The following is a 461,373-nucleotide window of genomic DNA, read 5'->3' as shown; positions in this document are numbered from 1 at the left end:
TCGATTTCGTACTCCAAATCAAAAAAAGAATATAAGGAAGAATTGAAACAATTACAAATCGATTTACTTTGTCTACAAAATATATTATTAAATGAAAATATTGGATTAGTACTCGTCTTTGAAGGAATGGATGCTGCAGGTAAGGGTGGAGCCATTAAACGACTGACTCAACGTTTAGATCCACGTGGATATATCGTGCATCCAATTTCTGCTCCACAGCCACATGAACTAAGATACCACTATCTGCAAAGGTTTTGGCGGAAGTTACCTCAGCACGGACAAATTGGTATTTTTGACCGTTCCTGGTATGGACGAGTCCTTGTCGAGCGTATAGAGAATTTAGCAACGAAAGCGGAATGGAAACGTGCGTACAGAGAAATAAATCAATTCGAAAAAATGTTGTCCAGTGAAAACTATATTGTTATGAAACATTGGATACATGTATCCAATGAAGAACAGTTAAAACGCTTCTATGAACGTAAAATCAACCCATCAAAAAGATGGAAGCTAACAGACGAAGACTGGCGAAATCGTGAAAAATTTGATTTGTATATAAAAGCGGCAGACGAAATGATGGATAGAACGAATGCAGCAAATGCTCCGTGGTTCCTTATCCATGGAGATGATAAGCTGCATGCTAGGCTGACCGTTCTACAAAATATCATACAAGAAATCGAGCGTCAATTAGAAAAACGTGGAATAGATTACACACTCGATCAGCAAAATGAGGACGTTCATATAGCAGAAGAGGAAATCGAAGAAGCTCAGACTGAAGAAGTTTCTCTTGAAAAAAATAACGAAATTCAAAGCTAGTCATTCTTTTTCAATATATTTGTATATTTAATAAATTATTAGTTGTATTTATACATTGTCCATGATACATTATGTATATTAATACTAATAAAACGTATATAAATACATTGGAGGAATATAAGATGAATAAAAAAGTCGTTTTAGCATATTCAGGTGGACTAGATACATCCGTTGCCATTACATGGTTGAAAGACGAAGGATATGATGTCGTAGCGGTTTGTTTAGACGTAGGTGAAGGTAAGGATCTAGAATTTGTAAAAAACAAAGCGCTTGAAGTTGGAGCTATTGAAAGCTATATGATCGATGCAAGAGAAGAATTTGCGAATGATTATGCATTAATTTCACTTCAAGCACATACTTGGTATGAAAACAAATATCCTTTAGCTTCTGCTTTATCACGTCCTTTAATTTCTAAAAAACTAGTAGAAATTGCTGAACAAACAGGAGCAACTGCTGTAGCACATGGTTGTACAGGTAAAGGAAATGACCAAGTTCGTTTCGAAGTTTCTATTAAAGCATTAAATCCAAGTTTAGAGGTAATTGCACCAGTTCGTGAATGGAGCTGGAGCCGTGAGGAAGAAATTGCTTACGCGAAAGAAAAAAATATTCCAATTCCGATTAACTTAGACAGCCCGTTCTCTATTGATGCAAATCTTTGGGGTCGTGCAAACGAATGTGGTATTTTAGAAGATCCGTGGGCAGCTCCACCAGAAGAAGCATATGAATTAACGGTTGCAATAGAAGATGCACCTGATACAGCAGATATCGTTGAAATCGAGTTTAAAAATGGTGTTCCAGTTGCACTAGATGGTGTGGAATATAAATTATATGAATTAATCTTAAAAATGAATGATCTAGCAGGTAAGCACGGAGTTGGACGTGTCGATCACGTGGAAAACCGTCTTGTTGGTATTAAATCACGTGAAGTATACGAAATCCCAGGTGCATTTACATTAATCAAAGCACATAAAGAATTAGAAGATATTACATTAGTAAAAGAGGTAGCTCACTTTAAACCAGTTATTGAGAAAAAATTAACAGAGCTTATTTACGAAGGACTTTGGTTCTCTCCGCTTAGAACTGCCCTAGAAGGATTCTTAAAAGAAACACAAGTATATGTAAATGGTACAGTTCGTGTGAAACTATTCAAAGGCCATGCAATTGTAGAAGGACGTAAATCTCCGAACTCTCTATATGATGAAAAACTTGCTACTTATACAAAAGAGGATGAATTTAACCATGCTTCAGCTGTTGGGTTTATCGAGCTTTGGGGGCTTCCAACAAAAGTTCACGCAATGGTGAACAAGGGAGTAGAGAAGGTGAAAGCATGACCAAACTTTGGGGCGGAAGATTCCAAAAATCTGCCGAACAATGGGTAGATGAATTTGGAGCTTCTATTAGTTTCGATCAAACACTAGTAATGGAAGATTTAGATGGTAGTACAGCACATGTGAAGATGCTTGGGGCATGTAATATTTTGCCCCAGGAAGATGTGCAGCAAATTCTTAGCGGTTTAGAACAATTAAAGAAACTAGCTGCAGACAATGCATTAGAATTTTTAGTTGCGAATGAAGATATTCATCTAAACTTAGAAAAAATGCTCATGGATTTAATCGGACCTGTCGGTGGAAAACTGCACACTGGCCGCAGCCGTAACGACCAAGTAGCAACAGATATGCATCTATTCTTGAAAAATAGAGTAGGAGAAATCATCGAGTTAATCGAGCTTTTCCAACAAACACTTGTAGCACAAGCGGAAACGCATATCGAAACACTTGCACCAGGGTATACGCATTTACAACGTGCGCAACCAATTTCTTTTGCACATCATCTAATGGCGTATTTCTGGATGCTTGATAGAGACAAAGATCGTTTTAAAGACTCAATCAAACGTATCGACATTTCTCCACTAGGAGCAGGGGCACTTGCAGGAACTACTTTCCCAATTGACCGCAAACTTTCGGCTGAGTATTTAGGTTTTGCAAATGTGTATGCAAATAGTATGGATGCAGTAAGTGATCGAGATTTTATTTTAGAATTTTTAAGTAATTCTTCCATGTTGATGGCGCATTTGTCTCGATTTGCAGAGGAAATTATTTTATGGTCTAGTTCAGAGTTCAATTTCATTGAGTTGGATGATTCATTCTCTACGGGCTCCAGTATTATGCCTCAAAAGAAAAATCCGGATATGGCCGAACTAATTCGTGGGAAAACTGGTCGTGTGTACGGGAACTTGATGGGCTTACTTACTGTCATTAAGGGATTACCGCTTGCCTATAACAAAGACATGCAAGAAGACAAAGAGGGTATGTTCGACACGGTGCATACAATCGTTGGTTCGCTGAAAATATTTGAAGGTATGGTTCGTACAATGACTGTTCATAAAGAGCGTTTACATGATACAGTACACAAAGACTTTTCGAATGCGACTGAACTTGCTGATTATCTTGCAGCTAAAGGACTTCCGTTCCGTGAAGCACATGAAGTAACAGGCAAACTAGTATTTTTATGTATTCAGCGTAACTATTTTTTACTAGATTTACCATTAGAAGATCTTCAAGAAGCGAGCAATTTAATTGAGTCTGATATTTACGATGTATTATCACCCCTTGCTGCTGTGAGAAGAAGAAACTCCCTTGGTGGAACTGGTTTTGACCAAGTTGCAATTCAAATAGAAGAAGCTAAAAAGCGTTTTTAGCATAATACAAACCGTAAACACTCATAGCGATGTGAGTTGTTTACGGTTTTTTCTGCAAAGTATGAGTCAGGAAGAACTATTAATGCGAGAAATGATTACCATTGTTCTTTGGAACTGGTATATTTAGGGAGAGGTGTGAGATAATCTGGAAAACATTTATAGAAAATTAACCTAATATTCTGGAGATGAGTTTATGATTGATGTAAGACGACTAGAACTAGATAAATCCAAACGAACGATTGTTATTTCAGACATACACGCAAATTTAACCCTTTTCAAAAAACTTTTAACTAAATTGAAATATACAGAAGAGGATTATTTATTCATCAATGGTGATCTTTGTGAAAAAGGGCCAAAAAGTTTAGAAACAGTTGAGTTTGTTAAGAATTTATACGAAAAATCCAATAAGGTCTATATAACAAAAGGAAATTGCGATGTTGTCCATCGTTATGTTTTTGATGGGAGTGTTGGAATCATCCCATACATGAACAAACAAAAGAATTCTGTTTTAAATGAAATGCTCGCAATGCATTGTAAAACACTAGATAATTTCACCAATCTAGAAGAATTAGCTCAATTTTATCGCCAACATTTTCAGGATGAAATAGAGTGGATGGAATCATTACCGATTGCTTATGAAACAGATGATTTTATTATCATTCATGCGGGCATTGAAAACATAGAAGATTGGCATGAAACAGAAGAAAGCTTTGCTTTACATACTGAGGCATTTTATGAGAAAGCCCATTTAGCTAATAAAATCGTTATCGTAGGACACTGGCCTGCCGTTAATTATCGAGCAGCGCATATAAGTTCACATAATCCTGTCATTGATTTCGATAAAAAAATGATTGCTTTAGACGGCGGAAATCAAATAAAAAAAGATGGACAATTAAATGCTTTAATTATCGAAAATAACAACTATTCTTATACATATGTAGATGAGTTGACGCATGAAATGATTGTGCAAATAGAGCATAACGATCTTACGAAACGCGTTGGGACTGTGACATATCCAAATTACGATATGCAAACAATTAAGAGAGAGGAGTATTTTACACTTTGTAAAAATAGTAACTTAGGAATAGAGCAATGGATTAAAAATGAGTATTTAATGGCTGCTGAAGAGTCATCACAGTGCAAGACAGACCTAAGTACAACTTTTTCATCTGTCACACTGGGTGAAAAAGTATGGATTATTGACAATGATTGTGATGGATATACTCTTGTAAAGAAAGAGAATGGGGAAGTTGGATGGATACCGAAAAGTTGCTTTGTTGGGAATTAAAAAATAATTGGTTACTAGAAGAAAAAGAAGGTTTTAAAGGATGGGATTTTACTCGGTTAGATGGACGTTGGGAAGACGAAAAGATTCCATGGGATTATAAAGAATGGGTAATGAAACATCTAAAACCTGACCATAAATTGTTAGATATGGGTACAGGAGGGGGCGAGTTTTTATTAACATTAGGACATCCTTATGAAAATACTTTTGTAACGGAAGCCTGGGAACCAAATGTAAAGCTTTGCAAAGAAACGCTTGAGCCACTCGGTATATGTGTAAAACAAGCTTTTGAGGATGAAAAATTACCGTTCGAAGACTCTTCATTCGATATAATTATCAATCGCCATGAATCCTATCATATTAGCGAGATAAAACGGTTATTAAAACAAAATGGTCTATTTATCACCCAACCGGTTGGTGGAAAGAATAACGAATTTCTTTCAAAAACGCTGATTCCAAATTTCAGATCCTTGTATCCAGATTTATCACTCGATATTGAAGCAAAGAAGTTTAGTTCCGAAGGGTTTGATATTTTGTTTGAAAATGAATATTTTCCATTTCAACGCTTTTTTGATGTAGGAGCTATAGTGTTTTACGCAAAAATTATGGAATGGGAATTCCCTGGTTTTACGGTGGATAGTTGTTTTGATAGACTGTGCTCTTTGCAGGGAATCTTATCTGAACAAGGTTATATTGAGAGCTTTGAGCACCGATTTATGATTGTTGCACAAAATAATAAGTAATATTTCTTAGGATACGTAGTGAAAATACCAAGTTTTGAGCTAACTCAGAACTTGGTATTTTCAATTTATCATAGTGCAACAATTAGTTCTCTTCAGGTAACCATTTGGATAGAGCATGCAATTATTTTTAACTTTTTTAAAATGTCAACCATTCCTCGATATGTCCAAAATCATTAATGATAAATAAGTCTTCACTCACTTTTTCGATAAACATTTCTTCACATGTTCCGCACCATCATCTTTATCAGTAACTTTATATTATTCTTTCAAACCAAATGAAAACTCTGTTTGTTTTTCGTAATCTACTTAGCTTTCTTATTTTTCCGATTTAGAAGCTGCAACAATGAATGAATACCTAATTTAGCATCCGATTTGAAAACAATAGCATTTAATTCTAATTATTCTGCATAGACAGAATAATTAGTTCCTGTTAATATTAATCCGAATTAGTGAAAGTTTTACTAAATCTATTATTGTTATCGAGAGTTGTGTATGCGTATTCAAAAAATAGCATAAGAGATTGTGTGGTGTGTCATATGACATTTGCATTAGGTGTTGATATTGGATGTACAAAAATTGCAACCGTTTTAATTGATCGAGATGGTAAAATACATAGGCGTTAAGAAGTTGCAAGCGACCCTTCCGATAGAGAAAGGATGTTTGGACAAGTTATCAAGAGTATAGAATTTCCTTTTTCTGTGTATTTGCTGACAGGATTTATGCGCCCTATTCCGAAGGAGTTTGAAGAATCGCATCTATTGATGGAAGTGGCTATTTCCGTACGCTAATAAGCATATTTATTCCATTGACCAAACCGGGAATATTAACAGTTGTCATTTTCAATTTCTTTCCTTTTTGGAATGAGTATGCACTTGCACTAGTATTAATTTCAAGTGATAAAAAGAAAACAATTCCAGTAGGACTCGCAAATCTAATGGAAGTGCAGAAGTTTGCAACAGACTGGGCAGTGCTATTTGCAGGTCTTGTTCTAGTACTACTTCCGACAATTACTCTCTATACATTAACTCAGAAAAAATTGACAGATTGTATGTCAATGGGTGGGTTAAAAGGATAATCGAAGCTAAAAGGAGGAGAAAATATTGAAAAAAACAAAAGCTATCTTAATTGGTGCTGGTGATAGGGGTGCTAAGGCTTATGCACCTTATGCAATTGATTACCCGCATGAATTAGAATTTGTAGCTATTGCTGAGTTAAATAGCGAAAGAAGAGAAGCATTTGCGAAAAAATTTGCTCTTTCGGAGGAACAAAGTTACGCAACCTGGCAAGAAATGTTACAAGATGATATTGAGGCAGAAGTAGCGTTTATTTGTACTTTAGATCGAGAGCATTATGAGCCAACAATTAAAGCAATTGAAAAAGGCTATCATGTTTTACTGGAAAAACCAATGTCACCTGATCCACAAGAGTGTATTTCGATGGTGGAAATTGCGAAAAAGCACAATAAACTGCTGACAATTTGTCATGTACTTAGATATACACCATTTTGGCAAAACATTAAAACCATTATTAAGGAAGGGAAAATTGGAGATATTGTCTCTATTCAACTGAATGAGAATGTGGAAGTAATGCATATGTCACACAGTTTTGTCCGAGGAAATTGGAATAATAGCGATGTATCTAGTCCAATGATTTTGCAAAAGTCATGCCATGATATGGATATATTAATGTATTTGATGGATCAAAAATGTAAGCATGTTAGCTCTTTTGGATCTTTAATGCATTTTAAAGAGGCAAATGCACCGAAAGATGGGCCTTTACGCTGCTTAGATGGATGTCCTATCGAAAATGATTGTGCATTTCATGCAGGAAAATATTATTTAGGAGAAGGCAAAGGATGGGCGAAGAAGTTCACAATGGATCATTCACGTGAAGGTATCATTCACGCACTAAATACTACTTCTTATGGAAAATGTGTTTATCGTTCAGATAATAATGTTGTCGATCACCAAGTAGTAAATTTAGAATTCGAAAACGGTGCTACTGCAACATTTAGTATGTGTGGATTCACTCGTGAGCAAACACGTATTGTACAAATCATGGGAACAAAAGGTGAAATTAGAGGGAAAATGGATGAAGATACTATTTCCGTTTTCGACTTTTTAACAAAACATGAAACGATTACCCACTTAAGTAAACCGAAAAGCGGTCACGGTGGTGGAGATGAAGCGATCGTCAGAGACTTTTTGCGAGAAGTACGAAACTATCCAGGAGATGAAAGCAGATCATCTGCTGCGGTATCACTTGAGAGTCATTTACTGGCATTTGCTGCTGAAGCTTCAAGACGCCAAAATGGTAAAGTAATTCAAATCGCTAATTATTCGAATGAAGTTCTTTAATAGGAAATAAGAAAGATGTTGCGAGCAGTGTAGAATTTATATCAGTGCAAGGGAAAGATATATACATAAATAACGAGCCATCAGCTTATTTCCGGTGCAATTCATTATTTTAGAGTTGTACCTGAGTATTGGGTAGATTGATTGTTAAAGTTAAAAGCATGTGGCTTCAATTGTGTCGAAACATACGTACCTTGGAACTTGCATGAGCCAAAAGAAGGTGAATTTAATGTTGAAGGTATATTGGTGAATTAATATTGCCGAAACCTCATTCGTCAAAGTGTGAGAAAGTAAAGGAAGGATTTATGAATTAAAGAACAAACTCTATGAAAGCTTTATACATAAGCTTCCATAGAGTTTTTTGGTGCAACTGGTTTTCTTAACATAACCAAACAACATCCCACTACTTTTAATAGTCCTCTTCAAATCCCCTGATTGTACCCTTCTCTTACTTTTGACTAAAGCCTTTTATTTCAATTCATTTTGTTAAGGACAAATACTGAAAAAGCACCTTAATATAGTAATATTTCATTTTTTTGATTGCAGGGTTGACCCATCAACCTATCAAATGTATAATATTTTTATAGTCAGAAACTTCTGAATACCTGAAGTATTTGATCGCGAAAGGGGTTGAAATCTATCTTTTTGTAAAGAGTGATGAAGAGCGATTCAAGGTAATTTCGTTGTTTGGCTATGGAATTTTGAGAGATATACTACTCAGTAATTCGAAGAAGATAATTCAAAAGGGGTGAATGGTATGAGTAAAAAAATCAAGATATTAGGTATATTCATGTTAATTGGAATCTTACTATTGGCAGCATGCAGTAACGAGGCATCTTCTTCAGGTGGCAAGGACGAAAAAGTCACAATTAATTATTGGTCAATGTGGAACACAGGAGAGCCACAGCAAGTTGTTTTACAAGGAATTATTGATGCTTATGAAAAAGAAAATAAAAATGTGAAAATCGATGTACAGTGGATGGGTAGACAAGTTATGTCTGATGTTAGAAATGCAGCATTAGGCGGCGATGCTCCAGACCTTACAGAACAGTCAGGCGCGGAAGTGGCAGGAACTCTTTTAAAGAACAATCTAGCGGAGCCATTGGATACTTTGCTTTCAATGAAAATTCCAAATGAAGGAACTGTTTTTAAAGAAGTATTTATTGATGATGTCGTTTCGTTTTATGAGCAAGAGGGCAAGACATTTTTCATACCATATGAAATTATTAGTTCGGGTTTCCATTATAATAAAAACTTGTTTGAAGAAAATGGAGTTGAACCACCAAAAACATGGGATGAATTCCTTGCTGTGAGTGAAACAATGAAGAGTAAGGGCATTGCTCCATTTGCACAAGATGGTAATATCGATTTTTATAATGCTTACTACTATTACTGGTTAGTAGAACGGATTATGGGACCAGGTGCTTTGTTGGAAGCTGCTGGCGACAAAACAGGTGAAACATGGTTACAGCCTGGTTATTTAGAGGCAGCTCAAAAGCTACAGGAATTAGTAGATAAAGATTATTTTGCAGCAGGGTATGAAGGCAGTCAGTATCCAGCAGCACAAACATCGTGGGCAAAAGGCGATGCTGCTATGATTTTAAATGGTAGCTGGTTATCTAGTGAAACGAAGCAATACACGTCAGATGATTTTGCATATAGTGCATTTCCATTCCCGGAAATTGATGGTTCGAAGGGTAGCTACGACCAAGCGGAACTATATTTGATTGGTTGGGTAGCTCCAAAGGGAGCAAATGTTGACGCTGTGCAAGATTTCTTGGCATTTGCTATGCAGAAGGGCTATCAAGAAGGAATTGTTACGGATACAGGTAATATTAGTACAAGAAAAGATTTAGAAGCACCAGAAGCATTAGCGAGTTTCAGAGAAACTATTGTAAACGCTTCCTCGTATCATCCGGAATATGATGGTTTACAAGCAGAATACCCAGAATGGTGGAAAACTGTATTCCTTCCATTGGATGATAAGCTGATATTTGGCCAAATGAAGGCTGAAGAGTTTGTTCAAGAACTTAAAGTCCAAACAGAAAAGTATTGGTCTAAGCAATAAATGGAGAAAAAACAGGGGGATTTCCCCTGTTTTCTCTTATAAATCTAGCGGGGAAATGAAGGAGGGAAAGTAGTGAACAACGAGAAAAAGAAACTGATTATTCCATATTTAATTCCAGCTATGGCCTTATATCTTGTTTTCTTTATTGGGCCAGCGCTCTATGGTCTTTGGATAAGCTTTCACGATTGGAGCGGGTTTACTAAGGATATGGACTTTGTTGGTCTTAAAAATTATTTAAATATTTTTGAGGATCCAATCTATTGGCAGTCATTTAAAAACATGATGCTCATACTGCTTGTTGGCGGAATCTTTGTCTTTTTTATTGCTTTATTATTTACTTCTTTAATGAGTCAGGGAGTAACGGCGAAAAAGGCTATTCGTGCAATTATTTTCTTCCCGAATATTATAGCCCCAATTGCGTTAGCGATTGTATGGAACTATCTATATCGCTACGATATTGGATTTTTTAACTCGGTTTTAAAAATAGTTGGAATCGACCCAGTCAACTGGACCAGTCCCAATAATATTATGATGTCGGCAGTTATTTCAATTGTTTGGTACAGCACAGGATTTTACGCAATCATCTTATTAGGAGGAGTCGATAAAATTCCAAATACGTATTTTGAGGCAGCCCGAATTGAAGGTGCTTCAACATTTAAGATTTTCACAAAAGTGACGCTTCCTCTAATCTGGGATGTCTTTTCGATTGCGGTTATATTATGGGGCATAAATGCTATTCGTTTATTCGATTTCCTGTTTGCCTTTGGTGGGCCTGAACCCCCTTCACGTATGTGGAATACAGCAATGTATCAATACATATTAGGATTTGGACAACGGACGCCTATTTACCAGCTAGGCTACTCTAGTGCAGTCGCTGTATCAATGGTTGTCGTTGTGTTGATCTTTGTTATTACGGGAAGAAAGTTGTTTAAACGTGAAGTATATGAACTGTAATCTGTACTCGTCTATAAAAAGAAAGGTTGAATAAAGTGAAATCAAATGATCGAAGTATTTTACTAGTTATCGGTAAAGCTCTTTTATATATTTGGGTTATTTTTATTTTATTTGTACTAGGTTGGATAGTACTAGCCTCGCTAAAAACGAACCAAGAACTATTTGATGGTTTTTGGAAATTACCAGAAACATTGCAGTGGGGCAACTACTATACGGCTTGGGTGCAATCTGATTTAGCATCGTATTTCTTTAACAGCGTCATCGTTGTGACAGTCAGTGTATTAGGCATTGTTTTAGTAAGTGCACCGGCAGCTTACGTACTCTCAAGGTTTAAATTCTTTTGGAAAGAGCCTTTAACATTACTTTTTGTAATCGGGATTGGGATTCCGTATCAAGCAGTATTAATTCCTATTTATTTACTTTTGCTAAAAACAGGGTTAATCAATTCGCATTTGGGACTTATTATTGTGTATGTAGCACTGTCACTACCATTTACAATTTTTATTTTGACAGGATTTTTCCAAACGCTTCCTGCTGAGGTTGAGGAAGCTGCTGCCATTGACGGGGCTTCTGCAAACACTGTATTTTGGAAAGTCATGTTGCCTATGGCGCGCCCGGGATTAATAACTGTGACCATTTTAAATGCCGTATCCTTGTGGAATGAGTTCTTATTAGCTAAAGCTTATATAAATGTCAATGATAAATATACATTATCGGTTGGTTTATATCAGTTCTATCAATCCATGCAATACAATTCGGATTGGGTTAGCTTGTTCGCTGGGGTTGTTATTATAATATTCCCTATATTGATTTTCTTTTTATGGCTTTCTGATAGAATTATAGAAGGAATGACTGCAGGAAGCGGAAAATAATTTTAAGGTGGAGAAGGATATGGAGAAGTTAGATACGACTAGCTTTGTGCCATTGTATCAACAACTGAAGGATATTATTATTGAAAATATTGATAGAGGCGTTTGGAGTCCAGGAGACAAGATTTATTCTGAGCAACAATTGTCCGAGCAATTTAACGTGAGTCGCAATACATCGAAAAAGGCGATTGAAGATTTAGTACAGGATGGCGTCCTGTATCGCATTCAAGGGAAAGGGACTTTCTTAAGTTATCCGAAAATTGAACAATCATTATCGGCTTTTTATAGCTTTAGTCAGGTGTTAAAAGACAAGGGATTGAAGCCGAAAGATATTATTTTGAAGATAAAGGTAGAAAAGGCGACACATAAGGTAGCGAAAGCACTTCAAATTAGTAAAGGAGAAGAAGTGATTATGCTACAAAGGCTACGCTGTGTAAAGGACGAGCCAATTATATTGGAGTCTTCTTATTTCCCTAAAAAGTGTATTAGAGATATTGAAAAGTTGTCATTAGTTGGTGAAATCCCTTTATATGATATTTTGAGAAATGAATTCGATATTATTGTAAATTCAGCCAAGGAAACGTTTGAACCGATATTAATAAGTGAAGAAGCTACGTATTTAGAAGTAAAGCCAGGCTCACCTGCGTTATTACTCGAACGGGTTGCTTATGATCCATCGAAGGTGCCAGTAGAATTTTGTAAGTCCATTGTGCGTGGTGACCGTTGTAAATTTTACACAGAACTGATTTAATCTCTAAGGAGTTGAAGAAGTGGAATATATTGTAGCGGTAGATATTGGTGGAACGAAAATAGCTGCTGGCGTGCTAAACAAAGAAAATGTTTGGATGTCTGAGGTCAAGATAAAAAGTGATACGTCAAGTGCCAACAATATGTATGCTTCATTATTGGAAAGTATTCAAGAGGCGATTGACCAAGCAAATTTATCGAAAGAACAAATTACCGGCATAGGGCTTACAATACCAGGGCAATTAGATACGGAGAAGGGTTTGGCTATATATCAAAATAATTTGCCTTGGGAGAACTTTCCGGTGGGTGATAGATTAGCAAAGGAATTTCCAACCTACCAGCTAGCTTTTGAACATGATGTCGTAGCGGCAGCATTGGGTGAATGGTCAGTTAGGAACTTAACAGATGAACTATTTGTTTATATCACTGTGAGTACTGGCATTTGCGCGAGCATTATTCATCAAGGAAAGCCCTTACGAGGATTAGGACTTGCGGGTGAAATTGGCTTTTTCCCTGTTCATGAAGGTCAAGTACTAGAAAACTATGCTTCTGGCTCTGCAATGGAAAGAGCACTGAAGTTAGGTGATCCCAACTGTACGTTAGCAGATTCTTTTAAACGTTGGAAGCAAGGCGACAAGGATTTAGATTCCTTTTTTCAAGATAGAGCCTATCAACTAGCCGTTGCTATTTTTAATGTGACAGCCGTTCTTGATCCAGACAGGATTGTCTTGGGAGGCGGGGTCATTAATAATCAGGAAAGTTTCTTTAAGCTTATCAAAGATCATTATCAATCATTGTGCAAGCATCCTCTTCAGAAAAATTGGCCCACTAGAATCGAGCTAAGTACATTGAAGGGAAAATCTGGCCTTTTTGGTGTAGCAATGAAGGCAAGTGTCTCTATTTAATGCTATGAATTGAGCTAGTTGCTAGGTACGAAATATCCAATTGGAGTTTCTTAAAAAAATAAGTGGTTATGACAACATGACCAGGCGCTATTAGAATTTTTAAAAAACGGAGGCGTAAAATTGTTTAATCTAACACCAGAACAAATTATCGACAATAATGCGGAACATACGACGAGGGAGATACATCATCAACCAATAGTATGGCAGGAATTGATGAAGGACTTTTTGGAACAACAAGCTACATATAAAGAATTTCTAGCATCTATTTACAATAAGCATGATCATGTGCGTATTATCTTAACAGGTGCGGGTACATCTGCATTTGTGGGCGATACATTAGTTCCAGAATTATCTAGACATAATCGAAAGAATGTTCAGTTTGAATCTATTCCAACAACTGATATTGTTTCAAATCCAACGGCTTACTTATATAAAGATACACCGACAATCCTAGTATCATTTGCACGCTCTGGCAACAGTCCAGAAAGTGTTGCGACCGTTTCATTAGGACAGCAGATTGTGACGGACTTTTATCAAGTAGTTATTACTTGTAATAAGGACGGACAATTAGCAAAAAATATTCAAGGTGATGCTAATTGTATGACATTGCTTATGCCAGAAAAATCGAATGACCAATCGTTAGCGATGACGAGCAGTTTCACAAGCATGATAATCGCTGCTTATGCGTTATTTACGGAAGAAGTTTTTACACCAGCAGTTGCCCAACAAGTGATTGATTGTGCACAGACATTAATTGACAAGCTTGGTGACTCGGTTGATGCAGTACTTGGATTTGAATTCGAACGAATTGTCTATTTAGGTTCAGGTCCACTTGCTCAACTGTCACATGAAGCAGCTTTGAAAATGCTTGAACTATCGGATGGGCAAGTTGTTGCGATTCATGAATCGTCACTTGGTTTTCGTCATGGTCCTAAGTCGATTTTGAATGACAAATCAGTGGTAGCGTTATTTATGTCGCAAAATCCTTACACTAGAAAGTATGACTTGGATATTTTACGCGAATTAGCAGCAGCGAAATCGGGTATGAAAATTGTCGCACTAACAGAAAAAAAAGATGAAGAAGTTGAGAAGTTGGCGGATTGGGTCGTCACGGTGAATGCAGGAAGAGAAACACTTGGTAATGACTTTAACCTGGCTGTCTTATATGTGATTTTTGCGCAAGCATTGGCGTTGAAAAAATCGATTAAATTAGGGATTACACCGGATAATCCAAGTCCAGATGGCGCAATTAGTCGAGTTGTCAAAGGTGTAACGATTTACGACTATCAAAATTAATCAATCTGCAATTATTCTACTGTGATAACTAGGAGGAAATAGGATGGGATACGTGCATAATACGAAAGATATGCTTATTAAAGCTAGAAAAGAAGGATATGCTGTTCCAGCGTTCAACATTCATAATCTCGAAACGATTCAGGTTGTCGTGGAGGCAGCTGCTGAATTGCGATCGCCTGTCATTTTAGCGGCAACGCCAGGAACAATGGTTTATGGTGGACGCGAATATATTCAAGCCATTGCAGAGATAGCGGCAAAAACCAATGATATTCCAATTGCCTTACATTTAGACCATCATGAAACAGTGGATTCGATTGTAGAATCACTTGAATTAGGCGTTAAGTCGGTCATGGTAGATGGTTCACACGGTTCTTTCGAAGATAATATTGCGATTTCCAAAGAAGTTGTAGAACAAGCACATCGTTATGGAGCTACAGTTGAAGCAGAGCTTGGAAAATTAGTTGGACAAGAAGACGATTTGATTGTTGAGGCGGCAGATGCGGCTTATACAGACCCGGATACTGTTCAAGAGTTTGTCGAACGAACAGGTATTGATTCGTTAGCAGTTGCAATTGGTACTGGTCACGGTTTATATGAAACAGAACCTAATCTTGATTTTGAACGTCTTGAGAAAATCAAAAATTTAGTTGATATTCCACTGGTGCTTCATGGTGCTTCAGGTATTTCTAAAGAGGATGTTCGGAAATGTATTTCACTGGGCTGTGCTAAAGTAAATATTTCGACTGAGCTTAAAATTCCTTTTTCAAATGCATTACGCAATTACTTGGTAGCCAATCCAAATGAGACGGATACGAGAAAGTATATGACACCTGCGAAGGATGCAATGAGTGCGGTTGTTAAAGAGAAAATTATGATGTGTATGAGTGACGGTAAAGCATAACAATGTGATGGAGTGGGGTTTTATTCCCACTCCATTTGACTATCTATAAGAAAAGGTGGATTACTAATGATTTTAACAATTACATTAAACCCAGCTGTCGACATTAGTTATAAGCTGGAACATTTCTTTTTAGATACGGTCAATCGAGTGGATCATGTGTCTAAAACAGCAGGGGGAAAAGGATTGAACGTAGCTCGAGTTTTGCAGCTGTTGGACGAAGATGTAGCTGCATCGGGATTTTTAGGTGGCAGTTTGGGTGGTTTTATCCGCACACAAATAGAGTCCTTAGGTATTCAAGACTTTTTTGTGCAAATCGCAGATGAGACGCGCAATTGTATTGCGGTAATTCATGAAGGAAAACAGACGGAGATATTAGAGAGTGGACCAGTCATAGTGGACAAGGAAGCTATGTTATTTTTAGAGAAATTCACTGATTACGTTCAACTAGCTGATATCGTGACGCTATCGGGGAGTTTACCAAAAGGACTAACCGCGGACTTCTATGTAGAAATGGTGAAAATCTCTACGCAGAATGGTGCGAGGGTGTTACTCGATTCAAATGGGGCTTTGTTAGATGCGATATTAACAAGTAGTTATAAGCCTTATTTCATCAAGCCAAATGAGCAGGAACTCGCAGATTTAGTAGGTGAACAAGCTCTGGATGAAACACAAATTATGGCAACACTTGCATCATCTCTGTTTGCAGATATTTATTGGATTGTTGTAACACTTGGGGCTGATGGGGCAATTGTCAAACATGGTGATACTTTTTACAGGGCAAGAGCACCGAAAATTGAGGCGATCAATCCAGTGGGTTCAGGAGATTCAGTTGTTGCGGGGTTTGCAGCAGGCTTGGCTCGTGGTTTAATGGATGAAGACTTGATTAAATTCGGTCTGTCTATGGGTGTACTCAATGCAATGGAAGAAAAGACAGGGCATATAAATGTAGAAAAAGTAGAGTGGGCTGTTGAACAAATGCAAGTGGAAAAAATAAAGGGATGAATCAGACAGGAGGAGGCTATTGATGAGAAACTTGTTTCTACTAAATGCAACTATTGTATTGGAAGATAGTATTTTGCAACAAGGATTCATACATATCAAAGCAGACAAAATTGAGTCTGTCGGGGAAATGGCTAATTGTCCATCTATTTCTGATGCTGATCAAGTATTCGATTGTACAGGAAAGCAATATGCGATGCCAGGCATGATAGATATTCACGTTCACGGTGCGGCAGGCTTTGACTTTATGGATGGTAGTCACGAAGCATTTGAACGAATTGCGATGGCTTTAGCGAAAGAGGGAACTACTTCATTCTTGGCAACGACGATAACAAATCCGATTGAGCATACTGCAGTTACACTAAAAAGCCTGGAGAATTACTGCGCGCAAAGCAGTGGTTTAGGCGTAGCCGAAATGCTTGGAATTCATTTGGAAGGGCCATTTATAAATAAAAAACAAAAAGGTGCGCAACCTGAAAGTGCTATTATTCCGCCGAATTCTAAAGTTTTTAGGGAATGGCAGGAGTTATCTGGGAATGCAATTAAAGTCATCACCTTTGCTCCAGAGCTTGACAATCAATTTGAATTGTTAGCAGAGCTTAAAAAGACCGGCGTGATTGCATCAATGGGACATACCAATGCATCGTATGGTGAAACAATGGATGCAATTGATCATGGAGTCAGCCATGCAACCCATTTGTTTAACGGCATGAAGGGTATGCATCACCGTGATCCAGGCGTTGTCGGAGCTGCGCTGTTACATGATGACGTTCATGTTGAAATTATTCCAGATGGTATTCATTTTCATCCCGATTTACTTAAGCTAATTGTGAAGATGAAGGGGCTTGAAAATGTCCTAGCTATCACAGATGGTATGCGTGCAAAAGGCATGCCGGATGGAGAATATGATTTGGGTGGTCAGCAAGTGACGGTGCGTGAAGGAACGTGCGTATTATCTGCGAGTGGTTCTTTGGCAGGCAGTATCGTAACGATGAATCAAGCTCGATTGAATCTTACCAAGTGGCTAAACTTGTCTATTCATGAACAAATTCAAATCACCTCGGTCAATCAAGCAAAGCGTTTAGGTTTATCGGGTCGTAAAGGCTCAATAAAGGCTGGGAAGGATGCTGATATTGTTGTCCTAGGTCGAGATGGTGAAGTGGAGTTAACAATTTGTAGAGGTTCAATTGCATATGAGCGTATTGGGGCATTTGTATGATGATTGATCAATTACGTAAAATCTACCCTTCACTGATTAGTTATTCCGAAGGGCAGAATCAGTTAGAACGTACATATAAATGGTTTGTGATGGATGACAATGAGATTATTGGCATTCATGAGGAGGAGTTAACGGCTAAAGATGCATCCGTTTTGGCTACTTTTTTGTTGCCTTATCAAATACATTTCCATGTACTTACTGCTGAAGAACAACAGTGGAGTAAAGTCATTTACTCCACTGAATCAAATGTTGCCTCTGAATTAAAATTGGCTAGTCATTATCGTTTCGTCTATTTTTCGATTAAAAAAAATGAAATCGATCCGATTGTTTTTAAAAATGCGATCCAGGAACTTTTTGCTAAACCAGTTCCCATCCTATGGGTCAATGGTTTTGAAGGGATCATTATTGAAGAACAGACCGTTTCTGATGAAAGTATTTCTTATGAGCAGATTATTGATGTTTTAATGAGTGATTTATATGTCAATATCAACTTCTTTGTGGGTCCTAATCGGAAAGGTTTGGAAGGAGTTAGCCAACATTATAATTCATTATTAACGGCTGCTAAAAGCGTATTCGTTAATTCAAATAAGAGGGTTGTCACGTATATTGAGGCAGTTCCATATTTATTAATTAACCAAACAGAACAAAATTTCCGTTCTGATATTAGTAAAACGATTTTGCAAGAATATAGGGATGACGAAGAAACCCTAAAAATGATTGAAGCGTTTGTCCGGTGTAATTTAAACTTATCGGAAACTTCTAAGGTACTGCATATGCACCGCAATAGTTTACAATATCGCTTGGATCGTTTTTTTGAGAAAACAGGCATAGATGTCCGGCAATTTCATCAGGCCATTACAGTATACTTAGCGTTATTAGCAAGAAAGTAACGCTGTTCGGTATACATGTAAATTTGCACGAAGACAATCCGAATCTTTGTGCATGTTCACTATTATTCGAATAGTCTAACTATTATATACTATTACTAGTTAGTGAAAGCACTTACATACTAGGAGGGAATACAATGGCAGATTTGCAATTAAAGAATATTAAAAAGATCTATGATAAAAATGTTGTTACCGTTCATGATTTCAATTTGGAAATTAGAGACAAGGAATTTTTAGTATTAGTTGGTCCGTCAGGTTGTGGAAAATCTACGACACTTCGGATGATTGCTGGCTTGGAAGAAATCTCAGGTGGAGATCTTTTCATCGGCGGTAAAAGAGTGAACGATGTGCCACCAAAAGATCGAGACATCGCAATGGTATTCCAAAACTATGCACTTTACCCACATATGAACGTTTACGATAATATGGCATTTGGTCTGAAGCTTCGTAAATTTAAAAAAGATGAAATCAAAAAACGAGTAGATAATGCTGCAAAAATTTTGGGGCTTGAGGATCTTCTAACTCGTAAGCCAAAAGCTCTTTCGGGTGGTCAACGTCAGCGTGTTGCTTTAGGACGAGCTATTGTTCGAGATGCTGAAGTATTTTTAATGGATGAGCCATTATCGAACTTAGATGCTAAGTTAAGGGTACAAATGCGTACAGAGATTCAAAAACTGCATAAGCGACTGCAAACAACTACTATTTATGTAACCCATGACCAAACAGAAGCAATGACAATGGCAACGCGCCTCGTTGTGATGAAGGATGGACTTATTCAGCAAATAGGTGCACCTAAAGAAGTGTACGATGAGCCAAACAATGTTTTTGTTGGTGGATTTATCGGTTCCCCTGCAATGAACTTTTTGAATGGTAAATTAGAAGGGAATTATTTTGTTATGGGAGATTTGAAAATTCTTGTTCCTGAAGGGAAACAGAAATTGCTTCGTGAACAAGGTTATGTTGGTAAAGATATTATTCTCGGAATTCGTCCAGAAGATATTCATGATGAACCTTTATTCATTGATTTTACGCCTGAAACAAAAATCAATGTGTTGATTGAAGTTGCTGAATTAACGGGATCAGAAATTATGCTTTATTCTAAAGTAGCTGGTCAAGATTTTGTTGCACGTGTTGATTCACGTTTCAACGTGGATGCAGGAGAAATAGTAGATTTAGCGTTTGATCTTAATAAAGCACACTTTTTCGATAGTGAATCAGAATTACGAATTAAATAAGTGAAACTAAACTGTAGAAAATCGTAAATTATACGAATTTTCTACAGTTTTTTAATTTTCGAATAATTCTATTGATTCTATAATATTTAAATGATACATTCTAAATATATCGAATCATAGGGGTGAAGAGATGGATGTTTTAAGTGCTACAAGTAGAAAGAGGGAAACGTATCAAGTTCAATTACAATATTCAGTGTTGTGGGAATGTGCGTTGGGGATAGCAGCAATAACGAATACACCAATTTTTAAAACATTAGAAAAACCAGTAGAATATTGGCAAGGTATAAAAGAGTCTCTACCAACTGGCCTATTAGTTGAATTAGATTTTGTAGAAAACAAAAATACTTGGAAAGCTTTACTTCAACTGCTCCATAAAAAAGATTTCACTGATCTAACAGAGTTTACTTCCTATATTCGGAATCTTTCAATGAGAGACTTTACATTTATTTGCTTGCCGTTTATCGGAAGAAATTTCCAAGAATTAAGGGGAAGTGCATCATTAGGTCAGGAATCGGCAATTAAGGAAATGATGAAAATTACAAAGGATCATTTATTTTTTCCTCACTATATTGAATTCATTTGCCAAGCTAATGGAAAGCGCTTAAAAGATCATCTTATTAATGTGATGACCGGTTGGTATGAAGCAGTTGTAAAGAGTGATTCCAAGAAACTTCATTCAATCTTGCAAACTGATTATGTGATGAGGAGCAAGATGATAGACAGAATGTCCTCAGAAGAATTGGTCGAATGGGCAACAGGGGGCATAGTGTATATGCCAGAACCTAGTGTTCATAATGTTCTCTTAATCCCTCAATACATCTATCGACCATGGACTATAGAGGCAGATATAGAAGGAACTAAGGTTTTTTACTATCCAATAGCAAATGAAAGTATTACTCCAAATGACCGGTATACTCCAAATAACTTTTTAGTACTAAAGCATAAAGCTTTGGGCGATGAGGTTCGTCTACGAATTGTTAAATTACTTTATGAGCAGGATCGTACATTGCAGGATATTACCGAGCAATTAGATATTGGCAAATCTACTATCCATCATCATCTTAAAGTTCTGAGAGCAGCAAAATTAGTGGAGATTTTAGATGCAAAATATTCATTAAAAACGAAAGCCATCGATATGTTATCGAAGGAAATGGGGCTTTACTTTGAACAATAATATGGAAAGTAAAGGGTTATGGTGGAATCGACCTTTTATCATTGTATGGATTGGAAATGTGATTTCTGAACTTGGAGGTGCCTTTGGAACTTTTTGTAACTCTATTCTAATATATCAGCTGACCAATTCCTCCATGGCTTTAGGAAGTATGTGGTTATTATATTTTATACCATCTCTCATTCTTCAATTGTTTATTGGTCCCTTTATTGACCTTTGGAGTCGGAAGTGGATTATGGTATTTTCGCAATGGACTCGGGGGTTAATCTAAGTGAGCAGTGGGGAATACGTCCGCTTTACTTTTTAATTGGCTCCATTATTTGTACTGTGTCTATATTAGGAATTCTTCTTCCTTATTTTCGGTTTATGGATGACTCTTCTATTAATAATGATATTACATCCTAATATGGATAGCTTAGCGTTGTTCAGTTAGTTAGTATACTTTTGTATACTATAATACTTTAAAGTGCGTACTATTGAAATTACTGCTTATAAATTATAATGACAGTAACATAGTAAAGGAGGAATAGAGTAAGCATGAATAATGTGAAACCTCGTGACATACAAAAAGTTTGGACAGTAAACGAACGAAAAGTTAGTAATATTCATAGTGCGGGAGCAGTTCTGGAACCTGGATACTGGGAAGATTTCGATCCCTTCTTATTATTAATGGAAGATAAATTTGAAAAAGGGGCATTCGACGTACACCCACACCGTGGTATGGAGACGGTGACATTCGTTATCGATGGGACAATAAATCATTATGATAGCGCGACTGGTGGGGGTGGTAAATTGCAAAAAGGAGATTTGCAATGGATGACTGCTGGAAGAGGTGTTGTTCATAATGAATCACCAGATGATGGGGAAATGGTCCATCTTCTTCAACTTTGGGTGAACCTACCGCGTAAAGATAAAATGACTGCGCCACGTTATCAAAACATGCATGCAAAAGATATGCCTGTTCGTCAAGAGGAAGGTGCTTTGATACGAGTATATTCTGGTTCTTCCAGGGATGTTGTGTCTAATACACTCAATTATGTACCAATCACATTTGTAGAAATGGTAGTAGAAAGTGGATTTTCAATCAGTCAAGACTTACCAGGGAGTTACAACGGTTTTATTTATGTTTTAGAAGGTAGCGGTACTTTTGGGGAAAATAAAGTGGAAGCTAAAAAAGGGCAAGCCTTGTGGTTAGAAACTGCCGTTGAATCAGACATGAGTAGTATAAACGTTTCTGCAAATGAAAAATTGCGTTTAGTATTATTTGCTGGCGAGCCCTTGATGGAGCCGGTAGTTGCAAGAGGTCCATTTGTTATGAATACAGAAGAAGAAATAACGCAAGCTTATGCGGATTATAGAAACGGCAAATTTATTACACAAAACCAATAAGTTTTCGACGCAATTTAATATTTCAATATACCAATGAAGAGAAAGAGTTGTCTACAGTGTCTTTGTAAAAAGACTTTGAGATAGCTCTTTTGTGTTTATTGGATAACTGCATGATGTTTAATAAAAGCCTGGAGAATATGGACATTGAATAAAGGTTAAATTATTAGCAGGACATAATACGTTTTATCTAGAATTAACAATGAAAGGATGTGAACTCTTTCATGAGACCAATTCGAGAAAATTGCTCGGTGCAGTAGTAATCTGATAGCAGATTGTACCGAGGTGAAATGGATGCTATTAGATATGCTGCACCTTTCTGATTTTATCAAATGAAGAAAAGGAGTAGTTGTTATGAATGGTATAGAATTAAAAAATAGATGGTTAGATGAGGAAAGAAAAAGCTTTAAAGGTTGGGATTTTAGTCATTTAAATGGTCGCTGGGGTGAAGAAGAGCTTCCATGGGATTATAAAGAGGTTATAATGAAATATTTAAAGCCTGAACAAAAATTGTTAGACATGGGTACAGGTGGGGGAGAGTTTCTACTAGCGCTGGGTCATGCATATGAAAATACTGCTGTAACAGAAGCGTGGGAACCTAATGTAAAGCTTTGCCAAAATACTCTTGAACCTCTTGGTATATGTGTAAAACAAGTTTTTGAAGATGATCAGTTACCATTTAATGATAATGCGTTTGATATTATCATAAATCGTCATGAATCCTATGATGTAAGAGAAGTAAAAAGGATATTAAAAAAAGATGGTCTATTTATCACCCAGCAAGTCGGCGGGAAAAATAACGAGTTTCTTTCAAAAGCTTTGATTCCAGATTTCAAACCGCTATATCCCGATCTATTACTCCGAATTGAGACGGAGGTATTTATAACAGAAGGATTTTCCATTTTGCTTCAAAAAGAATACTTTCCGTATCTGCGTTTTTTTGATGTAGGGGCTATTGTCTTTTACGCAAAAATTATGGAATGGGAATTCCCAGGGTTTTCGGTAGAAAATTGTTTTGAGAGATTATTTGAATTGCAAAAAAAACTCTCCAAACAAGGTTATTTGGAGAGTTTTGAGCACCGATTTATCATAGTTGCACAAAATATTTAACCTTCTTTGAGATAGATACCAAATTCTGAACGAATTAGGAATTTGGTATTTTCTTTTTACCCTGTTAAGTCTTCTTCCTATTTTCTTGATTCCCTGTCTTAATGTCTTATCTTTGATTATCAACAAAACTTTTTCAATATAGGTACCCACTAATTTACAGCTAAATAGTGGACTCTGAGGATCGATTTATCATTGAAATTGCTAATACGCTAATTCTTTTATTCTATTCTAAAATGTAGTGAAGAAATTGAGAAGTTATTCTAAAATAGAATAAAAGAATTGCTCCTTGGAGCTACCAAGGAGCAATCTTTATCATTGTTAAAAGCTTAAGTTGTTTCATAATGGCTAATTGGACCAAAACAATAGCCCAATGGCTTATATAAAGATATAGCTTTCCTATTATCTCTAAATACACCGAGATGTCAGCGATCAGAGGTTTTTAGTTTATCGATTTTTGAAAGCTCTTTCTCAATTCATCTGAGACACGAATTAATTTTCCCCTTAATTCATCCAACCAAGTTGGCTTATCATTAATTTCCCCATAATCTAATGACGATAACAATCTCGCAAACTTATATAGTTTTGCGTATCTTTGAAACTGTTGAAACTGATTCACTACATCGTTTTCTATAGGAGCTACAGAGCTATACCCGTTCAAAAAAGACTGAACCAGTAAATCTGAATGGAAATTGTCATTATCAATAAAATCGTCAAGAGCCGTAACAATATCTAGTGCAAACCAATGATACATGGCATCGTCAAAGTCGATGATAATGAAACTATGATCCTCATTCTCTTTATAAAACATATTATCCAATTCAAAATCGTAATGTATTAAACCATAAACATCATTTGTAGTAGGTAATGTTTGAAGCCAGGAGCTCACCGTACTTAGTTCCTGAAGTGCTTCTTGTTCTTGCGGGTGCTTTTCAAAAACGGTTTCCATAAATTTTACTTTGTCCACCCAACTCTTTCTTTTTTCAGATAGAGGCTCGAAATTTTTAGACAAACAATGAAGGGAAGCAAGTGATTTTCCCCATTCCTTCATCTGATTTTCGGTAATTGTGTCGGAGTCTAGGTTGGTTCCGTCTGCAGCACTAAAGACTACCGCAATATATGTGCCGTGTTGAGTCTCTATTGTTTCGATTAGTTCTCCACTTATGGAGGGGATTGGTGATACACATGGAAATTTGTTGGACTGTAAATAGTGCATGAACTCTAGCTCGGCTTTTATTTGTTCTATGGAATTATCTTGTTCAAAACTAAATCGTAAAAAGTATGGAACTTGATTATGTTCAAAAACATACACAAAGTTTGAACTTGCGCGCCAAACTTTTAAAGTACCCGCGTCATGTTCCCAAAATTGAATAAGTTGCTGGGCAACAGTGTTGGCAGATAATCCTCTTACCATGATTCCTAAATTCATCATCTTTTATTTTTCCTCCCATTACCTTTGAGAGGAATAAACCCCCATTAAGAGATAAACCCTCTCATCAGCATGTTAATTTGACATTCTCTATTTTTCAAAACGTCACCCCTTCCTAAAATATCGGCTATATAAAAACAGCCATCTTTTATTTTATTCTCCATAAAAAAATTATTACCTTCTGACACATTAAATTAAGTAAAATTCTTCGATAGCTATGCTTGGGTAGACATTGATAGTATTCATTATTTTGATGCTTAGAAAATGAGGATTCCAGCGTTTTTATTTATTTTATTTTTCAGATGGGAAGGAATTGTAGCTCAAGAAAAATGGCCAATTAATAGGGGGAATAAGCATTCGGATTGATCAAAAAATACGAGAGCTAAACATTCCATTTGAGAGAATTCATGAGAAAAAAATGATTGATTAATAGTTTTTATGCATTTTAATACTTTATAGATGATTTTTTATCATGAAAGTGCTATATTAAATTTTATAGATGAATAGTCCTTCGGGGTCGGGTGAAATTCCCAATCGACGGTGATGAAGAAATTCTAAGCCCGTGAGCCTTTTTTAAGGCAGGATTTGGTGTAAATCCAAAGCCGACAGTATAGTCTGGATGGGAGAAGGATGTACGAGTAAGCTTATTTCCTTATGGAGAAAAATACACTCCTAAAGGTTTATTTGTCGATGCTTCATACATAATTACCTGATCCCCCGTAGAGAACATTATCTATGGGGTTTTATTTTTGAGTAAAACCGAACAAAATTTCATATGAGCACTCCTTCGGGGTCGGGTGAAATTCCCAATCGACGGTGATGAAGAAATTCTAAGCCCGTGAGCCTTTTATAAGGCAGGATTTGGTGTAAATCCAAAGCCGACAGTATAGTCTGGATGGGAGAAGGATGTGCGAGCAAGCTTATTTCCTTGTGGAGAAAATACACTTCAAAAGGTTTATTTGTCGATGCTTCCAACATAGATTTCCTAACCACCCCTTAGATTATTCTCTAAGGGGTTTTATTTTTGAGTAAACCCGAATGAATTTCAAGTAGTTCATTCTTTTGAAGTGGGTGAGTTTCAAAACTACTGAATGAAGAAGGAATACTTGAAATCTAATTGAATGCGAAACGAGGTGATGCAAATGTTCACAGGAATTGTAGAAGATTTAGGCAAGGTTAAAGCAATGAAAAGCGGAGCAAATAGCATGCAGTTAACATTAGAATCCAAAAAGATTGTAGAAGACATCCATTTGGGAGACAGTATTGCAGTTAATGGTGTTTGTTTAACCGTTATTTCATTTTCGAATAACCTATTCACCGTTGATGTCATGCCAGAAACGGTAAAGGCTACAAATATACGATCCTTGCAAATAGGACATGTTGTTAATTTGGAACGTGCAATGCCAGCAAATGGACGATTTGGCGGTCATTTTGTTTCGGGCCATGTGGATGGCACGGGTGTAATTTTGAGAAAAAGAAAACTAGAAAACGCGGTATACGTGGATATTGGTATCAGTAAAGAACTAAGTAAATACTGTATGCTAAAAGGTTCGGTAGCGATTGATGGTATTAGTTTAACTATTTTTGATGTTCAACCTACGCAACTGACTGTTTCACTCATTCCTGTTACATTCAGCGAGACCATTTTAGGGATCAAAAGAGAGCATGATACGGTGAACATTGAAAATGATTTACTTGGCAAGTATGTTATTAACCAACTAGAGCGAAAACAAGAAAATTCATCGATTTCAATGGATTTTTTAAGACAAAACGGATTTTAATAAGAGGCGGTGTTTTACGTATGTTCAATACAATTGAAGAAGCAATTGAAGATTTAAAAAGAGGTAAGATCATTATCGTGGTAGACGATGAGAATCGTGAAAATGAGGGGGATTTTCTGGTACTGGCAGATTACGCAACCCCAGAAAATATTAACTTTATGGCTACATATGGTCGTGGTTTAATTTGCACGCCTATTACGAAAAAAATAGCGGATCGTCTCGATTTATTTCCGATGGTCGCTCATAATACGGACAATCATCAAACTGCCTTTACGGTAAGTGTGGATTATAAGACGACGGAAACAGGTATTAGTGCATTTGAGCGTTCAGAAACGACTTTACAACTGGTAAATGCAGAATCGGTAAGCACAGATTTTCGCCGTCCTGGTCATGTATTCCCACTTATTGCAAAGGATAACGGTGTACTTGAAAGACGAGGTCATACAGAGGCTGCAGTTGATTTTGCAAAAATTTGCGGGGTTCAACCTGCTGGTGTCATTTGCGAAATTATGAGTGAGAACGGTGAAATGGCGAGAGTTCCAGAATTAAAGAAAATTGCTGAATTTCATGGATTGAAGTTTGTGACAATTGAAGCATTAGTTAACTATAGATATGAACAAGAACAAACAAGTAAAGCCTAATGCATCACTAATTTGCACGACATTTTTTGAAGAATAATAGATGTTAATAAATTTAAACTTAGGAGTGATGAAGAATGGGAAAAGTATTTGAAGCACAATTAATTGGAACAGATTTAAAAATTGGTGTAGTGGTAGGAAGATTTAATGAGTTTTTAACAGGTAAATTATTGGACGGTGCAATGGATGGTTTGAAACGCCACGGCGTATCCGAAGAAAACATTGATATTGCATGGGTACCTGGTGTATTTGAAGTACCTTTTATGACGAAAAAAATGGCAGAATCCAAAAAATATGATGCTATTATTGGTTTAGGTACCGTTATTCGCGGCTCTACTACACACTATGATTATGTATGTAACGAAGCAGCAAAAGGTATTGCCAGTGTAGGATTATCGACTGGTGTTCCTGTTATGTTCGGCATTGTAACGACGGAAACAATTGAACAAGCCATTGAACGCTCTGGTACAAAATCAGGAAACAAAGGCTATGATGCTGCGGTATCTGCAATAGAAATGGCGAATTTGAATAAGTTATTCTAATAATAAAGTAAATAAGTTTGTATACGTTTCTGGACAGGCTGAAATAAGCCTGTCTTTTTTTACGACCAATTTTAATGGCTTCGAGACCCCAATTCATTCCACACTAATTTTCGAATCTACTAAAAATTCTCTTTTTTTATGCACTACTATGTTATGATAATTTCATCTTAATTTTCAGATAGTAGGGGGATTTTTTGTGAAAGGATTTTTGAACTGGGTGCTTCAATTAGTTGTCGCATTCGTCGGTATTTTGTTAATTAGTGGTTTGCCTATATTAATCACTGGTTTTCAGCACGGAGAATTTTGGTGGAAGGAATATGGACAGCATTTACTTGTTTTATTTCCTGTCGAGGATTTTCTCGACCAACATTACGGTAATCATATTGGAGCGTATATCATTTACTCACTTGAAATATTGTTTCTTGCACTTATCGTTGCGATTTTTTTGGCACTTCTATTTACGATTATGACGATGTTGTTTAAAGAACGAACAAGACAGCGAATTAAAACCTTTTTTTTCTTTTTGGAATCCTTTCCAGATATTTTAGTTATTTTACTTGTGCAGTTAACCGTAATTATGGTTCACAAAAATACGGGTATTTTCATTTCAAAGATTGCGGTGACCGGTGGAGAAAAGATTTATTTGCTGCCTGTTTTTTGTTTAATGATTTTGCCAATGATTCAGCTGTATCGTTTAAGCATGCTGACGTTTGAAGCAGAAGAAAGAAAGATGTATGTAGAACTTGCCAATTCTCTTGGTTTTAGTAAGTTGATTATTTTACTCATACATATTTTCCGAAATGCCATTATTAGTATATTTTTTCAATCGAAAAAGACAATGTGGTTTATGCTTTCGAATCTATTCATCTTAGAACGAATGTTCAATATGCCTGGTATTATGTTTCACTTGAGTAGTAACTTGTCAGGAGAGACGTTTTTAATTACTGTTTGTAGTTTTTTCTTACCTGTCTTCTTATTGTATAGCTTGGGTGAGTGGTACTTCCTACGACGGTTGAACCGGGGAGGTGCTGTTGGATGAAATCTGTTTGGAGGCAACCTTATTTTGTTTTCGGCTTCATCATTCTATCATTCTTTTTAATAGGAAGCTTTGTTTTTGAATGGATTTTTGGACCGGATCCGAAACAAACGTATTTTCTGTATGAAAATGGTCGTGTAGTAGAGGCAGCTCCTTTGTCACCAAGTTGGATGCATCCATTTGGAACCGACCAGTACGGGTATGATATGCTTGCAAAAATTATGCTCGGTGCGAAGTATACGATTATAGCTGCAATGGGTGTTGCAGCAGTTCGTATGTTTATTGCAGTACCACTTGGATTTGCGATAGGGACGTATTGGCAAAAGAGACGTTCATTGATTAATAGCTTCATTGATCCACTCCATTATGTGCCGATGACTATTTTTGCCTATCTGATGCTGTATCCCGTTTTATGGCAGCCAATGGAAGGGTTCTCCACGACTGTTTGGGAACGCATTGTTATTCAAGTGGTGTTAATGGCGATTATTACAGTGCCTATTGTTGCTTCTTTAATTGGCAATGAAGCGAATTTACTATATCACCAGGAATATATTTTAGCTTCGAGAACGCTTGGTGCTAGTCGACGTCGAATTATTACCCGTCATCTATTTCCAATGATGCGCGAGAAACTATTTGTCTTATACGGTCAGCAAGTAGTGGAAACGTTGGTCGTGTTTACGCATTTAGGGCTTCTCCAATTATTTATTGGAGGAACGAAAGTTAGTTATGATCCGATGTTTGGGGATCCACCGAAATCGATTGCCTATGAATGGGCTGGACTTTTTGGTTCGTCGTTTCGTTATTTACAAGGGGTTCCGTGGCTTCCGCTTGCTCCAGCTATCTGTTTCGCACTTCTAATATTAGCGGTTGCTACAATGATTGAAGGGTATACGAGAGCAGTGAGTGGCCAAGTGAAAATTCCAAAGCGGAAGAGAGTCGCGTTTGTGTCGAATGATACAATCGAGTGGAATAAAAAGCAATTACATGAAAAAATGCAGCTTCTTCATAAGAATGAAACAAAACTGTAGGCATTTCGCCTACAGTTTTTTAAATTTGGTTGCGGTTGTTTCTGAATTGATCACACTTATTACACAAATGGTTTTGTCCATTCGTTTATTTCTAATAAAAAACATTATTTACTAAAATAAATTAAGCGGAGTGGATATGTATGAACGGTTAGAAAACTGAAAAATTATATGTATGGATATGCAAAGTGTAATAACGGATTAGGCTTGTCCGTTCATAATGCATGTTTTTTGCGTGGATATGGATAAGGAGAAAACTCTTCCGAAAAAAGTATGTTTCACAAAGTATTGGGGAAATTATAAAGGTATTATGCTCTTACAGGCGTATAAAAAAGTTGTATAATTTTAACATTATTGAAAGAGGTGTTACTGCAATGCCCCAAGGAACATTTGACTTTTCACCACTAAAACAGCAATTAACACAAGGTCTTGAAGATATTTCGTTTGAAATAAATAAAGGTTTAAAAACATTAGAAAAAGATAGTTATTGTGTTTTGGGTGAACTGACGGAGCTCAAGGATAAATTTGAACAAGTAGAAATGGTGGCAGCGTCTTTTTATCTAAATAATTATTTGTCTCCCTTTACTGACAAATACTTGGATATATCTACTTGTATTCAACATCTCTCTCATCAAAGACATGGAGCATTAATTGTGATTGAGCGTGAAGATGAGGTGGATTCATTCATTCGAGGGGGTACTCCTATTGGTGCAACATTGACACATGCTCTATTGGAATCCATTTTTTATCCTGGAAACCCACTTCATGATGGTGCTGTACTAGTAAGGGCGAATCAAATATTTTCCGCAGCAAATATTCTTCCCTTATCTAAGATAGGGTCGAATAAAAAGAAATTAGGTACCCGTCACCGAGCCGCATTAGGTTTAACAGAACAGAGTGATGCACTAGTTCTTGTTGTTTCTGAAGAGACAGGCATTATTTCTTTTGCTATAGACGGGAAACTCCAACCGATTAGTACAGTTAGCTCATTCATTTGAACTTTTTAGTAACAGTACAAAAACTTTGACTGTTTTTATTAGTTAGTTATCAGAATAAATTACCCTCTAAAATCGCTGTTATTCATATTATTATCTCTTTTTAATCGAAAGAAATTCGTTAAAAGCCAAACACCTTGTGGGAAACTAAGTGATAATTGCCATGCACCTATTCCTTGTAAAGGTTTCTATTTACTTATTAGTATTGATCAATAAGATTTATCATGATGTTTTCTTGTTTTACATATCTCAAAGAAATGTAGATGTATGGTTAGTGATTCTAATAAAAAACAATTATTTTCCATTGTATAAGAACGAGCGTTCGTAATATACTATAAGAACAAACGTTCCTTATGGAGGAGTAAATAATATGTACGAAGGGTTAGAAAATCGAAAAATTATATGCATTGATATGCGCAGCTTTTTCGCGAGCTGTGCAGCTGCGGACGCTGGGCTGGATGTGATGAATACACCAATTGCTGTGATTGGAAATTTGGAGCAAAAGGGGAGTATTGTACTTGCTGCTTCTCCCAGAATGAAAAAGGAATTTGGCGTGAAAACAGGAACTCGATTATTTGAAATACCAAATCATCCTTCCATTCGTTTAATCGAGCCAAAAATGGAGTTTTTTGTTCGAGTGTCCCTGGAAATTGCGCGCTACTTAAATCAATTCGTACCCAGTGAATCCATTCATGTGTACAGTGTGGACGAATGCTTTGCCGATTTAGGTGGAACGGAAAAGCTTTGGGGACCAATAGAAAAAACAATCAAACATATACAAGATGGGTTACATTATCAATTCCAATTGCCGTGTGCAGTCGGAATGGGACCAAATATGCTCATGGCTAAACTGGCGCTTGACTTAGAAGCGAAAAAAACTGGGTTTGCTAAGTGGACGTATGAAGATGTTCAAACAAAGTTATGGCCGGTTTCACCACTAAGTGATATGTGGGGTATTGGCTCTCGTTTAGAAAAAACATTAAATAATATGGGCATTTTTAGCGTAGGGCAGCTAGCGAAGACACCCCTTGCGATGCTAGAAGAAAAGTTTGGTGTCATGGGAAATCAACTATATCATCATGCGTGGGGAGTCGACTTATCCAAGCTTGGGGCACCCATTGTAGACGGACAGATTAGTTATGGAAAAGGGCAAATACTGTTTCGTGATTACTGCACGAAAAGAGAAGTGATGGCAGTTTTACTTGAAATGTGTGAGGACGTTGCTAGACGCGCGCGTGAAGCCGAAATGGTGGGAAGAACTATTCATCTTACGATTGGCTATAGTAAAGATGCGTTTGGTGGAGGATTTAGTCGTTCGCGTTCCATTGATGAACCAACGAATGCAACGATGACAATCTATAAAGTATGCGAGCTAATCTTTGACGAGTTTTATGACCGTCGACCCGTTCGAAGAATATCCATTTCCATCACCAATCTAGAACCCGAGCATTCGATGCAGCTAAGTTTGTTTGAAGATAATAAATGGAAAGAACGAAAATTAGGAAAAACAATGGATTACCTTCGAAGTAAGTATGGCTCTACTGCGATCTTGCGTGCAGTGTCCTATACAGAAGCAGGAACCGCCAGAAAACGTGCGGGTTTACTTGGAGGCCATAAAAAGTAAGCAGAAATTAAAGGGAAATGTAAAAGTTTATCGAAGTAAGAGAGGAGGAAAAATAAAGTGATTGAATCCTTAGAAATCACTTAAATGGAAATGAAAGTAGAGGAGGGTTTTATTTGGAAGAAACTATTTTTCAACACATGGACATCGTGCGAGGAATAACGGAGCAGTCCATTAAAAAGATATCTGAAGAGATAGCAGATATTGTACCCAAAGGTTTTAACAATAACATTCACTGGAACTTCGGCCACATTGCATTTACACAGGAAAAACTCGTTTATGGAGTGTTAGGTGAACAGATGAGTCTACCCATTCAATATGAAGAATTTTTTAGTGCAGGCACGAAACCTTCTGAATGGAAAGGAACTCCTCCTTCATTAGCAGAGATTTCTTCGGTTTTATCCGAACAAAAATCAAGAATCAGACAATCCCATCAAGGAAATTTGCACAAAAAACTGCCAACCCCATTTACAAACCGTGCAGGGATCACATTTAACACGGTTGGAGAAACATTTCTCTTTAGTTTTTACCATGAAGCACTGCATATAGAAACGATTAAAAGAATATATCGATCTATTTCTGTTAAATAAGTTTAACCTCGTGTAGCTTTGTAAAAAAGTTTGATTATTAATAATAAAGTTTGATTAAAATCATCCCACCTCTAAAAGAAACTTATAGAGGTGGGATGATTTTTATTGACCACCGTAATGGAATAACCGTACTATCAAAATCTGTTAAAGGTTGAATTAGCTCTCCATTATTAATATCATATATCTCTAGTGTACTGTCTTGTATATGGGTCTTATAGTAATCCTTCTCCATTATGCTTGCTGAGTAACATATTTTGCTGCCTTTAGGAGAAAAGCAAACGCTCCCTCCCAACAACTTATCTATATTAATCTTTTGTAGCCCTCCAGCTATAATATCTAGTATGTATAGATCTCCATTAATATAATCTCCCATATTTGGGCTTGGTGTAACCATAAATACAAGTAAGATTTGTAGCAAAAAGAGGTGCTTTTTTTATTTCAGTTAATTGAGTTGAGATAACAATACTAATTTTAAAAAGGAAAACTTGTGTTTCATCTAAATGTACAAAAGATAGAAAAATGGAACTTTTCTGGTTTTATAACGTATTCAATTAACAAAAGAGAATAATTTTAACATTAGACAAATTATCAGGGGGAACTAGTATGTATAATAAACAAATCAAAAAAATAGGAGGTATCTTATTCTTGATTAGCTCGTGTTTTCTGTTTGCAGGCTGTCTGGAAGAAAATCCTGAACTCCAAGAAGAAGTGGTTGTTTCATCAGAAGATAAAAATATAGAAGCAGTCCAAGCTGTTCTTGAATCGGAATTTACAGTTCCTAACGAAGAATATTTGGTTATTGTCAAAAATATCGATAAAAAAATGACCGAAATAGGCAGCAACACGCCTGAAGCTAATGAAGTAAATGGAGTTGAAGAGTCGGGGGTCTCAGATGAATGGCGTGCCTACGAGGACTTAGTGAAAAAAATGTATGGACCTTACTTTATGGATTATGCTTTTGATACCCTTATTTCTAATGTTATTGCTTTTAAATACCATTATGGATATTTAGGCTTTGACGAAAATGTTCGGTACGAAATGAAAGTTAGTGATATTCTAGTAACTAAAAGTGAGAATAATAACACACCTAAGTTTTATGACTTTACCGCTCAGGTAGAATATACGAATAATGCAGGTGAAGTTTCACAACACGAAGTGAAAGGTACGGCAATTCTTTCTGAACCAGGAAAAATTGGGAAGTTTGAAATAAGGGATGATGGTGGTTTAGGAGAAAAAGTACCAGTGGACCGACAATAACAACAAAACATTAAAATTTTGCACTGCATTCGGGTGGTGCATTTTACTCAGTTTGTTGGAAATGGCAAAATTGATTAAAATATAGCTATTTAAAATTCCTTATTCAACTAACGGATGCTTTACTTGAAGAGCATTGAGTTGCTTAGACAGCTCTTTTCTTATTGAACTAAAGCAGCAGGTTAATTCCACAATAACTGTATTATTCTTTACAAGAAAGTGATGTTCAAAAATATTCATTCAATTCTAGGAGTGAACAATGTTAGCTAATATTAACGACTACTTAAAAGATATAATGGTGTATATTCCCGAAGGAGAAATCCGATTACGAGATTTTCGAAACGAGCAAAAATGGATTAGTTCAAACTATAAATTTGGAATTCCAGGTATTAGAAAAAACTTAAAGGAAATTATATGGAATGTTGAGGTAAAGCCATTTTATCTGGCCAAATATACAGTGACAAGAGAATTTTATGGGATTATTATGGGGAAAGAATTTTTAACATCAACTGAGGCTCGAAAACCAGTTGTTAATGTTACATGGATAGATGCAGTGAATTTTTGCAATTTACTGTCTGATGCACTGGGCTATGACAAGTTTTACGATATTGATAATGAAAGTAAATCAGTTATATGCAATTATGGAACAAATGGTTTTCGGTTACCGACGGATGCTGAATGGCAATATGCATGTAAGGCAAAATCAAAAGGATATCGGTATGCTGAAATTGATGAAATTGCTTGGTATAAAGATAATTCCAAAGAACGAGTACACGAAGTTGGTTTGAAAAATCCTAATGAATGGGGTTTGTATGATATGATTGGTAACGTTTGGGAGTGGTGCTGGGACTTATATGATGAAGAATCATTCGGTAATTACAGAATAATTCGAGGTGGAAGTTGGGTAGAAGAAGAACGTGGATGTGGAGTTACTTGTCGGCGCAAGAGTATGCCTGATTTTTTTATAGATGATATCGGATTTAGAATTGCTAAATCAATTTGTGAATAACAATTATTCAATTACCGGGTGCTTACTTCCAGAAGGAGTAAAGCCTTTTTTCTTGTTCAACTAAAGCAGCAGTTTACTTTAATAAGGGGTCTCGTCAGAAAAATGCGGATTTACAACGTTAAGCCAAAAAAGCACCCAAACGACGCTTTGATAGCTTTTCGATAATAATGCAACTGGTTAATTGAATAATCCTTCTAGGAAAAGCAAAGTAGAATTAAAAAGAGGTTTATATATGCAGATTTTATTTTGTTTTTTATCCTTGTTTCTTTTAAGTAGGCTAATAATGGGTTCTATGAATAGTGAACTGTTAATTAATATTTTTGATAATATGGGTGATGATATTTCAATACTTTTTGGATTGCCTTTACTTTATTTGATTCGAAACTATTTTAAAGAGATAAAAACCCTACTTTATATTTTATTATTTTTTCTAAGTGTATTTTCTTACGTAGTTATTGCTAGTATTGTTATTGATTGACAAGAATACGGTTATCCAAGGATTTAGAAATAGACTTAACACTTAATGAAATGATATTTTATACAATTTTCAATAAAATAACGTTCCCAAATGAAAGTTTGGGATTACTATCGGTGCGTTAGTGGAATATTCGCTTTCCGAAATAATCAATCTTTATTCCAAAAAGCCCTATACTGGTATGAAAAATAGCCCCATTTTGATCAATATTTGTTCAAAATGGGGCTATAATTTTCTATTCGAATCAGCATTTGTAGCTGTATTTTAATCAATCTTTATTCCAAACCAACACCTCGTGATAAACTTAATTTAGTAAGTGTCTTCTGATTACCTTCGAAGCAGTGGACCTAATAATAGAAACTAAAACCGAACGTTCCGGACGATCGTTTTTTTTTGTATAGTATTCCTCAATTTTAAGGAGGTTTTTATTCCTCAAAAGAGAATATACATATAGAAGAGCAAGAGGAACAAATATATTTGTAAATGATTTTAGAGGGAGTGATGGGTCTTGAATTACATTTTATTCCTTATTCTATTAATTTCTCTTATCATTTCTATTCTCATTTCTATTTGGGTACTAAAAAAATGGAATAGATGGTGGGGGATGGTGACAGGATTTTTTATAAACACAGTATTATTAAGTGTAACGTCAACGTTCCTCTACAAGATAGACGCTCAAGTCTTTCTTAAAGAGACGAGTGGATTAGTTATAATAATGCTTTTTATTCCGATAAATACTTGGATTAATTTCTTTATACTTGGATTTATAGGAAATAGAGAAGTAAGGCCCACGGATTCTAACATTCTGTAAGGAAATAATGCAAAGTAGGTGTATGCATGTTAGAAATATGCACGAGGTCAATAGCTTCATCCATAGAAGAATTATTATCTTATGCCACTTCAAGCTATCGTGTTGCAGAAGAATACGATAAGTATGTACGAGAAGAAAGCAGAAAACTATATGCCATAAAAGAAAACAAACACTTCATTGGCTGTATAGGGATCAATTTTACAGAAACTTATTGCTGTGAAATCAAGCATATCGCGGTGTCCCCATCTAAGAGTGGCCTAGGAATTGGGAAAAGAATGATAGACTTTATTTTGGAGAGACATTCGCTCCAACGAATAGTCGCAGAAACCGATCTGGAAGCGGTGGAATTTTATAAAAGCTATGGATTCGACATCATTAGTTTAGGTGAAAAATATGCAGGAGTTGAGCGATTTTGGTGTGAATATAACAGGGGAGAGAATAATGATGATTACGGAAATAGTGAAAAATAGAGCAGGCATAAGTACGGAAGGCCATTTTGTCGGCATTGGTTCAACAAGAAAAGTGTACAGGTGGAAAGATTATGTGGTAAAGGTGAAATCTCCATAGCATAGGGCATCAACAATCTATAAGAGAGCTTGAGATATATGAGTATATGCAAGCAAATGGGTTTGGGGAACTTTTTGCTCCAACTTATTATGTAGATGAGGAAATTCGTTGATACGGTGCCATTCCTGTGGGAAAGAGTAATACATAGAAAGAAACCATGAAAATACATCCAATGATTTCACAATTATTAGATCTAATTGGAACTCCGTGAGAGTGGAAATAAGAAAAATTAATGAAATGAGGGGCCAGACAGATGTGGAACAACATAAAACAGTGGGCAAAGAGGTTAAAGCGTTCTATTTTCATCTTATATTTAGCTTCTAAAGATAAACGAGTACCACTCTCAGCAAAATTGTTCACAGCCTTTATTGTCGCATATGCATTCAGTCCAATTGACCTCATCCCAGACTTTATCCCTGTGCTCGGATACTTGGATGATGTCATTCTTCTGCCAATAGGCATTTATTTTGCTCTACGAATGATTCCAAAAAATGTTCTTGCTGAATGTGAATTAAAAGTAGCAAAGCTCATGAAGCAAGAAAAGCCGAAAAACTGGATTGCAGGGTGCATCATCCTTTTCATTTGGGTAGCCATTGCAACGTGGATGATTTATTTAATTTACGGGATCATTAAATGAACAAACTAAATACAGTGGAAGTACCATTTTTCACTAAGTTGAATAGTAAATTAATATCGAACAAAGCAATGAACCCATTGCGAACAAATAACACACAAAAAAAGAGACACCCTTTATGGATGTCTCTAATTCATTAACCTAACTCCGAAGAATTAAAGTTTTGTAATGTTAACAGCTTGTGGTCCACGTTGACCGTCTTCCACATCAAATTCCACTTTTTGACCTTCGTCAAGTGATTTGAAACCGTCGCCTTGAATTGCTGAGAAGTGAGCGAATACGTCGTTTCCGCCTTCTACTTCGATAAATCCGAAACCTTTTTCTGCGTTAAACCATTTTACTGTACCTTGTGTCATGTAAAAAACCTCCAAATAATGTTTTAATAATATATAATTTCTTCAAAAGATATTAAAAAATTCACATATTACAAAAAGTACCGAACGAACACGATTACTCTTTGTAATATGTGAATTCATTGTTTCTGTTAAGCAATTTAATTATTATCCTTATTATAGAACAGATTTACACACTTGTCCAATAAAATACGCTATTCACGAGAACATGAGCAAAATCTTATGTAATATCATCCGATTGGCGAAGAGTTAAAAGCCCGTGGATGAAATTGAAAGGCTATTGTCTGCGAGTTATTTTTTGATTCTGTAAAAACGATTGTATAGGAACTGACCAAAACGGGTGCGGTAATCGGATAGGTTGTTTGTAAAAATGCCTCCAAAGAATAGGTACAATCCATGTACCCAAAGCATGATCCAAAAATAAAGGCCGAAAAAAAGAGAACAGAGTGCTATTAAATAACGAGCGATCGCTTCCGATTGTAGATGGTCTTTAACGAGTAACCAATACCAATCATACACAATACAGCTAAAAGAATTGTGTACCATTCTATGAACTGAAAAAAGATAACCACCAATAATACCCCAATACCACAAATTGTAATACGGCTCCTAGATATAGAATGAATCATACGAGTAGGCTCTGGAAGGTACTTCTTTTCATTTATATTACCCATTCTAATATCCTCCATCTTTTTGGTGATGACTGCAACTGCCGCTCAAATAGTGAACTGGCATGTCTTTTTATATATTTAGTATTAAGATTAGATATCAAAAAAAAGACAAAAAAAGAGACACCCACAAAGGATATCTCTTTTTAAAACTAATTCCTAAGAATTAAAGTTTTGTAATGTTAACAGCTTGTGGTCCACGTTGACCGTCTTCCACTTCAAATTCCACTTTTTGACCTTCGTCAAGTGATTTGAAACCGTCGCCTTGAATTGCTGAGAAGTGAGCGAATACGTCGTTTCCGCCTTCTACTTCGATAAATCCGAAACCTTTTTCTGCGTTAAACCATTTTACTGTACCTTGTGTCATTTAAAAAACCTCCAAATATTGTGAATAAAAAATTCACATATTACAAAAAGTACCGAACGAACACGATTACTCTTTGTAATATGTGAATTCATTGTTTCTTTTAAGCAATTTAATTATTGTCTTAACAATACAATGAATTTATTCATTTGTCAACCAAGGTACGTTTATAAGGAGAACAAGAGTAATACAACAGGAACTGCAACCATGTTTAAAAAAGCTTATGTTAAAGATATTTGTTATTTTCTTCTAAGCTAAAGGGAAGTTCACTGGATGAAGCAGGTGTTTTTGGATTTATGTCGAAGCAATTTATATATGGGTAGTTATTTTACAGTGTAGGTATAAGCAGAATTATCGAGAATAAAGAAGTTAAGGGGGGAATCGCGATGATTTTAGATGATGCTATAGAGACAATTGTAAATAGTCTTAAGCTGAACAAAAAGGTTCAAGCGATTTTTATAAAAGGCTCAATAGGCCGTGGCGAACAGGACGAGCATTCGGATATCGATTTATATTGCTTAGTGAATGAGGAAGATAAAGAAGAATTCCTTGAAAGTAGGCTTCAACATTTAGAATCCTATAACCAATTATTATTTCATGATGATATCTTTATTGTGGCTCCACAGATTCTTGCTGTCTATGAAAATTTAGTGCATATTGACCTTTTTACAGTGACAGAACATACATATATCGAAAAGGATTTTATGAAAGTGTTATACGATCCAAACTTTAAATTGGAGAAATACAAACAAACCCAAAACCTAAAATTATCCGACCATGAGTTTCAAGACGCAGTCGATGATGTCGCGTGGTTCCTTTTCCAGTATAAAAAATCATCTGCTCGAGGCAATGATATATGGTCAGTTAGTATGCTACACCATGTCATGACACATCTATCAAGAATATTACTACACCGCTATCATTCGGACAGAGCTCAATTGGGATTGAAAACATTGGAAATCTCCCTCCCCGAAGGAATCGTCCGGGAAATTAAGCAGATTTACGAAAACATAACACCACAAAAACATAAACAGGCAGTCCAATTAATATGTGTGCTACTATTCGATGAAACTGAATGGATTTTCTCTGAGGTAGCACACCCAGAAAAGATCAAGCCGTTGTGGGATCGAATGCTTACTTCATTCCTATAAAAGACATAAGTGTTTTGGTTAGTAAAAACTGAAAAGATTGAAACAGGAGGGATTCAAACAATGATGAAAATAGTACCTCCTAAGCCTTTTTACTATAAAGGTGGAGAGAAAGCCGTATTACTACTACATTCTTTTACAAGCAATACTATGGATGTAAAAAAGCTGGGAAAATATTTGCAAAAGAACAATTATTCTTGTTATGCACCATTATATAGTGGACATGGTTTACCTGCAGAAGAACTCATTACATATAGACCATCAGATTGGTGGCAAGATGTACTAAATGGTTACCAGTTATTGAGGGATGAAGGTTTTGAAAAAATAGCAGTGATTGGTCTTTCTCTTGGTGGCGTGTTTGCATTAAAAGTTGGACAAGAGTTAGACGTAAATGGTGTTGTGACAATGTCAGTACCAATACATAGGGAAGTTTCTGTCCTACAAAAGCGTGTCTTCCATTATGCAAAAAGATATAAAAAGCTTGAAGGGAAACAGGAAGAACAAATAAATTTAGAAATGAAACTTCTTCAAAATATGTCAATGGATTCATTAGTCGAGTTCCAAGAGCTAATTGATGTAACAATGGATAAATTAGCTCTCATTACTTCCCCAATTAATATATTATATGGCGAATTAGATGAACCATTATATGAAGAGAGTGCAAAGGTTATATTTCAAAGTGTTAAGACGAATAAAAAAACAATGAAAGGGTACCCGAACTCTACACATTTGATGACATTAGGAACCGATATTAACGACGTGAACAAAGACATTCTTACGTTTTTAAATGATTTAATTTAATAATTAAACTGACAGAGGGCTTTAATTCATTTGAGAAAGCATAAAAATGCAACGAAATGGCATCTCTGCATTTCTACAAATTGAAAAAGCCTTGCCATTCAGAGATGATCAAATGGTAAGGCTTTTCTTATGCATTAACTATGTTTCTTTTGAAATTGAACCATGAAGTCGCCAAGTGCTTGGCATGCTTCTAATGGGACTGCATTATAAGTGGAAGCTCGGCAACCACCCACTGAGCGATGTCCATTTAATCCGACAAAACCTGCTTCTTCTGCTTCCGTTAAAAATAGCTTTTCTAATGTTTCATCCGCAACTCGGAATGTGATGTTCATCAACGAACGGCTTTCAGGTGTTGCATGTCCTGTGTAAAAACCATTGCTATGATCAATAGCATCATAGATGACTTTCGCTTTCTCCTCATTGTTTTTAGCAATTGCCTCTAATCCACCTTTTGCTTCCATCCAATTAAGTACTTCTCCTAGCATATAAATACCAAATGTAGGCGGAGTGTTGTACAAGGAATTGTTATCTGCATGTGTGCTGTATTTTAAGATAGTTGGGATATCCATATTAGCTTTTTCAAGTAAATCTTTACGTACAATAACGACTGTTACACCAGATGGACCAAGGTTTTTCTGTGCTCCAGCATAGATCATGCCGAATTTATTGATATCAACTGGTTTAGACATAATGTCACTAGACATATCTGCGATCAATGGAATATCACCTGTGTCAGGAAACGCTGACCACTGAGTTCCGTAAATTGTATTATTGGATGTTAGATGAATAAAAGCGTCGTCCTCATTAATTTGGATATCTTCTAATGCAGGAATGTTACGGTATTTGTTTTCTTTTGTACTTACTACTTCGTAAGGTTCGCCAAATAGTTTCGCTTCTTTAAATGCTTTTTCTGACCAAGAGCCTGTCATGATATAACCCGCTTGTTGACCGACTTGTAAGAAATTCATTGGAATCATTGAAAATTGTAGGCTTGCTCCACCTTGAAGAAAAAGAACTTCATATTGATCTGGAATAGAAAAGAGCTTTCTCATTCGAGAGATTGCCCCGTTATGTATTTCTTCGAAAATTACACTGCGATGACTCATCTCCATGATGGACATGCCTGTGCCACGGAAATTAGTTAGTTCTGATTGTGCTTTTTCTAATACTTCTAGCGGAAGAGCAGAAGGACCTGCGTTAAAATTATATGCACGTAGATTTGATTCATTCAAATTGAACACTCCTAGTCTATGTAGATGGATTTTATTTTTCTATTATATACTGTTTTAAACGTTAGACATTAAAATTCGCAAAATTTTTTTAAAAAAGTGAATAAAGTGTTAACCCGCATGTATTCGGAGGTGCTTTTACTCCCAGTTTAAACTCCAGGATATCTTCAATCGCGAGAGAAGGTATCCCATTTCATGTATGAAGCCATAAAATTTCTACAAACTCCATTTCAACACAAATAATCATTTCTACATTTTATAGCTCATATTTTGCCAATAAAAAATATTTCAGATGCCGAATTATTTTGCTTTCGTATCTTTCGCAATGTTCAAACTTTTGCTAAAATAGTAAAGTCTTAATTTATAATGTGGGGGAAAAAAAGTGAGAGTATTTTTGGATTTAGGTTGGTTTTTTAAACAAAGGAAAAAGCAGTATTTAGTGGGGATTTTCATGCTTATGTTTGTAGCATTTTTACAGCTGCTCCCGCCAAAAATTATTGGGTTCGTCGTAGATGAAATCAGTCTCGGGACACTAACCGCTGGATTTTTAACTAAATGGCTTTCCATTTTAGCAGTGACCGCTATTGTTATGTACATTGTACGCTACTACTGGCGCATCATGATTTTTGGTTCAGCTATTTTTCTAGCAAGACAGTTAAGAGAAAGATTGTTTCATCATTTTACAAAAATGGCACCTTCGTTCTATCAAAAGAAGCGCGTAGGAGACCTAATGGCGCACGCAACGAATGATTTATCTGCTGTTCAACAAACGGCTGGTGCTGGAGTTTTAACACTCGTCGATTCTTTAACTACGGGTGGATTTGTTATTGCGGCTATGGCTATAACGATTAACTGGAAGCTGACGTTAATCGCATTAATTCCACTACCGTTAATGGCTATTTTAACAAGCTATTATGGGAAATTGTTACATCAACGTTTTCGCTATGCACAAGAGGCATTTTCCGACTTAAATGATAAAGCCCAGGAAAGTATTTCTGGAGTAAAAGTCATTAAAACGTTTGGACAGGAAAAAGAAGATACAGAGGACTTTGTAGGGCTTTCTCAAGAGGTTGTTGATAAAAATATGCGCGTAGCAAGAGTGGATTCTCTATTTGACCCAACGATTTCGTTAGTTGTTGGGATGTGTTTCTTCTTATCCATTGTATTTGGAACTCGCTTTATTTTAGCTGACGAAATGTCCATTGGGGATTTATTTGCTTTTACATCGTATCTAGGCCTACTCGTTTGGCCAATGCTAGCTTTCGGTTGGCTATTTAACATTGTGGAACGCGGTCGTGCTTCCTATGATCGTATCAATAATTTATTAGATGAAGAAGTTGAAATTGACGACAAAGTAGGAGCACTTAATGAAAAGCCAGAAGGCGATATTCAATTTCATCTGGATGAATTTAAATTTCCTGATGATGAGCGATTAGCTTTGCACAATGTTCATTTCACGCTTAAACGTGGCGAAACTTTAGGAATAGTCGGAAAAACTGGTGCTGGTAAAACTGCTATCTTGAAATTATTAATGAGGGAATTTGAAGGGTATAAAGGGGAAATTGTCTACGGAAGTCATACAATTGACGCCTATAAAAAGCGCAGCTTGCGTGAAGCAATAGGGTATGTGCCACAGGATCATTTCCTGTTTTCAACAACGGTTGCTGGCAATATTGCTTTTGCAAATGCAGGAGCCACGATGGAGCAGGTGCAGGAAGCAGCGAAACTTGCATCTATTCATGATGACATATTGCAGTTCACGGATGGGTATAAAACCGTTGTCGGAGAACGCGGAGTATCATTATCAGGTGGGCAAAAACAACGTATTTCCATAGCACGTGCACTGATGATGGAGCCCGAGTTACTTATTCTTGATGACTCACTATCGGCGGTTGACGCACGTACAGAAGAAGCAATTTTAGAGGCTTTAAAAGAAAAACGTACGGATGAAACAACGATTATTACGTCCCACCGCTTAAGTGCTATTCAACATGCTCATCAAATAATCGTTATGAGTGAAGGAACAATTATCGAAAAAGGCTCGCATGAAGCATTAATGGATTTAAAAGGGATGTATTACGAAATGTATCAATTACAACAACTTGAAACAATAGTGGAAAAGGGGGGCGAATCATTATGAATGAAAAACAGCCTCAGTTAACTGGTAAGGAGCAGTGGCAAATTCTTAAACGACTGCTAACTTACTTAAAGCCACATAAAAAAATTATTTCCATTGCGTTAATTTTACTAATTATTACGGTGACAGGGGATATTCTCGGTCCGTATTTGATTAAAACGTTTATGGACGATTATTTAACACCACGAAATTTTCCAACTGGCCCACTAGTAGGTTTAGCGCTTGGATATATTTTCATCCAAGTTGGAAATGTCATCGTAAGTTATTTTCAATTGATGAAGTTTCAGGAAATTGCACTGAAAATTATTCAACAAATGCGTATCGATGTTTTTACAAAGGTGCACAAGCTAGGAATGCGTTATTTTGATAAGACACCGGCGGGAAGTATCGTGTCACGTGTCACTAATGATACAGAAGCAATTAAAGATATGTTCGTTAGTGTGTTAGTAGGATTTGTGCAAAGTGGATTTTTAATCATTGGTGTCTACATTGCTATGTTCATATTAAACGTGAAATTGGCGTTATTAGCGACGGTTTTACTGCCAATTATGTTTATGGTTATTCGAACATATAGAAAGTATAGTTCCGTTGTTTATCAGGATTTGCGTGAACGACTGAGTCAATTAAATGCGAAACTTGCGGAATCACTTCAAGGGATGACCATGATTCAAGCATTCAGACAAGAAGATCGTCTGCAAGACGAATTCAATGAAATTAATGATTCTCACTGGAAGGCAGGAAGACGAAATATTAAGCTCGATAGTCTATTGCTTCGCCCGGCAATCGATTTGGTTTACGCGCTTGCAATTATTATGGTGCTTAGCTATTTTGGTGTTACATCGATGAACAATGTGGTAGAGGTTGGGGTCATTTATGCATTTGTTACCTATATTGATCGCTTCTTTGAGCCAATAAATCAAGTGATGCAGCGACTATCCATCTTCCAGCAAGCAATTGTTGCTGCTTCTCGCGTATTCAAGTTACTGGATGAAACAGATTTAGCTCCTAATCAAAACAATGTGGTAGATGCTAAAATTGATCAAGGGAAAATTGAATTTCAAAATGTGACGTTTTCGTATGATGGAAGAACGGATGTGTTAAAAAATATTTCGTTTACTGCAGAGCCAGGTCAAACGGTTGCATTAGTAGGCCATACGGGTAGCGGGAAAAGTTCGATTATTAACTTGCTAATGCGTTTTTATGAATTCGAGCAAGGCGATATTAAAATTGATGGACAATCCGTAAAAGATTTTGAGACAAAGGAAATTCGAGAAAAAGTGGGGCTCGTTCTGCAAGATCCGTTTTTGTTCTACGGGGATATCGAAAGCAATATACGATTACACGCAAAAGATATGACAGATGTAGAAGTAAGAGCAGCTGCGGAATTTGTGCAAGCGAACAATTTTATCGAAAAACTACCGGATACGTACAAGCAAAAAGTAACAGAAAGAGGCTCAACTTTCTCTAGCGGGCAAAGACAGCTTGTTGCGTTTGCACGTACAATAGCTACTAATCCGAAAATTTTAGTATTAGATGAAGCAACGGCAAATATTGATACCGAAACGGAAGTAGCGATTCAAAGTAGTTTAGAGAAAATGAGACAGGGCCGTACAACGATTGCTATTGCCCATCGTTTGAGTACCATTCAAGATGCGGAACTCATCCTCGTTTTACATCACGGAGAAATCGTCGAGCGAGGCACACATCAGGAATTACTAAACGAAAAAGGCTTATACCATAAGATGTACTTATTGCAGAACAGCGTCGTCGAAGTAATGGCTTAATATCGCTATGACGTATTTTTATCGCATATAAACCATTCAGTTTTTACGACGATGTGTGCGCAAAATACCAGTATACAAGGCGTAGTTTAGAAGACAAAAAGATTCGAAAAGCTGTCACAAGCTTTAGTAGAGTCAAACTGCCAAAAATTTGATACGATAGGGACAGTAATTCGGAAAGGAAGACTGCCGTGAGTACAGATATAAACTTGCTACTGGCGTTTGGTGCAGGGTTTCTAAGTTTTATTTCCCCTTGTACGCTACCATTATATCCTGCATTTTTATCTTATATAACAGGAATGTCGCTAGAAGAAATTAAAACAGATAAAAAGTTAATGCAAAAGAGAGGAATGCTTCATACATTATTCTTCCTATTAGGGTTTTCTATTATTTTTGTTGCATTAGGGTTTGCAACATCTTTAGTTGGGACATTCTTCATTCAATACGACGATTTAATTCGTCAAGTTGGCGCAATTTTTATTATTGTGTTTGGACTAATTGTGGTAGGTGTATTTAAACCTGAATTCCTTATGAAAGAAAAACGTTTGGAGTTTAAAAATCGTCCATCTGGCTTTTTTGGAACAACATTAATCGGAATGGCATTTGCAGCTGGTTGGCAGCCTTGTACAGGTCCGATTTTAGCTGCAGTGTTAGTAATGGCAGGAGCAAATCCAGGAGCAGGCGTATGGTATATGCTTGCATATGTATTAGGATTCGCTATTCCATTTTTCGTGTTATCATTCTTTGTGACACGACTGAATTGGATTCGTAAAAATAGCAATTTGATCGTGAAGATTGGTGGATACTTTATGATCGCCCTTGGTGTTCTATTATTTTTTGATGGGCTATCATTTATTATTCGTATGTTAAGTCCGATTTTTGGAGACTTTACTGGATTTTAATTGGAGGGAGTCATGACTATGCCCACAGTATTAGTAGTGGATGATGCAGTTTTCATGCGTTCCACAATTAAGAGAATGCTTGAAAATCAACAGTTTGAGGTAGTTGGCGAAGCAAGCAATGGACTAGAAGCAATTGATATGTATAGAAAACTATTACCAGATGTAGTGACAATGGATATTACCATGCCACGTATGACAGGAATCGAGGCCGTGAAAGCAATTATTGCCGAGTATCCAGATGCGAAAATTGTCATGGTCACTGCTCTTGGTCAGCAAAAGCTAATTGTAGACGCACTAGAATATGGAGCGAAAGATTTTATTACTAAACCATTTGACCCTGATCAAATGGTGCATGTTTTACAAAATGTTACTTCTGACTAGGAATAACCGGTCTAAAAATAGAAATAAAAGATATGGAGAATACGTATGTTTGAAAAAATTCCAGCTAATGTAATGATTATTGCAACTACTATCATGGCAATTGGAATGGGAATTGTCGTCACGACTTTACGAGCAAAAGCTGCAAAGCACCCTGCTAGCGTCAAAAAAATCCTATTACCACCGTTATTCATGTCTACAGGTGCAGTAATGTTTGTATTTCCGTTTTTCCGTGTAACGGGAGCGCAAATGTTAGAAGCAATTGGAGTCGGGATATTGTTTTCAATAGTTCTTATTTGGACATCCAAATTTGAGCGAAAAGATGGAAACATTTATTTGAAACAATCGAAAGCGTTTGTTTTTATATTAATTGGATTGTTAATCATCCGAGTAATAGGGAAAATTGTATTGAGCTCAACGATTGATGTTGGAGCACTTAGTGGAATGTTTTGGATTTTAGCATTCGGGATGATTGTTCCATGGAGAATTGCAATGTATTTGCAATATAAAAAAATACAAAAAGAAGTAATTGAATAATAAAAGCGAGCACCTTTACGGGTAACGGGTTCGGTTGAGAGGGAGAAAATCTCAAAAAACAACCCAAATAGCAATGCAATTAGCATCAAATTCGTCATTAAATTAACATTAAAAAACGCTTGGGTGTGAAATCCAAGCGTTTTTACATACTTATTCGTAGTATTCAGTTTCTTGAATGTACCAATCTTCTCTAGGTTCTTTAGTCAAATACACATCTACATAAATGTCTTTTTCCTTACCTTTTACTTTGATTGTAAGAGTAGCCTCACCAGAACCATTCGATGTGTTGATACTACCTGATGGCAAAATTCCAAATCCTTCAATGCTACCTGTTTCTCTAATGATGGTTTCATCTTGTAAGATATAATCTTCAGATGCTTTATATGCTTCCGAATTTTTAAAGAACGCTACGAATGAAACGAATGGAACAACCATAACGGCAATAGATAAAACAATTGCAGATATAATAAGAATTGTCTTTTTTAAAACACTCATTTCCTTCGTTTTAACAACTACTGTTTTAGCAATTTTATCGCCTAAACGTTGTTTATCCTTATCAACGGCTAATACAATAAATTCAATCCACCCTAAAACTTGAGTTAGATTTCTTAAAAACAATTTTAAGACGGAAGGGATTTCATTTTGATTACCTTGATTACGAACAGCAATGCCAATCAGTCGTTTCCCTATACTCTGACCTTTAATCGCATCTTTAAAGCCAAATATTAAAAAAAGTAGAATGAACCAACCGAAAATGGAGGAAAACATAAGTGCGTTATTTTCATTGTTGCCTGCCATTATTAGTGTTATTAATGGTGCGAGACCGACAAAAATTAAAATAGAATAATCTATAAAATAAGCAAAAATTCTACTTTTTCTCGAAGCAATGGTAATTTCATATTCCATTGTAATACCTCCATCGCTCTGTTATTTCAGCCATTGAAACGAGGAGGCTGAAGCCAAGCCCACGGAAAGCGAAGTGGTGGTCCTTGCCGAATTTAATATACAACTCTATGCACCCAAAATTGAGTTTGTCTACAGTCTGAAGCGAGCACCTTTACGGGGTGCTCGCTTTTTTGTCTACCGATAAAGCAAAGTATTTATTGTACGGTGTAACGTCAATATTTAATTCTGCTAGTTTCTTGCGTAAAAACTTATGGTCACGCTTCGGAGTCGCAATGATGTATCCACGAATTAATAGCTCTCGTGTAATAGATGTCGCTTCTTCTTCGAGTGCCAACTGTCCAATTTTCCCCGCTATTTTTTGTTTTGCAACAGGTCTAAACAATTCTGGAACAGGACTCACTAACTCGTTTAATAGACCTTTTTGTTCCTCATTCCATAAATGAATAGTCTTATCCACATAATAATCTTGCCAATCTAAATCAGATTTCCCATCATCTTTTGGCATTGATTTTAGAAACTTACGGAACATAAAGAAGCCGCCGATTCCCATCAATGTAACTAGTACTACTACCCAAAAGAGTATAAACCATAAAAACCAACCTTCTAACAATCTATTCACCTCATTCTCCTACTCTTTAGTATAAGTTGTTCTGAAAAATATTTCACCTTGAATGTATCCTTTCTATCAAAAACTTTCTATCTATTAGTTGAAAGGAGGTGATACATATGGCGAACCTGGAACATAAACAAGCAGTTTTAAAACTAATTTTCGAAGGTGAGTTAACAGGAGACGGAAAAATGAAAACAAAGTCGAAATCGTACCGTAATGTCCAAGGAGCTGCAACAGCAGATCAATTAGAAACAGTTGCGCTTACAATCTCAGGCTTTTCTAACAGTGTGTATATCGGTACTGAAAAAATCGAAACATCGAATTTAAGCTAATTAAAATGAAGGAGGAACAGACATGACGAAAACTTTACAATTACAATTTGGAACAGCTGCCGGGAAAAACGTTATGTTAACGGTTGAGGAACCAAAGGATTCGTTAACGCGCAATGAAATTGAAACAGGTATGCAAGCAATCATTACTAGTAATGTGTTTCAAGTAGATGGAGCAGCGCTTACATCCATAAAAAGTGCAAAAGTTGTAGAACGGAATATAAGCGAAATTATTTAAGAATTGAGACTCTCCAATTATTGGAGAGTCTTTTTAAAAGGATGTGATTTAAATGGATCAGTGGCTTTCTATCATTCAAGACGTGGGCTTTCCAATATTCGTGTCATTTTATCTGATGCACCGAGTGGAAAGCAAACTGGAAGAAATTAAAAATGCACTGTTGTCTTTAAAATAAAATCTAGTCACAAAACTGTTGATTTCTAAGAGGCAATCTAGTTGAAGGAACAAACTTGTTTCGATAAGATAAGGCTATGAAGAGAAAAAGAGAGGTCTCAATATGAAAAAATTATTTGCAATGCTAGCAATAGCATTAGTAGTTCTCGCAGGTTGTGGCAGCAGTGGAAATTTTGAAGCCCAAACAAATTGGGAAATAGAAGATTTTACGTATGATAACCAACGTGGGGAAGAAGTTTCTTTAGAAAGCTTAAAAGGGCAGGTTTGGTTAGCTACATTTATTTTCACAAATTGTGAGACAGTATGTCCGCCAATGACTTATAATATGAGCGATATTCAAAGCATGTTAAAAGAAAAAGGTGTCGAAGATTATAAAATTGTGGAATTTAGCGTAGATCCGGAAGTAGATACACCAGAAAAACTTCAAGAGTATATCGGAAACTACGATGTAGTGGACGAAAGCAAATGGGAACTTTTAACCGGCTACACGCAAGAGCATATTTCACAATTTGCTCAAAAATCATTTAAAACATTAGTAAAAAATGATCCTAATTCAAACCAAGTCATTCATGGAGTATCTTTTTACTTAGTAGATCAAAATGGTGTTGTAGTGAAAAGTTATAACGGGAACACAGATGTTCCTAAAGAAGAAATCGTTATGGACGTAGAAACATTAATAGAAGACGGTAAATAAACGAAAAGCCTATCCTCGGTTAAAATAATCGGGAACAGGCTTTTTTTTCATAAAATGGATGAATGGGAATAATTCAAATTCAAACAAAAAAACCGCGAGTGTATGGACCTGCAAAGTCCTTACATTTGCGCTTTTTACATGTTATTTTGCTTTTTCAGTAAGTCTCTAATCTCTTCCAGTAATGCTTCTTTTGCATCTACCGTGGGCGTCTCCTCAATTACCTCCATAACTTCTTCCTTTCGTTTAAATTTAGACAATAGTCGAATAAACAAGAAAATAGAAAATGCGATTACGATAAAATCAAACACGGATTGAATAAAATTGCCATATAATATTTCTGTATCTTTATAAGGAAGTGACATTGAAGTAAAATCCACTCCATTTAATAGAATTCCTACTAAAGGCGTGATAATATTTTCTACTAATGATGTCACAATTTTGCCAAATGCTGCTCCAATGACAACAGCTACCGCTAAGTCTAGTACATTCCCTTTAAACGCAAACTCTTTAAAGTCTTTCCACATATGCGCTCACCTCCATAAAGTCATACTACAAAAAAGTAAAGCGATTGTATAGCGAATATTTAAATTTTACTCTACTGTTTATAGACAAATTATGCTATTGTTTTCTTAGAGATATAGATGGGTGGTGTACGTGTGTCTTTAAAGAAAACTTATCGAAATATATCGTTTCGTATCGTTATTATTTACGCCGTTACTAGTCTATTATGGATTCTATTTTCAGACACATTATTTCAATATTTCCCAGTTGGAAACACAACTGCGAATATAAAGAGCTATATTTTTATTGCTTTAAGTGCACTTTTACTTCTGTATTTAATGAAACAATTATGGAGCGCCCAAAATGACTTATTATTGAAAGAATATGAAGATGATTTAACAGGCCTACAAAATAGAAGTTCTTTACAGACTACCCTATCCGATTTTATTTCTAATAAAGAAAAATTTTACTTACTTTTTATAGATTTTGACCGCTTTAAAATGATCAATGACTTATACGGGCATGAGAGCGGAGACTCCGTCTTAATTCAAGTGTCAAATAGACTTCGAACTAATCAGTATATTAAGCCTCAAGATGTTGTTGCACGGTGGGTTGCTGATGAATTTATTATCTTATTGAAAAATAGAACAGATGATGAAATAGCAATATTTATCGATGATGTCTTTTCGGATTCTGCAGTACCTTTACAAATTTACGGAAAAGAGATTATTAATTCCATTAGTATAGGATCCGTTCAATATCCCCATGATTCGACAGTAGCCTCTGAACTATTAAGATTTGCGGAAATTGCGGCAGAGGAAGCCAAGAAATCAGTGGGATCAACCCATGTACCTTATCGAAAACATTTGTCTGACCTAGCAAATAGGGAGCTGTACTTAGAAGAAGGCTTAAAGGATGCATTGGAAAATAACGAATTACTACTTAATTTTCAACCGCAAATATTAACAAATACACAGGAAATTATTGGACTGGAATCGCTCATTCGTTGGAAGCATGACGATCAATTTATTTCACCTGGAGAGTTTATTCCTATTGCTGAAAAAAGTGGACTTATTATTAAAATTGGTGACTTTGTATTGCGCGAAACATGCAAGCAAATACCCATAATTGAAGAAGTAATTCATAAGGAATTACTATTTAGTGTCAATGTATCTGCTAGACAATTTTACCAAATGGATTATATTGCGCGGACAAAGCAAATACTAGAAGAAACGAGGATTCATCCAAGTAAAATTGTATTGGAGATCACAGAGTCGATTATTATGGAATACACAGACTTTGTTATTGAATCCTTGCAAGAATTAAAGGACTTAGGATTTCAAATAGCCATTGATGATTTCGGAACGGGTTATTCCTCGTTCAAGTATTTAGAACTCCTTCCAGTAAATATGATTAAAATTGATCAAAGCTTCACACAATCCATTCATAATGTTCGGACAAAAGCAATTGTGCAATCCATTATTTCACTTGGACATAACTTAAAACTAAAAATATTAGCAGAAGGTGTCGAAAATGTTCTTCAAGTAAATTGTTTGAAAGAATTAGATTGTCATTACTTACAAGGTTATTTTTTTAGTAAACCATTGTCAGTTGAAAATCTGCTAATCGAGTACAAAAAGTAATAAATGGAATAGGTGAACAATGTAGTATGAAACCAACAAATAATAAGTCGTACAAAACAAAGCTTTGGATAATTATATTGCTTCTTCCATTTACTATTACCGTGTATATATTAGCGATTATAGGCTGGCATGAGCTACAAAAAATACCGGCTGTCCAAGAATGGGCAGAAGCTATCCAGGAAAGCACGAATAAACTTGATGTACCAAAAGAATACATTGCCATATACAAGGATGCAGAAGAGCAATACGGAGTTCCATGGACATTGCTTGCAGCTCACCACCGTATTGAAACAAGATTTTCAACGATGGATCCGCTTCTTTCTCCTGTTGGAGCAGAAGGGCATATGCAATTCATGCCCTGTACGTTTGTCGGTTGGTCGCATCCTAGCTGTAGTGGGCTTGGTGTAGGAGACATACCAGAAAAAGATAAAGTGAACCCTGACATCATCGCTCAGTACGGAGGGTATGGAGTTGATGCAAATGGCGATGGGAAAGCCGATCCTTATGACTTAGAGGATGCTATTTATAGTGCAGCTAACTATTTGGCTGCTAGTGGCGCTGCAGATGGAGAGATAGAAAAAGCTATATTTAATTATAATCACAGCGATAAATATGTTAAAGACGTGCTTCATTTTTATCATTTATACGAAAACCAACTAGAAGCAATTCAAGCAGTAACCGCGAAGAAAATAGAAAAATAGGGGCTGTCCAATAAGCCCATAAATTGAAGCAGGTGTAGAAAAAGGAGTCTTTTTCTACACCTGTTTTTTGTATACTTTTTATTAAAACTTCTATTTTTTGTAGGCAATTGATTGTAGTGAAAGACGGCGACTCTAGCGGGAATAGCAGATGTTTTCTGCACCGAAAGCGAAGCGGCAGGTGCATGAGCTGAAGGCCCCGCAGGAGCGAAAGCGACGAGGAGACTGAAGCCATGCCCGCGGAAAGCGTCCGTCTGGAACGGAAATTAATACATTGGAAAAGGGACCAACTCTCAGTCAATGTATGACTTTAGGGACAGCCCCTTTTTGATTTAATTACTTGTATATAGGATAAATTTATTTACGCATTGACTTTAAGATTAAGCTTAAAATTGCTACCAAAATGATCGAACCGATTAATGCTGGAATAATTGGCATATCCCAAATGACAGGTCCCATATCTGGGAAGATTAATCCTCCAATCCAAGCCCCAACAATACCTGCGATAATATTACCAATAATACCACCCGGAATGTCTTTACCTAATATAAGTCCTGCTAACCAACCGATAATACCACCAATAATTAAATACAAAATGAATCCCATATTTTACATCTCCTTCAGAGTGTTTATTGACTTGATACTCTTTATATAACCATCTGGGAGACAGATTAAACATCCCTATTATTATTTAATTACCGTAGCCCCTAAAGCATTAGTAAAATGACCTAACGCCCACTCGTTACCTATAGAATTAAAGCTTGCGACTCCTTTTTCATGAATAACTATGGAAAATCCTAAATTATATGCATCCACTGCTGTATGTAAGATACAAATATCCGTACACACCCCCACAAGATGCACCTCTTCAACATGACGTTCTCTCATCAATTGATGCAAATTCGTTCCGGCAAATGAACTATAACGAGTCTTGTCAAGCCAAATAATGGCATCCATATGTTCATCATACACATTTTTTAGTTCTCCATATAATGCACGTCCTGGCGTGTTGCGAATATTATGAGAAGGAAATAGTTTCGTTTCCGGATGAAATGAATCATTTATATCATGTAAATCGACTGGGAAAATAACTACATCATCATTTGCTAAAAATTCATTCGTTAAAGAAACAATGTACGCTTCAATTAACTGTCCAGGCTCCCCACAAGTCAATGCACCATTCTCACCCACAAAGTCCACAGTATAGTCGATAACAAGTAAAGCTTTTTTCACAAATAATCAACTCCCTTTACCGTTTCTTTTAGTATGATTTAATTTCAAAAATAAGCTAGTAAAAAAAGTGTTTAGAATTTTAAAAATATTTTGTATTTTATTTCAAAAGGATTTATAATAATAAAAAAGGGGTGGAGAAGATGGACATTAAAGCAACCAAAAAGTTAAATAAACAAGCGGTATGGTTTGTCATTCTCAATACAGTACTCATTATGAATGTTGCAATTGAATTCTATTCCGTACATTAGAAATATACCGGGGCAGTTTGAAGCTGCCTCTTATTACATAGAAGGATTAATATAAAGGCGCTGATCTATTTTACGGGTGTTTTTTAGTATATAATTCGTGGAAAACAAGCGGATTCAACCAAATAACAACAATGTAATCTAACAGCGGCAATATAAAAAATGAAACCGAATGCCTTTTCGACATTCGGTTTCATTTTTTTATTTCACGGTATTACTAACAAATGTATCATCTTTATAATACATATTTTTCACTAATATGTTCGGCCCTAAACATTTTACCGCTGGGCAATGGCAATTCAGAGAGTTAGACAGAGGAGAAGCTAACCATTTATCAAAGATGGTAGGAAGAGTATCTGTTTGAATATTTCCTAGCTGCGGTGCATCCCCAAAATCAGTCACAATTACTTGGCCAGTGAAAATATTAACATTTAAGCGAGAGCGTCCATCTGGATCATTTCGAGTTGACACATTTTTAGCATTGCGAAGTCGGTCTAAAAGCTGCAAACTTTTTTCATTCGTACTACAAGGATAAAAAGGGAGTGTGCCAAACAACATCCATACATTTTCGTTACGGAAATCTAAAATATTTTGAATAGCAACCTGAGTTTCTTCTAGTGTAAGAGTTGTTAATGCAGAAGCAAAATCAGATGGGTACATAGGGTGAATCTCATGGCGTGCACATTTCATTTCTTCTACTACTTGTTTATGAATATGTTCTAAGTAAGGAAGTGTCTTTTTGTTCAGCATTGTTTCGGCTGAAACCATTACACCGGCTTCTGAAAGCATGCGACTGTTGTCTATCATTCGCTGGAATAGACTAGCACGTTGCTCATATGTAGGCTTTCTTTCCATTATGGCAAAGCCAGTTTCAACAAATTCATCAACCGTACCCCAGTTATGCGATATATGTAAGACATCTAAATAAGGTGCAATGAGTAAGTATCTGTCCGGATCTAATGTTAGGTTTGAATTCATTTGTGTGCGGACACCACGACTATGTGCGTATTTTAATAGAGGGAGCACGTAGTTGGTAACGGACTTTTTCGATAGCATCGGTTCTCCACCCGTTATACTAATCGTTCTTAAATGGGGGATTTCCTCTAGTCGTTGAATGATTAACTCTATTGGCAGTGCGATTGGATCTTTTGGTTGAAGTGTATAACCAACAGCACAATGCGCACATCGCATGTTACAAAGCGTTGTCGTTGTGAATTCTATATTGGATAATGTAAGCTTTCCATGTGTTTCTATATCTCGATAAGCTTCCCATGGGTCATTTATTGTATTCATTATGTAAAACTTCCTTTCCAATAACATATTGTCGCATATTATTTAGTAAAAGAAAATATGTTCTTAGAAAGTGGAATGTTTAAAAGAACTGTAGAGTATAGGTAGGATAAACAGAAACGAGTGGAGGATTTATTTGTTTTTAGAGAAAAATAATAAAATAAGAACAGAACTATTTCAGCGAGTTGATTTATTAACTGATCAACAATTCAACGAAAAACCGAATCTAACTTCTTGGTCTCCAAAAGAAATCATCGAGCACTTAGTCAGATTGGAAAAAATGATAACAAAAGGTATTAAATTTCAACTTGCAAATCCTTCAAGTCCTCATGCAATGAAAAAACCAATTCAACTTATCACAATTCGTGTAATAAAAGTAAAAGCACCTAGCTATATTGTACCTTCAGGGGAATATCAAACAATAGAAGAAATGAAAGCTCTACTAGATGATGCCAGAGCGGAGCTTCTTTCTTTATATGCCTCCACTGATCTAAATACATTTAAAACTAAATCAATGAAGCATCCTCTTTTTGGACAGGTTCCACTTATTCAATGGTTCGCATTTGTAGGATTACATGAAAAAAGACATACTAAGCAATTAGAAAAAACGATCAAAATCGTCCAAAGTCATAAGAAATAATTATGACTTATAATAATTTTAATGTAATTTACTTATCGAGGATATTCACGTATGATAATTATTGGAGAAAAGTCGCTTGTAAAGAGTCTTTTCAATAGATATTAGGAGGAATATAAATGGCAAAGAGTAGCTTACACAACAGCCGGACTTCTTTTTCACTAAATGGTAAAGAATATAACTATTACCGTTTAGCTGCATTGGAAGAAGCGGGAATCGCAAATGTATCACGCCTTCCATATTCAATTAAAGTTTTATTAGAATCTGTATTACGTCAACATGATGGTTATGTGATTAAAGATGAGCACGTTGAACAACTAGCAAAATGGGGGAAAGATGCAGACCCAGAAGCGGAAGTGCCATTTAAACCTTCACGCGTTGTACTACAAGACTTTACAGGAGTACCAGTAGTAGTAGATTTAGCTTCTTTACGTTCAGCAATGAACGAAATGGGAGGAAATCCAGACAAAATCAACCCTGCTATTCCAGTTGACCTTGTTATCGACCACTCTGTACAAGTAGATAAATACGGTACTGCTAGTGCACTACAAGCAAATATGGACCTTGAGTTCGAACGTAATGCAGAGCGCTATAATTTCTTGAAATGGGCTCAAACATCTTATGATAATTTCCGTGCTGTACCACCAGCAACTGGTATCGTTCATCAGGTAAACCTAGAGTATTTAGCTCCAATCGTTCATGTGAACGAAAGTGCTGATGGAACATTAGAAACATTCCCAGATTCAGTAGTAGGTACTGACTCTCATACAACGATGATCAACGGACTTGGTGTACTTGGATGGGGTGTAGGTGGTATCGAAGCAGAAGCTGGAATGCTTGGTCAACCTTCATACTTCCCAATTCCTGAAGTAATCGGAGTTAAATTAGTTGGAGATCTTCCAAACGGAACAACTGCAACTGACTTAGCACTTAAAGTGACACAAGTTTTACGTCAACAAGGTGTTGTTGGTAAATTTGTTGAGTTCTTCGGACCTGGCGTATCTAAGTTACCATTAGCTGACCGTGCGACAATTGCTAACATGGCTCCTGAGTATGGTGCTACATGTGGATATTTTGCAATCGATGAAGAATCGATCAACTATTTACGTCTAACTGGACGTGACGAAGAACATATTGCTGTAGTAGAAGCTTACTTAAAAGCAAATGATATGTTCTTTGATCCAACTCTAGAACCTGTTTATACAAATGTAGTGGAAATTAATCTTGGAGATATCGTAGCAAACCTTTCTGGACCAAAACGTCCACAAGATTTAATCCCACTTACTGATATGAAAGCTCGTTACCATGAAGCAGTTGTTGCTCCACAAGGTACACAAGGTTTCGGTTTAACAGAAAAAGAATTCGATAAAACGGCAACTGCTAAATTTGCGGATCAAGATGTTGTGATTCCAACTGGTGCTGTAGCAATCGCTGCAATCACTTCATGTACAAATACATCTAACCCGTATGTTATGTTAGCTGCTGGTTTAGTTGCGAAGAAAGCAGTTGAAAAAGGATTAACTGTTCCTGCTTTCGTGAAAACATCTTTAGCACCTGGTTCTAAAGTTGTTACTGGTTATTTACAAGATTCAGGATTAAACAAATACTTGGATGAAATTGGCTTCAATACTGTAGGATACGGCTGTACAACATGTATCGGTAACTCCGGTCCATTACTGCCTGAAATTGAAAAAGCAATCATTGAAAAAGATTTATTCGTAACTTCAGTTCTTTCTGGTAACCGTAACTTTGAAGGTCGTGTACATCCACTTGTAAAAGCGAACTACTTAGCATCACCACCATTAGTTGTTGCTTATGCACTTGCTGGTACAGTAGATATCGACTTACAAAAAGATTCATTTGGTACAGACAAAGATGGCAACGAAGTATTCTTTGCTGATATCTGGCCATCAACAGAAGAAGTAAACGAAGTGCTTTCAACAGTTGTTACTCGTGAATTATTCCAAAAAGAATATGCACGTGTATTCGATGAAAATGAAGCGTGGAATGCAATTGAAACATCAACTGAATCTCTATACTCATTCAATGATAAATCAACTTACATTCAAAACCCACCATTCTTCCAAGGACTATCTAAAGAGCCTGGTGATATCCAAACGCTTGCTGGCCTTCGTGTTGTGGCGAAATTCGGTGATTCTATTACGACTGACCATATTTCACCAGCTGGTGCGATTGGTAAAGATACTCCTGCAGGTAAATACTTGCGCGAAAATGGCGTAGAAATTCGTGACTTTAACTCATATGGTTCACGTCGTGGTAACCATGAAGTTATGATGCGCGGTACATTTGCAAACATCCGTATCCGTAACCAAGTTGCTCCTGGTACAGAAGGTGGATACACTACTTACTGGCCAACTGGCGAAATTACGTCTATCTATGATGCAGCTATGAAGTATCAAGAAGAAGGTACTGGATTAGTAGTAATTGGCGGGAAAGATTACGGAATGGGATCATCTCGTGACTGGGCAGCTAAAGGAACGAACCTTTTAGGCATTAAAGCAGTAATTACGGAAAGCTTTGAGCGTATTCACCGTTCAAACCTAGTAATGATGGGTGTTTTACCTCTTAATTTCTTACCAGGTGAAAATGCTGAAACACTTGGCTTAACTGGTAAAGAAGAAATCAGTATAAACATTGCAGAAGGTGTTAAACCTCGCGATATCCTAAAAGTAACAGCTAAAGCACAAGATGGTTCTGTAAAAGAATTCGACGTGCTTGCTCGTTTCGACTCAGAAGTAGAAGTAGATTACTACCGTCACGGTGGTATCCTTCAAATGGTATTACGTAACAAAATGCTAGAAGCATAAGTCAACACGAAAGGACCTAATTCTAAGTGAATTAGGTCCTTTCAGACTGTAGACAAACTCAATTTTGGGTGCATAGAGTTGTATATTAAATTCGGCAAGGACCACCACTTCGCTTTCCGTGGGCTTGGCTTCAGCCTCCTCGTCACTGCGTTCCTGCGGGGTCTTCTGCTCAAGCTGTTCCCACAGGAGTCTTCGTGGTGGTCCTTGCCTTATAAACAATTCCTTATAGATATCCACTATTATTCTTTTAATTAGATAATGTAACCTCTTTAGGAATATTTATTGATATTGTTATCATAACCATTTATAAAATTACTTTTGTCGTCAAGCTGAAAGGACCTAATTCTAAGTGAATTAGGTCCTTTTTGCGTATAGCTATTTTTAGAACAGTTTAAGCTGAACTAAAGGAATTTTTAGCTTTATCTTAATCTTATGTACATACACTGATTACAACTAGTAAGAACAATAAACTGTATAACATGCTTTTTAGCTAGCGACTGTCAATATAATTACGGGTATAATGGTGAAGGAGGTGTGACAAAATGCAAATAGTATTTGTTTTAACTGAAGATGGTCAGGAGCTTTTTCAACTAGTGTCAAATGATGTAGCGGGTGTTTTGGCAGCTGCGCAAGGGGAGAGTGTGACATTTCCGAGTGGTCACTTCAAATATGATTTCCACAATTTAGATCACTACATAGAAGATGATGTGTACAAGCAGGAACTAGTAATTTACTTAAAAAGAGCATAAAAATAAGAAAAACGATTTTGGGATATCCAGAGAAGTATTCAAAGTAAAAGACGTAATCAGCAATTATAGATTACGTCTTTTCGTACTCTTCTTTATTAAATACATCGATATCTATAACACAAGCGGTGGAGGCGTTTGTTTTAGCCAATCAGTAGGTCCTTTTTATAGACAAAAAACACCTTTACTCAAGGAGTTACAACATAATGATCATTTAACCCAATCAGGTCTTATTAATGAAAAAACGAATGCATCATGTGATTGATTGTCTTGATATAGATATTCTCTTAACAAACCCTCTTTTTGAAAACCTAATTTTAGTAGAAGTTTATAGGATGCTTCGTTTTCTGGAAATGTAACCGCTCCTATACGATTTATATCTAACTCTTCAAAACAATATTGAATAACGGCTTCTACAGCCTCACTAATAATCCCTTTTCTCCAATGTTCTGGTGAAAGCTCATACCCTATTTCTGTTCGTTTGTTTGAGATCAGGAGATTATTTAACCCAACCGTCCCAACAAATTGAGAAGTATCTTTTCGTACGATTCCCCAGCGCATAGATCTTCTTTGTTGAAAATTAGTGGAAAACGTTTTAATTAAATTTACTGCTTGTTCTTCCTCGGTAAAAGGAGACATACCGTAAAATTTAATCACTTCCTTGTTTGAAAAGATTGAATAAATGTCAGATGCGCGATCTTCCTTAATCTCTATTAACTTCAAACGTTCTGTATCTAGTATTGGAAACTCCATCTAATCTCCCTCTCTTGTCATGTGTTTCTAATAAATAGTTTAACATTTCCAACAATCAGATAAAACTCCCTTAACATAATTAATATTTTTGCTTTAGTAAATTAGGTTGTTATTTTTAGAAACGTATATTTTGTGAAGAAACTCCACTAGACTCCTGCGGAAAACGGCCTCCCAAGAACCCCGCAATGAGTTTGCGAGTTAGGAGGTTTAGCAGTTTGTCCGCGGAAAGCGAGCGGATTTTCGGCAGGTAATAACATGTTCATGTTATGAGTAGAAAAATCTGAATTAGCATTCAATTATGAATATTATTATGATACGATATGTTTAACTAATTTTGTAGAAGGAGGTGAAGTATGGTAAATACTACAATTATTATGTCAAAACTAACCCCACCTATCCCATCTTCGTATTACATGAGAAGATCATCCTTAATTAAGAAGTTAAAATCTAATGTGGATAAGAAACTTTCCCTTTTACATAGTGGTGCGGGTTTTGGTAAAAGTTCTGCACTCGCACAATATTTTACAGATTCTAAAGAATTGTTCTCATGGTATACGATTACTGAAGAGGATGATGACATTCTCCCTTTTTTAAGGCATTTAGTTCAAAGTATACAAAAAGTAATTCCTACTTTTGGCAAGACTCTCATGGAAAAAGATTTACTCTCTATGTATCCAAAAGAGACAGAATTAACACGATGGTACTCCTTATTTAGTAATGAACTAGCAAGCATCGATAATCCATTTTCAATTGTGCTAGATGATTTTCATCTTGTCGATCACGTATTTCACATAAATTATATAGTGGAGAAAATTATTGAGTTTCTACCTCCCAATGTACATTTAGTCGTTGCTTCACGCTTACGGCCAAAATGGTCTATTTTATTAAAACTAAAGTTAGGTGGACAACTAGTTGAATTAACAGAAGCAGATTTCATGTTTTCGGAAGAGGAAATCCAGGTGTTTTTCGAAGATTATTTTGATAAAACGATTTCAAGTGAAGAAGCTGCAAAAATAATGAATTTAACAGAAGGATGGGCAATTGCAATTCATTTAATAGCGCTACAGGTTACTGAGACGAATAAGCAAATTACGCAATTATTTGATCCAGCATTAAAAGATTTGTTTTCGTATTTGTCCGAGGAAGTATTTTTATTAATGTCTGCAGAAGACCAGCAATCCTTATTAAACTTCAGTATTTTTCCATTGTTTACATTCCAAGAAATTAGAGACTTTTTTGGAGAAGCAGAGGTCCAACATTTAGAAAGATTAACAAGCAGTCATGCATTTATACAATCTTTAAGTGATACGAATGCATATCGGTTTCATGCGTTGTTTCAACAGTTTTTAGAAACGAAATGGCTACAAAAGGATAAACAGCTATACTATGACATGCAAAAAAAAGCAGCGCATTATTTTAAAGAACAAGATAATTTAGTCCAATCGATCCATCATGCTGTTAAAGCAAATGACGAATTATTTCTTGGTCAAATACTCGTCCTATCTGCTAATTCTATGATTCAGGCTGGACAGTTTGACTGGCTATTAGATTTGATGAAAGACAACTTATCTCTTCATACAAGAGAACAATTTTACGAGTTATATTATTTTGAAGGCGAATGTCATCGTTACAGAGCCTTTTATGAGAAAGCAAGAAAGTCCTATGAGACTTGTTTAGCTTTAGCTACAGGAAAAGAAGATATTTTGTTTGTCAGCCGATCAAATGCAGGGCTTGCACATATTTATTTGGATACAATCCAACCAGCACTTGCAAAACCTTATTTAGAAGAAGCAATTAGATGGGCTGATAAAAGTCAGGATAACTTTGCAGAAAGAATGTTTTTAAAAAGGCTACTTGCTGAAAACTTAGTGAATCTTGGGAAGGCAAATGATGCAAAGGATTGGGTCATACAGGAACAGTTAGATGCCGCGATATTAAAAGAAGGCAACCTAGACGCACGAATATTTTTGCGGACCGGTATGTTAGATGAAGCAGAGCAAGTGCTAGAAACTCGCATTCGAGATGACATAGGTTTACCGGATTCTCACCGGGAAACAGATGTACTACTCTCCTTTATCTATTCGCTTACTGGTAAAATCGATGCAGCAAAACGGTCTGCTATGAGAGGAATTGAGATGGGAATCAAAGAAAAGTCAGGCTTTGTAGAAGCGGTAGGGTGGACCCGAAAAGGTCATGCAGAAATATTAGTTGACCCTTTCGACTTGGAAACTCCTGAAATGTGCTATCTCAAGGCTATTCAACTTATGGACGAGTTAAACGTTTCGAGAGCAAAGGCAGAGCCATATATGGGCCTCTCTATATTAAAATCGAGACAAGGGCGAGTTCAAGAAGCGATTTCATATGGAGAACAAGGGTTGCGTGAAACGATTAAAAGTAATGATTACTGGCTTTCTGCTTATATCTTACTAGGTTTGACAATTGTTTATTTTGAAAATGATCTTTTAGAAAAAGCAGTACTAACGTGTCATGAAGCAAATGACTTTTTTACGAGTAATGGCGATGTGTATGGGGAAATGATATCGAATTATTGGTTAATGTGTATGTACAATCGTTTGCTGAAGGATGCATCTTTTATAGATCATGCACAAACATTTGTAGAGATATGTCTACGCCATGATTTAATGTTTTTTCTTCAAAACAAAACTGTCTTTGGTCCAGTTGACTTACAGATGAGTTATCCGGTAATACAAAAAGCTTGTGAGTTATTACCAAGCAATAGTCAAGTGCAAGTACTAGCAAATCGGTTAAATATTAAGCCACATATCACCTATCCTGGGTATCAGCTGAGGCTTCAATTGCTTGGTCCATTTTCACTTTTTATGGGCAATCAAGAAATCAATGAACGAAAATGGCAAAGGGATAAATCGAAAGAATTACTAACGTATCTTTACTTGCAAAAAAATCGCTTTGTACCTAAGGAAGAGTTAATGCGTGCATTATGGGAGGAAAGCGACGAAAAGACGATGAATCGAGATTTTAAAGTTACACTTAATTCCTTATTAAAAGTACTTGAACCAAATCGTATAGCAAGAGAAGAATCTTATTTTATTATTCGAAAGCAGTCCATGTACCGTCTAAATCCAGATGCTAGTATTGAAAGTGATATTGAAGCTTTTCAAACGTGTGTAGAAAAAGGTTTAGAAGAGAAAGATCCTCATGTATGTAAGGAACTTTTATTAAAAGCGATTAAGCTATATAAAGGTGAACTGCTAGAAGATAAGTCTACAATCGATTGGATATCACATGAGCGAGAAAAAGCGCAACAACAATATGTGATGGCCTTAGAACGATTGGCTCAAACATATACCAGATTAAAAGAATTTGAGAAAACAATTTTCTATGCACAAAAACTTTTAAAAATAGAATCTACGTGGGAAGAAGCTTACCGACTGATGATGTATGCATTTTATCAGCAGCAAAACAGGACGCAAGCGGTAAAATGGTATGAACGATGTGTTGCTGTATTAGATGCAGAGTTAAACATCGAACCGATGAATACAACGATACAAATGTATGAAATGATTAAGAGCTATGGATGAGTGCAGAGAGAATTTTCTTTCTGCTCTTTTTGAATTCTTTGGTCTAATTACTTAATATACAACCTTTTACTACTGTGCAAAGCTCGTCGCAAAAGAGTTACAAAAGCGAGTTTTTGTAACTCTTTTGTAACTACTCTTTTGTACCATTGGGTAGAAGCATGAGAACGCTTACAAAATATTAGAAGGGGGATTTACATGACAAAAAAATTGGGCTTGCTGCTGACGCTTTTGTTTGTTTTGATTTTCAGTGCGGCTTGTAGTGAAAAAGCTGTAACTACACCGAAGGAGGAAGAGCAAACTACGGAAGAAACAACTCCTGTTTCAAGTGAAGTGACAGAAGAAGCAGGTACGATTAAAATCGGTGTGCTTGCATCTTTAACAGGAGCGTTAGAATCTTATGGAAAACAAACAAAAAATGGATTTGAATTAGGTCTTGAATACGCGACTAACGGAACAATGGAAGTCGCAGGTAAGAAAATTGAAGTTGTTTTTGAAGATACTGAAACAAAACCAGAAGTTGCTGTACAAAAGGCAACTAAGTTACTAGAAGAAGATGAGGTAGATTTTCTAGTAGGTTCTTCGAGTTCAGGTGATACATTAGCTGTTCTTCCACTAGCGGAAGAGTATAAAAAGATTATGGTAGTTGAACCTGCTGTTGCAGATAGTATTACAGGTTCAGAATTTAATCCGTATATTTTTAGAACAGGACGTAATTCTTCACAAGATGCAGTAGCAGGTGCTGCGGCAATTGCAAAACCAGGAGTGAAAATTGCAACATTTGCACCAGATTATTCCTTTGGTTGGGACGGCGTAGCTGCATTTAAAGCGGCTGCAGAAAAGTTAGGAGCAGAAGTGGTACTAGAGGAATTTGCTGATCCAGCAGCGACTGATTTCACATCTAATTTACAAAAGATCATCCAAGAAAAACCGGACTATCTATTTGTCATTTGGGCAGGAGCAAATTCTCCTTGGAACCAAATTGCAGACTTAAAATTGCAAGAAAAAGGGATCAAAATTTCTACAGGAGCACCTGATATTCCGGCACTTTCTATTATGGAGCCATTAGTTGGAATGGAGGGCTTCTCCGTCTATTATCATACGCTACCAAAAAATAAAATTAATGATTGGTTAGTAGACGAACATAAAAAACGTTTTGACGGTGCAGTGCCTGACTTATTCACTCCAGGTGGAATGTCAGCGGCTATTGCAATTGTAGAGGCACTGAAAAAATCAGAAGGTAATGCAGATGGAACGGAACTGATCAAAATAATGGAAGGTCTTTCATTTGAAACACCAAAAGGAAAAATGACTTTCAGACCAGAAGATCATCAAGCAATGCAAACCCTGTATTCCATAAAATTAGAAAAACAAGACGGGGTTCCTTATCCAGTACCAGTTCTAATTAGAGAGTTGTCTCCGGAAGAAACTGAACCACCGATTTTAAACAATAAGTAAGACGTAAGAGCGGCAACCAAGAATACCTTAAAAACTTGTAATTCTAAGTGACGACCTAATTTATTTAGGTCTGTCACTCTCCATATTATAGATCTCTCTATGGTATGGAGAGCGACAGATGAAAGGAGTTTATTTGATGGAACCTATACTAAAAACCGAGAATTTAACGATAAAGTTTGGCGGTCAAACTGCTGTAGATCACGTGAACTTTGTTATGCCCGAAAAGCATTTCAAATCCATTATTGGGCCAAATGGGGCTGGGAAGACGACATTTTTCAATTTAATAAGTGGGGAGCTAAAACCTACAGAGGGAGATGTTTTTTTTAGAGGAGAATCTATGGCTAAATATTCTTCCGTTGAGCGTACAAGAAAAGGACTAGGTAGGTCCTTTCAAATTACCAATGTATTTCCCAATCTTACGGTCATTGAAAATGTTCGATTAGCCGTTCAATCTAAAGAGAACATACGATACCAGATGTTTCGCCATTTCACCGCTTATAAGAATTTGCATATACAAGCAGAAGCTTTACTTGAAATGGTATTACTATCAAGTAAAGCCAATTCCTTTGCCAACCAACTATCGCACGGGGAAAAAAGAAAGCTTGAAATTGCCATGTTACTAGCGCTAGATACAGAAGTATTGTTGCTGGATGAACCTACTGCTGGAATGTCTTTAGAGGAAGTACCAGCCATTCTAGATGTTATTAAGCAGATTAAACAAACAGGGGAAAAGACGATTTTATTGATCGAACACAAAATGGATATGATTATGGATTTATCTGATTCCATTATGGTTCTGTTTAATGGAAGATTACTTGCGGACGGTACCCCTAAAGAAATAATGGACAATGAAACTGTACAACATGCTTATTTAGGAGGGTTATACGATGAGCACCTTGCTTAAGGTAGATAATGTGCACACTTATATAGGTCAATATCACATTTTACAAGGTGTTTCCTTCGAGGCGAAAGCTGGTGAAGTAAGTGTGTTATTAGGTAGAAATGGTGCAGGGAAAACAACTACGTTAAAAACGATCATGGGTTTAACGCCAGCGACCTCTGGTTCTATTACTTTTAATGAAAAGTCTATTACCAAAAACGCTACACATCTTATTGCATCTAACGGGATTGGGTACGTACCAGAGGATCAAGGGATTTTTGGGGCCTTGACGGTAGAAGAAAATATAAAAGTAGCGATGAGAAAAGAAGATGATGCAGCAATGGCAAGACAAGAATATGTGCTCGAGCTTTTTCCCGACTTAAAAAAGTATTGGAAAAAAGACGGTGGACATTTATCTGGTGGTCAAAAACAAATGTTATCCATGGCACGTGCCTTTGTTAACGATAGTAAATTGCTCTTAATAGACGAACCATCTAAAGGACTTGCACCGGTTATTATCGAAAAAGTAATGGAAGCTATAGTAGAAATGAAAAAGCAAACAACGATCATTCTTGTGGAACAAAACTTTATGATGGCTAGTAGAATCGGAGATACATATACACTCATCGATGATGGGGAAACCGTTCAATCTGGTCACATGAGCGAACTAGTACAAAACGAAGAGCTGAAACGTAAGTATTTAGGAATTGGGTAAGGGGGTAATGTGATGGAGCTAATTATTAATTTATTCATCAATGGTTTAGCAACGGGAATGCTTATTTTTCTACTTGCTGCGGGTTTAACCTTAATTTTCGGATTAATGGATGTTTTAAATTTTGCTCATGGCGGGTTGTTTGCGTGGGGAGCTTTTTCTGGTGTTTGGTTTTATGATATGACAAATAGTTTTACTTTAGGGATTATCGGAGCCATCTTAACCGGAATCGTGCTTGGATTTATAACAGAAAAACTAATTATAACTCCAGTTTACGGCAATCATGTGCAACAAATATTGATTACATTAGGCTTTATGATTGTATTATCCGAAATGTTAAAGGTGGTTTTCGGTCCAAATCAAATTCCTGCAAAAGTACCTCCTTTGTTAGCTAATAGTTGGGAAATTGGGGACGTTATTATTATAAAATATCGCTTATTTATCATTATTGTCGGGCTTGTTGTTTTTGGGATATTTCAGTTTATCTTAAAACGAACAAAAATTGGTTTAACTGTCCGCGCAGGTGTGATGAATAAAGAGATGGTGCAAGCTCTTGGTATTAATATTAAAAAAGTCTTCTTATATGTATTTATGGCAGGAGCAGCGCTTGCTGCACTAGGTGGCGTTTTAATGGCTCCTTATTCTGGTGTTATATATGCAGAAATGGGAATGGAATTTGCTATTCTTGCGTTTATTGTGGTGGTTATTGGTGGTATGGGAAGTTTTCCTGGCTCTCTCCTTGCAGCAATTCTAGTTGGGCTAGCAGGTAGCTTTATGGCGTACTATGTTCCGGCACTATCACTTGCGGTCAATATGATGCTTATGGCAGTTGTATTAATTTTCCGTCCGCAAGGTTTGTTTACAGCGAAAGGATGATGCGAAATGAAGTCAGCATTTCAACTTAAAAACGGTATACTGCTGGTACTAGTAGTTGCGCTTGCCATATTTCCATTTGTTTCAGATTCTCGAACATGGACAATTTTACTTACACAAATCTTCATTTTCTCCATTTTAGCAATGAGTTATGATATTTTACTTGGATATACAGGGATCGTGTCATTTGGTCATGCCATGTTTTTTGGGATGGGTGCTTATGCGACAGCCATTATGCTTAATAATTTCGAAGCATCATTAGGTATGTTTTTCTTATCCATTGTAGTCGGTATGATTATAGCAGGAGTGATTAGCTTTTTAGTCGGTTTACTTACATTAAGGTTAAAGAGTCATTTCTTTGCCATGCTCACTATGGCTGTATCAGGATTGTTTTTAGTACTGGCAGAAAAATGGAGAACACTTACGCATGGTAATGATGGTTTCACTTTTCGCGCTCCAGAGTTTTTTAAAGATCGCATGATGTTCTACTTACTTGTCCTCGCTTGCTTAGTGCTGATTTTCATCTTCTTACGCAGATTTGTGGAATCTCCACTAGGAAGAGTGCTCATTGCTGTTCGTGAAAATGAACAACGAACTAAGTCATTAGGTTTTCAAACACTGCACTATAAAGTAATTGCTTCTGTCATTGCTGGAGTTGTTGCAAGTTTAGCAGGCTCTTTATATGTTGTTTCGCTACGTTTTGTAAACACAAGCGTACTGACAATGGACATTACACTAGATGCCCTCCTCATGACGATTATCGGAGGTGTTGGAACGCTAATAGGACCCATAATTGGCGCAGGTGTCATTGAACTGGCCCAACATTATTTATCGGGTCTCGCGAAAGAACATCCAATATTTGAACGATGGATTATTTTCTTTGGAATTGTATATATACTTGCTGTTATTTTCTTCCCTAGAGGGATTGTAGGGACTATTCGATATGCTTTTTGGAAACGAAAAAATAAAAACCTGAAAATAGATGTTCCCGCTCCTAAAAGAAGGGAGCTAGTAAAATGACGATTGGGATAGTTAGTACTGGCGTTTATATCCCCAAACACATAATGACTGCGGAGGAAATATCCAATCTCTCCAATTTACCACTGGAGGTTGTTAAAACGAAGATGGGGATTACCCAAAAGCCTATTCCTGGACCAGATGATCATACCGTTGCAATGGGAATACGTGCCGCAGAAAAAGCACTTCAAAAGGGCAACATCGATCCGAAAACAATTGATTTAATTATCTATATTGGGGAGGAACATAAGGAGTTTCCTTTATGGACCGCTGCCATTAAAATGCAAGAGGAATTAGGGGCTTACCATGCCTGGGGCTTTGATGTTGCATTACGATGTGGAACTACTATCATGGCGATGAAAGTGGCAAAAAGTATGATGGAATCGGATTCCTCTATCAATACCGTTTTACTAGCTGGAGGCTATCGGAATAGTGATTTCATTGATTATACAAATGAACGCACACGTTTCATGTTCAACTTAGGAGCAGGTGGAGCAGCGATGATCTTGAAAAAAGACCATCCTGAAAACATTGTGTTAGAGTCCGATATACTGACCGATGGATCCTTCTCAGAAGATGTAGTCGTACCGGTAGGAGGAACAAAAGAACCCCTTACCTCCGAACATTTAGAAAAAGGATTATATCGATTAGATGTGTTAGATCCAAAAGGCATGAGAACAAGACTGGAACAAAAGTCAATGCAAAACTTTATAAACGTTATTCGAAATGCATTAATGAAAAGTGGCTACACAGAAAAAGACATAGATTATTTAGCTATTCTTCATATGAAAAAATCGGCGCATGATTTCGTATTACATGAATTGGGATTAACGGAAGAACAGTCCATTTATTTAAGCGATTATGGCCATATTGGACAGATGGATCAAATTATCTCATTAGAATTAGCCCAAGAAAACGGAAAATTAAAAGACGGAGATTTAACCATTTTAGTTAGTGCAGGAATCGGATACGCATGGGGAGCAGTAGCAATTCAATGGGGGAAACAGAAAGGGAGTGTTGGAATATGACGTTACAAAAAGTTTTATTATCAAATGGAGAATCGATCGCTTATCGGGAACGTCCAGGTGGGGAGCAAGTAATTGTGTTAGTACACGGGAATATGACTTCGTCTAAGCATTGGGATGTATTAATCGATGCAATAGATCCTGTGTATACAATTTATGCAATCGATTTAAGAGGTTTCGGTGAATCATCTTATCATACACGCATTCAAGGAATAAAAGATTTCTCCGATGATTTAAAGGAATTTGTTGATCTATTGTCCTTAAAAAACTTTCATTTAATCGGGTGGTCAACAGGTGGCGCTATTTGTATGCAGTTTGTAGCCGATTATCTTTCTTATTGCGAAAAGCTCATCTTACTAGCATCCGCTTCCACTAGAGGGTACCCGTTTTTCGGTGCAAATGCTGATGGTACCCCAAACGTTAACCATCGATTACAAACAGTAATGGAAATTGAAGCTGATCCTTCTAAAACACTTGCAATACAGGGACTATACGATACGAACAATAGAGAAGGACTAAAGGCAGTTTGGAATGTAGCTATTTATTCGCATAATCAACCATGTGAAGCGCATTATGACGCTTATGTAGATGACATGTTAAAGCAACGAAATCTAGCAGATGTGTATCATGCTTTAAACACGTTTAATATAAGTGCAGAGCATAATGGAGTATCTGATGGAACAAATCAGGCAAAAGACATTGCGCTACCTGTTCTAATCTTAAGGGGTGACAGGGACTATGTTGTCACAGAACAGATGACTCAAGAAATCGTTGCAGATTTAGGAAATGTTGCGACGTATATTCCATTAGTCAATTGTGGACATTCTCCATTAATCGATGATTTGGAGCAGTTAACAGATCGAATTGAAACGTTTCTAACCTCTTTTAGTATAAGTCACCCACTTCTATAAGATGAGTGATGAATACGAATAAATTAGAGTATCTGTGTTTACAAAAGTAGTAAGTACCGCAAAAGAATCTTTGTGGCACGCCTGAGTAACCAACAGACTGTGGCCCAAATCCTCCGGCGTATTCCACATATTTTGTAAAGGAGTTCACCGAGCAAGAATGGTGCACTGTTTTCAGCTGAGCTGATCGTGGAGAGGCGGAAGAAAAAATCTAAGTCAATTTTCCAAGGAGAATTTGATTTTAAGAGGAGAATGTACAATGAGATTAAAAGATAAAGTCGCCATTATCACAGGTGCTGCAAACGGAATTGGTTTGGCTGCAGCTCTACGTTTTGCGGAAGAAGGCGCTAAAGTCGTATTAGCGGATTTCGATGTAGCGACAGGTGCATTACAAGAGAAGGAACTAACAGATAAGGGTTTCATAGTGAAATTTATTCAAGTAGATGTGGCCAACCGAACAAGTGTCGATGCACTTGTTCAGCAAACACTAGATCAGTTTGGACAGATTCATATATTAGTAAACAATGCTGGAATTACACGAGATGCCATGCTAACGAAAATGTCAGCGGAAGACTTCTCTCGTGTGTTAGATGTTAATTTAACGGGTGTTTTTAATTGCACACAAGCAGTAGTCCCTTATTTAATTGAACAGGGTTATGGCAAGATTATCAACACATCTTCCGTAAGTGGTGTATATGGAAACGTTGGTCAAACAAATTATGCTGCCTCAAAAGCAGCAGTTGTTGGAATGACGAAAACATGGGCAAAAGAGTTAGGACGAAAAAACATTAATGTTAACGCTGTATCGCCTGGCTTTACGAAAACATCTATGGTAGCTAAAATGCCGGAAAAAATCATTGATCAAATGAAATCCGTTATCGGTTTGCAACGACTTGCAGAACCAAAAGATATAGCGAATGCTTACTTATTTTTAGCATCTGATGAATCTAGCTATGTACATGGTCATGTACTACAAGTGGATGGCGGGATCATGATGTAATGAAAGGGGCGGTGCAAATTGTATACAGAACAATCCTGGATTTATAAACGAGCAGCACTGTCTCCAACAAAAATTGCTTTAATAGATAGTAATTCAGGGGAGCAATGGAGCTATCAAACGTTAACTAACCATATCTCTAAATGGGGTCATTATTTTCAACAGCAAAATTATGTTAAAGGCGAGCGGGTAGTTGTTCTATCACAAAATAGAATAGAGCTATTTGCCATATTATTCGCGTGCGGCTTAAAAGGTCTTTTGTACGTACCCCTTAATTATCGTTTGAGTACATCAGAATTAACTCAAATTTTGGAAGACTGTAAACCAATACTCATCATTCACGACGAAGAACATCAGCAATTAAGTGATAACTTTCAACATGTAAAACGATTACTTTGTTCAAGTGTTCTAGATGTTCAAGCATTTGTTCCTCCTACTAATACAAATTGGCTCTCGACAGATGCTTGGCTCATTATCTATACAGGAGGAACTACAGGAAATCCTAAAGGGGTAGTCCTTTCTTTTGATGCAGTAAACTGGAATGCCCTAAATACGATTGTAAGTTGGGGACTGAATGATTCCGATTGTACATTAAATTATATGCCTATGTTTCATACAGGAGGATTAAATGCACTTTGTATCCCCATTTTAATGGCAGGTGGAACAGTTGTATTAGGAAGTCGTTTTCATGCAGAAGAGGCGTCGAAAGCGTTGAATACATATAAAACAACTTTGTCCCTCTTTGTACCCACCATGTATCAAGCGATGCTTGATACAGAATATATTAAGACAGCTACATTCCCAACTGTAAAAGCTTTTTTATCTGGTGGTGCACCTTGCCCGCACACGATTTATCAAAGGTTTGAAGAAAAGGGTATTTTATTTAAAGAAGGATATGGACTTACAGAAGCAGGCCCAAACAATTTTTTTATTGATCCACTTGTTGCTCAGAGGAAAAAAGGAGCAGTAGGAAAGTGTATGCAATTTAATGAGATAAAAATTATGAACGACTTTGGGGAAATATGTACCACAAACGAAGTAGGAGAGCTTTATATATTTGGGAAACATGTATTTACAAAGTATTGGAACAATGAAGATGAGACAAGCAAGGCGTTCGTGGATGGCTGGCTAAAAACGGGAGATCTCGCAAAGTTCGATGAAGACGGAGATTATTATATTGTTGGACGACAAAAAGAAATGATTATTTCAGGTGGAGAAAATGTGTATCCTCAGGAAGTGGAGCAGTGTTTAGTATTACATCCTAACGTTCGTGAAGCAGCCGTAATCGGTGTGGAAGATGAAAAATGGGGAGAATGTGTGACTGCTTTCGTCTCAAGTAAGGTAGCTCGTGAAATGGACGAAATCGAGCTATTAAATTTTTGTAAACAGGTACTTGGTAGCTATAAAGTACCGAAGAAGATATATATTCTAGAAGAACTTCCTCGGACTGCTGTTGGCAAAATTGATAAGAAGAGACTGCACGAACTAGCTATAGTCTAGAATATTACTTCATCTCGATGTTATATAATTGACCAAAAGAGCTGTAAACCAAACTTTTACAGCTTTTTTGGTATAATAACATAGAGGTGACTATCGTATGTTTATTAGTGAAAAAGAAATAGAAGTACGTTATGCGGAAACTGATCAAATGGGTGTCGTGTATCATGCCAATTATGTCATTTGGCTAGAAATAGGAAGAACACAGCTCATTAAAGACTTAGGATTTTCATACGCTGGACTTGAAAAAGATGGTTATTTATCTCCCGTTACAAATGTAAACGTACATTATAAAACATCGGTTACATACGGAGAAACAGTGACCATTCGTACATGGATTGAAAGCCATGGAAAGCTTCGTACTACGTATGGATACGAAATTGTACATAAGGATGGGACGATTGCATCCACCGCAACATCTGAGCATGTTGTCGTAAAAAAAGACAGTTTTCGACCTGTATCTTTAAAGAAAATTGATCCAGTCTGGGATGCAAAATATGCTGAAGTTGCAAAGGTACTCCTTTAATGGCTTTTGGAATAACACGTAGTGAATTAAATGAGTGGAAACGTCAAGTAAAAAACGGACAAATCGCTTTTATAACCCATTATTGGATAGACAAACGATTTCCAGGGTGCAAAACAGTGACAAAAGTTGGCTGTAGCAATATTGCTGTCCTGATTGAATGGGGTAAACAACACGGGCTAAAAGAGGAATGGATTGATTGGAAAGAAAGTTATCCACATTTTGATCTATTCGGTCATTACGAGTATGAGATTATGGAAAAAGAAGGACATTTGGATCGACTAAAACGATTTAAATAAAAAAAGCGTGATATCATCACGCTTTTTTATATACATATGCTAATTCGTTTAACTTTGAATCTATCTCTACATACAAATCATGGCCATCGAAATACCACTCGTCACGTTCTTCTACAAAAAACATAATATGTTCGATTTGCACAGTTGCAGATGGCTCAAAGGGTGTATCCTTCGTTACGCCAAGTGAAAATGCATCATGAACAGGACTTGACCCACCATAACGGGCATAAAATCGAATCGTATCTCCGTTAGTTGCTTCCATTTCGCCATGGAACCATTCCATTGCATCAGAAGAGATGAAAATTTTCATAAGACTCACCAAGCTTTCATTAAGTTAAATCCATTTTACTTTTGGCTCTGTTCCATCTTTTATCCGTTTAATATTTGCCCGATGTCTATAAAAGATAAATACAGCTAATAGGGTAATAATTGCTATTAGCGGCCAGTCTTTTTCAACCGTGAAGTAATAAACAATAGAATAAATAAGTGCAATAATAGCTAGAATCATCGACGTTAAAGAAACCATTTTAGTAATCTTTAGTATAATAAAAAACCCTACAACTAAAATAACAAAGATTGGCCAATTGTAGCCTAGAAGTATTCCACCTGAAGTTGCTACCGCTTTTCCACCTTTGAAACCTGCAAAGATAGGATACATATGGCCAACAACAGCTAGAATTCCAAGTAATAATGGATGAATAGGAGCAGATTCAAATATAGCTAATGTACCAAGTAATGTCGCAGCTGTTCCTTTTAGAATATCCATAATTGTAACAGCTAATCCTGCTTTTTTACCAAGTGTTCTAAACGTATTCGTTCCACCTAAATTTCCGCTACCATGTTGTCGGATATCGATATTATAAAATAACTTTCCTACCCACAGTCCAGATGGTATTGAACCAATTACATATGCAAGTAAAAGCAAAATGATAGTAGTCATAGCAAACTCCTTTAAATTATCAGTCTAATAATATAGTTAACTTTCTTAGTTTACCATGTACTTGAACGTATGTTCAATGGAAAGAAAATAGCCAACTGAGCTCATTGCTAGCTTTAGATCAAAACAAAGTTCTTTTAAGTTCTGTAGAACCACTTTCAAAAGTTTTCTAAAGAGAATCTTGGAGTAGCTCTCTAAGTTTTACTCGATGTGTCTATTGAAATTCCTATATTTAACATGTATGCTAAGTTTTATTCGGAGTAAAGAAGGAATTATGTATGCGAACAGAGAATGCTAGTTAAGGGTAGATTGCATTTTTATAAATATTTAAGTTACAATTAAGCTCTGGCCTTTGCTCCAGAGCTATTGACATAATGACGATCTGTTTGTACGCTTAAAAAGAATAAAGAACAGATGTTTTGTTTTTTGGAGGGAACGTATTTGAGTAAAAAAGAAATATTAACCAGTTATAGTGATGATGACATTCAGGTATTAGAAGGGTTAGAAGCCGTTCGTAAAAGACCTGGTATGTACATAGGGTCTACTGATGCCCGTGGCTTACATCATTTAGTTTATGAAATCGTCGATAATTCAGTAGATGAAAGCCTAGCTGGATTCGGGAATCATATTAGTGTGACGATTCATGAAGATCAAAGTATTACCGTGCGCGATTTCGGTCGTGGTATGCCTACAGGGATGCACAAGACCGGTATACCCACAGCTGAAGTCATTTTTACCGTGTTACACGCTGGTGGAAAATTTGGTCAAGGCGGATATAAAACAAGTGGTGGACTACATGGTGTAGGTGCTTCCGTAGTAAATGCATTGTCTTCATTTGTAGAAGTAATCATTCATCGAGAAGGCAAAAAGTTCACGCAACGATTTGAAAACGGCGGGAAAGTAGCCCAATCATTAACTCAAATTGGTACCACAAAGGAAACAGGAACTTCCGTTCACTTCCTTCCTGACAACACAATCTTCTCAACAGTGAAATATAATTATGAAACCCTATGTGAAAGACTGAGAGAGTCTGCTTTTCTTCTGAAAGGTCTTAAAATAGAGCTGAAGGACGAACGTACAGATGCTCATGATATTTTTTACTATGAAACGGGAATAGAGGCTTTCGTTTCTTATTTGAATGAAGAAAAAGACGTGTTACACCCTGTTTTTTACATGGAAGGTCCACATGATGAAATTGAAGTAGAGTTTGCTTTTCAATTTAATGACGGATACTCCGAAACCATTTTGTCTTTCGTGAATAACGTACGTACCCGAGATGGTGGAACACACGAAACAGGTGCAAAAGCCGCTTTAACTAGAGTAATTAATGAATATGCACGAAAAACGAGTTTATTAAAAGAAAAAGATAAAAACTTAGATGGCTCAGATATTCGAGAAGGAATTTCTGCCATTGTTTCCGTTCGAATTCCTGAAAATATTTTGCAATTTGAAGGACAAACAAAAGGAAAACTAGGAACAAGTGAAGCAAGAAGTGCAGTAGATGCGGTTATTTCAGAAAAATTACAGTATATTTTGGAAGAAAATGCAGAACTAACGGCTTCGTTAATTCGTAAAGCGATCCGAGCACAACAAGCTCGTGAGGCTGCTCGTAAAGCACGAGAAGACGCTCGTAACGGAAAGAAACGGAAACGTTCGGATACATTGTTATCTGGAAAGCTAACCCCTGCTCAATCAAGAAATGCAGCTAAAAATGAACTGTATCTTGTCGAAGGGGATTCTGCTGGAGGATCAGCAAAACAAGGTCGAGACCGCACCTTCCAAGCAATCCTACCACTACGAGGAAAAGTTATTAATACTGAAAAAGCGAAACTCGCAGACATAATGAAAAATGAAGAAATCGCGACAATTATTCACGCAATTGGTGGTGGTGTTGGTGCTGATTTTCAAATAGCAGATATTGCATATGATAAAGTCGTTATCATGACCGATGCTGATACAGATGGTGCACATATTCAAGTGCTATTATTAACATTCTTCTATCGTTATATGAAGCCTTTAATTGAGAATGGTAAGATTTATATCGCCCTTCCACCTCTATATAAAGTATATAAAGGACTTGGTAAAAAAGAGGTATTTGAATATGCTTGGACGGAAAAAGAATTAAATGCTTCCATCCAAAAAATTGGCAAAGGAGCCACGCTTCAGCGCTACAAAGGGCTTGGAGAGATGAATGCCGACCAATTGTGGGATACAACGATGAATCCGGAGACTCGTACTTTAATACGTGTCACAATTGAAGATGGCGCTCGTGCGGAAAGACATGTAACGACACTTATGGGAGATAAAGTAGAGCCTCGTCGTAAATGGATTGAAGCAAATGTAAACTTTAGTTTAGAGGATGATTCTAATATCTTAGAAAATGAAAGAATTCACACGGAGGATGAGTTAGTATGACACAAACCGAACGTTATCAAGATTTACCACTAGAAGAAGTGATAGGTGACCGGTTTGGACGTTATAGTAAGTACATCATTCAAGACCGCGCGTTACCAGATGCTAGAGATGGTTTAAAACCTGTTCAGCGTCGAATTTTGTTTGCTATGTTTCAAGAAGGCAATACGAATGACAAACCATTTAGAAAATCAGCCAAAACAGTCGGAAATGTAATCGGTAACTATCATCCCCATGGAGATAGTTCCGTTTATGAAGCGATGGTTCGTATGAGTCAAGATTGGAAACTTCGTCATATGCTGATCGAAATGCACGGTAATAATGGATCTGTCGATGGTGATCCACCAGCTGCAATGCGTTATACCGAAGCAAGGCTTTCCTCTATTTCACATGAATTATTACGTGATCTTAATAAAAATACAGTTGACTATATTCCAAACTTTGATGATTCTGATTCAGAGCCAATTGTGTTGCCAGCACGCTTTCCAAACTTACTCGTTAATGGTTCAACAGGGATTTCTGCAGGATATGCAACCGATATTCCACCACACGCACTGCATGAAGCACTTGATGCCGTGTTAATGCGTATGGAAAATCCAGCTGCAACTGTAGATGAATTGATGACTGTCATCAAAGGACCTGATTTCCCAACCGGTGGTATTATCCAAGGGGTAGAAGGCATTAAAAAAGCATATGAGACTGGAAAAGGGAAAATTGTCGTTCGTTCTAAAACAGAAATTGAAACGATTAAAGGCGGCAAAGAACAAATTGTCGTTACTGAAATACCTTTTGAAGTTAACAAAGCAAATTTAATCAAAAAAATGGATGAACAGCGTCATGATAAACGTTTGGATGGTATAGCAGACGTTCGCGATGAGTCCGACCGTACAGGCTTACGTATCGTCATTGAAATGAAAAAAGAAGTAGATGCACGTGGTATTTTACAATTCTTATTTAAAAATACCGACCTTCAAGTAACGTACAATTTCAATATGATTGCCATTCATAATCGCCGTCCAACGATGATGACTTTGCCACTAATGCTAGACTCTTATATTAATCATCAAAAAGAAGTAGTTACTCGACGCACAGCATTTGATTTGAAAAAAGCAAAGGAACGTCTGCATATCGTCGCTGGTCTCATGAAAGCTTTATCTATCCTTGATGAGGTTATTAGAACGATCCGAGCATCTAAAGATAAAAAAGATGCAAAAAACAACTTAATGACCGCTTATGACTTCTCCGAGGCTCAAGCAGAAGCAATTGTTTCCTTACAGTTATATCGTTTAACAAACACCGATATTACGGAGCTTCAGAAAGAAGAAAAGTCATTAAATGCTCTTGTAAAAGAATTAGAAAGTATTCTTGGAAAAGAATCGGTTCTGATGAAGGTTATTAAGAAAGAGCTGTTAGAAGTAAGAAAACAATTTGCAGAAACACGTAAATCGACTATTGAAAATGAAATTGAAGAAATTAAAGTAACGCTAGACGTATTGATTCCAAGTGAAGAAGTAATCGTGACTGTCACAAAAGATGGCTATGTGAAGCGTACTAGTTTACGATCCTTTACGGCATCGAATGGACAGGATTTTGCAATAAAAGAATCCGATTACCTATTGTTCCAAAAACCAATCAATACACAACACCATTTACTTCTCTTTACTTCTAGAGGGAACTACATTTATCAGCCAGTGCATGAATTACCAGATATTCGTTGGAAAGATCTGGGTCAGCATATTTCTAGTATTGTGCCATTAGAAGCCAATGAAACAATCATTAATGTAATTGGTATTGATTCCTTTGATCTTGATTTATGTGTGCTTACTGCAACAAAAGATGGTCAAATTAAGCGATCTTTACTATCCGATTATGTCGTGCAGCGCTACGCTCGTCCGATCAAGACTATTAATTTGAAAAAGAATGATGAACTCATACTTGCACAGCTTGTATCACCGTCTGACGAAGTATTATTTACGACACACTTCAGTTACTCGGTTCGATTCTCCTTAGATGAAGTGCCGATAACTGGGGTAAAAACAGGCGGCGTAAAAGGGATAAATTTAAAAGAGGACGATTATGTAGTAAGTGTAAATGTGATTTCTCAACAAAGTAACGAAGATATCATGTTAGTTACGCAACGCGGGGCTGTAAAGAAAATGGCACTAAATGAAGTGGAATCTGGGGCTCGAGCGAAACGAGGAATTGTTACACTTCGAGAGTTAAAAACAAATGCACATCGTGTGTTTGCTGTTGTTCTAGCAGATAGAAATGATGAAATGGTCATAGAAACAGAAAAAGGACTACAAGAAATTATTCAGACGAATACATTCCGTCCTTCTGATCGATATTCCAATGGATCATTTGTAGTTGATGTAGATAAAGATGGACAACTTGTTCGGGTTTGGAAAAAAACAATCGAACAGGAACAATAAGGGTATATTATGTGGAGAAATAAGAATGTTTGGATAGTACTTATAGGGGAGTTAATAGCAGGACTTGGTTTATGGAGTGGCATCATAGGTAATCTGGAGTTTATGCAAGAAAAAGTGCCTTCTGATTTCCATAAATCATTAATACTAGCAAGTGGTCTGTTAGCAGGTGTTTTAACCGGTCCACTTGCTGGTAAAATAATTGATCAATCGAAGAAAAAAACAGTTTTAATCGTTTCAGGCATTGGTAGAGTACTCAGTGTTTTATTTATGTTCGTAGCTATTGCAACAGGGTCTATTTGGTGGATGCTTTTATTTTTAATTAGTTTACAGATATCTGCATCCTTTTATTTTCCCGCGTTACAAGCAACGCTACCATTGATCGTAAAAGAGCGAGATTTATTACAATTGAATGGTTGGCATATGAATATCGCAACCATTGCTCGAATTGCTGGAACTGCAAGTGCTGGTCTTGCACTAGTTTACTGGCCAATTCAGTCTTTGTATATCCTTTCGATGATTGCGTATGCGGTACTATTAGTATTTACTTACATGTTAAAAATAGAGGAAAAGGAAAAAGAAGCTCAAGACGTGGAAAAAGGGAAGAATGGGTTTAAGGAAGTGTTTCCTATGCTTAAGGAGAATACTCCGGTGCTTATGACACTTATTTTAACGCTCATACCGGTCTTGTTTTTAGGGTCGTTTAACTTAATTGTCATTAATGTTAGCGAACTCCAAGATTCTACCTCCATCAAAGGAATAATTTATGCAGTCGAAGGTATCTCTTTTATGATTGGAACACTCGTTGTTAAGTATATCGGACAGAAATGGAAAACAAAGAACATATTGTTTACTTTTGTATTATTCATAGGATTCGCGGAAATCCTATTATTCTTTGTAGAAAATCCATTCTTAACTTTACTTAGCTTTACACTTTTAGGATTTTCAATTGGCTGTTTCTTCCCAACAGCACTGACTATTTTCCAAAAGCAAGTACCTAAAGCGTATCATGGACGATTCTTTTCATTTCGCAGTATGTTAGACCGTATATCGTTCCAGGTCGTATTGCTATCCGCTGGAGCACTTCTCGATCTTATTGGCCTAGCATATATGGCTGTAGTGTTTGGTACAATCAGTATTTCATTGTCTTCCTTTTTTCTATTTCAAACGAAAAAACGTGGAGTTACTTTTCATTCTCAAACTACTGAAGCATAATAAAAAGCATTTCCATCAGGTACCATACCTTGTCGGAAATGCTTTTTATGTTTGTTTTGCTGTTGTTGTAGCTTTTCCTTCTTGGTTTTTGTCTTACGTACATGCGTACTAAAATCGATTTCATTTCGCATTATAGTGACGTCTTTCCCCACAGTTCGAAACTGATGTTCTCGTTTCCGTTTGGCCATTGATTTTGCCATTCCATTCACTCCCATATTTAAATATAATTACTTCAATAGAATACATGAATGGATATAAAAATTCAAATTTCATACTTTCTTCAAAACTATGTGGTATAAGTATTAATGCAGATATATATAAATATATTTAGATAAAGGCTTTGGAGGAAAGAAAATTGAAAAAAATACTGTTAGCTACATTTGCATGCTTATTCCTTTTCGGAAACCAAGCACTTGCACACACTGGTTTAGAAAGTTCCAATCCAGCAAACGGAAGCACTGTTACAGAGCAATTAAATGAGATTACGCTATCATTTGAATCCAAAATCGAACAGACAAGTTCATTTGAATTAAAAAATGCAAATAACGAGGTTTTCCCTATTAATAATCTGATCGTTTCTGAATCGTCCATGACAGGTTCAGTTGATCAATTAAACAATGGAGATTACACAATAGCATGGAAAATCATCGGTGCGGATGGACATCCAATACAAGGGGAAGTAGCATTTACATTAAATGCTCCAATTGCGGATGATACAACAGTAGAAGAGGAAGTTACTGAAACTGAAGTAGACGTGACAAATGAACCAGAAACAACTTCCATTGCACCGACACCAACAGAAACAAAAGAATCGTCGAATACAGGAATGATTAGCATCATTGTAGTTTTAGTTCTTTTGCTTGCTGGTAGTGCATGGTGGATGTCACGGAGAAAAAATAAATGATGTTTCTTCTAACTACAATTAGCGAAGCATTATTATACACATGCTTTGCGTTGTTATTAGGGAACTATATTTTTTCACTCATTCCATCTGATCTGAAACCAGAAATAGTTGTTCCTCGAAAATATAAACTAATAGCAGTGGTAGGTATTGCATTGTTTTCATTTATACCTATATTAAGCATCGTAAGTTACTTACTGGAGGACTATAATCTTCCTTATGTCTTGAAAACATTGTTCCTATCTTTTGAGGTCGGAAAAGCTTGGTTAATGACATTTATCTTATGCGTTATATTGGGATTGTATATTCTTCTATTTGATCATAAAAAAAAGAGTATTTATCCACTAATCGGCAGTTTCTTTGTTTTCTTGTTAATGATAGGAGTAGGGTGGACAAGCCATGCGCATTCCGTTTACGGATTGCAAGGTTTAATTACGCATACTGTTCATTTTGCAACTGTTGTAATTTGGGTTGGAATTTTATTTGTCGTTAGTTGGTTTTCCAAAAATAAAGAGAACTGGCTCAGCTTTTTAGGTTGGTTCCATGTTACAGCAATTTTTAGTTTTGCTATTATTGTCATTACGGGATTATCCTTAATGAATTTTGCGATGGATTGGAAGGTGTATCCTAGCACTTGGATGATTCCTTATGGGCAAAGCTTACTAATTAAACATTTACTTATTCTTCCGTTGATTGGATATGCGTTTATCAATGGTGTATTGATGAAGAGTAAACTGCGTAAAGATTCTAATATGGATCCGAGAGCCTGGACGAAGCTTGAGTTTTTTATCATACTACTTATTTTTGCGGCAACAGGAGCACTGAGCCAACAGTCTCCTCCACATATTGTAGATTCCTTATTAAGTACGGATACGATGATACAATTTTTCAGCATCTTTGGCTTAGAACAACCTATACAAAGTGTATTCTCAGTTCAATTTGTACTAGGTTTGAATGGCATTTTATTAATGATCTTAGCAGGTCTATTTTTCGTTCTAAGTGTGTTTTCCTTTATTAGAAAAATGCCACCATTATTTTCATTTATTATGAGTGTTTTAGCTGTTTTTTCTGGATATATAGCATTAATGCTCAGTATTCAATTCGTTTAAGAATCAAATGTAAAGCATTTCCACCGGGATTTATGACCGGGATGGAAATGCTTTTTTATTTAATAAATAGGCGTTATGTTGTTATTTGGTAGAATCCGCGGTAGTGTGCGCGGATTCTACCGCAAATTATAAGCTTTTAAACAACAGTAAAATATAGCAGTGCCAATAATTACGAGATATGTACCTTTCATAACGAAACCGCGTATAATCATTTTAGTTCTACCATTCATACATATTAAAGTGAGGGAAATTTATGGACCAAGATTTAAAGTTTGACGAAATGACAGCAAGTGATTGGCATCAAGTACAAGCTATCTTTACAGAAGGGATTCATACCGGAAATGCTACCTTTCAAACAGAGGCACCTACTTGGGAAGAATGGGATATGTCTCATTCGGAAGTATGCAGGCTCGTAGCGCGTTTAAATGGGGAAGTAGTAGGTTGGATTGCCCTAAGCCCAATCTCGAGCAGAGAAGCGTTTTCTGGCGTCTCTGAGGTAAGTGTTTATGTTACACATTCAGTAACCGGAATTGGAATTGGTAGCAAACTTTTAAAAGAACTAGTAACAGCTAGTGAAAAGCATGGATTTTGGACACTTCAGTCCATGATTTTCCCTGAAAATGAAGGAAGCATAAAACTACATAGAAAATTTGGATTTGATGAAATAGGAACGCGCAAACGTATGGGCAAATTAAATGGAGTTTGGCGTGATGTTGTATTGCTTGAGCGTAGAAGTAATGTTGTAGGAATCGATTAAAATACACCAATTGGACTCGCAGAAAACTGAATTTCATAGCTTCCCAAAGGGGAAGGCCCCGCAGGAGCGAAAGCGACGAGGAGACTGAAGCCATGCCCGCGGAAAGCGTCCGTCTGGAACGGAAATCAATACATTGGAAAAGGGACCATCTCCCAGTCAATATATGACTTTAGGGACAGCACCTTTTTTATAGGTGTAACCTTTAGACAATTTACGGTAAAGAAAGATTGATTATTCTGATATTATTGATAGAATGATAGAAGATTTCCCACAATAAAAAGAAATTAGATATTAATAGAAAATGTGAATTTGATCTGTTAAAACAGATCTGAGGGAGGGCTATGTGTTAATAAAACTGGCAGTGAAAACAGATGTAGAACAAATTCTAGATGTTTTGAACAAAGTAACGTTACATTTGCACAAAAGAGGAATTAATCAATGGGAATATCCATGGGATTCAGTCCATATTAAAAATGGAATCGAGGAAAATAATACATATAAATTAGTATTAGATGACAACGTCATTGGAACATTTGTAATTCAAACTATAGATCATTTAAATAAGCTCACTATAAGACCAAATAGTTTGTATGTTGGTAGGATTGCTATTCTTCCAGAATATCAAGGAAGAAATATTGGTTCGATGATTATTGATTTCGCCAACTCATATGCACATTCCAAAAATCAAGATATGTATTTAGATTGTTGGGCAGGCAATAGAAAGCTAAAAGATTTTTATCTTCATAATGGCTTGGACTATTTAGGTGATTTTCCTGTGAAAGATTATTGGATTAGCATATTTAAATTTTAAACTCTGTAAAACGATCATGTTGATACCTGACGAAAATCCGCTCGCTTCTACAGGAGTCTCGCGGATTTTCTTCACAAATTATATGCCTCTAAAACAAGAGCCTAATATATAAAAGAGGAGATTTAATCAACGCAGATGGAACATAATTGTCGCCTTATCCAAGATTGCGGCAATTGTAATCCCTATTGTATATCGAATTAAATCCACTATTAGAAACCCTTTCCCCAGAATCAATGCTCCGAGAAATGTTCCCCGAATTTGATTGATCCAGTCTGCTTGATACACCTGGCTGAATTCAATACCAAAGCTAAACGTAAAACTAAGCAAGATTGCTGTAAAAAAGGTCCTACTCACTAATAAGAAACGGAATCCGAAAAAGACCATCATTGCCCAAAGCACATCACCGGCATTTTGCGCTACAAATAACGGAAGTAATTGGCTGTATTTTCTGGAGGCTAGACCTAATAAAATTGTCACGATAATAGCTATGATATAAGCCATTCTCCTATTAATGTATCTTGAGTTAGTAGATTTGTTTTTAGAAGACATTAGAATCACTCACTAGCTTAGTTTTAATAATAATTAACTTTGAATATACAAGTAATTTGTGATAGAAACAATATCAAATGTTTAGAAAAATAAATATATTTACATAATCCGAAAACGTGCTCCATGTATGGATCGTCTATTATTCAGAAGCAAGAAAGGGGGACTGTGGCAGTGAACCGTTTTTTAGCAGAACAGAAATTTCAATTCGTCATGCAGGATTATATGGATTATTTATTAAGCTAGCTTATTTATACGTAAAAGATTGGCCAGCAGCGATTTTATTATGATGAAGCCCATATAGAAGAAGGAACACTCACAATTCCGCCAGCAAATTGGTGAAAACGTAAATTTAGAGGGATCATAAATCAATTAGTTAAAAAAGCTGTTGCAGAATGTAATAAAGAAAACAGATGAAGAAATTAGAAAATTATGTTGTTTATGAACTGGAAAGGTATTAGAAAGCAATTGAAATAGGCAAGTTAGTGAAGATTATAAATGGTTATCAAAAATTTAGACAATATGGACAATGATCAAATTTCCCAAAGTAAATAGCTACATAAAAGCATTAATTTACATATGTAATTAAAGTTATTTTTTATGAAATTTTCTCGAATATCTCACTATTTAAAGTATACTTTTTCATTGAGATTCAACTACAAATAATTTATATTATGTAAACTAAAATAAAAAAAGACAAAAGAGGCCTCAATTATTAAGCCCCCTTCTTATACAACGACAAAAATGTTGGTTCATTCAATATAATGGATCTCACTTATAAACTGCCCCCTAATTTTAGGTTAAAAATTAGGGGCAAAATTACCATAGTTATCTGTCGTCAATATATTATGCACCCACATTTTTGTCATTTAATATAGACAAAAATGTGGGTGTATTTTCACTTGTGTTTTACAAAATTGTAAGATTAAAATAAACTGAGTATTTGCATGTTTTTTTAAAAAAAAGAGAACTATATCCTCCCTATCCTTTTCTAAGGAGCTAGAAAAGATATAGAACAAATAATAAAAAGATCAAGAATGCTGTTAAATCAACATTCTTGATCTTAAAATGGGCATTTATAAGACGAAATTGGACTTTTAGACAGCCCTATTAATGTCTATTCTTTAAACTTTAACAACCGCATTGAATTTAAAATAACAATTAATGCTGCACCAGTATCGCTTATTACGGCCATCCAAAGTGTAAGCCAACCAGGAAAGATGAAGACTAATGCGACGACTTTTATAATTATGGAGAACCAAATATTTTGTTTAATAATAGTTAAAGATTTTCTACTTAACTTCATTGTATGAGGAAGTTTGTCAAGATTATCCGCCATTAAAACAATATCAGCTGTCTCCATTGCGGTGTCAGTTCCAGCCCCTCCCATCGCAATACCTAAATCTGCCGTTGCAAGTGCTGGAGCATCATTAATACCATCACCGACCATTGCTACTTTGTATCCTTCATTTTGTATTTTCTTGATGGCACTAACTTTATCTTCTGGCAACAATTCTGCAAAATAACGATCAATATCAGCTTGTGCTGCAATCATTGTTGCAGTTCCTTCATTATCCCCGGTCAGCATTATGGTTTGTTTGACTCCACTTATTTTTAAGGCTTTTAAAGCAGAAGCTGAAGTTTCACGTATCGCATCAGAAACCGCAATCATACCGATTACTTGATGCTGTGTCCCGATTAACACTATCGTTTTTCCTTGATTTTGTATCTTTTGAACATGGTTTTTTATATTATCTAAAAATACATCCATTTCTTCAAAAAGCTTTAGATTGCCAGCGTAATAAATATCTCCTTCAATCGTTGCTTGAACACCTTTTCCTACTATACTTTTAAATAATTCCCCAGTTTTAGGTTGAATTCGTTTTTCATTAACATGCCCAACAATTGCTTTAGCTATCGGATGCGTTGAATAATCTTCTAATGTATAGACTATTGAAAGTAATTCTTCTTCTGATACACCGAACGACTTGATTTCAGATACTTTAGGCTTTCCTTCAGTCAAAGTTCCAGTTTTATCAAATGCAATGGCAGTAATAGCACCTGCTTTTTCTAAGAACGTTCCACCTTTAATTAAAACACCGTTCTTCGCAGCATTTCCAATAGCTGAAACGATTGCAACTGGAGTAGAAATGACTAAAGCACAAGGACAAGCTACAACAAGTAATTCAAGTCCTTTATAAAACCAATCTCCCCAATTGCCTAACCCGAATAATGGGGGCAAAACCATTACAACGAATGCTAAAATAAATACAATTGGTGTGTAAATACTTGCAAACTTATCTACAAATGCTTCCGTTGGTGCTTTTTGTTCTTGTGCTTCTTCGACCAAATGAATAATTTTTGCTATCGTTGTATCTTCAACTAATTTAGTGACCCTAATATCAAGCGAACCATGCTCATTTATCGTCCCTGCATAAACTGTATCACCAATAAATTTATCTACAGTAATGGACTCACCTGTAATTGGAGCTTGATTTACACTGGATTCCCCTTGAATGATTTCACCATCCAATGGAATTTTATCACCTGGTTTAACAATAATAATGTCACCAATACTTATTTCTTCAACTGGTTTTTTAATGAGTTCGGTTCCTACACTAACCCAAGCTTCGGAAGGGGCTAAATCCATTAGATTGCGAATCGAATTTCTTGTACGTTCAATTGATTTAGTCTGTAGTAAGTTACCGAGGGCAAATAACCAAACAACGGTAGCACCTTCAAGCCACAGACCTATCAATGCAGCTCCAATAGCTGCAGCAGACATTAGAACATTCATATCTAGTGAACGACTTTTCAATGCATAAAATGCACTCTTTACAGGCTTATAACCGCTTATTACCATTGCAATTGCGTATAGTACAGATGATATTAATGTAGAAATCCCACTATATGAACCAATAAATCCAAGGGCTATTAGTACACCCGATAAGATAATTATGCCGTTATCTTTTGTATTTTTTTGAATGTGAACTGCATTTTTATTAGATGGTAACGACGCTTTAAATCCAATTTTAGAAACCTCAGTAATAATATCTTCAACATTATTGGAATGTTCTATTTTCATTTTTCCAGTAGAGAAATTAACGCTAACATTTTTAACAGATGGGATGGTGTTTAAGTGATTTTCTATGGTCTTCGCACAACTTCCACAGTCCATTCCTGCGATATCAAAGGTTTTGATATGCCCATTCTGATCTAATAGCTCTGCAGAAAAACCAAGTTTTGTGATTTCACTCTCAATCGGAATAAATGCCTCCGATTTAGTTGCAATAACCTGCATTTTAGCTGTACTAAAATTAACCTTTATCTCATTGATATCCTTTAACTTACTTAGACCTTTTTCAATAGTTTTGGCACAAGCGGCACAATCCATTCCGTAAACTCTGTATGTCATTTTCTCTCCAGAAGGAAGATGGTTTGAGTTTGTCATTTCTGTCTTTTGTTCATTACTACTACAACAACTTGTTTTTACTGAACTAATATCTGCCTTCATCGTACTTGGACTACTACAACAGTTATTAATTTCCTGTTCTTTTTCATTAGAAAGAGAAGTACTACAGCAACTTACTTTTTCTAATTCTTTAACAGTTTCTTTTGATGAATTATTGCTACAACAACTTTCCACTTTGTCTTCAGTCAATTTATTTGAACCACAACACTGATCAGCCATTTTACTCACCCCTAATCTATATGACGCTCGCAACATGCAACATCATTTTGAACATCTTCAAGAACTACATCGAACATCGTTAATAAATCTCTTATATGTTGATCACGTAAACTGTAATAGCTGTATTTTCCTTCGTTCCTTCCCACGATAATGCCGCAACCTTTTAAACATGCAAGGTGCTGCGAAATATTCGACTGATTTCCTTTAATTTCTTCTACAATTTGAGATACTGTTTTTTCCTGATTTTTTATACTTTCAAGAATTTGAATCCGTGTTCTATTAGAAAATCCATGAATTAGTTTAACTTTCATATCAATATCAAGATCTATATTTTGCATAAAATCCCTCCTCATATTAGTAGAAGCTAATATGTTTTATCAATATCATATTAGTGCTAACTAATATGTGTGTCAACTAAAATCGTCTTTTGTAAAAAAATGAAAATGGTTATTTTTCATAAATTATCAAAATTTTCAAACAATTATAAATAAAAAAAGGTTAAATCAACTGTAAGTAAGAATAAACAGTTGATTTCTCCTCTTTGTTTAACGTGTAGACTTTATTTTGGCATTATTTGTACCATTTATCGCTTAATATTCTATTCGCTCATTTCCCCTGTAATTATTTTCTCTATTTTACCCTCTGGATTAATAAGTAAAGTTGTTGGTAAAGGGTTAATATTGTAAGTTTCCATGACACCACCTATGTTGTAGGCGTTTTCTACGGAAATATCAGGATTAATTCTTATTTTAATTTTTTAGAGAACAAGAAAACCATGCTAATAGTGATTAATGTAAATGCTATTAAAGCTAAAAAAGGAATTGTGATAAATCCGAACCAATTAATGTATTCAGAGCTACATGGAACTCCACTCACACAAGGTTTAATTCCGCCGAAACCTGGAACTTTTTGCTCAAGGTAATGAAAAAATGAAATGATACCTCCAAGAATGGACAAAGGTAATACAAACTTTTTCACGGAAATATCACTTTGAAAAGTTCCAATACCTAATATCACTACTAATGGATACATGAAAATACGCTGAAACCAACAGAGATCACATGGTATAAAACCTCTTATTTCACTAAAATAAAGACTTCCTAAAGTAGCAATAACGGATACTAGCCAAGCAAAGTATAATACCCATATTTTCTTTTCACTGTTATTAGAAACTTTATTCATTTTTGTCTGCCCCAAGTTCACGATCTATTACTTCCTTAATAGCCTCATAATCAAACGGATCTTCCATTGTTATTCCATTGATGTTAATGGTAGGTGTTTGAGATACATTATGTTTGGTAAACAAATCCTTATCGATGTTCACTTGTTCCGCTGTTAATTCTTGTTCAACATCTTGTTTTAATTGTTCTTGGTTGATGTAAGCTATTCCTTTTGAAACTTCAAGAATTTTTTCTGTCGTAATCCACAAGCCATCATGATTTTCTGTTGGCTGTGCATCGAACAAAGCTTTGTGGAAATCCCAATATACGCTAGGATCTTGTTTGTAGACAGATTCAGCTGCCATAGCCCCAATGACCGACTCTTCACCATGGAATAAGACATTCACATAAGAGAATTTAACATCTCCAGATAAAATATAATCTTCTACAAGTTGAGGATAAACGTTCTCTCCCCAAGCTTTACATGAAGGACACTTAAAATCTCCGAATTCGACAACAGTCACTGGGGCGTTATCTTGACCGAGTATTGGTTGTCCAGTTAAATCGACTTCTTCCCTTACTATCTCAGATTCCTCAAGGGTTTGATTGCTACTTATTACCGTGATGATAGCTAGTAGTGCGACTGCAACTACTGTTAAAATTACTGCAAATTTCATATTTGACTTTTTCAAATGAACACTCCTTTTTTGATTTTCTTGTTAAAAGCTAACACTATTCATGAGACCTAAGTATAGAGATACTATACCTAAGACACTCATTATAAAAGCCATTACAGAAGGGGTTTTCTTGACAAACGCCACAATTGTAAGAAGTAAAAAACAAATAAATAATAGTAAAAATAATACCCCCATTAAGTTAATATCTAAGCTGGCATTGATTGGATATGTAATTTTTCCGTTATACAATGACCCAAAAATGCTCGATAAACCGTCACCAGACACGGTGGACTCTATGCTGTGTGGTGGTTCTTGTTGTCCAAGGACCGAAGTAGCAGCGAAAATTAGTAAGAGAAAACCACTTTCAGCTCTAATCCATGGAATTGGGTTTATTTGTGAATCCAATTTAACTTTTCTTCTCATCCAGACTCCGTTTATAAATGCGAAAAGTACGATAGGAATAATAATCAAATGTTTTATAAGTAAGGCTTGTCCATATGGTATAAGCCATGAGCTTGCATATTCGTTGAAATCAAGAACTAGTGTCATGAGGAATAATCCAGTACCCATTACCATGGTTAAGCAAATAATTGCAACTGGAGTAAACCACTTTAGAAAGGCTGACCAGTTTTGATGATTTACGGAGAACCAACTGACCACAATTAAGATACCAACCCAAATGGTCATAGCCAGAAAATGTAGAGTATGTGCAATAAATCCACTCCACTCAGTTAAGGATGCAGAATGACTTGACCAGCCAAGTGATAAAATTAGCAAAAGTGTAAATAAAATGGATACAAAAAGGTGTATTTTTTTAGTAAAGACTGAAAAAATAGAAACATAAAGATAAAAAAGAATGGAAATGAAAAGTGTAAATGTCCATGCTTGCCCTACTTCAAAGCCGCCAATAACATTTTGTATAGTTAATTTTAAGCCGATATCCTCGTATAGAAAAATGATGAGCCGAATAATTGGAGAAAGTGATAGGAATACAATCCCTAAAATCGAAAGTTGTAACCATCTTTTACTGATTATAATGTCAGGCTTTTTGTTAATTGGTATTAATGTCATAATGAACGAACCCAATAATAGAGAAAAACAAAGGTATAATATCGTTTCCGAAAAATAGATCCATATCATTTACTTTTTCTCTCTCCTCAATAACCAAAATGTTGATCCTAATGCAATTAATAAGAAAAGTATTAATGACCCAACTAGTATATTGTTAGAACTAGGGGCTTCTTCCTTCGTAATTTGAATAATATCGTTACTTTTTTCTTCCACTTTCTCAATCGGTTCAGATGAAACTTCAGTATTAGTGTTACTTAGGGTATCTACAGTAAATGAGTACGAATTTTCAATTGGGTGCCCATCTTCGCCGATTATTTTCCAAGTGACTGTGTATTTCCCATTTTCTAAAGGTGATTTTAAGCTCCCTACCATTTCTTTTTCTCTGACTTGAAGTTCTTCCAGGGGTATCTCTTGCCCATCTACTGGGCTTATTTTAAAAGTACTATTGCCTTCAATCCTTGTATTAAAAGTTAATAGTAAAGTGGAGATTTCATCTTTCATGACTTCTCCATCTTGAGGGATGGAAGTTTCAAGGCCGGAATGAGCTAAAGCTGATGGAGCAAATGTGATTAATAACAAGAAAACAAATGCACCTATTTTTTTCAATTGTATACCCTCCTTCTTTATTACATTCATCATGATTGTAACAGGAACAATATGATATACAAACGGATATTTGAATGAATTATTGACAGATTATTGACTCTTACATACACTTGTAAGAATGGTCAAACGAATACTAGATTGAGGTGGAGTTAGTGTCTAAAAATGTTAAACAAGAAAAAAAGGATATGTGTGAGGTAACTTGCTTTGATGAAGATGTTGTTAAACGGGTTCAACCCAAATTAGAGGAACTGGATAGTGTAGAGCTTCTTTTCAAAGCCTTATCTGATGCCACACGTTTGAAAATCACTTATGCTTTAACTATTGAAAAAGAGCTTTGTGTTTGCGATGTTGCGAACATTATGGGAACTACGGCAGCAACAGCTTCTCATCATTTACGGTACTTACGTAACATGGGACTAGCCAAATATCGAAAAGAAGGAAAACTGGTGTTTTATTCCATTGTAGATGATCACGTAAGACAGCTATTGACTATAGCACTTGAACATTCAAAAGAAATTCGAAAAAAATGATAGAATATGATTTGAAGTTTTACTTTGTACAATTTGCAATTATACTTTTGAAAACAAACTATACAAATAAGCACTTTAATGTTTTATTATTGCGCTGCTTACGAAATCGATTTTCGTCATTTTAACCCGCTACAATATGAGCAGGGAGAATTAAAATGAATACACTAAATAATCTCAGTACACATCTCAATAATAACATCATCTGTCATACCAGGATTTCTTCTCATTACTATCCTCCCTTCTATTTTCTTTACTATTTCTATTGTATGAACAAACGTTCTTTTATTTAACCTATGGATTAGCACTGTTAAACGATCATGTTGTTACCTGCCGAAAAACAGCCCGCTTTCCGCGGAAGAACTGCCGAGCTTCTCCCCTATTGGTCCACCAATTTTTGGTCCCTTATCCTTTATAAGATATATAACTTTCAAATCTCCTTATAAAAATCATGCAATAGGTAATACTTAAAGTATGCATTTTATTTAGGAGGTTTGTTAGTTTGAATAAAACAGAGCAGGAACTATCCATTTTCGCCCTCGGAGGTCTGTTTGAAATTGGTAAGAATATGTACGTCATCCAATCGTTTGATGATATTGTGGTAATAGATTGCGGGTCCAAATTACCAGATGAAAGTCTGTTAGGAATAAATTTAATTATTCAGGACATCTCTTACTTAAAAGAAAATCAAGATAAAATCAGAGCTTTAATTGTTACTCATGGAGATAGAGAACATATCGGAGGTATCCTCTATTTCTTAAAACAGTTACAGGTGCCTGTCTATGCGCCAAATCTAATCCATGGTCTAATTGTAAACAGATTAGAGGAATATGATCTTCTAGACAAAGTAATGCTATATATGATTGACGCAGATTCCAAATTGAGGAATGGCACGATTAAAACAACTTTTTTCCATACTAGTTACAGTAATCCAGATAGTTTAGGTATAGCATTCCAAACTCCACAAGGATTAATCGTACATACTGGTTATTTTAATTTTGATTGGAGTATCGTAAATCAGGAATCACCGGATATTCAAAAAATAGCCGAAATTTCTCAAGATGGAGTGCTTTTACTTTTATCCGATAGCACAAATGCAGAAAAAGCAGGATATACATTAACGGAACAAAAAATTGCTGATGATATAGAAGGAGCGTTTAGACGTGCAACTCAAAAAATATTCATTTCAACTATTACATCTAATATTCAACGCATACAGCAAATAATAAATGCTTCTGAGAAAACCAATCGTAAGCTTGTATTACTTGGACCAAACATGATTAATGCTGTATCTGTTGCATTAGATCTTCGTTACTTGACCATCCCAGTTGGAATGTTAATAGAGTCTCATGAAATAAGTAGATATGATCCTGATCAAGTGACCATCCTTTGTACAGGATGCCAAGGTGAACCTAGGTCAGCGTTAGCTCGTTTAGCAGGCTCAGGCTATGATGATGTAAATGTTTTGCCTAAAGATACTGTTATTTTTGCTGCAAATCCTATACCTGGGAATGAACGAATTGTTTTACGTATAATTGATCAATTATTTTTGCTTGGAGCAAATGTTATTTATGGTGCAAGTAAAATTAAAGGAATGAAAGTATCTGGTCATGCGCGTCAAGAAGAGTTAAAACTAATGATCACTTTATTAAAACCGAAATACTTTATTCCCATTTCCGGTGAATATCGCATGCTCCATCAACACAGTTTATTAGCAGAAACCGTTGGAATAAAAAAAGAAAATATCTTTATATTAAATAATGGCGATGTCGTTGATTTTGTTCATCAAGAAGCTGTTCAAGAACGTAGGATTCCTACAGGAAACGTTTTTGCAGAAGAGCTTCGTGTAGGAGATGTGCATGAAGTCGTATTGCACGATCAGAGTATGGTATCAGAGGATGGAATGTTGATCATTATTACAACAATTAGAAAACAGGATGGTAAGATTATATCAGGTCCTCATACTATTTCACATGGATTTATTCATGATACTGAATCAACGGATCTAATGAATGAAGTGAATAATTACGTACGAGCAACGATTGACAGAATACAGAATAACACTAATAGCGAACGTATCCTAAAAGAAGCTATTAAAAATACTGCTCAGCAAATTTTAGTGGCCCAATCAAACAGAAGACCGATGATCCTTCCAATAATCATTGATATGTAAGAATAAAAAAATAAAGAGCCTATGAGAAATCTAGGCTCTTTTTGATTTCAATTATAACGTAATGGCTCCTGTTAAAGTTTCGAAAAAACTGCCTTTTAAACGTTGAACAGTTCAGCTTGTTTTTCTGCAAGCTCGATTTCGAAACCTAAATCTTGTAACATTAAATAATCCTTATTGACTTCTTGTCCTTCAGTCGTTAAATAATCTCCGACAAAAATACTATTGGCAGCATATAGCCCTAATGGTTGTAGAGAGCCTAAATTGACTTCACGACCACCCGAAATACGAATTTCTTTAGTTGGGTTTACAAAACGGAACAGTGCAAGTACTTTTAAACAATAGCGTGGGTTCAGTTCTTTCGTACCTTCTAGTTTTGTACCATCAATGGCATGTAAGAAGTTTACTGGGATCGAGTCCGCATCCAGACGACGAAGTGCTCGTGCGATATCTATTACATCTTCCTTCGTTTCTTTCATACCAACAATTGCACCTGAACACGGAGAAATACCATGTTTTTTGACAACTTCCACTGTATTTACTCGGTCCTCGTATGTATGTGAGGTTGTGATGTAATCGTGATGACGTTCCGATGTATTTAAGTTGTGGTTATACCGGTCGACACCTGCATTTTTCAGCTGTTCAGCTTGTTCATTTTTTAAAAGTCCTAAGCAAGCACATACTTTTAAGCCATATTTTTCTTTAATTTCTTCTACCGCCTCACTGACAACATTTACATCTTTACGTGTTGGACCACGACCACTTGCGACGATACAATATGTACCGATTTGGTTTTCAAATGCACGTTTCGCACCTGCTAAAATTTCTTCTTTTGAAATGAATGGATATTTCTCAATCGGTGCAGTGGATTTAGATGACTGGGAACAATATCCACAATCCTCTGGACAATAGCCACTTTTCGCATTCATAATCATATTTAGTTTTACTTTCTTCCCGTAGTAATGCTTACGAATTGTAAAAGCACCGTGCAGTAAGGGTAGCAGTTCATCATCTGATGTTGTTAAGATTAGCATTGCCTCTTCATTTGTTAATTCTTTACCATCAATAACTTCTTGAGCTAGTGTTTGCCAGTTCATTTTGTACGCCTCTTTTCGTTGAATGTATTGTTTTTAATAATGGATATATACGTGTAGCTAATAAACTTGAAAAAATAGCAAGTGCAATGTCAATACCTACCGTACTAAAAAATCCAGCTGCAAGTACATGAGATAAGTTTGTTGGCACGTCTAGCCAAAAATTTAAGGCCAAGTAAAGATAAGTAACACCAATCGCATAAATGACAGCAGTGCCGATTAAATTTGCGACAATAAAATGTTTACGAGTAGGTTTCTCGATGCGTTCAATAATGAAACCGATCGTGTATGCCCCTGCAGCGAAGCCAATTAAGTAACCAAACGTAGGCTGTAATACATACATAAACCCTCCTCCTTGTGTAAAGACCGGAAGGCCAGCTAATCCAACGAGGACATAAATCATTTGACTTTGTAATCCTCGCTTACTTCCTAATAATGAGCCTGCTAAATACACAGCAATAATTTGCAATGTAAAGGGTACAATGGGCAAAGGAATTTTAATAAAAGCTCCAATTGCAGTCATTGCGGAAAAAATTGCAACAAGTGTAAGAGATAAAGTACGTGAATTTCTCAATTTATTCGTGCCTTTCTTTAAAAAATTGGGTGATAACTTCTTTTGTTGTATCAATCATCCATTTGATTTCTTCATCCGAAATAACATAAGGTGGCATGAAATAAATAATATTACCAAGCGGACGGATTAGGAGCCCTTTTTCTAGTGCACGCTGATAAATTTGATAGCCTATACGCTCTTCGCTTGCAAATGGTGACTTCGACTCTTTATTCGCAACTAATTCTACTGCTCCAACGAAGCCAATTTGACGGTATTCACCTACGTAAGGTAAATGATCAAATGCTGTATGTGCTAAATCTTGTAATAGTTTTTGTTTATATGCTAGATTAGTCAACACTTGATCTTCTTCAAAAATTGCCAAAACTTCCTGCACTACTCTTAAGGCAAGAGGGTTACCTGTATAACTATGGGAATGTAAAAATGCCTTCATCGTTCCATAGTCGTCATAAAAGGCGTTATACACTTCATTCGTTGTCAGAACAGCGGACAGGGGCATGTACCCACCTGTAATGCCTTTGGACAAACATAAAAAATCCGGTGTCATATCAGCTTGCTCGCAAGCGAACAATGTACCCGTACGACCAAAGCCAACCGCTACCTCATCTGCAATGAGATGCACATCGTATTCATCGCATAATGCCCTTAGTTTTTTTAGAAAAATTGGTGGATACATTTTCATGCCTGCTGCTGCTTGGATTAACGGTTCAATGATGGCCGCAGAAATTGTATCGGCATGTTGTTTGAATTCTTCTTCTACGTACTGAGTACAAGGTGCATTACAGGTAGCAGGTGACTCACCAAAAGGACAGCGGAAGCAATCTGGTCCCTGTGTATGGACGACGTTTAATAATAGAGGAGCATATACTTCGTTATATAAGTCAACCCCTCCAACAGACAATGCTCCAAGTGTTTCGCCATGATAGGCATTTGTAAACGCTAAAAAACGTTTTTTCTTTGGCTGTTTTGTTTGGGCACGGTACTGAAAGCTCATTTTTAGCGCGATCTCAATGGCAGCGGATCCGTTATCGGCAAAAAATACCTTTTCCAAACCTTTTGGTGTTAATTCAACGAGTTTCTCAGCCACACGAATCGCAGGCTCATGAGTAAAGTTCGCAAAAATAACGTGCTCCAATTTTTGCGCTTGCTCAGCTAATGCTTGGCTAATACGCGGATTCGAATGACCAAATAAATTAACCCACCACGATGAAACTGCATCTAAATAGCGATTACCCAGCTTGTCGTACAACCATACCCCCTCCCCACGTTCTATCACTATCGGAGGAAAGGACTCGTAGTCTTTCATTTGTGAGCAAGGATGCCAAATATGTTTTAGATCCAGGCATTGAAGCTCCTTATATGTCATAGGTCATCAACCTTTCCAAAATCGATTCATCATCAAAACTTTCAATAGTCCGATTAGCCTCGATGAACACAGTTGGTACTTTGACAAATCTACGTATGGTGTCAATATTATTTTTTTCTAATGCACTTTGCTCGAATTGGTTGAACACAATACCTAGTAAGTCAATATTACGCGCCTTGAGAGCGTTTACGGATAACAATGTGTGATTGATCGTGCCCAACTTCGTATTCGTCACGAGTATGACAGGTAATGTTGATTCCTCTATAACATCAAGTAATGTCAAAGTAGTATCTGAATGAAGTGGCACATACAACCCACCTGCTCCCTCACAAATAACCGTATCATAATCTATTTTTAACTTATCAATGGCTTTTAGAAGCCTGTGTGCATTAATTGTTTCTCCTTCAAGCTCTGCAGCAAAATGTGGTGATGCTGGTTTTGAGAAGGAGTATGTATTCAGTGCCTCTATGGCTATAGGTTGTAAGCTATATTTTAAATAGGTTGTTGTATCATGATAATAATACCGGCCTTTATCCTCGACTTCACCCGTTTGTACCGGTTTGTATGGGATTACTTTATGACCTTGGATTTGGAGATGACGCATGAATAAAGTTGTGATAAAAGTTTTTCCAACATCTGTATCCGTACCAACTACCCAAAAATGTTTCAACGATTCTCCCTCATTTACGTTTTTTTAAGGTTTAAATAAAATGTGTTAACCTAATATTTAAAAATGTTAACACAAATGTGATTTAAGGTAAATAATTTTTTCAACTAGAGGTAGCTCCAAACGTCCTTCAAGCTAACTACTAAGAATCACACATTTTCACGTCGTATAAATGACCTAGAACGTAGACATTCATTTCAATTTGCTACCGCAACTGTTGCTTCTTTCTTTTCGGAAATACTGAAGTTTACTTTCTAATTTAGAGACCTCTCTTTGTACCTATGTATACACACGCTCAAATCTACTTACCCCATTCCCGGAGCAATTTTTCTCTTACGACGATTGTTTTTAGTTGTTGGTAGTGTAAAATTAACTTGAATATTAAATAAATTAAGAGAATACTAATTTATCTAAAAAGGAGATACACATGTTAACTACAAAACAATTACTAGATATTGAAACGCTTCAAAAGGAATGTGAAGCGTATGATCATTTACAATTAAAATTAAATTGGGAAATGCTTCGGAATAGAGTAACAGATCAACTGGATTTCCTTCATTATGAAAATGATGAACTTGTTGCATTTTTAGGTCTATATGCTTTTGGTTCCACCGTAGAAGTATGCGGAATGGTAAAACCAAGTGAGCGTAGAAAAGAACATTTCTCTCGATTGTTCCAACTCGGAATGGCTACGGCAAAAGAGATGAGCTTCAAGAAAATTTTGTTAAATGCACCAGCTAGCTCTACTGAAGCTCAAGCATTTTTAACGAAACATGGAGCTATCTATGGATTTTCGGAGCATCAAATGAAATGGAAAGAAAAGAACCTGGAAGAAGTGAAAGGTTTTACACTGCGCCAGGCAAATACCGATGATTTAGACATGCGTGTTCGTTTATCTGTGGAAGCATTCGGTTTGTCAAAAGAAGATGCACTAGCAGATGCACTTGCATTGGAAAGTAGAATTGATGGCGATGAGGATACAGAAATGTTTATGATTGATGTGAACGAGGAAACAGTTGGGAAAATTCGTGTAAAACGAGAAAATGGAGAATCGTGGATTTATGGCTTTTCTATCTTACCGACTCATCAAGGAAAAGGAATAGGGCGAAAAGTATTAGCAAAAGTCGTCAAGGAGCAGTCTGAGTCGGGTCACTCCGTTCATCTGGAAGTAGAAACCAAAAATGCGCATGCACTTAGACTCTATGAATCAATAGGATTCCAAGTGGTACATGCCCAAGATTACTATACGTACTAGTTTCTCACATATAAAGAGTGCCACCCACCTAATATGGAATAGGTGAGTGGCACTTACAAACTGTCCACAGTAGGTAGTACCATGTTTTCTCATTATTTATGTATGATCGAGGAGTATCGACGCCTGCGCAGTTAAAGAAAATCGATGAGGTATTTTTACTGTTCTCACTGTACACTCATCATTGCTGGGTTTGAATTATCGGGAGTGACCTTATTTACCAGCCTTTCTGTAAGTACCAAGTACTCCCCCTTAATTTTCCTCTACACACCGGTCAATCCCGGTACATGAATGCCTTACGACTAGCTGGTGCGGTATAATAATTCGTTTAACAGGTTCCTTTTCATTCTCAAGCATTTGAATCAAGCTTCTAGCAGCCTGATAACCAAGCTCTTCAATATTGATATCGATCGAAGTCAACGGTGGCCTGGACATCTCCGCAAACAAGGCATTATTGAAGCTGACAATTGATACTTGCGATGGAATGTCAATTTGCATTTCTGTCAAAGAATTGACGACTCCGAGGGCCATTAAATCATCCGTCACAATAAGTGCTGTGGGTGGAATAGTCCTTTTTAGGAGCTTCTTGACAGCTTCCTGTCCTCCCTCACGCAGAAATTCTTCGTGGATGATATATTCTTCATTTAGCAGTAAATTATGGTCCCTTAGAGCATCTTTATACCCTAGCAAACGATCCATCGTTACAGTGAGGCTTGGGCTTCCTCCAATGAAACCAATTTTTTCATGGCCTAGACCAATAACATATTCAGTGGCTTCTTTCGCTGCCAGGTAATTATCATTATCAACATGGGTAATCTTTTCCACAAATTCAAAAGGCTTTCCGATGACGACAAAAGGAAAATTCCTAGCTTTTAAATAATAAAGGATTTTGTCATCGATACGTGAGTATAATAGGATAATGCCGTCTACTCTACCTCCCTGGACCATATGCACAACACCTTCATATAATTCTTCTTCTGTTTTACCAGTACTCATTTGTAGTGCATACTGTTTTTCGTGTACACCTTCGCTTAACCCCTGTATGACCTCAGCAAAGAAAGGATTTTGAAAAAACACACCAGACGAGTGAGGTAATACAAGGCCTATGACTTTTGTAGATTGGCTGGCAAGACTGCGAGCGATAAAATTAGGATGATATCCTAGCTGCTCCATCACGTCTCTCACCCGTTTCTTCGTCTCCTCACTAATACGGGGATTGTTAGCAATCACCCTCGAAACTGTAGAAGGAGCGACATTTGCCAACTTTGCCACTTCTTTAATCGTAATCGCCAATACATTTCCTCCACTCTCTTACAATAATCACAATCATTTTTATGCATTAAGATACTACCGAATTGCAAATTAACATTATCTGTAACCATGAATTCCTATATACAGAAAGTATACCTTAAACGAAAAGTGGTCTGATATAGAAGACATTGTTTGTACTCAAATATCAAGAAGAGCGATGACGGTTAAATAGACCGCTCCGCCTGTTCTGCTTGCTTAAATAAATATACTCTCATTTCATACGGTTGAAGCGTGACCTCCTCTGTGAGTTGATCTGGTGCGTCATCGTAATTGTATAGTATTAGTCCAAAGTCAAGATCTGGAAGACCGTTTAGTTGAAGTAACGTCTGCTTATTGCGGAAGTTGCAGAGCACGACGGCAAACTGTCCAGAAATGGAACGCGTGTATATATACACTCCCGGATGTTCCTCCTGTAGTAGATCATATTCGCCATACACAAATACAGGATTTTCTTTTCGCAATTGAATCATTCTTTTATAAAAGTGAAAAATGGAATTTTCATCTTTCTGTTGTGCTGCCACGTTAATTTTCAAGTAGTTCGGATTGACTTTCATCCACGGTTCTCCCGTTGTAAACCCACTATTTAAACTTTCATCCCATTGCATAGGAGTTCTCGAGTTGTCCCGGCCGTTTGTCCAAATCGTTTCCATAACCTCTTCATGTGGACGCCCTTTAGCAATTTCAATGGTATAGAAATTTTTCATGCCAATATCATCATAGTCCTCAATAGAAGGGAATTTGACATTCGTCATGCCAATTTCCTGCCCTTGATAGATGAAAGGTGTCCCTTGCATAAGAAAATAACAGGCAGCTAGCATTTTTGCACTTTCGTTCCAATACTCTTGATCATTTCCCCAGCTAGAAACACTGCGTGTTTGGTCATGATTTTCTAGAAAGAGAGCATTCCAGCCTTTATGGTGTAAACCCTTCTGCCATTTGGTCAATGTTTTTTTCAGTCCAATGACATCTACAGACTGATCTATTTCCTTATTCCACAAACCAAGATGCTCGAACTGAAAAATCATATCAAATTTCCCGTTCGTTTCACCAACCCATTCATCGGCTTCTTCCACACCGACTCCGTTCGCTTCACCAACCGTCATAATATCATACTGAGAAAAGGTGTTTTCTTTTAATTCTTTTAAATATTCTTGAATACCTGGTTGGTTCGTATGCATATCGAAGGCGGGTACAAATTGTTCCCCTGTTGGATTCGGCATATCTGGCAGGCCTTCGCGTTTCTTAATATGACTAATTGCATCAACTCGGAAGCCGTCGATTCCTTTATCTAACCACCAGTTTACCATTTTATAAAGTTCTTCCCTCACTTTTGGGTTCTCCCAGTTCAAATCTGGCTGCTTCGTAGCAAACAAATGAAGGTAATATTGATTAGTTAAAGTATCATACTCCCATGAACTCCCAGAGAAGATACTCTCCCAGTTGTTCGGAGCTTCATCACCCCTACCATCCTTCCAAAGGTACCAATCCCTTTTAGGGTTATCTTTAGACGAGCGTGATTCAATGAACCATGGATGCTCATCGCTTGTATGATTTATAACCAAATCCATTATCAATTTCATTCCTCGTGCATGGACCTCTGTCAATAATGCATCAAAGTCTTCCATGGTTCCAAACTGTTCGGATATATCCTGATAATCGCTAATATCATAACCGTTATCCGCATTAGGAGACTTATAAAAAGGAGAGATCCAGATAACATCAATTCCTAGGACCTTCAGATAATCCAATTTTGAGATGATTCCGCACAAATCACCGATGCCGTCTCCATTACTGTCCTTAAAACTTCTAGGATATACTTGATAACTGACTGCTTCTTTCCACCAATTTCTTTCCATATGATGAAGCACTCCTCTCGTTCTAAGCTTTTCTAAATTTGCGACCGCACGCAATCGACTGCAGCGCATAGGATCGTGCCATACGCTAGTTACACGAGATGGAATAGAGAGGGACAATTTGCTAGTATTATTTCGTCTTTTTTGCCCTTCTGCTCCCAAAATACAGGAAGGTAACAAATAATCCACAAATAGCTGTAAGAATTCCTATATAAAACCAATTCAATCCCTTCTTATCAGCAAGTGTATATATTACTGTTTGCTCACTTTCAAGAATAATCGTATATTGGTTTCCATTGGACTGTATAATTTCCCCACCAAGCAGCCCTCTTAATTCTTTCCCATTTTCCAACTCATCTTCGAGAACTACCTTTTGTGTTTCTAACGTATTATTAATGGCAACAACTATAGTTTCATTCTTATAACTCCTTTTGTAGACAGCCATTCCTTCTTGTTCAAACAAAAGCTTCATATCGCCTCTTGTCAGTGAAGGTAGCCTCTGCCTTAATGCCCCTAACTTTGTTAAATAATCAATTACATTTGGATCTGCATCAAAATCCATCATCCTACGATTATCTGGATCGTTTCCACCATCCATGGCAATTTCGGTCCCATAATAGACAATTGGAATTCCAGGAGCAGTGTACAAATAAGATAGCCCTAGCTTCAAACGAGTAACAGGGTCCTGATTGTTGTTAATTGCTAAATGAGAGAACCGCGTCATATCGTGGTTGTCGAGAAACTGTCCTAGCAGCTCTGGACGATCAAACAGCTTTTCATTTCTAGTAACATTTGAGAAAAGCCAGCCAAGTGACTGATCGGACTTCTCAAATGCTGTACGCAAGCTATCATTCTGCGAAAAATCCATAAATCCATCGATTCCAGTATCCTGATAACCCGTTATTACGTTCGGATTGTCGTGCCATACCTCACCGATGAGAAAGAATGAATCTTTCTCTGATTTTACAGCTGCTGAAAAATCTGCCCAAAAGTCTTTTGGGACATGTTTCACTGTATCAAGCCTGTAGCCATCGATATCTGTTTCAATAATCCACCATTTAGCAGCATCCAAAAGGAACTTCCTCGTGTCCGGGTTATCCTGGTTCAGGTCAGGTAAATCATAAAGCCAACCTTTCTCTACTTCCTCCTGATCATTCCAGTTGGTAATTGGCTTTTTTTCATGGAACCAATCTTCTTTCATAGGATCATTTAGCCATTCATGACCTGGTCCCACATGATTTACGACAAAATCCAGAATAACTTTCATATCTCTATGATGAGCTTCCTTCACAAGTGTTTTGAATTCTTCCATCGTGCCGAAGTATTCATTTGTTTTATAAAAATCCTTTACCCAGTAACCATGATAACCCTCTTCCGTATTTTCAAAGATTGGTGTCAACCAGATGGCTGTGAAACCCATCTCTTTCAAATAATCCAACTTTGTGGTTATTCCTTTGAAGTCACCTCCGTGATAGGCTAATGGATTATTTAGGTTAGCGTCTTTGTCATTCTTGCTATCACCGTTTTGGAATCGGTCTACCATGATCATATAAATGATCTCATCCTGAAGCATTTGTTCTTCATTTACGACTGCAAGTGGCGGCTTAGGGTTGATTAATAAAAGCATCATAACAACGAGTAATGATACGCTCTTTTTCATGGTCGTCCTCCCCAGCTAATTCTTTATAGAACTGTCATTAGCCTTTTGTACCCCCCGCTGTCAAACCGGATATAAAGTATTTCTGGAACATCAAGAAAAGAATGGTAATCGGAATAGCAATTAATACGGATCCTGCTGCGAAAGTAGTGAATTCATTTCCAAATTGCTTGGATACTAGTTCATATAAACCTACCCCCATAGTAAATTTCTCTTCCGAGCGTAGCATGATGCGTGCAAGGATGAAGTCACCAAATGGAGCGATAAAGGCAAAGAGCGCTACTACTGCAATAATTGGTTTCGCTAGTGGCATAATGATTTGCCAGAAGATACGTAAATGGCCCGCTCCGTCCATTCTTGCAGACTCATCTAGTTCCTTAGGAATGGTATCGAGATATCCCTTCATTAGCCAAGTACTCATTGGGATTTGCCCTCCGACATAAATGAGGATTAATCCTACATGAGTGTCCAGTAGATTCGTTCTTTGTGCGAGTACAAAAATAGCTATAAGTGCAGCAAAGTTTGGAATCATCTGAAGTACCAAAAAGGTAAGAAGTCCATTTTTTCTTCCGATAAATCGATAACGAGAAAAGGCATATCCAGTCAGAGAAACACTTATTACCGCTAAGACCATGGTGATTAAACTTATTTTCATCGAATTTAGATACCATAAAATATAATTGGACTTCTCTGTATCAAACAAGTCTAGGTAATGTTTAAATGTTGGATTTTCCGGAAACATGGAAGAACCTGATAGACTTTGGCCGGGATTCAAAGAAGACCCTATTACCCAAAGCAGCGGATAAATCACGACCACAACAGCTAAAAGGAGAACAAGATATGAAACTGTCAGTCTGATAATTTTTTCAGTCTTATTAGTCATTACATCATATCCTCCTGTTTAAATGAATTGGTTCGTTTAAACTGCCATAATGCCACTGTCACAACAATCAAGGACAAGAGCATCGTAATTGCTGCCGCCTTTCCATATTGTCCAGAAGTCATCGTCAACTTATAGATCCAGGAAATCAATATGTCGCTCCCCCCAGCATTTTGACCCGGTAATGCAGGGCCTCCGCCGTTGAAAAGAAAGATAACATTGAAATTATTAAAATTAAATGTATACTGCGTAATAAGTATCGGTGCGGTAGCGTACAAGACCATCGGTAAAGTAATACCCCGAAATTTCTGCCAAATGGAAGCTCCATCTACGTTTGCAGCCTCATATAATTCCTCTGGGATGGACTGAAGTACCCCAGTTGTCATGGCAAAAACAAACGGGAAGCCAAGCCACGATTGAATAAAGATTAACGCTACACGGGTCCAAAGCTCTTCGGTCATCCAAGGAAGGGGCTCCATTCCAAAGAATTGGAGAATACCGATATTAATAACGCCGAAAGATTCATTGAACATTCCAGAAAATATCATAATCGAAATAAAAGCTGGAACTGCCCATGGAAGAATCAAGATTGTCCGAAAAACTACTTTTCCCTTTAAATCCTTTTGATTCACTAATACCGCTAAAAAGACGCCAATAGCAACTTGTAGTGTCGTTGCTCCAAATGTCCAAACAATTGTCCAACCCAGCACTCCAAAAAAGGTTGCTCTCCAAAGATCCAACTTGAAAATATCAATATAGTTCTGTATTCCTATCCAATCAACTAGTTTAGTCGGTGGAGAATGGTATAAATCATAGTTTGTAAAAGATAGTAGAATAACAAAAATGATTGGTAATATAACGACGAAGATCAACAATAAAAAGCCAGGGGATACCATTAAATATGGAAAACCGTTATCTAAGAGGTTATGATATTGCTCCTTTACATTGCTTAAGGTGAAACCTTCATCTCGCTTACGGCCGTTATGATAAGCATCATATATATTGAACGCATAGATGCCAAGCCCTATAATTGCTACCAACAACGCGATGATTCCATCGATTAGCAAGAAAACGGAATGGTCGAGTACAGGAATCGTCCCTAATGTGAATAATCCCCAAAATCCCCAATTTAGTGTTTGAGAAAAACTACTGATAAATGCGGCTGCTAAAATGAAAAAAATGATACCTTTAACGAACTGCTTGTTATAAAATTGCCCAAATCCCGGAATTATCGATAAGAATCCGGCGTTCCGTTTATGTTTGGTTATAACATTGCTATCCACCACAAATACGGCCTCCTACTTTCCTTTGAAAGGAGAATACTTTCTAATTTTTGTATAACCCATACTCAAATACTCGGTAATCGTAAGATATAAGCAAAGCCATGCTTCCTATATGGAAACATGCCTTTGCCTACTGTCATTTACTTGGGTGATTTGTTTCAATGTTTGTTTTGATTGTTTTAACCGCATCATCCATGGCAGCTTTTGGTTCTGCTTTGCCTGTAGCAATGGTTTGCAATGCAGAAGCTGCTGGACCCCAAACCTCGCCCATTTCAGGGATGTTTGGCATTGGCACAGCATACTGAGATTGTAGCGCTACAGCCTTTGCTCCTTCATTTTCAGCAATGATAGGATCTTCAATTAATGTTTTTACTGGTGGAATTTCTTGTGTTGTTTCAAAACGAATTTTAGCATTCTCTTCGTTTGTCAACCATTCAACCAATTTTGTTGACCAATATTTATGTTCTGTAAAGGATGAAACATGCCATCCTTTAACTCCCATAAATGTTTTCATGTGTTCTCCGTTCGGAAGAGTTGGCATAGCAGAAACACCGATGTCAATACCAGCATCCTTCATGCTTTGAAAAGCCCATGGTCCATCCATAACAGAAGCGACTTTTCCTTCATTGAAAAGCCCGTCTTTTGCAGAACCCCCACTTTCTCCTATAATCCCTTTAGGGAACAAGCCTTCTTTATACCATTTTTGAATATATTCCGCGCCGGCAACTGCTCCGTCATTACCCAGACCAACATCCTCACGGTCAAGTGCACCTTCGTTGTCTTTGAATACATAACCGCCCATGCCGCCAATTACACCATGAGCAAAGTAAAAGTTATCCCATAATGCAAGGAATCCAAACTGTTTACCATCTGAAAATTCTTTAGAAAAATCATACACTTCGTCCATTGTTGCAGGTGGTTCAGACATTAATGCTTTATTATAGATAAATACAGGTGTTTCTGTTGCTTTTGGCAATCCATAAAGTTTACCATCGTATTTTTGTGCAGTGATCGAAGAATCAGTGAAAGTAGAAAGAACTTCGTCACTTACTTCAATTTCCTGAATTAAGCCTTCCGTTACTACCTGACCAATTTGATCATGAGGTAAAGTAACGATATCTGCTCCAGTTCCAGAAGGTCCGTCCAGGCGGAGCTGGTCACGCATTTTATCAGCCATACCTAGTTCTTTAAATTCCACTTTAATACCGTATTCTTTCTCGAAAGACTCGATTGCCGGTTTTAAAGCGACCGATTTATCTGTATCTTCCCAAACTACAAGTTTTTCCGGTTTTGCAGGTTCATCTGATGTAGTGCCAGTATTTTCATTAACATTGGAAGTAACAGTAGTTGTTTCCTCTCGATTAGGTCCACAAGCAACCAATAGTCCAATGATAAATACCAGCATGATTAACAACGATAGTGACTTTTTCATTTCTTTACCCCCTCCTAAGTGTATAGATCTCTTCTTCCCCAAGTTGAACAAGCGCTTGCACAAACTCACTATTGTAACCGCTACTATTTTATCGCGGTTAAATACAATTATTTTTATGCATATCCCTATAATGGCTGAACTATTCTAGTGATTATGAGGAATTTATGATAGATAAAATCTATGAAAGCGATTGCACAACTTATGAGTCTATTATACATTTATTTAAACGGTTAACAATATTTATTTTCTTTTTATTTTAAAAATTCTGAAATAAAATTCTTAGAGAGTTTTCCATTCTATAGTAGTAGTCTAGTTTTTTTAAAACTAATACTTGTTATATTTAATTCGCTCTGATACTTTTAATATACAGAATGTTTTGTTTACTAAGTGCAAGCGATTGCACAATAAAGGAGTTTTGTTATGGAAAAAGCCGCTATTTTTCACAGGCCAGTCGATAATTTTGCTTACATGGTAGACGATCGTACTCTGCAAATCCGTATTAAATCAAAACAAAATGACCTGACGCGTGTTTCTTTGATTATGGGAGACCCATACATCTGGGAAAGTGGGGAATGGCAGTTTTCAGAAGTTCCAATGACCCTGGCCGGTAGCGATGGACTGTTTGACTACTGGGAAGTGGAAGCATTCGCTATAACTCGTAGACTGCGGTACGGTTTTAGGCTTTCTTCTCTCAATGAGGACCTTATTTATACAGAAAAAGGATTTTATAAAAAAGCTCCAACTAATTCTGATTATTATTTTTGTTTTCCTTACCTCCACAAAGAAGAACAGTTTAAGGCACCTGAGTGGGTGAAGGAAACCATTTGGTATCAAATATTTCCGGAGCGCTTTGCAAATGGAGACCCTTCGATTAATCCCCAAAATACGAAGTTATGGGGTAGTGAGCTGCCAGCAATAAACAATTTCTTCGGCGGTGACTTTGCTGGGATTACTGAACATCTAGACCACCTTACAGATATCGGCGTAAACGGCATATATTTCAATCCGATTTTTAAAGCTTATTCCAATCATAAGTACGATACGATTGACTTTATGGAACTTGATCCTCAATTTGGCGATGTAAAATCTTTCAAGAAACTGATTTCCGAATGCCATAACAGAGGAATCAAAGTTATGCTGGACGCAGTTTTCAACCATAGTGGCTACTACTTCCCACCTTTCCAAGATGTTCTGGAGAAAGGCGAGAATTCTCTTTACAAAGATTGGTTCCACATACACAACTTTCCCATCCAAGGGGGACCAAGACCGAATTATGAAGCTTTTGCTTTTGTTGAATCTATGCCGAAATTGAATACTTCAAATCCAGAAGTAAAAAAATATTTGATGGATGTGGGGACATATTGGATTAAGGAATTTAATATTGATGGCTGGCGACTTGACGTAGCCAATGAGGTAGATCACTCCTTCTGGCGTGAATTTAGGAAAGCTATGAAAGACGCAAAACCAGACCTTTATATACTTGGAGAAATATGGCATGATTCCATACCGTGGCTTCGTGGAGACCAGTTCGATGCAGTCATGAACTACCCTTTTACAACAAATGTATTGAACCTGGTTGCTAAAGGAAATATTAGCTCCAAGCAATTTGTAGAGAATATGAGCACGGTATACTTTAGCTACCCAAAAAACGTGTTCGATTTCACCTTCAACCTGGTAGGTAGCCATGACACCTCAAGGATCCTGACAGAATGCGATGGTAATGTGAAGCGAACAAAACAGGTTTTTACTATTCTTCTTACCTTTATAGGAACGCCTTGTATTTATTACGGAGATGAAATTGGGTTAACAGGTAAAGTAGATCCCGGCTGCAGGAAATGCATGGATTGGGACGTGGAAAATCATAATTCCGACATTAAGAATCATGTACGGACATTGACTACACTTCGTAAAACAGAGAAGCTTTTGGCGAACGAAGGAGCAGTTCGTTTCCTGCTACCTCAAGAAGATAATGGTATATTTGGTTATCGGAAGTACACGGAAAAAAAATCCGTTGTTGTCCTTCTCAATCCAAATTCGGCAGAACAAACCTTTACACTTGAAACAGACAGCAATTATGAAGTTCTCTATAGCTGTGAAGCGGAATTCGATGCTTCTCAAATCAAATTGGGGGAATATGGATTTTGCATCTTGTCTGACACCCATTAATTTTCGACAAAATTTTTCCATGCATAGCCTCCAATTTCAAGTGGCTCATGCACAAGAATTCTATATGTAAAACTAATGACTTCTCTGAACGTTTAAAGCCCTGATCTACTCATTTAAGAGTGCATCAGGGCTATTTCTTATGTATGAATTTACTTATGAAAACCGTATGAAAGCCTGATTTTGATAAAACCATCCCTGCTTATTATAGTTTAGGTAATCGTCTTAAAAACATACTATGGATAGAAAAATCTGCCTGTTCCTAACTACACAAATAGGACATAAAACGATGGAAAATCGCTTTACATCCTAGTAATCTCTTCTATTTTAGCCCTCTATCTTTCAAATATTGCGTATTACGTCTTGCTTTGTAACGCACATCATTATTTTTCCACCAAGCCCAAATCGATATTAAAAGAGTGATTATAAACGTAATATCTTCATTAGTGATTGGCAAAGCTTTATAACCTTTCATAACTAAAAACTGGTTAAGCCATGCTAGTAATAGTATGACAGTTCGAATAATCATCATTTTATCAAATGGTGCTGGATTCTGTTTATTCGTCAAATTAGGCCCCCCTAAAAAGATTTGATTAGTAGTTGTGCACTATAATCATATGATTCTATGGTTTGTCCTAATTCGACATTTTAATTTTATTTGTAACCCATATTAAATGCTTCTAATTAAGAGGTTTCATTCCTAATTAGGCAATAATAAAAATTACTTCTTCCTATTAATCCAATCGCCCGCAAGCATTCCATAAACAACATGATCGACGTAGTGATCATAAAGCCACTCTGCTTGTCTCACACGGCCTTCTTCTGTGAAGCCAAGTCTTTCGGGAATTGCTCTGCTTTTTTTATTTTCTACAGCTGCACGTATTTCCACTCGATTCAATTTCAAGTCAATTAAAGCATAGTTTACAAAAGCTTCGACAGATTTCGTCATTAAACCTAATCCTACATAGTCATTTCCAAGCCAATATCCAATACTTGTTGATTTATTATTCCAATCGATTTTGTGAAAACCAATAACTCCAGCCATTTTACCGTCATACCAAATGCCTGCTTGGAATCCATTATTCTCACCGAATTGTTTCATAGTAGATTGGATAAAGCCCTGCGTATCTGCTACAGTCTTCGTGTAATCAATGAATGGTAGCCATTCCTTTAGTGTTTCTTTTGATTGAATCGTTAACCCGAACACATGTTCAGCGTCCCGTAAATCGAGCATTTTTAGCTCAGTGTTGTCGTCTATTTTGTATGTAAACATGAAAATATCCCCCTATTTCTACTTATTTATTCCATATAAATAGTATAACAAATAATTAGATAATCAAAAACAGTTACTTAGTTTACATAATAATATTATGAGAACCTAAATTTTTATACTTCTCTATTGAAAGATTAGTTTGACTTCTATAAACTCAATCTATAGAGAAAATGGGGTGAGAAAAATTCAACAAACGAATATGAATAGCGAAAAAAGAACGTTTTTCCAATGGGTTAATTTTTTTATTCCATATTTATATACTGCAGGGATTGTTGTAATTATAGCTTGGATGATGATTGCATCCATTCTAATCGGGATATCGACGCTGAAAGAGAATCCAGAAGCTTTACTTTTACAATCTGAGATTAAAAATGATGTACAAGAAAAAGAAACCGCATTTACCATTATTGTTAAACCTTTTGTAGAATCTAACTTCAATCAAATTATTTTCCGTGGTCTCTTTTTACTCTTCATCTGGTTACTGTTATTTTTAACTATCCCTGTTGCCTTTAAACGGTTGAAAAGATTCAAGTTTTTAAACTTGGAATTTGAGGTAGACAATATAGAACAAGCTGCTATAGAAACGGTTGAAATTAGTGGAACTAAAGCTAGGCTTATGGCATATTTCACTGGTGATGATGCTTCTGGCAGAACGTTAGATTTCTTTTCTGAATCTACGATAGACTATAAAGAAGTACTAGAATATTTCCTAGCGGAAACCCAAATGGGGTACAAAAACCATCCAATCAATGGTGCATTTACGTACAATATATTCCATAATGCTGCTCCTGAAAAATTACGTGATTTAGTGGAAGAATCAAAGGAAACTGGAGAATCTGCGGTTTGGAATAAAATAGATGAGGATAATTTGTTAAAAAAGAGCTATCTTGTATACTATTTCTTTTACAATCGAAACGAATATATTACTGTGATAGAAAGCTATACGTATTCCTTTGATATTTTAGACAAATACTTATTTGAGCTATTACATAAGACTGTTAGTAAAAATATAGAAAATATTGAGTATATGGTAGCCTTAACAAACACAGATGAGCTGATGGATGAAGAATGACTCGCTTGACCGAACACCAAAAAATCATGTAATATAAAGGAAAGGAGTGATTCATATGGTCAGTGTCAAAACTCCAATTAATACCGATGATATTAAAGAGCGTGCAGCAAGAAAATTAAGGCTATTCAGTGCTAGTAAAAACACGAAACGTGATAAGCTTGTAACTGGAGATATGGTAAAGCCGATACATGTAAGTAAATCGGACCCATTAGTAAAAAGAATCACTAACTATCAAAAAAATAATTAGCCCTAGCCCACTTTATTCAAAGTGGGTATTTTTTATTGTATTTTAAGTTTTTGGAATGTTTTTTTGCTAATTCCTGCATGATTGGCGAAGATCCAACTAAATCCGCTGCATGCTTAACTGGTAGGCGCCCTAGATTAATGTCGCTAATGCTTTTAAATTTCTCTCCTTTTAAATACTTTGCGTAGATTTCAGATATCTTCAAGTTCGATCCCTCCTTTTCAGCTCTTGGTACAGTATGTGTATAACATAGTATATTCCCTCCTTTTCGTTTGCTATTCAAATCTACAAAAAAAGTGGTTTATTCTAAGGACTCTCCCTTAGCTTATTTGTGATGAGCATAAGAATGGTGCGCTTATTTTTAATAATTCGGGCTTACATTCGTTTAGGCAGAGATAATAGAAAAGTTACTGTGAATGATACCCGGTTCCAATAATTTGAAATTGTACGTGATTCCGGTATTTATTGTATATAGTAAGAAGTGTGGATTATTGATATGATTATGCCTGTGTCAAAGAAAAAGAGGAGATTTAGGAATGAGAAAAAAGGTTTTCATGGTAATGTTAGCACTCTTTGTGATCAGTGCTGGGGCGACATCCGCGAATGCACAACAGTTTCAGGATATGAAAGCCTATACTACCGTTACACAGGAACATGTTTCGGAATTGGCAGCACGCAACATCATAAAAGGAACGTCTCCTTCGACCTTTTCACCGAATGCGAATATAACACGCGGTCAAGTAGTGAAGATGATGGGTCGTTACGTCGAGGAGAGCGGCCTTGTGGAGGTACCTGCAAACTGGGAGCAGGGAGACCGATTTACCGATGTGCTACGGGAAACACCTGACCGTGAGCTACGCAAATACTCGGCACTTCTTCGAGATATGGGGGTTTTCGAAGGTCAACGCGGACATTTACGACCAAATGAACCCATGACACGTGAAAATATGGCGCTTGTACTGGAGAGACTCGTATTTCGCTTACGTCATACTTCTCTCACTGATTACGCCTATGATCAACCTTCAAATGTAACAGACCTAGCGAATGCAAAAGCGGAGGCAAAGCCGTATATCGAGGCGCTCAATGCATTACACATCTCGACCGTTCCGGAATTCAAGCCAAAAGCAACGGTCAAGCGTGTCCATTTTGCGTCATTCTTGATGAAAACAATCGAACTAATTGATAAAGAACGTCAAGTGCTGTATTTTGAACGTACTGCGGAGGAACTAGGATTTTCACGAATAGATCGTGTCAAAACGAAAGAAGGTTCACGTTATACGGTGACGTTTGATGAGCAGTCGATTTTCTTGTATACGAAGTTCGATGGGGATGAACACATAAATGAAGAAATTCTCATTACGGGCACCAATTTATTTGGTCGACCGCATGAATCATCTATGAGGCTAGTAAACATGTTTGGAATTAAACTATCCACTATCCCTGAGGATACTTCAAGATGGGGCCGTTCTGTTTCCTCAACCCTTTTTCTCATGAATACTTATACAGATCGTGTGAACCGTGATACGAAAGCAGGGATTGAGTATGTCCTTTCAACGCCTTATCTGGATGCTGAAGGTGTGTATATTGATTTTTCACCGCACCAAAACACACCGATTTATGAGGACACATTTACAGGCAATACGATAAAGCTTGTCGACGGAGAAATTGTTCGCACACCGAAAACAGAGACCTATCGCTACTATTTCGACTATGAAGGAGTACTCATTACCGATAATACGGCAAAGAACTACATCTTAGATAAACGCTATGGCGTGACAAGTGATGGAGAGGTTACATTTAACGGTAAGGTCATGACGGACCGGGAACTTTATTATTTACCAACTGTTCGACCAGTACCATTCGTTAATTGGAATGGGTTCTTCGGTGGATTTCCTTTTCCTGAGGAAGCGACGCTTGAGGAGATTTTGAAGTTCCATCAGACGGACGGAAAGAAATCAAGCATTCCTAAAACGTTCATGCATCCAATCGTCCTTGTAATTGATGGGGATAAAAATATCTATGGGACAATAGATTTGCGTGACGCCACTTTTGGCACATTTGCTGAAAAGCGACAGTAAAAACGATACTAGGTACTCACGCAATTCCGAATCAACTTAGCCCCATATTTATTAGACGAGTTTTACTCAAAATGGATAGAGATAGAAGAAAAAACTATATACTAGTTTATATTTGTCATGTGTATGCTCCTTTTGATAGTATAGGGAACTGATTTAATCGTCATTCCTACCTATACAATAGGAGCTTTTTTTGCCCTAAAGCAATTCAGCTGGATTCTATTGAACAGCCCTCCTGTAAACCAGGGGGCATTTGTGTATGATTTATTTAGTAATATTCAGGATGCAACAATCTTCTGGAATGAATTTCGACCATGAAAGTAACCGATCGATTCCTTCTTAATCTGTTAAATCTATTAAGGGTAATTGTTCATAGAAGTACGTTTAGTAATTTAGAGGGTTTTACTGACTTTCTTTTCTGTTTCAACAATGGTGTAAACAATCGCACTAGCTTTTGCGCCTTTCATTGATGCAGCGAACACCCAATTTTTTCTTCGGATAATGAATGGCTTAATGGACCTTTCACTTCTATTATTATCATCTAATTGTTGGTAGGGCCTCTTCAATTAGTTTACATAATAAAATTATATCAACCTAAATTATTGAACGGATTGTTTTCGATTACTTGTTGAATTTCTTTGTCCTCCACATGGGTATAAATTTGGGTAGTGGAAACACTTGTGTGGCCCAGGATATGCTGTAAACTTCGAATATCTGCTCCGTTTTTATACATAATAGTAGCGGAAGTATGTCTCAGCTTATGAGGAGTTATTTTTTCTTTGTTTAAGCCCGAGTCCTTGTTGATTTGCTTTACAATCTTCGCAACGGTTTGTCGTGTTAATCTAGTACCTTTTTGCGATAAAAACAACGCTTCATTTGAGCTAGCTCCTTGGATAAAGGAACGTTCTTTCTCCTTATAGACGTGAAGAGATTGTATACAAGCGTTGTTTAAGAAAACAGTACGTTCTTTGTCTCCCTTACCGACGATTCGTAACATATTGTCTTGAATGGAGTTAGTATTTAAGCTACATACCTCCGAAACACGAATTCCTAAGTTCAAAAAGAACATGATCATACTGTAATTGCGGTAGTAGTGATTACTTCTCTTTATTCCTGCTATAAACATTTCTGCTTCCTCTTGATTCATATAAATAGGCTTTTTCTTCCCTATCTTTGGCGTTTCCAACTCATCGGCAGGATTATCTTCAATTAATCTTTTTTTCCCTTTTAAGTATTTAAAAAATGACCTAAGTGTAGCTGTCTTTCTGGCTCTTGTAGCAGCACTATTATGTCGTTGTGCTTCACAGTACTCCAGAAACAAATACATATCTTCTAAAGATATTTCACGAATAAAATCGATGGTGATATCTTTAATCGGAATGACATCCATTTTATCTAATGCTACATCATCTTCGATTGCTTTTAAAAATCGGAAAAACAAGCTGATATCGTATTCATATTCTTTTCTTGTTCGCAATGATTTTCCTTTAATTGTTGTTAAATAGACTAAGAAATCTTTTAGAATTTTTGGAATTTCATGTTGCATACTCTCACCTCATCTCCTCCTATTTTATCACAATATAAGGTTCCCAAATATGTATTTGGGAACCTTATTTAAAAAGAATACGTTTTTTCGTTATAAATTCCATTTTGAACCAAATTGACCAATTCCTCCATCGTGCTTCAATTTAGCCCTGAGACGTCTTTAATTATTTTTTTACGTGTGATTGTATATAACTCACTTCTAAATTGCATTCGGTTATCTAGCAAGGAAAATGGAGTTTTATTCAACTCCTTTTGCTTCTTCTGATAATTTAAGAGTGGTCTGGATCCTTTTTCAATTTTTTCTTTCGTATTGTATATATAACTACTAGCAATAGAGGAAAAAAGAATCCAATTATAAGGGAGAGGGCAATAGATACTTTCGAGTCAAATTTTAATTGATATAAGATATTAGGGAAAATTATTACTGACAATACAACAATAATTACGCCTAAGGAAGAGGTTAAGGAGCGATAATCTTTCAAGTTAAAAATTTGTTTCAAGCCAAAAATAGCAGCATAGAAGTAAAGTACTGCTTTAAAAAACAGCCCAAGAATCCATAAAGTTGCCATTAGTGCCTCTATCCGCGTTAGAAAATTTCCAACGTTTATCACTTTAGCTAAAGCATAGCTCGGGTATACTTGGCGTGCAGTTGTAGTAGAACCTAGGACAAAAATACATAATAGTGTAATGATCGAAACGATAATACCACCGATAGCATTCCCAATAAAAAAGTTCTTTTTAGCTTTTTCAATATCTTTTATAAAAGCTGGGAATATCATAAATAAAACAATAGAATTTACTGATGATACAACAACTACAGCAATTGATGAATGAAGAAGTGAACCAATATTTTCTTGGAAAAATGGTTCCAGATTTTCGAAATTGATTTTTGGAGAAATGGTTAGCGTTAATAAAATAAATAGAAATAAAAACACAAAAATGAATATTTCAGCGGAACGAGCAATTGTTTCTAAACCGAGACGAACTGCTATTACGACTAGTAGAGCCATTAATATGTTCAGCGCTAGTATGGGTGTTTTGGGAAACATTTGTGTAATTAAAAATGTCCCAGAATGTGATAGAAGAGCAGATGTATAGAGAATACACATAAGTACAAATAAAAAAGATATAGTTTTACCAATTATTTTTCCAAATATTTTTTCGTTTACTTCGGTATAGGTAAGAGTAGGAAACCACATAGCAATAGTTGTAAAAAGCCAAATAACTAATTGACCAATTCCAGTGCCAATAATCGCTACAATCCAAGCATCTTGTTTTACTTGAGAACTTAAAATTGATGGGACGTATAAGATGCTTGTACCAACTGAAAAGAAAACAACCAATACCAAAAACTGGAATGAATTTATTTTCCCATTTTGCATCGTTACACATCCTTCCTTTTACTTTAACTATAGTGACAATAAATCAATGACAGGTTTTAAAATGGGAAATAAAATATCTACTGGACTTTGAATAGTTACTCCAAATCCACGTAAAATCCATGTACCTATACCTATGGCAAGAATAATTAAGAATAGGATTAATTCTTTTTTTAATTTTTTTTCTAAAAGTGGAGGTACTTCTATCGTTAGAATGACAGTTGCTACCATTAATATTCCTAAGCTACTCAGCATATCCTCTATTCCTTTATAGTTTCTTGAATGGGATTAATTACAGCACCAAAATGTCGAATGGTCATTTTCACTTTAATATTCACTGGTATCTCAGTGAACTCCTCATCCCACTGATCCTTTATTTTTTTCCATTCCTTGGGGTTTTGTTGGTGAATGGTTGCACCAAATCCAAAAATGTCTGATCCAAATTTATCTTGAACCACCATTATAGATTTACTAATACTTTTTTCTACTTGTTCTTCGTAAAGCTTCTCCAACATTTTAAGTGTTTCTTCTTTTGAAAGATCGATTGAACAATCTACTTCTCCTAAATTACCTGTTATTTGGATATTGACATCTATCTCAGGATTACCATTAACTAATTTACTTTTAAGCTTTGATTTAAATTTATTGACCTCGATATTTACTTTACCTCCTTCTGGGCAAGACATTGTCCCTAAAGTAGTCTTTATCTGATTCGTGACACCATTATAACCTCTGCTTTCATCATCCGTTAACCAACCGACTAACTTGTCACCCTTTAAAACCGCTAACTCTTGAAACTTAATATGAGCGGCAGGAGTGATGGATTCAACATTCTGTTTACTAGAACCACTTTCCTGGTCTCCTATCACTTGAATTCCTGTTAAAACACCCTCTTTTCCTTCACGCTCCAGATCTACTATCAATTCGGCTAATGTCACAGCACTCGTAGTGGCTAAATGTTTCTCTGACGTATGGAGTATCCAATATATATTGTTAGCAGGTATATTTTCTAAAGTTGTCTGTATATTCAATATGTTTTCAGCCGTATTATCTTTTGCAACTATCAGATAGAAGTCTGATCTCACTTCCCAATTCCTTGATAAATAGTCTAAAAGTGATCCAATTCCTTCTTTTGCTAATGATTCACCAATCACAACGATTTGTAAATGACCAGGATATATATGCCGAGGAGAGATAGAAGTCAATTTTTGAATTGCTTCATTTACAGTTTTCCCCTTTTCCTGAAAGAGAGTTACTGGTGAACGACCGGTTCCCGCTTTCATGGAAACCTCACTTGGCAATACAACTTGTGCTGAGACCAAATATTCATCTTCTACTTTATCCACTCCTAGCGCCATAGTGATAGCTAACTCATTTAATTCTCGTTTATCCCAACAACCGGTTAGAAAGAGGCTTAAAATTAATAAAAATAGGATCCTTTTTTTCATTGATTAAACACCTTTTTCCCCTTATTTATTTTTCTTAGAAGGTGCTGAATATTGCTGCCTAGTTCGATTTTTTGATATTAAGTCAGGGCGAGTAAGGAACTTCCATATTGGCATTCGAATAAAAGTATCTGTTTGTCCTTTTGTACTGAATGGAGCTAAAGGAGACATATAAGGAACACCAAATGAACGTAAACTACATAAATGCATAACTAGCGCAATTAAAACCACGATAATTCCAAATAAACCAAATGAAGCGGCAAATATCATAAATAGAAAACGTAGTATTCGCCCGGCAATGGCAATATCATATGTTGGTGAGACAAAACTAGAAATAGCCGTGATTGAAACTACTATTACCATTGCAGCCGAGATAATACCAGCCTCAACTGCAGCGGTTCCAATAACAAATGCACCCACAATAGACATCGCAGAACCAATAACTCTTGGCATTCTTAATCCTGCCTCTCGTAGAATTTCAAAGGTGATTTCCATAATAACCGCTTCAACAAAAGCAGGAAATGGTACACCTTCCCGCTGAGCTGCTAAACTAACTAGGAGTGGAGGAGGGATTAATTCTGGATGGTAGGTAAGTACAGCAATATATAAGGCAGGAGCAAGCAGTGCTATTCCAAATGAAACAAAACGAAGTAATCGTATTAAACTCGCCATGATCGAACGCTGATAATAGTCTTCAGAGGCTTGAAAGAATTGGACAAATAATGCAGGTATAATTAGGGCGAACGGTGTCCCATCAACCAAAATTGCTATTCGACCTTCTAAAATTCCAGCCGCTACAACGTCAGGACGTTCCGTATTAAAGACTGTAGGAAAAGGTGAATATTGAGAATCTTGTATAAATTCTTCTATATTTGCACTTTCCAATATTCCATCTATATCTATAAGATCTAATCTTTGACGAAGTTCGCTTACTACATTTTCATCTGCTACACCATTCAAATACATGATTGCAACATTCGTTTTCGAAAGCTTTCCGACTGTCCTAGATTCAATCCACAAACTTTGATCTTTTATTATCCGACGAACTAATGCCGTATTTATCCGTATATTTTCGGAGAAGCCTTCCCTTGGACCCCTCACTACACTTTGAGCGGATGGTTCAGTAACTCCCCGTTCCATCCAATGCTTATTTCCTACAATAATTCCCTTGGAATATCCATCGATTAAAATAATTGCATCTCCTGATAATAGCGCTGTATATAAGTCTTCCAATGTTGTTAAATCCTTTATTTCCCCAACAGTCATAGCAAAATCTTTTAAAGTCTTTAGAAGATTGGGTTCGGAAGCTAACTTTTTCTCTAGCTCCAAGCCTTTTATGTCAATCATCAGTGTTTCCAATATGAAATTTTGTAGAGAGGTTGCATCACTCAATCCATCCGTATAAACGACAGCGGCCTTAATCGAACCTTCCTTACCTATTCGAATTTCTCGAATAATAATATCGCCACTTTCTCCAAGTGTATCTTTTATAGTTTGAAGGTTTCCGGAAAGCTCTTTTTTAAGTGGAGTTTGTTCAGTTGATTGCTTTTCTTGTGCTTTAGTTTCTGGAGGTACTTTGTCTGTTGATTGCTTTTCTTGTGCCTTAGTTTCTGGAGATTCCTTGTTTGTTGATTGCTTTTCCTGTGCCTTAGTTTCTGGAGATACCTTGTCTGTTGATTGCTTTTCTTGTGCCATCGTTTCTGGAGGTACATTGTCTGCTGATTTCTTTTCTGGAGCCTTAGTTTCTGGAGGTACCTTGTCTGTTGATTGCTTTTCTTGTGCCTTACTTTCTGGAGGTACCTTGTCTGCAGATTTCTTCTCTGGAGGCTTAATTTCTGGAGATTCCTTGTTTGTAGATTTCTTTTCTTGTTCCTTAGTTTCTGGAGGTTCCTTGTCTGTTGATGACTTTTCTTGTGGCTTTTTTTCTGTTGATTGCTTTTCTGTTAATTCCTTGTCTTTTGATTTCATTTCGGGTGCTTTCATTTCTGTTAATTTCATTTTTGTTAATTTCTTATCAAGTGAATCCTTGTCTGTTGGCTTCATTTCTGTTAATTTATTATCAAGTAATACCTTCTCAGTTGATTCCTTCACTTCATTTGGGGAAGGATTAGAGGATTTTAAGACTATATTGTTTTTCTTTTTAAAAAAATCCATACAATCCCTCTTTGCTCTTCAAAATTTGTATTGTATCGCTAAGTTTCCCATATAAGGTTTATTTATTCGTTTATTAGAGCATTCGTTGCTAAATAGAATCATTTTTACTAGAAGGCACTTTAGACTGGTCATCAGGAGATTTTTTACACAAAAAAAAACCAAGAGGTCGCCTTCCCTCTTGGCTTTTTTAATATTAATTAATGCTCTCTCTGAAACACCACTTTACCCTTTAAGTACGTTTCTTCTACAGAAATTTGGTCTATCTCATTCGCAGGAATCTCTAATATATCTTTATTTAGAACAATAAAATCTGCATGATAACCTTCTTTTAACTGACCAACTTTTGGGATTCGTGTAACTACCTGCGCTTCTCGCGTATAAAGTTCGATTGCTGTTTCTACATCAATTCTCTCGGCATCTCCTGTATTTGTTCCATCATATGCAACTCGTGTTACAGCAGATTTAATCCCAACAAAAGGATTCACAGGGTCAGCCCAAGCAGTTGCAGGAGCGTCAGAAGAAATAGCAACTGGAATTCCAGCTTCTAACATCTTTTTGATGGGATACGTTGTTTTTGTGCGATCTATACCTAAATTCATCATGTAGCTTTCAATTTCTGCATATAAGAAGATTGGTTGCGGAACAAAAGCAATACTCATAGTTGCAACGCGTTTTAGAGCTTGTTCTGTAGGCATCGCTGCATGTTCAATTCGAATGGAAGGACCATTTTCAATCCAGCCATCCTTGCCATAAAATGTGTTTACAATTAAGTCGATTGCTTGCTGACCATTGCATGAACAACTAATTGAACGCCATTTTTTTTCGCATATTCCACAGCTTCTAAAAGTTCTTCTTCAGATGTTGTAGAGATACCATAATTATCTTCATCTCCTAAGAAAGGAGGATCAATCCAGGCAGTTCTTCCTGAAACACTACCATCAGAAAATAGCTTAACTCCACCAATATGAACAGCATTATCCCGGTTCGTATTTTCTGCATATAAAACTGGATTTACACGCAAATCTTCCCACATATAATAAAGCACGACATTTTGAGAAAGACCTTTTTCTCTTGCCAAGTTATATAAATCCAAATAATACATTGGTTTGTGGCTAGCCATTAAATCCGTGATTGCTGTTATACCATGTGCATATAAAGAATCGGAAAGTTCTGCAAGTCTATTCGCACTTTCCTCGATTGAAAGCTGCGGCATGATATTTAATACTAACAAGCGCGCCTCATAAAGTTAACGCATAAAACCACTGTGCACTTTGATATGCTTCCATCCAGAATGCATCATTATCTTCTACTGCCCAACATGCACTTAACGTTCCCATCACAACACATGCCTTTAATAATCGATCCTTATCTAATTGTAGTTCCTCACATAATAACATGACTCTCTTCTCCAATAGTCTCCTTGGATTATCGTTATTATGCAATTGATTGATTAAAAAAGATGTAAGATCAAAATAACGATCTCCGATAACTCCTTTTGGATCAATTGCCAACCATCCATAATGATTGGAAAAAAGGATGTTTTCGTGATGTAAATCACCATGGAGCAGTTCATTCCCTAAGGAACTGTCTATTATATCTCTACTATAGGTTTTTGCAAGTTGAATAAAATCCTTGGGAATCGGTCCTTCTTTAGCAGAATATTTATGTAAGTATCGATCAAATGCTATCATCCAGTCTACAATAGAAGGATGATCTACATTTATTTGAACTGGTTTGCGAATTACAGTCCAGACTTGAGCAAAACGTTTAATTGCAAGCTGTACTTCTACTTCCACGAGCGTCGTTCCTGGTAGTAAATGCTCTAGTAGCATGACTCCATTTTCAGCATCTGCTTTTAATAATTTTACACAACCTTTACCATCATAGGCTTGGAGTGTCCGTATTTCATTAGAAAAATCAGAATTAGGAATTCCAATTTTTAGAATTGCAGAGTTGTCATTTTCGTCCAATACTTTTAATACATAATTATACGACAGATTACTTACTGGACCAGCAGATTGGAGTTTCCACTTTTTAAGATAAGTTTCAATCAGTGAATCTAGTCCAACTAACCACACTCTACCTTCATCACCAAAAGCACCAATTATTTTACTTACGAACAGGTCTGGATACTTCATTTAATCGCCCCTCTCCAAAGTACTCCCCACTGCTTTCTTTTCTTATATATATTACACGATTTATCCTCCAACAATATAGCATGATTTTAGCTCCACTAAATGTTCTGTGCAATAGACGAAGCGTTCCAGGTCCATGTTTAATCGATTATGCAAACAAAGGATCATTTGACAGAGTGATCATTGGATCTCGTGGATTAAATACACTACAAGAAATGGTTTTTGGTAGTGTTAGTCATAAAGTGCTAAACAGAGTGAAATGTTCTGTGCTTGTTGTAAAGTAAAATAAGAAAAAGCGGATGTCACTAATATTCGTGGCATCCGCTTTTCTTTTTAGTTTTTGGCAAACTTGCCGTCGACCTCTACTGTTTCAAATATATTAATAAACGCATCCTCATCATGTTTACGTACAATTTGTTTAATCTGTAGTGTCTCATAACGTGTAACGACCATCATTAATATTTGCTTTTTTTCTAGAGTGAAGCCCCCATATCCTTCTGTTATCGTAACTCCACGGTAGATGGATGCTAACAGCTCTTTTCGAATTGCTTCACCTTTTGTTGTAACAATTTGCATCGTTAACTTTTCATGATTTGTATAAATCGTATCAAGCATTTTCCCTGTCAAATAAATAGACAATAGGGTGTATAATGCGATTTCCCATGTGAAAACAGCACCAGATATTAATACAATTATCCCATTCATCCCTGTAAGAAGAAGACCAACACTTACATTACTACTACGAGAAATCATAATTGCTATAATATCTAATCCCCCAGAAGTTCCAGAGTACTTTAATATCAGTCCGATTCCAATTCCACCTATAATTCCTCCAAAAATACTTGAAAGTAGGACATTATCCGTTATAGCTTCAGCCGGTAGTATGGAGAGAAATGCCGAAAGCGAAATAACACAAATCAGTGTATTAATGGTAATTCTCTTTCCTAACTTGAAATAACCAAGTACTAACAGAGGTAAATTAAGCACCAGATTCAATAAACCAGTATTAAATGGTGTAATGATACCTAACAAGATAGCAATCCCACTAATACCGCTGCTTAAAATACCATGTGGAACTAAAAAATAATTAAAAGCAAATGCTACTATTAGTGAACCCGCAACAACTATTAAATTTTTCATTTGAACGTACCTCCCCAAAATACCAAAAACAATAAAAAGCACTGAAAAATTGTGATTCCATGAGCAAAATTGTACCGTTATCATGCTGTCGATTTTCCAATTTTTTTGACTTCTTATGTTTAAATAAAAAACTCGCCCCAATTAGGGACGAGTTTTCGCTCGCGTTCCTACTTATATTCCATAGTATATCCTAAAGAGAATACGTTTAAAAAGATTTCAGAAAAGACTTTCTTATCCCTTTTCCGAGTATATACGCTTGGTAAAAATAACCTCAAAGTAATTTTATTATAAAGATTAATTTAACAACATTCCATAATTGTGTCAACAAGAAATCCTATAAGGAGACTATTTTGAGCTACCTACTGATATCTTACCATTATCTGTCTCTAGTTTTATCAAGTTATCTCCATCGCCAAATATTGTTTGTTTATTCGATTTTCCGAAAATATCAAGTTTCCCAATTTCTATGTCAGCTTCAATCGTCGCATTAGTTGGCTCTCTGTCTGTTTGGATCTCAATCAAACCATTATCTGTTGAGAGGGAAATAGGTCTTTCTAAATTACTTGTAATAAGAACAATGCGGCCATTATCAGTGGAAGCCTCTATATCACCTTCTACTTCATCCATCAAGATTTTCCCGTTATCGGTACGCACATTCACCGTTTCTGCTACTATATTTTTCATATGAATGAATCCATTATCTGTTTCCAAATGAACTGATTTCGCCTGCATATCTCTTGCAATAATTTCTCCGTTATCTAGTTCCGTCTTGATATTATTGTATTGTTTTTCTGGTACATAGACAGTTAGTTTGATATCCATGGATGTAAATCCAAACTGTATAAAATTCCAATTCTTTTGTGTTAATTCAATAGAGAGTGTATCCCCTTTTACATCTGCTGTGAAATTGTAATTCATTTTTTTCTTCATTCTTCCTGAAAACTCTACTTTTGTTTCATCATCTTTTGTAGAGATAAATTCAACAGAAGCATTGTCAGATTGTACCTCAATATTTTTATAATGATTATTTTCGACTACAATTTCTTCTGCTTTGTTGACTATCGCGTCTTTTATATTCACGAAAACATTTATTGCTGCTCCCGCTATTAATACAAATAAAGCTATAATAGCAACTTTTTTCATACTCATTTTTTCATCCTCCACTTTTCATTTTTCTTAGCTAATTTCCATTATAAAGAATGTATAAAAAATGGAAATGGTCTGAAGAAGTGATTTCATCTCAGGCTTAAGGCGTAGAAATGTATGATTGTACTATTTAGATGCGTGGGGATGTAAATTCATCGGATACAATTGGTTGTCTGAGTTGCAATTCAACCATATAGTGAAAGGATTGTAGGAATAATACAAGAAAAGCACAAGTGCTTTGGACTGGCTTTCGCTTATCATTATCAAAGGGTAAAAATATGGGAGGAAAGTGACTAGTTTCTTCTATTTGGCCAAGTAACACGCTTCCTAACCCTTTCCCTCTAATTTCTTCACTAAACCAAAAATCGTTTATCTCAAGCTAATTCCAATACACCTCTATTTTTCTATTTGTTTTTCTAGTAAAATCGTTTGCTCATTTAACAGTTCCGTATAAGTAGCTAATTCATCTTTACTACTTGTATTTATGTAAATAGGTTCACCAAAAATAATAGTTGCTTTTTTCATTTTCCGTAACTCCTTTAATGTTCTCGGACCAACATATAATGCAGGAACAATTGGAGCTTTTGATAAATTACTAATTGTTACAGCCCCTCTTTTTAACGGAGCATTTTCTGCAGCTCTGGTACCACTTGGAAATATGCCGACTACCTCTCCAGATTTCAACAGCTTCACTGGAATTTTAATACTACTTGGAGAAGGATTCTCTCGGTCCACAGGAAAGGCATTTATTTTCTGTAGGAAAGATCCGATGAATTTGTTTTCAAAAAGCTCTTTCTTTGCCATATAATGAATCGACCTTGGCACACAAATTCCTAAGATTACTATTTCCAGCCATCCTCGGTGTGTGCAAGTGACGATATATCCCTCATTCTTAGGCAACAAATGCTTATTTTTCACTTCTACTTTTCCAAATAAACGCACAACCATTTTCGCAACTGTTAATGTAAATTGATACATAGTCATCACCTTTTATTATCTAGTTTTAGTACCTAGTAATAATTATAAAGATTTTGAAAATAAAATACCAGACCAAATTGGTAGTCCTATGAATCCTCTCAAAGAATACTCTCTTCTCATTGGGTATACCACTTCGGCATATCTAGCTTAAAATCATCAAACTGATCAATTGTATATCGAGTATAACCTTGAAATTTTTCCTTTTGATTTATGCCACCTTCATGGCCCCATACTTCTGCGGAAACAATATGGATCGCAGCATACAGACGATGTAACTCCCAAAACGATGGTGGAACAGGATTTTTATCGTGATAACCATCCACTACACCACGTGAGTACGGTGTACTTACTTGTACATTAAAATATTCCATTTTATAAAATTCGTTGATTGGGTCCGCGTATGTAATTTTTTGCATATCGATTAAACCAGAGAATTGATCTTCATGAATTAATATATTTCCAGGGTGAAAATCATAATGCTGAACACAGCTAGGACGATTTTTCAATAAATGTAAATTATCTTGTATAAAAGGCAAGATGTTTTGATAGTTCGGATGTCTTCTAACAATATCTTGAAATAGAGGAGCTTGTCTTGCTATTCGAGCCCTCCAAGTTTCTTCCCAACTTGGATATTCTTTAGGTGCTTGGATGCTATGCATCTTCTTTAGAGTCTTCCCGACCTGAATTCCAATCTCATATTGCACTTCTGCACTTTTCATTGGTAATGCAACATCCCCGTTTTCTCCATTTAGATAGTCAAGAATCATGTAAGCTCTATCATTATATATTCCTACATCATGTACAAATGGAATATGAGTATCAATGGCATGAACAGCATTGGTAAGTTGCGCCTGTTTTTCTAGCTTTGTTATGTTCATATCTGGAGAAAAACGCAGTAAATATGTTTGATCTACGCACCATTTCTCGTCATTTGAAAACCCTTCTTCTATTAACTGAAAAGAGGTACATTTACTTAAAAACGGTATGTCTAGTTCTAGCATTATTTTCCCTCCCCGTTATTCAAAATCTTTCAAAATATTAGAACACTAGATTTAATACTACTAAAATTATGCAAATATGACAAATTTATTTCGAGACATAAAAAAGGCCAGTCTGCTATTCATTAGTTGAATAACAGACCGCCTAAAGAGTCATTACCTACCCTGCAGACCGCACGTTTTGTAAAACATTGATCGCAAACATGATTACGCTAAACACGACTAATACTCCACCAATTGCAATAAAGGTAATCGCAGCTTCTACACCATTCAAAAGATAAATTGCCAGTGCAACCATCATGATTGGAAGTCCGATATTCGCACTCCAAAAATGAAGCTTTGCATATAGATTGCTAGTAGCTCTTGGGAATAAATGATACACAATCCCTGCTAGAGCAAATGAAGCCCAGCCTAATAAATTGATGTGAACATGTACCCCTGTTAATGCAACATCGTGCGTCATGGACATAAAGAGACCTAAAATTACTCCAATGGCAAAATAGACAACCGAAATTTTAATAAATCTGATACCCATTTCTACCTGTCTCCTCTCTGATAAATAAAATAATAAGTGCTTATACATTCTATTTATGAAAAGAAAAGAGTATTCTCGGAATCATTAAAATTAATAGGTATGTTAATTGTTACTACTTTCCAAAATCATCCTGTTTGTTCGAATAAAACTTGAATTTTTTTGATATGCAGAGATGATTAATCGTTCCTTTGAATAGAATTGTAGGAGAAAGGAGTGATGTATTTTGGAAATGAATATATTAAGTATTTTCATTGGATTAATATTTTTCATTATCATAACTCGTATTGTGTATCAGCGAATTAAAAAGAAAAGGTTACCCCCCAGTAATTACACACCTTTCGATGATTTAATTTCAGGTATTGACCCAGACTTAAAACAAAATAATCAAATCATAAAAGATACGAAGCATGAAACTGCCTATGAAGAGAGAACAACTCGTAAAGACTAGTTCTCTCAGACTGTTGACAAATATCTCTTCAATTTGCGACGAGCTTTACTCTTGCGCAAGCTCGTCGCGTATATAGACTTTGGAATCGTTGTCGAAGGGTGCGTCGAACCTAGGTTTCCTTCTTCGATAAGCTTTTGTTTTCAAGTCAGTCTGAAATGATACTTTTAAATTTATATTTTTTCTACTATTACTATTACATTTTAAAGGAAATGAGCTCGTGTTTGACATGAAATCCAGCCGATTTATATAAATGGACCGCTTTTTCGTTTACCAATGCTACACATAACGTAACTTCTGTTATCTCGTCATAAGAGAAAAGATGATCTAATGCCACCCTCATTAGTTTTGTTCCAATACCTTGTTTTCGGTAATCGGAGGAAACCGCGATATATTCAATAGCCCCTTCCTGGTTTTCAGGATCTGCTTCTACGTATACATAACCCTTCATTTTTTCATCTGTATCCTTCATAATCAATAATTGATTTTCCTTATTTATACGTTGAAGTATTTCATCTGCTCCGTAATATGTATGCGGAAATGCAGCTGCATGAAGAGTAATAAATGACTCAAGGTAAGAGGATTCATATTTGATAATGCCATATGATTCCACTGATCTTGTATTATTACGATGTGCCTTTAGAATTAGGTGATGATCGTTTTCCATACCGCCTAAATTCTGCACAAATTGACGTGTAAGCATATTTTCATTATTTACAAAGAACGAATACGATTTGATATCCAGTGGCGTTATTAAATTCATCTTTTCCCATAAATCATTTGCTAACGATTCAAACTTCCCTTCATCTTTTATGAAAGGTCCCCACACTTCAACACTTTTAGTTTCTACATCGATGTCAAACCCCAAAGCACCAATTATTTCATCGTTATCGTATGCTACTGCAAATGATTCAGAGAGATCTAAGTCAGAGAAATCATTAAGTAGCGTATGATAAATCTCGCTTTTAGATTCCCCGCAATAACCAATATGGGTTTTTGGGTTATTGTTCATCTCTTCTAAAAACTGAGACAGGCTATCAATATCTATTGGAGAGGCTATATTTAGTGTCATTTTTGATAACCCCTTCACTTTAATCATAATTTGCGAGCTTTGTATCATTATTATCGATGCATTTCAATATTTCTTTATTTTTCCGGAACCAGAGATTCATTTCATCACCCAATAGCGCCGATAGTAAATGTACACTTTTCCTCATTAAAGTTTCTTCGTAAAGCATATTATACGATTCGACTCTATAAAACCTAGTCTCAAATGCATAACAAGGCTATCTTCATTATGTAATTCACAATCGCTAGCAAATTCAAAACACCCTTTGCGTTTCGCCCATTCCTCGCAGTAAGTAACTAGTAATCTTGCATACTCTTGTTGTCGAAATGCTTCTTTTATAAAAAGTCCCTCTAAGTAACCAACAGGGTTGGATTCAGTTCCCTCGACATAATCGTTTCGTAGTTGACATTGTGCAAATCCAATGGCCTCTTCTCCTTCATATGCTAAAAAGATGGCGGTGTTTTCAGAGGATATAAACTGGTGAATGTCTTCGGTAAATTCCTCTACTGAATGTCCTGTCCAAAGAAGCGACGCTAGTTCTGCAGCAATACCAGCTTCCTCTAATGTTGCTTGTTTAAGCATAAATCCTCCTCCAACTATTCGTGTTTGTGAACTTTCTTTCCAACTCTTGAATCGTTAGTTCGTAGTTCATTTAACATTTTTCTATTTTAATTAAGACCTGTAATACCTTAAACTAAAGGAGTAATCATACCTACAACTCAAGTAATATGAGCAGATAATAAATTCTTTTAGATCTCCCTCATTGAATATCTACTATAAATCTATTTCGATACACATTAACTAACTCCTCTTTTTATATTATCCTGCAACTTTGTTTGAATAACGGAAAGTATAAAAAAACTAATAGGTAGTGAAATACTGCTACCAGAATCATAATTACACCTAGTCCAAGTGCCTCTCTTGATGTCAATGATTAATTGGGGAATGACACATTTAAAACATTTAGATAATTTTTATGGGGAAAACGTGGAAAAAGCAATCAAAAAGAGTTGAATACAACACATTTTGATTACTTTTATTTGAGTTAAAACAATTTGTCGAAAATTATTCAATAGAGCAATATTCGATCTATCGAAATTGCATTTTGGGGAAATACTGCGTGTATTTTTAATGAGAAGGATGGCAAAAACATTCTAAAGTGTGGTCATTCACCAATCCAACAGCTTGCATATAAGAATAACAAATCGTACCACCTACAAATGTAAATCCATCTTTTTTTAGACGTTTGCTCATTTTATCACTTATTTCACTTGTAATTGGAACTTCTTTAACTGTCTGCCAATGGTTAACAATTGGAGTGTAATCTACAAAACTCCATATATAATTAGAAAATGAACCGTATTCTTTCTGAATCTTTAGGAATGCCTTTGCGTTCGTTACGACGCTTTTAATTTTTAATTTATTTCGAACAATGCCCTTATCTTCTCTTAATAATTCTAATTTTTCATCTGTATAGTGTACAATTTTTTCCGCTTCAAAATTATCAAAAGCATTTCGATAATTTTCTCTCTTTTGTAAAATTGTCCACCAACTGAGCCCCGCCTGTGCACCTTCTAAACATAGCATTTCAAATAATAGTCTATCATCATAAACAGGGACACCCCATTCGTTATCGTGATATTTCATATATAAAGGTTCTTTTGTTGTTACCCACGTACATCGACTAGTCATTTAAGCACACTTCCTTTTCTCATTTCCCCATTTAATTTCATCTTCCGAGCATTTTATAGATCTACACTAGATATAGAACAAATGTTCCGTTAAGTCAATTATCAAAATAGATTGTTACAGGTCCATAACAAAAAAAGAATAGGCAAATGTTTAATACATTCAGGTATCTTCTATTATCCAACCTAAAAAACCCGTTCAACAAGGACCGGTTTTACTTCTATATTGTGCCTTTGTTAGTTCTATAAGCTATTTTTCATATTAGCTATTATAATTTTTAGCTCCATTAAGTCATCTATTACCAAATCAGCCTGAGCTAGTTCATCTTCTTGTGCAAAATCAAAATTACATCCAATTGCAATTAAACCATTATCTTTAGCTGCTTTTATATCAGAAAGACGGTCTCCTACTACTGCTGCTTTTTTTATATCATATTTTTTTATAATTGTTTTAACTAAATCTCCTTTATCTAGCGTTTGTATTTGTTGAATACTAAATGTTTCAGTAACCCAATTATCCAAATTATAGTAACTCACAATTGCTTTTAAATATTCCGTTAAACCATTACTTGCTATGTAAATGGAACAATTATTCTCTTTTAAATAACCGAAAACTTCAATTACATTAGGATATAAAGCACCTTTCCCACTTCTTATGTTTTCAACTAATCTTTCTAGAAAATAAGCATCAGCTTGTTCTCTTATTTCATTAGAATGATTAGGTAACAAAGCTTCCCATACTTTTGGTAAAGGTACACCCATAATTTCACGGTATTTATCAATAGGGGTTACTGAATCCCATTTATTTATTGAGTGTAAATGGTTAAAAGTATCATCAAGTGATATTTCTAAAATTTTATCTGTTTGAAATAGAGTTCCATCCATATCAAAAATCAGTGATTGTAACATTACTTCCTCTCCCTTTTTACCATTGCTGAATAACATCTAAAGTTTAACATAATGACAGAATTATTTAACCAATCCTTATTCAACTAATCTGCCCCTTTAGCCACCCATGAAGCCCTGCTTCACCACAGAATATGCAAGTAAATCATGGTCGAGTAAAAGAGGAAGTATTCGGCCTACACCTAAAAATAATCATCACTGTATTTAAAATGTATGAAAATATTGTATAGAGTGTGATATGGTAGATTATCTACAACTAATGATTAGAAGGTGATGACCATGCTAGAAGTAAGTGAAAGTAAATTAGGACAGTATGTCGTACATTATGTAAGCGATACGCTTGTTTTGGGAGATGAGGTCTTCTCTCAACCTGAGGTAATGCTTGAAGCTGCTTTTACACAATTAGCGTTTAACAAAATTGATTTTGAGCAGCAATACGAATTTTTTCACGAAACGGATATTGGATTAAATGAAGTCTATACATATGTAAATTCCATTTTTGATCAGGAGAGCAGTTTCCTTGAACAATCTAAGCATATCGCCACTCACTTACAAAGTGTATCCCAACACCCAAATATTAAAAGTGGTGAATTGTTTATTGGATTATTCGATAATTGTTTGTGGCATACAGAGGTAAAAAAGGTAATTGCCATTGTAAAAATTGATGAAAAAGAAATGTTTTTAGATGTGAAAAACGAGCAAAACAAAATGATTGTGAATGGCATCGACGGTATTAATGTGAAGAAAATCAATAATATGGCCGTAATCATCGATATGGGGCCAGACATAGCACCAGCTGTCTTTATGAAAACCAAAAAGAAAGAAGATGTTGTTTACTGGCAAGAGCGTTTTTTAAAGATTAAGGTAGCGGATGAACATTATCATAAAACCAATTTAGCGTTAACAGAATGTAAAAAATATATATTAAAAGAAGAAAGTTTTACGAATACGGAGAAACTCGGTTTTTTAAACAAAACGCTCGATTATTTTAGAAATGAAGAAGAATTCCAGGTAAATGATTTTATTGATACCGTATTTGAAAAGGCAGATCCGGTACAAAAAGAAGTCATCGTAAATTCGGTAAAGCCGTACGAAACTGTCATTTCCGAAAGTGCGATCGAAAAGGTAGAAAAAACTTATAAACGCAAAATAAAACTTGATTCTAATATTGAAATTCAGGTTAACGTACGAAATATCGAGCAAGTCGATGAACTGATTGAAGTAGGCTATGATGAAGCAAGCAATCGAAAGTTTTATAAAATCTATTTCCATGAAGAAATATAATCAATAAACGATAGAATCCCGCAACTCGTAGGAAACTCCAATATAAAAAGCCTAGTTTCTCGGTGATTTAACTGAGAAATTAGGCTTTAGTTACATCATTAAAGCGCACGATTGTTGAATAATACTTATATATATTTAGGTTTTCTATCCTTCTATTAACGCTTTGATTGGCATGCCTAGATAATAAGTAGATTTTCTCCGTTCTTTTGTCCATCTAGATTAGCCACTTTTTTATATTCTTTTAAACGAACAAGCTCCTCTCCAGACTAGCATAAAAACTCATTTGCAATTTATTATTGCAAATGAGTTTTCTATCACTAGCTGACAGATAGCTTTGTTTAAAATGACTTGTATTAATAATACTAATTTAATTATTTTGCTCAAGGCATTGATAAACAGCCATCATATCTCGTTTATTTAACTCACGAATACGATTGAAAATTGGAATATCCGCAACAGCCTCAATATTTAATCTTTCAGTTATAACATCACTGACTGTCCCAGTTAGCCATGTTTCCACATCTATGCCTTCGACCATTTCCTTAAGTCCTTCATTATTAACACCAGTTTCATTACACGTCACACAAGGTATCGTTAGTTTAAATACGCCATCATGGAGATTTTCTTCTGTAATGGCTTTCTTTCCGTTACAGAATGGACATGGATGACTTTTTCTAATCTTATTAATTAGCGTGACTATCTTTTTGTAACCTAACGCTTCATAGACATACGTCAGCTTTTTGTATTTTCCATTAGTGAAGTACTTATCAATGATCGTTTCTCTCGTTTCTGTGATATTGTCAAAATCACAGATAGTAATCCGATTGTTAATGCCGATAGATTCGATATTGTTGCTAATAATTCTCCAGAATGGCAACACATTTTGTAAAACCATTTCATAGTGAGCAAAGCTAGCCTGCTCCAATTCAAACATTTTCAGAGCGACTTGTGTTTCTCTCGGTAATAGGGACACGTCTTCACTTAAAGTCATATCACCGCCGACAATGTCTTTTAATTTTTCTAGTTGCTGTAAGTTACCAACTGTTTTTATTACTTGATCGAGTGGTTGGTTAATAATCTCACGAATATCTGAATCGCCAAATTTCAGCTTTTTATGATGGTTTAGTACGGTTCCTTGGCAGACTGGACATGTAATCATATCTTTGGTTTCTTTTATCTGCTCTTTAATAATCGATTTCGATACAAATATATAGCGGCCGATGATTAAATTAAAGCCTTCCCAAGTCCTCCTTGTCTTACCTTCTTTATCATAAAATGACTTTTCCCAATACCCGTATAAAAAGGTATGCTTTTCTGCTTCTGTCATATCATTAAAACTTTTGCTTATATCCTGACCGAGCTCATTTTTAATCTCTTCAAAGAGGAATTCTAATTTTGAAAACTGATAAAATTTTAAAACTTCCATTACATCTGCATGCAATTGGCCATCCCAAAATGGCACGGTTTTATCCTGAAGAACAACATCAAAATCAAATTTTTCAATCATTCGACGGCCCGAACAACATGGGCAATGATTGTCTTGATGATAGAAATCGAAGCTTCTCGTATCTTTATTGGTCGGATGGTCTGCTACAATATGGTTGATCACGCCGCCAAGTTCATAAAGAAAACTATATTGGCTATACAAGTGACGTTCCAAGTCTATCGCGATAACGGGTGCAATTATGTCTGCTTCGTATTCACCATAAATCAAACGAGCCATGGAGGATAAGCTTTTTAAAATACCACCCTTATAGACGTTTTCTGCATTTTTAAAATAGGAAATATGATTTTCTGTTAAGTAGTTAATGCCATTTGATTGATTTAGTGTAGAAGAAATTTGCAATGGTGCAACCTGTTCTGGACCGTTTTGCACGCGATAATAATCATCATGACTGACAACATCAAGACGCTCGACAGGTGCAATCTGCCTGTTCCCAAAATCAACGATAAAATCAGAGTTGTCTATCATATAAGCATTATGCTCAATCATCATAATAGAGACAGATTCATCTTGCAGAATGACCCTTACACTATCAATGAATTGATTTAAAATATTTTGTGATAAACCTTTGGAAGGCTCGTCAAAAATAAAGAGTGTATGTGGGTTTCTTGAGTTAGCAAACAGCTCAGAAACTAAATGAACACATTGAAATTCACCAGTAGATAAAGACTGTGTTTTTCTTTCCAACGTCAAATAACCAAGTCCAAGTTTGATTAATAAGCTCAAACGTTTATGAGCAATATCTTCATTTGGTAGTTCATCAATAATATCTTCAATCGAACGCAGAAAAATATCATCAATATCTTCACTATATTTTGTGAGTTTCTTTTTAATATCAAGGAACGTCGCAACTGTAGACCGACTAGTAATCGATTGGTTTCGATCTTGACCAACTATTACGAGTTTATCTTTTGCATAGCGCTTCTGAAAATCTTTGGCAATACATTCATTAACAAGTGTAGACTTCCCACATCCTGATTCCCCCGTAAAAGTGACAATTCTATTTTTAGGAATCTGAATTTCTTTCATTTGAATATTGCGGCAGTAAAGATCTTGAAATTGATAGTATTCTGTTGGCATTTCTTGATTTCTTTCCGAAGTGATTGGTTGTGGACGTGGGGATTCATCTACAATTTTCCCACCGTATTTCCCACTACCAGGTCCAAAGAATAATTGCTCTTCCGATGTGTTAAGCACTGTGTCAGAATGATCAATGAGCCAAATCTGATTCTTGTAACCCAATTGTTTAATCTCTTCTAAAATTTTCAATAGCGTTTGATGGTCTAGACCTACTGAAATTTCATCAATTATAATAACAGTATTTTCACTTGTTGCCATAAATTCAGCCAAGTAAAGTCGTGTTATTTCACCACCTGACAACGTGCCCATAATACGATTTAATGTTAAGTAACCAATATTCATATTGAGTATATTTTGAAGAATATGTTGTTTTGCTTCACTAATATGTAATTCTTCTCTAAGGGAAAGAATCGTTTCAATACTTAAGTTGTTAATATCGGAAACACTATGTGGTTGATTCAATAATTCTATCTTATATTGCTCAATTTCTGGATTATAACGCTTGCCCTCACATTTTTTACATTCGATATTTTTTGTAGTGCCGCGTCCTTTACACGCAGGACACCAACCTAATTCATTATTAAATGAAAAAACTTCTGGAGAAAGATTAAATTCTTCCGCAAGTCGCACGCGAATCTCTTTAAAAACGCCTGTATGGGTGCCAATCGTTGAACGTGGATTCGAAGAAATGGATGATTTTCCGAGAAAAAGTACTAAAGGCATTTCTTCCATCTTAATTGCACTGAAATTTGTTTCCATAATATTAGGAAATAAATATTGATATTCAGCTTTTGGCAATAAAGAAACGAGACGCTTCTTGGATTCTTCTCCAATCGTTTGACAAAAAGTGGTTTTACCAGAACCAGACAAACCAGCAATTCCTAACGATTTATCTACTGGGAGTGCTACATCTAATTTGTTAATATTGTTAGCAATTAATTGATTTATTTTCATAGTGATACCATCTCCGTTCTCTAAATTTAGTATTGCCATGTTAGTAAATCTTCAAATGAATTTGTTGTATTTTTCTAATCGACAAACTCATACAAATTGTAGACGAAGATTTCTAAATTTCTTGTTAAATATTCACTTATACCGTTTAGAAGAAACAATTTCATGGCTCAAATCCAGCAATTAGTGTTCCTTTTTTCAGGCGAAACCACACAAAGTATTTACTTAACTCTCAGTTATATTATTAAAGTTTCTACAACCATCCTGCCACGTTTGCTAGATTTTTTTTACAAAAATTGTTATTTAACTCAATTCTTATTCCATTAAAAATGGCGCTTTCCGTGTTCCGAAAAAGCACCCGATTGCAGATATCGTTTAAAGAATACTGGCTGCACTTATATACCAGATAACTGCTCGTTTTTTTCAAATTCTGTAATCCCATAAGGTGAGAAATAAGAAGTTGCATTTCTAGCTTCAGAAATGCGCCATTATCATAAAGAAAGAGCACAATTCTTGCTCCAGAAATGCAACCTATTGTTAAAAAATGATTTATTTGTATAAAACAATTAATATTAATAAATAGTAATTTCTATTTGATCGATATTTTCAGGTATCCACTCAAAAGGTTGGTCCTGAATAGCAGGCATCATAGAGGAAGAAGCAATCGTTTTTACAGTTCTGCTAAAACTTTTTCGAGCTGTTCACCCATTTTCATCCAAGCATATTTAGCTCCCTCAATAGCTCCCTCACGTGCTCTTGTTTCTTCACTAAATCCAGTTTGATCGAAATGTAGATGGATTGTTCCATCTGAACCTTCTTTCAAAGTCCATGTAACAGTAGTGCTTTCTCCGGCACTTACCCAAGTATAAGAAAGTTTATTAGGCTCTTCCACTACTAATACTTCACTATCTACAATTCCATTCCACCATTCATTTGGCTCAGCTCGGAATTGAAATTTATGTCCGACGATTGGTTTAAAGTCATTTTTCCATATCCATTTTGCAAGAGTATCCGAATCTGTTAATGCGTCCCACACCTGCTCGATTGAACTTGTAAATTGAAAATCTAACGATACATCTGATTTCATTTTTTTTCCTCCAATAAAAGATTTAATTTACCAATTCTTTCTTTCCAGAATCCTTCGTAAAAAGATACCCAATCTTGAATTTCTTTCAACGGAGAGGCATTTAGTCGATACCTTGATTCTCTACCAACTTTACGGTCAGCAACTAGACCAGCTTCTTTAAGGATAGCCAAATGTTTAGAAACTGCGGTACGCCCCATTTGAAATTGAACGGTTAATTCGTGAAGAGGTAACTCTTCTGCATCTGCCAACAAACGTAGCAATTTACGTCTTGTTGGGTCAGCGATGGCTACATAAACATCACGCTCTTGATTTTTATCGTTCAAAATCACCCCCCCTTTTAAATTGGACACCAATTGGTGTTATTATTATATGACACTAATTGGTGTCCTGTCAAAATTTACTTTATTCATAAGGCAACCATTCTATTCATTTGTCATCATATCTTTATTTTAATATCCTCTTATATTAATTTGGACCAATACAAAAAGACACCTTCTTACATGGAAGAATTTGTTTCCCAGTGTCCTTAATTTTATTAGTTATTTAACTATCCTGCCCCGTTAGCCACCTATGTAGTCCTGCTTCACTACAGAAAATGCAAGATAATTACGTTCTTCCATGGTATTTTAAAAAGAAAAAAGAATTTCCTAAGCAATCCCAAACTGTTTTTACGGCTGGCGAAGAAGGTCGATGAACTATGGTGATATAGAGGCCATCCGAATGTTTCAGTTCATACCAAAATCGCATACATTTTTTATACACGTTTAGTTTACATATCAAACCATTAAGGTAATGAATAATTGGTTCCAGCTGCCAATTGTGAGTGGCTGTATAAGTGGTGATTTACGGAACAATCCAAAATCATTCCACGCAAAAATCTCGAATATGGGTTTTAGTCTAAGCCTTTTCATTAATTATACATAGCCTATATTATATCCTGAAAAAGGAGTTAAAAAATGGAAAGTCCAATGCGTTTTAATGGAGGATGGCAAATGTTTTCGGTTTTCCTAGATAAATAGGAGGTTCCCCTGACGGTCCCTGCCCGTTAAAGTGCAATCTTTTTTGAATTTCCGTTTTGAACGGGAAAAGTGTATCGGCTACAGTGAATTAAACATCTCTGATAGATTATGTGTAATACACAACAATAACAATCCATCTAGAACAATATACATACAAGAATAGATAAGACAGAACCCACCCCAGCTTACCTTTCATTTTTCTTTCAACCTTCGATTTCGATAGGAATAACACGAAAAAAAGTTAACTAGTAAGAACTAGTTAACTTTATAATACTGACGCATGCAATAGTCCATTGAAGAACATTAAGTGACATACTCTTCAGATGGCGAAAAATCGCCTCTTAGTTTTTTAAAATAATAAGTCATTCCAAAAGGAGTTCCTTCTTGTGCGTCGTTTGTTTCGTGAAGTTCGACGTCTACTGCTCGTACGTCGTTGGTTTCGCGAAGTTCGACGTACCCTGCTCGTGCGTCGTTGGTTTCGCGAAGTTCGACGTACTCTGCTCGTGCGTCGTTGGTTTCGCGAAGTTCGACGTATATTGCTTGTGCGTCGTTGGTTTCGCGAAGTTCGACGTCTATTACTCGTGCGTCGTTGGTTTCGCGAAGTTCGACGTCTCCTGCTCGTGCATCGTTCGTTACTAAAAGGATCCTGGTGCATGAAGTGACCTAACCCTGTGTTGTTAGCCCGATATACTGCATTCTGTATAAGTGACATGTTCAAACCTCCTTTCATCATTATTAAAGAAAGAAGGTAGATGATTATTCCTTTTTCAAAATAAATCAACTCGTGCTGTTTCACTTTTCTTTCTCTTATCGCAATATATGAGATTGTACTTAAAATGTAAGAGACAATCGCATAGTTTTCGAAAGTATAAAATAATTCTGTATCTTTTTGTGGCATCTTACATTTTTTTCATACGAATAATTTAAAAATGAAGGGAGAGAATTCGCGTGGATAACGGCCTAAAAATACCTGAATATCAGCTTTTTATTCATCCTTTAGATTTAAGTGAACTTCGGAAAGATATATGGTGTGACGATCCTATCTCTGCCAAGCTAACGATTAACAAAAGAAAGTATGATATTGATATCGCCTATCGTGGCTCCCATATACGAGATTTTCGAAAGAAGTCGTATCACATTTCATTTTATAAGCCAAGTAAGTATAGGAATGCCAAAGAAATTCATATCAACGCAGAATATAAAGATCCTTCTCTTTTAAGAAATAAATTATCGCTCGATTTTTTCAATGAAATAGGGTGTTTATCGCCAAAGTCCCAATTTGTATATATGAAATTGAATGGGAAAAATGAGGGGCTTTATTTGGAATTAGAATCCGTGGATGAGCATTTCCTTACGAATCGACGACTCCCGCAAGGACCAATATTCTATGCGGTTGATGGCGATGCTAACTTTTCGTTAATGAGTGATCTTGATAAAGAAGTTAAGAAATCACTTAAGGTTGGCTATGAACTAAAATATGGGACAGAATCTGATGAATTTCATTTACAAAATATGATTATTGAAATTAATACCATTTCAAAAGCAGAATTTGAAAATGAAATTTTGAAATACCTCAATGTTGATCAGTATCTCCGTTGGTTGGCTGGCGTTGTTTTCACCCAAAATTTTGATGGTTTTGTTCATAATTACGCACTATACCAGAATAGCGAAACGAGGCTATTCGAAATTATCCCGTGGGATTACGATGCAACATGGGGAAGGGATGTAAATGGGAAAGTGATGGAGGAAGACTATTTACGAATCGAAGGATTTAATACGCTAACCGCAAGGATTCTCGACGTGAAAACATTTCGACGTCAATACAAAAATTTGCTAGAAGTTATTTTAAACAACCAATTTAATGTAGGTTTTTTGAAGCCAATAATACAAAATATGCATGAAGTAATAAGGCCTTATATTCAAAAAGACCCTTATAAAAAAGACGATATCCATTTATTTGATCAGGAACCGGCGTATATATTTAATTTTATTGAAGCACGGTCGAAATATATAAGAGAGAAATTAGATACATTAGATTAAGTTGTTGCATCATCCTACAACCCCCTCTATCCGATTGGTTAGGGGGTTTTTGCTCCTCCTATTATTTTTAAAAAAGTATTCAACTTTTATAAAGCATTTCCTTCTTCAACAAAAAAGCGGCAATCCTTCTTGAATCAACGCCACCGAACTTGTGATCATCTCCTAATAGGACATTGTACTACTCTCATTTTTAATACAATTTGTAACCTTATTTATCTACTCGATTACATAAACTATTGAAATTGGCAAAAGGAGTTTTACATTTGGAAATACCTGTTTCTGGATTCATGTATCATTCTGACGATTCGGGTCCTCAGCATTCCCATCAACTTTTTATCACTTCATGGGATGGCAGACCTGTCCCTCCCCATGTCCCATGGATTTAGAGGCGTAACTTCTTTTGAAGCGGGACATAATCACATGTACGCTGGAACTACTGTACCAGCTCCAAGTGAAGTCCAACACACCCATCAATACTTTACCTTTACATCTGTGGACGATCAACATCAACATGAAATTCGTGGAGTTATTGGTCCAGCTATTCCCCTTCCTAACGGCGGTCATTATCATGAGTTTAGTGGGGTTACTACAGTAAACGGAATGAATCCTCATAGACACAATTATAGCGGGAATACTAGTTTATAAGGTTTGTTTCTTAACTCATAATTTATAACTAAAAGATCCTCTCTAACCATCTATTTCCTTTTATCATTTTAAAGCCGGATTTATATAATTTGGCTTTTTTTATATTTTCTTTTTTAACTAACCTGCCCGTTAGCCCCCCACGAAACCCTGCTGCAACACAGAATATGGAAGAAAATTACGTTATTCCATGGTAATTACATTTCACAATGGATCTACTTGATGTTTTGGACGTAAAAATAGGCCATCGAAATGATGGTCCTGTTTAACTAAAACCTCCGTTAGTTGAATAAGAAAATTTAATTCAACTTGTTTTCTTTACTTCATTAACCTTTAGTGAATTTTTTCCAATAGTTGAAACTTATCTTCATTCATATCGTATTTATATTAATTCAACCATTATTAGATTCAATAATTTAAATTATGTGGATATAAAAGAGGTTCTTCGAGAGGAGTAATAAAATGAAGAGAATAGTTGGCTTGGTAATCTTTGTTTCAGTACTACTTGCAAGTTGTTCTAATGACAAAGTGCAAGATAGAGAGGAAGAGGAAGGGAATAAACTACCTTCCCAAAAAGAAGTTAGTTTTTCATATGAAGGAAAGAATTTTAAAATAATCCCATTTTATGAGGAAGTACTTGAGTACACTGACTATGTTAAAAAGAACCCATCCGAAAGTAACCCATCGGCATATGTGGAAAAAGTGTTAAAACCTCTTAAGGAAAAATCCTCTTTAGATTTAACTTTAGGATATCCTTTTACATCATCTACCGAGGTGGAACAGTTTGAAAAAAATACGATTAAGCTCCTTCAAAAACAAGAGCAAATAAATGAGTTAATACAAGAAGCACTTATAAAGTCAGCAGAACATCTACCAGGTGGAGATAAAAACATATATATTATGCCTCTAAGACCTGAAGATAACTTTGCCATTAATAAAATGGAGGGAGTAAGTGGAGTAACATATAACGATAAGGACATATTCATCCAGATAGACACTTCCTTTAGTGAAGATATGTTAAAATATCTTGTTACACATGAATATCACCATGCAATAAATATTTTAGCAAATGGTGAGATGGCTTTATATACTGTTTTAGACATGATTCTTTTTGAAGGAAAAGCAGATTCCTTTGCCCATTTTGTCTATCCTGAAATAAGTGCTCCTTGGACTGAACCGTTATCAGAGGAATCTACAGAAATCGTTTTAGAGGAGCTAAGGAAAAATGCAGATTCGACTTCCGGTAAAATATATAAAGATTTCTTCCATGGGAATTCAGCAAAAGGAATACCATTATGGTCGGATTACAAAATCGGCTATGAAATTACTCAAAGTTATATAGAGAATAATCCAGATACTTCAATTTCAAAATGGACAAGTCTTTCTTCCAAAGACCTCCTTCAAAATAGTGAATATAATAATTTATTGAAGTGAAAAAGCTATATTACCCACCATGAAGCACAGCTTCCCTACAGAATATGAAAGAAAATTACGTTCTTCCATTGTAGTTGAAGAACAATAAAGGCTGGCTACTGACAGCCCCGTTCTACTAAATCATCAAATTAGTTGAAGAACTCAGAATTACTTATGTTGATTTAAAGTAAATTATCTCTGGATCTCCCTCGTCTAAATTTTCAACAAATCCACTTTGAATAAATCCATTTGCTTTAAATACCTCTTGCATACCTTTATTTGATTGATTGGTTGAAGAGAATATTTTCTTAGTTGGCGATATGCTTATAAAATAATCCATAAGGGATGTTGCATATCCTTTTCGTCTTGCAGTCGGTTTAACTATTATCAAGGATATAAAGCTACAATCAAAAAAGTGAGTATCAAAAATTAAAAATCCTACAATTGAGAACTCATTTTTAACAACTATACACCTTTCTTCCTCAATAGCTTTTTTTATGTATTTTCGTCTGCTATCACTACCAGTTACTACTCTATCAATATTCACTATTTCATCTACATCGTTTAATTGAGATTTAATCAAAGATTCCATATTAAAGTTCCCCTTATTGAAATTTGATTTTATTAAAACATTTCCTTTTTCAACTAACCTGCTTCGTTATTTCAATAATAAAGCTTTACCCCTTCTTGAAGTAAAGCCTCCGTTAGTTTAAGTACATTCCTTCACAATCTAACATATAAAATTGCATATATCAGAGTGGAGATAATAAAATCGTTTAATTTCGAAAGGCGAATAGTTCATAATCGTCCCCATTTTATAGTAACAGTTTTTTTAAACTTGCTAAATTTTCTTCAAGAAATAATGCATTTCTTTCAATTCCACGACGTTTACACCATCCGATACTATTGAAGGCATCTGTAAATCGATAAAAAGGCAATACAACTTCTAAATCAATTAATGGTCTGATACTGTTATAGCCTTCTTGATAGGCCTGATACAAGGTAGAATCGAAGCGTAAAAAATCACGATACAATTTGGTAAAATCGATTTCTGATGAACCAAATCGTACGCTTTCAAAATCTATCATGCCTGAAACTTTATTACCATCAACAATTATATTTGCTGGACGAAAATCCATATGTATAAAGCTTGGTCCATCTGGGAAAGGGAGCAGTTGTTTCATGTTTTCATATTTTTCAATAGCTTGATTGTATAAACGTTCATCCAAAACGTCTCTTACATCCTTAGCAAAACTATAAAATTGTTGTTCGACAAAATTAGACCAGTTCGGAAATTCATTTTGTATGCCAGTTAACACTTGCTCTACAGGCGGCTGAATTGTATGCATCGAGGCATGAAGGACCCCAACTTGAAACGCTACAGTTGGTGAAGCCTCAGATGTTAAAGGTTTTCCTTTTAATTCAGATAATAAAAAAGCTCCAGGACATTTCTCATCACCAGACCAATAATCCAACATTTCAGGAATGGGAACACTTCCTTTTAAAATTTCATAGGCTTCTAACTCCCGCTGCCACTTCAATTTTGTATAAGGGATTTTTAAAAAAATATTTTCACCATTAAGCAAATTACATTTATAGACTGTTGAACTATGGGAATCTTCAACCTCATTAATAGATAGTACCCGCAATCTAAATTGTTCAATGACTCGATTTAACATCAAACTTACCTCCCTTTTTAATGTTGCCCTTGGTTTAACTAATCGACTATCGAAATACTCTTACTTTTTGCCAATATACAAATTATAGCATTTCTTGTTAAACTAACCTGCCCCTTTAGTTACGTACAAAACTTTACAAAGTTATTGAAAAAAAAGCCGAATTCCACATTTGGAAAATCGGCTTTTTTCTATAGAAATAATAATTTATTTTACCATTCATCATCAACAGGCTCTAACCAATCCGTTTGACCTGGCATCATTGCAAAGTGTACAACCAACTCTCTTTTGTAGCACCATGTCAATGTTTCACATTCGGCGGAATATTCACCACATTACCGCTTTGAGTAACCGAGTTGGTTTTCCTTCTTCTTAATACCAATACTCACCACCAGTAACTAACAAAACTGGCCCAACAGAAAATGATAAACAGCATCTTGGGCTGAAACATCTTCCCCTTTTTTGGAAGCGGATAATCGGAACCAATTCCTATGTTGAAAAACCAGACAGAACACAAGTTGAAATGGATAAGCACTGCTGTGGCCCATCTTTTTAGTGATATTCGCGTTTCGAAGATGTTTGAACAAATCTAGCTCCATAAAAACAACTTTATCTTCACGGGCTAGATGATAATTTATATCCTTCTAGTCTTCAAAGGCTCCTATTTACTGATAAATTGAATCAATCTTACACTTAAGAACTTTCAGGGACTTTTATTAATTGTTTTTTTCGGATGGCATATACGACTACCAGTAAAAGAGGTAAAAAAAGTCCAATCGATAATGAAATGGATATATTTGTTGTCGATACCCATTTTTTTTGGTAGATGACGTTTGGAAAAATCACCAGAGAAAGTACAACAACAATCATCCCTAACGGGTAGGTTAAGGGGCGATAATCTTTCAAATTTAAAATTTGTGCCATTCCTAAAACGGAAGCGTAAAAAAAAAGGGTCGTCTTAATATAAAGGGAGATAAACCAAAGTGCAGCCATTAATGCCTCAATACGCTGTACAAAATCCCCGACATTTATTCTTTTAGCCAATTCATAACTAGGATACACCTCTCTTATAGTATCCGCAGCACCTAATACAGTAACACTCAAAAATGTAATGACGATGATGACGATTCCGCCGATTAAGTTTCCAATTAAAAAGGACTTTTTAGCTTGTTTTGTTTTATTAATAAAGGCTGGAAAAATCATTAATAAAATAACAGCATTGACAGAAGATACAACGACAAAAAGTAAAGATGATTGAACGATCATTTTTGTTCCTGCCTCAAATACAGGCTGTATGTTTTCAAATTTGATTTCAGGTGAAATAAACACAACTAAAACAAGAAAAAGGACGAAGAATACGACAATTAAGATTTCTGCAGAACGAGCGATTGTCTCTAATCCAAGTCGGACTCCCATCAAAACAATCCCCATCATAAGAATATTAAGGGCTACCAATGGAGTATTTGGCATCATATGAGTGATAAGGAATGACCCAGAATAAAACAAAAGAATTGCAGTAAAGAGAAAAGACATGAATACAAATAAAAGAGAAACGGCTTTACCTAGCCATTTTCCAAATAGTTTTTCATTGATTTGGATATAGGTGAGATGAGGAAACCAAAGAGCTATCTTGGTGAATAGCCAGATGACCAATAACCCGATTCCCGTACCAAATATAGTTGCAATCCAAGCGTCTTGTTTCGCTTCGGCAGCTATACCTGATGGGACAATTAAGATGCTCGTACCAATTGTAAAAAAAATAACTAAAACTAGAAATTGGTACGAATTTATTTTAACATTTTGCATCATTTCATATCATACCTTCCTTCCCCTCTACATCACTAAAACGCCAGAGACCAGTCCAATGCACGGACTTTGCATATTACGTTCCATGGGCTCACGCTTCTTTTTTCAATTGTTTTTTTCGGATGGCATATACGACTACCAGCAAAAGTGGTAAAAAAAGTCCGATTGATAATGATAAGGAATTACCCGTAGTACTGTCAAACTTTTGTTGGTAGATGACGTTAGGATAAATCACGAGGGAGAGGGTAACAGCAATCATGCCTAACGGTAATGTTAAAGGGCGATAATCTTTCAAATTTAGAATTTGTGCCATCCCTAAAACGGCAGCGTAAAAATAAAGAATCGTCTTAAAGTAGAGCGAAATAATCCAAAGTGTTGACATTAACGCCTCAATACGTTGTACAAAATCCCCAATATTTATTTTTTTAGCCAATTCATAACTAGGATACACCTGTCTTGTAGTATCCGCAGCACCTAACACAGAAACACACAAAAATGTAATGACGATGATGATGATGCCGCCTATTAAGTTTCCAATTAAAAAAGACTTTTTAACATTTTTCATTTTGTTTATAAAGGAAGGAAAAATCATTAATAAAACAACGGCATCAACTGGAGATACTACGACATAAAATAAGGATGCTTGAACGATCTTTTTTGTACCCATCTCATATACAGGCTGTATGTTTTCAAAATTGATTTCAGGTGAAATAAATACCACTAAAATGAGAAAAAGAAAGAAGAAGACGACAATTAAGATTTCTGCAGTGCGCGCGATGGTTTCCAATCCAAGACGGACTCCCATCACCACTATCCCAGCCATAAGAATATTAAGAACTACCGTTGGAGTATTTGGCAGCGCATGAATGTTTAGGAATGACCCAAAATAATATAAAAGTTCTGAAGAAAAAAGAAAAGACGTAAGTACAAAAAAAACAGAAAAGGCTTTACCTACCCATTTTCCAAATACTTTTTCAATGATTTGGGTAAAGGTGAGGTGTGGGAACCAAAGAGCTATGGTGATGAACAGCCATATAATCAATAACCCGATTCCCATACCAAATATAGCGGAAATCCAAGCGTCTTGCTTCGAGTCGGTTGCTAATACTGATGGTACAGTTAACATGCTCGTACCAATCGTAAAAAAAATAACTAATATTAGAAATTGGTACGAATTTATTTTAACGTTTTGCATCATTTCTTCTCATCCCGTTCCCTTATAAGGTTCTTTTACTTCAATAAAAGAGCAATAACATCATTAAGCGGTTTAAACACAAAAGTTATTGAATCCATTGGATTCAGAATAGGTTTTCCTACTGCTTGTGCAATACTTAACCCTACCCCAATGGCAAGGAGGATTAAAAAAACTTTCAACTCTTTTTTATGCTTTTTTTCCAAGAGAGGTTGAACTTCAATCAACAAAATGGCAGCTGCAATTAAAAGTATTCCTATACTTTTCAGCATGATTATTTAGTCCTTTCCTCTTCTAAAAAGGGACTAGTTAAAGTACCCGTACGACGAAGTTTCATGTCAACTTTCACATTCACTGTTAAGTTAGAAAATTCCTCATCCCAATTTTCTTTAATCTTATTCCACTCTTTCGGATTGGATCGATGAATGGCTTCACCAAATCCAAAAATGTCTGTTTTATATTGTTTTTGTAAAGAGTTAAGGGTCTCATTAATGATTTCTTTCACTTCTTTTTCGTAAATTTTCTCTAGCTCATCCATTGTTCCTACTTCGGTAAGATTAATTTTACATTCTACCGCCCCTACATTCCCTTCTCCTTTAATATTGATATCCACTTCGGGCTTTCCTTTGTTTATATTACCTTTAACATCAGTATTCAATTTAATGACCTCTATAGTTGCTTTTCCCTCTTTAGGACAAGATATTGATGATACTGTTGTTTTTACTGAGTTGGTGATATCACTATAACCTTTACTTTCCTTTTCAGTTAACCAGCCCACTAGTTTATCTTCTTTAAACACAGCTAAATTATTATATTTAATTCGAGTAGTGGGAGCAATCGTTTCCACATTCTGTTTGCTTGATCCTATTTTTGGGTCTCCTGTAACTTCAATCCCTGTTAATACGGCTCCCTTTCCTTCACTTGTAAGATCTGCTATCAGCTCATCTAAAGTAACGCCGGTCGTACCCGCCCAAGCTTTTTCTGACATTTTGAGACTGTTAAACATTTTATTGGCTGGTATGCTTTCTATATCTGTAGTGACATTCAGTACTTCTGCAGCGGCTATATCCTTAGCAACAACAACATAGAAATCCGATCGAAATTCCCAATCCCTTGCCACAAACTCTAAAGATTCACTTATCCCTTCTTGAGCTAATTCCTCTCCAATCACAAGCATTCGAAGATGTCCAGGATATACTTTTCGAGGCGTGTCCTTTGTCATTTTCCGAATGGCTTCATAAACCGTTTCCCCACTCGCCGTATAGAGGGCGACCGTTGTCCCCCCCATATTTCCTTTCATGGATACTTCCGAGGGTACAACCACTTGAGCTGTTACCTGGTATTCATCTTCAACTTTATCGATTCCTATTGCCAGGGTAATGGCGAGTTCATTTAATTCCCGCCGGTCCCAACACCCCGTGAGAAAGAGGCTGAGAATTAGGAGAACAAACATGCACTTTTTCATCGTTTTAACCCCTTCATACTCCTTATTATTTTGTTGGTGGTGCTGGTTTTGCAGCGGCTGAATCTTGTTGCCTAACCTTATTTTGTTGATTGAGTAGGCGAGGCCGAGTAATCAATTTCCATAGAGGCAAAACAATAAACGTATCCTTTTGATCAGAAACATTAAATGGAGCTATCGGAGACATATAAGGTACGCCAAAAGAACGCAAACTGCATAAATGCAGAATAAGAGCAATTAAACCTATCGTAATTCCAAATAAACCAAACGAAGCAGCTAACACCATAAAAGCAAAGCGCAATATCCTTACAGAAATCGCTATGTCGTATGATGGCGAAACAAAACTAGATATAGCTGTTATTGAAACGACGATTACCATCATAGCTGAGATTATGCCTGCTTCAACCGCTGCTGTTCCAATAACAAATGCCCCTACAATAGACATAGCTGAACCGATCGAGCGTGGCATTCTTACACCTGCTTCGCGCAAAATTTCAAAGGTGATTTCCATTATGAGCGCTTCAACAAATGCCGGAAATGGGACACCTTCTCGCTGAGCTGCCAGACTAATGAGGAGTGCAGGCGGTATCATGGAATGATGAAAAGTTGTGATCGCAATAAATAATGCAGGTGCAAGCAAAGCAATTGCGAATGCTACAAACCGAAGGAGTCGAATAAGACTCCCAATAACCGTACGCACATAATAGTCTTCAGCAGACTGGAAAAATTGAACGAATAATGCTGGAACAATTAACACAAATGGTGTTCCATCAATCAAAATAGCGATGCGTCCCTCGAGTAGAGCTGCAGCTACTACATCAGGACGTTCCGTATTATAAACAGTAGAAAAAGGTGAATATGGTGAATCCTGAATTAATTCCTCTATATTACCGCTTTCGAGAATTCCATCAATGTTTATTCGATCCAAACGTAAACGGACTTCTTTCACGATTTTGTCATTTGCAATACCATTGATATAGACTATGGCAATGTTCGTTTTCGTGCGTGTTCCAATAATTTTTGACTCCATCCAAAGGTTCGGATCTTTAATTTTCCGACGAATTAAGGCCGTATTTACACGGAAATTCTCAGTGAATCCTTCGCGTGGTCCTCTAACTACCGTCTGGGCCGATGGTTCAGTTACCGCACGCTCGGCCCAATGCCTATTGGAAATGCTTAAACCTTGGGCATATCCATCGATTAAAATAATGGTATCCCCCGACAAAAGGCTGTTAAAAAGAACGTCAAGATTAGTTATTTCTTTAATTTCTCCTACTGTCAAGGCAACATCTTTTAATACGCTAATAAGATTTTGCTCAGGAGAAGTTTTTTCCAATAATTCAATCCCCTTGATATCTAGCATGAGCGTTTCCAAAATAAAGTTTTGTAATGAGGGTGTATCGGTTAATCCATCTGTATATATAATACCGGCTTTAATGTTTCCTTCATTTCCAATTCGAATTTCACGAATGATAATATCCGAACTTTTTCCAAGGGTATCTTTTAGAGTTTGTATGTTTTGTTGAAGACTAGTTTTTAAGGCTTCTTTTTGTTTGGTATCCACCTCTTGATTCGGTGAAGGGGTAGAGTTATCTTTTATATTTTCATTCTTTAAAAACCACATAGTCTCCCTCTCTCTTTTCCTGTATTAACTTTTTATGGTACTAAAAAGTCTTTTCTATTTTCATATATATATTAGATAGGAAAAATCACTTACTATTACCGCCTCTGTTGGTTAAATATGGCTATCTATAATATTAAGTATTAACTACTTCAGTTTTTTTATACGTACAATATAGACCCCATAGTCGATATTTGAAAATCAAACACTGGTATATTAATATAAGGGAGCAAAGAGTTGTACGAGGATACAAAGTTTAGTAAATTGGGGACATAAATTTGAGTACATAGAATTATTTATCTTCTCAAAACCGCAACATTCAATCCTGAGCCGTGTTGAGATGCAAATTTGAATAATTTAAAGTATTTCTATAAGTCTTAACTAAAAGTATTTTGCAGAGATTGCTATACATTTACCTCAAGTCAGGTTTTTTTCTTCAATTATTAATCACCAACAATAAAGTTGTTCTTTTTTGCTCTTATAAACATACATAACACCGTTCGAATATGCCAACGCTGTTATGTTCCAATATAGTTGTTTAATTCTGAAGCCGTAAAAACGCAATACACCGTCCACAGACGTGGACGGTGTAGAAATAATGCTGTTTAATTATTGGTGTAATTGCAGAATCAAAGATTAAAGATGTAGTAAGTTTATTTCCCTTTTTCAAAAACGAAGCCCTATCTTTTTCAACTAACCTGCCTCTTTAGTTCAATAAGAAAAAAGAGATGACTAAGCAACTCAATCATCTTAACAACCGCCTCCGTTAGTTAAAGTACCATATCCGTTCGTTCATTTAAAACGGTCCACTTTGATGGTCATGCCGTCCAACTTCTCGTAGAGCATCTGCTTCCGCCGAATTCTGGTTGAAAGTCTTTTCCTGTTCTTTGAAATTATATTTCCGTCCAGTCAAAAAATCCACAAGATAAGTACCTATAAGTAGAGCCGCAATGGAACCCCAAAAAATCCACATCCCCCAATGCACTCAGTTCCCTCCCTTTTCCCTTCAAGAACGGCAATACATTATAATACGTTTTTCAATCCCAAAAAGATTCAATAATACCTTTTTTTAGAATTAATATTAAAATTTTGTTTCCACGACAATTTAATGTCTGGATCACTTTTGATGAATAAAATTGCTTAAGTACTTATTCAACTAAACTGCCCCCGGTATTTGAACAAGCAACTTCTCTTCTATTGCACTTTATGGCCGGAATGTGACAACTTTCCAAACATTTATAAAACACCATACCAATATCCCTAAAACCTTATATAATAATTGAAGTAAAAAGAACTATTAATAAAGGAGGTATTACCTATGACTCTTGTTTATCAAGAACTCAATCGATTAATTGACGACTATTTTATATGTGAAGACTTACAAATAAAAAAACAGATTCTGAGTGAAATCCAACGTTTAACTGAAGTCGTGTGTCTTTCTGATTGACCTACTTTTCAACTGCTATTAATTTCTTACAATACCGCCTTATAGTCGAATTATGCTGTATAAAACGCAATTCAATTGTTTATAATGCATTTACACAGAACCGAAAGCAGTCTGGGAAGCACTGTTGACAATACGTCAGTCTAGGTTCTGTTCTTTTGTTATGCAATATGTTCGAACTATAAAATAATAAAAATTTAATACTATCTAAATCAACAAAGTCAGAAACATCTTCATAGTACGGACTTTCTGAAGTAACTGTTCCGTCTTCATGTAGTGTACCTTCACATATTTGGCCTTGGGAGAAAGCCACTACAAGTCTTCCCTAATTGTCCCAATAAATGATTTTTGTAACTTCAAACGAAATGGTCTTGCCCATCTTAGAACCTCCTTATGGTCGTATTGTGTCAATTTTTTACTAACATCGGACAAGATTCCCTTGCTTACATGCTTGAATACTCTATCAGTGGAGGTGAAAAAATGAATCAGAACTCCATGCAGCATTCTTCTAATAGAGAAATCATCAACGATCTATCGAAAGCTATCAACGGAGAATATCAAGCTATCTATTGCTATGAAATATTAGCTAACCAAGCTCGGAACCCTGAGATTAAAAGCAGAATACTCGAAATCCGAAATGATGAAATTAGACACTATCAAAACATTTCTCAGATTTATATTTCACTAACCGGAAATCAACCAACACCTCAAATCACTAAACAATGCTCCCTAGATTATAAAAGTGGAGTATTAGCTGCATTTATCGACGAACAAGAAACTGTCGATTTTTATCATGAAATTGCTAGAAAATACAATAATGAACTTATAAGAAATGCATTTACACAGGCCTCTGCTGACGAGCAGAACCATGCCGTTTGGTTTTTGTATTTCATGAATCAGCATTAATTTTAGTTTAGCCGGCTTTCGGGTCGTTTTTTTTTGCGTCAACTTTTGTTCGCTTTTTGGTCGAACTGCGACTCAACTAATAAAATTTTACAACTGAAGTTCCTCTTGATTTTGAATGTCATACAAACAAAACATTAGTGCTAATTTTCGTATAAAGGTATAATATTAGTATCTTAAAATCAAAGGAGTCTTGCTTTATGAGTCAAAGAGTTCCCTACTATGATATTGCACCTGATGGTATGAAAATTATGATGGATATGGAGAAGTACACTAAGCAGACTACCATTAATAGAACTACTAGAGAGTTAATCAAAATTAGAGCCTCTCAAATTAACGGTTGTGCCTTCTGTATAGATATGCATACATCCGATGCTCGTAAGATGGGTGAAACCGAACAACGAATTTATTGTTTAAATGCTTGGAATGAATGTACTTTTTATACACCTGAAGAGAAAGTTGCTCTCGAACTATCTGAGCATATTACTCTAATCCCTACTAAAAGAGTTCCTGATGACTTATACAAGCGTGTCCGAGAACATTATGATGAAAAACAATATGTTGATCTAGTTCTTATTATTAATCAGATAAACAGTTGGAATAGAATCTCTATTGCAATGGGCAATACACCAACAAAGATTTAACTTCTTAACGAACATCCTTTGGTGTTCGTTTTTTCATTTATTTTGTTGCACAGTTTGTGTCAAATGCGACATTAAAGAAAGGATTTCATTCCTCTTCTTCAACTAACCTGCCCCATTTGTTGAAGAAGAGAAATACATTACTCGTTATTTAAGGAATGCCCCTCCTTGTTAAACAAAGAATTTCAATTATTCTATTGCTACCACTTCCTGTTATACCAATTTAAAAGTTTTACAAACTCTATACTTTGCAATTCATCTTTCCTTCATTTTTTTAAATATATCCAAGTTCGTTGCTAGGACGTTGACTTTATCTTCTCCCATTACACCTAACACACGGCTCTCCGTGTTTGCTTTTACAACATCTTTTACTTCCTCTATAGAAAGCCCACTTGCTTTTGCAACACGTTCCATTTGAATTAGCGCTGCATCCACACTAATATGTGGATCTAGACCGGATCCAGAGGCGGTCATCAAGTCAGCAGGAATCTCTTCTCGCTTCACTTTTGGATTAGATTTCAGAAATGCCTCGATATCTGTATCTATTCGTTTTTGTAGTTCTGGATTAGACGGAGCGTAATTGAAAGTACCTGAGCTAACACCACTATAGGCTGTTTCACCATTTTCATCTGGTACCGTATCCTCTTTTGTATAAACGTTGTAATTTACTGCAGATACGCGGCCCCAGAAATACTCAGGTCCAGTAAATGCCTGACCTAATTTTTCTGATCCTACAGCTTTACCATCCACCTCTATTAAACTACCATTTGCCTTGTGTTTAAAAAATGCCTGAGCAACCCCTGTGACTGCAAATGGATATATTAAACCACATAAAACAAACATGACTAAAGAGACCAGCAGTGCTTGTTTAGAGTTTTCAAAAAATCCCTTCATAAAGCTTTCCCTCCTATAGACCTATCATGTGTAAAATTGGACCAATAATTAAATCAATTATTTTAATACCGATAAATGGAGCGATAATACCGCCGAGTCCATAAATTAGCAAGTTCTTGCTTAATAATTTGGATGCACTCATCGGCTTATATTTTACTCCCCTCATAGCAATTGGAATTAGCATTGGTATAATGATCGCATTAAAAATCAATGCAGAGACGATAGCGCTTGTTGGTGAATTCAGCATCATGATATTTAACGATTTCATTTCTGGTACTGCCACCATCAACATTGCTGGGATTATGGCAAAGTATTTAGCCACGTCGTTCGCAATACTAAATGTTGTGAGAGCACCACGGGTCATCAGCAATTGTTTTCCTATTTCCACAACTTCAATTATTTTCGTTGGGTTTGAATCCAAATCTACCATATTAGCTGCTTCTTTTGCTGCATTTGTCCCAGAATTCATCGCCAACCCAACATTTGCCTGCGCAAGGGCTGGTGCATCATTTGTGCCATCGCCAGTCATTGCCACAATCTTACCAAGTGCCTGCTCATCTTTAATGACCTTTATCTTATCTTCTGGCTTACTTTCTGCGATAAAGCTATCCACGCCTGCTTCTTTTGCGATGGAAGCGGCAGTAAGTGGGTTATCACCTGTACACATAATTGTTTTAATGCCCATTGCACGAAGCTGTTCAAAACGTTCCTTTAAACCAGGTTTCACGACATCTTTCAAATAAATGACACCTAAAATTTTATTGTTTTCCGTTACAACTAGAGGTGTTCCTCCTACTATTGATACTTGATGGACTAGCTCCTCTAAATCTTTAGGAATAGGATGACCAGCAGCAATACTTTCCTTTTTAATCGTATCGTAAGCACCTTTACGGATTTTAGTGCCGTTTTGCATATCAAGCCCACTCATGCGTGTTTGCGCTGAGAATGAAATGTGATCGCTCGTGTTTATAATCATTTTTTCATCAGCAGTATCCACGTTTAATTTGTAAGCGAGTGATAAAATAGATTTCCCCTCTGGTGTGTCGTCTGTCAGTGAACTAAGCCATGCAGCTCGTATCAGCTCTTTTTTATTTACTCCTTTCACAGTTGTAAATTCAGATGCCATACGGTTACCATAAGTGATTGTTCCTGTTTTATCCAAAATCAATGTATCTACGTCACCGCATGCCTCGACAGCTCTTCCTGACATAGCAATTACATTGAACTGTGTTACACGATCCATCCCCGCGATACCGATTGCAGATAATAGACCTCCAATAGTAGTTGGTATTAAGCAGACTGTCAGTGCAATTAGCGTTGCTATCGGAATATGCACATTTAAGTAAGTGGTCATCGGATAAAGTGTCACTACAACTAGTAAGAAAATAATCGTTAAACTAACTAATAGTGTGTTTAGTGCAATCTCATTTGGTGTTTTTTTACGACTTGCTCCTTCGATAAGGGTAATCATTTTATCTAAGAACGATTCGCCAGGTAATGATGTGATTTCGATTTTCAGCCAATCACTTGTCACAGTCGTACCACCTGTAACAGATGAAAAGTCCCCACCACGTTCTTTCACGACAGGAGCTGATTCACCAGTGATAGCCGACTCATCGACTGTTGCAATCCCTTCTAATACTTCTCCGTCGTTTGGGATGACTTCCCCGGCTTGCACGAAGACGATATCTCCTTTTGTTAGCTCGTGTGCTTGTTTCATGACCTCAGATCCGTCAGGAAGTAGTACACACGCCTGCGTCACTGTTTTTGTTTTCTTTAATGTCTGTACTTGTGCTTTTCCTCGTCCTTCTGCAATAGATTCAGCAAAGTTAGCAAATAAGATAGTGATAAACAGGACAAAAGCTACTATGGCATTATAGATACGATCATGTTCACCTGCTCCAGCATCCAACATTGTCGGAAAAATAGTTAGCATTAGGACGAATATAAACCCAATCTCTACTACGAACATAACAGGATTTTTTATCATATATACCGGATTGAATTTCTTGAAAGCCCCTAAAATAGAGCTCTTCATAATATCACGCGTTATAAAACTTTTCTTTGAAGCAGTTTCCATTATTGTCTCTCCTCGTCAAGAACGTATTTGTAAATGTTCTGTAATTGGACCGAGTGCCAGTGCAGGTAAAAATGTTAAAGCGCCAATCATCAGTACAATTGCGACAAGCAGGAATGTAAACATTGCATTGTCTGTTTTCAATGTCCCTACTGAATCGCTATGCCATAATTTTTTAGCAAGTAGTGATGCAATAGCTAGTTGAATAATAATAGATAAATAGCGACCAAAGAACATCGCCAGGCCAGTCGTTACGTTCCAAAATGTCGAGTTATCAGCTAACCCTTCAAAACCAGAGCCATTGTTTGCTGAGGAAGACGCAAATTCATACAATACTTGCGATAATCCATGTGCACCTGGATTTGTGATTCCATCTACCCCTGCGGTTACTGACACAGCAAGCGCTGAAAACGCTAGTATAATTGCAGGGTGGATTAGTATACAGAGTGCTATTAACTTCATTTCTTTTTCCTCGATTTTCTTTCCTAAAAACTGAGGAGTTCGACCAATCATTAGACAGGCGATGAAAATAGTCAGCAGTACATACATCATCATGTTCATTAGGCCGACCCCCTTGCCTCCAAACACAACGTTTAACATCATATTAAACATCGGTACAAGTCCACCGATTGGCGTTAAGGTGTCATGCATATTATTGACTGAGCCTGTTGTAAAAGCAGTTGTCACAGTAGTGAACAATGCTGATTGTGCGACGCCAAATCGCATTTCCTTCCCTTCCATACTGCCAAGATCTTGCGTAATGCCAAGTTCACTAATAATCGGGTTCCCTGCACGCTCTGCCACATAACAAGTAATCAATCCGATTAGAAACAGAATACTCATTGCTGAAAAAATAACTAATCCTTGTTTTCCAATTATCGTTTTCTTACGGCGGTGGGCAACCATTAAGCCAAATGCAACAACACAAGCACCCGGCAACAGCATCATGGAAAGCATTTCTACAATGTTTGAAATAACAGTAGGATTTTCAAACGGAGTAGTTGAGTTGGCCCCGTTAAACCCTCCACCATTTGTACCTACATGCTTAATAGATTCTAGAGATGCTATAGGTCCAAGGGCGATATCCTGCATTTTGCCCTCTATCGTCTGTACGGTTTTATTCGAACTTAGGGTTTGTGGAGAACCCTCAGATACTAAAATCATTGCAACAACAATAGAAATTGGCATTAATACACGTGTAATCACACGTACAAAGTCCACAAAAAAATTGCCTAGTGTATCCGTCTTTGCCACTAATCGTCTACAGAAAGCCATGCATGCCGCATAACCGGTAGCCGCAGACGTAAACATCATAAACGTGATGACAAGCATCTGAGACAAATAACTTAATCCTGATTCACCACTATAATGTTGAAGATTTGTATTCGTCATAAAAGAAATTATTGTATTGAAAGAAAGCGTCGCATCCATATTATCAATGCCATTTGGGTTGAAAAATAAAGCTGACTGAATCCGCAATAAGACGTAACCTATGAATACCATAAAGGCATTCGAAAGAATCAGTGCCAGTACATATTGTTTCCCGGTCATATCAGCTTGCTTGATGCCACTAAATTTGTAGATGACATTATCGACTCGGTTCAACACCGGATCGAGCCAAGTCTTTTTCTGCATGGTCACCTGATACAGATAATGACCAGCTAAAATGACAAGCGGTAAATAAATAACTAAAACAATGGCAATTTGCCACATACTCCCTACCTCCTAAAGGTATTATCAATTACGCCCCGGCGTAATTGCGTCCAAATTTTGAATTGCGCTTGCGCAATTCAAAATTTGTGACATCCGCCGGAGGCTTAACTTGAATCAGCAGTTATTATTTGCTGAATCAAGTTAATAATTTTCTGGATAAAGTAATGCATGACCTAGATAGCCGAATAGCAATACGATGATAATCCCCAATCCTAACCACATAACTATTTCCCCCTTAATGATTTACTTGCTTGTAACACCAAATTGTCAGTCCATAAAGACTAGCAAAACTAATGACTAGCAAACCAATCATATAAACGTCCATCAATTGAATCATCCCTTCCTCTGTTGGATGTTTTTATCATAATGTAATTCAAATTAATGTAGTGTTAGGAAAAAGCGTTTTATATTAAGACGGTATAAAGGTTAAATCTTTACGCTGTCTTAATGGTAATTGGAGCTATAATAGAGTAGAGGTGAAGGGTGATGGAAGACACACGTCCAAGTCCAGAGGCGTTATTAGCAAAGATTAAACAAGAAGAAAAAGAAGCAACCGTAGGAAGACTAAAGATTTTTCTTGGATATGCCGCAGGTGTAGGTAAAACATACGCGATGCTAGATGCTGCCCAACAAGCAAAAAAACTCGGTACAGATGTTGTGGTCGGTTATGTAGAACCACATCCTCGACCCGAGACAGCAGCTTTACTTGAAGGACTTGAGCTAATACCAACTAGAAAAGTAAACTATAAAGGAAAGACTTTTGTAGAACTGGACATCGATGCTGTAATTGAACGTAATCCAGAGATTGTACTAATTGATGAGTTGGCTCATTCAAATGTACCAACGATGCGCCACTTAAAACGTTTTGGTGACGTGGAAGAATTGCTTGCTAAAGGCATCCATGTATACACAACTGTTAATATCCAGCATATTGAAAGCCTTCACGATTTGGTGGAAGAAATCACTGGGGTGAAGGTACGCGAGCGCATTCCAGATTACTTAATTGATCATGCAGCACAAATAAAGCTAGTGGATATTGAACCAGACGATTTAATTCAACGATTAAAAGAAGGTAAAATATATCACTTAAAACAAGCAGAAAAAGCGATGGACTTTTTTTTCCGAAAACAGAATCTGGTGGCGCTTCGCGAAATCGCACTGCGCCGAACTGCAGACACAATTTATCATCAACAGACACAAAAAAACGACTCTTTCAGCCAAAGTGCTCATGTAGAGGAGCATATATTGGTAGGCATCAGTAGTTCACCAACCAATGCGAAAGTTATTCGCTCTGCAGCTAGGCTGGCACAAGCCTTGCATGGTAAATTCACAGCACTTTATGTACAAAAAGTGAAAACAAATGATCGGAACGAAGTGAACTCCGAGCGACTACAGCAGCACATCAAACTGACAGAACAGCTTGGTGGTCATATAGTAATCGTACAGGAAGATGATGTAGCAGCAGCGCTTGCGAATTATGCACAAATAAGCGGTGTGACGAAGCTTGTAATAGGAAGAACAGCTATGAAAAAGAAATGGTGGCTTCCTAATTCCAAAATAAGCGATCGTTTTAATGACTTTATACCAAACTTAGCAATACATATTGTACCTGATGAAGACAATGAACCGATGCGCTTTCCAGAAATAAAGCCTCAGCTAAAGTTTGAGTGGATGGATTTGCTTAAAATGGCAATCGTGTTCGGTTTGGCATCATTCATTGGTCTGTTTTTCTTAGCAATCGGAGTTAGTGAATCGAATATTATCACCATCTATATTTTAGGCGTGTTAGTACTTGCAACATGGACATCCGGTTGGATGGTCAGCATCATTAGCTCGCTAGGGGCAGTGCTCATCTTCAACTTTTTCTTTACCGAGCCACGGTTTTCATTTGAAGCATACCACCGTGATTACCCAATGACGTTTTTAATCATGTTCCTTTCCGGTTTTATTACAAGTAGTCTAACTAGAAAAGTAAAGGAGCAGGCTGTCGTTGCAGTTCGTAAGTCTTATCGAATGGAAGTGTTGCTAGAAACAAATCGTAAATTACAACACGCAAAGTCAATAGAAGAAATCATCAATGAAGGCATGTCTCAAATTGTAAAACTAGTAGAAAAGCCAGTTGAATTCTTTGAAATAGACAATAAATTAATAGTGAAGTCTGTTTTTTTTCGAACAGATAGCATGACGACTTTAGAAAATAAAGAAGTGGCAGCAATGTTTGACAATGCAAGCGAGCGTGGTATAGTGAGCTGGGTTGCCAGTAATAAGCACGTAGCAGGTGTATCAACAGATATCTTTCCAGAAGCACAGGCATACTATTTACCGTTCGTATCTGGTGGCAATGTAAAAGGTGTTATTGGAATCGCTCTATCAAAAGAATCACCTTTACCTGCGTTTGAACGTCATATTTTACATGCCATCATCAATGACTTTTCGTTCGCTCTTGATAAATGGTATTTACAGAAGTTGAATGAAGAAGTTGCTCGAGAAGCAGAGCTTGAACAAATGCGAGCAAACCTTTTACGAGCAATATCCCATGATTTAAGGACACCTCTTACTAGCATTTCAGGAAATGCCGATATATTGTTGACAAGCGGCGAACAGATTCATGAATCCGAAAAAACTCAATTGTATCGGGATATTTATAGCAACTCGAAATGGCTTGTGCAAATGGTAGAGAACTTACTTGCCGTTTCAAGACTTGATGATGGTAAACTTGCAATTGAGATGCAACCAGAACTTGTGGAAGATATTATGCAAGAAGCACTTTTGCATGTCGTTCGCATAAACAATACGCACCAAATCACTTATCATATAGAGCCAGAATTACTATTGGCATTGATGGATGCACGTCTCATTATTCAGGTGCTTATCAACATTATCGATAATGCACTGACCTACACGCCTGCAGGTAGCGAGATAATCCTAACTGCAAAGGAAGTGGATAACTATGTACACTTTAGCATTGTGGATAATGGACCAGGAATTGAAGATTCAGTAAAGGCAAAGCTGTTTGAACCTTTTACAACAGGTAAGGTACAGCGAAGCGACAGCCGGCGTGGTCTAGGACTCGGTTTAGCATTGTGCCAAACGATCTTAAAATTACACGGAAGTGAACTAACTGTTTCGGATAATGAACCGATGGGTACCATTTTTAATTTTTCACTTAAAAAAGGAGTTGTGAATATCGATGAATAAACGAATCCTTGTGGTCGAAGATGATATAGCTATCGGTAACTTGATCAAAATGACATTAAATACGCAGCAATACGAATACGATATTGCACAAGATGGTCAAAGTGCACTGCAAAAGGCACTCTCGATGAAGCCAGAAGTGATTATTCTAGATCTAGGTCTACCGGATATGGACGGCATTGACATTATTCAAAAAATCCGTAGTTGGTCTCAAACCCCTATCATAGTAGTAAGTGCGCGAGGCGAAGAATCTGATAAAATCAATGCCCTCGATGCTGGTGCGGATGATTACGTGACGAAGCCCTTTAGCGTAGACGAGCTACTTGCTCGTATTCGTGTAGCACTAAGAAGAAGTGCGAGCGAGCGTAATTTGGAACAGGAGCAGCCGGTTTTTATGAACGGAAATTTACAAATTGATTATTTAGCAAACACAGTATTCGTGCGTGGAGAGGAAGTACATTTGACGCCTATTGAGTATAAGTTGTTAGTCGTGCTCTCAAAGCATGTTGGTAAAGTACTGACTCATAATTTTCTATTGAAGGAAGTTTGGCAAATCGCTCTTCAATCGGATGTTCCTAGCCTGCGTGTTTTTATGGCGACGCTCCGTAAGAAAATTGAAGAGAACCCAGCCACCCCCAAATATATCCAGACGCACATACGAGTCGGATACCGAATGCTACGCTATGGCGGTGACGAATAAATAATATCTATACTTCGCAAAATTTAGGGGGTAACATTCGAAATAATGATTAATCAATAGTTCCTCCTGAACACCTTTATTAGGGTAAATAAAAAGAATCCATTTTGAAAAAAGATTGATCAAAATGGATTCTTTTCTTATGATTTAGTATGTATTTTCATTAAAAAAGTTTGATTACTCACAGTGGTCCTTCTTCAACAAAAGTCCCCGTTAGCCATCCATGCTACAAAAAACCCTTATCCTGCAGGAGTCTCATTCCGCTGCGCTAAATCCTTTTAAGTAAAGTGAATTTTCCGCAAAAAATTAGTATAAAAAAGTACTACTTTATACTTTTTCAGTGCCCTCGTAAAAACTAAAAGTATCGCCCTAACTTGAATCGGGATGTGTATCCGATACTTCACGAACGACTAGCTTAACTCGTTTCTCTCTTAGAAGTGTAAGTATTGGTTTTACAGCAGTATAGTAATTCTTTGCTAAACCATCCCCTTATGATTCCAATCAAACAAAAAACATCGCTCTGTTAGAACGATGTTATTATATTCAAAATTTTTTGTTTATAAAAGGACAATTATTGATTATTATCTTTTTGCTGCTCTGAAGGTTCTTCGGTTGGGTCCGGCTCATCTTCATCGACACCGTTGCATCCGAACAGTAAACCTGTTGATAAAATAACAGACATTATTGTCAGAATATCCCTTTTATGTTTCATCCTAATCCCTCCATTCTTCATTTACTACTGTTAATGTTGTCTAATTTATAGAAAAATATACAAAAACGATAATAAAGAGTATTTTTTTGATTACTAAACAAATTTATAGAATTAGCAGAAGGTATATCGTATTGTTTTTTTGTTTGTTGTCAATCAATCTAAAATAACTCCTTTTCATACTTGTTTCTTGAATATTCAAATAAAAAAATGAGAAGTTGCGTGCATTTTTATGCGTAATTGTAGTAAAATCCAAAGAATATTATAAAACCAAAATAAAAGAACGCTCCGAATGGAACGCTCTCTCTTAAGAGTTGCTATTTAATTTTTTGTTATAGACGCTTAATGTTCCAGATGTGCAACAAAAAAGCAAACAAAAATGTTATCTTAACTTATTTAACTAAACCCCCATTTAACCCTGGCAGTCTAGAATTATATCCTGAAGTTTAAGGATTTAATTTACATTTTGCAAAATTAGACCATCGCTCATTTTAATTATTTGATCAGCATAAGAAAGCATTTCATCATCATGTGTAACCATTAAAGTAGTAATATTAAGTGTTTTAGTTAAATCACGAATTAATAACATAACATCTTTAGATCTTTTTGAATCTAAACTTGCCGTTGGTTCATCTGCGAAGAGAACTTTAGGTTTATGAATTATTGCACGAGCAATTGCAACTCGCTGTTTCTCCCCACCTGACAATGAAGAAGGATAGGCATTTTTTCGATGATCCATCCCAACTAATTTTAGTAATCTATTTACCTCTTCTTTTTGTTCATGTTTCTTTAATTTCGATTCAGAAACATCTAGCATTAGCATTAGTTGTTCTTCTACCGTAAGAAATGGAACAAGATGAGCAAATTGAAAGACAAAACCAAATTTACTTGCTCGAACTTTTCGAACTTGCTCTGAACTCATGGTAGTCATATTTTTTCCTTCGAATATTACTTGCCCATCTGATGTAGGTTGAAGTCCCGCAGCAATAGTAAGAAGTGTACTTTTACCAGAGCCTGATGCACCCACTAATGCTGTTATCTCCCCTTCTCTAAGCGAAAGATTAATTCCTTTTAATATTTCTTCCTTTACTTCACCATTAGTAAACGATTTTCTAACTTCATCAATTGTAAATAGTGTCATATTAAACCTCTCCTTGCTGTATCGCTTGTAATGGTTCGATTTTTTTTATTTGAATTCCTGAGAGTGTAGCTCCAATGAATCCGATAATTAGGAATACTATTGACAATTGCCCAGTTGTTTTAAGCGTTAAACTAAAAGGCATACCCTCAGGCGCAATCATATTAAAAACTTGACTGAGTGTAATAGACAAAACAAGTGAAATTACCGTAATAACAACCATCTGCGTCCATATCATTTTGAATAACCTACTTGTTTTTAAACCTATTGCTTTTAAAATACCGTATAAACCAATTTTTTGTACGTTCATCATGTAGAAAAAGATAGCAAACAACATTCCACTAATTACTACTAAAAACCAAACAATCATATTTAGAGACATCTGTTCTGCGCTATAACTTGGAATAGTACCGAGAAAATCTTTATTTGAAAACGATTGTAGCCCAGTGAATTCTTGTGAAGAATACCCTCCTGGTGTGAAAACTAATTGCATTTCATCAACTCGGTAAATTTCTTTGTAATCCTCCATACTGATGTAAGCAACAGGAGCATGACTATATTTCTTTTGATCAACAAAGTCCTTTACTACAAACTTGCCACTAAATTGATTATTAGTTAATGTATCTCCAATCTTTATACCTTTATCCTTCAATGAGCTATCTAAAATAATTTCCTCGTGTTTAACATTTTCAAATAGATTTGAATCGGTGGATGTCACAAAGGCAATACTCTGTTGTTTATCAGCCTCATCATTTAAAAAGCCCATTTGAATTGAAAACGCCACAGCATCCTTTTGTTTGTTTAATATTTCATCTTGGATATTGCTATCTATTCTTGACAGATTATAAGTTTCATCTGCATCTTCATTCATATAAAATTGCCCTTTTGGTAAATCTTTAATAAGGGCAGCATTGTCTTGTGATAATCCATTTGCCAAACCAGAAATAATAAAAGTTAGTAAACTAACAAGAAACACAATAGAACCTAAAATCAAAAATCTTACTTTGTTTTTCTTAATTTCTTTCCAAGCAAGGTTCATTATTAACTCCTCCATTCTTTATATAAACACATAATAAACTGCCTATATAAACTGAAAATGAACAAATCATTACATTTGAAGAACGGCTGTAGTAATTTCAAAATTTAGATTTGCAAGAAGATAGTTTGAAAACGATTCGTTGAGAAAGAAACAGAAAATCCCTTCAACTTTTCCCCGTCATCTAGTTTCTTCGACAGGAAAAATATTAAATTAATTGTGTGCACAACAAAACATTTCCGCAAACAGTATTTATTGTTATAGTAGTAATCCAAAAGAAATAAAAAACGAAAATAATGGTGTTTGTCCGTCTTGTAATAATAAAGCTAAAATCGTAAAGTAAATTACTTTAAAGTCACTACTAAGATATGTTCCTCGCATATTTAAGTTTTCTTCTGTATCGCCACCACGCGTCTTAATCCACTCAACAAGAATTTTAACCGCCAATCCGACACTGCTAATAATAAGCATTCCTGTTGTCGCTACTTCCGGTGGGTTAGCAAATCGCTGGATTGCTTCATAAAAGATAAATAAGGCAATCAATATTAATGTGACTCTATTTAGCACAGCTGCTAAAATTTCAAATCGTTTATATTCATATGTTTTACTCTTTACTTGCAACCTTTTCACCTAATATCAAGGCTATTAATGCAATCGCTAATGAAACAGAATCACTTAGCATATGACCTGCATCTGATAATAGGGCCAAGCTATTTGTTAAAAATACTCCAATCACTTTTATTACCAAATGCGTTTAAGTATGCTGTTATTTTTTTATCGTCCATATACCCCCCTGCCGTACAAAATCACTTAAAAGGAGCAATTATATTATGGAAAACGTAACATTAAACGTACAAGGCATGTCATGTGGTAGCTGCGGAAACAAAGTAGACGGAAGTATCCGTAAATTAGAAGGTATCGAAGATGTTCAAGTAAATGTAGCATCTGGTGAAGTAGCTGTTGTATTCGACAAAGGACAAATAGCAGTCGCACAAGTTGTAGCAGCAATCGAAAGCCATGCTTACGTAGTAGCTAAATAATTCAAACCTTGTAAATGTCTTCAACGTACACCCATTAATACATGTGAGGAAGATGGAAAATGAAAAAACAAATCGGTATAGGCATTGCAACCGTTAGTACTGCACTCGTACTTGTCGCTTGTGGTGATAATCAAGAAGAACACCAGACAAATCACGTAGACACAGAAGAACAGGCACATATGAATAACACAAATTCTGGTGAGTTACCTGAAGGCTTACAAGAAAAATCAAATCCAACATATCCTGTTGGGAGCCAAGCAATATGAAAACAGATCATATGCAAGGTATGAACGGGGCTAAAGCGACAATTGTCGGTTCTTACAGTACTACTGTTTATGCTGTAACTTATACTCCAACAACTGGTGGAGGTAAAGTATCTAATCATAAATGGGTCATTCATGAGGAACTCAAAGGAGCTGGGGAACAACCTTTTGCCGCTAATAATCGCTTTATATTAGAAGCAAATCATATGGAAGGCATGGATGGTGCTGTTGCAACAATTGATTCAGCAGAACAAACTACGGTTTACATGGTTGATTACACATCTAAGGGTGAAAAAGTGAAAAATCATAAGTGGGTAACTGAAAGTGAATTATCACATAATGAGCACTTCTTCATTCGTTTCAAATGTTTTCCATTGGGGATTTCCATAAGCCATATGCCCTTTTATATAGTAATCATCCCCTACTTTACTAAAACCAAAAGGTAAATGAGAGGCAATTGGTCTACCTTTTTTCGTTGTAACGATCGTTCCAAACGAGTTTTGTTGAATAAATCCTCTTACTTCATTTACATCTGTAACTTTAAAATATTTAGGAATGTACATAATTATCCTCCTCGTATTATTCTGGCTATCTAGTTAAATTATCTCATAAAAAAAGAATATGCTACAATCGAGAAAACAACAAAAGGAGTGGAGTCCATGTGCCGCAACATTAAAAAACTATTTAACTTTGATCCTCCAGCTACCAATAATGAAGTTTACGCAGCTTCACTTCAGTATGTGCGAAAGGTCTCTGGTTTCATTAAACCATCACAGGCAAATGAGGATGCTTTTAATCGTGCTGTTCAGGAAGTGGCTATTGCCACACAGCATCTATTCGACACACTCGTCACGAACGCCGAGCCTCGTGATCGAGAAATAGAAGCAGAGCGAGCTCGAGCACGTTCTGCGAAAAGATTCGGATTAGAATAGACTTCCTATTTGATCCATACGATAAAAGATGCAATTCATTATCCAATTGCTCAAACAACCAAAAAAATCCTTAGTTTTCGAAACTATTCGAAACTAAGGATCTAACAACCAATCATGTAAAACTCAAAGTTGCTGCCCCCACTACTCCCACATCCTCGCCTAGCAGTGCAGGTACGATACGGAACGTTTCACGGTAAGGTTCCATAACAAGTCTTTTCGTTTTCTCCAATACTGGTGCAAATAAATCATCACCGGCCAGACTCACCCCGCCACCGATTACAATACAATCTGGGTTAAATGTATGTATCACATTCTTCAATCCCGAAGCTATATAAGAGGTCGCTTTATCTATCACGCCAATAGCAACTGAATCCCCAAGACTAGCAGCTTTGAACAGATGCTTTGCCCCAATTACTGTACCGTCTTGCGCCGCTAATTCTGTCATCAATGAAAACTTTTTCTCAGCAGCTTCCTTTGTAATTCGTGCAATGGATGTACCTGATGCATATGCTTCCCAACAACCTAACTGTCCACAGCCGCATAGTTGCCCATCTTGTACAATCATTGTATGTCCTAGCTCTCCAGCGTAACCATTGCTACCAAGCAGTAACCGACCATCCAAGATGATTCCCGAACCGATGCCAGTACTAATCGTAATATAGGCCATTGTTTTAGAACCTTTTCCAGCTCCTGCATAATACTCTCCCCAAGCAGCTGCATTTGCATCATTGGCGATTTGAACAGGGAGCTCTAGTTGACTTTCCATCTCCTGACGAAGTGGAATATTGACCCACTCCGGCAAATTGGCTCCATTCAAAATAATTCCCCGTTTTGTATCAACCGCTCCCGGTGATGCAACGCCAACTCCAGTGATAGGTATATCGCCACGAACTTTATGAACCGAATGTATTAAGCAATCGATCACTTCCTTTGCACTTTTAAGGGGAGTAGTTTCATAGCGCACTCTTCGCAATATCTTCCCATTGAGATCGAGTAATGCCGTTGCTATTTTTGTCCCACCAAGATCTACTCCAACAATATATTCCATATTCTGTTCCATTACCGATCCCTCGAATTCTCCCAATCTATTTTCTCAATTGCTGAAGATTGCTTTTTATGTCTGTAATAACGGCCTCATCAATCGGATACATAAAGCTTCTATTCGTACGAACTGCTGACCCAAAATGTACTTCTTCCAATCCAGTTGCCTTAACTAAGGCTGATAACGTTTCTGGGTTCATTCCATTCCCCGCTAAAATTTGGATAGATGTATTTTTGGATTTATCGACTAACTTTTTCAGTTGTTCAGCAGACTCCGGTGCAGGTGCTTGTCCTCCAGAAGTTAAAATTCGTTGAATCTGTGGAAACGTAGCAATTACTTCTAATGCTTCCAACTGATCGTCGATTTCGTCAAAAGCACGATGGAAAGTGACATTCATATCCCCACTCTCCATCAATAAACGCGAAATGACCCCTGTATTCACTTTATTATCCTCATCTAATGCTCCAATAACGATACCTGCAGCTCCGACCTTCTTAATATGACGAATATCTGTTAGCATGACAGCTACATCCTCCTCGTCATATTGGAAGGTCCGGCTATGCGGTCGGACAATGACATGAACCGGAATATCAACTCCTTGAACTACTGCTTCTATCAACCCTAAACTCGGCGTTAACCCTCCTTCAGATAAGGCTGAACATAGTTCCAAGCGATCTGCACCAGCACTCTCTGCAGCAATCGCATCTGCTAAGCTTGTAGCTATAATTTCTAACATCATTTGAAAAACTCCTCCTGTCTACTCAGAACAAAGTCAACTAACAAACGAGTTCCATACCCTGTTGCACCTGCTGTATAATAGCCTTTATCACTTTTGGACTGCACCGTGTTGGCCATATCAATATGAGCCCAACGAATCGACGGGTCCACAAATCGGCGCAAAAATAGCGCAGCCACAATTGCACCGCCATATGGAATGGAGCTCATATTATTCATATCAGCGTAATCACTATGTAACAGTTCTTCGTATTCATCTATCAATGGCATCGGCCAAACTCTATCACCATTTTGTTCTCCAATAGAAGCAAATTCCTCTACAAAAGATTGATCTCCCCAGACTCCAGCTATGCCTAAGCCAAGTGCTTCTCCTACATTGCCCGTCAACGTGCAAATATCCACTACTTCCTTAGCGCCAAGACGATTTGCAAGCAATAAAGCATCCGCTAACACAAGTCTCCCTTCCGCATCCGTATTGCCGACCTGCACTGTTAACCCGTTCGGATAAGTGATAACTGTAGAAGGTACAAATGCGCGCGAATCAGGCATATTATCGGCAGTTGCGATCAATGCAGTAATATTCGCTTGAATGCCAGATCGACTAATAATATCCATCGCTCCAAGTACCGCACAAGCTCCTCCCATATCGAAACGAGCATCACTAATATCTCTGCCCGACTTTACATTCATGCCACCCATATCAAAAGTAATCCCTTTACCAACAAGTACTATAAGTGGCTGCTTAGGATCAGTTGCATAAGACAGTTCAATCATCGCTGGTTTATAACTGCTTCCTTGTCCAACTGTCAATAACCCATTCATCTGCTGTTTCACTAGTTCTTCCTCTCGATAAATATGAATATCAACAGGAAGTTCTGCAAAATGCGTTTCTACAAACTCCACAAGTGATTCAGGGTGAAGAATATTTGGAGGTTCATTGCATAAATCACGTGCTAACATAGTTCCTTCAGCACGAATTATTCCTTTTTGTACTGCTACTTCCCCGTCTGTAGACGTACTGATAATATGTAGCTTCTCTAATGGAAACACTTTTTTCTTCGACTTGTAGCGGTCGAATTGATAGGATCCTAACAGCCAACCTTCCGTCCATGAGGTTATGTTTTCATTTTCCTTAATCTCTTCTATTATATTTAACGCTTCAAGATGGACGGCTACTGTTTGGAAGCCTTCCTTTTGTACCGTCCTTGCTGCAACTCCAGCGGCATTTCGCAGTATTTCATAAGAAATTCCGGCTACTTCACCGAGTCCAATAACTAAATGATGTGACTCTGTACCCCTACCGTACAGTAAATGAGCTGCTCCACGTTCCCTCATATGAGGTTTTAGTTCGACCCCCGCTATAACAATTGGCTCAGATGTCTTCCAGCATAGATGGATTGTTGCTTCTGTAGTCCGCTCGCTTCCAACAGTAATAAGCATATGCAAATCATCCTTTCCTCTTATTATTAAACTAACTGAAATACAGTCTTTCTTTCTCCAACCACTTCTCCGTTATCATTTATAATTACTTTGGACGATAATGCATACAAACGCTCAATTGTCTCATGATTTTCATAACCAATCTGTTCTAAAATAGAAGCAACAATATTTGGCCATACAAGTTCGGATCCATCCATTACTTTTAACGCAAAACTCATTCGTTCCTTCTTCAAAGCAAAGCCGTAAACACCCTTAGCTCCACCTTTTGCAACAATATTTGGATCTGCAAGCAATACCGTACAGATAAAATCATGACTAGCAATCATCTCAGGATGTGCATTCATATAATTTGCAACTTTAACAACTGCCTCTCTCATTTCTCGTTGTTCAATCAAGTCTGGACAAGCTAATTTCAAGTATGCTTGTGCAATATGTTGTAGCGGTATCACATAAACTGGAAATCCACAGCCATCAATACCGATCCCAATGTCTTCTTTCGGATAGTTCGCCATGTCGGCCATCGCTGCAAGACTTAACTGCTGGACGGGATGCTCCAGCTTCCAATAGCCATCAACCTCATGCCCCAATACTTTCGCTAAAGCCATAAAGCCACTATGCTTTCCAGAGCAATTATGAAAAATTTTACGTTTCTCTCCATGCTTGCGATGATATTCAGCTTTCGGTTCGTCATTCAATGGATACGTTGGACAACAATAAAACTCCTCTTCTTCAATACCAGTTTTATGCAAAATCGACTCCAGCGCTTCCAAGTGATAGCTTTCTCCACGCTGTGAAGCTGCAAATAATGCCGCTTCCTCTGACGTCAGTCCAAATTTTTCATCAATTCCATTTTGAATAACCGGAATTGCTTGGAAAGGTTTTGCGGCAGAACGCAAAAAAGTCATATGATTTTCATCACCAACCGAATAAATTACCTCTCCTTTTTCATTAATGCCACAAACAACCCCCATATGCGTATTTTCATGCATACCTCCACGATATTCTTCCACTAATACTGGATAGTTCATCATTTTCACCCTTTGTCTTTTATACTTTTTCTAAATTGATATATGAATACACTAATTATTCTAACTTAAATACATTACATATTCTCTCTAATACATATACAAATTTTAAAACTATTACAATTCTTGAGATTTATTTACAAAATTGATTAAATAGTATTATTTTTTATCTATTCTTAATTATATTACTAATCAAATAGACCTAAACAAAAAGACAGATGAACCGACGCAGTCGTTGCCGAAGAAGTGCGCAAACTCGCTGAACAATGAGCTCGCTCGACAGAAGTAGTTAAAGTGACTATTCAGGAACTGCAAGCGGAATCTAGACTTGTTACCCAACAAATGAATGACACACGTGAAAACTTCCAACGTCAAGGAACAGTTGTCAACAGTACTGAAATCACTTTTGGAGAAATTTCCACATTGATGGCAAATATGCAAGGTTCCATCGATGCAGTTTATGTAGAAATTCAAAAAGTAGCAATCCATAAAGATGACGTCTCTGAAACCATCCAAACTATGGCAGCCACGGCCCAAGAAACAGCCGCTGCTTGTGAAGAAGTCAGCGCCTCAACAGACGAACAACTACGTGCTATTCAATCTGTTACAACTGCAGCAGAAACATTAACAGGATTGAGTGAAGAACTAAGCCTAGCTGTTAACCGTTTTAAAGTTTAAATAACCTCTCAAAAAAAGAAGCTCCTTTTATCGGATAATAATCCGATGAAAGGAGCTGCCTCTTTTTTTCTATTTAAAAAAGTTCTACTACTTTATCTAAAATTCCAGTTATATCTAAGAATACGATGATAATTACTAAAGGAATAACGTACTTCATTATAAAAAACCATACATTAAATGCAGTCGCACCTAAACGAGAATGTCGTAATATTTCCTCTCGAAGTGTACTTTTCTTTATCTTATGAGAAACGAAAATAGAAATTAAAAATACACCTAATGGCATTAAAATGTTACTTACTAAATAATCAGCTGAATCGAAAATATTTTTCGAGAAAATTAAAACATCCCCTAAAACACTATAAGACAATGCAGAAGGAACACCTACTGCGAAAATTAGTCCACCGATTATAAATGCATACTTCGTTCTTTTCTCCTCGTTACCTTTCACAATAGCCGCTACTATTATTTCTAGCATCGAAAAGGCCGAAGTTAATGTGGCAAATAAAAACAGAGCTAAAAATCCTAATAAGAAAAATTCTCCAAAAAGAATTTGATCAAACACAGCTGGCAATACAACAAATAACAAACCTGGCCCTTCCGCTGGCTCTAACCCAAGTGAAAATACAGCTGGGAAAATTGCTAATCCTGCCAATAAAGCAATTAATAAGTTCAATGAAACAATAGAAATAGCTGGTTGAATTAAACTTTCTTTCTTAGAAAGATAAGAACTATACGTCACCATTACCGATACTCCGACACTTAAAGAGAAAAAGGCTTGTCCCATCGCAAACAGAACACTTTCAGATGTAATATTCGAGAAATCAGGTGCTAAAAAGAATTTCACACCTTCCATCGCATTATCAAGAGTAAGTGAGCGAATAATTAAAACGAGAAATAAAATAAATAATGCAGGCATCAAAATCTTACTTACTTTTTCAATTCCATTTTGAATCCCTTTTGCTACAACTAAAACCGTAATAACTAAAAACCCTAATTGAGCTCCAATCACTAAAAGAGGATTTCCAATCGTCGCACCAAAAACAGATCCATAATCTACTCCTTCGCTAATGATTCCACCAAACATACCTTTAGCAAAATAAATAACAATCCAACCACCAATGACACTATAAAAAGACAATAATAGAAAACAAGTAAATACCCCTAGCTTTCCAATCCAATGCCAATTCGTATTAGGAACTAAACTGCGATAAGCACTAATCGCTTCTTTTTGCGTGCTTCTACCGATAACGAACTCTGCTAATAGCAACGGGAAACCTATAAACAAGGAAAATGCAATAAACAGAAGAAAGAATGCGCCTCCCCCACTAATACCAGTAACATAAGGAAGCTTCCATATTGCCCCTACCCCTATAGCGGAGCCTGCTGCAGATAAAATAAAACCAATCTTCGATGACCACTGCTCTGTTTTTTGCACACGATTCAATCCAATCTATTTTTATTATGTCCTCAAGAAATGCGTAAGCGCCTATGCCTGCCCCGACAGGCAAATGGGAAAAGCGAGGAGGCAGCTCTCCAGCCACCACAGCTTTTTCACATTTGACCCCGAGGGGCTAGGCGCTGTAGCTAGACAATTACTAAGTATGAAAGCATATACTTTCTTATCAGTTTAAAGTAAATAACAAAAAAAGCCATGTCTCTATCGATAACGATAGGGACGTGACTTTTCACGCGGTACCACCCTAATTGGAAACAATACATATTTCCCACTTGATCAAATAACGGTTTAATCCGTTTTATACTACTTACTCCATGATGCAGTATAAAAAAAGCTCCAAGAATGAAATTCACCTATGTCTTTGTATCAGTTTGCACCAACCACTGATTCTCTATTAACAGGGAGACCGGCTTAATAAGGTTCTCTTCAACGCTCATTTACTATTATCTATTAAACGGAATTATAGTATGAGACGCGCTAAAGGTCAAGCCTTTGTCTTGCTACTTTTATATCCACACAAAATCAAGGTATATTAAACTACTTAAATGGTTATTTATAGAACCAAACCAACTATATTGAGTGAATATTTAAAATTATCATTTTTTTATTACAGGAATTCTTAGATACGAAATTCTTATTTATTACTGAAATAAGTTAGAACCTGGCCCCTATTTAGCCTGTATAGCTAACTTTCCCTGTTTCAACTAATTCCTTCAGTCCCATGAACATTAAGTTCCAACCATGTTCAGATCCATCGTGATACTCTCCAAGCGCCTTTTCAATATCAGCAGTTGTCCAGTTTTCTTCATGCGGAACGTTAATTTCTTGTGAAAATGCCATTTCACAACCTTGCTGTAATTCTTTTAACTCCACTCTAATCGTATCGTCTGATTCGCTAAACTGTGGCATTTTAAAAGTGAACACTAATTTTTTCGGAGGATCTATTTCAAGGTATTCCCCTATAGTTCTGTAATCCTGTCCACCGCGCTGATCAACAATTTCCCAAGTTCCTCCCACTTGTGGATTATTTTCTGCTACCAGTCCCTTCCAATGTGAAAAACCACTTTCTCATCATTTCAGGATTCAACCATGCATCAAAAACTCTTTCAGCTGCTACATCAATGCTTTTAGGTGCCAGGCACGCTGCTTTTAGGTGCCAGGCACGCAAACTATTCAGAATTGTGTTGGTGCCTGGCACCAGAACCTACTTCAAACCCTGGGTTCACAATCTGTTTATTAATCTTATTACACAAAAAATGCCACAACCAGAAAGGCTGTGGCAGTCCAAAATATAGATTTGCAAGAAAATCAGTTGGTTCTGAAATCGAAAATTAATTTTAATTAAAAATGATACATTATTTTCTCAACGCTACTGCAGGCTCTGTAGAGATTAGCTTGTGGCTTGCTATTATGCTAATTACAATAACAACAACACCTGTGGAAAGTATGGAGAGCAAGATTTGTAGTGGGGTGATCATAATTGCTAAATTGAAAATCATTCCCACTAAATAAGTACAGCCAATGAGGACAGCTTGAAAAATAGCTGACATTGCAGATAAAAGCAAATTTTCGCTGACAATCATTTTCCGGATTGTTCCTTTATTATATCCCAAAGCGGACAGTAGCCCTATTTCCTTGAATCTTGAATTTTGCAGTTTTATAAGTAGGACTGTACTGATAAACAAGCCTATTGCTAAAATTAAAACAGAAACGATTAAAAACAAACGGCTAAGACTGTTGAATGTACTTTGCAAAGCTCCTACTTCTCTAGCCGAATTTTTACTATCAATTTTTTTGTCAGTAAGCATTTGACTTACTGATACAATATCTTCAAAGTTCTTTACATCGTAACTAATTGAATAGGATTTTTCACCTTCCATATTTTCATAAAACGCTTGTTCAATATCGGAGCTTATAAAGAAATCATCGTAGCCTGCGTTATAAATACCGCTGATCGTAAGCGTGTATTCTTTACCACCATAATTTAGGGTGAATTCTTTAACAAGCAAATTACTAATATCATTTTCAAACTTTTTAGCGAGGCTTGGACTAAGTGCTATTTCATTTTCACCTGTTTTTGGCATAGCACCATATGACATATGCTCAGTAGCCTTTGCCATTGGATATTTTTCTGACAAAGCTTCCGATTTATCGCCCATCCTTAAAGAAACATCCTTGATTTTATATTGATAATAAACATTTCCTATACGTTCATCAGCATTCAATATATCAAAAACTTTTCCTTTATCCTCACCCTTAATGTACCCGTTGTTATAGGCGGTGTTATTATCCTTAAAATCCGAAATAGCCTTGTCCATACTATTCCCCGAAGATAATGACAACATAAATGCAAGGATACCGATGGAAATTGCCAAACTCACAGCAATATAGCGTGTGATATGCACTTTATAGTTCTTAAGCCCTCGCTTGAACGCAGATACTTTGACTCTCCTATTTAAGCTAAGTGTATGATTACTAGTAATATCGGTTCGAGTATCGATATTGCTAGTAATCATTTTTCCATTTTCGATATGAACAACTTCATCTGCAAAGCTACAAATCTTTTGATCATGCGTAATGACAATAACCAAACGATCTTTTGAAATCTCTTTTAAAAGTTCCATAATTTCATTGGTGTTACTACGGTCTAATGCTCCTGTCGGCTCATCTGCCAATATAATACGAGGATTACTAATGATCGCTCTTGCAATAGCAACCCTCTGCTTTTGGCCGCCCGAAAGATTTTCGATTTTTTCATCTATCTTTTGTGATAATCCCAGTTTATTTAGCAGTTCTTTGGCATTTTCTCTATTTTGCGCTTCGCTTGAAGTATTTAGCTCACAAGAATGCAAAATGTTTTCAAATACAGTATATCCGCTTAAAAGATGGTAGTTTTGAAAGATAAATCCTATATTATCTCTGCGATAGGTACACAATTCATCTGCGTTCATATTACTGATCGAAGTGCCACAAACCGTAATATCACCGCTGTAATCGCTATCGAAGCCTGCTACCATGTTAAGCAGTGTGCTTTTACCGGAACCCGATGGACCTAAAAGGCAAACAAGTCCTTGGCTAGGAAAGTTTAAACTTGTATCATCAAGAATAAGTGAATTATCATATTTTTTTGTAAGCTTTTTTATTGCGATCACTATCTGTCACCTGTCTTTAAAGCTGTTGTTGTATTGGTCTTTAGAAAGGCAATAGCAGTTGTAAAGTAAGCAATTGCTCCCACTAAAGCAATCAATAGCGCCCCCGACAACAACATTTTTGAATTTAGAATACTTGCGTTAAACAAGGCCTCGGTCGACATATTGATAAGAGGTGATGCAACAAGCATGATTAGAATAGCTGTAAAGACTTCTGTTATCTTTTCAGTCAAGTTAAGCAGACTCAAATGGGCATTTTTAAAGCCACTAACTTTATAAATTGCATATTCTCTTTTTCTCATAAAACCTGTGATAAGAGAAATAGAAATGACCATAACGACCGATAAAATTCCTATGACCATACTCGCCGAGCCCGACTGTTCAGTTGTTAGCTCATTTAATCTAACAATATCCTCCACAAGTTCAAATTGACCAAGAGGTACAATTCCTTGTTCGCTCAGCTCGTCTTTAATAGCAATCATATCAGCAGGCGTCTTTGCTCGAATAATAAAATTCATTGCGTCATTTTCAATTCCTGCTTGTCTTCTTAAATCGTCTAGTGCAACTTCGCTGAAGAAGAAAGAGTCATCAACGGTTAACTCTGTCATTTCTCCTTCATATTCATAATAGTTAGTATTATCTGCAACACCTACGATTGTTCCGGTAATGGATGCGTCTTTTATAACAGGCTCACCTGTGTCCCAATTGTAAATCCCGCTGCTAAAATCAATTTCTTTGCCGATTGCTTGCTCGTTTGATATGCCCAATGTTTTAACAAAACTTTCTGGGACAACAATCTCGTTGTCTTTACCTGTCGGCATTTTTCCTGCTACCAACTTATTGATTGACGGAACAGTACCTGTTCCTTGTATTTGATATTCTTTCCCGCTAACAGTTACTTTGATATTATCAAACCCTTGTATAAAAGTAGTAAAATCAACGCGCTCATCGCCTACATATTGTTCATATAAACCACCAATATCCTGTGATACATCTGCGTTCGGCTTTTCTTCCTGATTATCGCCTGTGCCCCCTGCACTGGTAAAACTACCAACGATACTAATATCTTTAAGTCCTTCGCCATAAGTATCAATCAGCTCGTCAAACTCCCCTTGACTGCTGCCCTCGATTGTCCCACTTACGGTAGTAAACAAAAACGTACCTGCAACCATTAGAGAAAGGGCTGATACTAGAAATCGGCCAAACTTACTTTTAACGTGTGATTTGGTAATAGCGAAAGCATTTTTTATCGATAAGCGATGACTTTCACCATATGTAAGTTTTTCTGTTTTATTTACAGCTTTTTGCGGGAATACAGTCGTTTCTCCCTCATCCAAATCTATAACATTTGATTGATGATCAATTAAATTGGTATCGTGGGTTACAACTATAACAGTCCTGTCTTTAGAAATAGCTTTCAGAATATCCATTGTTGTTTTGGAGTTCTTTTCATCTAAGGCACTAGTTGGCTCGTCCGCTATAATAACTCGTGGATTTTTCATCAGTTCTCTAGCGATGGCAACACGCTGTTTTTGACCGCCCGAAAGATCTTTCACTTTTCGCTTTGCAAGGTCCAATATTCCTAGTTCTTTTAATTTTTTTTCAGCGTCCTTATGATTTTGTTTATCCTTTAGATACTGTGGTATCAATACATTTTCTAAAACCGATGAATCCTCCAGCAAATTAAAATCCTGCCAAACAAATCCGAAAATGTTGTTGTAAAAATAGCTTTTTTCATTAGAGGTTAATGCTTTCATATTCTTTCCGCAATAATAAACCTCGCCACCGAAATCTTGTTCCATACCACTGATGATTTTCAAAAGAGTTGTTTTACCACTACCTGAAGCACCAACTATAAAATTCAATCCTTTTCCCATTGTAAAAGAAATATTATTCAAAGCGAATTCGCCGTTATATTGTTTGGATACATTTTTAATTTCAAACATCTATTTACTCCTATCTACTATTTTAGTTTTTCTTCATTTAAATAAATACTTATTGTATAAGACTAGCTAAATTTGCAATGAACGATTGCGAAGGGACTTAGAATAGATGGTAATTCTATAGATAGCTAAGACTCTACGTGGAAGCAACTTACGAGCTTTTATATGAATTGAATAACAAATCGATTGTTGTTCAGATGATATAATAAAAAAACTTCTAACGAATGATTGCACTATGACAATCACATAGCACAGATTTCGTTAGAAGATTTTTTTCATTTGACGATTACACAGAATTTTACTACTAACACGTTTTGTATTAGCATAATTCGAACGGGCAAACAAAATCTAGCCTGTAGTCTCATGCAAAAGTAATTAGCTTATTTTTTTGATGCTTCTACTGATGATGTCATATTCCCTTCAACTGCGGCTTGTTTTTCATGTGCAGCGATTTCTTCAGGCGTTGCTTCAATTGCAGGTGTAACTTTTGCTGCTGGTGTTGCTTTTGTAGCCTCTGTTGCTTTTACTGCTGGTGTTCCTTTCACTTCAAGTGCTTCTTTTTCAAGTACTGCTCTTTCTTCAGCTGTTACTTCTACTGCAGGTGTCGATTCTACTGCTAGTGTAGATTCCTCTTTTAATTCATTTGAAGAAGCTAAAGCTGATCCTGCCAATCCTGAAACTGCCAATGTTACTGCACCTAATAATAGAACTTTTTTCATTTCAAATTCCTCCTAATTTTTAATCGCTGTGCGATGTAGTGTTGGGATGTTGTTTCCCACATACTTAATTTAACTATTGAATGTGACCGCAATATGACGACTTGAAAAATGTAGCGTATCACCCTGGAATATGGGTAGTAGTCTACATATCCCCTGCTTAAATAGGAAATAATGCGTCGTTGTCATTTTATTGTCATATTCAAGATATACACTAACTACTTAGCTCTTATTGTGATAAGTTTATTACAAAGTATTGTAGAAAGGATGTTTTATAGTGAAGCGCATCTTACTTATTGAGGATGAATTGCCAATTGCTCAGTTATTAAAAGTATATTTGGAAAGAAATGATTTTTCGGTTTTGTACGATTTAGGTGAAGGCAATATAATTCAAACTTTTTTAAAATATAACCCTTCATTGGTACTTTTGGATTTGATGTTGCCTCAAAATGATGGGCTAGAGATTTTAAAACAAATCCGTCAATATGGAAGTTGTCCTGTCATTATCCTAACTGCTAGAGGGAGTGTCCCCGAAAGATTAGCAGGGCTTGGACAAGGGGCGGATGATTATATCACAAAGCCGTTCGATCCCGAGGAGGTTGTTGCTCGAGTACAAGCCGTATTACGTCGCTCTTCACATTTAGAAGATAATGAAATTATTAGATTAGGTCATCTCATCATAAACCTTAATACTCGTACAGCTTCCTTTTTTGAGGAGTTAATTCCTTTGTCACCACGTGATTGGGGACTGCTTGCCTTTCTAGGACAACATCCTAATCAATGCTTTACTCGCGATCAACTATTGGATTCTGTATGGGGGATGAATTATGACGGTGCAGATAGAGCTGTAGATGCTTCCATTAAAAGAATCCGCCAACTCTTGCGTGATTGGTCAGCTGATGAGGGAGAAATTAAAACAGTGCGTGGAATGGGGTATATGCTATATGTCAACTAACTTACCGTCTGATAACAGTATCCCTTTACTGCGTTTTTGGACTCGTAGATATGCAGGTGTATTAATAGCAATTCTTATCTTTTTAGGGATTATCGCTGGTGTATGGATAAAAGTAAATGAAAATCGACAAAGTTTTCAATTACTACAGGCGAGAGCGGAACAACTCAGCGTTTCCTATATACGCTCTATGGAAGTATTACAATCACAACCAAGTACTAGCCAAGATGAACTACATATTACACCTGCTACACCTACTACACCTGCCGTGCCCATTGTTACACCAGCTACACCAGCCGAACTAGTGCGTCCTGTTGCTCAAGATTCTATGCAAATTTTTAATGAAGAGGACCACAATCTTATTAACTTTTCTAGTCTAGATACATCATTGTCTGAGACTCTTGCTGAAACACCTTCTACTCTAGAAAGTGTGCTAAATGGTAAATCAACTAAAGAAAAAATAAAAATTAAGGATATTACATTGCTACGTGTAGGCATCCCTCTAAATAAAGAGGGCGAAGTGATAGGTGCTTTATATTTAAGCACCCCTTCACCAAAAATATTTTTAGATAATATAGAAACTTATAGCTTTCTTGTACTAATTATTTTGGGAATCGCATTTGGTGGTTGGCTTGTAATATATCACCTTTCTAGAAAATTAACTCGTCCCTTACATCAATTAACGGAAGCTGCGAGACAAGTCTCGGAAGGAGATTACTCTCCGAACCTACCATCCGCAACGAAAGTAAAGGAAGCGGAACTACAACAACTATTTTCTTCTTTTGAAGTGATGACAAAGCGTTTGAAACAACTTGAACAAATGAGAACGGACTTACTTGCAGGAGTTTCTCACGAATTAAGGACCCCTGTTACTTCGATACGTGGTATGATTCAGGCCGTCCAAGGGGGCATTGTCACTGGGGAAACAGCAGATCAATTTTTAGTTACAACGTTAGAAGAAGCTAAGCGAATGCAAAAAATGGTGGAGGATTTATTAGATTTCGCATCGTTAGAATCCAGTGCAATTCATGGGGAATTCGTATTATTATCCCTATCAGAAGTAGTAGTAGAAGTAATCCAACAGGTTCATTCCATAGAAGGTTTTAAAGATATAGACATTGATATCTCTCCTTTAATCAAACCACTGAAAATAGTAGCTGACAGAGGTCAGATTAAGCAAATTCTACTTAACCTCTTAATGAATAGTGCAGGGGCAGAGGCTACTAAAATCACTTTAAGACTCAATATCGAAGAAAAAAAGCTGTATCTTGATATATTAGATAATGGTAAAGGTATTGCAGAACAAGAAATTCCTTATATTTTTGAACGATATTATCGAGGAGACAGTAAAAGAAAGAAGAAGCAAGGATTAGGGCTTGGCTTACCTTTAAGTCGATTACTTGCTGAAGCTAATAATTGTGAATTGTTCTTATTATCAACCTCACCCCATGAAACTATATTTCGTCTCATGCTACCTATTGAATAAACTATAAGTTCTACAGAAATAATCCTAAAAATCACCTCTTCAAAAAAATGAAAAGGTGATCTTTATTTTATTCAATAATATAGATTAATACTTTTATTTTTATTATTTGTTTAGTAATCCACTGCTAATTTCAGAAAAACCTTTGGATTCATAAAAGGAATGCATTTAAGATTTCCTTTTTGTATAAAAATCCACTGTCCTGTGACATTGTATTCTGTTCTTCTTTTTTAAGCAATTTAAAGACTTTTTGTAAATAGTAAAACATTTCCCATACAGCAACTACCTTGAGGATTATTTACCTCACACCCACATCTGTTAGCTTTTACATTTTCTTTAATGTGTTCTAAAGGTTTAGGAGAAATTTCTTGTTCTTCATATTCCCGAATTTTCTCTTTTGTCCAACCAAAACAGTAGCAAATTGGGACTGTGGAAGAATCATCTTTTTGATGTACAGATACCTTTACATCTGACGTAAGGTAAGATTCTTCCTCTGTATCAAAATAGACAACACCACAATCTTTCGTGGAACAAAAGTAATGAGTCAAATTTGGATTCGAAGAATCTAAAACTGATGGTTTTAGCATTGATTTCAATGTAATAATTTTCAACTTTTTCCCTTTATTATTACAAGAAGGGCATAAATCGGAACCATTACTTTCAATAATTTGTTCTTTTGTAGCACAACAATCAGTCATTTCTATTCCCCTCACTTTTAGTTTTCTAATACTAATAATAACATCTATTCACCCACTTACCTGCCCCGGTAGTACAAGAAGAACTAGCTATTTCTTTATACCTTCTAAACCGCCATAATGGACAGCTATTTTTTGTAACTCTTCTAATGTTGAGAACAAATAGCTTTGTTCACTTTCAAATTCAAAATGTAAAATATTTTCTTCACTCAATAACTCTTGGAAATATCCTTGTATAGTAACTTGCCCTAACTTATTGAAATACATTTCAAATTTAAGGTTAGATTCTGGGGCAAAATTCACAATACCATTTAATTGTCTATAACATTTCTGAAGTTCAATAAAAAACTCATATATCTGACCAGTAGAAAGCCATAATTCTGCATCTTTCACAAAATAGTTTCCACATTTAATATCAATCTTTCCTTTAACCTCGTATCCACCCTTAAAACTTGTTTCATTAGGAAAGCCAATAACTTCTATGATTTCTATTCGTATGAATCCTTGTTTGCCTCCAATTACAAATTCATTCACTTTTATCATCTCCTTTCATTCTCCAACTAACCAGACCCTTGACCATTTAGCCACCCATGAAGCCCTACTTCACCACAGAATATGCAAGAAAATTACGTTCTTCCATGGTAGTTGAATAAGAAAAAAGAGCTGTCGAGACAGCTCAATGATCTTCAAGTTAAGCCCCCGTCATTAAGTGAAGAAGTTCACAAAATTTAATTAGAGTGATTAAAAACCCATCTTTTAAACTCTTCACTTTGTTCTTGTAGATGCCAACCTGACTTGTAAAAGTATTCATTAAATTCTGATTCTAACGGACATAAAGCAAGGATTGGAAGGTCATTTATTGTTTTTAACATCTTTTTTAACAACCCTTGACCACGATAAACCTCATTTATAGCAAATTGATATAGCGAAATGCTATTGGTTGTTTTTTTTCTGTAAAATCGAAAAGCTCCTATTACTTGACCATCGATTATCGCTATTATCATTTGTTTTCTCCTAATCGCAGCTTTAATTCCGAGAGGGCATAAAAACTCTTCAGAATAAACCGCACTATTATTACGTTCTAAATTTTCGTTGAAGAAAGTCACAACTTCAGATATATGAGTTGTATTTGCTAAGGCTATCAGCATCTCAATCTCTCCCCCTTAAAATAATGCTTTTAAGACATAAGAGATTTATATATTTCTCCTATAATCCCTTTCATTTGATGAACACCTAATTCTGCATTTGTCATAATGATTGCACCTTTTTCTAAATACGGAAACACTACCATCATACATTGAAACCCTACTCCCCAACCGAGTGATGTAATTTCTAGTTCTTTTTCAGAGCCTTCAAGAAACACACCTAACCCAGTCCAACTCTTACCACTTTGAGAAGTTATCATTTCTTTCGCTAAACTTTCCGAAATGCCAACCTTGCTTTCTCCTTTCAATGCATTTATCAACTCAAGAACTAATTCAGCTAAATCTAAAGAAGTTGTCCACAGTCCAGAAGCTGCTGGATAAGGATAGATTGGATATTTTCCATCTACTAATTCACCATTTTTATTATGACCACAAGAAAAATTTTCCCTATCCATTTTCAATAACCTTGTATTTAATTGGCTATTTTCTATTCCTAATGATTCAAATATTTGCTCATTCATAACTAAATGAAATGGTTTTTCAGTAACATCTTCTATCAGTTGCTGAATGATACAAAAACCTGCATCAGAATAGTGGAATTCACTCTCTGGTTCACACTTCACTTCTATAGGAACTTTACAATAAGAAGTTTCCCCCTCCAATAATTCAACCATCAAAGGAATCTCTTTTTTCGAATTCAGTTCAGAAAAACTACCTTCAGGGTCTTTAATTCCAGATTGATGACTTAGTAAGTTTCTCAAAGTAACTTTTTTATTTTTAGTATAATCATTTTCTGGTACTTTCCACGATACAAGTCTTTCGTTTACATCATCATCTAAATCAAGAAGTCCTTCGTTTATTAACTTCATAGCAAGCATTCCTGTTAAGAACTTGCTAATTGAACATGCACTGAAAATAGAATTTTCATTTACTTTTCTATCACTTTCTACTTCTAATAAGCCATAATTTTCTGTTCCGATGATTTGACCGTTCCCAAGCAATGCTATACTTAAGCCTGGCACATTATAATGTTTCATTCGTTCTACAATGTTGATGTTTTTTAAATGCATATCTATCCCCCTAAATAGCCCCTATCAAGGATAATTATAACACGAACAAACGTTCCTTTGTGTATGTTTGGGAAAAATATTTATTTCATTAACCTGCCCCGTTAGCCATTCATGAAGGCCTACTTCACCAAAGAATATGCAAGAAAATTACGTTCTTCAAAGTAATCCTTGAGGAAATTTTTATATTCATTTACAAGCAAGTGCAGTAAGAGTATGATATTAAAGGCATTTAATTTATTTAATGATAAGGAGTTGAATTTTTTTGAGTAGTCGAAGTTGCAACGAACCCGAACCCAGTTCCAGCAAGGGGGAAGTCATTAACGAACCATTCCTTAGAATGTTGAATACTGATAAAAATTCAATTCTTTATGTACGATAGGATCATTTTTGACTTCCTCGCAAAAATGAGGAGGTTTTAACAATGTTAAAGATTTATTTATCAAATGAACATGGAGTTCTTCAAGAAACAACTGAAATTAAAGACGGATGCTGGGTTAATTTGATCTCGCCTACCGAACAAGAAATTAGTAATGTAGCAAATATATTGCAAATTCCGTTTGAATTTTTAAAGGACCCATTAGACGAAGAAGAGCGTTCAAGAATTGAAAAAGACGATGACAATGTTCTAATCATCGTTAATATTCCGTTGGTATCTAAAGATGAAAATGACAATCTTATTTATGATACGATTCCATTAGGAATGATTATAACTAAAAATTGCTTTGTCACCGTTTGTTTGAAAGATAACCCAATTTTCCACGTTTTTTCACAGAATCAAGTAAAAAATTTTTTCACATACAAAAAAACAAGATTTTCGTTCCAAATCCTATATTTAATGGCAACTTCTTTTCTCAAGTATCTAAAACAAATTAGCAAACAAACAGACGCAATTGAAAAAAAACTGCATAAATCTATGAAAAATAAAGAACTCTTTTCATTGCTGAATTTAGAGAAAAGTTTGGTTTATTTTACAACTTCTTTAAAATCAAACAACATTGTTATGCAAAAAATGTTAAAAAGTAATTCCTTGAAAATGTATGAAGATGACCAAGAATTGTTAGAGGATGTAATTATAGAAAATCAACAAGCAATTGAAATGGCTGAAACTCATACTACAATTTTAAGTGGTATGATGGATGCTTTCGCATCAGTCATTTCAAATAATGTAAATATTGTAATGAAATTTTTGACATCTATTACTCTTGTCATGGCTTTACCGACAATGGTTGCAAGTTTTTATGGTATGAACGTTCCCATTCCTTTTCAAGAATACCCATATGCATTTTGGGTTGCAATTGGCATTTCTTTTATTTTGTCAGGTATTACAACAATTGTTTTCTGGAAAAAGAAATTCTTTTAAATCTGAAAAAGCAGATGTTTCTTCTTAAAGGACATCTGCTTTTTTATGTATTTTATTTAAACCAACCCTTCTGACAGAAACGTAGTCAGAGCCGACTAATTAACACCGTCAACTGCTAGGATTTTTAAATGAACATTCTACAATGGTGCTGTATTTCCTTGTTAAACTAACCTGTCCCTTTAGCTGAGTAAGAAAAAAGAGCAGTCTAGCTACTCAAAGATCTTCAAGAAAAGCACCCGTTTGTTTAAGTACATTTCTTAACAATATGAACTCCCTCCCTCTAAAACCATTGCCAAAAACCTACTAAATTTTACTAAACCACCACCCAATAAAAATGAGACTCGCTCCCCACCAAACTATGGATTGGGTAGTTGAACTTTTCTTACTTTCCATATTTCTTTTTATAAAAGCGAGAACAACAAATCCGATTATGATGAACCAACAGTTATCCAAAGTAATAAATCCACTTTCTATCCCTCCTTTTTTTGTGAATTACTTTCCTAACCTGCTACGTAATTTTTTTAAGTACTTCCCTTCGCAATTTCTAATATATTTTAAGCAAAAATATCCAATTATCTTCGGAGAATGTCTTCTACAAAATGGTCCATCTGTTTAGCAATGATAATCACCACTCTTCAACTCTACTGCTTCGTTAGTTTAAGTGTAACATTTCACAAAGGATCGCTGAAATCTACTTGATGTTTTGGACGTATAAATAGACCATCGAAAATGATGGTCTTGTTTAACTAATGCATTAGTTAGTTGAATAATAAAAATAATACCGTTAATGATGATTATGCTCATTCATTTGGTTTTCAACAGGGCGATCATTAATCAGATTTTCAACATAATTACCTTCATAAAAAGTAGTGATCAATACAATAGCTGTTAAAATAACCATTATAAAGATTGAAGTGTAGGTATGATTAAAAATGGGAGCTTTATCACTACCTTTCCTTAAAATATTACTGATTAGAATAAAGATTAAAGATGCAACTATGATATATAGGACATCCATAAACGCTAGCATTATTTTAAAGTTCTCTGAGGGTAACATTTCTCCCAACATTGCTCCCATCATGCTACCCATTAGTGAAGTTGCCATTCCTTCAATTGTTACAACCAATCCCAACCGTTTACCTAAAAAATATCCAACAATTAAACTTAAAACCATTGCAAGAATTGTTGAAGAAGTTATATCATTTTTATAAACAATTCCTGAGATTAATCCAATAACCAAACTTGACATCATTCCCAATGCCATCACTATTATCATACCTGTCATAACTGTTAATTTATCTGTATTGAAAGAAATTTTGAAAATCAAGAAAGTAGTATAACCTAATACTATTAATATACTTATAATTAATAACATCCACGAACCCCCTAAATAAACATGCATCCACATGCAGTGCCACATTTACAGTATGGATAACAATTACAGCCAGAATTGCAAATCATTTTATCTCCTTCTAAATTGTTTTCTTATATATATGATGAATTGATTGTAAAAATGTGGCTTCATGCAATAATGGATATAGATATAAGCAACTACCCCTTCACACAAAAGATTTTCATTCCTCTTGTTCAACTAACCTGTCCCTTTAGTTGAATAAGAAAAATTAGATGTCTAAACAGCTCCATACCTTCAAGTAAAGCACTCGGATCTGAGTTTTGTTTGAAGAATTTTATACTCGTCTCTAAAATCAGACCAAATTAAATCTGTATTAAGATTTAAGCCATCAACGGCTGTTTTTGTCCAGTAATCCTTAATATTTTTTAAGTTTTGTAAAAGTAGCTTTTGTTTTTCATTCATATGTAATTTTCCCTCATTAAAAGTTACTACTTTCTTCTTCAACTAACCTGCCACGGTAGCTCAATTAGAAAAAAGAGTTGCCTAAGCAACCCATGTTCTTTAACTAAAGAATCCATTAGCTTAATCACGCGAATAATCACTCTAGTTGTTCCTACTACTTCTTTTAATTCTATAATGAAGTACTTAAAGAGGTACCCTGCAAAGGATAGCTTTTTTTAAACACCTCTTTTTTCCTTTCCGATCACTTCTCGAATCTTGCCGGATTACGGATCGATCTTGCTCTGGCCACACATTAAAATGCTCTTATAGCACTTCAGTCTCGGCCCGCCTCGTAAAACTTCTGCGCCAACATAGCCGGCCTTGTACGCGTGTCTGTAAAGTGGTCCCCGTCCCCGACGAGCAGGCGGAACTGGCCGAGACGTGTGGACATATGCGGATGCCAGCCGTAGCCCTCTCCTTGTGGCAATGCGTTGTCTTGGTAGAAATAGACATAGCTTTTGGGTGTAGGCAGCGCATAGAATGCTTTAAGATCCAGCTTCTCGAAAAGCGGTTTAGCCGGTTCCGGAATGACGCCTGCATACATCCGTTTGGCTTCCTCCAATGTGGCCGTATTGACGAACAAATCCCGAAACAGTGGAAACGGAAGCATGATCGTATCATCCTTCGAGCTGGCTCTGAGTTGCTCGAAACCTTGTCTCGTTTGGGGCGATAACTCGTCGGCAACAGATTCGCCATCTTTCAGTACGAACGCGTCCCAGAAAACGAGGCGCTTGATGCGATCCGGTACCTGTTCTGCAACCTTTTGGATGACAGTTCCGCCGAAGCTGTGCCCGACGAGAACGAAGTTGCGTAGGTTCAGTTTCGTTATAAAATCAACGACGGACTTCGTGATCATCGCATGCGTGACATCTTTGTTCGGATCTTTGCCGTGACCTGCGTATTCCGGGGTATAGACATCATGCCCTTGACTACGCAGCACCGAAGCTACCCCGTCCCAGAAGTGAGCGTCAGCCCAAGAGCCATGGACAAGCACAAAGGTAAGACGTTGCTGTGCGGGTAAACGGTATTTTTCCTCCGATTCATTGCTCCAGAGCCACCATCCTTCAGAATAAGGGGAGTTATAATAACCAAAGGGCATAAACCTATAATCGGGATAGGGGAATTGATGATTTTCTTGGAGATAAGGAAACATGTACAAGACATCCTCTCAAATCGACATATATTATCAGCTTATGCCCACTGCGTTTGAGAGGTTCCCACACTCGATCCGCCGAAAAAAAGCCGCAAGTGAGAAAGGTGGAGGAACTGAAATAACCGTACTGTTTTCAAACGGTGGAAATAACAACTTAGTTTTCTTTATCCTTTTTAAATCCCCGAATAGCTGCTAGTATCACTTGAACTGATGCTAAAAGAAAGAACAAGTGAAAACCAAATTTGAAGAGTAGGTTCAGTATTTGAGTACTTCAAGTCATTAAATCCCCAAATAAAAACGATTAATACGAAAATAGGAACTAAGAGTAGAATGTACTTTAACATAAGAGTCCCCCAATATATTAGAAAAATAATTGTAAAATTACGTATATACTACCTATTCAATACCCTTCCAAAAATTTCTCCCAATTGAACTAACCTGCTGCCTTAGTTTAATAAGAATAATACTCGTTTTACCAGCTCAATGATCTTCAAGTAAAGCACCACGTTAGTTGCATAAGAAGAATGTGTGTTGACATAATGGACAAGTTCACACTCATAAACTTACTCTGTAGATATTCATAGAGAAGAGGTATTCCATTCTTATGCCTGAAAAGATAAAGCTAGAAAAATTCGTGGATGAACTGCCTATTCTAAACATTATATCTCCTAAGAAGCGAAGTCATAGTAGTTCATATTACGAAGTGAGCATGAAGGAGTTTTCTCAGAAGCTACACAGGGACCTTGAACCAACCCGTTTATGGGGTTATGATGGAACATTTCCGGGTCCTACTTTCGAGGTGTTGAAGGACGAAAAAGTGTTTGTTAAATGGATGAATGATCTTCCCAATAAGCACTTTCTCCCCGTTGATACAACGATTCATGGTTCTGAAATGACGCTTCCAGAGGGTAGAAGCGTTGTTCATTTACACGGAGGAAGAACGCCTGCCCATAGTGATGGTTACCCTGAAGCATGGTTTACGCGAAACTTTCAAGAAACGGGACCTTTATTTGAACGAGAAGTTTATTCGTATCCAAATATTGAGCGAGCCACAACATTGTGGTATCACGATCACACGGTAGGAATTACAAGGTTGAACGTCTACGCGGGACTCGCAGGCTTCTATCTCATTCGCGACGTGCATGAACAAACCCTTAATCTTCCGAAAGGAAAATATGAAATCCCTCTTTTAATTGTGGACCGCTCGTTCAACCCAGACGGATCACTTTACTACCCAAGCAAACCAGATCAAAACGACGTAGGTCTTCCTCATCCTTCTCTTGTCCCTCCTTTTGATGCGGATACGATTCTAGTAAACGGGAAGGTTTATCCATTTCTGAACGTAGAACCAAGAAAATACAGATTTCGAATTTTAAATGCATCTAATAGTCGAATGCTTACATTAAAAATGGACTCCAATCAGCCTTTTTATCAAATTGGCACGGATGGAGGATTTCTTGAGACAAGAGTATTACTAAATGAATTTATACTTATGAGTGCCGAGCGTATAGATGTGATAATTGATTTTTCTCAATACTACGGTCAGAACATTATTCTCAAGAATGTCACCAAGAGTTCATCCCCCGAAACAACTGATGTCATGCAATTCAGAGTAACCATTCCGTTAAAAAGCACAGATACCAGCTCCATTCCAATCTATTTAGGGCCAATCAAACGACTTCCAAGAACTATGGCAACGAAAACAAGAGATTTAACACTCGTCAGAATCAAGGATCAATATGGTCGATCATTGAATTTATTAGATGGTAAAATGTGGATAGATCGAATATCCGAAAGAATTGAAGTAGATACCGTTGAAATTTGGCGGATCATTAATATAATCGATGATTTCCCTCATCCCATCCATCTCCATTTGATTGACTTTCAAATTCTTGATCGCCAGCCTTTTGATGTTTCTCAATTTCAAAAAAACGGAAACCTTATTTTTACGGGACCTCCTATTCCTCCTTGTCCCTATGAAATGGGATTTAAAGATACAGTTCGGACACCATTTGGTTACGTCACATCCATTATAGCCCGTTTTGGCCCCTTCACAGGACGTTATGTTTGGCATTGTCACATGCTGGAGCATGAAGATCATGAAATGATGCGTCCCATTGAGATTTTTAAAAACGGACTGGAAAAAATGGAATGGTGAGGGGTAAAAGCTAAAAATAGGTGGCTTATCTTGATAAAAGACAATAATTATGTATGGTACTGTCATAAATTAGAGCTCGAGGATAATGAAATGATGAGCCCTTGTATTGTTATCCAACGTGCTCTATCTAAAATAATTTCTTGAACTAGTACCTCTTTTTATCTTTGATGATATGTTATTAAAAATTTAATATTATGCAATAAAGACATTAGATTTTCTGGAAATACAACAAAATTCATCTACAAAAAAACATTGGGATTTTACACCCAATGTTTTTTCCTTATTAAGCTAACCTGCGACGTAATATGCCCTAATTTTTCATGCTGCATTTACAATGTGGTCCACAATTATGCTGAGAACCACATTTACAGTGTGGTCCACAATTACACTGAGAGCCATAATTACAGTGAGTTCCACAATTACAGTAAGGATAACAATTGCAGTAAGGATTATTACAGCCAGTATTCCAACTCATTCTAGAGACCCCCCTGCTACTTAACCATGCAAGATTCCCCTTTTTCATCAAACGTGTGCTTAAAGTCAAACGCAAAAGGAGTGGGTCCATGCTGAATATAATAGTTGTATCTCTTGAAAGCCTCCTCCCATGAGACATCCTTCACCTTATCTGTCCACCACACTACATATGAAAGGTGTTTCTCTTGATAAGGCTCCATCCATTTTCTTCTATCTCGCAACGCTTGCCTATGCTGACCTGAATAGGTAAAACGATATAAGGATTGAAGGTTTCTCCATACCGTTAGTGTAAGAATAGGTAAACCTTCCCCTTTGGCTACTTCAGGGAAAGGCACTCCATTTGGTGAAAACGCCTCTATAAGATGGCCTGATTCAGATGCCTGACGGAATACTTCATATCCAACCTCAAAAAACTCACGAGTGGCTGGGTGGTCGTAGGGGTGATTTAGCCTGCCAACAGTATAAATTGAAACTAATGCCATAAACATGCCCTCCATTTTCAGTCTTTACCTAGATATATTCAAGTAAGATGGGATCTTATAACTTCTAATTACCACGTACAAAAATCGCTAACGCGAAAAAAATGATTACTCATCTAACCTCACCCGTTAAGTCAAATACGAAAAAGATCCCCACAGAAATCCATATTGAACTCAAACATCGCTGTTAATCCAATAATTCAATATCATCCATCCGATTTCCTTCTTTATCAATCTGAAAAGTACATCCTCCAAAATGCCAGCCCTACTTTCAAAGGATCTTATTGCTTTGGTTAGTACTAACCTTAAAATGAAGTTGGCTTCTTCTGTTTCATTCATTTTGTTGACTTTGGCAATTCCTTTTATGTATTTCAATTAATTAGATATTAACAGAAAGAAAATTTTTTTTTGTATATTTTATTGTTGAAGTGACATTCAATCAGCTATATACTGTTAGTAACACTTAACTGTCAACGACAGTATACTGTTGTTAATAGTATATATTTTAATTTTATAGGAGGTTAGGTATTCATGAAACATACAGGAAGGCATACAGGTGCATTTCTTTTACTGTTTTTGACTGAGGGAGTTAGCTATGGAGGGAAACTTTTGCAGAAATGTGAGGAAGAACTTCCCGCCAATCCAATTGATAGTGCTATATTATATCGCACACTAAAGCAATTAGAGAACGAAGGTGCTGTTGAGTCTTATTTGGGTACTTCTGAACAAGATAAGCCAGTCAAGATGTACAAAATTACTGAAGTTGGAAAAAGAAAATTAGAAGAATTTCAAATAAATATTGAAACAAAACTTCAGAATTTATCATTTTTCTTAAACAAATATAAAGTATGGAAGAAGTCTAGTCATGATTAATGGTGCTATCCTTTACGCGATAGCTATAATTCTTACTAGTATTTCTTTTATGAAGGATCGAAATAAAACAAAAGATGCTGTATTAAAGTCATGGGTAATGTTTCGTAATATATTACCTGATATTTTATCAGTTATGCTTTTCGTTGGACTATCACTATCTTTATTAACGCCAACTTTAATTTCTTCAATTATTGGAGAAAAATCTGGATTGATAGGTATTGCTTATGCTACATTAATTGGATCTGTTGCACTAATTCCAAGCTTTATTGTATTTCCTCTTGGAGAAACGTTAGTCCAAAATGGTGCTGGCCTCCCACAAGTAGCAGCATTAATGTCTTCACTAATGTCAGTAGGAATCGTAACTATACCTATGGAACAAAAATTATTTGGTCGAAGTTTTGCTTATACACGCAATTCCGCTGGGATATTAATGTCTGTTATATTTGCTTATATTATTTGGATGGTGATGGTATGAATGAATTAAAAAAATATCGTTTCTTTTTCATTTTACTAATTGGGCTCATTATTCTTACTTTTATAAATCAATCGCTTGGATGGAAGGCATTTCAATTAACTGGAAACAGCATCTTAAATATGCTGTTTCTCCTTCCTCCTGTCTTAATATTCGTAGGTTTACTTGATAAATGGGTGGAGAAAGAAACACTAATTAGATACATGGGAAAAAAATCTGGAATTTATGGTATCCTGTTCTCCCTATTCTTAGGTGTTATTGCAGCTGGTCCCCTCTATTTAGCTTTTCCAATTGCTGTACTATTGTTAAAAAAAGGAGCAAGCATACGTTACGTTGTATTTTTTTTAGGAGTTTGGACAACTGCAAAATTACCAGTTGTTGTATATGAATTCGTTTCTTTTGGAGTTAAGTTTACACTCATTCATATTTGTTTTGGTCTTGTATTTTACTATTTAATGGGTATTTTTTTTGAGAAGTTTTATGACCAACGACTATGGTTGAAATATGATAATGAAGATATATCAATTTAGATGAATAAGTTTTTATGTCAAAATGTGCATTAATGATGTAATGAAAACAGCCATTTCGTGAAGTTATCAAGACCTAAATTAATGTAAGGCAATGAAATAAAAGGACATTACATATTTTATATAATATGTAATGTCCTCCCTTGTTCAACTAACTACCCTGTTATCAAGCAAGTCTCTTTAATTATAATTTGTAGTTTAACTTTTTTTGAATCCTTGTTCGCTTATGATGGTTAGGTTTCTTTACTTTGAATAAATCTTCAACTTTAAAATATCGGTCCAAACTTAAAATCAAAGCATCATTCCTAAAGAATAACAATCCAAAAGCAGACGTATAGAGAGTCAAGCTAATTAAATTCATATTACCCGATAGGATGAAATTAATATGCATGAATAAGCAAATACAAATAGCAGGTAATGTCATAAATCCAACTATTAGAAATACACCTAACATTATTTGGACAAGTGGTATTGAGTAATTAAAAAATGGAACATGATGTAACGCTACCCCATCAATAAAGTCCTTATAAAATACTGGGACATTTGGCTTTTCTAATGCTTTTGTCAAATATTCTGTAAGAAATACAGTAGGTTGGTAGTACCATGATACTTCCCCAGTTTTACCTGTCATTTTAGTTAATCCCGCTAAAAACCACCCTAGCCCAAAAAACACCCTCATTAGCACAACTAGAGATTTAAAAATAATATTATTGATTGATTTTTTCATATAATAGCCTCTTAACAAATTAATATTTTGATGTCACAAGTGAATTTCTACCTCAAAGGTATATAAAAATCTTAATAATTTGGTGTTTAGATTATTGAAACTTGAATTTTTGGTTCATAGCAACCATTAATCTCTTCAATGTATAGAGCTATAAAAGTAAACCCATTCAAAAATCAACCACCACCCAGCCTAAACTGCAGGGCTAACCAGTTACTTGGTTAATTGCCCAAGTAATAACAAATTCTCCGAAAATCTTCCCCCAACCAGCATGTAGCCATTGCCACCCTATGTATAGCAGAAGGAGAATTAGTATGTATGACGTATATATATTTTTTAGTAACTAATGAAAAAATCCTCCTTTAACAACACCATTGATAATAATTATCATTATCAATGGTGTTGTTAATAAAGTCAATCATTTTTCATAACGTGGGTCAGCCAAAAAAAAAAAAAAAAATCAAAACGCAATATTCAATTAATGCCCCGTTACTTGAATAAGACCTAACCTACTGCATAACTTAATCACTTCCCTTTGCAATTTCTATTATATTTTAAACATAAATATCCAATTATCTTCGTAGAAAGTCTTCTACAAAATGGTCCATTTGTTTAGCAATGATAAACACCATTCTTCAACTCTACTGCCCCTTTAATTCAATAAAAAAAAAAAGAGTTGCCTAAGCAACCCTTGTTCTTCTACTAAAGTGTGTCGTTATTAAATAGTGAGAAGGTACTTTCTCCATACTTTCCACGCTTCCATATAATCATTTAGGTCGTGCGGATGAACTTTAATACATACTCCAATTCGTGTATATAACTGAAAAAGAACTTCATTCAATAGCCGTTCCCTAGTAAAGGAAGAATTATTGTGCCACAAGGAAAACGCTGACAAAAGCGTTCTTAAATCTAGACTATCTGGAGAAGAACAGAACGCATAAGTAAAATCGTAAACTTTTGGACCTATTAATGGAGATGGGTCAATAACTCCTTTAAGTTGGTTTTCCAAATATACAAAATTATGAACACCAGTATCTCCATGTAGATAATACTTCTCTTCCAGATAATGATAAGTATTTAATTTTTTTACCAAAAACTCCACTCTCTTATGGTCCTCACTTGTCAAAAAATCTCCTATGTTCTTTTGGGCAGACTCCAAACTATTTAGGTTAAAGTCTGACCAAGAGTTTCTATGGATACCATTGACTCTACCCCAGGGAATGTCTTTGTCCATCTTTTTGTATTTATTGAATAACTCATTTATTAAAATGGTCATCCATTCCAACTTAGATCCTCGATTATAGTGTGTCTCTCCTGAAATATAAGAATAGGCAATAAATTCTTTTTTATCGTCTGTATAAAGAACATCGGGCATCAATTTCACATCATTATAAGCCAAAAGAAAATCCTGAGTTGAAGTTATAATCTTAGGGTTATCTATTTTTATCACATAGGTTGGCATTTTTTTAGCAATGAGAGTATATAAAACACCATTGGTCGTGCCACTTCTTAACCTCTTTAATTCGAGACCATCATTTAATATCAAACCTTTATTAATTAGAATATCAAGGATATCATTTATTTTTTCCATTTTCCGCTCCTTATTAGTTAATTATGGGAACTATAACGTATAAGTTCGCAATCTTGTTCAACTAACCTTCTTCATTAGTGAAAAAATGTCTCCACTTATTGTAGAAACTCACCCACCCACCTTATGTATTTAAGCACCTATTTTCTTTCGTCATTTATTAATAATAATTCAGCCATCTAGATAAATGGAATCATCTTTTTTATTGTTAATTAATTGAATGAAATATGAATCCTCTAATCTTGAAGAAACTTATTTTCATGGTAGTTTAAGTACAATACTTCACAAATTGACAATACTTATCCTATTTTATTTCCATAATCGTTCATAAGTTACTTGATTACTTTCTTTTTTTAAGAGAAATACGTCAGGATTACTAAGATTTTTCCAATCATCGAATCCGAAATCATTATAAAAATACTTTAAAAGTAATGACATTAAATTCCCATGCGTAACAATAATTGTATTTTGAGTTACACCGTTAAAAATTTCTTCTGCAACTTCAACTATCCGTTTCATTGCTTCTTGACTGGACTCTCCGCCTTCAAGTTTCAAATCAATATCAACAAATGTTTCTCTTAGTTTTTCAAACCAATCAGAAAGGTTTTTATCGCTAAGTATACGTTCTGTTAATTGTTCATTAATCTCTATCTCAATATTTAATCGTTTAGCAAGTGGTTGTACGGATTGAATTGCACGTTTATATGGACTTGAAATAATTCGGTCGATTCTAATATTAGAAAAAAACTCTGATAAATCGAACGCTTGTTTAATCCCTCTATCTGTAAGTTGTGCTTCAAATGACTGTCCATGAGCCTCACAATGCCTTATAATAAAAATTTTCTTCAACAAAACCACTCCAATATATGTATGTATTTTTTAGTATTGCTTCTTTAGTTGAATAAGTAAATGAGCAGTCTAAACAGCTCAATGATCTTCAATTAAAACACCCGTTAGCCATCCAGGAAACCCTGCTTCACCACAGAATATGGAAGTAAATTACATTCTCCCATGGTAGTTTAACAAGAAATTTCACTTATACTATTCCTGTTTTTACTCTATCAATCTAAAAAGGTCAGAATAAAAAAGTTTTATGGTTGCTTCATTTTCTTCATCGTTATATAATCCAAAATCATATCTTGTTCCTTCAATTAACCCCGCTGAATAAGACAATCCTTTTTGAAAATCCTTTGGACGATACTCCATAGCGTCCGAGATGAAGGGGGATAATGTATCGGTTCCAATAAATATTATTGGTTTCTGTAATTCAGCATAAATCTGTGAATAATTATCGTCTGAGGCTTCTACTAATTTTTCTTTCATAATAAAAACTGCATCATAGTTTTTATAATTGTCGTTAGCTAAATCTTCAAAAGTAATCGGAACAAATTTTACTGTCTTATTTTCTATTATTGTAGGGGAATTTCCAATGATCCCAATGTTCAAAACACCTCCAGTGTAAGGATTAGTCGGAGTGGTAGAATTGCACCCAGACGCAAGAGTAAGTAACATCAATATGAAAAAGAATAATAATTTTTTCATTCATCTTTCTCCTTTTAATCTCAGTTTTTTACTTATTATTTATTCTGTATTTTATATTCGGATTCCTATTTAAACTAACCTACTGCTTTAGTTGAAGAAGAAAATAGGCTTTATTCCTTCTTGAAGTAAAGCATCCGTTAGTTGAAGAAGGAAGGTGATGTCAATTAATGCGTGTTGTAAAAACTAATTAACTTTCAAGTTAATTTTTTCGTCATATTCGCCTGTATTAGTCCGCCATTTAATTTTTCTATATAAGCATGATTTAACGATATAATTGCGTCATCTATAGCTGGAGGATTATTACCTCCGCCCGTCCCAAACGATATAGCGGTTTGATTTTCTTGAGGTTCAATTTCCCCCCCTCGTCCGCCTTCGTCAGTAACTAACGTATAAGTAACATAAAGAAGTTCTTCTTCTCCTGTATATTCAATACCTCCTCTTTGATAGAGGTCGGAATCGGTCACTTCGTATATTACATGTGCTTTCCATAAGTCCCCTTTACCAGTAGCTTTAATAGTTTCTTGATTTGAACAAGCTGTTAAAAGCAATATTGTAATTAATAAAGTGAATATTTTTCTCAACTTAACTCCCCCTCTCCAAAAATATTGGATTGAATTATCCCCATGTAATAATATTTCGACAGTTGTATAAAAATAACTCTTATTAAACTATCCTGCCCCTTTAGTTCAATAAGAAAAAAGAGCCGCCTAAGCAGCTCAACGACCTTTCACTAAAGCATCCATTTGTTGAACAAAAAACCATAAAACATAAAAATGATTATTCTATAACAAAAGATAAGAATTTCAATATAACATCTTTCATACTGTAAGGTGTTCAGCAATTACAATATTTCGATATATCCTTCTGTTCCATGCACGCGAATTCGTTGCCCATCTCTTATCAGTTTGGTAGCATTTTCCACCCCGACAACCGCTGGTAAGCCATATTCACGTGCGATAACTGCTCCATGGGTCATCAGTCCACCAACTTCGGTGACTAGGCCTTTTATGGATACAAACAATGGTGTCCAGCTAGGGTCAGTAAAGGAGGTGACTAATATATCTCCATCTTCTAGATCAGCATCTTCCATGTTTATGATGACACGTGCACGTCCCTCTATAAATCCGGAAGAAACAGGTAGACCTACAATAGCTTCTGCTGGGAGATTTTCTCGTTTGTACTCACCTACAATGATTTCACCATCAGACGTGATAACACGTGGTGGAGTTAGTTTTTCATATAATTTGTACTCGTCTTTTCGTTTGCTGATGATCTGGTAATCTAGTTTATTTGTGCGTACGATTTCGTGAAGTTCTTCAAAAGTGAGATAGTATATATCCTCTTTTTCATGAATAACGTTGACTTGTACGAGTTGTTCGGCTTCTTTCAGTAAAGCCTGCTTATAAACGAAGTAGCGATTAACCATGCCGTATTTTGGATATTCCCGATAACCGATGAAATTCCGGATTAGGTCGATCATTCGTTTTGTTTCTTTGGCTTTTTGTTCACCATCCGGTAATAGCTTCAATCGATCTAATAACTCTTGTTTTTTTTTCAAAGCTTCCTGTCGCCCTTGCTCAAATTTCCGATTGCTAGCATTAGGCTCAAAGTTTTTGATGTTATTGAGAATCATGGGCACAAGTGTAGTTGGTTTTTCGCTCCAACGAGTTTTAGTAATATCGATTTCTCCGGTACATCGCATTCCGTATTTGCTGAGATAATCATAGATAGCGTCATGGGTTTCCCGTCCACCATCAAACTTAACCAGTTCATCAATAAAGTTATTATCTTTTACATGTTGTAAATAATCAATTACTTCTGGATAAGGACGAATCGCATCTGCGACATCCAATAACGCCAGACCCATTTCCGAAGTAATATTGTTTGGTACTGATTGAGAAAGCGTATCTGCTACGTTTTTTTCACCTAACCACTCGTTCATTTTTTCATTGATCCATGATGAAGCATCTATAGCAGCCATAAACACAGCTGAACTTTGTGGGTCGAATAAAATCTTCTTTAACTGCTGGATATCTTCTAGAATAAAATCAAATAAATCTGATCCTGATTTCGTTTGGATGTTTTGTTTTAACTCTTTTATCGATGTTTGACTACTCTTAATCAAATCAGAAACGATTGTCGGTTCGTTTTCGATTTGTACTTGAGAATTCGCAGACGACACACTTTTATTGCTTTTATCGGAACTCTGTTCTTGCTTATCATTTGGTAAAGATTTTATGAAATCTCCTCGGTCTATTATGGTAATGAGTGCGTCTTTTATGAGCGGATCGTGTTGTCCCATGGCATCTAATAACATTTTTCTGCTGTCAGGTGAAGCCAGCCTATGTGTGACATCAACAAACAACCTTCCACCAGCTTTAAACCTGGGTCCAAAAGATGTTAACTGGAATAAAGACATTCCCAATGGTTTCAAGGGGTCGGTCATCATTTGTTGATGACCGACAGATACATAGACGTGGTTTTCTTCATCGTTCGCTTCAGGGATGGGGTATAAAGTCGTGATTGGCCGACTCTGGACAATGTAAAATGTATCATCAACCAAACACCATTCGATGTCTTGTGGGTAACCAAAATAAGCTTCAATCTGTCTTCCAATGCGTGCCAGTTGTAAAATTTGTTGTTCAGTAAGTGTTTGAGTTTTTTGCTGATCAGGATCGATCTGTTGTGTCTCTGTTCCGCCTTCTTTTCGTCCATAGATAGCCATTTTTTTGGTTGCTATCCTCTTATCGACGATTTCCCCTTCCTGTACTTTATAACAATCGGCAGATACCAAGCCAGAGACCAGTGCTTCTCCAAGTCCAAAACTGGCATCGATTGATAGCAACTTCCGGTTGGAAGTAACTGGATCAGCGGTAAATAAAATCCCTGAAGCCTGTGGGAAAACCATCCTTTGAACGATAACGGATAAATAAACTTGACTGTGGTCAAATCCATTTCGCATACGGTAGATTACCGCGCGATCCGTAAAAAGGGATGCCCAACATTTGCTGATATGCTGCATGATTGCTTCTTTGCCGATGATATTTAAATAGGTGTCTTGTTGACCAGCAAAAGAGGCATGTGGTAAATCTTCAGCAGTCGCACTAGAACGCACTGCATAAGCATGTTGCTCACCTAACTGGGAGAGATAGTGTGTAACTTCTTTCACAACATCAGCAGGAATTTCTACTTCCATAATGATTTGTCGAATCTTCCTGCTGATTTCACCAATTTGGTCTCGATCTTCTACATTTAGCATTGTTAGTCGATCCAACAAAGCATGATACGTTTCTTTTTGTTCGATGGCTTTTTGATATCCCACTGTTGTAACACAAAATCCTTCTGGTACTTGTATTCCTTCAATTTTTGATAATTCCCCTAAATTTAATCCTTTTCCGCCAACGAGCAAAAGCTGCGTTTTTTCTATTTCCTGAAAACCAAGAACCAAAGAACTCATTCTATATCTCTCCTAACCCTTACATTTCTTTTATTTTCTTTGATATATCTATCCCTCTTATCAAATCTAATTAAAGTTCTAATGTATCTTAGCAGTAGTACATAAGAATATATAGTCTATATTTACTATTTTTTATATGCTATAATTAAATTAGGAAGAGTTCGAGTTCAATTTCCAAAAAATAGTTCGATCTTACCATACAGTAATCTGATAACCCGGTTCATCCCCTCGAAAGTAGCTCAAATACCTTTTAGCCCACAATGAATATGGTTAAATTCAAACCGCTTTCAATTAATTAATTGACAATACCTATGCCTACAAAATTGTTATGATACTAAATTAGACCCTCATAAATACTTTCATTAAACCATATCCTTTATGTGTAAAATTGAACTAAACTGCCCTGTTAGAAATAACACTCCTTATGACTATAATTCTATTAAGTTGGCAATAATCCCTTTAATATTACTATTTTAGGGGGAATGGAATTATTACTGTCAACCATGGGCTCCGTTTAAAGCTGATAAAGCTCCTATTGAAGATATACAAAGTCTTATGGGGCATGAAAAAAGTGAAACCACAAGGATATACGCTCAATAAAGCGGGAGGCTAAAGAAAGAGTATTATCAGAAGTACTTCTAAATGTAAAAGGAGCAACAAATTAAAAGACGTTGCTCTATTTGACTAAAGGACTCCTTTAGTTGAAGTGAAATTTTTCACAATATATTTTTTTCATGGATATACACTTGAAATTTTTATCGTCTCTGCTGAATCTTCATTTCTTCCCACGAGTAATTTGGTATAGTTGCAATCCATAACGTATCTCCCATGATATCCACATCCCAAACGATAGAATCGTTCGCATCAAACACTTTTTCAGATTTGCTTTCATCTTTCGTACTGATGGAATAAATAGCTTCACCTCTATATGTGTATCCGAATAATTTCTCTCCTTTTTTAATAAGTTTAACTATCATTTCATCAACTTGAATTTTCCTCCAATTTTCCTCTTGAAGATTTCGGGTCCAAATTCCACTTTGTGTGGTGATGAATAGCCTATTGTTAATCACTTTTATATCATCAGGTACATTATTACTATTCGGCATGATTATTTCGTTCCACCCATCATTTGTCTTTTGCAAAATCTTCCTTTCTTCTGTTAATCCTACCAAATCACCATTGTCCGATATTTGAACCACATAAAATGGTTTAGGAACAATAGCTTGTTCCCAACTCTCTCCTTGATTGGTCGTGTAGTAAATATTTCCATTTGATAACACAGCTATATGGTTGTTGATTGAATAATCGATGGTCTCAATTATATGGTCTAATGAAAGAATTTTCGTTCCTTTACTTTTTGTGGTAATACCTGCCCATAATTCTTTTTCCGTACCCACATATAATTTATCATTCCTATCAACCCATGCGTGTGTTACATAATTATTAACTGGGAGTTCTGTCCATGATTCTCCATTGTTATGGCTCCATTCAATAAAAGGTTGCTTGGTGGTACTAAATTGTGTTGGCTTTTTGTCTCCCCATACCACTAAATTGTTGTTTTCAGCGACAACTCCCGTAATTGCCATTCCTTTTTTTGTTAGGTTATTGGTGCCAATACGTTTGGATAGTAATCCACCACCGTATGGTAATTTATGAATGGCACTGACCACATCTCCGTTTTGGGCATGGAATGAAATTCGAGTAAAACGGCTATCTCGATCATTTCCAAACACTGTTAGAATGGGTATACCATCGATACTATCAAGTGTAAAATGATATCCTGTTGCCCAATCTTTTCCTGGTTTTAGTCCGTATTTATCCTTTGCCAGTCGGAGAACATCTGAGCTATCCAACTTAATCTCATCGTAGGGTATTGTTGGAAGAGATTGCTTAATCGGTCTAAACAACCAAATTTTCTTTTCTGAGATACCAATTATTACATAATCATCTGTACCTGGAACTATAAAGTGCAAAGTCCAATTAAAACGTTTCCCTGCTTCTCCTCTCGAGCCTCCCATAGTTTCATCCACACTGGTTACTTTTGTAAGTGTTGCGTTCACATTCCACTCTTTCGCTCGCTGGAATCCAATGTTAATCGCTTCTTTTAGCGTAATTTCACCATCTGAAGCGATTGTTTCACGACCAATCAAATTTACAAAAACTAGAAAAATAACTAACAAACAAGAGAATTTTTTTAAAAAACTCAAAATTACCACCATCCCATAACTAAATAGGCACATTAATCCTATGATTAATGTGCCTATTTAGGATGGAGTAAATACTTCGTTATTATCCTCTTAGATCCAATAAAACAAGCGAAATACAACTTTTATCAGAGAATCCTTCTTCCACTAACCCGCCCCGTTAGTAGAAGAGGTACCTTTTCTTCTACTGTACATTTTGGTCGAAATGTGCAGTACCTATTACGTGCAAATTAGAAATTAATAATATAATCTAGAATTGGAGGTAAAATATTCCTCTTCAAATAGATGTATAATACCAAAGAAAGGAGGAACGAAATGACTGAGAAGATCCAAGTAGTACTTGAGTCTCTTAAAGCCTATAACTCAGGAGAACTAGAACTATTCAAGAGCTATTATGATGACTCTTGTACTTTCCGTTATGCATCTACCGACAAAATATTAACAATGGAAGAAGTATTTAAGTTTTATGAATCTGCTTTCCAAGCATCACCTAACGCACACTGTGAAGTTGTAAATATTACGTGTGTAGGTGATTTCGTGTCAGTACATGAGCGATTCACTGGAATCATAGACTCTAATGGTGAAGAAACAACTCCTGAGACTATAGCTGTTTACAAAATTCATAATCAGAAAATAATAGAATTACGACATCATTTTGCATAACGTATGATACCAGGACTCATATAGAGTTTTGGTATCAATTTTTTCAATACATCTTATTAATCCTTTTAGTGCGTAGTTTGTGTCAAATGCGACATAAAAAGAATGGAATTTTCATATCTCTTGTTCAACTAAACTGCACCGTTAGCCTGCACCGTTAGCCACCTATGAAGACCTGCTTCACCACAGAATATGCAAGAAAATTACGTTCTTCCATGGTAGTTGAAAAAGAAAAAAATAGCCGTCTATGTAGCTCATTTATCTTTTAATAATACCTCCGTAGTTAAAGATGAACAGTTATTCAACTAAACCTCCCATTAACTTTCGTTTCATTTTCAAATTTTGTTTTAGAATATAGATATCCTATCAACGAAAACTAAGCCACCATAATAGATAAAATCAACAGGATATACATAACTCCTATCATCATAAAAGGACTTAATACAAGAACAGTTAAGGGATGATAAAATCAAGACCAAAAGGAAAAATTGATTGATTCCCCTTCTTTTTTCAATCGGAATAAAATAAATTATAGGATATAAAATAATTGCACTAATAAACATAACAATTAATATCAAGACTAAAAAAAAGGACAAGAAAAAAAGAGCCGTCTATACAGCTCATTGATCTTTTACTAACGCACTCGTTAGGTTAAGTGAAATACTTCACAATCCTACCTAACTCTAGATATTTTTATTCCTCTTTTGAAACGTCATTAAAGATGGTGCTGGCGAAAAAGGAAAATATTTTAACATTTCTAATGAAAAATAGTCAGTCGTATCTACCTCAGCTTCAATATAATTTACTCCGTTTTCAATGGCAAAATTTATTTGATAAGCTGTTAATATTAACATAAATCTAACGTCAGTATTTTCCTTAGTTCCTCTCCATCCAAATTCAAATTGATTTGGTGTATCCGAATAATGTAACAAAGAATAAGCGTATATTTCATGTTCCTTTAATACCATATAACTTCCATTTAGAATTGTATCTTCATTAAAGATTAGCTCTTCCCATTTCTCATAACTGTGAACTCCAACAGGATTTACTATATGAGATTTTTTATAGTTTTCTATTACAAGATTAATCAATTTGAATTTGAGTTCTTGATGATTACCTATGCTATTTATGTCTTTGATGTAGGTTTCTTGTCCATTAAATTCAGGGAAGACTTGTTTACAATCAATCTTTGAAGTCCTTAATAATGGGGAATATGTCCTTCTAACTTCTAAGAATCCACTTTCTTCATAGAAAGTCTTTAGCCTATAAGACGATTCCCAAATTGAAGTTTGTAGTGGTAATTCAATTTCCTTAAATTTGTATAAAGCTTCGATTAAAATAGATTCAATTTCAAAACCGGTATGTGGTTTTGTAACCATTGCAAAATATGTACAATATGGATGAAATTCGGATTTCCAAGCAGTTATTAAACCGACCAAAAATTGATTATCATAAGCTTCAAAAGTACAAATATTATTCTTTATGTGTAAGCCCCTTAAAAAGTAACGATAAGTGAAATCATCATCCAAAACCCAAATTGACAATAACTCTTTAATAACCTCAATATTTGGAGAGTTATTATATTTTATAGCATAATCACTTCTAAGCATTGCATCACCTCCATTATCAATTCTTTATTGTTCTTCAACTACCCTGCCCCTTTAGTTGAACAAGAAAAAAGAGCCGTCTGAACAGCTCAACAATCTTCCACTAAAGCACCCGATTACATCATTTATTTGGATATCCATTCATATTGAATATCAGGTAAATTTTCTTCATTTTCATGTCCTCTACCTTTGATTTCAAATCCATGTTTTTCATAAAATCGTTGTGCATTTTCATTTACTTCAAATGTGTATAATGTTAATCTCCCACTTGATTGTGCTTTTACGTTATCTAGTAATGCATGACCTATACCGATTCCTTGATAATCTTTATGAATATATAGTTGGCTTATTTCCTTTTCATTATAGGCAATCATTCCAGCTACTTTTTCATCAATTAACGCTAAATCTATTTGAAACTGTTCAGGTAATATATGATTTAAAAAATAAACTTGATTTTCAAAGCTGTGAATTTCTTTCTGACCAATAGCCTGTTCCTTACTATCTCGCCACATATCCACTGTTTGTTCAGCGTATTTGGGGTTATACTGAGTAATTATCATTTTGTGTCGGTTCACTACAATACCTCCTCAAGTTTTGTTTACTGCTTTATATATTGTTTTCCTGAAATAAATTCGATAAATACTACCTGTTACAGGTATTTTATCATTTATAAAATTTCTTTCTAGCTTCATCAACTAACCTGCTGCGTTAGTTCAATAAGAATAGCCACCGTAAAAGAACTGATTGGATTAATTACTTATATATTTATAATACGACTCTGTTTCGGCCTTAATTGAACACCCATTTTTTATAAATACTTTCTGCATTTTTTTATTGGTCTCATGCGTAATTCCTATGTAATAGGTTGCTCCCATTTGTTTTAGTAAATTCATGGACTGATAGTGAATAGATACACTATGTCCTTTCCCTCTCTCTTCAGGTAAAATCCCAAAATAAAATAACCTTCCTTTGTCTACAGTGCCACATTCTATGTGAGGAATAGATATACCAATGGGTTTGTCTTCCAAGTAAATGACATTACAAGATTTAGTCCAATTCTCCCCTATCTCATTTTTCACTGAGTTTAGATGTTCATCCATTGTAAGTGAAGTTGGGGAGTTTTCAGACCCATACATACATTTCTCCCAAATTTTCTTAAACTCATCTTCCGATATTTTATAGTCACTTAATGATTTCCAATCATACCCTTTTTTATTTTTATTAATATCATTTAAGTCTCTAAATACTTCAACTTTTGAAGCATACTTTTCAAATCCGAAGTTAATTAACATTTGCGAAAGAACCAAATAGTGTTCCGAAGATCTGTTAATTAAAGCACTAATTCTGTTAAGTTTATTTTGTATAGCAAAGTCATTTAAAGTATTTATCTTATCTTTCCAGTTATTCTGGTCATAGTCCGCCATCTCTCTCTCTTCTATTCCAATATACAGAGGCATGCCATCTAATACTTTAAATGATTCTTTTAAAAGGTTTTTCACCATAGAAATTTGAGTCAATATACAATCACCCTTTCAACCTTTATTCCTATTACTTCGATATTATTCTAAATATATCTTCTTCAACTAAACTGCCATTTACTTTAATACGTTTAAAATGAATAGAGATTCCAATTTTGAGTAAATTTTCCATTTTAAATTATCAAAAATTCATTTTGCTTTTTGAACTAAACTTCCCCGTTAGCCATCCATAAAGCCTAGCTTCGCCACAGAATATGAAAGAAAATTACGTTCTTCCATGGTAGTTCAATAAGAGAAAAGAGTTGCTTAAGCAACCCATGATCTTTAACTAAAGCATCCGTTTGTTGAATAAGCATATTCCATTGCATATTATGGTCGTACTATGCCATAAACTAACCACTTTGCAATCTCAAACAATTCCTATTTTCAATAAACTAGATATAAATTACTTTTAATTTATCCAACCTAGCCATATAATTAAGAAACTAATTGTAAAGGAGGTTGAAAAAATGAAACCTAACCCTTTGCACCAATGGGAAAAAGATCATAATAAACGTGTATTAGATTTCCATAAAAATCACGCATTAGAATTAGAGCGTGGCGAGAATGGAAACGGGTTGTTAGCTAAATGGGAAAGATTTGTCTACAACAAGGGAAAAGCTCTTTTTAAAGCTGTCAAATAAACTTTTATAAATTAACTGTTCCTTTTGGGACAGTTCTTTTTTCTATTATTGTTGTATGAATTGTTACGCATTTTGTGTCAAAAGCAACATAAAACTTTCGTTCTCTGATAGCACTAATTTGCCCCTTTAGCCATCCATGAAGCCCTGCATCACCAAAGAATATGCAAGAAAATTACGTTCTTCCATGGTAGTTAGCTCCCACAAGGCTATTGTCAGATAATATCTTATAAAAACCACCATTGGATTGATTAATTCTCGATATTACTCTTTCGATAGTTTCATTTGCTGGGTTTGTTTAGTAATCCTCATACTTATTCAACAAAGGTATAAAAGCTTTAACCTGAATATCAAAAATAGCTAGTGCATCGTTTTCAGTTGCTTTTTCCAATCTAATCTCTATGAATTTCACCTTCTTAATTAATTTATATCTTGTAGTATTCGACAAGAATTCATCTTCTTCCTTCTTCAACTAACCTACTGCGTTTTCTGAACAAGAAAAAAGAGCTGCCAAAGCAACCCTTTGATTTTTACTAAAGCACTCCGTTAGTTCAACAAGTTTTTGTAATGAATACTTCACATCATACCTGTCTTTGCCTATACTCCTTCTTCAAACGTTCAATCTGTGCAAGGTGTCCTCGTATATGCTCAACGCGGTATTCCAATAATTGCTTGAAGGTGAAGCGTCCTTCGTCAGCATATACCCCTACTCTCTTTACTTGTTCAGTTGTTAACTGGGCAAGAATTGGCAGCATACTGGAACGAAGCAATTCGAATAGGAGTAGATATTGTTCACGGTCCAACTGATCATACCCTAATGCATTCGCCCAGGCGTCCTGGTCAGGAGACGTCAAAAGAGGCTCCTCCTCTGCCAAGACCTTTTTCAATCTCTGTGTTGAAACTAATTCAGAATCCGCTACGTGGATTAAAACTTGATGGATACTCCATTTATTCGGTGCAGGCTTAAACCTAAGCTCTTCCTCAGATAAACAATTTATGGCTTCTCGCAACATTTTATATCCAAGACCATACTCTTCAATTAACGCTTCCATATTGGGTTCCTCCTAATAAATTTTATTACTCAAAATTATATGTTCTATTTTTTGCAACTATTCTTTTATCCTTCTCTTTTAACCTGCTGCGTTCGTTCAATAAGAAAAAAAGAACCGTCTATGAGGCTCAGATCTTTTACTAATGCCTCCGTTAGTTCAATAAAAAATAAAACAAAATTGCTACCACAAAACTCGGAATTCCAATCAAAGCTGAACGAAAACTAACATTATTTCTTTTATTTCTACCTTCATCAGATTCAGTTGCTAAGTTAGCCCTCATTCTATCTCCACTAACTAATACACCTGAAAAAATGAATGATATTCCAATAAAAAATAAACCTATTCCACTTGTAATAGTAGTAACCATTTCAATATCCCATATCACAATAGATACTAATACACCTATTAGAGATAGAAGAATTCCGATTAAAAAATACCTCAAGTTATCCCCCCTTTGCTGTTAATTGACACAAAAGTTTAAGTAATTGAACTAACCGTTAGAAATAGGTAAACGTTTGAAGTTATCTCCGGCATTTCCCTTACTCCGCACAGAACCTGCTAATTTCCCAGCTAACGTTAATTCTATAAAAAAATATCACTTGATTTAAGAAATAAAAATCGTGGATTTTAATTATTACTTCATTGGAATAATCTGATTTAGTTTATGTTCTTCAATCAAATCAATATTTCTCTTGTTAAGAGTATAATCCTGTAAAGAACTTCCGATATTAGCATAAAGTTCAACGGTTTGTAACTCTGATAATGGTAGCCATTTTACCCCTATTTGATTGGGATCTGGTTTTTCAGGAAGTCTTGGAATTGAGTGGTTTTTTAATTTACATTCAAACATCATAACTAATGTATGGGTATTCCCAAACTTTTCAAAATTAAGATGTGGTGTATATTCATATACAAAGGCTAAGGGACCAACTTCTACATCAATACACGCTTCTTCCTTCGCTTCTCTTATAACTGCTTCCATAATAGATTCATTTGGTTCGGTTCCACCTGCAGGTAAATCGTAGACAATACCCCTAACAGGGTCATTATATTCTGTTAACAATATTTTATTATCTTCAATGATTATTGCCCCTGCACGTACCCTTATATGAAATTGCACTTAGTCTCACTTCCTATTATTGTTTTTCAATATCTTGCATCACAAATGTAAAAACTCTTGTTTAATTAATAAAATTCAACGTTATTTAATAATACCCTTTATTCATTTCTTATTGAAATCATCCGTTATCTGAAAATTACTTTCTATTTCTGTAAAATCGCCCCCTACATTATGTAAAATGTGTGGTGGTTTTGCTCTCATACTACCAATCTTCTACAATCTCTTGCATTTAATGTAATTGCTACTTCATCAGCTTTAGGTATCTCCTTAATTATTAAATAATAAATTTCCCTTTTTAAGAACAATAGAACCTTCTAAGCAATAATATAAAAATAATTACTTTATTCTTAATAATGGAGTGTGAACATGGGCGCTATAGATGGAGAAAATTTTATTAACCGATTAAATGGTTTAAATTCTGAAATTTGGTTTGACGGTGAAAAAGTGGAGGGATTGATATCTGAACACTCAGCCTTCAAAGGGCTTATTCATACAAAAGCTTCTCTTTATGATTTGCAACATGACCCAAAAATAAAAAATGAGATGACTTTTAAATCACCAATATCAGGAGAAGCGATTGGACTTTCCTATTTGCAACCCAAAACGAAAGAGGACTTAATTAAAAGACGCAAGATGTTCGAACATTGGGCAAAGCAGACTTTCGGTATTATGGGAAGAAGCCCTGACTATTTGAACACTGTTTTAATGAGCTTTGCCTCTTCAGCATCCTTTTTGGAAGGCAAAGAAAAATGTTTTCCAAATAATCTCCTAGCCCTTTATGAAATGGCAAGGGAAAAGGACCTATCGTTTACACATACATTTATTTCTCCACAAGTGAATCGTTCTCAAATCTATTTTGAAAATTCGAAGGATGAACCAATCACTGCAAAGGTTATTGATGAAAATGAAGAAGGAATCGTCATTAAAGGTGCACGGCTTTTAGCCACGCAAGGTGGTTTAACCGATGAGGTATTAGTTTTTAGTGTTGCTCGATTTCTCTTTAAAGTCGATGAAGCTTTTGCTTTTTCGATTCCGTCTAATACGAAAGGGCTAAAGTTTATTTGTAGGGATACCCTAATCGGGGGCGAATCTTCTTTTAACCACCCATTAAGCTCACGATACGAGGAAATGGATTCCATTGTTGTCTTTGATAATGTATTAGTTCCATGGGATCGAGTTTTTTATTATAACAACGTTGAAGTAGCCGAAGACTTCATCACGCAAAGCTCTTTCCACCCTTTTGCTAAACACCAAGTATTGACTAGACAAATCGAAAAAACAAAGTTTATTTTAGGGATTGCTGAGCTTCTTATAGAAACGATTAACATTAGTGAGTTTCAACATATACAAGAAAAAATGTCGGAAATCATCATTGGTCTTGAAACAATGAAGGCTTTGTTAGAAAAATCGGAGAATGACGCAACATTAGACGAATGGGGCTATATGCGGCCCGATATTGTTCCGCTTAAGGTTGCTAGTAATATTTTCCCAAAAATTTATCCTCGTTTCAGTGAAATTGTTCAAATATTGGGAGCAAGCGGAATGATATCTTTACCAACAGAAAAAGCATTTCATTCTATTATTAGAACAGAATTAGATCAGTACCTTCAAGGTGCAACTAAAACAGCCGAGGAACGAGTGAAAATATTTCGTTTGGCCTGGGATCTAACAATGAGTTCATTTGGAACAAGACAAACCCAATACGAGAGGTTTTTTTATGGCGACCCGGTTCGATTATCAAGCGATTTATATAAGAGCTATCCCAAAAATGATTATGTAAAAACAGTTAGAAATTTTTTAGATTCAAAAACGAAAGACTAACAGAACAAAACCGCCTCAGAATGCTGTCATAAACCCTAAAAAGTAAACAGCTAATATATCATTATCCTCTTCTAATACGATAAGCACACCACTTATCGCAAAAGCTATGGTACCAATGATGTTAAGAAGTCCCCCATCAAAGCGATTCCTCCTTTCCTTAATAGACCCATTTAATCGCAAAAGAGTCGTTCAAAAAGTAAATTTTGAACGACTCTTTTGTTTTATTCTTGTATACTAAAAACAACTTGTCCGACGGCTTTTGCTGCAACTAAGAGTGCATCTTCGTCGATATCAAATTTTGGATGGTGGTTGAAATATGGTTTTTCAACCCCTTTTGGTGTACATCCAATATAAAAGAAACAAGCAGGAAACTTTTCTGCATAGTAAGCAAAGTCTTCAGATGGTGCCATTGGTGGGACTTCTTTTACTTCTGTAATTTCTTTCACATTCGCATTTTTAAGAGCTTCTGCTACTTTTTCTGTAAGTTCAGGATTATTGTACAAAGGAGGATAGTCTGGTGTATAGGTAAGTTCACAAATTACATCGAACTCTTCTTCAAGTCCTTTGACAAGGCGCTTTACTTCTCGTTCAATCGTTTCTTTCGTTTCAACCGTCATGTAACGGATATCCCCTTCAAGTTCTACGCTATCCTTAATCACATTAAAGGTTCCAGCTCCATCAAACGATCCAATTGTAATTACTCCTATGTCAAATGGACTTAATCGGCGGCTTATAATGGTTTGAACTGCGGTTACAAAGTGAGCACCTGCTACGATTGCATCATTTGCTAGGTGAGGCGATGAACCATGTCCGCCTCTGCCTTGTATTTTCAATTTCATATATGCTCGACCATTGAAAGCATAACCTTTATTGTAACCAACCATTCCAACAGGAGCTATTGGTAGCAAGTGAATTCCATACACTTCATCTAAATCATCCAACAGTCCAGATTCTAAAATACTTTTTGCTCCACCTGGTGGAACTTCTTCAGCATGCTGATGAATTATTTTAATAGTTCCCGATAGCTCTGATTTCAGTTGAATTAAACAATCTGCAAGAACCAACAAGTAAGCTGTATGACCATCATGACCGCATGCATGCATGACACCCTCATTTTTAGACTTGAAGGGTACAGACGTTTCTTCTACAATTGGAAGCGCATCAAAATCTGCACGTAATCCAATTGTTTTCCCTGGTTTTCCTCCTACTATTGTTACAATAATTCCGTAACCATTCCCGACATTTGTTTGTACTTCGACGTCTTTTCCTTTGTAAAAGTCAGCAATATATTGAGCCGTTTTTTCTTCTTTAAATGATAATTCAGGATGTTCATGTAAAAAACGGCGAATTTGAAACATTTCATCTTTACGTTCATCCAACATTTCCATTAATTTTTCTTTCATAACTAGAACTCTCCTTATTTAACTTCACTTTTACCAGCATTATTTGGAACCATAAAGATAATTGATAACAATGCGAAAATATAGTTATAGTACATTCCAAAGCAACCGTAAACGTCTGCGAATAGTTTTGCACTTAACGGACGCTATGGGCTTTCCTTACTGAATAACCGTTTAGTTTCGGACGCCCAATTTCACTTAACTGCTTAGTTAAGCACTTTCTTTTTGGCCGCTTGAATAAGCTCTCGGATTTTATTTAAATCATTTTGATGAAAAGCATCGACAATGGCACTACCTACGATTACCCCATCAGTTAAAGTAGCAATACTTCCTACTTGTTCTGGAGTAGAAATACCGAATCCCGCAAGGACTGGAATAGTACTTAGGTCTTTTAACTTTGTTAAATGCTGCTCCAACTGCTCATCAAAACCGTCTCGAACACCTGTAATGCCATTTACAGTCACTGCATAAATGAACCCTTCCCCTGAAGCGGTAATTTTAGCAATGCGTTCAGGAGGACTTGTCAATGAAACAAGTGGAACTAACGCTACATCTGTCTTTGCCAGTACTGTTCGAAGAACATCACTTTCCTCCAATGGTACGTCTGGTACGATTAATCCGCCAATTCCAATACGCTCACAATCCATTGCAAACTTCTCTATCCCATAACTTAGCACAGGATTATAATACGTCATGAGAACAAGCGGTACTTGAACCACTTCATGAAACGATTCAATTTCCTGCATAATTAAACGAAGTGTTGTTCCAATTGCAAGTGCCCGTTCTCCTGCTTTTTGAATTGTCGGCCCATCGGCGACTGGATCTGAAAATGGAATCCCTACTTCAATAGCCGTAGCTCCCGCTTCTTGTAGAAAAAGAATGTTCTTTTTTAGCGTTTCAAGTCCACCATCTCCAGCCATTATATATGGAATAAATGCCTTATGCCCATTATGAAGTACAGATTCTATCGCATTGGTTAATTTAGTTTTATCCATTTATCTTCACCCCTAACGCATCTCTTACTGTTTGCACATCTTTATCCCCGCGCCCTGATAAGCAAATAACTAAAATCTCCTCTGGACGCATCTCTTTTGCCAAACCGACTGCAAAATGGATAGCGTGGGCACTTTCTAAAGCAGGAATTATACCTTCTTTTTTCGACAGTAATTGCAAACCTTCTAGTGCCTCTGAATCTGTAACCGATGTATATTTCACTCGGCCAATATCATGTAAATAACTATGTTCAGGTCCTACAGCAGGATAATCAAGTCCGGCTGATATAGAGTGAGCCTCTTGAATAAAGCCATTGTCGTCTTGCAAGATATACATATATGCGCCGTGGAGAACACCTTCTTTTGCCTCAGCAACAGCGGCTGCATGTAAGCCCGTAGAAATTCCACTTCCTCCAGCCTCTACCCCATACAATCTAACCTCTTCATCTTCAATAAATGGATGGAACATACCGATCGCATTACTTCCTCCCCCTACACATGCAACAACTGCATCGGGTAATCTGCCTTCTTTTTCAAGGATTTGCTTCCTTGTTTCTACACCAATTACTCGCTGGAAGTCGCGGACGATTCGAGGAAATGGGTGAGGGCCAAGCGCCGAACCTAAAATATAATGCGTATCTTCCACATTGGATACCCAATAACGGAGTGCCTCATTAACAGCATCTTTTAGCGTTCCTGAACCCTGATCTACAGAAACAACTGTTGCACCAAGAAGCTCCATTCGGAACACATTCAATTCCTGTCTACGTACATCTTCTTTCCCCATGAAAACAACACATTCCAGGTCAAATAATGCACAAACAGTTGCTGTTGCCACTCCGTGCTGACCTGCTCCAGTTTCCGCAACAATTTTCTTTTTGCCCATTCGCATCGCTAGTAAGGCCTGACCAATCGTATTATTAATTTTATGTGCACCTGTATGGTTCAAATCTTCTCGTTTTAAGTAAATTTTCGCTCCGCCAAGTTCTGCTGTTAAGCGTTCTGCAAAATACAAAGGAGTTTCACGACCAACATAGTCTTTTAAATAGTAATTTACTTCCTCGATAAAAGTAGGATCTGCAATTGCTTCTTCATATGCCTGCTCCAGTTCAATAAGTGCTGTCATCAATGTTTCCGGCACATACTGACCACCAAATCTTCCATATCTACCAACTTTTGACTCATCGATTGTTTTTACCATATGCTTATCTCTCCCCGTCTTTGACAGCACGAATAAACGTACGAATCAATTCTTTATCTTTTCTTCCATCCACTTCTACACCACTGGATACGTCTACCATATAGGGTTTAACACGTTGTATTGCTTCTCTCACATTTGTAGAATTCAATCCCCCAGCTAAAATAACTTTATCTGCTGGAATCCTGTGCCCCTTCATTAACTGCCAATCGAACGTTAGTCCGCTGCCCCCCTGGTAATCTACACCTGGAGCATCGAATAAGTAATAATCCGTTTGGAACTGCTTAGCATGCTCTACATCGTCTTCACTCTTTACGGATAATGCTTTAACGGATGGATAAGCATTGGCTTGGATAAATGATGGCGTTTCATTGCCATGGTATTGCACTAAATCTAAAGGGACCTCTCGAAAAGCTGTTTCTATCTCTTGTTCACTTGGATCTACAAATACACCTATTTTCAAAACAGTCGAGGGTACTTCTTTTGCAAGCTCTTTTGCTTGTTCAACGGTCAATTTCCGTTTACTCGGTGCAAATACAAAACCAATGGCATCTGCTCCAGCATCTACTACCACTTGTACATGTTCTTTTTCCATCAGACCGCAAATTTTTACTTTTGTCATAAGGTGATGGCACTTCGCTTCACTTGTAATGCCCGCAAACCAGTCTCTACATCTCCACTACGCATGAGTGATTCCCCTACCAGTACTCCGCTTGCTCCATATTCTGCTACACGAACAGCATCTTCCGCATTCCAAATTCCACTTTCACTAATTAATACACGTTCCTCATGGAAAGGGAAAAGAGCAGCAATTTCTGCTGTACGAGCTAAATCCACTTCAAAGGTTCGCAAGTCGCGATTATTAACGCCTATCAATTTTGCATCTAGTTGTAAAGCACGTTCCAACTCTTCCGCATCATGTACTTCCACTAACACTTCTAAGCCTTGACCTGTAGCATGCGAATACAGTTTTGTTAGCTCTTCTTGAGTGAGCGCAGCAACAATTAATAAGACGACAGATGCTCCCGCATGCTTTGCATGATCAATTTGAATTGTGTGTATAACGAAATCTTTACATAATATTGGAATTGGAACAGTATGAGCAACTTCCTGTAAGTCGGCAAATGTTCCCTGGAAAAAGGGAGTGTCTGTTAATACCGAGATACAAGCTGCTCCTGCTTTATAATAGTTCATTGCTTGTTCTGCTGGATTAACTCCATCCGAGATCAATCCTTTGGAAGGAGAAGCACGTTTTATTTCCGAAATGATTTGTAAGTGCTCGGAATGATACATTTGGTCAAAAAGGGAATGCCTTTGATAAGTTGTTTCTTGCACTAGTAACGGCGTACTTAACATCTCTTCAATTTGACTTTTTTTTGCCTGAAGTATTTTATCTAAAATCGTTGACAAGTTACTACCTCCTGACCAACTGCTCTATTACTAAAAGCGATCACTGCTTCTAATTTCTCTAATGCTTTTCCAGAGAGTATAGAATCTGTCGCTAGTTTTACTCCTTCTGGAATGGAACTTACGATACCACTTGCAAATAAACCGATTCCACTGTTAAAGATGACAGTATCAAAATAAGGACTTCTTTCTCCATTCAGGACTTTTCGCATGATTTTTGCATTTGCAACGCTATCTCCGCCACGTATTGCAGAAACGGGAGCAGCAGATAAACCGACTTCATCCGGTGTCAGCGTGAAAGGAATAAGATCTCCCTTCTCCACGAGAACAAGCGTATTTTTACCAGCGAGAGATGCCTCATCCATTCCTCCAGCGCCACAAACAACTATTGCTCTATCTCTTCCAAGTAATCGTAAAACTTCCCCATATTCCATTGCAAAATCTATTCTATTTATACCCGTATATTGTGTTGTAAGGGATACTGGATTTGTTAGTGGCCCGACTAGGTTGAAAATAGTTGGTTTGCCAATTTGTATTCTTGCTAAACTAATTCGTTTTAATTTAGGATGCACATTTGGTGCATATAGGAAAGTAAGACCTTCTTGCTTCAGCAAATCAATGGAAGCATCTGGCCCAATAGAAGTATGAATCCCTAATGCTTCCAATACATCCGAACTCCCTGCTGCACTTGAAATTTTCCGATTTCCATGTTTAGCAATGGTTGCGCCAGCACCTGCAAGCACAAAAGCGGATGTTGTACTTATATTAAAACTGTTTAATCCGTCTCCACCTGTACCGCAATTGTCCATATAATTACCAGCTGGTTCATTCAGCTTGATAGCAAAAGACTTCATCACTGTCGCAAGTGCAGCCACTTCATTGGCAGTTTCTCCTTTTTTCGATAGGGCTACCAAGAAATCCACGATCTGTTGCAAAACTGTTTTGTCATTAAACAAGAGCAGTGAAGCTTCCACCATTTCGTCATACAATAAATGCTCGTGCTTCTCAACTTTTCCAATAAACTCTCTCATCTCAGCCTCTCCTCTGCTCATCTCAACTATTTTCTTTATCCCATAGCATCTAAGTGACATCCGCCGTAGCCTTTGATTTCTAAAAGAAATAAAAAAAGCCCTCTTCAAAGGAATTCAGAAAAATCCCTTTGAAGAGGACGGTATCGACCGCGTTGCCACCTCTTGTTGGAGTGTATCCACTCCCACTTCACATCCTGTAACGTAGGAAAACACGTCTATCTCTAAAACGACTCATCGTTCTCAAGATAGCTCTCATAAGTCCATTCACATTAGCTACAAATCAGTTCTCACCAACCACTGACTCTCTTCCTTGCATACTAATGCTACTCTTCTTATTCAAACAATTTCTCAGCTATACTCATCTATACTCATCTATACTCAGCTCGTCTGTTCAATGGGCGAAACCGCTCTCGGTTCCTTCTACCCGTATCCGAACATAAAAGTTACTACTATGATAGTAGGAAGACTTCTAATTGTCAAACTATTTTTATGTGTTTGTTGTTATAGGTATTGGCGGCTCTTATTTAGGGTCTAAATCGGTAATAGATGCTTTATCTAAGCCTTTTCAGAAACCAAATGAATTTGAGGTAATTTTTGCTTGATATTTCGTTAGTGGCTTCTATGTAAAGGAACTAATGGCATACTTGGACGACAAAGTAGTCACATTAAATGTTATTTCAAAGTAAGGAATGACCCCTGAACCTGCAACCGCATTTCGCTTTTTACAGCAGTACATGGAAAAACGATATGGCGATCAAGTAACATCACGCATAATTGTTACAACCGACGAAGAAAAAGGTGTTTTACGAACACTCGCTATAGAAAAGGGCTATATCCCTATATAAAAGAAAAAAAAGCAACTTTTCTTTCAATACAGCAAAAGTCGCTTTTTTCTTTGTTCTTTTTTACTTTGATTCTTTTAGAAGAGTTACAATCATCATGGGCTTATTTTGCAACTTATCCTTACAAAATTACCAATTCTTTTGTTGATGGTGATAATACCTCGCAGCCTTCTTCTGTGATAAGTAGCATATCTTCTATTCGTGCGCCACCAATGTCCTTTAAATAGACACCTGGCTCAATTGTAACAACCATGTTTGGTAACAAAATTTTCTCAGAGTCTACAGAAAAGAGTGGCTTTTCATGAACTTCCAACCCAATTCCATGTCCTGTGCCCGTTCCAGAAACTTCATTAAATCCTGTTTCTATTAATATATCCCTCATATATTTATCCACTTCCTGATCCGTCATTCCGGCTTTTATATTATTGGCACAGTTCGAAAACGAACGGTAGACGGCTTGTTGAACTTCTTTCATTTTTTCGTTAGGTTCCCCTAATGCTACAACTCGAGAAATATCAGACCAATAGCCATTGTAGTTTGTCCCAAAATCGATGGTGATCATATCGCCCTTTTCTAAAACCTTATCACTAGCCCGACCATGCGGTAGGGATCCCCTAGTTCCAGATGCCACAATCGGGCTGAAAGTCGAAGTGATTCCACCATTCTTTTTAATAAAGTTTTCCAATTCCCCCGCTACCTCTAATTCCGTCAATCCAGGACGGATGATATTCAAAATATATACAAATGCATCATCTGTAATCTTAGAAGAAATTCTTAGGTTTTCTATTTCATTTGGAGACTTTACCATACGCATATTTTCCACCAAATCATACGTCGGAATTAGCTCTGCGTTAACGAGGTCGTTCAATTTGGTGTAATTTCCGTAATTGAGATGCTGTTGTTCAAAGCCAAGACGAGTAATACCCATCTCTTTGATTTGTTTCGCTACTTCATCATAAATCTTATGTTTATGGCCAGTATGATCCTTGTGTAAAACAACAGCCATATCGGTTTGAATAGTCGCCTGCTCAAAATAACGGTAATCAGTGATGAATCTCACATCTTTTTTTGTTATAAGGACAATACCATTACTTCCAGTAAAGCCAGAAACGTATCTTCTATTCCAATCTCCGTTAATCATCATTCCATCAATATTTAATTCATCTAATTTTTTTTGTATTTTTTCTACACTATTCATTTTTTCTCCTCCAATGTTTAAGTATATTTTTATATTTCAACATTCATAGTTACTTAGAAAAGGTAGTATGGAAAAATCGTTGAAACAATTATGATAGTGATTCCTGTAACTAATATATAGAAAGTAAACGGCGATTTCTTAACAAGTTTCCATTGGTAATCACTCTCTCTATTCACTTCTGACACAAACCTTTCAACTTTTGAAGATATTTGCAAAAACTTTCTAAAACTATAAAAGAAAAAATTGAACACTCTATTCTCTAATAGAAAAAGCACACCACCAACCATAAATAATAGTAAACCAATGAGAAAGAAAACATCCCAATAAGTAACACTTACATCTAAGAAAAAAAGTAGTATTGCCACTTGTCCAATACCCACAATTGTCCATAAAAATTCTTTATTCATTTTTAAATACTCTCACTTTCACCAATCCTTTCCTAGAATAGTTAAAGGACATGCAAATGCTTTAATGCAAACTTTGTATACTTCTTATATTGTGCTTCATTGCATGCAACCCAATGTCCCTCAGACACCTCTCTTAACTGATAATCTTCTGAGGTAGTATCCCATTGCTCTTTCTCTATTTTTTTTCTATTTTTCTCAACTTTCGGATCCGGAACTGGGATGGCAGATAATAGAGATTTCGTATAAGGATGAAGTGGATTATTATACAACTCGTGGCTCTCTGCTACTTCAACCAATTTCCCTTGGTACATGACACCAACACGATCGCTAATATACTTGACCATCGACAAATCATGGGCAATAAATAAATACGTCAGATTTTTTTCTCTTTGCAGCTTTTTCAGTAAATTTGTAATTTGTGCTTGAATGGAGACGTCCAATGCTGAGATTGGTTCATCTGCAATAATAAGTTCAGGGTCGACGGCAAGTGCTCTTGCGATACCAATACGCTGCCTTTGACCTCCACTGAATTCATGAGGATAACGGTTTGCATGTTCTTTTGATAGACCGACAGTTTTCAATAAATCATAAACTTTTTCCATCCGCTCTTTCTGGGAAGTATATAATCCGTGAATATCCATCCCTTCTGCTATAATGTCTGTAACAGTCCATCTAGGATTTAGTGATGAATAGGGATCTTGAAAAATCATTTGGATATTTTTATTGAGATTTAGTTTATTACTTTTGTGAATATCGACACCTTTAAAGTAGACTTTACCGTCTGTCGCATTGTATAAACGTATCAACGTTCTTCCGGTAGTTGATTTCCCGCAACCTGATTCTCCAACTAGTCCAAATGTTTCCCCTTTGTAAATTTCGAAAGATATTCCATCTACAGCTTTAATAACCTTATTTTTTCCACTATTAAAGTGCTGTTTTAACCCTTTCACTTCCAATATTTTTTCCTTAGAAATTTCTCGAACCAAATTATTGCTTGCCTTTTGCTTTTTTTCCTTTTGATCAACACGAAGTACTGATACTGTTGGTTTTGCTTTTTCATGTAATAGCCATGTAGCTGCATAATGTGTATCTGATACCTTAAACATTGGAGGTTCATGAATGAAGTCAATTTTCAGTGCATTCTCATTCCGCTGTGCAAAAGCGTCACCAACAGGTGGATAAAGTAGATTCGGCGGAGAGCCCGGAATTGTATGCAACTCATCTTGACTTATGTTTAAATCAGGCATTGCAGCCAACAACCCCTTTGTATAAGGATGTTGTGAATTATAAAAAACTTCTTCCGTTTTCCCAATCTCTACTATTTTACCTGCGTACATAACGGCTACTCGGTCAGCTATGTTAGCAACAACCCCAAGATCATGCGTAATAAAAATAATCGATGTCCCCATTTTCATCTGTATATCCTTCAATAATTCCAAAACTTGCGATTGGACTGTTACATCAAGTGCCGTTGTCGGCTCATCTGCAATTAAAATTTCTGGATTACAAGCAAGTGCCATTGCTATGACAACACGCTGTTGCATTCCACCAGAGAATTGATGTGGGTACTGCTTAGCTCTTTCCTCTGGATTTACAATGCCAACTAAACCAAGAAGTTCTATCGCTTTCTTCCCCGCTTCTTTTTTCGAGAGGTTTTGATGCGCTAAAATCCCTTCAATAATTTGATTTTTGACAGTCATTGTAGGATTCAGAGATGTCATCGGATCTTGGAATATAATCGAAATATCTGATCCTCGGATGTTCATCAACTCTTTTTTCGAAAAAGTGGTAATATCACGTTTTTTATACCAGATATTCCCGTTTACTACTTTTCCAGAAGGTTTAGGTATAAATCCCATGATACTTTTAGACATAACCGATTTACCAGATCCAGATTCTCCAACAATCGCCAAAGTTTCACCTTTATATAAATCGAATGTAACGCCTCTAACTGCTTTTACTTCCCCATCATACGTATCGAATGAGATATGCAAATCGTCTACTGATAAGATTTTTTCCACTATATTCACCTCTATTTTTTCATTTTCGGGTCAAAGGAATCTCGTAGACCATCGCCTAGTAGGTTAAAACTTATCATGGTTAAACTGATAATAATTGAAGAAAACAAAAGCATATGTGGATATATTTTCAGCATCTTAAACCCATCATTTACAATCGTTCCTAATGAAGCGATTGGAGGTTGTAGCCCTAATCCAATAAAGCTCAGAAATGCTTCAGTAAAGATTGCCGTTGGAATAGTAAACATGGTCGTAATAATGATAGGACCCAATGAATTTGGAATAAGGTGACCCCAGATGAGCCGCTTATCTTTTGCACCCAATGTTCTAGAGGCAAGAATAAATTCTTGACCCTTTAATTTTAAAACCTGGCCTCTTACTATCCTGGCCATATTGACCCAACCTGTAATTACCATCGCTAATGTAATAGATAATATTCCTGGCTTTAACACTAAGATTAATAGAATTACTACTATCAAGTTAGGAACACCCATAAGTACTTCTATAATTCGTTGCATTATATTGTCAATTCTTCCACCGTAATAGGCCGAAATACTGCCGTATGCAACGCCAATTACTAAATCCAATGCCGCTGCTAAAAAAGCGATGTATAACGAGATTCTCGTTCCTTGCCAAATACGAGTCCATAAATCACGCCCCAAGTCATCCGTTCCAAACCAATAGTATTCAGAAACACCTTTTGCATCGTATTGATCTGTCCCTCGAATGTCGACTCCATTCATTCCTAAGAATGAAACATGTTCCAACACAGGAATTTTTGGTGGTAAGTTTGCTCTTGTTAAATCTTGATCGTCGAATCCGTGTGAATTCATCATTGGCCCGAATATTGCGAGAGTAATGATGGTAATAATAAGGATTAAGCCCATAATGGACCCATTATTTTTACGTAAACGAGTCCATGAATCTTTCCAAAAAGTTGATGATGGGCTACTGTCACTGTGCTCTACTTTAAATTCATTCCCAGCTTCTTCAAATAAGTCTTCGGACAGTTCAAATTCATTTACCTTCACGCTGCCCACCTCCTGCAAGCCGGATTCTCGGATCTATAACGCTATAAAGTAAATCCACAATTAGGATAACTAATATAAATAAAAAACTATAAAAGAGCGTAACACCCATAATAACTGGATAATCATTCGTTAAAATAGATTTTACAAATTGGTCACCTAAGCCAGGAACACTAAATATTTTTTCTACAACTAATGTTCCAGTCATTAATCCGACAGTTAACGGGCCTAATATCGTGACAATAGGAATCATGGAATTTCGTAAACCATGCTTCCAGATAACTGCAAAATCACTAATACCTTTCGCACGGGCAGTCGTAATGAATTCATGCCCTAGTACTTCAAGCATTTCCGTTCGCATAAATCGAGCCATCGTTGCAACAACAAATGCAGATAAAGCAATTGTCGGTAGAATGGAATATTCGAATCCTTCCCAAAATGCAACTGGTAACCATTGAAGGCGAACTCCTATCCAGTATTGGAGCAAACCAGCTAGTACAAAGCTAGGTATTGACAGTCCTAAAACGGCTATCACCATAGCTCCGTAATCAATCAATGTGTTATGCCTCAGTGCTGCAACAATTCCTAAAAAGAGTCCAATAATTGTACCTACAATGAGTGATTGTGCACCCAGAATTGCTGACACGCCTATTCTTTCTCCAATAATGTTTGAGACAGATCTACCATCAAATTGAAATGATACTCCGAAATCACCTTTGACTATATTTCTCAAATACTTAAAGTATTGAACAGACATTGGCTCATTTAAGCCATATCTTTCATACATTATTTCTTTTTGTTCTGTCGTCATACGTTCATCATTGAATGGGGAGCCCGGTAACGTTTGCATTAAAAAAAATGTGAATGTTGCAATAAGTAGGAATGTAAATAGCATATACATGATTCTGCTTCCAATATATTTTTTCACGGAAGTCACTACCTTTTTCATGATTTATCTTGTCATTAAAGTAATCTGCTATATCTCGCATTATTAATTCTCATATGGGAGATATAGCAGGAAGATTTTGTTAAACATTAATTACTTTTCGATTGATACCCACTGATAAGAAGATGTCGAATTGGAATGTGCTGTGAGGCCTTTCACATAAGGCTTGATGAGACGCGCTGAACCCGCTTGGTACATTGGTGATATTGCCGCTTCCTGTCCAATCAAAATATCCTCAGCTTCCTGCAAATCCTTGATACGTTGTTCATTATCCGAGAAATCAACCATTGCTTTCTTTACAAACAAATCAAATTGTTCGTTCTTGAAACTTTGCCAATTATAAGGTCCATCTGATAAAAACACGGATAAAAACTCAACGGGATCTGCAACATCATTTCTCCAACCGGAGTGGGACAAATCATAGTCCTGTGCATCTTCCAACGCTAATTTTTGTTTATTCGGTTGTTGGTTAATAGTAATCTTTAATCCAGGGAGATTTTTTTCCAATTGATTTTTCATAAACTCCGCTACTGATTTTCGTTGACCGTCATCGTAACTAAGTAGTTCTAACGAAATTTCACTTACCCCAAGTTCTTTCAGACCTGTATTCCAAAGTTTTTGCGCTTCTTCAACTGTTCCTTTGTTCAATTCACCGAAGGTATCTCTAAAATCCTCACCATTTGGTGTATCAACAAAACCAGGGAATACTAGCCAATGAGCAGCTTTAGAACCGTTCTTTAGGATGGCATTTGCAACTTGTTCTTTATCCCAGCCCATATCTATTGCTTTACGGATATTAACATTTGCTAATTGTGGATTTTTTTGATTCATACGTAAAAAATATACTTCTGATTTGAGTGTAGTTGTATATTCCTTATGATCCTTATATACATCCACAAACTCTGAAGACAAGTTGACAACGTCAATTGTGTTAGTCTCATACAGGTTAACTTCAGTCGCAGTGTCTTTGGCCACTTTGAAATTGACTTCATCAAGTTTTACATTGTCTGCATCCCAGTATTTCTGGTTCTTTTTCAAAATCCATTTTTGATCATGATCCCAAGTTTCCAAGATGAATGGTCCATTAAAAATCAAATTCTCTGGCTCTAAGGCATATTGATCACCTTCTGCCTCTACAAATTCTTGATTTTGTGGATAGAAAACAGGATTTGTCAAGAGTTCTACGAAATAAGGCACTGTATTGTCCAATTCCACTTCTAAAGTAGAAGCATCAACTGCCTTAACTCCTAGTTCATCCACTTTTCCATAAAGGGCATTTTCAGGATCTTGGATAGCAGAGGCATTTTTCATAGGACCCATTAAATAGGCATGTGCTGAAATAGTATCCGGATGTAGATTTCTTTTCCACGCATAAACAAAGTCATCTGCTGTCACTGGTTTATCGTTACTCCATACTGAATTTTTTTTCAAGTGGAACGTGTATTTTTTCCCATCCTCACTAATGTCATAAGTATCCACAACACCTTCGATAATATTGTCATTAGCATCCATTCTGAATAGACCCTCAAAAATATTCTGAATTATTGTTTGTGAAAGTCCATCCATTTGACCGTTTGTTTTAAGTGTCGGAATTTCTCCAGCAACTGATAGATGAAGGACACTCGGATTTACTGTTTCTTCACTCGTATTTGCTGTTTCTTCACTCGAATTCTCACCTTTTTTCACTTCTGTTGTTTCTTTCTTTTCACCGCCATAGCATCCAGCTAATATAACTAAAATAGTTAACATGAATGTTAAAAGTAGTTTCAAATTTCTTTTCATTGATTCCGCCTCCTAAACTATTAGTATGGTTTACAAAAGACAAAGAATATTAATGTTAAAATTCAGCACAAACGTTAATATAGTGTATATTTTTTACCGAATGTAAAATTATTTATACAGTTGATAAAAGAGTGTATTTTTTTTATTAATTGTATAGATATTTATACAGTTATTACTTTTAAACTAGAAATGATTTTGTCGTGAGAATGGAGTGCCAAAACACACTACATTTATAAGGTGTTATAAATCGAAAAACACCTTTACACACAAGCAGAGCAGATTTAAATTTCCGATACCCCTCTCATCCTTGTTACTTCTAAATCAACTTTCTACGAAATTTTCTTAAAAGAACTTACTATGTCTTCTTATCTTCCCCTTTCTTGTTTAGTAATTTATAATGCAATATCCATGCCAATTTAACAGAAAACTCAAAATTATCCGATTCATTGAATTGTTGTTATTATATTATTGGGCACGATTCTTGCAAGTGTATAAGTATTACATCTCTAGGAGGCCACCATTTTGAACAAACTATTTGAACAAAGACGAACGCTTTTGAAAAATTATCTCATTGAACAGGAGATATTTTCGGTGATGATTACCGATCCTGCAAACGTCTTTTACTACACTGGTTTTAAATCGGACCCACATGAAAGATTCATGTCTTTAATAATGAACACACTTAGCAATAATACTTATCTATTCGTCCCTGCTTTAGATAAAGAAGCGGCTACACAAGCATCCGATATTAAAAGCATTGTTACTATTTCGGATGAACAACTTCCTTTCGAAGTAGTAAAAAATACAATCGGAAATATTTCGAAATCAATTGGCATTGAGGCAAAAGCACTTAGTTACTACCGGTTCAAGAGTTTTAATGATCATTTCCCACTTGTACAAGTCGTGGACGTACAACCATTTATTAATAAACAACGAAAGAAAAAGTCAACCGAGGAAATTGGCCACTTAAGAAAGGCAATTGAGATTATAGAAAAAGTGTTGGAGGAAGGCATTAAGAAAGTAAAAGTAGGCATGACAGAAGCGGAATTAACTGGGGAACTAGAATTTCTCATGCGAAAATTCGGAGCAGATGGACCATCCTTTTCAACAATTGTCCTATCAGGAGAAAAGGCTGCATTACCACACGGTTCCCCAGGCGGGCGCAAAATTCAGAATGGCGACTATCTATTAATTGATTTCGGGGTTATCAAAGATGGTTATTGTTCTGATATTACAAGAACATTCATCATCGGCGAAGCATCTGAAAAACAAAAAGAAATTTACGATATCGTTCTCAAGTCAAATGAAGCGGGAATCAATGCAGTTCAAGCGGGGGTACCAGTAAATGCATTCGACATCGCAGCAAGAAACGTCATTATTGACCATGGTTACGGGCAATACTTCAATAACCGTGTTGGCCATGGCTTAGGAATAGAGATCCATGAAGAACCTTCAATTCATGAGAAAAATATGGAGATTGCTGAAACAGGTTTAGTATTCACCATTGAGCCTGGAATTTATATTCCTGAAGATGGAGGTGTGCGCATTGAAGATATCGTGTACATCAATGAAGAAGGTAAAGTAGAAGTATTGACTTCCTTTCCAAAACAATTGCAAATCTTATAGGTTACTAATCGATAAATGCCTTTGAATGTAATGAGAAACAGGATTGGATACCTGTTTCCTTTACAATCAAAGGCATAATTTATTTCTAGAAAAACCTTTTTTATTTTTAATAGGAATATACCAAACCTGGATGACTTATCTGTGCACAAACTAGTCGATACGATGAGCTACAACTACATGGTAAACAATGAATATTTAAATGCCCTTTTTATATTTGCTCTCCAAAAAATTTATTTTCAGTTCTTTAAATAAAAAAGTGTAAAGATCCGTGTCTTCCTCAATTTGTTTAGATAAAGGCTTTCCTAGTCCATGTCCTGCGTTCTTCTCAACCCTAAGAAGTATCGGGTTATCTCCACATTGGGCCTCCTGCAGAGTTGCACCAAACTTCTTTGCATGCATCGGAACTACCCTGTCATCAGTATCTGCAGTAGAAATAAGTGTCGGGGGGTATTCTACCCCTTCTTTTACATTGTGTAATGGTGAGTATTTATATAAAAACTTGAAGTCATTTTCGTTTTCCTCAGCATTTCCAAATTCTGTTGTCCAAAAGCGACCTACAGTAAAACGATGGAATCTTAGCATATCAGTTACAGGAACTAAGCAAAGTGCGGCACCAAATAAATCCGGACGCTGTGTTATGCAAACTCCTACGAGAAGACCTCCGTTACTTCTACCCATAATTGCAAGTTTTTCAGATTTGGTGTAATTTTCTCTGATTAACCATTCTGCTGCAGAGATAAAATCATCGTAACTATTTTGACGTTTCTCAAAAAGTGCTGCTTGATGCCATTCTTCACCATATTCTGCTCCACCACGTATGTTTGCGACAGCGTAGATGCCACCTTGCTCAATCCACATCTTTAGAGCAGGAGAGAAAGAAGGCGTTATACTGATGTTATAACCACCATATCCATAGAGTAAAACAGGATTTTCTTGGTTCAATTCTATTCCCTTTTTAAACGTAAGAAACATCGGAATTTTTGTTCCATCTTTTGAAGTATAAAATATTTGTTTTGTTTCATATCGTTCTGTTGAAAAATCATCTTTCATCACGAAAACATTGCTCAATGATTGGGTATCAAAATCATATTTTACAATTTGCATTGATTGTAGAAAAGATACGTAGCCAACTAGCATTTCAGAAGATGTACTTTTTCCTGTAACCTCACTTATAGTTATAAAATCAGGTAATGGAAAATCCGATATCAGACTGCCGTTTTTCCCATAAATTTTCAATTTATGGGAAGCATTATGCATGGTGCAGACTACAAATTTATCATTAACAATTTTAGTAAAGGAAATAGGATCCATTCCTTCTGGTAAAATCTCTTTCCAATTTTTACGTTCAGGTTTTGATAAGTCTATAGAGATGATTTTTCCTTTTGGAGCGTTCTCATTTGTTTCAAAATAAAAGATAGAATTATCATTTCCTAAATAAGTAAAATATGCATTAATTTTTTCTATTAAAGGTACGAATGAATTGCTTTCATCCAAACATTTATAATAAATTTCATTTATCGGTTCGGTTCCATTATTTACATTCAAGATAAGATATTTATTATCATCAGACCCTATAGGGTAAAATAAACGCTCCTTTCTATTTGACTCTTCATAGATTAATTTATCCTCTTCTTGCGAAGTATTCACTCTATGCCAATAAACTCGATTATAATAACTATCCTCTGTAGGTCCCATCGTAGAGGGATCAGGATACCGGTTATAAAAGAAACCAGTCGAATCTTCACTCCATGCAAAACTAGAAAATTTACACCATTTCAATACTTCAGGATAATCCGCCCCTGTTTCTAGGTTCTTAATTCTAACATCCTGCCAATCACTTCCGTTATAGGAAATGGCATAAGCTATCATAGTCCCATCTTGATTAAATGCAATTTCTGTAATAGCTGCTGTTCCTTCACTATTTAATTGATTAGGATTAAGTACAACTTCAAAATTTTCATCTACTAGAGACTTGCCACGACAGTATACTGGTTGGTTCTGAAGACCGTCATTCTTAAAAAAATAATAATAGTCACCCACTTTTTTAGGTGTTGAATATTTCACATAATCATTGAGTTCTATAATTCTATTTTTTATTCTTTTCCTTTGTAATTGACCATCTAATAATTCACGAGTTTTTTCATTTTGATACTCAGTCCAGTTTTTAGTATCGGGAAGGTCTTCATCCTCCAACCATCGATAAGGGTCTGCTACATCTACACCAAAAAAGTTTTCAACGATTGCGTCTTTTCTTATATTTAATGTCAATAGAATTCTCCTCACTTTATTGGTGACCAAAATTACAAGTTAGCCCCAATTCTTTTAAAATGCTTTAATTCGCTTTCACTACTGTAATTTTTTCTTTTCAGCTCCAATTTCTTCTTAAAAATGACTGTAAAAATATTTATACAATTCCCCTGAATTTAAGCACCCAAAATAATTAATTTAAAATTAACTAAACAGTCCTACAGAAAAAATTCATGACATTTTAAATGCCTCAAACTAATATCCCGATATAGGTCTTATTAGTAGAAAAAAACGCCTACCATTCTAAGCTAGGCGTCTTCTTCTACTGGAGTTATTGCTTAATATTCACGAAAACACTTTTCACTTCTGTATAGTTTGCTAATCCGTATTCTCCGCCCATCTCGCGACCAACTCCAGATTGTTTATAGCCACCGAATGGCATTGTTTCCCATTCAAGACCAAAGTCATTGACCCAAACGGTTCCAGCTTTAAGTTTGCTCGCGATGTAGTGGCCTTTTTTAATGTTTTCTGTCCAAACGCTTGCAGCTAGTCCATACTCACTCTCATTTGCACGTTTAATAACCTCTTCCACTGTGTCAAAAACAAAAAGAGAAAGGACAGGTCCAAAGATTTCTTCGCGTGCAATTGTCATATGGTCTTCGACATCAGCAAATACAGTTGGTTGGACGAAGAACCCTTTATCAAATGCCTTTTCACCACCTGCTACGAGGCGTGCACCTTCTGCTTTTCCTTTCTCGATGTAATCGAGTACTGTTTTTTGTTGTTTAGCAGAAACAAGAGGCCCCATATCAGTCGTCGGATCCATTCCTGCTCCAACTTTAAGTGATTTTGCTTTTTCAGTAAACGCCTCAACAAAACGAGTGTAAAGGTTTCGATGAACGAAAACGCGTGTACATGCACTACAGTTTTGGCCGTGGTTGTACATTGTTCCCGCGAATGTGCCTTCAATTGCTTCTTCGACGTTTGCATCTTCTAAGACGATTGAAGGAGATTTCCCACCAAGCTCTAACGTAATTCCTTTAACTTGCTCAGCAGCCATTTTCATGACTTCTTTACCGACAGCAGTTGAGCCGGTAAAAGCGACTTTGTCCACATCTTTGTGCTTAATAATCGCTTCTCCCGCAATACGGCCTGCACCTGGAACAACGTTAACTACACCATCCGGAAATCCGGCTTGTTTAAAAAGTTCTGCTGCATATAGGAGTGATAAAGGAGTTTCACTAGCTGGTTTAATAACTACTGTACAGCCTACAGCTAATGCAGCTCCTAGTTTCCAAGCAGCCATCGCAAGTGGGAAATTCCAAGGAATGACTTGACCGACAACCCCAACTGGCTCATGCACAATATAGTTCAAATAATCAGGTGATACTTGTACCGTTTGCCCAGTTATTTTCGTTGCCCATCCAGCGTAATAGCGGAAATGTTGTACTGTGCCATCTACGTCGTCAGCAAGTGCGACTTCGTATGGCTTTCCATTATCAAGCGTCTCTAGTTGTGCTAGTTCCTCACGGTTAGCTTCCAATAGGTCTGCGAACTTATAGATAAGATGGGAACGTGTCACTGCATCCATTTTTGTCCAGTCGCCTTCGTCAAATGCTTTACGGGCTGCTGCAACTGCTATTTCAATGTCTTCTGCTTGAGCTTCGCTAACCTTTGCAATGATTTCCTCTGTTGCTGGATCAATAACATTAAACGTTTTTCCGCTGATTGCCTCTACGTATTCACCGTTAATGTAAAGACCTTTTACACCTTCCAAAAAGCTTTTGACTTTTGGTTTCAAATCATAAGTTATCGTTTGCATAATCATTCTCCTGTCTTTTTAGTCTTTTAGTACACCTAGACCAGCCATTAGTTCCCTTAACTTCGCATCTTCTTCTTCACTCAATGGTAGACGCGGCAAACGACAAGGGCCTCCTGCGCAACCTTTCAACTCCATAGCCCTTTTCGCAATTTGAACGTATTTCCCAGAGCCTTCGAGATATTCGCAAAGCGGCAATAATTGATCATAAAGAGACCAAGCTTTATCCATTTCACCATTTTGTACATGATTGTACATTGCAGTTACAAGTCCAGGAACAATGTTACCGGAAACGGAAATCCAACCTGTTGCCCCAACAAGGAACGATTCAATGGCAAGGTCTTCAGAACCACAGAATACTTTAATGAAACCTTCCCCTTGTCTTGCGATATCTCGTACTTTACCAATTCCACCACTAGATTCTTTAATATGTGTAATATTTTCCACGTCACGACCAACTTGTAAAATTGTTTCTGTGCTAATATCAACACCTGATGTGAATGGGTTGTTATAAATCATAATCGGGAATTTTACAGATTCCGCAACTGCCTTAAAATGTGCATAAATTTCATTCTCTTTTGGATGTGCATAATACGAGTTAATTAAAAGAGCAGCATCTGCTCCAGCTTTTTCTGCTTGTTGTGTATATTCAATTGCATCTGCAGTCGTTTCAGCAGCTGTTCCAACTATCAGTGGAATACGGCCTTTTATTTGCTTAACCGCAACTTCAACTGCTTTAAAACGCTCTTCTTTCGTCAAGCTGACAAACTCTCCTGTACTACCATTAATCGCAATTCCTGCTACACCTTCTTCAATAAAATGTTCAATATTATTACAGAAACCATTCCAATCAATTTCCTCTTGATTTAACATTGGTGTAACAAGTACAGGAAAAACGCCTTCTAACATTACCATCTGTAATACCTCCAATTATATTAATGATTTTACTAATATCTTTTCTTTTACTAGCACTGAATTATTTTTCACTTCTATTTCCTCGGGCTTTGTATAAAAAAGTTAAACAGTAAATCTTTACCAGATTTCCTTTACTTTAAATCACTTTACTTACGAACATTCGAATACTAGAGGTCATTCCTCAAGCCAAGATAAATCCTTCTTTTAATGGATCTTCGGTATCAAAAATGAATTCATGTGACCCAGTGACAAAGGGTACTGCTTTAATAGAAAAAATAGATTCATTCTCATATTGCAACTTTGTTGTTAGTGAACTGCCAAAAATACTTTCATTTTCAATTTCATACTTTGATTCAGTTAAATTAATTGAAGTATGAATTGCACATGTACTATCAATTCCAGGTGAACGCAGTATATAACCATCTTTTTCAAAAGTAACAGAACGAACTTTACCCGAAAATTCTTCCACAAGAATAACTCCATTAAAATCGATATTTTCTTGAATTAGTTCTGATGTCTTAGCAATACCCCAATTACTGATAGCTGCCAATTGGTCTAACTCAATTCCCGATATGGTATTAGGCAGTGGATATATCAGATATTTTCTTGAAGCGTCCAATGAAACTTCTATCGAATCTTGACTGGATGCGATTACAGAACAGGAAATGCCTTCTAAATAAACGGATATCACTTCTTGGTTTTCAACATTAGCGTGTACTGTATAAATCCCATTCATCGTTTCTACATTATAGGAATCATTCGCAGTTCTTTTGAGATTTCCAGTTTCAATTAGAGCGGTTGTAGCTGCAAATAATGCCTCATACTTAAAATCGTTAGTACATTCATGGTTGAAAAATAATAATTGAAAGTCCGCTGCTTTTGATGGAGCTATGATGCAACCATTCATGCCTCGATGGCCTCGAGGTTCGTTTAATAGAAGTTTTTTTTCATTCTCAAAGTTATCTGCCAAATCTTTTTGATTGGACTGAACATCATTCCCTATAAGAGCTATCGAAGATTGGATAACTATCCGAAATGCTTCTCCCCCTACATGTGTATCAATAGAACAGAACAACTTTTCAATGTTCACTTAAACACCTTCTTTCGCAAATGAATGGTCCATTGGGGGAATGAGAAGAAACCCTTCACTTAAAGGATCCTTTTTATTGTAAAAGAAGCGATGCATCCCCATAATCCAAGCGGACCCAGTTACTTCCGGAATGACTGCATCTAGATCTTTCACCTTCGTTTCCTCGAGAACACGTGCCTTAAACAGTGTGCCTACTATACTTTCGTAGACAAATAGTTCATTAATATCGAGTTCCTTTTTCTTATAAAGTGTTGCTAACTTGGCAGAGGTCCCTGTTCCACATGGTGAACGGTCAATTCCGCCAGGTGGTACGATTACGGTATTTTTCAAGTCTGCTTCAGGGTGACTAGGATCCGTGAAAAATTCGATATGTGTCAAACCATTGATAAACGGAAACTCTGGATGCACAATTTCCTCCACAGCATTAATAGCATTACGGATGTCAATTCCTTTGTTAATAATATTTGTCGCATTTTTCTCAACAAGTGCAATACCAAGTTTTCGAGCATCGATAATTCCATAGAAATTTCCACCATAAGCGATATCGCATTCCACATTACCAATGCCTTCCACTTCAATTTCAATGGATTTCAACAAAAAGGAAGGTACGTTGACAAATGTCACTTCTTTGGCTTTTCCGTCGACTACTTTTATATCCACATTAATAAGTCCTGCCGGGGTGTCCACTTTAATATTGGTGATAGGTTCAAATACTTCGATTAATCCAGCCTCCACTAGTGCAGTGCAAAAACCTATCGTATCGTGACCACACATTGGTAAATAACCACCCGTTTCAATATAAATAACACCTACATCTGCATCAGGATGACAAGGATCTGTCATCAAAGCACCAGACATGACGCCGTGACCACGGGGCTCGTTCATTAAAAACTTTCTAATCCAATCATAATGTTTCTCCATGTACAACATTTTTTCAGACATGGTGTTTCCTTTTAATGGAGGTAATCCGCTGATAAGTGTCCGCGTTGGATTTCCTCCGGTATGTGTATCAATCGTTGTAAACACTCGTTGGTATTTCATTAGATTTTCACCCTCTCTTTAAATCGGGAAAGCTGAAGTGGTTCAATTGGAATGCACGTTTCTCTTTCACTCAGCATTTCTTCAATCAACTTTCCTGTTACCGCAGCCAAGCTAATACCATCTCCTTCGTGACCTGCTGCGATATAGTAACCCGGTATGTGATCGACTTGAGAAATGATTGGCAAGTGGTCTTCCGTCCAAGGTCTTAATCCGGCATAAGTGCGGATAACTGTCATATCCGCTATTTTCGGATAAAAACGGATTGCTCGTTTGGCTATATACTGGATGACTTCATGATTGACTCTCGTATTAAAGCCATCAAATTGACGACTGCTTCCAATAAGAAAGTTTTGGGCTTCTGTCGGTTCAAATACGAGTGCAACCCCATATTTTTCTGTCATCGGATCAACTAATCTTTCTCCTCCGAATTTGGAAATCAGATAACCAAATTCCATCACCTTTCGAAGACCTACAGGCTGCTGTCTCGAAGCGACGATCAATTGACCTTTTCTTGGAACAATTGGAATATCCAATCCCACCATTTCACCAATTTTCGGTGCCCATACACCACCCGCATTGACTACTTTATTTGCAGAAAATGTTCCATTATCCGTTTCAATGGTAAATTTACCGGAAGCATCTCTTGTCATATTCCTCACTTCTGTATTAGTGTGAATTCTAGCCCCTTGTTTTTCAGCACTGTAAAACATTGAGTACGTTAGCATATATGGATTGACTGTCGAATCTGTTTTACACTCTAACCCCCCATATAAATCGTCCGCAAAGTACTTGGACTCATTACGAAGATCTTCACGGTCTAACATTTTAAAATCTAAACCAGCCGCTTGCTGTCGTTTGACCCATTGATTCGCTGCTTCCATTTCAGCATCGCTCTCACAAACTAAAATACTACCAGGGTTGCGGTATTCAAATGAGATATCCAAATCTCTGTCTAATTCATGGACAAGCTGTTGACTTTTTAATGACATTTGACTATCAAAGCCAGGATCTTTATCAATCGCTAGAATATTCCCATCACATCTAGATGAAGTCCCGCTAGCCAATTCGTTCTTTTCTAACACTGTTATTTCTAATCCTGCTTTCGATCCATAATAGGCAATTGCAGCACCGATAATGCCGCCTCCAATCACAACAATATCTCGATGTTGAATACTCCCCACAAAAATCCCCCTCTCATTTACATCTTCATATTTACTTATTGCAAGTTCCATGCCAAGAAAAAAACTTTCTTTACACACATTTCTATTGAAAATTCTGATTATTTATGTCAATATTTTTATACACATCAAAAAAATTTGACAGTAGGAGGCTAAAGAAATGAACTTTGCATATCGTCTACTTGAAAAAGTAATGGATAAAGAATTTATTGTCATAGATTCTCTAATCGATTTGATTACATTAACGAAGATAGTTAAACAAAGCTCTCCTAAAAAAGTTTTTATCAATATCCAGAACACGGTTCAACATATTTACTTTTCAGAATCAACAGGAGATCTGGTTTATAAACCATGTCTAGTCTTACCTGTTACTAGTCATTTAGAAAAAATAGTATCCAAGCTCACGTTGGATAACTATATATTACTGGCGAACGACGAAAATACTTTTGTCGGGTATGTAAATACTGAGGTCATCTCTAAAAACCTTTTAAACCAATACGAACAAATACAAGCCTATTTAAACACTATTCTAGAAACAATTGATGAGTCTTGTACTGTCATTGATCGAGATGCAAATGTAGTGTTTTGGACAAAGGGGGCAGAAAAAATATTCTCCGTGAAAGAACAGGAAATTATCGGCAAGCCTATTACGGATTTTTTCAGTACCGAACAATTAGAGATCTTAAATTCACTAAAAACAGGCTCATCCGTTTATCACAACCAACATCATGCACGAAATGATCTTGTGGTAATGATTAATTCAAATCCGGTTTATTGTAATGATGAAATTATAGGAGCTGTCGTTTCAGAAACGGATATCACAAGCCAAATTCTCTTGAATAATGAACTGTACCTGACATCTGAAAGATTATTTACTTTAGAAGAAGAAGTTCGAAAGACTTCACCAACAGCAAATCCTTTCAATAATATTAAAGGAAGTAGCCAAGCTTTAAAACAGACCTTGACGATAGTTGAAAAAGCAGCCAAGACTAATGCAAGTGTCCTTATTTATGGAGAGAGTGGTGTGGGTAAAGAGTTATTTGCAAAAGCCATTCATAACTTACGAGAAGAAGCTAAAGCTCCATTCGTAGCGATCAATTGTGGAGCTATACCGAGCGGTTTATTTGAAAGTGAAATATTCGGTTATGAAAAAGGAGCCTTTACTGGAGCAGATCAAAGAGGAAAGAAAGGAAAAGTCGAGTTGGCTCGAGGAGGTACTCTATTCCTTGATGAAATTGGTGAGATGCCATTAGATATGCAAGTTAAAATTTTACGCCTTCTTCAAGAAAAACGATTTTACGCAGTCGGTGGAACAAAGGAAATAGAAGCAGATTTCAGAGTAGTAGCAGCAACAAACCGCGATCTAAAGGAACTAGTTAAAGACGGGAAATTCAGAGAAGATCTATATTACCGCTTAAATGTCGTTAATTTTAAAGTACCACCACTTCGAGATCGAATTGAAGACATTATTGAATTGACTCACTACTTCCTATTTGAAATTTCAGTTAAATACAACCGCCCTATCCATGGTATTTCTCAGACGGTCATGCAGACACTACTACAGTATTCTTGGCCAGGAAATATTCGAGAATTGAAAAATGTAGTGGAACGATTGGTCGTATTTTCTGAAAACGGGAATATTAGAACAGAAGATCTTCCAATCGAAATGGAAGGAATCTCGAATTCTTCAAAACCAGTATCAAGTTCTATTCCTATTCAGCTAACGGTTGATGAGAATCTTTCTTTAGACAATCAATTACAACAGTATGAGAAGACCATCCTTTTACGAGAATTAAATAAAGTAAATGGAAACAAGCTTTTATGTGCCAAAAATTTAGAAATCACTCGCGCGACTCTTTACAATCGAATGAATAAATTGGGGATTAAATTATAAAGTCATAAATGTTGGCACCCTTCTTGCATATTAATAATATGTACAAGTCATTAGTTTGAGTATGGGGTGAGATAAATGACGGAAAAAGAAATGATTATTTGCAGATGTGAAGAGGTAACGTACGGACAATTAGTAGAAACAGCAAAAAAATTTAGTTGTTCGTCAAGAGAATTGAAGCTGCGGACACGTGCCGGTATGGGTTATTGTGGCGGTAGAACATGCCGCCTTGCAGTGGATAGCATTGCCATATCGTCGACTAACAGGGATGTTTCAAAAATTACATTAAAATATCAGCCACCAATTCGTCCAATCAGTTTCGCCAAGTTGGGAGATGTGAACAAATGACAAAAAGAATTATTCATCATCCTGTACTTGATAGAATAGAAGAAACAGATACTGTTTCCTTCACTTTTGATAATCATAAGTATCAAGCATTGCGTAACGAATCTATCGCGGCAGCTTTGTTGGTAAACGGGGTTCGGACACTTAGACATCATGAAGAAAGTGGAACGCCTCGTGGGATATACTGCAATATTGGACATTGTTTTGAGTGCCGTGTCACTATTGACGGAAAACAAGGGATGAGGGCTTGTCTAACACCAGTCCAAGAAGGTATGGCTGTCACAAGCGGCGGAAAGCTTTTGACATCAGTACGCGACTGGAGGTCACAAAATGAATAAAGTCATCATTATCGGTGCAGGCCCTGCAGGCTTATCTGCAGCAATTACAATTGCAGAAAGTGGATATAGTGTCCTAGTCATCGATGAGTATATGAAGGCGGGTGGAAGGTTATTAGGGCAACTTTACGAAGAACCAAATGGTAATTGGTGGAATGGGATAAAAGAGTCTCAAAAACTTTTGGATAAAGCAGTAGATTTAGGTGTACAAATTAAATTACATACACCTGTATCCAATATTGAAAGCATCAATGGCTTATGGAGAATCTATACAGAAGACGAAGTTTACCTCACATCCCACTTGTTGATTGCTACGGGTGCTGCGGAAACACCGTTGCCTATTCCAGGGTGGACACTGCCAGGTGTGATGTCTGTCGGAGCAGCTCAAGTGATGACCAATGTCCATCGGGTAAAACCAGGAGATCGGGGTGTCATAATAGGGGTCAATGTCCTCTCCTCCGCAATCGCAATGGAATTGAAACTGGCTGATATTGACGTTGCATGCATTACATTACCGAAAATGAATAGTGTGACGGAAAAACACGGTAATCCATTAGATGTAATGAATTCGCTGTTACACGTATCCCATATGGCACCATCTACATTCGTAAAATTAGGAAGTAAACTTATGAAAAATGATTTCATGAAAAAAATGGGTATTACTTTTTATCCAAAAAACGGGGTCAAAATGTGGGATATACCAATTATGCTTCGTAAAGCTGTCATTGAGATCTATGGAGACGGAGCGGTTGAAGGTGTGAAAATCGCTACAATCAGTACTGCTGGAGAAATTATCCCTGGAACCGAAGAAAACATTAAAGCGGACTTTATTTGTATCGCTGGTGGATTGTACCCACTTACGGAGTTAGCAGCTGTGGCGGGATGTCCGTTCTATCATATCGAGGAATTGGGCGGGTATGTTCCCCTTCATAACGAGCGGATGGAAACTACCTTGCCAGGCCTGTATGTTGCAGGTAATATTACGGGAATTGAAGGTGCGAAAGTCGCAATTAGCCAAGGTATCACCGCTGGACTTGCAATCATCAATAGCAAGGATGGCGGTCAACAGGAAGACAAGATCAAAGAAGCAGTTAACTTCACTGAACAGACACGAAACAAAGCGCATATTCAATTCCATCCTGAAGTTAAAGTAGGTAAACAGAAGTTACAGAAATATTGGAATGAATATTTAATTTCAGTGAAAAATAAAGTGTACAATTAGTCGTTGTTTGAAACAGAAAAAAAGTGATTTCCAAAACGATTCTATCGTTAGGAAATCACTTTTTTTCTGTTATTTGATGTAATTTTTATGGTGAATGAAAACTTATACATCCTACTTATAATTCCACTTGCACTCCTGCTTTATTTGCAATAGCCTTATCGTATTAATATTTTGCGACAACAATATCAGCTATTGCAAGACCCACAGATTTAAAATCGGTAATTTCTTCATCGTTTTCTCTTCCTGATCGCTCCATCCTGACCACTTTTCCAAGCTCGGCGTGTATGCCTGCTTCCGAGAACAAACCTTCTTATATCGGCACATGTAAATAACTAGTTTCTTCCAGTAATTACTATTCCAATTCCTGCTCCAATTGCCACTTGATTAAAAAGATTCTGCTTTACACACCACTTTATCACCTTACATCACCCCTTCTAGCTTTAATCTCCGAAGTCTTTAAATCTCTTCCAATAAAAAACCTCTTGGTAATGTGTCTCGTGGATCTACTAAAAATTGGTGAAATCCTGTTAAGAAAGCTTCTCCTGTAACTTTTGGAATGATTGCTTCATACCCCGCTACTTTGCTAATCTCCAAAATCTCTCCGACGAATTGGCCGTCTGTTATGCTTTCGTGGACAAAGCTTCCCTTTTCCTCCAATTCGCCATGTGCATAAAGTGACGCTAGTCTTGCACATGTACCTGTACCACAAGGCGAGCGGTCGATTTGCTCATCTGCAAAGATCGTAACATTGCGCAAATCTGCATTTTCCCCTACTGGATCATCTGAAAAAATTACACCATAGATTCCACGAAGACCACTTTCAAGCGGATGAACCACCTCTAATTTGTCTTCAATATATCGCTTAATTTTTGTTCCCCATTTCTGTATGGCAGGTAAATCTTTCGTATTTACTTTCAAATCCAATTCTGTACTTTTAACAACTGCATAGAACGCGCCTCCAAATGAAACATCTACAGTAAACTCGTATCCATCAATACTTACCTGCATGTCTTTTTCTAATACAAACGACGGCACGTTTTCAAAAGAAACCGCTTCCACAACAGAGCCGTTACACCTTGCATAAGCTACGATTTCCCCAGCAGGACTATCAATTATAAATTTCTGATTTTCTTCTGTTCCGAGGAACCGTCCTGTTTCGATCCCCATTGTAATCACACCAACAATTCCATGCCCACACATTGTACTCCATCCTTCATTGTGCATAAATAGCACTCCGAAATCTGCATGAGGACTTGCTGGAGGCGTTATGATACATCCGTACATTCCATGATGTCCCCTCGGTTCAAGCATCAGTACTTCTCTGATATAATCAAGATTTTCCATGCAATAAGCACGTCGCTCTAACTGCGTATCTCCTTTAATTTCTGGTAACCCGTCAGTAATAATTCGTAATGGTTCACCTGCAACATGGACATCAACTGTTGTGTATACTTTTTTAATAATCATTCAAATCTCTCCATTCTAATTTTTGATTTTAAATTTAATACAATGTCTAAACCAAATAAAAGAAGTTAAATCTAATTATTTGATATCAAATACACAATAATTTAAGTAAAATTTCGACATTTTTGAAGTGTCACTTAAATATTAAACTAATGATAGAATTTTTTTAATGTTCTGTCAACATTGTTTTTTTATATAAAGTGAGAGACTAATATGGATTATGTAAATTGAGATGATTATGGATTCTTATTAAGTAGGCAATTGAATGTAAGTAAAAATTTGAATATATTTTTTAATAAATCAATTTCATAACCCGTACTATCTTGTCCCCATAAAAAAGACACCTCCACGTTGATAATTAGGGTACTACCCGTTTTTCAACGCAAGGTGTTTTTATTTGTCAACTGTATTTAGGTCATTTCAACTAGTGTCTCAGTAAAAATAGATAGCGTCTTTAGTTTATCGCTTCTATTTGTAATGAAACATGATGAATCCCTATTTTAATTTCTGCTCCTTTCACTCTATTTGGAGATATCACTAGGTTTCGCATTAACAAGTTTTGTTGCAACATATGTTTATACTTTTCAATTACTTTTTGTAGTTCTTCATCCGTATTTACTGTTATGTCTACTCTCATATCAACTGGTAGATTTAATTGTTTTCTATAGGATTGTATTGCACGAATTAACTCACGAGCCATTCCTTCTTGGATTAGGTCTTCGGTTAACGATATATCTAACGTAACTGTATATTCTCCTGCTGTTGCGGAAGCATATCCTTCCTTCGCTACTTTTTCCATTATTACATCTTCAACCATCACTTTAACTTTCCCATCTATAGATCCCTCTATAAACCCCACCTCCATAAATTGTTTTACTTGATCCGCGTCCAAAGATTGAAGCCATGTATTCACAGCATTCGACTGCTTTCCAAACTTAGCACCTGATTTTTTGAAATCGAGTTTTATCTTTGTCGATATCAATTTTTCTTCATTATGCATTTTTTCGAATTGTTTTATATTTAACTCATCTTTGATGATATCTTCGTATAGATTCCAGTTTAATCCTTGATTCGCACTCATTAATGACAAACTAGCTAGTGGTTGTTTTATTTTCAATGAGGTCGTATTTCTTATACTCCTCCCTAACTCTACTACTTGCAGAACAGCATCCATTTCTTTTTCCAGTTTTTCATTCCTTAAGAGGTCATCAGCTAATGGGAAATCTGATAAATGTACGCTTTCACCAGTTAAATTCCTATACACATCTTCTGCAATAAAAGGCGTTAGTGGTGCTAACAATTGGCTAGTTTTAGTTAACACTTCATAGAGCGTCTTGTATGCAGCCGCCTTTTCTGGATTCATCTCACTTGACCAAAATCGCTCCCTGGATCGTCTTACATACCAATTACTGACTTCCTCTAATAACTTCGCAATTTCTCTTGCTGCATTTGTAAAATGATAATCATCTAAGTTTGTTCGAACTGTTTTAATCGTGCTATGCAAACGAGATAATATCCAATCATCCAACTTATTTTTCTTCACTTCAATATCGTCTTTAGGGTTGTAGTTATCTAAATGAGCATAGAGCGAATAAAAACTATGCACATTGTCTAAAGTATCCACTAATTTCGACTTTGCTTCTTGTACAATACGTTCGGAAAAGCGTTTCGTATTCCATGGTGCACTGTCGACTAATAAAGCCCATCTTAATGCATCTGCACCATACTTTTGAATTAACTCTACTGGATCCAGAGCATTCCCTTTACTTTTAGACATTTTTTGTCCATTTTCATCTAAAATATGACCTGTAGACAATACACGTTTATAAGGAGCTTTACCTGTAAATAAAGTGGATACTGCGAGTAGGCTATAAAACCATCCTCGTGTTTGGTCAATCCCTTCAATAACTACATCCGCTGGGAATTGTTTTACAAATAGCTCTTTATGCTCAAATGGATAGTGATATTGGGCAAAGGGCATAGAACCGCTGTCAAACCAAACATCGATGACTTCAGGAGTTCTTGTCATTGTCCCACTACAACCTGAACATTGGAGCTTCACTTCATCTACATATGGTTTATGCAATTCGATCTCCTCTATAGGGTGTATCGAATACTGTTTTAATTCTGCTATACTTTTCGGTGCAATTTGGTGATTACAAATTTCGCATTCCCAAACATTGAGCGGTGTTCCCCAATAACGTTTACGACTGATATTCCAATCTACCATTTGTTCTAAAAAGTTTCCGAATCTGCCGTGTTTTATATGCTCTGGATACCAAGTTACTCCTTCATTATTTTGGATAAATTGTTCTTTCAAAGCAGTTGTTTGGATAAACCAGCTTTCATTTGCATAATACAAAAGAGGTGAATCACAACGCCAGCAATGAGGGTAGCTATGTTCGTACTTTTCTTTATGAAAAAGTAATCCTTTTTCAGCAAGATTACGAACAATATCTACATCACAGTCTTTGACAAATCTTCCTTCAAAGCCTAAAACCTCGGAAGTATACATTCCTTTTTCATCTACCACATGGACGAACGATAATCCATTTTCCTTTACCACCTTATAGTCATCTTCTCCGTAAGCTGGTGCAATGTGGACTATCCCTGTTCCACTTTCTGCTGATACATAATCAGCCGTCACGACCTTATGACCGATTTCCACATCTACAAAATCAAATAATGGAGTATATGGTATGTCTCTCAATTCTTCACCTTGATGTACAGAAAGTATTTCATAACCTTCCTTTAATACCGAGCTTGCTAATGCTTCCGCTACTATGAAAATGTCTTGCCCTTGTTTTGCACGAACATATTTCATCGATGGATGAACAGCTAGTGCGACATTTGCTGGTAAGGTCCAAGGTGTTGTCGTCCACCCAAGAAAATATTCATTGTCTCGATCTGTACGTTTGAATTTAGCTGTCGCAGATAAATCCTTCACTGTTTTATAACCTTGTGACACCTCATGTGAACTGAGCGACGTTTGACAACTAGGGCAATACGGAGAAACCCTGTGTCCTTTTTGTAACAACCCTTTTTCATGAATAGTACCAAGTATATTCCATTCACTTTCAATATAAGCATTACTTAACGTGACATAGGGATCCTCCATGTCCACCCAATAACCAAGCTGTTCCGTAAACGCTCGCCACTGCTTTTCATAGACAAAAACACTTTCTTTACATTTGTTAATGAATGCTTCCACACCGTATTTTTCAATATCACTTTTACCGGAAATCCCTAATTGCTTTTCTACTCCTAATTCCACTGGTAAACCGTGTGTATCCCATCCTGCCTTACGTATTACTTGATGTCCCGTCATTGTTTTATACCTAGCAACAACGTCTTTAATCGTACGTCCTAATGCGTGCCCAACATGCGGCAATCCATTTGCAGTGGGTGGACCTTCATAAAATACGAAAGATGGACTATCGTCTCTATAGTCTATAGATTTTTTAAAGATTTCTTCTTTCAACCATTGTGTTCGGATCCGTTCTTCTCTTCGTAAAACAGATTCTTTTTCGTTCGTTTTAACCATCTGATATCACTCCTATTATTATTAATAAAACATACAAAAAACCCGTCCCTGGAAAGGGACGGGTTTAACCGTGATACCACCCTAATTCTATTGTAAGCTTTCGCTCCACAATAGCACTTAGCCACGTACAATCATACGCGTTCCTTTTAACGGTAGACACCCGGTCTTACTTACTCAATTTCAGCTCGACTTCTCAGAGAGGATTTTTGTAAATGGACTGAACACCGACTTTCAGCAACTACCGGCTCTCTTTAGAACAGTTCCATGAACTACTTTTTCTCATCAACGAATTTGTATGGTTTTATTATGGATGAATTTAACATAAAACATTTATAGTTGTCAAACTAATTAAATATTTTTTTGTTGGCTTAAAGTGAAATATGGAAATATAGTTCTATTGATTCTTACCTTAAATTGAAATATCTGTAAATATTGAAACTTAACTGTCTTGTGAACGTATGTAAATAAAGGTATTTCACTAATTGGAATGGGGAGCGGTGAAGTGAAAAAGAGGTTAGGACTTTTATTTTTAAGTATCAGTTTGATCTTTTTATTTGTGGCATATTCAGAAGAATCTGCTACAAAGGAACCAGCATATATTGCCAAAGCCAGTGATTTTGAAGATTCAGGCTTTACTAGCCGTAGTAATCAGTTGATTGTAGTCATTGGAAATGAACTAATGATTAGTGCTTACTATGGACATTCCAAAGAAAAAAGTAGCATTGATAAGATTTTAGAATTAGAAAACGTTAAACCAGATATAAGGTTTAAGAAATTTTACCAAAATGTCCAAGTTAAAACAAAAGGTGATATTTATTATATTACTGCTGACGACGGTGTATCATTGGAGTTTGAAAAAATTGGAGAACGCATTATTGTGGATAAAGAAGGTATGGAATATTATACCCAAGAATATTCAAAAGAATGATATTCACTTTAAATGAAGAAAATCGCTATCCGCTCTTTAATAGCAAAACCTATTCCCAGAGGTATCCGGATTGCTTTGGAGTGGACTTTAGCTACATCATTACCGCGGAATTTTTAGGAGAGTAGGTTCGTGACGCTAGTCACGATCCTACTCTCCTTTTTCGATAGTCTTGTGGTTTTCGACCTTCCGTCGCCCTCCTGCAACTATAGGCAACACGTTATGTCAGTAAACATTTATCACTTTGTTGATTCAAGCGGTAGGCGGTGACTCCAGCGAGATGAGTGAGACAGATAAGAAATCACAAACGACGCGTGAGCTGTGGTGATGGCTTATCGCTCACCACACGGAAAGCGTCCGCCTATAGCGGAAATCAACTATACTTTATTCCATGTAAAATATATATTTCTTTAGTTTCCTTTAGCATTGTTCGTGTTTTCTCATGAAAATAGAAATTATGAAATTGATTCATTAATATGAGAATAAATCAAAAAATCCGTCCATTCATTGTTTTCAAACGAAAATCTTTCTCTCAGGCATTCGAATGTAAATCCTGCCCGCTCCGCTAATTTTTTGGATGGCTCATTATCCGTATTAATATGTAATTCGATCCGATGAAAGTTTAATTCAGTGAAGAATAATGCAGTTGCTGCTTTTAAACTTTCAAGTCCATATCCATTTTTCCAGAACTGATTATGTATTGAATATCCCATCATTGCCCATTGATAATCCATTCTTAGAATAGTGATCAATTCTACTTTCCCTACATTTACTCCATCTTCTTTTCGAAATACCCCTAATATGTACATCTCATCTCTTTCAGCTGCCTGCTGAAATCCATCAATCCAATTGATAAACCACTCTTCCGTGGAAGTGGCCATATCGGAATGTCCATCATCGTAGGGATACTGCGACGGTAATCGATTATCGAACCCTTCATACCAATTAGCATAATCTTTTTTTTGGAATGGTCTAATAATAAGTCGTTCGGTTTCTATAAATAAGGTTGTCTTTTTCATTATTCTCCTCCTACCCAAGAGCTTCAACACTTTAGCAAAAATACTTTATCTATATTTCTACATTACACTAGAATGAATTTTTAGAAAATATTAAATTTTTTATAATAATTATTGATTCTACCGTTACGTAAGGTTTTATAATGAATAAAAGAAGTTGAAAAGGTGGCATAAAATGTATTCCATAGGAGATTTAGCTAAATTGAGCAATTCGACAGTAAGAACCCTTCGATATTATGATGAAATAGGTTTGTTAACTCTTTCACATTTAAGTGATGGTGGGCATCGGTATTACTCAGAGCAAGAAGTAATTAAACTTCAATATATAAAAGTGTTAAAGGAGATGGGATTTAATCTACTTGTTATACAACAAATGCTAGAACATCAGCATTTAAGTCATAAAGAAGCTCTTACCATGCAATTGCGAGTGTTAGAACTGGAGAAAAAGCGTTTGGAAGAAAGGACACGCTCTATTCGGTATCTACTTCAGGTGAGTGAATTAGAGGAACTTGCGAATTGGAAAGATGTTTTTGATCATATCCCTATGAATTCCACTCCTACTCCTATAAACGTATACGAAGAGATTTGGAACAAACATTTTTCAAAAGATGAAGTTCAATACTTAAAACAACTCCCAAAGGTTGGAGATGATATGGAAGTGATTCAGAGCTTCACAACACTAATAAATGATATTAGAAAAAATATAGAAATAGATAATACAAGTCCTGCAGCACAAAAATTGGCTCAAAGATGGCTTGCGTTAAGTGAAATTATCTTTAACGGGAATAATGCACTAGCTCATAAAGCATGGAATATACAAAAAGAGACAAAAGGAGAAATAGGAATGTATCAATTTGACCCTGCAGTTGTAGATTTTATCGAGAAGGCAATAACTTATTACTTTAAAATGAAAGGTCAAGGAGACTAATATGAAAACAAATTATATCATGCTAGATTTACTTGTTTATATGGGACTTCCCTACATTATCTGGACTTACGGAAGAGATATCATAGGAGATTATTATGCCATGTTGTTATCTACGCTTCCAGCAATCGTTTATACTATTTTTCGTTTCATTAAAGACCGACAATTTAATTTGGTTGGTGTTTTCATCATTTCTTCCTTACTGCTTAGCTCCATACTTGATTTACTAGCTGGATCTGCTATTCAAATGCTTTGGAATTCTGTCTGGTTGAGTTACTGCTTTACTTTCATTTATATTATTTCCATGATCATTCAAAAGCCATTAGCAATATATTTCGCAATAGAGTTCATGCATCTACAAGGGTATCCAAGGGAAGATTGTAAAGATTTATATTTCATAAAAGGGAATGTAAAATGGTTTCAGTTGGTTACGGCCATTTTTGTTATTCGGGGACTTGTAATGAATTCCATCATGGTCTGGTTAATTATGAAACATGGGGCTGACGCATTTATGCATTTAATTGTTGTTAGAAAAGTACTGGGGTATGCATTTTCAGGTCTTATATTTGCTGGATTTTTATATGCAGGGAATAAAGCAATTCTATTCACGAAGAAAAATAATATTGAATGGTTAAAACCAGTCCAAACAGTTGAATCCAAATGAATAAAATAAAAGAAGATTCAAAGCGTTTAAAAAAAGTAATCCATCTTGTAGCTACACATAGATGGATTACTTTTTTAGTCTCAGGGTAAATTGTTTGCTAGTATCAAATAAAAGAATGGTCTATACCAGTTGGTCTAGGGCCTTCTTCTTCCATAGTATTACTTGTGTTAGTTGTCATATGAAAGCTGAATATCACTGCTACACACAACCATAATAGAACACTTTTCTTTTTCATTTATAAATCCTCCCATTGGTTAATAAATTTTTGTTTAAATAATATTTTAATTGATTTTTGATAATACAAGTCAGCTGCTTTAAACTTTTTTTGCTTAAAATAATAATTTGCCAATACAATGGAATACTTTTGTACATGTCGATCGTCATCGACCATTTCGAAATGATTAATACTTTTCTTTAATACGAATTCAATGTCATCCGTTAATGAATGGAGAGCTCTATATATTTCTAAGTGACAATAATAGGATGGGTTTTCTACATTATGTTTAGTATTTATTTCTTCCATTGCCTTATAGCCTCTTTTACACCATTCAAGGACTTCCACATGGTTATTCTGCTTAGAATACTCCTTTATGATCGAAAGAATAGTTATCAAAGATCCTTCTGCATTATTGTTCCCCTCTTTGCTTTTTAAACTAAGCTTATAAAACTCAATTGCCTTCACATGCCTCTCTTGGATTGCATGTAATGAGCCGAGATTTTGATAGATCACCCCCTCATAATGAAATAGTCTGTAGTCTACTGCCAGCTTTTTTGCTAAATAATAGTTCCTCTCTGCTTCTTCGTATTTTCTCATTTTTTTATGTGCCATACCTATAACGATGTAACTATCAATTGCTCTTTCAAATAAGAGATTGTCCTTATAGTACAGCAATGATTTGGATGCATAATTAATTGCGTTAAAAAATTCATTACAATAAAAATATGTCAAACTAAGCACATTGTAATAATCTGCCAACTCCCATTCTTCTATTGATACATGATGAATGAATTTTAGCGAACTCTCTAAACGGCTTAATGCTTTTGTATAATCTCCATTTAAATAATGATAAAGACCAAGATTTAAATTCATCATAAATTTTTGCTTGTTGTCTAAATCATCTTCCATTTTCATCATGACATGATAAGAGGGCTGTAGGTTATCCATCTCTTCATTAAGCACTAACTGGAGCCGAAACAGATATAGATGATAGGTATAGTAATTTTTCAATTGCAAAAAGTAGGTCTTTTGACTAGTAAACTTATGCAACGATGCTCGGATTAATTTCTTATTCCTCTTTATGATTGCGTTTTTATACAATTCATAAAAAGCAACTAGTACCTCGTCTTCATTTGGCACATTTACTATCTCTAAATTTAGTCTTTTTAGCAAAAACATTAGTACTTCTTCACTTGGGACAGTTGCATTATTTTCAATTTTACTGAGGTAGGATGTTGAACAAATTCCCTTTGCCAATACGTTCTGTTTGATATTCTGGTTTAATCGCTCTTGTTTTATGATATGACCAATACTACTCATTTTTCTCCACCTCTTTGAACGTAGTACATTTAATAATTCTGTAAAAAAGTTAAAATACCTTTATCAATCGTTCGACATCAACCGACAGTTAGTATATAAAATCATATGTACGGCGAAAGAAAAATATCAATTAAAAAAACACTCTTTATCCTAAAATTAATAAATATTATTAAATTTTCCACATTATAAGAAATCCATAGAAGTTAGAAGCAATTACATGTAATTATTTTAGGATATTTCCCATCTTATTTATGTTCTAATAGAACAATTTTTTTAGTAATATTTAGGAAAGATATTATATTTTTTTCCAGTTATACTATCAAAAAGTTTTAATCAATTTAAGTGGATTATGATCAAATAAATCCCTACACCTAATGATTCAGAAACCTAGCCTAACCTTTTGGACAAGGAAACAAGCAAGTGGAACAGCTTTCCGCACACATAATCAAAAAATATTGCAAATGTCAATAAAAATTTTATTTTTATTACGATTTAACTGAAAAGTAGTTGTAAAAAAACCTATCAAATCCCCTTTATAGGACAAGATATATCTTAAGCTTAAGAAATAAAACATTACTTTTCACACGCTAAATCAGAACGTAGATTCTTATTTGTGGAGGAGTGATAAAATGAATGACGAAAAGCAGAAAATAATTCAAGAGTTCCTAAAATGCCCTACAAACAGATCACTATTGGATGAGTTTAAAAACACCAATTCTGAAGAGATAAAATTACGCATTGATTTGGAATTTAAGAAATTCTACCAAAATTTTAGAATCTTATCTTATCTAATAAAGGTTTTACACTTTGAGAGTAAACATTTTGATAAAAAGATGCGTTCTTATCGGGATAGAAACCAACTAACACTTGAAAGTAATTTGGATATGTTTCCAATTTACCATGAGAAAGCTTTTGCAGATTCAATTGGTCTTTCTGGAGACATTGTGGATCATATAACTAGTGAAAACTTATTTAAATGTTTAAGAAAACTTACAGATAGACAAAAGGAAATACTTTCACTTGTTTTCGTTAAGGAAATGACAGATAAAGAAATTGCACAACGATTAGGAATTACGCAACAAGCTGTTTCAAAGACAAGAAGAAATGTAATTAAATATATTAGAAAGGAGCTTACTTATGCTAGATGAAGGGAACATCGTACAATTAATTGGCAACTTTGGCTTTCCAATTGTCGTTACAATCTATCTCTTACATCGTTTCGAAAATAAAATAGAATCACTTGAAAATGCCATTCACAGTATTACGAATGTTGTGAACAATAACATTGAAAAAAGAAAGTGAGGAAAAAAAATGGACGAAACGCATATCCTGTCAATTTTAAAACAGCTAGAACCTAAACTGCGAAGTGTACTATTTCAAACAAGCAACGAATATCGAGAAGACTTAGAACAGGATTTAAAAGAACGCATTATTAAAATAATTCAAAATAACATTATGCAAGAAGTCCCTGGCTTTTTCGACTTTTTAGGAGAGGAACTGGTTTTATAATTTGAAGTTAGAGTTAACTTATTACATGTATCATAATTAACCCCATCCATATGATAAATGGATGGGGTTAATTTAGTTTTAGTTAGAACAAGAGATAATAAAACGTACCAAAATATGACCGTGTCCACTCACTTTTAATAAGAAAATACTTTTGTAACTAAAAGATAATTCTGCTAATATAGGAAAATAACTTTTTGTCATTTTCATTTCAACGAATCAGCCATTACGATGCGAGTGTTGGATAAAGTTCGAGAAGAAATAGGACTTATCTTTCCAAGTATCTTAAGTAACCCGTTGTAGCCAAACAGTAAGAACAGCAGTTTAACCATGACGGAAGCTAGTAACTACCGCCTATTTCATTATTCGATAATCACACTGGCAGGCTCTAAAATGAACTTTTCTATCACATGGAGTACTCCCTCTTCATTGTTTGTAAGTGAGATGTAATCAGCAATATCTTTCAATTCCTTTACAGCATTGCCCATTGCTATGCCTAAGCCAGCTGTTGAAACAAGATCGAAATCATTGTAGTTGTCACCTATACCGATAATTTCTGAACGGTCAATGCCAAGCTTTTTCGCCAGGTGCAGCAGGGCACTCCCTTTGTTTGCTTCTGGGTGGGTAACTTCAAGATAGTGTTTTTTTGATTTCGCGATGTGAGCACGCACGCCAAACAATGTTCGCAATTCTTCTTGCAAGGTATCCAGGTAATCAGGTTCTTCAATAAAGAGTGCTTTTGTAAATCCTTTTTTGGCCAGCTTGAAAAGATTTGGTTCCACCGTGTACGGGACCTTGACTTCTTCGGAATAAGTTATAAGCTTTTCATTGTCCGATGCACTATAGAGAATATCATCTTGGTACACTTGTAAATGAATTTTTTTCTCACAAGCAATCTCCACTAACTTTTGTGCAATTTCAGGAGAAATCAGGCGCTCATACATTACTTCTTTTTCATTAACATCCTTAATAATTGCACCCTGATAAGTAATAAGTGGTACATTGATACCTAACTGTTGCGCAATCAGTTTTGCAGAAGGAAACATACGACCAGTAGCAATCGTTACTATTGTTCCGATTCCAACCGCTTTTTGAATAGCTATGACTGTATCCGGTGAAATCATAAATTCGTCTGTGAGTAACGTCCCATCAAGGTCGATCGCAATCATCTTAAACATAGAAACGCTCCTTGTAATGTTATTAATAAACAGTAAATATTATCTTAGCCCTTCAAATAGCAACACTCGTGCAGGTGAAGCTTCTGTACCTACTAATTTTATTGGTGCTGCAACCATAAAGTATCCTCCTTGCTCTATTCCCTTTAATCGAAGTCCTTCTATTATAATGATGTCATTTGCAAACAATATTTTATGCGTTGGATGCCCTTCTTGACTTCTTTCGATTCCAAGTGCATCGATTCCAACCCCTCGAACACCTACCTCAGAAAGATATTCTGCTCCGTCTTGTGCTAGATAAATAAAATCAAAATTAAATGCTTCCTCAAATGAATTTTTCGTTTTTAATAAAACAAAATCGCCCTCTTGAATCTCAAAACCTTCTAAGTCGGATTTTGAGACTCCTTCATTTTCCAACCCAGTTAAATCCAATACCTTACACTGCCCTACAAGATTATCTAATGGAATCGTTTCAAACGTATCTCCACCAACAACCATGTGTAGTGGTGCATCAATGTGGGTTCCTGTATGCACATCGAACTCCAACCGTGTTTCAGTAACATATCCATTCGTTATTTGATTTACTTTTGGTTGTTTTTCCGGTTTATTCTTATAAACGGTCATTCCTTCATAAATTGCACCTGTTACATCGTATATTTTCATTTTATCAAACCCCCATTATTTAATTTATTTTTTTATCTAGATATAAAGTTATCCTCGCACGTTATGAATGATGTTGTCTAGTAAAACTACTTTGGTTCTATAGATATTCAATTGTTCATGCACTATAAATAAAGTGTTAAATAAGCCTGAGTCTAAATTGCTTTCTTCGTCATAGCTCTAGTATTGGAGCTCACCTGAACCAGAACCGACAAGACCTTCTTTATGGATTACGGGAATTCTGATATCAACAATATCGATATTACGTGAAAATAAATCAATTTCATCCTTTCATTAAAGTATCTTAGTCAGGTTTCAATATTTTTGATAATATAGTACAAAACTCTATTGGCAAAAGTCGGGATGGAAGTACGCACCCGAACTCCTATACATATTCACATTAAGTAAACCAGACTAGGGTGATGGCTTTTCATTTTTTTGCTTATGCATTCTTTCTAATTTCTTCCTCATAATAACGAATAAAAGTATAATCATGAATAAGAGAATAATAACGAATGTCGGTATACTCAGAACTGTTGCAATTATCATTATGGATATACAAAATACTGATTATATAAGTAGGAGGGAATTGAATATGGGTAACGAAAATCCCTCTAGAGGAATTGACGTAAAAGAATATTTAATTGAGTCAGAAGAATGGTCCATGCAAGACATGACCTTTGTATTATTTGGAGCAACAGGAGATCTAGCACAACGAAAGTTATTTCCTGCTTTATATAATTTATATCTTGATGGAAAAATACCCGATACTATATCTATAGTTGGTTTAGGCAGAAACTATTTTTCAAACGAAGTGTTTCAGTCCAAAGTAGAAAAAGCGCTTCGAGCATACTCTAGAAGAGATATTCAAACTTCTGGTTTGCAAAGATTTTTAACCAAATTTCGGTACTGTGCATTTGATGCGACTGACAAAGAATCCTATCAACGTTTGAACGAACTCATTGAAAACAGAGAAAAAGAGTTAGACATACCAGAAAATCGATTTTTCTATTTATCTGTTGCACCAAGTTTAGTTGATGTTATTACGTCAAATCTTCATACAAGTGGTGTAAGTCAAACCAAAGGCTGGAAGCGTCTCATTGTCGAAAAACCATTTGGAAGTGATCTTGCATCTGCACAGCAATTAAATAAGAAATTGAGCAAAACTTTCAGTGAAGAAGAAATCTACAGAATTGACCACTATCTTGGAAAACCAATGGTCCAAAATCTTGAAACCTTAGTATTGGCCAACCCTGCACTAGAATCTTTGTTGAATCATAATCAAATTGCTAATATCCAAATTACAGCAAGTGAAACCGTTGGGGTAGAAACTAGGGCTGATTATTACGATAAAGCGGGAGCAATTCGTGATATGGTTCAGAATCACCTTCTTCAGTTAGTAATGATGACAGCACTAGACCTTCCCAAAAAAATAACCGCAGAAGAAATTCGTGTTAATAAAATGGAAATTATGAAATCTATTCGACCAATCCTGAAAGAAAATGTATACCAGAATGTTGTTCGCGGCCAATACGAATCAGGAGAGATTTTCGATAATCCAGTAGTTGGCTATAAAAAAGAACAAGGAGTTGATAGTTCCTCAAAAAATGATACTTATTTCGCTGCACGCTTATATATTGATAATCCATCTTGGAGTGGAATTCCCTTTTATATACGCACGGGGAAACGAATGAATCAGAAGTCTACACGGATTGTCATTGAGTTTAAGAATAAGGTGAAAGAATCATTCCCAATTGAAGGAATCACTCCGAATTTATTGATCCTCGAGATTAGTCCGGACGAAAGTATTTCTTTAAGGGTGAACATGAAAGATCCTTCTAGTAATCGTTTTGATCCTGTTTACATTAACTTCTCAACCAATTCGGAAGGTCTACCAGAGGCATATGAGCTTCTTTTATTTGATGCAATGCTCGGTAATGCCACATTCTTCGCTAATTGGAAAGAAGTCGAATTATCTTGGAAGTGGATTCAACCTTTATTAGAAGCATATCAGGAGGATATGTTACCTTTATATCCTTATCCTGCTGGTTCATCAGGTCCAGAAGAGGCAAGTCAATTATTGCTATCCGATCAATTTAAGTGGTGGTAGGAAAACGTTAAAATCAAAAGGGAAAACAAATTAGAAAACTGTTTCTCCATATTAGGCTAAACAACGCGAAGGAATGAGGTAAAAATATGATAAAACAACAAATTGGTGTTATAGGTTTAGGCGTGATGGGAATGAATCTTGCGTTAAATATTGAGAGCAAAGGCTATGCGGTATCTGTCTATGATTACTGGACTGATAGAACGGAGGAATTATCCAACAAAGAAGCGAAAGACAAAAATATTCAAGGTACCTACAGTATAGAAGATTTTGTCGCTTCATTAGAAACTCCACGCAAGATATTATTGATGATAAAGGCTGGAGATACAACCGATTCAGTCATTCAATCTCTTATCCCTCACCTTCAACAAGGGGATATTTTAATAGATGGAGGAAATTCATACTATCAAGACACGAATAGACGGACAGCAGACTTAAAAGAATTTGGGCTCCATTTCATTGGTGCCGGAATTTCTGGTGGTGAAGAAGGAGCTCGTAACGGCCCTTCGATTATGCCTGGAGGCTCAAAAGAAGCTTACGAACAGGTTAAACCGATTCTTGATGCAATTTCAGCTAAAGTAGATGGAACTCCTTGCAATGCGTACATGGGACCTGATGGATCAGGACACTATGTGAAAATGGTTCATAATGGAATTGAGTATGGGGATATGCAACTGATCTCAGAAGCATATTTTATCATGAAACATGCACTTGGTCTTACAGCTAAGGAATTGCATGTAATATTTTCTGAGTGGAACAAAGGAGAGCTTGATAGCTACCTCATTGAAATCACCGCGGACATTTTCACCAAGATGGATGAAGAAACTGGGAAACCACTTGTTGATCAAATTTTAGATGTAGCTGGGCAAAAAGGGACAGGAAAATGGACAAGTCAAAATGCACTGGATTTGGGTGTTTCTCTTCCAATCGTTACAGAGTCCGTGTTTGCAAGATTTATTTCTTCTGTTAAGGGAGAACGAGTTGCAGCAAGTAAAATACTTAAAGGCCCTGTATTGAACAAGTATGTAGGTGATTCAACTGATTTGATTGAAGCGATTCGTAAAGCTTTGTATATGAGTAAAATTTGTTCATATGCGCAAGGTTTTTCCCAAATGCGTGCAGCATCTGAGGAGTATGGTTGGAAAATTCCTTACGGAGATGTCGCAATGATTTTCCGTGGAGGTTGTATCATTCGTGCGCAGTTCTTACAAAAGATTAAAGATGCTTTTGACCGTAATAACGATTTGCCTAACCTGTTAGTTGACCCGTACTTTCAAGAAATAGTTGGAGAATATCACAATTACCTTCGCGAAGTACTGACCTTGGCAATTCAACAAGGAATTCCAACTCCTGCCTTATCAAGTGCTTTAGCTTACTATGATAGTTATCGTACGGAGACGTTGCCAGCTAATCTTATCCAAGCACAGCGGGATTATTTTGGTGCACATACCTATCAGCGTATAGACAAAGATGGGGTGTTTCATACTTCTTGGACAGCCAAATAACAATAAACAAAAAAGCATCCGATGCTAAAACAACTCTGAGTCGTTTAGAGCACCAGATGCTTTTTGTTGGTTTGGAACAAAGATTGATCAAAAAGGAGCTATTTTTCATCCCTATATAGGGATTTTAGTAATAAAGATTGATTATTTCGGAAAGCGAATATTCAACAAATATATTCGTTACTTGAAGATATCTTTATATCTATATAGTAGCCAAGTAGAAATAATAGAAACCACAAGAATGTCATAAACAAATTGCCCTACCTCAAGATTGTCTAAATTATTCATTATGGCATTAGGGATTAAACATAACGCTAGCTTGTGCTGCGTTTAATGTTACTGTAAACCAACAATCTCTTACATTTTAAAGAATTTTTTTATAACAGAAATAAATAGAATTAAAAAAAAGTGTTTACTTAAATTCGTTATTTTCTAAAATAATCACTTGATCCTTATTGTTTTGGGCTATTTGTTTTGTATTTTCTACCAACCGAAAAATATTATCACAACATTGTTTTGCACCAATAACTAATAATGGCACACCAATAAAATCAATTTTTAATCCTCTAGACAAAAAACCCCCAATCGACATCGCTAATGGTACAGTTGGTGATGTATTGGAGAAGATTATTTGTTCATGAAATTGATGTTTACTTTGAATCAATAAAATTAAATTTTTCATTGCTGGAACAACGAGTTTAGAAGATTTCCGACCTATTGTATACACTGAGTCTCCATTTCCATCTATCCCATGGAAAATGATGTTTCCAAAATCCTTTTTAGTTAACTTATTGAAATAGTTTACACTTAATATTTCTTCTTTTGTCAGTTCTCGTTCTGATTGACTAATTTCATTTAAATGATATGCAGCTGCCAGAGCTGTAGTATGAGTTCCACCATAGTCATTATATATATAAATCACGATATCATCCTTTGAATTGTTTTCTTAGACTATTATGGGCATTAAATCTAAATCTAAACTCAATTCTTTTGATTAACAAGTAATAAATTTACATAAAAAATACCGCTACCTTACGCTGCGTTTAATGTTCCGACTGCGGCAAGAAAGCCAACAGATCACCGTTTACTTTAATTATTCTTATTAAACTAAAGCCTTCGCTAGTTGAAACCTAATAATAAGTTCTATTTCTTGGTTGTTTCAAAATCTGTTATTTGCGTGGTAAAATAAGTTCTTCTTCTTTACCATCCCAACTTATCGTTACGGTAATACTTTCATCCACTTGAAGTAATTGATCTCCGTTATTATCTGGTGTTGTTGATTGAATTAAGCCATCTTCATTTATGGGATAGTTTTTTACTTCTAAGTTTCTACCTCTATAATTATGGGAAATATTATAGTCAATCATTTCAGGAACTTTCTCTTTACCGATATAAAAAATAGTATATGAAAAATTAGAGTCAGTTATTTCATAACTAGCTCGCCAATTTTCCCCTTCTCCTTGAAAGGTGAATACTTTTCCCTTCTCGCTACACGCCGCTAAAGATATCAGTCCAAGTGAAATAACCAGAACTAAAAGTAATTTTTTCATAATACACCCCTTTTGTATATTACATTCGATTCATTAGATCACCATTTCCTCATGTTTCCAAATACTCCTTTTTATTTCCATTTTTATCCATGAGATAAGTTCTTCGTAAAAAGCGTAATCTTATTGATTAATGCTACCACTAGTTGAACGTCTTAATTATATTTATACGTTTTCTTCTCCTTATTATCACCGTCCTTTAAAAATGTCCGTGTCTTTGCGTAATGACAATGAACCTAATGCATATTCAACTAAACTAAATGCCTTAGTTTAAGTGTAGCGTTTCACAATGGATCGCCGAAATCTACTTGATGTTTTGGACGTAAAAATAGACCATCGAAAAATGATGGTCTGGTTTAACTAATGCATTCGTTAGTTATATAAGCATATATTAATTTTCGAACGGATTTCAGTTTAAAAATGTGGTTGGAAAGGTAAAAATCTTCCCCTACTAAAAAGGGAAAGATGATGAGAATTATTTTTTTATATAATGATGCATAGCTAGTTGACCTAATTTTTCTACTTTGGTTAATGTGTATTTTTGAGTAATATCATCTCCATTATAAAGGGAGATTCCTTTCCCTAAAATAATAGGTGCAATGGCTAGTTGAAATTCATCAATTAAATTTTCTTTAAAAAATTCACTAGCTAAGATTCCTCCACCAATTAACCATATATCTTTACCAGGCTTTTGTTTTATATTTTTAATGAAAGTTTTGACATCTACATCAATAAATGAAGCATATTCATCTGATCCACTAACAGAACTAGAAGAAAATACATAATTTTTATAATCACTATAAGGATAATTCATATCAAATCCACGAATGACATCATAAGTTCTTTTTCCCATAACAACAGTGTCAATTCGTTCTAGGAGTGAATTGTAGCCAGAGTCTCCTTCTACTTCTGTTGATTCTAACCACTCTAATGTACCATCATCATTTGCAATATAGCCATCAATTGAAGTACCAATGAATAAAATAATGTTACGCTGTTTTTTCATGTAAATCTCCATTCCTTTGTTTTAGATAATAAAATTAGTATACCAATTAATTACGACAAAACTTGTTATTATTTAAAAAGGACGAATACATGTCAAAAGTAAAAAGACTTATAGGTATCAGAATGTAAATTATAACCAACGCTGCGTTAGTTCAATACACTACGGTTATAAAAACAGTTCCATTTCAATATCTTTTTTGGTATAACCCATTTTTTTATATAGAGGTTTTCCATCCTTTGATGCGTGTAACCAAATTCGTTTAACTCCACTTTTTTTACTTTCCTCAATACATTGTTCCAACATTTATCTTGCCAGACCATTACCACGATTCTTAGGGACAGTGTACATATTAAGGATTCCCCCCTAATTATCTAGTATAAGCTATTTCCCATATTTCTTGTTCAACTAAAGCCTCGTTAATAAGTGTCCAACTGATTAGGGGTGATATGTTATGATAATTAAGATTCGTTTACTGGTAAATTTTTTTGGTTAACATTTGTATTTAATCGAACATGTCGAAATGGGGGAAAATTATGTATATGTTGCGAGGTCATCATCTTTTTTGCCTTTTGGGCTATCGGGGAATGGGCTATTCCCAAGAATACGTGGAAAATATGACACGTCTGCACCAGAGCTTGAGAGACACCCCCAAGATGAGAATCCAAATTGTAAAGGGTCCCGATCAATTGTGTGAAAAGTACCCAAACTCAGGTGAATACCACTGCCAAGCCGACGATATTTATGAAAGAGATGCCGCTATTTTAGAGAAATTAGGGCTTAAAATCGGACAAATTCTGATTTGGGAAGACATTGAGTCACTCATCCGAAAGTATATCGTCCCCTCCGACATTCAAATTGTGTGTGAATCTTGTTCCTGGCGGTCATACGGAGTTTGTGCAGAAGGTATTAAAGAGATTCATGAAGGGAAGGGGTTAAGGGAACTGAAATAAGCCCTCCCCTTTTATTATATAGTTCTATTTTGAGGTGAATTGTTTAAACTAAGCACCCGTTTGTTGAATAAGAAAAGGTCTGTGGAAAAACGAATTTCTAACTGATAAAACTATTTCCCACAAAAATCATCAATGTTTGAGTGAATATAGTATCCAGACACAATGGCTTTCCCTCCGCTGAACAAATTGAAAGATTTTTTCTCGCCATCACCGTTTTCAAGCGTAGCTCGATGTCCGAAACTCTCGAATTCCATCTCTTCTGTACCTTCTCTTCTTGAACCGTTAATTTCCCTAATTAGCTGATTAATGGTTTTCTGATCATCAATCTCAATCGTTTCACCACTTGTACATTCAATTTTGAGTTTAACCATTTCATCCTCTATTAAGAGTTCGCTGAAATGGTTACAGGCACTCAAGAAAATGATACAAAAACAATAGAGTAATCTTCTTTTCATTAATTCACCTCCTAAGGTTTGTTGATTCTGAATTAACCAGCTTATTGAATTAGCCAGCCCCTATAGTTCAATAAGAAAAAAGAGCTGCCTAAGCAACCCATGTTCTTTAACTAAAGTCACCGGTAGATTAATGATAGCTCTATTTTTATCATAATTGAAAACTCATTTTTGTGTTTCCATGTTTTCCTAACCAATAAACAGGTTCCATGTTATCAATGAATACATTAAATGAATTCCTCTGCCCTAATCTTTGATACAAAAGGTGCTTTATTTATTAGGATTTTTTGTTATGTTCCACAGTTATGACGACATTTCCCTTCTTGTGTCCTTTCTCAACATATCTATGAGCTTCAACTATCTCTTCAATCTCATAGGATCTGTCAATGACCACTTTTAATTTCCCTGACTCAACAAGTTCTTTGAGGAAGTTTAGAGCTTCGGAATTTTCGGGTGAATTTTGACTCAAAATTAGTTTCTTGCTGCTTGTCAATTTAGTCCATAACATATTAATCCCTGGTAATGGTATAGTGACATTTAGATAGGTTCCGTCCTTCTTTAGCGATTTCATACAAGCTGAAAATGAACTCTTGTTTACCGCTTCAAAGATCACATCATAAGTCTCGCCTTTAATAGAAAAATCTTCTGCAGTGTAATCAATTACCTGATCTGCTCCCAGAGATTTTACCAATTCTAAATTCGTCGTACTACATACCCCAGTGACGTTTGCTCCGAAGAACTTTGCTATCTGTACTGCATAAGTTCCTACACTTCCTGAAGCTCCATAGACAAGGACCTTTTGGCCACTCTGAATATTAGCTTTTCTAAGATAATACAATGCCGTTCGCGCCCCAATAGGAATGGCTGCTGCTTCCTCGTAAGTTAAATTGGATGGTTTAAAAGATACTGGTCCATCTTCAGACAGACATTTATACTCAGCATAAGCACCAAAACCCGCCTGGGATGCTGCAAAAACCTGATCACCTTTCTTAAACAGCTTGACATCTTCTCCTACTGACTCAACTTCCCCAGCTAACTCCATCCCCAATATAGCTTTTTGGGGTCGTCTAAAACCAAGTGCTATTCTTGCAGGCAGCCAAAAAGATAGAGGAACTGTAAAACTCCTTACCCGAATATCTCCTGCTGTTACGGTTGTCGCTTTTACTTTTACCAGTATTTCATTTTCCTTAGGAGTAGGTTTTTCTACCTCTTTCAGTTGGAGAACGTTAGGGGGGCCATACTTTGTGCAAACAATTGCTTTCATTAGTTCTCCTCCAATTCGTTATATTCATTAATATCTATGAATACGAATAAATAGAACAACGGTTTCACTCTTCAATAACTGTTCTCAAACTATCCTGCCCCTTTAGCCACCCGTGAAGCCCCCAATTATATAGTTAGAAATTATTATGTTTTTTAATGACTCTAGGCAATCGGTGTACCATTTTCAACAGTTTCATCTGGCTTTAACAGAACTACATCACCTTCTTCTTGAACACCACCAATCACCAATACTTCAGATTTGAATCCAGCGATTCGACGTGGAGGAAAATTTACAACCGCTACCACTTGGCGACCTATTAATATTTCTGGAGTGTATCTTTTTGTTAATTGTGCACTAGAATGTTTTATTCCTAATTCTTCACCAAAATCAATCCTTAGTTTAATTGATGGTTTACGTGCCTCAGGAAAGGATTCAGCACTTATTACAGTACCAATACGAATATCTAGTTTTTGAAATTCTTCAATCGTTGTTATGTTCAAAATAATTACCTCCTAAAAAATTTAAAAAATATTTATTTTCGGTTTAAGACATTTGGTTCAATTAGGTTATTATTTCTACATTATAGTTTGTTATTCCTTCTTTAGGAAACTACCCGTTAGCCATCCATGAACTGCCTAAACAGCTCATGGATCTTCAACTAAAGCACTCGTTAGCTTAAGTACATTTGTTCACAAAGTATGTGTTATTAATCATGTTTTCTGAGGCGATAATTAGAATATTTTACGAATTAAATTTTTCTCCAAACGGAATATCCGACCTTTTCAAAAGCATTCCTCATTGGTAAGTTGTTAATATCTGTATCAGAAAATATTCGCCACACACCAATAGATTTTAGAGTTTCAGTCGCTTCTTGTAGAAGGTCAATTATATATCCTTGACCTCTATGTTCAGGCAATACTCCAATGTAGTGGATTGTCCCTTCCACCAATCCATCTCTTTCGCTACCTTTAAAGACTACTGGTTGAGTAATTCCGACCACGGTACCTTCCAAGTATGCTATCTTCCACCAATCCTTCTTATATACGAAGTGATTCTCATCCACTGACCAATATTCATCCACTAATTCTTCAATTGTTGCATGTTTATCAAGCAATCTTTGGTCCATAGAATCTAAAGATCCTATTATAATCTTTCCGATATTTTCTTTAAATTCTTCCTCTAAATCTTTAGTTACATTCTTAAACTGTAATCTGCTTGTTGTATGTTTTATAGGTTCTTGTCCCTCTAGAAAATATGGGATTTTTTTATAATCTCTTTCCATTTAACCATCCTTTTCTATTAATAATGTTTTAGCTTGGTACATATAGTAATTCTTCTCTACTCCCTAGGAAAAAAACTCTATCAATGTGTACAGATTATTAATTAATCTGCCCCGTTAGCTGATTAAGAAAAAAGAGTTGCCGCAAAGTCAACCCTGTATTAACTCAAGCACTTGGTTGAAGAACGAGCAAGCCATTAAGAAATCGCACTTGTTCTTAAACAGATTTTTATTCAATATAGTCTACGTTATTGTCTTGACACCATTCTATGGCAATCTCTTTATATCGTTCATCACGAAATGAATACCATTGCTCTTCAATATCAAAATTGATGATTTTATCCTTAAATCTTCTATAGGCACCCTTTCCCTTAATTGCCTTTAATAACGTATCTCGCTTGACTTGATCACTAATAGTTAGGCAATATTCTTCCATAATCTCATACTCATTAATTTCATATTTTGTCGGTAGCTCTTTGTAATTCTCAAAGTTTTCTATTACATCAATAGCAACCTTTCTATCTTCCTGTTGCCAATCAGGTAAATGGTCTAACGGTTCTTCCTCTTCAGCAGCTATTAACTCTTCCGACGTTACTATAATAATTTCACCCGTTTCTATATTAAGAAATGTTCGAGACTCTTCAAACTGCATTTCTAATTCTTCAATAATGGATTGTAGCTTTACTGGATTGTTCAATTATTGCTCACCCTTTATATTTTACTAATGCACCAGTTAGCCATTTAGCACAATAAGAAAAAAGAGCCGTTTAAGCAGCTCAATGATCTTTCACTAAAGCACTCGTTAGTGATAGAAAAAAAAATAAAAAAATAAAATAAATAATGCTAACCCTAATGCCCTAATCTTTCTAAGATTACTATTGGACTTCCAGTATTTAATACTATCGAAAACAATGCCAATGATAACTAAAATGATTGCTATATTACCTAACAGTAAATTATCAAAAATCACTACACCAATTATAAAAAGTATTAGTCCCATAACTGAAAACAATTCAAAAATAAGCATTATAGGCTGTTTCTTTTGTTCGTCTGTTATTTTTTTAAAATCTTTTATCAAAGCGATAAGACTTCCAATAATTAGGAATCCCGTGAAGATTATTTGCACAATTAACTTCACAATAAAATTCCCCCCTTGTTCAACTAAACTGCTACATTAGTTGAATAAGTAAAAAGAGTTGTTTAAACAACTCAATGTTCTTCAAGTAAAGCACCGTTTTAGTTTAATAATAATGGATAGACTTCACGTAAATAATTGGATATATCTTTCTCTTGTATACTTGCCATTTCTTTAAATGTTACGCCCTCTCCTAAGAGGTATTGCACGATTTCCCAGCCTACGAAGTAAGCTTCTCTTTCCCTGTTTGTTGTTCCGTTCCCAAACGTAAACGTTGTTACTACTTCAGAAGAAGAATCTTCTAGGTACGGAAGTATCCCCGTAATGATATCTGATTTATTTTTATAGCATGATTCAAGCCATCCCTTTGTATGCTCGATATAAAGCTCAGTTGGTTCCCCTGGCACTAAAAATCTACTTACCTGTGCCGCTAACCCCTCTTGTAATATAGTTGAGCCAATTGTTCGTTCCCAATCAGCGGTTAAGTTAGCGGTATGTGAATGTACTATATGTGTCAATTCATGAGATAATAATATATCAGATTCCCCATTTTCAATAGGAAGACATAGTGCTAAACGGTTTTCGTCAAAAGGAGCAACAAAAGGGTTATTTTCAAATCCACCAACGAAATAAACAACTACTAAATTTATTGGTTGGTCATATCCTAACAGTTTTTTTACTTTTGTTAAGTATTCTTTAACTTTCTCCAGGTTTGGTTCCCAATTTTCCAACATAATTAAATGTTCACTGTAAGTGTTCCATGCTCCATCTAACAAATTTCTCGCAATTATTTTCCCTTCTTCACCTGGAGGAATTGCAGCGAAGTTATAATGTTTTTCCCATAGTGTCCATCTTTTTTCTTTATCAATATCGGACTTGTTAGCCATTTGGTAAAAAGCTAAGAACTTCGGTACTAGGTTAAGCAATTCAACTTTATCCAATAAATGTCACTCCTTCAATCCCATTATTATTATTAAAATTTACTTTGCAATACTTTTTCTTGTTCAACTAAACTGCGTCTTTGCTTTAATACGATTGAAACAAATACAAGTTCCAATTCTAAGTGAAATTTCCATTTAAAATTAACAAAAAACCATTTCTGCTTGTTCAACTAACCTGATGCGTTAGTTCTATAAGAAAAAAGAGTTGCCTAAGCAACCCAATATTCTTTCACTATAGCACTCGTTAGTTGAAGAGTAGACTTCAAAATATTTAGTTTTTCTTTAAATTTAAATTATTTATTATTAAGATAAGAGAAAAGAATATTAAAAGTATAAACCCAACCAAAGACAATATATTTGCAACTAGAACTAACAAATGTCCAAATATATGTCCTCCATAACCTCCAGGAAACATACCCAGTTTAGCGTAACCAAGTATAGGACTATTTAATAAAGCAAGTACAGCACTTCCTAAAATACAATAAAGTAATTTCAAGTTTCTATCCATTGAACCTATCCCCTTTAATTCAAATCTATAAATCCTTTAACATAAATTACCTTTTCCATTTTAATATAAACAGATTCTTCTTCCAATAACCTGCTGCGTTAGTTCAATAAGAAAAAAGAGTTGCCTAAGCAACTCTATGATCTTTACTAAAGCACGCGTTAATTGAATAAGGAAAACTTTTTTGTCCTTCAACACCGGCTACCAGCACTCAGCATAGCAATTATTACTCTCATTTGCGTAAAAGAGTCTGCCCGGTAACGTGCTCTAGAGGTTGGGCCTGGTTCCAATGACGACAGTAGCGTCAAGTTCGTCGTAATATGCCACCTGTGTTATTAGCCCGTTTTGAACAAAAATCTCGACTGTCAACAGTGCCTGTCTCTCGCTAGTCTCAACCACCAGATGACCGCCAGGTGCAAGCCAGAGTGTTGCCTCAGCCGCCACCCGCCGCTGGACGTCAAGCCCGTCCGCCCCCCCGTCGAGTGCCACCCGCGCCTCATGTATGCGGGCCTCCTGGGGTAACAGCACGATCGCTTCGGTAGGTACGTAGGGTGCGTTTGCGACCAGAACGTTGACACGGCCCCGTAATGTGGCTGGTAGTGGCTCATAGAGGTCTCCTTCATACACGTAACCCTCGACGGAAGTCACGTTTCGGCGGGCGCACCGCACCGCGGCTGGATCAATGTCGACGGCGTACAACTCGATTCCTTCCATAGCTACGGCCAGCGCTGAGCCCACCGCGCCTGTGCCGCAGCACAGGTCAACCACAATGGCGCCTCGTGTTACGAGAGCTGCTGCTTGGCGGACTAAAAACTCAGTGCGACGGCGGGGTACGAAGACTCCCGGGTCCACCACTATCCGGTTACCGCAAAATTCAGCCCACCCTAAGACGTGTTCAAGGGGCAAACCGTTTATTCGCCGTTCCACCATGGTGGCAAATTCGGCCGGCGACTGTGCCTCAGAGAAAAACAACCGTGCCTCATCTTCTGCGAATACACAACCAGCTGTCCGGAGCCTGTTTATTATACTTATTTTTGTTTCTTCGTCCATATAAAAATTAATTTGCTCTTCTATTAATATCACCTAATCTTGATAACTTTTAGTATATTATTTATAATTCGTTAAAAATAGGAGAAATCCTTCTTGAACTAACCTGCCCCTTTAGTTCAAGAAGGAAAAAGGGCTGCATTCTAACTCATTGATCTACAACTAAAGCACCCGTTAGCCATCCATGCAGCACAAAATCAGTGCTGTACCACAGAGAATGAAATTGGTTTGGAAGTGTCAATACTGGTACTAACCTAATCCATAGACTTATTTACGCTCTCCTCTTTTTTTAACGATTAAGTAGGGGCTTCTTAAGTATTGTCATTTTTCTTTTATTGAAGAAACTATTTTTCATGGTAGTTTAAGTACATTTCTTCACAAGCAGATAACTGACTTTACGTTGAACCACATTAAATGGGTTATACTGCACAAACTAACGGTAAAGGAGAGATAATATATGAAAAAAATATTGCCTTTAGTCACACTTATTGTTTCAATTGCCTTCTTGACTCTTTTTTCTTATTCTCACGTTCAGGCCAAAACCGAAACTAAAAATGAAATACAGCTGCGTGATGATGTGATCCTCGATTTGCTTTTTCCATCCATCTACAAAGCACTCGAAGAACATTTCGGCAAACCGAAGCAGGATTATTGCGAACAGATTCTCCAAATCGAAAAGAAGGTAGAACCCTACCGCTACTTTAATGTCACCGTGCAGCTAACAACATTTGAAGGTGCTCACGATTTCCCATATGATTTAGTTACTATCACTTTTAGTAATAAAAATGGTATGGAGTGGCGGGCTATTGATATCAAAAGCAGAACGTTAAAACCAAACGAAATAACTAAGTGCAGGGATTCTTTGTAATAAAGACACTATTTTCTTTGATTGTTCAACTAACCTGACTCTTTATTTCAATAAGAAAAAAAGAGCTGTTTAAATACAGCTCTTTGATCTTCAACTAAGGTACCCGTTAGCCATCCATGAAGCCCTTCTTCACCACAGAAAATGCAAGAAAATTACGTTCTTCCATGGTAGTTGAACAAGAAATTTTAACTTCAAGTTCGAATTTCATTGAGATAATTAAGTTGAACAAGGTTTTAATTTCCTTTTTAATAATGTACTCCAAATTTCTATTAGTATATTCCTTTTGGAAGTTCTATTAGTTGATCCTAATTTTCACATGAGAACCATAATCCTATAGCCATAAACAAGTTTTTTTCATTTAATCACCTGTAGTTCCATGAAACCCAGAGAAGGTAAATATCACGAAGATTATTTAGTATTCTCTATGAAAGATAAATCTAATGCCTTTTTGAGCTCTTCAGAATTTTTTGAGCCTATTATAACAATGTCACCTGAAGCTAACCTTAATTCGACACCCTCGCTTCCTGCGATATTATAAAGGCGTTCTCCATTTAGATTAATACGAATCCCCCAACCTCCAAACCGTTTTAGCGAACTAAAAGAAACACTTTTATACTCCCGAATACTTTGATAACGAAAGTCTCGGTATCCAAAATGGAAGGGGACAAATTTTATATACACCCCATCTCCACGTACTTCAGTTATCATCTTAACTTGGAACGCTATCAAGGGTATTATCAGACCGAACAAAACCCAAGCTATTACCAACCCAATATCCGACATCGGTTTGTCTCCGAATTGAATACCGTAAATAACCTGTTGGATAAACCCCCACCAAAAAATGCCTGAAACCAATATTATCACTATGATAAATAATAATTGTCTTGGTCGTTGAACTTCTCTATATAAAACAGACTCATTGTCTTTACTAATTTCTAAATCCACTCCTTTCTTAACCTAATATCCATTCTTCTTAAACAAATCTGCTCTTTAGTTGAATAGGCTCCTGTAAATAAAATACCATAAAAAGTAAATAAAACCTCATTTTATTGAGAAAGCAACAATCCTTACGAAAAGAGCCTTATAATAAAAGGCAAGTCTTTTGAAGTTGTTTTTAATAACATTGGTTCCGATTCGAATAATGAGAGAAAGTCGTTTTCTTTTGGAAATATAGGCATCTTCACATCACCTTTTTATCTCTATTTTAACATTTGCTTATTGAACTAACCTGCCCCTTTAGTTGAATAAGAAAAAAGAGCTTTCTAAACAGCTCAATGATCTTCAAGTAAAGCACCCGTTAATTTAAGTGCAAGTCTTCACAAATTCTTCAATGCAAAAAAATATTGTCTTAAAGCGCTATATCAGCAACATCTGAACAACTTTCATTTTCCAAATCCCGAATTAATTCTTACATTTTAATGAATTAATGTTTCGATAAAAAATCAACCATTATGTCAAAAGATTCTTGTGCAGATTTTACATTATATTTTGAATTGCATGGGTCACTAAATCCATGTTCTCCGTGAACTTTATGTATCTCGATATTCTTTTTTTCTAAGTATGGAATTAATTCGTTGACATTAAATGATTTCTCAATTTCAGGAAAGAAAAGCATTGTTGAACATAAAGGTTCAATCTCTAGATAGTTTCTAATTCGCGAACCATAGTAACCAACAATTCCATCGATATCATTTTCTTCACTGCACAACCATGCAATGGTTGCCCCAACACTAAATCCAACAATAAAGACTTTTTCATATTGATCTTTAATATCTTGCAATACACGTTTAATTTTATTTGTCGCACTAATAAACCCGATATTCTCCATAAAATTTCGATAAGCAACTTCTTCAAATGAATATTCAAAAGGTCCTTCTTTTTCTAATAAGTTGGGACAAATAACATCAAAGCCTCTTTCTGATAATGAATGGCAAACTTTATTCATATGCTGGTTAACCCCATAAATTTCATGTACTACTATAATTAATTTGTTTGAGTTACTTTGTATGTTTATCAAATTAAACCTCCTATTAAATCAGAACTTTCTTCTAATAATAATACAAAACTAAATGGATAATACTTCTTCAACTAACCTTCTGCGTTAGTTGAACAAGAAAAAAATAGCCGTCTATGCATCTCATTTATCTTTTAATAATACCTCCGTAGTTAAAGAAGAACAGTTATTCAACTAAACCTCCCATTAACTTTCGTTTCATTTTCAAATTTTGTTTTAGAATATAGATATCCTATCAACGAAAACGAAGCCACCATTATAGATAATATCAACAGGACATACATAACTCCTATCATTATAAAAGGACTTAGTACAAGAATAGTTAAGGATGATAAAATCAAGACCACAAGGAAAAATTGATTGATTCCCTTTCTTTTTTCAATCGGTATTAAATAAATTATAGGATATAAAATAATTGCACTAATAAACATAACAATTAATATCAAGACTAAAAAAAGACTAAAAACATAATTATCCCCCGAATGGGGATTAAAACATTTACAGCACTTGGATGAGCTTTACGGGGAAAAGCAAGAATCTCAAGGAAAGTAAAAAAGAGCCGTCTATGCAGCTCATTGTCTTTTGCTAATGCCTTCGATAGTTGAAGAATGAAATTAAAGCCTTTCCCCAGTTGATCCGTTCTCAAATTCAAATTTAACTGTCTATGCAAAATTTAGACCCTTAGCGAGCCACGGAAGCCCCTTGCAGCATAGTAGGAATCTGCTCCATTATGGTATACAAAGACAGTGTCGTAGCGAAGATCACAAAAGATGGCCCCGCCGAGTTTTCTAATATTAGCAGGTGTTTGCACCCAGCTCGACGTTTTCATATCGAAATTTTCAAGTTTCTGCAGCTCCCGGTATTGTTCTTCCGTTAAAAGTTCAATGCCCATGGCAGTTGCCATATCAATAGCGTTATTTTCTGGTTGGTGTTTTTTCCTTGACTCCAGTGCTTCACGGTCGTAACAAATACTTCTGCGACCCTTAGGACTTTCCGCTGAACAATCATAAAAAATGTATTCGCCCGTCTTTTTATCATGGCCAACAACATCCGGTTCACCGCCAGTTCCTTCCATTTCATTGAGCGACCACAGTTTTTCAGTATTATCTTCGAGCTTAGATTGTACTTTAGCCCATTCAAGACCTTCATGGCGGTCCATGTTTTTCTCAAAACGGACTTTCAAAGTTCTGAGTAGTTCCTCACGTTGTTCTAGTGGCAACTCCTTAATTCTTTTTGTCATATTAGTTTCCTCCTTATTATTTTTACTCATAATGGTTTAAGTACTAAACTGCACCTTTAGTCGTATAAGAAAAAGTGAGTTTTATTTCTCGATAATTACTATTTTTTTCTTCTTAAATTTAGCGGAGAAATGATACATTAATAAAATAATAAATGCAATAATACAAGGATAGCCAATTAACACAACTGGATTCATATGTCCGACTATACTAAACTCTCCCATTCAAGCTATAAACGCCATCCCATTCCTAAAGCACTAAATACCAAGCTGACTATAAAAACCAATGATAGTCGTTCTTTAAATAACCCTACAAATATATTCGCAACTACAAAATAGAACAAAAGTGCAATAAATATGAAGGACCATTCAAAGCCTTTAAAAGCAGGTATTACAAAAGTCAATGTGATACCAGTAATAATAACAATTGCTATAATACTTTTTATCAAAATGTATATTGGTTTCTTTGTAGCTATTCATAATAATTTTCACCAAATATTACTTAAGTCTCCTTTGACTCCCATACTCATAATTTTACCATTAATCTTCTTAAACTAAACTGCTTCTTTAGTTGAATAAGAAAAATGGTTTCACTCCTTCTTAAAGTAAAGTACTCGTTAGTTTAAGTACAACACTTCACAAACTTTCTTGTAAGATAAGAAAAAGCGACTTCTTTATTTTAGAATCGCACCCCGTACTTGAATATGTTATTTGTTTTTTTCTAAACCTTTAACTAATCTAATTATCCAATATAATAATATCCAAGGTAGAATGAATTTTGTAGCCCATTCAATTAAATTTGGTATCACATTTGTTGTGTTTATACTGAAAAACGAGAGTATTAACCAAAGTGCAAACAAAACTATAATACCATAAATTAAATTTTTCATTTTACATGTCCCCTCTTAAAACCTATTAATATTAATACCATTTCTTTTCTTCTCCAACTAAACACCCGTTAGTTTATGTTCATTGTTTCACAAACTTAATAAAATATATTTATGTTTTGTATAAGGTTCTCTACGGCCATTGTCCGCTTTTTTAACACTTGTTTAGCACGTAATTTAACAAGAAAATCAATAAATTCCGATTTAGTTGGAAGATCTGATATAACATGAGGTTTTTTATTATTTGCGACTTTCTCATCGGCATACATTTCTAATGCGTGAATCACAGTTACTTCATGCTTCTCTTCTAAAGAGGTCCACCTTTCTAAGTCATCCCAAGAAAAGTTTGACCTCACGAAGAGTTGATACCAACCTTCTGTCACAGGAAATTTAACATGATTCTCCATCCACGAGATAACATCCCTCGAATGAAATTCACCAAGATGAGAAAGTGCTTCATACCCAGTTATCTTTTTGTTAGATTCTTGTTCAAGAAAATTAATAACTAAAGATAGTCCCCTATCCTTATTGATACACATTGAAGTTAGATAGGAACGTAATCTAGTATCTATGTTATCTTGTTTAGCTTCCCATAAACTTCTAACCCATGTCTCAGCGTAAATCCCTAAAACTCTTCCGATTATCTCACATATTATCTTTTGATCATTAAATGCCTCTTTTTTATGTAATTCCTCTAAAAGGAAGTCGAATAACTCATTTCTATTAAATTTTTGGAGAAAGTCAATTGTTTCTTTATCTAATTTCTTTCGATATACAACAAAAGTTATTAGTTGTTCCATGCTATTTTTCACATCATCTAAGGTTGTCTCTGAAAATGACTCAAACCAATACTTCCATTTACCTGCTGCTGGACCTGTGGTGTCCAACCCTGTATCACTTAGAAAATATTCAAGCTGCCATTTTTCACTACCAATACACCCTAGTTCAGTAATCTTAAATAAATAATCGATAAATGAATCTGCAACATAAGTTACTTTGTCTTCTTCATGTTCCCAATATATGACTGGCTTCTCATCACTCTCAACAGACATATCAAACGCATAAACATCACCATTTCCAGCATGAGAGAACTCTAATTTCCCCCTAAGTGTACTTCCATAATCTTCTCCGTCTTCCATTAGCTCGTCAGCTAACCTATTTAAATTTTGAAGGAAGTCAGTATTCCAATTTATCTCTCCAGAGTAGATTTCCTTAAATTCACTGGGGATTATTGTATCCTCAGAAAATGAGTAATAAAAAGAAATTGATTTTCCTAAGTTATTTAATATGTATTTATAAGAAGGAGGTAGTTGATAACCTAATTCTTTTTCTTTAGCTTCTATCTCCTGTAGCGTTGCTTTTTTTCCAATTTCAATTGGGTGGACTTTGCCGTTATTGTTCTCTAATTTTTGTAGTATTTGCTCCCATTTTGATATAAGGAAATTAATATCTTCCATATTTTTAACCCCCGCTTTGATAACTAAATTTTAATTAATATTCAATATAGTTTTTGTAAATAACTTCTTGTACTAAACAGCTACTTTATTTCAATTAATTCAACAAAAAGGATGTTAGTCCTTCAAGAACACGCCCGGTAGCATAATAAGACTTGTTATATACCCCCATATTTGTCATTGGAACCATCCCGTAAACCAACCAAAACCAGTCATTGCTATTAGAGCAGTAATTAAAAGAAATAAAAAGCCACCTATTAAAATCAGTATAGAATATAATCCATACTTTAGAGGTTTAGTTAACTTTCGTTCCAAAATAAAGGCTATTAAAAATGAGGCTATTGCGATACAAAATCCATCAATAATACTAAAACCGTTGTCGGAAAGTAAATACAGTCTTAAACTGGAGAATTCAGATATTATTTGTATCAATAACAGGGTAACAAAAAGATAAAAAATCCCTGTAAACAATGTGAAAAACGAATTTTTCATCCCTAACATTGTTATAACAAATTACCCCTTTCTTCTTCAACTAACCTGCTGCGTTAGTTTAACAAGTAGCATCTTCTATTGCATACAACGTATAAAATCTTGTGCTATGAACACACTACTTTTCTTTTAATGTTCTCTGGTTCATAAATATTTTCAATATGCTTATAAATAGCATAATAAATGGGATTGTTTGAACAAATAAAAAACCTCTAATGAAATCAAAATTATCACTGTCAGGTGAGTCTGTTGCCATTCCGCCTATAAATAAAGAAATTGGAAGGGCAGTTACATTCACTCCTAAACTAAGATATAGAAATGACAAATATATGTTTTTAGTCCTCATCGCCTCTGCCTTCATAAGTAAAAATATCGCAAAGACTACAATAATAATTACAACTCCATAAAGAATATTCATATTTCAACCTCCCCTTTGCTCGAATAGTTGCAAATCGACAATGACATTTTTTCTCTTATTCAACTAAAGCCTCCGTTAGTTGAAGAAGCACTATATATTATTCAAATATTTTTCATAGCAAACACATTCATAAATTCGTTGGTTAGTTGTTTTAAATTGCTCAATCTCATCCCCTACGTAATGAGCGAATGTATTGACTAAGTGGAGTTTAGGTATGGTACTTTGAATCCGATTTTTCATTTCATTTCCTTCAAAGTAAATATGGTAGTATGCATCGACTTTATTAAATAACATTTTTTCATACCAATTCTGTACCCAAAAATCATCTCGAGTCCATGCTTCAAATCTATTTAAACCTAATTCGATTGCTCGCTTTTCCGCTTCGTGAAGTAGTTGCTCGCCAATTCCTTGTCGATAAAAATCTGGATGAACCGCAATATGCCAGACCATGCCTCCTAAACCCTCTCCCCTTGAACATACTGTCTTTTCTTCCTTTTCATACTCTACATCAATGAGACCAATAATTTGTCCATTTAATTCTGCAACTAGTTCGATTGATGGATTTTCATAGCTTTCCTTTTTATTTAAAACATTATCAAAGTAAGCTGTATTTAGAAATGATAGCGTTCTACATCGAACCCAACCTATTTCATCAGAATCTTTATATTCACGAATAAACAATTTATATTTTCTCCCCTCAATTCTAAATTTAAGTCCCTGTTGTTTGAAGTTGAAACCATAATCCCATTTTTAATATCGATCTCGCTTCTGCTTCAATATATCCTCTTAAATTATTCGACTTAGAAAATCAAAATCCTTTATTTGAAATTAGATCTTGTTCAACTAAACTGCGCCGTTAGTTTAAGTGTAATACTTCACAAACTTTCATCTATAAAGTTAAAAAGCTTTCATATAAAGACACAATATTTATTGTATGAAATTGTGGTTATCCAACGGTGGCATTATATGTGAACACGGAAAAGGCTGTCCAATAGTGAATATATTGGACAGCCTCTTTCTATGCTTGTTTGGACCTCTTATCAATTTTGGTGATTTTGGGAAATAGGTAAAACTGTCGAATATTTAATTTCCCTTAGTACTAAGCTAGTTTGAATGCGTGTGATGCCAAGTTTATTTAATTTTCTTATAAAGTTCTCCAATTCCCTGCGGTTTTTATTTGCCACCTTTAGAAGATAATCATATTCTCCCGTTAAGCAATGACACTCCAAAACCTCTGGCATAGACTTTAATGCTTCCTCCAAGCATTTCAGTTTCTCAGATTGGTGAATGTTCGTACTAATAAAAATAATAGATAATAAATCAAATCCAAGCTTCTCTTGATTTAATATCGCCACATGCTGATTAATGTATCCTTCATTTTCTAATCTTTTGATCCGTGCGTGAGTTGCGGGTGGAGATAAATTAACCCGTTTAGCAATTTCAGAATTGCTTATCTGTGCTCCTTTTTGGAGAATGTCTAAGATTTTAATATCCAGATCATCAAGTATTTTACTAACTATTGATTCCACTGATTCTCACTCCCCTTCTATTCTTCAAAAATTCAAAAGAAATAAACATGAAAACGAAATAAAATTTTGTAAGCACCTATGAATTTTTATCATTATTTCGAATTTATCTCATTATACAGAAAGAAATACTGATAATGAAAGGAAAATGTTAAAATTATTTAAAGCTCATTAAAACTCATCGTGCATACGGCTTAAAGGGCAGTACCTGGATCGGTGAAATTTGAAGAAGGAGATAAAGGATATGTCATTTAAGTATTATGTCTTATTGCTTTTAACATGTTTATTTTGGGCAGGAAATTTTGTTGTTAGTAAATCTCTTGTTGAACATTCTTCACCGATGACCTTGACGACACTAAGGTGGATCATTGCAGTCCTTTGCCTGTTCCCTCTTGTATGGTGGAAAGAAAAAAAAATTCTGCCGCCACGAAATGCAATAATTCCTTTGTTTTTAATGGGATTAACAGGTGTTGTTCTATTTAACATCTTGCAATTTTTAGCATTAGAGCAAACAACTGCGACAAATGTTAGCTTAATTTCTTCGTTAAATATGATTTCAATCGCTGTTTTTTCTATTTTATTTTTAAAAGAAAAAATTAATTTCCTGCAAATTATTTCAATGATATTTTCACTTTTAGGTGTGATACTTGTACTTTCAAATGGTAAAGCAGACTATTTGCTTTCATTGGATTTTAATACCGGAGATTTATGGATGATTGCTGCTGTATGCATATGGGGAATATATACGATTTGCAGCAAATGGGCAATGACAAAGACTTCACCTTTGATGTCTATTTTATACTCAGCTATTTTTGGGCTAATGGTACTATTGCCTCTGAGCTTTCCTGATTTTACTGTTTCAAATATTAACCTTTCTTTTATAGGTGCAATGTTATATACAGGTGTTATCTCAACAGTAGTATGTATGGTCCTTTGGAATATTTGTATTCAAAAATTAGGCTCCACTACTTCAGGTGTTTTTTTAAGTTTTAATCCGATTTTTACCTCAATCTTAGCTTTTTTATTTTTAGGGGAACAAATGACCTGGATACAAGGAATAGGCAGTGCAATTGTAATAACAGGTTGTTATTTATTCTCGTACTTTAAAAGAAAGGTTCATGAAAACAAAATGTATTCGCTAAACAAAGCTATCAAGGATGATCAACTTCGAATAGTACCCCTATTAGAAAAACGAAATCCAATCTTGCCAAAAAGGGTTTCGGAATGAGGCCATTCCGAAACCCCTTGTCGACACTCTGCACCTAACAATCATCTTTCCTGTCATTAATAGTAATATGTACTATATCAATAAAAGAAAGGACATTTGTCGCTATTAATCCTTATTGAACTAACCTGCCCGTTAGCCATCCATGAAACCCTGCTTCACCACAGAATATGGAAGATAATTACGTTCTTCCATGGTAGTTGAAGTGTAACATTTCACAATGGATCGAAATCTACTTGATGTTTTGGACGTAAAAATAGACCATCGAAATGAACTGGCCGATAAATGTTAGACACCTTACGGGGCAGTTCATTTCGATGGTCTTGTTTAACTAAAGCACTCGTTACTTGAATAAGGATTCACTTACTTTTTGTGAACAATCCTTCTAAAGGTTCCCAAGGATGTACTACATACTCAAACTTTTCTTCTAATACTTCAGGGTCATTTTTGGCAATTTCTTCGGCTTCTTGTACACTTTCAACCTCAACAATTACCAAACCCCCAGTATGGTCCATAAACGGTCCAGCAGACAACAATCTATCCTTTAAGGTATCGACTAAATAATGGCGTAATTGATTTGGTATGCAAGAAATTATGTGCATTTCGCCATCCATTCCATTTGTTCTTTCACTTTGTGCTCAGCATTTACTTGTTCAAAGCCATCATCATGAGTAACCCGATTCATGAGCCCTGGATCCACAAAATGAACTAATTCTATATCAAAAGGTGCTAATAATGCTGTTTCTATATTTGCTATATTGGAATGATGAGCGTGTAGGCAAGCTAATCTCATGTACATCCTCCAGAGTTTGTATAAATATATTAAATGCTATTTAGAACTACTTTACTTGGTTAATCGATGTCTCTTGAATTCTCCAAATTTAAGAATCAATCCTTTGTCACAAACCAATAACTTACTTCCTATTAAAATATCTGATATTTTTCTTTGAAAATTGGACTTAATTCGCTCCATATGTCAAATTTATTGCCATCTAAATCGTAGAATACAAAGTTCCTTCCAGCATGTCCTCTATTTTCTATTTCTCCAACTCTAATATCTTTATCTATAAACTCTTTATGTATAGCTTCTAAAGCATGTATTCCATTAACTTCAAATGTGATAGAAAAACGCTCTACACCATAAATATCATAAAAATTGGCACTTTGATTTTCATTAGCTTTAACAAGAAAAATACTTTGGTTTGCAAGATCAAGAATTGCTTTGTCATCGTCTTTATAGCTCAATTCTGCTCCCAATTTGTTCACATACCAGTTAGAAGATAGTTCTACATTGACTACTGGAATATAAGTCGTTCCAACCCTCCATAATTTTTCACTCATTTTATCGTCTCCTTTTAATAAACATAATAATTAGTTGCTTCTTTATTTATTCTCTCCTTCTAAAATCCCATCACAATGTACCTTACGTCACTAGTTGAATAGAAAGCTTTTTATATTATCATTAGGAATTCCTGCTTCTATATAACTTCTTATTAATTTCCAATCATTTGTGCCATATCTTTTGAACGTTTGAAAGAATAAATTTGCTGTTTCTAAACTCTTCCCTTGAATAAGGATAGTGGCTGATAAAATAACCATAGTTTCATCTTCTCTCAAAGGAAGAATCGAAATTTCTTCTATATTCCATTGAGCATTGTTTCCTTTAACAAAATTAAAACCCTGTTCCCATCCATTTACTGATTCTTCATAGCCAAAGTCAACGATATCTCCACTTGTTATCTCTCTTGCTTCATAGTTTTGAGATATCAAGCTTTTTAATTCCGCTAAAGATGAGGTTCTCCAAACATCTAAATACGTATCAAGAAACGTTCGAAATGAGTTGTCCATTTAAGAACCTCCTAAGATATATTTTTAGTTATATAAAAATAAATTGGCCTTTATTTAAGTAACCTGTTCGTTAGTTCACAGACAACATCCATGTTTTAATTAATCAAATTTGGAATATGAGGACCAAAGTATTGACCGATTTTCTCTACTTCAGTCATTACACGTCTTATTCCATCTTCAGACTTAAACCAGTTGTCCTTGGTTATGACAGTTCTGTCGATTACGGGCGAGATGAAGAACACAGTTTCTTTTGGAAACAAAGTTTGGTAAGTTAATAACGCTCTGCGTGCGTGTACTGCTTTACAAACCATTATCACTTTTCTAGGGTTGATACCTGTTTTTTGTAGAACTTCCAAGGAAAAACGGGCATTTTGAAAAGTATTTTGTGCTTTATCTTCTTTTAAAATTGCTTCTTCAGGTACTCCATTCTCAATTCCAACATCCCGTAAGAAATCCCATTCAGTAGTTTCTAAACGTGGGTTAGCTCCGCCTGTCGGAAGTAAGTACGGCGCTAGTCCCTGATGATACAAGAAAGTAGCTTTTTCCATTAGTTGAGGATGGCTCGCACCAGGAACAATTATTACATCTGCTCGGGCAATTTCAGTTTCAACGAAAATAAAGTTGGTAATGCAGTCGAATGGATAAGACATTGTTAATATCTCCTTTTTATTCGAAATACTAGTGATTTCACAATGTTATCTATAGTTAAGGGAATTAGTTCCAAAATTTTTATATGGATAATGAAAGTGAATATTGTTTAATCAGATTTCCAATAATGGGATTTAGTCCATCTGGTAATTCATTTATTTTAAAAAACCGAGCTTCAGTTGTTTCTTTACCGTCTGACTTTAGAACCCCACCCATAATCTCTTTTTTTAAGTAAGCGATTGTAACGGGATAGAATTCATCACCATTTGGTAATTTAACAAAATGTTGTTTCCCTGAAAAAACACCAACCAAATCTAGTTTACCTATTTCAATTCCTGTTTCTTCTAAAACTTCTCTTTTACCAGCTTCCTCAGTAGATTCGCCTAATTCGATAAATCCCCCTGGAACTCCCCATTGTCCATCTGCTCGTTTTTGTAATAAGAATTCCCCACTTTCATTAACAACAGCAACAGCAACTCCAACTAATATCAGAGGTTGATTTCCAACAAATTTGCGTAAATCCTCTATATACCCCATAATAACCTCCTAAAAATTATATTTTTAACCTAAACCTAAATTAGTCAATTCGACATTTTGATAGAATTTCCTCCTTAGCACAGTTCTGCCTTGCTAATTCCTTACTGTAAAAACCAAATGTTAAGGAGTATAATAACAATACTATGTAAGGTACAGGAGTCTTGAAATTGGAAAATCAAAATAGCAAGTATCGGTGGGTTGTTTTTGCTACAATATTGTTTACTTATCTATTAATTGTGAGTCAAAGAACAGCACCGGGATTAATTTCGGATCAGTTGATGACAGAGTTTAGTGTGACGGCATCTACTATTGGATTATTGACAAGTATACAGTTTTTGGCTTATGCCAGTTTGCAAATTCCAATAGGGATCTTGTCTGACCGTTTTGGCCCTAATGTTTTTCTAATTGTGGGGACATTATTGAATGGATTGGGCACTTTAATGTATAGCGCTGCACCGAATGAATCTGTTCTTTTTCTCTCTAGGTTTTTGGTAGGAGTTGGCGACGCGACCATTTGGGTGAATTTGGTTTTGATATTAAGTATATGGTTTAAAGTAAATGAATTTGTGGGGCTGCTTGGCATAGCAGGAATGACTGGAAGTCTAGGATTCTTAGTGGCCACGGTTCCGTTTTCGGCATGGATTTCCTTAACCGGCTGGAGGGCTCCGTTTTTTACTGTGGGCATTATTTTGTGTCTAAGCGCCATCCTTCTTTATTTAGTACTAGTACTAAAACCAAGGAAAATGGACATGAATCATTTTGAGAGCAAAAAGTCTTCAAAGAAACTAGTGCAAAAACGGGAAAAAACTTTGGTCATATTAAGTCGAATCTTTTCCGATCGACAAGCATGGGCTGCCTTCCTTTGTCACTTTGGAGCGGTAGGTACGTATGTGGGATTTATCGGTTCATGGGCTGTTCCGTACGGGATGAATGTGTATGACATGACACGCTCACATGCAAGTCAATTAATTATGATTGGTCTTTTTGGAGCCATTATTGGGGCTCCTCTAACAGGTTGGATTTCGAGTCGTATAGGGTCGATAAAGCGTCCCTATATTATTATTCATATGATTATTTTTGTTAGTTGGATCGCTTTTGTATTATTCAGTGGGAAACCGCCATACTACATGCTGATCATTCTGTTCTTGTTGATTGGTTATGGTAATGGCGCTAGCGCTTTAACATTTGCGATTGTTCGCAAATCTTTTGATATAAGAGAGGTCGGAGTCGTTTCAGGATTTGCAAATACGGGAGGATTTTTGAGTGCCGTGCTGTTGCCAAGTATTTTTGGGAGAGTATTGGACCATTTTCAATCGGCTGAAATCAGTGTCGGGTACCATTATGGTTTCGTCATCCCAGTCATCTTCTCCTTGATTGGGCTGTTTGGTGGATTCCTCATTATGGAACACCGTATGCCAAAAGCAGAAGTGAATTAAAATGCTTTTTCTATTGTGTAAACTGAGCATCTCGACAGGTATGTGTTCGTTTTTCATTCATATTTAAAAATACCAACACAAATTTTTTTTAGCTTTTACTCTGAATTAAATGACAATACAATTATCAAGGAATGGCAAATTAAATTATCTTCCCTTTTAGAAGATGTAAAAAGACATTGCCATTCAAATGAACTTGAATTTCATTTATCGGAATAAATATATATCAAAGGAAAGTTTTAATTAAGCTATGTTCGTATATTTTACTGATCTGTCAGACTTACTGTCCTTTTAGTAAAGTATTTGGCGTCAAAGTTAGGAGGATGACAATGAATCGATTTTCTAAAGCATTAACATATGTAGATGAAATTTTTTATCAACCTAATGGCTTAACTATAAAAGCGATTCGTGTAGAAACTCAGAATGCTGATTATGGAGCAGGGGTATTTCAGTTAAACTCTAAATCCGTTCGATTTAGAGTTGCAAAAGTAACACCTACCAAATTAGGACAGTTTGTTTCCTTTTGGGAAAAAGATTTAAATAATAAAAACCAACCATTTTCATATAAAAATGCTACTGATTTATTGGTTATTAATACTTTTTCCAATGATAATCAGTTTTTTGGGCAATTCGTTTTCCCCAAAAAAATTCTTGTAGAACAAAATATCCTTAGAACAGCTACTGCAAATGGGAAAATGGCAATTAGGGTTTACCCTAGTTGGGACACTCCCACAAGCAAACAAGCAATAGCAACTCAAAAATGGCAGTCGCCATATTTTGTTGGACTGAACAATATAAACAGTTTACAAATACAAGAGCTATTAAGACTATACTCCAACTAGAATTGGATAGCCCTAACCCAAAAGAAGAAGCCCTTACGTCACCTAAAGTATTCTATGACTTTCTAGTTCGAACACAGGAAAATTTATATCATTTACATACGTTAGCTCAATAAAAGCACTCAATTATGAGTGCTTTTAGTTTTTATTCTTCAACTGTATCATTAATCTTTCTCTGAATAATACAAAAGCGATCCAACTTACATTTATTGTCTTATTTTATTTAACTGCTTTTATTAGTGAATAAAAGTAAAATGTCCTAATTGACTCATTAGTTTAACAAGGAATCTATTGGTCTTATCTAACATTCGTTATTCAATTGAGTTAGCAATTTCCACTAATGTATCAGGAGTTACCTTAGATAGCCTTTTATCGATTCCAAGCATATATTGCCAATTACCATTTTCAAAAACCAAAAAATGAAATAATTGATGGTCAAAATAAATGGCTTTCTGTCCATTTTTAAGTTTATAGGTTTTCTGATTAACTCTATCTTTAAAAATCATTTTATTTTTCAAAGGGCGAATATCAATTTTATAATTATTTTCTTTTACCTTTTCATTCACAAACTTGATAGCCAGTGAATCATTAGTGTTATGTTCCTTATCCTCATAAAATCTTCCGAATTGATGGGTGAAAGGAATAGAGGGCTTGTTTTTTGGCAATTTTACTTCTTGTTTAAAGTGATTTTCAAATTCCTTAACTGCTTCTTCGACAGATATATATCCAACTTGAGTATAACCTTCTTCAAGCGATGGGGGTTTATCGTTTGGGTTTGCAAAGACTATTTCATTAGCTGAAAAACAAATGGCAATACATATTATCGAGAAAAAAATATAAATTTTTCTTTGCATTTGCTATACACCCTTATTCTTTTAATAAATAGCTTTACCATTAACAGAAAATATATGATGAAAATTCAACTAACCTAATTTTTTATGTATTTCGCCATACAATTGCATATTTCTTTTGATATTTACTATCTTCTTCTGTTGCTATTAAATCCAGTGCTATTTGTTTTATTTCTTCTCTCTTTACCTCGTCATATAAATTTCTAAGACCTTGGATAATATCATATCGAATCAAAGTATAATTTTTTTCCTCTACGCAGTGTGTAAAACGATCAGTAAAGTGATTAATTAACATTTCTTGTTGTTCATCTCCAGCTAAACCTACTCTCCAGATGGATTGCAAACTATGTCTTGCAGTGACAAACTTAGGATCTTTTGTTACTTCCCATAATGTTGGAAAGTCATTAAGCATTCTTTTTTCTGGATCACTTATTGCTAAATGGGAAAGAAATTGTGCAGCACGTGATCTTTTATGATTATCACGATTTTTTAGGTCTTGTAATAATTGATCCCAAATTTCATATGCCCACTCTACTTCTTTTTCTGTTAACGTCTTTATATTCTTAAACGCTTCATATTGGATTTCTTTGTCTGTTGATTCTAAATCCTCGAAATACCTTTGAACTTGTGATTCCATTTAACCAACTCCTATAAAGAACTATAACTTATTTTAACATAGCCTTCTTGAACTCTGAGACCCTTTATTCACAAACTCTTTAAGATTAAATTTGATTGTCGACGCCTTTCAATTTACACTATTTTACAACAAATTAATTAATCTTGTTTAGACCATGAATAGATTAATGAATACAATGATTAGATAATCTGCAGATTATAAATCTTACATTACGAGGAGGTGTATATTAAATGCCTTTAACGACTGGACCAATTGAAAACACAGGAAATCAACCTGCTAATGCAACTAACGTTCGAGTTAAAATCCTCAATCGTACTGGAGGTGTACTTTCAGGAGTAGCCAGAGTTTTTAGACTTGATGGTACAAGACAATTACTTTCATCGGCTAACTTTATCGTAGGTGCTAATGCTTCTACTTTTGTAACCCTTAGTTTACAAATAGGAGCGGCTCAATATGAAGTTGAAATTGTTCCTAATCAAACCGGTGGATTATATTCTTCATATGGAAGAACAGCATCAGGTGTTGTCATTACTGCTCAACGGGTTTTGCACTCAGAATTAGTACAGATACTTTAGTCATAAAATGAGTTTTTAGAAGTTAAAATCGGTTTTAAAGGGCTGTTCCTTCGTCAATTTGGGACAGCCCGCTCCTTTTTTTTGTTATTCCTCATATACCCTCACCTTGTATGCTGGTAAAAACAGGGAATTGATCTGCATCTATATCAATATAAATAGCGTCCACTTTTTCTTATTTTTTTCCCGTATTACAATGGATAAAATGTAAATAAAAAAGATGATACCTGTTAAGACATCATCCCATAGAATATTAAAACTGCATAAACTAACTCTAAAACCATAATTTTATCCCAAATTCATTGCGCTTTCATCCATATAAGCGACTTCCCATAAATGACCGTCTAAGTCCTGAAAACCCCATACATACATAAATCCATGATCTTGAGGGTCACTCGAAGATTTACCACCTGATGACAGGGCCTTATTTACCAACTCATCCACTTGATCCCGACTTTCAGCTGATAAACAGAAAATCGCTTCTGCCGAAGTAGTATCCACAATTTCCTTCTTACTAAACTCTTTGAAACGTTCTTCAAGCATTAACAAAGCAAAGATATTGTCACTGATAATCATACTAGCTGTGTCCTCAGTAGTGAATTGTGGGTTGAACTCAAAACCTAGCTCCTTGAAAAAGTTAGTGGACTTGTTCACGTTTTTCACTGGTAAATTGATAAAGATATTTTTGGATTGAAATGCCATTTTTTTATCACCTCAAGTTGACATTATCACAGGCAAGAAAGCCATGTCAAAATTATAGTTTTTAACTAACCTGCTTCCTTAGTTGCATTACAATTATAAAGGCATTCTCCTAACAGCATTGTTCAGCTAAACGAGAGTTTTAATTTTTATGGGAGTTTAAGTAAGAAATACTGAAATAGATACAACAAATAGAACCACTACTAAAAGAAAGGGGACAAATGCCTTTCTGATTTCTTCTTCGTTTTCAGCTTTCTTAACCTTCTTTCTATAATCAATCCAACTACTAATCAATACAATCGAAATTATTATTACATATGGAAGTTCTTCCAAGCGAATACCCCCTTATCCCAATAATTCACCAAAAATAACTAACCTCCTTCGTTAGCCATCCATGAAGCCCTGCTTCACCACAGAATATGCAAGAAAATTACGTTCTTCCATGGTAGTTGAAAAAGCTGAAGGAATTATCTAAAGATAAATTTTCTAATTCGTTTAAACATAATGTTAATCTATTTCTAATCATGTCCTTATCACCCATTTGCTGCAGTGCCTTAGGGTCCAATACACTTTCTTTTAATGTTTCATAGTGTTCATGAGCCTCTAATAATATCCACAAGATGTATTCGTCCAATAAACATTTATACAACTTCACATTATCTCTTATGTAACCGTTCATAAAACCGTCTGCAATTCTATTTAATATGCTAGAATTTTGATTATAAGCATGATTTCGGTATCTTGAGGCATTAGAATAGGCTGGAAGAAGGAATTTATAACAAAAAACAAAATACCCAGCATATTTCAAATCAAAATCTAAGCTTGGAAATGGGTCAATTATAGAAACATTATCTACATTAAATATAATATTTTCTGGTGTTACATCTTGATTGACTAATGATATCTTTTGCGGGTTTTTCCGCCTGTTTTCAATTAATTTTAAAATCTTATCTACAACTTTTTCGCGATTAAATGTTAAATCAGTACTAGTCAAACTATTTAAGATACTTAAATAAAAGTCGTTATCATTTTGCCAAATATAGTGAGCTTCCTGTTGCACCTTTCCTTCAAGAAGTTTACCGTTCCATATAATCCTACCAAATCCCTGTATATCGGGATTTTTCCTGTGCATAACCTTAAAGAATTCTCCTAACTTTTCTCCAATTGTAAATGCTTCATAATGGCTAAGGCATTGTAGTTTTTTTCCTTCACCCATAAAACTTTCTACGGTAAATGCTAATGATTCCTCTTGAAAATAGTCAAAGACAGAAGGACAAATGTTAAAAGAACACTGAATAGCCTGATGGTAATAAACTTTTGAAGATTCATATTCAGTAATCAAGTCAATTTCTTTATATGCTTGTAATTGCCCATAAGCATTCTTTTTCCTAATTCTTAGTACAAGGTCCTCTTCAAAATTCCTTTCTATTCTATAGACATTATGCCAAGCACCTTCGCCAATTTTCCAAATATGTTCCATGTTTAAATTTTCTATTTTCTCAATGGCATTCTTAAGATCCTCATCTGTCATTTCTGATTATCCTTTCTAAAACGATTTGTACTTAAACTAAACTGCCCCTGTAGTTCAACAAGATAAAAGAGACGTATAAAACAGCTCAATGATCTTCAAATACAGCTCCAGCTAGTCGGAAAATAACACTATAATTGAAACTCTTTTTTAATTATTTGAGCGACTTCTTCAGCACTTAAATAAGTGTTATCTATTCTTATATAATTTTCTTTTTCAATTTCACCAATTTTAGAATTCAACCTACTACTTTCTATGGTACTTAGTAAATGTTGTTCAGATTGTTCAATGTTTCTTTTAGTTGGTTTATTTTCAAGTCTATGTGATGTCTTGTTTCGTTTTAATCTTTCTTCAACGTTGGCTTCTAATTCAACGAAATAAATATCAGCCCCTTGAGAAGATACAGTTTGACATATATTTTCTATATCGTCCCAATCCTCTTTTTGATTAAAATACCAGACCTTAGTAAAAATCATCCCATAATGATCACTTTTAGAAAATGAATTAAATATTTCCTGCCGAAATAGGTGTGTTAATCTCCACATTTCTGGACTAAATCCGTATAGTGGCTCAAGTAAATCAATAGTCATGTGGTTATGAAATAATTTTAAGCCAGTTACCTTTGCTAATTCTTGTCCGACAGTCATTTTTCCAACTGCTTGTGGACCAAATATAAAAACAAACTTTTTCATAGTACCTTCCTCCAAACAATTTCTTCTTCAAACCTACCCCTTTAGCTTAAGAAGGTTTTTAATTTATTTCTTCTGTTCCCTCTTGTAATGATAACGCCATAAATAAAAGGTAATAAAAGCTATTACTAACTAAGAATAGCCTCCGTTAGCTTAATAAAAAGGACTTTCTTTTTTTTTAGAAAGTCCTTAGTAAGTCAAATTGTATTACTATATGTTTATTTCTCCCAAACTTCAATCCATCTTCCTTCTGGATCAGAAATCCAAATAAATGTTCCATACTCGCTTTTTTCAGGTCCTTTTATCAGTGGTACTCCAATTTTGCTGAAATGCTCCATCCAAGCTTCGATGTTTTCCACTTGAAAATTCAACATCACAGATTGTTCCTTTGGAAAATAATCACTATCGTTATGAAATAAAGAAAAGATAGTTTCGTTGTCAGCATCTGGTTTAATAATAGAGCCATTCCATTCTCCCATCGAAATTCTAAGTGTTTTTTCATACCAATTTCTTAATGAAACTAAATCTTTTGATCTCAAAAAAATCCCACCGAAACCTTTAATTTTCATAGTACTGACCTCCAATTAAATACATTTCAAAAAGTTTTATTGCAAACAATCCTGCTTCTTTATTTCAAGAAGAAAAGTATAAATACCTTTTAAAAGGATACATTTTATCAACTTATTATACTAATCTTATCTCGTTAGTAAAATAAATTAAGTTATATTTCAAACTTCCTTACTGTTTAATTAACTTATTGAATTGGATATGGAATAACTAAACACAAATAATCTAACTTCATTTTGGGGAATAAATTTGGATGTATTCTTAAACTTGTTCATCAAGTTCAATAAAATAATGATCCTTTTGATATGACACTGCATCCATAGTTGCTATTAACTTTTGCTCATGTAAGATGTCGATTCTATAAAAACCTGTGCGATAGTTTCGCTTTAATTCTGTTGCACGAGCGACTATCTTGTCTCCAGGTTTAGCTGATTCAATACAATGGATTGTAGTTGAGAGTCCTAAAGATGTTTTCCCGTATGCATTACATGCTACCGAAAAAGCGTGATCTGCTAAAGCATACATCACTGCACCGTGTACAGTCGCATGTGCATTTACCATATGGCTTTGTACTTCCAGTGTTGCTTCTGCTAACCCAGCCTCAAACTTTGTTAACTGAATTCCTAAAGAATCTGCATATGGATCATTTTTTACTTGCTTTAAAATTTGTTCATAGTAATTTTCATGGATTTGAAACTCATCAATTTTCTTCCTCACTTTTCGAGCCTCCTTTCCTTTTATTTATTCTCCAAAGCCTAGTTGAAAGTAGGACCTAGCAATTATTTTCTACTATTCTTCTTGTATGAACTTCACTTCATTATGTCCGCAATTAATACAGATCATTAAATGAGGACAAATCTGATTTTTAGCTGTATTGGGATAGCCATCACCCATTTTTACAGTTTCTTCATCATTATAATGACCGTAAGGATCTAAAAAATCGGATGCCTTACCTGAGTCTTCTAGTCGATCATTACATTTTGGGCAATTTAGTTCTAATACTTTTAGTGAGTTACATAAAGGACATATAGCCATAAGTATCACTCCTTTTTGCTTTCCATTTTAGTATTCATGTTTTTATCGATACTATGTAACATACAAATTTTTAACTTCCCTAAAAAGATCACAAAGATAAATAAAAGGGACCAACTCAATTAGGAGAAGACACAACTATTTTTTATCCTCATTCGCTCACTTATTGTTTATTATCATTTCAATTCCTATGAAGTAAGTATAGGTTTAATATTCGATAACCCCTTATCAACTGATGTCTCTATATAACCAACTATTTGATTAAACGTAAATACATGAAGTTTTTCATTTATAACTTTCTTATCGTACTCCATATCACCTAATACATAAGGAATGAATTCTTCAACATCTTTGGAGTTAACCTCTTGCAAATCAAAGATTGTAGGAAGATAACGGAGCATTTTTCTTAATTCATCTGTAAAGCCATAGTGTTCTAATAATTTCCCATTCAGTAATTGGAAATCATTGTGGTATAAATTAAATATTTCTTTATTAGCTTCCATTCTGTTTTTCAACCAAGGAAGATAAAAACCTTTCAGCCATATATCATCAGCGATTAGATGTGTAAAATACCCCAATATATAATGACATTCTGCTTGTGAACTATATTTATGTAAAAATCCTTTATAATCAATGCTTCTTGAATAATCTTGTACTTCACCTTTAAAGAAATGTGATGAGTCTTTAGGTGAAACAGCATCTGGTGCAATGCCTCCAAGTAAAAACGGTGTTCTATCTTCTATCGATAGACACTCTGCAATTCTATTAGCGATAATCAAGTGCATTATTCTTGAACCCATAATTCCCCTCACCCTTCTATAATTTCTTTAACTATTCTGTTCAGCTTTAGTTGAACAAGCAAAAAGAGCATGCCTGTTCTTCCCGAAAGTTTCCGTTAGCTTAAAAACATGTTTGGCTCGTACCATGCAGGTTTTAATATTTCAAAGTTTTTGTGGTCTTCTAATATAACGTATAAGCGTTCTATCATTTCATCTAATTGTTCAGGCGAAAATCTTAAACACCAAACAACAGATGAAAAAATAACCATTCCAACATATACGGAATAAAGCTGCCAAAAGTCTTTGGGAACATTATGATCAAAATATCCTTGAACTTGTCCTATTGAAAAAGGAACACTTAACCCTCTTTGAGAAAAAGCTACTTTTACAAAATCGTGAAGTGGGTCTCCCCAATCAAAGTTATTAAAGTCAATAACCCCAACATACCGCTTATTCTTCACAATGATATTTTCTAGATGAAAATCATCATGCTGAAAATGATTAGGACGATTTTTTAAACTGTGCTTATTACTCTCAATAAAATCAATTATTTTTTCATCATTTTTAATTTTTATTCCACAAGTCTTATATGCCTCCAGGTACCTGTAATGCTTTTTCATTGCTCGAGTATACCAAGTGTCCATTGTAGGAGGGGCTTTATATAAATGAATCCTAGTTAGTTGCTCCCCGGCCTCCATTCCAATTTTATATTGTTCTTGGTCCGTAAGAGTAGGCATGGCCTCTTTTGCATCTATCCCATCAAGATAAGAGTAAATCGTATAGCAAACACCCAAATCATCTATAACACCTATATTAATCGGCTTGGAAGATTGAACATTATACTGCTGCAATTCATTTAATATGTTAAATTCTGACTTCTTCTTTTCAAAACCTTCTATATTGCCTACACGCAACAAGCATTTTTTATCATCTTCATAGACCACAAATTTCTTATCAGGTGAGTAGCCTTTCGTCAGTCTTTCTATTTTAGAAGCATTCTGAAGCAGTTCTATCTTTTTTTGAAGAGTTGGTATGTGATCAATCATCATAAACCTCCAGTATTTTCTCTATATTTACTTTTCTATAACACTAACAAAAATTCCTTTAAAGAAGCTCTTCTATTTCAAGTGCTTGCGTAATCTTTAAGGAACTTTTTTGGACAAAACTAGTAAGAAAACAGTTAGAAGCAATGAGAGAATTGGAATTTGGTGAACTTAACATCTTTATAATGGAAGTTAATAAGACATAAAAAAAACTTGGTTTTATCAACCAAGTTTTTTTTGGTACCTATTTACATAAATTCTTTCCGCAAAAAAACTGACAATTAAACCGATAATTAAAGGAACGAACGAACCAGTAGTCATAGAGAATCCATTTGCATTACCTGTAAATTCGTGTTGAAACATTAACCAAGGAATTGTAAACAGATGTCCTATTAATAAAAGCAGACCAGTAGTTAAGACAAGTGATGAAAAAGCGATAATAAAACTTTTTAATTTCATGTGAGCACCTCCTACTAACAGTTTATACCACAAATCCCAATATGTTAAACTATTCCAAAAATTAAATTTTCATGTAAGCATTTAGCCTTTAAAAATCATATTTTTCTTCTCGAATTTTAGTATATGTTTCTGTCAGAACAATTGTATCTTCCACTAAACGGTCAATTCGGAAGAGGACATCATCATTCACAATTTCTTTTCGATGGAAATCCTTTTCCTCGATAAATACGTATGTTTGAACGATCTGTGCTTTCATATAAGCTAAAATCGGCTTTAGCTGTGTCTCAACAATTAAATAGTGTTTAGGTGAACCAGCTGTTACTGTTCCATCATAATAAAGTTGTTTAAAAATAATAAAGTCGTTTAATAATCAGCATTTTAAATGACAATAAAGTTGTTTAAAAAGGGTGAACCTTAAATTATAAGGGCTTTATAGTCCAATTTTAAATAACTTTATTAATATCTATTTTGCGGATTATCTTCTTACGATCGAAATTATACAACTTCCATGTATTCAGCGTTTGCTTCTTTAGCAGTCAGTGTAGCCTATCCAATGCTAGAACAACTTATTTTAATTATTCTCACTCCACCTTCCTTATTGTCCAAACAATTGTATTCGATACGAATAACTTATTTATATAGGAAAGGAGGTGAATATAAAATGGCATCATTTGAAATTGGCTCGAGATGTCTTTTCAATTTTCGAAACGAACGCTTTTTCCTATTAGTTGAAGATGAAATTACTGTTCCAGATAAAGGTGTGGAGATTGATCCAGTTAACATCTATGAGATTGACCAACAAACTTTCAATTTTATCAGAGATGAAGGAGATACAAACGTGTGTGTACCAGTTTTTAATCTTCCAACTGTACCACCTGGATTTGAATTAGAACGAAAATGTATTTTTACAGTTGATAATGCATATTTTGTAATCTATGATTTAGAAGATGGAACTGATACCAATGTTATATTAAGGATCAGTGCAGCTTTATTTAACTCATTGCAAAATTCTGGTGTTCGTGAATGTATTCCTCAAAATTTCATTAACTAAATGTTATCGCCCTTTTAAATGTAAGGGTACAAAAAACAAGCGACCAATTTTTTAGGCTGCTTGTTTTTTATTTTGAAGGTATTTATGCACGTTTAACACTATATTTACAATATTTTTTCTCTTTTGATTTGAAAACATAGAAAAAATGTTTAGAAAATTTTCCATATCCGTAATGTTCAAAGGATAGTCACCACCACAATATGTCTTTCCATCAGAACCATCATACATAAAAAAATAATCTCCAAAATGGGGTATCCTCACTAAATCTTGAAATATATCCATAAAACTCTTCATTAGATGGTTCTTCCTCTAAAATACTAATAACAAATTCTTCAAGTCATTCTTTTTCATTACACTTAGTCATTGTTAATCTCCTTTTTTCATTTCATTTTAAACAACTTTATTTTTAGCTTTTGTTCTACTTCTAACAGCACCATGCGGGTTTAATAATTCGAAATTAAACAACTTTATTATTTCTTGACAGTTACAAGCATACTCACGACTTTATCGCGAAAAGCATTGACCGGTAGTAAATCAAAAATATTCTTTAACGTCGCTGGAATAGACGCTTGGAAAATAGGTGTCCCAATAATAATAGCATCTGCTTCCATAATTGTTTTTGTTACAAATCCTGTATCCCCTTCATATTCCAAATAACTGCGTCCATCACTAAATGAAACGTCATAGTCAGCTAGGTCTATTAATGTCACTTCTGCGTCTGGATAATTTTCAGTGACTTCTTTTACCATATAATTCATGACAGTACGTGTTTTGGACCCTACTATGGATCCTGATATTCCAACAATTTTCATGTTAGAACCCCCCTATTTTTTTGCTGTATATTTTTTAATCGCAGGTAAGATTTCAGTACCGATCAGCTCAATATTTTTTACTAATTTTTCATATGGTACACCACCAAAATCCATTTGTGCAATATAACGCTGGTGACCAAATAATTCATGCTGGTAAAGAATCTTTTCAATTATTTGTTGTGGACTACCGACATTCATGACATCACGTGTATCTGCCCCCTGTGCAAAGTGTTGCTTCGGATAGCCACGTCCATTAATTAGCTGCATCCCTTGGTTAACATGAGGATATGCCTCGCTCTGCGCCAGTTGTGTTGTTTCGGCAGCATAGAAAAAGCCTGCTGTAGCAATTGGAAGAGACGCTGGATCAAAACCGCTACTTTGTGCAGCGTCACGATAAGCATCAATAGAATACTTAAAGCTCGAAGCTGGTCCACCCAATGTAGCTAGCATCATCGGAACTCCAGCATAACCTGCCTTAATCGCACTGGCAGGTGGTCCACCTACTGCACGCCATATCGGCATGGAGCCCTTTTGCGGACGCGGAATAACTCTCGCATTGTTTAATGGAGCGCGGAATTGCCCACTCCAATTGATTACTTCCTCTTCATTTATTTTCAGTAATAGTTCAAATTTCTCTTCAAACAACTCTTCATAATCGCGAAGATTATAGCCTAATAGATCAAAGAGCCCTACCCGTGATGCACGACCGGCAATGATTTCCGCGCGTCCCTTGGAAATCAAATCAATCGTCGCAAAATCCTCATATACACGTACAGGATCTGAAGTACTAACGATCGATGAAGAGCTTGAGAGTTTCATTTTACTGGTTGCTTGAGCAATTGCTGCTAACACAACAGAATGTGCCTGCGTTGTAAAATACTCTTGATGACTTTCCCCAACACTAAAAAAGTCTATGCCTGCTTGCTCCGCTAGCCTCGCTAAATCGATGATTTCATGAATGCGCTGCTCTGCAGAAATACGTTCTCCTGTAAGTGGATTTGGAATATGGTCCCCTAATGTATAAAGTCCAAATTCTAGACCTTTGCTTTGATCTATACGATATTTTTCCATTTTTATCAACCCTTCTATCAATTAGTGTGTGTTCACTATTTCATTATTGCTCTACTATTGGTGCTTTGTAGAAACCTTATACTCTGAAACGAATCGGATGTGCATTAGTATAGTAGATTCTTCGAAAAGTCCATACCTTTACGTGCAATTAAACGATATTCTTCCATGCTCCTACTTTTCAAGTTGCTGGGTATAGTGTTAGTATAAATCGTATAGAACATTAATATAAGAACGCACTTTAAAGTGGTATAGTATACAAAATGATACCAAGGGGGAAATAAGATGGAAGTACAACCGGAATTATGCCGTGTAGAAGATGCTCTAGGTATATTAGTAGGGAAATGGAAACCAATTATATTATTAACTATTTTGAATGAAGGTACACAAAGATTCAGTGAGCTCAAACGTAGAGTACCAGGAATCACACAAAAAATGTTAACCAACCAGCTCCGCGAATTAGAACAGGAGGATATTATCACTCGTAAAGTATATCCACAGGTACCACCTAAGGTAGAGTATTCGATTACGGAATACGGAAAGAGTTTAGAACCTATTTTAGAGGCAATGCATGAGTGGGGAACAGCACATACCCTTCATAAAATGAAAAAAGCCCAGAACAATCCTTCTGACAACGAACAAATGCATTCTTAATAAAACTAATAGTGGTTACTAATCAACTCTATAAACTGCTCCAATGGAAATTGCTCACAACTACATCAAAAACGTAGCTTGCGGCATATACGATATGAAAAACTTGACGTAGTAATCTTTGAAAGTCATATTGCAGAGCCACAAAAACAGAAGTAAGCATCGCTGCTGTTATAGAAATATTTAAAGATGCTGCTACAATTTTGCTATTATAACTGGAAAATACGGAATACAAAAGCTATCGAAACCTGGATTTTTTCGTTTCGATGGCTTCTTTTAGTTTAGTTAGTTTTAATTTTTCTTCTCTTTTCGGCAATCTGATTACAGTTGGTTTGGTATAAAGATTGATTAATACACAGCTACAAATGCTGATTCTAATACAAAATCATAGCACCTATGACTACGATAAAAAATAAAATTATTTTAAGCATATAATCCTCCTCCTGCCCCGTAACTTTAATAACCTCAAAACCAACTTCAGTTCCATTATTACTTAATTTCACCATTTATAATTATAAACAGTCCATTGCTGCTTATTGAAGAATACTGCTCCGTCAGCTCAATAAGGAAAAAGGCTTTACTTCCTTCTTAAGTTGCAAAGTATCAAATATTGCCATTCCAATCATTGCCCAAAAGAAGTGAGATAAGAGAATAAAAAAAAAGCAGTACCACCACTATAAAAGTGTTGGTACTGCCATACAGAGTGACAAGCATTTTGTTAATTAGAACGTACTTGCTACTTTAACAGCCTTTTCAAGCCCAGCAGCAATAATTTCTTCTGCTTTATCAGGGAATTGGCTGTGACCTTCAATCACTACTTTCTCCATATCTTTTACCCCGAAGAAGTTCATCATACTTGCTACATATTTAACAGCCATTTCTACTTCAGCTTTTGGTCCTTCAGAATATACACCGCCACTTGCGTTTAATAATGCTATTTTTTTATTTCCAATAAGACCTACTGGACCTTCTGGCGTATATTTAAATGTTTTGCCCGCACGGTTTAAGTAATCAATATATGTGTGTAGTACAGCTGGGATTGTTAAATTCCATAAAGGGAAACCAAATACAACTTTATCAGCTGCAAGGAATGGATCTAAATATTTATCAGCAACAGCTACTGCTTTTGCTTCTTCTGCTGTTAAATCAAGTCCTCTACTTGCCTTAAATGTACCGTTAATCATATCCACTCCTACATATGGCAATTCTTCCTTGTATAAATCAAGCTCTATCACTGTATTATTTGGATGTGATTCTTTGTAGCTTGCTAAAAAAGCCTCATATAATTTCACACTAACGGCTTGGTTTGCTGGGCGATTGTTTGCTTTTACAAATAAAATTGTTGTCATTCTCTGTTCCTCCTGTTGCTCACTCTTACGTTGTTATATCTTTATTCACTAAAAAGGGCGTTATATTATCTTTACAATGTCTTTTTAAAACTATACTCCATTTCTCCACCTAGTGCTTCAGCTGTATCACCAGTTTCTCTGAAATCATGTGTATGAATTTCTTCAAACGGACCAAAATTTACTTGCTTATAAAATTCATAACAAGGAAATCCATCATGTGCACCTTGAATATCGACAGTACCATCTTTTTTGACATGTACAGTTAATAGATAGTCAACAGGGGGTGCATATACATTTAGTGGGTTGCTAGCACAAGCACTCATTTGAAATTTGACGCCATCTCCCCCCCATTCAACATCCATGCACAAAATACCTTCTGTACTAGCTTTTCCTGTTCTTATATTAACGGAACCATCAGGAGTTGTGATTCTTTCTGATGTTATTCCAGTATTCGCATATGTGAAAATTTCTTTTTTATAAAAATCTACAACTACTTCTTGTTCAATTCTGGAACGCATAGCGTTTACAGCATAAGGTGTAAATTCACGTGAGTCACCTTCGAATTGGATTACGTTTCCTGTTTGAATTTCCTTCTTTGGTTCAGTCCAAGACATTGGAATAAATACACTTGCTCTAATTTTAACGATATTAGTCATGAGACACACCTCTATGATTTTTAATTTTATTTTGGATAATAATATTGAACCATTGAGCAAAACAGATCACAATTTCTTTCGTATAAATTATTGCTTTTCCTTTAATATTTGCTGCTTGTAAACTTCTACTTATTATTTATATCTAGATTGTTGTTTTAAAACTGTATTCCATTTCCCCAGCTAGCGCTGCTGGAGTGTCACCAGTTTTTCTGAAATCATGTGTATATATTAATTCAAATGGACCAAAATCTGTTTGTTTATAAAATTCATAGCAGGGGAATCCATCATGTGCACCTTCAATTTGTGCAACACCACTCTTGTTAACATGTATAGTTAATAAATAATCAGCAGCAGGTGCTGCTGCATTTAAAGGATTGCTTGCACTTGCCCTCATTTCAAAAGAAACTTCATCAGTGCCCCACACAACATTAGTACATACAATATTTTCTGTACTTGTTTTTCCTTTTTTATAATTAATAGAACCATCTGGATTTGTAACTTTTACAGTTACGATACAAGCATTTGTATATGTGAAAATTTCTTTTTTATAAAAATCAATGATCACTTCTTGCTCTAATCTTGACCGTGTAGTGTTTACAGCGTTTGGTGTAAATTCACGTGCATCACCAGTGTATTCGAATATCTTTTCTGTTGCAGGATCTATAATAGGTTCCAACCAAGCATACGGTGCAAATACACTTCCTCTAATTTTAACGATGTTAGCCATGAGAACCCTCCATAATGTATTAATTTTGTTTCGGTGAATCCTATTTCTTTTATAATTGAACTATGGTCAACTTGATTGACTACATGGTGTATAGTACAATGGGTTTCAAATAAAGTCAACTTAATTGACTTTATTTAAGGAGGTTTTATGTATGAATCATGAAGTATTTAGTGAATTGGATCTTACATCACTTTTATCATTATCCTTGAGTACATCAATTAATGAACTACATGACAGACTGAGTGAATTGGGATTTGGAGATATTAGACCTGTACATGGTTTTATGTTTAAATGCATCACTCCCAACGGAGCAACAGGTATAGAACTAGCCGAATATTTAGGAATTACAAAGCAAGCTGTGAGTAAAATGGTGGATTATCTTGAGAAAAGTGGTTATGTATTGCGAAAAACTCATCCCACTGATAAGAGAGGAAAAATTATTGTTTTGACCGAACGAGGTTGGTTAGTAGTGAAAGCAAAAGAGAAGATACTAACTGAGATTGAGCAACGTTGGATTGAAAACATAGGTACCGAACGACTGCAAATGCTCAAAGAAGATTTAACAAAACTAGTTTATGAAGCAAATGATGATAAATTACCAACGAGATTAAGACCTGTCTGGTAATCATAGAGATTATAAATGGGACTATTTGTACATTAATCAACATAAAAAATACATAGTCCCCCTAAACAGTAAAAGTAAGCATTTTTCTATCAAAATGGAAACAAAATCTTCAATTTTATGAGATTTTAAAAGTATATTTCTTCACAATTTCTCATTATTTTCTGAGGTTTGATAGTGTTACATTTGTAATTTCTTAAACTACATAATGAACTGCGTAAACCAAGCAATATAGTTTGCACCTGGAATGAATAACACTTGTGCTATAAGTGTTCCTAACAATCTTGAGGTAACCATCATAATAGAGGCACTTTTTAATGTGACATAGTTCCCTTTTTGGTTGATTACATCATCCGCTAGGATTGAAATTTTGGGATCAATAAATACAATTAGTAAGATTGTAGCTACACCATTTATTAAACCCGATGCCATAACAGCAGTTGTTGCTCGTTCAGGTGCAAGCAACGCTGCATATAGTGCAGATAAAACTCCAATTGTATAAATCGCTGTAATCAATATATTAATGCAAAATAATTTAATAGGTATATCTCGCCAACTCATATCTTTCAAATAAGTATATCTAGGTAAATGAATATGCTTTTTTGCACGTCTTAAATATGATATTTTAAACCCTTTTTTCAATAACGCTGGAATTGACCCTCGTTCCTCTGCTAAATGAATGATCGCCCTTGAAAAAATAGCAATAAATGTCGGTAACAAAAGTAAACCGAGTATTGTTCCTAATGTAGCAGAACCAATTAGAATACGATATTGACTCTCGACAAATTCTAATGCATTTTCTTTTGGTGCATTATCAATCAAACTTCCTGTAAAAGGTTGTTGCATCATATTCGCTAACCTTGAAACCATTACCATCACATTAAAAAGAGAAAGTGCGGATGCTAATAGTTTCACTCTTGCCCCTGATAAACGTACTGAATATGCTAATGTTTCAATTGAATGAATGATTAAAATAAATAATCCAATCATTACTAATTGTGTTGTGAAAAATTCCAAAGACATTACCTACTCCAATTTTATTTGTTTAAAAAGGTCTAAACTGCCTTTAGTTCAATGCCGCTCAATATTAGAGCAGTAAATAATCAATAGGCTGCTATAAAAACTATAACCTTTGAACAGTTAAAATGTACACAATAAAAAACAGACAACTTTATTTGTCGTCTGTTTTAATATCTGCTTTTTGTTTGCGTTATCTTGCCTTCAAGCTGAGAATTATTATCTGGAAGATAAGCAATTGAGTTTACTTCATTATCATCTTGCTTGATCTTCATAATAGGCTTCATTAGCAGCCTTGTGATTATTGCTCTTGAGATAAGCTAAAATCAAATCAGGTCGTTTAAGTAAAACCCAGTCCCCATAATGATCAAATCGCCTGCACGAAGTAATCATTCCATTCTTAATCGTTCCATATTTTTTACCATTTTTCTTACCCCATTGTTTTAATCGCTTTGCAAAATCAGCATCTTCTGCCATTAGCATATTCTCGTTAAAACCTTTAATTGCCTGAAAATCTTTTTTATAGCACCAAAAAACTCCTACAGAGATAAAACCATACTTGAACAGTAAGGGAACAATTAGTAGCATGGTAGAAACCAGTATACCTAAGGACATTCTTTCGAAATTTCCGTTCACGCCTCCCCCAATGTATTGATTGGATGCTAAATACTTTTCAACCTCAGATAACAAATGTTCTGTCATTCGAGTATCAGCATCAATTGTAATCAGGATTTCACCTTTTGCTAGTGCAGCCCCTGCATTTCTAATTTTGGATAAATTTTTATCGTAATTTTCCAATGTCACGCAATTGTATGACTTTGCAATTTCCTCTGTTCTATCCGTACAACGATTTAGCACAACGATCACTTCAACTTGATTTTTATATGGTTGTGCGGCCTTTGCAATTGATTCTAGGCATTCCCCTATGTACTTTTCTTCATTGTGAGCAGGTATTATAACGGAAAATTTTACATCTTCATCAGGAACATCTTGTATAAATCGTTTGCTTTCGGACATATAAAATCCCTCTTTCCTGTAATAATTGGTCTTTATAAATTTAGTATATCATTTACATATTACTCCGAATTTTCTTTTTTATGTCTATTTTGTAACGATATATTCAAAGTGCATCTGACTTCATTACACCTAAGCTTTATACGAGCTAATGCTAATGCTAATTCCGCTTCTTTGATTGTTTTAATGCCACGTTTCATTGTGCGCTTCTGTATAACCAGTTAGAGGATCAATACTCAAATACACTGGAAACTCGTATCTTTTCTCGCCATTTTTAGCGTATAGCTTTTAACAAGCGATACTTTTTTCTTTGCCATGATAATTCCTCCTGAATCAGTTGCGGGGGCAAATGATTCAAGAGAGGATTTACCTAGTATCTCCAAGCTCATTGTATTCTCTGTCTGTTTTTTTACTAAAGCACCCTTTAGTTTAAGTACAATATTTCACAATCTTGCTTCCTTGTATAAATTACTATTACTAAATGTTTAATATATAAAAAAGGGAGCACCTGCTAACCAGGAAGTTCCCTTTGTATTTCGTGAGATAAAAGTACACCAAAACAACGTTTGAGAAAAATAAGCTACGGTTAGGTTTTAAGCTTTTTTTCAACTGATAACTGTTACATTACCTACAAGAGTTGCATCGAATGAATATCGTTGGCTACCAAACAGTACTTACGACTAAAAGGTTGTATTCGTATCATTAAAAAGGAAGGATTTCAATAAAACTCCAAAATTAATAATAGCTCCCAGACAACCTAACCTCTATAAACACTTTCACATGTTCCTGCTATTGGTTCATAAAAACAATGATTTTTAAATTGACCAGTAAAAGGTTGATCGTACCATGTTGGAGGACATGGAGCATATGGATTAAAATACCAAAGGGCAAATTTCGCTGGATGGTCTCTCCAATAATCCAAATTCTGTTTTGCTAATCTTTTTTCAGAAGATCTCGCTCTTTGATAAAATAAATTTCCTTTTTGAACAGCTTCAAAAGAATAATTTCCACCTTGTACCTGAAAAATGACATCTTCAATTGTTCTTACATCTTTAAAGTCTAAACAATCTGCTACAGCACGATTAACAATTACATTGCCAACATATAACATCCCTTGGTTTCCTTCCGCCTCGGCTTCTGCTCTCATCATCCTTGCCATTAAATCAATGTCTGCATCTCTGTATTTAACTCTTGGCATTTTTCCACCCCCAAAATATAATATGAAAAAAAGCCTACATTGGTGTCATTCTTTATAAAATTAGAATGCTTACAATTTTAAGTAGGATGAAAACTATGGCATTCTTTTTTATACCTTTATTCAACTATCATGCATCGATCGTTAGTACAGTAAGGATTACTCATTTTCCGTTTCTAACTCGGTTACTAACTTACATAGATAGCCGACGATGTATTCTCTTTGTCCTTTCATCAATGTCCTTATTTTCTTCAAAGTCATCAATTCCCTTATTTATAACAGCCCATAATGGTGTATCCCTGTTGTTTGTTTATTCATCATTGTTTCCTCCTAATTAGATACATTTCACCAATTCATCTACAGGCTTACGTAACCTCATAACGTCGAATATTTACCTTTTCTTTCCCGATACCCCTCCATTACTCAATGGGTGCTAGCTTTGCCTCAATTTCTGCTCGCTTGCCTTCTAAAAATGGTGGTAAGTCGAGCTCTTTACCTAGTGATTCAATGGGTGAATCTACTGTAAAACCTGGACCGTCCGTTGCTAACTCAAATAAGATACCGTTTTCTTCTCTAAAATATAAACTCTCAAAGTAGTAACGATCTGTGATTTTCATTACTTCAAAACCAAAATTTTGAATTCGCTGTTTCCATGCTCGCAGTTCCTCACCGTCTTTTACGCGAATCGCTATGTGATGTACACTACCTTTTCCAGGCTTTTCATTTGGACCATCTTGCTCGACAATTACAATTTCACCAAAAGCATGTCCTTTTACAGATTGGTAGCGTGCTTCATTTGCTGTACGCAAAGCTAGTTCATATCCAAACAAGTTTTCTAATGTATTTGCTAAGCTATCTATTGATTGTACGGTCATTTCCACTGCACCCATTCCTAAAATCCGATGTTCCTTTACAACTATTGAATCCTCCCAAGACTGCCAAAATGCCGGTACCTCGTCACCATTATTATTTAGTAAGATGAGACGTAGTCCCTCGCTATCTTCAAAATGAAGCGCTTCACGTCCTGCATACATAGTCAGCTCCCCATGTTTCACGTCGAGTACCTCAAATCGTCGTTTCCAATATATTAAACTATCATATGACGGAACTAAAAGCCCAATTTGTGTAATGGCATTCGTTCCTCGCTTTGTTCTGCCTACCATCGGTATTTCAAAGAACGATAGCTCTGTTCCAGCACTTCCTGTTAAATCACCATAAAAAAGATGATACATACTTGGATCATCCTGATTTACCGTTTTCTTTACTCTACGAAGTCCGAGCACTTTTTGATAAAATTGATTATTTTGTTGTCCATTTTTTGTAATCATTGAAATATGATGATGGCCCGCTATTTTGTTCATCATGCTTCCTCCCTTTCTTTGAAAAATTCAAGATGAATCAATCATTATCTTCCAAATTCTCAGCAAAACCTTCAATCCGCTTGATAGCGTTTTGCTCAGAATTTGTTCAAATTTTATTAAAAACACAAAATGTGCATGTGCCCACGCACATTTTGCTATTTGTAACGATTTACATACTTAAAAGTTACTTACGTACTGTATTTAATGCAGTTGTCCATGGAATAACTTGGTCTAACATTTGGTTTACTGAAGCTGCTTGAACGTCAGCTGGTTTGAATACTGTACCGTTTTCGAAGTCAGTAAATAGTGATAATGCTGGATGTACGCGAACATGCGCTACAAGTAATTCGCTTAATATACCGCGTAAATGTTCTGTCGCACGAGCGCCACCTACAGATCCGTAAGAAACGATACCAGCTGCTTTATTGTTCCACTCAACACGTAAATAATCTAAAGCATTTTTTAGTGCACCTGTGATAGAGTGGTTGTATTCTTGAACGATGAACACGAAACCGTCCTGTTTGGCAATGATTTCTGACCATGCAGCTGCACCTGATGCATCGCCGCCTGCTTCACCTAAAAGCGGTAATTTGTAATCTGCGATATCGATAATAGTGTAATTCGCGTCACCACGTTTGTCTGCTAGTTCTTTTACCCATTTCCCAACTTGTGGACTAACGCGTCCCTCACGTGTTGATCCTAAAATAATACCTATATTTGATTTTGTCATTGTTTTTTCCTCCTCTTGTTGTGTTCCAAATAATTTATTTAAAAATCCCATTTTCTTATTTCACCTCCTTATAAGTACTCTTTTTCCATTTTAAGTATGCTACGTACCGTGTTGATTGGTCGCACTGATGATCGCGCATTATCATTACTTTTTCCAATAGTTCTTTAAAATAATCACATTGTGCGTTACGAACATGAATGGGTCCTAAACCTTTAATCACGAATTCAAGTGGTATTGGACCACTTTGCTAAGGTTTTCCGATGCAACACCTTCATTGAAATCATCTAAAACCAACATATATTGTTGATCATCAAAGTCAACAAAATTATCTTTAATTCGAGATATTAATTTAAAAAAATTTAAATTTCTCTCTGCATGATATCCAATTCGTTTAAGCAGTTCAGGGTATTATCAATTTACTCATCTGTTTACTGTTCAAAGATTCCCTTAAATTATCTTCATGTCGTATATCTTTAATTCAAGATAACTTTATCATAAGTGAATGTTCATTGTCAATCCACTTATCCTAATATTATTGTATTTATAAATTATAGGAAAGAACCTATTTTAAAGCCTTATAAATAGAGCTCCTCATATAATAATATTTGACAAATAAAGCTTTCATACACTGTTACATATTGTTTTCATCAACTACGGATAATGAGAATACATACGGAACTCGACTCATCCTGGATGGCTCATGCTTATCGTTCGGTTGTTTACATCTGTGTAATATTCTTAACAAAAAAACACCTTGAAACGGCGATCTATCCGTCTCAAGGTTTCATATTAGAAGTTAAATCAGATGACTCTGGAACAACAACAGGCTCACCTGCTTTTAATAATACTTTGTCTCTTCCTAATAAAAGGCCAAGTATTAACATAAGCAAGCCTGTACCTAATAAAATCCATTCCACTCTCACGATATCTGCCATAGGTCCAAAGATGAGCATCCCTATCGGCATCATGGAAGTAGCAATCATCCCAAATACACCAAATATTCTACCAAGGTAATCACCCTCAACTCTCTCCTGGATTAGTACAGTTGTCGGTGTATTGAATACCGGCATGGACACTCCGAATATCGCCATAAAGAGTAAATAAGCCCAAAATATTGGCATAATCCCTAATGCAATTGTACAAATTCCCATAATAATACTGGCAAGTGTCATCGTATGCACCTTGTTGGCAAAGCCTCCCCACGAGGCAATAATTGCTCCGCCAACCATCATCCCAATCGAGAAAGCAATTTCAATTGCAGTTAATCGCCATACATCATCACCAAAGCTCCTTGTCACTTGCAGTGGCGTCAAAAATGCAGCTGGTGCCATCAAAACAAAAAATAACGCGTAAAACAAAAAGAACTTTTTCAAAAAAGCATGGTTATTAATATAGGTTAACCCTGCTTTAAAATCAGTAAGGTAACTTGTCGTTTGTACCTCGGAGGCCTTCGCATGTACCGGAATTTTTAAAAATAGGAGTAAAGTTACGATTGCAATAGCTGCAGTAATGACATCTATAAAGAAAATCATTTCTAATGTAGCCATCGTCAGTAATGCCGCACTCACCATGGGAGAAACGAACATAATAATAGCCTGTATACTTCCGTTAGTTCCGCTTACCTTAGTCAGTTTATCTTCTGGAACTATCTGAGGCAAAATAGCCCCTACTGCTGGACCTTGAATACCTGTTCCTATCGCTCGAATAGCAGCCATAGCAAACAGTAACCAAATAGCATCGTATCCCATTAAAAAGACAACTGCCATTATGAGAGTTGCAACAGCAATCAGTCCATCTGATAAGATAATGAGTACCTTTCGATTGTATCGATCTGCCCATACTCCTGCAAAAGGCGACAAAATAAAAGTAGGGATGAATCCACATAATATAAACAGTGTCATCATCATTCCTGATTGTGTAGTAAGTGTTATATGCCACATAATCGCATATTGAACCAGTGAAGAACCAAAAAGCGATATCGTCTGGCTACTTAAGTAGATAATAATATTTCTCTTCCAATTTTCATATTCCGTATTCATCTTCTGCACGACCTTCTCTGTATATTTTCTGCATTGAAAAATGAATGGCTATGGTCTTTTTTGCTCGAATCAAAAAAGATTAAATACATTACTTGCCCTCATTTTTTTTCACTGAAGTAGTATAATAATTTACTATCTTAGCTTCAGTTAAATAATATTGATTTAACAACAACTCTATCTATCGGGAAATACCACTTATCTAACTCACGCCTTGTGACACTCCAAACATATTAAACTTTTCTTTTAGCTCATTAAGAAATTAGCGAATATTTCCCCGAATAATTCCCCAACGAAATATTTCCTGGGAAACCGCAGGATCTAACAAATAACGCTCTTGATTATCTTAAAACTCACCATAATCCGACATCAATATGTAATGTATAAATTCATTCCTCAACAGTCTTTGATTAGAATATAGCCTATATACCCTCAAGTTCAGTGAAGCGTCAAATAGTTCTTTGAGCTTTCTTGACCTTCAAGTGAGTAAATTCATTTGTTCACTCACGTTGCTTTAAAAATGTTCTATTATCACATTTCAATAATTAAACTCCTTCTATCGACGAAAAAGAAGAACGAACGTTGTGTGTATAGAGGCGAATGTATATCCATTAAAGAGATATAAGGATGAAATTTGAAAATTACCCCAACCCTAGTTAATCTAATAAACGATCAGCCTTCTAATTATAAACAGATTTTCAACCAAGCCTATGTCCTTACGTAGACTTGAGAGTTTAGGATACACAGTTACGTTACAAGAACCTGAAGCATCTTAATCCAGTCCACCTACCTACAATAGTTCAATGAATTAGGCGCTCTCCCCTTTTTTTTAAACGAATGAGCTACGTCTTCTTAAGTATTGCCTTTTTCCCTAAATTACAGAAGTTTAATTTCATGGTAGTTGAAGAAGGAATATTAACTAACCAGTCCCTATAGTTAAATTAAATTCAACAAAAATAGCGTTAATCCTTTAAGGATCAACGCATGCAAATTGAGATATGACTTGAAGGACTACCTTCCCTTTTGTACGTCCGCTTTCTACATGCCTATGAGCCTCTACGATTTGATCCAAGGGATAACACTTCTCTATAACTGGTTTTACTTTCTCTTCCTCTATAAGCCCCCGCATGAATTCTAGATCCATGTCATTAGGATTTGCAAGATGCAGCTTAGCTTTCTTTCGACCGATTAAGGAACCAACCAATAACTGAACTGGGTGATACATAGGATAGAGGGGGTTTTCAGTTATATAGACACCATTCTCAGCTAGTGAACGTAAACAACTAAAAAAGGTCGTTTTACCAACAGCATCCAGTATGATATCGTACTTTTGTCCGTTATTCGTGAAGTCTTCCTTCATGTAATCGAGCACGTAATGTGCACCTAGATCTTTCACCCACTGCAGATTCGAGGTGCTGCAAACCGCGGTTACTTCAGCCCCGTAGTAATTGGCAAGCTGAATTGCAAAGTGCCCGACACCGCCCGAAGCTCCGTAGATCAAAACCTTATGTCCCGATTTTATCTTTGCTACATCTCGCAAAGCCTGAAGAGCTGTTTGAGCAGCACATGGTACGGCTGCAGCCTGTTCGAAAGTTATGTTTTTCGGCATATGACTTAGTCCACTCTGTGGAGGGCAGACATATTCTGCGTGGGATCCGAAGCAGCTTCCGTAGACATAGTCGCCAACTTTAAATCTTTCTACATTTTTACCGACCGCTTCAACGATACCCGAAACGTCAATCCCCAATATTGATGATTTTGGTTTTTTAAGACCATTATCTAATCTGGTAGGCAAATAACCCTTCCGATATAGACAATCAAATTGATTGACCGAAGCGTTATGCACTCTGATCAGTACCCGATCGTCATTCTTTAGAGGTGGTAGTTCAACTTCGTTTATCCTAAGGACCTCCGGGGATCCATACGAACTGTAAACGGCTGCTCTCATCTCACTAACCTCCCAGAATATTTTTCATTTCGTTATTAGTTATACATTTAATATAATTCGCTTAAATAGCCATAAATTCCTTTACTCAATTTAGTTAATTTAGTCATGCTATTTTGGACAATAATCAGTTCCCTGTATCTATATACTTATTGACCTTGTTTTAGAACAAATTTGGTTTGCATTAACTTAATTCTTAGATCGTATAAAAACGCTTTTTATTTATTGTTCAACTAACCTGCGGCGTTAGTTTAATAAGAAAAAAGAGCTGCCTAAGCAACTCCACGATCTTTAACTAAAGCACCCGTTAGTTGAAGAAGAACGGAGATGTCAACGTAAAAACTAATTTACTTTAAAGTTAATTAGTTCTTCATATTCGCCTGTATTAGTCCGCCATTTAATTTCAACAGTAGCGTGGTTTAACGATTTAATTGCTTCATCTTTAGTAGCTGGAGGATTATTACCTCCGCCCGTTCCAAAGGAAATAGCAGTTTGATTTTCTTGAGGTTCCCTTTCTCCAGTACGTCCGCCTTCGTCCGTAACGACTGAATAAGTGACATATAGAAGTTCCTCGTCTCCTGTATATTCAATTCCTCCTCTGTTATGGAGATAGGTATCGGTCATCTCGTATATTAGATGTGCATTCCACAAGTCGCCTTCACCAGTAGCTTTAATAGTTTCTTGATTTGAACAAGCTGTTAGTAGAATCATTGTAAATAGTAAAATAACTATTTTTCTCAACATAACTCCCCCTCAAATGCGGATTGAATTGTCCCTAGGTAATAACTATTTCGACAATTGTATATAAATACCTCTTATTACACTAAACTGCTGCGTTAGTTCAATAAGAAAAAATGCTTTACCCCTTCTTGAAGTAAAGCACTCGTTAGTTGAACAAGAAAAGAGTGCAAATGAAGTAAACATTACCAATCTGGTCCATCATCTTCGTCACCCACTTTAAGTTCAAATGCATTAGAATCTAAATTGTTCTTTTCAACTAATTCAAAGAATATTGATTTTACCGCTTCTTGTTCAGATTCAGTTGCTTCTTTATTTTCCAAGACATATTTCAGCTGAATATCATCAATGGAATTTGCCATAATTAGTGTTTGAAATGTATATCCCTTAGTTAATAATTCATCATTTACTTGTTTTATAATTCCGTTATTCCCAAAGAGAAAATCTTCAAGCTCCATTGACCTTTTTTCATTTTCTGCTTGTATTTCTGGGCTAACTGTAGGTCGTTTCTCAGATAATCCTTCTTTAGACGAGACGTGATTGATAAATAGAAAGAAGGTTACAACAAATAAAATTACAGTGATCCCCATTATTGTGATTTTACCTTTTTTCAGTTTGTACACTTCCTTTTATTTAAGTGTATGACTGTACTAAAGGTTCTAAAACATTTGATTTAATATTCAACTAACCTGCCCTGTTAGTTCAATAAGAAAAAAGAGTTGCCTAAGCAACCCATGATCTTCTACTAAAGCACTCGTTAGTTTAAGTGCATTATTTCACAATCGTTATTTGGAATAAGAAAAGCGAGCTTCTATGACAAAGATTCGACCATCATGTTTGACAGCCGAATCATTAATTAATATTCAGGATGATTGTGTCGCTTACATCCAAATAGGTAGCAAGCTCCAGTACGATAAGTTTCAAATTCTAATTTAGGAACATATCCAGATGTAATAAGATTTATCATATCTTTATACTGATTATTCTCGTCCATTAACTTTTCAATTAACTCTTTCTTATCCGTTTCCGTCCAATTTTCTTCTACCTCTTCTTTTTTAACGTCTTCTATTACTTCTTCCTTCTCTTCAATGGCTTCTTGTATAACCTGATTCATAAGTGAGAAATTGTTAGTTTTAAATAGAGCATAAACAAATCTACGGACCCAATAAGAACCTTTACCGTAATCTTTATATCCCTTTTCAAACCAATGAATCGCTTCATTAAAACAATTCACTTCAACATATAAGTCAGCAACATCAATTTCTCCTGCAAAATCATCCGCTTCCTCATTAAACGCATCCAACTTCTCTTTAGCTTCTGTTATTCGCCCTATGTCAATTAAACATTTTACATGGTTATACATTGCATTGTCTGAATCTCCTGCTGCTCGCAAGAAAAACTCTGAAGCATCTTCCAACTCTCCAAGATTAAAATAAGCTACAGCTAAATTGAGATGTGCTTCATTGGATGGTTGAATCGAAATGGACTTTCGCAATGCTTCTTTAGCTTCCTTCCATTGTTCTTGTCTAATGTAAATTTCCCCTAGAATGTTATAAGGAAAGTATGAGGATGGATTCATCTTAACAGCCTCGTTTATTAATTCAAGGGCTTTATCATCATCCTCTTCCTCATAAAGGTACATCCAAGCGAGATTATTTAAGGATTGTACGTCTCTGGATTCGAGAACTGCTTGTTGAAACAGTTCCATCGCTTCCTCATATTCATTTTGTTCAAACATTTCAATTGCCTTCTGATTAGTGTTCAAATATGTACCTCCAAAGTAAGTTAATAATAAATAGATTAATTTCCACATTTCAACTATTCTGCACCTTTAGTTGAACAAGAAAGAAGAGCCGTCTAAGCAGCTCAACGATCTTCAAGTAAAGCACCCGTTAGCCATCCATGAAGCTATGTTTCACCTCAAAATATGTAAGAAATTATCGTTCTTCCATGGTAGTTGAACAAAAATAATTTTTTTTAAAAATAAATACTTGTGAGAAATGAAAAAACAGCCATTGAACTTGGAATAGCTATTACTAATAATAATGTTTTTTTAACATTGGATATTTCGTTAAATCTCATATAAGTATCAATAATAAGTAATCCACTTACTAATTTAATTATGCCTATCAAAACTATTCTTGAAATATCCATAATATCTAAAGTATTGAATGGCTTTTGAAAATTTTCACTAGAATAAATACTCGTCATCCCGAATATGGCTATCATTACAAAGAAATACATAAAAATTTTCATATAGGTTTTCATACAATCTCCCACTCTTAATAAAACTTAGAAATAAAACATACGTCATCCCATTTTAATCGTTATTACATCGAATACGCTATATGAAAATACTTCCTTATCTTTATTCAACTAAACTGCCGCGTTAGTTTAAGTGTAATATTTCACATTGTATCGCCGAAATCTTCTTGATGTTTTGGCGTAAAAATAGACCCTCAAAATGAACTGACCCAATAAAGTTAGACAAATAATTTAGGCTGCTTCTAAGAACTGAGTTCGGTATTCTACCGGGCTCAAGTCTTTTAATTTTGCCTTCATTCGCTTGTGATTATAATACTCCATATATTCTTCTAATTCCTTTTCAAAATGCTCCATGCTCTCAAACTCTTGTAAATAAAGCAGTTCAGACTTTAATAGGCCAAAGAAATTTTCAACGACTGCGTTATCTAAACAGTTCCCTTTACGAGACATACTCTGCGTAATTTGATGTGCTTGTAATGTCTGTTGATATTTTTTCATTTGATAATGCCAGCCTTGATCAGAATGAAGGATGACTTCGTCTCCTGGCTGGAGGCGCTGAACAGCTTCGTCTAACATATCTCCTACAAGTTGATAGACCGGTCGATTCATGACTTTATATGCGATAATTTCACCGTTACATAAATCTAGAACAGGTGACAGATAACGTTTTTCTCCAAAGAGATGGAATTCGGTCACGTCTGTTACCCATTTTTGATTCATTTTCTCCGCCTTAAAATCACGTTGTAATACATTAGGAGCGATTTTCCCAACGTTTCCTTTATAAGAGCGATACTTCTTCATACGGACCTCACATTTTAAACCGATTTCATTCATTAAGCGATTGATGGTCTTCGGGTCATACCTAAATCCGTATTTCTTCAGTTCTTTCGTGATGCGGCGGTAGCCATAACGACCCTTATGTTCGTGATAAATGATCTTGATCGCTTCTTTTACTGTTTCATATTTATCTACTTGATTCAATCGTTTTTCCCAGTAGTAATAAGTACTGCGTGGAATGTCAGCGACTTGAACTAAATCCACGACTTCATAATGTTTCTTTAGTTCAAAAATTACTTGCGCTTTGATTTTGTTTGTAATTTTTCTTGTTCGTGAACTAAAGCTTTCAACTTTTTTAAGTAGGCATTCTCCATACGCAAACGTTCATTTTCAGCTCGTAGAGCTTCCATAGATCCTTCAACTGGAGTTGTTTTTTTGTCATTCGATTTGGTTTCCTTTTTCATGGATGGACGCCTCTTTTTCTTTGTTTTTAGCGCGTCCAATCCTTTTGTCTTAAGCAACTCCTCCCACTGATAAATAGTACTCGGAGAAGAAATATTAAATTTGCTTGCCGTTTCTAGAAAAGACGCACCTGTTTCGTTCATAAAATTAAGTACGTCTAGTTTAAACCCAGATGAGTAGCTTGTATAGCCTTTCTTAAACCCTTTTTCACCCTGTGCTTCAAATAATTTCACCCAAGTAATGACTTGAGATTTAGCTACGCCAATGCTTTCTGCAATAGTTTGATAGCTTTCGTTTCCAGTTAAATAGCGTTCCACCGCTTGTAATTTAACTTCTACTGTATATTTAGACATAAAAACACCCCGTAAATGTTAGTTGGTGTCTAACATTTACGGGGCAGTTCAAAATGATGGTCATGTTTAACTAAGCACCCGTTAGCCATCCATGAAGCCCTGCTTCACCGCAGAATATGCAAGAAAATTACGTTCTTCCATGGTAGTTGAACAAGGATTAAGGTTTGGTTTCCTCTTCAAAATTTTACATATTGTTTTAAATAAAGAACATAATATTAAGTAATAAATAATTAATTTAACTCTAACAGAAAATATTTGTTGAGTTAAATTTTATGATAGGAGGTAAAAGCGGTGGGCATAAAATTTATCTCAACAATAATGAGTATACTTGTTTATTTAGTATTTACTGATGAAATTTGGGTGTACCATCAGTATCCAGATAAAGAAATTACATTTGCAATGGAATCTAAGAAAGAACCCTCAGAAAAGGAACTTCTTGAAAACACTTGTAATTTAACTAATCAAATAAAGAATGAACTAACAGAAGAAAATTATGAAATAACCGGTATCGGAATAAATTACCAATACAATGGAATTAATATTAAAGTAAGTGGTACCCAGCAATATGTTGAGAGTATTGAAAAAAACATTAAGAAGGTCGTATATAATCTGGCTCAACAAACAATTTTTAAAGATTATTCAATTGAAGTGTATAATGAAATCCTATCTACACCTGTTGAAAATCCATGGTTTGAAAAAGAACGGTGAGCCACCTCAGTTGCTCACCGTTCTTTTACTAAAGCACCCGTTAGCTTAATAATATTGCTTTTGATTAATGTCGTTTTTAGAAATTATGTCGTTTTTTTACATTTGTAAATTCACTACTATTAATTTTGTTCCAAATTTTTAATGCACTTGGATAACAATTGTTAATCGAGTGTACTTTTCTCACCGAAAACATTTTATCAAAGACCTCATGTATCACTACAGCTAATTTTTCAACAGATGTTGCAGTTGGTAATAGCAATACAATGCGACTTATTTCTGGTTCATCTTCATCCTCAGATGTGTAACGTAAAAGGTGCTTTGGGTCCCAATCATTAATTACTTCTTTTACAATTTGGTAGTGGTTCATAATATCCCTCTTTTAAATTGTATTTTTAGTGATTTATTCTACACCCTTATTCAGCTAACCTGACCAGTTAGTTCAAGAAAAAGTGCCACCCCCAGACTTGAAGTAAAGCACCTTTTTTGTTGAATAATTTACATATATTAACTTATTCAACACAATCGTAAAAAAACCTGTTTATTCAACTAAACTGCTGCGTTAATTAAATAAGAAAAAAGGCTTTACCCCTTCTTGAAGTAAAGCACCCGTTAGTTTAAGTGAAATGTTTCACAATATCTTTTCATGGATATACACTTGAAATTATTATCGTCTCTGCCGAATCGTCATTTCTTCCCACGAATAATTTGGTATGGTTGCAATCCATAACGTATCTCCCATGGTATCCACATCCCAAACAATGAAATCCCTATCATCAAACACTTTTTCAGATTTTCTTTCATCTTTAGTGTTGATGGAATAAATAGCTTCATCTCTATGTGTGATTCCGAATAATTTTTCCCCTTTTTTAATTAGTCTAACTACTATTTCATCAACTTGAATTTTACTCCAATTTTCCTCTTGAAGATTTCGGGTCCAAATTCCACTTTGTGTGGTAATGAATAGCCTATTATTAATCACTTTAATATCCTCAGGTATATCATTACTATTCGGCATGGTTATCTCGTTCCACCCATCATTTGTCTTTTGCAAAATCTTCCTTTCTTCTGTGAGTCCTACTAAATCACCATTATCCGATATTTGAACCACTAAAAATGGTTTAGGAACGATAGCTTGTTCCCAACTCTTCCCTTGATTGGTTGTATAATAAATATTTCCATTTGATAGCACAGCTATATGATTGTTGATTGAATGATCGATGTTCTCAATCATATGGTCTAATGAAAGAATTTTCGTTCCTTTACTTTTTGATGTAATACCTGCCCATAGTTCTTTTTCCCTTGCTGCATATACTTGATCATTCCTATCAAACCACGCGTGTGTTACATAATTATTAGCTTGGAGTTCTGTCCATGTTTCTCCATTGTTCTGGCTCCATTCAATAAAAGGTTGCTTGGTTGTACTAAATTGTGTTGGCTTTTTGTCTCCCCATACCACTAAATTATTGTTTCCAGCAACAACCCCCGTAATCGCCATCCCTTTTTTTGTTACGTTATCGGTGCCCATACGTTTGGATATTAATCCTCCGCCGTATGGTAATTTATGAATAGCACTCACCACATCTCCGTTTAGAGCATTGAATGAAATTCGAGTAAAACGATTATCTCGATCATTTCCAACCACTGTTAGAATGGGCCTACCATCGATATTATCAAGTGTAAAATGATATCCGGTTGCCCAACCTTTTCCTTGTTTTAGTCCGTATTTATCCTTTGCTAGTTGGAGAACATCAGAGCTATCCAACTTAATCTCATCGTAGGGTATTGTTGGACCCGGAGTTTGCTTACTCGGTCTAAACACGGTAATTTTCTTTTCTGAGATACCAATTAGCACATAATCTTCTGTATCTGGAACTATAAAGATCATAAACCATTTAAAGCGTTTTCCTGTTCCTCCTCTCGAGCCTCCCATCGTTTCATCCACACTGTTTACACTTGTAAGTGTTGCGTTTACATTCCATTCTTTCGCTCTCTGGAATCCAATGTCAATCGCTTCTTTTAGCGTAATTTCACCATCTGAAGCGATTGTTTCACGACCAATCAAATTTACAAAAACTAAAAAAATAACTAACAAACATAAGACTTTTTTTATGAAACTCAAAATTACCACCATCCCATAACTAAATAAGCACATTAATCACAGGATTAATGTGCTTATTTATGATGGAGTAAATACTTCGTTATATTCCCTCTTAGATCCAATAAAACAAACACAATACTCCTTTTATCAGAGAATCCTTCTTCAACTAACCTGCTGCGTTAGTTGAATTAGAGTAGTGTTAAACTTTTGGTTTATTTTTCTACTTAATTGGCGGATTCTTCATAATCATTATAATGAATCTACGGTTTTGATTTGAATCCCAGTTTTCGGCTTATTATGATCCTCTTCAAAATGAGGTTGAAAATACGATGATAACTGTTGTTTTATTTCTAACTGAATGGGTAACTGAGTTATTCCTTTTGAAATATATACCTCCCCAACATTATCCCCATCTACAAAGAAACAAAGATTACCTTGATACAATGAATTGACAGATATAAATTGTATTTTCACTCTATCCTCATTATTTAAAGAGTGAAAATTAATTGAGTGAACCAGTGTGTATGCACCAGTTAAATACAAAGTATCAACTAATTGAAGATCTGTATTAATTATGTCTAGCTCAACATCCCTTAAATCATTTTTCATTATTTCTCCACCTTTCTGAAAAAAAGAACTGCCTAATATATAGACTCGTTATACTTTTTATGTTCTTCCCTCATAATTTCAATAGCTTTTTCAACAGTTAGTGTATCGTTCTTCACCCAATTCTTCCCGATTGAACAAAACCAGTTGTCCTTAAAATAATTTTAAGTATCAGAAAAGGAAAATCCTTCTTCAACTAAACTGCTTCGTTAGTTCAATAAGAAAAAGAGTTACCTCTGGCAACCCCATGATTTTTTACTAAAGCACCCGTTTGCTCAATAAGAATTACTCATTTGAATTAATATTTTTCACTTTCCAATCATCGTATTCTCCCCAAGCTATATACGCTATACCTATTAATAAGGATAAAAGACTAAACGTACTTAAAGTATTCCCAACATAACTTAACATTGCTTCATATAACGAGTTATCCCAACTAACAACGCCCGAACCAAAGATTGAAGCACTAATATATTTTGCCGATATTAAAAATGCTGATATTGCTATAAAAGCAACTCCAGTTCCCCGTTTATTCATTTTAAATCCCTCCGACCTTAAATATATTTTACCATAAAAAACCATTATTTATTTTGAAAAAACCCGCTGCTTTAGTTGCATAAGAAAAAAGAGCAGTCTAAGCAGCTTAACGATCTTTCACTAAAGCACTCGTTAGCTTAAGTACATTAGTTCACAAAGACTCTTTATAAGTAACAAGAAAAGGTGCCAACAAAGAACCAATTATAAAAATAAAAGTAGCTATGCCAAGTGTCACAAGCCCATTGCTAAAAGGAGACAGAAAAAAACCGAAGGAGAGCATTGGAAGAATAGTAAAAGAGACAAAAATTAACGTGCTTGGCATTGTTATCTTATGTGTTGTATCGCATTCGTTACATTTAATAGGTTTATAATTTAGCCAGAAGGATTCATAGATTTTACCCCAACTAAAATGTGCATTGCATTTCTCGCATTTTTGCAAAGCTAATAACCTCCATTATAATATCTGAACTTTCTAAGGCGTTGATTTATTATCCTGCCGTGTTAATCCAATAAGAAAAAAGGCTTTATCCTTTCTTGAAGTAAAGCACTCGTTAGTGGAATAAGAACCTTTTAAAAATAATAAAAGGACTACCCAGTTATGAGCAGTCCTTTTCAATATTTGTATATGTTTATTAGAAATAGGGTTTAACTGTATCTTCAACTTTCTCGAATAGTAAATGATCCACAGGTTAATATTACAAGGATTTATATTTAATTATACTTTCACGGATAGATATAGGCTTTCTTCCAATCAATTTTTCTAAATCATCGGAGGTATTTCCTTCATTTCCATTTGCTATTGAATTGTAAAGAGCAATTTGAAAATGAGCAAAACCTTCAGGAACGCCAGAATTAACCATTCTCTCTAGAGCTTCAGAGTCTGACATAGAATGATGAGTTACGTTTTTTCCTGAAACATCCGAAAGAATGTTAGCAAGTTCATCATAATTCCAAGTTTCAGATGATGCTAATTCATAAACTTTATCTTCATGTCCTTCTTCAGCCAGAACGGTTGCTGCTGCTAAAGCAAGGTCACTTCGTTCTACTGTATTGACTTTACCTTTTCCAGCAGAAGTCATGATTACTCCACTATCAATAAACGATTGAAGGCTCTCATTAACAAACACTTCTTGATAAAAAGCATTTCTTAAAATCGTAGTCGAAAGACCTGAAGCACGAAGAGTATATTCAGTTGCTGAATGAACATCTCCAAGTGGAGGAAATGCCCCCTTATCAACAGCAGCAAAACTTGTATAAAGAAGGTGTTTTACTCCTGCTTTTTTAGCTGCCTCTATGGCATCAACGTGTTTGCGAATACGTACTACAGAGTCGTCTTGCGGTGTTGATATTAGAAGTAACTTAGAAGCTCCAGCAAATGATTTTTCAAGAGATGTAGGGTCATCATAATCCCCGTAACGAACTTCAATTCCTTGGTCAGCAAATTTAGATGCTTTTTCAACGTTTCGAACGCTAACAGCGATTTGATTTGCAGGTACTTTTTCAAGTAAATGTTGGACGATAATTTGTCCTAATTCTCCCGTTGCCCCAGTAATTACGATTTTTGACATAAATAAGTCATCTCCTATTTTTATTATTTCATGGTTGAAATATCAAGCATAATCCTACAATATAATAGTAGACGTTTTTTTGTAAGTAGGCACATTTTTATAACATAGTCACAAAAATAGTACCATTAAGAAGGAGAGGTATTTATCATGGCACGATCATTGTTTCAAGGTGAACCGCCGGAGGAACAAATAGAGGTTTGTCCGGTTACAGATACTCAAAACATAATTGCGGGAAAGTGGAAAGTTATTATTCTATGGCATTTAAGTAAACAGACAAGAAGATTTGGTGAACTTCAAAGGTTGGCACCTGGTATATCAAAAGGAATATTAACACGTCAGTTAAGAGAATTGGAAGATGATCGAATGATTCACAGGGAAGTATATAAAGAAGTTCCTCCAAAAGTAGAATACTCGCTAACACCTCTAGGGCAAAGCTTTATTCCTATACTGGATAGTATGGGAGAGTGGGGTAAGAATCTAAATAATTATTAAAAAGCTAAAGCCTATACTGGTCTTTAGCTTTTTGAATTGATGCTATTCAACTAAACTGCTGCGTTAGTTTAATAAGAAAAAGGGCTTTACTCCTTCTTGAAGTAAAGCACTCGTTAGTTGAAGATGAATATTTTAACCTTTACTAACAAACTCATAAATTTCTTCGACTGAATTACTGGATAATACATAAATCGTGTGTGTGTCTTTTGTGTTCATTATTGTCCCAGAATCTTCAGTAATCCAAAGAAAATAGGATTCTTCACCGATACTAAATTGATATTGGGGATTTGTCATATTGACAATACCCGACTCTTTCTTTGAATCACTTACTGCTTTTGTGAAAATTTCTATTTCTTCTGTTTCTTTTAGTTCTAAGGAATTCGCTTTAGTGGTAGTTACTGTTTCAGAACTGCTTTCATTTTCAACTTCACTTAATTCTTTTTCTTGTTCTTGCGAACAACCAGCTAATATGAATCCAAATGCGATAAATAAAACAAATAATTTTTTCATTATTATCCCTCCTCTGAAATTAGACTTTAATTTATAAATTAAGTTACAAATCCTTATTCAACTAAACTGCTGCGTTAGTTCAATAAGAAAATAGAGCTACCTAAGTAATCCCATCATCTTTCACTAAAGCACCCGTTAGCCACCCATGAAGCCCTTCTTCACCACAAAATATGCAAGAAAATTACGTTCTTCCATGGTAGTTGAATAAGAAAGAGTTACGTTTAAAACTTATCTTCAGTTTGTTTTCTAGTATTATAACCAATAACTATTCCTATGATCATAATCATAAGCCCTTGTTGGTCCCAATCTTTCAAAATAAAGCTAAGACCTATCCAACCTATGACTGCCCCTAAAATTGCCAAGAACAAATACTTCAAATATATTCCTCCCTCTCTCTGTATAACGATATAATGTGGGATGGTTAAAAATCTCGGTTTCTTATTATAAATTCTTAATAGCTTATTCAACTAAACTGCGTTTTTAGTTGAATAAGAAAAATGAGCTGTCTAAACAGCTCAATGATCTTCAAGTAAAGCACCTCGTTAGTTTAAGAAGATTTTTTTTCTTCTTTCTTCCGTTTCCTCCTGTAAAAAAAACGCCATATATAAAAGATAGTCCAAAACACTAATAAAGGAATATACTGATAATTCCGTTCACCATAATATATAATGATGATTCCTATAATAATCGTTGGTACAGCCAAATAAACCCACATTCTTACTTCCTTGTTTTTAAAACTTAATTCAAATCGTTCACTCATACACTCCACCCCGTTTATAGCTTTCTTAAACTAACCTGCTTCGTTAGTTGAATAAGCAACTAGAAGATTCGACCATAATACCTCATTCAATTACTAATAGACTCACCAAAGTGAAGTCATTATAAATAAACCAATAGCCCCGACAAATAAATAGGAATATCCAAGTATAGTACTATACCTATTTTTAATTTTCTTGAAAAGTAAATAATAAAGCCCAAACCCAATAATAATTATTATTAATACTAGTCCCATAATATTAAATAGCATCATTTAAAACCACACCACCCTAATTTATTTTTTTCTTCTTTTATTTGTTCCATCCTGTGGTCCTCCTGGCTTCTTTCAAGAATATTATTCTACAATAGAGACGACAAATCCTTATTGAACTAACCTACTTCGTTAGGTTAAGTACATTTTTTCACAATTTTGTACGCTCTAATTTCCAGTAAACCAAATCTAAAAATCATCAATAAATGCATTCAGTAAAAGAAGTAAAATCCCTAAAACAACACAAATATTTACAATGACTACACCTATTTTGTTATCATTTTTATCGTCTTTATCGTCTTTATCTCCTCTATTCTGTTGTTTTATCTTTCTATATACACCTTGAACCTTTTTTTGCTTTTGGATTTTATCTTGTTTGTTTTGGCTCATTCCTTTCTCCTCCTAAACTATAACGATGCTAATATCATCTGTTTAGTAACTACTTCTACGTTCTTACTAAAGAAACCTCTTGTTCAACTAAACTGCTTCGTTAGTTCAATAAGAAAAAATGCTTTTCCCCTTCTTGAAGTAAAGCACGCGTTAGTTGAATAAGGAAATCAATCCCCATCTTCCCGTCCTCTCTTTTTCTATATCAAAATTCATCTTCCCATCACGATACATAGCAAAAGTGAACGTTAAGCTAATTATTATCATAAATATCAAAAACTAGGGAATTATATGATTATCTTATAAAACTGGAGGTAATACATTGAAAATAATACTACTGACAATAGTTGTCTTATCCAATTTTCTTTTCCTGTCATTGGCACCTTCCGAGACTTCATCCCAAAGAACAGCAGCTTCTGAAACCTCTTCTGCTAAGTTAGAGTACCCAGATAATCAAAGTAAATCTTTTATTGAAGAAGATAAATTTTATAACGAATTAGATAAAAATATTTACGAAGAGTATAAAAATGCTGCATTTAGCATGAGGAAAAAAATCTCCTTTAATGAAGTACCAGATGCAGAACTAACATTTAAAATGAAAACCAAACTCGGTGGAGAAAAAATGAATCCTACAAACTCGCTTCATATTCATCCCAATCGACAAGTATATTTTATGGCATCTTTTCACCAAAATGAAAAAGAAGAATGGCATAAATATGTAGTGATTGATGCTGAAACCAAAAAAGTACTTCTTGGTGGAAATCATTATCATTTGTACTGGAATCCTTACAAATAATCAAACTAAACCACCATAGAACTTGGTGGTTTTTATATTGCTTCTCAGCATTAACTATCTCATATTAAGAAATATTTGCTTGGGATAAGTTAATTTTTTCTAAACAAAATAAACATTAAAAGGTGGTGTGGTAATGAAGAAATTTTATGCAACATTTGTTTTACTTTTATGCTCCTTAATTTTGGGCTTATCTGTTTCTGCCCAAGAATTAAAGTCGTCCGAAGTGCTTACTTACCATGGTGAAGATGAAAATTGGGTGGGTAAATTTACAATTGGAATTTCGGAAGAGGGAGTAACAAGACAAGGTTATCTAAAGTATAAAGGGGAAGATGTTGTTTCTGTCGGGCAAGTTTCAGTTACGTTTGAAACAATTTTCAGTAAATCATCAAGTAAAAGTCTATTAGCAGGTTTGGATTCACCTGATTCACCTATAGGAGAAAAAGGTACTGTTTCAACTCTAGGTAAATCAGGGAATGCTCATCCATGGTCTAAAGTAGAAGCTGTTAGAGTGTATGTAGAATGGGATGGGAAAGCCGAAATGTTTTTTTTATACAAATAATAAAAATTGCATGTATTGTCGGCAGGTGTCATCAATTAACTCCATTTTATTATTACAAATACAATATTCCCCCTACTGTCACTGAAAATACTATCAATTATTTCACCATATAAAAAGTTGGATTACTTTTTTCACTAACCTGCTGCGTTAGTTCAATAAGAAAAAAAGGGTTGCCTAAGCAACCCATGATCTTTAACTAAAGCACCCGTTTGTTGAAGAACAAAATTTCCAATTCAAATCAATAATCAATTGAATTAGCTATATCTACCAAGGTTTCAGGAGTAACTTTATCTGATACGCGTTTACTAATATTCAGCATATATTGCCAATCATCTCTCTCGAAAACAAGCACATTAAATCCTGAAATTGTCATATAATTGGCTACAATCCCATTCTTTAATTCAAAGGTTTTTAACGCGTATTTCTCACTTATAGGAATTCTATTCTTTATCGGTCGAACATAAATTTTATAATGATTTTCAGATAACTTCTCATTAATAAACATCACTTCAAATGAGTCATTAATGTCTCCATCTAAATCACTAAACATACCAAAATGATGAGTAAAGCTAATCGGTGGAACTCTAAGCGGAAGCTTAAGTTTTTGTTTGAAATGTTGTTCAAAATCGTCCAATGCATCTTCCACAGTTTTGTAACCTATTTTAGGATATATTTCTTCATAAGGTTCAGGCTTATCGTTAGCAGTTGCATATATGGTCAAGAAAAACAACAAACAAAATGAAATCAACAAAAGTGAAATAGATCTGGTCATTTTCTATCACCTCAATGTATTTTAGGTGTAGTATTCCCAGCTTCATTAAAATTATCAAATTGACATTGCTCGTTAAACTAAACTGCTTCTGTTGAAGTAGAAAAAGGCTTTACTCGTTACTGAAGTAAAGCACCCGTTAGTTGCACAAAATATTATCCATTTAAAACTAAATTAGCTTTTTGGATAGGAATTTCTGTCTCTAAATAGTATTCTTCAGCCTTCCAGTACCTTTGGTTTAACTTTTCCATACCCCTTTGAGCTTCTTTACTTTCACGTAGAAACCTATCATCCCTTGGACAATCCAAAAATACGATATAATCGAAGAAATTTCTCCACTCTTTACGTTGAAGAAAGACCCCTTCTATTATGATCACACAAGCATTAGGAAGTTGTATGTTTCGAATGCTTTGTGTATCAGATTCTTTATCGTAGAATGGAATTCTTATCGGACTAGATTTCTTGATTTTATCAAAAAAGTTTTGACTCAACCAGTCAATATCCCATTGAAGATTATAATACTCGTACCATTGTTCAAACCCTGTATCGTAACGTTTTTTTCTCTCTACAATGTGGTCGTCTATATGAAAAATATGAAAAGGGATATTCATTTCTTTCAAGTGAGCACTTAGCTTATTACCAAGGATTGTCTTTCCAGATCGGCTTAATCCATCTACACCCAAAATAAAACGATTACCTGTTTCAATCTCTTGAATCCGCTTTAAGAGAATCATTATATTTTCTTCCAATTTACAAACATCTCCTCCAAATTTAATACTCTTTTTAAATATACAGTTAAGATGTGAAATTAAATATTTCACTAAACTGCCGCGTTAGTTTAATAAAAAAAACACGTTACTCATTCTTGAAGTAAAGCACACCGTTAGTTGAATTTGAACTAAAAACACTACTATCTTTCAGAGGAATTATGAAATTAATTAGAGAGTGAATGAATTTTTAATACCCAAGCAATAATACGCCATCGTTTAGAAACATATACTGTCTTCTTTTTCTTTTTTACACTATCGTAAATTTGCAAAGCGGCTGTTTCTGGAGAAGCAACCCAAAACATTTTATCTTTATCACCTTTAGCCATATTCGTATCAACGAACCCACATTTAACATCGGTTACTAAAACGTTTACCTTCTGCATCTTTAACTTTTGGCGAATACTGATTAGATAATTAGCAACAAAGGTTTTTGAAGCATTGTAAGCAGGTGCAGTAGGATTCGCCATTAAAGCTCCAATTGACGATATCCCTACTATGTGTCCAGAATTTTTTGATACAAAATATTTATAAGCAACATTAGAGATTGCTACAAATCCTGAAACATTTACATCGATTGTCTCTTTTTCAAAATCTAAGTTCAAATAAGGGTTGAGATGCCCCACACCAGAGCTAATAATAATTAAATCCATACCTTCCATCTCTTCAATAAGTTCTTCTAGTAGGTTCTTCGCTTCATTAATGTGTGAAACATCGATACATTTGATAAATGATTTATGTGGTAAATTTTTTTGAAGTGCAAGTAGATTATCTGTTCTTCTAGCAACTAATCCAACTATATACCCCTCATTTGATAAAACCTTTGCAAGTTCTTCACCAATTCCAGAACTTGCACCAATGACTATTGCCTTTTTCAATATTGTCATCCCTTTTCTCCTAAAAAAAGTCGTAGTAATACCTTTCTATATTCTTCCTAACGAGATGATATTCCTTATTCAACTAAACTGCTATGTTAGTTGAACAAGAAAAAAGAGCCGTCTATGCAGCTCATTGATCTTGAACTAAAGCACTCGTTAGCTCAATAAGAAATTATTTAGAGAATGTATCAGCTACCAAGTTACTAAATTCTTTTAAATAATAAAGATAATTTTTCCCGTCAATTCCCTCATAGTTATATCTTTTGTTATACATCTTTGCAACAACAACATTATATTCAGGTATTACTAATAAAGTTGAACCTGTTACCCCTATTATTTGAAAAGCACCTTTAGGCACTCGATCCCCAATCTCACTTCTTGATGATGGAGTTCCTTGAACATACCAAAACGCACCATTCAATGGGGATTCTTCATTTTTATATACAGGGCTTTGAACTTGTGTTGCAACTTCAATTACTTCTTTTGGAACAATTTGTTTTCCATTTATATTTCCTTTTCTTAAATGAAGATTTCCCCAATATGCAAATTCTCTAGCAGAGACATAAAGGTTAGACTCAGTTCCATCATTTGAATTGCCCAGTTTAGATGTTGCCTCTTCTTTAGGATTAACAATTACTTTAACTAATTTTTCATTTTCTTTTGTTTGCCAAGCTGTTTCCTTATAACCTAAAGGTAAAAAGATTCTTTCATGTAACAATTCAGGAATACTTTGGTTGTATAATCGTTTAATTAGTTGGGTCATCATTAACACATTTATCCCTCTGTACGCCCACCCTTTACCTGGGTTAAACTCTCTATAAACCGTTCCATTTTCATCCTCATTTAAACCATGCGAATGAGTAATTAAATTTCTAATGGTCGTTCTACCGAGTAATTGTTTATCAAATTCTTCAAAGTAATTTACTGCATAGTCATCAAGACTTTTAATTTTATCTTCATGGATTGCATATGCAACAGCTAGCCCTAAATAACTTTTTCTCGCTGATGCAACATTAAACTGTGAGAATTGAGTAATAGGCAATGAACCTTCTGTATTAGAGTGGCTTCCACTGTAATGCTCTAATACTATTTTATCATCCTTAAGTATAATCACTGCTGATGCAGAGGAGTGATTTCGATCCTTTATATCTTCAACCCATGAAATTAATTTTTAATACCTATTATCCAACTTTTTGTTCTCCTTCCTTCTAGTTCTTTAATTAGATTCAACAAAAAGAAAATTAAACCTTCTTGAAGTAAAGCACTCATTAGTTGAATAAGGAATAGCAGTTTAATGGTATCGAAACCAAACAAACCATCCTTTTTCCTTACTTTTAGCTAAAAATAATTGACCTTGGGCTAAGTCAGCTCCAGGTGCTTTGGGGAAATCTAAACGTACAAGCCATGACTTTTCAGCAATTTCTTTGCCACAAAAGGTTTTAGCCATTCCAAAATAGCCTTCTTCTATTTTATTACCAACTGTTTTAGGAAAAGGTTTGGCAGTTACTACATTCCACTTAGTATATAGGTCAGGTAAATCCTCTAATCCAGTTCCATAAGTTTTTGGTATTAAAGTATTTAACGCTTCTATTACCTCTTTTTTATCCTTAAGCGATATTTTCTCTAATTCACTTAATACAGGACAATTTTTAGGCTGTGCATAAGCTTCAAATGACACCAAAGTAAATAAAGATATGATTAAAATCAGTACATACATTTTTTTCAAGATAAATTCACCTCTTTTCTAATCTTCCCAAATTAGAAAGAGGTATCCATCCATCTTAAAGTAACCTGCCCTGTTAGTTGAACAAGAAATGCTTTACTCTAATTGAAGTAAAGCACTCGTTAGCTTAAGAAGGTTGATATTATAAATATTTCCATTCGTGTTCCAAGACACTATACAAAAATGAATATCGATAGCCGTATTTAATCAACAAATCTTTACGAATTTTACCTTCTTTCATCGTCGTCTAATTCCTTTTCAATTTCTTCATCACTTATCGATACTATCTCCTCTTTAACTCCATACTTCTTTATTATTATTTGACCTACCTCTGACTTATTAATGGCATCCTTTACTGCTGCAAAAATTACTACGTACAAAATAATTAAACCAACAATCCATAGAAATATAGTTCCCCAAATCATTTTTCTCCCCCCAATTTAATGTGTTTCTAACTGAACTAACTTGCTGCGTTAATTCAAGAAAAAAGTGCCACCCCCAGACTGAAAGTAAGCACCCCTTTTGTTGAATAATTTACATATATTAACTTATTCAACACAATCATAAAAAAACCTTCTTCTTCAACTAAACTGCACCGTTAGTTCAATAAGAAAAAAGAGCCGTCTTAGCAGCTTAATAAAGCACCACGTTAGTTGAAGATCGTACCTATTATTCCCCAGGCATAATTCCTATCACCTCTAAAGTGTTCGGGTCAACAAATACAATTGGTGCAGCGATGGCATCTTCGATAGTTACTGTAAAAATCTCTTTGCCTTTATATGATTTATCAATATTTTTATAAATGTCATCAACGGTTATTTTTTTCACTGTTGCATTTTCCCAGTCGCTTCTTGAGTATGGTTCAGGATTCCAATCTTGCTCTTCAATATAATTCAATACCACATCTCTAATCTCGGTATCAGTGTTATTATTTTCTACTTCATTACCCTCAACTTCATTGTTTATACAACCTGTTACAATTAGCGAAACGGAAATAAGCATAAAAATCAAGATTTGTTTTATTTTCAAAACATAACCCCCTTTCTACAATAAGTCGTTATGGATAGTTATTTTGTTACTCCAGTTTTTATTCAACTAAACTGCTGCTTTAGTTCAATAAGAAAAAAGGCTTCATTCCTTCTTGAAGTAAAGCACCCGTTAGTGAAAAAGGTATTACTTCTCTATTCGCACCAAAGTTTTTTCAGGTAATTCAATCAAATCAACGTTTAATTTATCTATCCTCAAAGTTATGTCACCTACTCGTTTGTCCTTTTCCTCGCCAACCCAACAACTATACAGTTCAAAATAATCACCTTTTTCAAGATAACTATCCATAATTTCACATAATGCAATTAGCTTCTTTTTTGATTCAGCACATGTTATTTGATTCATATTTTCTGAAATCTCAATTCCCCAATCACTCGATACTTCATATACAAAAGGTGTGGTAAATTGATATTTTTGTACATCTTGTTTGTTGTACTTATTTGAAAAACAATCTCCAATGTAAATAAAATTATTTTCTTCATCATTACTGAGTGGGACTTCTACGTTACAACCAATATAGCTTGCTAAACTCATATTTAATCACCTACTTTTCTATATTCCTTATTGAACTAAACTGCTCCGTTAGTTGAACAAGAAGTTTAATTTTCGACTGTTTTTATATCGAATTTCAAATGGTCTAAAGCCCAAATATCTTCATCAGTATTAGAGAAGACAGTTATCTCAAGTTTCTGACCAATGCTATATCTCTTTACATTAACAACAGGTATTTCATATACATTTCCGTCTTGTCTACCTTCAATACCCTTATTATATTCTTTAATAACTAACATTTCTTCTTCAACAAGTATCTCCTCTACTGTTCCTGTGAAAGCAAATTTCTCTTGATAATCAGAACAGCCAGCAATAAATAAAAAAAATAATAATAAAAAACTTATTCTGATTTTATTTTTCACATTAACACCCCTTGAAAAATTAGATGCATAATACTTACTAAAGTTTCAGATTCTTATTCAACTAACCTGCTGCGTTAGTTTAAGTGTAACATTTCACAATGGCTCACTAAAATCTACCTAATGTTTTGGACGTAAAAATAGACCACCGAAATATGAACTGCCCCGTAAATGTTAGACACCAACTAACATTTACGGGGTGTTTTTATGTCTAAATATACAGTAGAAGTTAAATTACAAGCGGTGGAACGCTATTTAACTGGAAACGAAAGCTATCAAACTATTGCAGAAAGCATTGGCGTAGCTAAATCTCAAGTCATTACTTGGGTGAAATTATTTGAAGCACAGGGTGAAAAAGGGTTTAAGAAAGGCTATACAAGCTACTCATCTGGGTTTAAACTAGACGTACTTAATTTTATGAACGAAACAGGTGCGTCTTTTCTAGAAACGGCAAGCAAATTTAATATTTCTTCTCCGAGTACTATTTATCAGTGGGAGGAGTTGCTTAAGACAAAAGGATTGGACGCGCTAAAAACAAAGAAAAAGAGGCGTCCATCCATGAAAAAGGAAACCAAATCGAATGACAAAAAAACAACTCCAGATGAAGGATCTATGGAAGCTCTACGAGCTGAAAATGAACGTTTGCGTATGGAGAATGCCTACTTAAAAAAGTTGAAAGCTTTAGTTCACGAACAAGAAAAATTACAAACAAAATTAAAGCGCAAGTAATTTTTGAACTAAAGAAACATTATGAAGTCGTGGATTTAGTTCAAGTCGCTGACATTCCACGCAGTACTTATTACTACTGGGAAAAACGATTGAATAATTGTACCATCTTCATTCAGTTTAGTTACCGTAATGGAAGAAGGGTTTTTATCAACTTCAAATTTTAATGTATCACCTTTATCGACTTCTATTGTTTCGAAAAGTTCAGCTAATTCATTTATATCGGGAATACTTTTTGTACTAATTTCAATGTTGTCTTCTTTCCACTCGTAATCACCTGACATCATTGTATATTGTTCCCCACCCACGATCACTTTGCCTTCTGGTTGACTAATAGTACCGTTTGGAAATCCATTACAGCCTGTTAAAATTACAGTAATTAACATGATTAAAATTATTTTCTTCATTTCAATACTCCCCTTTGATAGATTTTTATTTTCGCCCCGCCTTTCACACTTTTCTTCAACTCTTCTGCCCCGTCAGTTCAATAAAACTGTACCAGCTATTTAAATTTGTTTATGGGTTTTAGAGTTATTTTTTCTGTTAAATCTAATTTCGCCCTTTAAGATTATCCTAAAGGTCACATAGTATTATAGATTGTTAATTTTATTTAATTGTTGCTCTACATTCCAATTTTCATTGGGTTTCCTGCTCTTTGAAAACCATTGACTTCCATTTTGTAACCATTTACCTCTCCACTGCTCATATACAACTTTTTTATCTTGAACATCATCATCATCAAATCCAAAATGAAAACCACAACAAGGGCAGATTTCGTCTGAAGCCCCCCCTTTTTCATCATATGGTGGGTCATAAAGTTCATTAAATCCACAAATCAGACATATATTTTCCATAGAACTTCCTCCTTAACTTTTCCAGGGTTCTCGTTGCGTCTTATTATACTAAGCACCACTCGTTAGTTTAATAAGAAATCCGTTTAAATAATACTACTCTTCTTTCGATTTTCTCGAAGCCAATAATATTTTCAGAATGCTAATAATAAGCAAAACAAGTGGTATTGCCTGAATAAATATAAAACCCTTAAAAAAATCAAACATATTACTGTCAGGAGAGTCTGTAGCCATACCCCCAATAAATAAGGAAAGTGGAATGATAATTAAATTCACACCTGAACAAATTAGAAAAAATGACTTCTTTGAGTCTCCCTTAATGATTAAAAATACACCGCTACCTATAACTGCAATTAAAATCGCAAATAAAAATCCATAATAAATGTACAATACATCACCTCTTAATATTTTATAAAAAACAATCTCATTCATCTAAGTATTAACATCTTCTCAACAGAATTTTTTAGAAAAGAACAAATTCTTTCTTCAACTAACCTGCCCCTTTAGTTCAATAAGAAAAAAGGCTTCACTCCTTATTGAAGTAAAGCACTCGTTAGTTGAACAAGCACCTTCACTTCTATTACAAATTATGGTCGGACTGTCCATTACCACTAAAGGATAATCCTAATTTTCTGCATCGTATAAATATGGTACAATTAGAAAAAATAGGATCTAGGGGGGGTTAAATTGAACATTGATTTAATCTATACTCTTTTTATATTAACTTTAATATTGGTAGGTGTACTTTCTTTCACTTTGTTTCTAAGAAGGCTATTAATAAATGCAAGCTTGCGGAATTACCATTCTAAAGAGGTTCAAACTAAACTGGATAGAATCATTGATTTACTTGAAAAAGAGCGTTCATGACATTCTAGTCAATTCCTAAGCATCAATATTGATGCTTTTTTTTGTCTTAATGATACTTTCTACTACATAAATTGTCTCAAATGCGACATAAAAACTCCCCTTCTCTTATTCAACTAACCTGCTGCGTTAGTTCAATAAGAAAAAAGCTTCACTCCTTCTTGAAGTAAAGCACCCGTTAGCCATCCATGAAGCCCTGCTTCACCACAGAATATGCAAGGAAATTAAGTTCTTCCATGGTAGTTCAAGAAGAAGTAAATACTAATTAGATATACTCATACTTTTATTTCTTACAAAATCGAGTATCCAGAAATTAATGAATGTAATTATTGGAATGAAAAACATCAATACTCCTATACCTAAACTACTAAATAATCCTTCTGTCTGTTTATGATATGTTTGAACGTCTAACTTGTAAAGTAGGATTGTTGCTATTGACAAAATAAGTGTATTTATACCAAATGCAACTAACCTTGCTTGCCACTTCTTTTTCAATAACCAAATAGAAGTTAGCGTAGAAGCGAGTAAAGAAAACACCAAAATAATGATAAACATTATATTCAAAACCATCCCCCCTAATTTAAGTAACCTGTTGCGTTAGTACAATAAGAAAAAAGGCTGTACTCCTTCTTGAAGTAAAGCACCCGTTAGCTTAAGTACATTTATTCACAAACTTGTTTTTAATAGTAATGCGAAGCATAAATAAGCATCGCTCAAATTAATTTTCCAATATATGAATTTTAATTTTTTGTTAAAATTGCGTTTTCTAAATTTATTTTATTCTCATAAATCCAGAAGAACATTTCTTTATTGATTTTATAAATTTCCTTATTATTCGTAAAATAAGCCATAAATATTGTTTGAATACAAAGCATCACATACCATATAGACTTTAGTTCCTTTGTCGATAATAAACTGTATTGATTATATTCAGACACTAAATCTCCAACAAATTTTATCCAACTTTCCCTTGAATTTTCCTTGAAGAAAACTTCGCTTAAAACACTTGTTGAGCAATAACAAATATCAAAAATATTAACATTTACCTCTGCTATTTCAAAATCAATAACGCCTGTTAATATCTCATCCTTAAATACAATATTATGTATATGACTATCCCTGTGTATTAGCTGTTTCGTTAAAGAATCAACTACAGTTTTAATTTCTTTTTCTAACTGTTGATATACTTTTAATAGCTTTTCGGAACCGTCCATCTTTTCAATTTCTTTTACCGCAAAACCATAAACCATATGGAATAAGTCTTTATTAGGAAACTCATTAGCAAAGTTTATTGAGTTCATTGTATTATTTAGTACTGCAATAGTTCTACCTAGTAGTTTTGGTGCTATTGGATTTTGTAAACTTTCGGAAGCACTAAAGGTTTCACCATCAAGATAATTGTATATACAATAGTAATCACCTTTGTAAGAAACAATCCAACTTCCGAGTTTATCCGATATTGGAAATTGAGCCTGAAACCCGTTGTCTTTAAGATGTTTTAGCAATTTTAATTCACTTTCAAATTGGGTTAAACTAGCCTTTTTCTTCAGTATAAACTTCTCTTCATCATCAGAAATAATAAGCGTTGCTCGTTCTGAAAGTCCTTTATAATCCTTAATATTTATTCCCCAACTTGAGGAAATATTTCTTATATTTATAAGTTCCATAATTGTTCCTCCACCAAAGTGTTAATAATTATATATTCTCCTTTGAACGTGTAATATCCTCCAATATGATGGAACTTCTTATTGCACTAAACTGCTGCTTTAGTTCAATAAGAAAAAAGGCTTTACTCCTTCTTGAAGTAAAGCACCACGTTAGTTGAATAAGGTCTTTAGTTTTTTGTGTCACTAAAGCACAATATATTAAATATTAATTTTTGTTGAACACTCTTTACAGATAAACTTACCTTCAAGATTTAAATAAGCTTTGATTTCAGTAAATCCTTTTCGCTTCGGGTATCGAATTTGGACAAACACTTCTTCATCGTCCCTGATTTCTTTATTACACTTCATACATTTTGGAATTATTAGTACCATCTTATTATCTCCTATCTTTTAATACCGCTACTTCTCTACTCAATACGGTTGAAATAAATAGAAGTTTCAATTTATATAAAATTTACCACTTAAAAACAACGAAAGTTCATTCCTGCTTATTCAACTAAACTGCTGCGTTAGTTCAATAAGAAAAGGCTACCTATACAGGTAGCCACTTGTCTAGCTAAAGCACCCGTTAGCTTAATAAGTGCCTGCTGCTAGCCATGCGATGCTCCACATAATAAGAGTAAACGATATTGTAAGCCAAACAGTATTAACCGTAGTTTTTTCTTCGTGTTTTACCTTTTTCAATATAGAAACCAAATTCAAACAAAATATAATGCAAAGGATAGGCATTAAAAACAATCCTATGAATGCAGATGAATAAGTCATATTCTCACTCCTTTGTAGTTGTTTATCATTGTTCAACTAAACTGCGTCTTTAGTTGAATAACGATAAAGAGCCGTCTATGCAGCTCATTGATCATTTCTAATGCTTCCGTTAATTCAATAAGCAGAAAAATTTATCAATTGAAACCCAAAGATAACGGGTAATATAAAGATCAAAAATAGCCCAGTAAACGAGAAGTTTATAAATCTTTTTCTATCTAAACCAACTCTTAATTCCCATAGTCCCAGACATACTAAATACAAACCTAACAACATACTAATTATTGGTAATATCATCATATAAATACCCATATTATTTCCCCCTTTAAGAATCACTTTTTTATATGTATCTCATTGAACTGACATAGTCCCTTTACTTTACGTTTAACATGAATGGAAGTTCCAATATTAAGTGAATAATCCAATTTAAACTAACGAAGTCCATTTCTGCTTATTCAACTAAACTGCCCCGTTAGTTCAATAAGAAAAAAGAGCTGCCTAAGTAACTCAATCATCTTTAACTACGCACTCGTTAGTTGAATAAGTTTGAAATGGCCAGATAGTGTCACTTTTAGTTAACAAAGATAATATATTCATTTATGAAAATAAATTATAGAAATTCTCTATGATTTTTTTTGCTCTTTAGCGTAATTATTTTTTATTTCAGAGTATTTTAGTGTTGCGTTTTAAAGTAAAATATATTACTCTTTAAAGTAATAAATGGTTGGAGGGAGAAAAATGAATATTATCAAACAAAAGGATTCCATCTTAGATATTTACCAATATGAAAAAGACTTTAAAAGAATGTTGAAAGGCTTTATAAATGCAGCTTCTTTTGAGGAGCAAAATGTCCAGTTCGAAAAGCTGAACCATCATCGACTTGCTTATCAGGCGTCAGAAAACGAAGCGAGGATTCATTACTTTGGAGATACGGTAAATGATGAATACAATAAACAGCATGCCTTTTTCCAAGAGTTGGAGTCACGCTGGCTATGGATGTCAGGGGAATACTACAGAGAGATTTTGAACGCAAAATTTAGGGAACAGCTTGAAAGCCAGTGGGGCAATCAGCTATTCAAAATAGCAGAAATTAAGCTGAAAACCTATTCTGATGAAGTGCAAGAAGATATCAGGATGGAAAATCGCCTTGTATCCGAGTATCAGGAGCTGTTGGGAAAAGCGGTCATTCCTTTCAATGGAAAAGAGCTGAGATTCAGTACCTTGGCTCTATATCTGGGCTCACCTGATCGTGAGGTTCGAAAAGCAGCCTTTGAAGCAAAATCGGGCTACTTCAAACAGCATGCCTCCGATTTTGAACGAATCCTTGATGAACTGGTTAAGACACGCAACCGAATCGCGAAAACGTTAGGTTATTCGTCCTTTGTGGAACTTGGCTATGACCGAATGCATAGAACAGGACATACGCCCAACGACCTCGTTCAATATCGCAAGCAAGTGAAAGAGCATGGGGGGCAATTCATTTCTGTTCTTAGAAAGAAACAGCTGAACCGTATTGGCGTTTCCAAACTGAAGTATTATGATGAGAGATATTTCTTCAAGAACGGTTCGCCCTCGCCTATAGGGGCACATCAGGAAATATTAGAGGTTTATCGGGCTATTTTCCGTGAACTGTCTCCTGAAACGGGTGCATTTTTTGATGAACTGATGGAAAAAGGGAATTTTGATGTGGAATCACGTACAAACAAAATGGGTGGGGCATTCGCGTCGTATAGCGGTCCGGAAGTTGCTTCGTTTATCTTCGCGAATTTCAACGGCACATCCAATGATGTCAGGGTTTTTGCACATGAGGCGGGCCATGCATTTCAGTTTTATATGAGCCGTCACTCCAATATCCATGAGTACATTATTCCGTATGATTCGTGTGAGGTATTTTCATTCACGATGGAACGGTTTGTCTGGCCTTGGATGGAACTGTTTTTTGGGGAAGATACGCAGAAGTACCAGTTTTCCAACCTGACCGAAGCATTTATTCATATGCCGGTTGTATCAGTTGTTGATGAATTCGAGCACTTCCTGTATGAATTCCCGACAGCCACCATGCAAGTTCGGAAGCAAAAGTGGAGAGAGTTGGAGCACGAGTACTTGCCGGAAAGGGACTATGATGGCAATGAATTTTTAGGGCAAGGCACAGGGTTTTATGAAATAGAGCATCTGTTCACTTCGCCTTTTTATTACATGGACTATGATTTGGCCCATTTTGCTGCAGTCCAGCTATGGATCAAACAGAAAGATGACCCAAAATCTGCTTGGGAAAGCTTCCTGAAAATGTGCAAACAAGGGGGACGGCTCCCATACCCTGAGCTTTTGAAGAGTGCAAATCTGGAGTCTCCTTTTGAAGATGGAAGCATGGAGAGGCTTCTTGAAAAGGTCAAAAGCTGGATCGATCAGGTGGATGACCGTTCATTTTAATAGCAAGTCTATGGGTAGCCGAAATTACATTTTCGGCTACTTGTTTTATGTGGTAGCTGATATCGATTATTTCATCCTCCTATTCAATTAACCTGCTTCGTTAATTTAATAGGAAAAAGAGTTGCCTAAGCACCCCCCACGATCTTGAACTAAAGCACCACGTTAGCACAATAAGAAAAGCCTTCGAAATCACTAATTACTCTCTTTACTTTTCTTATAAAAGTTTGATACCACCCCTAATATAATTCCGATTACAATTAAGGGTATAGAAAATGTTGAATATGGCTCAGGAGTATCCGCAATCCCAATTGTCTGATTAAAAGAAAATCCAACTGACATTAGCAATATTCCTAAATAAAATAAGATTTTTCCAATCTTGTTATAGCTTTTCAATAAAAACACCCCTTACATTTCTCATTCTTATATAACCATCTTAAACTAAACTGCTGCGTTAGTTTAATAAGAAAAAGAGTTACCTATGGCGACTCCATGATCTTTTACTAAAGCACCCGTTAGTTGAAAATGATTCAATTAAGATGATATTTATACGAAAGTAAAACCAATTATTAGAATTATTGCCATCAAACTAAAGAATGACCAATTAACAATTCGTTTTTCTTTTACTGTAAGAAATTTGGATTCCATAAAATTTAAACTATTTAGGATAAAAATAAGTCCAAAGAATATGAGTCCATTTCCTATGACATCATCTGTGATTAAAATGTACCTTATACCAGCAATCAATATTAATAAAGTACCTATATATCCAATGATAATATAAAAGTAATGGTTCTTTTTCATATCCACCAACTTCCACTCCCTCTCTGCAAACCCTTCTTTATGTATGCCTTCTTATTCAACTAACCTGCCGCTTTAGTTGAACAAGAAAGAGCCATCTAAACAGACGAGAATTACCTTCAATGCGTATTAGCTACAATTAGAAATTCCATTTCACCCTTGCGTAAATAACGAGCATTATGAAGTTTGCCGCAGCACTAATAACCGTACCGTAAGCAATCGCAGAAGCACCAAATGAGCCCATCATCAAATAAATAACAGCTACATTAATGCCTAAAACGCTAATCACACTAAATATTACCGGCACTATCGAATTGCCTTTTGCATAGTAGAATCTAGTGATATATGTATTCGCAGCGAGGAAAAACATTGACAGTGAAAATGCACGAAATATTGGTACCGTTAGCAAGACCGACTCCCTAGTAAATTCCTCACGTTCGAAAACAAGACTTACAAGCGGTTCTGCAAAGAAATAAGCAACAGCCGTTGCTGGAACGAGTAGTACGACTAGGTAGAGCATTCCCTTTTTATAGAGTGCCCGAATAGTCTGAACGTCGCCCTCTCCCTCTTTTCTACTCAGGAGAGGATAAATGACTGTTGTCACTGCGGTCATCAAGATTGCTTGAGGAAGGCCAGTCGATTTCGAGGCAATGTTAACCGCAGTAGTCACTCCTTCTCCAAACTGCCCAGATACAATCCTATGAATGAGAATATAGAACTGTAACGAGGCTCCACCGAACAATATCGGCAAAGCGATGATCCATAACCTCTTAACATCTTCAGTCATGCCAAAAGATGGTTTCAACGAATAGAGTTTCGATTTCCGAAGTCCCACATAAAGAAATCCACCCATAAACAGTGCACCAAACAATGCACCAATACCATAAGATTCAGGTCCGAAATAACTGGTTAACAAGACAGCTATTCCGACAAAGGCTGCATTATAAAGAAAAACTGCAATACTGGACAAGTTGTATTTACCGGTTACATTAAGCAATCCGCTCATCCATGTCGATAGGACTAGAATGATAGAAGAAGGCATCATCCAAAGGTATAGGTTGCGTAACAATGCATACTCTTCAGCACTCTGACTGTTGAAGAACAGTCTCAAAGTTGGATCTGTAAAGATGATTAATGTAACTGTTATGGAAACCGCTGTCACAAGAACAGTCGTAAGCGAGTTACGAACGTACAAAGCCTTATCTAATTTAGTCGAATGATAGACGGATATAAATGCCGTCGTCAATCCACCACCAACAACGAGGTAAATGAAATTCGGAATTGTATACGCTTTTGCAATTGCATCAGCTGTAGTCGACGCACCATACTGATTCGTTATCGCTATTTCCCTAATAAAACCAAGTAACCTGGCCAGTATATTAATGATCGCAACTGCCCCAAAAATTTTCATAATTTTACTCATATACAACCCGACCTTTCTAGGCAGAACGATAAATCAACAACAAGTTCCCGATATTGTGAAATTAATTTGCATAGCAGATATATCAATTCTATCAGAATTATCACTTATAATCCTCTTAGCCTGTTATATTGAAGTTGTATTGAACATTAGCTATGAGAACTTTTCTTAGTGTTTTCCCCCTTTGTATAACGCAATATGTCCCGATTGTTGAACACAAGTTAAACAACACTCTTCACTAACCTGCCTCGTTAGTTTAAGTGTAATGTTTCACAAACTTTCATAACGAATGGTTTCTGATTGTCCTTTTAAAGGTCTTTCAAAAATCAATTTTCATTGTATATTGCCCCATTAGTATAATAAGTTCAACAAAAAGAGCGTTAATCCCTTCCAGAATCAACACTCATATTTATTTCATCAGTTTCCTCAAAACCCTTTTATTCAGGTTCAACTCGTTCGAAAACAGCTTTATTTTCATTAATTCCTTATTCTTTGCTCGATTTTCAGTCGTTTTTGCGTTAATCCTCTTATAACAACCTCACCAAAGTTTAAAAATAAAGATCACTTGCTTTCCATAAAGCTCACACATTTGCTCACATAATTATTTTTTTGAGTTAATCTTATTTAACTCAGTTGATTTTACTCTAACTTAAAGCCTTAATAAAGCACGCTTTTTCATACTTAATTTACTGAATTAAACTAGCTTGATTAAGTTACTTTAGCCTTTAAGGATCAACGCATGCAAATTGAGATATGATTTGAAGGACTACCTTCCCTTTTGTACGTCCGCTTTCTACATGCCTATGAGCCTCTACGATTTGATCCAAGGGATAACACTTCTCTATAACTGGTTTTACTTTCTCTTCCTCTATAAGCCCCCGCATGAATTCTAGATCCATGTCATTAGGATTTGCAAGATGCAGCTTAGCTTTCTTTCGACCGATTAAGGAACCAACCAATAACTGAACTGGGTGATACATAGGATAGAGGGGGTTTTCTGTTATATAGACACCATTCTCAGCTAGTGAACGTAAACAACTAAAAAAGGTCGTTTTACCAACAGCATCCAGTATGATATCGTACTTTTGTCCGTTATTCGTGAAGTCTTCCTTCGTATAATCGAGCACGTAATGTGCACCGAGATCTTTCACCCACTGCAGATTCGAGGTGCTGCAAACCGCGGTTACTTCAGCCCCGTAGTAATTGGCAAGCTGAATTGCAAAGTGCCCGACACCGCCCGAAGCTCCGTAGATCAAAACCTTATGTCCCAATTTTATCTTTGCTACATCTCGCAAAGCCTGAAGAGCTGTTTGAGCAGCACATGGTACGGCTGCAGCCTGTTCGAAAGTTATGTTTTTCGGCATATGACTTAGTCCACTCTGTGGAGGGCAGACATATTCTGCGTGGGATCCGAAGCAGCTTCCGTAGACATAGTCGCCAACTTTAAATCTTTCTACATTTTTACCGACCGCTTCAACGATACCCGAAACGTCAATCCCCAATATTGATGATTTTGGTTTTTTAAGACCATTATCTAATCTGGTAGGCAAATAACCCTTCCGATATAGACAATCAAATTGATTGACCGAAGCGTTATGCACTCTGATCAGTACCCGATCGTCATTCTTTATAGGTGGTAGTTCAACTTCGTTTATCCTAAGGACCTCCGGGGATCCATACGAACTGTAAACGGCTGCTCTCATCTCACTAACCTCCCAGAATATTTTTCAATTCGTTATTAGTTATACATTTTATATAATTCGCTTAAATAGCCATAAATTCCTTTACGTAGAACAAAGCCTAAAACTGTACTTAGAACAATTGATAAAAGTAAATACATAATACTTTCTCCCTATGATTACATTAATTCCTTATTGAACTAACCTGCCACTTTAGTTGAATAAGAATAAAGTTTGTATACCTATTAGTACTGAATGGATACATAATATAGACATAACAATCCATATAGCATATTTAGAAAAATACTTAAGTCTATTATTTTCAAATGTTTTATTTAACAAGTAAAAAAAACCGATTACCCAAATACCATTTTTAAAAAAAGTAGTAATTATGTTTTCAAACGTAACGAACATTAAAATGAAAAATGAGTCCAATGAAATCCCTCCACATCTAATTCCATTTTACCACAATTAACCAACATCTTTATTCTACTAAACTGCGGCGTTAGTTCAATAAGAAAAAAGCTTCACTCCTTCTAGAAGTAAAGCACCCGGTAGTTTAAAAAGTGAAAAGATAAACAGTATTTCAACTTTAATACCTATTTTTCCAATCATCATAAAAATCTTTAATGGTTGAATGTATTGCATTTAGAGTAATTAAAATTAAGTACAGCATCATAACCGTAGCAATTTCCCCTGTAAAAAATGCAATAACAGCAATAACAAATATCCAAAAGTAAAACATAGTTTTATTCATTTAAAAAACCTCTCTCTTCCCCTTTTTTCTATCCGAATTTTAACACAATGCTTATAGTACTAACCTGCTGCGTTAGTTGAGGAACACCTTTTCTTCTACTGCACATTTTGGTCGAATTACGACTAAACTTGTGAAATATTACCTTAAATTTTTGAAACTTATATCAATATTATCCGTATTTAAGTGGTGAGGTGATAATATGTCAAACCAGAAATTTGTTTGTAAATCCTGCGCTGGTACTACTTATACCCAAGGTAAAGTTAGTCATGGCTACGCTTTGATAAGATCAATTAATAAAATCTTTTCTTCTGGATCATCACTCACCTATACTTTCTGTAAAGATTGTGGAGAAGTCGCATCCATCAAGGTTGATAAACCGCACAAATTTTGAGCTGAAATTTAGCTCTTTTTTTATGTCGTGTTTTGTGCCAAATGCGGCATAAAAAGAATGGAATATTCATATCTCTTATTCAACTAAACTGCACCGTTAGTTCAATAAGAAAAAAGAGCTGCTTACGCAACCCAATGATCTTTAACTAATGGACTCGTTAGTTGAATAACAAACTATTTTGTTCAGTCGGATAAACAATTGAGTAAACGATTTCAACTAATATTCCAGAAATGCTAAAGAAATAAAAAAACAAAAACATCTATTCCACAATGATGTTTTAGTTTTTTTTGGCTATGTTAAAGGAAAAGGTTGATTTATTGTTAAATGGTATTATAACGCCTACCCTACATCAAATATAACAGTTTCGCCTCAACTGGATATTTATGTTAAAATACGAATAACACATCAGGTTATTTATATGCTATTTTTTGGGGTAACTAATAATAAAGGTGGTAATAGAAATGAAGTCGATTCGTGTTTTAGGTCTAGTTGTCTTAACGGCTTTGTTGAGTATAGGCAGTACTTATTTATTTTTGGAAAAGAACTATGAAAAAGAAACCTCTATAGTTGTTGAAAATGTAGTAGATAGCAGTTCAAAAGAAGATGAAAAAAAAGAGTTTGTATCGACAGTGGATTACACCTTTGGTTGGGAAAATAATTTTCATTCCAATATGATTGATGAATGGAAAATTGGAAATGAACCATTTGTTGACAATCTAGTGGAAGAAGTGATTCAACAAATGGCGCACCAAAAGATTATTGCTGATGAAAAAGAAAGTTCAATTATGATAACACCAGAAAGAACCGATATTTTGATACAGATGGTAGAAGAAAATAAAGACAAATATGAGCATTATGAAACATATTTAGATATATTAAAACGTTGGAAAAAGGGTGATTTTTCAAAAGTTGACAATGATCATAATGCTTTGATGAGTATTCAAGGGTCGAAAACTGGTGGTGTAGCGACAGGTATCGCTACAGAAGAACAAGAGATACACTATATATTCCAAGTTTTCGCTAAGGAGGTAGATGAAGTCTTTGGTTCGACAGAAAAACAGAATTAATAGATTGTTGTTTTCTTGATCTCGGTAAGAATTTATCGATTGAAAAATCGTGTAATGCAAATGCTTTTTTAAGGTGTCAAAAATAAAATTATATAACAGCTGATATTCTGCGAAGTGCATAAGAAAAGACCTACATTAGAGGTCTTGATTATAACTGCTATTTAGTTAAATCAATTAACTTGTCAGTCATTTCTTCTGAGACCGTAAAAATGGTGTGTGTATCATCAGTTTTCATCAACGTGCTTTTTTCACCTTTTTCACCAATCCATAAATGAAAACCTTGTTCTTTCTCATTGTCATAGATAAGATTCATATAAAACTCTGGATTAGCCATATCTACTATTCCATCTTCTTTTACAGCATTTGAGATTATACTTTTTAATGTCTCGATTGATTCATCATCTTCAAAAATTGTTGCACTACCACTATTTCCTTTTGATTTTGAAATACTGATCTTTGTAATTTCTCCATCAACTTTCAATTTTTCGTTATCTTTTGACTGATGTTCAAAGTTAGTATTATTTACATCTATTGTGGTGTTATCTTCTGATTGGCAACCTAAAAGAAATACAGACATAAAAGCCAATGATAAAACAAGAAATATAATCCTTCTCATGTATTATTACCTCCAATCCAATTGTCTATATTATTAAAGATAGACGAAGCAAATCCTTTTAAGTTTCAATTATTATAATAATCTGGTTTTTTAAATAACAACAAAATTTATAAAGACAGCCTTCATTGAGACTTTTTACATTTCCTTCGATTACTATTAATATCTATCTATAATTATCATAAGCAACCCCATGAATTTTAACTAAAGCACCCGTTAGCCATCCATGCAGCACAAAATCAGTGCTGCACCACAGAGAATGAAAATGTTTAGGAAGTGTCAATACTGATACTGACCTTAATCCAGTCAACCGTAATCCATAGACTTATTTATGCTCTCCTCTTTTTTTACGATTAAGTAGGGGTCTTCTTAAGTATTGTCATTTTTCTTTTCTTGAAGAAACTAATTTTCATGGTAGTTGGATAAAAGTTATTTCTTCTTTCTTGTTTGAATGTATTTTTCCGTCAATAATCCCGCATTAAACACCGATAAAATCATGGTGAAGAAAAATATTACCCGAACGGTTGGATCCCTCTTGTCAGCAATAAACTCAATACTAGAAAAATTAACATAAACAAAGCCAATAGCAACAAATACAGATAAGATAAATTGCCCTTTTAAAGACTTAATCATAAAATGCCCCCTATAAATATTATTGAACTGTCCTGCGTTAGTTTAAGAAAAAAGTGCCACCCCCAGACTTGAAGTAAAGCACCCCTTCTCGTTCAATATTTTACATATATTAACTTATTCAACACATTCGCAAAAAAAACCTCTTCTTCAACTAAACTGCTGCTTTAGTTGAAGAAGAAAAAAAACCGTCTAAGCAGCTCAATGAGCCTTCATTAAAGCACCCGTTACTGTAAGTTGTAAGTGTAATACTTCACAAAGTCAGTAAAGAACAAAAAATAAAAACACTCCTATGAGATACCACTATTGATGGTACTTTTTAGGTGGTATACTGGAGATAGATTACTTATCTAATAATGTAGGGAGGTTTACGCGTATGGAGGTAACATTTACAGTAAGCAAATGGGATGAAAAGCCAGTCGATGACACTAGAAAAGATTTCCCTATTAATATTGCCCATGTCGAATATGATATTGATGGTGAATTAAAAGGAAAAGCTTTTGTTGAATATTTATTATATTATCTAGAATCAAATGCAGAAGATGGTCACATGGCCACTTCTAAAATTTCCGGATTTCTGCATTTCGAGGGAACTTATAAGGGAAAACGGGGGACATTTACAGCTATAGAGCAAGGAATATTTGATAAAGGAAATCTAGATTCTCCGGCAACAATCATCAAAGCCACCGGTGAATTAGAAAGCCTGAAAGGGTCCTATAATTATAGGTTTGCAGGTCAAACCAGTAAAATGATTCTAGACTTTGAATTTTAGCAAAATACCCTATAGTTTAGTAAAAGGGCATCCCCTGTAATACCAGGAATGTCCTTTTCGTCGAACGAGCTTGTTCAACTAACCTGCCCCTTTAGTTCAATAAGAAAAAAGCTTTACCTCTTCTTGAAGTAAAGCACCACGATACTTTAATAAGTTATTATGTTCCTTGAAGTTTTATTGTGGTGTACTACTATAAACTACTTCACCCTCACTATTGTAAGCAATATATTCAGCATCATATATTTCACCACTTTTGGTTCTAAACAATCCAAATTTCTCATCTGAATCCTTAGCAAGAAGTTTAAAATTATGAATTATATCCCTACCTTTGACAATTTTCACGCTATCTATTTCTTTATCGAATACCCTTAGTAAAACAGCATTAAATTCTTCTTCATTGCTAAAAGGAGAATCGAAAAATGAAAGATGGATTGGTTCAGTTATCCCTTCTGGAATAAAGGAATAATCTCTTTTTTTCTTCCAAGAAAACAACGATTTTTCAAGATACATTTCCATCTCAGTACCATCAGCCGTTTTGGAAAAAGCAACTGATTTATTGTCATCAATTACTTCAATATGATTTATGTTTGTAACGTTCGAATGGTTTTTAATTTCACCTGCTATTTGTTCCTTGTCATCTCCTCGTGGCAAGAGCCAAAATAAAACAAGAACAATAGCAATAATAACCCAAATAATGACTTGTTTATTTTTTTTAAACACCCAAATTCCCCCTATAAGTTTTAAACCTTCTTCCACTAAGCTGCTTCGTTAGTAAAAACACAACTTATGTCTATAATTCTATTAAGTTGGCAATAATCCCTTTAATAATAATATTTTAGGGGGAATGGAATTGTTACTTTCAAAAGCATGGTCTTTGTTTGAAGCTGACAAACGAATAGAGGGCTTTTCGCCGCAAACGTTGAAGGCCTATCAGTTACAGTCTTTGCTACTAATTGGTTATTTTAAGGATGTAGAGATGGAATTGCTGGATACAATTCAACTGAAGGAATATCTTGCTATATCGTGCAAGCATTTAAAACCAGCCAGTCTAGCACATCGTATCCGCTTTATAAAATCGTTTTTTCGTTGGTCTCATGAAGAAGGCTACCTGAGCAAGAATCCAACTTCCAAGATTAAAGAGCCAAAAGTGGGTAAGCGGATACCCAAGTATTTAACCGAACGGGAGATTGAACACCTTCGTGAATCCTGTCATTCCCCAATGGAAAAAGCGATTTTTGAATTCATGTTTTCTACCGGTTGTCGAATTGGAGAAATAGTTGCGTTAGAAAAGAACCATATTAATTGGTCCAATCAGTCAGCGATTGTTAGAGGAAAAGGTGATAAGGAGAGGGAAGTTTATTTCAATATACGTTGCGACATATGGCTAAACGCTATATTGAAAGCCGGAATGACAATAATCCTGCCATCTTTGTAACAGCAAGACAGCCACATAAAATGAGTGTCGCCAAATGCGATACATCATCAAGCGGATCTCCAATCGTGCGGAAATTAACAAAGAGATTCATCCACACCAACTTAGACACAGCTATGCAACTCATTTGTTGAATAATGGAGCTTCTATTGAAGTCATACAAAGTCTTATGGGGCATGAGAAAAGTGAAACCACAAGGATATACGCTCAATTGAGCGGGAGGCTAAGGAAGAGTATTATCAGAAGTACTTTTAAATATAAAAATAGCAACGTCTTAGAGACGTTGCTCTACTTGACTAAGGCACCCGTTAGTGAAGTAACTCTTTTTTTAATTTCACTTCGTATAGTCGCATTGCACTTAAATCCCCTCGATATTCAAATATTTCTTTTGAAATTAAATCTCGGAGTCGATAATCTATCCATTCATCTCCAGTGTATTGCTGCATATGACCAATTACTTCACCAATCAAACGTGCCGACTTCATATAATCATATGTACCTTGTTCTTTATGTAATTTCTTTGCACAATGAATGATAAAATCATCACCTCGTTCAATATTTGAACCCCTAAGCTCACCATGCTCCCATGTTCTCAAATGATTTTCAATCAGCATTAAATTCTGTCCTTCGTCACTGAGAGAATTACGTTTTGCAAAATTTATTGGTCTAAGCTCAAATTGTTCATAAAATTGAAGCAGTTTTTCGGGAGTCAATTCTCCTGATGAACGAGGAAACTGTTCCTCTTCTAACATAGGATATGTAAAGAACTCGTGAAATACATTAAACGTATTGAGTTCGAACACATCATTGACTTTATTTTGCAATAAATAAAGGACAATACGCAGACCTGTTTGCTCAGCAGCGTTCTCACATGTCCAAATAATCACCTTTTGATAAGGTGGTATCGCTATTATTTTCTCGATTGCTTTTAACATTCCCTGTTTATATTCTTCAAGATTTTTGAAGTCATCACGATAGTTTTCCTTAAACCATTGAAAACGATTTTCTATCCCTTCTTTTGTTTGAAGTGATTCAATTGGACCAACCGATAAAATATCGGGTAACACAATGATTTCTTCTGTTTTTGTATAAGTAGTTTTACGAAATGCGAATTTTAAGCTACCTGCAGTCGAATCACCAAATACAATATGTACCGTTTGTGGATGCTCTTTTTTCTCTTCCTTTCTCGAAACTTGAATCAATGATTTTTTCATTTTCCGTCTCCTATAAACTACCTTTTTTTTTATTTTTCATAAGTTATGTTTACCATAACCTTCTTTCACTAACGTGCCCCCAAAAGGTTAATCTTATCGTTTTATTAAAGAACCAATTTAATAATATAATTTCTTTTTTACTTTAAATTGAGGACTGGTGATTTATTTTGCTTTTGCGATTCCTTTTTTAAACCTTACATTGTTTAACCAGTCAATAATTGCATTAGCATCATAATTTGGGTGAATTCTTTCTCTATTTTCTAATGCCCAATATTCCGAATTCTTCTCCTCGTCAAAAATCCAATTTTTCATTATATATGAGGAAGATTGATTCCCCTCAGTACTAGTTAAATCATATATCAAACCGCAATCATCATTTATTGCGTATAAAATAGCCTCAAAGGTTTCTCGGTAGTCTGAAAACACCTTTGTTAGACTTTTTATTGTTATTTTTAGTTAAATTGATTTGCTTATAACATGTTCACTATAACTTAGTAGTTAGCAAAAGAAATGGACTATTATCAACTAGTTTCAATCATCCACTCACATTTCATCAGCAATTGATTTCCATTTAACTCCGCTGATAATTTACCATTCATTTTTATCATTAGACTTTTTGCTATAAATAATCCTAAACCTGTACCTCTTCTTGTCCTTGTTTGATCTGCTTTATAAAAACGATCAAAAAGAAAAGTAAGATCTTTTTCTTTTAACTGTTCAGCGGGATTCATGAAATTAAGTTGAACAGATGATGGATTTTTAACTAAATGAATAGTAACATCTCCACTCGAATGCTTAATCGCATTGGAAATTAAATTTTCAATTACACGTTTAACAGCTGATGGATCAGCCATAATATAAATTTCATCCTCTGGAATAAGGATTGAAGGATCTATTTTTGCTTTACTGAAATCATCATAAAAACCGATTAATACTTCAAGTAACAATTTATTCAATTTAATATTTTCTACTTTCAATTGATAATCGACTGATTCTATAATCGATAGTTCAAAAAAATCATCTAATAAAACCTTTAATCTCAGTGCTCCATTTTTAATATTTGCCAGGTATTTAATCCTTTTCTCAGGACTTATACCTCCGGATTCTAAAAATTGTATATAACCTAAAATAGATGTCATTGGGGTACGAATATCATGTGAAATATTTGCAATCGCCTGCTTTAATTCATTTTTAATCCGTAGTTTCTCTACAACTGCCTCGTTAGTTAAATCAATTTGTTCATTTATATTTTTAGCTAAATTCTCAAGATCTTTGTCATAAAAAGTAAGGTCTATTTTCTTCGAGATTACTTTTTTGTTTAACTGATTTAGTTGTCGATTAACACGTTTTAGTTCCTGTTTCAATAAATAAAAGCGAATGAGGATAATAAATACAGTTATAACAGATATAATTACTATATAAATCATCATTTCACTCGCCTTTCTTTTTGGTTTATTTAACTTCTTTCTTTAGGAATACAAAAACGCCTAATATTCCAAATGTCAAATAAGTTAAAATAGGGATAAGTACTAATTGAAATACTTCTATGCTTTGCATAGCATTTATATTAATTATGTCATATGATAACTTAAACACCGAATTGTTATAAATATATACAAATAAAGTATATTTAAGAGATAACGCGAACATAACACCATCAAATAGAAGGAATATAAAGAGTAACAATCCAATCGTTTTTCCACTATCCGTAAATATTGTTGCAAATACCATCATAATTGATGCAAATGCTGCTGCATACAGCATGATAAAAAGAATTGTTTGAACAAAATACTTTAAATCAGGCATACCGTTGAATTGAAAATAAGTAGCACTAGCACCTGTCATAACAATTGGTAATATTACCGAAATAATGATTGCTCCGAATGTAAATACCATTAGTTTGGAGAAATAAATCCTTATTCTACTATTTCCCGAAGATGCAATACTTTTCATTGTACCAATAGAATATTCACTAGAAATAAAATAACCCGCCAAAAGACATGGAACTAACTTTAACACATAATTGTTCCTACCAATGATATTACTATATAATTCGTCAACCCTTATTAGCTCTGATCCATCGATAAATACGCTTATAAGTGGAATAAGAACAGCAACTGCGATCAATATCAGTGTCAGTGTTCTAAAAGACCTATCCTTACTTAACTTAAACAGTTCTGATTTTAATAGATTACCCATACTGAACTCCCCCAATAAGATTCGTAAAATAACTTTCCAAATCTTGACCCATTGACTTAAATTCTTCAATGACCAACCCTTCATTAACTAATGTTGTGGAAACTATGCCTGGTTGATTAAGATACTTATATAGTCTAATCACACCATCTGGCATAACCTCGAAATCATTAGTAGAAAGGACAGTTTCAATTATGGTTGCAGCTTTTTCGGTATTATCTACTTTAATATACAAATATTTCTGACATTTTTCTTCTAGTTCATTAAGAGACATTTGCTCAATCAATTCTCCCTTATGAATGATGCCAAAATGAGTAGCTAATAAATGCAGTTCACTTAAAATATGACTAGATATTATTATAGTAATTCCTTTTTCACTATTAAGTTTTTTCAATAACTCCCTTATTTCTACAACTCCCATAGGATCTAATCCATTAATTGGTTCATCGAGAATTAAGAATTCCGGATCTCCCAATAGAGCAATTGCAAGACTAAGTCTTTGTTTCATACCTAAAGAAAAATTCTTCGCCTTCTTTTTTCCCGTATCAAGAAGCCCAACGAGAGTTAGTGTTTTTTGGACACATTCTTTACCCGGGACGCCTTTTAGAAGTCTATGTGCTTCTAAATTTTCAGCAGCTGTCATATGTGGATATAATGCAGGCTCCTCGATCATAGCACCAATACGCTTTCTAGCTTGAATTAATTTCCTTTCACTCGTTTCTCCAAATAGCTCTATCGTACCCGATGTGGGCATTGCTAATCCAGTCACTAAACGAGTTAGTGTTGATTTACCTGCACCATTTTGGCCAATAAAACCGTAAATGGAACCTTTTTCAATCGAAAGGTTCACTTTATTTAAAGCAAACTGATTTTTATATCGCTTTGATAATTGATTTGTCTTAAGAACATAATCATTCATATATGTACCTCCCTTACGTGATACATTTAGTATAGTAAGAAGAACATAAGAGAAGCTAAAGTTAAATCTAAAGAAAACCTTAAGTTTTAAGACGGTAGCCCATTCCCCATATCGTTTCGATATATTCGACACCTGGATTTTCCTTAGACAGCTTACTTCTTATATTGCTCATATGAACATTAATGATATTATCTTCACCATAAAATGGTTCATTCCAAACTCTTTCAAACAAATTTTCTTTCGTGAAAATTTTGTTAGGAGATGACATAAGAAGGACTAAAATATCGTATTCACGAGCTGTAAAAGCGATCACTTTCCCCTCAACAACTGCTTTTTTAGCTTCTGTATTAATAATTAAATCTTTGTGCATTAATTCTTTATTTGTTGAAAATTCATGCATACGTCTATATCTTCTCAAATGGGAGTCGATTCTCGCTGATACTTCATCAATATCAAATGGCTTCGTAATATAGTCATCCGCACCCGATCTTAGTGCATCAATTTTAGTTTGCTGTTCCAGTTTTGCTGAAATAATAAGGACAGGCATGTTACTTTGTTCAGCTATTTTTGACAGAATTTCATCTCCATTCATACCAGGAAGCATTAGATCTAGTAATACCATATCCCAATCTTGCTTCTCCAAGTAAATCATTGCTTCTGTTCCTGAGAAAGCTGACTGAGAAACATATCCACTTTTTTCAACGATATGACATAATAATTGATTTATATCATTGTCATCTTCAACAACCAATATATTGATTGATTGAACCATCATTATCAACTCCTTTTACTGTAAAGCTTGTCCATATTACATAATAAATCATCAATATGTAAACATTTAATTACCTTCTATTGTAAGGTCGAACTTCAGCTTTACTATCACTTGTTTCATCGAAACTAATATTAAACAGTATTACTTCTTTTTCCTCGTTCAGCTATCTCCATTGTTAAATGATAAAATAAACACCTTATTTAACTAACCTGCACCGTTAGTTTAAGTGTAACATTTCACAATGGAATTCTGAGATCTATTTGATGTTTCGAATAAAAAAATAGACCATCGAAGGTGATGGTCTTGTATAACTAAAGCACCAGTTAGTTTAAGTAAAATCCTTCACAATCTCCTTTAAAAGTATGTAAGGTAACTCCCTAACAGACACCCAAGCCCAATCAATAAATAAATTGTTTTTGTAAACCAATATGGTATTTTATCTGTCCAACTCATTATAAATTCAAGAATGACAAAATTACTTGGACCAAAACCTTCTTCTTTGTGAATATTTTTATTGTGTCTAATCCCAATAGCAATAAATCCTATACCGAAAATTAATAATAAAATACTTTCCATTTAAAATTCCTTTCTAAGTTTAAAACCCTGCTAGGTTTTAAAATTCATAAGTCGGTTCTTAAGCTAACCTGCTCCGTTAGTTCAATAAGAAAAAAGGCTTTACTCCTTCATGAAGTAAAGCTTCCTATAGAACACACTAACTGTTCTATTTAAAAAATCCCCTTTTTTTGAATATTAGCATTTATTTATCACTATTAATGTATTAACATTTCTATGAGTATAGTTAACATAAGGGGGTGCTATTATGATCAAATCATTAAAGGGTCAATTCATTCTTTCATCCTTTACATCATCGATGTTTACCATTTATATTTTTATGCTGTTCAATACACCAATTCAAATAGATAACGTACAGGTAAATATTTGGATATTTGCCGCATTGGCAGCGGTTTTTAATTTAGGTGTACAATCACAAAGGTATTTTCAATCCAAAAAAACAGTACGGTAAAATGGTTGTACAACTACATTGATGTAATGCTGTTATTTAGTAAAATAAAAGTTAGTTAATAACCAAATGGATCAATGTGGCCAAAATTCAATTTACTTAGCGCTTTTGTTGGTTTGGAATAAAGATTGATTAAAACACAGCTACAAATGCTGATTCTAATAGAAAATCATAGCCCCTATTTTGAACAAAGATTGTTCAAAAAGGGGCTATTTTTTATTCCTGTATAGGGCTTTTTGTAATAAAGATTGGTTATGATTATTTCGGTAAGCGAATATTTAACTAACGCACCCGTTAGTTGAACAAGCACCTTCACTTCTATTACAAATTATGGTCGGACTGTCCATTACCACTAAAGGATAATCCTAATTTTTGCATCGTACAAATATGGTACAATTAGAAAAAATAGGATCTAGGGGGGTTTAAATTGAACATTGATTTAATCTATACTCTTTTTATATTAACTTTAATATTGGTAGGTGTACTTTCTTTCACTTTGTTTCTAAGAAGGCTATTAATAAATGCAAGCTTGCGGAATTACCATTCTAAAGAGGTTCAAACTAAACTGGATAGAATCATTGATTTACTTGAAAAAGAGCGTTCATAGCAGTCATAACAGTCAAGTCATTTCCTAAGCATCAATATTGATGCTTTTTTTTGTCTTAATGAGACTTTCTACTACATAATTTGTGTCAAATGCGACATAAAAACTCCCCTTCTCTTATTGAACTAACCTGCTTCGTTAGTTGAATAAGGATATTAATTTGTTGTTTCACTAATCACTGATAATGCAACTTTGTTATTAGGTTCATTCTTAAGAATTTCATTAGCAATTTCTAATGCTTCTTCGTTCCCCAATAATTTATCTGGAATCGCATTAAAGAAAAGTATGTATTCTTTATAATTCATATCATTAGGTGATAAATCCGTTGCTTTTTTTGCATGGTGGAATGCTGTCTGATAAGCACCTTCTAAATGATTTAGTGCCATACTAAAAAGGTACGAGGCTAGATAGTGAAATTCGGAAGATTCTTCTTCAAGTAATAAATAGCTTATAAATCCATACGTAGCAATGTTTTCATTGTCATAGGCTAATAGGAAAAGGGTTTCTCTCAAAGAATCCATATCCATCTGGGAAGCTAATTCTTTGGCTTTTACAAAATCACCTAGAAGTATCGCATCATTAAATTTCATCAAACAAATTCTCCTTATAAATATTATTCAAAACCCTTGAAATCTTCACTATTCATTATAGCCTTATTGAACTAACCTGCTGCGTTAGTTCAATAAGAAAAAGCTACCCTTATAGGCAGCCACTTGTTTAACTAAGCACCCGTTAGTTGTTAGTTGAAGATTCCTTTTTATTTCTTATGGACTTCGACATATATTGTTCCAAAAAGCTTATCATCTATATATGCGTCCAATTTCCACATACCATGTTTGGGTAATGACAAATGGGATGGCTCGTGTCGATCTGCACCATTATTTGGTCCACTAAGACGTTCTACTCCCAACAAGGGTACTTGTTCTCCGTCATCTTGGTTGCTAGCAATAACTGTGAACTTCCCATCAAGCTCTTGTTCATCTCCCCAAACATGCCACATGTACTTTTGTGTTTTATCTGGATAGAATTTCAGTACCTCACTATCATCATATATAAAACCCAAACGTCCTTCTTCCCCAATCATTGTGTAACCACCTGATTCAAAAAGAGGACTCTGTTTCCACTTTTCTTCTTTATTCTCTGTTTTAGTTAAGGCATCAGCCTTTTCCTCGACCACATTCTTACATCCGGTTATTATCAAAAGAGTAATGAATGAAACTATTAAAATAACACACTTTTTAAACATTAATCACGACACCCCCTTTTTATAACCTATTCTCCCCGTGAACAAATATTCCTTCTTCAACTAAAGCACCTCGTTAGTTCATTTATTCTGTTTCTTCTTTTGGATTACGTCTGCCTATTAAAAAACCTGAAATAAGACCTGATAAAAACAAACCATATCCATTTGGAGAATAATCATTCGTAAAAACCCCCCATATAAGCCAGCCTATCAAAGAACCCAATATTGAATAAAATAGAATTTTCACTATCCTACCTCCTCTATTTATTAGTTAATTTCTCCAATCCTCTTCGAATTCCTTGTTCAACTAACCTGCCCCGTTAGTTTAAGTGAAACATTTCACAATTGATCACCGAAATCTACTTAATGTTTTGGACATAAAAATAGAACATCGAAATGAACTGCCCCGTAAATGTTAGACACCAACTAACATTTACGGGGTGTTTTTATGTCTAAATATACAGTAGAAGTTAAATTACAAGCGCTGGAACGCTATTTAACTGGAAACGAAAGCTATCAAACTATTGCAGAAAGCATTGGCGTAGCTAAATCTCAAGTCATTACTTGGGTGAAATTATTTGAAGCACAGGGTGAAAAAGGGTTTAAGAAAGGCTATACAAGCTACTCATCTGGGTTTAAACTAGACGTACTTAATTTTATGAACGAAACAGGTGCGTCTTTTCTAGAAACGGCAAGCAAATTTAATATTTCTTCTCCGAGTACTATTTATCAGTGGGAGGAGTTGCTTAAGACAAAAGGATTGGACGCGCTAAAAACAAAGAAAAAGAGGCGTCCATCCATGAAAAAGGAAACCAAATCGAATGACAAAAAAACAACTCCAGTTGAAGGATCTATGGAAGCTCTACGAGCTGAAAATGAACGTTTGCGTATGGAGAATGCCTACTTAAAAAAGTTGAAAGCTTTAGTTCACGAACAAGAAAAATTACAAACAAAATCAAAGCGCAAGTAATTTTTGAACTAAAGAAACATTATGAAGTCGTGGATTTAGTTCAAGTCGCTGACATTCCACGCAGTACTTATTACTACTGGGAAAAACGATTGAATCAAGTAGATAAATATGAAACAGTAAAAGAAGCGATCAAGATCATTTATCACGAACATAAGGGTCGGTATGGCTACCGCCGCATCACGAAAGAACTGAAGAAATACGGATTTAGGTATGACCCGAAGACCATCAATCGCTTAATGAATGAAATCGGTTTAAAATGTGAGGGCCGTATGAAGAAGTATCGCTCTTATAAAGGAAACGTTGGGAAAATCGCTCCTAATATATTACAACGTGATTTTAAGGCGGAGAAAATGAATCAAAAATGGGTAACAGACGTGACCGAATTCCATCTCTTTGGAGAAAAACGTTATCTGTCACCTGTTCTAGATTTATGTAACGGTGAAATTATCGCATATAAAGTCATGAATCGACCGGTCTATCAACTTGTAGGAGATATGTTAGACGAAGCTGTTCAGCGCCTCCAGCCAGGAGACGAAGTCATCCTTCATTCTGATCAAGGCTGGCATTATCAAATGAAAAAATATCAACAGACATTACAAGCACATCAAATTACGCAGAGTATGTCTCGTAAAGGGAACTGTTTAGATAACGCAGTCGTTGAAAATTTCTTTGGCCTATTAAAGTCTGAACTGCTTTATTTACAAGAGTTTGAGAGCATGGAGCATTTTGAAAAGGAATTAGAAGAATATATGGAGTATTATAATCACAAGCGAATGAAGGCAAAATTAAAAGACTTGAGCCCGGTAGAATACCGAACTCAGTTCTTAGAAGCAGCCTAAATTATTTGTCTAACTTTATTGGGTCAGTTCAAAATGATGGTCTTGTTAAACTAAGCACCCATTAGTTGTCAGCTGAAGATTCCTTGCTATTCCTTATGGACTTCGACATATATTTTTCCAAAAAGCTTATCATCTATAGGCGTCCATTTTCCAGATACCTTTTTTGGGTAATGACATATGGGTGTGGTGGGATCCGTCTGCTCCGTTAATAGGGCCAGAAAGATGTACAGTTTCTGTCAAGAAAACTTGTTCTCCTTCATCTTGGTTGGTAGCAATAACTTTTAACCTTCCATCAAGTTCTTTTTCATCTCCCCAAAAATGCCACATGTACTTTTGTGTTTTATTTGGATAGAATTTAAGTACTTCACTATCATCGTATATAAAGCCCAAACGTCCTTCTTCCCCAATCATTGTGTAACCATCTGATTCAAAAAGAGGACTCGGTTCCACCTTTCTTCTTTAAACGCTGTATCGGTTTGTGCATCAGCCTTTTCCTCGACCCCATTATCACATCCAGTTATTATCAAAAAAATAATGCATGAAACAATTAAAATAACACACTTTTTAAACATTAAACCCGATACCCCCTTTTTATTAACCTATTCTCCCCAAGTACAAATATTCGTTATTCAACTAATGCACTCCGTTAATTTAAGTACAATTATTCACAAACTTTGTTATAACATATTAAGTTTTCACTTGAATTTCCCATTCTTTAAAGTATTCAACCAGTTCTTTATGTAATTTCACATCAGTATTCATAATTTCGCATCCTCTGTCATCATAAATGTGAAAAATACACTTCGTCCTTACATTTACGAAGAAGATATCAGGTGCATATATACAATACTTTTTTCTTAATCGAGGATTCAAAGAGTAAAAGTCCTCATGTATTAATGTTTTTAGAAGGTATTCTAATTTTAAATCTGAAACTTTACAGAACAATTCCATTTGCTGAACAAAAACATCATCTTCATCAAATTGCCAAATAAACTCGTGCATGCGTAATGAATACTTTCTTTGTTGTACTTTTACATAACGTTGAAAAAAGTTTGGATATACTATTTTATTTGTTTCACTCGGATATGAATTAACAACAACAATTACGTCATCCGTCTTTTTAAACAACAAAGGAAAAATTTCAGCTACTTGTCTATATACGGTGTGAAATCTCTTCATATTAAGTTTTCCATCATCATTAATCTGATAAATATCCTCACCTAACTCAATGTGGATTCCTAAATCCAAAGAATGATAAATACGTGGTGTTAACAATAAACCTTTATAATGTTCATCCATTAATTCTGTTATTTGCATATATATATCTTTCCTCCTTATTTGCTATTTTCTATCTGTTCAACTAAACTGCGCGTTAGTTTAAGTGTATATCTTCACAAATTTATTTTTATTTTAACATAGCCTATAAAAAAGACCTGAATAAATTCAGATCTCTAACCGATTACATACTTTTTAATTGTCTTCGAAATTTTATCTATGTCAGTTACATTTAAAACTCCGACTTTAAAAATTAAATCATCTTTTTTGAATTGATTTAATTTGAAGCAATGAGCAACCGATGGTTTTAACAAACCGATTTCTTCCCAAGACTCAAGAAAAATATCATAAGCTTTTTTAGGTGGAGAGCTTACACTACTAACTTCTATAAGAGTAGTACCAGCATTTCCAACAATAATTCCCGACTTATTTTTTCCGTCCTTCGAATCTTTATAAACCCATACTTCACCTTTAGCTACATTCATTAGTATTCTTCCTCGTCATCTATTATTTTTTTGATATGATCTTTTATAAAAATATTGATCATAAAGAGTTTCAAGCAACTTCCATCTTACTTCACTTTTCATATTCTTAACTTCTTCAATGACTTCTACGGTTGTTTTTTCACTCACTTTTTAATTGCTCCATTTCTACTTCTCAACTTATATGTTGCGACACCAATAGAGAACCACTGATAGAGTTCGGGACGATCTTGATTAGATTAATAAATGTTGTATATTTCCCCCTATTTCTGTGTAACCTAAAAAACAATAACTATATAAGGGAGGGTATATATAAGCATGGCACATCTAAAACTCAAAAAAGTTATGCCTTTAATCACTCTGCTCTACTTTGCATTCCTACTCTGTGCATGTGGTAACTCAATCACTAATGCAGAATCCAAAAGTATAGAGGATTACCCAGTTGGAGTACAAGATGGGACTGTTAGCGCTGAATTTTATGATAGGTTAAAAAACTACTCTACATCTGATAATCAATATCAGGACGAAATCGGAGAAATGTTAAACAGTATTGATGAAAATCCTAAACTAATATATAGTAGTGAATTTGTACAAAAATTTAGTGAGGACATATCAAAATACAATGACTTCCTAATTGAGAGTAATTTTATTGGTACTACGGACGCGGAAAAAGAATTTAGTTTAATTTTAGCTGATATTACTGAAAATCAATTAGCAATAAATACATCTCTTGAAAAATACATTACATCCAAAAATATTTTACATTTCATTCCTATGGCAGTCCGGTTTAACTCTGTTGAAACTAAAAGTGAAGAATTCGTCAAAGCACTGAAAAATTATAATATTTATGAGTAAGTTGTACTTAATGGACTGAAATGATTCCAGTCAATACTAACACAGAATCCATAATTATAATTTGATACTTCTAAGAAACACTTGCTAAACTATTAATTTCAAGGCCTCTATAATTTCTTTAATTCGGTATGGTATGTAATAGAGTTCTTTATTCTGTCTTTATTTATCGATACCTTCAAATTACAGATTTGCTACCAATTGCGGTACTTTTAGTTATACATTTTATTGGCATTTTGCAGTTTTGGACTTCATTACAGAACCCGTTATCAGTCAAATGCCTTGTTAATTCTTATTGAACTAACCTGCTTCGTTAGTTCAATAAGAAAAAAGGCTTTACTCCTTCTTGAAGTAAAGCACCCGTTAGTGATGTATTTACTTATTAGGGTTTAATATAGGTGTATTTTTCTCCCAATCTCCCCCACCAATTTGTTCCCAGTATTCGCCCGTTTGTTTATCAAAAATTCTAAAATAGTCAGAAACTATCATTATATGTTCGTAACGGTTTTCGTTTTGTACTTTCTCATTTTGCCTTTCAACATTTTCACTATTATTAGTCTTCAAAAGCTTCAGAAATGAACCAAGAACTAATAACAAAACATACACCTAAAAAGATAATCGAAAATGCCTGTAAATTCTTATTCATTCAACTTTTCCCCCTTTATTTTGACCCTCTATATTTTACCACAAATATCCAATCCAATATTCAACTAACCTGTTGCGTTAATTCAATAAGAAAAAAGCTTCACTCCTTCTTGAAGTAAAGCACCCGTTAGTTGAACAAGGAATATTAAATAGCTATATTTTAATCAATTTTGCCATTTCCAACTAACTGAGTACCTTCAGGCAAACCTAATTGTCCAAAAGTATATGTATACCTTCCTCTAATAGGTTATATATTCTAGAATCTTCTATCATCACCTTATATCTCTCTTTGTTTTGAGTATTATCATTAGTGTTTGAACCGACTACCCACATTTTTTGATACTTACCAGGTTCAATATTGTGGTCTTTTTCCTCAATATACATAATCATTGAACTACTATTATAGAGCTCGTTAGATTCTTCTCCCGAAAAATAAATATAGATGACGAAAGATAATAAGAGAAACATCACAATTACAAAGATTACATCTCTCCTCTTTTTTTAACGATTAAGTAGGGGTCTTCTTAAGTATTGTCATTTTTCTTTTCTTGAAGAAACTAATTTTCATGGTAGTTGAAAAACTTCTCTTTTACTTAGTTCCACCAGCAACAATATCAGCCCTTTCATAAGGCTTATGTTTTTCCACATAAATATCTTCTGAAATCATCCAATTATTTTCCCACATTTCACGGGCTTCTTCTCCGTCTCTATCTAGACCTCTTGAAAGACGTTTTTCTCTTGGACAATCAACCCATATTTTGAAATCATATTTATCTGATAATTCTTTTCGAATAGAATATACGCCTTCGATTATTACAATGCCACCAACAGGAACAGTATGCCATTCTGTTAAGCTATCCGTTTCCCAATCGTACCGTTGATAATGTCCCTCTTTTTCTTGGCTTATTGGTTCCAGCACCTGATTTAAAAGACGTTTCCAATCAAAATCAGCACCAATAGTTTTTTTGTTGGATGTGTATTTATAATTTGAGAGGAAGGAAGGAAAAAATCATCCTTATGAACAATCGTTACATTAGAAAATTCTTCTTTTATTTTATCAGCAAATGTACTTTTTCCAGAACCTCCACAACCGTCTATCCCGATCAAGAGTGTAGATTGCTTTTTAGAAATTTCATTTATACCATTTACTAATTGTTTGAAAGAACTAAATTGACCCTTTATTATTTTTAAATTTATCTTAATTCACCACCTTCTGTTATTCACTAATTTTGTTAGTTCTCTATCCGTCATATAAAAACCTTTACTTAATAAACTAACCTGCCCCTTTAGTTCAATAAGAAAAAAGAGCTGCCTAAGCAACCCCATGTTCTTTAACTAAGCACGCGTTAGCCATCCATGCAGTCCTGCTTCACCACAGAATATGCAAGAAAATTACGTTCTTCCATGATAGTTTTAGTACACCCCTTCACAATCCAACTATTACTTTAACAATACTATGCATTTAACCTTTCCGTTTTTCATGCATGTACTTCATCCATTTTTTTAGCTCATAACTACAAATAATATACCCGATACTTGAGAAGGCATTTACTCCAACTGACAACTTCCAAATAAGGGGATGTGAGGTATAGATACCTGCTGCTATCCCTGTGAATCCAAGTAGCGTTAACTGGAATAACTGCTTTTTATGATTTTCATAAATAATAAATTGAAATTGTCTTCTTTGTTCGGTTTCCTTTAAATGTTCTAATGTTTGAGGTGCATTTAAAAATTCTGTAACAGAATGAAAGAACTTAAACATAGGCTGTGACTGAATCCATTGCCAAACAAATGACCATTTATTATTCCCTTGTTTATTTAACCATTCCATAAAAACAGGTTTACCTAGATCCATGAGTTCCTCCTCTGGTGCCAAATTGCGGAGGATTCCTTCAATCGTTACGAAAGAACGACCTAAAAAGACAAATCTTGTTGGAACCTGAATGGGTAGTGCTTGAATCATATCGTTCATTTCTAATTTTAATGCGATAAGATCCATTTCTTTTAATTGAGCAGGTTGGAAGGACATAAATTCAGCTAATAGCCTTTCGATCGTTCTTGATTCAGCATCAGGGAGCAAAAACCCTAAATGAGACAAGCAAACAACAGCTTTAGCATAATTTTTCGAAAGAAAGCTTTCAATCAAACCTTGAAAATTAGCAGCATCCTTTTTGGTGATTTCCCCTACCATTCCAAAATCAAGTAGGATGATTCGTCCTTCCTTTGATACAAGTACGTTTCCTGGATGTGGGTCAGCATGGAACGTGCCAGGCTCAATCCATTGAGGAAGGAACACTTCGATGAGCCGTTGAGCCAACTCATGACGGCTCACTTCTAACTGATCTAAAGCCCCCACATTTGTGAGTCTTATTCCTTCAACCCATTCCATCACCAGTACCTTTGACGTACTAAGCTCCGAATACACAGAAGGAATTTGTACAACATCGAAATCCTTAAATCGTTCTCTAAAATACAGTATGGATTTCAGCTCTTTTGTAAAATCAAGTTCTCGTTCTATCACTTGTTTTAGTTCCTTAAACAAGACTTTAAAATTAATAAACCCTTTTGGAACGGGAACAAAGTGATCGGCAAACCAAATGATGATCGCTAAAGTACGGAAGTCAATTTGTACAATCGAATTAATATTAGGACGTTGCACTTTAATAGCAACCTTTGTTCCATCTTTCAAAACACCTTTATATACTTCTCCAATGGATGCTGAAGCAATTGCATCTTTTTCGATTGAAAGAAAGTGATGAGTAAGGGAATTTCCCCATTCCATTTCAAGAATTTCCTGAATATCACTCCAGTTAGAAGGGGGAACTTTGTCTATAAGATCTTGGATTTGGCTTATAAATGCATTGGGCAACAAGTCGGCACGAATACTGAGCATCTGTCCGATTTTGATTAGTAAACCTTCTAATTCAAAAAGTGTTTTTCGAAACCTTTCCCCTATTTCCCCCCAAAGTTTTTCCCATTCAGCTTCAGGCTTTTTCCGAATTTTATACCAATAAACTTGAATGAAGATGGAAAAGGACAAAGATAGCACCTTTGACATCCGAACCAACTTATTCTTTGTTTTCATCACAAAACCTCTCATTTCTTTTTTAGCCGTCCAATCATATTTCTTGAGATGTCTACACCTAAAACCTTCGTAGACCGTTACCTTGCAAATTGACCAGTTCCACAACCTAAATCTAGTATTTACTTCCAATTTACTATTAACCTATATACTACTTCTCGAAAGCAATAAATTATCCCCCTTTTGCCAATTCTTATTCCACTAAACTGCGTCGTTAGTTTAAGTACAATCATTCACAATCTATCAACGATTTCAGTAATTTCTATAAAAATCTTTTTAAACCCTGAATTACTATATCAGGTCTATCGAGATGAATACCATGGTCACTGCGGTCTGCTATGATAAGTTCTCCTTTAGTAGATAATTGAGATAATCCTATTTGTAGTTCTCTCCAAACTTTTTCATATTTTACTGCCTCTTCTTCTGGAATATTGTGTTGAACAAAGGCATTAACCGAAGCCTCTATGTCTCTTGCTATAACTGTTAGTGGAATGTTAGGGAATTCACCAAGTTCTTTTATACTTTCACTACTTGATTCCCAGTTTTGGAACTCTTCTGCAACAGTTTTAAACATATTAGGACTGGTGATAAATTCCTCAAATCTAATCACTTCATTCTTGGTAAGTATGCCGTGACAATCATCAATTGACTGATTATAAAGATTTCTAAGTTCCTCTTTTGATTTATATGAATTGTCCAGATTACTTTGTACCATTTGGTCAATTGATATTAGAGAATTCATTACTGGAATATCAAGATTATATAAACGATTAAAGTTTGGTGAAGTTGAATCCAATAAAATTAGTCCATTAACTTTGTCTGGGAAAAGCATTACATAATGTAATGCACATAGTCCTCCAAAAGAATGTCCCATTATAGTGACCTTTTCCTTTATACCTAATGACTCAATAAATTTGTTTAACTCGTAAGATATATTTTTAGTTGTCCTTGGATTTTTTGAAATCCTACTACTACCATAACCAGCCCTGTGATACATAATTATAGTAAAGTCTTTCATTATGTTTTTAACAAAGGGAAACCATTTGTAAATTGAACTTCCTATTCCTATTTCTATAAGGAGAATCTTCTCCCCCGTACCAAAAACTTTATATTCTAAATCTAATTCAGCGTTTTCTAATTTTTCCAATGCTACACCCCTTTTTAACCACACTTTTTCAATATCCTTATTCAACTAAACTGCTGCGTTAGTTCAATAAGAAAAAAGAGTTGCCTAAGCAACCCATGATCTTTAACTAAAGCCCCACCTTAGTTGAACAAGAAAAATAATTTAAAACTTTTGAAATAAAGCGGTCAATAAACTAGATACACCGAAAACATCATTTGGTTGTATTATTTCTTTCATTTTTCTAATTTCGATTTCCTTAAAATCCTTAAAGATAGACCTTAATTTTTCCTCAGTAAAACCTAAACCTCCTTTTAGGCTCCGCAATCTATATACTTCCCAATCAGTTATTTCTGTTCCGCCTAACTCCCCACCTTGAACAAAACAAGTAATGGCAAAAAAACCATTTGGTTTTAAAGCTTTATTTACTAGAGTCATGTAACTCATTCTTCGGTGTGGAGCAATATGGTGAAAACAACCTGAATCGTAAATAATATCATACGTGCCTTCTTCAATATCTAATTCAAATATATTTTCTTTAATAAAGTTTACATTTAAATTCTTATCAATTGCTCGTTCTCCTGCCCATTCAAGCGACTCTTGTGACAAATCAACAGCATCGATTGTACAACCTTTTTCAGCAAAATAAATTGCGTTCCGTCCGGGACCACAACCAAATTCAAGGGCTTTTCCGGGCTTAAATATTTTTTTTTCAAAGTAACTAACTAAATTTTCGTCAGGAGAATTAACAAAAAACGGAACATCTTTTTCGCGGTCTGAATAAAATTTATCCCAAAACCCCGTCGGCTCTCTTAATAATGAATCTAGCATTTCTAATAAATCTTCATTGTCATAAATTGATTCTTTCAATAATATCCCTTCTTTTCTATTTAATGTGTACTTTTTAATTGTACTAAATTTTGCAAAAATTATTGTTAAGAGCACATTAAATACACATTACTTTTAAGTGTGAAATCTCACCGCAACCTATCGTTTTATACCTATTAACGTAATTTAAACCCTCTTAATTTACATAAATAATATCTCTTAATGGTAATATACTCACATTAACAATGACAGCTTAAAAGATCTATTTAATCATTTTAAAAGGAAAGGGAATTTTAATTTTCTTTTCAATTGTTACAATTATTACATGAATATTACAAAGGTAATAAATTACCTTTTAAAATATTTCTTATTGAACTAACCTGCTGCGTTAGTAAAAAAGCGTCTCCACTTATTGTAGAAACGCACCCTATAGTTATTTTGAATTTATTCTATTTCTTCTTTTGGATTTCGTCTGCCAGTTAAGAATCCTAAAATGAGTCCTATTAAAAGCAAGCTATACCCATCCGCAGAAAAATCATTCGTAAAAAATCCCCATATTAGCCACCCTATCAAAGAACCCAATATTAAATAAAATAGACTTTTCATTCTCTTACCTCCTGAATCTATTTATTAGTTAATTTCTTCAATCGTCTTCAGAACTCCTTCTTCAACTAAACTGCTGCTTTAGCTCAATAAGAAAAAGGGCTTTACTCCTTCTTGAAGTAAAGCACCTCGTTAGTTGATTTAATCTTTTACTGTTTCAACTTCCTTTATCGCACTTGTTAAAGCAAAGGTGTTTTCACTTATCGTATGTCCCTCTACAAGCGAGATATCGTATTCTCCATTAGAGAACTGTATGTAAATCGCATCTTCTATGTTCTTTTCAAAAAATATAGTGTACTCATTCTTTCCATTGTATTTAGTTCCCAACTTGCACCTATTGTCGTCATTTCAACATTGGCTGATATTCTCTTAGCGTAATATCCTTCCTTGTCCTCCACTAATTCACCAACGAAATATGTATTTCCACTTGACTGTATTACTAATAAAATTTCATCATTTGTCGTTGTAATTAAATCAATATTCCCTTTAATATTTTCATTCTGAACAAAATGTTCCAAAGTTTCTTCTTTAGAAGAGAAATGGTCAATATTATCCTTTTCACTACAAGCAGATATGAAAAAAATAGCTATAACCATTAAAATAACCATAAATTGTCTAATAATAATCTCCACCTTCACCAGTTGATTTTTTATAAAAACCATTTGCCATTGTTCAACTAACCTGCTGCGTTAGCTCAATAAGGAAAAGGCTTTACTTCTTTCTTGAAGTAAAGCATCCGTTAGTGAAAAGTAGAGCTAAATTTTCCTTTTCAATAAATTTATTAAATAGCTAACCTGCTGCGTTAGTTTAAGTGTAACATTTCACATTGTATCGCCGATATCTACTTGATGTTCTGGACATAAAAATAGACCATCGGAATGATGGGCTTGTTAAACTAAAGCACCCGTTAGTTTAAATACATTCCTTCACAATCTAACATACAAAAATGCATAATCTGAGTAGAGGTAATAAATTGTTTAATTTCGAAAGGAGAATAGTTCATAATCGTGCACGATTTTATATTAACAATTTTTTTAAACTCACTAAATTTTCTTCAAGAAATAAAGCATTTTTTTCAATTCCACGACGTTTACACCACCCGATACTATTGAAGGCATCTGTAAATCGATAAAAAGGTAAAACAACTTCTAAATCAATTAATGGTCTGATACTGCTATACCCTTCTTGATAGGCCTGATACAAGGCAGAATCGAAGCGTAAAAAATCACGATACAATTTGGTAAAATCGATTTCAGATGAACCAAATCGTACGGATTCAAAATCTATCATACCTGAAACTTTATTACCATCAACAATTATATTTGCTGGACGAAAATCCATATGTATAAAGCTTGGTCCATCTGGGGAAGGGAGCTGTTGTTTCATTTGTTCAAAATTTTCAATGGCTTTTATGTATAAACGTTCATCCAAAACGTCTCTTACATCCTTAGCGAAACTATAAAATTGTTGTTCGACAAAATTAGACCAGTTGGGAAATTCATTTTGTATGCCGGATAACACTTGCACAACAGACGGCTGAATTGTATGCATCGAGGCATGAAGGACCCCGACTTGAAATGCTACTGTTGGTGAAGCCTTAGATGTTAACGATTTTCCTTTTAATTCGGATAATAAAAAAGCTCCCGGACACTCCTCATCACCAGACCAATAATCCAACATTTCGGGAATAGCAACACTTCCTTTTAAAATTTCATAGGCTTCTAACTCCCGCTTACACTTCAATTTTGTATAAGGGATTTTCAAAAAAATATTTTCACCATTTAGCAAATTACATTTATAGACTGTTGAACTATAGGAATCTTCAACCTCATTAATTGATAATACCTGCAACCCAAATTGTTCAATAACACGATTTAACATCAAACTTACCTCCCTTTTTGTAGTGCTACCCTTGACTTAACTAGTGTGTTAACTTAATTTTCAATAATATACAAATCATATAATTTATTCTTAAACTAACCTGCACCGTTAGTTCAATAAGAAAAAAAGGACTGCCTAAGCAACCCATGATCTTTAACTAAAGCACTCGTTAGTCAAATAAACAACTTCTCTTTTATTACTGAATATCATCTGAACCAAGTGCGTTCTCCTCACCTGTGACTATACTATAAGAAATATTAAGTTTATCCCAAACCCATGCATGAAAAATTCTTTCAATTTCTATTATTAATGCTTTATCATCCATATCCTCGTCAATACCTAATTTTTCAAAAGTGAATGTTTCTTTTGCCCCTGTTCCTTCATAATTTGTACTACTAAAAGAAAAATGTACTGTTTTCCCCATTTGTATATCCCCCTATTATTAAGTCTGCTGTAACCGACTCTAATAAACAGTTTATATTAATCCCTCTTGTTCAACTAAACTGCCTCTTTAGTTGAATAAAAAAAAGAGCTATCTACACAGCTCAATTATCTTCAAGTAAAGAGCCCGATAGCTGAAAAGAGTTCTAGAATTTTAATTTGAAATTGCTTTTTTAATCTGATCATTAATATTTTCCTTACTTAATCCTCCGTGGTAACAAACCACAGATTCAATGTCGAGGTCTAGGTATTTCTTCAAAGAGAGTCGAGCTTCTTTTATATCCAGTACTGTCGGGGCATGAATTCCCCCAATTATTCCGTTTACACTATACATTGAATCCCCGGCAATCAGTGTTTTATTTTGTTTCAAATATAAGCTGATATGGCCAGGAGAATGCCCTGGAGTATGGATGACACGAATTCCACCGCAATACGGCAATTCTTGACCGTCTTTCAAGGTATCGTCCACTTTGCCCGTCGGGGGGTTCTCTAGATGCCCGTCTTTCAAAAGTGATAAATCCCCTTGAATATAAGGCTTATCCAGTTCGTGAGCATATACTTTAATGTTACTTCCACACTCCTGTAATATCTCAGGAAGACTACCTATATGATCTATATCCTGATGCGTCAAAATCAGTACTTTTAGTTTGTCGAACGACACTCCTACCTTTTCCATTGCCACGTGTAAATCTTCAATTTGTCCAGGGAATCCAGTGTCTATTAATACAGCCATTTCTTCATCCCATAAAAGAGTTGGATGAATAATATTCCCATGAAATTCAAGATGGAGCATTTCTACTCCCTTAGAAATTTCCATAACTTTGCTCTCCTTAATAATTAGATTTTATTGATACAGAGAATGGATTTGGTTACACAAGAAGTTTAAAAGAATAAAGCTAACTTTGTACGTAACGTTCTAATTCTCCTTAGCAAATTTCACCTTCTAATTTACTAGTTCGACAGGAGAGCTAAATAACCTTTTTCTTGTTCAACTAACCTGCTGCGTTAGTTCAATAAGAAAAAGAGTTGCCTAAGCAACCCCTATACTTTCACTAAAGCACCCGTTAGCCATCCATGAAGCCCAGCTTCACCACAGAGTATGGAAGAAAATTACGTTCTTCAATGGTAGTTTAACAAGGGAAAAGATAAACAGTATTTCAACTTTAATACCTATTTTTCCAATCATCATAAAAATCTTTAATGGTTGAATGTATTGCATTTAGAGTAATTAAAATTAAGTACAGCATCATAACCGTAGCAATTTCCCCTGTAAAAAATGCAATAACAGCAATAACAAATATCCAAAAGTAAAACATAGTTTTATTCATTTAAAAAACCTCTCTCTTCCCCTTTTTTCTATCCGAATTTTAACACAATGCTTGCTGTACTAACCTGCTGCGTTAGTTTAATAAGAGAAGAGATACCTCTTTTTATAGAAGTGTAACAGCATTAACCCCCCAGTATTTTTAATCGTTAAAAACCAAAAACAAATGATTTATCAAGGTCGTTTTTTATATTCTAATAAAGCCGAATAAATCATGACAAGAGCACCTACAATCATTAGAGATCCAAATAACAAGGAATTTATTCGGTGGGTGGTTTGAAAAAAAAAACTTGTAGATCCCGATAGGTAAGACAATGATCCCCACTAAGAAATCCCTCAAAAAATCCGAATCTTGTTTTAGAAATAATTTAATTTTACTTATCTTAAGCACTCCTTATGTTAAAAAGTAGAAAATTAGATTGTTATTAATTCTCTTTATAAACCATATTTTCCTTCTTCAACTATCCTGCGTCTTTAGTTGAAGAAGAAAAAAGGCTTTACTCCTTCTGGAAGTAAAGCACTCCGTTAGTTGAATAAGCTATTGTCTTTTTAAAATATACTTTTGAGGAGAACCATACGCCTGTTCACCTTGATAGTAAGCTAATTTATTTGGTATGCAAGAAATTATAAACGGCAGTCCAGACCAGATTAAATCCTCTAAAGCTTTTATTAGTGGCAATTCTTCTCCGTCAATATCACTTTCTGCCGATGTTATTACATAGCACATATTTCCAGCTCCTTGTTTTTTCAACAACTTCTCAATTTCTTCAGGGTCTGAATTCGGTTTAGGTATTTCAAACATTAATTCTGGACGAATGAAATCGTTTCGTCTTCCAAAAGCATCATAGCGTTTTTGTGGTGAAGAAAGTTCAAATAGAACTCTTTGCTGAATTCTTTTAACGAAAAATGTTTTAACAATTATTTCTTCAATTTCTTTATTCATTTAAACCCCTCACAATTTTTATTTATCGCGAGTACAACTTATTCAACTAAACTGCTGCGTTAGTTCAATAAGAAAAAAGGCTTCATTCCTTATTGAAGTAAAGCACTCGTTAGTTGAAGATGAAAACGGAATACTATTTCACCAATTTAACATCAACATTAAAATGCTTGAAATGAGGAATACAACAAAAAAGGCAAGGATGTAATATGTTTTTCCTTGTTGCTGTGTCTTATGTTTCTTTTCATAATCCTTCCAACCAATAAACAAACCCAAAAACATTCCTATAATTCCAAAACGTAAAATCGCTATAAAATAATCAAGAAACGGTTTATACGTAATTAAGCGACCACCGTTATCTACCTCTTGAATTTCTTTGTAACTAACAAATAGAATGGAAACAGCCAATCCGAACACTAACCCATACAGACCTGATTTTCTTAATACTTTTTCCATAGTTCTCCCATCTCCCTTCTCCACAAAATGGCCCAATTGATGAACAAAAGTTATACCACACTCTTCAACTAACCTGCTGCGTTAGTTGAACAATATTTAACTTAGGAGGCTGCCAAAGAAGATAATGACAATTAATATTCCCGAAAAGCCTATTGTAAAAATAATAGTAAATAGACTTCTAGCCCTTGCTTTCCATTCTTTTGCATCCTTTAATCCTATTACTCCAAGAACAAATGTTAACAACGTAAAGCCTAAGACAATATTTAATGGATGAGTACCTATGTTTTTGGAAAAACCACTTATAAAATTTGCAGAGGATTTTACAATAAAAAATACAGGGATACAAAACAAAGAAAGTATAAAGGACCATAAATTAATATTACTTTTCATACACCTTGAAAATTAACATTTTCATTTCATTTTTATTAACATCCTATTCAGCTAAACTGCTACGTGCTACGGTAGTTCAATAAGAAAAGCTACCCCTAAAGGCAGCCTCTTGTTCTACAAAAGCACCTCGTTACTTTAATAACAATTATAAAGAACGAATTTCTAAATCAAATTTATCTTCATAGGCATCATTTAATGCTAAAAGTAGCAAATCAAATAAATTTCGACCATCATTTGTCTTAAAATAATTTGATAAACTTGTTATTTGTTTACTTATGTTATCTCCCCAAGGGGGTTGTGCAGTTAAATCGTCTATATCCCATATAACTTGAGATGGAGGAAATTTAGCAAGCTTAACTCTAATTTCCTTGGTTTCTTCTATGGCTTGGGGTATATCCGAATAATTTAGTTTTTTATAATATAAACTACTCAATAGTTTAGGGTATTTTGTTCCCCAACCATCTGGTTCTAAATAATAACTAATTGTAGAAAAGAAAGAATGCAGGAAGTCACCGTGTCCTATCTGATAAAAGAAACAATCAAAATGAAATCCAACTGCCATTGCTTCAACCTCATTTCTTACTTTTGTTCTATGTTTCTATAAATTCGTTGTTCCACTAAACTGCTGCTTTAGTAGAACAATAAAAAAGAGTTACATTGCAACTCTAAGATCTTCAACTAAACATCTGTTAGTAAATTAAGGAGAACGTGATTACATTTTTATCTCCTCTACTATTTTCCCTTCAATAGAAAGACCTGTTACAGTAGATCCTGGTAATTCTTCTCCATCCGTTATTAAGTACCAGAACCTTTCTCCATTGTTATATTTAACAATTTTAGCTTGATATCCCTTATTATTTTTAGTAACAATAAAAACCTCTTTTATTTCAGAATCTAAAATTTTTCCACTTAGCACATCAGTATACTTTGAAAAATCATACTTCAAATTTGAAAAGTTCCAACCTAATTTATGATAATTAGTGGTTTGACCACTACTGCCGTTACCCAATTTCCATCCAAATATATTTTTCTTTAATCTTATATTTCCGAAATACTCTATATTAGCAGAATCATGTTCATAAAATACAATGGCTTGGTTATTATCTAAAAGCTTTATATAAGCAATTTTAGTAAATGGTTGGTTTAAAGAGTAAACAGCTTTTTCAATTTCCTTAATATCATCTTTTAATGCAATGTTTATAAAATAAGAAACCACTAAAATAAGGCTGATAGAGATAATTATTTTAATTTTATTTTGCAAAAAGAACACCTCCTTAACTAACCTGCTTCGTTAGCACAATATAAGAAAAAAAGAGCCGTCTAAGCAGCTCAATAATCTTCAAGTAAAGCACTCCGTTAGCCATCCATGAAGCCCAGCTTCACCACAGTATATGGAAGAAAATTACGTTCTTCCATGGTAGTTTAAGGACAATACTTCACAGACTTTCTTGTTGGATAAGAAAAAGCGACAATCTTTGTTAAAGAATGGCCCCCTGTACTTGAATAGTTATTTGTTTTTTTCTAAACCTTTAACTAATCTAATTATCCAATACAATAGTATCCAAGGTAGAATAAATTTTGTAGCCCATTCTATTAAATCAGGTATCACATATGATGTGTTTATGCCGATAAACCGGAGTATTAACCAAAGTGCAAACAAAACTATAATACCAATAATTAAATTTTTCATTTTAAATGCCCCCTCCAAAACCATATTACCATAAAAATCCATTCCTTATCTTCAACTAAACTGCTGCGTTAGTTTAAGTGCAATCCTTCACATTATTCATATAACAACAAATCCGACATTTGAAAGATTCAGGATACTACCGCAACAATAGTTAATTTAATTCAATCGTAATAGGATCGAAATCAATTCGTTTATTATCACTTTGACTATTACTTACATGTGCGTATGGATAAAATGTAATGGATGTGGCTTCGGGGTCAAGATCATGGATCGTTGCAGCCCATGTGAGATCTTCACTCGAATCCCCACCTTCTGTACCAGTTCCACGATTATATGGCACTTTATATTTATTACCCAAATTATCAATTGCACTTAACTCAGCTTCTACTGCCATCCAGTTTTCATCAAAAGAAGTATCAACATCTTGCAAATAATTAATCGTTAAATTTACTTCCGTTTTGACAGCGTCGATTAACTCGACTGTTACACCATCTTGACTCACCTGTTCATGAATTGCAATTTGTTTTCCTTCTAGCTTATTTAATGAAAATTTAAAATGCCAGTCACCTTCAATTACATGTTCGTCTGAATAAATTGCTTGAGGACTCCAATCTATATTCAAGATATCTTTTGTGTTATCACGCACAGATAACGTCATCATGCCAACGTAGCCAACACCATCCACATACTCTCCTCCATAGCCACCGGTACCTAGATTAGTTGGCATATTCTTGAAACTTGGAAAATTTGATCCTAAATCTTCTTCTGTTCGCAGTACAAACGAAAACGTTACCGTATTCCCATCGTAAAATGCTTGCTCAATAATTAGTTCGATACCATTGCTTTTTTCAACTAAACCAATATCTGTACTGATTTCCTCATAAGCAAGATAATAGTTTTCTTGAGTGATGAAATAGTCGAATGCTTGACCAATAATCGGAATTTGCGTAACAAAGTTAGCAAATGCAGGTGATACGTAAGCGGATGAAATTGTACAAACCGATAGAATCCCTGCCACTGCAATATATTTAACCATTCGTTTGAAGGGAAATTTCACTTCCTTCTTATCCTTTTTAAAAGCGTCTGACAAAATAGTATCTAATTCTTTAGAAGGAACAGGAATTTCATTTATTGCCTCTTTAAATCGGTTTTGTTCGTTCATCTATGTACACTCCTTTTAATGTCTTTTTGATTTTCGCTAACGCTCTCTTACCGTTAGATTTGACAGTACCAATCGGTTCGCCAAGTATCTCTGCTATTTGCTCAAAAGTTAAATCCTCATAATATTTTAAAAGAAGGACTGTTTTACATTTTTCATCTAATCGATAAATCGCATCAAGTAAATCCATCTTTTCATCAGATGTTGCTATTTCGGTGGAGAGGGATTGAAATTTTAGGTCGTCCATTGAAATCACTTTCTTTTGTTTTTGAAGTACACCAAGTGATACATTGATACAAATTTTCATCAGCCATGTCGAGAAATACTTTGGCTCTCGTAACTGATGAATGGACTCAATTGCCAGCAGCACTGTTTGCTGGAATACGTCTAGAGCATCTGCCTGATTACGAACATAACTATAAGCAGTCCTATAAAGTTTCTCTTTTTCTTGTTTAAGTAAAAACAGCAGTGCTTCTTGATCCCCTTCGATTGATAGTTTTACTTTCTTTTCGTTAACCGTCATCTTTTTTCACCATCCTATCTATTAGAGAGCGTACCTTCAAAAAAGGATGCACTTTTTTGAAATAAAAAAGAACTATTCAAATGAATATGTCCTTTTTAATAACTTTTTATTAAACACTTTCCTAATTCAACTAAACTGCCGCGTTAGTTGAAGAAGAAAAAGCTATCTTTACAGGCAGCCACTTGTTGAGCTAAAGCACCCGTTAGCCTCCATGCAGCGCAAAATCAGTGCTGCACCACAGAGAATGAAAATGGTTAGGAAGTGTCAATACTGATACTGACCTTAATCCAGTCATCAGTATTCCATAGGCTTATTTACGCTCTCCCCTTTTTTTAACGATTAATCAGGGGTCTTCTTAAGTATTGTCATTTTTCTTTTCTTGAAGAAACTAATTTTCATGGTAGTTGAATAACACTACTTGTGAGATAAAGGTTTTTCTGGTCTATTAGGGCAATATTTGCAATTAGGGTCACTACATTTAGATTCAATCCAACTATTACATTTAGGACAAAAATACGTATCAAAATCATCATAATAAACTAAATTAAACTTGCATTTAGAACAATATTTCTCTTGTTCAATTTGACCATAAAATTCAAAGTCATCTATTATCACTTTGCTATCTACTTCTTTTATTTTCATAAAAAACCTCCATAAAATTAATGAACCTGTTTCGTTAGTTCAATAAGAAATAGACTCCAGTCCTTCTTGAAGTAAAGCACACCATTAGTTTAATAAGCAACTGTAACTCTGTTCCACATAATCATCATAATGTACGACAAAAAAGCCAACACCATGTGCCAGCTTCCTCATTCGGTTTATTGTGAGTTACTTAATGTTTAGAATAAATTATCTTATTGCACTTTCATCCATGTAAAAAAGCTCCCAAAGATGACCGTCAATATCCTCAAAACTCCATCCATACATAAAACCATGGTCTTGTGGTTCCATTGAAGGTTTCCCACCTGCTTCTAAAGCCTTGTTTACAATCTCAACGACTTTTTCTTTACTATCAACTGATAGTGCCAAGATTGCTTCATTACTTCTTGTAGAATCGGCGATTTCTTTTTTCGTAAAAGTCTTAAAATGTTCTTCAACTAACAACATAGCAAATATATTATCACTAATAATCATGCTTGCTGCAAATTCATTGGTAAACTGGGCATTGAATTCAAACCCCAATTTAGAGAAAAATTCCTTAGTCTTATTTAAATCTTTAACTGCTAAATTTACGAATATCTTATCAGCCTGAAACCCCATGTTACTCACCTCTACTATAGTATTGTCATTCACACTATAGTTCTCTATTTCATAAATGAATTCCTTCAAAGAATAAAATTATTTTACAGAATCCGTTATGCGACATAAGAGGCTGGCTTTCTTTATTCAACTAAACTGCCGCGTTAGTTGAACAAGAAAAAGGATTGCCTCAGCAACCTTCCAACTTCAACTCTTGCCTTTTTAGATAAAAAAGAAAAAAGGCGTTTATTAAACAATCGCGCCCGATTGTGGAAGATCTTTTTCTATTGAATAGTATCGTTGTACTGCGCAGCTGGAAAGTTGTTCTTCTTAAAGATAAGCGCCCTACAGATCAAAAAGAGATAGCGGGTTAATCCTTTACATCTTCCTTGCATATTTCACTAACTAGCTGCCATAACGCGTTGTTTTCTTTATTTTTCGGTCCAAGCATATTACAATTTTCATATTGAGGCTTTGAATTCCTTTATTAAACCCTAATAAATTTTTCAGAGGTAACTAATTATTATGTCGTTTGTTAACTTCAATCGTAATGAACTCCGGCAAATAGCTGGGAGTACATCCTTTTGCTACTATTTCATCTTTGTAAAGACCCGTTTTCTCACCAAGTTTAATACAACATGCACGATTCTTTTCATCATAAACGCCTATCCAGCCTGCAGTGAAATTCATAGCCCATTGAACTTCCGGTTCTTCCTGCGTAATATTAGCTTCTAATGCAGATAGCAAGTCTGCGGTGTTATCAGGCGGTGTTTGTCCAGTCCATCTCAATCGCCCTTGATAATACCAGAAAGCTCGCCTTTGAAGAGCAGAAGGACTATTTTCCCATGACTCCATCAATGCAATTTTCTTCTTGTCTTTGGTGAGCTGATTAGCCATTAACCAATCCATTAAGTTATTTCGCTCATCAAAAGTGTGATTCTGCATATCCTTATCTAGCTTATTTAGCACATCTTGTGAAAGAAGTTTTTTGTCCATAATTAAGATTGCTAATAGTCTGGGCAAAAACTCTTCGGTTGACCAAAGTTCTATAGCTAGTTCGTGATCTTTTTTAATGTCCTTCGCGATTTTTCGTAAGTCGCCTAGCTTAGTTTTACTATTGATCTGAGGTAGAATGTTTTCTGCTTTTGAAGAGCGTTTTATTTCTGTATCTTTTTTTTCATCCATTTTATACAACTCCTTTATTAAAGCACTGTTTCATAATATGTCCTTGACGGGATATATCAAGAACTTAATTTCGTTATAAGTCTTATTGCATAAAGCACCTATATCAAACTTAATTAGTTGAAATAACTCCATCCTTAATTGTTATAAAGTTGGCGTTAAATCCGATAATACAGATTATATAGTCTCCATCCTCTTCTACATAAAAGTCTGTCATCAGCTGATTAGTAACGGAAGCAGAAAAAATTTCCGTATAATTACCATTCAATATGTACCCACTCCAGTAGCACTTGTTCCATCTGGGATGATGGATAGGTCTATCTCAACACTATCTCCTTTTTTTAAAGCCAAACCCTTATTTTCTCCATTTAATAAGAATAGATCCCCGTTGTGCAATTTCATATTTTTAAATGAATATATATTTGGAGAATCCTCTTTCAATGCAACGTTAATTTTATTAAAGCTGTTTAGAAATTCATCATCAATTTCAACTTCGGTTATTTCTTTGGCTTTTGTTTCAGAAGTGTCATTGTTTCCTAACACTATAGTCAAAGCAGATATTCCAATAAGAAGTGCTACGATTGTGATGCTAAACAGGTAAATTCTTTTTTTCATAAACTAACTCCCTTTCACCAAGTCTTATTTATAAAATTTCTTTTATCAATTACTATTTCGACTTCCAATTAATAACTCCTGCTTATTTAACTAAACTGCTGCGTTAGTTGAAGAAGAAAAAAGAGATGCCTTCCGCAACCCCATAATCTTTAACTAAAACGCCCTTTAGATCAATAAGTTCAACAAAAAGGAGCATTAATCCTTCTTGGATTAAACGCCCCGAGTTGAAGTATATAAATGCATTGTCAGTCACAAGGGAAAATTAAGTCTCCTAAATCATCAGGCTCCTTTTCTGTAATTTTTGTTGTTATAACAGCTCCGGTTGTTATAGAAATGAATGATTCCTCTAACTCAAAAACAATAGAAGTTAAGATTTCACTTTTCTCATCTTTAAATCCATATCCACTAACTTTCTTAATTTTGTTTTGTTCGACAGAAAAACTAGAACTCATTAGTAGATGTTGATTGGAGGCAATTTCTGGCTCATAACTATATTCAATTGGTTCTGGTGTTTCCTGTTCTTCAATTATGAGAAAGTCATCTCCTATTTCGTCTTCGAACCAATCTATTTTCCAATACCAGAATTCAAGGGAATTTGGATTTTTTATCTTTAAAATAAGTAGGACAGAATTAATAATTAAGAATTTATTGTATTGGTATACATCAAGTTGATTTGCATAAATACCCGTCAATAAACATCCCTGTACCGACTTTAAGCTTTGCCAATCTATTTTCATTTCTGTTCATCCCCCTTTTCTTCCTTCTTCAACTATACTGCCGCGTTAGTTTAAGTGTAACATTTCACATTGTACATAAAACAAGACCATCATTTTTGATGGTCTTGTTTTACTAAAGCATCCGTTTGGTTAAGTACATTTCTTCACAAGAGTTGCAATAATCTCTTCACTAACCTATCCATATTTAAAAAAAACATTTTTATCGACCACTTTTTTATTAATGAGGTTCAATCTATCAAATAGCCTAGTCTTTATTGTCAATGCTACTTTGATATTCAAGAATATCTCCAGGTTGACAATTCAAAGCCTTACATATAGCTTCTAACGTGAAAAATCGAATGGCTTTTGCCTTCCCATTTTTCAAGATAGAAATATTAGCCATCGTAATTCCAACTAGCTCAGAAAGTTCTGTTACACTCATTTTTCTTTTAGCTAACATCACATCAATATTTATTATAATAGTCATGTAATCACCTCAGACTGTTAACTCATTTTCTGATTTTATTTCTAAAGCATTTTTAAATAATTCCTGAAGAATAGCAGCAAATAATGAGATAACAAAAGCTGCAAAAATAATGATAATCCCAATAAGTGCAATTAGAGGAAGTAAAACGTCCTGTGATTCAAGAAATAACATCCCTATTCCGTATAAAATAATGATTGAAATTGCAGAGTACTTTACTCGCTTTAACGAGATTACAGCTAATTCTGAGAAAGCGTTTTTACTATTAATATAACCTAAAAGCTTAAATGAGTGATACAGAGCAAGAAATAATGGGATAGCAGTAATATACAATCCTAGAAGTACAGGTAATCTCAAATAAGCATACGATGGATTCATCGTTGCGGCTTTATTCGCTATCCACGGTAACCAGAATATACAAGAAATGAGTATGAAAATCGCAATTAAAATAACTATCAGCTTTAATAAAGTCGTCGTTCCCCTTTTCATAATAAACCTCCCCTATTTCATTTCCATTATAATACATTATTTATCGATTAACAATAAATAATTATTTTTTCAGTATATTCTTAATTATTAATTGAATTACTCTGGTTTTTTAAAATGATTAAAAATAAGGAACATCCCTGTTAAGCAGAAAGGCTCCTAAACATTTTGTATTTATTTATACTATCATTCCTCCACTAAACTGCTGCGTTAGTTTAAGTGTAACATTTCACAATGGATCCCCCGAAATCTTCTTGATGTTTTGGGCATAAAAAAGACCACCGAAATGAACTGCCCCGTAAATGTTAGACACCAACTAACATTTACGGGGTGTTTTTATGTCTAAATATACAGTAGAAGTTAAATTACAAGCGGTGGTACGCTATTTAACTGGAAACGAAAGCTATCAAACTATTGCAGAAAGCATTGGCGCAGCTAAATCTCAAGTCATTACTTGGGTGAAATTATTTGAAGCACAGGGTGGAAAAGGGTTTAAGAAAGGCTATACAAGTTACTCATCTGGGTTTAAACTAGACGTACTTAATTTTATGAACGAAACAGGTACGTCTTTTCTAGAAACGGCAAGCACATTTAATATTTCTTCTCCGAGTATCATTTATCGGTGGGATCAGTTGCTTAAGACAAAAGGATTGGACGCGCTAGAACCAAAGAAAAAGGAGCGTCCATCCATGAAAAAAGAAACGAAAAAAGTTGAAGCACAAAAATCAATCCCAGCCGAAGACTCAATAGAAGCCCTACAAGCAAAAATCAAGCATTTAGAAATGGAGAATGCTTATTTAAAAAAGTTGAAAGCTTTAGTTCAGGCGCAGAAAAAATAACAAACAAAATCAAAGCGCAAGTAATTTTTGAACTAAAGGAACAATATGAGGTCGTGGATTTAGTTCAAATCGCTGACATTCCACGCGGCACTTATTCCTACTGGGAAAAGCGACTGAATCAAGTCGATAAATATGAGCCTGTTAAAGAAGTAATCAATATCATTTATCACGAACATAAGGGTCGTTATGGTTACCGTCGCATCACGAAAGAACTGCAGAAATACGGTTTTACGTATAACCCGAAGACCATTAACCGCTTGATGAATGAAATCGGTTTAAAATGTGAGGTCCTTATGAAGAAGTATCGCTCTTATAAAGGAAACGTCGGAAAAATCGCTCCTAATGTATTACAACGTGATTTCAAGGCGGAGAAAATGAATCAGAAATGGGTAACAGACGTGACCGAATTCCATCTCTTTGGAGAAAAACGTTATCTGTCACCTGTTCTTGATTTGTGTAATGGTGAAATTATCGCATATAAAGTCATGAATCGACCGGTCTATCAACTTGTAGGTGATATGTTAGACGAAGCTATTCTGCGCCTACAGCCAGGAGATGAAGTCATTCTTCATTCCGATCAAGGCTGGCAATATCAGATGAAAAAATATCAAAAAACACTACAAGAGCACCAGATAACGCAAAGTATGTCCCGTAAGGGAAACTGCTTAGATAATGCAGTCATCGAAAATTTCTTTGGCTTATTAAAATCAGAACTGCTTTATTTACAAGAGTTTGAGAGCATGGCGCATTTTGAAAAGGAATTAGAAGAATATCTTGAATATTACAATCACAAGCGAATGAAGGCAAAATTAAAAGACCTGAGTCCGGTAGAATACCGAACTCAGATCTTAGAAGCTGCCTAAAATATTTGTCTAACTTTATTGGGTCAGTTCAAAATGATGGTCTTGCAGACTGTAGACAAATGCATAAAATAGCGGATGAACCTTTCTCTGTACACTTACTTTAATTCTTTCATAAATACTCTAACGTTTTCAGCGATTTCTTTAAATTTGGTATGGTGTAAATAATGTGATCCATCCATGGTTACTAATTTTCCATGTACCGAGTCTTTGATCTGCCCTTCATGCAGAGGTATCCATCCTGCTACACCTTCATTATTCGCTTGTACAAAGAGAAGAAGTGGAAGATCTTTAGGGAAGGTTAAACCTTGAGCCCCTTTAAAATTAGACGAAATATGGTCCATCTCATTCAAGGTAGTGTCATTATACATGTTTTTATTCGAAATCATTTTCATTTGCTCTACGGTTTTTTCATCAAATGCCAGTCCAGCATAGGGGTCAGCACTTATTTTCATGGTCAATCTTAAGAGACCTGATTTTTTGAGAAATGCAAACGTTTTTAATGGGAATTTGATATCCATACCCGGTTGTGTTGCAACACTGCTATCGATTCCGACAAATGCAGTCACCTCGTTTGGATATTTGTTCACATAATCAATTCCGTAAATGCCTGTAATGGAGTGGCCCATGAGCATGTATCTGTTAATATTAAGCTGCTGTAGAGCTTCATGAACTTCACTTACCATATTCTCCGTGGTTCGCTCTTTTTCAGTTTCATCACTTAATCCATAACCGAAAGGCTCTACCGCAACAACTTTGTAAAATGGAGATAATTCATCGATAAGAAGCTTAAAATCAAGCCCTGGTGTAGCTGTTCCATAACCAGGCAGCAGTACGATCGTTTCCTCGCCCTCGCCTTGAATTAACACATTCATATTTTTCCCGTCTACAGATACGTGCTGACCGTAGGGCACTATTTGTTTCTGCTCCGAATGACTACTCATCACATTAGCGATATAAACAACACCTAGAAAAAGAACAATGGCTATAACGATTGCTCCTATGGTTTTAAGTAAGATGTTTCGCACTTTCTTTATTTTCGTTCCACTCCCCGTTTTCTTTTCCTCTTGTTGTGTCACTGTCATCTTCTCCTGTCCTGATCTGTTTGTTTGGCTTCCTTCTTGTGCCGCTAATGAAATCTTAACTAATGAAGATGTACTCCCCATGACGACAATATGAACTGAATATGAACAAGCAAAAAAATACTACGGCTCACGTACAAGAAAGCTTGCATGTGAGCCGTAGCATAGAGAATGAATCTAACTAATCTGTTGGTGTAGTGATTGGCAAGGTGACAATGAGGGTGGTTCCTTGATCAGGTTCACTTTCCACTCGGATGTCACCTTGATGAAGCGATACGATCTGTTTAACGATGGCGAGTCCCATACCACTACCGTCATACTTACGACTGTGGGAACGATCGGCCTTAAAAAACCGCTCGAATATACGCTTCTGGTCCTCAAGGGGAATACCAAGGCCAGTGTCGGATATTCGGACTGTCGCGTTTTTGATATCTTGTTTGATGCTTACGTTAATCACGCCGCCATCCTCGGAAAATTTGATGCTATTTCTGAGGATATTCGTCCATACTTGATTTAACTGGTCATGATCAGCCGTTACTTTAACTGTCTGTAAATCAAGCTCGAAATGTATGTTGCGAGCAGACCATTGCGGCTGGAGCGCCACGATTACCCGTCGGATTTGTTCATCGAGGCTGAGCGTGACGAGCCGCAGTTGCTTTGACTGCGATTCAAGCATACTCAGCTTTAGCAGGCTATCGCTCATTTTGGACATCCTTTTCGCTTCAGCGATGATAATATCAAGATAACGGCTTCGTTCGTGATCTGAGAGGTCAACTTGCTTAAGCGCTAGAGCATAACCAGATATCGAAGTGAGCGGAGACTGAACCTCGTGCGACACGTTCGTTACGAATTCCCTGCGCATCTGCTCAAGTTGCTGCAGATCGTGCATCATTTCTTCGAAGCTGCGAGCCAAAGTACCCAGCTCACTCGTTTGCTTAATATTCAGCTTGACGTTGAAATCTCCAGATGCTATCCGCTTGGTCGCTTTTGTCAGCTTTTTGATCGGTCTTACCAGGAATACAGAGGCAACTAGAATCAATAAACTTCCTGCAATCAACGAACAGGTTGCAAAGATCAATGCCCACTTTGTGACAAAAGAGGCAGAAGGGGGGGCGAGCGTTTCCAAAAACATCGCTTTCGTTCCCATTTCCGTTTTCAACGGCAACCCTAAGAGGACCGTAGCAATACCATTCGGAGTATCCTGTACAACGCCTCCATCTAATACTTTCTTTAGTTGCTCCATCGTCACAGGCGCAGGTTTGTGTCCGTGAAGTTTTCCGTAAGACTGGAACTGACCCGTTGCTTCGTAAATTCGAATATAATAGGAATCGAGCTGCTTCATTTCACTTACGAACGAGTCCGCTTCACGTAACGGAAGGGTCTTGTAAATCCGGACGATGTCTTGGCCAAAGTTACGTAAGTTGATTTGAGCGCTTTCGTTCAATTTATCTTCGAATATCCAAGTTGACACAAAAAAAGAAATGATCGTGCCCCCGATGACGGAGACTAGAAATGTCAGGACAACACGTATATATAAGGATCTGATCATTCGTAAACCTCAAGCCGATACCCAAGCCCGCGCACCGTTTCGATTCGAAAATCGGGTGTCGTCGCGAACCGTTCACGCAGGCGTTTAATATGTACGTCTACCGTTCGATCATCTCCGACGTAATCGATACCCCAAATCTGATCGATCAACTGCTCGCGAGTATAGACTTGTCCGGGTGTTCCAGCGAGCTTATACAGCAATTCGAACTCCTTTAGCGGCAACGTAAGCGACTCAGTCCCACTCATCACCTTATAGGTCTGTCGATCAAGGATGACGTTCCCGAAATGGATCGTCTGCGTGGAGCCAATCTTGTATCGTTTGAGTAGTGCCCTAACACGAACCGTCAACTCTAACGGATCGAATGGTTTCGTTAAATAATCGTCCGTCCCAAGTTCGAAACCTTTCACTTTCTCCCATGTTTCTCCTCTCGCAGTCAGCATAAGTAAAGGAAGATCAGGATTGGCTCTTCGGAGCTCCTTGCATAACGTCCAACCATCCATAATTGGCATCATAATGTCTAGCACGACAAGATCGACATGCATTGAGGTGTAGACGGCCAGTGCTTCCTTGCCATCCGCGGCTTCGGCTGTTGCGAATCCGTCGTTGCGTAGAAATAAACAGACGAGTTCGCGAATGTTCGCATCGTCGTCAGCAACCAGTATAGTAGGCATCGGTTCCCTCTTTTCCCTGTTTTCCATCGCATTATTTCAAGTAATCATTATACTATAAATTAACACGTATGTTGATTAACCAAAGTTATACTGTTTCTTGATTTATCGACCTGTAAAATTTCAGTGTTTTTTTCAAACTAATTTGCCACTCAATCGACAGGGCATCACAAAGAAACAGGCGTGTGAAACCTGCAAATGACAAGCGTTTGTTTTGTTTTGTTTTGTTTTTTCTTCTGGCCTTGTACATGAAGAAATTTCAGCAAAACATAGACAATCATAGCTGTGAATAACTGATTGAACAACGCATTGGATATTGTGCCAAACAATACGGGAACGTTCAAAATATTAAATCAATTCAAACTCTCATTCTATTTTTTCTTTAGCAATCAATTACTAAGTACTAGGTCCTCAATGAATTTAAATAAGTAAGAATTCTCTTCAATTGTTTGCATTAACTGAAACAAAATTTATCATCTCAATTTCGTATGAGTCCTTATGAATCTTACTTGAATGATGATACATTTTCTGTCTCAGCCTCCCACTTGGTTATTTCCTCTCGAACCCGTGGCGCTACCTCTGTTCCTAGCAGCTCAATAGCTCTCATCACTTGGTCATGCGGCATAGTGCTTAACGGTACATACATCATAAAGCGTGTGATGCCCACATTTTTACGAAGGTGAATGATCTTTTGAGCAACAGTTTCTGGATCGCCGACATACAGTGCACCTTCAAAACTGCGCGCGGCATCGAAGTTAGAACGGTCATAATGCGCCCACCCCCGCTCTTTGCCGAGTTTATTCATGCCTGCCTGGGTAGATGGGAAAAACATATCTGCTGCTTTTTCAGTATTCTCTGCAATAAACCCTATCGAATGCGATCCAACCTTAAGCCGTGATTCGTCGTGACCAGCATGCGCTGCTGCTTTCTTATAAAGCTGCACGAGCGGTTCAAACTGTATCGGGTTTCCACCAATAATCGCCAGCATCAGTGGCAGTCCTAGCAAACCAGCACGGATAGCTGACTCCTGATTTCCCCCGCTGCCAACCCATATCGGTAAAGGATTTTGAACGGGCCGTGGATATATTCCCAAATTGTTAATCGCCGCTCGATGCCTACCTTTCCAGGTTACTTTTTCGGCCTCACGTAATTTAAGGAGCAATTCCAAATGTTCTTCAAACAGCTCATCATAATCATTCAAGTTATAGCCAAACAATGGAAAAGATTCAACAAATGAACCCCTGCCCGCCATAATCTCCGCACGCCCATTTGAAATACCATCCAACGTAGAAAAATCCTGAAAAACGCGCACCGGATCAGCTGAAGAAAGCACCGTAACTGCACTAGTCAGCCGAATCCGTTTCGTCAGCGAAGCAGCTGCAGACATCACAACTGCTGGTGAAGAGGCCGCATAATCTTCCCGATGATGCTCACCTATGCCAAACACATCAAGTCCCACCTGATCAGCAAGAACAATTTCCTCTATCACTTCACGCAATCGTTGTGCGTGACTCATCACTTCTCCAGTCTGAATATCTGGCTTAGTTTCTACAAATGAAGTAATACCTATTTCCATGTACAATCCTCTCCTATTTCAAATTTTTCTCCACCACAGCTTTGAAAGCAACAAATTACAATATCAGATCTTTATTCTGTCCTAGTATTTATTTCTTCTAAAACTGGTTGCTATGTAGCTCAGATTCATGATGTTGAATCTGGATATGATAAGACACAGGCTTATTTTTATCCGGAAGCCGCATCGCGCCTAGTCATTGCCCAAAATAGAAGAGCTAAAGCACTAACTGACGCCCCGAGCAAGCATACTCCTTCCCAACCATAGTGCGCATACATTTGGGTAGAAGCAATTGAACCGCTAGCACTGCCGATAGAATAAAACACCATGTACCCTGCAGTTAGCCGACTACGTGCCTCCTGTCGCAATGGAAGAATCATAGTTTGATTAGTGACATGTATGGCTTGTACAGCCAAGTCAAGCAGAACAATACCTATAACTAATGCGAATAGAGACTGCTCTGTATAGCTGATGAAAAACCATGAAATCAACAATAGAATCAAAGCAATGCCCGTCGTTCTCTGTCCGTAACCCCGATCAGCTAGCTTCCCTGCTCGAGCTGCAGATAAAGCCCCAGCCACTCCTACAAGACCAAGTGCTCCAATTGCGCTATGCGAAAGAGAAAATGGCGGAGTGCTAAGGGGCAGTACGAGTGAAGTCCACAAAATGCTGAAATCAGCAAAAATCAGCAGGGCAAGAACAGAGCGGATGCGTAAGATCCGTTCTTGTTTAAACAATATAAGCACCGATCTAAGCAACTTAGAATAGTACAGTGACTTTACCTCCCGCTCAACATTGGGCAATACCCTAAAAAACATACAAACCATAAAAAGCATTAGCGCAGCAGAGACTAGATACACGGAACGCCAACCCGCAACATCCGTTAATATTCCTGCAAAGGACCGCGCAAGAAGTATGCCGATTACAATCCCGCTTGTTACAATACCAACGACACGTCCTCGTTCAGCAGGAGCAGCCATAGATGCTGCGAACGCCACAAGAGTCTGAGTTACGACCGCAAGAAGTCCCACTAAAGCCATTCCTGCAAATAGTATCGTGCTGGTGGAAGCAGTTCCAACTATAACCAAGACTATTATGGATAAGAACATCTGGCCGATAATCAAGAGGCGCTGGTTCAGCAAATCACCAAGCGGCACTAACAGCAGCAATCCTAATCCATAAAAGATTTGAGTGATGGTAATAACAATTCCAATGATGGAATGGTCAATACCAAACTCACTCGACAGCTGATCTAGTAGCGGCTGTGCGAAGTAGATGTTGGCGACTGACATCCCACAGGCAGCCGCAAATAATAATGACACATTACGAGACATGGAAGAGACACGGACTGAATCAGATGAGATAAATGTTCCCCGAGTTGAATTCGCTTTTATCTCTATATTGACTGCTATTTTTTCTTTAATTTCCTCCAATCTGTACACCCCCTTATTCCATTAATTTTAGATACCGAGAAATATAACGTACCGAACAGTATGTTATATTGCTTGGTAAATATAACTCACAGAAACTAATTTTGTCAACGAATAAATTACATCTCGGGTAATCACGTCTTTGTATCTGGAAATCCCTTGTTAGGTTTAACTAACCTACATTTGACAATATTAAGAGAAAAATATATATTTATAATATACTGTTCAGTACGTAATTAAAGGCAATTGGCAGTTTCAGATGATAGATATAATTAAATATAAAAAAATCAAGAGTAACGAGAGGTTTTGACTATGGGACGAACCCGCGAATTTGAAGAAGAAAGAGTATTAGAAGCAGCTATGCAACTATTTTGGGAGAAGGGATATGAAGCAACCTCATTAAGTGATTTAACTTCCAGAATGGGAATTCAACGACCCAGTATTTACTCTACCTTTGGGGGTAAAAAAGATTTGTTCGAAGCCGCTCTACGCAAATACACGATGTCCCGTGCTTCTGATATCCGAACCAGACTTCAAAACTTTCCATCAGTAAAAGAAGCATTTTGCACTTTTTTTGAAGAAGTGGTTGCTGAGGAATATACAGAAAGTCACAGCCGAGGATGCTTTTGCATCAATACAATGGTCGAACTTGCACCTCATGATGAGAAATTTGAAATTCTTACAAGGGAACATCAAATGTACCTTTCAATCATATTTCAAGAAACCATTGAACGAGGTATACAATCAGGTGAACTCGAGACCGATGTAAACGCGAAGGCCTTAGCACAGGCTCTAATCGTATCGTTAATTGGACTAACCGTAATAATGAAATCTCGTCCAAAACGATCATTTGTTGATAATGCAATAAAAGAGATACTTACATTGCTTAAGTAGCTCTGAATGCCTCAATTTTATTTGTCTGGTTATATGAATCAAAAATTTATATACTTCTAAAACTTTTAATTTCATTCTCCTCTTCTAATTCAAACGTAAAATAAAAAACTCCCTCTTGAAAAAGAGAGAGTTTTTGTTTACATCGTGAATTTTCTTACCTGTAGAAGTCCATTTAGCTGTTACTTCAACACCAATTGGCAGATTGATCTGCTGCGTTAGTTTAAGTGAAACTCTTCACATTTACCGAAAAGTTCACCGTCTCTTTAGTTGATACGGTATAGGTCAAATACCCTCAATATCCTGAAGTAGAACAAGCCAACTATTGTTGACTTGTTCTACTTAGTTCCTAGTTTACGGGGTTACGTTATTTTTTCTATTAGTATCTCTTGTAAGCTGACATGATTGTATTGCTGAAGAAATCTCTAGATAATTAATATTCATAATCATCTTCATCTATAATAAATTGAACTCCTTCAATAAAATACTTACTTTTTCTCAAATTACTTAACGAATACTTCTCTTTATTCGTCAACAACTCCCAATCTATTCCATCATAACCAACCCAAATGTAAAAGGTATCTATTTCCTTGAAATTCAACGATACCAAAAATTTACCGCCGTCTGTATTTTCTTCTTCAAATAAAATTTCTTTTGCTGGAGAAATGAACAAATACCCATCTAATGCATGATATGATAAAAAGTTCCACTTAGATATTTCTCTAAATCATTAAGTGTATTCACCTCAATACGATAATAGTAATCGGTATTTTTATTTAGTACTAGATTCGTGACAAAATGTAAGTGAATATCATCATTAACTGTTTCTTTACCTTTAATCTTCAAATGTAGGTAAACTGGAAACTCTTCATTTTCTAAAACAAACTGGTAAATAGAATCTAAAACATTATTATAATCTAATCCTCTAGGGTCATCAGGAGTAACTGAATAAGAATAAATACTTGGAATGTTAGATACAGTATACTCGTTGTGAACTCCCCGTAAAAATTTGCTTAATTCAACTTTCATCACTCATTTTCGCCTCTTTATAATCCTTATTATGACTTGAAGTTTTGATAACCGTAGCTCTAGGGTATAATCAATGTCGTTTTCTCCATCTTTCTTAAACTAACCTGCTGAGTTAGTTTAAGTGTAACATTTCACAATGGATAGCCGAAATATACTTGATGTTTTGGACGTAAAAACACCCCGTAAATGTTAGTTGGTGTCTAACATTTACGAGGCAGTTCAAAATGATGGTCTTGTTTAACTAAAACACCGTTAGTGAAATATTCAAAAAGGTTTGGCAACCATTAAATAAAGAATAAGAATAGGAATTATCGTTGATATTATCCCAATAACATCCCAAGTTCTAGAGACTTTTTTATAATCAATTTTATTGAATTCTTCCCCGCTATATTTAATCATTTTTCTTTGTAGGGGTAATAAAAGAGTAATCCATATCACTCCTGTAATTGCAAATAAAGCTAAGGAAATTGTTAACCAGTTTATTTCATCAAGGGAATAATTACTTTTTATTGTTAATAAAAATCCAGTAATTAGTAAAGAGATAATACTGGGTAAAGTAAATACATAATCAGCAACCATAATATTCTTTGCTGTTTTGTTAATATGTGTTTCATCTCCAGAAAATTCCGCCTTTAGTTTCCAAAAAGCAGCCGTGATAATATTTCCAACAAAAATAATTGCCGAAATAATATGTATTAACACTAAATAAACCATTTTTATCTTCTCCCCTTTCTCCGTACACTAGCACTTTATATATTCGTTTTTTGCTTTCCATCTATAATTCTACATTTCGACAGGTAAATTAAATAGTCCTCTAATAGTTCTACTTAAATTAAACTGCCTCGTTAGCAATCCATGAAACCACGCTTCACCAGAGAATATGGAAGAAAATTACGTTCTTCCATGGTAGTTGAACAAGCTTTTAGTTCAATAAGAAACAAGTGTTGTTTTTGGCATTTCATTGATTTTCAAGTAAAGCTCCCATTAGTCGAAGATATAAACAACATTTAATTTTTTTATATAAACTTAACTAAGAAAGGATAACTAAAAAATAGCAGTATATAAGTTTACAGACTTTAAAATTAGAATTACGGTCAATAGTATAAGTTTTTCTCTAGGGGTCCTACTTAAACAAAGTCTATATTTGAACAAGTCATTTGTGTTGTTCTATTAGAAATTAAACTTCTGATGATTATGAACTCTTCTGAGACAATGGTTGAGTAAGACCAAGTATTTTGCTTTTTGATAGAACAACTACGATTCCTAATAAAATCATTAATATACCTGCTATAAGGAAAACTCCACCTACTCCAATAAACTTTGTTAAAACAGTTCCTACTAACGGAGCAACAACCATTGATACATTAATCATAGCATCACCTGTGCTAGAAACTCTTCCTAGATAGTTTGAAGGTGTTCTAGATTGCAGTATATACCCGTAGGTAACTGAAAATGAAGATACACCTATTCCAATTAGAAACCAAATTGAGATCCATAATATAGGAACATTAGGTAGGATGCCAAATCCTCCAAAACTTAAAACAATAATTAATGAACCGGTTACCATTGCTGCAAAACAAATTAATAACAAATGATTTACGTTCTTTCACCATTGACCAATTAGTAAGGAACCCACTATACTTCCTAAACCAACTGCGCTAATTAAGAAGCCAAAAACTGTTTCATTTAGACCAACTGATTTTGCTAACAGTGGCCCTAAACTATTAAAGAGAAAGATGACAAAAAATGCTGCAGCATTAAAACCAATTACCACAAATAGAATACGTATTGAATAGATAAAATTTAACCCTTCTTGAAACTCTCTAAAAAATTGTCCCTTCACGTTCTTTTGTTTCTTACTTTCCTTTATTTTATTTAACTGTTACTCATTACTAAGATTTAATGGCAAGCTATAAATTAGAATAGCCGAAATAATATAGGTAATAGAGTTAATAATAAATGCTCCCGAAGGTTGGATGACGAGTAATAATAGTCCGCTTATTACTGGTCCGAGAACTTTTGATGTATATATCGAAAGTTGAGACAATGAATTGGCTTGAAGAAGTAAACTTTCTGGAACGATTAATCGGAAAGTTACTTGACGAGATGAGTTGAAAAAAGCATTCAATACCCCTCTTAGAAAAACAAGACTTAGTAAAATATAGATATTAGGGGTCCATATAAAACTACATACAATGGCGGCACGAAGTAAATCAGAAAATATCATGACATTTCTCCAATTCATTCTGTCGACCAAAACACCAACAAATGGACCAATAAGTACATATGGCAAGCCAATGAAAATATAGAAAAAAGCTAAAGCAGTTGATCCTAATTCCCATTTATAAGCAATTAGGACCAATAGAGCAGTGAAGTCTATCCAATTACCGAAATCAGAAATAACCTGTGCAGCATAAAACCTTCGAAAATTTTTGATTTTTAAAGGGTCGGCCATTAATTTATTGAACAAAAAATCTCACTCCATTCCAATAAAATCATTTCTCCTTAGATTTAGTCACATTAACATTTGAAGCACACGATCTCAAATGACATATGACAGTCATAACCTAAGCACAAGAAAGGATCCACTTGAAATATAAACCCCTCTTATCCAATCTTATATATAAACTACAGCAAGCTCTCTTTTATATGACAAACATTTCAATCGGTAACTCCTAAATAATACTCACCTTATTAAATACCATTTTTTTGAAATTGGTCTGACCACTAATAGTAACTATACAAAAAAATGTCACTCAATTCAATATTATTCAAAAAATACCCAATATTAAATTGTGGACTAAAAAAGAGAACGACTAAATGTAAGCCGTTCCCTATCGAATCATTATCCAAATGGTCTCATCTTTAACTAAACTGCTTTTTTATCTCATAAGAAAAAAGAGTTGCCTAAGCAACTCCACGATCTTTAACTAAATCATCCGTTAGTTTAAGTGAAACCTCACATTTTCTCGAAAAGTTTACCATCTCTTAAGCTAATTCGGTATAGAATGATTTTAAGTAAATTACTCAAGGATAAGACTCTTTTTTATTATGGATCTCTGTTCCTATTAATGACAATTATTCATAATATTAAATTACTGTTTATTGAGATCAGGTGACGTTCATACTTTCTAAGATTTGTACAACTTCTTCAGTTGGAATTTTCATATCATCATTTATCCATTTTCGAATTACTTCAATGATTCCTCCTATCGAATACGTGAAAAAATATTCTAAATGAGTCTCATCAGCATTTGGTAACTGTTTCTTTATTTCTGCAATTGTTATATCATGAACAGAATTCAAAACTGTATTTAATACATGAGAGCTATTTTTTTCATTAAAAATGATTTTACAGAGCTCCTTATTTATAAGTATCAATTTTAAAAGTTCATGAAGTATATTTTGTTCTCCTGAAATATTAATTGTACTCATCATTTTCTCTATCATTTCTCCTTCAATACTTCTCATTAAATCAAATGGATCATTGTAATAAGAATAAAAAGTTCCACGATTAATATCTGCTTCTTTGCAAATATCCGTAACAGTAATTTTATTTAAGTTTTTTTCTTGTAGAAGCAGTAAAAAAGCTTCTATAATTACCTTTTTACTATACAATGTTCTTCGGTTTCCTGTTGTACCAACCACGTTTTTCCCTCCAACTTATTAACCAAATCTCTTCAATATGTTATTAAATGAACAAAACATTAATAAATGACTATTTAATAACACATGTTTTCATTTTGCTTATTGTTACCTTCAATTAGCTTTAATATACTATGTCTATGCCATTAAATCAACAAGGTGTTCAAATAATAACTCGTCGTTCAATAGTATCTAGTTGTTTTAATGTGTTGTATGTAATATTAGGATGAAAGGAAGCTGTTAATGGCAAAGTATCTTTATAAATTAGGAAAATGGGCGGCAAACAATAGTAAAAAAATAATTGGAGGCTCTTTGACAGGTCTCCTTGCGATAGCAATTATTGCAATGAATCTGGGACCAAATTTTTCTGAAGACATGTCTATACCTGGATCGGAATCAGAAAAAGCCCTTCAACTCATTAAAAAAGAATTTCCCTCTAATACAGGAGGTCAAGTACAGTTAGTATTAAAAGCACCTGAAAATAAAACCTTAGATTCTGAAGAGATTAATAAAGTTATTTCGGATACATTGAAAATGATAAAAGAAAAAGATGGTCATGTTGTTTCTGTAGTAAGCCCATTAGAGTTAGGGAATTTAAGCAAAGATAAAAAAATAGGTTATGCAATTGTTACTTATAATGTAGCAGCAGACAAGGTGTCGGAAAAATCAAAGGAAAATATTATTGAAAACATTGAAAATACACGTGATGCTGGAATTCAAACAGAATTAGCTGGTGATGTTTTATTTTCTGAAATGGAAATTGGAGGAATCACAGAAGTTATTGGGGTTGTTGTTGCTTATGTTATATTGGCAATTACTTTTATTTCCTTCTTAGCGGCTGGGTTGCCAATTATTACGGCGGTTATTGGACTAGCTATAGGAATTTTATTGATTGTGATTGGAACAAATTATTTGGATATTACCTCTGTTTCAATAACGTTAGCAGCAATGTTGGGACTGGCAGTAGGCATTGATTACGCTCTCTTTATTATGACTCGTTTTAGACAACAAAGGAAAGAAGGATATTCTGTCCAAGAGTCTGTAGCAATTGCAAATGGAACAGCAGGAAGTGCTGTAGTGTTTGCTGGCATAACAGTCATCATTGCGCTCTTAGGTTTATCTGTTGCAAAAATACCATTTTTAACAATGATGGGTCTATCTGCTGCTCTTTGCGTATTATTAGCAATATTTATTGCAATAATTGTGGTTCCAGCTTTTTTAGGTCTGATGGGACATAAAGTGGGACCAGATCGAAAAAATACTTTTTTAAGCAAAATTATTAAAGGTAATAAAAAACAAACTACTTCCGATAGATGGGGACATTTTGTAGCAAAAAGCCCGTGGAAGGTAGCAGTTATTGGAATTGCACTTCTTTCTATAATGGCTATCCCTGTTTCTTATATGGAACTCGGATTACCAGATAACGGTTCGAAAAATGAAGAGACAACAGAAAGAAAAGCATATGATTTACTTACTAAAGCCTATGGACCAGGCCATCATGCAACATTAATAGTAGCTGCTAAAACCTCAAGTAGAACAATCAATCCACAAGTGGCATTAAGTGATACTGTAGAAGAGTTAAGTGGGTTATCAAATGTAAAAAATGTTAGTCCAGCAATTCCTGGACCTTCAGGAGAATTGTATCTTATTTCTATAACTCCAGAGACAGGAGCATCCGATTCGGAAACAAAAGATCTTGTAAACGATATTAGAGAAAAGGCAAAGACCTTGGAAAAATCCGAACATATAAAATTAATGGTTACAGGTAATACGGCTGTAAACATTGATATTTCACAAAAATTGAGTGATGCATTGCCAATATTCGCTTTATTAATTATTGGATTTTCATTCATTTTATTAGTACTAGTATTCAGGTCTATTCTAGTTCCATTAAAAGCAGTTCTAGGATTTTTACTTTCTTTAGGTGCAACATTAGGATTCACTGTATTTGTTATACAAGATGGAAATTTAATTGATTTATTTGGATTTCCCATCGCTAATCCTGTATTAAGCTTCTTACCAGTCATTGTGATAGGGATTTTATTTGGGTTAGCAATGGACTATGAGGTTTTTCTAGTTAGTAGAATGCGTGAAGTATTTACACGTACTGGGAATGCACGCGAAGCTGTTTTAGCAGGAATGAGAGATAGTGGTGGAGTAGTAACAGCTGCTGGGTTGATTATGATTTCAGTATTTACTGGATTCATGTTAGCTCCAGATCCAATAATTAAAGCAATGGGCTTTTCTCTCACATTTGGCGTTATATTTGATGCTTTTGTAGTAAGAATGGCTATTGTACCAGCAGTAATGATCATAATGGGAAAAGCTTCTTGGTACTTGCCAAAGTGGTTAGATAAATTACTACCAAATTTAGATATTGAAGGAGAATCATTTATGAAAGAAATTGAAAGAAAAAGGGATCAAAAGGAGAAAGATGTTAAGTTCGAATAATGCATAAATGTTTTTAACTAATGAGGCTGAGGGCAGTCAACCTTGTTATTCTTCAGTACTTTTCTATATTAAAAAGTTAGAATTTGGTTTTATAGAATTAATTTGTAATTATCGTGAAATAAGTTGCTTAAACTGAATTTATTAGCTAAATGGCTAATTGGTGCTCTAGTGCAACAGGGATATCAAAAATGATCTTACTTTTTTATAAAAAAGTCCATCGGTCGTATTAATTAAGAGCATGTTTTGATCAATCTTTTTTCAAAACATGCTCTTTCTGTTTGTTCATTTATCAAGGTTATTAGAATTAACTTAATCGAACTTATTCTAAAGCAACATCTTCAAATTCCATGAAAACGACATCGCTAAATTAGGAGTTTGGCAGTTCAAGAACAATTAATCAAATATATTTCTAATATTATCCCAGCCGTATACTAGTTCATTTATTTTCTTGCCAGCAATCTCTACTACAACTTTGTTTATTTGCTTACCACCAATTGCTTCGTAAAACCGCCTTGAATTATTCTCTTCTAATACAAGTACAAGCATTGTGTTTATTCCTGAATTTTGAATTTCCTTAATTACTGATTTTACGAGGAGTCTTCCTATTCCTTGTCCCTGATATTCTTCTAAAATATAGATAGAGCTTAGTTCTCCCTCATATTCTTTATACTTGCCACTTCTTTCTTTTCCACCTGATGCAAAACCAACAATCTTTCCTTCATCATTCTCTGCTACAAACACATTACCTTTTGGAATATTTGTTTCCCACAATTGTTTTCGTCTTTTATAGGATAAGTTCATTAAGTATTCATCAGGTAGAATACTTCTGTATGTAGTTCTCCAGCTGTCTACATGTACTAAAGCTATTCCATTTGCATCAGATAATTTAGCTTCTCTTACTTTCATAAAGACACCCCTTTTCCTATATTTTTATATACTGTGAATCACACGTCTTGTTCAACTAACCTCCCCCTTTAGTTGAATAACGTTAGGCAGTCTCCTGACAGCCTTATTCTGCTACAGCACCCAGTTAGCTTAACAAGGGTTGATTTGATTTGATTTGATTTAATTTAATATAAATTATTATCATTTTCTAAAGTCACTGCTAAAAATAAATACACAATAATAGATGCTGGACTTGTAAAGAAAAATATTAACCTAACGATAGTAGAAGATATACCGAAAAATTCTGCAATCCCTCCACAAACGCCCCGTAATAACCTATCTTTTGAAGATTTCTTTAATTTTTGCATAATAATACCTCCTTCATATTTTTAATTGGACAGTGTTAAATTGATTTGCAAAGCTGAAAGCAAATTTTATTTCTTATTGAACTAAACAGCCTCGTTACTTGAATAAGAAAAAGGCTCTACTTCTTCTAAAGTAAAGCACCCCGTAGTGAAATAAATTGTTTATTTTTTTTAAAAGTGAAGAAGGGCGACCCAAGTTTCAGTTTAGATCGCCCTCTTTTTTGTATTATTTTATATTAATATCAAAAACATAAGATATTTTTCCTTCATTCCATTCTGCCATAACTTCATAAATATAATTGCCCTCTTTCGATGGTAGGGTTATTTCATTTTCTTTAAGTTCAACAGTCTGACTTGTACCATCTTCATTCCATTGATTTACGATTATTGAAGAAGGATTTTGTTCAACTTCTATTTTTAACTTATCATCTTTTTCAACTTCTAATGTATTGAATTCATCTGCTAGGTCATAAATATTGGAATCATTAAGCTTTCTAGTTTCAAATTCTTTTTCTTTCCATACGAATTCATCTATCATCATTGAATAATCTTGATTTCCTACAATAACTTTACCCTGTGCTTGGACATAATCAGTAGAAGGCTGAGGTATTCCATTACAACCAGCAATAAAAATAACAATCAACATTAATAAAATTATTTTTTTCACATTACTCCCACTCTCAACTTTTAGACCTTTTTTTTATTCATATTATTACAATAATCAAGTATGTAGTTCATACATTGAATTGTGTCATTAATCCGTTGTTTTTTAGATTCACAGTAACGTATGTTTAATCCTTCTCGAATACTTAACGCTTCTTTAATGATGTTATGCCATCTTTCTGGCATATAATTAATTGCATTTTTGCCCGCATCTACTTTTGAAATGATTTCATGTTCTCTAAGTGTATAGAATTGGCGTAACATTCCAGTAATAGACCATTGTACTTCCCTATCCACAAGTTTGTTTGGGAATAGAAGCACTACTCTTTTGAATCTTGAAATTGTATTCATTCGATTCAACCAATAGCTGTTCATATTATTTAGTACGTAATCAGCCAAAGCACTTTCATCAACATCAAAGTGGAATGATGTTATCTCAGGACCAATAATGCTGATCCCTTTGTCTCTCAGAATCCACCAAGTAATCGGATTAATAACGTGTTTACTCCAACCTATCTTACCTTCGTTTACGTATAAACATTTTTTTGTTTCAGTCTGTTTCTTACCTATGTCTTCCCAAAGAAGGTAGCATCCGTCCATTCCTGTTTTTTTAAATTTATTTTTTAATTCTCGATGAGTATCAGATAATATTTTTACCTCTTCTTCAGATAAATGACGGTTTAAAATTGCAATGAAATCAATATCGCTAGTGCCATTAATATAAGCGTTAAGGGCAATTGAACCGTGTAAATATAATCCTTCAAGTGTATTGGGAATTCTTTCATGAAATAAGGAAATATACACACTTAATATATTTTGGACTGGTAGGGGTATTTTTGCATCCATAAAATCGCTCCTTTCTTTAAAACGCTAAACAATCATATGTGATATGTCATTGCTTTTTCCTTTGACTATAAAAAGTCAAATGCCTGGACCTGAATTTCATTTTTTGGTGCATCTACATCTGTTGCTTTTTCTAAACTTATATTCATTAAAGCCATCCCCTTTGGCAACATTCTTTTAATACTATAAAATAACCTTGTTCAGTTAAGCTGCACGTTATTGAAAAAACGTCTCCACTTAGTGTAGGATGTCAACTCCTTAAATTCTCACTACGAAAATCTGCAAGCAGAACTCCTTCGTTTCGATTTACCGTTGACACTTTGCCATAATCTATCGTTCTCCATTTAGCAAAAAGCCCACCAAATAGGTGAGCTTAGGATAAATTTTCCTTTGATTATTAATTAACCAATGCAGAACTTGTTCCACTGAACGTAGCAAACCAACCATTTAAAGATTTTACAATTTCGATTACTCTATACCAATCTTCTCCACTGTCTTCTTCATAATAATAGGTCTCTGATATATCGGAGTAATTTGTATAAAATACTTCAATTGTTTTGTCCTCTGAAGAAACAGATATAATTTGGCCATCTTCGTAACCTATGTCGTTCCTTGTTAAATATGAGTTGTCTAAAGAATCTGAAACAGATATAATTTGACCATCTTCGTAACTCATGTCGTTCTCGACAGCATATGAGTCGTCTAAAGAATCTGAAACAGAAATAACTTGGTCATCTTCATAACTTTTGTCGTTCTTGACAGCAAAAGAATTTGTTGAAAATGAAAAAATCACAAAGACTAATCCTACTAAAAGCAATAATATACTTAATTGCTTTTTCATTTACATCACCTTTCTTAATCTTATTTTACTTTATTATACCTTTATATCCATAATATTCAATATAAATAGTTTAATTATAATATATGTAATTTGTAAACTTAGATTATATTATTTTTATCATATAACCATTCTTCGACAAGAAGTCTCCATCTTCAAACATGAGTAGGGCAATAGCCGAATAATTGGCGTTCGATCAAGAACGACTTTAGACGTACTTGGCCGAACAACTGTTATACTCGTCCTATAAAAAGTGAATAAAAAAAGTGACTCGTCCCCTCTCCACCTACGTAAAATCAAGTTCTTAACAGTTATCAAAATTGACTATAGTGGAATTTTTCTCTTAACCTGCTTTAACGTCGCTACAATAAGAAAGCTAACAATAACTAATAAGAGCCATGAACTTACCTTTCCTAGATGAACGAGACTCCATGCATCGGTTTGGTTAGGATATTCCCAAGCTCCTAAGAACGTTGCGATATTTTCTGCTATCCATATAAAAAATCCAATGAGCACAAAAGAAAGTGCGAGTGGCATACGGTAACGAGTTCCATCAACCTCGTATGTGACCCATGATTGCCAAAAGACGATAATTACAAGTCCAGATAACCACCAACGAATGTCAATCCAATAATGGTGGGTGAAAAAATTCAAATAAATCGCAGCTGCAAGAGGTACAACTACCAAAAACGGTGGCCACCTTACCAGTTCAACATTAAACCTCCTCCACGCCTGGCAAAGATAACTCGCTACACTTGCATACATGAATCCGCTATACAAAGGCACTCCAAATAATTTGAAATATCCTTCCTCTGGATAAGACCAGGAGCCCATATGTACCTTGAAAAGTTCAAGAGCAAGTCCAATAAGGTGAAACAATGTGATAACCTTTAGTTCATCCCGTGTTTCAAGCCCAGAATGCACCATCCACCACTGCATTAGAAGGCAGATGATGAGCAGCCAGTCATACCGTGGTAGAAAGGGAAGTGGCGTAATTTGTGTAAAAGCCAAAGAGGCAAAAATAACGACAGGAAACAAACAGGATAGGGCCTGCTCCCAGCCAAAACGAACAAGTTGTTTTAGTGCTCTCATGATTTGTGCCTCCAAAGGTTTTTTCTGAATATATGTAAGTCCTGCTTAGTATAGTAGCTAAATAGATTTAAGGTTTTGTACATAGGTTCACCGCCGAATAACTTTCTTTTTATATACCTCAATGCTCTAACAGATAATTCCGAGAAAACCATGTTCTTATCAATATAGGTTAAAAGTTTAAATGCTTGATACAACGCAACAAAAAATGGAGTAGCCAATACATACACACATACTAAAATGGGATATTGCAAGTAAGCAGTCTCTGGATTCGTTTCTGCATCTCTACTGGCTATCCAAGGCAACCAAAATATACACAAAGCAAGTGCCGTAATTCAAATAAGAAAAATAACTACCTTTAAGAAAATTGTTGAACATTGTTTACGTTTCATAAAAAGTACCTCACTTATTTATTGTCAATTTTACTTTAACATGCATTTTATCGTTTTACAATAAATAAATATTGATTTTAATCACATTATTATTGTTATATAATTATCCTTATAATTTTAAACAAGATAAAAAGCATTCCTCATTATAGGGAAATGCTCTATAACTTTTTCTATTCAATTTATAACCTGTGCAACTAACCTGCTTCGTTAGCACAATAAAAAAAGCTGCATCGATGGCAGTTAGATCTTAATTATAAGCGCTCGTTAGTTGAAGAAGGTAAGTTCATTGGATTCTTTAAGCAATTTTCTAGTTCAACAGCATCCCTTACCTATGTCCATCTTTTCTTGCTTGTATATAGCCATAGTAAGAACATGTCCCGTTTTCAGATAAATCTTTAACCTCAAATCCACATTTTTCGTAAAAGGTAAAATTGTTGGAAGAAGTATGAGCAAACCAATCTCCGTGAGGAAGTTTTTGCAAACAAAGAGCTACTAGTTTTTTACCAATTCCTTTCCCGCGATATTCAGATAAGACTACCAGGTCCATAATGTTGGCTGCCATTATTTTGTCAGAAAGCACCCTGATCATACCGATCATTTGATTATTATCCCAAACAGTAAATGCCCATGTAGAGTTTTGGAAGATTAAAGAGAACTTTTCTTTCTGCCATTCTGGAGTATTTCTTACCCAACCTGCATCTTTAAACAGGTGTTCTACGCTTTCTGCTGGAACATTCTCTGTACCTTCTCTTATAACTAATCCATTGAAATATTGATACATTTTTATTCCTCCCCTAAGATGTTAAAATCCTAGCTAATCGAAAAACTCCATATGCTCTTTTGCCTGTTTGTAGTAGTCCATTCTGTTTTTCAGCGTACCCGTATGAAATTCGAATTTATGTCCATCTGGGTCCGTAAAGTATATAGATCTTTTGTCTCTATCATCTCTTTCTCGACCTGAAAGTATGTTTACATGCAAGTTATTTAGTTTCTCAAATGTAAGATCAAAATCAGTTTCTTCTATAGAAAAGGCTATATGTGTATACGACTCTCTGATTTCATTACGAGGAATATCTTTTTCTTCATTCAAAGCAAGCCACATCCCATGTAAATCGAAATAAGCAGTGCTTCTTCCTTTCACTAAAAGCTTTGCATCCAATACATCTTGATAAAACGTAATAGAATTTTCTAAGTGAGAAACGGAAAATAACAAATGATTTAAACCTTTTATAGTCAATTTAACCCTCCCTTTCAGCAGAATTATCCATCTTTCTTAAAAAAATAGTGATAATATCTATAAATTTTTGTTTATCAGGATCCCACAGTTCATGTCCAGACTCTACAATTTCACAAATCGTTACATCTTTTAAGAAGCGTTTATATTTATCTACTTCTTTCTCTTTTAATAATGAACCTTCTTCTCCACCCTTTATTATTAAAACAGGTATATCTAGGAGGGATAATTCTAGAGATAATTCAGATTGCTTGGAATCTCTTTGCATACCCGTCACTACATGCTTCCTGCCTTCCGGTATAAATCCCCGAGTAAGATTTCTGTCGGACCAGGTTTCAGGTATAGCTGGGTATGTAGCTGGATAATCACATAAAATTAACCCTTTGATATTCTCTTCTTTAGCAGCATACTTGATTGCATATGGAACGCCCATTGAATAAGCCATTAGGCAATAGTTCTGTACTTAACTTTCCTCTATGACAGCAGCTATATCCTGGACATGATTTTCTAAGGCGTACCCTGTTTGGGGTGCATCACTTTTCCCTCGTCCCCGTAAACTCATGGTGACTATTCTTCTTGGATTAAATGTACTTAACAAGTCAATGGTTTGTTCTGCAAAATTCAAAGCACCTGGCACATAAACGAGTGGAGTTGGAAAGCTGTCCTCAAAGGCATTATCCATGTAATGCACCTTAATGCCATCAGAATTTGCATATTTATGGATAAACATCAATAGAAGACCTCACTTTCTATTTAGTCGCTAGGTTTTCATAGTATTCTTTAGGATTACTTATTTTATTTTCTATAAAAAATTTGGCCATACTTTTTATCATATCTATATATTCATTTTCCATATGTTCGTTAGGAATTAAATGGACAAGATCCATGACAGATCCTTCCACTTGTACCCTATCAGATTGCAAATCCACTGTAACCGTCATGTATACCTTATTTTCGAATGATACTTCCCCAGTGACAGTTTCCTTATCAAGATCTACAGAAGGATAATTTATTTTAATTCCAATAGATTTATAAATTGTATAGCCACTGTTACTTGGGTTCTTTTCATTTTCATCTATTCTTTTTACTTCAATTAAATGCTTATCGAAGAAAGTCAGTTTATAAATGTCGGGCATGGCAAGCTGCTCCCAGAAATGAACGTCATATTTTGGATCAAAATAATTCATGATTAACACCATGATGTTACCATGTGTACCAATAACGATGTTTTTGCCTTTGTATTTATCAAGCAACTCAACGGTTGCTGCAACGCCTCTTACTTGTGCTACGTTATTTGATTCTCCACCATCTAAAGAAGAATCGAAATCAGACCATACTTTAGAAATAGCTTCGTTAAAATCGGCTACAGGATGTTCCGATAAAGTCCGTTCTTTTAAATCATCGACAAGTTCCATGTCTTGACCTATGTAATTAGCAATTCCCTCCACTGTTTGAATCGCTCTTTGATAGGGACTAGAAATTACATGATCTATTCTCTCTAATTGCAATAGTTCCGTAACTAACTTTGAGTCTTCCATTCCACGTTCTGACAAAGGTCTTCCCAGTTCGTCTGGTGAATAAGTAGAATGTGCATGTCTAACGAAATACAAATTTGTAATCAACATCATTCAGCTCCTAGCTTTTTCGTTTTTCGTAAATACTCTTCACAAACGGCTCTTTTAAATCGGTATACTCCGTTATTTTCATATTTTCACGCTCTGCATAAGCTATTTTCAACTTTTTGTATTCTTCTCTCGCACTTTCATTTGCAATTAAATAATCTCTGAAGAAAATTAAATTACTCCACAGTTCTTTGTCATAATCAACTAAGTGTATATAATGCGTCTTTACTTCGTATGTCTCATCTACAAATTTGGCAAATACGATTTCACCTGGTCTTTCCACTCGAAGTCTTAAGAATCCAACTGTTTGGAGTCCTTTTATGATGGAAGCATCCACACTCGCTATATCATCTACACCAATTAATAGATCGATAATCGGCTTTGCATCCATATCCATAATTGCAGTACTGCCAATATGTTCTATCCGATTTCCTTCAATATGAGCGGTTTTTATTACTTCCTGTTTAACCGTTAAGAACTCACGGTTCCATTCACTTGTATAAGGAACTAACTTGACTTCATCTCTCTTTAAACCTAACTTCATCATCGTTTCCCCTCTTTCTTTCGATCACGCCACAACCATCCAAAATAAACAACCACAGATAATATGAAAAGTAAATTTGGTATGTAGTGAAATTCTGGAGGTAAAAGCAAGATTAAAACTAAAGATAGAATTAATGACATACCAACTATGAGAAACCACATTTTCTCACGATTGTTTTGAGAGCTTAGTTAAAATCTATCCACTTTATAGCCCCCTCTACTTAACACATGAAGTAAATCATTACGGTTTAAAGGTTTGCAAAATAGTTCCTTTACCTTCTTCCAGCTCTACTTCCGCATAAGCACCATTGATGAACGTCATTTGAGGTGGAACATGGCCACAGTCGATATCATATATAATAGGAATATTTAGCTCGTCTGACATGTCTTTATAAACATCTTCTACCGAATAATTATCAACCGCTGTCTCCGCACTACTTCGACCAAACATCAAACCAGAGCATTGATCAAACCAACCCGCTAATTTCATTTGTACTAAAGAACGTCGTAAGTCTGTTGTGTTTAACTCACAATTTTCCAAATACCATATGATTGGCTCGTCCTTGATGTATTTTTCCCTAAAATTTTCTACATCCCCGAACGGAGTGCCGACTAAATGTCTAATGACGTCTATACATCCACCAAGTAGACGTCCTTGCATCTTCACATTGCTCATTGATAGAGTTTTCCATTCTGTTTGTTCGGTTAAATGAAATAGACAGGCAGAAGGATTCGCATGATCCCATTTCTTTTGATATTTGGGTGAAGAGTGTTGAACGACAGATTCACTAGACTTTGTAGATAAAACAGCCCGCCACATTGCAGTTGTTTCATCCCAAATTTCCCCTCTTAAATCCACTAAATTGGTGCCGTGTGCTGTTGCTATACCGGTCTTCAATGTAATGGCTAGCAGTAGTATACTTACATCTGAATAGCCTAATACCCATTTATTCTTTATATTTTCGAAATCAATATATTCCAGTGACTCAATAAGTAATTCTCCACCCCAAGGAGGAAGAATTATATCAATTTTGTCGTCAACCATCATTTTATTCCATTCTGCTGCACGCAATTTAGCAGGTGCTGATTTTGCTTTATCCTGGGTCCAAACAGTATCACCACATATGACTGTAAACCCTCTTGCTTTCATACGTTCGCATGCCAATTTGAACATATCATGCAGTTCCGCATGTACACCAGATGATATTGCTGTTACTCCTATTGTTGCTCCTTTTTCAAAATGAGGATAATTAATCATATATAGAGTCTCCTTACTATGCTAATGGATTTGTTTTATTTCATTGAAAGCCAACTTTTGGTTTTCTACATGAATATCTTTCATCCCGTCAAAGAATATGTATCTCCCCTTCAATATTTCTTCCATATTTTCTTTCATGTCTATTAATTGATCCAGATATGCTTGTGCAAATTTTAATCGGTCTTCCATTTCTGTTTTATCTTCCGTTGTATGACCATGACCAGGTACATGAACGGAAATAGAATGCAGAGAAAAAATGTCTTTAGCTTTATTCATCGTTTTAAGATATTCCAGATAACTATCAAATATAAACGGAAATTCCACATCTGATAAATAGTCACCTGAAAGGAATATCCCAGCAGGCTCAATGATAGTAAACAAGCCATCATTTGTGTGCCCTGGTGCTAAATAAAACGTTAAGGTGCTCTTTCCTAAGATCAATTTTTGTCCATCTTTACTTACAACATAATCCACCAGAGGATACTCCGGCTTATAATTTCTTTGTAAATAGTAGCGCTGATCAAATGAATGCACTTTATTTATTGCTTCATCTTTCTGTTTATTTTCGTTAAATGCTTGAGAAGCAATCACTTTTGCGTCAGGAAATGCCCCCGAACCAATAATATGGTCGAAATCACTATGTGTGTAGATGATATATAGAGCTCTATCTTTTCTAATTTGATTTACATAAGCCTTAATTTCATCTACTTCATGTGGCAGCCAATTCGGATCGGTCATCACAATTGCCTCATCCAGCTCTATTACAGCTGATGTAGTTTTATAGAGAGAGCTTTGAAAAACTCTCATATTCTCTTTATCATATTGAATCATGTTTTTCCCCCCGATTCTTTAATAGCGAGTAAATCGACGTTTGTAAAAGGAGATTTGTCGATAACGATTTTATAGGTTGTTTATAGAAGAAATTATGCCAGTGAGGTTTAATATAGCTATTTCAAGACACATAAAAAAAACACCCCTCATGATGAATACTATTCGTCATGACGGATGAGATATCCTTTTATTCACCTATGTTCTCGTTTAAAAATGCTAATAAGTCTCTGTGATTTTCTGCTGCTACACCATGTGCTATTGGATAGCTTTTAAATGTAACATTCGCTCCCTGTTCGGTGAAATAGTCTTTACTTGCAACTCCCCATTCAAATGGGAGCATATTATCTAATTCACCATGTGAAATAAATACATTCAATTGATCAACGGGTTGTGTTGCATACTCTCCCTTCGCAAAGGCTGGAATATATCCACTTAGTGCAACTATTCCTTTTATTTGTTTACCCATTACAAGGGCTAAAGTTTGAGATAATATTGCTCCTTGGCTAAAACCAAGTAGATACACTTGCTCCCTATCTACTGAATATTCTTCCATTGCCTCTTGGATAAATGATTGAAGATCTTTGATAACTTGATCAAAAACCGTACGATGTGGCTTACCAAGCCCTTCAATTGTAAAAAATGCATATCCAGGTGGCTGGCTAATTGGCCCACGAATACTAAAAATATGACATTTCTCTTTTAAACTCGATACAAGTCCTACTAAATCATTTTCATTGCTACCCATGCCATGGATTAAAAATAGTGCAGGATATTTTTTATTTTCATCGGTCGTTTGTGGTGCACTATGAATATAAGTAAATGTTGTGTTCATGTATATCTTCCCTTCCTTTTTAATTTAACTAATCATAGCATTTTTTTCCTTTACCTAACTAATCATTTGTCTACAAGAAATAAAAGAAATCGATCACATTTTTCAATAATGGTCTAAAGGTTGTCACGAGGTCATGCTGTTGACCAACTGGCAACCTCTTTTGTCGTCTTCGCGTTGGGCTTTGTCTTCTTAGGCTCTTGTTTTGTCGCGTTCATGCTTAAGTTTGTCTCGTTCAGTGCATCATTTGTCTCATTTAGGATTATTCTTCCAGCAATAAACCTATTACACTATAAAACAGTCGAACTTCTTACATTAAATGGCTTAATGAGACCAATTCTCCCGTAATCGAGACTAAATACCATAAACCCGCAACCAATTCTAATAAAAACGAGACCATTTTCAGAATTCAAACAAATGAAAAAGAGCTACCCTTCATCGGATAGCCCCATTAACCATTATTCCCACTCATATGGTGTTGCTTGGTATACATAATAGTTCAACCAATTCGAGAATAATAAGTGTGTGTGCGAGCGCCATGAATTCGATGGTTGTTGTGTTGGATCATTTTGTGGGAAATAGTTCACCGGTAAATCTATTTCTATTCCTTTATTCACATCACGTACATATTCTTCTGCCAGTGTTGTGGCGTCATATTCTAAGTGACCGGTAATCATAATATGCTTCTCATCGTTTGAAATAATGAGGAAAACTCCGGCGTCGTCAGAAATCGAAAGGAGTTTAAGACGAGGATCAGCTTTAATTTCCTCAAAAGAAACGGATGTATATCGAGAGTGTGGCACATAGAATTGGTCATTAAAACCACGAACTAATTGGACGGTTGGATCAGACAAACGGTGACTAAACACACCAGAACATTTCTTTGGTAATTCAAATTTATCAATACCATAATGATGATATAAAGCAGCTTGTGCTCCCCAACAAATATGTAATACAGAAGTGACATTGGTTTTCGACCAATCCATTATTTCTGTTATTTCATTCCAATAATTTACCCGCTCAAATTCTAAATGCTCTATTGGGGCTCCTGTAATGATCAATCCGTCATACTTTCGATGCTTTATTTGTTCGAAGGTTGTATAAAATGTATCTAAATGTGTTTTACTCACGTTTTTCGATTCATGAGTGGCAGTTTTCATGAATGTTACATTCACTTGTAATGGTGTATTACCTAGTAACCTTAAAAGTTGTAATTCTGTTTTTTCTTTTTCGGGCATTAAGTTCAAAATGATAATATTAAGCGGACGAATGTCCTGCGCAAAAGCACGGTCCTCATCCATGATAAATATTTTTTCCTCTTTCAGTAATTCAGCAGCTGGTAATTGTTTTGGAATATTAATTGGCATAACATTCTCTCCTTTTTTTTAAATAATAAAAACCCTCTTTTCTCAAGGATAAGAAAAGAGGGTAAGTGAATCGCACTCAGTTCTTATCTTTCAAGACTTTTCAATCTTGTAGGAGGTAGCACCTTTCTGATTAACATCAGAGGTTGCTGAAGCTTCACAGGGCCATATCCCTCTGCTTCTCTTGATAAGAGTATTCGTTTATATACTGGTTTATTAATCTAGTAAATATTAGCACAATAAATATAATATTACAACAATTAAAAATAATCAAAATGGAGAAATAGACTTCTCCTAACAGCTATTCTTCTAGAAAGTTCTTTCTTTAAAACCTATTATTTTCATGTGTTGATTTCCATTGTTTTAAGTGAAAGCTCGCTCTTATTCTTATGAAAGGACTTCAAAAACAATACCATTTCCACTTGGATCTATTGTAGAAAATGACTGTTCCTGTTCATTCATTTCCACATTATTTTGAAGAAGTTGATTTTTAACTTCTTCTAAAGCTTCACTAGTCGGAAGTACGAGTGTATATTCTTTTAATCCAGTAGCATTTGCTGGTGGATGTGGATTATTTTCTCCTGCCCAAACATTTCCTGCAATATGGTGGTGATATCCCCCTACCGAAATAAAAAATGCAGAATCTAATACAATTTGCTCTTCAAATCCAATGACATCTACATAAAATTTTGTAGATGCTAGAACATTCGCTACTCTTAAATGCACATGTCCAATCGTTGTAGTAGCTGGAATGCTTCCATCTGTATCGAAGTCCGCTAATTCTGCTAGCTCTTTGAAATTTAAGGGATTACTACCACCTGGATATTTCGTCCAATCTTCTCTAGGACGGTCCGCATAAATTTCAATTCCATTGCCTTCAATATCATACAAATAAAATGCTTCGCTATATCCATGATCGCTTGCACTGTCTAAACGAGCGATAGGAATAAACCGTTCAAAATGCGTAAAGCGTGGTTCTTGCTCCAATGGACTATCCACCGTCTTTTTACTTCTTAATATATGAAATAATTTCGTAGCAAAAGCTTCCCTAGTTGGAAGTAAAAAAGCTGTATGAAAAACACCAGTACTTCTAGCTCCTTGTAATTCATTTGCCGTTTTTTCTAATTTTAAGATTGCTCTTGTTCCACCTTTTCCGGCTAAGGATGCATTTATTTCGTCTCGTTGAATTACTTGTAAGCCAACTACATCTTCATAGAAAGCTATTTGTCTTTCTAAATCCTTTACTTTTAAAACGACATGACCTACATGTGTATCTTGATGAATGACAAACGCACCTTTTTTAGTAGCAGAAAATACTTCTGACATATTATCCCCCTCGTTCCACTTATTAAGTGATGAATGCATTACTATCATATGAAATCCTCCATCTCTATATTTGGAGAGTGGTTGGAAAAAACTTCAATAATTAAAACTCGTTTCCGATAGCTTTATTAGAGCTTGAAAAAGGTCTTTTTTTATGACTATAACGTCGCTTTATGTGTCAAATTCGACTTAAAAAGAATGGAATTTTCATACCGCTTGTTCAACTAACCTGCTGCGTTAGTTCAATAAAAAAAGAGCTGCCTAAGCAACCCATGTTCTTTAACTAAAGTACCCGTTAAATGCACCAAATGATAATAAAGATACTTACTATCACATTTAGAAGCGTTTAATACATGAGCATTATATTAACCCAAGATTCATCTTCATTAAAAAAAACTGATTTATATAATTAACTATTCCGTTTACACCGTAGTATGGTTTGTCACCTTTCATACCTATTCGTTCTTGAGAGTTAAGAGGCTGTCATTCGGAAATTTTTTTTGATAATGCGAAAGGACAATAAGAGGGAAAATATATCGATAACTGTGATAATGAATATAGAAACTGCCAGCCATTCCCTGTCCTTTTGGATAAGATGTTGTCCAGTCAACTTTATCATTATTTTCTAAAATATATTTGATGCCGGATGTTATTTCCGGTGTAAGTTTGTCTTCAGCAGCAATCAGCGCATCCAATGCCCAGGCTGTGTGAGTTAACGTACTGGCTCCCAATGGAATGTACGTTTTCATTTGATCACTTTTACAAGACTCTCCCCATCCCCCATCCGAATTTTGAATATCACGAAGCCATTTGACTGATTTTAGAATTGAAGGATGGTCCGATGATATTCCTGCTGCAACAAGCCCGGTTATAGCAGCCCAAGCACCATAAATATAGCATATGCCCCATCGGCCATACCACGATCCATTCGGTTCTTGATGATCTAATAACCAATTTACACCTAACTTTATAGAGTCGTGACTCTTCTTTAAGTTAGTGAATTCCCCGAAAAATTCCAATGTTCTTCCCGTTAAATCTGCACTTGTTGGATCTGCGAGTAAATATTCAGCATCTTCAATTGGAATAATAGACAAAATGCTATTATTCACGCCTTTTTCGAATGATGGCCACCCTCCATCATCATTTTGCATTGAAAATACCCAGTCGATTCCTCTGTCCCAAGATGTATGGAACTTTGGATTTTTATAAACGGTTTTGCAGATTGACCTTAAGGCTGCAGTAGTATCATCAATATCAGGGTTCATTGTATTTACATCTGAGAAACCCCATCCCCCTGGAAGACTAGAAGGACTGTGTATGACCCAGTCCCCATATTTATCATGCTGACGTGTTAATAAAAATTGGTTTGCTTTTTTTATAACGGGATCTAATTCGGAAACGCCTGCTTCTTGCAAGGCATGACTAATTAAAGCTGTATTCCATACCGTTGCTGTGGTAAATTGCATATGAGTCTTCCCGTCAATTTGGCATTTCATAGACTTTAATCCGTTTAACGCCTGAACGATTGTGGGATGATCTTTCTTATATCCAAGGGAAAGCAATGCGAAAATTAGCAGAAATGTCGAGCTAAAGTAACTGTATAAGGTGCCATCTGGTTCAATTCGTTCTAGCATATACTGTTTTGTCTTATCTTCCGCAAGTTTCTGAATTTGTTTTGGCAAACCAATTAGATCTTCAATTCTTTTTTGAATGGATAAAAGAAAAGGATTCCATTCATTTGAGAGGACCCTTGATAAATATTCTTCATACCACCGGTTGTGGTTCAAAATATATAAATCTGAAATGTTTGGACTTTTATTTGTTTTAATTATATATTTCTTATCAGCAAGAATCATGAGTGGAGCGATATTCGCCCTTCCAAAGACGGAAAAGTCGAAAAAATTCATTGGGAATGAGTGTGGCAGTAAAACAAATTCTGTCGGGATAGTAAAAATTTTTTCCCATGAAAATTGTCCAGTTACTGCCAGCATTATCTTTGTTAGTAAACTACTTTTGTCTATTCCCCCATTTGTTAAAATAAACTGCCTCGCTGCTTGCATTCGTGCATCATCATGAGAACAATAGCCGGAATATAGAAGGGCGTAATAAGCTTCAATCGTGGCAGCTACATTCCCGTCAGCTTCTTCATCATAAAACAGCTTCCAAGCCCCACTTTCTTGTTGTTCGCTTAAAATCCGATCTACTAGTTCCTTTATTAATTCTTCATCATCAATCGTCATTGAACGCAATAAAATAATCATATAGGCATCCGTTGTAATTCCTGTTTCAAAAGGATAATCCCAAGTTCCTACCTCAGATTGATCCTTCTTCAAGATGCTTATAATTCGTTTAATTTCGTCGGATAGGGTATCGTTCACAAAATTCGTCCTTCCTATACCATAAATTCAATACACCTAAACATATTCGATTAGTTTTAAAAAAATACGAGGAAGATTAAGTATCTTTAGTCGGAAAAAAGCAAAGAATCTGTTTCTGCTTTGTAAGATGCATTTTCTTGACAGTTTTTTCAATGAACTACTAATATAAATTGAAATACAAAAAGTAACCCCTTCAATTCAATGCTGAAGGGGTCTTGTTAATATAATGCGGGTTATCTAAAGTTGGTCAAGTTCCATGAGTAATTTCACTTGTAAATGCTATGGCGTATATTCTGTTTAATATTCAGCGTTAAACAATTGTAAACATTTTGAACTAAATGCAGAAATCACTTCATCCATATCAATTGCAATTCGTTTCATTCTTCATTCTCCATCCATTGTTCAACTAAAGCTTCTAATTGTTGTTCTTGTTCGTTTTTAGTGGTAACTAACTGTTCATATCGTTCCCAATCATTTTCCGATTGTATTTGTTCTGTCAGAAGCTTGATTTCTATCTCTAGTTGCGCAATTTTGTCTTCAAGTGATTGATCTAGTTTAGTTTTATGCTTAACAGGTTTCTCTTTTTTCTTTAGTACTACCTCTTTCACTTCCACTTGTTTTAATTGTAGCGCTTCCCATTTTGCACGAGCCCATTCGTATGGTCCTTCAAAGGTTGTGAGCTGTCCCTGATCTAACCAAGCTGTCCTCGGGAACAATTTGTTTAAAAAATATCGATCATGTGAAACAGCTAGTATTGTACCTTGAAAGTCATCTAATGCATCTTCTAAAACCTCGCGGGAATCAATATCTAAATGATTGGTTGGCTCATCTAACATTAATAGGTTAATATCTTGGTGCATGAGCTGCGCGAGACGAAGACGCATTCGTTCTCCTCCACTTAAATCACCTACCCGTTTAAATACATCTGGTCCATAAAACATGAACTTTGCTAGTATGTGACGAGCATCACCTTCGAACACATTTACCTCACTTCGAAATACGTCGATTAATCGAGCTTTAGGATTTGAGATTTCAAAGTGCTGTGACAAAAATCCTACACGAACATTACTTCCTAGTCGCGCAATACCTGAGTCAACAGGTAATTCCCCACGTAATATATTTAAGATTGTAGACTTTCCAGTTCCGTTGCGTCCGACAATAGCGAGACGGTCTTTCCAGTACACATGTAAATTTGCATGTTGCAGTAGCATTTTCTCACCAAATGATTTACCCGCTTCTTCCATAACCACTACCTCTTTGCCACTTCTCGGAGCAGCTTCAAAGGATAAATTCATTTTTTTAGGATCTATTAGAGGCTTTCTTACTTTTTCCATCCGTTCCAGCGCACGTTCCATGTTGCGTGCCTGTCTATGAAGACCTGGATTAGGTGGAACAGCTTCATTTGCCCATATTCTTAACCGTTTAATCGCTTCTTTCATTTTCTTAATCTTTTTTTGTTGTTCCTCATAGTCTTGGAACTCTCGCATAAGCCTTGCTTCTTTTTCCATCATAAAGTAAGAGTAATTACCATGATAAAGAGAAAGCTCGCCTTCCTCTATGTCTGCCACTTTTGAAATGACTTGATCCAAAAAATAGCGATCATGCGAGATGAGAACTACTGTTCCAGCATAGGCAATTAAATATTGCTCTAACCATTCCACTGCAAATAAATCTAAATGATTCGTAGGTTCATCTAGCAATAGTAAATCAGGCTTTGTTAACAATAATTTTCCAAGCATTATTTTCGTCTGTTCCCCGCCACTTAAACTTGAAAAGGATTGATGAACAAAGTTGGATAATTGAAGTCCTTGTATAACCTTTTCAATTTCCGAATCCATCGAGTAACCATTTCGATTTGTAAATTCCTCTTGAATATCTCCGTATAGTTGAAGTAACTTTTCCATGGCATCAGGCTTCGCACTTGCTAATTTATTTTCAAGTACCTTCATTTGAGCTTGTAAAGCTATTAACTCGTCAAATGCACTATTTAATAAATCCAAGCCCGTTACTTCCTCTGAAAAAGTAGGGATTTGTGCTAAATAACCAATTTTAGTACCTTTTTTAAAATAAATGGTTCCTGCATCTGGTTTTTCGATTCCTGCAATAAGCTTAAATAAGGTCGTTTTCCCACTACCGTTTCGACCAACGACTCCTAATTTATCTCCTGTTTTAATAGATAAAGATAAGTTTTCAAAAATCGTATTTCCTCCGAGCATTTTACTAATTTCTTGTATTGTACATATCATAACGTTCGCTTCCTCTCATCTCTGGTATAGCTGGAAGCATTTTTCTGCATAGAAAAAGACTGCTCATATAAGCAGCCTTCTCCATTAAAAAATGGTTCAGAAAGAATGACTTATCAGCTGTGTTATTGCTCATTTAGTTGACTAAAAATGGACAGACTAGTCCCGTTGTTAGCAATTTCATGAGTAATCGCACAAGATGTGGATAAAAATTCCAATATAAATCCATGTGCACATACAGCCTTTTTCATTCTTTCCTCACCTCCGGTCTAATTGGTAAGAATATCTTATCATAATAATTCAAACAATTCAATCGATTATTTATTTAGATTTTTCGAGGGTTGGATCGTTGATGGAATTTCCAGTATCAGGAATTCCAATATCATTTTCCTTATTTACTTCTTCATTTCCTGTGTTAGGTAAATTTTTATCTTGGTTATCTATTTGAGTTTCAGGGGTCGGAGGCTCATTAGAATTCCTAATAGATCCACATGCAGAGAGAATGAGCAACGATAAAACTAGAAGTACGACAACAATTTTTTTCTTCATATCTTCACTCCTCATTTTTCATTAGATTGCTCTTCTTTTTTAAAAATAAACATAAAAAAACTCCAACAATAATTTGCTGGAGTTTTTATTAATTAAAATATTTTTTGGCACGACTATTCTTCGATGTCGAAGTAAATTTCGTCTTCGTCATTGTATTCAAAACCATTTTCAAATAAAACAGTTGTTCTTAAGATTAACTTTGTTACTTCATCAGTACCGTCTGGTATCCATCTTTCATCCGGCACGATTTCAAAAGGAATCATTTGCATATCTTTAGATGCCGCTGCTCCGACTAGTTCAATCGAATGCTTAGAAACGATCTTGGAATCTTCCCCATTAATTAGTTTAAAAACTTCTAATTTAATATTATCTATTGATTCGTCGTCATGTACACCATCAATATATATAGTCCCAGAAAGGTTAATGCCGTGTTCAATATATGGATGATCAACTACCGTATCAATTTTTATCGATTGTACTTCTATGGAAGATTCAAACTTCTTTGCCATTACTCTCAATCCACCTTGTGATTTGTATACTCATATCGATTTTCAACAACTGGTTCATACTTATTATAACGTTTTTTAAATAATGTATAAAAGTGGGTTACAAAAACTTTTAATATTGCATACCCTGGGATTCCTAAAATAACACCTGGAACTCCAAATAGTGCACCTGCAGTAATTAACACAAATATTATGGTAATGGGATGAACATGTAGAGATCTACCCATAATTTGAGGGGAAATAAACTTCCCTTCTACTAATTGTACAACGGTCCAAACTATGGCTAATTTAATTAGCATAAATGGCGAAGAAACTAGCGCAATAATTAAGGCTGGTGTAATCGCAATCACCGGACCTAAATAAGGAACAACACTCGTTACCATAGCAATTACACCAAGTAACATAGCATAATCCATCCCAATAATAGAGAATCCAATAAATATCATAAAACCGATACACATGGATACTAAAATCTGTCCTTGTATGTACGAGCTAATTTGTCTATCGATATTAGTAAACACAGATCGCAAATCTTCTCGCATACGCGGAGGAAATAATTTCATTACATAGTTGGGTAACTTTTCTCCATCCTTTAATAAGTAAAAGACGATAAATGGTACGGTAACAATTGCTAATACAAAACCTGTTAATACACCAACAATAGAAGAAATACCTGTTGCTAATCCTGTAAGTGTACTTTGTAAAAACTGGCCGATTTCTGTTGGTAACTCTTTTAAGATGGAGTTAACATCACTTTCAATTTGCAAATAAAAATCCCGGAAAAAGGATGTTCGTAGGAATCCATCCAACTTATCTAATAACACCATCAAATTGCCTGGTAATTCTTCCACTAACTTCAAAGACTGTGCCTTTAAAAATGGAAATACTAAAAATACAAGCAAGGTCACTAACCCTATTAATGCTAAAAAGATAATTAATATACCCCAAATACGAGGTATTTTAATTCGTTCTAACAAACGTAATAAAGGTCGTAATAAATAGTATGCTATTACTGCTAAAATAATGGGCAATATAACGTTACCTAAAAATACAGTTAAAGGAACGAAAATGAACGAAATTTCATCATATATCATTATGACAAGTCCGATTAACAATAGAAGCACTAATGTAAAAACGGTATTACGTCCACCTAAAAATTTTATGTACCTTGTTGAAAAAAAAGAAGGTTTTTCTGGCTCCACTATTATCAAACTTCCTTTCCTATACTATTATTTTACGAACGAATAAAAAGATTAGCAATTTTAAAGCATTATTATTTTTGTAAAAAGTCAGTTATGGCTGCTTTATTTTTCTCTTTATCTATTTCAATGACTGAACCAGCGTGCGAATAACTTTTGAAGGAATATGTACCCTCAACAGGAATGGTCAATTTCTCCATTTCTAACTTCCCACTTATGCCAGCATCGAGGATACGTTTTACTTTATCAGCTCTCGAATAGTCCGTTTCAATATATCCTTCCGCAGCCCCTAAAAATTTTGGCGTCTTGGATAAGTTTTGTATAGAAAGCAATTCATCCTTTAAAGCCTCCATAACAACTTGTTGTCTTTCGACCCTTCCAAAATCTCCTTCAGCATCCGAACGAAATCGAGCATATCCAAGCAGTTCTTTACCAGATAAGTTTTGTTGACCTTTTGTCAATGAAACACCAATTTTCTCCGACATATCCTTCTCTACATTAATGGGAATACCTTCTGGTGCAATAATATCAACTAACGATTCGAAACTTTTGAAATCGATTAGAGCATAGTGATGAATTGGTAGATCGAACATCCCATTAATCGTATCAGCTAATAATTGAACTCCACCCAAATAATAAGCTGTATTTAGTTTATATGATTGATACTCAGGAATATCGGCATATATGTCCCTCATAAACGATATAATTTTCACGTCATTTTCTTTTTTATCCCATGAAACAAGCATCATGGTGTCTGTTCGTGATTTTTCTTCACCCCTAGAATCTACACCGAGAACTAATATATTTTCTCGTTCTCCTACTTGTAATTGTGCCCCTTCAAATTCTATTGGTAGATCTTTCTCATTGTTGGTTAATTTATATCCAGCAGAGTATTGAATAACGGAATAAATTCCGCTGCTTAAAACGATTAGAATAAGGACTAACATTAGAACTCTCCCTAATCTCAATCTTCTTTTGCGTGATCTTCTCGATGGTCTTAATTGTTCCTCATCCATTTTGTAATCTCTCCCTTATAATCTTATAATAACGCATTTTCTCTAAATTGGTTTCAGAATTTTGTACATCTCTTGAAGTAATGGTAAAATACATTTTACTATATTAGGAGGAATGACAATGATAGGTAAAGCGACATTTGCCGGCGGCTGTTTTTGGTGTATGGTAAAGCCTTTCGACTCTTGGGATGGCATACATAAAGTAACTTCAGGGTATATGGGTGGACATTTAGAAAACCCAACATATGAAGATGTAAAAAAAGGAGATTCTGGACATCTGGAAGTAGTAGAAATTCAATTTGACCCTACTATATTTTCTTATGAACAGCTTCTCGAAATTTTTTGGCAGCAAATTGATCCAACCGACGCAGGTGGTCAATTTCAAGACCGCGGAGAAAGCTACCGCTCAGCAATATTTGTGCATTCAGAAGAACAACGTAAGCAAGCGGAACAATCTAAAGAACAATTAGCTGCTAGTGGAAAGTTTTCTAAGCCAATTGTCACTGAAATTAGAGAAGCGAAAACGTTTTACGAAGCAGAAGGTTACCATCAAGACTTTTATAAGAAGAGTCCAACTCATTATAAAGAGGACCGAGCACAGTCCGGTCGCGATGAATTCATCGAAAAACATTGGAATTAGGTGAGAGGCAAAATTATTTAGCTAGCATGTTGTTGCTAGCTCTTTTTTTATTAGCGCTGTTATACTTTATGGTAGTTTATTTGCATATAATTTGCGGTAGAATACACGCAGGAGCAACCGAAGAGGCTTGTCGGTTCGCTCGTGGAAAGCAAGCGGATTCTACCAAATAACAACCATGTATTTTAACAGCGCCTTCTTATTATTTTTTGCCTTTAAAATATTATTGACTATTCAAAATAAAATAATTCATAAAAAACTTGTTTTATCTACGTGAAGTCGGGGAAGCTGTTTAAATAGAAACAAACCACCTTGTCCATACACCATGTAGAGAAAGAAATGTGTAAAATTGTACTTGATGCATTTTAACGTCTGGCTGACTATAAAAAAAATAGTAGCACAAACCATGGATATGATTTGTACTACTTTTTTTATTTGTTCAGATACGCTTTTTATCGAATTGGTTCATTAATATTACTATTTTTATTCTTTTGTAATAGATAGATTATTAATTCTATAAAAGCAATTACTATTAGTGATAAGCCAAAAAGTGGCATTATTATACCGAGTATTACTAACAGAATAATGAACCCTACAAAACTTTTACCTATCGGTGTTTTTGGGGGAGCTGACAATTTCCCTTTCATTTTTCTATCCAGCCACATCTTGTATCCCCAAATAATAACCGTTAAAAATGCCAAACAAACGAGTAGATTTATTATTTTATTTGGCCACCCAAATAAATGTCCTTCATGCAACGGAATACCCCATGTGAACCATTTCCCTAAAATACCATAATCTTCATAGTCAACTTTTGAAATGAGCTTTCCGCTATATTGATCAAAGTAGGTAGTCATTTCTTCGTAGGGACTAACATCTAAACCTGTGACACCCGTATTACTCCCTTTTGATACGGTATATACACCATCTTCGCCCGTAGGATAAACGATAGAATACGGTTTAGAGATTTGCGATTCGTCAACCTTTTCCATCAGTTGTTGCACACTGATCTTATTACTATCGGTCATATTAGACATACCAGCCATACCATTATGGTGAGCATGAGCATCGCTTGATGTAGGTGCTTCATTTTTACGGGTAGCCCAAGGAATTTCGTTAATGTCAGATGTCGGTGGAACTTCGTTTAATTCTGTAAAACCAAGGGACGGATGTGATTGTGCTGTTGAATATATGAAATTACCCATAAGAGCCGACCAAGGTAAACCGGTAAAGATCAAAATAACCATCGGAATGGCAATTATAGTACCAGTAATAGAATGAAGTTTTTTATGGTCCTGTCTCTTATTTTTTGTTCCTTTCTGTCTTTTAAATACCTTACCTTTAAACGACATATAAACACCCGAAACAAGTAAAAATATGGCCCAACATGCTGCTAATTCGACCAAATAGTTTACAACTGTTCCACCTACAAATAAGGAACTATGTAAACCTCTCATGACATTCGAATAAGTAGTCGCTGCGTTCTGACTACCTACAATCTGATTATGATCATCAATGAAGACATATTTTTGATCACCTTCAGTATTGGTCATTGTAAATCTTGTATTGTAATCATCTTTCAAAACAATTAATTTTGTTACACTATAACCGTCATATTGATTTTCCGCATTCTCTATCGCTTCATCTATAGAAACATTTTCACTTTTGGTACTGTCGCCAAAAAATAAATGATCATACATTTGATTTTCAACGTTTGTATAAAATAAATATCCAATCCCGCTAATTGTTAGCGTTATCAGTAATGGTGCAATAAATATCCCCGCATAAAAGTGCCAACGCCAAAAAATATTATAGAAACGCTTTTTACTCTTCAATTTTCTTCCCCCATAACTTTGATAAATTAAGTAATTACTATTTTTTGATACAAATACAATCTTATAAAATAGGTGTGAAATTTGATTGAAATTTCAAACTTCCATATAAAATTTATTAAAACGAAAAGTTTCTTCCAAAAAAATACTTAAACACATATCTGGAAACCAAAAGAGTGCCTACTGGATTAAGCATATATATAAAATCTCGTGCTCCTCCATGTATTGAACAACAGGAGTATGATAATGCCCTGTAGATTCTAAAATGACCATTGGCATTTGCCCAGTCAACACTTCAATCTCGTTTAATACCCCATAAAACCATCTATCTCCTCTTTGGTATGCTTCATAGTGGGGAAATTTTGGGGCTAGTTATTAATTGAAGTACTTGAAACCCTATGAAGTCAAGGGTTTGTAGATTTTGTTTAAATTTCGTGCTATAATAAGACCATTGTGAATTTTAGGAGGTACTAGCATGATTGCAGTAAGTAATGTAAGTCTTCGATTTGGTGATCGTAAATTATTTGAAGACGTAAATATAAAGTTTACATCGGGTAACTGTTATGGATTAATCGGTGCAAATGGAGCAGGAAAGTCAACGTTTATTAAAATATTATCTGGGGAGATTGAAGCCCAAGAAGGTAATGTTATTATGAATCCTGACGAACGTTTAGCTATTTTAAAACAGAATCACTTCGAATATGAAGAGTATACGGTTTTAGAAACAGTTATGATGGGTCATAAACGTTTATACGAAGTAATGAATGAAAAAAATGCTATTTATATGAAAGAAGACTTCTCTGATGAAGACGGCATGCGTGCTGCTGAATTAGAAGGAGAATTCGCTGATTTAAATGGTTGGGAAGCAGAATCAGAAGCAGCTATTCTTTTACAAGGATTAGGTATTCCTGATAGCATGCACCAAAAGAAAATGGCTGAGCTAACTGGTTCGGAAAAAGTAAAAGTGTTGTTATCTCAAGCGTTATTCGGTAAACCGGATGTACTATTACTCGATGAGCCTACTAACCATCTAGACATTAAAGCAATTCAATGGTTAGAAGATTTCCTTATCAACTTTGATAATACGGTTATTGTTGTATCCCATGACCGTCACTTCTTAAACAAAGTATGTACACATATTGCGGACTTAGATTTCAGTAAAATTCAAGTATATGTTGGAAACTATGACTTCTGGTATGAGTCAAGCCAACTAGCTACAAAACTGGCTTCTGATCAAAACAGTAAAAAAGAAGAAAAAATTAAGGAACTACAAGCGTTTATTGCTCGATTTAGTGCTAACGCATCTAAATCTAAGCAAGCAACATCTCGTAAAAAAATGTTAGATAAAATCGAGTTAGATGATATTCGTCCTTCTTCACGTAAATACCCATATGTTAATTTCTCGATGAAACGTGAAATCGGGAATGACGTATTTCAAGCGCAAGATTTAGGCTATACATTTGAAGGAGAAAAGCTTTTCTCTAAAATGAACTTCACTCTGAACAAAGATGATAAAATTATCCTTCTTGGAGATGAACTAGCAAAATCTGCTTTACTTCGTATACTTGCAGAAGAAGAGGAACCACAAGAAGGATCTATTCGTTGGGGTGTAACAACTTCTCGTGCGTACTTCCCTCTTGATAATGCAAAATACTTTGAAGGAAGCGAACCTTCACTAGTAGACTGGTTACGCCAATATTCTCCTGACGATGAAAGTGAAACATTCCTTCGAGGGTTCTTAGGACGTATGCTATTCTCTGGTGAAGAAGTGAAGAAAAAACCATCTGTACTTTCAGGTGGAGAAAAAGTTCGCTGTATGCTTTCTAGAATGATGCTATCGGAATCTAACGTATTACTACTTGATGAACCAACTAACCATTTAGACTTAGAATCCATTCAAGCACTAAACAATGGCTTAACAGCATTTAAAGGTGCCATGATCTTTACATCACATGACCATCAGTTCATTCAAACAATTGCAAACCGTGTAATCGAAATAAGTAAAGACGGTTCCATTTTAGATAAGCAACTAACGTATGATGAATTCCTTGAGTGGAAAGAACAAAAATAAATAATAACTTGCGTGATTTATGTTTGCACTAAATAGTTCGTGTAGATTTATTAAGGGTATTCCATCTCGATTTAATCGAGGTGGAATACCCTTTTTGTCAAATAATAGTTGTACAAAATGTAGCCGACAGACGCAAATCCTATATGCTCTTGCGGGGTCTTGGCAGCAGGTTACCGCAGGAGTCTGGCGGATCTGCGTCAGAAAATATATGCTTCTAAAAACAATGTCGTACTTGAACAGAGCCTCATTAATAATATTCAGGACGATTTTTTACTCTTTCTTATCCTTTGATGTAAGAGACCGTCTGAATGTTTATTTTCCCCCGTTACAAATTCGGTCATATAATAAGTCAAATATTGTCCATAGTGATTGTTCGTTTTTAACAAAAGCTCATCTACAAAATATGCCCCTTTTGGTATTTGATCTAATAGTAGGACAGATAGGGAAGCATAAATACCACAGGCTACTTGAAAATAAGTAGCATTTGTTTTGTATTTCGAAAAGATGGAATCATTTCTAGATACATTGTACATATATCGTTCTTTATCTTTATACACGAGAAGGACTCCGGCTAAATCCTCCCCTCTCAATGTTGCTTCAAGAGGATCCAGAACTTTCATTTCAAAATCCCACAATACATCCACATTCTCCAAGTTTGAACGAATCAATTTTGAAGTATGGTCATTTATCTTATACAAAAAACCAAATTCCATGTCATATAACTTGCCTAAAGTATATACCTCTTCATGAGCCATTAAACAGCCATAAAACTTTTTGTCCCCCAACGTTACCTTAAATTCAACATCATAAACATTTTCATACAAGAATAGTGGGGTATGATGCTTCATAAACATCGGGTAACTTAAAATTGCCTCATCCAGAAAACATTCAGGTGACCAAGTTGTATAAATAACATTCTTTTTAGCTAATTTTTTATTCTTATAAAAAGTGCTATCATGTTCTACAATATAGCAAGCTAGCGGAGTCTCCTCTGATGAATCCTTTTTAAGTAGTTCAATTGCCATCCATTGAACTACACCTGGATTCATACCGGAGTTAATTATTGAAGTTGAATTTAAAAAAGTATTTTTCTTCTTTTCAAAAATTCTCATTCTCTCAATTAAACCAAATCCTTCATATAAATCTTCATTTTCATCAATCATTGTGTTTTCTAATGCTGTGTTTACATATTTGATTCCAAGTTGGTCGCAACATTCTAGCATTTCAACCGTATCTCCCCAAGAAACGTCTATTACAACAGAGGTTTTTGATTTTTTTAGATACTTTACAAAATTAGTAGTATCTTTTAAATCAAATTGATGTAATTCAATTTGATCTTTCAAATTGGGAAATAAACTAATATAGTAAGTTTTCTTTTTTTGTTTATAATCTATTAAATGAATCTTACTCTTATGGATAATGGGATAAATCGGATCCTTTTCATCAAGAACTGATTTATTTAATATGGAGAGTATAGATTTTGCCACCCCTCCAGCGCTACCCAGAATTGTTATAACTGTTTTTTGTTTAACTTGCATTTTGACACCTCATCTATTTTTTAATAATATATGTGATGAGATTCAAAGCGCGTGGACGCTTGTCTTGTAAGATAGATTAACAAAGTGCAAACAAAAAGACGGCTTAAATTCAAAGTTCGAATTTATAGCCGCCATATTAGAATATCTATATAAGGTTTAGATTTAACAGATACCTTTGTCCCCTACTCTTTTTTGGATGTCTTCATAAATCGGCCCAGCAATGATCTTGCTGGAAGTTTACCAAGTAATGTATCACTTGTCTCGGAAATTTTCTTTAAAGCATCTAATAATTTTATATCCCCAGCCCAATGTTCTTCCATAATCTCAGGTGAAAATTTATTTAGTAGCATATTTACTACAAAAGTGGCAACAATAATATCATCGATAAAACCACCTGGTCCGATTAGCCCCTCTGGCAAGACATCAATTGGTGTAACGAAATACAGTATTCCACTTCCAATTAAAGTTTTGCTCTTTGTATCAATACGATTATCTATCATTGCTTTTACTAATAAATGAAATAAATCAGGTGCAAACAATAAATAAGGAGTAAATTTCCCTACCCTTCCTGACTTTGTTGCTAAGTAACTTGTTATATTCGACCGTAATTTCAAGTAAAAATCTTGCTGTTTCTCATAGGAAGGTAACTCTTTCTTTAAATCTTCACTCATAATAATCTCCCCTCTCTTCCTTTCACTATACCAAAAATGAACCTTTTTGAAACATACTAGCTACTATGTCCGTCTAATTTTAATAAAGAAAAGGAGGGAAAAACATGAAAAAGTTGTTACTTCTCTTAATTCCTATACTCTTTCTCTGCGCTTGCGGAACAAACAAAACTGTTACAGAAAATACGGATAAAGTGCCTGTAAAAGAAGAGCCAGTAAAAGAAACATTACCAGTTGTAGAAGCAGTCAATTTAGCTCAATTTTTTCTACCAGATCAATCTACTGCACAATTTAAAGGGGAAGGAAATGAGTATGCTTCTTACAGTTTAAATACACAGTATATAAACGATAACTACGTAGCTACTTATGAAGACAATGGTGGTACAGTAGTTCAAAGAGTTTACAAAATTACAGATGATCATATTAGCCTCCTTGCAGAAAACGGAGAGGCGTATGAAGCAGAAATACCTTCAATTGAGGAATTAGAGTCTATGCCGGTAATCGATATTTATTTGGCTACACCTCTAGAAGTAGGTACTGAATTCAATGGTTGGGAAATTACATCTACAACAGATACACTTCAAACGGATCTGCAAACCTTTGAAAATGTTATTGTGATAGAAAAAACGGAAGAACAAGGAAATGTGACGCGGAAATATTTTGCAAAAGATTTTGGAGAAATAAAAAGAGAATTTATTATGAATGCTAATGAAGAAGAATTGATTGTCTCTTCAACGATTGAAAAATTATTGTAAGAAAAGCCATTTAAGTATAATACCAGTTCATTACTCCGCGAAAAGCGAGCAGATTTTCGTCCAACTCAACATGATCGTTTAACGGTCTCTATCATAAAAAAAGAAGCTCTCCATAAAGGATGAGCTTCTTTTCTAATATTATAGTTTTGATACGTTTGCAGCTTGTGGTCCGCGGTTTCCTTCAACAACTTCAAATTCTACTTTTTGTCCTTCTTCTAGTGATTTGAAGCCTTCACCTTGGATTGCAGAGAAATGAACAAATACATCGTTTTCTCCGTCTACTTCGATAAAGCCAAATCCTTTTTCAGCGTTGAACCATTTTACTGTACCTAGTTTCATTTGAATACCCCCAAAATAGTTATCAATATGTGAAAAACAAAAATTCACATATTCCATGAAGTACCGATATCACATCGATCACTACATAGGATATGTGAATAATAATTACGGCTTTTCACTTTAAATTGTTACTTAAATTATAACATTTGGGTAAAGATAGTCAATAAATATTTTTATAATTCAAAATCGTTTATCTCTCATTCCAAATAATTCCATGGTAAATTTGTAAGTCATCCTCACAAGATTCGCAAAAACATTGCTCTTTCACAGACCAGAAAGCCCAAAATCTATCCTTCTTCACTTGTTCTCTTGGATATCTATTACGAAATTCATCCAATGTTTTATTTAAATAGACTAAAGCATCATCTTCCTGATCGAAAGTAACTTTTTCTACAATATGTTCTTCCCATCCATCAAATTGCCACCATGGCTCATAATCAGCTTTCATATAAATAACTTCAAACATTTTTTATCGCCTCTAACATTTATTGTTAATTCATATTGTACTGCTCACAGAGAAAATGTCTACTCAATTGACTTACTAAAACTTTTAAAATTGAAAAAATTTCAAAAATCAGTTACGTTATACATAGTACAATTCGCATAATAGAAAGGGAGAAGATGAGTTGAAAAAACGCGCTCATATTCATATGCATGGTGATGTTGTAGGAGTCGGCTTCCGTTTTTTAGTGAAACAAAAAGCCCAATCCCTTGCTTTAAAAGGGTTTTGTGCGCAAAATGAGGAAAAAGTAATGACGATTGAAATAGAAGGAGATCTCAACCGATTAGAAGAATTTTTGGAATTTATTCAAAAAGGGGTATCCCCTTTTACTCAAAAGAATGCTTTTGAAATTCAATTGTTTGATAATTTAAAAGGTTATACGACAATGGAATCCGATATTGTCTAAATAGCATTGAAAATGAAACCTTCTTCCCTCTTGTTCGTATAATGTAGTGTAGATAAAAGGAGGTCTGTAACTATGTCTGAAGTAGTCCAGTCCATTATTCGCCATTTTATAAATATCCCAATTATGATAGCATCCTGGTTCGTTTTCTTTTTTTCATTTGATACCGGGTTTCTCATAAGTTCAGCTTTAGCAATTGGTGTTTATTTAGTAACGAATTTTGGCATAAAGAAATTTCAACAGCGTAGGATTATGAAAAAACACCAGCTTACTCTTTCCGAGTATTTCCATATACAAAAGCAATTAAAAGAAGCAAACAAAAAAATTCGTACGCTTAATAGTCACTACTTAAAAGTAAGATCGTTAAGCTCTTTCAAACAGTTGTTTGAAATGAATAGACTTGCGAAACGGATTATTTCATTGGTTAAAACGAATCCACGTAAATTTTATCAAGCAGAAAACTTTTTCTATGCACACCTTGACTCTGCTGTGGAACTTACGTCAAAATATGCTTTATTAGTATCTCAACCAGTAAAGGATAGAGAGATGAAAATGGCCTTAGAAGATACTCGTGAAACACTAGAATCGATTAGTTTAGTAATGGAAGATGATCTAAAAAACGTACTTTCATCTGATATTGAACACCTTAAAATGGAATTAGATTTTGCGAAATTATCTGTTGGAAAAATGGAACAACCTTTATATTTAAAAGGAGAATCAGAAGATGACCGAAAAACTATCGAATATAAATGATGATATATTAATGGACGAATTATTAGGAAACCCCTTCGAATTAAATACTGCAACAACTCAAACAGTTGCCAACAATACGAACGAACCTGCACCTACCAAGCTATTGGATCGTTTGTCACAAGCTGAGCAACAAAAAGCACGACAATTAGCTGAGCAAATTCCTGCTGGAAATTATGAAGCCATTTTAACATATGGAGCGAATGCGCAAACCGATCTAACTCGCTTCTCCCATCAAATGTTAGATCATGTTCAGAAAAAAGACATTGGACCGGTTGGAGATATTTTAAGCGATTTAATGAATAAACTTTCCGAAATTAATCCAGAAGAGCTTTCGACGGAAAAAAAATCAAAAATCAAAAAACTTTTTAGTCGTGTCAATCGTTCCGTACAAGAACTAATGACCAAATACCAGAAACTCAGCACCCAAATTGATCGAATTGGTATTCAACTAGAACACTCCAAGCGTGGTCTTGTGGAAGATGTCCAAATGCTAGACAAGCTGTATGATCAAAACAAAACATACTTTCAGGCACTAAACGTTTATATCGCTGCTGCTGAATTAAAAAAAGAGGAAATTTTGACTGTAACAATTCCAGAACTCCGTCGCAAAGCAGAATTATCCAATGACCAAATGGCGTTCCAAGAAGTAAATGATATGGCGCAATTTGTCGATCGTTTAGAAAAAAGAGTGTATGATTTACAATTGTCTCGTCAAATTACTATACAAAGTGCTCCACAAATTCGTATGATTCAACAGACAAATCAAACACTAGCAGAAAAAATTCAATCGTCTGTTATGACTTCAATTCCTCTTTGGAAAAATCAGATTGCGATTGCATTAACATTAAATCGTCAGCAAAAAGCTGTTGCTGCACAAAAACAAGTAACGCAAACAACAAATGACTTATTGCTAAAAAATTCGGAAATGCTAAAAGTTAATAGTATCGAAACAGCTAAAGAAAATGAACGCGGAATTGTTGAAATTGATACATTAAAGAAAACACAAGAAAACTTACTACAAACAATTGAAGAAACAATGCGTATCCAAGCAGACGGTCGTATCAAACGAAAAGCTGCTGAAATAGAAATTGGACGAATGGAAGAAGAATTAAAACAACGTCTTCTTTTAATAGCAGATCAATCAAAAAACCGCCCTTCTTAACGAAGGACGGTTTTTATGTACTTTTTAAGACATGATGAAGCATTTTTCGAAGTAAGCGAAGTGTCTCATCTGAAAACTTCTCTAAAGATGAAGCTGCAGCTGTTTTTTTACCAAAAATTAATCGGAACAACTCTAGTTGTTCTTCCGTTGCTTCTGCATCATTTAAAAACAAATGCAATACCGAGATATGTTTTCGTTCTAACTCAATGACTGCTTCTGCAGTATCCATTATACCATTTTGAGCATATCCAAATGCAGATGGCTCCCCATCAGAAAATATAAGTAGGAATTTATGGACTTCCGGGCGATATTCTAACCTCTTCCCCATCCACCTTAATGCAAATCCATCTCGATTATCTTCATGAGCTTCCATAGACAATATGTTTATTCCACTATCTTTGGTACCGTCCTCTAATTTGTGAATCCACTCAAATGTGTTCGGTTGAATAGTTTCGGAAGCTTCAAAGGCATCTTCATAATGAAGAACAATTTCATGCGCAATTTTTAGCTGTCTTAACACATCGTGAAATAATAACACAGCTTTTTTCGTTTCTTCCATTTTATCCTGCATAGAAGCAGACCCATCTACAAGAAGTCCAAACACCGCATTTAATTGTGTGCTTGGTGCATTTTTTTTATAAAAAGGTTTAGGTCGCTCTTCTGTCCAAAGCACTGTCTGTTTGGAAGAAAGCCTTCCTTTCGACAAATTCATTCGTTTGTCTACTCTTTTTAATTCCATTCGTCTTTTCATTTCTTGTACGAAGGCTTTCACAAATGGGGCTTGTACTTGTCGATATAACGGAAGCTGCAGTTTATTAGGGCTACTAAAAGTCCCTTCCATACGTTTTTCTTTATAAACTACATTTGTATGCTCTTTCCCGAACAATTTCCCAGCTTTTTTCATCGAATTTGATTTTTCAGTGTTTCGTTCTACTGAAAGTCCTTCTTTACTATTTCCAGCTGATTGCCCTCGACCAATTTCAGTGATCGCATGTCCTTCTTTACCTTCTTCTGCATCCATATTCTGTTCTGCTTTTCCGTCTCGTCCATGCTCCAGTTCATATTGCAGATGTAAACCGTTTTCCTGCTCATTTTCACGATGCCACGTTCTAAATACTTCTGCAATAGTATCCTTTTCTTCCTCCACTCCAGCTTCAGAATCTTTCACACCTTGGTGATAATGAAACTCTTCTGTAGGCAAATTGGATTGCGAAATTAATGCATAATAGTGAAGAAGCGTATCCGCATTGATATAATCATTTAGTAGATAATAAAGCTGATATACAAGATTTATAGAGGTCTGTGTGGAAGTACTTTCGTACACTTTTTGAATAATTTCATTAGTTTGTTGAAAAGCTTCTGGGCCTTTTACATGTATCGTACCTTCATAAAGACTAATGTATAAATAGCTAATAAACGCATCCGCTAAAAATCCTTTTTGTGTATTGACTAGTAGCTGCTGTTTATGAAAAGCCAAATATGTTTGTACTCGGATATCAAAAATCTTTATCGTTCCTACTCGTTTTTTCTGAATAATCTCCATCAAACGAAATTCTTCGATACAAAACAATAGCTGATCCAATAATTTCGGTAGGTCCGTCGATTTTTCTTTATCAAATACTCTCCATGCTTGTACATTAAAATGCTTCCAAAAACCCTCTGCTAACAAGTAAATATCTGATAATCTTCCTGCATGCATAGTTTTCTCTTCCCTATGTCTCCAAAAGACACTTAGAGAAATGGCTTGATCTGCAGGTTGAAATTCGATTAATTTTCGTTCGTTAATAAGTAACAATGTGTTTTGTGTTAATGCTTTTGCGACGTGTTCATAGTGCATTAACTGTCGTGCATCTATTGTTTCATTGTTAAACTGTATAAAACGATTGACCGAAGTCATTTACATCACCTCACTTACTTTATCCAAGAAGCTGCCAATTCTAGTACAAGTTTCTTTTCTTGTTCATCTTCTAATTTCTCGGCAATTGCATAATTTATAGCTCTCAGTGGTTCCATATACTGAGCTAGTTCAGTTGCATAAAGTAAACTTCGTATAGAAGCTGCTTCTTCCGAAAGTAAGCCTTGTTTTACTTGTTCCATTAAATCATTAGCTAGGTTCAACATAAGTGCATGTAATTCCTTTGGTGCAGCTGGAAATAGTTCCTTCCAAAGCTTTCGAAGATGATCTCCTGAGATATAAGGAACTGAAAAAGAAACAAATCGATTTTTTAATGCTTCATTCATCGGTGTAGTACCAATATACCCTTCATTAATTGCCGCAATAACGGAGAAATCTGGATGAGCATGGATTACTTCCCCTGTAAAAGGATTGGTTAACATTCTTCTGTAATCGAGCACACTATGTAATATAGGTAATGTTTCAGATTTCGCCATATTAATCTCATCAATATACAAGATATGACCTTTTTTCATGGCTTCAATAACTGGGCCTTCGACAAATGAAATTTCATTCATTCCGTCTTTTAAAACTATTGTTTTAAATCCGAGTAACGCCTCTGCGTCTAAGTCGACCGAGCAGTTAATGCTCTGCACTGGCTGTGAAAAGAATTGCGATACCGTTTCGGCAAGTTTCGTTTTACCTGCACCGGTAGGACCTTTTAACAATACTGGTTTTTTCAATGAAATAGCGATTAATACATCCGTCCATAAATGTTCTACAGGAGAAAGATAACCACCAGCTCCAATCAATGCCTTGTCTTCTTCACTATGCGTTCTACCTAATCGAATCTGTTGTTCTCTTTCAATTAATTCCATGCTATTTCGTCTCCTTATGAAAAAAAACCGATGATAGTCATCGGTTTTTTATTGAAAATATTCTTTGTAAAAACCGCCGACTTTACCAGTGTTGTCGACAACAAATAAAAACTCTTCTGTTTCGTTTTTTACTTCGTATGTTTTACCAACTGTTAGTACATTGCTTACTAAGAATTTTTTAGCATCTGTATGCACACAAGTAACTGTTTTAAGTGTTGGCTTAGTTGCCCAATCTGTATGTATCATGTTAGCACTTCCTTTCTTTTAGTATACGAAAATCTACTGTATTTTTCAATGTTTGAAAAAGGTTTCATGAAATGCTTTCAAAATTAAGCTCTTATTTCAGAAATGGATTCACGCTATTTTGATTAAATATAACATCTAGGTGACTCCGTTGCAGGCGGACGCTTTCCGCGGGCGGTCCGTGAACCTCCTCAGGCCGACAGGATGTTGGTCACGAAGGCGTTGCCACACGAGGTGGCGTTCTTAGCCTTTGTTTCTATGTGCGCTCCTGCGGGGTCTCACCTGGACGCGCTTTTCCCGCTGGAGTCGCCGCCTTCCACTCCCATCACCATAAAATAAATTCGCTTTAAACTAAAAAAAAAGCATATTTCCTTTTAATAAAAGGAACTAATTTAGGTGGCTCTCCTGCCAAAAGAGAATATGCTTCGCTAAATCAATGAACTGGTGGAATTTACGTTTATCTTGGAAGAATTAAAAACAAAATACTGCTTAGATAATGGACGCAATGCGATTCCACCGATTCACATATCTATTATTGAAAGCGATTTTTGATGTATCAGATGTGGATGTAGTAGAGAGTTCGAAATATGATATATCGTTTAAATATTTCTTAGAGATGGCTCCAGAAGATCCTGTCATTGATGCCATTTCATTAACGAAATTCCGTCGACTTTGTATACAAGATGTCGGCTTATTAAACATGCTTATTGGGAAATCGGTAGAAATAGCACTAGAAAAGAACATCCTCACTCACTTTGTTGATTGAAGCGGCAGGCGGCGACTCCAGCGGGAGGAGTGAGACAGATAAGACATCACAAACGACGCGTGAGCGGCGGTGATGGCTTATCGCTCACCCCGCGGAAAGCGTCCGCCTATAGTGGAAATCAACTATACATTATTTCGTGTAAATATATATTTCTTTAGTTTCGTTTAAAGAGCTTGCTCGAAAACGCTATAATATCGAATCGGAAAATAGTGAATTGAAGAATCCTCAAGGGATACAATACAGCATCCTCTGCGGGTATATTTGGCATGGAAATACAAGGTACCACTACGATATTCGCCGTCAATCTGAAACGGATTTTGAAGTTTCTGAACGAAAAAGAGTAGAAATAGACAAAGAAATCCGGCACTTCCTGTTCAAACTTGAACAAGAAGTGCCGGATTTTTGTTTAAAAGAATTTACTGTTTTAAAAACGTAAGTTTTTCAGTGGCCCCAAATTGGGAGCCTTCTTTTTCTTATATTAAGAATTTAACATTAGGTCTTCTGGGTTTTCAAGAAGTTCTTTTACCATTTTCAAGAAGCCTACTGAATCTTTTCCATCGATTACGCGGTGATCATATGATAATGCAACGTACATCATTGGACGAATTTCAACTTCGTTACCAACAGCGATTGGACGTTTTTGGATTGTGTGCATTCCTAAAATACCAACTTGTGTACCATTTAAAATCGGAGTTGATAATAATGAACCGAATACTCCACCGTTTGTGATTGTAAATGAACCGCCAGACATATCAGAAAGAGCTAATTTATTATCACGTGCTTTTTTAGCTAGTTCGCCAATATTCCCTTCTATTTCTGCAAAGTTTTTACGATCTGCATCACGAACGATTGGCACTACTAAACCACCTTCTGTTGATACTGCGATACCGATATCATAGAAATTATTTTTCACAATATCCGTACCATCAATTTGTGAATTTACATATGGATATTTTTTCAATGCTGCAACAACAGCTTTTGTGAAGAACGACATAAATCCAAGACGTACATCATGATCGTCAAAGAATTTATCTTTTTTACGTGCACGTAAAGCCATCACGTTTGTCATATCAATTTCATTAAACGTTGTTAACATTGCAGTACTTTGTTTAACTTCTAAAAGACGAGTCGCAATTGTTTGACGACGACGTGACATTTTTTCGCGAGTTGTACGGCCATCATCTTCTTTTGAAACAGCTGCAGGTGCTGGTGCTGCTTTCGCTGGAGTTGGTGCTGAACCGTGAGCCGAAACGTCTTGTACACGTACACGACCCATTGGATCAACTGGTGAAATTTCGCTTAAGTTAATGCCTTTTTCACGTGCTAATTTACGAGCTGCTGGGCTAGCAATCGTACGGTCTTGTTCATTTGTAGATTCCACTGCAACTGGTGCTGCTTTTGGAGCTTCTACTGTTTTTTCTGCTTCTGGAGCTTTCGTTTCTGCTGCAGGTTTTGCTGCAGGTGCGCCTGAACCAGCACCAACAATAGCAATTACTTGACCAACTTGAACAGTATCGCCTTCAGCTGCTAATAATTCACTTACAACTCCAGCTTCTTCTGAAATAACTTCTACGTTTACTTTATCTGTTTCTAGTTCAACAATGAACTCACCTTTTTCAACCGTTTCACCTGGTTGTTTTAGCCATTGTGCAATAGTACCCTCTGTAATTGATTCTGCTAATTCTGGAACTATAATTTCTGCCACTTGAATTTCCTCCTCTAATCTATCCTTACTTAAATGCTTTTTACTGCTTCTTCTATAATGCGTGTTTGCTCTACTTTATACGTATCCATATCGCCTTCAGCAGGGCTTGAACGATGTACTCGACCAACGTAAGAAATATCTTTTCCATTTGCTAGTTCTAACAAGTATGGAAGTGCAAAATTCCAAGAGCCCATATTTTCTGTCTCTTCTTGTGCCCATACAAGCTGTTTCACATTTGGATAGCGGCCAATAATAGCTTGAATCTTTTCAGCTGGGAAAGGATAAATTTGTTCAATACGAACAATGTGCATATAGTCATATCCTTTGCCATCTTTCACTTTATCAGCCAAATCAATTGCCAATTTACCGCTAGCAAAAACAATCTTTTCTACCTTATCAACTTGTTGTCCAAGACCAGGTTGTTCAATAACCGTTTCAAATTGACCAGTTGTTAATTCTTCTACATCTGCTCCTACTAACGGGTGACGTAATAATGATTTTGGAGAAACAATAATTAATGGACGAATTGCTTCTTCTTTTAACATTTTTGCTTGTCTGCGAAGAATATGGAAATAGTTTGCTGCACTTGAAAGATTCGCTACTGTCCAGTTATTCTCAGCTGCAAGTTGCAAGTAACGCTCTAAACGAGCGCTTGAATGCTCTGAACCTTGGCCCTCAGACCCATGAGGCAATAGCATAACTAGACCTGATTTTAATCCCCATTTTGAACGAGCAGAACTAATAAAATTATCAAACATTACTTGTGCCATATTAGCAAAGTCCCCATATTGTGCTTCCCAAATAGTTAAAGAATCAGCATTTTCCAGATTATAACCAAATTCATAACCTAAAATTGCAGCCTCAGTTAATGGGCTATTGTGTACGGAGAACGAAGCTTTTGCATCACTAATAGAGTGAATTGGCACTAATGCTTGCCCAGTTTTTTCATCATGCAAAATTAAATGTCTATGCGAGAATGTACCACGTTGTGCGTCTTGACCAGTTAAACGAATAGAATTTCCTTCTTGGATAATCGTCGCAAAAGCAAGCGTTTCTGCATGCCCCCAATCGATTTTCCCTTTCCCTTTAAACGGTTCTTCTCGACGTTTTAAAATTTTCTCTAATTTCTTGAATGCTGTAAATTCTGTTGGCCAAGTAAGAAGCTCTTCGTTTATTTTTGTAAGCTTACTTTCTTCAACTCCTGTTGGCAATTCGGGCATTCCATTTAACACTGCTTCTGGAATAACGATCTCATGAACAGTAGATTGTGGAAGCTCTTTCACACGATCATATGCTTCTTGCATACCACTGAAAATAGAATCATCTAATGATTGAATGATAGCAGACTCAATTAGATTCTCTTCTACTAATTTTTGTCCATACAACTTCCGAACTGTTGGATGCTTGTGAATTGCGTGATACATTTTTGGATTTGTCACTAATGGCTCATCCATCTCATTATGGCCATATCGACGATATCCTAATAGGTCAATAACAATATCTTTACCAAATTTTTGGCGGTATTCATGCGCAAATTTAGCTACTCCAAGTACCGCTTCCGGATCGTCTGCATTTACGTGGATAACTGGAACTTCATAACCTTTTGCTGGGTCAGAAGAATAGAACGTTGAGCGTGAATCATAATGTTCTGTTGTAAATCCAATCATATTATTAGCAATAATATGAATAGATCCACCCGTTTGGAATCCACGAACTTGACTATAATTTAATACTTCGGTAACAACACCTTGACCAGGGAATGCTGCATCCCCATGTATTAATATAGCAAAAGATGCATTTTTGTCTTGTACTGGATATCCAGCTGCATCTGTTGTTTCTTGTGCTGCGCGAGTTTGTCCAGTCACGATAGGACTTACAACTTCTAAGTGTGAAGGGTTATAAGCTAGTTTTAGTGTTAAGCCCGATTTTGAGCGATATGCAGCACCTTTATGATACTTTACATCCCCAAACCAACCTTCTGACATTTGTAATGAGCCATCTTTTGGCAAGAAAGATTCACTTGGAACATGTGCAAATTCTGCAAACATCATTTCATATGGCTTTTGCAATATATGTGTCAAAACATTTAAACGCCCTCGGTGAGCCATTCCAATGTTTACTTGTTTTGTATTTGTTAACTCTGATTGACGAACTAATTCGTCGATTAATACAACTAATGTGTCTAATCCTTCTATAGAAAAACGTTTTGCTCCAACAAATGTACGGTGAATGAATTTTTCAAACCCTTCAATTTGTGTTAAACGCTTTAACAATTCTTTTTTATCATCGGAAGATAGATTGTCTATAACAGTGCCTTTTTCAATTTTATCTTGTAACCATTTGCGTTCTTCTGGATTTACAATATGTGCAATTTCAAAAGCAATTTTATTTGTGTATACTGCTTTTAACTGTTCAATTGCTTGTAAACCATTTTCAATACTGTTTGAAGCATTGCTAATTAGGAAAGAAACAGGTACCTCACGTAAATCTTGATCCGTTAATCCATAGGTTTTAGGATCTATTCTAGGATCTTCTTTTGGTCCATCGTTTAATGGATAAATATTGGCCGTTAAATGACCATGAGTACGTATTGCATCAGCCAGGTGAATAGCACGAATAACTTTTTCAAAATTATTCGGTTCTACATGAGTCATAGCATCATTTGTACTTGATGATGTGGACATTGGAATGGTTGGTGCACCGTACTGTTGAAATAAATTTACTAATTCACTATCTACTTGGTCTGGAGAATGTAAAAATAATTCATATTGCTCCATAACATAACCAAGGTTAGGTCCAGAAAAAACGGACCACGGTGATTGATTGTTCGACATTTAGAAAAACCTCCAACATTTTGTGCCTTTTAGGCATTAATGGAAAAAATACATATAAAATAAGTTAATTAAATCCGAATGTAGAAATTGTTTTACATACACAAAATATACACAATTTTAGTTTACCACTCTTTTAAAAGGACTGAAAGTGCACTTTAAAAAGAACAATTTTTCCATATCCATCTTACTACTCTTGGAGAAAATTACAATGCTTTTTCCGAAATTAAATAGTAATTTTAAAAAAAAATTATTCTTAATTAATGAATTTAAATTCTTTTGTTAAATTCGGGAAATATAATGTCAAATTTTGTGCCTTTTTCGTTACTTTCGACTAATATTGACCCTTTATATTCAGAAACTAGGCTTTTAACAATACTAAGCCCTAATCCTGACCCTCCATTTGGTTTAGTTCTTGCCTCATCCACTGTAAAGAAACGATCAAATATTTTAGGTAATAAATTTTCGGGTATCCCAACCCCATTATCCATAATGGTTATAATGGTCTTTAATTCATTATTAGTGACCTTTACGTAAATATGCGGTTTGTTCTCATTGTATTTGATTGCATTTTCTATGAGATTTCGTATTATTTGTTCTAAAGTAGTTGCTGGAACTGCAACTTTTACCTTTTCATCTCCAGCAAATTCAATGATCGTTTCCGGTTCTAAAATACGGTACTTATTTTGTAAACTAAGCACGATTTCATATAAAAGGGACTCTAGTAATTCATCTGTACGTTCATTTTTTGCAAGCTTTAACATCTCATCTATTAACAATTTCATTTTCCTTACTTCTGTTAAAGAAATGTCTAGCGATTCATCAAGTACCTCTCGCTCGTTTTTCCCCCACCTATTCAACAATGCCAAATGTCCTTCTACAACTTGAATTGGCGTTCGAAGCTCATGGGAAACATTCTGAATAAACTCATCTTGCCTAGTAATCGTTTCAGATACTTCGTTCATTAGCTCTTTATAGATTGTTAAAAGCTCTCCAATTTCATCTTTTGTGACATATTGAAATTTCACTTCTTTTGAAAATTTCGTACGTTTTGCTTCTTGCATCTCATTTCGAAGTTCCTTTAATGGCTTCAATAAAATAGAAGACAATGAATAACCGATTAAAGCCGAGAGAAAAAGTGCTATTAAGGCAAAGATAACCATAGCAATGAATATATAATCCATTAAATGAGAAAAGTTTTCTAAGCTATGGGAAATTTCCACATACCCAGTAAACAAGCCAAAATCAACTTCTGCAACTTTATGAAACAAAAGTTGACCGTCCACTCGTTCTCTTTGGAATTCTTGTAAAATTTCAGGTGAAAAATTAGGAAAAGGACTTACATCATTAATCCGTAACACTTCTATTCCATCTGCATTTAAAATGCGAACGGATTGCTCTTGATTAACCAGTTGATTAAGGAGCGTTTTATTTCGTTGAATGTCTTGAATGGATATAATAGGTCCTTTTGATTCAAAAAAACTTACTAATTCATTTAACGTATTTTGCGCTATTTTCTTTTCAGATATAAGCATCCAATTATATAGAGAAAAATATAAAATAATACACATCATGAGAAAACTTAAAAAAATAGAAATCGCTGAGGCATACGTCCATTTCCTTTGTAAAGTCCATTTTTTCATCCGCGCATCACGTAACCTACTCCTCTTACCGTCTCAATTAATGACGCTATCTCTTTTGGAAGCTTCTTGCGTAAATGGCGTATATACACATCCACCACATTTGTTTCTACTTCTGTCTCATATCCCCATACTTTTTCTAAAATTGTATCTCTCGTTAACACTAAATTAAGATTTTGCATAAAATAAACAATCATATCATATTCCGTCTTAGTTAAGTCTATCTCTTCGTCTTTGTAGAAGACTTGATGTGCCTGAAGGTTAATACTTAATTCTTGAATAGTTAGTGTTTTAGTCGTTTCCTTTGGAAGTTCTACTCTTCTTAACACTGCACGTATTCTTGCTAACAATTCTTCGATAGCGAACGGTTTTACGACATAGTCATCCGCTCCAGCCTCTAAGCCAGATACTCTGTCGATAATTGCATCTCTAGCAGTAATTAAAATGATAGGAGTTCTTTTCTTTTTACGAACCCTTCTACAAATTTCTAGACCATTTAAATGGGGTAGCATTACATCTACTAACAATAAATCATATGTGTTAGTTAATGCCAGTTCTACTCCTTCTCTCCCATCATGGGATACAGTGACTTGGAAATTTTCATGCTTTAACTCTAATTCTACAAATTTTGCTATATTTTTTTCATCTTCAATTAGTAAAATATGACGATTCAATACTTACACATCCTTTTAAAAAACCGTTCATTAAATATGAACGGCACTAGTGTATATATACTTGTTCTTTCCTTGTTTTTTTGCAGCATATAATGCTTGATCGGCATTATCTAGGAGCTCATCTAAAGAAACACCGTCATTTGGAAACATGGATATACCGATAGACGAAGTAGGTGTGAAAACAATCTCTTCTATTACCCACCCCTTACTTAACGTGTGTTGAATGGACTGCACAATCCTTTCAATAGTTGGGCTAATACTATCTATATAATCTTTCACTTGATCAATTACTATGACAAACTCATCTCCACCAATTCGGTACACTTTATACTGAGAATTGACACTTTCTTGGAGTTTTTCTGCAAAATGCATTAAAAACTGGTCCCCAACTTCATGGCCAAATTGATCGTTAATTTCTTTGAAATTATCTCCATCGATGTATAGTAAACCAATACTTGGGTATTCGGAACTGACTGAACTAAGAACAGCAGGAAAATCATCTTGGAACAACCGACGATTTGGTAAGCCAGTTAGACTGTCATGAAAAGCCATATATTTTAATTGATCTTCTAAGGCCCTTTTATCTGTAATTTCTCGTGACACAAAAACAAACCATTTTTCTTTTTGATCATCAACTATATTTTCTACTGTTGTAATAGATGTGTCTGTCCATATAGTAGAACCATCTTTCGTTTTCAATGAAAGTTCTGTACGAAATTTGTTTTGTTCACCAGATGAGAAGAATTCTTCGGCATCCAATATCTTAATAGAAGAATCAACGATTAAATTTAAATAATACGTTCCAAATAACTCTTCTTTGTCATACTTTAAGATCGTTTCATGACCAGGAGAAGAATAGAGCAAATACCCTTCTGCATCGGTAATCGCGATGAGATCATTGGAATAATCCGTTATGAGCTTAAAAGAACGTTCGATATTTCTTAATTCGGACATTATTCGTTTCTTCTCTGTATTATCAAATTGAATAGTTAAGTATTTTTCAATTACACCTTGTTCATTTGTAATAGGAATTATATGAGCATCGACCCAAAAGAAGGAACCATACTTTGTCCGATTACGAATTTGACCTCGCCAAGTCTCACCTTTTTGAATAGTCTCCCACATTTTCTCAAAGAAATCTTCTTCGTGAAAATGAGAGTTAATCATTCGAAATGATTTTCCAATTAACTCGCTCTTATTAAATTGAGAAGTTTCTTCGAATAATTTATTTACCATTTCAATTATTCCAACTTCGTTCGTCATTGCAACTAAAGCAGCATCGTTTACTCCTTTACGATAGCTTTCTAAAATATACGTTGCTTCTTGCATCTCTTTTGTACGAGTAACTTCTCTAGTTGTAGCCAAAATATATACTTCTTCACCATAAAAAATAGGAATAACGGTCGTTTCGTTCACGATAGTTTCATTGTGTAGAAAATGGTTATCTTGGTAAAAAATTGAGTGTTTTATTTTACATGCTCGATTATAATGAAAGAGAATCGTTTTGTAATGAAATTCATCTAAGCAATGTTCCATTCTTTTCCCAGTTGGACATTTCAAGAAGATTTCTTCCGCTTTTTTATTAACATACTCATATATAAAAGAGTCTCCATCTTTTTTCATAAAAAAAACATAATCTTCCGTCAAATCATATAATAAATGGAATTGGTTTTTGGTAATAATGTTTTGAGACATTTCTTAAACAATCTCCTATCAAGTTCTAAACTATATCTTTTTATCATATGTATTTACAGGAAAACATACAAGTATTTAGGCTAAATATTATACTAATATTTTTTTTACAAACATTTAATAATATTGACAAGATTTTATACTATGCAAAACGAAAAAAACGAAGTATATTATTAATGCAAATAATTTTATAAGGCAAAGTTCACTTTGCCGAGGGAAGGCAAATGGTGCGCCACCAGTTTTGAGCTGGTCCTAGTAGGTTCGATTCCTACCCCGAAATTTTTTATGCAATTCGAAATGAAAAATTTCAGGGAAACTAGGATGACTATGCTCATTTTTAGTTCTTTTAGGAGGCGCTTTTTGTGATAAAAAAACGAGATTTGCATGAATGTACTTCTCTCTATGAACTTATGTCCGATTCAACCATACTACCATATGTACGTCAAAAAGCTTATTCAGCAGACGAGTATTGGTTTTTAACAAAACAACTAATGGAAGATGAAGAAAATGGAAAGGTCATTTCCCGAACAATTGTGAGTGATTTCGGTCAACCAATTGGTACGATCAATTTATTTGATGTGGAAGATGGCGCCGGTTTTTTAGGCACATGGATAGGTACTCCATTCCAAGGACTTGGCTATAATAAAAAAGCAAAAGAACAATTTTTAGAGGAACTGTTTTTTGAGCTAAACATCCACACCGTATTTTTACGCATTAGGAAAATCAACACGAAAAGTATTCGTGCCACGGAAAAACTTCGTTACGCATTAAAAGCGAACGATTCCCACCATTATATCTACTCAGAAATCAATAAAAAACAAGAAGTATTTGATTTATACTATATTCCAAAAGATTTGTTCCACTTAGTTATGATGCAACAAGATATAGAAGAAGAACAAGCGATGTAAACATAAACTCCCGACAAATAGTTTATTTGACGGGAGTTTCTTATTTTTTGGTGCTGTTTTCTTTACTGTTGTCCTTGTCGGTTCGCCCGAGGAAAGCAACCGGATTCTACCAAATAACAAAAATGTAGTTTAACATCGCTTATTTTTTATACGTTAGTAACAGTTCAGTAAATTGTTCTGGTGTTTTGGAAGAGGAAGCAGAACATTGTTTATCTATTATTTCTTCTTTATTATCAACTAGTTTCATCATATATTCCATAAAAGTAATTGGAGTTAGATTCTCTTCTTCCAGCATGAGAGCATATCCTTTTTCCTCAAAGAATTTTGCATTTAATATTTGGTCTCCTCTACTCGCTTGAATAGATAAAGGAATGAGCAGCATCGGTTTTTTTAGTTCTAAAAACTCAAATATAGAGTTAGAACCAGCACGGGTTATTACATAATTAGCCATTTTTAATAAATGCGGCAATTCGTCTGTTACATATTCGAACGCAACATAATTAGGTTTCCCAACTAAAGCTGCATCTAAATTCCCTTTACCACAAAGATGAATAATCTGATATCGTTTCGTTAAAACATCTATATTTTCCTTTATTACTTCATTAATTTTGGCGGAACCTTGGCTACCACCCATAACTATGATTGTTTCTTTTGTTGCTTGTAGTCCTGTTATCTGCTCAGCAAGTTGTTCATCACCATGGAATAAATCAGTACGAATAATTGCGCCGATTGATGTAGCTTTTTCTTTTGGTAGATATTTTAACGTTTCTTCAAAGACAGTAAAAATTTGTTCTGCAAAATTTATCGAGATTTTGTTCGCAAGTCCTGGTGTTATATCAGATTCATGTATCACGACTGGAATATTCATGAGTTTAGCGGCAAGGACGACTGGAACTGAAACAAATCCACCTTTTGAAAATACAATCGAAGGCTTTACTTTTCTTAATACGCTTAGTGCTTGTAATGTTCCATATAACACCTTGAACGGATCAGAGAAATTTTTAATAGAAAAATATCTTCTTAATTTACCATTGGAAATCGCATGGTACGATATGAATGGAAAGTTTTTTTGAATGATGGATTTCTCAATACCATCGTGTGATCCGATATAATGGACGGTATAATCTTTTTTTAGTAATTCGGGAATAATTGCTTCATTTAATGAAACATGACCAGCGGTTCCTCCACCTGTCAATACAATTGTGTTATTATTCATTTATAATCTCCTAACTATTTTAAAACTTTAAAGGATGAATGCCAAATGCACGAAACGAATACACTCCCAGAAAAAAGCAAGTATATGATTAAAATTGTAGCACCCATTTTAATCACACAGGTTGCGCTCTATTTAATGACCTTTTTTGATATCTTAATGACGAGCAAATATAGTATTGATCATTTAGCAGGTGTTTCTATTGGTTCATCTATTTGGGTGCCTGTTTATACTGGCCTAACCGGTATTTTAATAGGCATTACGCCAATTGTAGCACAATTAATCGGTGCAAAAAAGAAGGAAGATGTACGTACTTTTGTTCAACAAGGATTTTATATTGCACTATTATTAGCTTTTCTCGTATTTATTGGTATTGTTTTTCTAATTGATCCTGTTTTAAATCTTATACCTCTTGAAGATAGTGTACGCATTGTAGCGAAGAAATATTTATACATGATGTGTATTGGTCTAATTCCTTTATTTCTATATAGTACACTCAGATCATTTATTGACGCTTTAGCACGAACAAGGGTTTCGATGTTTATTACGTTATTATCTGTCCCTATTAATATTTCCCTAAATTATGTATTTATTTATGGTAAATTTGGTTTTCCTGCTCTTGGAGGAGTCGGTGCAGGTCTTGGTTCTGCTCTCACCTATTGGTTCATCTTAGTCATCGCCGTTATAATTGTTGCTCGGAAAAGGCCATTCGTGGAACTATCTATATTTAAAGGCTGGAGCAAGCCTTCCCTTTCAAAATTCGGCGTATTAACAAAGATTGGTTTACCGATTGGATTGTCTCTTTTTGCGGAAACTACCATTTTCTCTGCAGTTACAATTCTCATGAGTACCTATTCCACGGAAGTTATTTCAGCCCATCAAATTGCAATGAATTTCACTTCCTTGCTTTATATGGTGCCGTTAAGTATATCCATGGGTGCAACTATTTTAGTTGGACATGCAATAGGAGCAAAACGCTATAGAGACGCAAAGACTTATAGTTGGTTAAGTGTCGGATCAGCGGTATTTTTTAGCTTTATTTCTTCGTCCATTCTCTTATTGCTTAGGGAACCTATTGCCTCTTTATATACGGACGATCCATATGTTATCACTTTAACCGTTGAGTTTTTCTTCTTTGCAGCATTGTTCCAGTTATCAGATGCTATTCAAGCACCGGTACAAGGAGCATTACGAGGATATAAAGATGTAACAATTACGTTCATCATGGCAATTATTTCGTATTGGATAATTGGTTTACCAACAGGTTATTTAATTGCTACGTATACATCTTTTGAGCGGTTTGGATACTGGATTGGCTTAATAGTAGGACTCACTTTAGGAGCGTTGACGCTTGGTACTCGTCTTTTCTATTTACAACGTAAAATTGCTAAATCATTTGGAGATGAATAAAGGAAGAAAAGTCATATCAAGTATAAAACTTGATATGACTTTTCTCTATTATTTCCCGATAAATTGTTGTGTCCAGTAGTATCCACTATCAGATAAACCTACTCCGATATGTGTGTATGATGGATTCATAATGTTTGCTTTATGTCCTGGTGATGTCATCCAAGCATTCATTACTTCAGTTGCACTACGTTGTCCCATAGCGATATTTTCTGCCGCTGAACTATACGTAACTCCAAATGCTTTCATTTGGTCAAATGGTGATCCGTATGTTGGACTCGTATGAGAGAAATAGTTTTTATTCTTCATATCTTGAGATTTTGCTTGTGCAGATTGTGTAAGCTTTGTATCCAATTGTAATGGTTTTAATCCAGCCTTTGCACGCTCTTGGTTTGTTAAGTCGACTACTTGTTGAATTACAGAAGATACTTGTACCGCTTCGTTGTTTTCTTTTACTGGTTCCTTCACTACTGGCGGTGTTACTGGTGTAGCTGGAGTAGCTGGTTTTTCTGCTACTGGCGCTTTTTCTTTTTCTACTGGATTTTCAACTACAGGTGCTTTTTCTTTTTCTACCGGTTTTTCAATTACTGGTGCTTTTTCTTTTTCTACCAGTTTTTCAATTACTGGTGCTTTTTCTGTTTTTACTGGTTTCTTATACTCTTGGACTTTCTCAGTGTCGATAGATTTCTGAGCTCCTTGTAGTTCTTTCATAATAATCGGTTTTAGAGTCGTTAAACTCTCATTGATGAGATTTTGAATATCTAAGTTATTTAAATTGTAATTATTTATAACTTTATACGGAGACTGCCATTGATAATTAACGGATGTATTTGCCTCGGAAGTAGTTTGTGAATTTCCAGTTGTCATCGATGCTTCAGCTGTGTTTGTAGAAAGTAATAAGCCACCTGCAAGTAATCCAACCATGATTGAATGTTTTTTCATCATTTTCATTTCCTCCTTCTGTTGTGCACCCCTATTGAAACATAAAATTAGAAGAAAAATTTCCATAAAATATTCCATTACGACCATTTCAAATGAATATATTGATATAAACGTATATTTAACAAACGATAATTGGAGATCATAACCATTCTGCTTATATATTAGATATCAAACTCTGTTGACAGTTTTGTATTTTCATCGATATACCGTTAAAAAAGGTTCTGATAAACGATTATGTTGTTACCTGCCGAAAATCCGCTCGCTTTCCGTGGGAGAACTGCTAGCAAGACTACCGTGCGATTTGAGAGGGGGCTGTCCCTAAAGTCATATAGTGACTGAGAGATGGTCCCTTTTCCAATGTATTGATTTCCGTTCCAGACGGCCGCTTTCCACGGGCATTGCTTCAGTCTCCTCAGGCCAACACGATGTTAGTCACAAGGAGTTGAGGCTCACAGGATGTGGGTCATGCAATCGTTGCCGCAAAAGTTCTTTTGCGACGAGCTTTGCGCGGGGGCAGGACGCGGCGAACTTAGATTGCCTTTTCCCGCTGAAGTCGTCGTCTTCCACTACAATCAATTGCCTACAAAAAATGGTAGTTTAATAAAAAGTATACAAAAAACAGGTGTAGAAAAAGACTCGTTTTTCTACACCTGCTTCAATTTATGGGCTTATTGGACAGCCCTCACTCCTTTTTCGGTAATCTTGTGGCTTTTATCCTTCTGTCGCCTTCCTGCAACTTTAGGCAACAGATTAGTGCTGTTTTGATGTAGCTAAAATCCATTCCAAAGCAATCCAGAAACGTCTGTGAACAGCTTTTGCACTTAAAGAGCGCTATGCGCTTCTCTTAAACCTTAATAAAAAAAATAGCCTATCTAGTTAAAAAATCTAGATAGACTATCTACTATATTATTTTCCAATAAATTGTTGTGTCCAGTAATATCCACTATCCGATAAACCTACTCCGATATGTGTATATGATGGATTCATAATGTTTGCTTTATGTCCTGGTGATGTCATCCAAGCATTCATTACTTCAGTTGCACTACGTTGTCCCATAGCGATATTTTCTGCCGCTGAACTATACGTAACTCCAAATGCTTTCATTTGGTCAAATGGTGATCCGTATGTTGGACTCGTATGAGAGAAATAGTTTTTATTCTTCATATCTTGAGATTTTGCTTGTGCAGATTGTGTAAGCTTTGTATCCAATTGTAATGGTTTTAATCCAGCTTTTGCACGCTCTTGGTTTGTTAAGTCGACTACTTGTTGGATAACAGAAGAAACTTTTACCGCTTCATTGTTTTCTTTTACTGGTTCCTTCACTACTGGCGGTGTTACAGGAGTAGCTGGAGTAGCTGGAGTTGCTGGTTTTTCTGCTACTGGTGCTTTTTCTTTTTCTACCGGTTTTTTAACTACTGGTGCTTTTTCTATTTTTACTGGTTTTTGATACTCTTGGACTTTCTCAGTGTCGATAGGTTTCTGAGCTCCTTGTAGTTCTTTCATAATAATCGGTTTTAGAGTCGTTAAACTCTCATTGATGAGATTTTGTATATCTAAGTTATTTAAATTGTAATTATTTATAACTTTATACGGAGACTGCCATTGATAAATAACGGATGTATTTGCCTCGGAAGTAGTTTGTGAATTTCCAGTTGTCATCGATGCTTCAGCTGTATTTGTAGAAAGTAATAAGCCACCTGCAAGTAATCCAACCATGATTGAATGTTTTTTAATCATTTTCATTTCCTCCTTCTGTTGTGCACCCCTATTGTAAACACAAAATTAGAAGAAAAAATTCCATAAAATATTCCTTAACGACCATTTCGATCGATTTTATTGATAGTAACGCATCTTCCACAACCGATTATTGGATAACTTAACCACTATACATAAATATTAGATCTCATACTCTGTTGACAGTTTTGTATATTCATCAAAATAGGCGTCTAAAATCATTTGTTTTTGATTTATCGATAAGTTACTATTTTTAATACGTTCTAGAGCAAGGGCATACTTTTTTTCAATCGATTGCCTTGCTCTTGGGTGAGTAAACTCATCTAATAGCTCTGATTTAATTACAGTACGAATAGCTTCTATTGTTTGAATTGCATCCATTGACTTTCTGTCTTTATACAATTGTCTAAATGCTTCAATCATTTGACGTACCTCTGATTATTTCCACTTTATCTACTTGATCCCCGATAATCACAATTTGAGAAGGCATCTTCATATATTCTGGTAGCCATTGTACCATCCCATATGCGTATTGAAATAGATATGGATTCTTATGGCCCTTCAGCGGAACATACCCTTTCATTCGATACACAGTGTCAGGAAGGCCTTTTACCCATTCCTCAAACTCTTCTTGATCGACTGCTTCTTTAAACGTATGTAGTCGAGAAGATAGTGAGAGCTGTTTTCCTATAGCTGCTTCTTGTACTTCTTTTTCATGAAAGGTTGCTTCCAGCTGTGTTATTAGCTTGAGAGGTATTTTACTATTGGAAGTTTGTATGATAGACGCATTATTATTAAGTGCTTGAATTTGCATGGTAGCAGTTGCAATTTCTGATTCAGTTAATAAGTCTACTTTGTTTGCTATTATTAAGTGAGCATGTTTTATTTGCTCTGTGAACAGCATTCTAGTTTGAGGCGTCATTTTGTCGCGGTCCAACCATCTTTTACAATCTGCTACTGTAATAATCCCTTTCATATTCAATTTACTTGCAAACAAAGGAGAGAATACAGCATCCATCGCTTCCACTGGATGAGCTGCTCCGGTTGTTTCTATTAATAAAACATCAAATGGTTCACCTTCTAAAAGCATCTGCAGCTGCGCTTCCATTTTTTCTGAACCTGTGCAGCAAATACAGCCTTCTAGCATCTCTTTTAATGGTACATCACTATCTACAGCTCTACTATCGAATGGTAGCTTTCCTAATTCATTCATAATAACTGCTGGCTTTATACCATCTTCTTTAAATTGTTCAATCATGTGTGATAATAAAGAAGTTTTTCCACTTCCTAAGAAACCACTTAATAAATATACATCTTTCATCGACTTTAACTCCTTTTATTCATATGGAAAAAGCTGACCATATCGGCCAGCTCTTCGTTTTTTTTATTTATTTGGCTCTGTTAAACGATCATGTTGTTTTAGACGAAAATACATACAGCGTATTTTATCAGAACTATTTATTTAATAACTCTTTTACGACTTCTTGTGCTTTTACTAATTGTGGATCTTCTTTTAGAATTTTTTCACGAAGTTTATCCATCAGAATGAATGAGGTGTCCCCAGACAACTCACCAGTAACTTCTAACTCGTTATCAGTTTGGAGTTTTTTAACTGCCGCTGTCATTTGCGCATCAAAATTTACATCTACTTCTCCTACTTCGTAACCAATCGCTTCAAGCATCTCTTTCGCGTTTTGTACAGCTTCAGAAGATTGATTCTCTTTTAAAGTAACGGTTGGATCTAACGGTGCTAAAGTTGCATAGGAAGGATATTCCACAACATGATCAGGAACAATACCTTTCTCATGAATCCAGTTTCCATCAGGTGTCAACCACTTAGCAGTTGTAATTTTAATATTCGAGCCATCTGGCAGATCATTCACTGTTTGTACTGTACCTTTACCAAATGAATTTAATCCAACTAATGGGACATTAGCTGATTCGCTTAAAGCACCTGCTAATATTTCAGAAGCAGAAGCGCTTCCTTCATCAATAATTAACGTCACAGGTACATTCACTCGAGGACCTGGCGAAGCAGGATAAACCTCTTTTTCTCCCTTATCCTCCACTTGCAGAATCGTTTTACCATCTTCCACAAATAAGTTAGAAATATCAATAGCTGAATTTAGAAGCCCACCTGGATTTTGTCTAACGTCCAGTACTAATGCTTTCATACCTTTGCTTTCCATTTCATCTAGGGCTGCTAATAGTTCGTCATACGTATTCTGTGAAAAACTTGAAATAATTATGTGAGCAACTTTATCCTCTAGCATTTCAGCATAAACGGTTTCAATTGGAATATCGTCACGAATAATAGTTACTTCCATTAAAGCGTTACCACGTTTAACAGATAAGGTAACCTCTGTCCCTTTATTTCCTCGAATTAATAAGACTGCTTCTGACGCGCTAAAGCCCTGAATATCTTTCCCATCAACAGCCATTATCTTATCGTTCGGTAATAACCCCGCCTTTTCAGCTGGAGAGTTTTTAATAGGAGATACTACTGTAATTACACCATCTCGTTCTTGGATTTCAGCTCCAATTCCTTGGAAACTAGAAGAAATACTTTCATTGAACTGAGAAGCTTCATCTTGGTTCATATAATCAGAATAAGGATCTTCTAATGCATCAATCATTCCATTAATTGCACCATTTATAATAGCTTCTTCATCTATAGCTTCATAGTATTCTGCTTCTAGTTTATCATAGGCCATATATAGCTTAGAGAACTCAGATCTTTCTGCGTTTGTATTAGTGTTTGTAACATCTACTATCTTTTCGTCTCCCCAAGTTAAAGATATCATCGTAATCGCTGCCGTAGCTACTACTAGGGCAAAAATCATTAATAGAAAAATAAACGGCTTTATCTTAATATAACGTGAGGCTGGTCTTGAATCAGTAGTTTCTAACTCTTCATTATTATGCTTTTGTTCGTCCAAAATCTTCACCCTTTTCACACTTAGCTTCTTCTAAAAATAGACTGTCATCTATATGACAGTCTATTTAGACATTGGTTATTTCATGCAAACTTTTTTATTCTTGGATAGCTGCTTCAAGTGCAACAACGATCATGTCATTAAAAGTTGTTTGACGCTCTTCAGCAGAAGTTGCTTCACCAGTAATAATGTGATCGCTAACTGTTAATATAGATAGTGCCTTGCGTCCAAATTTAGCTGCTAATGTATACAATGCAGCGGTCTCCATTTCAACTGCAAGAATTCCGTAGCTAGCCCATTTTTCATTTTGTGCATCTTCATTGTAGAATAAATCTGCAGTAAATACGTTCCCTACTTTTAGGTTTAGACCCGCTTCTTTACCTGCATTGTAAGCTTTATACAATAAATCGAAGTCTGCCGTTGGAGCAAAACTAAGGTCATCCAATAATACTTTATTTAAGCTGGAATCAGTTGAAGCACTTTGAGCAAGAATTACGTCACGTACTTTAACGTCTTTTTGAATAGCCCCACAAGTACCAACACGGATTAATTTTTGCACATCATAGTCGTTCATTAACTCATGAACATAGATAGAGATCGAAGGAACACCCATTCCAGTACCTTGGACAGATATTCTCTTCCCTTTATATGTACCAGTGTAACCAAACATATTACGAACCTCGTTGTATTGTACAACATCTTCTAAGAAATTTTCTGCAATATATTTCGCACGAAGTGGATCTCCTGGTAGTAATATTGTGTCCGCAATCTCACCTTTTTTAGCACTAATGTGAATACTCATATATTTACCCTCATTTCTAAAACTTATCCTATTAATAATACAATTTTTTTGACAAAATAGCAATGATGATGCTAATTCCCATGTTCCATGTACAGTTCCCAAATTTCATCAAAAACAATTGCTGGCATATCTGGATGGGCTAATTCTTCAATATATTGGGAAAGAACATTGAAAGATGCTTCTGCTTTTGGAAAATCATGTAGATGAAACATATTGTCCGCGAATTGTGCTTTTTTATCCTTCTTTTGTCCTCCACGGAACTTTAATGCAAATAAATAAAACGATTGATTCATCGTTTTTTTCCTCCTTTAGTCATGAAGACTTAGAAAATTCAAAAATGTGTAGATAATTTAATCTAAAACAAGTAAGATTAAAAATATTAAGAAAAAATCATAAATATAGAAAGGGTTGTTAAATTTGTTGAAAAGCGGAATAAACAAGAAAAAGAAAATGCATTTCCCTAAAAAAGCCCCTTCTTTTTCCTTCCTTAAAAAGAATAAGAAGAAAGACAATAAAATGTCCACAACATCTAAAACGAATATTTTGAACTCCATTCGTGGACGAGTTCTATTAATTTTTTCAGTTCTTATTGTTATTTTAATTTCAATGCTAGTATTAACTTCAGGAAAGATGTTTTCTTCCCAGCAAGCATTGGAAAAGTTCATAAATGTCGATATTAAAGAACAAATGATGGTCAATCAAGTATCAACAGAAATCGCACAACTTTCAAACCTTGAACAGAGTTATATCATAACAGGTAAATCAAATTATATGACAAGTTACAGAAATTATAAAGATAGAATCATAACTCACTTTAAAGAATTACAAAATACTTATAAAGATCGTCCTGAAGAATTAAAAAAAATTCAATCCATCAATCAGTTTTTTACCACTTATCTTCAATACTCTGAACGTGTTATTAAAATGCGTGACGATCAGGGAATTGAATCTGCTCAAAAATTAGTAAACGCAGGAAACGGTAAAACCGCAATGAACTATGTGGATGTCCATATTGAAGCAATGAATGAAATGTTAGAGAAAAAGAATGCAGAGCAAATTGCATTGTTAAAGAAAGAAAATAGTACTTCATTATACTTATTTATTGCCCTAACTGTATTCTCCGTAGCATTAACATTAACTTTTGGAATATACTTATTTAATTCCATTAAACGAAGTACTTACGCAATCAATCGCTCGATATTAGACATTGCACAAGCAGGCGGAGATTTAACTAGACGAGTGAAAGTTCGATCGAAAGATGAATTCGCTGAGATTGCAGTCAGTACAAACGTTTTAATCGCCTCAATTGCTGACTTAGTAAAACGAGTAAGTGTACTAACTGAAAACGTAACTGCAAGTGGACAGGAGCTTATGGCTTCTTCAGATGAAACAGCAGTAACAATCCAGTCCATAGCAGACTCTACAAATGAAATTGCTGCTGGTAGTGAACAAACTATGCGAAGTATGACAGTTGCTATTCAAAAAATGAACTCACTGGAAGAAGCAACCAGATATTTAAATAATGACGCACAGGCAGTTAAAGAGGCAACAGACCACATGATAGAAGCTGCTCGAAAAGGTGGAGAATCTGTTCAGCACTCATCAAACGTAATGATGAGCATTGAGGAAACAATGGCAAACACGACCCAAACGGTAGAAGCATTAGGAACTAAATCGTATGAAATTACTTCCATTATTAAAACTATTACTACAATTGCCGAACAAACTAACCTTTTAGCATTAAACGCAGCAATAGAAGCTGCTCGTGCTGGAGAGCATGGGAGAGGCTTTGCAGTAGTCGCAGACGAGGTAAGAAAGCTTGCGGAACAATCACAAAATGCTGCGAAAGAAGTTACAGGCATCGTCACTTCTATTCAAACAGAAGTTACTTCCATCGTGAAGCAAAATCATGAAGGCGTACAAAATGTGATTAAAGGTGTTGAAGTCGCGAACGAAACAAACGCTTCGCTCGATCAAATTGTGAAACAAACCAATGAAACAATTGCGATTATTGATAAAATGGTGAAACAAATTGGAGATACTCTCGGCTTTAGTCAAGAAGTTGCTGCATCTTTCATTGAAGTAACACAAATTGCAGAAAACACTGCTTCGAACACGGAAACTTCCGCAGCAGCAGCCCAACAAGGTTCCGCTGCAATGCAAGAAATTAATGCATCAGCTGTTGAACTTTCTAATCAAGCTGATGAACTTAGAAAAGTAGTGAATGAGTTTAAATTGTAAAAAAGAAGCACGGTAGAGGGAAAATCCTCTTCCGTGCTTTTATTATGTAACTTAAAATAGTTTTACGTAATCTTCATAGCCTTCTTCTACAAGCTTATCCTTTGGTACAAAACGCATCGATGCAGAATTGATACAATATCGAAGGCCAGTTTCTTCTTTAGGACCGTCTGGAAAAACATGTCCTAAATGAGAGTTCGCTGTTTTACTTCTAACTTCTACCCGTCTCATTCCGTGGGTATCATCGAAATGCTCTGTCACTTCATATTCTTCAATAGGTCTAGTAAAGCTCGGCCAACCACAGCCTGCATCATACTTATCCTTTGAATGAAATAAGGCTTTACCAGATACAACATCCACATAAATTCCCTCTTCAAAATGCTTATCATACTCATTTTGAAATGGTGGCTCTGTTCCATTTTGTTGTGTGACATAATATTGCATGTCCGTTAGTTTATCTTTCATTTTGAAACCCCCTACTTTTCTCTACAAATGCAGCTCTTCCTGATCCAACGAAGTATCTGTTATAATGTGCAGGATTTTTCTTATAATAATCTTGATGATATTCTTCCGCAGCATAGAATTCAGATGCTGGTAATATTTGCGTTGCTATTTTCACATTGAATTTCCCTGATGCATCTAACGTATCTTTTGAATTCTCCGCTTTCACTCGTTGTTCTTCTGAATGATAAAAAATGGCAGTTTGATAAGATGAACCACGGTCAAAAAATTGCCCTTGCTCATCTGTTGGATCGATATTTACCCAGAAAATGTCTAACAAACGATCGTATGAAAACTTCTCTGGATCAAATGTAATTTGAACTGCCTCAAAATGCCCTGTTGCATTGGAACAAACCTGTTCATAAGTTGGTTTAGCAACATGTCCACCTGTATAACCCGATTCTACTTTTTCAATTCCTTCATAAGAATCAAAGGGTTTTACCATGCACCAAAAACATCCTCCTGCAAAAGTTGCCTTTTCCATTTTATCCCCTCACTTTGATGGTATGATTATCTCTAATATTATTCTATCTTCCACTAAATTCAACTCTTTAGCTCGAACACGAAATCCAGAAGTCATTGGTATACTCGCTAATTGGATCAGGACTTGTTCTTCTTCTGGCATTACAATCATCCAGGGAGGTAAGTCAATCGAATCCTTTAATAACTTTAACACTGTTTCAGGAGGAAGTTGTAATTGACCTACTTCAAGGGAAGATTGCTCCAACCGAATATTCCCGTCTTCTTCAACATAAGGCTCAAAATACATTTTGACTGGTAAAGTTAACGAGAAGATGGTTAACTCCGATGTTAACACTATTTGGTCATCTACTAATAATTGCAGTGGAAGTGGTTTATCATCCATAGCTTTTTCAATAAATGTATTTGCAATTCCTTGAAAATCTTCTTTTGTAGCATTTACCGTCAACACATTACCTGTTGGATTAGCCTTCATAGGTTCGACTTTCACCGATTCAGATGGAGCTGTTATCCAGTAAACGAGCGCACTTGCGCTTCCGATAAGTATTAATATTAATAAAAAGAATGCAATCTTCCACTTATTCATCTCACCAACTCCTCAAAACAACAATTCCCTATTTTGCGCATCAATCAAACCACAATCTTGTAATGAATCCATCACAGCTTCATTAATCAATTGATAGCCTTTACTATTTGGATGGAAAAAATCCGTATGATAAACTAAATTATCATTGGAAATAAACAATTTATCTATTGGAACAAAACAAGCATTTCCATCACTGTATGCAACTGATTCAATGGTATTATTCCAATCAGATACTATTTGATCGAACTCACTCTTCTCATCTGTCACAATGGTAATAGGATTATAAATACCAAGAAGGACAATAGGGGCAATACTATTAATCTCTCGAATTTCCTCTAATATATGATCATAATTACGTTCAAACTTCTCCAATTCTTTTTCAAAAGCTTCAACTCGTAAATCAAACAAATCTTTCTTGACAACTTTCATCATATCATTACCGCCAATGGTTAATACGATGATGCTGGCCTTTCGAATTTGATGATCTATCTCCCCATCTTTAAGCATTTTCAACAATTGATCGCTTCGCCGACCTCTTTTTGCAGTATTGGTTAATACAACATCTTCTATTCCTTTATATTGTAAAATTTCTTTTTGTAATCGCCCGATATAACCATCTCTTTTTAATTCGTCCCCTACCCCTTGCGTTAACGAATCTCCTAGTCCAACTAGTTCAATTGTTCTCGGAAAAAAAGAAAAGGGAATTACGTACTCCTCGAAAAGGACCGCTTCTCTTTCTGAAAAACTAACTTCTTTCATTTCATTGGATACACAACCGGAAAGTAACAAAATACATAAAAGACTTATTAAATATTTCATCGTTAACTCCTTATCTATAAAACAAAGCAGGGAATTATTATCTTCCCTGCCTCTACACTAGTCTGTCATATACATAAATCCTATTGCACCAGGACCTGTATGAGTACTAATTACAGGTGATGTAAAGGAAACTTGAGTATGTTTAAAACCCGATTCTTCTATTAATTTCATTAAAGGAGTAGCCATCGAGAGTCCATTTGCATGAGCAATCCCCACTGCTTTAACAATTTTTCCTTTTGTATCTTCTAAGAATTGATTATACAAGTAGTTTACGACTTGTTTATGGCTACGTACTTTTGCAACTGGTGAATACTCTCCACCTTCAAGGCTAGCGATTGGCTTAATGGAAAGTAATGAACCAATCATGGCTTTCCCTTTACCAATGCGTCCACCTTTCACTAAATTTTCTAGTGTATCTACTACTACAAATAAATTAGTATTCGAACGAATATCTGCAATTTTTTCCATAATCGCTTCTTTCGTTTCACCTTTTGCAGCCATTTTTGCTGCTTCCTCTACTTGGAAAGAAAGAGCAAAAGATATAAATCTAGAATCAAACACCGTAACATCTGAATCTGTCAGTCCAGCAGCTGTCTGTGCAGATTTTACTGTTCCACTCATGCCACCAGTCATATGAATAGAAATGACCTGATCTCCATTTTCACCTAGTCTATCGTACAACTCTTTGAATACACCAACAGCCGGTTGAGATGATTTTGGTAATTCTTTTGATACAGCCATTTTTTCTAAAAACTCTTCAGGTTGAATATTAATTCCATCTATATATGACTCTCCATCAATTTGAATTGTCAAAGGTACAACGTGTATATTAAACTGTTCCATCAGCTCTTTTGTTATGTATGCTGTAGAATCTGTTACTATGTGAACTTTAGGCACGATATATCTCTTCCTTCCTCGATAGTTCTATTATAAGAAGAAGTACATTACTCTGTAAACTATTTGCCTACAGTTTTCATTTCCTCTATCTTACGAGTAACACTTGTTCTCAATTCTTCTAGAACTATTTCTGCGTCATTCATTTGTATGCTTCCTATACTATATGAAGGCAAAATACTTATTTGAACATGCCCAGAGCGAATTTTGTTATTTTTTTTCCAAAATGTCAGATGTGCCAAAGATCGCGATTGGAACAATTGGTACGTTGGCTTCCCTTGGCAATTCGAACAAATTCTGATTTAAATATTCCCATTTGGAAATAAATCCAAAGGGCTTAGGTATGTAGGTTATGAGTGTAGGAATATCAAAATTTCCTTCATGATTACTTATGAAAAGTACTGGGCCCTTCGAAAGATGCTCTACCCCTTACAAGTAAAAGTGCTCTTTGTTCTTTTTAAAATGCCCGCAGCCCATTTTTGCGGGACTATATGTACAAGCTCGTCATATTGCACTGTTGTGAGCTTATGGTTACTAAAGGAAACTAAAGAAATATATATTTTACATGAAATAAAGAATAGTTGATTTCCGCTATAGGCGGACGCTTTCTGCGGAGTGAGCGATAAGCCATCACCACAGCTCACGCGTCGTTTGTGATGTCTTATCTGTCTCACTAATCTCGTTGGAGTTGCCGCCTGCCGCTCCCTCAAAAAAGTGATAAATTTTCGTATTTTAATGAAAAAGTACTATTAATGAAATTAACTCAAACTAACTGGCAAATAGCCAAATAAGAAGCTAAATGTCCGTTAAGAAGAGAACAACCTATTCACTAACCTTTCTATCAAAAACCAAATACACATATACATGACCTTCTGGTGTTTTCATTTCTTCTGTTGTTTCTACGAGCATCCAGTCATCATTACTGTATGTTGGAAAATATGTATCACCATTAAATACATGTTGAATTAATGTGATATACAGTCGATCAGCATTCGGCAACACCGCTCGAAATATTTGTTCTCCACCAATGATCATTACTTCCTCATGGTGAGCTTCGGCAAGTGCAATTGCATCGACGAGATTAGTAACTACTTCTGCTCCTTCCACTTTATAAGAAGGGTTTCTAGTAACAATAATATTTTTTCGTCCTGGCAATACTCGACCAATAGATTCATACGTTTTTCTTCCCATGACAATCGCTTTATTCATTGTTTTTTCTTTAAAATAAGCAAGGTCACCTGGTATATGCCAAGGCATTTTATTGTCAAGACCAATAACGGAATTTGTATCATGTGCAACGATTAATGAAATCATGTGACGCCTCCTATGTTTCTATACTATACCGCAATTGGAGCTTTAATTCTTGGATGAGGGTCATACCCTTCCAATGAAATATCCGATATCTCAAAGTCAAATATAGACGCTTTCTCTGATGATAATAAAATGGTAGGTAATGGACGTGGAGATCGAGTTAATTGCGTTTCCACTTGCTCCATATGATTTGAATAGATATGTGCATCACCAAGTGTATGGACAAACTCTCCAACTTCTAGCTGACATTCTTTAGCGATTAAATGCGTCAGAAGAGCATAGGAAGCAATATTAAAAGGCACTCCTAAAAAGACATCCGCACTTCGTTGGTATAGTTGACAAGATAACTTCCCATTTGCCACGTAGAATTGCATAAAGCTATGGCATGGTGGTAAAGCCATTTCGTCTACTTCTGCAGGGTTCCATGCCGTAATAATATGTCTTCTAGAATTAGGGTTTTTCTTGATTTGATCAATGAGATTTTGCAACTGATCAATCGTCCCTCCGTCTTTGTCTGGCCATGATCTCCATTGTCTACCGTAAACAGGACCTAGATCACCAAATTCTTTGGCAAATGAATCATCAGACAATATAGTTGAGCAGAAAATATCCATTTGGTCATCCACTATCGCCTTAAACACAGGATCATTTGCTGCACGCACACCAAAGTTGGTCATATCAGGTCCCGTAAATTTGTCACTTTTCACCCATTTTTCAAACGCCCATTCGTTCCAAATATGATTGTTTGCTTCAATTAAGGTTTTTACGTTTGTATCCCCTTTTAAGAACCATAATAATTCACTAACAACTAAACGAAATGCTGTCTTTTTTGTCGTAAGTAAAGGAAATCCTTTTTCTAAATCAAAACGCATTTGATAACCAAAGACACTCTTCGTTCCTGTTCCAGTACGATCCCCTTTCACCACACCATTTTCCATAATATGTTTACATAACGTTAAGTATTGTTCCACTGTCATTCTCCTTCTATTCGTTCATACAAAAAAGCCCTCAACTAGGAGAGCCATTTTGGCGGTGTATTTTTGGACCAGAAAATCTCGCCTAAAGCATAATGTTTTGCGTATTTATCTTCTGCTAAGTGATAATGAAAATTAAAATAAAACCCGTCTTGCGGTTTTTTATCCGTTCTTACGTGAAATCGGATTAAATCTTTTTTTGTCGTCTCGTTGTAAATATGAAATATCTTTTCATGATACTCACCTGATGGTTGCTCTGAAATAGATAAATTAGAAGCTTGATCGCCCTCAACTTTAGCAACTGTTGCATCAATTGCTTCTTGAATTCTTGGGAAGATAACATCATCAAATTCATTTTGAATAACTGGACCAATTCTATTTCCAAATTTTATGTACGCTTGTTCTCGAGCTGCCATGGAAATACTTTCAACTGGGTCTAGGGTATCGATAAGACTTACTTGTTGAAATTCGGTCGTATTTGCATCCGACGAAATCGATTTCATTGGAGTTTTGTTATCTAATAATTGTTCCCAAATAAAATGGTTTGGAGATATAAGCCCAAAGGTTAATAAAGCAACCGCTATAATGATTGTTTTTTGGAACCACTTCTTCATCTTTTATCACCTTCAATTTCGACCAATTTAGTTAAGCTTACTATAAACTTAAACGTATTTCATGAACAAAAGGTTTCATCTTCTATGTATTCATTGTACAATAAAAAGTGTAAACATTCAGTAGCTTTTTTAACTTAAGGAGGAAAATCACATGAGCGTAGATTTAATCATTGGTATCGGATTTTTATTTTTATTAGGATATTTAACATCTCTAAACTTCACAAACTAAATTCAACTGTATTTCCTAGCTAAAAGCTGTCTTTATTGACAGCTTTTTTTATATCTTAATAATACCATAATGAAATTTTGAAGTTAATCTTGTTTGTTGTTGAAACCCGTATTTCTCAAAAAGAGGCGAGCGGAAATGAGCCTTTAACACTACCCTTTTCCTTGCAACGCGTTTTGCTTCTTCCACCCATTCATCAGATAACGATTCATGCACACCCGCTTCTCTAAGTGATTGAAAATTAGAAGACTCAACAATCACTTCTTCAAACATCGGGTCGATATAGACGACGTCATAAGAGCCGGAGTCCACGCTTTTTAAGTAGTCTACTGCATCTTGTTTGATTAAATAAATTCTACGCATGCTCTGCTGTAATTCTGCAATTTCTGTTTCATACTTTTGTAACCCTTGCCCAACAACGTACGCAATCATCTGATCTTTTTCGCAGGCATCGACAACGCCCTTATCCCCCACCGCATATGCAGCGATTAAACTATCTGAGCATAAACCTGCAGTCGTATCTAAAAAACGGTCTCCTTTTGCTAAACCCACAGCTTCTAGAAATAAATCTTGTTCTCCATTTAATAAACGTTTCATCCGAAATGCCGCAGAATTGGGATGAAAGAAAAAAGGAGCAGAAGAACCGTATTTGTACAGTTCTAACCTCTCCTTACTAACGACTAATACGTGTGCATTTTGCTCTTGTTGCATTTTTTGAACAGATTTCTTCTGTCTAGTCACGTATGCTATACATAACTCACTTGCAGCTTTTTTTGCTTTTTCAATGTACTCTTCGTCTGTTCTCCCTGCAGTTGTAACAATTGTTTTCATGCAGAAACGATTTGCGAAAGAACACCTGCAAGATGATCTTTAATTGTCTCCATCGAATTGCTTTCGATTTGTTCTCTAGGAATGAAATAAGCCAATTGCCCATCTTTCCAGATAGCAATAGAAGGTGAACTTGGAGGAACATCCTCAAAATACTCTCTCATTGTTGCAGTAGCTTCTTGATCTTGCCCAGCAAATACCGTCACTAAATTCTCCGGCTTCACTTCTAATTCATCCACAGCAGAAATAACAGCTGGTCTCGCTAGTCCTGCCGCACAACCACAAACAGAATTGATTAAAACTAAAGAAACACCCTCTGCATTTGCCATATGGTCTTGTACATCCTCAGGAGTTAACAACTCTTTAAATCCAGCATCTGTTAACTCACTTCTCATCGGTTTCACTATTTCTTTCATATATTCATCGTACGCGTTCATCTATTCTCCTACTTTCGTTCATAATCATTTACCCTTTATATTGCGGGTTATCTATTTTATATTCTACTCATCTTTTTATATAATTTCACGTAATTAGAACTCTTAATGTTAATTTTTCAAAACCTTAAGTTAAATACATGAAAAGCATTTCATAGCTCTGTAAATTTAGGTTATTGTTTTGATTGGTTTAAGAGAGCTATCACATATAGTAATCTTCTTTTAAAAATATATTTTATGAATTGTCTATCGTTTTTCGATAGAATGGACAAATTGTACAGTCACTATTCATTTCGAAATCATAGTTTATTAATGTAAGACGAGATTTTAAAAACTAGTAAGGAGGTCTTGAAATGAGTAACAAGAAGAAATGTTCTGAATGTAAAGGTTGCGTTTGTGATCAATTAAGAAGATTACAGATTCAGACTGAAGTCGATGTTTTCTTACTCGGTGGTCAGGTTTTAGAAGATGTTGTTTTTATTAGCATAGATCGGAAGAATTGCTGTGCAGTCTTTACTGATCCAACAACAGAACCTGGTTCAACACTTATCGTAGATTGCCAAGATATTCAAGCTATTCGAATAGAAGCAGACTGATTTATAAGAGGTTTCTTTCGATAAGAAAGAGGCCTTTTCTAGTTAATCAAAATAATCACTAATTGAATCTTCATGATTTAGTCTTTTTTCTTTTTCTTTTTGTGCATAATCAATATTTTGAGCTAACTCTCCACTTTTCAGATCCTCAGTAGATAATTGATAGCTATATAAATAGTATCAAATATTATTTCATCGAACAAAAAACAAAGAATGATGTCCAAGAAAAGTCGTCATTCTTAAAAAACTTGTAATGGAAGAATTTCCATATTAGATAAATGAAAGTACACTTACACAAAATATCTTTCATCTCTTTTGTTATGGAGCTATCCCTACTTATTAAGTAGTGTAAAATACTTTCACCAAAATGTATAGGAAGCATAATATAAATGAAAGATGAAATTAAGTACTGGAGGCTATTAGTTTGAATAATGATAAAAACAATGGCCCTGATGATCAAAACAACCAAAATGTAAGTCAAGCCGTTAAGCTTGCCGTCATTGGTGCTGCAATAGCAACGGTTGGCGATGCCATTAGCACTATTGCAGCCATACTTGCATTAGAAGACGAGCGGCAAGAACAAAGTGAGAAAGCGGATATGCAGAAACAGATCGATTATTTAACCACTGAATTAGAAAAACTTAAAAACCAAG

General features: G+C 35.4%; 463 protein-coding genes, 22 pseudogenes, 3 riboswitches and 3 other annotated features (2 of these 491 cut by a window edge). Of the genes and pseudogenes, 158 read left to right on the top strand and 327 right to left on the bottom strand.

Annotated features, from left to right (window positions below):
- From MHH81_RS10485 to MHH81_RS10370, 24 genes and pseudogenes are all read left to right on the top strand, one after another.
- On the top strand, positions 1 to 813 hold the 3' portion of the coding sequence (locus MHH81_RS10485; protein WP_340920855.1) for a polyphosphate kinase 2 family protein. The gene continues 27 nt to the left of window position 1, outside the view; the window shows 813 of its 840 coding nt (coding positions 28–840); its start codon lies off the left edge, out of view; it ends in the stop codon at positions 811 to 813.
- Between the two features lie 122 nt (positions 814 to 935).
- Positions 936 to 2,144, top strand: a complete 1,209-nt coding sequence (locus MHH81_RS10480) for an argininosuccinate synthase (RefSeq protein WP_340920853.1) — start codon at positions 936 to 938, stop codon at positions 2,142 to 2,144.
- Positions 2,141 to 3,511, top strand: coding sequence for an argininosuccinate lyase (gene argH / locus MHH81_RS10475; RefSeq protein WP_340920850.1), 1,371 nt, complete (start codon positions 2,141 to 2,143; stop codon positions 3,509 to 3,511). The genes MHH81_RS10480 and argH overlap by 4 nt, the downstream gene beginning before the upstream one ends.
- 193 nt (positions 3,512 to 3,704) lie before the next feature.
- Positions 3,705 to 4,799, top strand: a complete 1,095-nt coding sequence (locus MHH81_RS10470; protein ID WP_340920849.1) for a metallophosphoesterase — start codon at positions 3,705 to 3,707, stop codon at positions 4,797 to 4,799.
- Positions 4,766 to 5,539, top strand: a complete 774-nt coding sequence (locus MHH81_RS10465; RefSeq protein WP_340920847.1) for a class I SAM-dependent methyltransferase — start codon at positions 4,766 to 4,768, stop codon at positions 5,537 to 5,539. The genes MHH81_RS10470 and MHH81_RS10465 overlap by 34 nt, the downstream gene beginning before the upstream one ends.
- A gap of 805 nt (positions 5,540 to 6,344) precedes the next feature.
- Entirely contained in the window at positions 6,345 to 6,614 is a 270-nt protein-coding gene (locus tag MHH81_RS10460; protein WP_340920845.1) for a hypothetical protein, read from the top strand.
- A 25-nt stretch (positions 6,615 to 6,639) separates the two neighbouring features.
- Complete coding sequence (locus tag MHH81_RS10455) at positions 6,640 to 7,896, top strand: Gfo/Idh/MocA family protein (RefSeq protein ID WP_340920841.1); 1,257 nt, start codon at positions 6,640 to 6,642, stop codon at positions 7,894 to 7,896.
- Between the two features lie 69 nt (positions 7,897 to 7,965).
- Positions 7,966 to 8,136: pseudogene (locus MHH81_RS10450) on the top strand (beta-galactosidase); the annotation flags it as partial.
- Positions 8,137 to 8,650: 514 nt separating this feature from the next.
- A complete protein-coding gene (locus MHH81_RS10445; protein ID WP_340920838.1) occupies positions 8,651 to 9,961 on the top strand; it encodes an ABC transporter substrate-binding protein in 1,311 nt (436 codons plus the stop codon).
- 72 nt (positions 9,962 to 10,033) lie between these two features.
- Positions 10,034 to 10,915 (top strand): carbohydrate ABC transporter permease, encoded by an 882-nt coding sequence (locus MHH81_RS10440; RefSeq protein ID WP_340920836.1) that lies wholly within the window; start codon positions 10,034 to 10,036, stop codon positions 10,913 to 10,915.
- A gap of 35 nt (positions 10,916 to 10,950) precedes the next feature.
- On the top strand, positions 10,951 to 11,787 hold the full coding sequence (locus tag MHH81_RS10435) for a carbohydrate ABC transporter permease (RefSeq protein WP_340920834.1): 837 nt from the start codon (positions 10,951 to 10,953) through the stop codon (positions 11,785 to 11,787).
- Between the two features lie 19 nt (positions 11,788 to 11,806).
- The gene (locus MHH81_RS10430) at positions 11,807 to 12,535 is read left to right on the top strand and encodes a GntR family transcriptional regulator (protein ID WP_340920832.1); all 729 of its coding nucleotides are present in this window, start codon (positions 11,807 to 11,809) and stop codon (positions 12,533 to 12,535) included.
- 19 nt (positions 12,536 to 12,554) lie between these two features.
- Positions 12,555 to 13,436 carry an ROK family protein gene (locus MHH81_RS10425; protein ID WP_340920830.1) on the top strand — a complete coding sequence of 294 codons (882 nt, stop codon included), beginning with the start codon at positions 12,555 to 12,557 and terminating at the stop codon, positions 13,434 to 13,436.
- 120 nt (positions 13,437 to 13,556) lie between these two features.
- Positions 13,557 to 14,732 carry an SIS domain-containing protein gene (locus tag MHH81_RS10420; RefSeq protein ID WP_340920827.1) on the top strand — a complete coding sequence of 392 codons (1,176 nt, stop codon included), beginning with the start codon at positions 13,557 to 13,559 and terminating at the stop codon, positions 14,730 to 14,732.
- A 43-nt stretch (positions 14,733 to 14,775) separates the two neighbouring features.
- On the top strand, positions 14,776 to 15,633 hold the full coding sequence (locus tag MHH81_RS10415) for a tagatose-bisphosphate aldolase subunit GatY (RefSeq protein WP_340920825.1): 858 nt from the start codon (positions 14,776 to 14,778) through the stop codon (positions 15,631 to 15,633).
- A 66-nt stretch (positions 15,634 to 15,699) separates the two neighbouring features.
- Positions 15,700 to 16,635, top strand: a complete 936-nt coding sequence (locus tag MHH81_RS10410) for a hexose kinase (RefSeq protein WP_340920820.1) — start codon at positions 15,700 to 15,702, stop codon at positions 16,633 to 16,635.
- A gap of 22 nt (positions 16,636 to 16,657) precedes the next feature.
- Positions 16,658 to 17,851 carry an N-acetylglucosamine-6-phosphate deacetylase gene (nagA, locus tag MHH81_RS10405; RefSeq protein WP_340920817.1) on the top strand — a complete coding sequence of 398 codons (1,194 nt, stop codon included), beginning with the start codon at positions 16,658 to 16,660 and terminating at the stop codon, positions 17,849 to 17,851.
- Positions 17,848 to 18,741: a PucR family transcriptional regulator gene (locus tag MHH81_RS10400; protein ID WP_340920815.1), complete on the top strand. Its 894-nt coding sequence runs from the start codon at positions 17,848 to 17,850 to the stop codon at positions 18,739 to 18,741. Before nagA ends, MHH81_RS10400 begins: the two co-directional genes overlap by 4 nt.
- A gap of 134 nt (positions 18,742 to 18,875) precedes the next feature.
- On the top strand, positions 18,876 to 19,973 hold the full coding sequence (locus MHH81_RS10395) for an ABC transporter ATP-binding protein (protein WP_340920812.1): 1,098 nt from the start codon (positions 18,876 to 18,878) through the stop codon (positions 19,971 to 19,973).
- 130 nt (positions 19,974 to 20,103) lie between these two features.
- The gene (locus MHH81_RS10390; RefSeq protein WP_340920810.1) at positions 20,104 to 21,147 is read left to right on the top strand and encodes an ArsR/SmtB family transcription factor; all 1,044 of its coding nucleotides are present in this window, start codon (positions 20,104 to 20,106) and stop codon (positions 21,145 to 21,147) included.
- A 1-nt stretch (position 21,148) separates the two neighbouring features.
- A pseudogene (locus tag MHH81_RS10385) lies at positions 21,149 to 21,412 on the top strand (MFS transporter); the annotation flags it as partial.
- Complete coding sequence (locus MHH81_RS10380; RefSeq protein ID WP_340925370.1) at positions 21,373 to 21,549, top strand: hypothetical protein; 177 nt, start codon at positions 21,373 to 21,375, stop codon at positions 21,547 to 21,549. The pseudogene MHH81_RS10385 and the gene MHH81_RS10380, both read left to right, overlap by 40 nt.
- 132 nt (positions 21,550 to 21,681) lie before the next feature.
- Entirely contained in the window at positions 21,682 to 22,533 is an 852-nt protein-coding gene (locus MHH81_RS10375; RefSeq protein ID WP_340920808.1) for a pirin family protein, read from the top strand.
- A 351-nt stretch (positions 22,534 to 22,884) separates the two neighbouring features.
- The gene (locus MHH81_RS10370; protein ID WP_340920805.1) at positions 22,885 to 23,640 is read left to right on the top strand and encodes a class I SAM-dependent methyltransferase; all 756 of its coding nucleotides are present in this window, start codon (positions 22,885 to 22,887) and stop codon (positions 23,638 to 23,640) included.
- A 439-nt stretch (positions 23,641 to 24,079) separates the two neighbouring features.
- Here MHH81_RS10370 and MHH81_RS10365 read toward each other — a convergent pair whose 3' ends face one another.
- Complete coding sequence (locus MHH81_RS10365) at positions 24,080 to 25,069, bottom strand: phosphotransferase enzyme family protein (RefSeq protein WP_340920803.1); 990 nt, start codon at positions 25,067 to 25,069, stop codon at positions 24,080 to 24,082.
- Positions 25,070 to 25,569: 500 nt separating this feature from the next.
- Positions 25,570 to 25,701, top strand: a riboswitch (FMN riboswitch).
- A 144-nt stretch (positions 25,702 to 25,845) separates the two neighbouring features.
- A riboswitch (FMN riboswitch) is annotated at positions 25,846 to 25,977 on the top strand.
- A gap of 231 nt (positions 25,978 to 26,208) precedes the next feature.
- On the opposite strand from MHH81_RS10365, the gene ribE reads away from it, so the two are divergent.
- The 8 genes and pseudogenes from ribE (at position 26,209) to MHH81_RS10325 (ending at position 33,294) form a co-directional block, all read left to right on the top strand.
- Positions 26,209 to 26,847 (top strand): riboflavin synthase, encoded by a 639-nt coding sequence (ribE, locus tag MHH81_RS10360; protein WP_340920801.1) that lies wholly within the window; start codon positions 26,209 to 26,211, stop codon positions 26,845 to 26,847.
- A gap of 20 nt (positions 26,848 to 26,867) precedes the next feature.
- Positions 26,868 to 27,482, top strand: a pseudogene (gene ribB / locus MHH81_RS10355) (3,4-dihydroxy-2-butanone-4-phosphate synthase); the annotation flags it as partial.
- An 80-nt stretch (positions 27,483 to 27,562) separates the two neighbouring features.
- On the top strand, positions 27,563 to 28,027 hold the full coding sequence (gene ribH / locus MHH81_RS10350; RefSeq protein ID WP_340920799.1) for a 6,7-dimethyl-8-ribityllumazine synthase: 465 nt from the start codon (positions 27,563 to 27,565) through the stop codon (positions 28,025 to 28,027).
- A 196-nt stretch (positions 28,028 to 28,223) separates the two neighbouring features.
- Positions 28,224 to 29,066 carry an ABC transporter permease subunit gene (locus MHH81_RS10345; protein ID WP_340920797.1) on the top strand — a complete coding sequence of 281 codons (843 nt, stop codon included), beginning with the start codon at positions 28,224 to 28,226 and terminating at the stop codon, positions 29,064 to 29,066.
- A complete protein-coding gene (locus tag MHH81_RS10340; protein WP_340920795.1) occupies positions 29,063 to 30,091 on the top strand; it encodes an ABC transporter permease in 1,029 nt (342 codons plus the stop codon). The genes MHH81_RS10345 and MHH81_RS10340 overlap by 4 nt, the downstream gene beginning before the upstream one ends.
- A gap of 371 nt (positions 30,092 to 30,462) precedes the next feature.
- The gene (gene cdaS / locus MHH81_RS10335; RefSeq protein WP_340920793.1) at positions 30,463 to 31,086 is read left to right on the top strand and encodes a sporulation-specific diadenylate cyclase CdaS; all 624 of its coding nucleotides are present in this window, start codon (positions 30,463 to 30,465) and stop codon (positions 31,084 to 31,086) included.
- A gap of 367 nt (positions 31,087 to 31,453) precedes the next feature.
- Entirely contained in the window at positions 31,454 to 32,707 is a 1,254-nt protein-coding gene (locus tag MHH81_RS10330) for a Y-family DNA polymerase (RefSeq protein WP_340920791.1), read from the top strand.
- Positions 32,708 to 32,820: 113 nt separating this feature from the next.
- Positions 32,821 to 33,294 (top strand): DinB family protein, encoded by a 474-nt coding sequence (locus tag MHH81_RS10325; protein ID WP_340920789.1) that lies wholly within the window; start codon positions 32,821 to 32,823, stop codon positions 33,292 to 33,294.
- A gap of 100 nt (positions 33,295 to 33,394) precedes the next feature.
- On the opposite strand, the pseudogene MHH81_RS10320 reads toward MHH81_RS10325, so the two are convergent.
- A pseudogene (locus tag MHH81_RS10320) lies at positions 33,395 to 33,697 on the bottom strand (S9 family peptidase); the annotation flags it as partial.
- A gap of 200 nt (positions 33,698 to 33,897) precedes the next feature.
- Between MHH81_RS10320 and MHH81_RS10315 the strand changes: the two are divergent.
- From MHH81_RS10315 to MHH81_RS10300, 4 genes are all read left to right on the top strand, one after another.
- Complete coding sequence (locus MHH81_RS10315) at positions 33,898 to 34,551, top strand: hypothetical protein (protein WP_340920787.1); 654 nt, start codon at positions 33,898 to 33,900, stop codon at positions 34,549 to 34,551.
- Between the two features lie 256 nt (positions 34,552 to 34,807).
- The gene (locus MHH81_RS10310; RefSeq protein ID WP_340920786.1) at positions 34,808 to 35,557 is read left to right on the top strand and encodes a formylglycine-generating enzyme family protein; all 750 of its coding nucleotides are present in this window, start codon (positions 34,808 to 34,810) and stop codon (positions 35,555 to 35,557) included.
- A 1,312-nt stretch (positions 35,558 to 36,869) separates the two neighbouring features.
- Positions 36,870 to 37,313, top strand: coding sequence for a GNAT family N-acetyltransferase (locus MHH81_RS10305; protein ID WP_340920784.1), 444 nt, complete (start codon positions 36,870 to 36,872; stop codon positions 37,311 to 37,313).
- A 350-nt stretch (positions 37,314 to 37,663) separates the two neighbouring features.
- On the top strand, positions 37,664 to 38,047 hold the full coding sequence (locus MHH81_RS10300; RefSeq protein WP_340920782.1) for a YkvA family protein: 384 nt from the start codon (positions 37,664 to 37,666) through the stop codon (positions 38,045 to 38,047).
- Positions 38,048 to 38,199: 152 nt separating this feature from the next.
- Here the strand turns inward: MHH81_RS10300 and MHH81_RS10295 are convergent, their stop codons facing one another.
- The 3 genes from MHH81_RS10295 to MHH81_RS10285 all read right to left on the bottom strand — a co-directional run bounded on the left by MHH81_RS10295 (position 38,200) and on the right by MHH81_RS10285 (position 39,432).
- Positions 38,200 to 38,400, bottom strand: coding sequence for a cold-shock protein (locus MHH81_RS10295; RefSeq protein ID WP_340920780.1), 201 nt, complete (start codon positions 38,398 to 38,400; stop codon positions 38,200 to 38,202).
- A 449-nt stretch (positions 38,401 to 38,849) separates the two neighbouring features.
- On the bottom strand, positions 38,850 to 39,071 hold the full coding sequence (locus MHH81_RS10290; protein WP_340920778.1) for a hypothetical protein: 222 nt from the start codon (positions 39,069 to 39,071) through the stop codon (positions 38,850 to 38,852).
- 160 nt (positions 39,072 to 39,231) lie between these two features.
- Positions 39,232 to 39,432 (bottom strand): cold-shock protein, encoded by a 201-nt coding sequence (locus tag MHH81_RS10285; RefSeq protein ID WP_340920776.1) that lies wholly within the window; start codon positions 39,430 to 39,432, stop codon positions 39,232 to 39,234.
- A 383-nt stretch (positions 39,433 to 39,815) separates the two neighbouring features.
- Here MHH81_RS10285 and MHH81_RS10280 point away from each other — a divergent pair, with 383 nt between their 5' ends.
- Entirely contained in the window at positions 39,816 to 40,580 is a 765-nt protein-coding gene (locus MHH81_RS10280; RefSeq protein ID WP_340920774.1) for a nucleotidyltransferase domain-containing protein, read from the top strand.
- A gap of 60 nt (positions 40,581 to 40,640) precedes the next feature.
- Positions 40,641 to 41,378 (top strand): alpha/beta hydrolase, encoded by a 738-nt coding sequence (locus MHH81_RS10275; RefSeq protein WP_340920772.1) that lies wholly within the window; start codon positions 40,641 to 40,643, stop codon positions 41,376 to 41,378.
- Positions 41,379 to 41,512: 134 nt separating this feature from the next.
- Here the strand turns inward: MHH81_RS10275 and serC are convergent, their stop codons facing one another.
- On the bottom strand, positions 41,513 to 42,610 hold the full coding sequence (gene serC / locus MHH81_RS10270) for a 3-phosphoserine/phosphohydroxythreonine transaminase (RefSeq protein WP_340920770.1): 1,098 nt from the start codon (positions 42,608 to 42,610) through the stop codon (positions 41,513 to 41,515).
- Positions 42,611 to 42,989: 379 nt separating this feature from the next.
- On the opposite strand from serC, the gene MHH81_RS10265 reads away from it, so the two are divergent.
- From MHH81_RS10265 to MHH81_RS10245, 5 genes are all read left to right on the top strand, one after another.
- The gene (locus tag MHH81_RS10265; protein ID WP_340920768.1) at positions 42,990 to 44,747 is read left to right on the top strand and encodes an ABC transporter transmembrane domain-containing protein; all 1,758 of its coding nucleotides are present in this window, start codon (positions 42,990 to 42,992) and stop codon (positions 44,745 to 44,747) included.
- Positions 44,744 to 46,528: an ABC transporter ATP-binding protein gene (locus MHH81_RS10260; RefSeq protein WP_340920766.1), complete on the top strand. Its 1,785-nt coding sequence runs from the start codon at positions 44,744 to 44,746 to the stop codon at positions 46,526 to 46,528. Before MHH81_RS10265 ends, MHH81_RS10260 begins: the two co-directional genes overlap by 4 nt.
- Positions 46,529 to 46,716: 188 nt before the next feature.
- The gene (locus tag MHH81_RS10255; protein WP_340920764.1) at positions 46,717 to 47,427 is read left to right on the top strand and encodes a cytochrome c biogenesis CcdA family protein; all 711 of its coding nucleotides are present in this window, start codon (positions 46,717 to 46,719) and stop codon (positions 47,425 to 47,427) included.
- An 18-nt stretch (positions 47,428 to 47,445) separates the two neighbouring features.
- Complete coding sequence (locus tag MHH81_RS10250; RefSeq protein WP_340925217.1) at positions 47,446 to 47,808, top strand: response regulator; 363 nt, start codon at positions 47,446 to 47,448, stop codon at positions 47,806 to 47,808.
- 45 nt (positions 47,809 to 47,853) lie between these two features.
- Positions 47,854 to 48,342 carry a CcdC family protein gene (locus MHH81_RS10245; protein WP_340920763.1) on the top strand — a complete coding sequence of 163 codons (489 nt, stop codon included), beginning with the start codon at positions 47,854 to 47,856 and terminating at the stop codon, positions 48,340 to 48,342.
- A gap of 150 nt (positions 48,343 to 48,492) precedes the next feature.
- Here the strand turns inward: MHH81_RS10245 and MHH81_RS10240 are convergent, their stop codons facing one another.
- Positions 48,493 to 49,248 (bottom strand): RDD family protein, encoded by a 756-nt coding sequence (locus MHH81_RS10240; RefSeq protein ID WP_340920760.1) that lies wholly within the window; start codon positions 49,246 to 49,248, stop codon positions 48,493 to 48,495.
- 151 nt (positions 49,249 to 49,399) lie between these two features.
- The gene (locus MHH81_RS10235; RefSeq protein WP_340925215.1) at positions 49,400 to 49,858 is read right to left on the bottom strand and encodes a DUF2621 domain-containing protein; all 459 of its coding nucleotides are present in this window, start codon (positions 49,856 to 49,858) and stop codon (positions 49,400 to 49,402) included.
- Positions 49,859 to 49,974: 116 nt separating this feature from the next.
- Here MHH81_RS10235 and MHH81_RS10230 point away from each other — a divergent pair, with 116 nt between their 5' ends.
- The 4 genes from MHH81_RS10230 to MHH81_RS10215 all read left to right on the top strand — a co-directional run bounded on the left by MHH81_RS10230 (position 49,975) and on the right by MHH81_RS10215 (position 51,293).
- The gene (locus MHH81_RS10230; RefSeq protein WP_340920759.1) at positions 49,975 to 50,190 is read left to right on the top strand and encodes a DUF1659 domain-containing protein; all 216 of its coding nucleotides are present in this window, start codon (positions 49,975 to 49,977) and stop codon (positions 50,188 to 50,190) included.
- A gap of 22 nt (positions 50,191 to 50,212) precedes the next feature.
- On the top strand, positions 50,213 to 50,425 hold the full coding sequence (locus tag MHH81_RS10225; RefSeq protein ID WP_340920757.1) for a DUF2922 domain-containing protein: 213 nt from the start codon (positions 50,213 to 50,215) through the stop codon (positions 50,423 to 50,425).
- 52 nt (positions 50,426 to 50,477) lie between these two features.
- Entirely contained in the window at positions 50,478 to 50,600 is a 123-nt protein-coding gene (locus MHH81_RS10220) for a YvrJ family protein (RefSeq protein WP_340920755.1), read from the top strand.
- A 102-nt stretch (positions 50,601 to 50,702) separates the two neighbouring features.
- Entirely contained in the window at positions 50,703 to 51,293 is a 591-nt protein-coding gene (locus MHH81_RS10215; RefSeq protein ID WP_340920753.1) for an SCO family protein, read from the top strand.
- Positions 51,294 to 51,427: 134 nt separating this feature from the next.
- Here MHH81_RS10215 and mscL read toward each other — a convergent pair whose 3' ends face one another.
- Positions 51,428 to 51,817 carry a large conductance mechanosensitive channel protein MscL gene (mscL, locus tag MHH81_RS10210; protein ID WP_340920751.1) on the bottom strand — a complete coding sequence of 130 codons (390 nt, stop codon included), beginning with the start codon at positions 51,815 to 51,817 and terminating at the stop codon, positions 51,428 to 51,430.
- 132 nt (positions 51,818 to 51,949) lie between these two features.
- On the opposite strand from mscL, the gene MHH81_RS10205 reads away from it, so the two are divergent.
- Both MHH81_RS10205 and MHH81_RS10200 read left to right on the top strand, forming a co-directional pair.
- Positions 51,950 to 53,437: a putative bifunctional diguanylate cyclase/phosphodiesterase gene (locus MHH81_RS10205; RefSeq protein ID WP_340920749.1), complete on the top strand. Its 1,488-nt coding sequence runs from the start codon at positions 51,950 to 51,952 to the stop codon at positions 53,435 to 53,437.
- A gap of 26 nt (positions 53,438 to 53,463) precedes the next feature.
- Positions 53,464 to 54,138, top strand: a complete 675-nt coding sequence (locus tag MHH81_RS10200; RefSeq protein WP_340920747.1) for a lytic transglycosylase domain-containing protein — start codon at positions 53,464 to 53,466, stop codon at positions 54,136 to 54,138.
- 354 nt (positions 54,139 to 54,492) lie between these two features.
- Here MHH81_RS10200 and MHH81_RS10195 read toward each other — a convergent pair whose 3' ends face one another.
- The 3 genes from MHH81_RS10195 to yfkAB form a co-directional block, all read right to left on the bottom strand.
- Positions 54,493 to 54,741: a GlsB/YeaQ/YmgE family stress response membrane protein gene (locus MHH81_RS10195; RefSeq protein WP_340920745.1), complete on the bottom strand. Its 249-nt coding sequence runs from the start codon at positions 54,739 to 54,741 to the stop codon at positions 54,493 to 54,495.
- Between the two features lie 81 nt (positions 54,742 to 54,822).
- Positions 54,823 to 55,368: a cysteine hydrolase family protein gene (locus tag MHH81_RS10190; protein WP_340920743.1), complete on the bottom strand. Its 546-nt coding sequence runs from the start codon at positions 55,366 to 55,368 to the stop codon at positions 54,823 to 54,825.
- Positions 55,369 to 55,814: 446 nt separating this feature from the next.
- On the bottom strand, positions 55,815 to 56,906 hold the full coding sequence (yfkAB, locus tag MHH81_RS10185) for a radical SAM/CxCxxxxC motif protein YfkAB (protein WP_340920741.1): 1,092 nt from the start codon (positions 56,904 to 56,906) through the stop codon (positions 55,815 to 55,817).
- Between the two features lie 133 nt (positions 56,907 to 57,039).
- On the opposite strand from yfkAB, the gene MHH81_RS10180 reads away from it, so the two are divergent.
- From MHH81_RS10180 to MHH81_RS10170, 3 genes are all read left to right on the top strand, one after another.
- Positions 57,040 to 57,543 carry a DinB family protein gene (locus MHH81_RS10180; RefSeq protein WP_340920739.1) on the top strand — a complete coding sequence of 168 codons (504 nt, stop codon included), beginning with the start codon at positions 57,040 to 57,042 and terminating at the stop codon, positions 57,541 to 57,543.
- A 116-nt stretch (positions 57,544 to 57,659) separates the two neighbouring features.
- Positions 57,660 to 60,368: an aconitate hydratase AcnA gene (gene acnA / locus MHH81_RS10175; RefSeq protein WP_340920737.1), complete on the top strand. Its 2,709-nt coding sequence runs from the start codon at positions 57,660 to 57,662 to the stop codon at positions 60,366 to 60,368.
- Positions 60,369 to 60,910: 542 nt separating this feature from the next.
- The gene (locus MHH81_RS10170; protein ID WP_340920734.1) at positions 60,911 to 61,117 is read left to right on the top strand and encodes a thymidylate synthase; all 207 of its coding nucleotides are present in this window, start codon (positions 60,911 to 60,913) and stop codon (positions 61,115 to 61,117) included.
- Positions 61,118 to 61,324: 207 nt separating this feature from the next.
- On the opposite strand, the gene MHH81_RS10165 is transcribed toward MHH81_RS10170, so the two are convergent.
- Positions 61,325 to 61,867 (bottom strand): GNAT family N-acetyltransferase, encoded by a 543-nt coding sequence (locus MHH81_RS10165; RefSeq protein WP_340920732.1) that lies wholly within the window; start codon positions 61,865 to 61,867, stop codon positions 61,325 to 61,327.
- Between the two features lie 353 nt (positions 61,868 to 62,220).
- Here MHH81_RS10165 and MHH81_RS10160 point away from each other — a divergent pair, with 353 nt between their 5' ends.
- The 12 genes from MHH81_RS10160 to MHH81_RS10105 all read left to right on the top strand — a co-directional run bounded on the left by MHH81_RS10160 (position 62,221) and on the right by MHH81_RS10105 (position 75,613).
- Positions 62,221 to 65,427, top strand: a complete 3,207-nt coding sequence (locus tag MHH81_RS10160) for a BTAD domain-containing putative transcriptional regulator (RefSeq protein ID WP_340920730.1) — start codon at positions 62,221 to 62,223, stop codon at positions 65,425 to 65,427.
- A 195-nt stretch (positions 65,428 to 65,622) separates the two neighbouring features.
- On the top strand, positions 65,623 to 66,882 hold the full coding sequence (locus MHH81_RS10155; protein WP_340920728.1) for a substrate-binding domain-containing protein: 1,260 nt from the start codon (positions 65,623 to 65,625) through the stop codon (positions 66,880 to 66,882).
- 136 nt (positions 66,883 to 67,018) lie between these two features.
- Entirely contained in the window at positions 67,019 to 67,786 is a 768-nt protein-coding gene (locus MHH81_RS10150; RefSeq protein WP_340920726.1) for an ABC transporter ATP-binding protein, read from the top strand.
- On the top strand, positions 67,770 to 68,477 hold the full coding sequence (locus MHH81_RS10145) for an ABC transporter ATP-binding protein (protein WP_340920723.1): 708 nt from the start codon (positions 67,770 to 67,772) through the stop codon (positions 68,475 to 68,477). The genes MHH81_RS10150 and MHH81_RS10145 overlap by 17 nt, the downstream gene beginning before the upstream one ends.
- Before the next feature lie 12 nt (positions 68,478 to 68,489).
- Positions 68,490 to 69,350, top strand: coding sequence for a branched-chain amino acid ABC transporter permease (locus MHH81_RS10140; RefSeq protein ID WP_340920721.1), 861 nt, complete (start codon positions 68,490 to 68,492; stop codon positions 69,348 to 69,350).
- 6 nt (positions 69,351 to 69,356) lie between these two features.
- Entirely contained in the window at positions 69,357 to 70,367 is a 1,011-nt protein-coding gene (locus tag MHH81_RS10135; protein ID WP_340920718.1) for a branched-chain amino acid ABC transporter permease, read from the top strand.
- On the top strand, positions 70,364 to 71,392 hold the full coding sequence (locus tag MHH81_RS10130; protein WP_340920716.1) for a 3-oxoacyl-ACP synthase: 1,029 nt from the start codon (positions 70,364 to 70,366) through the stop codon (positions 71,390 to 71,392). The genes MHH81_RS10135 and MHH81_RS10130 overlap by 4 nt, the downstream gene beginning before the upstream one ends.
- Positions 71,389 to 72,300 carry an intracellular short-chain-length polyhydroxyalkanoate depolymerase gene (gene phaZ, locus MHH81_RS10125; protein ID WP_340920712.1) on the top strand — a complete coding sequence of 304 codons (912 nt, stop codon included), beginning with the start codon at positions 71,389 to 71,391 and terminating at the stop codon, positions 72,298 to 72,300. Before MHH81_RS10130 ends, phaZ begins: the two co-directional genes overlap by 4 nt.
- 256 nt (positions 72,301 to 72,556) lie before the next feature.
- Complete coding sequence (gene fabG, locus MHH81_RS10120) at positions 72,557 to 73,297, top strand: 3-oxoacyl-ACP reductase FabG (protein WP_340920709.1); 741 nt, start codon at positions 72,557 to 72,559, stop codon at positions 73,295 to 73,297.
- A gap of 18 nt (positions 73,298 to 73,315) precedes the next feature.
- A complete protein-coding gene (locus MHH81_RS10115) occupies positions 73,316 to 74,794 on the top strand; it encodes a class I adenylate-forming enzyme family protein (RefSeq protein WP_340920707.1) in 1,479 nt (492 codons plus the stop codon).
- A 97-nt stretch (positions 74,795 to 74,891) separates the two neighbouring features.
- On the top strand, positions 74,892 to 75,317 hold the full coding sequence (locus MHH81_RS10110; protein WP_340920704.1) for an acyl-CoA thioesterase: 426 nt from the start codon (positions 74,892 to 74,894) through the stop codon (positions 75,315 to 75,317).
- The gene (locus MHH81_RS10105) at positions 75,317 to 75,613 is read left to right on the top strand and encodes a hypothetical protein (protein WP_340920701.1); all 297 of its coding nucleotides are present in this window, start codon (positions 75,317 to 75,319) and stop codon (positions 75,611 to 75,613) included. The genes MHH81_RS10110 and MHH81_RS10105 overlap by 1 nt, the downstream gene beginning before the upstream one ends.
- A gap of 16 nt (positions 75,614 to 75,629) precedes the next feature.
- Here MHH81_RS10105 and MHH81_RS10100 read toward each other — a convergent pair whose 3' ends face one another.
- Both MHH81_RS10100 and plsY read right to left on the bottom strand, forming a co-directional pair.
- Positions 75,630 to 75,923, bottom strand: a complete 294-nt coding sequence (locus MHH81_RS10100; RefSeq protein ID WP_340920699.1) for a HesB/YadR/YfhF family protein — start codon at positions 75,921 to 75,923, stop codon at positions 75,630 to 75,632.
- A gap of 24 nt (positions 75,924 to 75,947) precedes the next feature.
- Positions 75,948 to 76,553 (bottom strand): glycerol-3-phosphate 1-O-acyltransferase PlsY, encoded by a 606-nt coding sequence (gene plsY, locus MHH81_RS10095; RefSeq protein WP_340920696.1) that lies wholly within the window; start codon positions 76,551 to 76,553, stop codon positions 75,948 to 75,950.
- A 411-nt stretch (positions 76,554 to 76,964) separates the two neighbouring features.
- On the opposite strand from plsY, the gene parE reads away from it, so the two are divergent.
- Genes parE through MHH81_RS10080 form a run of 3 tightly spaced genes read left to right on the top strand, consistent with a single transcriptional unit; the run spans position 76,965 to position 82,606 of the window.
- Positions 76,965 to 78,965 carry a DNA topoisomerase IV subunit B gene (gene parE / locus MHH81_RS10090; RefSeq protein WP_445678087.1) on the top strand — a complete coding sequence of 667 codons (2,001 nt, stop codon included), beginning with the start codon at positions 76,965 to 76,967 and terminating at the stop codon, positions 78,963 to 78,965.
- Positions 78,962 to 81,394: a DNA topoisomerase IV subunit A gene (parC, locus tag MHH81_RS10085; RefSeq protein ID WP_340920690.1), complete on the top strand. Its 2,433-nt coding sequence runs from the start codon at positions 78,962 to 78,964 to the stop codon at positions 81,392 to 81,394. Before parE ends, parC begins: the two co-directional genes overlap by 4 nt.
- Positions 81,395 to 81,403: 9 nt before the next feature.
- On the top strand, positions 81,404 to 82,606 hold the full coding sequence (locus MHH81_RS10080) for an MFS transporter (RefSeq protein ID WP_340920688.1): 1,203 nt from the start codon (positions 81,404 to 81,406) through the stop codon (positions 82,604 to 82,606).
- On the opposite strand, the gene MHH81_RS10075 is transcribed toward MHH81_RS10080, so the two are convergent.
- On the bottom strand, positions 82,588 to 82,806 hold the full coding sequence (locus MHH81_RS10075; RefSeq protein WP_340920686.1) for a hypothetical protein: 219 nt from the start codon (positions 82,804 to 82,806) through the stop codon (positions 82,588 to 82,590). The two genes, MHH81_RS10080 and MHH81_RS10075, sit on opposite strands and share 19 nt — an antisense overlap.
- 155 nt (positions 82,807 to 82,961) lie before the next feature.
- Here MHH81_RS10075 and MHH81_RS10070 point away from each other — a divergent pair, with 155 nt between their 5' ends.
- The 4 genes from MHH81_RS10070 to MHH81_RS10055 all read left to right on the top strand — a co-directional run bounded on the left by MHH81_RS10070 (position 82,962) and on the right by MHH81_RS10055 (position 86,184).
- Positions 82,962 to 83,510 carry a copper resistance CopC family protein gene (locus tag MHH81_RS10070; RefSeq protein WP_340920683.1) on the top strand — a complete coding sequence of 183 codons (549 nt, stop codon included), beginning with the start codon at positions 82,962 to 82,964 and terminating at the stop codon, positions 83,508 to 83,510.
- Entirely contained in the window at positions 83,507 to 84,616 is a 1,110-nt protein-coding gene (locus tag MHH81_RS10065; RefSeq protein WP_340920680.1) for a copper resistance D family protein, read from the top strand. Before MHH81_RS10070 ends, MHH81_RS10065 begins: the two co-directional genes overlap by 4 nt.
- 253 nt (positions 84,617 to 84,869) lie before the next feature.
- Positions 84,870 to 85,373, top strand: coding sequence for a GNAT family N-acetyltransferase (locus MHH81_RS10060; protein WP_340920677.1), 504 nt, complete (start codon positions 84,870 to 84,872; stop codon positions 85,371 to 85,373).
- Positions 85,374 to 85,716: 343 nt separating this feature from the next.
- Entirely contained in the window at positions 85,717 to 86,184 is a 468-nt protein-coding gene (locus MHH81_RS10055) for a GNAT family N-acetyltransferase (RefSeq protein WP_340920674.1), read from the top strand.
- Positions 86,185 to 86,310: 126 nt separating this feature from the next.
- On the opposite strand, the gene MHH81_RS10050 is transcribed toward MHH81_RS10055, so the two are convergent.
- The 8 genes and pseudogenes from MHH81_RS10050 to MHH81_RS10015 all read right to left on the bottom strand — a co-directional run bounded on the left by MHH81_RS10050 (position 86,311) and on the right by MHH81_RS10015 (position 93,935).
- On the bottom strand, positions 86,311 to 86,685 hold the full coding sequence (locus MHH81_RS10050) for a ribosomal maturation YjgA family protein (protein WP_340920672.1): 375 nt from the start codon (positions 86,683 to 86,685) through the stop codon (positions 86,311 to 86,313).
- A 1,162-nt stretch (positions 86,686 to 87,847) separates the two neighbouring features.
- The gene (locus MHH81_RS10045; RefSeq protein ID WP_340920671.1) at positions 87,848 to 90,421 is read right to left on the bottom strand and encodes a heavy metal translocating P-type ATPase; all 2,574 of its coding nucleotides are present in this window, start codon (positions 90,419 to 90,421) and stop codon (positions 87,848 to 87,850) included.
- A gap of 11 nt (positions 90,422 to 90,432) precedes the next feature.
- Complete coding sequence (locus tag MHH81_RS10040; RefSeq protein ID WP_340920668.1) at positions 90,433 to 90,759, bottom strand: ArsR/SmtB family transcription factor; 327 nt, start codon at positions 90,757 to 90,759, stop codon at positions 90,433 to 90,435.
- A gap of 260 nt (positions 90,760 to 91,019) precedes the next feature.
- Positions 91,020 to 91,118, bottom strand: a pseudogene (locus tag MHH81_RS10035) (thiol-disulfide oxidoreductase ResA); the annotation flags it as partial.
- A 47-nt stretch (positions 91,119 to 91,165) separates the two neighbouring features.
- A complete protein-coding gene (locus tag MHH81_RS10030; RefSeq protein WP_340920665.1) occupies positions 91,166 to 91,603 on the bottom strand; it encodes a disulfide oxidoreductase in 438 nt (145 codons plus the stop codon).
- Entirely contained in the window at positions 91,596 to 92,273 is a 678-nt protein-coding gene (locus tag MHH81_RS10025) for a thioredoxin domain-containing protein (protein WP_340920663.1), read from the bottom strand. The genes MHH81_RS10030 and MHH81_RS10025 overlap by 8 nt, the downstream gene beginning before the upstream one ends.
- Positions 92,274 to 92,300: 27 nt before the next feature.
- On the bottom strand, positions 92,301 to 93,329 hold the full coding sequence (locus MHH81_RS10020; protein ID WP_340920662.1) for a copper resistance D family protein: 1,029 nt from the start codon (positions 93,327 to 93,329) through the stop codon (positions 92,301 to 92,303).
- 69 nt (positions 93,330 to 93,398) lie between these two features.
- On the bottom strand, positions 93,399 to 93,935 hold the full coding sequence (locus MHH81_RS10015) for a copper resistance CopC family protein (protein WP_340920660.1): 537 nt from the start codon (positions 93,933 to 93,935) through the stop codon (positions 93,399 to 93,401).
- Between the two features lie 152 nt (positions 93,936 to 94,087).
- Between MHH81_RS10015 and MHH81_RS10010 the strand changes: the two genes are divergently transcribed.
- Both MHH81_RS10010 and MHH81_RS10005 read left to right on the top strand, forming a co-directional pair.
- Positions 94,088 to 94,465: an ArsR/SmtB family transcription factor gene (locus tag MHH81_RS10010; protein ID WP_340920658.1), complete on the top strand. Its 378-nt coding sequence runs from the start codon at positions 94,088 to 94,090 to the stop codon at positions 94,463 to 94,465.
- A 499-nt stretch (positions 94,466 to 94,964) separates the two neighbouring features.
- Positions 94,965 to 96,635: a ribonuclease J gene (locus MHH81_RS10005; protein WP_340920654.1), complete on the top strand. Its 1,671-nt coding sequence runs from the start codon at positions 94,965 to 94,967 to the stop codon at positions 96,633 to 96,635.
- 95 nt (positions 96,636 to 96,730) lie between these two features.
- Here the strand turns inward: MHH81_RS10005 and bioB are convergent, their stop codons facing one another.
- The 4 genes from bioB to bioD are packed head-to-tail and all read right to left on the bottom strand — an operon-like array spanning position 96,731 to position 100,333.
- Positions 96,731 to 97,729, bottom strand: a complete 999-nt coding sequence (gene bioB, locus MHH81_RS10000) for a biotin synthase BioB (RefSeq protein ID WP_340920651.1) — start codon at positions 97,727 to 97,729, stop codon at positions 96,731 to 96,733.
- Positions 97,695 to 98,249 (bottom strand): biotin transporter BioY, encoded by a 555-nt coding sequence (locus tag MHH81_RS09995; RefSeq protein WP_445678134.1) that lies wholly within the window; start codon positions 98,247 to 98,249, stop codon positions 97,695 to 97,697. Before MHH81_RS09995 ends, bioB begins: the two co-directional genes overlap by 35 nt.
- 52 nt (positions 98,250 to 98,301) lie before the next feature.
- Positions 98,302 to 99,663, bottom strand: a complete 1,362-nt coding sequence (gene bioA, locus MHH81_RS09990) for an adenosylmethionine--8-amino-7-oxononanoate transaminase (RefSeq protein ID WP_340920647.1) — start codon at positions 99,661 to 99,663, stop codon at positions 98,302 to 98,304.
- Positions 99,653 to 100,333 (bottom strand): dethiobiotin synthase, encoded by a 681-nt coding sequence (gene bioD / locus MHH81_RS09985; protein WP_340920645.1) that lies wholly within the window; start codon positions 100,331 to 100,333, stop codon positions 99,653 to 99,655. The genes bioA and bioD overlap by 11 nt, the downstream gene beginning before the upstream one ends.
- Before the next feature lie 424 nt (positions 100,334 to 100,757).
- On the opposite strand from bioD, the gene MHH81_RS09980 reads away from it, so the two are divergent.
- On the top strand, positions 100,758 to 101,585 hold the full coding sequence (locus MHH81_RS09980; RefSeq protein WP_340920642.1) for a GNAT family N-acetyltransferase: 828 nt from the start codon (positions 100,758 to 100,760) through the stop codon (positions 101,583 to 101,585).
- A gap of 249 nt (positions 101,586 to 101,834) precedes the next feature.
- Here MHH81_RS09980 and MHH81_RS09975 read toward each other — a convergent pair whose 3' ends face one another.
- The 6 genes from MHH81_RS09975 to MHH81_RS09950 form a co-directional block, all read right to left on the bottom strand.
- Positions 101,835 to 102,875 carry a LacI family DNA-binding transcriptional regulator gene (locus MHH81_RS09975; RefSeq protein WP_340920641.1) on the bottom strand — a complete coding sequence of 347 codons (1,041 nt, stop codon included), beginning with the start codon at positions 102,873 to 102,875 and terminating at the stop codon, positions 101,835 to 101,837.
- 182 nt (positions 102,876 to 103,057) lie between these two features.
- Entirely contained in the window at positions 103,058 to 104,749 is a 1,692-nt protein-coding gene (locus MHH81_RS09970; RefSeq protein ID WP_340920638.1) for an alpha-glucosidase, read from the bottom strand.
- A gap of 127 nt (positions 104,750 to 104,876) precedes the next feature.
- Positions 104,877 to 106,406: an alpha-amylase family glycosyl hydrolase gene (locus tag MHH81_RS09965; RefSeq protein ID WP_340920636.1), complete on the bottom strand. Its 1,530-nt coding sequence runs from the start codon at positions 106,404 to 106,406 to the stop codon at positions 104,877 to 104,879.
- A 37-nt stretch (positions 106,407 to 106,443) separates the two neighbouring features.
- Entirely contained in the window at positions 106,444 to 107,286 is an 843-nt protein-coding gene (locus tag MHH81_RS09960) for a sugar ABC transporter permease (RefSeq protein ID WP_340920634.1), read from the bottom strand.
- Positions 107,286 to 108,569 (bottom strand): carbohydrate ABC transporter permease, encoded by a 1,284-nt coding sequence (locus tag MHH81_RS09955; protein ID WP_340920632.1) that lies wholly within the window; start codon positions 108,567 to 108,569, stop codon positions 107,286 to 107,288. Before MHH81_RS09955 ends, MHH81_RS09960 begins: the two co-directional genes overlap by 1 nt.
- A 133-nt stretch (positions 108,570 to 108,702) precedes the next feature.
- Positions 108,703 to 109,998, bottom strand: a complete 1,296-nt coding sequence (locus tag MHH81_RS09950) for an extracellular solute-binding protein (protein WP_340920630.1) — start codon at positions 109,996 to 109,998, stop codon at positions 108,703 to 108,705.
- A gap of 420 nt (positions 109,999 to 110,418) precedes the next feature.
- Here MHH81_RS09950 and MHH81_RS09945 point away from each other — a divergent pair, with 420 nt between their 5' ends.
- Positions 110,419 to 112,164, top strand: a complete 1,746-nt coding sequence (locus MHH81_RS09945) for a glycoside hydrolase family 13 protein (protein ID WP_340920628.1) — start codon at positions 110,419 to 110,421, stop codon at positions 112,162 to 112,164.
- Positions 112,165 to 112,483: 319 nt separating this feature from the next.
- Here MHH81_RS09945 and MHH81_RS09940 read toward each other — a convergent pair whose 3' ends face one another.
- Both MHH81_RS09940 and MHH81_RS09935 read right to left on the bottom strand, forming a co-directional pair.
- Positions 112,484 to 112,729 (bottom strand): phage holin, encoded by a 246-nt coding sequence (locus tag MHH81_RS09940; RefSeq protein ID WP_340920626.1) that lies wholly within the window; start codon positions 112,727 to 112,729, stop codon positions 112,484 to 112,486.
- Positions 112,730 to 112,882: 153 nt separating this feature from the next.
- Positions 112,883 to 113,434: a GNAT family N-acetyltransferase gene (locus MHH81_RS09935; RefSeq protein WP_340920624.1), complete on the bottom strand. Its 552-nt coding sequence runs from the start codon at positions 113,432 to 113,434 to the stop codon at positions 112,883 to 112,885.
- 175 nt (positions 113,435 to 113,609) lie between these two features.
- On the opposite strand from MHH81_RS09935, the gene MHH81_RS09930 reads away from it, so the two are divergent.
- Both MHH81_RS09930 and MHH81_RS09925 read left to right on the top strand, forming a co-directional pair.
- On the top strand, positions 113,610 to 114,506 hold the full coding sequence (locus MHH81_RS09930; RefSeq protein WP_340920622.1) for a hypothetical protein: 897 nt from the start codon (positions 113,610 to 113,612) through the stop codon (positions 114,504 to 114,506).
- 55 nt (positions 114,507 to 114,561) lie between these two features.
- Positions 114,562 to 114,753: a hypothetical protein gene (locus MHH81_RS09925; protein WP_340920619.1), complete on the top strand. Its 192-nt coding sequence runs from the start codon at positions 114,562 to 114,564 to the stop codon at positions 114,751 to 114,753.
- Between the two features lie 16 nt (positions 114,754 to 114,769).
- On the opposite strand, the gene MHH81_RS09920 is transcribed toward MHH81_RS09925, so the two are convergent.
- Positions 114,770 to 114,955 (bottom strand): hypothetical protein, encoded by a 186-nt coding sequence (locus MHH81_RS09920; protein ID WP_340920617.1) that lies wholly within the window; start codon positions 114,953 to 114,955, stop codon positions 114,770 to 114,772.
- A 331-nt stretch (positions 114,956 to 115,286) separates the two neighbouring features.
- Between MHH81_RS09920 and MHH81_RS09915 the strand changes: the two genes are divergently transcribed.
- Positions 115,287 to 116,828 (top strand): S-layer homology domain-containing protein, encoded by a 1,542-nt coding sequence (locus MHH81_RS09915; RefSeq protein ID WP_340920616.1) that lies wholly within the window; start codon positions 115,287 to 115,289, stop codon positions 116,826 to 116,828.
- Positions 116,829 to 117,238: 410 nt separating this feature from the next.
- Here MHH81_RS09915 and MHH81_RS09910 read toward each other — a convergent pair.
- From MHH81_RS09910 to MHH81_RS09875, 8 genes and pseudogenes are all read right to left on the bottom strand, one after another.
- Positions 117,239 to 117,364, bottom strand: a pseudogene (locus MHH81_RS09910) (IS66 family transposase); the annotation flags it as partial.
- A 50-nt stretch (positions 117,365 to 117,414) separates the two neighbouring features.
- Positions 117,415 to 118,371, bottom strand: coding sequence for a tyrosine recombinase XerC (locus tag MHH81_RS09905; protein WP_340920614.1), 957 nt, complete (start codon positions 118,369 to 118,371; stop codon positions 117,415 to 117,417).
- 268 nt (positions 118,372 to 118,639) lie between these two features.
- Positions 118,640 to 119,752, bottom strand: a complete 1,113-nt coding sequence (locus tag MHH81_RS09900; RefSeq protein WP_340920612.1) for a GerAB/ArcD/ProY family transporter — start codon at positions 119,750 to 119,752, stop codon at positions 118,640 to 118,642.
- 27 nt (positions 119,753 to 119,779) lie between these two features.
- The gene (locus MHH81_RS09895; RefSeq protein WP_340920610.1) at positions 119,780 to 120,004 is read right to left on the bottom strand and encodes a hypothetical protein; all 225 of its coding nucleotides are present in this window, start codon (positions 120,002 to 120,004) and stop codon (positions 119,780 to 119,782) included.
- A 5-nt stretch (positions 120,005 to 120,009) separates the two neighbouring features.
- Positions 120,010 to 121,197 carry a Ger(x)C family spore germination protein gene (locus tag MHH81_RS09890; RefSeq protein ID WP_340920607.1) on the bottom strand — a complete coding sequence of 396 codons (1,188 nt, stop codon included), beginning with the start codon at positions 121,195 to 121,197 and terminating at the stop codon, positions 120,010 to 120,012.
- 21 nt (positions 121,198 to 121,218) lie between these two features.
- Complete coding sequence (locus tag MHH81_RS09885; RefSeq protein WP_340920604.1) at positions 121,219 to 123,348, bottom strand: spore germination protein; 2,130 nt, start codon at positions 123,346 to 123,348, stop codon at positions 121,219 to 121,221.
- Positions 123,349 to 123,545: 197 nt separating this feature from the next.
- Positions 123,546 to 124,561 (bottom strand): annotated as a pseudogene (locus MHH81_RS09880) (amidohydrolase).
- A gap of 25 nt (positions 124,562 to 124,586) precedes the next feature.
- Complete coding sequence (locus MHH81_RS09875; protein WP_340920601.1) at positions 124,587 to 125,486, bottom strand: aminoglycoside phosphotransferase family protein; 900 nt, start codon at positions 125,484 to 125,486, stop codon at positions 124,587 to 124,589.
- 125 nt (positions 125,487 to 125,611) lie between these two features.
- Here MHH81_RS09875 and MHH81_RS09870 point away from each other — a divergent pair.
- Positions 125,612 to 125,767 (top strand): annotated as a pseudogene (locus MHH81_RS09870) (universal stress protein); the annotation flags it as partial.
- A gap of 49 nt (positions 125,768 to 125,816) precedes the next feature.
- Here MHH81_RS09870 and MHH81_RS09865 read toward each other — a convergent pair.
- From MHH81_RS09865 to MHH81_RS09845, 5 genes are all read right to left on the bottom strand, one after another.
- On the bottom strand, positions 125,817 to 126,623 hold the full coding sequence (locus MHH81_RS09865; protein ID WP_340920598.1) for a YitT family protein: 807 nt from the start codon (positions 126,621 to 126,623) through the stop codon (positions 125,817 to 125,819).
- 345 nt (positions 126,624 to 126,968) lie between these two features.
- Positions 126,969 to 127,772 carry a DUF4097 family beta strand repeat-containing protein gene (locus MHH81_RS09860; protein ID WP_340920594.1) on the bottom strand — a complete coding sequence of 268 codons (804 nt, stop codon included), beginning with the start codon at positions 127,770 to 127,772 and terminating at the stop codon, positions 126,969 to 126,971.
- Between the two features lie 393 nt (positions 127,773 to 128,165).
- Positions 128,166 to 128,747, bottom strand: coding sequence for a lysophospholipid acyltransferase family protein (locus MHH81_RS09855; protein WP_340920592.1), 582 nt, complete (start codon positions 128,745 to 128,747; stop codon positions 128,166 to 128,168).
- A 116-nt stretch (positions 128,748 to 128,863) separates the two neighbouring features.
- Positions 128,864 to 129,748 carry an aminoglycoside phosphotransferase family protein gene (locus MHH81_RS09850; protein ID WP_340920588.1) on the bottom strand — a complete coding sequence of 295 codons (885 nt, stop codon included), beginning with the start codon at positions 129,746 to 129,748 and terminating at the stop codon, positions 128,864 to 128,866.
- 157 nt (positions 129,749 to 129,905) lie between these two features.
- Positions 129,906 to 130,280 (bottom strand): cytochrome-c oxidase, encoded by a 375-nt coding sequence (locus MHH81_RS09845; RefSeq protein WP_340920586.1) that lies wholly within the window; start codon positions 130,278 to 130,280, stop codon positions 129,906 to 129,908.
- A 223-nt stretch (positions 130,281 to 130,503) separates the two neighbouring features.
- Here MHH81_RS09845 and MHH81_RS09840 point away from each other — a divergent pair, with 223 nt between their 5' ends.
- Positions 130,504 to 130,728, top strand: coding sequence for a hypothetical protein (locus tag MHH81_RS09840; protein WP_340920584.1), 225 nt, complete (start codon positions 130,504 to 130,506; stop codon positions 130,726 to 130,728).
- A 193-nt stretch (positions 130,729 to 130,921) separates the two neighbouring features.
- Here the strand turns inward: MHH81_RS09840 and MHH81_RS09835 are convergent, their stop codons facing one another.
- From MHH81_RS09835 to MHH81_RS09820, 4 genes are all read right to left on the bottom strand, one after another.
- On the bottom strand, positions 130,922 to 131,797 hold the full coding sequence (locus MHH81_RS09835) for a GNAT family N-acetyltransferase (RefSeq protein ID WP_340920582.1): 876 nt from the start codon (positions 131,795 to 131,797) through the stop codon (positions 130,922 to 130,924).
- A gap of 144 nt (positions 131,798 to 131,941) precedes the next feature.
- On the bottom strand, positions 131,942 to 132,376 hold the full coding sequence (gene aac(6'), locus MHH81_RS09830) for an aminoglycoside 6'-N-acetyltransferase (protein ID WP_340920580.1): 435 nt from the start codon (positions 132,374 to 132,376) through the stop codon (positions 131,942 to 131,944).
- Between the two features lie 546 nt (positions 132,377 to 132,922).
- The gene (locus MHH81_RS09825) at positions 132,923 to 133,486 is read right to left on the bottom strand and encodes a DNA-3-methyladenine glycosylase I (protein WP_340920578.1); all 564 of its coding nucleotides are present in this window, start codon (positions 133,484 to 133,486) and stop codon (positions 132,923 to 132,925) included.
- A gap of 239 nt (positions 133,487 to 133,725) precedes the next feature.
- Positions 133,726 to 134,391: an HAD family hydrolase gene (locus MHH81_RS09820; RefSeq protein ID WP_340920576.1), complete on the bottom strand. Its 666-nt coding sequence runs from the start codon at positions 134,389 to 134,391 to the stop codon at positions 133,726 to 133,728.
- A 276-nt stretch (positions 134,392 to 134,667) separates the two neighbouring features.
- Here MHH81_RS09820 and MHH81_RS09815 point away from each other — a divergent pair, with 276 nt between their 5' ends.
- Positions 134,668 to 135,672 carry a nucleoid-associated protein gene (locus MHH81_RS09815; RefSeq protein WP_340920573.1) on the top strand — a complete coding sequence of 335 codons (1,005 nt, stop codon included), beginning with the start codon at positions 134,668 to 134,670 and terminating at the stop codon, positions 135,670 to 135,672.
- 367 nt (positions 135,673 to 136,039) lie between these two features.
- On the opposite strand, the gene MHH81_RS09810 is transcribed toward MHH81_RS09815, so the two are convergent.
- The 4 genes from MHH81_RS09810 to MHH81_RS21330 form a co-directional block, all read right to left on the bottom strand.
- On the bottom strand, positions 136,040 to 139,210 hold the full coding sequence (locus tag MHH81_RS09810) for an ATP-binding cassette domain-containing protein (RefSeq protein WP_340920571.1): 3,171 nt from the start codon (positions 139,208 to 139,210) through the stop codon (positions 136,040 to 136,042).
- Between the two features lie 667 nt (positions 139,211 to 139,877).
- Entirely contained in the window at positions 139,878 to 140,294 is a 417-nt protein-coding gene (locus MHH81_RS09805) for an SRPBCC family protein (protein WP_340920569.1), read from the bottom strand.
- Complete coding sequence (locus MHH81_RS09800; RefSeq protein WP_340920567.1) at positions 140,291 to 140,617, bottom strand: ArsR/SmtB family transcription factor; 327 nt, start codon at positions 140,615 to 140,617, stop codon at positions 140,291 to 140,293. The genes MHH81_RS09805 and MHH81_RS09800 overlap by 4 nt, the downstream gene beginning before the upstream one ends.
- Positions 140,618 to 141,662: 1,045 nt before the next feature.
- Positions 141,663 to 142,025, bottom strand: a complete 363-nt coding sequence (locus tag MHH81_RS21330; RefSeq protein WP_445678086.1) for a CotG/ExsB N-terminal domain-containing protein — start codon at positions 142,023 to 142,025, stop codon at positions 141,663 to 141,665.
- A gap of 236 nt (positions 142,026 to 142,261) precedes the next feature.
- On the opposite strand from MHH81_RS21330, the gene MHH81_RS09795 reads away from it, so the two are divergent.
- From MHH81_RS09795 to MHH81_RS09785, 3 genes and pseudogenes are all read left to right on the top strand, one after another.
- Positions 142,262 to 143,353 (top strand): CotH kinase family protein, encoded by a 1,092-nt coding sequence (locus tag MHH81_RS09795; protein WP_340920565.1) that lies wholly within the window; start codon positions 142,262 to 142,264, stop codon positions 143,351 to 143,353.
- Between the two features lie 263 nt (positions 143,354 to 143,616).
- Positions 143,617 to 143,998: pseudogene (locus tag MHH81_RS09790) on the top strand (YmaF family protein).
- 459 nt (positions 143,999 to 144,457) lie between these two features.
- Positions 144,458 to 145,429: a DUF2268 domain-containing protein gene (locus MHH81_RS09785; protein ID WP_340920562.1), complete on the top strand. Its 972-nt coding sequence runs from the start codon at positions 144,458 to 144,460 to the stop codon at positions 145,427 to 145,429.
- 151 nt (positions 145,430 to 145,580) lie between these two features.
- Here the strand turns inward: MHH81_RS09785 and MHH81_RS09780 are convergent, their stop codons facing one another.
- The 8 genes from MHH81_RS09780 to MHH81_RS09745 all read right to left on the bottom strand — a co-directional run bounded on the left by MHH81_RS09780 (position 145,581) and on the right by MHH81_RS09745 (position 154,150).
- On the bottom strand, positions 145,581 to 146,000 hold the full coding sequence (locus MHH81_RS09780) for a GNAT family N-acetyltransferase (protein WP_340920560.1): 420 nt from the start codon (positions 145,998 to 146,000) through the stop codon (positions 145,581 to 145,583).
- 223 nt (positions 146,001 to 146,223) lie between these two features.
- Entirely contained in the window at positions 146,224 to 147,087 is an 864-nt protein-coding gene (locus MHH81_RS09775; RefSeq protein ID WP_340920558.1) for an aminoglycoside phosphotransferase family protein, read from the bottom strand.
- Between the two features lie 690 nt (positions 147,088 to 147,777).
- A complete protein-coding gene (locus tag MHH81_RS09770; RefSeq protein WP_340920556.1) occupies positions 147,778 to 148,893 on the bottom strand; it encodes a GerAB/ArcD/ProY family transporter in 1,116 nt (371 codons plus the stop codon).
- Between the two features lie 88 nt (positions 148,894 to 148,981).
- Positions 148,982 to 150,088 carry a GerAB/ArcD/ProY family transporter gene (locus MHH81_RS09765; RefSeq protein ID WP_340920554.1) on the bottom strand — a complete coding sequence of 369 codons (1,107 nt, stop codon included), beginning with the start codon at positions 150,086 to 150,088 and terminating at the stop codon, positions 148,982 to 148,984.
- 32 nt (positions 150,089 to 150,120) lie between these two features.
- Complete coding sequence (locus tag MHH81_RS09760) at positions 150,121 to 150,354, bottom strand: hypothetical protein (RefSeq protein ID WP_340920553.1); 234 nt, start codon at positions 150,352 to 150,354, stop codon at positions 150,121 to 150,123.
- Between the two features lie 2 nt (positions 150,355 to 150,356).
- Positions 150,357 to 151,547 (bottom strand): Ger(x)C family spore germination protein, encoded by a 1,191-nt coding sequence (locus MHH81_RS09755; protein WP_340920551.1) that lies wholly within the window; start codon positions 151,545 to 151,547, stop codon positions 150,357 to 150,359.
- A gap of 25 nt (positions 151,548 to 151,572) precedes the next feature.
- Complete coding sequence (locus MHH81_RS09750) at positions 151,573 to 153,168, bottom strand: spore germination protein (RefSeq protein ID WP_340920548.1); 1,596 nt, start codon at positions 153,166 to 153,168, stop codon at positions 151,573 to 151,575.
- Between the two features lie 793 nt (positions 153,169 to 153,961).
- A complete protein-coding gene (locus tag MHH81_RS09745; RefSeq protein ID WP_340920544.1) occupies positions 153,962 to 154,150 on the bottom strand; it encodes a hypothetical protein in 189 nt (62 codons plus the stop codon).
- A 939-nt stretch (positions 154,151 to 155,089) separates the two neighbouring features.
- Here MHH81_RS09745 and MHH81_RS09740 point away from each other — a divergent pair.
- Together MHH81_RS09740 and MHH81_RS09735 are read left to right on the top strand one after the other, a co-directional pair.
- Positions 155,090 to 155,515 carry a ferritin-like domain-containing protein gene (locus MHH81_RS09740; protein ID WP_340920541.1) on the top strand — a complete coding sequence of 142 codons (426 nt, stop codon included), beginning with the start codon at positions 155,090 to 155,092 and terminating at the stop codon, positions 155,513 to 155,515.
- A 197-nt stretch (positions 155,516 to 155,712) separates the two neighbouring features.
- Positions 155,713 to 156,156, top strand: a complete 444-nt coding sequence (locus tag MHH81_RS09735) for a carboxymuconolactone decarboxylase family protein (protein ID WP_340920539.1) — start codon at positions 155,713 to 155,715, stop codon at positions 156,154 to 156,156.
- A gap of 252 nt (positions 156,157 to 156,408) precedes the next feature.
- Here MHH81_RS09735 and kdpC read toward each other — a convergent pair whose 3' ends face one another.
- The 4 genes from kdpC to kdpF form a co-directional block, all read right to left on the bottom strand.
- Entirely contained in the window at positions 156,409 to 157,047 is a 639-nt protein-coding gene (kdpC, locus tag MHH81_RS09730) for a potassium-transporting ATPase subunit KdpC (RefSeq protein ID WP_340920537.1), read from the bottom strand.
- Between the two features lie 13 nt (positions 157,048 to 157,060).
- A complete protein-coding gene (kdpB, locus tag MHH81_RS09725) occupies positions 157,061 to 159,127 on the bottom strand; it encodes a potassium-transporting ATPase subunit KdpB (RefSeq protein WP_340920534.1) in 2,067 nt (688 codons plus the stop codon).
- A 15-nt stretch (positions 159,128 to 159,142) separates the two neighbouring features.
- On the bottom strand, positions 159,143 to 160,837 hold the full coding sequence (kdpA, locus tag MHH81_RS09720; RefSeq protein WP_340920532.1) for a potassium-transporting ATPase subunit KdpA: 1,695 nt from the start codon (positions 160,835 to 160,837) through the stop codon (positions 159,143 to 159,145).
- 141 nt (positions 160,838 to 160,978) lie between these two features.
- Entirely contained in the window at positions 160,979 to 161,059 is an 81-nt protein-coding gene (kdpF, locus tag MHH81_RS21325) for a K(+)-transporting ATPase subunit F (protein ID WP_445678133.1), read from the bottom strand.
- A gap of 264 nt (positions 161,060 to 161,323) precedes the next feature.
- Between kdpF and MHH81_RS09715 the strand changes: the two genes are divergently transcribed.
- Complete coding sequence (locus MHH81_RS09715) at positions 161,324 to 164,035, top strand: sensor histidine kinase KdpD (RefSeq protein WP_340920529.1); 2,712 nt, start codon at positions 161,324 to 161,326, stop codon at positions 164,033 to 164,035.
- Complete coding sequence (locus MHH81_RS09710) at positions 164,028 to 164,732, top strand: response regulator transcription factor (RefSeq protein ID WP_340920526.1); 705 nt, start codon at positions 164,028 to 164,030, stop codon at positions 164,730 to 164,732. The genes MHH81_RS09715 and MHH81_RS09710 overlap by 8 nt, the downstream gene beginning before the upstream one ends.
- Before the next feature lie 568 nt (positions 164,733 to 165,300).
- Here MHH81_RS09710 and MHH81_RS09700 read toward each other — a convergent pair.
- The 4 genes and pseudogenes from MHH81_RS09700 to MHH81_RS09685 all read right to left on the bottom strand — a co-directional run.
- Positions 165,301 to 165,441 carry a hypothetical protein gene (locus MHH81_RS09700; protein WP_340920523.1) on the bottom strand — a complete coding sequence of 47 codons (141 nt, stop codon included), beginning with the start codon at positions 165,439 to 165,441 and terminating at the stop codon, positions 165,301 to 165,303.
- Positions 165,442 to 165,892: 451 nt separating this feature from the next.
- Entirely contained in the window at positions 165,893 to 166,579 is a 687-nt protein-coding gene (locus MHH81_RS09695; protein ID WP_340920519.1) for an ABC transporter ATP-binding protein, read from the bottom strand.
- Between the two features lies 1 nt (position 166,580).
- On the bottom strand, positions 166,581 to 167,615 hold the full coding sequence (locus tag MHH81_RS09690) for an ABC transporter permease (protein WP_340920516.1): 1,035 nt from the start codon (positions 167,613 to 167,615) through the stop codon (positions 166,581 to 166,583).
- Positions 167,616 to 167,927: 312 nt separating this feature from the next.
- Positions 167,928 to 168,363 (bottom strand): annotated as a pseudogene (locus MHH81_RS09685) (cation diffusion facilitator family transporter); the annotation flags it as partial.
- Positions 168,364 to 168,442: 79 nt separating this feature from the next.
- On the opposite strand from MHH81_RS09685, the gene MHH81_RS09680 reads away from it, so the two are divergent.
- Both MHH81_RS09680 and MHH81_RS09675 read left to right on the top strand, forming a co-directional pair.
- Complete coding sequence (locus MHH81_RS09680) at positions 168,443 to 168,652, top strand: cation transporter (RefSeq protein ID WP_340920513.1); 210 nt, start codon at positions 168,443 to 168,445, stop codon at positions 168,650 to 168,652.
- A 59-nt stretch (positions 168,653 to 168,711) separates the two neighbouring features.
- Positions 168,712 to 169,250 (top strand): annotated as a pseudogene (locus MHH81_RS09675) (YdhK family protein); the annotation flags it as partial.
- Here the strand turns inward: MHH81_RS09675 and MHH81_RS09670 are convergent.
- Positions 169,251 to 169,478, bottom strand: a pseudogene (locus tag MHH81_RS09670) (FMN-binding negative transcriptional regulator); the annotation flags it as partial.
- A gap of 96 nt (positions 169,479 to 169,574) precedes the next feature.
- On the opposite strand from MHH81_RS09670, the gene MHH81_RS09665 reads away from it, so the two are divergent.
- Positions 169,575 to 169,847, top strand: coding sequence for a DUF2277 domain-containing protein (locus MHH81_RS09665; RefSeq protein WP_340920511.1), 273 nt, complete (start codon positions 169,575 to 169,577; stop codon positions 169,845 to 169,847).
- A 112-nt stretch (positions 169,848 to 169,959) separates the two neighbouring features.
- On the opposite strand, the gene MHH81_RS09660 is transcribed toward MHH81_RS09665, so the two are convergent.
- From MHH81_RS09660 to MHH81_RS09645, 4 genes are read right to left on the bottom strand one after another with little or no spacing between them, the layout of a single operon-like run.
- Entirely contained in the window at positions 169,960 to 170,907 is a 948-nt protein-coding gene (locus MHH81_RS09660) for an ROK family protein (protein WP_340920508.1), read from the bottom strand.
- 25 nt (positions 170,908 to 170,932) lie between these two features.
- Positions 170,933 to 171,628 carry a copper homeostasis protein CutC gene (locus MHH81_RS09655; protein WP_340920505.1) on the bottom strand — a complete coding sequence of 232 codons (696 nt, stop codon included), beginning with the start codon at positions 171,626 to 171,628 and terminating at the stop codon, positions 170,933 to 170,935.
- Positions 171,625 to 173,064 (bottom strand): leucyl aminopeptidase family protein, encoded by a 1,440-nt coding sequence (locus MHH81_RS09650; RefSeq protein WP_340920503.1) that lies wholly within the window; start codon positions 173,062 to 173,064, stop codon positions 171,625 to 171,627. The genes MHH81_RS09655 and MHH81_RS09650 overlap by 4 nt, the downstream gene beginning before the upstream one ends.
- A gap of 26 nt (positions 173,065 to 173,090) precedes the next feature.
- A complete protein-coding gene (locus MHH81_RS09645; protein WP_340925213.1) occupies positions 173,091 to 174,092 on the bottom strand; it encodes an asparaginase in 1,002 nt (333 codons plus the stop codon).
- A 291-nt stretch (positions 174,093 to 174,383) separates the two neighbouring features.
- On the opposite strand from MHH81_RS09645, the gene MHH81_RS09640 reads away from it, so the two are divergent.
- Positions 174,384 to 174,767 carry a hypothetical protein gene (locus MHH81_RS09640; RefSeq protein ID WP_340920502.1) on the top strand — a complete coding sequence of 128 codons (384 nt, stop codon included), beginning with the start codon at positions 174,384 to 174,386 and terminating at the stop codon, positions 174,765 to 174,767.
- A 73-nt stretch (positions 174,768 to 174,840) separates the two neighbouring features.
- Here the strand turns inward: MHH81_RS09640 and MHH81_RS09635 are convergent, their stop codons facing one another.
- From MHH81_RS09635 to MHH81_RS09615, 5 genes and pseudogenes are all read right to left on the bottom strand, one after another.
- Entirely contained in the window at positions 174,841 to 176,202 is a 1,362-nt protein-coding gene (locus MHH81_RS09635; protein ID WP_340920500.1) for a sodium-dependent transporter, read from the bottom strand.
- 233 nt (positions 176,203 to 176,435) lie between these two features.
- Positions 176,436 to 176,662, bottom strand: a binding site (T-box leader).
- Between the two features lie 233 nt (positions 176,663 to 176,895).
- Positions 176,896 to 177,298 (bottom strand): annotated as a pseudogene (locus MHH81_RS09630) (SRPBCC family protein).
- 280 nt (positions 177,299 to 177,578) lie between these two features.
- On the bottom strand, positions 177,579 to 179,375 hold the full coding sequence (locus MHH81_RS09625) for an ABC transporter ATP-binding protein/permease (RefSeq protein ID WP_340920498.1): 1,797 nt from the start codon (positions 179,373 to 179,375) through the stop codon (positions 177,579 to 177,581).
- On the bottom strand, positions 179,375 to 181,318 hold the full coding sequence (locus MHH81_RS09620) for an ABC transporter ATP-binding protein/permease (RefSeq protein ID WP_340920496.1): 1,944 nt from the start codon (positions 181,316 to 181,318) through the stop codon (positions 179,375 to 179,377). The genes MHH81_RS09625 and MHH81_RS09620 overlap by 1 nt, the downstream gene beginning before the upstream one ends.
- 377 nt (positions 181,319 to 181,695) lie before the next feature.
- On the bottom strand, positions 181,696 to 182,034 hold the full coding sequence (locus tag MHH81_RS09615) for a hypothetical protein (RefSeq protein WP_340920494.1): 339 nt from the start codon (positions 182,032 to 182,034) through the stop codon (positions 181,696 to 181,698).
- A 274-nt stretch (positions 182,035 to 182,308) separates the two neighbouring features.
- Here MHH81_RS09615 and MHH81_RS09610 point away from each other — a divergent pair, with 274 nt between their 5' ends.
- Both MHH81_RS09610 and MHH81_RS09605 read left to right on the top strand, forming a co-directional pair.
- On the top strand, positions 182,309 to 182,986 hold the full coding sequence (locus MHH81_RS09610) for a response regulator transcription factor (protein ID WP_340920491.1): 678 nt from the start codon (positions 182,309 to 182,311) through the stop codon (positions 182,984 to 182,986).
- Positions 182,976 to 184,469 (top strand): sensor histidine kinase, encoded by a 1,494-nt coding sequence (locus MHH81_RS09605; protein WP_340920489.1) that lies wholly within the window; start codon positions 182,976 to 182,978, stop codon positions 184,467 to 184,469. The genes MHH81_RS09610 and MHH81_RS09605 overlap by 11 nt, the downstream gene beginning before the upstream one ends.
- 236 nt (positions 184,470 to 184,705) lie before the next feature.
- On the opposite strand, the gene MHH81_RS09600 is transcribed toward MHH81_RS09605, so the two are convergent.
- The 4 genes from MHH81_RS09600 to MHH81_RS09585 all read right to left on the bottom strand — a co-directional run bounded on the left by MHH81_RS09600 (position 184,706) and on the right by MHH81_RS09585 (position 187,376).
- On the bottom strand, positions 184,706 to 185,164 hold the full coding sequence (locus tag MHH81_RS09600) for a putative iron-sulfur cluster-binding metallochaperone (protein ID WP_340920487.1): 459 nt from the start codon (positions 185,162 to 185,164) through the stop codon (positions 184,706 to 184,708).
- Between the two features lie 87 nt (positions 185,165 to 185,251).
- A complete protein-coding gene (locus tag MHH81_RS09595; RefSeq protein WP_340920485.1) occupies positions 185,252 to 185,695 on the bottom strand; it encodes a WapI family immunity protein in 444 nt (147 codons plus the stop codon).
- A 194-nt stretch (positions 185,696 to 185,889) separates the two neighbouring features.
- A complete protein-coding gene (locus MHH81_RS09590) occupies positions 185,890 to 186,309 on the bottom strand; it encodes a GNAT family N-acetyltransferase (RefSeq protein WP_340920483.1) in 420 nt (139 codons plus the stop codon).
- 29 nt (positions 186,310 to 186,338) lie between these two features.
- Complete coding sequence (locus tag MHH81_RS09585; RefSeq protein WP_340920481.1) at positions 186,339 to 187,376, bottom strand: serine hydrolase domain-containing protein; 1,038 nt, start codon at positions 187,374 to 187,376, stop codon at positions 186,339 to 186,341.
- A 421-nt stretch (positions 187,377 to 187,797) separates the two neighbouring features.
- Here MHH81_RS09585 and MHH81_RS09580 point away from each other — a divergent pair, with 421 nt between their 5' ends.
- Complete coding sequence (locus MHH81_RS09580; protein ID WP_340920479.1) at positions 187,798 to 188,736, top strand: magnesium transporter CorA family protein; 939 nt, start codon at positions 187,798 to 187,800, stop codon at positions 188,734 to 188,736.
- 784 nt (positions 188,737 to 189,520) lie between these two features.
- Here MHH81_RS09580 and MHH81_RS09575 read toward each other — a convergent pair.
- The 4 genes from MHH81_RS09575 to MHH81_RS09560 form a co-directional block, all read right to left on the bottom strand.
- Positions 189,521 to 190,111 carry a hypothetical protein gene (locus MHH81_RS09575; protein WP_340920477.1) on the bottom strand — a complete coding sequence of 197 codons (591 nt, stop codon included), beginning with the start codon at positions 190,109 to 190,111 and terminating at the stop codon, positions 189,521 to 189,523.
- A gap of 273 nt (positions 190,112 to 190,384) precedes the next feature.
- Positions 190,385 to 190,552: a hypothetical protein gene (locus MHH81_RS09570; RefSeq protein WP_340920475.1), complete on the bottom strand. Its 168-nt coding sequence runs from the start codon at positions 190,550 to 190,552 to the stop codon at positions 190,385 to 190,387.
- Between the two features lie 313 nt (positions 190,553 to 190,865).
- Positions 190,866 to 191,744: an alpha/beta fold hydrolase gene (locus MHH81_RS09565; protein ID WP_340920473.1), complete on the bottom strand. Its 879-nt coding sequence runs from the start codon at positions 191,742 to 191,744 to the stop codon at positions 190,866 to 190,868.
- 173 nt (positions 191,745 to 191,917) lie between these two features.
- Positions 191,918 to 192,088, bottom strand: a complete 171-nt coding sequence (locus MHH81_RS09560) for a hypothetical protein (protein ID WP_340920470.1) — start codon at positions 192,086 to 192,088, stop codon at positions 191,918 to 191,920.
- Between the two features lie 272 nt (positions 192,089 to 192,360).
- Here MHH81_RS09560 and MHH81_RS09555 point away from each other — a divergent pair, with 272 nt between their 5' ends.
- The gene (locus MHH81_RS09555) at positions 192,361 to 193,902 is read left to right on the top strand and encodes a multicopper oxidase family protein (RefSeq protein ID WP_340925211.1); all 1,542 of its coding nucleotides are present in this window, start codon (positions 192,361 to 192,363) and stop codon (positions 193,900 to 193,902) included.
- 491 nt (positions 193,903 to 194,393) lie between these two features.
- Here the strand turns inward: MHH81_RS09555 and MHH81_RS09550 are convergent, their stop codons facing one another.
- Positions 194,394 to 194,858 carry a DUF3291 domain-containing protein gene (locus tag MHH81_RS09550; RefSeq protein ID WP_340920468.1) on the bottom strand — a complete coding sequence of 155 codons (465 nt, stop codon included), beginning with the start codon at positions 194,856 to 194,858 and terminating at the stop codon, positions 194,394 to 194,396.
- A 528-nt stretch (positions 194,859 to 195,386) separates the two neighbouring features.
- Here MHH81_RS09550 and MHH81_RS09545 point away from each other — a divergent pair.
- The 3 genes from MHH81_RS09545 to MHH81_RS09535 are packed head-to-tail and all read left to right on the top strand — an operon-like array spanning position 195,387 to position 196,730.
- Entirely contained in the window at positions 195,387 to 195,728 is a 342-nt protein-coding gene (locus MHH81_RS09545; RefSeq protein ID WP_340920465.1) for a PadR family transcriptional regulator, read from the top strand.
- Positions 195,721 to 196,203 carry a hypothetical protein gene (locus tag MHH81_RS09540; RefSeq protein WP_340920463.1) on the top strand — a complete coding sequence of 161 codons (483 nt, stop codon included), beginning with the start codon at positions 195,721 to 195,723 and terminating at the stop codon, positions 196,201 to 196,203. Before MHH81_RS09545 ends, MHH81_RS09540 begins: the two co-directional genes overlap by 8 nt.
- Positions 196,200 to 196,730 (top strand): permease, encoded by a 531-nt coding sequence (locus MHH81_RS09535; protein ID WP_340920461.1) that lies wholly within the window; start codon positions 196,200 to 196,202, stop codon positions 196,728 to 196,730. The genes MHH81_RS09540 and MHH81_RS09535 overlap by 4 nt, the downstream gene beginning before the upstream one ends.
- A 181-nt stretch (positions 196,731 to 196,911) precedes the next feature.
- Here MHH81_RS09535 and MHH81_RS09530 read toward each other — a convergent pair whose 3' ends face one another.
- From MHH81_RS09530 to ppsA, 6 genes are all read right to left on the bottom strand, one after another.
- On the bottom strand, positions 196,912 to 197,454 hold the full coding sequence (locus tag MHH81_RS09530; protein WP_340920458.1) for a hypothetical protein: 543 nt from the start codon (positions 197,452 to 197,454) through the stop codon (positions 196,912 to 196,914).
- Between the two features lie 715 nt (positions 197,455 to 198,169).
- Positions 198,170 to 199,042, bottom strand: a complete 873-nt coding sequence (locus MHH81_RS09525) for a hypothetical protein (protein WP_340920455.1) — start codon at positions 199,040 to 199,042, stop codon at positions 198,170 to 198,172.
- A gap of 306 nt (positions 199,043 to 199,348) precedes the next feature.
- The gene (locus tag MHH81_RS09520; protein ID WP_340920454.1) at positions 199,349 to 199,897 is read right to left on the bottom strand and encodes a histidine phosphatase family protein; all 549 of its coding nucleotides are present in this window, start codon (positions 199,895 to 199,897) and stop codon (positions 199,349 to 199,351) included.
- A 195-nt stretch (positions 199,898 to 200,092) separates the two neighbouring features.
- Positions 200,093 to 200,581, bottom strand: a complete 489-nt coding sequence (locus MHH81_RS09515; protein WP_340920452.1) for a hypothetical protein — start codon at positions 200,579 to 200,581, stop codon at positions 200,093 to 200,095.
- Between the two features lie 194 nt (positions 200,582 to 200,775).
- Entirely contained in the window at positions 200,776 to 201,162 is a 387-nt protein-coding gene (locus MHH81_RS09510) for a hypothetical protein (protein ID WP_340920451.1), read from the bottom strand.
- 260 nt (positions 201,163 to 201,422) lie between these two features.
- Entirely contained in the window at positions 201,423 to 204,038 is a 2,616-nt protein-coding gene (gene ppsA / locus MHH81_RS09505; RefSeq protein WP_340920450.1) for a phosphoenolpyruvate synthase, read from the bottom strand.
- Positions 204,039 to 204,566: 528 nt separating this feature from the next.
- Here ppsA and MHH81_RS09500 point away from each other — a divergent pair.
- A pseudogene (locus MHH81_RS09500) lies at positions 204,567 to 204,638 on the top strand (tyrosine-type recombinase/integrase); the annotation flags it as partial.
- 155 nt (positions 204,639 to 204,793) lie between these two features.
- Here the strand turns inward: MHH81_RS09500 and MHH81_RS09495 are convergent.
- A complete protein-coding gene (locus tag MHH81_RS09495) occupies positions 204,794 to 206,245 on the bottom strand; it encodes a hypothetical protein (RefSeq protein WP_340920449.1) in 1,452 nt (483 codons plus the stop codon).
- 312 nt (positions 206,246 to 206,557) lie between these two features.
- Here MHH81_RS09495 and MHH81_RS09490 point away from each other — a divergent pair, with 312 nt between their 5' ends.
- The gene (locus MHH81_RS09490) at positions 206,558 to 206,905 is read left to right on the top strand and encodes a nuclear transport factor 2 family protein (RefSeq protein WP_340920448.1); all 348 of its coding nucleotides are present in this window, start codon (positions 206,558 to 206,560) and stop codon (positions 206,903 to 206,905) included.
- Positions 206,906 to 207,585: 680 nt separating this feature from the next.
- On the opposite strand, the gene MHH81_RS09485 is transcribed toward MHH81_RS09490, so the two are convergent.
- The 3 genes from MHH81_RS09485 to MHH81_RS09475 form a co-directional block, all read right to left on the bottom strand.
- Positions 207,586 to 208,512, bottom strand: a complete 927-nt coding sequence (locus MHH81_RS09485; RefSeq protein WP_340920447.1) for a hypothetical protein — start codon at positions 208,510 to 208,512, stop codon at positions 207,586 to 207,588.
- Positions 208,513 to 208,634: 122 nt separating this feature from the next.
- Positions 208,635 to 209,084, bottom strand: a complete 450-nt coding sequence (locus MHH81_RS09480; RefSeq protein WP_340920446.1) for a GNAT family N-acetyltransferase — start codon at positions 209,082 to 209,084, stop codon at positions 208,635 to 208,637.
- Between the two features lie 174 nt (positions 209,085 to 209,258).
- Entirely contained in the window at positions 209,259 to 210,026 is a 768-nt protein-coding gene (locus MHH81_RS09475) for a GNAT family N-acetyltransferase (protein ID WP_340920445.1), read from the bottom strand.
- 470 nt (positions 210,027 to 210,496) lie between these two features.
- Between MHH81_RS09475 and MHH81_RS09470 the strand changes: the two genes are divergently transcribed.
- Entirely contained in the window at positions 210,497 to 210,670 is a 174-nt protein-coding gene (locus MHH81_RS09470; RefSeq protein ID WP_340920444.1) for a hypothetical protein, read from the top strand.
- 193 nt (positions 210,671 to 210,863) lie between these two features.
- On the opposite strand, the pseudogene MHH81_RS09465 reads toward MHH81_RS09470, so the two are convergent.
- From MHH81_RS09465 to MHH81_RS09450, 4 genes and pseudogenes are all read right to left on the bottom strand, one after another.
- Positions 210,864 to 211,070 (bottom strand): annotated as a pseudogene (locus tag MHH81_RS09465) (GNAT family N-acetyltransferase); the annotation flags it as partial.
- Positions 211,071 to 211,248: 178 nt separating this feature from the next.
- On the bottom strand, positions 211,249 to 211,719 hold the full coding sequence (locus MHH81_RS09460; RefSeq protein ID WP_340920443.1) for a DinB family protein: 471 nt from the start codon (positions 211,717 to 211,719) through the stop codon (positions 211,249 to 211,251).
- 151 nt (positions 211,720 to 211,870) lie between these two features.
- Positions 211,871 to 212,161, bottom strand: coding sequence for a DUF5316 domain-containing protein (locus MHH81_RS09455; RefSeq protein ID WP_340920442.1), 291 nt, complete (start codon positions 212,159 to 212,161; stop codon positions 211,871 to 211,873).
- A gap of 192 nt (positions 212,162 to 212,353) precedes the next feature.
- Entirely contained in the window at positions 212,354 to 212,839 is a 486-nt protein-coding gene (locus MHH81_RS09450; RefSeq protein WP_340920441.1) for an NUDIX domain-containing protein, read from the bottom strand.
- A 366-nt stretch (positions 212,840 to 213,205) separates the two neighbouring features.
- Between MHH81_RS09450 and hpaB the strand changes: the two genes are divergently transcribed.
- Complete coding sequence (gene hpaB, locus MHH81_RS09445; protein ID WP_340920440.1) at positions 213,206 to 214,660, top strand: 4-hydroxyphenylacetate 3-monooxygenase, oxygenase component; 1,455 nt, start codon at positions 213,206 to 213,208, stop codon at positions 214,658 to 214,660.
- Positions 214,661 to 214,678: 18 nt separating this feature from the next.
- Here the strand turns inward: hpaB and MHH81_RS09440 are convergent.
- From MHH81_RS09440 to trpD, 7 genes and pseudogenes are all read right to left on the bottom strand, one after another.
- Positions 214,679 to 214,822: pseudogene (locus tag MHH81_RS09440) on the bottom strand (TRIC cation channel family protein); the annotation flags it as partial.
- Between the two features lie 59 nt (positions 214,823 to 214,881).
- Positions 214,882 to 216,063 carry an amidohydrolase gene (locus tag MHH81_RS09435; RefSeq protein ID WP_340920439.1) on the bottom strand — a complete coding sequence of 394 codons (1,182 nt, stop codon included), beginning with the start codon at positions 216,061 to 216,063 and terminating at the stop codon, positions 214,882 to 214,884.
- Between the two features lie 203 nt (positions 216,064 to 216,266).
- Entirely contained in the window at positions 216,267 to 217,055 is a 789-nt protein-coding gene (gene trpA / locus MHH81_RS09430) for a tryptophan synthase subunit alpha (protein ID WP_340920438.1), read from the bottom strand.
- Positions 217,048 to 218,253: a tryptophan synthase subunit beta gene (gene trpB, locus MHH81_RS09425; RefSeq protein ID WP_340920437.1), complete on the bottom strand. Its 1,206-nt coding sequence runs from the start codon at positions 218,251 to 218,253 to the stop codon at positions 217,048 to 217,050. The genes trpA and trpB overlap by 8 nt, the downstream gene beginning before the upstream one ends.
- Before the next feature lie 4 nt (positions 218,254 to 218,257).
- On the bottom strand, positions 218,258 to 218,872 hold the full coding sequence (locus tag MHH81_RS09420; protein WP_340920435.1) for a phosphoribosylanthranilate isomerase: 615 nt from the start codon (positions 218,870 to 218,872) through the stop codon (positions 218,258 to 218,260).
- Positions 218,869 to 219,606 carry an indole-3-glycerol phosphate synthase TrpC gene (gene trpC / locus MHH81_RS09415; protein ID WP_340925209.1) on the bottom strand — a complete coding sequence of 246 codons (738 nt, stop codon included), beginning with the start codon at positions 219,604 to 219,606 and terminating at the stop codon, positions 218,869 to 218,871. The genes MHH81_RS09420 and trpC overlap by 4 nt, the downstream gene beginning before the upstream one ends.
- 38 nt (positions 219,607 to 219,644) lie before the next feature.
- Positions 219,645 to 220,688 (bottom strand): anthranilate phosphoribosyltransferase, encoded by a 1,044-nt coding sequence (trpD, locus tag MHH81_RS09410; RefSeq protein WP_340920433.1) that lies wholly within the window; start codon positions 220,686 to 220,688, stop codon positions 219,645 to 219,647.
- Positions 220,689 to 220,818: 130 nt separating this feature from the next.
- Positions 220,819 to 221,037, bottom strand: a binding site (T-box leader).
- A 124-nt stretch (positions 221,038 to 221,161) separates the two neighbouring features.
- Between trpD and MHH81_RS09405 the strand changes: the two genes are divergently transcribed.
- Positions 221,162 to 221,290: a hypothetical protein gene (locus tag MHH81_RS09405; protein ID WP_340920431.1), complete on the top strand. Its 129-nt coding sequence runs from the start codon at positions 221,162 to 221,164 to the stop codon at positions 221,288 to 221,290.
- 361 nt (positions 221,291 to 221,651) lie between these two features.
- On the opposite strand, the gene MHH81_RS09400 is transcribed toward MHH81_RS09405, so the two are convergent.
- The 6 genes from MHH81_RS09400 to MHH81_RS09375 form a co-directional block, all read right to left on the bottom strand.
- Complete coding sequence (locus MHH81_RS09400; RefSeq protein WP_340920429.1) at positions 221,652 to 222,728, bottom strand: M24 family metallopeptidase; 1,077 nt, start codon at positions 222,726 to 222,728, stop codon at positions 221,652 to 221,654.
- A 53-nt stretch (positions 222,729 to 222,781) separates the two neighbouring features.
- On the bottom strand, positions 222,782 to 223,135 hold the full coding sequence (locus tag MHH81_RS09395; protein ID WP_340920428.1) for a DUF3899 domain-containing protein: 354 nt from the start codon (positions 223,133 to 223,135) through the stop codon (positions 222,782 to 222,784).
- A gap of 41 nt (positions 223,136 to 223,176) precedes the next feature.
- Entirely contained in the window at positions 223,177 to 225,156 is a 1,980-nt protein-coding gene (locus MHH81_RS09390) for an ABC transporter ATP-binding protein (protein WP_340920427.1), read from the bottom strand.
- Positions 225,157 to 225,167: 11 nt separating this feature from the next.
- Complete coding sequence (opp3C, locus tag MHH81_RS09385; RefSeq protein ID WP_340920426.1) at positions 225,168 to 226,184, bottom strand: oligopeptide ABC transporter permease; 1,017 nt, start codon at positions 226,182 to 226,184, stop codon at positions 225,168 to 225,170.
- A complete protein-coding gene (gene opp3b, locus MHH81_RS09380) occupies positions 226,171 to 227,109 on the bottom strand; it encodes an oligopeptide ABC transporter permease (RefSeq protein ID WP_340920425.1) in 939 nt (312 codons plus the stop codon). Before opp3b ends, opp3C begins: the two co-directional genes overlap by 14 nt.
- Before the next feature lie 111 nt (positions 227,110 to 227,220).
- Positions 227,221 to 228,909, bottom strand: coding sequence for a peptide ABC transporter substrate-binding protein (locus MHH81_RS09375; RefSeq protein WP_340920423.1), 1,689 nt, complete (start codon positions 228,907 to 228,909; stop codon positions 227,221 to 227,223).
- 522 nt (positions 228,910 to 229,431) lie between these two features.
- Here MHH81_RS09375 and MHH81_RS09370 point away from each other — a divergent pair.
- Entirely contained in the window at positions 229,432 to 230,535 is a 1,104-nt protein-coding gene (locus MHH81_RS09370; RefSeq protein ID WP_445678085.1) for a M24 family metallopeptidase, read from the top strand.
- 195 nt (positions 230,536 to 230,730) lie between these two features.
- Here the strand turns inward: MHH81_RS09370 and MHH81_RS09365 are convergent, their stop codons facing one another.
- The 6 genes from MHH81_RS09365 to MHH81_RS09340 all read right to left on the bottom strand — a co-directional run bounded on the left by MHH81_RS09365 (position 230,731) and on the right by MHH81_RS09340 (position 238,819).
- Positions 230,731 to 232,803: a prolyl oligopeptidase family serine peptidase gene (locus tag MHH81_RS09365; protein ID WP_340920422.1), complete on the bottom strand. Its 2,073-nt coding sequence runs from the start codon at positions 232,801 to 232,803 to the stop codon at positions 230,731 to 230,733.
- A gap of 310 nt (positions 232,804 to 233,113) precedes the next feature.
- Positions 233,114 to 234,604, bottom strand: a complete 1,491-nt coding sequence (locus MHH81_RS09360) for an aldehyde dehydrogenase family protein (RefSeq protein WP_340920421.1) — start codon at positions 234,602 to 234,604, stop codon at positions 233,114 to 233,116.
- Positions 234,605 to 234,622: 18 nt separating this feature from the next.
- Positions 234,623 to 235,516, bottom strand: a complete 894-nt coding sequence (gene dapA / locus MHH81_RS09355; protein ID WP_340920419.1) for a 4-hydroxy-tetrahydrodipicolinate synthase — start codon at positions 235,514 to 235,516, stop codon at positions 234,623 to 234,625.
- A gap of 181 nt (positions 235,517 to 235,697) precedes the next feature.
- Positions 235,698 to 236,606 (bottom strand): proline racemase family protein, encoded by a 909-nt coding sequence (locus MHH81_RS09350; protein ID WP_340920417.1) that lies wholly within the window; start codon positions 236,604 to 236,606, stop codon positions 235,698 to 235,700.
- Positions 236,607 to 237,647 carry a proline racemase family protein gene (locus MHH81_RS09345; RefSeq protein WP_340920416.1) on the bottom strand — a complete coding sequence of 347 codons (1,041 nt, stop codon included), beginning with the start codon at positions 237,645 to 237,647 and terminating at the stop codon, positions 236,607 to 236,609. It abuts the gene before it with no gap.
- The gene (locus MHH81_RS09340) at positions 237,647 to 238,819 is read right to left on the bottom strand and encodes an NAD(P)/FAD-dependent oxidoreductase (protein ID WP_340925205.1); all 1,173 of its coding nucleotides are present in this window, start codon (positions 238,817 to 238,819) and stop codon (positions 237,647 to 237,649) included. Before MHH81_RS09340 ends, MHH81_RS09345 begins: the two co-directional genes overlap by 1 nt.
- Positions 238,820 to 238,985: 166 nt before the next feature.
- Here MHH81_RS09340 and MHH81_RS09335 point away from each other — a divergent pair, with 166 nt between their 5' ends.
- The 4 genes from MHH81_RS09335 (at position 238,986) to MHH81_RS09320 (ending at position 242,618) form a co-directional block, all read left to right on the top strand.
- Positions 238,986 to 240,719, top strand: coding sequence for a sigma-54 interaction domain-containing protein (locus MHH81_RS09335; RefSeq protein WP_340920413.1), 1,734 nt, complete (start codon positions 238,986 to 238,988; stop codon positions 240,717 to 240,719).
- Positions 240,720 to 240,794: 75 nt separating this feature from the next.
- The gene (locus tag MHH81_RS09330; RefSeq protein ID WP_340920411.1) at positions 240,795 to 241,064 is read left to right on the top strand and encodes a (2Fe-2S)-binding protein; all 270 of its coding nucleotides are present in this window, start codon (positions 240,795 to 240,797) and stop codon (positions 241,062 to 241,064) included.
- The gene (locus MHH81_RS09325) at positions 241,061 to 241,399 is read left to right on the top strand and encodes a (2Fe-2S)-binding protein (protein ID WP_340920408.1); all 339 of its coding nucleotides are present in this window, start codon (positions 241,061 to 241,063) and stop codon (positions 241,397 to 241,399) included. Before MHH81_RS09330 ends, MHH81_RS09325 begins: the two co-directional genes overlap by 4 nt.
- Complete coding sequence (locus MHH81_RS09320; RefSeq protein ID WP_340920406.1) at positions 241,392 to 242,618, top strand: NAD(P)/FAD-dependent oxidoreductase; 1,227 nt, start codon at positions 241,392 to 241,394, stop codon at positions 242,616 to 242,618. Before MHH81_RS09325 ends, MHH81_RS09320 begins: the two co-directional genes overlap by 8 nt.
- 163 nt (positions 242,619 to 242,781) lie before the next feature.
- On the opposite strand, the pseudogene MHH81_RS09315 reads toward MHH81_RS09320, so the two are convergent.
- The 3 genes and pseudogenes from MHH81_RS09315 to ileS form a co-directional block, all read right to left on the bottom strand.
- A pseudogene (locus MHH81_RS09315) lies at positions 242,782 to 242,964 on the bottom strand (ornithine cyclodeaminase family protein); the annotation flags it as partial.
- Between the two features lie 110 nt (positions 242,965 to 243,074).
- Complete coding sequence (locus MHH81_RS09310; protein ID WP_340920404.1) at positions 243,075 to 244,085, bottom strand: proline racemase family protein; 1,011 nt, start codon at positions 244,083 to 244,085, stop codon at positions 243,075 to 243,077.
- A 451-nt stretch (positions 244,086 to 244,536) separates the two neighbouring features.
- Positions 244,537 to 247,626, bottom strand: coding sequence for an isoleucine--tRNA ligase (gene ileS, locus MHH81_RS09305; RefSeq protein ID WP_340920401.1), 3,090 nt, complete (start codon positions 247,624 to 247,626; stop codon positions 244,537 to 244,539).
- A 51-nt stretch (positions 247,627 to 247,677) separates the two neighbouring features.
- Positions 247,678 to 247,921: a binding site (T-box leader), on the bottom strand.
- 207 nt (positions 247,922 to 248,128) lie between these two features.
- On the opposite strand from ileS, the gene MHH81_RS09300 reads away from it, so the two are divergent.
- Positions 248,129 to 248,554, top strand: coding sequence for a hypothetical protein (locus tag MHH81_RS09300; protein ID WP_340920399.1), 426 nt, complete (start codon positions 248,129 to 248,131; stop codon positions 248,552 to 248,554).
- Positions 248,555 to 249,006: 452 nt separating this feature from the next.
- Here MHH81_RS09300 and MHH81_RS09295 read toward each other — a convergent pair whose 3' ends face one another.
- A complete protein-coding gene (locus tag MHH81_RS09295) occupies positions 249,007 to 249,570 on the bottom strand; it encodes a GNAT family N-acetyltransferase (protein ID WP_340920397.1) in 564 nt (187 codons plus the stop codon).
- A gap of 172 nt (positions 249,571 to 249,742) precedes the next feature.
- On the opposite strand from MHH81_RS09295, the gene MHH81_RS09290 reads away from it, so the two are divergent.
- Together MHH81_RS09290 and MHH81_RS09285 are read left to right on the top strand one after the other, a co-directional pair.
- Positions 249,743 to 250,495 carry a MerR family transcriptional regulator gene (locus MHH81_RS09290; RefSeq protein WP_340920395.1) on the top strand — a complete coding sequence of 251 codons (753 nt, stop codon included), beginning with the start codon at positions 249,743 to 249,745 and terminating at the stop codon, positions 250,493 to 250,495.
- 1 nt (position 250,496) lies between these two features.
- Complete coding sequence (locus MHH81_RS09285; RefSeq protein ID WP_340920393.1) at positions 250,497 to 251,156, top strand: VC0807 family protein; 660 nt, start codon at positions 250,497 to 250,499, stop codon at positions 251,154 to 251,156.
- Between the two features lie 235 nt (positions 251,157 to 251,391).
- On the opposite strand, the gene MHH81_RS09280 is transcribed toward MHH81_RS09285, so the two are convergent.
- On the bottom strand, positions 251,392 to 252,693 hold the full coding sequence (locus tag MHH81_RS09280; RefSeq protein ID WP_340920391.1) for a helix-turn-helix domain-containing protein: 1,302 nt from the start codon (positions 252,691 to 252,693) through the stop codon (positions 251,392 to 251,394).
- Positions 252,694 to 253,322: 629 nt separating this feature from the next.
- On the opposite strand from MHH81_RS09280, the gene MHH81_RS09275 reads away from it, so the two are divergent.
- From MHH81_RS09275 to MHH81_RS09265, 3 genes are read left to right on the top strand one after another with little or no spacing between them, the layout of a single operon-like run.
- A complete protein-coding gene (locus MHH81_RS09275) occupies positions 253,323 to 253,841 on the top strand; it encodes a sigma-70 family RNA polymerase sigma factor (protein ID WP_340920390.1) in 519 nt (172 codons plus the stop codon).
- Positions 253,831 to 253,995 (top strand): YvrJ family protein, encoded by a 165-nt coding sequence (locus MHH81_RS09270; RefSeq protein WP_340920388.1) that lies wholly within the window; start codon positions 253,831 to 253,833, stop codon positions 253,993 to 253,995. The genes MHH81_RS09275 and MHH81_RS09270 overlap by 11 nt, the downstream gene beginning before the upstream one ends.
- A gap of 9 nt (positions 253,996 to 254,004) precedes the next feature.
- On the top strand, positions 254,005 to 254,202 hold the full coding sequence (locus MHH81_RS09265) for a hypothetical protein (RefSeq protein WP_340920386.1): 198 nt from the start codon (positions 254,005 to 254,007) through the stop codon (positions 254,200 to 254,202).
- Between the two features lie 359 nt (positions 254,203 to 254,561).
- Here MHH81_RS09265 and MHH81_RS09260 read toward each other — a convergent pair whose 3' ends face one another.
- Together MHH81_RS09260 and MHH81_RS09255 are read right to left on the bottom strand one after the other, a co-directional pair.
- A complete protein-coding gene (locus tag MHH81_RS09260; protein WP_340920383.1) occupies positions 254,562 to 255,377 on the bottom strand; it encodes a Cof-type HAD-IIB family hydrolase in 816 nt (271 codons plus the stop codon).
- Between the two features lie 39 nt (positions 255,378 to 255,416).
- Positions 255,417 to 256,037: a cyclase family protein gene (locus MHH81_RS09255; protein ID WP_340920381.1), complete on the bottom strand. Its 621-nt coding sequence runs from the start codon at positions 256,035 to 256,037 to the stop codon at positions 255,417 to 255,419.
- 661 nt (positions 256,038 to 256,698) lie between these two features.
- Here MHH81_RS09255 and zwf point away from each other — a divergent pair.
- Positions 256,699 to 258,144, top strand: coding sequence for a glucose-6-phosphate dehydrogenase (gene zwf / locus MHH81_RS09250; RefSeq protein ID WP_445678132.1), 1,446 nt, complete (start codon positions 256,699 to 256,701; stop codon positions 258,142 to 258,144).
- Positions 258,145 to 258,230: 86 nt separating this feature from the next.
- The gene (gndA, locus tag MHH81_RS09245) at positions 258,231 to 259,646 is read left to right on the top strand and encodes an NADP-dependent phosphogluconate dehydrogenase (protein ID WP_340920377.1); all 1,416 of its coding nucleotides are present in this window, start codon (positions 258,231 to 258,233) and stop codon (positions 259,644 to 259,646) included.
- Between the two features lie 409 nt (positions 259,647 to 260,055).
- On the opposite strand, the gene MHH81_RS09240 is transcribed toward gndA, so the two are convergent.
- The 3 genes from MHH81_RS09240 to MHH81_RS09230 all read right to left on the bottom strand — a co-directional run bounded on the left by MHH81_RS09240 (position 260,056) and on the right by MHH81_RS09230 (position 262,196).
- Positions 260,056 to 260,565 (bottom strand): DUF3189 family protein, encoded by a 510-nt coding sequence (locus MHH81_RS09240; RefSeq protein WP_340920374.1) that lies wholly within the window; start codon positions 260,563 to 260,565, stop codon positions 260,056 to 260,058.
- A 247-nt stretch (positions 260,566 to 260,812) separates the two neighbouring features.
- On the bottom strand, positions 260,813 to 261,193 hold the full coding sequence (locus MHH81_RS09235; protein WP_340920371.1) for a hypothetical protein: 381 nt from the start codon (positions 261,191 to 261,193) through the stop codon (positions 260,813 to 260,815).
- A gap of 472 nt (positions 261,194 to 261,665) precedes the next feature.
- Complete coding sequence (locus tag MHH81_RS09230; protein WP_340920369.1) at positions 261,666 to 262,196, bottom strand: dihydrofolate reductase family protein; 531 nt, start codon at positions 262,194 to 262,196, stop codon at positions 261,666 to 261,668.
- A 533-nt stretch (positions 262,197 to 262,729) separates the two neighbouring features.
- Between MHH81_RS09230 and MHH81_RS09225 the strand changes: the two genes are divergently transcribed.
- Entirely contained in the window at positions 262,730 to 263,146 is a 417-nt protein-coding gene (locus tag MHH81_RS09225; RefSeq protein ID WP_340920368.1) for a DUF1284 domain-containing protein, read from the top strand.
- 110 nt (positions 263,147 to 263,256) lie between these two features.
- Here MHH81_RS09225 and MHH81_RS09220 read toward each other — a convergent pair whose 3' ends face one another.
- From MHH81_RS09220 to MHH81_RS09180, 9 genes are all read right to left on the bottom strand, one after another.
- Positions 263,257 to 263,601 (bottom strand): hypothetical protein, encoded by a 345-nt coding sequence (locus MHH81_RS09220; protein WP_340920365.1) that lies wholly within the window; start codon positions 263,599 to 263,601, stop codon positions 263,257 to 263,259.
- A 274-nt stretch (positions 263,602 to 263,875) separates the two neighbouring features.
- Positions 263,876 to 264,862 (bottom strand): NAD(P)-dependent alcohol dehydrogenase, encoded by a 987-nt coding sequence (locus MHH81_RS09215; protein WP_340920363.1) that lies wholly within the window; start codon positions 264,860 to 264,862, stop codon positions 263,876 to 263,878.
- Positions 264,863 to 265,023: 161 nt separating this feature from the next.
- The gene (gene csaA, locus MHH81_RS09210) at positions 265,024 to 265,356 is read right to left on the bottom strand and encodes a chaperone CsaA (RefSeq protein ID WP_340925204.1); all 333 of its coding nucleotides are present in this window, start codon (positions 265,354 to 265,356) and stop codon (positions 265,024 to 265,026) included.
- A gap of 254 nt (positions 265,357 to 265,610) precedes the next feature.
- Positions 265,611 to 266,144, bottom strand: coding sequence for a GNAT family N-acetyltransferase (locus MHH81_RS09205; protein WP_340920361.1), 534 nt, complete (start codon positions 266,142 to 266,144; stop codon positions 265,611 to 265,613).
- A 226-nt stretch (positions 266,145 to 266,370) separates the two neighbouring features.
- On the bottom strand, positions 266,371 to 266,838 hold the full coding sequence (locus MHH81_RS09200; RefSeq protein ID WP_340920358.1) for a UPF0158 family protein: 468 nt from the start codon (positions 266,836 to 266,838) through the stop codon (positions 266,371 to 266,373).
- A gap of 105 nt (positions 266,839 to 266,943) precedes the next feature.
- Positions 266,944 to 267,279 (bottom strand): hypothetical protein, encoded by a 336-nt coding sequence (locus MHH81_RS09195; RefSeq protein WP_340920355.1) that lies wholly within the window; start codon positions 267,277 to 267,279, stop codon positions 266,944 to 266,946.
- A gap of 98 nt (positions 267,280 to 267,377) precedes the next feature.
- On the bottom strand, positions 267,378 to 268,217 hold the full coding sequence (locus MHH81_RS09190) for a DUF2268 domain-containing putative Zn-dependent protease (RefSeq protein ID WP_340920352.1): 840 nt from the start codon (positions 268,215 to 268,217) through the stop codon (positions 267,378 to 267,380).
- A gap of 271 nt (positions 268,218 to 268,488) precedes the next feature.
- On the bottom strand, positions 268,489 to 268,725 hold the full coding sequence (locus MHH81_RS09185) for a hypothetical protein (RefSeq protein WP_340920350.1): 237 nt from the start codon (positions 268,723 to 268,725) through the stop codon (positions 268,489 to 268,491).
- A 264-nt stretch (positions 268,726 to 268,989) separates the two neighbouring features.
- Positions 268,990 to 269,772, bottom strand: coding sequence for a putative protein N(5)-glutamine methyltransferase (locus MHH81_RS09180; protein ID WP_340920348.1), 783 nt, complete (start codon positions 269,770 to 269,772; stop codon positions 268,990 to 268,992).
- Between the two features lie 454 nt (positions 269,773 to 270,226).
- Here MHH81_RS09180 and MHH81_RS09175 point away from each other — a divergent pair, with 454 nt between their 5' ends.
- Complete coding sequence (locus MHH81_RS09175; protein WP_340920345.1) at positions 270,227 to 270,637, top strand: DUF3888 domain-containing protein; 411 nt, start codon at positions 270,227 to 270,229, stop codon at positions 270,635 to 270,637.
- Between the two features lie 408 nt (positions 270,638 to 271,045).
- On the opposite strand, the gene MHH81_RS09170 is transcribed toward MHH81_RS09175, so the two are convergent.
- The 7 genes from MHH81_RS09170 to MHH81_RS09140 form a co-directional block, all read right to left on the bottom strand.
- Positions 271,046 to 271,582 carry a DUF6141 family protein gene (locus MHH81_RS09170; protein WP_340920343.1) on the bottom strand — a complete coding sequence of 179 codons (537 nt, stop codon included), beginning with the start codon at positions 271,580 to 271,582 and terminating at the stop codon, positions 271,046 to 271,048.
- Between the two features lie 478 nt (positions 271,583 to 272,060).
- The gene (locus tag MHH81_RS09165; RefSeq protein ID WP_340920341.1) at positions 272,061 to 272,654 is read right to left on the bottom strand and encodes a dienelactone hydrolase family protein; all 594 of its coding nucleotides are present in this window, start codon (positions 272,652 to 272,654) and stop codon (positions 272,061 to 272,063) included.
- Positions 272,655 to 273,324: 670 nt separating this feature from the next.
- Complete coding sequence (locus tag MHH81_RS09160) at positions 273,325 to 273,891, bottom strand: DUF4256 domain-containing protein (protein WP_340920339.1); 567 nt, start codon at positions 273,889 to 273,891, stop codon at positions 273,325 to 273,327.
- A gap of 982 nt (positions 273,892 to 274,873) precedes the next feature.
- Positions 274,874 to 276,232: an SMI1/KNR4 family protein gene (locus tag MHH81_RS09155; RefSeq protein WP_340920337.1), complete on the bottom strand. Its 1,359-nt coding sequence runs from the start codon at positions 276,230 to 276,232 to the stop codon at positions 274,874 to 274,876.
- Between the two features lie 604 nt (positions 276,233 to 276,836).
- A complete protein-coding gene (locus tag MHH81_RS09150; RefSeq protein ID WP_340920335.1) occupies positions 276,837 to 277,136 on the bottom strand; it encodes a hypothetical protein in 300 nt (99 codons plus the stop codon).
- A gap of 90 nt (positions 277,137 to 277,226) precedes the next feature.
- On the bottom strand, positions 277,227 to 277,817 hold the full coding sequence (locus MHH81_RS09145) for a GNAT family N-acetyltransferase (protein WP_340920333.1): 591 nt from the start codon (positions 277,815 to 277,817) through the stop codon (positions 277,227 to 277,229).
- Positions 277,818 to 278,176: 359 nt separating this feature from the next.
- A complete protein-coding gene (locus MHH81_RS09140; RefSeq protein ID WP_340920330.1) occupies positions 278,177 to 278,665 on the bottom strand; it encodes an Lrp/AsnC family transcriptional regulator in 489 nt (162 codons plus the stop codon).
- A 241-nt stretch (positions 278,666 to 278,906) separates the two neighbouring features.
- Here MHH81_RS09140 and MHH81_RS09135 point away from each other — a divergent pair, with 241 nt between their 5' ends.
- Complete coding sequence (locus tag MHH81_RS09135; RefSeq protein ID WP_340920328.1) at positions 278,907 to 279,890, top strand: DMT family transporter; 984 nt, start codon at positions 278,907 to 278,909, stop codon at positions 279,888 to 279,890.
- Between the two features lie 356 nt (positions 279,891 to 280,246).
- On the opposite strand, the gene MHH81_RS09130 is transcribed toward MHH81_RS09135, so the two are convergent.
- The 6 genes from MHH81_RS09130 to MHH81_RS09105 form a co-directional block, all read right to left on the bottom strand.
- Positions 280,247 to 280,489 (bottom strand): YciI family protein, encoded by a 243-nt coding sequence (locus MHH81_RS09130; RefSeq protein WP_340920325.1) that lies wholly within the window; start codon positions 280,487 to 280,489, stop codon positions 280,247 to 280,249.
- Positions 280,480 to 280,680, bottom strand: a complete 201-nt coding sequence (locus MHH81_RS09125; RefSeq protein ID WP_445678084.1) for a hypothetical protein — start codon at positions 280,678 to 280,680, stop codon at positions 280,480 to 280,482. Before MHH81_RS09125 ends, MHH81_RS09130 begins: the two co-directional genes overlap by 10 nt.
- Before the next feature lie 131 nt (positions 280,681 to 280,811).
- Positions 280,812 to 281,228 carry a VOC family protein gene (locus MHH81_RS09120; RefSeq protein WP_340920323.1) on the bottom strand — a complete coding sequence of 139 codons (417 nt, stop codon included), beginning with the start codon at positions 281,226 to 281,228 and terminating at the stop codon, positions 280,812 to 280,814.
- A gap of 90 nt (positions 281,229 to 281,318) precedes the next feature.
- The gene (locus tag MHH81_RS09115; RefSeq protein WP_340920321.1) at positions 281,319 to 281,735 is read right to left on the bottom strand and encodes a flavoprotein; all 417 of its coding nucleotides are present in this window, start codon (positions 281,733 to 281,735) and stop codon (positions 281,319 to 281,321) included.
- 95 nt (positions 281,736 to 281,830) lie between these two features.
- Positions 281,831 to 282,385, bottom strand: coding sequence for a YdcF family protein (locus tag MHH81_RS09110; RefSeq protein ID WP_340920319.1), 555 nt, complete (start codon positions 282,383 to 282,385; stop codon positions 281,831 to 281,833).
- 79 nt (positions 282,386 to 282,464) lie between these two features.
- Positions 282,465 to 282,920: an NUDIX hydrolase gene (locus MHH81_RS09105; RefSeq protein WP_340920317.1), complete on the bottom strand. Its 456-nt coding sequence runs from the start codon at positions 282,918 to 282,920 to the stop codon at positions 282,465 to 282,467.
- A gap of 167 nt (positions 282,921 to 283,087) precedes the next feature.
- Here MHH81_RS09105 and MHH81_RS09100 point away from each other — a divergent pair, with 167 nt between their 5' ends.
- The gene (locus MHH81_RS09100) at positions 283,088 to 284,356 is read left to right on the top strand and encodes an MFS transporter (protein ID WP_340920315.1); all 1,269 of its coding nucleotides are present in this window, start codon (positions 283,088 to 283,090) and stop codon (positions 284,354 to 284,356) included.
- A gap of 326 nt (positions 284,357 to 284,682) precedes the next feature.
- A complete protein-coding gene (locus tag MHH81_RS09095) occupies positions 284,683 to 285,195 on the top strand; it encodes a MepB family protein (protein ID WP_340920313.1) in 513 nt (170 codons plus the stop codon).
- Positions 285,196 to 285,503: 308 nt separating this feature from the next.
- On the opposite strand, the gene MHH81_RS09090 is transcribed toward MHH81_RS09095, so the two are convergent.
- Positions 285,504 to 286,046 (bottom strand): carbon monoxide dehydrogenase, encoded by a 543-nt coding sequence (locus tag MHH81_RS09090; protein ID WP_340920310.1) that lies wholly within the window; start codon positions 286,044 to 286,046, stop codon positions 285,504 to 285,506.
- Between the two features lie 82 nt (positions 286,047 to 286,128).
- Entirely contained in the window at positions 286,129 to 286,680 is a 552-nt protein-coding gene (locus MHH81_RS09085; RefSeq protein ID WP_340920306.1) for a hypothetical protein, read from the bottom strand.
- A 230-nt stretch (positions 286,681 to 286,910) separates the two neighbouring features.
- Between MHH81_RS09085 and MHH81_RS09080 the strand changes: the two genes are divergently transcribed.
- Positions 286,911 to 287,255, top strand: coding sequence for an ATPase (locus MHH81_RS09080; RefSeq protein WP_340920305.1), 345 nt, complete (start codon positions 286,911 to 286,913; stop codon positions 287,253 to 287,255).
- Between the two features lie 285 nt (positions 287,256 to 287,540).
- On the opposite strand, the gene MHH81_RS09075 is transcribed toward MHH81_RS09080, so the two are convergent.
- The 11 genes and pseudogenes from MHH81_RS09075 to MHH81_RS09025 form a co-directional block, all read right to left on the bottom strand.
- Complete coding sequence (locus tag MHH81_RS09075; protein ID WP_340920302.1) at positions 287,541 to 287,954, bottom strand: VOC family protein; 414 nt, start codon at positions 287,952 to 287,954, stop codon at positions 287,541 to 287,543.
- 156 nt (positions 287,955 to 288,110) lie between these two features.
- The gene (locus MHH81_RS09070; protein ID WP_340920300.1) at positions 288,111 to 288,284 is read right to left on the bottom strand and encodes a hypothetical protein; all 174 of its coding nucleotides are present in this window, start codon (positions 288,282 to 288,284) and stop codon (positions 288,111 to 288,113) included.
- Between the two features lie 97 nt (positions 288,285 to 288,381).
- Positions 288,382 to 289,482 (bottom strand): hypothetical protein, encoded by a 1,101-nt coding sequence (locus MHH81_RS09065; RefSeq protein WP_340920298.1) that lies wholly within the window; start codon positions 289,480 to 289,482, stop codon positions 288,382 to 288,384.
- A gap of 128 nt (positions 289,483 to 289,610) precedes the next feature.
- Positions 289,611 to 290,171: an AAA family ATPase gene (locus tag MHH81_RS09060; protein WP_340920295.1), complete on the bottom strand. Its 561-nt coding sequence runs from the start codon at positions 290,169 to 290,171 to the stop codon at positions 289,611 to 289,613.
- A gap of 215 nt (positions 290,172 to 290,386) precedes the next feature.
- Positions 290,387 to 290,737 (bottom strand): VOC family protein, encoded by a 351-nt coding sequence (locus tag MHH81_RS09055; protein WP_340920292.1) that lies wholly within the window; start codon positions 290,735 to 290,737, stop codon positions 290,387 to 290,389.
- Positions 290,738 to 290,996: 259 nt separating this feature from the next.
- On the bottom strand, positions 290,997 to 291,452 hold the full coding sequence (locus MHH81_RS09050) for a PaaI family thioesterase (protein ID WP_340920289.1): 456 nt from the start codon (positions 291,450 to 291,452) through the stop codon (positions 290,997 to 290,999).
- 72 nt (positions 291,453 to 291,524) lie between these two features.
- The gene (locus MHH81_RS09045) at positions 291,525 to 291,770 is read right to left on the bottom strand and encodes a hypothetical protein (protein ID WP_340920286.1); all 246 of its coding nucleotides are present in this window, start codon (positions 291,768 to 291,770) and stop codon (positions 291,525 to 291,527) included.
- Positions 291,771 to 291,955: 185 nt separating this feature from the next.
- Positions 291,956 to 292,567, bottom strand: a complete 612-nt coding sequence (locus tag MHH81_RS09040; RefSeq protein ID WP_340920282.1) for a hydrolase — start codon at positions 292,565 to 292,567, stop codon at positions 291,956 to 291,958.
- Positions 292,568 to 292,662: 95 nt separating this feature from the next.
- On the bottom strand, positions 292,663 to 293,589 hold the full coding sequence (locus tag MHH81_RS09035) for an aminoglycoside phosphotransferase family protein (RefSeq protein WP_445678131.1): 927 nt from the start codon (positions 293,587 to 293,589) through the stop codon (positions 292,663 to 292,665).
- Positions 293,590 to 293,811: 222 nt separating this feature from the next.
- Entirely contained in the window at positions 293,812 to 294,048 is a 237-nt protein-coding gene (locus MHH81_RS09030; RefSeq protein ID WP_340920280.1) for a hypothetical protein, read from the bottom strand.
- 88 nt (positions 294,049 to 294,136) lie between these two features.
- Positions 294,137 to 294,370, bottom strand: a pseudogene (locus MHH81_RS09025) (FMN reductase); the annotation flags it as partial.
- Positions 294,371 to 294,709: 339 nt separating this feature from the next.
- Between MHH81_RS09025 and MHH81_RS09020 the strand changes: the two are divergent.
- A complete protein-coding gene (locus tag MHH81_RS09020; protein WP_340920277.1) occupies positions 294,710 to 295,099 on the top strand; it encodes a spore coat protein in 390 nt (129 codons plus the stop codon).
- Positions 295,100 to 295,150: 51 nt separating this feature from the next.
- Here MHH81_RS09020 and MHH81_RS09015 read toward each other — a convergent pair whose 3' ends face one another.
- From MHH81_RS09015 to MHH81_RS09005, 3 genes and pseudogenes are all read right to left on the bottom strand, one after another.
- Positions 295,151 to 295,393: a hypothetical protein gene (locus MHH81_RS09015; RefSeq protein WP_340920272.1), complete on the bottom strand. Its 243-nt coding sequence runs from the start codon at positions 295,391 to 295,393 to the stop codon at positions 295,151 to 295,153.
- Positions 295,394 to 295,581: 188 nt separating this feature from the next.
- Positions 295,582 to 295,911: pseudogene (locus MHH81_RS09010) on the bottom strand (NADPH-dependent FMN reductase); the annotation flags it as partial.
- Between the two features lie 12 nt (positions 295,912 to 295,923).
- On the bottom strand, positions 295,924 to 296,982 hold the full coding sequence (locus MHH81_RS09005; RefSeq protein WP_340920269.1) for an LLM class flavin-dependent oxidoreductase: 1,059 nt from the start codon (positions 296,980 to 296,982) through the stop codon (positions 295,924 to 295,926).
- 282 nt (positions 296,983 to 297,264) lie between these two features.
- Here MHH81_RS09005 and MHH81_RS09000 point away from each other — a divergent pair, with 282 nt between their 5' ends.
- A complete protein-coding gene (locus MHH81_RS09000) occupies positions 297,265 to 297,633 on the top strand; it encodes a winged helix-turn-helix transcriptional regulator (RefSeq protein ID WP_340920267.1) in 369 nt (122 codons plus the stop codon).
- Between the two features lie 719 nt (positions 297,634 to 298,352).
- Here MHH81_RS09000 and MHH81_RS08995 read toward each other — a convergent pair.
- The 3 genes from MHH81_RS08995 to MHH81_RS08985 form a co-directional block, all read right to left on the bottom strand.
- Entirely contained in the window at positions 298,353 to 298,979 is a 627-nt protein-coding gene (locus tag MHH81_RS08995; RefSeq protein WP_340920263.1) for an FMN-dependent NADH-azoreductase, read from the bottom strand.
- A gap of 71 nt (positions 298,980 to 299,050) precedes the next feature.
- Positions 299,051 to 299,635: a DUF3238 domain-containing protein gene (locus tag MHH81_RS08990; protein WP_340920262.1), complete on the bottom strand. Its 585-nt coding sequence runs from the start codon at positions 299,633 to 299,635 to the stop codon at positions 299,051 to 299,053.
- A 142-nt stretch (positions 299,636 to 299,777) separates the two neighbouring features.
- Positions 299,778 to 300,362: a DUF3238 domain-containing protein gene (locus MHH81_RS08985; protein ID WP_340920260.1), complete on the bottom strand. Its 585-nt coding sequence runs from the start codon at positions 300,360 to 300,362 to the stop codon at positions 299,778 to 299,780.
- 151 nt (positions 300,363 to 300,513) lie between these two features.
- Between MHH81_RS08985 and MHH81_RS08980 the strand changes: the two genes are divergently transcribed.
- The gene (locus MHH81_RS08980; RefSeq protein WP_340920257.1) at positions 300,514 to 300,987 is read left to right on the top strand and encodes a MarR family winged helix-turn-helix transcriptional regulator; all 474 of its coding nucleotides are present in this window, start codon (positions 300,514 to 300,516) and stop codon (positions 300,985 to 300,987) included.
- A gap of 198 nt (positions 300,988 to 301,185) precedes the next feature.
- Here MHH81_RS08980 and MHH81_RS08975 read toward each other — a convergent pair whose 3' ends face one another.
- The 12 genes from MHH81_RS08975 to MHH81_RS08915 all read right to left on the bottom strand — a co-directional run bounded on the left by MHH81_RS08975 (position 301,186) and on the right by MHH81_RS08915 (position 314,877).
- Entirely contained in the window at positions 301,186 to 301,974 is a 789-nt protein-coding gene (locus MHH81_RS08975) for a lipid II flippase Amj family protein (protein ID WP_340925201.1), read from the bottom strand.
- Positions 301,975 to 302,256: 282 nt separating this feature from the next.
- Positions 302,257 to 303,018 carry a glycosyltransferase gene (locus MHH81_RS08970; protein WP_340920255.1) on the bottom strand — a complete coding sequence of 254 codons (762 nt, stop codon included), beginning with the start codon at positions 303,016 to 303,018 and terminating at the stop codon, positions 302,257 to 302,259.
- A 754-nt stretch (positions 303,019 to 303,772) separates the two neighbouring features.
- Positions 303,773 to 304,213, bottom strand: a complete 441-nt coding sequence (locus MHH81_RS08965) for a cell wall hydrolase (RefSeq protein WP_340920253.1) — start codon at positions 304,211 to 304,213, stop codon at positions 303,773 to 303,775.
- A gap of 416 nt (positions 304,214 to 304,629) precedes the next feature.
- A complete protein-coding gene (locus MHH81_RS08960; RefSeq protein WP_340925199.1) occupies positions 304,630 to 305,571 on the bottom strand; it encodes a ring-cleaving dioxygenase in 942 nt (313 codons plus the stop codon).
- Positions 305,572 to 305,755: 184 nt separating this feature from the next.
- Positions 305,756 to 306,352: an NADPH-dependent FMN reductase gene (locus MHH81_RS08955; RefSeq protein WP_340920252.1), complete on the bottom strand. Its 597-nt coding sequence runs from the start codon at positions 306,350 to 306,352 to the stop codon at positions 305,756 to 305,758.
- 725 nt (positions 306,353 to 307,077) lie between these two features.
- On the bottom strand, positions 307,078 to 308,340 hold the full coding sequence (locus MHH81_RS08945) for an MFS transporter (protein WP_340920250.1): 1,263 nt from the start codon (positions 308,338 to 308,340) through the stop codon (positions 307,078 to 307,080).
- A gap of 967 nt (positions 308,341 to 309,307) precedes the next feature.
- Positions 309,308 to 310,285 (bottom strand): NAD(P)-dependent alcohol dehydrogenase, encoded by a 978-nt coding sequence (locus tag MHH81_RS08940; protein ID WP_340920248.1) that lies wholly within the window; start codon positions 310,283 to 310,285, stop codon positions 309,308 to 309,310.
- A 339-nt stretch (positions 310,286 to 310,624) separates the two neighbouring features.
- Positions 310,625 to 311,026, bottom strand: coding sequence for a hypothetical protein (locus tag MHH81_RS08935; protein ID WP_340920246.1), 402 nt, complete (start codon positions 311,024 to 311,026; stop codon positions 310,625 to 310,627).
- Between the two features lie 179 nt (positions 311,027 to 311,205).
- Positions 311,206 to 311,610: a hypothetical protein gene (locus tag MHH81_RS08930; protein WP_340920245.1), complete on the bottom strand. Its 405-nt coding sequence runs from the start codon at positions 311,608 to 311,610 to the stop codon at positions 311,206 to 311,208.
- 266 nt (positions 311,611 to 311,876) lie between these two features.
- Positions 311,877 to 312,785: a tetratricopeptide repeat protein gene (locus MHH81_RS08925; RefSeq protein ID WP_340920243.1), complete on the bottom strand. Its 909-nt coding sequence runs from the start codon at positions 312,783 to 312,785 to the stop codon at positions 311,877 to 311,879.
- 212 nt (positions 312,786 to 312,997) lie between these two features.
- Positions 312,998 to 313,288 (bottom strand): hypothetical protein, encoded by a 291-nt coding sequence (locus tag MHH81_RS08920; protein ID WP_340920241.1) that lies wholly within the window; start codon positions 313,286 to 313,288, stop codon positions 312,998 to 313,000.
- A gap of 228 nt (positions 313,289 to 313,516) precedes the next feature.
- Positions 313,517 to 314,877, bottom strand: a protein-coding gene (locus tag MHH81_RS08915) for an IS3 family transposase (RefSeq protein WP_340920239.1) whose coding sequence is annotated in 2 segments (ribosomal slippage) — positions 313,517 to 314,421 and positions 314,421 to 314,877 — 1,362 coding nt in all. Because the reading frame shifts where the segments join, the coding sequence is not laid out codon by codon here.
- Positions 314,878 to 315,168: 291 nt separating this feature from the next.
- Here MHH81_RS08915 and MHH81_RS08910 point away from each other — a divergent pair.
- Complete coding sequence (locus MHH81_RS08910; RefSeq protein ID WP_340920236.1) at positions 315,169 to 315,585, top strand: hypothetical protein; 417 nt, start codon at positions 315,169 to 315,171, stop codon at positions 315,583 to 315,585.
- A gap of 76 nt (positions 315,586 to 315,661) precedes the next feature.
- Here MHH81_RS08910 and MHH81_RS08905 read toward each other — a convergent pair whose 3' ends face one another.
- The 6 genes from MHH81_RS08905 to MHH81_RS08885 form a co-directional block, all read right to left on the bottom strand.
- Positions 315,662 to 315,952, bottom strand: a complete 291-nt coding sequence (locus MHH81_RS08905; RefSeq protein WP_340920234.1) for a hypothetical protein — start codon at positions 315,950 to 315,952, stop codon at positions 315,662 to 315,664.
- 297 nt (positions 315,953 to 316,249) lie between these two features.
- Entirely contained in the window at positions 316,250 to 317,704 is a 1,455-nt protein-coding gene (locus MHH81_RS08900) for a WD40/YVTN/BNR-like repeat-containing protein (protein ID WP_340920231.1), read from the bottom strand.
- Positions 317,705 to 317,932: 228 nt separating this feature from the next.
- Positions 317,933 to 318,292 carry a hypothetical protein gene (locus MHH81_RS08895; RefSeq protein WP_340920228.1) on the bottom strand — a complete coding sequence of 120 codons (360 nt, stop codon included), beginning with the start codon at positions 318,290 to 318,292 and terminating at the stop codon, positions 317,933 to 317,935.
- 282 nt (positions 318,293 to 318,574) lie between these two features.
- A complete protein-coding gene (locus tag MHH81_RS08890) occupies positions 318,575 to 318,826 on the bottom strand; it encodes a hypothetical protein (RefSeq protein ID WP_340920226.1) in 252 nt (83 codons plus the stop codon).
- Between the two features lie 151 nt (positions 318,827 to 318,977).
- Positions 318,978 to 319,265, bottom strand: coding sequence for a TIGR04104 family putative zinc finger protein (locus MHH81_RS21320; protein ID WP_445678083.1), 288 nt, complete (start codon positions 319,263 to 319,265; stop codon positions 318,978 to 318,980).
- Between the two features lie 256 nt (positions 319,266 to 319,521).
- The gene (locus MHH81_RS08885) at positions 319,522 to 320,394 is read right to left on the bottom strand and encodes an SDR family oxidoreductase (protein WP_340920224.1); all 873 of its coding nucleotides are present in this window, start codon (positions 320,392 to 320,394) and stop codon (positions 319,522 to 319,524) included.
- 147 nt (positions 320,395 to 320,541) lie between these two features.
- Between MHH81_RS08885 and MHH81_RS08880 the strand changes: the two genes are divergently transcribed.
- Positions 320,542 to 320,886 (top strand): winged helix-turn-helix transcriptional regulator, encoded by a 345-nt coding sequence (locus tag MHH81_RS08880; protein ID WP_340920221.1) that lies wholly within the window; start codon positions 320,542 to 320,544, stop codon positions 320,884 to 320,886.
- Positions 320,887 to 321,018: 132 nt separating this feature from the next.
- Here MHH81_RS08880 and MHH81_RS08875 read toward each other — a convergent pair whose 3' ends face one another.
- From MHH81_RS08875 to MHH81_RS08855, 5 genes are all read right to left on the bottom strand, one after another.
- Positions 321,019 to 321,396, bottom strand: a complete 378-nt coding sequence (locus tag MHH81_RS08875) for a hypothetical protein (protein ID WP_340920219.1) — start codon at positions 321,394 to 321,396, stop codon at positions 321,019 to 321,021.
- 221 nt (positions 321,397 to 321,617) lie between these two features.
- Complete coding sequence (locus MHH81_RS08870) at positions 321,618 to 321,773, bottom strand: hypothetical protein (protein ID WP_340920217.1); 156 nt, start codon at positions 321,771 to 321,773, stop codon at positions 321,618 to 321,620.
- Positions 321,774 to 321,943: 170 nt separating this feature from the next.
- Positions 321,944 to 322,156 carry a hypothetical protein gene (locus tag MHH81_RS08865; RefSeq protein WP_340920214.1) on the bottom strand — a complete coding sequence of 71 codons (213 nt, stop codon included), beginning with the start codon at positions 322,154 to 322,156 and terminating at the stop codon, positions 321,944 to 321,946.
- 102 nt (positions 322,157 to 322,258) lie between these two features.
- Positions 322,259 to 322,426 carry a hypothetical protein gene (locus MHH81_RS08860; RefSeq protein WP_340920212.1) on the bottom strand — a complete coding sequence of 56 codons (168 nt, stop codon included), beginning with the start codon at positions 322,424 to 322,426 and terminating at the stop codon, positions 322,259 to 322,261.
- 186 nt (positions 322,427 to 322,612) lie between these two features.
- The gene (locus MHH81_RS08855) at positions 322,613 to 322,813 is read right to left on the bottom strand and encodes a hypothetical protein (protein ID WP_340920210.1); all 201 of its coding nucleotides are present in this window, start codon (positions 322,811 to 322,813) and stop codon (positions 322,613 to 322,615) included.
- A 367-nt stretch (positions 322,814 to 323,180) separates the two neighbouring features.
- Between MHH81_RS08855 and MHH81_RS08850 the strand changes: the two genes are divergently transcribed.
- Both MHH81_RS08850 and MHH81_RS08845 read left to right on the top strand, forming a co-directional pair.
- On the top strand, positions 323,181 to 323,606 hold the full coding sequence (locus tag MHH81_RS08850) for a hypothetical protein (RefSeq protein ID WP_340925198.1): 426 nt from the start codon (positions 323,181 to 323,183) through the stop codon (positions 323,604 to 323,606).
- A gap of 133 nt (positions 323,607 to 323,739) precedes the next feature.
- The gene (locus MHH81_RS08845) at positions 323,740 to 324,165 is read left to right on the top strand and encodes a hypothetical protein (RefSeq protein ID WP_340920208.1); all 426 of its coding nucleotides are present in this window, start codon (positions 323,740 to 323,742) and stop codon (positions 324,163 to 324,165) included.
- Between the two features lie 238 nt (positions 324,166 to 324,403).
- Here the strand turns inward: MHH81_RS08845 and MHH81_RS08840 are convergent, their stop codons facing one another.
- The 9 genes from MHH81_RS08840 to MHH81_RS08800 all read right to left on the bottom strand — a co-directional run bounded on the left by MHH81_RS08840 (position 324,404) and on the right by MHH81_RS08800 (position 330,263).
- Entirely contained in the window at positions 324,404 to 324,937 is a 534-nt protein-coding gene (locus MHH81_RS08840) for a hypothetical protein (protein WP_340920205.1), read from the bottom strand.
- Between the two features lie 152 nt (positions 324,938 to 325,089).
- On the bottom strand, positions 325,090 to 325,668 hold the full coding sequence (locus tag MHH81_RS08835) for a kinase (protein WP_340925197.1): 579 nt from the start codon (positions 325,666 to 325,668) through the stop codon (positions 325,090 to 325,092).
- 200 nt (positions 325,669 to 325,868) lie between these two features.
- Positions 325,869 to 326,588, bottom strand: a complete 720-nt coding sequence (locus MHH81_RS08830) for an SDR family NAD(P)-dependent oxidoreductase (protein ID WP_340920203.1) — start codon at positions 326,586 to 326,588, stop codon at positions 325,869 to 325,871.
- 163 nt (positions 326,589 to 326,751) lie between these two features.
- Positions 326,752 to 327,744, bottom strand: coding sequence for a serine hydrolase domain-containing protein (locus tag MHH81_RS08825; protein ID WP_340925196.1), 993 nt, complete (start codon positions 327,742 to 327,744; stop codon positions 326,752 to 326,754).
- Between the two features lie 126 nt (positions 327,745 to 327,870).
- Positions 327,871 to 328,296, bottom strand: a complete 426-nt coding sequence (locus MHH81_RS08820) for a hypothetical protein (RefSeq protein WP_340925195.1) — start codon at positions 328,294 to 328,296, stop codon at positions 327,871 to 327,873.
- A gap of 233 nt (positions 328,297 to 328,529) precedes the next feature.
- The gene (locus MHH81_RS08815) at positions 328,530 to 328,727 is read right to left on the bottom strand and encodes a hypothetical protein (protein ID WP_340920201.1); all 198 of its coding nucleotides are present in this window, start codon (positions 328,725 to 328,727) and stop codon (positions 328,530 to 328,532) included.
- Positions 328,728 to 328,971: 244 nt separating this feature from the next.
- On the bottom strand, positions 328,972 to 329,331 hold the full coding sequence (locus MHH81_RS08810) for a hypothetical protein (protein WP_340920198.1): 360 nt from the start codon (positions 329,329 to 329,331) through the stop codon (positions 328,972 to 328,974).
- Positions 329,332 to 329,475: 144 nt separating this feature from the next.
- The gene (locus MHH81_RS08805; protein ID WP_340920196.1) at positions 329,476 to 329,883 is read right to left on the bottom strand and encodes a hypothetical protein; all 408 of its coding nucleotides are present in this window, start codon (positions 329,881 to 329,883) and stop codon (positions 329,476 to 329,478) included.
- 65 nt (positions 329,884 to 329,948) lie between these two features.
- On the bottom strand, positions 329,949 to 330,263 hold the full coding sequence (locus tag MHH81_RS08800; RefSeq protein ID WP_340920194.1) for a hypothetical protein: 315 nt from the start codon (positions 330,261 to 330,263) through the stop codon (positions 329,949 to 329,951).
- A gap of 204 nt (positions 330,264 to 330,467) precedes the next feature.
- Between MHH81_RS08800 and MHH81_RS08795 the strand changes: the two genes are divergently transcribed.
- Positions 330,468 to 330,989, top strand: a complete 522-nt coding sequence (locus MHH81_RS08795) for a helix-turn-helix domain-containing protein (RefSeq protein WP_340920192.1) — start codon at positions 330,468 to 330,470, stop codon at positions 330,987 to 330,989.
- Between the two features lie 35 nt (positions 330,990 to 331,024).
- Here MHH81_RS08795 and MHH81_RS08790 read toward each other — a convergent pair whose 3' ends face one another.
- From MHH81_RS08790 to MHH81_RS08780, 3 genes are all read right to left on the bottom strand, one after another.
- A complete protein-coding gene (locus MHH81_RS08790; protein ID WP_340920190.1) occupies positions 331,025 to 331,393 on the bottom strand; it encodes a membrane lipoprotein lipid attachment site-containing protein in 369 nt (122 codons plus the stop codon).
- A 183-nt stretch (positions 331,394 to 331,576) separates the two neighbouring features.
- Positions 331,577 to 331,840, bottom strand: coding sequence for a hypothetical protein (locus tag MHH81_RS08785; protein ID WP_340920188.1), 264 nt, complete (start codon positions 331,838 to 331,840; stop codon positions 331,577 to 331,579).
- A 93-nt stretch (positions 331,841 to 331,933) separates the two neighbouring features.
- A complete protein-coding gene (locus MHH81_RS08780) occupies positions 331,934 to 332,227 on the bottom strand; it encodes a hypothetical protein (protein WP_340920186.1) in 294 nt (97 codons plus the stop codon).
- A gap of 297 nt (positions 332,228 to 332,524) precedes the next feature.
- On the opposite strand from MHH81_RS08780, the gene MHH81_RS08775 reads away from it, so the two are divergent.
- Positions 332,525 to 332,704, top strand: a complete 180-nt coding sequence (locus MHH81_RS08775; protein WP_340920144.1) for a DUF4083 domain-containing protein — start codon at positions 332,525 to 332,527, stop codon at positions 332,702 to 332,704.
- Positions 332,705 to 332,962: 258 nt separating this feature from the next.
- On the opposite strand, the gene MHH81_RS08770 is transcribed toward MHH81_RS08775, so the two are convergent.
- Both MHH81_RS08770 and MHH81_RS08765 read right to left on the bottom strand, forming a co-directional pair.
- Positions 332,963 to 333,265: a hypothetical protein gene (locus MHH81_RS08770; protein WP_340920183.1), complete on the bottom strand. Its 303-nt coding sequence runs from the start codon at positions 333,263 to 333,265 to the stop codon at positions 332,963 to 332,965.
- Between the two features lie 176 nt (positions 333,266 to 333,441).
- Positions 333,442 to 334,368 carry a phosphotransferase enzyme family protein gene (locus tag MHH81_RS08765; protein WP_340920180.1) on the bottom strand — a complete coding sequence of 309 codons (927 nt, stop codon included), beginning with the start codon at positions 334,366 to 334,368 and terminating at the stop codon, positions 333,442 to 333,444.
- A gap of 1,500 nt (positions 334,369 to 335,868) precedes the next feature.
- Between MHH81_RS08765 and MHH81_RS08755 the strand changes: the two genes are divergently transcribed.
- Positions 335,869 to 337,560 carry a M3 family oligoendopeptidase gene (locus MHH81_RS08755; RefSeq protein ID WP_340920176.1) on the top strand — a complete coding sequence of 564 codons (1,692 nt, stop codon included), beginning with the start codon at positions 335,869 to 335,871 and terminating at the stop codon, positions 337,558 to 337,560.
- Positions 337,561 to 338,103: 543 nt separating this feature from the next.
- Here MHH81_RS08755 and MHH81_RS08750 read toward each other — a convergent pair.
- The 4 genes from MHH81_RS08750 to MHH81_RS08735 all read right to left on the bottom strand — a co-directional run bounded on the left by MHH81_RS08750 (position 338,104) and on the right by MHH81_RS08735 (position 342,214).
- Entirely contained in the window at positions 338,104 to 338,361 is a 258-nt protein-coding gene (locus MHH81_RS08750; RefSeq protein WP_340920173.1) for a hypothetical protein, read from the bottom strand.
- 136 nt (positions 338,362 to 338,497) lie between these two features.
- A complete protein-coding gene (gene murJ / locus MHH81_RS08745; RefSeq protein ID WP_340920171.1) occupies positions 338,498 to 339,781 on the bottom strand; it encodes a murein biosynthesis integral membrane protein MurJ in 1,284 nt (427 codons plus the stop codon).
- A 722-nt stretch (positions 339,782 to 340,503) separates the two neighbouring features.
- Positions 340,504 to 341,481 carry an NAD(P)-dependent alcohol dehydrogenase gene (locus MHH81_RS08740; RefSeq protein ID WP_340920168.1) on the bottom strand — a complete coding sequence of 326 codons (978 nt, stop codon included), beginning with the start codon at positions 341,479 to 341,481 and terminating at the stop codon, positions 340,504 to 340,506.
- 568 nt (positions 341,482 to 342,049) lie between these two features.
- Positions 342,050 to 342,214 carry a hypothetical protein gene (locus tag MHH81_RS08735; RefSeq protein ID WP_340920105.1) on the bottom strand — a complete coding sequence of 55 codons (165 nt, stop codon included), beginning with the start codon at positions 342,212 to 342,214 and terminating at the stop codon, positions 342,050 to 342,052.
- A gap of 852 nt (positions 342,215 to 343,066) precedes the next feature.
- Between MHH81_RS08735 and MHH81_RS08730 the strand changes: the two genes are divergently transcribed.
- Positions 343,067 to 343,672 (top strand): DUF6241 domain-containing protein, encoded by a 606-nt coding sequence (locus MHH81_RS08730; RefSeq protein WP_340920166.1) that lies wholly within the window; start codon positions 343,067 to 343,069, stop codon positions 343,670 to 343,672.
- 157 nt (positions 343,673 to 343,829) lie between these two features.
- Here the strand turns inward: MHH81_RS08730 and MHH81_RS08725 are convergent, their stop codons facing one another.
- Positions 343,830 to 344,288: a hypothetical protein gene (locus MHH81_RS08725; protein WP_340920164.1), complete on the bottom strand. Its 459-nt coding sequence runs from the start codon at positions 344,286 to 344,288 to the stop codon at positions 343,830 to 343,832.
- A 426-nt stretch (positions 344,289 to 344,714) separates the two neighbouring features.
- Complete coding sequence (locus tag MHH81_RS08720; protein WP_340920161.1) at positions 344,715 to 344,918, bottom strand: hypothetical protein; 204 nt, start codon at positions 344,916 to 344,918, stop codon at positions 344,715 to 344,717.
- A 373-nt stretch (positions 344,919 to 345,291) separates the two neighbouring features.
- On the opposite strand from MHH81_RS08720, the gene MHH81_RS08715 reads away from it, so the two are divergent.
- A complete protein-coding gene (locus tag MHH81_RS08715) occupies positions 345,292 to 345,687 on the top strand; it encodes a DUF3224 domain-containing protein (RefSeq protein ID WP_340920159.1) in 396 nt (131 codons plus the stop codon).
- Positions 345,688 to 345,861: 174 nt separating this feature from the next.
- Here MHH81_RS08715 and MHH81_RS08710 read toward each other — a convergent pair whose 3' ends face one another.
- Positions 345,862 to 346,407, bottom strand: a complete 546-nt coding sequence (locus MHH81_RS08710; RefSeq protein ID WP_340920158.1) for a hypothetical protein — start codon at positions 346,405 to 346,407, stop codon at positions 345,862 to 345,864.
- Positions 346,408 to 346,537: 130 nt separating this feature from the next.
- Between MHH81_RS08710 and MHH81_RS08705 the strand changes: the two genes are divergently transcribed.
- A complete protein-coding gene (locus MHH81_RS08705; RefSeq protein WP_340920156.1) occupies positions 346,538 to 347,122 on the top strand; it encodes a tyrosine-type recombinase/integrase in 585 nt (194 codons plus the stop codon).
- Between the two features lie 34 nt (positions 347,123 to 347,156).
- Positions 347,157 to 347,273 (top strand): annotated as a pseudogene (locus MHH81_RS08700) (tyrosine-type recombinase/integrase); the annotation flags it as partial.
- 154 nt (positions 347,274 to 347,427) lie between these two features.
- Here MHH81_RS08700 and MHH81_RS08695 read toward each other — a convergent pair.
- The 6 genes from MHH81_RS08695 to MHH81_RS08670 all read right to left on the bottom strand — a co-directional run bounded on the left by MHH81_RS08695 (position 347,428) and on the right by MHH81_RS08670 (position 352,796).
- Entirely contained in the window at positions 347,428 to 348,333 is a 906-nt protein-coding gene (locus MHH81_RS08695; RefSeq protein ID WP_340920154.1) for a DUF1835 domain-containing protein, read from the bottom strand.
- Between the two features lie 521 nt (positions 348,334 to 348,854).
- On the bottom strand, positions 348,855 to 349,763 hold the full coding sequence (locus MHH81_RS08690; RefSeq protein WP_340920152.1) for a sensor histidine kinase: 909 nt from the start codon (positions 349,761 to 349,763) through the stop codon (positions 348,855 to 348,857).
- A gap of 22 nt (positions 349,764 to 349,785) precedes the next feature.
- Positions 349,786 to 350,532: an ABC transporter permease gene (locus MHH81_RS08685; protein ID WP_340920150.1), complete on the bottom strand. Its 747-nt coding sequence runs from the start codon at positions 350,530 to 350,532 to the stop codon at positions 349,786 to 349,788.
- The gene (locus tag MHH81_RS08680) at positions 350,525 to 351,448 is read right to left on the bottom strand and encodes an ABC transporter ATP-binding protein (RefSeq protein ID WP_340920149.1); all 924 of its coding nucleotides are present in this window, start codon (positions 351,446 to 351,448) and stop codon (positions 350,525 to 350,527) included. The genes MHH81_RS08685 and MHH81_RS08680 overlap by 8 nt, the downstream gene beginning before the upstream one ends.
- Positions 351,449 to 351,527: 79 nt before the next feature.
- A complete protein-coding gene (locus MHH81_RS08675) occupies positions 351,528 to 352,220 on the bottom strand; it encodes a response regulator transcription factor (protein ID WP_340925194.1) in 693 nt (230 codons plus the stop codon).
- 354 nt (positions 352,221 to 352,574) lie between these two features.
- On the bottom strand, positions 352,575 to 352,796 hold the full coding sequence (locus MHH81_RS08670; RefSeq protein ID WP_340920148.1) for a hypothetical protein: 222 nt from the start codon (positions 352,794 to 352,796) through the stop codon (positions 352,575 to 352,577).
- Between the two features lie 244 nt (positions 352,797 to 353,040).
- Here MHH81_RS08670 and MHH81_RS08665 point away from each other — a divergent pair, with 244 nt between their 5' ends.
- Together MHH81_RS08665 and MHH81_RS08660 are read left to right on the top strand one after the other, a co-directional pair.
- A complete protein-coding gene (locus MHH81_RS08665) occupies positions 353,041 to 353,244 on the top strand; it encodes a hypothetical protein (RefSeq protein ID WP_340920146.1) in 204 nt (67 codons plus the stop codon).
- Positions 353,245 to 353,668: 424 nt separating this feature from the next.
- Positions 353,669 to 353,848: a DUF4083 domain-containing protein gene (locus MHH81_RS08660; RefSeq protein WP_340920144.1), complete on the top strand. Its 180-nt coding sequence runs from the start codon at positions 353,669 to 353,671 to the stop codon at positions 353,846 to 353,848.
- A 152-nt stretch (positions 353,849 to 354,000) separates the two neighbouring features.
- Here the strand turns inward: MHH81_RS08660 and MHH81_RS08655 are convergent, their stop codons facing one another.
- From MHH81_RS08655 to MHH81_RS08645, 3 genes are all read right to left on the bottom strand, one after another.
- Positions 354,001 to 354,438 (bottom strand): hypothetical protein, encoded by a 438-nt coding sequence (locus MHH81_RS08655; RefSeq protein ID WP_340920142.1) that lies wholly within the window; start codon positions 354,436 to 354,438, stop codon positions 354,001 to 354,003.
- Between the two features lie 164 nt (positions 354,439 to 354,602).
- Positions 354,603 to 355,091: a hypothetical protein gene (locus MHH81_RS08650; RefSeq protein ID WP_340920140.1), complete on the bottom strand. Its 489-nt coding sequence runs from the start codon at positions 355,089 to 355,091 to the stop codon at positions 354,603 to 354,605.
- 82 nt (positions 355,092 to 355,173) lie between these two features.
- Positions 355,174 to 355,335 (bottom strand): tRNA U-34 5-methylaminomethyl-2-thiouridine biosynthesis protein, encoded by a 162-nt coding sequence (locus tag MHH81_RS08645; RefSeq protein WP_340920137.1) that lies wholly within the window; start codon positions 355,333 to 355,335, stop codon positions 355,174 to 355,176.
- A 201-nt stretch (positions 355,336 to 355,536) separates the two neighbouring features.
- Between MHH81_RS08645 and MHH81_RS08640 the strand changes: the two genes are divergently transcribed.
- Positions 355,537 to 356,897, top strand: a protein-coding gene (locus tag MHH81_RS08640) for an IS3 family transposase (protein WP_340920135.1) whose coding sequence is annotated in 2 segments (ribosomal slippage) — positions 355,537 to 355,993 and positions 355,993 to 356,897 — 1,362 coding nt in all. Because the reading frame shifts where the segments join, the coding sequence is not laid out codon by codon here.
- 129 nt (positions 356,898 to 357,026) lie between these two features.
- Here the strand turns inward: MHH81_RS08640 and MHH81_RS08635 are convergent.
- From MHH81_RS08635 to MHH81_RS08625, 3 genes are all read right to left on the bottom strand, one after another.
- A complete protein-coding gene (locus tag MHH81_RS08635; protein WP_340920133.1) occupies positions 357,027 to 357,308 on the bottom strand; it encodes a hypothetical protein in 282 nt (93 codons plus the stop codon).
- 276 nt (positions 357,309 to 357,584) lie between these two features.
- Entirely contained in the window at positions 357,585 to 358,214 is a 630-nt protein-coding gene (locus MHH81_RS08630) for a DUF3885 domain-containing protein (RefSeq protein WP_340920131.1), read from the bottom strand.
- A 134-nt stretch (positions 358,215 to 358,348) separates the two neighbouring features.
- Positions 358,349 to 358,657 carry a hypothetical protein gene (locus MHH81_RS08625; RefSeq protein WP_340920129.1) on the bottom strand — a complete coding sequence of 103 codons (309 nt, stop codon included), beginning with the start codon at positions 358,655 to 358,657 and terminating at the stop codon, positions 358,349 to 358,351.
- Between the two features lie 315 nt (positions 358,658 to 358,972).
- Between MHH81_RS08625 and MHH81_RS08620 the strand changes: the two genes are divergently transcribed.
- Positions 358,973 to 359,509: a hypothetical protein gene (locus tag MHH81_RS08620; RefSeq protein WP_340920127.1), complete on the top strand. Its 537-nt coding sequence runs from the start codon at positions 358,973 to 358,975 to the stop codon at positions 359,507 to 359,509.
- A 372-nt stretch (positions 359,510 to 359,881) separates the two neighbouring features.
- Here MHH81_RS08620 and MHH81_RS08615 read toward each other — a convergent pair whose 3' ends face one another.
- The 26 genes and pseudogenes from MHH81_RS08615 to MHH81_RS08490 form a co-directional block, all read right to left on the bottom strand.
- Positions 359,882 to 360,103 (bottom strand): hypothetical protein, encoded by a 222-nt coding sequence (locus tag MHH81_RS08615; protein ID WP_340920125.1) that lies wholly within the window; start codon positions 360,101 to 360,103, stop codon positions 359,882 to 359,884.
- A gap of 637 nt (positions 360,104 to 360,740) precedes the next feature.
- Positions 360,741 to 361,333 (bottom strand): annotated as a pseudogene (locus MHH81_RS08610) (uridine kinase family protein).
- 280 nt (positions 361,334 to 361,613) lie between these two features.
- Positions 361,614 to 363,236 (bottom strand): ABC1 kinase family protein, encoded by a 1,623-nt coding sequence (locus MHH81_RS08605; RefSeq protein ID WP_340920123.1) that lies wholly within the window; start codon positions 363,234 to 363,236, stop codon positions 361,614 to 361,616.
- A gap of 259 nt (positions 363,237 to 363,495) precedes the next feature.
- Complete coding sequence (locus MHH81_RS08600) at positions 363,496 to 364,380, bottom strand: alpha/beta fold hydrolase (RefSeq protein ID WP_340920121.1); 885 nt, start codon at positions 364,378 to 364,380, stop codon at positions 363,496 to 363,498.
- A gap of 141 nt (positions 364,381 to 364,521) precedes the next feature.
- Positions 364,522 to 365,226, bottom strand: a complete 705-nt coding sequence (locus MHH81_RS08595) for a class I SAM-dependent methyltransferase (RefSeq protein WP_340920119.1) — start codon at positions 365,224 to 365,226, stop codon at positions 364,522 to 364,524.
- A 402-nt stretch (positions 365,227 to 365,628) separates the two neighbouring features.
- A complete protein-coding gene (locus tag MHH81_RS08590) occupies positions 365,629 to 365,790 on the bottom strand; it encodes a tRNA U-34 5-methylaminomethyl-2-thiouridine biosynthesis protein (RefSeq protein ID WP_340920117.1) in 162 nt (53 codons plus the stop codon).
- A 266-nt stretch (positions 365,791 to 366,056) separates the two neighbouring features.
- Entirely contained in the window at positions 366,057 to 366,449 is a 393-nt protein-coding gene (locus tag MHH81_RS08585; protein WP_340920115.1) for a hypothetical protein, read from the bottom strand.
- 355 nt (positions 366,450 to 366,804) lie between these two features.
- Positions 366,805 to 367,668 carry an aminoglycoside phosphotransferase family protein gene (locus MHH81_RS08580; protein WP_340920113.1) on the bottom strand — a complete coding sequence of 288 codons (864 nt, stop codon included), beginning with the start codon at positions 367,666 to 367,668 and terminating at the stop codon, positions 366,805 to 366,807.
- A 196-nt stretch (positions 367,669 to 367,864) separates the two neighbouring features.
- Complete coding sequence (locus tag MHH81_RS08575; protein ID WP_340920111.1) at positions 367,865 to 368,092, bottom strand: hypothetical protein; 228 nt, start codon at positions 368,090 to 368,092, stop codon at positions 367,865 to 367,867.
- A gap of 171 nt (positions 368,093 to 368,263) precedes the next feature.
- Positions 368,264 to 368,926, bottom strand: coding sequence for an MBL fold metallo-hydrolase (locus MHH81_RS08570; RefSeq protein ID WP_340920108.1), 663 nt, complete (start codon positions 368,924 to 368,926; stop codon positions 368,264 to 368,266).
- Between the two features lie 346 nt (positions 368,927 to 369,272).
- Complete coding sequence (locus MHH81_RS08565; RefSeq protein ID WP_340920105.1) at positions 369,273 to 369,437, bottom strand: hypothetical protein; 165 nt, start codon at positions 369,435 to 369,437, stop codon at positions 369,273 to 369,275.
- A gap of 534 nt (positions 369,438 to 369,971) precedes the next feature.
- Complete coding sequence (locus MHH81_RS08560; protein ID WP_340920103.1) at positions 369,972 to 370,376, bottom strand: hypothetical protein; 405 nt, start codon at positions 370,374 to 370,376, stop codon at positions 369,972 to 369,974.
- A gap of 138 nt (positions 370,377 to 370,514) precedes the next feature.
- Positions 370,515 to 370,829 (bottom strand): hypothetical protein, encoded by a 315-nt coding sequence (locus MHH81_RS08555; RefSeq protein ID WP_340920099.1) that lies wholly within the window; start codon positions 370,827 to 370,829, stop codon positions 370,515 to 370,517.
- Between the two features lie 96 nt (positions 370,830 to 370,925).
- Positions 370,926 to 371,219, bottom strand: a complete 294-nt coding sequence (locus MHH81_RS08550; protein ID WP_340920097.1) for a hypothetical protein — start codon at positions 371,217 to 371,219, stop codon at positions 370,926 to 370,928.
- Between the two features lie 145 nt (positions 371,220 to 371,364).
- Entirely contained in the window at positions 371,365 to 371,781 is a 417-nt protein-coding gene (locus MHH81_RS08545) for an immunity 70 family protein (RefSeq protein WP_340920095.1), read from the bottom strand.
- A gap of 150 nt (positions 371,782 to 371,931) precedes the next feature.
- Positions 371,932 to 372,480: a hypothetical protein gene (locus tag MHH81_RS08540; RefSeq protein WP_340920092.1), complete on the bottom strand. Its 549-nt coding sequence runs from the start codon at positions 372,478 to 372,480 to the stop codon at positions 371,932 to 371,934.
- Positions 372,481 to 372,726: 246 nt separating this feature from the next.
- Positions 372,727 to 372,909, bottom strand: coding sequence for a hypothetical protein (locus MHH81_RS08535; RefSeq protein ID WP_340920089.1), 183 nt, complete (start codon positions 372,907 to 372,909; stop codon positions 372,727 to 372,729).
- Positions 372,910 to 373,060: 151 nt separating this feature from the next.
- Positions 373,061 to 374,071 (bottom strand): DUF4179 domain-containing protein, encoded by a 1,011-nt coding sequence (locus MHH81_RS08530; protein WP_340920085.1) that lies wholly within the window; start codon positions 374,069 to 374,071, stop codon positions 373,061 to 373,063.
- Positions 374,049 to 374,591, bottom strand: coding sequence for a sigma-70 family RNA polymerase sigma factor (locus tag MHH81_RS08525; RefSeq protein ID WP_340920082.1), 543 nt, complete (start codon positions 374,589 to 374,591; stop codon positions 374,049 to 374,051). Before MHH81_RS08525 ends, MHH81_RS08530 begins: the two co-directional genes overlap by 23 nt.
- A gap of 414 nt (positions 374,592 to 375,005) precedes the next feature.
- Entirely contained in the window at positions 375,006 to 375,233 is a 228-nt protein-coding gene (locus tag MHH81_RS08520; RefSeq protein ID WP_053419245.1) for a hypothetical protein, read from the bottom strand.
- Positions 375,234 to 375,440: 207 nt separating this feature from the next.
- Positions 375,441 to 375,851, bottom strand: coding sequence for a VOC family protein (locus MHH81_RS08515; RefSeq protein ID WP_340920079.1), 411 nt, complete (start codon positions 375,849 to 375,851; stop codon positions 375,441 to 375,443).
- A 495-nt stretch (positions 375,852 to 376,346) separates the two neighbouring features.
- A complete protein-coding gene (locus tag MHH81_RS08510; protein ID WP_340920077.1) occupies positions 376,347 to 377,015 on the bottom strand; it encodes a DNA alkylation repair protein in 669 nt (222 codons plus the stop codon).
- A gap of 261 nt (positions 377,016 to 377,276) precedes the next feature.
- Entirely contained in the window at positions 377,277 to 377,627 is a 351-nt protein-coding gene (locus tag MHH81_RS08505) for a hypothetical protein (protein WP_340920076.1), read from the bottom strand.
- A gap of 245 nt (positions 377,628 to 377,872) precedes the next feature.
- A complete protein-coding gene (locus MHH81_RS08500; RefSeq protein ID WP_340920073.1) occupies positions 377,873 to 378,364 on the bottom strand; it encodes a hypothetical protein in 492 nt (163 codons plus the stop codon).
- 244 nt (positions 378,365 to 378,608) lie between these two features.
- Complete coding sequence (locus tag MHH81_RS08495) at positions 378,609 to 378,830, bottom strand: helix-turn-helix domain-containing protein (protein WP_340920071.1); 222 nt, start codon at positions 378,828 to 378,830, stop codon at positions 378,609 to 378,611.
- 9 nt (positions 378,831 to 378,839) lie between these two features.
- Positions 378,840 to 379,316, bottom strand: a complete 477-nt coding sequence (locus MHH81_RS08490) for a DUF2975 domain-containing protein (RefSeq protein WP_340920069.1) — start codon at positions 379,314 to 379,316, stop codon at positions 378,840 to 378,842.
- A gap of 335 nt (positions 379,317 to 379,651) precedes the next feature.
- Here MHH81_RS08490 and MHH81_RS08485 point away from each other — a divergent pair.
- Positions 379,652 to 381,015, top strand: a protein-coding gene (locus MHH81_RS08485; RefSeq protein WP_445678082.1) for an IS3 family transposase whose coding sequence is annotated in 2 segments (ribosomal slippage) — positions 379,652 to 380,144 and positions 380,144 to 381,015 — 1,365 coding nt in all. Because the reading frame shifts where the segments join, the coding sequence is not laid out codon by codon here.
- A gap of 95 nt (positions 381,016 to 381,110) precedes the next feature.
- Here MHH81_RS08485 and MHH81_RS08480 read toward each other — a convergent pair.
- The 5 genes from MHH81_RS08480 to MHH81_RS08455 form a co-directional block, all read right to left on the bottom strand.
- Positions 381,111 to 382,091 carry an alpha/beta hydrolase gene (locus tag MHH81_RS08480; protein WP_340920065.1) on the bottom strand — a complete coding sequence of 327 codons (981 nt, stop codon included), beginning with the start codon at positions 382,089 to 382,091 and terminating at the stop codon, positions 381,111 to 381,113.
- Between the two features lie 184 nt (positions 382,092 to 382,275).
- Positions 382,276 to 383,643, bottom strand: a complete 1,368-nt coding sequence (locus tag MHH81_RS08475; RefSeq protein WP_340920063.1) for a sensor histidine kinase — start codon at positions 383,641 to 383,643, stop codon at positions 382,276 to 382,278.
- Complete coding sequence (locus MHH81_RS08470) at positions 383,640 to 384,314, bottom strand: response regulator transcription factor (RefSeq protein WP_340920060.1); 675 nt, start codon at positions 384,312 to 384,314, stop codon at positions 383,640 to 383,642. The genes MHH81_RS08475 and MHH81_RS08470 overlap by 4 nt, the downstream gene beginning before the upstream one ends.
- A gap of 502 nt (positions 384,315 to 384,816) precedes the next feature.
- Positions 384,817 to 385,887, bottom strand: coding sequence for an LLM class flavin-dependent oxidoreductase (locus tag MHH81_RS08460; RefSeq protein WP_340920057.1), 1,071 nt, complete (start codon positions 385,885 to 385,887; stop codon positions 384,817 to 384,819).
- Between the two features lie 167 nt (positions 385,888 to 386,054).
- The gene (locus MHH81_RS08455) at positions 386,055 to 387,278 is read right to left on the bottom strand and encodes an MFS transporter (protein WP_445678130.1); all 1,224 of its coding nucleotides are present in this window, start codon (positions 387,276 to 387,278) and stop codon (positions 386,055 to 386,057) included.
- Between the two features lie 348 nt (positions 387,279 to 387,626).
- On the opposite strand from MHH81_RS08455, the gene MHH81_RS08450 reads away from it, so the two are divergent.
- On the top strand, positions 387,627 to 388,208 hold the full coding sequence (locus MHH81_RS08450; protein ID WP_340920054.1) for a TetR/AcrR family transcriptional regulator: 582 nt from the start codon (positions 387,627 to 387,629) through the stop codon (positions 388,206 to 388,208).
- A 430-nt stretch (positions 388,209 to 388,638) separates the two neighbouring features.
- Here the strand turns inward: MHH81_RS08450 and MHH81_RS08445 are convergent, their stop codons facing one another.
- The 7 genes from MHH81_RS08445 to MHH81_RS08415 all read right to left on the bottom strand — a co-directional run bounded on the left by MHH81_RS08445 (position 388,639) and on the right by MHH81_RS08415 (position 392,882).
- A complete protein-coding gene (locus MHH81_RS08445) occupies positions 388,639 to 388,878 on the bottom strand; it encodes a hypothetical protein (RefSeq protein WP_340920050.1) in 240 nt (79 codons plus the stop codon).
- Positions 388,879 to 388,886: 8 nt separating this feature from the next.
- On the bottom strand, positions 388,887 to 389,237 hold the full coding sequence (locus tag MHH81_RS08440) for a hypothetical protein (protein ID WP_340920047.1): 351 nt from the start codon (positions 389,235 to 389,237) through the stop codon (positions 388,887 to 388,889).
- A gap of 261 nt (positions 389,238 to 389,498) precedes the next feature.
- Entirely contained in the window at positions 389,499 to 389,948 is a 450-nt protein-coding gene (locus tag MHH81_RS08435) for a DUF2269 family protein (RefSeq protein WP_340920043.1), read from the bottom strand.
- Between the two features lie 478 nt (positions 389,949 to 390,426).
- Positions 390,427 to 390,825 carry an MFS transporter gene (locus MHH81_RS08430; protein WP_340920040.1) on the bottom strand — a complete coding sequence of 133 codons (399 nt, stop codon included), beginning with the start codon at positions 390,823 to 390,825 and terminating at the stop codon, positions 390,427 to 390,429.
- Positions 390,826 to 390,840: 15 nt separating this feature from the next.
- A complete protein-coding gene (locus MHH81_RS08425; protein WP_340920037.1) occupies positions 390,841 to 391,077 on the bottom strand; it encodes a hypothetical protein in 237 nt (78 codons plus the stop codon).
- 39 nt (positions 391,078 to 391,116) lie between these two features.
- The gene (locus tag MHH81_RS08420) at positions 391,117 to 391,704 is read right to left on the bottom strand and encodes an MFS transporter (protein ID WP_340920035.1); all 588 of its coding nucleotides are present in this window, start codon (positions 391,702 to 391,704) and stop codon (positions 391,117 to 391,119) included.
- A gap of 641 nt (positions 391,705 to 392,345) precedes the next feature.
- Complete coding sequence (locus MHH81_RS08415) at positions 392,346 to 392,882, bottom strand: TetR/AcrR family transcriptional regulator (RefSeq protein WP_340920032.1); 537 nt, start codon at positions 392,880 to 392,882, stop codon at positions 392,346 to 392,348.
- Between the two features lie 240 nt (positions 392,883 to 393,122).
- On the opposite strand from MHH81_RS08415, the gene MHH81_RS08410 reads away from it, so the two are divergent.
- The gene (locus MHH81_RS08410; protein WP_340920029.1) at positions 393,123 to 395,330 is read left to right on the top strand and encodes an MMPL family transporter; all 2,208 of its coding nucleotides are present in this window, start codon (positions 393,123 to 393,125) and stop codon (positions 395,328 to 395,330) included.
- Positions 395,331 to 395,723: 393 nt separating this feature from the next.
- Here the strand turns inward: MHH81_RS08410 and MHH81_RS08405 are convergent, their stop codons facing one another.
- The 25 genes from MHH81_RS08405 to MHH81_RS08285 form a co-directional block, all read right to left on the bottom strand.
- Complete coding sequence (locus tag MHH81_RS08405; RefSeq protein WP_340920027.1) at positions 395,724 to 396,236, bottom strand: GNAT family N-acetyltransferase; 513 nt, start codon at positions 396,234 to 396,236, stop codon at positions 395,724 to 395,726.
- Positions 396,237 to 396,400: 164 nt separating this feature from the next.
- Entirely contained in the window at positions 396,401 to 396,583 is a 183-nt protein-coding gene (locus MHH81_RS08400) for a PspC domain-containing protein (RefSeq protein ID WP_340920024.1), read from the bottom strand.
- A gap of 223 nt (positions 396,584 to 396,806) precedes the next feature.
- Positions 396,807 to 397,247, bottom strand: coding sequence for a hypothetical protein (locus MHH81_RS08395; protein ID WP_340920022.1), 441 nt, complete (start codon positions 397,245 to 397,247; stop codon positions 396,807 to 396,809).
- Positions 397,248 to 397,267: 20 nt separating this feature from the next.
- Complete coding sequence (locus MHH81_RS08390) at positions 397,268 to 398,089, bottom strand: aminoglycoside adenylyltransferase domain-containing protein (protein ID WP_340920020.1); 822 nt, start codon at positions 398,087 to 398,089, stop codon at positions 397,268 to 397,270.
- Positions 398,090 to 398,483: 394 nt separating this feature from the next.
- Positions 398,484 to 398,927, bottom strand: coding sequence for a DUF1131 family protein (locus MHH81_RS08385; protein ID WP_340920018.1), 444 nt, complete (start codon positions 398,925 to 398,927; stop codon positions 398,484 to 398,486).
- 321 nt (positions 398,928 to 399,248) lie between these two features.
- Positions 399,249 to 400,016, bottom strand: coding sequence for a DUF817 domain-containing protein (locus MHH81_RS08380; protein WP_340920016.1), 768 nt, complete (start codon positions 400,014 to 400,016; stop codon positions 399,249 to 399,251).
- A complete protein-coding gene (locus MHH81_RS08375) occupies positions 400,013 to 400,348 on the bottom strand; it encodes a DUF2975 domain-containing protein (RefSeq protein WP_340925189.1) in 336 nt (111 codons plus the stop codon). The genes MHH81_RS08380 and MHH81_RS08375 overlap by 4 nt, the downstream gene beginning before the upstream one ends.
- A gap of 382 nt (positions 400,349 to 400,730) precedes the next feature.
- On the bottom strand, positions 400,731 to 401,186 hold the full coding sequence (locus MHH81_RS08370; protein ID WP_340920013.1) for a GNAT family N-acetyltransferase: 456 nt from the start codon (positions 401,184 to 401,186) through the stop codon (positions 400,731 to 400,733).
- 33 nt (positions 401,187 to 401,219) lie between these two features.
- Positions 401,220 to 401,642 (bottom strand): FosM family fosfomycin resistance protein, encoded by a 423-nt coding sequence (gene fosM / locus MHH81_RS08365; RefSeq protein WP_340920010.1) that lies wholly within the window; start codon positions 401,640 to 401,642, stop codon positions 401,220 to 401,222.
- A 1-nt stretch (position 401,643) separates the two neighbouring features.
- Positions 401,644 to 402,084, bottom strand: a complete 441-nt coding sequence (locus MHH81_RS08360) for an alpha/beta fold hydrolase (protein WP_340920009.1) — start codon at positions 402,082 to 402,084, stop codon at positions 401,644 to 401,646.
- An 18-nt stretch (positions 402,085 to 402,102) separates the two neighbouring features.
- A complete protein-coding gene (locus MHH81_RS08355) occupies positions 402,103 to 402,372 on the bottom strand; it encodes an alpha/beta fold hydrolase (protein WP_340920007.1) in 270 nt (89 codons plus the stop codon).
- Positions 402,373 to 402,388: 16 nt separating this feature from the next.
- Complete coding sequence (locus MHH81_RS21315) at positions 402,389 to 403,264, bottom strand: histidine phosphatase family protein (RefSeq protein WP_445678081.1); 876 nt, start codon at positions 403,262 to 403,264, stop codon at positions 402,389 to 402,391.
- 10 nt (positions 403,265 to 403,274) lie between these two features.
- On the bottom strand, positions 403,275 to 403,805 hold the full coding sequence (locus MHH81_RS08345) for a GrpB family protein (RefSeq protein ID WP_340925187.1): 531 nt from the start codon (positions 403,803 to 403,805) through the stop codon (positions 403,275 to 403,277).
- 240 nt (positions 403,806 to 404,045) lie between these two features.
- Positions 404,046 to 405,062, bottom strand: a complete 1,017-nt coding sequence (locus tag MHH81_RS08340) for a S66 family peptidase (protein ID WP_340920005.1) — start codon at positions 405,060 to 405,062, stop codon at positions 404,046 to 404,048.
- A 21-nt stretch (positions 405,063 to 405,083) separates the two neighbouring features.
- Entirely contained in the window at positions 405,084 to 405,893 is an 810-nt protein-coding gene (locus tag MHH81_RS08335) for an MBL fold metallo-hydrolase (RefSeq protein WP_340920002.1), read from the bottom strand.
- 187 nt (positions 405,894 to 406,080) lie between these two features.
- Complete coding sequence (locus MHH81_RS08330) at positions 406,081 to 406,725, bottom strand: alpha/beta hydrolase (RefSeq protein WP_340920001.1); 645 nt, start codon at positions 406,723 to 406,725, stop codon at positions 406,081 to 406,083.
- A 455-nt stretch (positions 406,726 to 407,180) separates the two neighbouring features.
- Positions 407,181 to 408,089, bottom strand: coding sequence for a homoserine O-acetyltransferase MetA (gene metA / locus MHH81_RS08325; protein WP_340919999.1), 909 nt, complete (start codon positions 408,087 to 408,089; stop codon positions 407,181 to 407,183).
- A gap of 80 nt (positions 408,090 to 408,169) precedes the next feature.
- Positions 408,170 to 408,280, bottom strand: a riboswitch (SAM riboswitch).
- A gap of 193 nt (positions 408,281 to 408,473) precedes the next feature.
- Complete coding sequence (locus MHH81_RS08320; protein WP_340925185.1) at positions 408,474 to 409,412, bottom strand: VOC family protein; 939 nt, start codon at positions 409,410 to 409,412, stop codon at positions 408,474 to 408,476.
- 452 nt (positions 409,413 to 409,864) lie between these two features.
- The gene (shc, locus tag MHH81_RS08315) at positions 409,865 to 411,787 is read right to left on the bottom strand and encodes a squalene--hopene cyclase (RefSeq protein ID WP_340919997.1); all 1,923 of its coding nucleotides are present in this window, start codon (positions 411,785 to 411,787) and stop codon (positions 409,865 to 409,867) included.
- Between the two features lie 377 nt (positions 411,788 to 412,164).
- Entirely contained in the window at positions 412,165 to 414,033 is a 1,869-nt protein-coding gene (abc-f, locus tag MHH81_RS08310; RefSeq protein WP_340919995.1) for a ribosomal protection-like ABC-F family protein, read from the bottom strand.
- Positions 414,034 to 414,155: 122 nt separating this feature from the next.
- Positions 414,156 to 414,281: an RAxF-45 family protein gene (locus tag MHH81_RS08305; RefSeq protein WP_340919993.1), complete on the bottom strand. Its 126-nt coding sequence runs from the start codon at positions 414,279 to 414,281 to the stop codon at positions 414,156 to 414,158.
- A 70-nt stretch (positions 414,282 to 414,351) separates the two neighbouring features.
- Positions 414,352 to 414,579: a hypothetical protein gene (locus MHH81_RS08300; RefSeq protein WP_340919991.1), complete on the bottom strand. Its 228-nt coding sequence runs from the start codon at positions 414,577 to 414,579 to the stop codon at positions 414,352 to 414,354.
- 113 nt (positions 414,580 to 414,692) lie between these two features.
- Positions 414,693 to 415,088: a sporulation protein gene (locus MHH81_RS08295; RefSeq protein ID WP_340919988.1), complete on the bottom strand. Its 396-nt coding sequence runs from the start codon at positions 415,086 to 415,088 to the stop codon at positions 414,693 to 414,695.
- Between the two features lie 5 nt (positions 415,089 to 415,093).
- Positions 415,094 to 416,287 carry an AI-2E family transporter gene (locus tag MHH81_RS08290; RefSeq protein WP_340919985.1) on the bottom strand — a complete coding sequence of 398 codons (1,194 nt, stop codon included), beginning with the start codon at positions 416,285 to 416,287 and terminating at the stop codon, positions 415,094 to 415,096.
- 71 nt (positions 416,288 to 416,358) lie between these two features.
- Positions 416,359 to 417,300: an LCP family protein gene (locus MHH81_RS08285; RefSeq protein WP_340919982.1), complete on the bottom strand. Its 942-nt coding sequence runs from the start codon at positions 417,298 to 417,300 to the stop codon at positions 416,359 to 416,361.
- Positions 417,301 to 417,418: 118 nt separating this feature from the next.
- Here MHH81_RS08285 and msrA (MHH81_RS08280) point away from each other — a divergent pair, with 118 nt between their 5' ends.
- Positions 417,419 to 417,937: a peptide-methionine (S)-S-oxide reductase MsrA gene (msrA, locus tag MHH81_RS08280; RefSeq protein ID WP_340919979.1), complete on the top strand. Its 519-nt coding sequence runs from the start codon at positions 417,419 to 417,421 to the stop codon at positions 417,935 to 417,937.
- Positions 417,938 to 418,386: 449 nt separating this feature from the next.
- Here the strand turns inward: msrA (MHH81_RS08280) and MHH81_RS08275 are convergent, their stop codons facing one another.
- A complete protein-coding gene (locus tag MHH81_RS08275) occupies positions 418,387 to 419,769 on the bottom strand; it encodes a PepSY-associated TM helix domain-containing protein (protein WP_340919977.1) in 1,383 nt (460 codons plus the stop codon).
- Between the two features lie 472 nt (positions 419,770 to 420,241).
- On the opposite strand from MHH81_RS08275, the gene MHH81_RS08270 reads away from it, so the two are divergent.
- On the top strand, positions 420,242 to 421,837 hold the full coding sequence (locus MHH81_RS08270; RefSeq protein WP_340919972.1) for an ABC-F family ATP-binding cassette domain-containing protein: 1,596 nt from the start codon (positions 420,242 to 420,244) through the stop codon (positions 421,835 to 421,837).
- Between the two features lie 257 nt (positions 421,838 to 422,094).
- Here MHH81_RS08270 and MHH81_RS08265 read toward each other — a convergent pair whose 3' ends face one another.
- Both MHH81_RS08265 and MHH81_RS08260 read right to left on the bottom strand, forming a co-directional pair.
- Positions 422,095 to 423,375, bottom strand: coding sequence for an S-adenosylmethionine decarboxylase related protein (locus tag MHH81_RS08265; RefSeq protein ID WP_340919970.1), 1,281 nt, complete (start codon positions 423,373 to 423,375; stop codon positions 422,095 to 422,097).
- Positions 423,376 to 423,557: 182 nt separating this feature from the next.
- Positions 423,558 to 424,046, bottom strand: a complete 489-nt coding sequence (locus MHH81_RS08260) for a YkvA family protein (RefSeq protein WP_340919967.1) — start codon at positions 424,044 to 424,046, stop codon at positions 423,558 to 423,560.
- 104 nt (positions 424,047 to 424,150) lie between these two features.
- On the opposite strand from MHH81_RS08260, the gene MHH81_RS08255 reads away from it, so the two are divergent.
- Positions 424,151 to 424,798, top strand: coding sequence for a hypothetical protein (locus MHH81_RS08255; RefSeq protein ID WP_340919964.1), 648 nt, complete (start codon positions 424,151 to 424,153; stop codon positions 424,796 to 424,798).
- A gap of 138 nt (positions 424,799 to 424,936) precedes the next feature.
- On the opposite strand, the gene MHH81_RS08250 is transcribed toward MHH81_RS08255, so the two are convergent.
- Both MHH81_RS08250 and MHH81_RS08245 read right to left on the bottom strand, forming a co-directional pair.
- Positions 424,937 to 425,137 carry a cold-shock protein gene (locus tag MHH81_RS08250; RefSeq protein WP_340919961.1) on the bottom strand — a complete coding sequence of 67 codons (201 nt, stop codon included), beginning with the start codon at positions 425,135 to 425,137 and terminating at the stop codon, positions 424,937 to 424,939.
- Between the two features lie 190 nt (positions 425,138 to 425,327).
- Entirely contained in the window at positions 425,328 to 425,603 is a 276-nt protein-coding gene (locus MHH81_RS08245) for a DUF1033 family protein (RefSeq protein ID WP_340919959.1), read from the bottom strand.
- A gap of 160 nt (positions 425,604 to 425,763) precedes the next feature.
- Between MHH81_RS08245 and MHH81_RS08240 the strand changes: the two genes are divergently transcribed.
- From MHH81_RS08240 to MHH81_RS08230, 3 genes are all read left to right on the top strand, one after another.
- The gene (locus tag MHH81_RS08240) at positions 425,764 to 426,045 is read left to right on the top strand and encodes an acylphosphatase (RefSeq protein WP_340919956.1); all 282 of its coding nucleotides are present in this window, start codon (positions 425,764 to 425,766) and stop codon (positions 426,043 to 426,045) included.
- Between the two features lie 72 nt (positions 426,046 to 426,117).
- A complete protein-coding gene (locus tag MHH81_RS08235; protein WP_340919954.1) occupies positions 426,118 to 426,795 on the top strand; it encodes a 5-bromo-4-chloroindolyl phosphate hydrolysis family protein in 678 nt (225 codons plus the stop codon).
- On the top strand, positions 426,767 to 427,957 hold the full coding sequence (locus MHH81_RS08230) for a toxic anion resistance protein (RefSeq protein WP_340919951.1): 1,191 nt from the start codon (positions 426,767 to 426,769) through the stop codon (positions 427,955 to 427,957). The genes MHH81_RS08235 and MHH81_RS08230 overlap by 29 nt, the downstream gene beginning before the upstream one ends.
- A gap of 13 nt (positions 427,958 to 427,970) precedes the next feature.
- Here MHH81_RS08230 and MHH81_RS08225 read toward each other — a convergent pair whose 3' ends face one another.
- Genes MHH81_RS08225 through MHH81_RS08215 form a run of 3 tightly spaced genes read right to left on the bottom strand, consistent with a single transcriptional unit; the run spans position 427,971 to position 430,975 of the window.
- The gene (locus MHH81_RS08225; protein WP_340919949.1) at positions 427,971 to 429,854 is read right to left on the bottom strand and encodes a vWA domain-containing protein; all 1,884 of its coding nucleotides are present in this window, start codon (positions 429,852 to 429,854) and stop codon (positions 427,971 to 427,973) included.
- A 14-nt stretch (positions 429,855 to 429,868) separates the two neighbouring features.
- Positions 429,869 to 430,729, bottom strand: a complete 861-nt coding sequence (locus MHH81_RS08220) for an AAA family ATPase (RefSeq protein ID WP_340919947.1) — start codon at positions 430,727 to 430,729, stop codon at positions 429,869 to 429,871.
- A gap of 48 nt (positions 430,730 to 430,777) precedes the next feature.
- On the bottom strand, positions 430,778 to 430,975 hold the full coding sequence (locus tag MHH81_RS08215; protein ID WP_340919945.1) for a DUF6501 family protein: 198 nt from the start codon (positions 430,973 to 430,975) through the stop codon (positions 430,778 to 430,780).
- 393 nt (positions 430,976 to 431,368) lie between these two features.
- On the opposite strand from MHH81_RS08215, the pseudogene MHH81_RS08210 reads away from it, so the two are divergent.
- Both MHH81_RS08210 and MHH81_RS21310 read left to right on the top strand, forming a co-directional pair.
- Positions 431,369 to 431,720, top strand: a pseudogene (locus tag MHH81_RS08210) (transposase); the annotation flags it as partial.
- Between the two features lie 232 nt (positions 431,721 to 431,952).
- Positions 431,953 to 432,174, top strand: coding sequence for a hypothetical protein (locus MHH81_RS21310; RefSeq protein WP_445678080.1), 222 nt, complete (start codon positions 431,953 to 431,955; stop codon positions 432,172 to 432,174).
- A 42-nt stretch (positions 432,175 to 432,216) separates the two neighbouring features.
- Here the strand turns inward: MHH81_RS21310 and odhB are convergent, their stop codons facing one another.
- From odhB to MHH81_RS08180, 5 genes are all read right to left on the bottom strand, one after another.
- The gene (gene odhB / locus MHH81_RS08200) at positions 432,217 to 433,443 is read right to left on the bottom strand and encodes a 2-oxoglutarate dehydrogenase complex dihydrolipoyllysine-residue succinyltransferase (protein WP_340919942.1); all 1,227 of its coding nucleotides are present in this window, start codon (positions 433,441 to 433,443) and stop codon (positions 432,217 to 432,219) included.
- 29 nt (positions 433,444 to 433,472) lie between these two features.
- On the bottom strand, positions 433,473 to 436,277 hold the full coding sequence (locus tag MHH81_RS08195; RefSeq protein ID WP_340919939.1) for a 2-oxoglutarate dehydrogenase E1 component: 2,805 nt from the start codon (positions 436,275 to 436,277) through the stop codon (positions 433,473 to 433,475).
- Between the two features lie 266 nt (positions 436,278 to 436,543).
- Positions 436,544 to 437,917: a sensor histidine kinase gene (locus MHH81_RS08190; protein ID WP_340919937.1), complete on the bottom strand. Its 1,374-nt coding sequence runs from the start codon at positions 437,915 to 437,917 to the stop codon at positions 436,544 to 436,546.
- Positions 437,914 to 438,588 (bottom strand): response regulator transcription factor, encoded by a 675-nt coding sequence (locus tag MHH81_RS08185; RefSeq protein WP_340919935.1) that lies wholly within the window; start codon positions 438,586 to 438,588, stop codon positions 437,914 to 437,916. Before MHH81_RS08185 ends, MHH81_RS08190 begins: the two co-directional genes overlap by 4 nt.
- 30 nt (positions 438,589 to 438,618) lie before the next feature.
- A complete protein-coding gene (locus tag MHH81_RS08180) occupies positions 438,619 to 440,283 on the bottom strand; it encodes a sensor domain-containing protein (protein ID WP_340919933.1) in 1,665 nt (554 codons plus the stop codon).
- A 359-nt stretch (positions 440,284 to 440,642) separates the two neighbouring features.
- Between MHH81_RS08180 and MHH81_RS08175 the strand changes: the two genes are divergently transcribed.
- A complete protein-coding gene (locus tag MHH81_RS08175; RefSeq protein WP_340919931.1) occupies positions 440,643 to 441,188 on the top strand; it encodes a GNAT family N-acetyltransferase in 546 nt (181 codons plus the stop codon).
- Between the two features lie 139 nt (positions 441,189 to 441,327).
- Here MHH81_RS08175 and MHH81_RS08170 read toward each other — a convergent pair whose 3' ends face one another.
- Positions 441,328 to 442,404: an undecaprenyldiphospho-muramoylpentapeptide beta-N-acetylglucosaminyltransferase gene (locus MHH81_RS08170; RefSeq protein WP_340919929.1), complete on the bottom strand. Its 1,077-nt coding sequence runs from the start codon at positions 442,402 to 442,404 to the stop codon at positions 441,328 to 441,330.
- Positions 442,405 to 442,449: 45 nt separating this feature from the next.
- Between MHH81_RS08170 and MHH81_RS08165 the strand changes: the two genes are divergently transcribed.
- The gene (locus MHH81_RS08165) at positions 442,450 to 443,811 is read left to right on the top strand and encodes an MATE family efflux transporter (protein ID WP_340919927.1); all 1,362 of its coding nucleotides are present in this window, start codon (positions 442,450 to 442,452) and stop codon (positions 443,809 to 443,811) included.
- 48 nt (positions 443,812 to 443,859) lie between these two features.
- Here the strand turns inward: MHH81_RS08165 and MHH81_RS08160 are convergent, their stop codons facing one another.
- The gene (locus MHH81_RS08160; protein WP_445678129.1) at positions 443,860 to 444,750 is read right to left on the bottom strand and encodes a CAP domain-containing protein; all 891 of its coding nucleotides are present in this window, start codon (positions 444,748 to 444,750) and stop codon (positions 443,860 to 443,862) included.
- A gap of 456 nt (positions 444,751 to 445,206) precedes the next feature.
- Here MHH81_RS08160 and MHH81_RS08155 point away from each other — a divergent pair, with 456 nt between their 5' ends.
- Positions 445,207 to 445,515: a hypothetical protein gene (locus MHH81_RS08155; protein WP_340919923.1), complete on the top strand. Its 309-nt coding sequence runs from the start codon at positions 445,207 to 445,209 to the stop codon at positions 445,513 to 445,515.
- 141 nt (positions 445,516 to 445,656) lie between these two features.
- On the opposite strand, the gene MHH81_RS08150 is transcribed toward MHH81_RS08155, so the two are convergent.
- The 6 genes from MHH81_RS08150 to MHH81_RS08125 all read right to left on the bottom strand — a co-directional run bounded on the left by MHH81_RS08150 (position 445,657) and on the right by MHH81_RS08125 (position 450,515).
- Positions 445,657 to 446,487 carry a CAP domain-containing protein gene (locus MHH81_RS08150; protein WP_445678079.1) on the bottom strand — a complete coding sequence of 277 codons (831 nt, stop codon included), beginning with the start codon at positions 446,485 to 446,487 and terminating at the stop codon, positions 445,657 to 445,659.
- A 159-nt stretch (positions 446,488 to 446,646) separates the two neighbouring features.
- Positions 446,647 to 446,907: a hypothetical protein gene (locus MHH81_RS08145; RefSeq protein ID WP_340919920.1), complete on the bottom strand. Its 261-nt coding sequence runs from the start codon at positions 446,905 to 446,907 to the stop codon at positions 446,647 to 446,649.
- Positions 446,900 to 447,805, bottom strand: a complete 906-nt coding sequence (locus MHH81_RS08140; RefSeq protein WP_340919918.1) for a CobW family GTP-binding protein — start codon at positions 447,803 to 447,805, stop codon at positions 446,900 to 446,902. Before MHH81_RS08140 ends, MHH81_RS08145 begins: the two co-directional genes overlap by 8 nt.
- 133 nt (positions 447,806 to 447,938) lie before the next feature.
- Positions 447,939 to 449,423: a lmo1851 family serine protease gene (locus MHH81_RS08135; protein ID WP_340919916.1), complete on the bottom strand. Its 1,485-nt coding sequence runs from the start codon at positions 449,421 to 449,423 to the stop codon at positions 447,939 to 447,941.
- 94 nt (positions 449,424 to 449,517) lie between these two features.
- Positions 449,518 to 450,222, bottom strand: coding sequence for a purine-nucleoside phosphorylase (gene deoD, locus MHH81_RS08130; RefSeq protein ID WP_340919914.1), 705 nt, complete (start codon positions 450,220 to 450,222; stop codon positions 449,518 to 449,520).
- A 71-nt stretch (positions 450,223 to 450,293) separates the two neighbouring features.
- Positions 450,294 to 450,515 carry a YozE family protein gene (locus tag MHH81_RS08125; RefSeq protein ID WP_340919911.1) on the bottom strand — a complete coding sequence of 74 codons (222 nt, stop codon included), beginning with the start codon at positions 450,513 to 450,515 and terminating at the stop codon, positions 450,294 to 450,296.
- A 223-nt stretch (positions 450,516 to 450,738) separates the two neighbouring features.
- Here MHH81_RS08125 and MHH81_RS08120 point away from each other — a divergent pair, with 223 nt between their 5' ends.
- On the top strand, positions 450,739 to 452,463 hold the full coding sequence (locus tag MHH81_RS08120; RefSeq protein WP_340919909.1) for a methyl-accepting chemotaxis protein: 1,725 nt from the start codon (positions 450,739 to 450,741) through the stop codon (positions 452,461 to 452,463).
- Between the two features lie 51 nt (positions 452,464 to 452,514).
- Here the strand turns inward: MHH81_RS08120 and msrB are convergent, their stop codons facing one another.
- The 10 genes from msrB to MHH81_RS08070 form a co-directional block, all read right to left on the bottom strand.
- Positions 452,515 to 452,925, bottom strand: a complete 411-nt coding sequence (gene msrB, locus MHH81_RS08115; RefSeq protein WP_340919905.1) for a peptide-methionine (R)-S-oxide reductase MsrB — start codon at positions 452,923 to 452,925, stop codon at positions 452,515 to 452,517.
- Entirely contained in the window at positions 452,915 to 453,445 is a 531-nt protein-coding gene (gene msrA / locus MHH81_RS08110; protein WP_340919902.1) for a peptide-methionine (S)-S-oxide reductase MsrA, read from the bottom strand. Before msrA (MHH81_RS08110) ends, msrB begins: the two co-directional genes overlap by 11 nt.
- Before the next feature lie 9 nt (positions 453,446 to 453,454).
- Positions 453,455 to 454,027, bottom strand: a complete 573-nt coding sequence (locus MHH81_RS08105; protein WP_340919900.1) for a YpmS family protein — start codon at positions 454,025 to 454,027, stop codon at positions 453,455 to 453,457.
- Positions 454,028 to 454,039: 12 nt separating this feature from the next.
- Entirely contained in the window at positions 454,040 to 454,846 is an 807-nt protein-coding gene (locus tag MHH81_RS08100) for a GDSL-type esterase/lipase family protein (protein ID WP_340919898.1), read from the bottom strand.
- Between the two features lie 57 nt (positions 454,847 to 454,903).
- Positions 454,904 to 455,743, bottom strand: a complete 840-nt coding sequence (locus MHH81_RS08095) for a DegV family protein (protein WP_340919896.1) — start codon at positions 455,741 to 455,743, stop codon at positions 454,904 to 454,906.
- 819 nt (positions 455,744 to 456,562) lie between these two features.
- Positions 456,563 to 457,054 carry a dihydrofolate reductase gene (locus MHH81_RS08090; protein WP_340919893.1) on the bottom strand — a complete coding sequence of 164 codons (492 nt, stop codon included), beginning with the start codon at positions 457,052 to 457,054 and terminating at the stop codon, positions 456,563 to 456,565.
- Positions 457,055 to 457,077: 23 nt separating this feature from the next.
- Positions 457,078 to 458,028, bottom strand: coding sequence for a thymidylate synthase (locus tag MHH81_RS08085; RefSeq protein WP_340919891.1), 951 nt, complete (start codon positions 458,026 to 458,028; stop codon positions 457,078 to 457,080).
- Between the two features lie 35 nt (positions 458,029 to 458,063).
- Positions 458,064 to 458,639 carry a YpjP family protein gene (locus MHH81_RS08080; protein WP_340919889.1) on the bottom strand — a complete coding sequence of 192 codons (576 nt, stop codon included), beginning with the start codon at positions 458,637 to 458,639 and terminating at the stop codon, positions 458,064 to 458,066.
- A 277-nt stretch (positions 458,640 to 458,916) separates the two neighbouring features.
- A complete protein-coding gene (locus tag MHH81_RS08075) occupies positions 458,917 to 459,696 on the bottom strand; it encodes a class I SAM-dependent methyltransferase (RefSeq protein ID WP_340919888.1) in 780 nt (259 codons plus the stop codon).
- Positions 459,693 to 460,130: a BrxA/BrxB family bacilliredoxin gene (locus tag MHH81_RS08070; protein ID WP_340919886.1), complete on the bottom strand. Its 438-nt coding sequence runs from the start codon at positions 460,128 to 460,130 to the stop codon at positions 459,693 to 459,695. Before MHH81_RS08070 ends, MHH81_RS08075 begins: the two co-directional genes overlap by 4 nt.
- A gap of 350 nt (positions 460,131 to 460,480) precedes the next feature.
- On the opposite strand from MHH81_RS08070, the gene MHH81_RS08065 reads away from it, so the two are divergent.
- Positions 460,481 to 460,723: a hydrolase gene (locus tag MHH81_RS08065; RefSeq protein WP_340919884.1), complete on the top strand. Its 243-nt coding sequence runs from the start codon at positions 460,481 to 460,483 to the stop codon at positions 460,721 to 460,723.
- A gap of 421 nt (positions 460,724 to 461,144) precedes the next feature.
- On the top strand, positions 461,145 to 461,373 hold the 5' portion of the coding sequence (locus MHH81_RS08060; protein ID WP_340919882.1) for a hypothetical protein. It continues 38 nt past the right edge of the window; the window shows 229 of its 267 coding nt (coding positions 1–229); its start codon is at positions 461,145 to 461,147; its stop codon lies off the right edge, out of view.

It is taken from the genome of Psychrobacillus sp. FSL H8-0484 (genome assembly GCF_038005325.1).
In the GTDB taxonomy this organism is placed as follows: Bacteria; Bacillota; Bacilli; order Bacillales_A; family Planococcaceae; genus Psychrobacillus.
The sequence above is the reverse complement of the archived record's forward strand: the minus strand, read 5'-3'. Positions and strand labels throughout refer to the sequence as shown.

Coding starts and splice junctions, on each gene's coding strand:
- MHH81_RS08220 (WP_340919947.1), bottom strand. CDS start 430,729: ATGGAATTAATTGAAAGAGAACAACAGATTCGATTAGGTAGAACGCAT.
- MHH81_RS08145 (WP_340919920.1), bottom strand. CDS start 446,907: ATGATTGAAGCATTTAGACAATTGTATAAAGACAGAAAGTCAATGGAT.
- MHH81_RS08400 (WP_340920024.1), bottom strand. CDS start 396,583: ATGCAAAAATTAAAGAAATCTTCAAAAGATAGGTTATTACGGGGCGTT.
- deoD (WP_340919914.1), bottom strand. CDS start 450,222: ATGAGTATTCACATTAGTGCTAAAAAAGGTGAGATTGCGGACACAATA.
- MHH81_RS09205 (WP_340920361.1), bottom strand. CDS start 266,144: ATGGAAAGAGATTATAAAAAAATCCCATATTTTCTAGAGGGACAAGAA.
- MHH81_RS09040 (WP_340920282.1), bottom strand. CDS start 292,567: ATGGGTTCAAGAATAATGCACTTGATTATCGCTAATAGAATTGCAGAG.
- MHH81_RS10215 (WP_340920753.1), top strand. CDS start 50,703: ATGAAAAAATTATTTGCAATGCTAGCAATAGCATTAGTAGTTCTCGCA.
- MHH81_RS08945 (WP_340920250.1), bottom strand. CDS start 308,340: ATGAATACGGAATATGAAAATTGGAAGAGAAATATTATTATCTACTTA.
- MHH81_RS10130 (WP_340920716.1), top strand. CDS start 70,364: ATGACGATTGGGATAGTTAGTACTGGCGTTTATATCCCCAAACACATA.
- MHH81_RS09435 (WP_340920439.1), bottom strand. CDS start 216,063: ATGAAAGAAAAATTAATGGAAATGTTGGATGAACGTAAAGATGAAATG.
- MHH81_RS08830 (WP_340920203.1), bottom strand. CDS start 326,588: ATGACAATATTGAAAAAGGCAATAGTCATTGGTGCAAGTTCTGGAATT.
- MHH81_RS10340 (WP_340920795.1), top strand. CDS start 29,063: ATGAAATCTGTTTGGAGGCAACCTTATTTTGTTTTCGGCTTCATCATT.
- MHH81_RS08580 (WP_340920113.1), bottom strand. CDS start 367,668: ATGTTAAATCGTGTTATTGAACAATTTGGGTTGCAGGTATTATCAATT.
- MHH81_RS08225 (WP_340919949.1), bottom strand. CDS start 429,854: ATGACTTCGGTCAATCGTTTTATACAGTTTAACAATGAAACAATAGAT.
- MHH81_RS08320 (WP_340925185.1), bottom strand. CDS start 409,412: ATGTCAGAAGTATTTTCTGCTACTAAAAAAGGTGCGTTTGTCATTCAT.
- abc-f (WP_340919995.1), bottom strand. CDS start 414,033: ATGATATGTACAATACAAGAAATTAGTAAAATGCTCGGAGGAAATACG.
- yfkAB (WP_340920741.1), bottom strand. CDS start 56,906: ATGAATACAATAAATGACCCATGGGAAGCTTATCGAGATATAGAAACA.
- MHH81_RS08630 (WP_340920131.1), bottom strand. CDS start 358,214: ATGCAAATAACAGAATTAATGGATGAACATTATAAAGGTTTATTGTTA.
- MHH81_RS08885 (WP_340920224.1), bottom strand. CDS start 320,394: ATGTCAAAAATCGTAATTACTGGGGCAACGGGAGAATTAGGACAAATT.
- MHH81_RS09055 (WP_340920292.1), bottom strand. CDS start 290,737: ATGAAAATTAAAGGTTTCGGTGGGATTTTTTTGAGATCAAAAGATTTA.
- ribH (WP_340920799.1), top strand. CDS start 27,563: ATGGGAAAAGTATTTGAAGCACAATTAATTGGAACAGATTTAAAAATT.
- MHH81_RS08955 (WP_340920252.1), bottom strand. CDS start 306,352: ATGGGATTTTTAAATAAATTATTTGGAACACAACAAGAGGAGGAAAAA.
- phaZ (WP_340920712.1), top strand. CDS start 71,389: ATGACGTTACAAAAAGTTTTATTATCAAATGGAGAATCGATCGCTTAT.
- MHH81_RS09570 (WP_340920475.1), bottom strand. CDS start 190,552: ATGAATGAAAAACAAAAGCTACTTTTACAAAACTTAAAAAATATTAAG.
- MHH81_RS09080 (WP_340920305.1), top strand. CDS start 286,911: ATGCCTTTAACGACTGGACCAATTGAAAACACAGGAAATCAACCTGCT.
- MHH81_RS08100 (WP_340919898.1), bottom strand. CDS start 454,846: ATGAAATATTTAATAAGTCTTTTATGTATTTTGTTACTTTCCGGTTGT.
- parC (WP_340920690.1), top strand. CDS start 78,962: ATGACACAAACCGAACGTTATCAAGATTTACCACTAGAAGAAGTGATA.
- MHH81_RS08755 (WP_340920176.1), top strand. CDS start 335,869: ATGAATATTATCAAACAAAAGGATTCCATCTTAGATATTTACCAATAT.
- MHH81_RS08165 (WP_340919927.1), top strand. CDS start 442,450: ATGCACGAAACGAATACACTCCCAGAAAAAAGCAAGTATATGATTAAA.
- MHH81_RS09075 (WP_340920302.1), bottom strand. CDS start 287,954: ATGGCATTTCAATCCAAAAATATCTTTATCAATTTACCAGTGAAAAAC.
- MHH81_RS09135 (WP_340920328.1), top strand. CDS start 278,907: ATGTCATTTAAGTATTATGTCTTATTGCTTTTAACATGTTTATTTTGG.
- MHH81_RS09835 (WP_340920582.1), bottom strand. CDS start 131,797: ATGACACTAAATATAGCCTCTCCAATAGATATTGATAGCCTGTCTCAG.
- MHH81_RS08990 (WP_340920262.1), bottom strand. CDS start 299,635: ATGACTAATATCGTTAAAATTAGAGCAAGTGTATTTATTCCAATGTCT.
- MHH81_RS08300 (WP_340919991.1), bottom strand. CDS start 414,579: ATGAAGAAAAAAATTGTTGTCGTACTTCTAGTTTTATCGTTGCTCATT.
- MHH81_RS10110 (WP_340920704.1), top strand. CDS start 74,892: ATGTTTATTAGTGAAAAAGAAATAGAAGTACGTTATGCGGAAACTGAT.
- nagA (WP_340920817.1), top strand. CDS start 16,658: ATGAGAAACTTGTTTCTACTAAATGCAACTATTGTATTGGAAGATAGT.
- MHH81_RS08535 (WP_340920089.1), bottom strand. CDS start 372,909: ATGAAAAATTTAATTATTGGTATTATAGTTTTGTTTGCACTTTGGTTA.
- MHH81_RS08370 (WP_340920013.1), bottom strand. CDS start 401,186: ATGTATCAATATTTCAATGGATTAGTTATAAGAGAAGGTACAGAGAAT.
- MHH81_RS08170 (WP_340919929.1), bottom strand. CDS start 442,404: ATGAATAATAACACAATTGTATTGACAGGTGGAGGAACCGCTGGTCAT.
- MHH81_RS08730 (WP_340920166.1), top strand. CDS start 343,067: ATGAAGTCGATTCGTGTTTTAGGTCTAGTTGTCTTAACGGCTTTGTTG.
- MHH81_RS09015 (WP_340920272.1), bottom strand. CDS start 295,393: ATGAAGAGTTTTATGGATATATTTCAAGATTTAGTGAGGATACCCCAT.
- MHH81_RS08665 (WP_340920146.1), top strand. CDS start 353,041: ATGATCAAATCATTAAAGGGTCAATTCATTCTTTCATCCTTTACATCA.
- MHH81_RS09935 (WP_340920624.1), bottom strand. CDS start 113,434: ATGTTTACATACAAAATAGACGACAACACTGAGCTAAAAATGCTCGAT.
- zwf (WP_445678132.1), top strand. CDS start 256,699: ATGCAAGACATGACCTTTGTATTATTTGGAGCAACAGGAGATCTAGCA.
- MHH81_RS10065 (WP_340920680.1), top strand. CDS start 83,507: ATGATGTTTCTTCTAACTACAATTAGCGAAGCATTATTATACACATGC.
- ppsA (WP_340920450.1), bottom strand. CDS start 204,038: ATGAGTTCTTTGGTTCTTGGTTTTCAGGAAATAGAAAAAACGCAGCTT.
- MHH81_RS09215 (WP_340920363.1), bottom strand. CDS start 264,862: ATGAAAGCAATTGTTTGCACAAAGTATGGCCCCCCTAACGTTCTCCAA.
- MHH81_RS09695 (WP_340920519.1), bottom strand. CDS start 166,579: ATGACACTATTTACAATTGATGAAGTTAGAAAATCGTTTACTAATGGT.
- msrA (WP_340919979.1), top strand. CDS start 417,419: ATGATAGGTAAAGCGACATTTGCCGGCGGCTGTTTTTGGTGTATGGTA.
- MHH81_RS08070 (WP_340919886.1), bottom strand. CDS start 460,130: ATGAACGCGTACGATGAATATATGAAAGAAATAGTGAAACCGATGAGA.
- MHH81_RS08530 (WP_340920085.1), bottom strand. CDS start 374,071: ATGAACGAACAAAACCGATTTAAAGAGGCAATAAATGAAATTCCTGTT.
- MHH81_RS08270 (WP_340919972.1), top strand. CDS start 420,242: ATGATTGCAGTAAGTAATGTAAGTCTTCGATTTGGTGATCGTAAATTA.
- MHH81_RS09615 (WP_340920494.1), bottom strand. CDS start 182,034: ATGAAAAAAGTTCTATTATTAGGTGCAGTAACATTGGCAGTTTCAGGA.
- MHH81_RS10230 (WP_340920759.1), top strand. CDS start 49,975: ATGGCGAACCTGGAACATAAACAAGCAGTTTTAAAACTAATTTTCGAA.
- MHH81_RS09420 (WP_340920435.1), bottom strand. CDS start 218,872: ATGACAAAAGTAAAAATTTGCGGTCTGATGGAAAAAGAACATGTACAA.
- MHH81_RS09760 (WP_340920553.1), bottom strand. CDS start 150,354: ATGCTGAAAAGTATAGGAATACTTTTAATTGCAGCTGCCATTTTGTTG.
- MHH81_RS08545 (WP_340920095.1), bottom strand. CDS start 371,781: ATGGCAGTTGGATTTCATTTTGATTGTTTCTTTTATCAGATAGGACAC.
- kdpB (WP_340920534.1), bottom strand. CDS start 159,127: ATGGAAACTGCTTCAAAGAAAAGTTTTATAACGCGTGATATTATGAAG.
- MHH81_RS08250 (WP_340919961.1), bottom strand. CDS start 425,137: ATGAAACTAGGTACAGTAAAATGGTTCAACGCTGAAAAAGGATTTGGC.
- MHH81_RS09110 (WP_340920319.1), bottom strand. CDS start 282,385: ATGTCTTATCCATTCGACTGCATTACCAACTTTATTTTCGTTGAAACT.
- MHH81_RS09395 (WP_340920428.1), bottom strand. CDS start 223,135: ATGAATAAAGAATTTTTATGGACAATTGTGGGTATTGGACAAGTGGCA.
- MHH81_RS08685 (WP_340920150.1), bottom strand. CDS start 350,532: ATGGGTAATCTATTAAAATCAGAACTGTTTAAGTTAAGTAAGGATAGG.
- MHH81_RS08230 (WP_340919951.1), top strand. CDS start 426,767: ATGACCGAAAAACTATCGAATATAAATGATGATATATTAATGGACGAA.
- bioB (WP_340920651.1), bottom strand. CDS start 97,729: ATGAACTGGCAAACACTAGCTCAAGAAGTTATTGATGGTAAAGAATTA.
- MHH81_RS08065 (WP_340919884.1), top strand. CDS start 460,481: ATGAGTAACAAGAAGAAATGTTCTGAATGTAAAGGTTGCGTTTGTGAT.
- MHH81_RS08460 (WP_340920057.1), bottom strand. CDS start 385,887: ATGGAAATAGGTATTACTTCATTTGTAGAAACTAAGCCAGATATTCAG.
- MHH81_RS09890 (WP_340920607.1), bottom strand. CDS start 121,197: ATGAAAAAAAGGATCCTATTTTTATTAATTTTAAGCCTCTTTCTAACC.
- MHH81_RS09085 (WP_340920306.1), bottom strand. CDS start 286,680: ATGGAATCACAAGTTCAAAGGTATTTCGAGGATTTAGAATCAACAGAC.
- MHH81_RS09785 (WP_340920562.1), top strand. CDS start 144,458: ATGAAGAGAATAGTTGGCTTGGTAATCTTTGTTTCAGTACTACTTGCA.
- MHH81_RS09885 (WP_340920604.1), bottom strand. CDS start 123,348: ATGGATTTTTTTAAAAAGAAAAACAATATAGTCTTAAAATCCTCTAAT.
- MHH81_RS09460 (WP_340920443.1), bottom strand. CDS start 211,719: ATGGAAGCGTTAATTGAAGAGTATGGTCTTGGATATAAAATGTTGCGA.
- MHH81_RS08180 (WP_340919933.1), bottom strand. CDS start 440,283: ATGTCTCAAAACATTATTACCAAAAACCAATTCCATTTATTATATGAT.
- MHH81_RS10300 (WP_340920782.1), top strand. CDS start 37,664: ATGTGGAACAACATAAAACAGTGGGCAAAGAGGTTAAAGCGTTCTATT.
- MHH81_RS10445 (WP_340920838.1), top strand. CDS start 8,651: ATGAGTAAAAAAATCAAGATATTAGGTATATTCATGTTAATTGGAATC.
- MHH81_RS08340 (WP_340920005.1), bottom strand. CDS start 405,062: ATGATTAATTATCCTCATTTTGAAAAAGGAGCAACAATAGGAGTAACA.
- MHH81_RS08550 (WP_340920097.1), bottom strand. CDS start 371,219: ATGAAAAGTAATATTAATTTATGGTCCTTTATACTTTCTTTGTTTTGT.
- MHH81_RS08855 (WP_340920210.1), bottom strand. CDS start 322,813: ATGAGCCAAAACAAACAAGATAAAATCCAAAAGCAAAAAAAGGTTCAA.
- MHH81_RS08190 (WP_340919937.1), bottom strand. CDS start 437,917: ATGAAAAAATGGACTTTACAAAGGAAATGGACGTATGCCTCAGCGATT.
- MHH81_RS08935 (WP_340920246.1), bottom strand. CDS start 311,026: ATGTTGAGAAAAATAGTTATTTTACTATTTACAATGATTCTACTAACA.
- MHH81_RS21315 (WP_445678081.1), bottom strand. CDS start 403,264: ATGTTGATTACAAATTTGTATTTCGTTAGACATGCACATTCTACTTAT.
- MHH81_RS09645 (WP_340925213.1), bottom strand. CDS start 174,092: ATGAACTATCCAGTATTAGTGGAAGAATATCGTGGAGGTATGCATGAA.
- MHH81_RS09155 (WP_340920337.1), bottom strand. CDS start 276,232: ATGGAAGATATTAATTTCCTTATATCAAAATGGGAGCAAATACTACAA.
- MHH81_RS08785 (WP_340920188.1), bottom strand. CDS start 331,840: ATGGAAAATATATGTCTGATTTGTGGATTTAATGAACTTTATGACCCA.
- MHH81_RS08360 (WP_340920009.1), bottom strand. CDS start 402,084: ATGGCTTATTCAATGGGCGTTCCATATGCAATCAAGTATGCTGCTAAA.
- MHH81_RS10465 (WP_340920847.1), top strand. CDS start 4,766: ATGGATACCGAAAAGTTGCTTTGTTGGGAATTAAAAAATAATTGGTTA.
- MHH81_RS10140 (WP_340920721.1), top strand. CDS start 68,490: ATGGAGCTAATTATTAATTTATTCATCAATGGTTTAGCAACGGGAATG.
- MHH81_RS09310 (WP_340920404.1), bottom strand. CDS start 244,085: ATGATTATTAAAAAAGTATACACAACAGTTGATGTCCATGTTGCAGGT.
- MHH81_RS09540 (WP_340920463.1), top strand. CDS start 195,721: ATGATTAATGGTGCTATCCTTTACGCGATAGCTATAATTCTTACTAGT.
- MHH81_RS09335 (WP_340920413.1), top strand. CDS start 238,986: ATGAACTTTGCATATCGTCTACTTGAAAAAGTAATGGATAAAGAATTT.
- MHH81_RS10165 (WP_340920732.1), bottom strand. CDS start 61,867: ATGGAGTTTCCAATACTAGATACAGAACGTTTGAAGTTAATAGAGATT.
- MHH81_RS08625 (WP_340920129.1), bottom strand. CDS start 358,657: ATGAATGTAGCTAAAGGTGAAGTATGGGTTTATAAAGATTCGAAGGAC.
- MHH81_RS10075 (WP_340920686.1), bottom strand. CDS start 82,806: ATGGCAAAATCAATGGCCAAACGGAAACGAGAACATCAGTTTCGAACT.
- MHH81_RS08410 (WP_340920029.1), top strand. CDS start 393,123: ATGGCAAAGTATCTTTATAAATTAGGAAAATGGGCGGCAAACAATAGT.
- MHH81_RS08520 (WP_053419245.1), bottom strand. CDS start 375,233: ATGAAAATAAAAGAAGTAGATAGCAAAGTGATAATAGATGACTTTGAA.
- MHH81_RS08860 (WP_340920212.1), bottom strand. CDS start 322,426: ATGATGCTATTTAATATTATGGGACTAGTATTAATAATAATTATTATT.
- MHH81_RS09185 (WP_340920350.1), bottom strand. CDS start 268,725: ATGGATAGAAACTTGAAATTACTTTATTGTATTTTAGGAAGTGCTGTA.
- MHH81_RS09755 (WP_340920551.1), bottom strand. CDS start 151,547: ATGAAAAAGTGCATGTTTGTTCTCCTAATTCTCAGCCTCTTTCTCACG.
- dapA (WP_340920419.1), bottom strand. CDS start 235,516: ATGGTAATGTTAGAAGGCGTTTTTCCTGTACTTGTTACACCAATGTTA.
- MHH81_RS08845 (WP_340920208.1), top strand. CDS start 323,740: ATGAAGAAATTTTATGCAACATTTGTTTTACTTTTATGCTCCTTAATT.
- MHH81_RS09225 (WP_340920368.1), top strand. CDS start 262,730: ATGTATATGTTGCGAGGTCATCATCTTTTTTGCCTTTTGGGCTATCGG.
- MHH81_RS08735 (WP_340920105.1), bottom strand. CDS start 342,214: ATGAATAAAACTATGTTTTACTTTTGGATATTTGTTATTGCTGTTATT.
- MHH81_RS09095 (WP_340920313.1), top strand. CDS start 284,683: ATGAATCGATTTTCTAAAGCATTAACATATGTAGATGAAATTTTTTAT.
- MHH81_RS09175 (WP_340920345.1), top strand. CDS start 270,227: ATGAAAAAAATATTGCCTTTAGTCACACTTATTGTTTCAATTGCCTTC.
- trpB (WP_340920437.1), bottom strand. CDS start 218,253: ATGGTAAAAACAATCGATGAGTCAAAAGTTGGTAGATATGGAAGATTT.
- MHH81_RS08680 (WP_340920149.1), bottom strand. CDS start 351,448: ATGAATGATTATGTTCTTAAGACAAATCAATTATCAAAGCGATATAAA.
- MHH81_RS09855 (WP_340920592.1), bottom strand. CDS start 128,747: ATGTATCAATTTACATTAACAGTTGCGAAAATGGTTGTGCGTTTATTT.
- MHH81_RS09130 (WP_340920325.1), bottom strand. CDS start 280,489: ATGCACATAATTTCTTGCATACCAAATCAATTACGCCATTATTTAGTC.
- MHH81_RS10105 (WP_340920701.1), top strand. CDS start 75,317: ATGGCTTTTGGAATAACACGTAGTGAATTAAATGAGTGGAAACGTCAA.
- MHH81_RS09125 (WP_445678084.1), bottom strand. CDS start 280,680: ATGAGATTAGCTTGCCTACACGCTCATCATTCCAATATAGCAAATATA.
- MHH81_RS08105 (WP_340919900.1), bottom strand. CDS start 454,027: ATGAATAAGTGGAAGATTGCATTCTTTTTATTAATATTAATACTTATC.
- MHH81_RS08155 (WP_340919923.1), top strand. CDS start 445,207: ATGTGGGTCATGCAATCGTTGCCGCAAAAGTTCTTTTGCGACGAGCTT.
- MHH81_RS10305 (WP_340920784.1), top strand. CDS start 36,870: ATGTTAGAAATATGCACGAGGTCAATAGCTTCATCCATAGAAGAATTA.
- MHH81_RS08495 (WP_340920071.1), bottom strand. CDS start 378,830: ATGACTATTATAATAAATATTGATGTGATGTTAGCTAAAAGAAAAATG.
- MHH81_RS09235 (WP_340920371.1), bottom strand. CDS start 261,193: ATGAAAAAATTACTTTTAGTTCTGGTTATTTCACTTGGACTGATATCT.
- MHH81_RS08125 (WP_340919911.1), bottom strand. CDS start 450,515: ATGAATCAATCGTTTTATTTATTTGCATTAAAGTTCCGTGGAGGACAA.
- MHH81_RS08120 (WP_340919909.1), top strand. CDS start 450,739: ATGTCCACAACATCTAAAACGAATATTTTGAACTCCATTCGTGGACGA.
- MHH81_RS09285 (WP_340920393.1), top strand. CDS start 250,497: ATGAAAACAAATTATATCATGCTAGATTTACTTGTTTATATGGGACTT.
- MHH81_RS10395 (WP_340920812.1), top strand. CDS start 18,876: ATGGCAGATTTGCAATTAAAGAATATTAAAAAGATCTATGATAAAAAT.
- MHH81_RS08150 (WP_445678079.1), bottom strand. CDS start 446,487: ATGATTAAAAAACATTCAATCATGGTTGGATTACTTGCAGGTGGCTTA.
- MHH81_RS09295 (WP_340920397.1), bottom strand. CDS start 249,570: ATGAAAAAGACAACCTTATTTATAGAAACCGAACGACTTATTATTAGA.
- MHH81_RS09900 (WP_340920612.1), bottom strand. CDS start 119,752: ATGCAAAATGGGAAAATAAATTCATTCCAGTTTTTGGTATTGGTTGTT.
- MHH81_RS09030 (WP_340920280.1), bottom strand. CDS start 294,048: ATGAAATTAAAAAGTTTTATTATCGCTTTTTCATCACTTGTCTTAACT.
- MHH81_RS09605 (WP_340920489.1), top strand. CDS start 182,976: ATGTCAACTAACTTACCGTCTGATAACAGTATCCCTTTACTGCGTTTT.
- MHH81_RS08670 (WP_340920148.1), bottom strand. CDS start 352,796: ATGGAAAGTATTTTATTATTAATTTTCGGTATAGGATTTATTGCTATT.
- MHH81_RS08875 (WP_340920219.1), bottom strand. CDS start 321,396: ATGAAAAAATTATTTGTTTTATTTATCGCATTTGGATTCATATTAGCT.
- MHH81_RS09320 (WP_340920406.1), top strand. CDS start 241,392: ATGAATAAAGTCATCATTATCGGTGCAGGCCCTGCAGGCTTATCTGCA.
- MHH81_RS10100 (WP_340920699.1), bottom strand. CDS start 75,923: ATGAAAATTTTCATCTCTTCTGATGCAATGGAATGGTTCCATGGCGAA.
- trpD (WP_340920433.1), bottom strand. CDS start 220,688: ATGAGAGAGTTTATTGGAAAAGTTGAGAAGCACGAGCATTTATTGTAT.
- MHH81_RS08970 (WP_340920255.1), bottom strand. CDS start 303,018: ATGTCCGAAAGCAAACGATTTATACAAGATGTTCCTGATGAAGATGTA.
- MHH81_RS09660 (WP_340920508.1), bottom strand. CDS start 170,907: ATGGAACAGAATATGGAATATATTGTTGGAGTAGATCTTGGTGGGACA.
- MHH81_RS10410 (WP_340920820.1), top strand. CDS start 15,700: ATGATTTTAACAATTACATTAAACCCAGCTGTCGACATTAGTTATAAG.
- MHH81_RS09485 (WP_340920447.1), bottom strand. CDS start 208,512: ATGCTTAGAAGTGATTATGCTATAAAATATAATAACTCTCCAAATATT.
- MHH81_RS08765 (WP_340920180.1), bottom strand. CDS start 334,368: ATGGAACTTATAAATATAAGAAATATTTCCTCAAGTTGGGGAATAAAT.
- MHH81_RS09775 (WP_340920558.1), bottom strand. CDS start 147,087: ATGTTAAATCGAGTCATTGAACAATTTAGATTGCGGGTACTATCTATT.
- MHH81_RS10400 (WP_340920815.1), top strand. CDS start 17,848: ATGATGATTGATCAATTACGTAAAATCTACCCTTCACTGATTAGTTAT.
- MHH81_RS09290 (WP_340920395.1), top strand. CDS start 249,743: ATGTATTCCATAGGAGATTTAGCTAAATTGAGCAATTCGACAGTAAGA.
- MHH81_RS08510 (WP_340920077.1), bottom strand. CDS start 377,015: ATGGATGAAAAAAAAGATACAGAAATAAAACGCTCTTCAAAAGCAGAA.
- MHH81_RS08620 (WP_340920127.1), top strand. CDS start 358,973: ATGGCACATCTAAAACTCAAAAAAGTTATGCCTTTAATCACTCTGCTC.
- MHH81_RS08490 (WP_340920069.1), bottom strand. CDS start 379,316: ATGAAAAGGGGAACGACGACTTTATTAAAGCTGATAGTTATTTTAATT.
- MHH81_RS09375 (WP_340920423.1), bottom strand. CDS start 228,909: ATGAAAAGAAATTTGAAACTACTTTTAACATTCATGTTAACTATTTTA.
- MHH81_RS08380 (WP_340920016.1), bottom strand. CDS start 400,016: ATGAGAGCACTAAAACAACTTGTTCGTTTTGGCTGGGAGCAGGCCCTA.
- msrB (WP_340919905.1), bottom strand. CDS start 452,925: ATGAAAGATAAACTAACGGACATGCAATATTATGTCACACAACAAAAT.
- MHH81_RS10310 (WP_340920786.1), top strand. CDS start 34,808: ATGTTAGCTAATATTAACGACTACTTAAAAGATATAATGGTGTATATT.
- MHH81_RS09020 (WP_340920277.1), top strand. CDS start 294,710: ATGGCATCATTTGAAATTGGCTCGAGATGTCTTTTCAATTTTCGAAAC.
- MHH81_RS08385 (WP_340920018.1), bottom strand. CDS start 398,927: ATGAAAAAGCAATTAAGTATATTATTGCTTTTAGTAGGATTAGTCTTT.
- MHH81_RS09585 (WP_340920481.1), bottom strand. CDS start 187,376: ATGCATTTAAAAAACATCAACATTGTAGAACGAATGAAACATTATAAT.
- MHH81_RS09905 (WP_340920614.1), bottom strand. CDS start 118,371: ATGCAACATGAAATTCCAAAAATTCTAAAAGATTTCTTAGTCTATTTA.
- MHH81_RS08985 (WP_340920260.1), bottom strand. CDS start 300,362: ATGGCTAACATCGTTAAAATTAGAGGAAGTGTATTTGCACCGTATGCT.
- MHH81_RS10375 (WP_340920808.1), top strand. CDS start 21,682: ATGAATAATGTGAAACCTCGTGACATACAAAAAGTTTGGACAGTAAAC.
- MHH81_RS10285 (WP_340920776.1), bottom strand. CDS start 39,432: ATGACACAAGGTACAGTAAAATGGTTTAACGCAGAAAAAGGTTTCGGA.
- MHH81_RS08555 (WP_340920099.1), bottom strand. CDS start 370,829: ATGGAAAAAGTATTAAGAAAATCAGGTCTGTATGGGTTAGTGTTCGGA.
- MHH81_RS09950 (WP_340920630.1), bottom strand. CDS start 109,998: ATGAAAAAGTCACTATCGTTGTTAATCATGCTGGTATTTATCATTGGA.
- MHH81_RS10170 (WP_340920734.1), top strand. CDS start 60,911: ATGCAAATAGTATTTGTTTTAACTGAAGATGGTCAGGAGCTTTTTCAA.
- MHH81_RS08560 (WP_340920103.1), bottom strand. CDS start 370,376: ATGAATAAAGAAATTGAAGAAATAATTGTTAAAACATTTTTCGTTAAA.
- MHH81_RS09735 (WP_340920539.1), top strand. CDS start 155,713: ATGAGTCAAAGAGTTCCCTACTATGATATTGCACCTGATGGTATGAAA.
- MHH81_RS10470 (WP_340920849.1), top strand. CDS start 3,705: ATGATTGATGTAAGACGACTAGAACTAGATAAATCCAAACGAACGATT.
- MHH81_RS08930 (WP_340920245.1), bottom strand. CDS start 311,610: ATGGGGATCACTGTAATTTTATTTGTTGTAACCTTCTTTCTATTTATC.
- MHH81_RS08590 (WP_340920117.1), bottom strand. CDS start 365,790: ATGAAAAGTCTATTTTATTTAATATTGGGTTCTTTGATAGGGTGGCTA.
- plsY (WP_340920696.1), bottom strand. CDS start 76,553: ATGACTACTATCATTTTGCTTTTACTTGCATATGTAATTGGTTCAATA.
- cdaS (WP_340920793.1), top strand. CDS start 30,463: ATGCCCCAAGGAACATTTGACTTTTCACCACTAAAACAGCAATTAACA.
- MHH81_RS08890 (WP_340920226.1), bottom strand. CDS start 318,826: ATGAATAAACGGGGAACTGGAGTTGCTTTTATAGCAATATCAGCATTT.
- MHH81_RS08475 (WP_340920063.1), bottom strand. CDS start 383,643: ATGATCAGATCCTTATATATACGTGTTGTCCTGACATTTCTAGTCTCC.
- MHH81_RS09680 (WP_340920513.1), top strand. CDS start 168,443: ATGGAAAACGTAACATTAAACGTACAAGGCATGTCATGTGGTAGCTGC.
- MHH81_RS09740 (WP_340920541.1), top strand. CDS start 155,090: ATGAATCAGAACTCCATGCAGCATTCTTCTAATAGAGAAATCATCAAC.
- MHH81_RS09860 (WP_340920594.1), bottom strand. CDS start 127,772: ATGAGTATGAAAAAAGTTGCTATTATAGCTTTATTTGTATTAATAGCG.
- MHH81_RS08565 (WP_340920105.1), bottom strand. CDS start 369,437: ATGAATAAAACTATGTTTTACTTTTGGATATTTGTTATTGCTGTTATT.
- MHH81_RS09105 (WP_340920317.1), bottom strand. CDS start 282,920: ATGGGGTATATAGAGGATTTACGCAAATTTGTTGGAAATCAACCTCTG.
- MHH81_RS09565 (WP_340920473.1), bottom strand. CDS start 191,744: ATGTTTCCTTATCTCCAAGAAAATCATCAATTCCCCTATCCCGATTAT.
- MHH81_RS10050 (WP_340920672.1), bottom strand. CDS start 86,685: ATGGCTTATATCATAGCTATTATCGTGACAATTTTATTAGGTCTAGCC.
- MHH81_RS09280 (WP_340920391.1), bottom strand. CDS start 252,693: ATGAGTAGTATTGGTCATATCATAAAACAAGAGCGATTAAACCAGAAT.
- MHH81_RS10330 (WP_340920791.1), top strand. CDS start 31,454: ATGTACGAAGGGTTAGAAAATCGAAAAATTATATGCATTGATATGCGC.
- MHH81_RS10250 (WP_340925217.1), top strand. CDS start 47,446: ATGCCCACAGTATTAGTAGTGGATGATGCAGTTTTCATGCGTTCCACA.
- argH (WP_340920850.1), top strand. CDS start 2,141: ATGACCAAACTTTGGGGCGGAAGATTCCAAAAATCTGCCGAACAATGG.
- MHH81_RS08740 (WP_340920168.1), bottom strand. CDS start 341,481: ATGAGAGCAGCCGTTTACAGTTCGTATGGATCCCCGGAGGTCCTTAGG.
- MHH81_RS10145 (WP_340920723.1), top strand. CDS start 67,770: ATGAGCACCTTGCTTAAGGTAGATAATGTGCACACTTATATAGGTCAA.
- MHH81_RS09160 (WP_340920339.1), bottom strand. CDS start 273,891: ATGACAAAAAGAATTAAGGAGTTGCCACTAGAACAACGTGAGGAACTA.
- MHH81_RS09065 (WP_340920298.1), bottom strand. CDS start 289,482: ATGACAGATGAGGATCTTAAGAATGCCATTGAGAAAATAGAAAATTTA.
- MHH81_RS10155 (WP_340920728.1), top strand. CDS start 65,623: ATGACAAAAAAATTGGGCTTGCTGCTGACGCTTTTGTTTGTTTTGATT.
- MHH81_RS08335 (WP_340920002.1), bottom strand. CDS start 405,893: ATGATTCAATATGATAAAGAGAATATGAGAGTTTTTCAAAGCTCTCTC.
- MHH81_RS10415 (WP_340920825.1), top strand. CDS start 14,776: ATGGGATACGTGCATAATACGAAAGATATGCTTATTAAAGCTAGAAAA.
- MHH81_RS10200 (WP_340920747.1), top strand. CDS start 53,464: ATGAAACCAACAAATAATAAGTCGTACAAAACAAAGCTTTGGATAATT.
- gndA (WP_340920377.1), top strand. CDS start 258,231: ATGATAAAACAACAAATTGGTGTTATAGGTTTAGGCGTGATGGGAATG.
- MHH81_RS08815 (WP_340920201.1), bottom strand. CDS start 328,727: ATGATTTGGGGAACTATATTTCTATGGATTGTTGGTTTAATTATTTTG.
- MHH81_RS09980 (WP_340920642.1), top strand. CDS start 100,758: ATGTTAACTACAAAACAATTACTAGATATTGAAACGCTTCAAAAGGAA.
- MHH81_RS08975 (WP_340925201.1), bottom strand. CDS start 301,974: ATGATTGGATTATTTATTTTAATCATTCATTCAATTGAAACATTAGCA.
- MHH81_RS08160 (WP_445678129.1), bottom strand. CDS start 444,750: ATGAAAAAACATTCAATCATGGTTGGATTACTTGCAGGTGGCTTATTA.
- MHH81_RS10135 (WP_340920718.1), top strand. CDS start 69,357: ATGAAGTCAGCATTTCAACTTAAAAACGGTATACTGCTGGTACTAGTA.
- MHH81_RS10160 (WP_340920730.1), top strand. CDS start 62,221: ATGGTAAATACTACAATTATTATGTCAAAACTAACCCCACCTATCCCA.
- MHH81_RS09345 (WP_340920416.1), bottom strand. CDS start 237,647: ATGAAATACCAACGAGTGTTTACAACGATTGATACACATACCGGAGGA.
- MHH81_RS09330 (WP_340920411.1), top strand. CDS start 240,795: ATGACGGAAAAAGAAATGATTATTTGCAGATGTGAAGAGGTAACGTAC.
- MHH81_RS09875 (WP_340920601.1), bottom strand. CDS start 125,486: ATGAAGTATCCAGACCTGTTCGTAAGTAAAATAATTGGTGCTTTTGGT.
- MHH81_RS08515 (WP_340920079.1), bottom strand. CDS start 375,851: ATGGGGTTTCAGGCTGATAAGATATTCGTAAATTTAGCAGTTAAAGAT.
- MHH81_RS09575 (WP_340920477.1), bottom strand. CDS start 190,111: ATGTTATTAATTATAAGTATATTAATAGTATTAGGTTATACTACTTTC.
- ribE (WP_340920801.1), top strand. CDS start 26,209: ATGTTCACAGGAATTGTAGAAGATTTAGGCAAGGTTAAAGCAATGAAA.
- MHH81_RS08330 (WP_340920001.1), bottom strand. CDS start 406,725: ATGAACACAACATTTACTTATATTCATAGTGCACCACAAACGACCGAT.
- MHH81_RS09820 (WP_340920576.1), bottom strand. CDS start 134,391: ATGTTACAATCACTGATTTTTGATATGGATGGAACTCTATTTCAAACA.
- MHH81_RS10280 (WP_340920774.1), top strand. CDS start 39,816: ATGATTTTAGATGATGCTATAGAGACAATTGTAAATAGTCTTAAGCTG.
- MHH81_RS09750 (WP_340920548.1), bottom strand. CDS start 153,168: ATGTGGTTTTTAAAGAATGAAAATATAAAAGATAACTCTACCCCTTCA.
- MHH81_RS08720 (WP_340920161.1), bottom strand. CDS start 344,918: ATGATTAAGTCTTTAAAAGGGCAATTTATCTTATCTGTATTTGTTGCT.
- MHH81_RS08635 (WP_340920133.1), bottom strand. CDS start 357,308: ATGATTGGGGAAGAAGGACGTTTGGGCTTTATATACGATGATAGTGAA.
- MHH81_RS10150 (WP_340920726.1), top strand. CDS start 67,019: ATGGAACCTATACTAAAAACCGAGAATTTAACGATAAAGTTTGGCGGT.
- MHH81_RS09090 (WP_340920310.1), bottom strand. CDS start 286,046: ATGCAAAGAAAAATTTATATTTTTTTCTCGATAATATGTATTGCCATT.
- MHH81_RS09515 (WP_340920452.1), bottom strand. CDS start 200,581: ATGAAAAAATTATTATTCTTTTTCATATTGATGTTACTTACTCTTGCG.
- MHH81_RS09815 (WP_340920573.1), top strand. CDS start 134,668: ATGCTAGAAGTAAGTGAAAGTAAATTAGGACAGTATGTCGTACATTAT.
- MHH81_RS09360 (WP_340920421.1), bottom strand. CDS start 234,604: ATGCAAACGATAACTTATGATTTGAAACCAAAAGTCAAAAGCTTTTTG.
- MHH81_RS10060 (WP_340920677.1), top strand. CDS start 84,870: ATGGACCAAGATTTAAAGTTTGACGAAATGACAGCAAGTGATTGGCAT.
- MHH81_RS08470 (WP_340920060.1), bottom strand. CDS start 384,314: ATGCCTACTATACTGGTTGCTGACGACGATGCGAACATTCGCGAACTC.
- MHH81_RS08605 (WP_340920123.1), bottom strand. CDS start 363,236: ATGAAAACAAAGAATAAGTTGGTTCGGATGTCAAAGGTGCTATCTTTG.
- MHH81_RS09120 (WP_340920323.1), bottom strand. CDS start 281,228: ATGAGTGAAAAATTATGGAGGGTTGGAACGACTTATATTCCAGTAGTC.
- MHH81_RS09590 (WP_340920483.1), bottom strand. CDS start 186,309: ATGCTGATAGCCTTAGCAAATACAACTCATATATCTGAAGTTGTGACT.
- bioA (WP_340920647.1), bottom strand. CDS start 99,663: ATGACATATAAGGAGCTTCAATGCCTGGATCTAAAACATATTTGGCAT.
- MHH81_RS09690 (WP_340920516.1), bottom strand. CDS start 167,615: ATGAACCTTGCTTGGAAAGAAATTAAGAAAAACAAAGTAAGATTTTTG.
- MHH81_RS09490 (WP_340920448.1), top strand. CDS start 206,558: ATGACTGAGAAGATCCAAGTAGTACTTGAGTCTCTTAAAGCCTATAAC.
- MHH81_RS10480 (WP_340920853.1), top strand. CDS start 936: ATGAATAAAAAAGTCGTTTTAGCATATTCAGGTGGACTAGATACATCC.
- MHH81_RS08995 (WP_340920263.1), bottom strand. CDS start 298,979: ATGACAACAATTTTATTTGTAAAAGCAAACAATCGCCCAGCAAACCAA.
- ileS (WP_340920401.1), bottom strand. CDS start 247,626: ATGGTTAAAACGAACGAAAAAGAATCTGTTTTACGAAGAGAAGAACGG.
- MHH81_RS08790 (WP_340920190.1), bottom strand. CDS start 331,393: ATGAAGAAAATAATTTTAATCATGTTAATTACTGTAATTTTAACAGGC.
- MHH81_RS08980 (WP_340920257.1), top strand. CDS start 300,514: ATGAATCATGAAGTATTTAGTGAATTGGATCTTACATCACTTTTATCA.
- fabG (WP_340920709.1), top strand. CDS start 72,557: ATGAGATTAAAAGATAAAGTCGCCATTATCACAGGTGCTGCAAACGGA.
- MHH81_RS09255 (WP_340920381.1), bottom strand. CDS start 256,037: ATGAAAATATACGATGTAACAGGTGCAATTTATGAAGGAATGACCGTT.
- MHH81_RS08920 (WP_340920241.1), bottom strand. CDS start 313,288: ATGAAAACCTATATGAAAATTTTTATGTATTTCTTTGTAATGATAGCC.
- MHH81_RS09925 (WP_340920619.1), top strand. CDS start 114,562: ATGGTCAGTGTCAAAACTCCAATTAATACCGATGATATTAAAGAGCGT.
- MHH81_RS08265 (WP_340919970.1), bottom strand. CDS start 423,375: ATGCAAGTTAAACAAAAAACAGTTATAACAATTCTGGGTAGCGCTGGA.
- MHH81_RS09220 (WP_340920365.1), bottom strand. CDS start 263,601: ATGAAAAGAAGATTACTCTATTGTTTTTGTATCATTTTCTTGAGTGCC.
- MHH81_RS09620 (WP_340920496.1), bottom strand. CDS start 181,318: ATGTTTGAAATTAAAAATGTATCCAAACAATATAACGGCGAATTCGCT.
- MHH81_RS08835 (WP_340925197.1), bottom strand. CDS start 325,668: ATGATTCTCTTAAAGCGGATTCAAGAGATTGAAACAGGTAATCGTTTT.
- MHH81_RS09600 (WP_340920487.1), bottom strand. CDS start 185,164: ATGACTGATTGTTGTGCTACAAAAGAACAAATTATTGAAAGTAATGGT.
- MHH81_RS08570 (WP_340920108.1), bottom strand. CDS start 368,926: ATGGAAATTTCTAAGGGAGTAGAAATGCTCCATCTTGAATTTCATGGG.
- MHH81_RS09805 (WP_340920569.1), bottom strand. CDS start 140,294: ATGAAATCAGATGTATCGTTAGATTTTCAATTTACAAGTTCAATCGAG.
- MHH81_RS08075 (WP_340919888.1), bottom strand. CDS start 459,696: ATGAAAACAATTGTTACAACTGCAGGGAGAACAGACGAAGAGTACATT.
- MHH81_RS09715 (WP_340920529.1), top strand. CDS start 161,324: ATGGAAGACACACGTCCAAGTCCAGAGGCGTTATTAGCAAAGATTAAA.
- MHH81_RS09060 (WP_340920295.1), bottom strand. CDS start 290,171: ATGAAAAAGTTTGTTTTTATATTTGGTCCACAAGCAGTTGGAAAAATG.
- MHH81_RS10040 (WP_340920668.1), bottom strand. CDS start 90,759: ATGCAAAATATAGATCTTGATATTGATATGAAAGTTAAACTAATTCAT.
- trpA (WP_340920438.1), bottom strand. CDS start 217,055: ATGGATAAAACTAAATTAACCAATGCGATAGAATCTGTACTTCATAAT.
- MHH81_RS09770 (WP_340920556.1), bottom strand. CDS start 148,893: ATGATGCAAAATGTTAAAATAAATTCGTACCAATTTCTAGTTTTAGTT.
- MHH81_RS08575 (WP_340920111.1), bottom strand. CDS start 368,092: ATGGGGAAAACAGTACATTTTTCTTTTAGTAGTACAAATTATGAAGGA.
- MHH81_RS08940 (WP_340920248.1), bottom strand. CDS start 310,285: ATGAGAGCAGCCGTTTACAGTTCGTATGGATCCCCGGAGGTCCTTAGG.
- MHH81_RS09545 (WP_340920465.1), top strand. CDS start 195,387: ATGAAACATACAGGAAGGCATACAGGTGCATTTCTTTTACTGTTTTTG.
- MHH81_RS10080 (WP_340920688.1), top strand. CDS start 81,404: ATGTGGAGAAATAAGAATGTTTGGATAGTACTTATAGGGGAGTTAATA.
- MHH81_RS10020 (WP_340920662.1), bottom strand. CDS start 93,329: ATGACATTAATACCAATTAACAAAAAGCCTGACATTATAATCAGTAAA.
- MHH81_RS10195 (WP_340920745.1), bottom strand. CDS start 54,741: ATGGGATTCATTTTGTATTTAATTATTGGTGGTATTATCGGTTGGTTA.
- MHH81_RS09045 (WP_340920286.1), bottom strand. CDS start 291,770: ATGGCTATATGTCCTTTATGTAACTCACTAAAAGTATTAGAACTAAAT.
- MHH81_RS09265 (WP_340920386.1), top strand. CDS start 254,005: ATGGACGAAACGCATATCCTGTCAATTTTAAAACAGCTAGAACCTAAA.
- hpaB (WP_340920440.1), top strand. CDS start 213,206: ATGGGCGCTATAGATGGAGAAAATTTTATTAACCGATTAAATGGTTTA.
- MHH81_RS08505 (WP_340920076.1), bottom strand. CDS start 377,627: ATGAAAAAAAGAATTTACCTGTTTAGCATCACAATCGTAGCACTTCTT.
- MHH81_RS10365 (WP_340920803.1), bottom strand. CDS start 25,069: ATGATGAATTTAGGAATCATGGTAAGAGGATTATCTGCCAACACTGTT.
- MHH81_RS09825 (WP_340920578.1), bottom strand. CDS start 133,486: ATGACTAGTCGATGTACGTGGGTAACAACAAAAGAACCTTTATATATG.
- MHH81_RS09270 (WP_340920388.1), top strand. CDS start 253,831: ATGCTAGATGAAGGGAACATCGTACAATTAATTGGCAACTTTGGCTTT.
- msrA (WP_340919902.1), bottom strand. CDS start 453,445: ATGGAAAAGGCAACTTTTGCAGGAGGATGTTTTTGGTGCATGGTAAAA.
- MHH81_RS08965 (WP_340920253.1), bottom strand. CDS start 304,213: ATGCCAAGAGTTAAATACAGAGATGCAGACATTGATTTAATGGCAAGG.
- MHH81_RS10045 (WP_340920671.1), bottom strand. CDS start 90,421: ATGGCTGATCAGTGTTGTGGTTCAAATAAATTGACTGAAGACAAAGTG.
- MHH81_RS09325 (WP_340920408.1), top strand. CDS start 241,061: ATGACAAAAAGAATTATTCATCATCCTGTACTTGATAGAATAGAAGAA.
- MHH81_RS10275 (WP_340920772.1), top strand. CDS start 40,641: ATGATGAAAATAGTACCTCCTAAGCCTTTTTACTATAAAGGTGGAGAG.
- MHH81_RS08405 (WP_340920027.1), bottom strand. CDS start 396,236: ATGAAAGTAAGAGAAGCTAAATTATCTGATGCAAATGGAATAGCTTTA.
- MHH81_RS09400 (WP_340920429.1), bottom strand. CDS start 222,728: ATGAATAGTGTAGAAAAAATACAAAAAAAATTAGATGAATTAAATATT.
- parE (WP_445678087.1), top strand. CDS start 76,965: ATGTTTTGTTTTTTGGAGGGAACGTATTTGAGTAAAAAAGAAATATTA.
- MHH81_RS09915 (WP_340920616.1), top strand. CDS start 115,287: ATGAGAAAAAAGGTTTTCATGGTAATGTTAGCACTCTTTGTGATCAGT.
- MHH81_RS10260 (WP_340920766.1), top strand. CDS start 44,744: ATGAATGAAAAACAGCCTCAGTTAACTGGTAAGGAGCAGTGGCAAATT.
- MHH81_RS09275 (WP_340920390.1), top strand. CDS start 253,323: ATGAATGACGAAAAGCAGAAAATAATTCAAGAGTTCCTAAAATGCCCT.
- MHH81_RS09260 (WP_340920383.1), bottom strand. CDS start 255,377: ATGTTTAAGATGATTGCGATCGACCTTGATGGGACGTTACTCACAGAC.
- MHH81_RS08450 (WP_340920054.1), top strand. CDS start 387,627: ATGGGACGAACCCGCGAATTTGAAGAAGAAAGAGTATTAGAAGCAGCT.
- murJ (WP_340920171.1), bottom strand. CDS start 339,781: ATGAGTAAAATTATGAAAATTTTTGGGGCAGTTGCGATCATTAATATA.
- MHH81_RS08285 (WP_340919982.1), bottom strand. CDS start 417,300: ATGGATGAGGAACAATTAAGACCATCGAGAAGATCACGCAAAAGAAGA.
- MHH81_RS08500 (WP_340920073.1), bottom strand. CDS start 378,364: ATGAAAATAGATTGGCAAAGCTTAAAGTCGGTACAGGGATGTTTATTG.
- MHH81_RS08245 (WP_340919959.1), bottom strand. CDS start 425,603: ATGTTTGAAGTTATTTATATGAAAGCTGATTATGAGCCATGGTGGCAA.
- acnA (WP_340920737.1), top strand. CDS start 57,660: ATGGCAAAGAGTAGCTTACACAACAGCCGGACTTCTTTTTCACTAAAT.
- MHH81_RS09525 (WP_340920455.1), bottom strand. CDS start 199,042: ATGGAAAAAATAAATGATATCCTTGATATTCTAATTAATAAAGGTTTG.
- MHH81_RS08905 (WP_340920234.1), bottom strand. CDS start 315,952: ATGAACCACTACCAAATTGTAAAAGAAGTAATTAATGATTGGGACCCA.
- MHH81_RS08960 (WP_340925199.1), bottom strand. CDS start 305,571: ATGAACAAAATAGCGGGCCATCATCATATTTCAATGATTACAAAAAAT.
- MHH81_RS09000 (WP_340920267.1), top strand. CDS start 297,265: ATGGAAGTACAACCGGAATTATGCCGTGTAGAAGATGCTCTAGGTATA.
- MHH81_RS08695 (WP_340920154.1), bottom strand. CDS start 348,333: ATGAAAAAATCATTGATTCAAGTTTCGAGAAAGGAAGAGAAAAAAGAG.
- MHH81_RS10245 (WP_340920763.1), top strand. CDS start 47,854: ATGTTTGAAAAAATTCCAGCTAATGTAATGATTATTGCAACTACTATC.
- MHH81_RS08140 (WP_340919918.1), bottom strand. CDS start 447,805: ATGAAAGATGTATATTTATTAAGTGGTTTCTTAGGAAGTGGAAAAACT.
- MHH81_RS08805 (WP_340920196.1), bottom strand. CDS start 329,883: ATGAGTTTAGCAAGCTATATTGGTTGTAACGTAGAAGTCCCACTCAGT.
- MHH81_RS08215 (WP_340919945.1), bottom strand. CDS start 430,975: ATGATACATACAGATTGGGCAACTAAGCCAACACTTAAAACAGTTACT.
- MHH81_RS08090 (WP_340919893.1), bottom strand. CDS start 457,054: ATGATTTCATTAATCGTTGCACATGATACAAATTCCGTTATTGGTCTT.
- MHH81_RS09560 (WP_340920470.1), bottom strand. CDS start 192,088: ATGTTAAAGTACATTCTACTCTTAGTTCCTATTTTCGTATTAATCGTT.
- MHH81_RS08295 (WP_340919988.1), bottom strand. CDS start 415,088: ATGGCAAAGAAGTTTGAATCTTCCATAGAAGTACAATCGATAAAAATT.
- MHH81_RS08235 (WP_340919954.1), top strand. CDS start 426,118: ATGTCTGAAGTAGTCCAGTCCATTATTCGCCATTTTATAAATATCCCA.
- MHH81_RS10030 (WP_340920665.1), bottom strand. CDS start 91,603: ATGAATAAAGTTTCTAATAACAGTGAAAAGAAAATATGGGTATTATAC.
- MHH81_RS08865 (WP_340920214.1), bottom strand. CDS start 322,156: ATGAGTGAACGATTTGAATTAAGTTTTAAAAACAAGGAAGTAAGAATG.
- MHH81_RS09180 (WP_340920348.1), bottom strand. CDS start 269,772: ATGGACGAAGAAACAAAAATAAGTATAATAAACAGGCTCCGGACAGCT.
- MHH81_RS08895 (WP_340920228.1), bottom strand. CDS start 318,292: ATGAAAAATGATTTAAGGGATGTTGAGCTAGACATAATTAATACAGAT.
- MHH81_RS21330 (WP_445678086.1), bottom strand. CDS start 142,025: ATGTCACTTATACAGAATGCAGTATATCGGGCTAACAACACAGGGTTA.
- MHH81_RS08085 (WP_340919891.1), bottom strand. CDS start 458,028: ATGACAGTGGAACAATACTTAACGTTATGTAAACATATTATGGAAAAT.
- MHH81_RS09765 (WP_340920554.1), bottom strand. CDS start 150,088: ATGATGCAAAACGTTAAAATAAATTCGTACCAATTTCTAATATTAGTT.
- MHH81_RS08585 (WP_340920115.1), bottom strand. CDS start 366,449: ATGGTTTTTATAAAAAATCAACTGGTGAAGGTGGAGATTATTATTAGA.
- MHH81_RS09550 (WP_340920468.1), bottom strand. CDS start 194,858: ATGGCATTAGTTTCAATTTATACTGTTGGCAGGCTAAATCACCCCTAC.
- MHH81_RS09150 (WP_340920335.1), bottom strand. CDS start 277,136: ATGAATATTCTTTATGGAGTTGTAATTATTATTGTAGTCTTTGCGATA.
- mscL (WP_340920751.1), bottom strand. CDS start 51,817: ATGTGGAAAGACTTTAAAGAGTTTGCGTTTAAAGGGAATGTACTAGAC.
- MHH81_RS08525 (WP_340920082.1), bottom strand. CDS start 374,591: ATGACGGTTAACGAAAAGAAAGTAAAACTATCAATCGAAGGGGATCAA.
- MHH81_RS09945 (WP_340920628.1), top strand. CDS start 110,419: ATGGAAAAAGCCGCTATTTTTCACAGGCCAGTCGATAATTTTGCTTAC.
- MHH81_RS08390 (WP_340920020.1), bottom strand. CDS start 398,089: ATGGATGCAAAAATACCCCTACCAGTCCAAAATATATTAAGTGTGTAT.
- MHH81_RS08345 (WP_340925187.1), bottom strand. CDS start 403,805: ATGAAGTTAGGTTTAAAGAGAGATGAAGTCAAGTTAGTTCCTTATACA.
- MHH81_RS09115 (WP_340920321.1), bottom strand. CDS start 281,735: ATGGACAACTCATTTCGAACGTTTCTTGATACGTATTTAGATGTTTGG.
- MHH81_RS08305 (WP_340919993.1), bottom strand. CDS start 414,281: ATGAAAAAGGCTGTATGTGCACATGGATTTATATTGGAATTTTTATCC.
- kdpC (WP_340920537.1), bottom strand. CDS start 157,047: ATGAAGGGATTTTTTGAAAACTCTAAACAAGCACTGCTGGTCTCTTTA.
- MHH81_RS09845 (WP_340920586.1), bottom strand. CDS start 130,280: ATGGGTATCAGATTTATTAAAATTTCGGTTGTCTATTTTGCCATTGGA.
- kdpA (WP_340920532.1), bottom strand. CDS start 160,837: ATGTGGCAAATTGCCATTGTTTTAGTTATTTATTTACCGCTTGTCATT.
- MHH81_RS09700 (WP_340920523.1), bottom strand. CDS start 165,441: ATGAAACATAAAAGGGATATTCTGACAATAATGTCTGTTATTTTATCA.
- MHH81_RS08195 (WP_340919939.1), bottom strand. CDS start 436,277: ATGTCGAACAATCAATCACCGTGGTCCGTTTTTTCTGGACCTAACCTT.
- MHH81_RS09665 (WP_340920511.1), top strand. CDS start 169,575: ATGTGCCGCAACATTAAAAAACTATTTAACTTTGATCCTCCAGCTACC.
- MHH81_RS09530 (WP_340920458.1), bottom strand. CDS start 197,454: ATGAAAAAATCAATCAATAATATTATTTTTAAATCTCTAGTTGTGCTA.
- MHH81_RS09710 (WP_340920526.1), top strand. CDS start 164,028: ATGAATAAACGAATCCTTGTGGTCGAAGATGATATAGCTATCGGTAAC.
- MHH81_RS09970 (WP_340920638.1), bottom strand. CDS start 104,749: ATGGAAAGAAATTGGTGGAAAGAAGCAGTCAGTTATCAAGTATATCCT.
- MHH81_RS10370 (WP_340920805.1), top strand. CDS start 22,885: ATGAATGGTATAGAATTAAAAAATAGATGGTTAGATGAGGAAAGAAAA.
- MHH81_RS09230 (WP_340920369.1), bottom strand. CDS start 262,196: ATGAAAAAACAGCGTAACATTATTTTATTCATTGGTACTTCAATTGAT.
- MHH81_RS08690 (WP_340920152.1), bottom strand. CDS start 349,763: ATGATGATTTATATAGTAATTATATCTGTTATAACTGTATTTATTATC.
- MHH81_RS09005 (WP_340920269.1), bottom strand. CDS start 296,982: ATGGAAAAATATCGTATAGATCAAAGCAAAGGTCTAGAATTTGGACTT.
- MHH81_RS08080 (WP_340919889.1), bottom strand. CDS start 458,639: ATGAAGAAGTGGTTCCAAAAAACAATCATTATAGCGGTTGCTTTATTA.
- MHH81_RS09655 (WP_340920505.1), bottom strand. CDS start 171,628: ATGATGTTAGAAATTATAGCTACAAGCTTAGCAGATGCGATTGCTGCA.
- MHH81_RS08650 (WP_340920140.1), bottom strand. CDS start 355,091: ATGTTTAAAAAGTGTGTTATTTTAATAGTTTCATTCATTACTCTTTTG.
- MHH81_RS08435 (WP_340920043.1), bottom strand. CDS start 389,948: ATGGTTTATTTAGTGTTAATACATATTATTTCGGCAATTATTTTTGTT.
- MHH81_RS08750 (WP_340920173.1), bottom strand. CDS start 338,361: ATGAAAAAGAACCATTACTTTTATATTATCATTGGATATATAGGTACT.
- MHH81_RS09580 (WP_340920479.1), top strand. CDS start 187,798: ATGTTAAAGATTTATTTATCAAATGAACATGGAGTTCTTCAAGAAACA.
- MHH81_RS08820 (WP_340925195.1), bottom strand. CDS start 328,296: ATGTATGTACTGATTTTAATCATATCTTTATTTACTTTGGTGTCATTT.
- MHH81_RS09960 (WP_340920634.1), bottom strand. CDS start 107,286: ATGACTAATAAGACTGAAAAAATTATCAGACTGACAGTTTCATATCTT.
- MHH81_RS10430 (WP_340920832.1), top strand. CDS start 11,807: ATGGAGAAGTTAGATACGACTAGCTTTGTGCCATTGTATCAACAACTG.
- MHH81_RS08715 (WP_340920159.1), top strand. CDS start 345,292: ATGGAGGTAACATTTACAGTAAGCAAATGGGATGAAAAGCCAGTCGAT.
- MHH81_RS09965 (WP_340920636.1), bottom strand. CDS start 106,406: ATGAAAAAGAGCGTATCATTACTCGTTGTTATGATGCTTTTATTAATC.
- metA (WP_340919999.1), bottom strand. CDS start 408,089: ATGCCAATTAATATTCCAAAACAATTACCAGCTGCTGAATTACTGAAA.
- MHH81_RS10390 (WP_340920810.1), top strand. CDS start 20,104: ATGGATGTTTTAAGTGCTACAAGTAGAAAGAGGGAAACGTATCAAGTT.
- MHH81_RS08840 (WP_340920205.1), bottom strand. CDS start 324,937: ATGACCAGATCTATTTCACTTTTGTTGATTTCATTTTGTTTGTTGTTT.
- MHH81_RS08255 (WP_340919964.1), top strand. CDS start 424,151: ATGAAAAAGTTGTTACTTCTCTTAATTCCTATACTCTTTCTCTGCGCT.
- MHH81_RS08795 (WP_340920192.1), top strand. CDS start 330,468: ATGTCTAAATATACAGTAGAAGTTAAATTACAAGCGGTGGAACGCTAT.
- MHH81_RS09850 (WP_340920588.1), bottom strand. CDS start 129,748: ATGCTAGAACTAGACATACCGTTTTTAAGTAAATGTACCTCTTTTCAG.
- MHH81_RS09865 (WP_340920598.1), bottom strand. CDS start 126,623: ATGAAAAATTTAATAGTTGTTGCGGGTTCACTAATAGTAGCATTTGCT.
- MHH81_RS08260 (WP_340919967.1), bottom strand. CDS start 424,046: ATGAGTGAAGATTTAAAGAAAGAGTTACCTTCCTATGAGAAACAGCAA.
- trpC (WP_340925209.1), bottom strand. CDS start 219,606: ATGTTAAGTACGCCGTTACTAGTGCAAGAAACAACTTATCAAAGGCAT.
- MHH81_RS09780 (WP_340920560.1), bottom strand. CDS start 146,000: ATGGAATCTTTGATTAAATCTCAATTAAACGATGTAGATGAAATAGTG.
- MHH81_RS09810 (WP_340920571.1), bottom strand. CDS start 139,210: ATGAAAATAAATCAATTAATTGCTAACAATATTAACAAATTAGATGTA.
- MHH81_RS10295 (WP_340920780.1), bottom strand. CDS start 38,400: ATGACACAAGGTACAGTAAAATGGTTTAACGCAGAAAAAGGTTTCGGA.
- MHH81_RS09535 (WP_340920461.1), top strand. CDS start 196,200: ATGAATGAATTAAAAAAATATCGTTTCTTTTTCATTTTACTAATTGGG.
- MHH81_RS08675 (WP_340925194.1), bottom strand. CDS start 352,220: ATGGTTCAATCAATCAATATATTGGTTGTTGAAGATGACAATGATATA.
- MHH81_RS08880 (WP_340920221.1), top strand. CDS start 320,542: ATGGCACGATCATTGTTTCAAGGTGAACCGCCGGAGGAACAAATAGAG.
- MHH81_RS10220 (WP_340920755.1), top strand. CDS start 50,478: ATGGATCAGTGGCTTTCTATCATTCAAGACGTGGGCTTTCCAATATTC.
- MHH81_RS09895 (WP_340920610.1), bottom strand. CDS start 120,004: ATGCTGAGTAGCTTAGGAATATTAATGGTAGCAACTGTCATTCTAACG.
- MHH81_RS09650 (WP_340920503.1), bottom strand. CDS start 173,064: ATGCTTATTACTGTTGGAAGCGAGCGGACTACAGAAGCAACAATCCAT.
- kdpF (WP_445678133.1), bottom strand. CDS start 161,059: ATGTGGTTAGGATTGGGGATTATCATCGTATTGCTATTCGGCTATCTA.
- MHH81_RS10315 (WP_340920787.1), top strand. CDS start 33,898: ATGTATAATAAACAAATCAAAAAAATAGGAGGTATCTTATTCTTGATT.
- MHH81_RS09470 (WP_340920444.1), top strand. CDS start 210,497: ATGAAACCTAACCCTTTGCACCAATGGGAAAAAGATCATAATAAACGT.
- MHH81_RS10240 (WP_340920760.1), bottom strand. CDS start 49,248: ATGGAATATGAAATTACCATTGCTTCGAGAAAAAGTAGAATTTTTGCT.
- MHH81_RS10290 (WP_340920778.1), bottom strand. CDS start 39,071: ATGGGTAATATAAATGAAAAGAAGTACCTTCCAGAGCCTACTCGTATG.
- MHH81_RS09995 (WP_445678134.1), bottom strand. CDS start 98,249: ATGACTGCAATTGGAGCTTTTATTAAAATTCCTTTGCCCATTGTACCC.
- MHH81_RS08725 (WP_340920164.1), bottom strand. CDS start 344,288: ATGAGAAGGATTATATTTCTTGTTTTATCATTGGCTTTTATGTCTGTA.
- MHH81_RS10225 (WP_340920757.1), top strand. CDS start 50,213: ATGACGAAAACTTTACAATTACAATTTGGAACAGCTGCCGGGAAAAAC.